Source organism: Bradyrhizobium sp. BR14999 (assembly GCF_056106085.1).
In genome coordinates, this window is record NZ_CM148536.1 from 2,513,895 (window position 1) to 2,975,267 (window position 461,373).

The following is a 461,373-nucleotide window of genomic DNA, read 5'->3' on the forward strand; positions in this document are numbered from 1 at the left end:
ACGGCGGACGCCAAGCGATGTTCGCTTGCGCCGCCGTGCGCGCGCGGCTATTCCAGAGATCCACTATCTGTGTCAACGTGTTGGCTTGATTGACACACACACCTGCGGAAGCGGCGAACGTCAGATTGCTCGGGCTGAAAGGCCTCAACTAGAATCGGCAGGGCGTTCGCAGGATCGCTGTTGCCACATACGAAAATATCAGCGGCCGCGTAGGACCTCTCAGGCCAAGTATGTAACGCAATGTGCGATTCGGCCAACAGGGCTATAGCGGAGACGCCGTGCCCCGGATAGAATTTATGAACATGAAGGTGGAGTAACGTCGCCCTCGCCGCACGGATGGCCTTTCGGATTGCATCTTCCGCAATGGTCGGATCGTCGAGATTCTTCGCTCCCCACAGGTCGACAATCATATGCGTTGCACCGGAGGACGAAGCCGCTGGAGCTTCCTTCTCAGTATCAAGGGCTTCCTTCTTGCTAACAATAGTCACTAAAAAATCTCCATTGGACTATCGGCCCATTAAGCTGAGTTGTTCGGGATTTAGAAGAGAAGGTGACGAGCTGGCATCAGTGATGGCGTCGCAAATGAAGCAAGTAGCGTGCCGCTTGGAAATTGAGGGATTTTCGGTTATTCATACCGGCTGCAAGTGTCGAGTTGTCGACAATGGTCTTAAAGCTGACAATCACTCTGTAGCGTCCGACAGTATGCTGCATAGCAAGAATCCGCCCCTCTCGCTGCAGCAGAAGGACTTTTATTGGCCTTCAGAATTTCGATCTCAGCTACGAAACTGTGAAAGCCAATCGGTATCACTGAGAACGAAGCCGGTCTGGACGCTGGGCCCGTCTACCCGCACAGTGCTCGAGCCGGCTACGCCGCGGCTATCGAAGCTCGGCTCGTGGGGAAATCGTCACCATCGATCACTCGCGCAACGCAGCTTACCACGCACGCGCGATAATAACACTCCGGCTCCGGCCTCGTCGTAGTGCTAAGCGGCCTTGCCGCAATATTATTTGTACCGGTTCTGCTGTACGCGACCAGACGGAAGCTGCTTTGACGCGCAAAAGGAATAGTCGAGCATGCATTTCGTGAAAGCTAAGCGGCACCGACGCGACACGAATGCGAACATCAGCAGACACCACGGACCACCCCGCCGTAGATGGCTCCGCCGGCGCGATTTGTCATGCTGGCCATAGCTATCGTATTGCGAAGGGAGCAAATGTTCGAGCGCTTAACGACTGTCTCTCAACGACTACGCAACCAACACAGGCCTCGCGGAAAAGGATCACGCGCCTCAGCCTTGGTACTGGCACAGTCGAGTCATCGCTTGCGGCCGCAGGCAAACTGCAGCCCGTCGAGCATCAAGTTTGCCTTTCACGCCAAGACCACCAAGCCATAGTGCAGGTACCTACAAATATAAGAAATGACAACCCGGAACGAATCTCCGGGCGCGCTGATTTGGGGGTCCAGCGGACCATCGCGTGTCTACTACAAGATCCGGTAGGTGCTAACACCAACTTGGGTCCCTAACGTCCCACCCTGTTCCCCTTCTGATCATCGAGGAAAATGTGGACGCAAAGGACGAGAAGATAACAAAACCGGCAAAACGGCACGCTGTGACTGGCAGAGGCAGGGTGGCTACGCAATGTACGCCCCGTTCAGGATCCTCGGTCTTCTGATTTAAGGGCCGCGCAGGGCGACGAATGGCGGGAGGCGTATGCCTACAAAAAATTGGTCAGGCAAAGATCTGCTTGTGGAACATCAACACATCGACCCGATCACTGGGATCGATCGCCTTGCAAGGTCGGATCCGGAGAGGGTTGCGCTGAGGTGCGGCGCAGACGCACTCACCTACAAGGCGCTGGGATTAAGATCGGATGCCCTCGCAAGGACGTTACGAGAGCATGGCACTCACGGCGCGGTGGTCGGCTATTGGGGCGAGCGAGATCTCGACTGGGCGACGACGGTAGTCGCAATTTTGAAGGCTGGATCAACGTACCTGCCGCTCGATCCATCGTTACCGGCGTCCCGTACATCATTCATGATCGAGCAAAGTCGCTGCGCTCTGATTATTGGCCCAGATCAGCTGGATTCGCTTAGCCTTTTCCCGGCCGGCAGCAAGGCCATCACGCAGTTCGTCGCAATAGAGGCGGCGCTGCGCGAGGTCCAAACTTCGTCTCTTGTGCCATCATCGAGCGACGATGGACTTGCCTACGTTCTATTTACGTCTGGCTCGACGGGCCAACCCAAGGGCGCAATGATCGAGCGCTTGGCCTTAAACAATCATTTGATGGCAAAGATTGAGGCTCTAACCCTCACTCGGACGGATTGCGTCGCGCAGACGGCGTCGCACTGCTTTGACATCTCGCTGTGGCAGCTTCTGGCAGGGCTTTGCGTCGGAGGCTGTATCGCACTCATTGACGATGCGACGGTGAGATCACCAGTATATCTTCTCCAAACACTTCAAGGATACCGCGTAACGGTTGTTCAATTCGTTCCGTCGATGCTTGCAGTATTTGTTGAATATCTGCAGTCGCTTGCGCCGGCTGAGCGGGCTCTGGACAGTTTGCGGATTATTTCTACCGTCGGCGAACCTCTAACACCCGGACTGGCGCGCGCGTGGCTTAGCTTATATCCCAGGGTCCCCATTCTCAACCACTACGGGCCGACTGAGTGCGCAGACGGTGTTACGCATCATTTGCTTTCCGTCCCGCCTGCGCTGGCCGACGCTTATGTACCGATCGGCAAACCGATTTCTAACCTTGAGGTTTATGTCGCGGACGGATCGCGGCTGTGCAACACGGGAGAGGTCGGCGAACTCTGTGTTAGCGGCGTTGGCGTCGCTGCCGGTTATGTCAACGACCAGGACCGCACCAAAGAGTGCTTTGGGCCAAACCCGTTCTCAAACGCCCCCTCGTTCCAGCGCCTATACAGGACAGGTGATCTCGGGCGCGTACGTTCCGATGGCCTCTTGGAATGTCTCGGTCGACGGGACCGTCAGGTCAAAATTCGCGGGCACAGAATTGAGCTGGGAGAAATCGAGGCCCGCCTCTCCGCTCATCAATTGGTGCGCGGCGCCGTCGCGGTCGCCTCCGTCTGCGCAGGCGTAAAGCTTACGGCGAGAGACATAGCCAGGACCGAACGGGAAACAGGATCGAGGCGACTCATCGCGTATGTATTGGCTCCGGCTGAAGTGGGGGAAGGCGAGCTCCAGAACTTTCTTGCCGAAGCGCTTCCCATCTACATGGTCCCAGAAAGAATCATCCACATCGGCAGTATTCCACTGACGAGGAACGGAAAAGTCGATTTTGGAGCGTTGCCGGACCCGACCAGTATTCGCCCTGCATTGCCGACGCCATTCGAGGAGCCGCAAACAGAGCTTGAGGCCCAGCTGTGTCAAATTTGGTCCGGCATTCTGCGTATCGAAAAAATTGGCGTGAATGACGACTTCATAAGCCTCGGCGGAGACTCTCTTAAGGCAATGCTCATATTGGGTCAGCTCCAGACTCTGCTCGGTGTAAGAACGGATTTCAGGCTGGTTGTGAATGGAACGATCCGATCGCTCGCAGCATCGATCGCGGCCCGAGTCGACTCGAAACCGTGCACAGCCCCGACGTGCGGTCAGCTTAAGCGTTCGCCCCTGACGCGTGTTCAGGAGCACTTATGGTTTCTCTCGCAGCTCGACCCTTCCGCCAGGAACTACATCATTCAAGGAGGCCTGCGAATAAAGGGCATCATCGATCTGGCCGCGTTCAATCGCGCGTGGACCGATGTCGTTCAATCCCATCAGGCACTTTCGGCACGCTTCATCGACGAGGACGGTCCGGTTCAGCTTTTCGATACTCCGCAATACGCAAGTCTTGAATTGACTGACGCAGATCATCTCACGGCTCAGGAAGCTGAGGAGCTGATCGCACAGTTACGGCGAAAAGAGCTGAACGGCAGCTTTGATCTCAATCAAGGCCATCTGTTTCGCGCGCGCATGATCCGTTTTAGCCCAGACAACCATCTCATACTGATCACCGCTCACGAAATCATCATCGATGCCTGGTCGATATCCGTCTTGCTCAGGGACCTTCGACAAAGGTATGTCGAGGCCGCCGCGTTCTTGCCAGAGAACCGCGTGTCTCTCTCGGCCTACGCGGTCTGGGAAACACAACAGATTACTCCGGAGTCGCTTGCCAACCAACGTAGCTATTGGCGTCGTCAGATTGGTGATGATCCGCCGGTTCTCTCGCTTGGAAGCGGACGAGCGCGGCCGAAAACAACTTCCTACCGCGGCGACTCCCATGCGGTCCTGCTTGGCAGCGAGCTCTCCAAGCAGGTACGGGAGTTTGCACGCCAACATGGGTGCACCACGTCGGCAACGCTACTTGCGTGCTTCAAGCTGCTGCTGCGGATGTATAGTGGTCAGGACGATATTATCGTTGGCATACCGCACGTCGTAAGGGATCAACCTGGCAGCACCGAAATTGTTGGCTTTTTCCTGAATATGCTGCCAATCCGCACCGCGATCGATGTCGGCCAGTCCTTTGCGGTTCATGCCTTGCGCATCCAGGGTCTGGTCAGCAATGCCATCGCAAATTCAGCATATCCATTCGGCTGGATGGTAAGGGATACCCATCTATATCGCGAAGCGGGACGATCACCGATCTTCCAGGTCATGTTCAACATGTACTCGGAGGCTGCGGAGCCACCTGGCCAAGATGGGTTGAATCTCACATTCCGCGAGTATGAGACTGGCTACGTAAAGTTCGATCTGACATTGTACGCCCAAGATCAGGGCGAAGAAATTGCTCTCCAGCTAGCGTATGCGGAAGACATATTTTCAAGCGATCTGATCGTCCGCATGGCCGACAATCTGCGCTGCCTGATTGCAGCCTGCATTGAGAACTCGCTCGCGCCCATTAAAGATCTGAGCTGCCTCAGCTCGTCAGACGTCATGATGCTGGACTCGCTGAATGGCTCGGCGCAGCCATATGAGGCTGAATGTTCGCTTGTCGAGGCGTTCGAGCAAATCAGCGTGTCTAATCGAAGCCGGGTGGCATATTTTGGCGATTTCGGCGAGATCACATTCGGCGATCTGCGGGATCGCGTAACAGCTATCAGATCGCTGCTACGAGCTTCGGACGTCGGGGCCGGCGATATGATCGCCATGCTGGTCGACCGGTCGCCCGACGTGGCCGCCGTTATTCTTGCTGCACGAGCCTTGCAGGCCATTGTCGTCCCTATATCGCCCGATTATCCGCGTGATCGGATCGAGAATATCCTGCGAGATAGTCAGGCTAAACTTTTAGTTCACGCAAATACCGCTGAACTTGGCTTCGACGTGTCGCCGGTCTGTCTATTGACCCTAGAAGGATCCAGCGTGCCCGCTCACGATTGTGAGTGTAGCGACAAACCATCAGATCATCCGGGAATTGCAAGCCTTATATACACATCGTCCTCAACCGGAAAGCCGAAGGGGGTTCTTATACCGGAATCGGCAATTCTCAATCGATTGAATTGGATGTGGCGACGTTTTCCCTTCGACAGCACCGACGTTATGGTTATCCAGAAGTCCGCATCACTCGTTGCGTCCGCTTGGGAGTACTTTGGAGGACTTCTGAAGGGGGTGCAGACGCTAATCCTAACCCAAGAGCAGTTGCTGGATCCAGATCTGTTGCTATGCGCATTGGTGAGACATCGCGCGACACGCTTATTTGCCTCGCCTCCCCTCCTGTCCGGTGTCATTGCTTCCCAAGAACGGCACTCGCGACAGACCGCCTTGCGGCTGGTCACAAGCAGCGCCGAACCGATGCCTCCCTCGCTCCCCGTTCGCTGGCGTGCGTATTTTCCGGGCGTTCCGTTGTGGAACTTCTATGGTGCGACGGAATGTGCATCCAATGCCGCTGTCTACGAAACATCGGATGTCTACGACGCCTCGTCGCTTGTTCCCGTTGGAGGCCCAATCGACAACGTCAAACTCTACGTGCTCGATGCCCAGCTAAATAGAGTCCCTGTCGGGGCTTCCGGTGAACTCTGCATCGCCGGACGCTGCGTGTCTGCCGGGTACTGGCGGGATCAAGATCGGACCAGCTGCTGTTTCGTGCCGAATCCGTATGATGACGGCCAATACAGAGTCCTATATCGAAGTGGCGATATCGCACGCATCTCAGCCAGCGGCGTGCTCGAGATTTGCGGCCGATCGGACAACCAGGTCAAAGTACGGGGCTTTCGCATCGAGCTGGAGGAGGTTGAAGCAGCCCTTGAGTCTCATCCGGCAATCACAAAGGCCGCGGTCGTGGCGGAAGGCATGGATAACCATCGTCGCTTGATCGCGAGCGTGGTTGCGGCTCGCGACAGTCTAAGCTCTGGAGATATCGTCACCCACCTGCGCCACACATTGCCATCCTACATGATACCAGCAGCCTTCCGTTTGGCTGATAGCATCCCCCTTACGGCAAGCGGGAAGGTAGATCGTTTTCGCCTGTCGTCCATTTCTCACCGCGACGTCGAGCCAGTTCCATCTGCTGAGCCTCGCACGAGGAAGGAGCGTATTCTTGCTGGGATTTGGCAGGATCTATTAGGCGCCAAGTGCGTCGGAATCGATCGAAGCTTCTTTGATATCGGCGGAAATTCGCTTCTCAGCGTGCGCTGCGTCACGCTAGCGCGCAAAGCCGGGCTGAATCTCACTGTCGACCGACTCTATCGAACACCGACCATCAGGGAGTTGGCGGCAGACGAAGCGGTGGTTACGCTCCATACCGCCCCCTCCGCGAATGGCTCATTGCCAGTCGCGCCCGCAATCTCATCTTGGAACCGTCTTGCCGGCTTCGATGAGCATTTCAACATCGGCGATCTGTTCTTCTTGCCCGCCGGCGTCCTGAACGTCCGAACGCTGGAGCGCGTTCTTGCCCATGTCATAGACAGGCACGAAGGCCTTCGTCTCCGTATTACTCGGTCTGTCGATGGTCTACGTCTGACAATCGGAACTAACGTGGCCGAACGCCTCGTGGAAGAGATTGATCTTGTTGGGATGCCCGACCTACAACAGCGTAGGACAATCGAGAGCATCTCAGCAAGACGTCAGCAGATGTTTCGGTTTGACGGCCAAACGCCTCTTGTTAACGTCACGGCATTCCGCACAGGAAAAAGCGGTGATTGCTATTTGCTGGTCCTGATGCATCATTTTGCAGCGGACGGGATCGGTTATCGACTGTTCCTGGAAGCATTGGATGCGGCGTACGATGCCGTTGCCTCGGGTCATGCCGTGAGTGGTCCCGAGAAAATACAAATGCTCTCTCCATGGTGGAAGCGCCTTGAGCAGTATGCGAACAACGAAGCGCCAGCCGAACTCAAATACTGGGAGAGGATTGACTACGATCAGTTCAATTTTCACGTCAGCGACACGTCATCAGGCGGCGCGACCTTCTCGAAAGTGACCGCGAGAGAACTTCACAATGCGAGGCTTGAAGGTCGCATGGATGAAGCGAACAGCCGATCGCTTTGGGAAGATCAGGCCAAGTACCATCTCGAGATTGACAAAAAAGCGACAGCTGATCTCTTCAATATTGCAGCCAGAGTAGCACATTGTCAGGACGTTGATGTTCTTCTTGCCGCCATATCTGGTGCCTTTGGACGCGTTTTCGGCAACTACTCGCTCTGGATTGATAGCCTTACCTCAATCCGAGGTCGGCTGTTTGGCGATTTCGACCCATCTCAGATCATCGGCCATATCAGCGAGCTTGTCCCGCTTCCCTTGATTCTGACCGGAACAGAGCAGCGTCCCGATCGTGCTCGTTCAATACACCGCCAGCGCAATGCCGTGCCGCGCGGAGGATTGGGGTTTCGGGCCATGAAATTCCTAAACCGAGATCCAGCCGTGCGGAGCCGGATCGATCGGCTGCCCTTACCCAGAATTGGATTGAATTATCGAGCTGGTGTGCAGCGCCATTTTCCACGCCGTCTCTTAGACAACGAACCATCTCCACTATGGATCGGCGAAGACATGGATGAAGCATCCGTGATTCACCTCTTCTGGTTCGACGTCGGATATCAAGCCGGCCATCTGCAGATTGAAGCGAGGTATGATTCAACCCAAGTCGGTTACGAGGTGACCCGAGATCTTTGCACCGCGTTGCAACATGAGCTGTTGCAGACGATTGGCGAATTCGGAAGAGCTCGCGACACTTTCACATGAATGAGCCAGATACGGAATTCGTCGTCGAGAGCGATCGCGATGTGAGGCCAAAGAAAAGGCAGCACGTCGATCTATTCGACCCCAATCTCTCGCGCCTCATCCTTCGGCTCGCCATTCCCTCTGTTGTCGGCTTATCGATCAATGCCTTACAGCAGATCGTCAACGCGATCTTTGTGGGCGCACTTGGCGCGCAGGCTATCGCAGCCGTCAGCATGGCCCTGCCAATCGTGGTCCTACTAGCAGCAGCCGGACAGGGGATCGGTGTTGGAACGGCGTCGCTCATATCTCGTCATCTTGGCGCTGGTGATGACCTGGAGGCGAGTCGAGATGCGAGTGCCGCACTTGCGCTCGCCGTTCCGATCGGTATCGCGGTCACTGCCGCTCTGCTTCTAAACCTACGAGAGATCTTCGTAATCCTCGGGGCAACTCCAACCATCATGCCCATGGCAGTCGATTACGCCGCGACGCTTTTGTTCGGGTACACCCTGATGCTACTAAACATCGTCAATGGATTCATTGTCAGAGCCGAAGGCAATACGCGTTTCAGCATGTGGACGATGATTACCGCCTTCATACTGAACGCTGTGCTTGATCCGGTGTTCATATTCCTACTGGACCTCGGTGTGCGAGGCGCAGCCCTCGCTACGCTGGCATCTCAGATCGCTGCTATTAGCCTCTATATCGCTCATTTTACGAAGATTCGCGGGGTGATCCTTGTCAGGATATCACACGTCTCGTTGGGGGCTGGTCGAATCAGACAGCTTGCGTTCATTGGGGCGCCGGCGTCCGCGACCAGTATTTTATCTGCTATTGCCGTTATGCTCTTGAACAGAGCCGCTGCGCCGTTCGGGGACGAGTCCATCGCGGCCGTAGGAATAGCCGTGCGAATCTTGACGATCGGCGCACTGCCTATTACCGGCTTCTGTATAGGTTCTCAAGCTATCCTCGGTTTCAGCTGGGGGGCACGCAACTTTGCCCGCGTATTGAAGGCTGCGAAGTTCATGCTCTCCATAACTGTCGCTTCTTCCATTGCGTATTCTGCGGCTGTTGTGATCTTTGCGCGACCTTTGGTCAGGCTGTTCAGCGATAGCGATAAGGTTACGGAAATTGCCGTCTCGACCTGCATCGTCTTCCATCTGTTTTTTGGACTGTTCGGCATTGAGAGTTTCGTAACGACGATGCTTCAGTCGTTCGGGAGAGCACGCCTCAGTGCGGTGGTGTCCTTCGCGAGGCAGGGTTATCTCTTCATACCGGCCGTACTGGTGTTCCCGGCCATGGCCGGTTTCAAGGGAGTGTTAGCCAGTCAAGCAATCGCTGAAGTGGGCGCCGGCATGATCGCACTATTTGTCATGTTCCACCAGTTCGCTGAGCTCCGACGAGCGCTCCCGCTCCCTACCGGCGTCACTGAAACCGCATGATGAGCTCGTCCCGGGTCTTGATCGCCAAGGGGGAGCTGCCGATCTTACGACCCAATCGGGTTTGAAGCGCGATCTCCGTCTCCTTGAGCGGTTGGCAGCGGCCAAAGGGAATAAGCCTCCAACCTCTGATGACCGAAAAGCCAGTTTCCTCGAAGCGATCAACGCGGAGAATCCAACCTGGCAAGTTCGGCCGCTTCGTACTTGCTTAGAAAATCTTCAATCGTTAGCTTGCGGAAATCTTGCAGCGCCGCATGCAGGCGATGGTGATCCCAGTCCCACCACGCAAGCCTGGCGAGCCGCCCGGCGATCTCCTCCGAGAATCGGGGCCTGACCAGGCGGGCCGGATTGCCCGCCACGATCGCGTAGGCCGGCACGTCTTTGGTAACGATTGCACCGCCTGCGACCACGGCACCGGTGCCGATGTTGCGGCCTGGAAGTACGATTACGCCGTGACCGATCCAGACATCGTGACCGATCTGGACCTGATGTTGCCTCCGCCAATCGAAGAATTCTACTTCATCACTCTCTCCGGCAAAATAGGCGCTTGCCCGATAGGTGAAATGCGATTGGCTCGCGCGGTGCATCGGATGGTTGCCAGGGTTGATGCGGGTCATTGCCGTAATCGAGCAGAATTTGCCGATCGTCGTGTAGGTGATTTGGGAGTCGTTTTCGACATAGGAATAGTCACCCATCGTCACTTCTCGCAGGATCGTGCGCGCACCAATCTCGCAATATGCACCGAGTGTTGCATCGTGCAGCTGCCCGGCGGGATGGACGGTCGGTTGGACTGAAAGGGTTTTGGCGGTCATAGCTGCTCTGCAAATGAACGGTGGGCGCTTGTTTTGAACGGGTTGATCATGATTTTCGGACTGGTCGATACTGTTTTGCTGGAATCTGAAGCAGTAGTGCACTGGCGACATCCAGCATCGCCGGGACGCAGGCCGCCAGCATGACATCAGTCCCTGTCGAAAACACTATCGGCCAGGAGTTCAGTCGGATTGCGCTCCGCCACGATCTGTCCCTTCTGGACGACAAGCGCTCGGCCGACCAGCGAGGCTACGAAACTGAGATCCTGATCGGCAATGATCATGGCTGTCTTTTCAAGCCGGTGAATCGACAACAAGCATTCGGCGATTTCGTCGGTCACCGAAGGCTGAATCCCCTCTGTCAGTTCATCGAGCAGAAGAAGCCGCGGCGAGCGAACCATGGCGCGCGCCAGGGCCAGCAACTGCGGCTCGCCTCCACTCAACGCCGCGCTGGGGCGAGAGAGAAGCGTTTCAAGCCTCGGAAAGAGATACAATATCTCGGCAAGCGGCTTTGCGTTGCCGACACCCGGCATCAAGCCCACGAGCAGCAAGTTCTCCTTGTGAGGTTGGGAAAACCCGCACCGCCTTGCGGCGTGTAACTGAAGCCCCGACGACTGCGCTTATGGGCAGGCAGAGTTTCAATGGCAACCCCGTCCAGCACGATTCGGCCGCCTTCGACCGGCAACAGTCCCATGATGGTCTTGAGCAACGTGGTCTTGCCCATACCATTGATGCCGATGATTCCCAGGATCTCGTGAGCGCCGAGATCAAAGCTTAAGCTGCGCAGAACCTGTGTCTTGCGTATCCGGAGACCAACTGTTCAGCTTTCAGCATGAATAGCGTCCGTCTTGCGGCCGAGATAGATGTCTCGAACAGTCTCGTTTGCCTCGATCTTATCCATGGTGTCCTCAACCAGCACTCGTCCCCTGTGCAAGACCGTAACATTTTGTGCGAGACGGGCGATGAACTCCAGATCGTGCTCGACCACGATTACCGTGGCGCGGACGTTGAGACGTTTGATGATATCGACGGTCCTCAACATCTCGTCGCGCGTCATGCCGGCGGTTGGCTCGTCGAGAAGCGCGAGACGGGGATCGCTCGCGCGCAGCATGCCAAGCTCGCACCACTGGCGATGCGCGTGTGAAAGCGTAACCGCCGGCTGCCTGGCAAGACGCGAGTCGAAGCCGATCTCGGCCAGCGCCAGTCCAGCTCACGCTTTGCAAGGCTTCTGCGCAGCGCCGCGAGTCGGATATTCTCCCGAACGTCGAGGTTCGCGTAGACGCTGGGGATCTGGTTCTTGATGGCAATTCCCAAGCGCGCAATACGATGGGTCGTCAGCCCCTGTAGGTCTCGGCCCTCGAAAAGAACGTGGCCGCTGGTCGGCTGGTGCTGATGGGTCAGGCATTTGAACAGCGTGCTCTTGCCGGCGCCGTTTGGGCCGATGAGGCAGCGGATTTCACCGGCCGCCACCTCGAGGTCGACGCCGTCAACCGCTGCAACACTGCCGAAACGCTTAACAAGACCGCGCGTTGCGAGAATTGGCGAGTCGCTCATGCCGGTTTCTCCTTCCGCCGCAAGTTGCCGAAGCGGTACGGGAATCTCAGATTCGACAGCTTGAGAAACGTCGGCAGCAGGCCCTGCGGAGCCAGCAGAACGAACAGGATGATCGTCGCGCCGAAAATAAGCTCGGTATTGAAAACCGTGTTGGAACCGAGCTGGCTGCTGAGAAGCTGGAAACCGAAGCTTGCTACGACTGGTCCAACGAAGGTCCCGAGTCCGCCGGCAATCACCCACAGAACGAATTGCGAGGCTTGCGGGAGATCGAAGACGTTCGGGCTAACGAAACCCATCACTGCCGTGTAAAGAGCCCCGCCAAGGCCCGCGATGGCAGCACTGATGGCAAAGCCAAGGAGCTTGTAGAATCGGATGTCATAGCCGAGGAGTTCGCTCCGCAACTCGCTCTCGCGAATCGCCGTCATGATCCGCCCTGCATCGCTCGTGCGCAGGAACGAGAGCAGAATGTAAATGCCGGCCAACGCTACCAGGCAGAGCGAGAAAGTTGCTTCCGTGGACAGCAATCCCTGGGGATCACCCGGCATATTGAGAGACGGTACGGCGGTGATGCCATTGAAGCCGCCGAGCGGCACCGGACCGATGTGAAACCAGGGGTCCGCAGTCGACGTCATGAAGGAATAGAAGATCAGCGTCACGCAGAGTGTAATGACACCGAGATAGACGTCTCCCAGACGGCTGAAGAACAGGAAGTAGCCAAGGACAAGCGAGAATACGACCGGCGACATGGTCCCAATCAAGACCGCGATCGTACTGTCGCCGAAGTTGGAGACTGCGATGGCATAGGCGTAGGCTCCGAGACCGAAGAAAACCGAATGTCCGAGGTTCAGGATCCCAAGCGTCCCCCAGACGAAGGCGAGCCCGAGCGCCGCGATCGCCATGGCCGAAAATGCCGACAGATTGACGAGATCGAATGGCTCCAGAACGAACGGCCCAAGGGCCGCGAACAGCACAAGAGCGGCTGGAAACAGGGCATGATTAAGTTGGCGCAGCATGATTTTATCGCCCTCCGGTCCACAAGCTGGAGACGCCCATCGGAAACAGGCGCAGGATGATATCACAGCCAAAAGCAACAGCGAGGCCTGACCGACGACCGGCGTCGCGAAATAGGAAAGCAACGCCTCAACTGGCCCCAGGATCGTTGCGGCGGACAGGAACCCCGTAATCAGGGCGCCACCACCGCTGATGACGGTGACAAAGGCGCGGGCAACATAGGCGGCCCCCATGTGCGGAAGGACGCCGGATATCGGCGCAAGTAGTGCACCGGCGAGGCCGCTGATGGCCGCGCCCATGATGAATGTGGCCGCATAGACGCGATCGCAATCGACTCCTAGGGTTACCGCCATCTCGGCGTTCTGCATTGCCGCCCGCGCGATCAGCCCGGATTTCGTCCAGTGCAGCGCCAACAGGGAGGCCCCTACCAGCAGCGCCGTGATGACGATCAGGAACAGCTGGTAAGCGCCGATGGAATAGGCCCCGACCGGGATATTGCCGAGCGGAGCACTCACGCCCATCGTCGTGTTGCCGAAGATGGCGGTCACCGCGCCGATCAAGAACAGGCTAAGCCCCCAGGTCGCCAGCATCGTCGTCACGAGATGACCGTAGAGCCGGCGAATGATGAGGCGCTCCACCACAGCGCCGATCAGGCCGACGACAATGGGGGCGACAACCAGCATGGAAAGCCAAAGATTGACACCTGCATGATTGGCGATCACGGTGGCGTAGCCGCCAAGCATGATGAACTCACCATGCGCGAAGTTAATGACCCGCATCATGCCGAAAATGATGGCTAGCCCCAAGCTGATCAGGGCGAGAAGCGCAATGGAGTTGACCACCGCGAAGCACAATATGACGAACTGGTCCATGATCTATCTCGGCTTGCGAAAACGGAGACGGGCCGGTGGGCGGCGGCGCCGGCAAATGTGCGGCGCCGCGGGCCCAGCCACCTAGATCTGCGGCATCAGAAAATCTGTCTGATTGGGATTGGTGAAGACGTTGCACTTGCCGCCATAGGTGTCCGGCGGAATCTGCTCCTTCTTTTCGATCAAGCTCCAGACACGGTTCTTGACTCTGATGATGTGAACGTCCTGAGTCGTGTTGTGGGTAGGGCCATCCGTGGTCATCACTCCGGCCGGGCCTTCCCACCGGATGCCGCTTTCGAGAGCCGCCAGAACCGGCTCCCGCTCGAAGCCGCCGGCACGTTTGACGGCTTCAGCCCAAAGCATGACGCCACTGTAGCCGCCAAAGACTTCACCGTTGATGTAGGGGTGGCTCTTGCCGGCTACGGCTTCGACCTTGGCCAGAAATTCCTTGTTCTTGGGCGTGTCGAGTTCCTGGAAGTAATTGTAGGCGACGATCACCCCGTCAGTTTCTTCCGGAGCAAGGACCTCGTGCTCATTGCCGGCGGCAAACACGATCGAGATGATCGGGATCTTGGTCAGCATTCCGGCCGCTGCCCACTGCCGGTAGAACGCCATGGCAGGGCCGCCAACGAGACAGGAATGGACGATATCCGGCTTTGCCGCCTGGATTTTGGCGATGGCCGCGGTGAAATCCGTGACATCCAGCGGGTAGTAATCATCTGCTAGCACTTGGCCGCCTTCGCGCTTGGCCATCACGTGGTTCCAGATGCCGAAATTGCGTGGCGCGTTATAGTCTGAGGCGATGTAGTAGAGCTTCTTGCCGAGATTTTTAAATGACCATTCGAGCAGCGGCACCACCTGCTGGTTGCCCCCCGTGTTGAGACAGAACGTGTTCTTCTCGCAAAGCCCGCCTTCGTAGAACGAGCCGTAAATGAACGGTATCTTGTACTTGCGTAAGACGGGGCGTGTGGCCTCGCGCGCGCCCCCGCTAAGCGCGCCTTGCACCATGACGACCTTGTCGTTCAATGCCGCCTTCTGCGCATATTGCGGATATTTGTTGATGTCGGACTGGCCGTCATAGACCTTGAGTTCGACTTTTTTGCCGAGCAGGCCGCCGGCGGCATTGATCTCCTCGACGGCCACCTTCATGCACAAATTAGAAGGGACGCCATAGATATCCAGCGCTCCCGACAAATCGTGCAGGGAGGCGATCGCCACAGTGTCAGATGCGGCGATCGCGCGGCCGGAAAATGAGCCGGCGATGGATGCCGCGCAGAGCGCTGCGCTAGAAAATCAAGGGAATAGTGTTCGCCTTTAGAGGGATAGGAACATATCCTGAGCTTTTGGATAGTTCGCGCATTCGTCTTTGGATGCCGAGGAGTTCGCCGACCTTGCGTCAAATTGCTTGGACATACGTGTGGGGCGGCTCGCATCCCTTGAGCTGGCGATACCTCCTCGATCGCATTATGGTCGTGACTGTAGGGCGGCAGGAAGAGTAAATGCGCTCCTCTGGCGCAGATGGCGTTTGCAATGTCGCGCGGTAGAAGAGGATGGTATGGGCGAGTTGCCGGTTAGAATACATCGGGATTCTGGAAGGACTTGCCAAAACTCTATGCGACAGACGAAAATGTTCATCAGCCAAGTACGCTGCCGTCGCAGTGATCTTGCCGGCGCATCGAGTTCAGGATCGGCCTAGAATCCGGCTTACGGGCCAGCTCCAGTGGACAGCTCGATCAATGTAGCTGCCTTCAGCTTTCGGACTCCGGCGCCAACAGGCCCGGAGCAATTTTTAGAGTCAATGCGCTTGCATGCCGTGCTGTCGAGCGCATTTCGCCGGAGACGAGTGTTTTCCTTTACGACGTGAACCATACCGCGACTTTGCTGTCATCAGACCAGCAGAATTGAGCGCTTCCGCGCCACCTGAACTCCATAACGCTTCATCGTGATATGCGGGATGGCCGCTGTTGCCATCAGTTCGACCAGCGTCAGGACCCGCAGCGACGAGGGGCTCGGGAGCAAGATCAAGGCAAGCTTCCAGCGACTGCACCTACGGCGCATGCCGGGTCTGGCGTGACCTGCTGTCCCCCAACAGACGACGCACGCATCTTGCCCCTGGCGGAACTCGGAATAGCGTCGTCGTCAGGTTCTCGACAGCTATCGCCCATAGCTGGGTCGCCAGAGGCGGTCATAGCTGCCGATCGCAAGGAAAGAACATGGAGCGCGGTTGGGGTGCTTGGATACGGCATGTTGGGACCTTCACGGCGTTTCCTGATGGGCTCTGATGCTGCCGACTCAATTCTCGGCCAAATCACAGGCTTCAGTTGGCCTATATTCCGAAAGTGAGAACGAATGGAGCTCCGATCAACCAACCGGCTGCGTCAACAATCGGGCAGCGCCGGCCCGCAAGAGAGCTCACGGGCTCCGTCCGCAGACTCGGCGGCCTTTGAGCAGCAGCTGAGCGAAATCGGCAATTCAGGCGATCGGGTGGTGATGCAGCCGCTTAGCCATCAACTGGAGGGATCGGCATCGGAGCCTCAGGCCATCACGCAAGGGAGTGGGCCAGTAGATGCGCCAGCGCCGCATAGTAGAGGTGGTGGGGCGATGATGGGGGGCTCGGCGCAGCCGATAAAGTCAAATGGGGTTTTGGTCGGTCACAGCAATCGCCCCGTTTATTCCCAAGATGCGCTCATTATTTCGAGGCTTGAGCTTGCCCTCATCAAAGGAAACGCTTCGAAGCGCACCGCAGGGAACAATGTAAGTAATCTTCTGACTCTCGACCGCTGGCTCTTTGAAAACAGGAAGGGGGCTATTGCTGCTCGGCTTGATGACCAGTCGCTGGCGGCTGATGTCGAGGAGTTCATAAAAAAGGGCGGTACCAAGAAGGTCCGTAAGGCACTAGATCATCTTCGCACCTCCGAGTCCGCGGGCGGAGTCGTGCCGATTGCGGGCGCCGTTAAGTTAACTCCTCATCCAGAGGACGCGGCTCTCATCAGGCAGTACAAAAACGAAACACGAACCGGTACCGGCCAGAACAACGCGACTGCTCTGACCAGGTTCAGTGACTACCTACGCGAAAAGAACAAGCCGAGCATTGCTGGCCGGCTTTCCGACAAGTCGCTAGACAATGATGTCGACGATTATAAGAAAAGGCCCGGATATGATCCGAAGATCGTGTCCGCATTAGGTCGTCTGCGAAAATCGCAAGCGGGCGCACAAGCGATTGAAGTGGAGCGCCATGTTCCGCCCGCTCCATGTTCTGAAGACGCGGTCCTGGCGGAGCCGACGTTCATTGGGGACGCCGCTACGCAGCACAGCTTGTCGGAGGGAGCTAGCAGCTGGCCAGAGGTCCTTCGTGCGGAAGGTCACGATGAGGACCTTCCTTTGGAGTCGATGGACGAAGCCGACCCCTCGTCACCTTTCCAGTCGAGTACCCAAGTGGGCGCATCGCCCGCGGGGGATCCGCTCATCGTGCAGCAGAGCGTGCAGGACCACTCGCCAACTCCGTATGATGAAGACGGCGGAACGATGCTTGGCGTTTCGCTAGCACAGTCGGCTCGGTCAGCTGCAGTTTACGTCGATGGCGGCCCGCTCCCTCTCTATTCCGATGACGCATCCCTTATCCTCGGCCTCGAGGAGACCGTCGTTGGGTCCAATGGAGAGCCGTTGCTCAACTTAGCTCGCTGGCTCTTTGCAAGCGATAAGCCGGGTATTGCTGCTCGGTTGCACGACGACTCGCTCAGTCGGGATGTCGAAGAGTTCGAGAGAAGCTGTGGCTCCTCATCCGTCGTTACGGCCTTAGCTCTTCTGAGGGCTCCCCGGTCGGCGGACGTAGCTCCGCCGCGTGTGAAACGCGTCCTGAATCCCTATCCCGAAGACGCGGCCCTCGTGAACGAGTACAAAAAAGCGCCTGCGGAAGGGATCACTCAAGATACCGCGAAGAGCTACGCACCCCTTCTTGCCGATTTCAGCAACTATCTGCGTAACAAAAACAGGCCGGGCATCGCCGCTCAGCTTTCCGGCAGGTCGCTGCATGAATTGGATAGGGATGTCGAGGGCTATAAGGACTCCGGTGGTAAGCGGAAGATTCGTACCGCACTGGCTCATTTTCTAAAGTCGCCGGCAGGCGTCAGGGCGATGGAGCTCGAGCGCCAGTTTCCCCCCGGTCCTGATCCCGGCGTGGTCCTGACAGAGCCGGGACACGTCGGAGATGATGCTTCGCACCACAGCGCCTCGCTGGGAGCTGTGAGCTTGGCCGAGGTCCTCCCTGCGGACGGGTACGACCAGAATTTGGCTTCCGAGATGATGGACGAAGCCGGCTCATCGTCGGCGCTTGAGCCAACCGCGCAACTCGCTGCCTCAGTACCGGAGAGGCAGCCCATCGCGCAGGCGAGAGGGGGCGAATACACCCCCACGTCGCACGAAGACCGATCAGTGCCCGGCGCGTCCCCGCTGCAGTCAGGCCAGTCGCCTTGGGCTTTCGTCGGTCTCATCGGAGACCCCCTCTATTCCCGGGACGCATCCCTTATCGCTGGACTAAAGCCAGCACTCATCAAGCGCCGCTTCAAGCCGCGCACCATCACCGATAATGTAAACGCTCTTCTCAGATTGGGGCGTTGGCTCCTTAAGAACAACAAGCCGGAAATTTCTGCTCGGCTTAACCACGAGTCGCTGGACGAAGATACCAAGGCATTCGACAAGACTCCGAACCGGTCCATCCTTAAGGCATTAGATCATCTCCGAGCCTCCCAGTCGGAAAGCGGGGGGCCGCCAATCGCAAGCCGCACAAAATTCAATCCCTACGACAATGATGCGGCGCTCATTGAAGAGTACAAAGCAACCGCCACCAAGAATCGCAAAACTAAGAGCCAATACGCAACCGCTCTTAGCGAATTCAGTGAGTACCTCCGCACGAGCAACAAGCCGGGATTTGCTGCTCGGCTCTCCAATAAATCGCTGGATGAAGATGTCACGGCTTACAGGAAGGAGGCCGGCAGCAATCGGAGGATCGGTACCGCACTGTCTCACCTGCGAGAATCGCCGGCAGGCGCCCGGGCGATTGAACTTGAGGAGCCATCACGCGAAGAGGTCGTCATCAACGACGAGCGAGATACGCAAGTCACAGCGGCGTTAACGCTAGCAGAGAGGACGGGTGCTTCAGACGATTCGCAAGCAGTTCCCGCTGAGCGCCAGCTCGGCGGGAGCGATAACTTAGGCGGTCGCGCACCACCGGCTTTCACGGATGAAGTGGAGCCGGCCTGGCAGGAGGCGCAGCCCACGATGCACGCAGGCGGATATGGATACACGAGCTCGTCGCATGCGGTAGGCGGGGCAGTCGAGCTTCCTGCCAACATGAAAGCGGAGTCTCGTCGCCAGTTGCGCGTGGGCCGACGGCCGAGCACGCGGTCGATCTATCCTGAGGATGCGTCTTTGATCTCGGGGTTTAAGGAAGCGATGATGTCGGCAGGTTATCAGGAGAGTACCGCAATCGAGAATGTACGGGCTCTGCGCAGGCTGAGCCATTGGCTCTTGGTCAACGAGAAATCAGCAATAAATGCTCGGCTTGAGAGCGAATCGCTGGACCGGGATGCCGAGAAGTGCGGTGGGTACTTCGCCGGTCTGGCACTAAACCACCTCCGGGCGTTCAAATCGGCCGGCGGAATCGCTCCAATCACATTGCGAGGTCAGGTTGCGGCGGAGACCGCTGCACAGCACGGCGCGTCGCAAAGGCCTTTCAACTGGCCGGAGGAGCTCCCTCCGGGGGAGGATGACCAGGGTATTCCTGAGCAAGGAATGCCGCCGGCGGAGGATAACGACCAGATGTCTCTCGAGCCCGCTGCGAGCGGGTACCAGGCTCACGGCCCTGGCGACGCCGTCCTCTCTCAGAGCTGGCGGCATGAGCACCGTCAGGACTCCCACGAGCTATTGCATGCGCTAGATACAAGCAACCTTCCGCCAGGCGACGGGGTGATGATCAACTATGAACGTCGAACAGTGGATTTCACGCCGGCGAAGAGGCGGAAGATCTTAAGTCCGCAAAGTCTTGCCACGACCTCCCACTCGGCCAGCCAAGTTGTGACGGCCGCAGGAGACGAGTTTGCCTATCCCGACGACGTGAACCTCATCAAAAACTACAAAATGCAAGCTGCGATTGAGGGCACTTCGGGCAGAGCTAAGTCTTATGCGAGTCTTCTCATTCATTTCAGTCGCTACCTTCGTCAGAACAAGAAACGCAGCATTGCTGCCCAACTTAACGACACGTCAGTCAATGAACTGGATCAAGATGCCAACCTCTATCGAGAAGCCGGCGGTTATAGAGCTGTCAATGCGGCGCTGGCTGATCTCCGGGACGGAGCGAGCAAACGCATGCCCGCTCCCTTATACTCTGCGGACGCGTCCCTTATTGCAGGTCTCGAGCCCGCACTGATCGGCGCGGGGTACGAGGCGATCACTGCCAAAACCCAATATGTTCGTCCTCTTCGCAGATTCAGCCAGTGGCTGTTTGCAAACCACAGGTCGGGGATCGCTGCTCGGCTCAACGATGGCTCGCTCGACCGCGATGCCGAGGCCTTCGAAAAAGATCGAAAGAGGCGAACCGTTCCTACGGCTCTAGATCGTCTCCGGGACTTCCGGTCTGAGCGCGGAATAGCGTCGATCACAGTCCGCCGGAGGAACGTTGATGGTCTCGCTCTGGAACACAATTGGCCAGAGGAGCTCCCTCCGGAAGGTGACGATCAGGATCTGCTTTGGAGGATAGAGGAAGGCGGCCCATCGTACGGCGTGACCACCCCTGAACGCACGCAGGAGGTAGAACAAGCTCTACGGCAGGAACCTGCCGGGTCCACCTCAACGTGGTCGCTACAGATACCGTCTGACTTTGATTGGAGTATGTGGCCGGCCGGGGAAGCCGAGCCATCATTGCCTGTCGCGGCTCAGTCGCCGTCGACACCGTACGAGCTGCGTGACGATGCTCACTATCCGTTTCCGCGCACACCGTCCGATGCTCTACTCGGGACTTGGGTTCCGACAGCCTCGATCCACGGACCTAGCGGGCAGTTGCTCGACGACATGGAATGGCTGGGCGATGAGCATATCGCGGCGGATTACGCACTCCTGTTACGGGACTTGCAGAAGGACAATCCGGATCTGGCGGCCCGGACTCGCCTCGTGGAGCCTGCAACAGCACATGTGCTGCGCAGGACTCTGAACGAGGACGTCCTCCTGGAAAACTTGCATGGGATCGTCAACGACCAGGATGGTAACGATACGGCCCGCTTCCTGTTTCTGCCGGTGAACGATGACGAGGACGATGGCGGCCGCCATTGGTCCCTGCTGCTCCTTGATCGCGACGCGCCGGAAGGGCCGGTTGCCTATCATTACGACTCCGCCGAGGGACGCAATCACACCCATGCAGCAAAGCTCGCAGAAGTGCTAGATGCCCGCCTTGAGCGACGCCCCATGGCCCAGCAGCAGAACAGTTATGATTGCGGCGTCTACGTGGTGGATGGCACGCGAGAGCTGGTTAGCCAATTGTCGCAAGGACAACGGCCAGAGCAGCTAAACCTCGACAACCTCGTCGCGAGCCGGCGGGCACTGCAAAACCGTCTTAGGGGCTGACCACGTTGATGGACACTCCCAACAACTCGCAATGTGAGGACGAATACTTACCCTTTTCACCAGGCGGACATACCAGATTTTCCTTCAAGGACTTGGCGTCGACAGCAAGTCCTCTCTCGAGCTGCTCCTGACACACCCAGCGTGTTGGAGAGCATTGCCTTGCAGAAAGCAGGCACCCTAGCGTTAACGTGCGGGTCACTTGATCACCGCCTCAGCCGTACCGGGGCGGCCGGAGCTGCTCCAGTCCATCCTCGATCACTCGGAGGTCTTCAAGTATAGAATCTCGCGACTGAGCGGGGTTGGTGATGGGTGTCGACTGTAGTGTTCCCATTGGCGCGAAGGTTCTCGATGTTCTTGAGGGGCTCCCCCCAGCCCGGTGCGGACGCGTGCGCTTTTCCATACACCCGCACCGGCAGTAGCTCGGCGCCAGCCGATCTCAGTTCAGCTTCCATTTCGTCACACAGGAAGGGCTGGTCTGAAGCACGTCTGTAATTGAACGAACCGTCCCACCCGCGTGAGCCCTCGCCAGAGGGCGTTCACGCATGTCGAGTAGGGTCGCGTCATCGATGCTGGCCACGGATGAGATTGTCTCCTCTGGGAACCCCGATTCAGGCAAGAAACATCATCCTGTAGCGGACGTTTACACTGGTAGCGGAATGAGAGCAGCGACCTCGCGATCCCGAGGGTTCTCGCTCGCAGCGAGGCCCGTAGCGACGCCGACACGATCCGCCTCCGGCCGGTTCTGATTCATCTTGCGTTTGCCTTCGAAGCGAGTGACTGGCATCCGGATCCCCACGATGCCGCGCAACTCGGATGCGATGAAGTCCGCGGGTGCATCCGAGACAGCCCACGGCTTGAGGCGTGCACCCTCATGTTTGTTGGTCAGGCGCGTCACAACATCCAGCAGGCGCTCCGGCTCCTGAAAGAACTCGACAGGCCCGTAGGCATGGACGGCGACGTAGTTCCACGTCGGCACGACCTTATTGGTCTCCTGCTTGGTCGCGTACCAGGATGGCGTCACGTAGGCATCAGGGCCCGCGAAAATTGCGAGGGCCTCGCCGAGCGGCGACAGACGCCACTGCAGGTTAGCCTTAGCGAGGTGTCCGTACAGCGTGCCGTGGTCGCCCTCGCTCTCCTCAAGAAAGAGCGGAAGAGGCGTAGCCACCGGTCCGTCGGCGGTAGCTGTGACCAAGTTGACCAAGCGGGCACTACGGATAGTGTTCCGGATGCTCTCGACGTCGTCCTTGAAGGCGGGGGGAATATACATCGCGTGTCTCCGTTTTAGAAAGATAGTGAGAATCTGGCCTGCTTGAAACGGCCAGCTTGTGTCGATTTTACCGGTCCAGTTTGCCAGCGATCACGTCCACCGCGATCAATCTGCTGCGCATCCAGGGCCGAGTAGCCCATGACGCGGCCGGCCGCGTCCGGACGGATGAAGCGGCTGTGTCGGCGGTAGTCGTACAGGGCGGAGCGTAGGTGCCTAAGCCTTTCGATTGGGCAATTCGGATCAGCGCCTCCTCTCGAAATTTGCGGCACAAAAATTGCTCGAAGGCATGTATGACGCGGGCGTTGCTGACAGCAGATCGGCGCTCCACATCCCGACAAGCTCGAGATCATGCAAGAGATTGCCGAGGTGTGACAACCTGGCTGCTAGTACGGACCTCGTCCCCCGTTATTCCGGTACGATTATCGCAAGCCTCTATCCTGAATTGCATGACGTGCTGCCTTGAACACATCACAATAACATGAACGAGCACTGTCATGACCTCGTCCGCTTCCGACGCACGAACGAAGCTCATCCTTGCCGCCCTTACCATCGCTGCGTTCGCGATTGGGTTGGAGACTTTTGTCATCATCGGCGCGCTCGATGTGATCTCTCGTGACCTCTCGATTTCAATTGGTGCCGCGGGCTGGATCATCTCCATCTACGCCCTCTGCTACGCAGCCTTCGCGCCGCTGAATGCGTGGATGTTCAAGGCAATAAGCCGCCGCAATGTCCAGATCCTGTCCGTTTTAATTTTCATCATCGGCAACCTGATCTGCGCGATCGCTCCCAATTTTCTCATTCTTGCTGCGGGTCGCGTCATTTCGGCCTACGGCGCGGCGATGTTCACCCCGGCGGCCACCGCACTGGCGGCCGAACTCCTGCCCCCAGCCCGCAAGGGTTTCGCTTTGTCCCTCATCTTCGGCGGCATGACCGTTTCGCAGGTTGCCGGCGCTCCCGCGACTAGTTGGATTGCAGATGTTATCGGCTGGCGCTTCGCATTCGGTTTTGTCGTCATTGCCGGGCTTCTCGCATTGCTAATCGTCGCCCCCATGATGTTTGGTATTCCTGCCGAGGCGCCGGACCGCGGAAACGGCCCGACCACGAAAGGCTTCCCAAAGATCATCTACGGCATCCTTTCCGTGACGCTATTCGTGGTCGTTTCCGAGTTCATCGTTTACTCCTATGTGAGCGTCTTCATCACCGGTTCCCTGCTTGCCGGAGTGCCACTGCTCTCGGCTGCGCTCTTTGCGTACGGTTTGGGAGCCGTGACGGGAAACGCAGCCTGCGGCGTTCTGACCGACCGCTTCGGCCCTTTCAAAGTCCTGATCGCGGCCGTAGGCGCACAATTAATTCTGTTCGTTGGTTTGATTGCGTACGGACACGATGGCGCCGTCACCGTGCTCATCGCCTTTCTTTCGGGCAACGTGAGCTACATGTATCTCGTTCCCATCCAACACCGTCTTCTCGGTCTGGCGGGCGATAGATCGAAGCTGGTACTGGCAATGAACAGCTCCATTACCTTCGCGGGCGTCGCGATCGGCGCTTTTATCGGCGGACTCCTCATCGAAATTAGCGGGGTCACATCACTGGCTGTGGGGGCCATTCTGATTGGCATCATCGGCGTCGGGCTCGCTATTATCTTCATGCGTGACCGGTCACCTGCGGAAGTTGCGACGGCGGCGTGGGTCATTCGAGCTGTTGCCGTCCTTGGACTGAGAAGGGATTGCACACGATGGAATCGTCACCCCGAAACCTGCTCTGGATTTCTGATGGGTCATTTCAGTTTGTCTCAAAGCGCGACCACCATTTCTACCTTTCGAGTCGCTCCGTTGAGACTGGAGACGAACTCGCAGATTCCCTAAATTCTGCTCGAGGCGATCGCCTGCATTTGGATCTTCACCGGTCTGGAAGTGACATGGACGTTCGAACTTCTACATGGGCACAGCGCATTCCGCCGGCTCGAAGCGGAGCAGGAAAGCCTAGACTGACCATGGAAGCGAGTACGTCTTCAGCACGTGCGAATAGAGGTGGACGCTAGCATCCGCAGGCAGGGGATCAACGAACATGTCGCCAGCTATGACATTGGCGCGACCCGGGTACAAATTACGAGTTTTCAGACACGTCCGTGCAAGTTGATCGACGGGAGGGCGCTCAAATATTGTTGCCGAGAGTGACGTATAGCGCATCAACAAATGCGCGGAGTACACACCAGATCCCCCACCTACATCGAGTACGTGGGTATCGTTCGTGCAATCAAGCAGCGTTGCGAGGTGCGGAGCAAAGATCCGTCCGCGTTCCTCCATCCCGCGTGTGTTGAGATCTGCGAACGCGTCCGTCTGCATCAAGGCGTCCCAAGACTTGGTGACGCCGCGCTCAATGTGCCAGGTATCAGAGCCATCCTGTCGCAGGATCTCATACAGTTCCCGAACGGAAGGCTTATATTTCATCGTTGCAATGTAGGACGCGATGTTGTCCCCGGAATTGCCGCTCAGATACTGAAGGGCTGTTGCGGTTGCGTGTAGCCGGCCAGATTGCTTGGAGATGAGGCCCCATGATTCGAAGAGTCGAACCATGGTCCGTGTTGGCCGCGCGCGAAGAGAGAAGTGAACTCGCAGTTCCTCTTCGGTTACCGGCTGGCCATCCAGGTAAGTAAAGAGATCAAGCCATGAGACTGCGGCGATAAACAGATCTGCGGCATAGGAGCTGTCGCGCCACTTGATGATTTGAGCAATATCCGGAGAGGGGATAGGTGCGGCTTCAGATCTTTGGGCGCGTGACGTCGGAGTAGACGAATGCATTGCCGCAAGTCCTTCTCAGAACGATTTCGTATCCCCGAATGACCTTATTGCTGCATGTCGGAAAGCTCCAATCCGACGTTCAGCAAGCAATCAGGTGACACGTGTCTGTCATTTAGATCAATTGCTAGTGTTGTTAGTTGACCGTTCGCAAACTTGCTCGCGCGTGGTTCGGAGTAGCGGCCGTCAATCGGATAGTCGGAAGCTCTTCAGTGATGAGGAAAAATGTAGAAGAGCCATGCGTATTGACTTGACGAATCTCATACGCCTGCACGTCTTCCAACGCCGGAGGGCGGTGTGATGCTGCAGACATATGTCGCAATTGCTTCAAAGCTCATAGGACGACTGCAGTCGTCGCGACTTTCTAGGCGGTGTGTTTCCGCTTGACTATGGCGGCCCGCCAACTGGTACGATCCTTGCTGTTCTCCTCGCCAGGTCGCAAGAATAGCCGGGAGGAGAAATGAGCCAGACCACGAACAGGGCCAATGTTGTTAATGGCAGGCATGCGACTGCGAAAGTCGATGCCCTCGTAATCGGAGCCGGCATCGCCGGCCTCTATCAATTGTATCGGCTACGACAGCTCGGGCTGAACGTCAGGGCGATCGACGCGGCCTCGGGCGTCGGCGGTACTTGGTATTGGAACCGCTATCCTGGTGCGCGCGTCGATTCTGAGGGCTACGTCTACCATTACATTTTTTCCGAAGCCCTCTACAAGGGATGGAGCTGGAGCGAAAGGTTTCCGAGCCAGCCCGAAATCGAAGGTTGGCTGAATTACGTGGCGGACCAGCTTGATCTGCGCAAGGACATTCAGTTCGGCACGAGAGTCCAGAGCTGTCATTTCAACGAAGCGACGGAGCGATGGGAAGTCGCAACCGACAAAGGTGATGTGATCGATACCCACTTTCTCGTCACATGCTGCGGTATGCTTTCGGCCCCCCATGTGTCCTTTCCTGGGCAGGAGACATTCAAGGGGCAGGTGTTCCATGCAGCGCGATGGCCCCGGCATCGGGTTGAGTTTGAGGGCAAACGTGTCGGTGTGGTTGGCATCGGGGCGACGGGGATTCAGGTAATCCAAACGATCGCGGAAGAAGTTGACCACCTCAAGGTGTTCGTTCGCACGCCCCAATACATCATCCCCATGAAGAATCCCAAGTACACGGCCGCCGACGTCGAAGCCTATAAGTCAAAGTTCAAAGATCTTACCGAACGGCTGCCACACACGTTCACGGGCTTCGAATTTGATGTTGAGTACGCCTGGGCTGATTTGTCAGCGCAACAGCGCCGCAAGGTGATTGAAGACTGCTGGAAAGATGGTTCTATAAAGTTGTGGGTATCGTCCTTCGCCGAACTGTTCGTCGATGAAGCCGTGAACGCTGAGATCTCCGAGTTCGTGCGCGCTAAAATGCGCGAGCGGCTCAGGGATCCAAAACTGTGCGACCTCTTGATCCCGAGCGATTACGGATTCGGCACCCATCGAGTCCCCTTGGAGCAGAATTTCCTCGAGGCGTTTCATCGAGCAAGTGGAAATTGTCAGCGTTAAGACGAACGCAATCGAGCGCATCACGGCCGAAGGCATTCAGACCGCCGACGGCACAGTTCACGCGCTCGATGTCATTATCCTGGCAACAGGATTTGACGCAGGAACGGGCGCTTTAACCCGCATCGACATCCGCGGTCGCGGTGGACGATCGCTGAAGGAGGATTGGCGCAGAGACATCCGGACCACCATGGGGTTGCAGGTGCACGGTTATCCCAATCTCTTCACGACCGCGGCACCGCTTGCCCCCGTCGCCGCGCTTTGCAACGGGACCACCTGCTTGCAGCAGCAGGTCGAGTGGATAACCGGATGCATCAGCTATCTCCGTGACAAAAACTTCAACGTGATCGAACCCTCCAAAGAGTTGGAAGATCAATGGGTGGCGCATCACGATGAGCTCGCCAACGCAATGCTGATCGCAAAGACGAATTCCTGGTACTTGGGATCAAACGTTGAAGGGAAGCCGCGGCGAGTACTCTCCTACACAGGTGGCGTAGGCAGCTATCGGAAAAAGTGCGACGAAGTGGCCGCAAGCGACTATCGAGGCTTTGCCACACACTAGTTCCTGCTTAGACCGAATCCGGCGGGAGCAATTGTGACAGTCAAAATTCCCGATTGAAGACCTTTGACTGTAAAGATGGAGCCACGATGGGAGTGCTGTCGGATCTGCGGGTCGTCGAAATTGGTAGCTCGGCGGCAACCAGCTATTGCGCGCGATTGTTTGCCGACTTCGGCGCGGATGTTCAGAAGGTCGAACCGCCAGCAGGCGATCCAATTCGGCGCTGCGCGCCGCTCACTCCAATGGGCCAGAGCGCTTGGTTCGCTTTCCTGAACTTCAACAAGTCAAGCACGATCATTGACCCAGCTGCTCCGGACGCGGTCACGCAGTTGACTGCGATGATCGAGAACTGCGATATTCTGATTGACGGTAGGGACATTGATCCGACGAATTGCCCCTCCATCGATATCGTCGCGATCCGCCAGCGGCGATCCAGATTGATCCACCTCGAAGCAAGCTGGTTCGGCCGCGAGGGTCCTTATGCAGGATTCGCCGCAACCGATGCGACCATCCGCGCGCTCGCCGGGCTTATCAAACTTGTTGGACCGGCCGAGGGCCCGCCGCTGCACGCGCCCGATTTCCAAACCGGTATCCTCGCTGGTCTGTGGGGTTTCATCGCGGTGGCTTCTTCGGCGGTGGCACAAATGGAGGGTCAGTCAGGACGGTCGTGGTCGGTCAGTATCTTCGAATCGAGCCTCGCTATCAGCGAATATCTCATGTTCGAGGCTTCGGCGCGTGGTGAGGTCATGCGCCGGATTGGCATTAACCGCTTCTGGCCGGTTTTTCCGGGCGGCATTTACGACACCAAAAGCGGCTGGGTCGGCGTTACCACGTTCACGCCAGCACAATGGCGCGCATTCTGCGATATGCTCGGGCTGTTCGAACTCCGCGATAGTCCGGCTTTGTCCCTCGGTGAAGAGCGTCTGCAGCACATCGAGGAGATCGAGCGACAATTCATGCCACGGCTGAAGACGCGGACAGCGCAGGAGTGGTTTGCGGAGGGACTGAAGCGGAAGATCCCGATTGTACCAGTACCCGACATATCCGATCTGCTCCTCGACAAAGAAAAAAGGGAGCGCGGCGCAATCGTGCCTGTCGTCCTAGGCCAAGAAGAGGGCATGACGGTAGGGTCGACACAGCGGCTGACATTGACGCCCCCGCGTCGAGGGGGCAGGGTTCCAGCTCCCGGCGAGCAGCAACCTGTCGCGTATATCCCAAAGCAGCCCTCTTTGGCTGGGCCCCGGTCGTCCACGTGCATCGATGCCGAACGACAGCCGTTGCGTGGGGTTCGCATTATCGACTTCACGATGGGCTGGGCGGGCCCGTTGTGTACGCGCACCCTGGCTGATCTTGGCGCGGATGTCATCAAGATCGAGTCCACCAGGTATCCGGATTGGTGGCGTGGCGTTGACCGGCGGCCCGCTTATGTCGACGCTCAGATGTACGAAAGGCGCCAAGCCTTCTGCGTCATGAACCGCAACAAGCGGGGCATCACGCTCGACCTGTCGCGGCCCCAAGGCCTCGCTCTTGCCAAGCGTCTTGTGGCCGGAGCCGATGTCGTCGTAGACAATTATTCGGTTAATGTGCTGCCGAAGCTCGGGCTTGGTTACGATGTGCTCCGAAGGCTCAATCCTCGGCTCGTCATGTTGTCGATGTCAGCCTTTGGCGCGAACAGCCTCTATCGCGATTGTCGGGCCTACGGTTCGACTCTCGAGCAGGGGTCAGGGCTGCCGATCGTCGTCGGAAATCCGGACGGGCCACCCGTAATGAGCCATGTCGCCTTTGGGGACGCCGTCGGTGGGCTGAACGGCTGCGCAGCAGTTCTCGTCGCGCTGATTCACGCCCGCAATACCGGACGCGGACAGTTCATTGACGTTGCGCAAATCGAATGCATGATGCCGTTTGCGGCGCCGTGGATCACATTTCAATCGATTGGCGGCATGCCGCTCCCTAAGTATGGTACTCGACATCCGCAGTTCGTTCCGTATGGCTCCTTCCGGTGCTCGGGTGAGGACAGCTGGGTCATGCTCGCCGCGATCGACGAGAAGATGTGGCAGAGGCTCGCCATCGTCATCGGACGGCCAGACTGGGCAATAGACGTATCGCTGCAATCTGCAGAAGCTCGCCGCTGTATCGAGGACGAGATAGAGAGGGCCATCGAAGCCTGGACGATCACCCGCGATGCCGACCAGGCGATGTCGAAGTTGCAGGCGGGACGAATTGCGGCCGGCGTGGCCCGACAGCCAACTGACCTGCTCACGGACCCGCATCTCAGGTCGCGTGCATTTCTACAGGAAGTGGAACGCGCGTTCATTGGCTTGCATCCACAGCCGTCGATGCCGATCCGCGACGGTTCGGGGCCGGTTGCGATCCGCACAGCGGCGCCAACGCTCGGAGAGCATAACAATGAGATCCTATCAGGACTTCTCGGGCTCTCCTGCGCCGAGATCGCACAATTGGCCTCGGAGGGAATCATCGGGACGTCGATGCTCTCCGACGGGAGCTAGCACAGCAAACAACTGGTCGTGAACCTAATGGTCGAGCCAACGACGTCCAGGAGACCAAAACGTAGTGATGCCGATGTTGCCGGCATCTGCTGGTCCGAGAGTAGCGACGCAAAAGGCGCCCGTAACGACACCACCGGGTTGGACTACCGATCTAGTGCAGTCAGGCCCGGCTTGGCTGACGATCATAGCCGGGCCGAAATGTTGCTGTTGGCTTTGCGAGCGGCGGAGCGAACATCATTGCGAACAACGCACCAATGGCATGTGCTGGTGGCGCCCCTTCAGAGACCCTGTCATACCGTGAACTCCTGATAAGGAAGCCCAACTTTCAACGCTCTGGTCGACCGCCTTCGATCCGGAGCGTCGGCAGCTGCCAAGAGCCGTAATGAAAGTTGATCCCAGCCCCGGCTGGCAAGTTGAACGATGCCAAAGGAGGGAAGAGAACTGTCGGCTTGAAGAGCTCGGGGCTGGCGAACAGCGGAAGGTCGACGTTCGCGAGGGCTTTCGCGGTTTCAATCGAATAGATCACATCCTGCGAGACCCGCTGCGTGGCACCTTTTATCCAGGTCTGAAGATAGCCGATTTGATCGTTTGCGGAGGTCGTGGAAGTGACCTTCCCGAAGAGCTCTATCGCCTGCGTAGATTCGGTTTGAATTCGCTCCTGCCAATGCCAATAGATGTCGAACAATCTTTTCGAGAACTCCGTCTGCGTTTCGATGGTTTGCTTGGCAAAGTCCTGAAATCCGCCTGTTGCACCGCCGACGTCATCGTTGATTCCGGCTTCCTTCGTCATCCTCATCTCCTGTTATGATCGATCGCGACAGCACTGGTACGCTGGAATCGTCCAGCGTGGCAAAGGCATCGATGTAAAATGCAGTTCGTCGAAACACACCAGAAATTCGTCGCCGGCGGGCCTTAGGATTCTTGTGTAGCAACATGGCGGTAGGAGTGAACGCTGCTGCTGTCCTCAGCTCGGCGCCGCGACGCCAAGAGCGGCTCCGCACCTGAGGGGCGGCAGCATCTGCATGGCTTTGATTGATCGAACGAGAAGCCCTCATCTGAACCCCTGGATTGGAGACTGCAAGAGCACATCGTCGCCCATCACCGCGTCCAACTCTACTTTAGCAATCGCCGTGCCACTAACGACGTGTTCGAGTCCCTTCATTTAAGAACAGGAAACTATGTACTGTGCGCGGCGCCCCGCGGAATGCATCGGCCTTCGTGTAGAAGTTTGGGCATCCGCGTCGTCGGGCCGACAGAGGTGAAGATCCCAACCGAGAGCGATCGCCTGGACGGATCGTACCGTAGTAGCGGCCGGCTGGCGGCGCCATCTCACCAGAGCGCCTCGAAGTTCCAAATCGGTGGCATCTGTTTGAGACCACTGAGATGTCGCGCCGCTCTTCTAGGCCGAACATTGTATGGAAAGAACTTTCCATCCAGGGCTGATCGACCTGGGAGGGCGGCAATGATGCTGTTCGACAGAAGACGCGCTTATCGAGCGATCAAATGTCAGCGGCCGCCCTCCTCGTACTCACGAATGAATTCGCTGTACCGCGCAGGGTCAACGGTCTTCAGGCGGCTCAGCGCGCGCTTAGCTTCCAGATCGGCGTCTCGGCGATGACGGTCTTTGATCTTGTTTACCGCATCTACCATGTTTCTTAGGCGCCGCATAGGCGTTGTCTGCCCGGATTTCTCCCCGAAGGTCTCCAGTGTAGGGGTCTGCCCGAGTGCCTTCGCGAGCGTCGCGAGCTTTTCATCAAGTTCTTCCACGGCGTCGGATAGGGCGTCGAACCGTTCCGTTACGCTAATTTTTTTGGCTACATCGTCGTCGAGTTGCGCGCCAACATTTGTTTCAATGTCCTGAGCCACTGCCCCGCTGAGTGGCGCAGAGAATGGAAAAGAGTACCATGAGAACCAATTCGGGTTTGACATCGATATTCTCTCGACCATCGAAGTGGGGACGTTCTTTCGTAGTCGTGTTCCAGCAATTGGTGTGCCAACGCCACGGACGAAAGTATGATGCAGATGAACTGAAAGGGGCTCCTAAGGCGCCGCTCTGCCTAGTTCTGCGGAAGGATGCGCATCAGCGGAACAGGGCTTGTGTTCGGTCTGGTCACCCGCACGGCGAACAAGACGAGCTCTCGCACGCCTAGTCAAAGTCGCTTCTGCTAGTCGCTACATAAGTGTGAAGAGGAATAAGATTCAGATTGAGGTTCATCGATCGGCTGTTCGGACGACTAAATCGCTAACCTTCCAGACATCAAATTCTGTTCTTCGGGCGAATGCTCAGGGAAGGCTTGCGGTGCAGTCAACTGCCAGCCTTGGCAATTGATGCAGAGGGCGGACACATGGCTATCGTGGTCGATCAACCATCAAGGAAATCGATACGGAACGGAGCCAAAAAATTGAAAGAAGTCCTGCTGGGCACATTAGCGCTTATCGCACTGGCCGCGCCGGTCTCCGCCGCTGATCTGGCCGCGCGGCCCTCCATCAAAGCGCTCCCAATGGTCACTCGGATCTACGAGTGGAGCGACTTCTTCACCGGCATAAACGGGGGCGCTGGCTCCGCGCACCAGTGCTGGGATGTCGTCAACGCCGGCGGCCCGGTCATTGCTCCGCCGCTCGCGATGGTGCCATGACGCAACAGGAGGTACCGCCGGCGGTCAAATCGGCTGCCGCTGGCAGATAGCGAACTGCAGCTCAGCCGCCGGATTGCCGCAGGATAGTGCGTAAATGCAAGCTAATTCAGTGTGCCAAACAACTGATGATCGACTCTCACCCATGCACGAAACAGTTTCGGTTCGGCAAGCATCGCATCCTGGAGCGCAATCTTGCGCCTAGCACATCCGACCAATCGTGAGGGGAGAACATGACCGACGCAAACTCCGTCACATCGGAAGTGTCGCCCGACCCGGAGTTGGTAGTTCGTCGGCTGTTCTTTCTCGAGGTGAGCACCAACCGCATTCAAGCCATGAATCCAGATGGCTCCGATCGAAAAGTTATTGTTGCCGATTGTCGGCTTCCTGACGGAGTCGCAATTGATGCCCGCGCTGGTCATATCTACTGGACCAACATGGGATCAGGTGTCGCCATCAACGATGGCTCGATCGAGCGCGCCGATATCGATGGAACAGCTCGTAAAGTCATCGTTCCCAGCGGAGCCACTTTCACACCGAAGCAGATCCAGCTCGATCGCAAATGCGGCAAGCTCTACTGGTGTGACCGCGAAGGGATGCGGGTTATGCGGTGCAATCTCGACGGCTCGGACATAGAGACGCTCATCGAGGCAGGCCGCGGTGAGTTGGACCGGCGCGACCCGACGAGGTGGTGCATTGGCGTCACCATCGACACCGAGCGCCGCCAGCTCTATTGGACGCAAAAAGGTCCTGATAATGCCGGTCAAGGCCGAAATCTTCCGCGCCAACATCGACATTCCGAACGGCGAGAGCCCGGCAAATCGCTCCGACATCGAGGTGCTATTCGAAGGTTTGCCGGAACCGATTCACCTTGAGCTGGACCTTGCTAACCGCGTTCTCTATTGGCGCGGACCGCGGTGATCCTCCCCGCGACAACACAGTCAATCGCGCGCGCGTCGATGTAAAGACGGAGCCGGAAATTCTGATCACGCACCTGATGGAGGGAATCGGTATCGCACTCGATGTTCCCGGCAATCAGATGTTCATCACGGACCTCGCCGGCTCGATCTATTCCGCCGATCTTGATGGAAAGAACAAACACAATCTCCTCTGGTCTCAGAGCAACTTCACTGGCATTGCGTACGCTGAATTCTGACCCGCCGAAGGAATGAAATGACTGGACAAACGCCGTTTCGAAGCGACGTCTTCGCTACCCAGCCGTTGGCGCGAGCTGGGCAGCTCCACAAGTCCGCCCTTGAATGGCTTAAGCTGTCAATGACAGGAGGCGCAGTATGAAGTTTGAGAGCAAAGTGATTGTCACGATTGCTCCGACGGGAGGTGTGGTGAAAAAATCGCAAAACCCACACCTGCCGACCCAGCCCGGGGAGATCGCCGAGGATGTGTACCGGTGCTACGATGCGGGTGCCTCTATCGTGGCGCTGCATGCGCGCAGGCCAGACGACGGCGCGACCTGTAATCCGGAAATCTACCAAGACATCAATTCTCGGATAATGAAAAAGTGCAGCATCATCATCAACAACAGCACTGGCGGAGGCGTTGATGGAGATATGGTGCGATCCCTAGAGCCCGGTCTTGATGAGGTTATATTCGAAGAGCGCCTAAAAGGACTCGAGGCTGGCGCCGACATGGCGACATTTGACGCTCACACCGTTTTGGCCAGCTTTGGCGGACGTGAGATTGTCGTTAACACCTCGCCGGCCCGCTGCGACATCATGGCGAAACGATTCCAAAAGACAGGCATCAAACCTGAATGGGAATGTTTCTCACTTTCCCACCTTGTCCAAGATCCGATACGTCTCATCAATAAAGGGTTCGATAAGCCCCCTTATTGGGTCAATTTCGTTCTGGGTGCCGATCGTGGAATTCAGGGCGGATTGCCGTACACTCCGCAGATCCTTGACATGCTGGTCGGGAATCTTCCCAAAGGAGCGATGTTTTGCGTTAGTGGGATCGGTCGAGCGCAGCTATCGGCAACAACTCACGCGGTGCTCGCTGGTGGCCATGTTCGTGTCGGGCTAGAGGACAATCTCTACCTCGAACAGGGTATACTTGCTACTAACGTGCGGCTGGTCGAACGGACGGTAAGGATTATCCGAGAACTTGGGTACGAGCCCGCCACTGCAGTGGAGGCTCGAGCGATGCTTGGGCTGGTGCCTCGCAAATTGGGATAGTCGCCGCCCTCGAGTGGAAGGGATGTGCGCTGGCCCGCGCATTCGATGCGTCGTTCAAGGTAGATCCTGAGCGCGGGCGCTACGAGTAGAGTGCTGTCGATCTTTGAAGGTGAGATCGGACCTCGGCTCATCGGCCTAATGCCGCCGCGCAGCTCCAAGGCTTGAGCAAAATGTGCGGGTGGGCAGCGACGTGTTTAGGAGCAGACCGAATTGTTGGACGTGGTTGCTGCCCAGTGTCATGCTGCCGACGACAAGCTGAGGTCTGGCTTGGTCGCGAGCGCTGTCGCCAAGAATACGCGGCGGCTCGTGCCGCTTTTGGGCGTCGCTTATTTCTTCAACAACCTCGACTGGACCAGTGTCGGCATCGCCGCGTTGCAGATGAACGAAGCCATTGGCTTAAGTGCCGCACAATTCGGCTGGGGCGCCGGAATCCTCTTCTTTAGTTATTGCCTGCTGGAAGTGCCCAGCAACATGATGATGTATCGTTTCGGTGCGCGCCGCTGGCTGGCTCGCATCATGATGACCTGGGGCCTTGCGGCCGCGGCGACGGCGTTCGCTGTTGGACCATACAGCTTCTATGCGATACCTTTCTTCTGGGTGCTTTCGAATCAGGCTTTTTTCCCGGCGTCATATGGTACATCTCCATCTGGTTTCCGCCGCGATCGCGAACAGGCGTCCTCGCCTGGTTCATGGCTGCAACACCGTTGTCTTCTTTGATCGGCAATCCGCTATCGGCTTCTTTGTTAGCAATGGATGGGGTTTGGCGGCTGGCCGGCTGGCAATGGATGTTCCTGATCGAAGGTCTTCCGGCCTGTCTGCTCGGCGTCCTATGCCTCGTTCTGCTAGCCGACACGCCGGACAAAGCAGCGTGGCTGACGCCCCGAGAGCGCGAAGCGTTGCTGGATGAGCTCGCTAGGGAAGAGCACGATAAAGTCAGAAAGGATCTGTGGGCCGCGATGAAGGACGTCCGCGTGGTAATGTTGACGAGCATCAGTCTCGCTTTCACGATCAGCTCCTATGGGATTGGTATCTGGCCTCCTCTGATCTTAAAGAGCCACAACTTGAACAACATGCAGGTTGGCTGGCTCTCGGCCATGCCCTATTTCTTTGTGACAATAGGCATGTTGCTCTGGGCACGCCTTGTCGATCGCAAGGGGCAAAAGATCTACAATCTGATCGCCGCATTGATGCTTGGCGCCACCGGACTTCTCTTTTCGGTAGTGCTTACGTCGCTCGTACCGGCGCTCACATGCATGACACTTGCTCTGATCGGCACGATTTCCGCGCGCACAGTCCTTTACACGATCCCGCAAAGTTTCCTTGCCGGTCCTGCTGCGGCCGGAGGCATCGCATTTATCAATTCCATTGGTGCCTTCGGCGCGTTCGTCGGCCCGTACATGATGGGCTTCCTTAAGGACAGGACGGGATCCTTTGAAACTGGCATGATCGGGATGGCAATCATTCTAGTTTTTGCAACGGGCATCGCCGGCAGTCTCAAACTCCTGGGTACGCATAATGATGACATTCCTGTCAGAACCGCCTAAGCAGGGCACCCTCGGGGTAAGGACTGTCCGCAAGGCCGCGCCTTTTGGAGCGGACCTTGCTAAAGGAGATCGCGGTAAAATCGGCCTAAGGGGCAACTCAATCCTGACAATGTGCGCAAAACAGGCCTATTCGAAACTTTGCCCACCGATACGTTAGCCTGCCCAGACTTCCAACGATAAAACCGAGCCTGAACATGTCGGCCGTTCAGGCTCGGCAAGGATCGATCTCGAGGTCGGCATCAAATCAGCTTTTGGGCTTCGGCGCATGATAAAGGCGGGATAAAAGATTGGCGCGATGCCGTTCCTGCCCGCCGCGCGCAGGTCATGTCATTTGCGGTTCTTTGTATTCGAGAGCTTCTCGCCTGGGCCGCTCTTGGCAGTCTCTCCGCTAGGGGAAGGCAGTTTCGATTTGTCGCCGCTTGCAAAGGTGAAAGTGTCCGCGCCGGCGCTGATGCCATTCCATGCCACCGGTTCGGCGAGTGAAAGTAGCCAGAGTCCCTGAAATCCCGATGCAGCGTTCAACTGCCCAGTCCATACCGTGGTCGATCCGCAGCCCACAAAATTCACCGAAAAGCTGATCGCCGCGCCACTATTGGTCTGCGCGAGCCAGCCCGTCAACGCCTGAGGGGTACCTTCATCGCAGCTATTGCTCGCATTGTTCGTGTAAGTGCCGGAAATCGCGCCTGTGTTTGGATTATAATTGTCGACCGCTAGGGTTGAGCCGTATTGGTTGGTCCAGGTCCAGATCGGTTGCGCCGCTGCAGGCGCCGCTAGGAGTAGACCTAGACAGGCTGCACTCATACAACTCGTCAATTTCCACTTTGCTTCAGACATTTCCAACTCCATATCGCTCCGGTAGCGGAGCGTACTTCGTTATAAGGCCCTCGGTGATCAATTTAAACGAGTGTTTATGTCGTGATAGCGCTATCAGGTTGAAATGTGATTGATGCCTAGTGCCAACTCTGCAGGGCAGGGTGGTGCGGTCATTCAGACGCGAGCAGCCGATTCGCGACCGGGCCGGTCCTGCTTGAGCTGTTGTTAGCTCTGCGCCATCAAACGCTGACAGGGGCCTCCGGTCGTCAGTCTTCATGTCCATCGTTTCAGGATCCCGCGTCTGTCTAGGTACATGTGGACACCGCGGAAGGGAAACCCAGTCCAAATGCGGCTCGTTGTGCCTTGCGTGAAATGGAAACTGACGCTCGTGGCGCTTCGATTTGTATGATCATTCGCAGACCCGGATGCTGCCGGCCGTGCCCTGCGCGACATTAACCTGTTCGGCGCCGGCCCACCCGGCGCCGTAGAGGGCATTCGATCCAGAAATGCATTGGGAAGCTTCGTTAAACAAACCGGTTCTAATCGCGAGCTCACCCTGACATCAGGACGCCTTGCGCATTTCGCGGGCCGCCGCAACCATGTTGATGAGCGACGGACGGACTTCGGTCCACTTGCGGGTCTTTAGGCCGCAATCCGGATTGATCCAGAGCTGTAAGTCCTCCAGCCGTTGGCGGGCCCGCGCGATGAGATCCTCTATTTCAGCAACTTCGGGAACGCGCGGCGAGTGGATGTCATAGACGCCAGGGCCGATGTCGTTTGGGTATTTGAAGGCAGTGAATGCATCGAGCAGCTCCATCTTAGAACGGGACGTTTCGATCGAGATGACATCCGCGTCCATTGCGGCAATTGCATCGATGATGGCGTTGAACTCCGAGTAGCACATGTGGGTATGGATCTGCGTCGCATCGGCAACACCGGAGGAACAGAGGCGGAAGCTCTCCACTGCCCAGTCGAGATAAGACTTCCAATCGGAGCGGCGGAGGGGCAAACCTTCGCGGAGCGCGGCCTCATCGATTTGGATCATGGTTGCGCCGGCCTTTTCCAGTTCGGCGACCTCGTCTCGGATCGCGAGCGCGATCTGACGGCAGGTCTGGCTGCGCTGAATATCGTCACGGACAAACGACCAATTCAGGATGGTCACCGGCCCCGTAAGCATGGCCTTCATCGGCTTTCTGGTTAGCGACTGCGCGTAGCGCCACCATTCGACGGTCATCGGCTTCGGCCGCGAGACATCGCCGAACAGAATCGGCGGACGAACGTAACGTGAGCCGTAAGACTGCACCCAGCCGTGCTTAGTGAACACGAAGCCGGAGAGCTGCTCAGCGAAATACTGGACCATGTCGTTGCGCTCGAACTCGCCGTGGACAAGAACGTCCAGCCCAATCTCTTCCTGCCAGAGGACCGCGCGAGCCGTTTCCTCCTTCAGGAATTGTTCATATTCGGCCTTTGTCAACTCTCCCTGGGCACGCGCGGCGCGGGCGTTACGTACCTCGGGGGTCTGTGGGAACGACCCGATTGTGGTCGTCGGAAAAAGCGGCAGGCCGAGACGCTTGCGCTGAACCTCGGCACGGCTCGCAAAAGCGTTCTTGCGGCGGCACATAGTCTCGTCAATCGCCGCCGTCCGCTCGGCGACGGCCCTGTCATGGATCTTCGGCGATGTCCGTCGAGCCTTCGCTGCAAGGGCTGATTCGGAAAGCGCGGCAATGGCGTTTCCGTCGCTCGCAAGCGCTCTCGCCAGGATCGTGAGCTCGTCGATCTTCTGGACCGAGAAGGCAAGCCACCTCTTCACCTCCGAATCGAGATCGGTCTCGAGCTGAACGTCGATTGGGACATGCAGGAGCGAGCAGGAGGGTGCGAGCTGCACGCGATGCTTGCCGAACTTTGCAATGACGGGCTTGAGCCGCTCAACCAGTGCCGACAGGTTCGAGCGCCACACGTTGCGGCCGTCGATGACGCCGAGCGAAATCACGAGGTCGGCATGAGCGCCAACTTCAATTTGGCTCAGTTGTTGGGGAGCGCGAACCAGATCGACGTGCAGTCCGGCCACGGGCAGTCCTAGAGTGGTCGCCAGATTGGCGTCGATCGCTCCGAAATAAGTTGCAAGCATGATCTTGATGCCAGGCACCTCCTCAGCGAGACGCCCATAAGCACGCTGGAGCGCATTCCGCGTAGTCTCATCGAGATCAAGCACCAGATAGGGCTCGTCAAGCTGGACCCACTCGGCTCCCCGTTTCGCAAGCTCCTTGAGAACCTCGACATAGACGGGCACGAGGCTCTCGAGCAGCGAAATCGGATCAAACGTCGGATCGGCACTCTTGCCGAGCTTTAGGAAGGTGACCGGTCCTACCAAGACAGGACGCGTTTGATAGCCAAGGGCTTTGGCCTCCTCATATTCCTCGATCGGTTTACGGGAGGAGAGCCTAAAGGTCTGTCCTTTATGGAATTCGGGCACCATGTAGTGGTAGTTGGTGTCGAACCACTTAGTCATCTCCTGCGCAGCGGCGCCGTGACCTTGCGCGTGACCGCAGCTCGCGTCGTGTTCCCTGTCTTGCGAGCCTCTTGCCATGGCGAAATAGGTCTTCAGCGAGACCGGACCGCCATCCCAGCCATACGCCTCAGGAATGGCGCCCACCATGACGCTCGTATCGAGAACCTGGTCATAGAGTGAAAAATCATTTGACGGGATAACGGTGACGCCCAGCGACTTTTGACGCGCCCAGTTGGCAACGCGTAGAGCGGCCGCCGCTTCAAGAAGCTGCGAGTTGGTGATGTTGCCAGCCCAGTAGCTTTCGAGCGCCAGCTTGAGCTCACGGCGCGGTCCGATACGCGGCGTGCCGAGGGTTGCGACAGGAAGTGAGAGAAGAGACATAGCTTTAACCCCATTGTGTGCGGGCAAAGGCCATGGCGGAAACGCAGGCAGGAGGCCACGAAAGCGGGACCCGCTACTAGGCGTACCACCGGACACCCCGCCCGTGGACGAATAAGTTGTCGGGGCAGGTCTCCTGGCTCGCGGGTCATCGCCTGCATCCGGCCTTCCCGAAGCTTCTGCTTCAGTGACACGTTTGGATGCGGGCTCGCCGCTTACAGTTGCGGGGGCAGCGCCGGCATTGCTTCAATCCTGAACGGATCGAGAGCGCACCGGCTTCCCTCTTAGCTCCGGATCAAACAAGACCTGGAGAACCTCGACGCCTCCGATTATCTGCAACAGAACCAATACGTCAACCCTGAGATCGTCTTTGCTGCGGCATCCCGGCAAGCCTGACGGTCTTACCCATGAGGCATTGAGGTCACCGAACAATGTTGGTGTGAAGCTCTAAGCGCGTTTGATTCGGCAGTGGCGTAACATCGATCGCTTAAGCTTCCACACCGGTCAACTACCAGTGCTGGCAATTGTCAATCTGACAGATCTCGTCAACTCTTAGATCAAAGACCGTAGCGGAGCCGCACCAACAAGTCCGAGGCCGCTTTAGGAGCGCAAGCAGGAACCCGACGCTGTCACCGGGACTCCGACGGATCCCGCGATGCGGTCGGCACTTGAGGTTCGTCAGCTCTAGTCGAGTTTAACGGAAACCGCCAAATTCGAGAGTTGGAGCTATGACTGCTACGATCTTGTCGGATAGTGACGCTCCTCGCGGCGACATCGTCAAATGCGCAGCCCGCATCGGCGCGGAAATCCGGAACGTCAAGCTATCGGGCGACTTGCCGGAGCAGACGATCCGCTCGATCAATGAATTGCTATTGGAGCACAAGGTCATCTTCTTTCGCGACCAGGGGCATCTCGACGATGCGGAGCAAGAGCGCTTTGCCCTTCGTTTCGGGAAGCTGGCACCTCATCCGACGCTCGGTGCAATCAAAGGCACGGCGTCGATCATCGAGCTTGATTCGGCGCGCGCCGGGAGCCGGGCCGACTTGTGGCACACGGATGGAACCTTCGTCGATGCCTACCCCAAGATTGCGGTCCTACGAAGCCTCGTGATGCCGCCATTCGGTGGCGATACGGTCTGGTCAAACACCGTTACGGCGTATCTCGACCTCGCACCGCCGCTGCAGCGGCTTGCAGACAAGCTCTGGGCCGTTCACAGCAACGCCTTCGACTATGCAATATTGGCCCGCGTCAGCGAGCTCGACAAAAAGCATTTGGACGAAATCTTCACTAGAACAATCTATCAGACTGAGCATCCTGTCGTGCGCGTGCATCCCGAGACCGGCGAACGCGCGCTAGTGCTCGGCGCTCTGGTGCAAAATTTCGTTGGTCTTCCGAAATACGACGGCCAGAAGCTGTTTGATCTGTTTCAATCTCATATCGCGGCGCTCGAGAACACCGTGCGGTGGCGCTGGAAGGAAGGCGATGTCGCGATCTGGGACAATCGCGCCACGCAACATTATGCGGTGAACGACTATGGCGACCAGCATCGCCTCGTTCGTCGCGCAACCGTCGTCGGCGAAGTCCCCGTCAGCATCGACGGAAAGAGCAGCGTGACACGCGTAAAAGCTCCCAAGGAACCCGCCGCGAAGGTCGCCTAGCGGGTTCACAAGACCGGCACCTGCTTCGCAGCACATTGAAACATGAGTGTCGCGCTGCGAGTACTCGGATAAAATCCGAGCAGCATCTACCCTGAGAGACGCCACATCGAGTTCAGCTGCTGCGCGGCGGTGGACCAATTTCATTTAAGCAGCTGGGCCGTAACTTCGGCTCCTCTCCGACAATGTGGGGTCCGCGCGCTCGGTAAAAGCGCGCGACGTTCGAAGAAAAGCTCCAAGTAGTTTGCGCGCAACCATTGCGCCAGTCTCACTGTCTCGTTGCTCATCCGCAATGATCTCGATTGTCGCCGAGCTCCGTCGAAGCCTTCGGAGTCACAACGGCACGTTTTGTTCATCTTGCGTGACTTTCCGTCTTTAAGAGACCCGCTGTGAGGCAGACGCCATCCTCTTCAAGCATACGATATCGTCTCAATTTTCGTAACGAGGATGGCAAGAACGCTGCGGGCGTCCCTCCAATCTGTAGCTGAATCCCTGTCCCGGTCCTCGCATTCGTCGCGAGGCGCCGGGCCTGGAGAAACGAGCGCCATTTTATCTCGTCCCATCGGACGTGAGGGCGCGAATCGGGAAGCAATGCGCTGCGGCTCGCGTCACCTACCAACCCTAGCAATTGATGCGGATGTCGGACACATGGCAATCGTGGACAACGAAGGTCGGCCTTATATGTTAGGGAAAGCGGGATGCAATATGGATCTGACGACGCCGGCAGGCGTGATGGATCTGCTGTCTCGCCATCCGCAGTTATCAGGCCTACTCCTACTGGGATCCCTCACGCCTCAGCGACGTCTGTAGCAAACTGTCCCGCGCGGTCCTCGAGCGCTCAGCCCTCAAAGAACTCAGCGCTTGGCGCGGGTCAATTGTTTCGGCTCGTCGCGGCTATCGCGCTGCAAAAGAAACTTCAGGAATCCCGCGCACAAAGATGGATTGCTGTCGCACTGTCCCTCGCTGCGAGCCCCGTTGGGGTGGCGGCGCTGGCACAAGATGCCAGCTTGCCTGGCCCGCAAAGCGGCATTTCCAATAAGATGACCCGAGCAGCAATTCAGAAGAAGAGCCGCCCGGCTACGCTCCCCCGAAGCTCTCGGTCTCAACAACCAGTCCATCTCAGTGCTAGCGAGGCCCTGACTCAAACTGCCAATGCATTTGCAGCAAAGCGGGACAGTGCGGGCTTAGTTGCAAAGAACAGAACTCAACAGAAAGTCGAGTCATTTGCAAAGTTCGAGGGCCTCCGCGAAAAAGGTATGTGGCTCAGTATTCCTGGTCCAGCCGATACGATAGATCAGAACTACGGCGGTGTTAGATCTGCGCTGGCAGAAGTCGGGATCGGCTATATTGGCGGGACAGTAAACACCTTTGTGGCCAATCAACTGCCGAATGCCGCGAGGAGCACCATCCGCGATCAGCTATATGCTGGTCAGAACCCCACATTTAATACTCTAAACTTCATGATCGCGACGTACGATCTCAGTCGATTTGGGATTCCCGATGGTCAGATCATCGTAGGAGCGCAGCAGCAGTATTGGACCTGGAAGCCCGGGGGACCAGATAGAGCGGGGATCAATACGATTGCCTACTATCAGACGCTTTTTGGCGGGAAGCTCGAACTCAAAATGGGCTATCTCAGAAACATAAATGAGTTCGTAGGTACCGTGGTCGGAGGGAACGCAGCAGTAAACGTTTTTGGGGCTTCGTCCAATATCCTGTACCAGGCAGGCATGAGCAATAATGCTGCGCCGACGCCGGCTCTCAATCTGAAGTACAATTTCGATGAACGCTTCTACAATAGGACGTCAATACAGCGCTCACTCAGTCCAGACGGTCAATTTGCACACATTACCGAAAATCCGACCGGATTAGACTGGAGCACGGCAAACTCGGGCGTTCTTTTCCTCGACGAAGCTGGCTACAAGAACAAAGCTGCACCAGGCTTGCCCGAAACTTGGTTGCGGGTAGGCGCCGGTTTCAACAATAGCAGCTACACCGACTTGCGCTATCCGGCGCGACCGAGAGCCAACGCGAATAGCATCTATTACGTCGCAGCCGACAGGCAACTCTGGCAGTCCGACCTTCAGGGTTCGGCCGCGCGTGGCATCTATGCAGGATTCTCTGTGATGTACGCGCCGCCGGACTTGAACAGAGTGAGCCAATATTACGAGCTCCGTCTTTATGCCAAGGGCTTATTAGACAGCCGTCCACGCGACCAGATTGCCCTCGTTGCCACCAACACTGCGTGGAGCAACGTTGCAGTGGATGCTGCCATGGGTAAGGGCCATCTTGTTCATCGCGACAGTACGGCGATTTCGGGAACATACACCGCGCATCTCGCGCCCGGGATCTATTCAAGCGTAGGACTGACATACATCAACAACCCGACAAGCATCACATACACACCCAAAACAGGACATGCGTTGAACTTGCTGGTGTCCACGTCGGTATTCTTCTAAGCAAAAAATCGAGATGCGGAGCTTGGAAGCCCGCGTCGTCCCTGATGCTCGGGCGAACATCGCAGCCGGCTCGCGTGAGGCCGCCGCACTAGCGCTGGATCGTAGCTTGCAAACTAGCGGCATTGCTCGAATTGGGTCGAACTTGCCGCCTCGTCGCAATATCGAGGGTCGTAGAAACACTAGAAAGTTATTGTCATGGTCCAAATGCGAACCGAGGAAGATATTCTCGGTAAGAAAGAGCTGCCTGCGGACGCACTGTACGGCATCAATACTGTTCGGGCTTTGGAGAATTTCCCACTAACGGGCCGCACGATCGCTGCGCTGCCTGAGTTTGTCCCCGCATTGGTCATGATAAAAGAAGCCGCGGCGCTCGCCAATCTCGAGATCGGCGCGCTGTCAGCGCAGAAAGCGGAAGCTATCGTTGAGGCGTGCCAAGAGATCCGCACCGGAAAGTACGATGTTCACCTCATTGTCGATGTGCTCGAAGGCTCGGGCGGCACATCGTCGAACATGAACCTCAATGAGGTGATCGCAAATCTGGCCGCACGGCTGGCCGGAAAGCCAGCCGGTGACTACACCTTCGTCCATCCAAATGATCACGTCAATCTCGGTCAATCTACCAACGACGTGATTCCGACAGCCATAAAGCTTGCGGTTTTTCGGGTGTCAGAGGGGACTTCGCTTGCCTTGATGCAACTGGCCGCCGCCTTCTCGGAGAAGAAGATACAGCATTCCCAAACCCTACGGCTTGGTCGGACATGTTTGCAGGATGCCGTTCCGATGTTGTTCGGTCAGACATTCGGGGGATATCAGGCGGTCCTCGAACGTCATGCCAGGTATCTCGAGCAGTTGCGGCGCCAATTATTGGTCGTTCCGCTGGGCGGTACTGCGGTTGGCACCGGATTAAACTCGAGACCGGGCTACAAACGGGCGGTTTTCCAGCATTTGTCAGCTCTAATTGGCCAGGAGATCAAACCAGCGGCCGATCCATTCGACGGGATGCAGAACTTAGATGCGTGTGCCCGGTTATCAGCCGAAGTCCGAAATTCCGCAAACTCCCTCTGGAAGATAGCCAACGATCTCATTGTGCTCTCGTCAGGCCCTGTCGGTGCTGTCGGAGAGATGGCGTTGCCTGCGATCCAGGCTGGATCTTCCATTATGCCCGGCAAGGTGAATCCAGTTGTTCCAATAGCGGTCTGCCAAGCGGCGTTTGCCATCTCCGGAAACGATGCGGCCGTAGCAATGGCCTGCCAACAAGGACTGCTGGAGATCAATTGCTATGGCATGCTCGTCTGCGATCGCCTGATCGATTCTATGATTCTTCTCCAACGTTCAGCGATCATCTTGCGCGAGCGGTGTGTGCGCTCGCTCACAGTAGATGAGGAGCGGTGCCAGCAGAATCTGCTCGCGTCGTCCGGGCTAGCAGCAGCGCTGGTACCCGAGTTCGGCTACGCAAATGTGGCCGCAATCGTGCGGGCAGCGCATGATGAACATCGATCGTTTCTCGAGATCGCCATCGAGCGTGGATTGCTGGGGCAGAACGACGTGCACTCACTTATGCGCCGCGCTGCCGATGTATCGCCGGCCGAGTGAATCAGATCCGCCAAAGCGACAGGACACGAAGTCTGAGAGCGGGGATCGTTGGAGGACGTTCTTCTGCAAAGCTTTCGCTTTTGCAATGCGCGCATCAAGCGCTGAACGACCTCGCAAACCGTTGCGAGGTCTTCGCCGGCGATCGCCATGCCGCAGGTCATTCCCAGTTCAATGCGCCTCCGTTCTGATATTCGATGACGCGGGTTTCGAAGAAGTTCTTCTCTTTCTTCAGGTCCATCGTCTCCGACATCCAGGGGAACGGGTTCTCGACTTCGGCGAATACAGGCGAAAGTCCGAGCTGCGCGCAGCGCCGGTTCGCGATGAAGTGCATGTACTGCTCACAGAGAGCCGAATTCAGGCCAAGGAACCCACGCGGCATCGTATCGCGCCCGTAAGCGGCTTCGAGCTCAGTTGCGTCACGAAGCATGCCGCGGACCTCATCCTGTAATGCGGGTGTCCATAGGTGCGGATTCTCGATCTTGATCTGGTTGATGACATCTATACCGAAATTCAGGTGAATGCTCTCGTCGCGCAGGATGTACTGATACTGTTCGGCGATGCCGACCATCTTGTTGCGGCGGCCAAGCGACAGAATCTGAGCAAATCCGGTGTAGAACCACATGCCTTCGAACACGACGTAGAAGGCAACGAGATCGCGCAGGAAGGCGCGGCCATTGTCCGGCGTCCCGGTCTCGAACGACGGGTCGCCGAGGTGCTGCGTGTGCTTGAGCGCCCAAGCCGCCTTGTCGGTGATCGAGGGTATCTCGCGGTACATGTTGAACAGCTCACCCTCGTCCAGGCCAAGGCTATCGACGATGTACTGGAAGGTGTGGGTGTGGACCGCCTCCTCGAACGCCTGCCGCAAGAGGTACTGCCGACACTCGGGGTTGGTGAGGTGACGGTAGATTGCCAGCACGATGTTGTTGGCGACGAGCGATTCCGAAGCGGCGAAGAAGCCGAGATTGCGCTTTATCATGCGCCGCTCATCCTCCGTCAGCCCGTTGCGCGACTTCCACAAAGCGATATCAGACTGCATCGAGACTTCGGTCGGCATCCAGTGATTGTTGCAAGCAGAGAGATATTTCTCCCAGGCCCATTTGTACTTCAGCGGCAGGAGCTGGTTGACGTCTGCGCGGCAGTTGATCATCCGCTTCTCATCGACCGACACGCGGCCGCCAGCACGGTCAATCTCGCCGAGGCCGGTCGGATTGGCCGGCTCGTGCTTGAGCCGATTCTGTGGAGGCCGCGTGGTGGTGAGGCTTGAGACGGCGGGAGCCGCCGCAGCGATCGTTTCGGTATTGGACCAATCGAGCATCGTCATCTCCTTACTGGCAGGTTTCGCATTCGGGATCGGTGATCCGGCAGGCTTTCATGCCGTCGAAGTCCGGCTCGGGGACCACGATCGGCGCGTACGAGATCGCGGCCGAGGCGGACACGGCATTGAGCTTGCCGTCAGTGCCCTTCAGGGTCGATTTTTCGACGTGGGTGGCACTGTGAGATCGCAGATAGTAGGTCGTCTTCAATCCACGGCGCCAAGCCAAGCGGTAAAGTGCATCGAGTTTCTTGCCAGATGGATTGGCGATGTAGAGGTTGAGCGACTGCGACTGGTCGATCCATTTTTGCCGGCGCGCAGCCGCTTCGATCAGCCAGGAGCTGTCGACCTCGAAGGCTGTCGCATAGAGATGCTTGAGATCGTCGGGCACCCGATCGATCCGGCCGACGCTGCCGTCGAAATATTTCAGGTCGGAGACCATCACCTCATCCCACAGGCCGCGGGCTTTGAGATCGCGGACCAGAAGCTCGTTCACGACCGTGAACTCCCCGGACATGTTCGATTTGACGAAGAGGTTTTGATAGTTTGGCTCGATCGACTGCGACACGCCGCAGATGTTGGAGATCGTCGCCGTCGGCGCGATTGCCATGACGTTGGAATTGCGCATGCCGCCAGCGACGACCTTCTTGCGCAGGCGCTCCCAGTCCAGCGTCGAGGAGCGGTCGACATCGAGTCCACCGCGTGCATCGTTCAGCAGTTGGATAGAGTCGAGCGGCAAAATACCTTTCGACCAGAGTGAGCCCTCGAAGCTCGGGTAGCGTCCGCGCTCGGTCGCGAGATCGGACGACGCCTCGATGGCGTGGAAGGACATTGCCTCCATGCTGATATCCGCGAACGTGACCGCCCTATCCGACGCGATCGGGATGCGCTGGACCTGAAGCGCCTCCTGGAAGCCCATCAGGCCGAGACCGACCGGCCGGTGGCGCATGTTGGAGCGGCGCGCCTCCGGAATGGTGTAGAAATTGATGTCGATGACGTTGTCGAGCATCCGCACGGCGGTCGTCACCGTCCGCTTCAGCTTGGGCTGGTCGATGCCGTCGGGGCCGACATGATTAAGCACATTGACGGAGCCGAGATTGCAAACGGCGACTTCGTCGGCCGAAGTGTTCAGCGTGATCTCGGTACAGAGATTCGAGGAATGGATCACGCCCATGTGGCGCTGTGGCGAGCGGAGGTTGCAAGGATCTTTGAAAGCAATCCAGGGATGGCCGGTCTCGAATAGCATGGTCAGCATGCGACGCCAGAGGTCGCTGGCCCGTACCGTCTTGAAGAGCCGCATGCCACCGGCCTTGGCTTTGGCTTCATAGGCTTCGTACGCCGTCCTGAATGCCTCGCCGTAGAGATCATGCAGGTCTGGCGTCTCGTCCGGCGAGAATAGCGTCCACTCGCCGTCGGCATCGACGCGCTGCATGAATAGGTCCGGCACCCAGTTGGCAGTGTTCATGTCGTGGGTGCGGCGGCGGTCGTCGCCGGTGTTCTTGCGAAGGTCGAGGAATTCCTCGATGTCGACGTGCCAGGTCTCAAGGTAAGCGCAGACGGCGCCCTTGCGCTTTCCACCCTGGTTGACGGCGATCGCGGTGTCGTTGGCGACTTTGAGGAACGGGATGATACCCTGGCTCTCGCCATTGGTGCCCTTGATGTGAGCGCCTAACCCGCGAACTGGCGTCCAGTCATTGCCGAGGCCACCCGAATATTTGGCGAGCAGCGCATTGTCCTTGATCGACTTGAAAATGCCGTCGAGGTCATCGCAGACCGTGGTGAGGAAGCAGGACGACAACTGCGGACGCAGCGTGCCGGAGTTGAACAGCGTGGGTGTCGAGGCCATGAAGTCGAACGAAGACAAGAGATCGTAGAACTCGATCGCCTTTGCCTCGCGATCGATCTCGCGCAGCGCCAGCCCCATCGCAACCCGCATGAAGAAGGCCTGCGGCAGCTCGATCCGTTTGCCGTGCTGATGCAGGAAATAGCGGTCGTAAAGCGTCTGAAGGCCGAGAAACTGGAAGTTCAGGTCCCGTTCCGGCTTCAGCGCTGCGGCGATGCTCTGGAGATCGAAGCGGGCGAGTTCTGGATCGAGCAGCTCGGCGGCGATCCCGACCTTCACATAGGCCGGAAAGTATTCAGCATAGCGTGTCGCCATGTCGGCCTGCGAGGCCGACGTCGCAACGCCATAGACGTGCGAGAGCACCTCGCCGCGGAGCTTGTCAAGCAGCAAGCGCGCGCTGACGTAAGCATAATTTGGCTCGTGCTCGACTAGCGTGCGCGCTGCCATGATCGAAGCCAGCGCCAGCTCGTCCTGGCTGATACCGTCGTACAGATTGCGGGCGGTCTCGGCCAGCACGGGCTCGACAGAGACTCCATCGAGGCCGGCGCAGGCTTCGCCAATGATAAGCGCAAGGCGGTTGGTATCCAGCCCGACACGTGAACCATCCGCCAACGTGACGTGAAGGGCCGGAGCGCCGGCGGGCGTCGGCTGCGCGGCTGCGTCCTCGGCGCGCTGACGCGCGCGCTCTTCGCGATACAACACATAGGCGCGCGCAACCTTGTGGTTCTCACTACGCATCAAGGCGAGTTCGACCTGATCCTGCACATCCTCGATGTGGAAGGTGCGTCCTTCGCCCGCGCGCCGCATCAGCGCTGCGACGACCTCGGCGGTCAATTGCTCGACGCTCTCATGCACGCGACGCGAGGCGGCCGCCGTGGTGCCTTCGACGGCCAGAAAGGCCTTGGTCATGGCCACCGCAATCTTGGCGGAGTCAAACGTGGTCACCTTGCCGTTACGGCGGATGATCTGCATGGTCGGCTCGCTTGGCGCGAGCGATTGAGGACGCGACTGGATAATGGGAGCGGACGCATTGTCCGCGTCGTGCAGGTTCAGTGACATCAATAGGCCCCGTGATGCGTGTTGTGTTTGAACGGGGCTGTAGGGAGGGCGCTGCAGAAACGCCGGCAGTGGAGTTGCCGGACGGTGCATGCAAGCGACCGCCGGGACACCCCGCCCGTGGACGTTCTGACCGTCACGGCAGGTTTCCTGGCTTGCAGGTCGTTGCACTTCCTGTCTTCCCGGCGCAGTCGCACCAGTGACGTCGTTCGGAAGTAGCTCGCTGCTGACAGTTGCGGGGGCAGCGCCGGAATTCCGCGCACAAGGCGCAGCTCACCGGCTTCCCTCTTAGCCACTAAATCTTGCGATTCAGTAGAACCGTGACGCCTATATCTAGTGATGTCCGGGACGCGCTGTCAACACCTGATGAAGGTGCCGGCGCGGACTTGCTCGTGGAATGCTGAAATCTCACGGGCGCCTGCTTCTGACCTCCTGATCCGATGGGCGTTCTCATTCGATACCGAGAGAGCGGCCAGGCTTGCGCAGCCGCGTTGCAACTCGGCCACGAATTGGCTCTCTCCTCTCCAAGCTTACAGCGAAGTTTGGGAGGACTCCGTAGGGTCGGGATAACCACGAACCGCCAAAGCCTGGCTAATTAGTACCAATGTCGCGTTCCAGACAATGTGTTGCGACTTCGACGAGAGATCACTGCTGCTTCACAAGCCTGTCGTGTTTTTCAGGTGATGACCGGTGAGATGGGTCGAGTCACTTCGTTTATGCACTGGTACGACGCTTGCTTGAGATTGTCAGACGATGTGTTCACGTAGCCTAGGCCGAACTTATTCTCCCTCCGACGCTGGGCTCCTCAACAAGAAGATTAGCATGTCGGACGTTGCCGGCGCGTTTCCTTCGCCTTTAACCCGCACCCCATCTGCGCTTGCTAATTCCCGTGTCGTCGTGACTGTGCGGGCATGATGGCATCGATCTCTCATCGTCCACGTCGAGATGCGAACCGCAGAAGGCAAAACCGCGATTCAATGGCGGATCTTTTCCATGCGCCGATCCATCCCTGCTTAAGGTCGAATCATGAAACCTATTCTTGTCTTTGACTGGAACGGCACGCTGCTCGACGATGCGCACATGCTACTGCAGACGACAAATGCAATACTGGATCGCTTCGGCCGCACAACTATCGATATGGATACGTTTCGGAACCATTGCGACGTCCCACTTTCTATCCTGTATCGCAGTCTGGGAATGTCGGAATCGGAAATTGCCGACGTAGATCGAGATGCGGGTGCAATGTTTCACGACACCTACGAACAGTTTGCGAGCAAAGCTGACCTGCGCGAGGGCGCTCGTAGAATTCTGGAAATGGCGCGCGAGCGAGACGCTTCGTCCATCATCGTAAGCAACCATGTCGTCGAGCCTCTCCAATCGCAATTGCGAAGGCTTGGAATCAATGACTACATTAACGAGGTGATCGCTTTTGAAAGCCGCGCGGCGCAGTTCAAGTCAACGAGCAAAGGTGAGCGGCTTCGTCGCTATATGCAAGAGAACGACCTGAAGCCACAGGCGACCTTCATCATCGGCGATATGCCAGTCGAAACGAATATTGCTCGCGACCTCGGGCTCATAAGCGTATCCATTACCGGCGGATTTGTCTCCGATTCGCGATTGCAGGCAGCAAAACCGGACTACATCATTCGCAGTCACCACGAGCTGTTGCCGATCTTGCAGGGGCACGGCTTTTTCCGGGATGCATAAACGATATAAGAACGAAGATGCGACGTCCTGCTGCAGCGATCACGCATGTGCCTCAGCTAGGCTGAGAATACCTCGACCGGCGGCCATAGGCTCTCGCGTTTATTGTAGTGGCCACGAATGGAATTTAACCATTCTGCCGTTTTCCTTGCGGTAGAGCTGCGCGGGTTCGCGCCCTTGGACTATTCAGGCTGCGAAGAATCCCGGTTTGCCGCTCAGACGGTTCGCTATTGTGAGGGCCGGCATTGCGAGCCGCTAAAGCCGCGCCTACCGATCCAAGACGTCGTTCGCAAACCATTCTCACATTACCCAAACTTACCCAACCTTCGTCTGGAAAGGCCGCTTACGGTTGAGAACGGCGGCTAGCTTTCACTTACTGCGGCCTCTGCAAGAGGAGGGGCGCGTGGTTTGCGGGCCAAAGAGCCCATGTCGGAGGGAATCATGCCAAGGACGCTCGCCGTTTTGCGCGGCCATTCGGCCAATTTTGTCAAAAAGGCTCTTATCTGCTCCACGCTTCTGGCCGGAACAGTCATCAGCCAAGCCAAGGCGGACGACATCAACTGGCGCCAGTTCGAGGGCACTTCGATCGTCTGGGCCTACGACATTCATCCCTATGCCGATGCGGTCGCAGCCCAGTTGCCGGAATTCGAGAAACTCACCGGCATCAAGGTGACACCCGAGCTTTATCCGGACGATGCCTATTGGAATAAGCTGACCATCCAGCTCAGCACAAAATCGCCGAGCTGGGACGTCGTAGGCACGGGCATTCAACCGGCCTGGGATCTTGCGCCAGGCCAATTGCTCGAGCCACTCGACCGTTATCTGAACGATCCGAAACTCACCGCGGCCGGCTACGACTACAAAGATTTCTTCCCTGCATTGCGGGATGCACTGACCTGGAAGGTCAAGGAAGGGCAGATCGAGCCGGGAAGCGGGCAGGTGTGGGCCATCCCACACGGCTTTGAGAATATTCAGCTGTTCTACCGCAAAGACATCCTCGAGAAGCATGGCGTCACGGTTCCAACGACTCCGCCGCAGATGTCCCTCGCGTGCGAGAAACTCAAGGCTGCGGACCCCGCGATCACACCTTTGGGCGTACGCGGTGTGCGGTTTTGGAGCAGCATTCACACCGCTGCGATCTCGATTGCCAGGTCCTACGGCGTGCATGATTTCATCGTCAAGGACGGAAAGCTCGACACAGGCCTGGACTCACCGGAGTCGATCGCGTTCCACAAGGACTATGTGGACATGATCAAGAAATGCGCAGCTCCGTCCTTCGCCAACGACAACTGGTACCAGGTCGTCGATGGCATCAATTCAGGACGCACCGCGATGGCGATCGACTCTAACATGTTTGGCTTTTGGAATGATGTGGCTGGCAAGCCCGCCTCAGGCAAGATCGCATTCGCGCCTCCGTTGCGGGCTCCGAACAGCAAGAATTTTGAATCCAACATCTGGATCTGGTCTCTTGCGATGAACGCTGCTTCCCGGAAGAAGGGTGCAGCCTGGCTGTTCATCCAGTGGGCAACTTCAAAGCAGGTCGAGCTGAACGGCGCTGTAGCCGGCAAGCTCGTCAACTCTCCGCGTTCCTCGACGTGGAGCGACAAGGCTTGGCTTGAATACGCGGCAAAGCCTGAATTCAACAATTTCGTCGAAGCGTTCAGGGCCGTGCAAGACAGGGCGCAGCTGGCCTTTACAGCCCGCGTCGGCTTTGCCGAAGCAATGAATGCCTGGGCCGTGGCCATGCAGAAAATGGTCAATGGAGCTGACGTCAAGGCAACGCTATCCGACCTCGCCTCGGAAATCCGTTCGTCCATGTGAAGGTAAAAGGGGCGGCGGCAGATCGAGCTGCCGCCCCTTTGCATGTTAGAGAATAGTGAAATGGACCTTCGAGGATTCGACGCAACCGTGACGCTGCAGTCTTCGGCCAGTCAACTGACCTCGTCAAAAGATGATCTGGTCAAGAACGCCGCGCCGGTGCGTGTTGACTGGTGGAGTATTGCCGCGATTGCTCCAGCGATCGCCATACTGCTCGGATTTCTTCTCCTGTTCTTCTATGGCGTATTTCAGTCGCTGACTGACCTCAAGTTCGGTCGGCCGCTGGTTCACTTCATTGGCCTCAACAACTACGCAACGCTGATCAAGACCGATGATTTCTGGAACAGCATCCGGGGCACTCTGGTCTACGCCGGATCGGCGGTCATTGCAGAGGCTGCGTTCGGTCTCGCACTTGCCAAGCTGTTCGCAACTGAAGTTTTCCTAGCGCGTGTGATGCGCCCCGTCATTCTCTTGCCGCTCGTTCTGCCCCCGATGAGCGTAGCGCTGATGTGGACGACAATGATGGATCCGCAAAACGGGATCATGAACTACTTATTGTCCCTTGCCGGCATCAGCCGATTTGCGTGGATTTCGGATCCGAACACCGCGATGTTCTCCTTGGTCCTCATCGATGTATGGACCTATACGCCGTTCTTCGCACTAATTATCTTCGCTGGCCTTCAGGGCATCGATGATGAGGTGAGGGAGGCAGCCCGCGTCAATGGTGCGAAGGGATGGGCGACATTTGTTCATATCGAGCTGCCGCTGATTGGTCCGTACATTCTGATTGCCGCGTTGTTTCGCCTGATCGAATCCCTCAATCAGTTCGACATTGTTTTCGGAACCACGCAGGGCGGGCCTGGGAATAGCACCTCCGTACTTTCGGTGCGCGCCTACATTACCGCATTCCAAAATCTCGCCTTTGGACGTGGTGCCGCCCTTATGGTCGTAAATTGGATGATCGTGCTGGTCGGAGCCTTCGCCATGGTCAAGTTGTGGCGCTTCGTTCGGCGGCGCGTCAGCTGAAGAGGTCGCCCATGCGCTTCAATCGCTCGACCCTCGCAAACCTGGTCTTCAACCTGCTCGTCGGCGTTTGTACGTTGATTCTCGCCTTTCCGCTTATCTGGATCCTGATGATGTCGCTGAAGCAGCAAGCAGAGGTCATGGCCTGGCCGCCGACCTTCCTGTTTTCGCCGACACTGGAAAACTTCCGCGTCCTATTTGATGTCGCCCAGGCAGGAGCAACGAGCTATGGAACGATCAAAGTCGACTTTTTGACGCCGATCGTGAACAGCGTCCTCATAGCACTCGGCTCTGTCGTCCTTTCCTTGGCTGTGGGAGTGCCGGCCGGTTACGTGCTGGCGAGGCGGGACGTACCTTTCAAGGAAGACATTGCCTTCTTCATTTTGGGTTTCCGTTTCGCCCCCGTCCTTCTAGTGGTCATCCCGCTTTTCAGTGTTTTCCAGGCGATTGGATTATATGACACCTATATCGGCATGATCTGGGTCTACCAGGTCGTCACATTGCCGATGATCGTTTGGCTGAGTCGCTCCTATATCGAAGACATCCCGAAGGACATCGAGGAGGCGGCCGCCATGGATGGCGCCAAGCCAGCAAGGGTCGTGTGGCACATCGTGCTGCCGCTTTTGAAGCCGGGCCTGATCGGCGCCTCATTGCTCATCTTCTTGCTGGCCTGGCACAATTTCGCCCTCGGTCTGATCCTCAGTTCGACCAAGGCGCCGGTGACCGTCGCTCTTCTCAAGCTGCTCAATCCCGGCGTGCAGTTCTATCCCGTCATGGCCGCAGGGCTGGTTGTGACGATGATCATTCCCGTCATTCTAATCGTCATCGGACAGCGTCACCTCGAACGTGGCCTTACCTTTGGTGCCGTAAAATGAGTGCCAGGCCATTGATGTTCTTTGGAACGACGAATCTCGATCTATGCTTCCAGGTCGACCGGCTTCCAACGCCAGGTGAAAGCGTGATGGGCACGCTGATCCGCTACGCTGGAGGTAAGGGCGCCAATCAGGCTGTTGCGGCCGCCCGCCTTGGGCTCGAGCCAAACTTCTACACGCGTCTTGGCGATGATGATGCCGGTCGCTTTTTGCTGCAGTCGCTGCGGAAGGCCGGCGTTCGCGCGGACGCAATCAAGATGTCGCCGGGGGAAGTCTCGGGCTCAGCCCTGGTCATGGTCAGTGATGACGGCTCCAATATGATCGTCATAGACCCTGGCGCCAATCTGAACGTGACGCCAGATATGGTCGAGAGCGCGGCCGAGTTCATAGAGCGCGATGCGATCGTGGTCGCTGAAATGGGCATGCCGATCGAAGCGCTCAATCGGCTCTTCGAGATGAAGCGCGACAAGGGTTTCGAACTGATTTTCAATCCCGCGCCGGTGAGGCCGGGGCTTTCATCAGCCGCGTGGAAAAGCGTTGATTTCGTCACACCGAACCAGACAGAAGCTTTCGAGTTAACAGGGATCGAGGTCTGCGACTTCAACAGCGCCGCCAGCGCCGCCCTGAAGCTTCTGGAGCTCGGACCTCGGGCTGCGCTGATTACCCTCGGGGCGCAAGGAGCTTATTACGCTGACGCCGCACGCTCCTTTGCTCTGAGTGCCTTTCCCGTCAAGGTCGTCGATACGACGGCCGCAGGAGATGCCTTTAACGGAGCTTTCGCCGCGTCACTGGCACAGCGCTTGCCTTTGAGAGAAGCCGTAAGAAGGGCTTTGGCGGTGGGCGCCCTGTGTGTGACGCGTCGCGGCGCTCAAACCTCCATGCCGAGCGCAGAGGCCGTTGACGAGTTTTTGAAGTCCCAAACGATCTTGGAGTTGGAATGACCGAACAGTTCTCAGTTTCAGGCAGAACGGTGCTCGTGACCGGAGCCGGTGGAGGCATCGGGTCTGCCATTGTGAATGCGTTTCGGGCAGGAGGAGCGAACGTCCTTGCCACCGATGCGAACCTCGAAAACCTCGAAGACACTTTGGCAGCCTTGCCACATGGTAACGGCGCATTACCGATGGCAATGGACGTCGCGCGCGAGGAAGATGTCACCAGGGTTCTCGATGAGGTTGCCAGACGCTTTGGCCGGCTCGACGTGCTGGTCAATAACGCCGGCATTAAATCCGCCCAGCCGCTCCTCAATGGCAATGCGCAGACAATTGAGCGTACGATTCAGATCAATTCGGTCGCTGTCTTGCGCTGCTCAAAGCTGGTGATTGAACGCTTCATGAAGACCAAGGGCGGTCGCATCGTCAACGTTGGCTCCTCACTGTCTTCGCAGGGGGCAGTGTTCAACTACCAGGCCGGCGGCGCCGACTATTGCCTATCGAAAGCGATCGTTCACGACGTCACCAAGCTGCTTGCCTATGAATGCGCGCCCCTCAAGATCAATGTGAACGCAATCGCGCCCGGAATCATCGATACGCCAATGCATGGCCGTCCGCGTGAGGAGACCGAAGCCCGGCACAGCGGCCGCATCCCGCTGGGGCGCGTGGGCGTGCCGGAGGATATCGCAGGGCTTGCAGTCTTCCTCGCAAGTCCTGCAGCGTCCTACATGACCGGCCAGATCGTGCACGTGAACGGCGGGATGCTGATGAATGGCTAATACCGCTTCTGACCTTAACTGGGCGTCCATCGAAGGGATCATTTCGGACCTGGATGGCGTCGTCTATCGTGGTAACGCTGCGATCGGCGAGGCCATTCAGGCATTTAAAGAGTGGCAGGCGGCCGGATGGCCGTTCTGCTTCGTGACGAATAATTCGACGCACACTCCGGAAGAGGTCGTCCGCAAGCTGGAGAGGTTTGGGCTTATTATCGAGCCGAAAGACGTTGTCACCAGCGCCGTCACCGCCGCTGAGCTTGCTCGCACTAAATACCCGGATCTCAGGCGCGTGTTTGTCATCGGCGCGCCGTCCCTTGTTGATGCAGTGGCAGGCGCGGGGTTCGAGATAACCGATCGGAAGCCCGAAGCTGTCGTCATGGGGCTGGACCGTCAGATTACCCATGAGAAGATGCGGATTGCTGTCGATGCGATCTTGAATGGAGCAGTATTCATCGGCACCAACCCCGATCTCCTTTTGCCCACCGCAGGCGGTTTCGAGCCGGGCGCAGGAGCAACGATCACTGCTGTCGCTGTGGCTACGCAGGTCAAACCTTTAATCGTTGGTAAGCCCGAGCCACACATGATCGAAACCGCACTGTCCCGCCTAGGAACAGCTCGCAGCGTCACGCTGATGATCGGCGATCAGATTCCGACCGATATTCAAGCTGGTAAGCGAGCCGGTCTTCCGACCGTGTTGGTCACGACCGGCGTGCCGCCCCTCAAGGATCCATCTCTGGCGCCGCCGGATTTCGTCGTGTCCAGCTTGGCAGAAATTAAGGTGTTGCCGGCGCTGGCTCAAAGCCCCAGACAGAGGAGAGCATGATGGCCGATGTTCGCCTGGAGGGAGTGAATAAAGCCTATGGGACCATCCACGTCCTGCGTAACATCGACCTGACGATCGACCACGGCGAATTCGTCGTCTTCGTCGGGCCATCCGGATCTGGCAAATCGACGCTCCTGCGAATGATCGGCGGACTGGAGCGCATCAGTGGAGGGCGGCTGCTGATTGACAACGAGGTCGTCAACGATGTTGATGCCGCTGACCGGAACCTCGGCATGGTGTTTCAGAGCTATGCTCTTTACCCGCACATGACCGTGCGAGACAACCTTGCCTTTCCTCTGCGGATGGCGAAAGTGGCGAGGGCCGGGATCGATATCAGGGTCGCCGAGACTGCATCGTTATTGCAGATCGATCATCTGTTGGATCGTAAGCCTCGACAACTCTCAGGCGGACAGCGGCAGCGCGTGGCGATCGGGCGCGCGATCGTCCGCGAGCCCAAGGTGTTCCTATTCGACGAGCCTCTGTCGAATCTGGACACGGAATTGCGGGTGCAAATGCGGGTTCAGATTGCTAAACTGCACAAGCAGCTTGGAAATACCATGATCTACGTGACCCACGACCAGGTCGAGGCCATGACGATGGCTGACAAGATCGTCGTGCTCAAGGACGGCAATATCGAGCAAGTGGGCAGCCCGCACGATCTCTATCACAATCCGGAATCTCGCTTCGTAGCCGGATTCATTGGCTCGCCCAAGATGAATTTCCTCAATGGCCACGTCGAGGCGGCGCACGAGACGGGCATGGACGTCAGGCTCGACGCGGGCGCGACGCTCTGCGTGCCCGTCCATCCGGATCAACTGCTTGTCGGCAAACCGATCACGCTCGGGATTCGCCCGGATGATTTCTCTCCATCCGCGGCGGAGAAGACCGACATCGGAATCGAGCTCGATGTCGATTTCATCGAGCATCTTGGCAGCGTCACCTACATCTATGGCAACGCCGGGAGGGAAACGGTCGTTGCCAAAGCGCCAACGGTGGAGCCGCCGAAGAGGGCTGGCAGAGTTCATCTTGCGGCTTCGCCTGCGAACTGCCACCTCTTCACGACGAACGGAAAAGCGCTGCGACGATTGCGCGCGCCTGCAAATTGGAGCTAGTCTTCGCAACCGCCCTGCAGGAGGCGGGCCGGGATGCACACGCGGGTGGACCAGGTAAAGGGCGGCGGGATCAGGCAGTTCTTCCGGAATTCCCGTTCGTTTGTGCTCGGGGCAGCAATCGGATCGGGCATGACTGCGAGAGCTGCCGAACGCGCAGGGGCGGATTTCGTGCTTGCGCTCAATGCTGGCCGCTTTCGCGCGATGGGTGGCTCTTCGCCGGCCTCAATTCTACCTATCCGCAGTTGCAACGAATTCGTGGCCGCGTTCGGCCGAACAGAGATCCTGCCCAGCACGAAATTGCCGGTATTTTTCGGAGCCTGTACCTTCGATCCGCAGCTCGATATTGACCATTGGCTCGATCGGATCATCAGGTGGGGCTTCTCCGGCGTCACCAACTTTCCATCCGTGATCCACATCGATGGATACAGGAGGTCATTGCTTGAGAAATGCGGCCTCGGCTACGCTCGGGAAATTGAGCTCCTGGTGAAGGCCGCAAGGCGCGGGCTGATGACCATTGGTTATACGCGGACCCAGGCCGAAGTAAAACAGATGGTCGAAGCTGGCACTCAGGCCATCTGTATCAACTTCAATCTCAATCGCGGCCTGGAAAGCGGATCTGATCCGTCGATTAGCCTGGCGGAGCTTGCTGCGCGTACGAGCGCTGTTGCGCGTGTCGCTCAATCCATCAACAGAAACGCGATCTGCCTGCTGGGTGGCGGACCGATAACGAAACCCGACGAATTGCTGGATATTTGTCGCGAAACTGGTGTCCAAGGGTTCATCGGCGGCTCTTCGCTCGATCGCGTCCCATTGGAAATGTCAGTCCTTGAAGTCACCTCAGGGTTCAAGACCATTCACTTGCTGCGGGAGAAGGTCGATCTCCTTGAGCGCCAGCTTCAGTTGAGCGGGTTCAAGCATGGAGTGATCGCACAGTCCTCAATCATGAAGCGCGTCCTCGAGACTGCGAAACGCTTGGCTGCCAATCCCAATCCCGTGCTCGTTTGGGGTGAGACGGGCTCAGGAAAAAGGCGTATAGCGAGCCTTGTTCATGCCTTCAGTGATCGGAAACACACCAAGCCGGCGCTGTTTCATTGCCGGCCGGGGCCAGCAATCGATACGATCGGTGCGCTGTTCGGGGCCGAGCGCAGTGAAAATAGGCGACGTCAACTGTCACTGTTGGAAAGTGCAAGCGATACTGCCGTGTTGCTGCTGCATCTGGATCAGCTGTCCCGGGACGGGCAGGAGCGTCTTGCCGATTACCTTGAGGCCGGCGCTTTCATGCCCTTAAACGGGGTATCCACTGTGCGCTCTACTGCGCGGATCATCGCAACCGCTTCCGTCGCTCGCGCCGCGAGCCTTCAAACTGTGCTATGTCCCCGGCTTCTCGCCCTGTTTGCCGGGCTCGATATTGAGTTACCCGCCTTGCCGGACCGCCTGGAGGACCTTCCGCAGCTCATTCAGCATTTCACGGTCGAGGCGAAGGGAGACTCGAACGCCCCGACGCTCGCAATTGAAAATTCTGCGTTCTTGGTGCTCGCTGGTCACAATTGGCCCGGCAACCTTAAGGAACTACGCCAGATCGTCAACCGGCTGGTGACTCTGCAGCAGACGCATATTACCGCTGATGTCTTGAAGCCGCTATTGACCGGGTCATCATCCGTCAAGCCGACAGCTACATTCTCCGAACGCGAGTGGATCATCGAAGGCTTGAAACGCAACAAGCTTCACCGCGGAAAGACCGCCAAGTCTCTCGGTCTTTCAAGAAAAACATTATACAACAAGATCAAGAAGCTGCGAATCCTGGAGTAGCTCCTGTCTTCACCTTTTTCGCATCGCGCCTGTCCCATCAAGGAGCGCGAACGTCGGAACTGACGAATCCTGGTCATTGAGGCCGACCAGCTTCATCTCTCGCCCAATCGACAGTTTGAGAGCCTCCTCCGGCAGATGGACGATGCCCTGGAGATGCGAGCCAAGTCGCCTCTCGGCTGCTGCGACTTCGGAACGATGACCCGCGGCGAACAAGATCTTGAATCCGAGGTGTGCAAACCATTCCATTCGCCGAAGTTCGAGCTCCTGTGCGCTGTCAACGGGCACGCCAGTGGTTGCTCGCTCAATGAGGGATGCAGGTGGAAAATTCATCAACCCGTTGATTCCAGCGTCGTTCAACAACTCGGCAACATCCTCCCAGCACGCGAAGGGATCGATCATGACTATCGCGGCGTAGACATTATCGGATGTCCTCTTGGGAAGTGTTCGCAAGTCTTGCAAAAGGCAGTCGTTCCAGTCAATGACAGGCAAGGTGGCCATGACGAGCATGGAGCCTTCTGAAAGGCGTCGCAAAGACGGCGCGTAGACTTCTACGGTCGCGCTCTGAGGTGCAGCCGACAGGTGCGTGACGAGTTTGCCGACAAGCGTCGCTTTCACCACTTCTACCCAAATCTACCCAGTTGGACGTGGCGCTGATCTTATACGCCGTGTCAGAGCGGTCTAGACAAACCTGTGTTGAGAATGTTCCGGAAGGAAGATCGGGTGTCAACTTTGGACGCACGACCGGGTTCGGGCCGCGACGGCCTCTTCAAACCCGTTCCAAGCGAGGCCTCGCTCAAGCTCGCACCGTTATTCGTGATCCTGAAGTGCCGTTCGGCGATGTAGAAATTCCGACCATGGGGGCGAGCAAAGGCTTAGCTTGACAGCAACTTTGTGCCCCAGGCGAGCGCGCATAGCGGACTCGATTTGTACCTCCGCTGGCAGACCGGTTCGTCTGCCTCCTCCCTGGACTTGAGCCGCTGTTGGAGCAATCCAGCAGCGGCACCTTTTCTGTCGGCATTGTCATCGGCGCGTCAGGACAGGTCGACGCCGCGGTGCGCGTCTCAGTGGAGAGCCAACAATCTCGTCCACCGACAATGCGCGGGTGCCGATGCCATGCGCCGCGAGACGAGGGCGCAACCCTACAACAAATTTCCAGGGAGGTGCTACCCAACCTTACCCATTTAGACCTTCTGCCGTTCTTATTCGCGGTTTGAGCTCGGTTTAGACCTCTTGTTGTTAAAAACGTTCCGGGAGGAAAATCGTGTCTCACCATTGCACGGACGCCCAGGGGTCGGTCCGCGATGGTAGCCCGTCCGAACTTTCGGGCGCAGTCGCGATCGTGGCGACACTTGATACCAAGGGGCGCGAAGTGTCTTACCTTGCGGATATTATCGCGACCTGCGGCCGCAAGACCGTTCTGATCGATGTCGGCACCTCGAGCATAGCAGGCAGGACGAAGCAAGCTGATGGCAATCGCGATCGCGTCGCTTCGCCCGCTGAGCTGTTGAAAGAGATAGCCGCAACAACGCGCGTCAATGTTCATGATCTCCAGGCATCAGGCACCATCAGCGCGATTATCGGCGTTGCCGGTGGTAAGGGGAGTGCGGCTTTCGGCGACGTCGTATCTGACTTGCCTTATGGCTTTCCCAAGCTGCTGGTGAGCAGTGCAAGACCAGCGCTTCTCGCCGAATTGGCCGTTCATAGTGACATTATTCTCTATCCGACGCTGGTCGATCTCTTCGGCATCAACGCGTTTACTGAAAGGGTACTTGAAAATGCCGGGCGGGCCATCGCCGCGATGCACTACAGGCGGGCAAAAGCGAGACGAAACAAGAAGATCGTCGCGATCACGGCCTTTGGTGTGACGACGCCCGCGGCAAATTTGTGCATGGCCCGCCTTGCGCAAGCCGGCGTAGACACGATCGTCTTTCCTGCCAATGGCGCTGGGGGCCGGAAAATGGAGCAGCTGATCGCGGCCGACGAATTCGACGCTGTCATCGATCTCACCACAACGGAGCTCGCTGACGAAATCGTCGGCGGGACCGCGAGCGCTGGTCCAGATCGACTCAAGGCAGCTTCACGCCAATTGATCCCTCAAGTGATCGCGCCTGGCGCGGTCGATATGGTCAATTTTGGTCCGCCTTCGAGTGTGCCTGATCAATTTCGCGGCCGCCAATTCTACGTGCATACCCCCTATACCACGCTCATGCGCACGAGCATTTCCGAGAACGAGAGCATCGGCCGCCTCACGGCCGAGCGGCTGTCGCGGGCAGAGGGGCCTGCAATCGTCCTTTGGCCAACGAAAGGTGTTTCCGATTACGACCGTGATGGCGGAATTTTTCGCAACGCCGATGCCGACCGGGCTTGGCTCGATGCGGTCAAGAACCATCTCCCGCCAAAAGTCACAATCCGCGAACTGAACTGCCACATCAACGATCCCGAATTCTCCGAGGCGGCCGCGACATGGATCCTCAAACAATTGGGACAAGGAGACTGATCGCGATGCGGATGTTTGAGCGCGCCGAAATTCTTTCGAGGATTGCAAGTCAAGTCGCAGAGCAAAAAGCGGTCCTTGCCGCTGGAAGCAGTTGCGGCTTGGTTGCCAAGTGCGCCGTCCTCGGAGGCGCCGACCTGCTGGTGGTCTACAGCACCGGGCTGTCGCGACTCATGGGGCTTCCCACGAGCCGGATTGGCGATTCCAACGCGCGTACGCTTGAGCTTGCGGCGGAAATTCGCAATGTCGTCTCTTCCGTGCCGGTCATCGGTGGTGTGGAAGCCTGGGATCCGCTCCGGCTCGATCTTAATGCGCTTCTTGACAAGTTCTGGGCTGCTGGCTTCTCCGGCGTGATCAATTATCCGACCATCTCCACCATGGGCGAAAAATGGCGTGATCGCCGCGGCCGCGTCGGGCTCGGCTTCGAACGCGAGCTCGAGATGATCGCGATGGCTCGCAAGAAGAACATTTTCTCGCTGGCCTATGTGGCGAGCCCAGAAGACGCCAAAGCGATGGCAAGCATCGGTGCTGATTGCATCGTGCCCCATGTTGGTGCAACGCGCGGCGGCCTCGTGGGCCATGAAGAGGGGCAGTCAATTCGAGAAGCGATCAGGCGCATCAACGACATCAATGCGGCGGCGAGAAGCGTGCGCTCTGACGTGATCCTGCTTTGCCACGGCGGGGCAATCGCGGAGCCGCAAGATACGGTCGAGGTCTATCGATCGACGCAGTGTGTCGGGTTCGTCGGCGCTTCGTCCATTGAAAGAATTCCAATCGAACGGGCAGTGAAGGCAGCCGCTGAGGAGTTCAAGGCCGTCCCGCTTGCGCGAAATCACTGACGTTGATCGCAAGATATTGCAGCGGGACCGAAATGGACAAGCCAATGGGCCAAGCAACTGAGCATAAGACCGCGGTATTGGCGGGAGGAAGCGGGCCGGATCATGATTGGGAAACAGATGTTCTCGTGATCGGGAGCGGTGCGGCCGGACTGTCGGCGGCCCTCTATGCGGCAAAGGCCGGACTGCGCGTCACCGTATGCGAGAAATCCCCGCGACTTGGCGGCACGACAGCTCTGTCGAATGGCATGATCTGGGTTCCTTGTTCACCCCAGGCGCGATCCGCAAACATCGATGACTCGCTCACGAAAGCGAGGACCTACCTGAAGCATGAACTTGGCGCCTCCTATCGGGCGAGCTTTGTTGAGGCCTATCTTGAGGACGGCCCAACTGCACTCGCCGCACTTGAGAACGGAACAGAGGTCAAGTTCACGCTCTCGACTGCCCCTGACTATCATTCAAGCCAAAACGGCGGGGTAGACAAGGGCCGCGCACTGAGCCCTGCACCCTACGATGGGCGGCTTCTCGGCACTGACTTCGAGTTGTTGGGCGACCCAATTCGCGTTGTGCTCGGTGGAATGATGATCTCATCGGGCGAGGTGCGAAGCTTCCTGAACCCGTTCCAATCTTTAACTTCGCTGAAACATGTCTTGCGCCGCGTCAGCCGGTACGCGTGGGATCGCTTAAGTTACAGGCGTGGCACCGAGCTCAGCGGAGGCAACGCCCTGATCGCGCGGCTGCTCGTGAGCCTACGCAAGCGCGGCGTGGAAATCTGGCCCTCGTCTCCTCTCATAGAGCTGATCAAGGAAGAGGGGCGTGTCACCGGGGCAGTCGTCAAGCTGATCGACTCTCATATTCGCCTGCGCGCCTCGCATGGAGTGATTCTGGCAACGGGCGGCTTTGCTCGTAATGCGCAATTGAGAGCGCAGCTCAGCGGCGCCCACCAGCACAACGAGACGCTGGCCCATCCCGATGTCACCGGCGACGGTATTCAGCTTGCGACAAAGCTCGGAGCTGCGATTGACAATGATGTCGCCTCAGCCGGCTTTTGGACGCCGGTGTCGGTATTGAGGAGCGGCAGCGCCGAGCAAATTGTCCCCTACGGCTGGCTCGATCGCGGCCGTCCCGGCGTCATTGCTGTGGGGCCAAATGCAAGTCGTTTCGTCAACGAGTCGAACTCGTACCATGACATTTGCCTCGCAATGTTCAAAAGCGGATATCCGACAGATAAGCGGTTCTACTTCATCTGCGACCAGGACTTCGTTCGCCTGAGAGGCATGGGACATTTACTCCCCTGGCCCTGGACCTTGAGCATCGGTAAATACGCGCGCCTCGGCTACATAAAGGTCGGCCGCACGATTGCGGAACTCGCGAAGCAGTTGGGACTGGAGGCCGGAGAGCTCCAGAAGACGATCGAGGAACACAACGCGCACGCTGCCGAAGGACGCGATCCGCTCTTCAAGCGCGGCGAATCAGCCTTTAATCGCACGCTGGGCGATCCAGCGCTGGGAACGAAAAATCCAAATCTCGGACCGATCAGAAATGGCCCTTTTGTAGCGCTGCCAATTGTTCCGGCAACGCTCGGCACGGCGACTGGATTGGCAACTGATACTTACGGAAAGGTCTTGGACCGAAATGGTTGGCCGATCTCAGGTCTGTATGCTTGCGGCAACGACATGACCTCGCCAATGCGCGGAATCTATCCCGGGGCAGGCATCACAATCGGTCCGGCCATCGTGTTCGCCTACCGCGCGGTCAACAGCATCGTACTATCAGCTCAGCTTGGGCAAAAAGCTGCGGCTTCGGGGACTTGACGATCAAGTTCACCGCGCCACGCAGTGATGCTGTCGCAGAAACAGTAAGCCGAGTGCCTATCCGATCGAAGCAACGCAGCATCACAAGCATAGTGTGGCACGTCTCGGTTGTTCCATGATTGAAGCCCCGCAAGCTGGCGAGAAGTGCTACACAGCCCACTGGCGTTGATCTAGCAGGCTGTTGAAGAACTCAGCCGCGTTCGCAAACGAAGCCTGACTCCTCGCCATTGTGGATGTAGAAGTGGCCGACGAGCCTGCCTGCAGTGCCGATCATGACCCATCCGCGACCGCAGACGGGATCATTCTCGTCGTGCCCTTCCCATGAGAACTCCGCGCAGGCCGATCCGTCGCGGGTGCCGTAGCGCACGTCCAGGAAGCCCTTGAGAGCCCCAAAGGCGATTTCGCCATTGGATTTGCCCTGGAAGGTGAGATGCGCCTCTTCGACAAGATCGAGGAAGTCGCTGTCCCAGTTGTCCATTTCGACGATGCGCCAGCGGCCGACAAAGGCCTTGGCGAAGCCGGGCACCTTGGCCATCAGCCGGTCTCCGCGATCAGCTTGGGCAGCCGCACCAGATTGTAGGCGGTGGCAGCGAAGGTAAAGGCCCATGCGACGCGATCACGGCCACGGAAGCGGGTCTTCTCTTGCCCGGCGACCGTCTTGATCCAGCCGAAGGCCTCCTCGATCCGTTTGCGGATGCGCTGACTGACGGCATAGCCGCCGTGCCGGGTCGTTCGTCCGTCAATCGCAGAACTACGGCCGCTGGTGTTCTGTGCAACATGCGGCGTCACGTTCATCGAGCGCAGTTCGTTGACGAAGTCTTCTGCATCGTAGGCTTTGTCGGCGCCAAGCGTGATCGCTGTCGGCCGGTCGGCACGAGGTTCGATCATGTGCAGCGCGGCCACCCGCTCGGCATGCCCGTCGGCCTGCGTCAGGCAGGCGTCGACCAGCAGGCCGTGGCGGTTCTCCATCAGCCCGTGCCCGATGAAGCACAGTTTCGTCTCCTTGCCTTTGCCCTTGCGGTAGAGCCTGGCGTCCGGATCGGTGGTCGACGTATGGGTGTCGTTCGAGCGTTTCTGGCCATGGAAGTCCGCATCGGCATTGCGCCCGCCTTGCGCCGGCGGCTCGTCCGAGCCGTCCTTGGGCTTGACGCTCTTCATCGAGGCCCAGGCCTCGATCAGCGTGCCATCAACCGAGAAGTGATCGCTCGATAGAAGCTTCTTCACCTTGAGCTGTGCCAGCACCGCCGCCAGGAACTTGGCCGCGATGTCGCCTTCCAGCAGCCGGTCGCGGTTCTTCGAGAACACCGAATGGTCCCAGGCGGCGGCGTCAACGCCGATTGAACGAACCCGCTACGCGGGAGTGGAGGCAAGCCTGCTGTACTGAGGTGTCCTGTCTGAGAGGATGTTGGTCTTCGCACCACCCCTCTCAAGACAGGAGACCCAGATGGCTACGATGAGCCCTCTTCGGCAGCGTATGATCGAGGACATGACGGTCCGCAATCTGTCGCCGTCGACTCAGCAATCCTATATCTATGCGATCGCAAAGTTTAGCCGCCATTTCGGCGACGCCCCGGACCGGTTGAGTTTCGAGCAGGTCCGTGCCTACCAACTGCACCTCATCGGCCAAAAGCGTTCGTGGTCCCACATCAATCAGGTGGCCTGCGCGCTGCGGTTCTTCTACGGCATCACACTCGGGCAGACGGAGGCATTCGAGCGGATCATCGGCGGCCAGAAGCCCGACAAGCTCCCCCTCGTGCTTAGTGCCGAAGAGATCGAGCGCTTTCTGGACGCGGTTACAGGGGTGCGCAACCGCGTCGTGCTGGCGACGGCTTATGCGGCTGGCTTACGGGTTAGCGAGGTCGTACGCCTGAAGGTGAGCTCGATCGACAGCAAGCGAATGTTGATCCACATCGAGAACGGCAAGGGCGGCAGAGATCGTTACGCGATGCTTTCTCCTCGGCTGCTGGATATTCTGCGTGCGTACTGGACGCGAACACGGCCGGGGCTGTGGCTATTTCCAGGCCAAGACCCAAGCGAACATGTCAGCGTCCGCTGCGTCCAGGCGGCCTGCCGCGCCGCCCGCCGACGCGCTCGGATTGCCAAGCCGATCACTGTCCACACGCTCCGGCACTCCTTTGCGACTCATCTCCTGGAAAGCGGGATCGACATCCGCATCATTCAGGTCTTGCTCGGACATGCCGACCTCGGATCGACCGCCCGCTACGCGCAGGTTGCGACCAATCTGCTCGCTCGCACGACCAGCCCATTCGATGGGCTCTCCATCACGGTGATCCCACCCCACTAAGCCGCGCATATGCGCCCCGTGCTTGAGGTGGCGGACATCTTCCGCCGCCACGGCGCTGCGTTCCGTACCGCGCAGGGCTCTCGGCTCACATCCGACCAGCGCCGTGTGATGGCAGCCATCGAGGCGTGCCGCACAGCGACGCTCGGCGGCCATGTCGAGCGGTGCGACGACTGCGGCCTGGTTCGCGTCGCGTACAACAGCTGTCGCGATCGGCACTGTCCAAAGTGCCAAGGCCTCGCGCGCGCCCAATGGCTCGCCGATCGCCAAGCCGATCTGCTGCCGGTCCCCTATTTCCATGTTGTCTTCACCGTGCCGGCGCCAGTAGCCGCTATCGCGCTGCAGAACAAGGCGGTGGTCTACGACATCCTGCTCAAGACGGCGGCCGAGACGATCCGTCTCATCAGCGCCGACCCGAAGCATCTCGGTGCCGAGACTGGGATGATCGCCATTCTCCACACCTGGGGGCAGACCCTGACGCATCATCCGCATGCCCATTGCCTCGTGCCGGGCGGCGGGATTGCCCCTGATGGAAGCTGGGTTGGCTGCCGCTCCGGCTTCTTCCTTCCCGTTCGCGTCCTGTCACGATTGTATCGTCGGCTATTCCTGGAGCGCCTCCAGGCGGCGTTCGATAGCACCAAGCTCCAGTTCTTCGGCCACCTCGACCACCTGAGTGAAGCGGCTGCATTCGCCCGCCATCTAAACGCCCTCCGCAAGGTCAAGTGGGTCGTCTACGCCAAGCGTCCCTTCGGCGGACCAGAACAGGTTCTGGCGTATCTCGGGCGCTACACCCATCGCGTTGCGATCGCCAACGGCCGGCTCATCACCTGTGAGCAGGGCCACGTCCGCTTCCGGTGGAAGGATTATCGCGCCGGCAACAAATCCAAAGTGATGACGCTCGAGACTGACGAGTTCATCCGTCGCTTTCTGCTCCACGTATTGCCGAAGGGGTTTCGCCGCATCCGTCATTTTGGCTTCCTGGCGAACGCCTGCCGCGTCGCCAAACTCGCGCGCATCCGAGCGGCGCTAAAGGCGCCGCAACCACCTCCGCCTGCCGAAGCTGTCGACTATCGTGAGCGCTGCGCCATCCTCATTGGTCACCGCCTCGACTTGTGCCCCATCTGCGGAGGCCGCATGGTCGAGATTGGGCCTGTGCCGCGTGCGCAAACGCCGCGACGCGCAGCACCTCGCTGCGATACATCATGACCGACTACCTCGACTTGTTCGCTCCCACTGCAGGCATCGCCATGCCGACGTTCTCCGTCGGAACGATCAAGCACGCTCAGAACGCGCGGCGAACGGGCGATAGTCAGCCGCTTGGGCTTGACGCGCCGTTCGACGCTATCGACGCCGGCATCCTCTGCTGCCAACATCAGCGGCAATCTGCGGCCACACTCGCTCGCGGGCCCGACATCGGGTCAATCGCGCCTACCGGCGCCTAGATCGAGCCCCCATAGGTCCTCGCTCACAAGACGCGGCTTCGTTCAATCCAGCTTCAAATAGGTCCCGCGCTGGACTTGCGGCGAGATCTGCGACGCGGGACCTATTTGAACCCTCCAGTATTCCGACGAACCAGCGGAACAGCAGGTCGTATTCCAGCCGCTCCATCAGAAGCCGCTCGGAGCGGATCGAATAAAACGCCTGCAACAGCATCGCCCGCAGCAGCTTCTCCGGCGGGATCGACGGCCGCCCAATCGGCGAATAGAGCGCGGCAAACTCCCGCTCCAGCGCCGACAGTGCCTCGTTCACCATCGTCCGGATCGTTCGCAGCGGATGATCACGACGCACCCGCGCCTCCAGGTCGACGTAGCTGAACAGCTCGCCGTTCGATTGTCGCCGCCGCGCACGCACCACCTCCGAATCTCGTCGGAGCCAATGAATCACGGTCGCCGGTCGGCGGCGAGCGCCTTTTTTCAACGGCCTGCTAGAAACCTTCCTCGGGGGCGGTTTCCAATCCGTTGTGGCGCCCCGCCGGCCACACACACGAGGCAAGTCGCGCTGCAACATATGAGTCTTCGTGACAGGTAGTGGAGCAGCTATTGAATCCCGCTCCGGTCCCTCTGGGCATGCTCTTTGCTTCGTTGAAGTCAACATCGCCGATATCCTGGGTGATGTCGGGGCGGAGTTGGCGCGGCACCTGAGGCGTTCGCGCGTCGGGCCGCCGCGCTTTCCTTTCTGAACGCCCATCGATAGGAAATTCATGAAGGTGCACGTTCGGGCTGCCGTGGCTGCGGTTGCCTTGGCCCACACTCTCGGACGCGCTATCGTCCGCGTTCATGAATTCGAAGCCTCTGTATCTCTCAGGATGAGCGTGCGCGTACGAGACGGCCTCGTTAGCGCATACGACCACGGCAGGCATTGCTATGTTACGGGCGCATTACCGAACCTGTACCACCATGGTGAGCGTTCGCATTTAGTGATCAAACCGGAAGCCTCGGGAGTGTATTGCGGCTTCGATCACGATACGTCATCTTACTTTTCTGTAAGCGTCACGGGCGTTGAAGCTTACATTTTCGACTACAAAGAAGACTTGTACTTCGCATACAGTGTCTAAGCACCGGTCTCCCGCGAGCGCCTGCATTGGTTCGCGCCTCGATCTCGGGTAAGGGACTTCATGTTGACATAGACCCAACAAAATCTGTGGCATCCGCTACAACCCGCACTGCCGCGCTATGTGTTGAGACGCTCAGCTAACATGTGAACAGGAAAATGAACTAGCGAGGAACCGAACCTTCCTTTTAGCACATCGGCGGCCAACGAGTTGTGGGCGCTGGCAGGCATCGAGATCGCTTTTTGCTAAAGCAACCCTGTCGCTCCCTGGCTTTCATCTCACTGGAGCGCGGCCGGCGCAGTCTTCATTAGTGTTGCAAGGTTGCGGATCTTGACGTGGCCAAGATCGAGCACCAGAGGACCTGCAGGAATGCGCCCCTAATTCCATGCCGTACTTTACGATATTCTCATTGGTATGTGAGGCATCATTCGCTTATGAGACGGCATGAAGTTTTGGCGTGCCCGTCTGTCACTCCAATAGCCCAAAAAGCGATAACGGCGCTTCCGGTTCCTTGAAAGGCGTGAAGCTGATATCGGTGAGCCGCTATTTGCTGTCGCTCTTTCGCTGGCTAGGCAACGCCGTGAGGCAGATCGTTGCGAAGCGTTGCATATTTGCAACCCGCAAAGCAGTTCGGGGTAGTAGGCTGGTCGATCGGAATGACCAAAACATATTTCGTGTTTACTTCGATACGATCAGCGGGGGCGAAAAGTGTTTGATGTCTATCGCAATGGGAAGCGTGACTTGCTCGTTCTAAGCGCAGGCTCCGCGATACCGGGGGCTTACTCTGCAAAAAAGTGGCGCAAGAGCAGAAAAAGAATTCTCAAAGTAAGCGACGAGATTAGGTCAACCGTTCAGCGACAAGGCTATTACGTCCGTAGCTTGCGGGTCACGAGGAAGGGGATGATCTAGTTCGGGTCCGGTCTGGCGTTTAGTCGCTACTTGGCCAACTTGGCTCCGATGCCCAGCGTATTCCGCGAGCCATGCTCGCCGAATTTCGATAGCGTCCTCGATGCAACTTGCATACTACAGTACCGGCCGCCCGCAACCTCATAACTGTTTGTCAACCGCTTTGGCGTAAATTCCGAACAGCGGCGCGGCCATGATTGTCATGGCAAGGCTAGTCCGAGTTGGCCTGTCCGTTGTACTCGCGTATAGCTCTATTTCTCATCATCGCTTTTTTGATCACTTTCGGCACAACCACGCCGACCCGCAATAGAGATTTGAGACGATGTCGTCAGTGCTAAACTTTCGGCAACCCCACAAAGCAAAGTCTGATGCAAGTCCCTCGTGCCAGAGACTGCCTGAGATTCTAGCGAACGTCGCCGCTCTGTTGTCCCAAGTTCAAGCGCTCGAAATTCAAACAAAAGATGACATCCATCGAGCCATCTTCATGCTTGAATTCGCGAATTGCTGCATCGGATCGATCGTGGGACAGACCAAACTGAATGACATGACCAGAACAACTCTACTAGCTCAGTCGGCGAAGATCGATTTGCTCATTGCAGAGGCGCGCAGGGACGCGGCGCATTTATTTGGAGAGACTGATTTGAAATTGGGGATTGCAGATGACGGGCAACAATCGAAAGGCGTACCGTGTTCGGTTTGAACACAAGCATACCGTCAGCATCATGGGTGTCGATGGAACGTGGCGACGCAGCTGTATTCTTGTCGACGCCTCTGCAAGCGGTGCCAAGCTTGAGGTCGAAGGCTCGACAGACCCCCTGAAAGCACAGGAATTCTTCTTGGTGCTGTGTCGTCCACGGGTCTGGCATTTCGACGATGCGAGCTGATTTGGGTGGACGGGTCTCACGTCGGAGTTCAATTCGTCACAGCAAAGACAAAGGGTAAGACGAACGCAGAGAAGCGTCTCGTCGGTTCACAATCAGACGGGTCGGGATTTACCCATGATCGCTCAGCAGACTGACAGGCTTATCGTCGGCTGTCGCTTCCGGATGAGCGGGCTTGGGATCGTTCAGTTCCCACACTTAGCCCACAAGACCGGGACCGTTGTTGCAATTGGCATTCGTACGAGCGGCATAACGGTGCTGTTCGACGGCGCCACAAGACCGACGGTCCTCGACCGAAACTATCTAGCTCCCCTATCGAAGTAATCGTTGCCGACGACGAAACCTTCTCCGATTTGTGCAGGTCGAGCACCCCATGAAAACACCAAAGCCCGAGCAATGGGCTGCGCAGGAGGTTCGACGGTTGGGTCACGCTGGGCAGGCAGGGCGTTGGCGCATCGACGATCGCCGCCGAATCAGGCGGCTACGCCGGATCAGTAGGGCGGATAGCGCGAACGAAGGGAATACTGTTGAAGAAATAGTGCGGTGCGACGGCTCTTCCTCCGCCGGATACATTTTCCTAGTCTTGCGTTGCACATGCAATGTTCGGCGTCGAGTTGTGATCGACGTTTGTGACGATCTAGTTTTTGGATGAAGACGCATGGGCGTCAAAGCTATGATGGTGAGGATTCTTCAGGACCAGCTGGCATTGCGCGGCGTTCATTCTTTGACGCCATCCGACTATGACGAGATCATAGAGCAGTTGATCGAACAGCTCAGAGAGCTGGAGCTCAACATGGCTGCTCGCGAGTTGGCTGGCAAGCATGAGCCGAAGTAGCCTTATGCCCGGGGACTGAGACTGTGCATTCAGGATTGGCCAATCCGCCGTAGCCGAGCTGTCGGGCCTGGAATTTCCGATGACCGCCCGTCTAGAAACCAAACCCGCGGCTGATCTCCCGGATAAGCCTGATCGCGGCCTCAGTATTTCGCCCCCTGAAGAGCGCTCCATCAAGCTGAGAGAAGATGCCCATTCCAAATAGCGCGATAGCAATGCCTCTAAGCATAGTTGTGGCCTGGATTGAACGATGCTGAGCAAGTTCAACACGGCCCCAGCCGCAGGATGGGGTAAGCAGCCGGGGCCGGCATTCCCATTCCATGTGCCGCAATCGACGGTGGGCGGCACGTTCCAAGATTAGGCACAGAGGAGCTAACGAATTATTTCGCGAGACCACCGCCCGATTTCATTGGGCTCTATGCGAGACGCAGTGAGGACATTCGCCGTCTGCTGCTTTGTGAGCTGTCGTGCAGTTTCTTCCCTAAGCTCCTGAGGCGTCCAACGTACCGCTGCCCTTGGCGATCCTCTTGGTGCGTTCGAGGGCAGCTTCGGCCGCAATCATAGCCCACATGCCGGCCGCTCGAGTTCGCATCGCGATGAATGTCGGCGACCACACGGATTGGAAAATTGAGGGCAGGTTAAAGGATAACCATTAGACTGCGGCGCGATATCGGCTTCTTCAAGATGTAAAGGCGCCTTTGCCGCCTGTCCGAATGCCGGGAGTGACGAATGGCAGCTAATCGTTTGAAGTCTGGTGTTAGCGGTAATTTCGACGATGCATCAAAATGGTGCCGTGCCTTTTTGCCGAAAGCGCGCACGTCTATCGCGTCGAGATTAGTCCGCTCGCTGTTGCAACTATCCAGCGGTTGCCCCAACGCACGATAGAGTCGACTCGCCCGATGCCGGGGACTATGTCGCCCCGTGCCGCCATTCGAATCCCATCGGGTCCTTCGAGCACCGCCGTTCCACCGCGAACGTCAAGGACTGCCCAACCCTCAATAGTCGTCGGCCTTGTGTCGGGGACCGACAGGAGCGGCCCTGTAGGCTGGACCGAGCCCGTCACAGACATGTCCGTCTCGACACCCGAAGAAGCTGGGTTCGAAGCCTCCGCCGATTGCACCCCACTCGCCGCCTTGGCTAGAGGCTTCGGAGCAAGGCTCGCGCTGAGTGTGGAGGGTTGACCTAAACCAGGCGGTGTTCGCGAGCCTGATCCTGATGACACCTTTCGGGTGCTTTCGGCCTTACCGCCTGGCTTTGTGTCCGGCATGCGGCGCGAAGCCGTTTCTATCTGAGCACTTTGGTTGAGAGCCGAGATGGTTGCGGGACCGTACCGAGCGCCAGCCCATCCCAATCCAAAGCCCGCGGCCAATGCGACCACGACGAGCCAAATAATGGATTGTGACTGACCGCTTCGCGCAAGTAGGGCCAGGACCTCGTCGCGATTGGAGGTCGAGAAATCCAATTGGTCGAGAGTGACGGGGCACGTTGCTGCCCCGCCACTGTCGTGATCCGCGACCTTGTCGATCCTTTCCAAGGTATTGGCATGGTGCAATTTCATGCTCGCGCCCCTTGTGGTCCCCAATGATCATGCCGGGAACTAAACCAACCCTTAACATCCGATGCACCTCAGCACGAATAAGACAGCAGTGGATCGCATAGGGAACCAAAGGCGTGATGTCCGGCGATCGCCGAGGCTCGACCGTGAGCTGCTGGAGTTGGCTCGCATTCGGACCTGGATCTCGCGTCAGGAGCACAATGAATCCATCGCGCCGCCAGATTTGAGCGTATGCCGGGCCAAGTCGAGGTTGAGCAGCTTCTCGCCGCGCCCGCCGACTCACCTCAAGCTATGCCGGTGAGCGCGCGCGTTGCGAGAGGCGCACGACGAAGCGCGCAGCTGGACGGCCTGGCTCGGTGTGTTGCTGATCGCATTTGGTAGCTACTCGAAGCTTGAGCCGCACGCTTCGATACGCGGTGAGATTACGCCGCTGAGGTAGCTCGATATGCTAGGCACGGTACCTGGGCTCGCCGCCGAGCGAGGGATGAATTCCCAGGAGCTGGTATTGCCGAATTGCCACACGTACAAAGGTTCCGCGGGCCCGCACGTGGTTTGGCACTGCCTTAGACGGACATTCGATTACGATGACGGTCCCTTTCGGAGTGGGGCTGCATCATGCGCTACAAAGTGTTCGTGGTGGACAGCAGGCGGCGAGTGATCTGCGCCGCAAAACTCGACTGCATTGACGAACAGGCCGCGAGACGTCGAGCCGAGCAAATGGATGGCGGGCATGACGTTGAGCTTTGGGAAGGTGATCGACTGGTTGCTATATTTCGAGGTGCAACGTCGAACGAAAATGGGAGTGACGGCTGCGTCCCGAATAGACGCCCAGTCTCACCGCCGCGTTAGGTTGCACATTGTCAGGCACGCCAGCCCGGCAGGGTGCGACATTTTGCAGGGCACAATCGGCGAGGCTGGCTGCGGGATGAAGGCACCAGCATTTCTCTAAATAATGGCAGATGCGATGATCGCGGGTGATCCATGCATGGAAATCGCGCGAGTGAGCGAACGCGAATCTATCTTCGGACCCGGAGGATCTCTAAACTGCTCTCGATCTGCCGCTCGCTTTGGTGCGCCGTCTTCTGCCCATCGTTCTCGCTTCTACATGCCGGAGCTTACTTCGAAGCTTCTCCACCTCTCTAAGCTCCGCCACAAGCGCTCGGAGCCGTTCGCTCAGAATAGCAGAAGAATCAATCTGACGCGTCCTGGACATCACCTGCCTCAAAATAGTTTGGAAAATAGAAAGGACAAACAATCGTCCGGCCGAACCTCAGTGAGCCAAAGCCGCAGCCGCCAGATGCTCCCAATACTCTGCTTGTGCGAGCACTTTCGAGCTTCTCTCAGGTGGATGCGCAAGCAACGCCATTGCGCGAAAGCGGCGGGCAGCTTCCATTCAAACCTCCCCTGTTTTTCTCAAATATATTTTTCAATTTTGTGATGGACACATCATGATTATCGAACATAACCACTTTGGTGGCTGATTAAGTTTCAACCAGCTGACGGGACTAGTTTCGATTCAGGCTTCACATCAGTTTCGAATGCTACCTACTAGGGCCGTGTTGCGCGTTAAAGCGCAGCCGCCCCTCGTCGCGCTCGCGTCAACGAGCGTGCGGGACAGCAACACGACATGCGAAGCTCGCGAGCAAGCATCGCAATGTCAGAATCCGAACTGACCGGACGCGAGGACTCTTCTCTAATTCGTCCGTTGCTGAGAACCGAATCATATTGGCGATTGGCCCGGCGCAAATGCCGGGCTTTTCGTCGCGCTCCGGCCATGTACGCCGGCCATCAAGCTATACCAGCGGACCGGGTTCGGCTGCGGCGGTCTCACGCTTTGGGACCAGCTCTGCGCGATAGCGCGCCTCGCGCAGGCGGGGCGCCGGCCGAGGGATTGCGACCGATTTCAGCTTGGAGCTCGATACTATCGATGAACACGCCGCCTTGGCGGCGCAGCTCGTCGGCAATCATCGTGGGATGGCCGGCGATCGTGGAGATCACGGTAGACGCGGGCGCTCGACCCCCTACGCGACGCGACCGGATCCTGTTGCGGCACGATGGCTGTGCTAACTGGGGGAGCGGTATGGATAGGCGTCGAAAGCGGCAGCAACAGATCGAATCAGAAAACGATGTTCCTGCCTCACGCGGATCAAACCATCTTCGATGTCCACTATGCCGTCTTCGGCGAGGGGCGCCAAGCGTTCAGCTGAATCGAGAAAAGGAACCGGATCAAATCCGTGGCCGGCACAGATTGCCGGCACGTCGACCTCCAAATCGCACATCAGCCGTTCGATTATTGCACCCCGGACGCGGTCTTCCGGAGTAAGACAGCAGCCCTTTAACGTCGCCAAACGGCCAGCTCTGATCTGCCGGCTGTAAGAACCCGCAGTAACCTCATTCTGGACGTAGCCGTCACCCAACCGCCCAATAGCCGATGGTCCGAAGCCAATCAGAACTCTACAGGTGTCTGCCGAGTAACCCAAGGAGTTCCGCCGTAAGCGACCGGCTTTCTGCACAAGCGCGAGCTCGTCGTCAGGTAAGGCGAAATGGTCGAGTCCAACTTGACAGTAGCCGGCGGCGACCAGTGTATCGGCGATCGCCGCCGCTTGTTCAGCGCGTGTGCCGCTATCTGGCAACTCTGCCTCATCTATGAGGCGCTGGTTCTTCTTGAAGGACGGAATGTGGGCGTACCCGAAAACCGCGAGCCGGTCGGGGCGCATGGCCGCAGCCCGTGTCGCAGTCTCTACGCATGACTGCACAGTCTGCCTTGGAAGGCCGTAGATGAGATCAAAGTTGATACGGTTTATTTCATGCTCGCGCAGATTTTTGACTGCAGCCGCCGTTTGCGCCTCAGTCTGAACGCGGTTGATGGCATTTTGAACAACGGGATCAAAACTCTGCACGCCCAGGCTGGCGCGGCTCACTCCGGCTGCTCCCAAGGCTTCCGCCATCTCTGCCGTGAACGCACGCGGGTCGATCTCGATGGCGATGCTTGCCGATCTCCTGAATGCGAAGTGAAGACGTAAAAGCCCCATCAAATCCAGAAACTCTGCTGGCTTGATGAGGGTCGGCGTCCCGCCGCCGAAATGTACGTCGTTTACAGGTAATCCTTGAGGCACCCGCTCCGCGACCAAGCGGATCTCTTCTCGCAACACTGCCAAGTAATCGAGGAGCGGCGCATGCCGAAGGATCATGTTAGTTGGAAAGCCGCAATACCAGCAAATCGAGCGGCAGAACGGAATGTGGAAATAGAGCGACACAGGCTCGTAGGGCGGCAGGCGACTTAGCCATTTCTCATAGGCCTTGGCACCGACCTCAGCGGAGAACTGAGATGCAGTTGGATAAATCGTGTACCAAGGCGGCTGGGCACCACAATATTTCTTCAGGACTGACGACTGCAATGGTTCCTATCTCTCACCTGTATTCGGATGTAGAATCAACAATGCAAAAGCGTTTCCGGAGTGCTATGCACGTGGGTCTCTCGTCGCTGGCTGGCTGCAGAGGCCAGCCAGCGCCTAACCGATGAAAGCCTCTTTGTGCGACCCTGATTAGCATTAGCACTGGTGCTAATCCGGTACTCACGATCCTCGCCAGTTTAAGCGCCGCTCAATCGCTGTTCGGTCCGAGCCGAAGCTACATGGAGCGAGCGAGTGCCTTACAGAGTGGCATACGTTACCCGAAAGGGACGACTGAGTTGCCGCTCTTCCTGTTTCAAGCATGCAACCGGAGGTCCTGAGGGCAATGCTGGCGAGTACGAGCTCTTCGAGCGGCCTCCTCAGGTACTCGGATGAGATGGTCGACAAAACTGTAATCTAATCTGCCGGAGTCGTCGGTGAAGTGAACTGTCGTCTTTACTTGCAATCGATCAGGTCCCACGAGAGTCAAGCGTGTGCTTCTCACTGAGGATCTAGCAGGCTGTTGAAAAAGGCGCTCGCCGCCGACCGGCGACCGTGATTCATTGGCTCCGACGAGATTCGGAGGTGGTGCGTGCGCGGCGGCGACAATCGAACGGGCGAGCTGTTCAGCTACGTCGACCTGGAGGCGCGGGTGCGTCGTGATCATCCGCTGCGAACGATCCGGACGATGGTGAACGAGGCACTGTCGGCGCTGGAGCGGGAGTTTGCCGCGCTCTATTCGCCGATTGGGCGGCCGTCGATCCCGCCGGAGAAGCTGCTGCGGGCGATGCTGTTGCAGGCGTTTTATTCGATCCGCTCCGAGCGGCTTCTGATGGAGCGGCTGGAATACGACCTGCTGTTCCGCTGGTTCGTCGGAATCGGCGTTGACGACGCCGCCTGGGACCATTCGGTGTTCTCGAAGAACCGCGACCGGCTGCTGGAAGGCGACATCGCGGCCAAGTTCCTGGCGGCGGTGCTGGCACAGCTCAAGGTGAAGAAGCTTCTATCGAGCGATCACTTCTCGGTTGATGGCACGCTGATCGAGGCCTGGGCCTCGATGAAGAGCGTCAAGCCCAAGGACGGCTCGGACGAGCCGCCGGCGCAAGGCGGGCGCAATGCCGATGCGGACTTCCATGGCCAGAAACGCTCGAACGACACCCATACGTCGACCACCGATCCGGACGCCAGGCTCTACCGCAAGGGCAAAGGCAAGGAGACGAAACTGTGCTTCATCGGGCACGGGCTGATGGAGAACCGCCACGGCCTGCTGGTCGACGCCTGCCTGACGCAGGCCGACGGGCATGCCGAGCGGGTGGCCGCGCTGCACATGATCGAACCTCGTGCCGACCGGCCGACAGCGATCACGCTTGGCGCCGACAAAGCCTACGATGCAGAAGACTTCGTCAACGAACTGCGCTCGATGAACGTGACGCCGCATGTTGCACAGAACACCAGCGGCCGTAGTTCTGCGATTGACGGACGAACGACCCGGCACGGCGGCTATGCCGTCAGTCAGCGCATCCGCAAACGGATCGAGGAGGCCTTCGGCTGGATCAAGACGGTCGCCGGGCAAGAGAAGACCCGCTTCCGTGGCCGTGATCGCGTCGCATGGGCCTTTACCTTCGCTGCCACCGCCTACAATCTGGTGCGGCTGCCCAAGCTGATCGCGGAGACCGGCTGATGGCCAAGGTGCCCGGCTTCGCCAAGGCCTTTGTCGGCCGCTGGCGCATCGTCGAAATGGACAACTGGGACAGCGACTTCCTCGATCTTGTCGAAGAGGCGCATCTCACCTTCCAGGGCAAATCCAATGGCGAAATCGCCTTTGGGGCTCTCAAGGGCTTCCTGAACGTGCGCTACGGCACCCGCGACGGATCGGCCTGCGCGGAGTTCTCATGGGAAGGGCACGACGAGAATGATCCCGTCTGCGGTCGCGGATGGGTCATGATCGGCACTGCAGGCAGGCTCGTCGGCCAGTTCTACATCCACAATGGCGAGGAGTCAGGCTTCGTTTGCGAACGCGGCTGAGTTCTTCAACAGCCTGCTAGAGCTCCATTTGACTTCCAGGCTTCCATAATAAGCGTCGGAACTCTGCGTCCGCGCGATACCCCAATCGCAGTCGGTCGGCCGACACCTGCTCCACGCATGAACGAGGGCTTTGTCGAACTGTTGGTCGACAAACATTTGTGTGACGATCCCGGTGCTCCGGTCCTCATTAGACCACTTTCCAGCAAACTCAGCCATTGTCGCGCCGCCTGCATTGCGCGGTGTCACCATATTGATTTGCTCGCCAAATGCTGGTCCGAGAAGCAGGAGCGCAAGCGGCATGACCGCGGACATTCGCAGCATTGTATTTGTCCTGTTACCTTGACATTCGAAAGGTTGGCAACAAACGTGCCAGCAGCTGGACTCGGAAATGGCAACGTTTGGAGTGCATCTTAGGTCTGCAACCGGCAGATGCCTCGTCCTAAATCCGACAATCCGCCGCGCCGGCAGACGACGCGTGCCAGACTTCTTACACTTGGGTTCGATTTTGGCGTTAGTTGCGAGAGCAGCACAGAATAGCATACTCCTCGCCTCAGCGTCCCATGTGGCATCGGTCTTGCCAGCGCTGCTGGACAGCATGACGCTCTTTACCGAGTGCTCACGGAAGCAGGAGCAGGTACTCGACCGGCCCCTGATTATCTCCGAATGAATTCAATTGCCCCCTGAACTTGTGGAGAGTTAGTTGCGCATCTGTGGTATCAAGCTGGGGCATGATGGGGCGATAGCTCTCGTCGAAGATGGGCGGCTGGTCTTTTGTGTCGAGCAGGAGAAACGAGGCAACAATCGACGATATCAAGCGATCGAGGATTTCGATGTTGTCGTCGACGATTTAGCGGAACACGGGCTTGATCCGCGCGATGTTGATCTATTCGTCGTCGACGGAGCGTGGTGGAGAGACGGTCTTCGGCTCCGCAGTGGGGGCGAACCTGTCAGTCTCGAGTGGGCATCGTATGTTGAAAGCCATCCAGAGGGCCTTCTTGCTTCACACGGCTGCGTTGGCCTCATCCTCAGCGGCAGGTCATTTCCTTATCGAAGTTATCCGCATGTCACTGGGCATCTGGCCGCCGCATTCTGCACCAGCCCATTTGCCAAAGCCGGACAGGGCGCATTTGTTCTGATCTGGGACGGTATCATTTTTCCACGACTCTACTATGTGGACCCCCGCGGCGCTCGGCTCATTGAATGTCTGTTTCCGCTGATAGGTCAGGTCTACGCGACAGCAGCGGATCACTTCGGACCGTACACGAATCGGTCCAGCTGGGACGATCTAGGTGTTGCCGGCAAGTTAATGGCGTACATCGCTCTGGGATCTGCCGACGAAGAAATCATAGCTGTATTTCAGGGCCTCTACGAGGAGCGTCTTGCTGCCGCCCCGCAGCACGCTCATGCAGAGACCAGTGTGGACGCCTCACTTGCGGCCATACACGACTTCTTCTGCGCGAGCGCCATGACCCTGAAGGCCAAGCGAGTGGAAGATGTGCTTGCATCTTTTCATTGTTTCCTTGAGCGTCTTCTCATCCACAGCATGACGACTATTTTACAACAGTATTCGGGTCTTCCGGGCTCACGCAATCTGTGCATCGCTGGTGGCTGCGCTCTTAACATCAAATGGAACAGCGCATTGCGTGCCTCCGGTCTGTTCGACGCCATCTGGGTGCCGCCCTTTCCGAATGACAGCGGGGCGGCAATAGGTGCCGCTTGCTCGGCCATGGCCGCAGACAGCAGCTTCATTCCCTTAGAGTGGTCGGTGTACAGTGGCCCAGCCCTGCAGCGCGGTGATGTACCACCTGAATGGGAGGCGACACCGTGCAGCATGCGTGAACTCGCCGTCTTCCTTGCGAGCAGCAAGCCTGTGGTGTTTCTTGCCGGCCGCGCCGAACTCGGACCGCGGGCATTGGGTGGCAGAAGCATTCTGGCCGCCGCAACGTCGAGAGGAATGAAGAACTATCTCAACGATATCAAACTTCGCGAATACTTCCGGCCAGTGGCGCCGATATGCCTAGAAGATCGCGCGCCCTTTATTTTCAACCCAGGAACGCCGGATCCTTACATGCTGTTCGATCACGAGACGCGGGCAGAATGGCGGGACAAAGTCCCCGCCATTGTACACCTTGACGGATCGGCCCGACTGCAGACAATACCTAGAACGTCTCAGCATGAAGTCGCAGAGCTTCTTGTCGAATACGAGAAGCTCACGAGCATTCCCCTGCTTTGCAATACGAGCGCCAATCAACATGGACGCGGCTTCTTCCCGGATGTGGCCTCAGCCTGCCGGTGGGGACGCGTCGAACACGTTTGGTCGGGTGGCCTGCTATGGACTAAGAGGACTCGGAACTGAGCTGGTTGACTGCTTTTTCGCTGATGAACGGGTCTAAGTAAGCGATCGCCCCTGGGTCTTGCGGCCTAGGAATGTGCAACGGTTTGATAGCTTTGCCTGCCAGTTCGAGTTGTTCGCCAAAACATCCGTTTCTCCATCCGGGGAATGCCGATTTGGCCGAAGTTCGTCCTCAGCTGATGCTTGCATCCGCTCTGCCCGTTCAATAGATGCCTGGCGCTTCAAAGGCGCCATGCATGCTGACTTAGTTGATCCAGTTGCCACCCCGTAGGCTCGAACGAGCACACAAATGCGCCTCTAGAATTCTTTGCTTCGATCAGACTTTGTCACGCGGCGGACTAGTCAGTATCCGCTTTACGTGTTCGGCTTGCTCCATCGTCAGGTTGGCCGCCAAACTGGTCCCAATCTGCGCTGGACCCTTGCGTTCACGATCATAAACCATCCAACCCTTGCCTCCTTTGCGGATGAAAAATCTGGCCGGTGAAGACGCACTTTCGCTCAAGCATTGGCCTCCAATTGTTTGTCGAGGGAAGGGGGCCATCCAGCACAGCGCATTTGCCTATGTGAATCTTCGGTCTTTTTTTGCGCAGTTCACATCCCCTGGAATCGCGCACCCAGAAGAACGGCAGACCGCGCGATAGTGGATTCAAGCTATTATGGCCTTAAGCCAAGCCGGCGGAGTCGATAGTCCAGTTTTGGTCTGCTGATCTTCAAAAGGCGTGCGGCGGCCGACACGTTGCCTTCGGCCTGGGCCAGGGCGGAGCGATAAGCGGCGACCTCAATGTCGGCAAACGACGTCTCCCCTAACGCTGCGCCTGTGTTGAGCAAGGCAGCGCTATCTTTTTTTGCTGACGGCGGATCCACTTCAAGTAGCGTTGTGCGTCCGAGCCGCCCCTCACTGGTGAGCTGGATCGAGAACGGCGGCAGGAGCTCCGAGCCGCTGAACAGATGTCCGATATCGATGACGCCACCATCGTCTGCATAGACGACGCCTCGTTCGATTAGGTTCTGCAGTTCACGGATGTTGCCGGGATAATCATATTTGAGCAGCGCGTCGGTGGCGCGGCGGCTGAAGCCCATGAGATGCCGGCCGTGGCGCGCGCAATAAAGGGCGAGGAAATGCGCCATCAAGAGCGGGATATCATCGCGCCGCTCCCGCAGCGGCGGGATCGTAATAGGGAACACGCAGAGCCGGAAATAGAGATCTTGCCGGAAGCGTCCGGCCGCGACCTCGGCGGTCAGATCGACATTGGATGCCGCCACCACACGGACGTTGAGAGAGACCGTCTTGGTACCGCCGATGCGTTCGATCTTGCGTTCCTGTAGCGCCCGCAGCACCTTGCCCTGCGCCGAATAGGTCAGTGAGGCTATCTCGTCGAGAAACAACGTGCCCCCGGAAGCGCGTTCGAAATAGCCGGCGCGCGAGGCGATGGCGCCGGTATAGGCGCCCTTCTCAACTCCGAACAATTCGGATTCGACGAGCTGCTCGGGGATCGCCGCGCAGTTGATCGCGACGAAAGGACCGTCGGAGCGTCGGCTGATGGCGTGAAGCTGGCTGGAGAACAGCTCCTTGCCGACGCCGGATTCGCCGACGAACAGCACGGTGGCGTCGGTCGCGGCGACCCGCTCGAGCTGGCGGCGGGTGCGGACGAACGCAGCGGAGACGCCGACCGCGACGGTATTGTCATCGCCTGCGGGGGCAGGGCTTTCGTCCGCCGCGACCGGCACCTTGCCGACCGCGTGCACCGAGCGGCTCTTCCAATCCAACCCGAAATAGTTGCGCTCAGGCGCGTCCTCGCCCCATGCATCGGCGTGCTGGCCGACCACCACGCAATGCGGCGCGCCCATGCCGGCGCATTCGACTTCGCGGAAGATCACCGGCCAGCCGCACAGCTTGGTGGTGTAGCCAGAGGGATAACCGACCTGTAGCCAGCAGACCGGTTCGCTGGCGAGGCCATAGCTCGCGAGGTGCTCGGCTGCCTCCGAGGAATCCTGCCACAGGAATTCACCGAAATAGGTGCACCTGTCGCGGTCGAACTCGAAATGCCGTGTGGTCACCTTGACGAAACCTTCCAGCGTGTGCACGCGCGGCCCGGCAGCGAGCGCGTGGGTGAGGTCTTCGTTCGGGAAGCGCTTCTGGATCAACTCGGCGTCTCGCATACCCTGTACGTAACCCACACGCGTGAACAGTGCTCTTGCGGTCTCGATGCCGAAGGCGTCGATGATCTCGGCGCGGAGGCGCCCGAGCACCTGCGACTGCATCAGCACCATGCGCTGGTCGTTGAGCCAGATGCGGCCGTCGCCGAGCGCGAAATGCAACGACTCGGCGAGATCATTGAAGGTCGGTACCGCGCCGGTTTCGAGCTCGCTGCTGGCGCCGCGCGCGAGGATTCGGGCGGCGCGTCGGGACGCTTCCGCCAGTGAAATACGGGAGCCACGCTCCGCCATCAGGCCTCGCTCTTCATTAAATGGTGAAATCTCTTCTGGAGAGAGCTTCATTATTTCAGGAAAATCAAGCCATGGTAGTCCCACCCGATCGAGCACCCCGACATTGCCGTGTTTCGCATAAGCAATTGTTCTGACACAGAAATTATAGAAATCGCGATGCCGTCCTACCCGGCTGGCATCAGCTGGCATCGGCCTTGCTAATTGCTGAGCCATTCGCGGGAGGAAGCGAGCAAGAAGGCCAATCGAAGGTCTTGACCCTGGGTGCGGCGAGCGCCGATGACCGCGCGGCGTGCACCAAACTGTCTTGCGCCTCTTTCTCCCCGGCACGGCAAGCCGCGGTCGCAACGACCGCAATATCAATCAATCCGCACCAGCGGAGGGAGGACCTTTCGATGAACATGCAAACTCGCGATTTCATTGCCGCCGGCGGTGTGATGGAGATCAGCGACCCTGCGACGCGCGCTGTGCTCGGTTCGGTCGGTCTCGCCGATCCCAAGGACATCGCCAGGGCCGCACAGGAGGCGCGTCAGGCGCAGCCGGCGTGGGCCGCGAGGCTGCCGCAGGAGCGCGCGGCAATCCTCAACAAGGCTGCCGACTTGCTCGAGCAGAACGGCGAAGAGCTGATCGGCTGGATCATGCGCGAGAGCGGCTCGATCCAACCCAAGGCTGCGATCGAGATCGAGCACGGCGCGGGCTTCGTACGCCACGCGGCGGCGATCGCGATCGAGCCAAACGGCATCATGTTGCCGTCGATGGAGCTGGGGCGGTCGAACACCGCGAAGCGCGTGCCTCATGGCGTTGTCGGGGTGATCTCGCCGTTCAACTTCCCGTTGGTGCTTTCCATCCGTGCGATCGCTGCGGCGCTTGCGGTAGGCAACGCCGTCGTGCACAAGCCAGATCCCCGTACCGCGGTGTCCGGCGGCATCATCATCGCCCGCATCTTCGAGGACGCGGGCCTGCCCAAAGGTGTGCTGCAGGTCGCGCCGGGCGGCGCTGCCGCGGGCGAGTCCATGTGCAGCGATCCAAACATCGCGATGATCTCCTTCACCGGGTCGGCGGAAGGCGGCAGCAAGGTCGGCGAGGTCGCCGGCCGCCATCTCAAGAAGGTCCAGCTCGAACTCGGCGGCAAGAATTCGTTGATCGTGCTCGACGATGCCGATGTCGACGTTGCGGCTTCCAACGCTGCCTGGGGTGCGTTCCTGCATCAGGGGCAGATCTGCATGTCGACTGGCCTCGTGCTCGCGCACGCGGGCATCGCTGACGCGCTGGCGATGAAGGTCGCCGACAAGGCGCGACATCTGCCGGCTGGCGATCCGTCCTCCCAGCAGGTTGCGCTCGGACCCATTATCAGCGACGCGCAGGTGGCGAAGATCCAAGCGATCGTCGACGACGCGGTGGCAAAGGGCGCGCGGCTACTTGCCGGCGGTCGCCACGACGATCGCTACTACCAGGCAACGGTGCTGGCCGGCGTGAGGCCCGGCATGCGCGCATTCGAGGAGGAGATCTTCGGTCCCGTCGCGTGCATCGTCAGTTTCGCCACGGACGATGAAGCGATCGAGCTTGCCAACCGCTCTGAGTATGGCCTCGCCGCCGGCGTAATTTCAGGTTCGATTGCACGAGCACGCGCCGTGGGCGATCGCCTCGCCGTAGGCCAGCTCCACATTAACGATCAGACTGTCAATGGCGGTCCGTTCGCGCCGTTCGGCGGGCGTGGCCGTTCCGGCAATGGCAGCTGCATCGGCGGTCCGGCAATCTGGGAAGAGTTCACACAATGGGTTTGGACCTCGGAAAAGCCGCAGGCGACGCCGTATCCGTTCTGATCCGCTTCGCGCATCGCACTGCTTCCGGCGTCCGCGCGCCGGAATCCATCCGCCGGCAACATTTGACCTCTGGAGACCAGATGAAGATCCGTGCCGCCGTCGCCCGCGAAAAGGGCGCGCCGCTGAACCTTGAAACCATCGACCTTGAAGCCCCGCGCCCTGACGAGATTCTCGTCAAGGTGAAGGCTACTGGTGTCTGCCATACCGACCTCGTCGTTCGCGACGGCATGCTGCCGACGCCGTTTCCGGTCGTGCTCGGCCACGAAGGCGCCGGCGTCGTCGAAGCGGTTGGTGCCGCCATCGCCAAGGTGAAACCCGGAGATCACGTGGTGATGACCTTCAATTCCTGCGGCGGGTGTTCGAGCTGCCAGGACCGCGCGGCCAGCTACTGCCATGAATTCTTCCCGCGCAACTTCTTCGCCGCGCGCGCGGACGGGACAAGCGCGCTGTCGGCGGACGGCGCGCGGATCAATGGCAACTTCTTCGGTCAGTCGTCGTTCGCGACCCATGCGATTTGCCACGAGGTCAATGTGGTGAAGGTCGCATCCGAGGTGCCGCTCGAGCTGCTCGGGCCGCTTGCCTGTGGCGTGCAGACCGGCGCCGGCGCAGTCTTTAACGCGCTGAAGGTCTCCGCAGGAAAATCCTTCGGGGTGTTCGGATCGGGCTCGGTCGGGCTCTCCGCGCTGATGGCAGCGCACGTCGTCGGCGCCACCAGGATCATTGCGATCGATACCAATCCAGCAAGGCTCGAAATCGCGAAATCTTTGGGCGCGACGCATGTGATCGATCCGCGTCAGACCAATGCGATTGAGGAGATCATGCGGATCACCGGCACCGGACTGAACTTCGCGCTCGATACCACGGGCCTGCCGGCGGTGATCCGCAACGCCGTGGAGAGCCTCGGCCCGCGCGGTGCCTGCGGCATTCTCGGCGCGTCCGGTCCGGACGCGGAGATTGTGCTGAACGAGACGCATTTCATGAGCGCCGGCCGCCGGCTGATCGGTATCGTCGAGGGCGATTCCAATCCCGACGTCTTCATTCCGATGCTGATCGATCTCCACCGGAACGGCCGCTTCCCGTTTGACAAGCTCGTGAAGTTCTACTCGCTCGATGAGATCAACACTGCGATCCAGGATTCCGAGACCGGCGCCGTGATCAAGCCGATCGTGCGGATGAACTGAGCTCAGGTTATTCGTAGCGACAAGGGGCCGGCCGGCAGCTCGTGCGCTTTCACGAAGAGATGGCAACGACTGATCTACCGGCATCTCGCATAGCATCGAAAGGGAAAACATGTCCAAGCGAGCAACTCTCAGCGATTTTGCACATGAGCGCGCAATTCCCGCCCCCGCCCAATGGCAGCCCGGCGGACATGCGCGCTTGGTTCGAAGGATCAATGTGCAGGCGCCGATTCCGGACGGTACCAGTATCGAGCGGGTAGCGTCGGGGCCGGTCGGCGGTGACCTGATCCGCGACCCCCGCGTCTGACGCCAAGCGTCTCATCATCTATATCTATTTTCACGGCGGCGGTTTCCTCTTCTCGTCCCACTCGCACCGCGTCGTCGCCGCCAATCTCGCGCTTCTAAGCATTTCGTGAGGAAGTGCTGGCGGCCGGCAAGCTGACAATCGAGAGGAAACGCTCTCCGTTCGATTGAATGGTCGATGGTGAGTGGCCCGCCACTGGCTGAAAGTTGCGACAGTGGCAGCGTGGCCCGTTGTTCCGCCGCCATCCTGCGCTGCGCTCGCCTATTCCGCGGTGATGTTCTTAACGCCATGTGGCTCGACGAGCGCGCTGTAGGTCGAGGGTTGACGGTTGGCGAACATATCGACGTTCGCCATCATATGCTTCTGACGTGCATTGGCGATCTCGATGACCTCCACGACTACTTTGTGCATGTCGGGATAGCACGGAACCGCGACATCAACGTCCCACACCGGAAACTGGGCGGGCAACGCCACCATGCTGCCGCCGCCGAATGGCGCGTCGACACGGTTGGCGAGAATGACAGCGCATCGGTTGTCCACTGCGCGTGGCACGGCCAGCAAGGTCCGCTCCTTGCGATCTTGCAAGCGAGATGGCCACAGGATCACGTCGGCCCCGTTGGTTCCGAGGCAACGGGCCGATTCGGGAAACATCCCGTCATATCCCATCATGATGCCGATGCGCCCGAACGGCGTTTCGATGACGGGGTAGTCTGAACCAGCTGTCGCCCACGCACGTTCATCCGCAAAGAGATGGACTTTTCGGTAAGACATCAGCACGTTGCCGTCTGGTCCGATCAGGAAGGACGTCGAGAAGAGCTTTCCATCCTGCTCTTCGACGTTCGGCATGAGGATTGCGCATTTCTCTGACTTGCAGAGCTCGCCAAACCTCTTCAGAAGCTTGGCATTTATGGAGGCTAGCCGCGTAGCTTCGGTGGCGTCGATCCTCCAGTTCGGCGACGCGAAATATTCCGGCAGCACCATGAGTTGCACACCGAACCTTGCCGCATGCCCGACTTGCTCCATTACGCAATCGAGGGTCGTGAGCTGAGATTCCGAAACATGGCTCTGAATTGCAGCCATGTTGAACGTCATTTCGCCCGGAACGATTGGCCGGTTGCTGACTTCCGCAACTTTCGTGTCGGTGTAGGCAGCCGTCAGAACCTTATAAGTGTCGGGCCGCCGGTCGGCGAACTTGTCCGCACCGAGGCTCATGGCTTTGTTGTCCGCGAGCGCCGGGTCGATATCGCCAATGGCCATGCCGTGTGTGTCCCAGGCGACCTTGGCGCGCAGATTGCCGCTGGGGTCGACTATCATGCTTCCGCCCGGATAGTAGATCGATCGCTCCTGTCCTGCCTTCGTAGCGGCACATATCCAGACGCCATTCTCGAAAGCGCGGGCAGGACGCCACATGTCCGCCTGATCGATCAGAAAGAAGTTGGCCATATCGATAATGACCTGCGCTCCACTTAAAGCCGTGCAGCGCGGAATTTCAGGGATGCGGCCATCGAAGCAGATCATGAGCCCGACGCGCCCGAGCTCGGTCTCGACGACCGGGAAACCGCGCTCGCCAACCGCGAACCAGTTCTGGTCGTGCGTCGTCAGGAATTGCTTGCGATAGTGAACAACAAGCTCTCCTTTTCTGTCGAGCAGAATTCCAGTATTGAAGACCCTTTCTGCTTTCGGATCCCATTCCGTCATGCCGGTGGCGACAAACATATCGTTTTCGCGCGCGAGCTTCGCAAGGCTGCGGACAAAACGCCCGTTGACTGTGTCCGCGATCCTTCGAGCGTGGGAGATTGAATCGTAAAGATATCCGGCGTTCATGCACTCCGGAAACACGATGAGACGTACACCCTGAAAGGCAGCCTGTTTCACATAGTGCTCGCAGATTTTAAGATTCGCCTCCACATTTCCGACCTCGGCGAGCGTCTGCACCGCGGCAGCGCGATATAAATAGGATTTCATGGGATGCTCCGTTAGCCGCGATGGCGACTGTATGAGATGGCGGTAGCGATTGTCTGAGCAACGCCGCTGCTCCTCAAAGCAGTGTGCGTGCCGATACGCCCCGTGTCCCTTCATTTTGGAGCTGAAGGTGACGACGACCGGATCGGTGTCGATCCGGTCTTTTGAGGACACGTCGGGAGGCGGGAGCGACTACGTCCAGATCTCCGGCGCTGCACGATCTCGGCTTCGCGACAATCGACAACTTCGCCAGAAAGTGGTCCAATGAGAGTCTAAGTACGGGTATTATCAAACACATATCTATCGACCAGCAGCTCGACAAAGCCCTCGTTCATGCGTCGTGGATCATCGCAACATCTTCTGTGTCCTGCCGTTTGACATCAAAGAAGGTGGCAACAACCATGCCATTTGGCTGGATTGGGAAATTGGCGCATTTGGAGTAGATCTCCTGTGCACAGCTCAGTGGCGCCGCGTTGTAAGCTCGACAATCCAGCGCATCAACAGACGCGCGTGTCAGATTGATTACCTAATGTTTTGGATTCGAACGCGATCTGATAATTGTGTAGCTGCTCTCCGACGGCGTGGTACGACCGGTGCGATGACCAGGTCAAATTGCGCACTAGGTGTGGTCTTTCAGGAGGTTGTCCATCTGGTCTGAACCGAGAAAGCTGAGGCTGCGAAGCTTCAGTTTTCCAGGGAGGGACCAGATGAACGCCCACAAGAATGCGCCTTTGAAACGCCCCAGACCTCAGATGGCTCACCATCGTTGCTGCACCGTGTCTTCCATGCTCCATAGGGCTACCTGGATCAGTCGGCTTCCAGCAAATTCGTGTATTCGGCGCGGGGCATTGGACGTTCAACGTTATGTCTGTATTCCGCCGGCGGCGTCTGGAAGGCCCGAACGAATGCGCGGCGCATGTTTGCCGAGTTGCCGAATCCGATCCGATGGGAAATTTGCTGGATAGACAGTGGGGTTGTCTCCAGAAGGATACGGGCGGCTTCGACCCTGATGCTTTCGACGAAACGGGCTGGAGTCGTCATCATTTCGTCCATGAACGCACGACTGAAGTTGCGAGGGCTCATCGCGGCGCGCTTGGCGAGCGCATCAATCGAAAGATCTGCGTCAAGATTCGTCAGCGCCCAATCCATGACGTGACTGATTTGGTTATTTCGGATCGATTGCGCCTTGAGAAATTCACTGATCTGCGGCTGATTGCCCGGCCGGCGTAGGAAGATGACGAGCATCCGGGCAACGTCGAGAGATGTCGGCCGTCCACAGTCGTTCTCGATGAGATAGAGGCAGAGGTCGATGCCGGCCATTCCGCCGACCGCGGTGTAATAAGAGCCGTCACGAACGAAAAGCCGGTCTGACTCGACGTGAACTTTCGGAAACATCGCCGAGAACTGGCTGGTGTAGTCGCGATGCGTTGCCGCGCGTCGCCGGTCGAGTAAACCAGCGGACGCGACGACGAACGTTCCTGTGCAAATCGCGCAAATCCGGCGCGCCGATAGTGCGCTTCGGACAAGCCAATCGATGAGCGGCTGGTTGTCTTCAGCTAGCTGAAGTTCGTGACTGCCGGCGACCAGGATCGTATCGTAGGACGTGTCGAGCTTGGGTCCGATGACCTTGTCGGAAAGCATGCGTACGCCGGAAGAGCCCACGATGGGGCCCGATGTCGCGGCAATCAGATCTACCTTGTAGGAAATCGGCGTCGTCGATGATCGGCTGGCTTCGTTGAACGCGTCGATCGGCCCCATGAAGTCGATCGCGTTGGCGCCGTTGACGACGACAATTCCCACACGAATGATCTGTTCGGGTACCCCGTGATCATCTGTGAAAGGCCCGAGGGCTGGAGGTCCGAAGTGCGTCATCGACCCTGTCGCGGATAGTCGGTGATCGAGGCGTGTCGCGGACAAACGCCGTCGCCCACAGCTCGGCCTCGGCCGGATTGCGGGCTCATCAGCTCTCGACCAGGCAAGTTGCTAGGTTACAAATGTAATGGAATTTGCCGTGCGCGAACGGCCAAACTCACGTCGACATCGGCCATCGGTGCGCGAAAGCGCGCCCCCTGCTGCACAATATCATGTGAGCTCGTAAGAATCCGGTGGGCAAGTCTCATCGCCACCGCCGCGGCTTACCGCGGCGGCTTCTGTCGACCAGCGGAAAGGCATCTGTTGGCTAAGGCCGGCTGCCGGCGGCATGAGGTGCGGCGGTGTGGCGCGTGCCGGCCCAGGCGCTGCGAAATCTCTGACGATACTCGCCGGGGCCAATGCCCAAGTTGCGGATGAACGCCCGCCTCATACCGTCGGCATTGCCAAAGCCACATCGAATCGCGACTTGCTGCAACGACTTTGTGCTATCTTCGAGAAGCAAGCGCGCCGCGTCCAGCCTTGCCGCGTCCACGAATTCGGTGGGCGTCATGTTCATCTCCTGGCGGAATACGCGCGTAAAATTCCGGACGCTCATTCCGGCCTGTTCGGCCAGATTATCGACTGAAAGCGGGGCGGTGAGATTGTCGAGAACGTATTGCTGGACTTGCTGAATCTTGCTCTTGCCCGACATTTGCGCTGCGAGATGGGCGCTGAACTGCGACTGGCCACCGGGGCGCTTCAGGAACATGACCATGTAGCGCGCGACGATCAGCGCCAGCTCGCGTCCGTAGTCTTCCTCGACGAGGGCGAGCGCAAGGTCCATTCCGGCCGTGACACCGGCTGTCGTGCAAAGATTGCCGTCCCTGATGAATATCTGATCGGAATACTGGAGGGTTCAAATAGGTCCCGCGTCGCAGATCTCGCCGCAAGTCCAGCGCGGGACCTATTTGAAGCTGGATTGAACGAAGCCGCGTCTTGTGAGCGAGGACCTATGGGGGCTCGATCTAGGCGCCGGTAGGCGCGATTGACCCGATGTCGGGCCCGCGAGCGAGTGTGGCCGCAGATTGCCGCTGATGTTGGCAGCAGAGGATGCCGGCGTCGATAGCGTCGAACGGCGCGTCAAGCCCAAGCGGCTGACTATCGCCCGTTCGCCGCGCGTTCTGAGCGTGCTTGATCGTTCCGACGGAGAACGTCGGCATGGCGATGCCTGCAGTGGGAGCGAACAAGTCGAGGTAGTCGGTCATGATGTATCGCAGCGAGGTGCTGCGCGTCGCGGCGTTTGCGCACGCGGCACAGGCCCAATCTCGACCATGCGGCCTCCGCAGATGGGGCACAAGTCGAGGCGGTGACCAATGAGGATGGCGCAGCGCTCACGATAGTCGACAGCTTCGGCAGGCGGAGGTGGTTGCGGCGCCTTTAGCGCCGCTCGGATGCGCGCGAGTTTGGCGACGCGGCAGGCGTTCGCCAGGAAGCCAAAATGACGGATGCGGCGAAACCCCTTCGGCAATACGTGGAGCAGAAAGCGACGGATGAACTCGTCAGTCTCGAGCGTCATCACTTTGGATTTGTTGCCGGCGCGATAATCCTTCCACCGGAAGCGGACGTGGCCCTGCTCACAGGTGATGAGCCGGCCGTTGGCGATCGCAACGCGATGGGTGTAGCGCCCGAGATACGCCAGAACCTGTTCTGGTCCGCCGAAGGGACGCTTGGCGTAGACGACCCACTTGACCTTGCGGAGGGCGTTTAGATGGCGGGCGAATGCAGCCGCTTCACTCAGGTGGTCGAGGTGGCCGAAGAACTGGAGCTTGGTGCTATCGAACGCCGCCTGGAGGCGCTCCAGGAATAGCCGACGATACAATCGTGACAGGACGCGAACGGGAAGGAAGAAGCCGGAGCGGCAGCCAACCCAGCTTCCATCAGGGGCAATCCCGCCGCCCGGCACGAGGCAATGGGCATGCGGATGATGCGTCAGGGTCTGCCCCCAGGTGTGGAGAATGGCGATCATCCCAGTCTCGGCACCGAGATGCTTCGGGTCGGCGCTGATGAGACGGATCGTCTCGGCCGCCGTCTTGAGCAGGATGTCGTAGACCACCGCCTTGTTCTGCAGCGCGATAGCGGCTACTGGCGCCGGCACGGTGAAGACAACATGGAAATAGGGGACCGGCAGCAGATCGGCTTGGCGATCGGCGAGCCATTGGGCGCGCGCGAGGCCTTGGCACTTTGGACAGTGCCGATCGCGACAGCTGTTGTACGCGACGCGAACCAGGCCGCAGTCGTCGCACCGCTCGACATGGCCGCCGAGCGTCGCTGTGCGGCACGCCTCGATGGCTGCCATCACACGGCGCTGGTCGGATGTGAGCCGAGAGCCCTGCGCGGTACGGAACGCAGCGCCGTGGCGGCGGAAGATGTCCGCCACCTCAAGCACGGGGCGCATATGCGCGGCTTAGTGGGGTGGGATCACCGTGATGGAGAGCCCATCGAATGGGCTGGTCGTGCGAGCGAGCAGATTGGTCGCAACCTGCGCGTAGCGGGCGGTCGATCCGAGGTCGGCATGTCCGAGCAAGACCTGAATGATGCGGATGTCGATCCCGCTTTCCAGGAGATGAGTCGCAAAGGAGTGCCGGAGCGTGTGGACAGTGATCGGCTTGGCAATCCGAGCGCGTCGGCGGGCGGCGCGGCAGGCCGCCTGGACGCAGCGGACGCTGACATGTTCGCTTGGGTCTTGGCCTGGAAATAGCCACAGCCCCGGCCGTGTTCGCGTCCAGTACGCACGCAGAATATCCAGCAGCCGAGGAGAAAGCATCGCGTAACGATCTCTGCCGCCCTTGCCGTTCTCGATGTGGATCAACATTCGCTTGCTGTCGATCGAGCTCACCTTCAGGCGTACGACCTCGCTAACCCGTAAGCCAGCCGCATAAGCCGTCGCCAGCACGACGCGGTTGCGCACCCCTGTAACCGCGTCCAGAAAGCGCTCGATCTCTTCGGCACTAAGCACGAGGGGGAGCTTGTCGGGCTTCTGGCCGCCGATGATCCGCTCGAATGCCTCCGTCTGCCCGAGTGTGATGCCGTAGAAGAACCGCAGCGCGCAGGCCACCTGATTGATGTGGGACCACGAACGCTTTTGGCCGATGAGGTGCAGTTGGTAGGCACGGACCTGCTCGAAACTCAACCGGTCCGGGGCGTCGCCGAAATGGCGGCTAAACTTTGCGATCGCATAGATATAGGATTGCTGAGTCGACGGCGACAGATTGCGGACCGTCATGTCCTCGATCATACGCTGCCGAAGAGGGCTCATCGTAGCCATCTGGGTCTCCTGTCTTGAGAGGGGTGGTGCGAAGACCAACATCCTCTCAGACAGGACACCTCAGTACAGCAGGCTTGCCTCCACTCCCGCGTAGCGGGTTCGTTCAATCCACGTCGACGTTGGGATATTCATTTCGCAAGCGCGTCGCGCATTCCCAATGCGTCGTCACGCGCTTTCCTTCGAGCAGGCCTGCCGCCGCGAGCAGGAAGACGCCGGTGCAGACAGAGCCGAGACGCCGCACAGTGCCGGCCCTGCGCCGTAGCCATTGAACCATGGCGGGGTCGACCGCCGCAAATGACGGGTCGCCGCCGACGAGGAGCGTGTCGATCGGCTCGTCGGGATCGAAGATATGGCGATCGGCCACGAACCGCAGTCCGCCCGTTCCGCGCACCGGATCAGGCGACCCGGCGATCACCTGCACCGTGTAGGCGTTCGGATCTCCCAGCCGTCTGGCCGCCTCCCAGAACACCTCGGCCGGGCCGACGATATCGAGAGATTGAACCCCTGGCGGTGCAAGCAAGGCGATGCGCATCAACAATCCTCAATCGAGATCAATTGTTATGCAACATTCATTCCCGTTGTTCGCCGCGAATGCGTCAGTTTCGGCCAAACTTGCGCGATATTCGGACAACCATGCAGCTATTGAGACTTGAGGCGTTCGGCACTTATAGCATATGGGGGAGTAAGCGCCGAACTTGCGCGTCGCCATTTGCATTGCGACAGGTGCCCCCTTATCAGGACGCCGCAGCGCCTTGGCTGCCGAGTCCGGACCTTTCGACCATCGTCTCGAGCACCGTAAGCCAGATCTCGTAATAGTCCCAGCTCGGATCGGACTTGTCGTGGGTGGCCTCCCACGCGGCGATCGTGGCTATCAGCTCCGAACGGAAGTCGTCCCATTCGAACACCCCCTGCTTGGAGAGGGCCAACGCCATGCCAAAAGCCTGACGCTGCCACAGCGCGCCGAAGCAGAGGCTTCCGTTGTCCTTGGGCGGCATGTCGGATTGCCCCAACATGCTGCCCAACGCGAAGTGCTCGAAATTCGTCTGCATGGACGTCAAGTTCCGGGCGGCTTGACGATGGCAACTCCCATCATCGATTCCGGCGTGACCAGCGCTGCCAGTTGCTCTTCGCTGAAGCCGTCCGTGCCCGCCGGCCGCTCGGGAACCACGAACCAGCGAATCTGGGCGCTGCTGTCCCAGGTTTTGATTTCTTTGCTCGGGTCGATATCAACGCCGAACTCGCTTAGCACCTTGCGTGGCTCTCGCGCCGCGCGCGCGCGGAAGGATGGGTCCTTGTACCAATAGGGAGGTAGCCCAAGGATCGGCCAAGGGTAGCACGAACAAAGCGTGCAGATGATGAGATTGTGCACCTCGGGCGTGTTGATCGCCGCTTTCATGTGCTCGCCTTCAGCTCCAGCGCCCTTCGTCACGAAGTTCATTGTCTCGACAGCGGCCATGGTGTCGTCGGCGAGAAGCCTCTTGAAGTCGGGATCGACCCACGCTTTGGCAACGAGCTTGGCCCCATTGAACGGCCCCATCTCGGTGGCGAAGATCGCCATGATCTTGTCGACGGTTTCGCTGGTGATGACGCCTTTCTCGATGAGTAGGGCCTCCAGCGCGCGTGCGCGCGCCGCGTTCACCGCTTCACGGTCCTTCGAATGCTCGAATCGTTCCATCTCGGTTCCTCAGGATGCGGTCGTCGGCTCGAGATACGCCTCGAACAAGTCAGCGTAGAAAGTAAAGTTCGCCTCGGTATTGCCCGGCCAAAGATCCTCGGGATCGAACTTGACGCAATACACCGTCATTGCCTGTCCGATTCCGTCGGGTCCGGTGTCGCAAAGGTAGGTGTAAGCGTCGGGGTAGACACTATCGACGATGCCGACTTTGTTTCGGAGATGACCGGGCAAGCGGGTATGTTCGACCGATTTCGGATCGGCGACCTTGACCGTGTCTCCAGCGGCGAAACGGGGCGAAGCTGTGCGCTCGCGTTTCGGATCGTCTCCGATCAGCAGATACTTCCGCACGCGAGCATCGACCTTGGCGTCACCACCCTCAGGCATCGCGGGAGACGATGACAGGAAGGCTTTGGTGCGTGCGTCGAGCTCTGCCTCAGTGATGTACCCATTGGCGACGAAGTATCCGCAGATACCGCCGAGCCACTTTTCATAGTAGCGGAACTTGAAGTAGTCGAACGGGTTCATCGACTCCGCGCCTTTGCGCAGGTCTGCCCATGTCCACACGGTATTGAACGTACTCGGCGTCGCTTCGAGGTCGAGTTGCGGGCTCAGCGCCATCATCGCCGTGTGGATCCCGAAGATGCGCTCCTCCCAGCCCTCGACGAAGACGCGCGTTTCGAGCGAGATCGGATCGAGGCCTTCCAGGCCTCCCAGATAGTGTTGTAGTTTCATGCTGAGAACCGGTTTTCGCTGAAAGTGTGCATGCGGCCACCTATGGGCGGCATGTACGACGACGGATTCTTTGAACACGAAGCTGGCGACGCCTCCGGTCGGCATGGAAGCGCGCCGGACAAGACGGATTGCTGATCAGTTTTAGGCAACGAGACTTGCGTCCTTCTCGGTCAGTTCGGCGATCTCGTCGCGAATTTGAGCCGCATCGAGACCTCTTCCAATAAAGACGATCGCGCTGACGCGAGGATCGTTGGCGGCCCATGCGCGACCTGGCCGTCCGTCGAGCGTCATGTGGACGCCGTGAAATACCCAACGGCGCGCTTCGCTTGCGAGCGACAGAATGCCTTTACACCGCAGAAGGTCTTCGCCGTTCTTTTGGACGAAAGCGTTGAGCCAGCGAAAAAAACGAGGTCCATCCAGGGGCCGATCCTCGCGGACTTCTACGCTGATCACGGATTGATCGTGCTCGTGCTCGAGGTCGGAGAGCAGTCGCGGCTCGATGGCCAAACAGTTCTTCAGATCGAAAGCCCTGACGTCGATGATCGAGCTGACGTTCACCCGGCCTTCGATCGGGGCCACCACGCGAACCATCGGATTGATGGACCGGATGACCGCTTCCGTCTTGGCGAAGACGCCTTCTTCAGCCAGATCCAGCTTGCTGATGACCGCGATGTCGGCAAAGGCGATCTGCTCGGCCGCGACGTTCTCGCCAGAGCTCTGGTCGGCAAGCCAGCGATCGATGTGGGTGGCGTCCACCACCGTCACGACCGCATCAAGCGTGGTCGCGGCCGACAGGGCCTCGTCAACAATGAAGCTCTGAATGATGGGGGCGGGGTCGGCCAAGCCCGTGGTCTCGATGAGGATCCGGCGTATGGGCTTTGGCCCGGATAGAAGCCTGGTGATCGTCGTAACCAGATCCGTGCGGACCGTGCAGCAGATGCAGCCATTGTTGATTTGGAGGATTTCCTCGTCGACCCCGACGACCAACTCGGCATCGATGCTGATGGCCCCGAATTCATTGACGATGACGGCGGAGTCGGCCATCAGCCCGCTTTGGAGGAGCTGATTTAGCAACGTGGTCTTGCCCGATCCCAGAAAGCCGGTCAGCACTGTGACCGGAATTTTTTGCGACGTCGTCATCGGCCCTGCGCTTCTTTGCACGACTACTCCGTCGGGCAGGCTAGTTTTGCGATGCGGGACACCGCAACTTCCGTGAGCGTGCAAATCCTGCCAAACAGCGTCAATATCGTGCACTGGCTACGCCAAGGGCTCGACATTTAAGCGTCTGGTAAGAGCACGAGCGCAAGGCTGTCGATCATATTTTTGGTCGTGAGAGCCCCATGTTCTTTCGTGGTTTGAGAGCCAAGTTCCTTGTCGTTATCGCTGTCGCGCTCGCGGGCATGATCGCTCTGGTGCCGATCGCGCTCTACAACATCCGCAGCCAGATGATGACGGATCGACAAGCCAAGATCCAGCAGATGGTCGATGTCGGGCACGGCATCCTGGCGCACTATTACAAGCTCGAAACTGACGGAAAGCTTGCCCGCGAGCAGGCTCAGGCGGCGGCGCTCGCTGAGATCAAGGGGCTGCGCTACGACAAGGTCGAGTTCTTCTGGATCAATGACATGGTCCCGCACATGATCATGAGCCCGGCCAAGCCGGAGCTCGATGGCAAGCCGGTCGGAGATTTCAAGGATCCTGCCGGCAACTACCTGTTTCGGGGCTTTGTCGACATCGTACAGAAACAGGGGAGTGGCTTCTACGGGTATCTCTGGCCGAAGATGGGCTCCGATCAGCCGGTCTCCAAATTATCTTATGTCAAAGGATTCGCGCCCTGGGGCTGGATCATCGGAACAGGTATTTATGTCGATGATATTGACGTGATCTTTCGACAGACTGCCTGGACGTTTGCGTGGATTTGCCTTGGTGTCGTCGTTCTGGTGCTCGCCATTTCCTTGGCCATCAGTCGTAGCGTAACGCGGTCGCTTATCACAGTCACCTCTCTTACCGAGAAGCTCGCTTCGGGCGAGGACGATTTCGAAGTGCCCTACACGACCCGTCGCGACGAGGTCGGGAGTCTTGCCCGCGCTCTGCGTGTCTTCAAAGAAAACGCGGCGGCCGTCCGTAAAATGCATGGCGAACAGCAGGAACTCAAGCAAATGGCTGATGAAGACAAGCGTAGGACGATGCTCGAACTTGCCGGCAAGTTCCAGGCAAGCGTTGAAACCGTCGTGCGGGAGGTTTTCGACGAAGCGAGCGAAATGCAAAAGGCTGCCGAGAGCATGTCGGTGAGCGCCGATCATGCCAATGGACGGGCAAACTCAGTTGCCGAGGCGTGTCACGAGGCTTCCGAGAACGTGCAAATGGTCGCCTCGGCCGCCAGCCAATTGTCCGCCTCGATCAACGAGATCAGCCATCGTGTAACACAGGCGGCTCAGGTTGCCGACAAGGCAGCCAACGACGGGCAGCGTGCGAATGCGACCGTTCAGGGGCTCGCTACGGCGGCCTCCAAGATCGGTGAGGTCGTTGGACTCATCAATCAGGTTGCCGCGCAAACCAACCTGCTTGCGTTGAACGCCACGATCGAGGCGGCGCGTGCGGGAGAGGCCGGAAGAGGCTTTGCGGTCGTCGCCGCCGAAGTGAAATCGCTCGCGACACAGACCGCCAAGGCGACCGAGGAGATCGGCACGCAGATTTCGTCGATCCAGGCCGAAACGGCCTCTGTAGTCGGCAATATTCAAGGCATCCTGACGACCATAACCGAGGTCAACGAGATATCGTCGTCGATTGCTTCGGCGGTCGAGGAGCAGGGCCTCGCAACGCAAGCGATCGCGCAAAGCGTGCGAGATGCTGCTTCCGGCACGAACCGGGTTTCGCAGAACATCTCTGAGGTCAACACCGCTACGTCTGAAACCGGACAGGTGGCGGCCACGGTTCTTGGGTCGAGTGCACGCTTGGCTAGTAAGCTGCGGTTGCTGCAGGACGAAGTTACCAGTTTTGTTACGAGTGTCAGAGCCGCATAGGGGGCATAAAGCAGCGCTGCGGCAATGGTAATGTTCCGAAGTCGAGCTGCCGGCGATCACGAAGAAGACCCGTCGGACTGCTTCATTCGTAGCTCCGACCCAGCGACGACGCACGGCGTTCACACGAAGGCATCGTCGATCCGCCTGATGAAGTAATGGCTCAATGACGGCGGTGGTGCGTCAATCGAGGTCACCGGCATGAGGATTGCCAATGGATCACAGTTCAGAGTCCGTTTCGTTGCGGGTGCCGGCGGCTTTCGACAGCGCACTTTCGCTGGACGACTTTCGGACCCATTTTGGATCCGCGATCGTCGAATTGCTGCTAACGATAGAGCGTGCAGTACAGCTCATTACCGCGACTTGCAAGGAGATGCCCGAGACAACCGAAAAACAGGGCCTTGCCGATCAGCGTCGTGAGCTTGTTCGTCAGGCGATACATTTACGGTGGCTACTTGGCAAGGCAGGGCTGACCGCGCGCCGGCCGATGCAGATAATTGTCGCCGGTGAGCTGACGGTGGATGCCTTGGCTTCCCGCAGGCGTTCGCCTTCAGTTGGAGGCCAAGTTTAGGCTTGGGAAAGGAGGGATTGCGGACGGATCAACTCGCGCGGCTACAGTGCCTGCTCTTTCATGAGCCGATAGAGATGTCCGCGGCTGATGCCCAATAGCTCGGCCGCGCGGCGCTTGCTGCCGCCAGATTGCTCCAGGGCAGCTCGAATCTCGATGGCCGTCTGCGATTGGATGCGCTGCTTGAGCGGTTGCGGCGCAGGGTCTGATTTTTGCTCTCGGCCTGGACTTGCCGTGAATGTCGTCAGGCGACCGGTGACCATGAATCGCGTGAGCACATTCTCCAGTTCGCGGACGTTGCCCGGCCATTTATGTGCAGCGAGTGAATTGATTTCTTTCCGGCTCAGGTCTCTTGGTACCGCGTCCAAGCGCTCTGCGATCCGCCTCAGAAGTTCTCGGGTGAGAAATTCGATGTCATCGCGATCGCGAAGGGCAGGTACGTCGATCGGCAGCACGCCGAGGCGGTAGTAGAGGTCTTGTCTGAAACGGCCTGCGCGAGCCAGTTCTGGAAGCGATTGGTTGGTCGCGCAAACCACCCGGGCCTTGACGGCGATTGGCGTCGTTCCGCCGACGCGCACTATTTCGTTCGTCTGGAGAACGCGCAGCAGGCTGCCCTGCAGGTGCAGCGGCATATCTCCAATTTCGTCCAGAAATAGAGTGCCGCCGGAAGCCAGCTCGAATTTCCCGAGCTTTCCACGACTCCGCGCTCCGGTGAACGCGCCGCCTTCATAACCGAACAACTCAGCTTCTATCAGTTCGCCTGGAATCGAAGCGCAATTGATCCAAACGAAGGGCCCCTCGGATCTGCTTGAACTCGCGTGGATGGCGTGGGCGGCCAATTCCTTGCCGGAACCGGTTTCACCCGAGATCAACACGGGGAGGTCGTGTCCAGCGATCACCTCAAGCGAATTGCGGTAAGTATCCATGAGCTCGCCTTGGCCTACGATGTCGCTCATGCCGAACCGCGACCGCCAAGGCTTGTTGCCCTGGGGCATCTCGAGTTCTGCTTGCGTGGCGCGTCGGAAAGTTCTCTTCAGAGCTCCGAGATCCGAGAACAGGGCCAGGCCGACCGCGCCGATGATCTGGCCATCCTGGAGCACGGGAACCTGCCGCGTGATGAGCTGGTGGCCGCGTACCTTCAGCGGATAACCAATATGGCTTCCTTCCCCACGGGCGACGAGATGAAGCTTGGTCTGTGGCCCCACTACGTCGGTGATGTGCCGCCCGACGAAGTCGTCCGCCGCGCCCCCGAGGAGTCTGCAATACGGCTGGTTGATCAGGACAATCGTGCCGGAGGTATCAACCGCGACGAGGCAGTCTGAGACATGATCGAGAACAAGCCTCAGGAAGCCTGCCTCTTCCAACGATCCGGCAATCCACTGCGAAAGGACCATGGAGCAGTTCCGTCTCTTTAGAGTGTCACTGTGATGCGACAGGTGTGTCACGTAATTGATACACTAGGCCCGCCCTCCATTGGCGTCAAACCACGATGGTCATTCACGGCCATCAAAATTTGGATCGCTCTGCCATGGGGTTAGGCGGCATCGTGCCGCAAGAAGCCGAAATGGCACGGCGCTTGCGAACCTCTCGCTGGGAAACCAATCTCGGGAGGAGCGGAATGACACCCATCAGAACCATCACAATCGGAGACACCGTCGTGCAGGTGTCGGGAGAGGGAATCCCGCTGGTGTTCGTGCACGGCTTCACGACTACAGCGGAGTTCTGGCGCGAGCAGGTCGAGGCGTTCTCGCCCCGTCACCAGATGCTCCGCATCAATCTACCCGGTCATGGCCGTTCGCCACGTCCCGAAGACCGAAGCTATACGATCGATGCCTTCGTCGAAGACGTGCTCCGAGTGTATCGCGCATTGGCGATCGACTCGGCGGTTCTCGTTGGGCTTTCGATGGGCGGCACCGTGGCCCAGAACTTCGCGCTGTCCTACCCCGAGCGTGTAAAGGCGCTTGTGCTGGTCGGAGCCACACCGCACGGCTTGGGGGCCGACGTCAACGTCGATAACGTCCTCAAAGCCATCGATGATCTGGGCGTGGTCGCAGCAAGCCAGAAGGTCATCGAACGATCCTTCGGTTCTGCTGCGAGTCCCGCACTCATCGACTTTGCCAAAAACGAAGTGGCGCAGACGCCAGCCTTCGTGGCACGTCAGGCGATCGCCTCGCTTAATGCGTCGGATAGCCGCGCAAGGCTTAGTGAGATCCGCGTGCCGACGTTGGTCGTCGTCGGCGAAGAGGACATCATCACTCCTCCAAGCGAGTCGGAAATGCTGGCGAGCAACATTCCCAACAGCACGCTTTTTTACGTGCCATCGGCGGGGCATTTTCCAATGCTCGAGCGACCGGACACCTTCAATCGCTTGTTGAAGGATTTCGTGGCACGGCACGGCTTGCTACCGCCACGTCTGGCGCAAGAAGTGACGTCTCATTTGCAGCAAAACGTTTGATGCCGGAGGACAAGATGTCAGTTCACGCCCTGGAATCACAAGCGGGCCTCGCTTCCCAACATCTGGATCGCGACACCAAGCGCATCATCTTCGCGGCTGCCCTCGGCACCGTGTTCGAATGGTATGACTTCTTCATCTACGGCTCGTTGGCCGCGTTCTTCAGTACGCTCTTTTTCCCAAAGGGAAATGAAACAGCGGCATTGCTCGCTGCGCTGGCGACTTTCGGGGCGGGTTTCGTCCTTCGCCCGTTTGGTGCGGTCGTCTTCGGGCGGCTCGGTGATCTCGTCGGGCGCAAGAAGACGTTTCTCGTGACCATGCTGGTTATGGGTCTCGCTACTGCGGCGGTAGGGCTACTGCCGACCTTCGAAACGTTTGGCTGGTGGGCTCCGACCATCCTGGTCGGCTTGCGTCTGCTGCAAGGTCTTGCTGTCGGCGGCGAGTTCGGTGGCGCCGTGACGTATGTTGCTGAGCATTCCGATGCGGACCGTAGAGGTTTCACCACAAGCTGGATCCAGATCACGGCGACGCTTGGCCTGTTCCTCTCGCTAGTCGTGATCCTGTTGTGTCGCTCTTCGATGTCGGCGGAGAGCTTCGCGAGCTGGGGCTGGCGCATACCGTTCATCGGATCGATCGCCCTTCTAGTCCTTTCGCTGTATATCCGTCTCAAGCTGCACGAGTCGCCGGTGTTTCAGCAGATGAAGGCCGAGGGCAAAGGCTCAAAGAACCCGATTGTCGATACGTTCGGTGACCGCCGCAATCTGCGTCTGGTGCTTGTCGCGATCTTCGGCGTCGTGGCTGGTCAGGCCGTGATTTGGTACACCGGGCATTTCTACAGCCTCTATTTCATGACGACAGTTCTGAAGATGAGCCTCGAACAGGCGAACTTTTATCTGCTCGTCGCCCTGGCTCTTGGCACGCCGTTCTTCCTGTTGTTCGGCTGGCTATCCGACAAGATAGGGCGCAAGCCCATCGTCGTTGCGGGATGCGCCTTGTCGGCGTTGTTGATCAACCCTCTCTTCCAGGGGCTGGCAACCTACGGCAATCCCGCGCTCGCGGAATTCCGCGCGAAAACGGCCGTGGTGATACACGCAAACGACTGTACCGAAGATCAATCATTGTTCAGTCAGCTCTTCAGTCCCCAAGCGACGAAAGAATGCACCCGCGTAAAGTCGTTCCTGACCGCGCGCGCCGTTCCTTACGTCGTGAAGGCCGATGCGGCATCTCTCACCGTCCAGATCGGCGATGAAGCGGCCGTGCCCTTCGACGAGGCCAAGGTCCTCAAGGTGCTCACCGAGAAGGGGCTACCGGCATTGAAGGCACCGGCGGAGCCTAATGGTCCCCTGGTCATCGGAGTGCTATTTGCCCTCGTGTTCCTGGCGACGATGGTTTATGGCCCGCTCGGAGCTCTTCTGGTCGAACTGTTCCCGGTCCGCATAAGATACAGCGGCGTCTCCGTGGCGCTGCAGCTCGGTAACGGCTGGATCGGTGGATTTGCACCATTCGTCGCGACCGCGGTCGTCATCGCAACCGGCAATATTTTCGGTGGGCTTTGGTACACCATCGCGTTCGCAGCTTCGACCGCGATCATCGGGGCTCTACTGCTGCCCGAAACCCGCGGTCGAGATATCAGTACTTGATCGTGGACGTTGGGAATCGGCGAAATCGTCATGTTGCGCTCGCCGACTTTCAACTGATTGTTCACGTTCGGCATCGGACGACGAGCAAAATGTAAGCAATCCGCTGGCAGACCGGCTAGTCTGCTTAACCTCCCTAGACTTGGATGGGCCGCTGCTGATTTACGGCAGCGGCCCTTTTTTCGTCCCCGGATTACTAAAAAAACGTAGTCGCACCTCCGAGATGTGCACGTATATAACGAACGGAGGATGTTCGATGAGCGCAGAGAAGAGAGTGGCCGCCGAGACAAGGCATATCCGGTATCGGCCGAGTGGGCAAAGCGCGCCTGGTTCGACCAGGCCAAGTACAAGGACATGTACGCGCCCTCGATCTCGGACCCGAACGGTTTTTGGGTGGAGCAGGCCAGGCACATCGACTGGATGAAGGCGCCGACGAAAATCGAGAACGTCTCGTACGCGCCCGGGAACATCTCCATCAAATGGTTCGAGGACGGCGTCCTCAACGTCGCCGGGAACTGCATCTACCGGCATCTGGCCAAGCGCGCCAATCAGACCGCGATCATCTGGGAAGGCGACGATCCCTCGCAGTCCAAGCACATCACCTACAAGGAGCTGCACGACGAGGTCAACGCGTGTTCGCTGGCATTGGCGAATGTAGTCGCCATCCACCAATTGGGCGAGCAGATGCTGCTGCTAAAAATATCAATAGCGCAGGGTAGCCGCATCCCCCACAGCGCGCCATTCTGCTCGAATGTCTGCCTGCTGCGAAGGGCAGCGGCTGGCCATTCCCAAGTTTGCGACTGCCTTGAGAGATTGGTCGCTGGCCCTGCAGCTGATGCAAGTGATCGTGATCCGCTTGCTATGATACTTTCAGTGAATGCAAGCGCTGCATAACGGCAGCTTTCACGGAAGTATGAATCGCCTCGGGAAATCCGTTTGGCAACTCACCCTCGGTTTTGCCGAGAGCAGCTTCAGCAGTAGCAGCTACCATTTCGATCGACTCCTGCACCAGCTTTTTCGGTACGCCCGCCGCTTCGCCCGTCTGGAGGAAATGCCGGCCCTGCACTTCGGCAATTCTGTAGTGGTTGTTTGTCCCGACCGGCATTGCGAGCTTCATCTGCTTGCGCTGGATTTGGCCCGTATCCAGGCTGGGCTGTGCCGTGAGCACGTCGTAGAGCGGCGTCAGCTGATAGCGGCCGCCGGGCGCAAGGAAGATGCTGAAGTTCTTCGCATGGCCGTCGGTTGCGCCAATCAGCCAGAAGAAAATTTGCGCTCTGAGCAGCGTCGCCTGATCGTCGGCAGGCGTGTCACTACCTTTGAGCAGATCAAGAATCTTCACCATTCCTGGGCCGCCATCGCTCTGGTCTTTGCGCGTCGGCGGGACCGACAGGGCTTGACAGCAATCTTCCTGCGGCAGGCGGAGCAGACGGCCATCCTTTGTCCATCTTCGGTCAAAGCGCTCGATCACCAGCGCCGTCGTCTTTCCGAAGGTTGCGATGTGCGCTCTGTTCACGGGCAGGCCGAAGCTAGCTTAAGGCAGTAATATTCATTCTCGACGCTGTTCGAAACATCGGTGCCGTTCGGCAGCTCCCCGATCTGCGTCTTGAAAATATGGGTTGTCGGCGTGGTGCCATGCGGTTTGACCCAGTTGCCGTTATGCTTCAGCAACGCCGTCTTCTCCTGCGCCCCTGCCACGGAAATCCGAAAATCGTCATCACGCGTAAGCCCGAGCGGAGCCTGGGCAAGCCCTTTGAGGAGCTTTTCGATCGCTTCGTCGTCGATGACGTCGCCGGCGATAGTGTGACCATCGCCATGGCGATCATCATCATCGTCGTCGACGAACTGTAAGGCGCCGACGCAATCCCTTCCGATGGCCGCGAGCAGGCTGTAGGCGTCAGTTCCGGCGGCGCCGACCTTTTGCGCCACCCGGCGACGTAGCGAATCAGAGTCGGGCAGGAGGTTATCAAAGACAGCGGTGACGGTTTCTCCGCGAAATGCATCCTCGCGCAGCGGTAGCGAGAGCGAGACGGGCAGGGCAATGTTCCCATCCGAGCCAGGCTACCTCGTATCGGAATTCAATAGCGCCGCTTGCCGCCTTGCTGAGGCGGCCGACGAGGCGGTTGTTAAGAAGCACGCGCAAGGGCGCATGACGGAGACGGCGCGCCATCAGAATATACCCTCAATGTCCGCTGGACTGGTCTTGCCGCGGGTCACGATCCGGAATTCAAGATCGAGCGTGGCGGTCGGGGCGGCAAGTTCGCTCGCAATACCCACTGCATCGTATTCATCTTGATGGGGTAAGTTGCCTGAAGCAGGACTAGGGGCAGGCAAGCTGAACAAAGCCGAGGAAGTTCTCGGGGGGACATTACATTCCCAGCGGACGAGGATACAGCGTGAGCGTCATCCCGGGACCACGGGCTGAGGGCTGATCTGGTGGGTTAGGAAGATCTCGTGGAATGGTTAGTCACGAGGTCTGCATGTCAAAGGATAGTCGTAAGGATAGCGATAAGGATAGGCATACACCTATCCTCGAAGACGGCGCCGACACGCTGCAGCGTGTCGAGATCATCACCGGGACCGGCCGGCGCCGACGCTGGTCGACCAATGCGAAGGGGGCGATTATCGCGGAGAGTTTTGCGCCGGGTGCAAGCGTGTCCGCGGTGGCGCGGCGACATGACATCAGCCCAAGCCTGTTGTTTCTGTGGCGTCGTCAAACGACGCGGGCGAAGGTCGCGGAGCGTGGGGCTGGAGACGTGCCACCTGGCTTGTGCCGGTCGCGATCACCGGCTGCGGGAGCAAATTACGGTCGTGTGAGGAGCAGGCGGCAATCGAGATCGAGGTCGGCGCGGTTCGCATCCGTGTCAGGGGGACGGTCGACCGGCGGGCGCTGTGCGAGGTGCTGGCGGCAGTCGGGACGGTTTGACGGTTTGCCGATGATCGGGCTGCGACCCGGATTGTCGATCTGGATCGCGACGCAGCCGGTCGATTTCCGTCGCGGCATGGACTCACTGGCGATGCTGGTGAGCGAGGCGTTTGGAGCCGATCCGTTCGACGGCGGACTTTATATCTTCCGCTCCAAGCGCCGAGATCGCGTGAAGATCCTGACCTGGGACGGAAGCGGCCTTGTCCTTTACTACAAGAGAATCGAGGGGCAATTCACCTGGCCGCCGATCAAGGAAGGCGTCATGCCGCTATCTCATGCTCAGCTCTCGGTGCTGCTCGATGGCTCAGACTGGAAGCGTGTGCCAATGCGTGTTGTGGATCAGCCAGCACGAGCTGGTTGATCCTTATCAAGAGTAGTTCGTCATTCATGCAGAGTTGTTGTACGATTACGCTGCATGATTGATTTGCCTTCCGATCCAGCCGTGCTCCGACAAGCCGTGATGAAGCTATCGTCACGGCTTGCGGCGTTGTCGGCGGAATGCGGCACGCTGGCGGCCGAGCGTGATGCGGCGATCGCCCAACGCGACGCTGCGGTTCAGGAGAACGACAAGCTCCTGATGATCCTGTCCCAGTACAAGCACACGATCTTCGGTCCCCGCTCCGAGACACTGGATTCCGGACAGCTGTCTCTCTTCACCATCACGGCGCAGGCGGCTGGTGCCGCCGTCAACGACGACGTGACCGGAGGCAGGCTGCCTGATGGAGCGGAAGGCCGTAGCAAGCGACCGGCGCGACGCAACCGGGGGAAGCTTCCGGAGCATTTGCCGCGCATCGACGTCATGATCGATATCGAGAGCCACATCTGCCCCTGCTGCGGCGAGCCGCTGCACAAGATCGGGGAGACCGTCAAGGAAGCCTTCGACGTCATTCCGATGCAGTACCGGGTCAAGCGCATTGTGCGTCCGCGGTACGGCTGCCGGGGATGCCGCCAGGGTGTGCTGCAGGCACCCGCGCCGGCCCAGGCGATCGACGGCGGGATGGTGACGGAAGCCTTGCTGGCCCACATCGCGGTGATGAAATACGGCTACCAGCTGCCGCTGTATCGGCAGGAACAGATGTTCGCCGCGCAAGGCATCACGCTCGACCGGCAGACGCTGGCCTCGTGGATGGGCCGCGCCGCCTGGTGGCTGAAGCCGCTTCACACGCTGTTGCGCGACACAGTGATGTTCCTACCCGCGGCTGTTTGCCGACGAGACGCCGCTGCCGGTTCTCGATCCCGGCCGTGGCAGGACCAAAGTCTGCCAGTTCTGGGCGATCGCCACCGACGACCGTCCGTGGAGCGGCCTGGCGCCGCCGGCGGTGGTCTACATGTTTGCCGAGGATCGCAAGGCGATCCGCGCCAAGCGGCTGTTCGGGAACTACCACGGCATCCTGCAGGTCGACGGCTATGCCGCCTACAAGGGCCTGATCAAGAACGGCGGCCGTCTGGTGCAGCTGGCGTTCTGCTTCGCGCATGCGCGGCGGAAGTTCTGGGACGTTCACGTCGCGACGAAGTCGCCGATTGCCGCGGAAGCGCTGCAACGGATCGCGATGTTCTACGCCATTGAGGATCGCATCCGCGGTCTGCCGGCGACGCATCGGGCTGTGGTGCGGCGAACCGACACCAGGCCGCTGATCGAGGACTTCAAACCCTGGCTCGAGGCGCGACTGCTGGAAGTCTCGAAGAAGTCCGGTCTGGGCAAAGCCATCCGCTACACCCTCAACCATTGGGACGGCCTGACGCGCTTCATCGATGACGGACGCATTGAAATAGACAACAATACGGTCGAGCGCAGCATCAAGCCGATAGGCCTGGGAAAGAAGAACTATTTGTTCGCCGGCAGTGAAGGCGGTGCCGAGACATGGGCCATTCTCGCGTCGCTTATCAACACGGCAAAGCTGCAAGACATCGACCCGCGGCACTATCTGACCGATGTTCTCGATCGCGTCGTCTCCGGTCGTACAAAGATCAATCAGCTGCACATGCTGTTGCCGTGGAATTGGAAGGCCGAGCGCGATAGTCCGCAGGCAAAGCTCGCCGCCTGATCAGTTCGACGGCAGGGCATCTGGAACTTCCTGCGCATCGCTGGTGTCGTCATAGATCTCTTCGCGGATCACGCGTTGCGTCACCTCGTGCAGATAGACTTGCAGCGCCCTCTCCAGCTCGGTGAACTCCGGTAGCAGAACCTTGTCGACGAAGCCTCGTGAGGCACGGATCATCACCGTGTTGCGTCGCTGGCGGTGATAACGAAACGGCCGCAGCCCGTACCGGCGGCAAAGCGCCAAGAACAGGTGCCGCGACCATTGGTCGGGAAGTGACAATTGCTGCTCGATTGGCGGATCGTGGCGAGCCAGCTCCTCGACCCGAGCACGCACCCGCTGTAGCGCAGCTTCCGCCGCGAGGCGCTCACCGGCAGTTCCCGCACCCGCGAACAACGCCTCGATCTTCCGAAGCTTCTCGCGCAGCTGCAACTCGCTGGTCATTCCGAGGTCCCCCGTCGCCCGCTCTAACCCGCGGTCACCCCATCATCACGCAACGGCAGCGTCAATCACCTCGATCGGGCAATCCAAAGCATTCCGCGCAAGTCAAGGCCGGGCACGGTGATCCTCTCGTGACGCTCACGATACAGCACTGCCACCGGATACAGGCAAAGAAGCGCTGGACGAGCCAGCGTCGCCAGTCCTGACCGACGAACTGCTGGCGATGCACGCTGGTGGCCCGGCGAACGAGGGCGCAACGTCAGGCGCCTTCAAAGAAATCAGCATGACACGCAAGTTGAAGCGCGTGTAGCGCGATGCTGCACGCGTTTGGAAACGTCATAGTGCCCCGCTGCAATAACCTGCGTTCGAACCCACTGCGTGGCGCGACAACGTCTGGCCGGCCTGGAGTCGGGGGCGATTGATTGCTGCGGCCGATCGACTGGGTCCGCTTGCCAACAATTTGGAAGAGAGCGCGTCTCGATCCGCCGATCCTCAAAACAGAGGGAGCCACCGCACCTTGGCGTCGGCGAGAGCCGTTCAGCCATCTCCATCAGCCCAAGTCGGGATGGTTCTCAGCCGGTATTGAAGTGCCTGCCGATCGGCGACGAGGTTGTCGAGGTGCAGCGGCTCGTGCTGTGGCCGCTCTCCTTGGGCCAATCGTCTGACCAGTGCCCGCGTGCCGTCCACCACGAACACGCCGCAATCATAACCGTTCTGCTGCTGGGCCAGGCGGGCTGGCTGCAGGCGAGAGCCAAGCCTTCCTGCGAGCTCTGCTGCAATGGCGCTGTTGGTGGTTCCCCTGGAGTCGTAGTGATAGGCGACTGGCCAGGCCCGCTCGCGGCGATCAATGAGCAGCAGCGACCAATGGGTGCCGCGGCGATTAGGATCCGTAGCACTGGCATCATTCAAGGGCAGGAACAGGAAGTCCGCCGTGTCGTTTCCGTTCTGATTATGGACCAGACGCTGGAATGCGCGAAGCGCGACGCCATCGGCGCCCAAGCGCAGATGATAATGGGCTATGAGGGGATCGGCGAAGCGCGTCCGCATGGCGAGATCCGGATTGTCCCTCTGCAACTCCTGCTCCAGGAGCGCGTAATCCGCCGCGATATGCTCATCGCCGAGCCAGTCGATGGCGCCGAGCTCTAGACCGCCGTGGTCGCGGAGGGGGGCTGTCGGATCCAAAGCCCCGATCTGAGCGTCTGACGGTGTCCGCGGGAACAGCGACAGATAGTTAGCGCCATCACCCAGCTGCTGCGCCGTGGATGGCAAACCGACCAGTGACTCAAGACCGTCGTAGATGTCTACCGGAGCTCTCGCCGGTGCCGCTGGCGCAGCTTCACTATCAGCTGGAGGGTGATGGATGAGCTGAACGTCATTGGGCCCTCCCGGCCCCAACACGGCCCAGTAGCGCTCTCGGCGGATCTTGTAGCTCATGACCCGCTGCGCCGCGTTCGGCAAGAGGCCGAACTGGCGCAACCTAGAAAGCATCCTGTCCGGGACGGGCTGGGCACGGTGGGAAAAGTCCTCGGGAGTGGCGAATGAAGCATCAAAACTCTCGCCGACCGCGGGGGACGTCGCCTCTGCCATGGCGGACACGGGCCCAGCTTGCTCCATCGTCCCGCCAAGGTGTTCTGGCGAGGCGTGATTCTCCGGGCGCGAGCTGAGCTGCGGAACGCCTTCCGGTCGATATCTTAGACCAATGGCAGCGCCTCGCGAATTGAGTGGCGTGCTCTGCGTCGTCATCCCTGCTGGCATCAGCTCCGCCGTGTAGCGCTCACCGCTGATCAAGAAGCTCGTCAGTTGGTTCTCCTGGCTCGGCAGGAGGCCGCTCCTGTCTAGCGCAGCGATCAACTCGTCGGGGGCGCGTTGGTGGCCGTGGCGCCAGTTCAAGTGACGAACAGCCTCCCCGAAATCGCGGGCCTGAGGATCGCGCGGGGCTGACTCGAGAGACGGCGGTGCGCGGACTTCTTCTATGGCCCCCCAGAGCAGAGCCTGATCGTAATCTTCCGCAGGGAGGACCACGGGCGATGCAACAACCCCGCCTTCGTCATGCGACGCCGAGACGTGTTGGTGCCCGCTCCCCTGCAGTATGAGTTGCGCCTCCCATGGCGATGCACGCAGTTGATAAATGGGGCCTTGGATCATCACGCGACCGCCTGAATTGCCGATCTCGCTCAGCTGCTCCTCACCGCTAAGGACCTCGTCTCTTGGTAGGAGGTTGTTCCCTGTCAGATCGTCCGGAGCTGGCTGGTCGTTGTTCGGCCAGTTCAACAGGTGAATGGCCTCATCGGGATCCGGTGCCTGATGATCGCGCGGGGTTGGCTCGAGAGACGACGGTGCGCCGGCTTCTTCTATCGCCCCCCAGAGCAGATCCTGATCGTAATCTTCCGCAGGGAGGGCCACAGGCGATGCAACAACCCCGCCTTCGTCATGCGACGCCGAGACGTGTTGGTCCCCGCTCCCCTGCAGTATGAGTTGCGCCTGCCACGGCGATGCACTCAGTTGATAAATGGGGCCTTGCATCAGCACGCGACCGCCTGAATTGCCGATCTCGCTCAGCTGCCGCCCGGTGGCATCTCCGTGGGGATTGCTTAGCGTCTTCTGCCTCTTCGCTGGTCTCCACTGCCCCGTGTAATCCTCACCGCTAAGGACGTCGTCGCTTGGTAGGAGGTTGCTCCCTGTCAGATCGTCCGGAGCCGGCTGGTCGTTGTGTGGCCAGTTCAACGGGTGAATGGCTTCATCGGGATCCGGTGCCTGATGATCGCGCGGGGTTGGCTCGAAAAGCGACGACGGGTCGGCTTCGTCCATCATCCCCGAAATCACATCCTGATCGTGACCTTCCGCAGGCAGCAGGATCTCTGGCCCGCTGGCGCTTCCCTCCGACGCGCTGTGCTGCGCAGGGGACTTCCCGACGCGCCTCGCGACCGCGTCTTCGGGATCAGTGTGCTGCCCAAGTTCCAACGCTCCGTGCGGCAGCGACTTCCGAACATGAGCCAGTGCCGCACCGACGTAGCGACCGTCGGAGTCCTTATAGTCCTTGACATCTGTATCCAGCGACCCGTCGTGAAGGCGAGCAGCAATCCCCGGCTTGCTTTTTTTGCGCAGGTGGACGCTGAACCCTGTAAGACGGTTTGCATAATTGATGACCGTATCTTCAGAGATCCCTTCCGCGGGCGCTGCTTTGTACGCTTCGATGAGGGCCAAGTCGTTGGGATAAGGATTCAGGACAGCGCGTCTTACAGTCGGCGGCGCTACGCCCGCCGACCGGGAGGCCTCAGTATCCAAAAGCTGCTCCTGACGGACACTTTGCACCGGCGCATTGGCCGCCGGCTCTAATGCCAACCGCGAACCCCCTCGTTTCCGGCGCGAAGCGCCCCGCCTGCGGTAATCATCAAGCCTGTTCAACGCATAGACGAGCCTCTTGTTGCCCGGAAACAACCTTTTCGCGTGACGGACCAGCGAACCGTGATCGAGCACAGCAATTGAGGAAGGCTGGAGCGCTGCAGATAGCTTGCGAAGTCTGTTAGCATAATCTTCGCCGGTTTGCCGGCCGATCGTCCGACAAAAGTTTCCTTCAGCCGCCCTTCTGATGAGGTCCTCGTCCTCTTTGGAGGCACGATATTGTGGTGTAATGGGGCGAGCGGGGGCGTCGGGCTCACGATGCCGACTGAGCATTGACAACGCGGGAACGATTACCTTGTCTCTCGGAAACAACCGTTTAGCATGATCGAGCAACGACTTATGATCAAGCATAGTAATACTTTGGCCAGAAGGCTTGAGCGCATCAGCTAATTTGCGAAGACTACGTTCATAATTACCGATTGTGACAGCCCTCGGCTCGCCCCTTCGATCGAGGGCTGCATCAGCCGCTGCTCTAATGAGGCGATCGTCTTCCTCAGAGATATCGAAAAGCTCTCTGTCGGGATTAAGGGCATCCGCTTGATGCAGCTCGTTCAAATGCTGCTCAAATTCCGCTTGCTGCTGTTGGGGCTGCTGGACTGTGGAGTTGTAGGTAGCAAAATCTCCGTCCAATGGGTTGATGTTCTTGAATGGGGCCATGTTCCTGTCGGGTTGGGCCGGCCGCATATCTGAGCACCGCCGTTCGCTCTCAAGCCCCCACGGTACCTACCATTAGCTTTCGAGAAGCTGACGCGGTCTGGAGAAAATAGAAGAGGAGCTAATGGAAAAGATGATCTTCCCCCGAAAAAATGGACTGAGTTAAGCTGCGTTCAGCTCCATCTCGATCGGGCTGATAAAGCCGACGGCGGAGTGACGACGAGTTTCGATTATAGAAGGCCTCGATATAGGCAAAGATATCCCGTGTGGCTTCTGCCCGTGTTGCATAGTGCCTATGGTGGACGAGCTCCGTCTTGAGCGTGTGAAAGAAGCTCTCCATGGGAGCATTGTCATAGCACTTGCCCTTGCGGCCCATCGACGCCCTGAGGCCGACGGATTGCATCAGCGTGCGGTAATCCGCCGAGGCATATTGGACGCCGCGATCGTAATGGCGGATCAGGCCGGCACCTAGCCGCTGCGCCGAGCTCTCCATCCGCAAGGCCGCCAAGGGCAGGTCGGCGCGCAAATGATCCGCCATCGCCCGGCCGACAATCCTGCGGCTGTACAGATCCATGACGGCGGCCAGATAGATCCGCCCGATGTCGTCGACGAGATCACGATTGGTCGGCTCTCCGGGCGCGAGCGCCAAGCATAATAGCCGGCCGGCGAGACGCTGAGCATGTCGCACAGCAGCGTCCCCGGATAATCGGCGCGGCGATCTTCGATGAAGCGGAATCTCATGTCCGTGTTTCAGCAAAGATCGGGTCCGCCGCAAATACTACGCATCGAAAAGGATGGGCGGAAAGGACACGCGTATCTCTACGCCGACGCAGCTGGCGAGCATTTGGCCTTCTGGCCGAGGATCGCCTGATCACGTGGCTGGCGGTCGAGGTGGTCCGGGACATGGTCAGCGTTGCTCAGTATTGGGGGAATGCCATGCAAGCTCGCGGCTGCAAGGAGTTCCGACGCAAGGCATGGCTCGAGGACAGCCTTCGCGGCATGGTGGCTGCAGGGATACGTGCCAACAGAATTGGGTCAGCGGATACTCTCTGATCGGACGACCTACGAAGGTTCGACTATGCGAACGTATAGCTTTCGAAGGGATGCCTCCCCTGCCATTCATTTTGAGGCCGACGCTATGACTGGGAAGAAGCTTCGGTTTAGAATATCTACATTCGGTCACACTCGAGCCTGTTCAAATGAATTTTCCCTATCCTGATTGGGACTGTACTGCGCATTCCAGAACGCGAACGAATCACAGACAAAGCTTTGGCAACGGGCTCAGCACGGTATTAGCTGAGCCAGGGTCTCGCCGAGGGAGAGCTCTTCGCCAGAACCGCGTGAAATCGGAGCTAAGAGGTTGAATGAAGTTACTCTGCGCGCTTCTCGCTGGACAAAACGAGAAGACGAACTGCTGCGCGAGCTTGTTGATGCAGGCACGCCTGTGAAATCCATTTGCGAAACGCTCAACAGGTCCGAACCAGAGCTTCGCAGGCGCGGCTACTACATTGGCCTACCGATGAAATGGTTTAAGCAAACAGCGCATCTGACGCTAAGGCGGCGCTCGGCCACAGGCAGCACTTCTTGAGCCGGCCCTGCGGCGGCACGAAAGACCAAACTGTCATTCGGCCCTCCTCGTATGGGGCCGCTGAGGTGCGTCCCCCTTTTGCTTCCTGAGAGCTGCGTTGCTTGCAGTGGATGTCGCCAAGTTTCGCTTTTGCAAGGAGACCAACCGCGGTTCCCCTTCCAGAGACTTCGCGATTTAAGGTAGCAGCAAAGTGATTGCTGAAACAGTACGTTGGTGTGGACATGTGTAGAGGCCGCTACGGACTGGTAAGTCCAAGGCTTGCGGGGATATCAAAACGACGCACGGCATTGTCCTGCCGACCATTTTCGATGACGAGTGAGCTCTTGTTATACCCTATCCAACACTCTTGTCGGGATAAGGCCGCGCCCTGTCCGAGTATAAGGCTGACCGTTCGGTTTGAAGTTTTTGTGAGGCGCATATCGATTAGGCCTTGGCGAACATTCCCATTGAACGGGTGGCGCCTCCAGCGACATGCGCCGGGAATGGCACCGTAGGTGCGGACCTTGAAGTTGAACTCGCTCCGAACTGTCAATCGGCGTGATCGACGACGCGGTACTTGTCGCGGGCGACCGCAGCACCACTTTGATATTTTGCAACACGTTGTTTCACGCGTAGACCGGGCCCGTGAACAGGCCGAAGGCATCGAATTTGGTTTCATCCTGGACGCCGACGAAAGCGAGATTGGCGTTGCGCCTTTGAATCGGCCCAGTTGCCGTGCGCGCTCCAAACCGAACATCGAGTTCGCCACGTGAGCGATTTCGTCGCCGAACGTGCCTACGGCTGAATTATGCCACCTCGCACCAAGGGCGGATCGAAGAAACCGGCAGCGTTGACACCGACATAGAAGCCGCTCCAGTCAAGAATCGGAACGACCGTTGGAGGCGCGATTCGAAAATTCAATGCGGTCCTTACTGTCGGATATGGTAGGGGAGGCTGCTCGCACTTTGGGATACTCTGTTTGAGCGGCGACCCGCGCAACCAAAAACGCTACGCAGCTCGAACTATGGATCGTGACCAGATCCGTAGATCTCAAGAGAGAACAATATGGTCATGAAAACGCGATCGGCAGGCTTGAGAGCCGATGATGTGTGGCAGATCCCGCTGACCAATCTGGATGTAAGCGAAGCCAAGCGCTTTCAGGACGACAGCATATGGGGGTACTTCGAGCGTTTGCGAATGGAAGACCCCGTTCACTACTGTAAAGCCAGCGCTTATGGTCCATATTGGTCCGTAACGAAATACCGAGATATCGTGGCGGTAGATACAAATCACAAATCGTTCTCGTCGGAGCAGGGTGTCGTTATTGTCGACGTGCCTGACCAGCATTGGACCCAGAGCTTCATCAAAATGGGCCCTCCTAAACATGCCGAGCAGCGCCATACTGTAAGTCCGATCGTCGCACCGGAACACCTGACGAAGCTCGAAAGCTTGATCCGCTGTCGGGTCAAGACGATTCTGGGCAGCTTGCCGCGCAATGAGGACTTCAATTGGGTGGACATGGTCTCCATCGAGTTGACGACGCAGATGCTGGCCACGCTATTCGACTTTCCATTTGAGGATCGGCGGCTCTTGACCTATTGGTCAGACGTAGCTGTTGCAATTCCGAAAAACGGTCATGCGATCGATAGCTGGGATGAGCGAAGCACGATCTTGTCGGAGTGCCTGGAGTATTTCACGCGGCTTTGGAACGAGCGAATCAATGCCGAGCCACGCATGGACCTGATTTCCCTGATGGCGCACTCGCCTGCAACTCGACAGATGGAGCCGAACGAGTTTCTTGGGAATCTCATTCTGCTGATCGTCGGGGGAAATGACACCACGCGTAATTCGATTACCGGGGGCCTCCTGTTCATGAACCAGCACCCCTCCGAGCTGCGAAGGCTACGCGATAATCCCGAATTGGTTTCGAGCGCCGTGTCCGAAATCATCCGGTATCAAACGCCGATCGCACATATGCGCCGCAATGCCACGACCGATATTGTCGTAGGTGGGAAACAAATCAGAAAGGGCGACAAGGTCGTCATGTGGTACATCTCTGGTAACCGCGACGAAGAGGTCTTCGAGAACGCCGACACATTTCGCATCGACCGCAAGAACGTGCGGCAGCATCTCTCGTTCGGATTCGGCATCCATCGCTGCGTTGGCAGACATCTCGCGGAACTGCAGTTGAAACTCCTCTGGGAAGAAATTTTGAATGCGCGGCTGGAAGTCAAGGTTGTCGGCGAACCCGGGCGAATTGCGTCTAACTTTGTGCATGGTTATTCCGCTCTTCCTGTGCAGATTAGAGCTTAGGCTGTGATGCGTTGGCTTGGGAGGCGCCACGCAGCAGCCGGCGACCGAGCGGCCGCCAACCCGGCCCGCAACGTCTCTTGCAAAACGGCGGGATCGATTGGTTCTCATGCGCGCCCAGGAGAAGAACGGACGCAGCGAGGCCGACGACCGCGCCATGGCCGATTGTATCGGCCGTCTCATTGAGGTCCTCGACAGTGAGATCGCCGAGATCGAGGCCGACATCAGCGCATTGATCAATGCCGAGCCGGAGATCTCGGATGATGCCCAGCTGATCCGCTCACTGCCTGGCGTCGGTCCCCTGGCCTGCATGCAGCTGATTGCGCAGATGCCGGAATTCGGCAAAGTCGGACCGAAGCAGGTGGCGGCACTCGCCGGGCGGGCTCTTCAACGTCGATAGCGGCGCCTTCCGCGGCAAGAGCAGGATCGCCGCCGCCCGGCCGATCCGTTCAAGGTGTTCCACGCACGATTGCGACAGGTCGTCAAACTAGCCAAACTCGCCCTCATTGCCTTCGCCAGAATGCTACTGACAGCCCTCGACGCTACGATGCGCACAGGAACGCCATACTTGCAGACAAGCCAACATAACAGTTGTCGGCACAATCTCACCTGTCATGCTCGCGCCCATCCGTTCCGCAAGCGCTCCGTGCTCGGCGGGCGCCGTCATCCCGCAGGGGAGCGAGCCCGCGGCTGTTTGCATAGGGCGCAGGCGTATCGGTCATCGCGGTCATGTGGCGATTATTGTCTAGCGCCAGCTTCTTTGCTGCGGTTGTTCCCCCTGAAATGGAAGCAGACACGCAAAGTCAGAGATTAGAAGCTGACATGTCGCGTCATGCCTTACCATTTCCATGTATCTGGGCTCGTGTCGGTAGCAAGCACTCGGATTCCGTAGTTGCTGATGGTTACAATAGCATATCTATAGCCATGGTCACAGTTCGGCTGGTACTCCCTGTCTCGTTCCGACCAGCGCCAATAGTTCCGGTTGCCACTGGATGGATAAAATTGCTTTCGCAGCGAGCGCTTGCCCGGCTCAAGGCCTTCGACATCGACCTTGATCTCGTTGCCGCTGCTTTTCCACAAAACATGCCCTTTAAGCTTTTCTTTGGTCAGATTCACCACGAAGAATTCGTGCTTCCCTCCGCCCTTCTTTGCTGTTTTCTCCTTCTCTTTTGTCATCATTGTCCCTCATGGCCTGTCCTTCGGATGGAAGACAGAGTCACCGGAGCTTGCTGACAGAACGTTGTCGTCTCAACTACTCGATTTGGTGGGCTTGCATTCACATGCGCTCCGTACCCCGCGTATATCCGCAAGTTGACTGCTGGTTGACATAGGGCGGAGGGCAAACAAATGAGCAGCCTTAAGCCCGCCAATTTCTTGAACGGCGATGCCCGATCTAAGGAGTCAGTTCTGGCGGGCATCATCGGACCTCCATCGAGCCTCCCGATTCGGTCGATGAATTCGATCCGTCAAATAGAAAAGGCCGAGAAGGGTGTTCGATAACAGGTTCGCCAAGGCGAACACGTACATGCACCAGAAAACCCGGAAGATGGTTGGTCGCCAACTTGGAGCCGCTTCAGATAACCAATATTTATCGGTGATGAGATAGACGTAGCCTACCACGTAGAGCACTAGCGTCAGGAAGGCCATGTAACCAAACAAGAAAGATAGAAAGCGGCGGCGGCTCAGATTCTCAAAATAGGTCTCCGTGTTGACCGTGTGCTCGAGCCGAACAGGCGGTTCGCCAGGCATCGGGTCATCCATCTCCCGTTTGCCGAAAGTCGCTACCGCCGCGAGCGCCGCAATGAAAAATCCTGTGAGTACCCCCAGGAAGCTGCTCAGCTTGCCGATAATGTCCAGTGAGCCCAGAGCATCCTTCACGAATTCGGATGAGATAATAGGCAGAGCAAAGATCGCCCAAAGAACAATCGGCAGGCCGAAGTCGAACTTCCACTTCTCGGGATGAGCTATCCTCAGATACTGTAGAGGGACGAGGATCCGCCACATGGCTTTATCCAACGAAGACTTTGATCTTCGATATCAGCTCGTCGCTCATGGTGTCGGAGATGTCGGGCAAAGCCTGGCGCAATGTTACCTCAGCAGACTTGACGAACAAGGCTTCTCCAGCATCCGCCCTGGCCGTATCAACTTTAGCGCTGTGAGCTCTGCTTGCATGTGACTCCTTCCATCGAACGCGCATCGCTTCATAGTCATTTTTGCGCGCATACTCCTTCACTTTTTCGATGAATTTCAGAGCTTCACCTTGCGGTAATCCCTTCCCAATCGATAGGCTTAGGTCGCGCCGCACGGATCTAATAAACTTGGATTCGTCGAAACCCAGATTCTTTTCCCGATAATTGATCAACTCCACGTGCAGCAAACGGCCCTCCTTGATCGAGTCCTTCAAACGGTCAGAGGCGTGTCCGCTCAACTCCACCATAGGACGTGTCTTCAAAGGCTCTTTTGATCCCTCTCGCTCGAACGTGAGCCCCTGATCATCAGAGATTGTCTTGAACTCTGCTCGCAAAAATCCTTGGATCAAAGAACGGCCAAAGCCCGAGACATCCTCGTAAACCATGCGATATAAATGACCGCCTCTTTGGGTGGGCTTCAGTGAGATCACCGCATGAACCGAAAGGCCCCCAGCTTCATCATCGGCACGCTTCGGGATTCTGACCTTTCCGGTCTTAAAGTTTGTAAAGCCTGGGTCGGCCTTGTCCCGATCTCCGAGGCAAAACAATAGCGCAATCGCCGGCGTGCCATTCGAGAGCTTAATTTCCCTTAGTGCCGAAAGTCTAATGACGCGCCGCTCGTTATCAATCACCTGAAAGCAAAGATCACTAGCCTGCCTCTTCTTTAGGTAGGGAATGAACTCAGCCAAAGGTAACGCCGGCGCGTCGGATGGATGAGGCGCCATCGCCAGATCGAAGAATAGAATAAATCGTTGATTGCCCCGTAGCATTTTGCCCCCAGTTTGCGATCAGATGAGACATCTCTCGCAGAAACGATCGATGTAACTTGAGCAGGCCCTCCTTTTGGATTTTGGACCAAAAGCGTGCGAAGGCCCGTGTGGGGCAGCAAGGCAGGTTTATGAGGGCAGTTAGCAAGCGCAGCAACGAAGCGCAGTGCGGCCGAAAGCTTTGATCGGTAAGCTCGGTCAAACGCTCACGTAATAGGACTCACCTCGGTCGTTACGTGTAACAACCACGCAAGTTGTACCCCGTAGTGAAGGCTGAGCACTCGCTAGGGCATTTGCTAGATGTTGTGCCGCACGAAAGGCTTGGAGCTCGTTCTCGAATGCCAGCCCGCCGGGTCGTCGACATTGTGCTTGCCTTCCAGGTTGAAGTAAAAACGAGCCATTTGTTCGCTCGGTTCGTTGCTTCGAACGCAATGACATTACTATGCAATTAAAGCGGAATTCCCTGATCTAGGACCTTGTGTTGCCGAAATCCGGCGCCTTATCGGAAAGATGCGAAGCGGTTTGCGTGCGAGCTTCCGAGCTTGCCGGCTCCCCCCGAATTCTGCCGCCGCCGAACACCTCGGCAGACCTGTGTTCGGCCGCTTCTGGGGCCCTCTCCAATATCGTCTGAGGTGAATTCCGCTGCGAAATGCTTGGGCGATGCAGGAAAGTGTCCAAAGTGCAGGGAAGTGCGCCGTAAATAGCTTTGCAATAGGAGTATGCTGAAGTTTCAACGCGCGCAGGAGCCAAATCTATGGCAACCACCGTGCTTTCAGACCCGCTGGAAATACTTGCGGAGGACTTCAAGGAAGCCCTCCTGAGACACTACTCCTTCGGGCAGCGCAAGGCCGCGGTTTCCATCGGCAAGACCACCGGCGACTCCCCGGTATTATCTGTTCTTCTGGAGGACGGGCAGAGGCTTCGCCTCACCGTGACGAGGGCGCGGTCGTGATCGTCTTTCTTCGGCGATGGTAATCGTCTCCCGCCGACAAGGTGGGACGACGTCCTGCGAGGACGAGGTCGGGATGACTGCGCTGCTCTGTAGCCTGCAGATGGGCTCGAATTCGAGGGTCCTCACGCAGCCGGACGATACTGGCCGCTGGGCAGCGCCCCCGCAGCGCCTCGGAGCAGGGTCGGCGTCGAAACAGCGCTTCTAGCTGCCAAATCGGTGTGGCCGGCTTCCGAGGTGCATGACTGATCAATAGTCAGCTTTTTTCAAAGCGTGCAGGGCCGCGATAGCCTGCGAGGTCAGTTGGAGCCTGCCCCGATGGCCAGGGAGTGAGCATTTCGAGGCAATGGGATGCAGGGCCGTTAAGACTTCCTTGACCAAGTTATTCATACAACGAGCCGGTATTTCCCTCCGAGGCGCCGATGAAGGTCTGGGTCAGCCTGGCTTTGCTTGCGGCATGCATGCTGCTGGGGCAGCGCTTTGCCGCGACGGCAGCGGAGAAATCAGATGGGACGGCGGAGATCCGCGCCGGCTACCGCCGGCCGGCGGCCATTCCTTTCCCAGACCGCAATCCTTATTCCGTGTCAAAAGCGGCTCTCGGGAAGATGTTGTTCTTCGATCCGCTGCTCTCGAGGTCCCGTACCGTTTCCTGTGCAAGTTGCCACAATCCGTCGCTGTCGTGGGGAGATGGCCTTGCGCGAGCGGTTGGGGAGGATCCCAAAGGCCTGCCGTTGCGGGCGCCCACTCTTATTGATGTGGCGTTCATCGAGCCGCTGGGCTGGGACGGGAAGTTTAAGGACATCGAATCCGTCACGTTTGGTCCAATCACGGGTCGGTCGAACATGAATCTCACAGAGCCGGAGTTGATTACTCGTCTGTCCGCCGCCCCGGCCTACCTCGATGCGTTTGCAAGCGCGTATGGCGATAGTGCGATCACCCGGCCGAGGATCGAAGCTGCCTTGGCGACGTTCGAACGCACCATTGTTGCCGGCGAGTCCCCGTTCGACCGTTGGATTATGGGCGATGAAACTGCGATCAGCGCGGCGGCAAAACGCGGCTTTGCCGTCTTCAACGGCAAAGGGCGTTGTTCAAACTGCCACAGCGGCCCGTCCTTTACGGATGGATCGTTTCAGGATATCGGCACCGCAAAGGACGGGGATATCGGACGGGGGCGGCTGTTTCCGACGTCACAAAAGCTCCAGTACGCATTCAAGACGCCGACATTGCGCGATGTGGCGAAGCGTGCGCCCTACATGCATGATGGATCGGTCGCAACCCTCGAACAGGTCATCGAACTTTATGATCAGGGTGGGATTGACCGTCCAAGCCGATCCCCTTCGATCAAGCCTTTAGCTCTTACAGCCGAAGAAAAGACCGACTTGCTCACTTTTCTTCAGACGCTTACCGCCTGGTCTCCGGCCGCGCCTCTTCCCGACTTGCTGCGCTAATTGGCTGCTCCAATCGCGTCGCCGCAACTGGACCTCAGTGCATGTGCGGCAATGCCGACCCCAGCAGGGCAAAGCCGATTACAAGTAGTGCGCCCGTCCAAGCCTCCAGGGTCTCGGTCCGCGCTGCGTAACGCTTTTACGCAGCAGGCGAGCACCGAGCCTACTGCCACACGCGCCGTACCTAACGCTTCGAACATGGACTGCTCCAGCCATCCGAATGCCTGAGGTTCAGTACGACATCGGGATTGAAGGCTCGTCCTCGAAATCGGTAAAACTTGAACGGACCTGCCGTGCGCCGCTGAAATCCGCCCGGAGCGGCCATATTAACCACCAATCAACCAGCGGATGTCGCGGACGCCACAAATCTTAAAATTTATGCTAAGATGAATAAATCGTTAAAGCTGTGCTTTTCCAGGACGGGCGGATCTTGAAATGTTTGGGTCTCTGGGGCGAGATGCCATATCGGTATCTCGGGGACTTACGCTGTTTGCCAGGTTCATCACGGGATTCTCCTTCTGGGTCCTGGGGACCCGAGCCGCCAGCGCCCACGTCAAATGGTTTTGCGCCTATGACGCTGCCGGTCAGCCGCGAGGCCTGGAAAATGTTCTCTGCCAGGATTTTGAGATCCTCCTGGGCGTTGCCTCGCTCTGGTTCTTTTCAGGTTGCGTGGTGGAGCGCACGTCGCTCGGCGAGCTGGTGGCCCGCTCACTGGACCGTTTCACGGAAAGCCTGCGCTTGCACACCGAGGTAATGATCCGCGCGGTCTGCGGCTTCTTCTTCATCTCGGTCTGGGCGGTCGGCGGAATCATCCTGACCCCCGAACTGAAAACGTCGTCCGCAATGGTGGGACCTCTGCAGCTCGCCATCGCAGCGGGCCTGCTGTCGCGTCGCACCATGCCGCTCTCCGCGGTGGGAATCGTCGTGTTGTTCGGGCTTGCCGTGCGCGATTACGGCACGTTTCATCTTGCCGATTATCCGATTTTTCTGGGCATCGCGGCCTATCTCGCTCTCACCGGGTTGCAACGGAATCTGTTCGGCGTTCCGCCGCTCGAAGTCGTGCGCTACACGACCGCCGTTACCTTGATGTGGGCGTCGATAGAGAAGTGGGCCTATCCGGAATGGAGTTTCCCGCTTCTGATCGAGCACTCTGGTATTACGTTTGGGTTCGACAACGAGTTCTACATGCGGGCAGCAGGCATGGTCGAGTTCACACTCGCCTTTGCGCTTGCTTGGACGCCGCTAATCCGTCGTGTAGCCGCAGCCATGCTGCTCGGCATGTTCATCAGCGCGTGCTTCGAATTCGGCAAGCTTGATGTTATCGGGCACTCAGCAATTATCGTCGTCCTGATCGCGATCCTTCCGACAATCGGCCGACGGAGGTCGACTATCGACGTCCCTGGCTCGCCCCAGCCGGACTATGTGCGGCGCTGACGGTTACGCTCTTGGCCTACTATGTTGGCCACGCCGCCATCTTCAACACCGCGATCCTTTAGGCGCGCTATTTGGTGACGTGCACGCCAAGCTTCATCTTGGGATGGATGCCGCACAGCACCGTATAGTCACCAGGCACCGAGAAGACCACCTCGAACTGACTGCCCGGCTGCTGATCACCGGTATCGAAATCAAAGGTCTCCGAACTCAAATAGGCGTGGTGCAAGAGCTCACCATCGTCGTTAATGAACCGTAAAGTCTCGCCGCGCTTGATGATAATCTCTCGTGGCCTGAATTCTCGATCTCTTTGCGAGATCGTATAGGGGCTTGCCCCCAGAGCCGCGCCTGCGAGCAGTCCGCTGGTCACCGCGGCTGTGATCTGGAGACCAAACTTGCCCACGCGCAAGGGTAAAAGTCTAACCATCATTTCAACCCCGCTGAAACTTCAACTTTACCAAATATACCGTCTGGCTCGGATCGTCCGAGCGCGTGAGTGCTCCCGTACTTATCACAGGTTGATCTTAACGATTTCCGCATCCCTTGCAGTCATTACTAGGGAAATTTGAGGCGGAGGCAGGTCGACTGTGTCCGCGCGCTTGTTTTGCGATTAGTTGTTTGCAGCGAAAGACACCATGATGAGTGTTTTCGTCGGGAGGGTTATGCGGCAACCGAAAGCGGTTCTTGAGGCGCTTCGGCCCACAATCGTCTGCCTGTCACGGGTTGTCAGAGCGCGCGGCTCAATTCGAACCGCGATCTTGATCTTCTGTCTGGCAATGAGCGCGGTTGCGGCTGCCCTCGGAGGCTATTCGACCCTCGGCATCCGACACGCCGGTGACCTGGTTGCCAGAACCTTCGACGAGTCACTGATGTCGATCAACTACGCGCGTGGGGCGGGCGCCGATTTCGCGGCTATGCGCGTGGCGTCTGCACAACGCCTTCTCACAAAAGACCCGACGGTCCATTCTCGACTGGAAGCCCAAATTGACGGGCTGGCCAAAACGCTTTCGGAAGACGTGACGATAGCGGCCGAGCGGTCCCAATCCGCGCGCGCGGCAAAGGCGGCCGCCAAAGTCCAGGAGGCCGCAAATGCCTGGTTCGCGCTTCATCGCCGTCTCGCTCAAGCGCCTGCCGACGAGCGCGGGGGCGTCGAAGCGAATACGCGTGAAATCGGCGATCTCGAAAAGTATTCCAACGTTCTCAACCAGCAGATCGAATTACTGGTGAACTATACGGCCGGCGATGGCTTTCTATTTCGTCAACGGGCGCTTGCTGCGATCAAGCGCGATCTGCAAGTCAACGTCGCGGGGTTGATCGTCGCGCTCCTTCTGTCCGGGCTGTTTTCATGGATTTTGGTGCGCCGGCTCATTGGTCCAGTCGCGATTGCGTCCAAAGCGGCAAGAAGCATCGCGGATGGCGACTTGAACACAAACATTCCAGAAGGCGGCGGTGATGAGCTCGGCACTCTTCTGACTGCCATGGGGAGAATGCGAGAAAACATCAGGGCGATGATGGATCGAGAGGTAGCGCAGCGGCGTTCAGCGCAGGGACGGCTTTCGGATGCCCTTGAGAACTCCCGTGAGGGCGTCGTCCTGCTCGATAGGGAAGGCCAGATTGCCTTGGCCAATTCCAGAGCCAGCGAGTTCATTGATTGCCTGCCACAGCTGGTCCACCCGGGTTCCTTAGGAGTGGCGCGGGTGTCGGGGGACGAAAACTCACCAGAACCCAATCTCCGGCATAGCTTTGGCCAGGCCGATAGCATGGAGGGTGAAGCCCAGCTTCCCGATGGGCGGTGGCTGCGGATCAGCCGCAGTCCGACCCGGGAAGGCGGCGTGATGCTGGTCTACAGCGACATTACCAGCTTGAAGCAGCAGAAGGCCGAGCTGCACGCGACGAATCTGAGGCTGGATGCGGCGCTCACGCACATGTCGCAAGGACTCTGCCTCTATGACAGGGAGGGACGGCTCCAGGTCGTCAACCGTCGGTTCTGCGAGATTTTTGATATTTCGCCGCAATTGTTGCTGCCAGGGATGACGTTCGAAGACGTCCTCCGTCTGAGCGTTGCCGCCGGCAATCATGGCAGCCGGACGGTGGCCGATCTTCTGATGGAATGCGAGGAGTTCGTGGCTCGGCGCAAGAGCGGCAACTACCTCCAGAATCTGAGCGACGGGCGCGTTGTCTCGATCGCTCATCGCTCCACATCCGACGGCGGCTGGCTCATCAGTTGCGATGATGTGACCGAGCAACACAGGGCGCAATCGCAAATCGCGTTCATGGCGCGTCATGATGCTCTGACCAGATTGCCAAACCGGTCCCTGTTCGCCGAGCGGATCGAGCAGGCCGTCGCCGAGGTCGGCCGGGGAGCTGGCTTTGCCGTGTTCTGTATCGATTTGGATAACTTCAAGCAGATCAATGATGGCTTGGGACATCCGGTCGGTGACGCGCTGCTTTGCGCAGTTGCCGACCGGTTAAGTGCGTGCGTCCGAGAGGTTGATACCGTTGCGCGTTTAGGGGGCGACGAGTTTGCCGTCATTCAATGTGGAGCCCGAGCCGCTGAAGAGGCCGAACGCCTGGCCCAGCGCATAGTGGAGTGTGTCGGAGCGCCCTATGATCTGAATGGCCATCGCCTCATCATCGGGTGCAGCGTCGGAATTTCGCTCGCGCCCAGTGACGGGACGACCCGCGAAAAGCTTCTGAAAAACGCGGACATGGCGCTGTACCGGTCCAAAATGGACGGTAGGGGAACCTGGCGGTTTTTCGAGCCAGCAATGGACGCAAGCCTGCGAAGCCGGCGAGCGCTCGAAATCGACCTGCGCGAGGCTATGGACAAGGACGAGTTCGCATTGTTCTACCAGCCCATCTATGACTTAAGAATGGACCGGATCAGCGGCTTCGAAGCATTGTTGCGCTGGCAGCATCCGAAGAGGGGGTTCGTGCCGCCCGACCAGTTCATCCCGCTCGCAGAAGATATGGGTCTCATCGCTCGGCTCGGCGAATGGGTTCTCAATCGTGCGTGCGAGCAGGCGGCCAATTGGCCGCCGGAGCTCAAGATTGCTGTCAATGTTTCGGCAAGTCAGTTTCGTGACCCGAGGTTTGCAGACGTCATCGCCACCGCGATCGACGCGTCAGCGCTGGCGCCACATCGACTTGAGCTCGAAATCACGGAATCGATCCTCCTTGGCAACAGCTCCGAAACGATGGCAACCCTGCATGAGCTGAAGGCACGTGGACTGCGCATCGCTTTGGACGATTTCGGTACTGGCTATTCGTCGCTAAGTTATCTCCGCAGTTTTCCCTTTGACAAAATCAAGATTGATCAATCCTTTGTTCGTGACGCAACGGAGACAAACGGGTCAAAATTGATCGTCAGGGCGATCACCAGCCTCGGAAGAAGCCTTGGTATGACAACAACGGCCGAGGGGGTCGAGACCATTGAGCAGTTGAACCAGATGAAGGCGGAAGGATGCAACGAGGCCCAAGGGTTCCTGTTCAGCCGTCCGGTCCCTGCAACCGAACTCGCATCAACGATCCTGAGCTTGCGAAACGGCCTCAAGCCAAGTGACTGCAGCAGAGCGAGAGCCAGTTAGGAGCACGATGTCATGTGCCTTAACGCTTAGCGAAATTGTTATGGGGTCCTGGAGTCGCCCCGCAGCCTTGCGGCGCTCGCCGCGAACCCTCTGAGGCGCACTCAGAGTCGGCTCGGGGAATTGGCGGACTCAGGCGCGATGTTGTGCCCTCCAGCGCAATTTTTTCGAGCGCCGAGCGGTTCTTCAACCTTTAGCTTTACCGTCGGTTAGCTTGTTCGAGATAGTCTTGGATCGTAACCGGCATGAGGCCTCCACCTCGTCATCGCGCGGTTCGCTTGGGATACAGCCTGGCATGAGGTGATAGGTGGAGGTGAAGCGATGGTAAATGCCATGCTTGATGCCAGGCAGGAAGGCGACTCTTATCGTCGCGTCGAGGTGATCACTGGGGAGCGCCGGCGGCGACGGTGGACGAGCGAGGAGAAGGCCCGGATCGCTGCGGAGAGCTTTGAGGAGGGTGCGAACATCTCCGAGGTGGCGCGGCGCAATGGCGTTTCCCGCGGACTGCTCACGGTGTGGCGACGCCAGGTAGCGGCGGCGGTAGCCGGCAAAGCCCAGAACTTCGTGCCGATCCAAATTGGTGCCGAGAGCGATGGCGGGAGAGCTGGCGAGTCCGAGTGTATTTCGCCGGTACAGATGAAGCCCTTTGAGATTGCCGCGCCGCCGGGCAAGGTCTGTGGAGTGGTCGAGATCGAGATGAACGGGGCGCGCATCCGGGTCGAGCCGGGCGTGGAGCTGGCGACGCTTGCGACGGTGCTGGCCGCGCTTCGAGGGATCCGGTGATCGCGCTACGGTCTGACCTCAAGGTGGTGCTGGCGGCCCAGCCGGTCGACTTTCGCAAGTCGGTGCACACGCTGTCGGCGCTGGTGAGCGAAGCCCTGCGCGCGAACCCGTACTGCGGCGACGTCTTCGTGTTCCGCAGCAAGCGCATGGACAGAGTGAAGCTTCTGGCGTGGGACGGCAGCGGCATGGTGTTGGTAACGAAGTGGTTGCACCAAGGACGTTTCACCTGGCCGCCGATCCGCGACGGCGTTGTGCATCTCAGTGCGACGCAGCTTGCGATGCTGCTCGACGGGCTTGAGTGGACGCGTGTGTCGCCTAAGTCTGTGAAGCAGCCGACCGTTGTCGGCTGAGGGGTGAGGATTTCGCTGGAGCACGGGTCGCGCGGATGTATCGTCTGATCATGGCGATTCGTCCCGACGCTCTCCCGACCGATCCGGCGGCTCTGACCGAGATGGTGCTCGCGCTTGACGCTGAGAACGAGAAGCTGCGCGTAGCAATGCAGACGCTCAAGGAGATGATCTTCGGGAAGCGCTCGGAGCGACTTGCGGTGCTCGTGGACAAGCAACTCGCGCTTGAGCTGGGCGATCTCGAGACCGACGCCACGTTGCCTGTGCAGGCCAACGACGATGCGCCTGCGGCGAAGCCGCCCGGCAAGGTGCGCAAGAAGGCGCGCCGCAACATCGGCGCACTCCCAAAGCACCTGCCGCGCTGCGAGCAGGTGCTGGAGCCGGAGGCAACCGCGTGCCCGTGCTGCCAGGGTCAGCTCCACAAGATCGGCGAGGATGTCAGCGAGGTGCTGGACATCATCCCGGCGATCCTGCGGGTGCTGCGCACGATCCGTCCCAAATATGGCTGCCGCAGCTGCACCGATGGTGTGGTCCAAGCGAAGGTGCTGCCGCGCCTGATCGAGAGCGGCATGGCCTCGACCGCACTCGTGAGCCACGTGGTGGTCTCGAAGTTCGCCTGGTATCTGCCGCTGTACCGACAGGTGCAAATTCTGGCCGGCCAGGGTGTCCATCTCGACCGGGCGACGCTCGCCGGCTGGGTGAAGCGTGCGGCCTGGTGGCTCAGGAGCCTCTATGAGCTCCAGCTGCGCACGATCCAGGCCGCGCCGCGCGTGTTCTGCGACGAGACGCCGATGCCGGTGCTCGATCCCGGACGACATCGCACCCGCATCTGCCAGTTCTGGGCGCATGCGATGGATGACCGGCCATGGGGTGGCCCCGCGCCGCCGGCGGTCGCCTACGTGTTCGCCGACGGCCGCGGCACGGAGGAGATCGCCGGACAATTGACGGGCTTTTCCGGCATTCTGCAGGTGGACGGTTATGCCGCCTACAAGGCGCTCGCCCGCGGTCATGGCGGCGCGATCCAGCTCGCCTTTTGTCTCGCCCATGCCCGGCGCAAATTCGTGGAGGTCTACAAGACGACGCAGTCGCCGTTCGCGCGCGAGGTGATCGAACGGCTGCAAGCGGTCTATGCGCTCGAGGCGGAGATCCGCGGCAGCGGTGCCGAGCAGCGGCTGGCCGCCCGCCGCACCGGGGCCGCTCCGTTGATGGCGGCGCTCAGGGCACGGCTGACCGCCATGGTCGACCAGCTCTTCTCCCAGTCGAAGCTGATGGAGGCCATCAACTACGCGCTCAACCACTGGGACGGGTTGACGTTGTTTCTCCGCGACGGCCGCGTCGAGGTCGACAGCAATACGGTCGAGCGTTCCATACGCCCGATTGCCATGGGGAGGCGCAACTCGTTGTTCAGCGGCAGCGAAGGCGGTGCCGAGAGCTGGGCGATCCTGGCGTCAATCGTGAACACCGCAAAGCTCCATGAGCTCGATCCGCAGGGCTATCTGACCGACGTGCTGGAGCGCATCGTCTGCGGGCGCACCAAGAGCCATCAGCTCCACGAGCTGCTTGCCTGGAACTGGAAGGCTGCCCGCCAGCGCACTGCGCAGGCAGCCGCGTGAGCCCACGTCGCCATAAAGCATCGTCGTCGATGGCCGCCGTCGCGATGCCGCTTACGGACCTCGAGCGATGGCTCCAGGCTCGCGTCGATCGGCATCCCGCCGCCACCAATCTCCCCATGCTCGACGGTTACGTCGCCGCGATCGTGGCCGGACCGGTGTCGATGAGCCCGCTCGACTGGATCTGCCCGCTGCTCGCCATCGATGCCGACGCTTTCAACCACGGCGGCACCCCGGAGTTTGCTGCGATCTCCGCCGTCGCGCTGCGCCATAACGAGATCAGCCAGATCCTTTCGACCGCGCCTGCCCAGTTCGCCCCGATGCACCGGCGCAAAATCAATGGCGACGTCGATCCGCGTCCCTGGTGCCAGGGCTTCCATGCCGCGATGCGGCTCAGGCTGTCGGCGTGGGCACCGTTGCTGGACACCAGCAATGTCAATCACGGCCTGCTACTGCCCATTCTGTTGCACTGTCGCGACGATCAGGGGCGGCCGATGCTTGGACCACCCCGAAGCGGCCGCGAGACCGCCGACTTTCTGCGTAACGCCCACGCCGATATTCCAGCGGTCGTCGAGGCCATGCGCCAATATTGGATGCCGATCCGCTACCCACGCGCCCGCTGATCACCGCAGACGTGGGAGCTCATGCCGGTTACCTTGGATCAGCGCAAAACGTCCAAGGCTCTCGCTCGCCTGCCTGGCTGAATGCGGTCGCGCTACTCATAGCGAGTTGGAGTGTCATTGCGGCATTATCGCTCCGCGCGGGCGCCGGTGCCGAGCTGGTCGCCGCGGCTTTTCCGCCATGGTGGAATGCCCAGTAGGCGTTTCTGGCTGTGGCGTCCGCCAACGCCGTCATTGCCCGAACCACTGCGATCCCAGCACTGCTGGGGGTACGGCCCGATGACGACGACTGCCTCGCCCGGCTGCGCAATGCCGGTGCTTGGCTGATCATTAATCCCCGGGCCGTCGCCGCCTGCATCCAAACTGGCAAGCGCAACGCGCGGCCTCACTGCCAGCCCTGAGGTGGTACCGATGTCACTTGCCCAGACGCGAAACAGGCACTCCGCGCGTTCGATATCAATGCACATCGGGCGGTCGCACAAGACTCGCTAACAGAGGGGCTGCGGGATAAAAGGGGAGTATGCGAGTGCGGATGAATACGTAAGGCTAGCGCTTAGGATCAAACTCTTTCGATCTGTGAATAATTTCTTCCCAGTCCAGAATGGCGATCGACTTCTGGGAGCGACCCTTCCAGCTTCCCCCGTAGACGACTAGCTTGTCGTTAACCCGCATCATGCCTCGGAGCGGAAACTGGACGTTGGCCGCACCGATCTCTGCCTCGGACTCAACGTCGAATACGGTCAAAAGACCGTCATCATTTCCCGCGCAGAATGTCTTGCTATCGATGCCGGCCACGCACGTGTACTTTGTCGATTCTGACGCCGCGATGTATTTGGTGTATTTTCCCGCTGAAAGCTTAACCTGGGCCAGTGCTCCTTCGCCGCACAGAATTAGGCTGCTGTGATCCATCGGGCACATATCCGAGATGGTAAAGTCGATCGGGATTTTTCGATCTACCGAGAATTGGTCGTTAATGAAGAAGAGGTCTTGTCCGGCTGCTACCACGACCTCTTCTCTAAGCACGCTCATGCGTTGAATACTTCTGCCGAGCGTGAGCTTTTCGGCTCCATATTTCAACAGCGTGGTCTCATCTAGTGTCCACCGTCTGGCGATTCCATCTCGCGTCCCGCTCACGACGCCCCAATTGGCAACAGCAACCGCTGACACATTTTCCTGATAGATTGAATCGAACTCCAAGCTTACAAGAGTGGCGGGGTTTATCGTTTCGAGACCTTCTTCATTTCCAGCCACCACGGCCTTGGAGGAGCGGGCGAGGCAGTTGATGGTTCTTTCGCCAATTCGATGGCGGTCGGAAACTTTGCCGGTGAGGACGTCCAGCACATAAATCCAACCGTCTTTTCCGCCTAGGATTAGCTTGTTTTCACCGAGCCGCGTAGCGCAAACCATAGGCTCGCCAATGGTAGCAGCGCGTGTTTTGAGCTTGAGCTGCTTCTGTTCAATCGGCCTATCGCTAAAAACTTGATGCAGGAGGTTCGCGATATCACGGGAGATTTTGCTGCCCTTGGCTACGAGAGTCGAAAGGTCCTCGCTGAAGTCGCTCTCGTCCCGATATGCCTTCTTGAAATGTTCAGCTAGTGCTCTCAGCTCATTAACGATCTTGTCTGCTCCTTGTTGCAGGAATCGGAATATACCCTGGTAAACGACATCCTGCTCCAGAGAGAGCTTGATCGCGAAAGCAGTGGCGCTCATGCGTTGAACGACCAACTTCGCGGTTCGAAGAACCTCAGTGTTGCTCACACGCATTAGATGAACTTCAAAGTGCTGGTACGTTATGTGTGTGCGAGTGAGTAGCTCATTAACGTCGTCCTTAAGTTCCAGTACGCTTTGCTGGATGAGCCGCACGTCTATGTATGGGGTACGCATAAGCGCAGCGATCTCCGCCTGAGCGCTTATAATTACCTCAGGGCTCAAGGATCGCATCGCTCGATCTAGATCCGCGTACAAACGGTCAATGGCTGAGAGCAGCTGTTCGGCCGAGTAGACGCCCTCCACGTCATCCTTGTCCCGAAGATCATTTCGGAATTTGTAGAGGCCATCACGGATAATGAAAATCGTCTCGAAAAACTCCTCGCTCCAATAGTCTGGATCAAGTCTTAGCGAGTCGCAGAGAGCGTCAAGGCTCGTTTTGTCGAGGACGTCCTCCAGGGGGAAATTCGTACGCCTAACGAGATCGGCGATGGTATCCACATCGTCTCGCACGCGTTTAAGCAATTCATCTCGTGAGCTCAGTGTCGTGCCTCGCAGAGCGTTGCGAATCGTTCAAAGGTTGTAATTATAGCACCCCTATCTGAGATTCCGAGCTGCAAGGGAGCGGGTTGATGACGGGAAATTCTGCGACCGATGCGGTGCACATCGGGATGGCTATTTTTCAGCTATTGGGGACTTACGTGCTGGCATGCTTTGTCGGCGCAGGCGGCGGCGTACTTATGGCGAAAACGTATCTGTCAGAAAAGATCAAAGCCGCGATCAGAAGCGAATACGAGGAGAGATTAGAAATTCTGAAGGCTGACCTCAAGGCAAGCAATGATACAGAATTGGAGAAGTTGAAAGCGCAACTGAAGGCAGAGGGTGATGTAGCGATTGAACGGCTGAAGAGCGAGCTGGCTGTCGCTGCTGCTCAACGCAATGTCGAGTTTTCGCACCTTCACTCAAAACGAGCAGAGGTTCTTGCGGAGGTCCATGCCGATCTGCGCGATGCATTGGACGCAACGGCCGACTATACTAAGGCGTTCGAACCTGTTGGTGGCACGTCACGCGCGGATCGAGGACTGAAAGCGGCAGAAGCAACGAACAAGTTCATTCGTACATTTCGAACAAAGGAGATTTATCTCCCAGAGCCTGCTGCTGATAAAGTGCGTGCTATTGCCGACGAATTGAAGTTTGCGTTCTTTCAGTTCCTCTACGGTGTGGACTATGGGGACCTGGGTGCGGAAAGAACGACGAAATGGCTTGAGATTCAAGCAAAGATAGAGAGGCTTTCTGGCCCGGCGACCAAGGAGTTGCAAAGGGACTTTCGTGGCCTCCTTGGCGATCAAACTACCGAGCGCCGACTGGCATCTTCTTAGCAGCGCCGGGCGGCCTTCAGCCTCGGTTTGGCATGTGGCTGATTGGCCAGACGCCCGCTCCTGCGGTTGTCAATGAGTAAGGACGTTGCAGAGACGTTCTGGCGACGGCGAGTTACTCGTGGCTTATCGGCGCGTTTCGACCCAGAAGCAGGGCAAGAGCGGGCTGGGTCTAGAGGTCCAAGAAGCGGCCATCCGAGCCCGGCCACACGCCCACCTCATCGGGGGAAGTCGCCAGCCAGCTATCAGGCCCTACTCCTCGTATGAGTGACCCTTAGATATGTTGGACTGAGGTCCAGGGAGTTCGCGACTCAGTTCTCGGCTGCGTATGTTGTGCGTGCATGGAGGAGTCAAATAATGCCTGTTTTCGATCTCTATTCTAAGCGCAGGAAGCGCGAGCTTGGCCAAGCGCCTGATGTGTTCAGTTACGACGAGATACCGCAAGGATTTCGCACTCAGGTGGTTCATATCTGGAGCGATGCCATCGGCGATCCAAACCTGAGTGACTATTACGCTGAGGACATGCAACAGTGGTATCATGAGATAGTGAAGGTACTCCGCCGCGAGTACAGCGTGTTTCAGCTTGTTTCGCGGTACATGAATCCGAGTGATCCGAGTCAAGCTCGATCTGAGCTTATTGAATGGTTCTTAGCGGAGAAGGATCCTATCAAGGCTCTAGATGCGATTGAGCTAAGCTTTAGGGTCATCAACAATGTTTGTGGTGAGTTCAATTATGCGGGTCGCGGCGACGGTGCTCGAAAGATTGCGACGGAAGCCTCCGAAGAACTCAATACTCGCTTCAAAGAGAATGGCATCGGTTATCAATACACAGATGGACAGGTTGTCCGCGTAGATTCGCAGCTAGTCCATAAAGTGGTGGTGGTGCCAGCGTTAACCGTCCTGCGCGGCAAGGCATTCAAGAATGCGCAGGACGAGTTTCTCAGCGCCTATGAGCACTTCAGGCACGGGAAGAAGCAGGAGGCTTTAGTCGATTGCTACAAGTGCTTCGAGAGCACCATGAAGGTAATCTGTACCAAGCGGAAATGGCCGTTCGATCCGAAGGCGGCAGCCAAGGACCTTGTGAATGTTTGCCTAACCAACGGCCTCATTCCTGCATATTGGCAGGGGCACTTCAGCGGGTTGCGCAGCGTACTGGAGTCGGCCATATCAACGCCACGCAACAGACAAGCGGGCCATGGTGCCGGCGCTGGGCCTGCGCCCGAGGTGCCGGATGAGCTTGTCTCTTACGTCCTCCACATGACCGCCGCCACGGTTCTGTTCCTTGCGGAGGCGGAGAAGCGCCTTCGATGAAGCCATGCGAACTTAGCTTTTTAAGAACTCGGGGTCACGGAGCGCCTGCCCGTTTGACCCTCTAGGCCCCGGCCTCGTCCCGGGCATACGGGGAAGTTGCGTTACCGCTCACAGGCCATACGTTTCGCCTCTGTGACCCTTAAGTCTAACGGGGTGGGCCACGGAGGAAGTCTGTCAATGGTCCTGTGACAAACTGATTGGGACGCCAACCTTTAATGAGTCGGTCTAAAAACAAGCTGTCCACGGCTCCGACACTGAGGCCCAAGCCGGCTCCGATGCCGCTCGGTGCGATGGCCTCCGCAGCCAAACCTAGGCTTGTTGCCACGACGAAACGAACGGATCGGGTCGGAATTTTATCTGCCCATGTCGCCTCGGTTGCCGCGCGGTGGTAGCTCTGAATCAGGCCAGCATCGGGATTTGCTTTGCGAATCCAACCTTTGAACTTATCCGCACGGTCCAGAAGCTCAAGAAACTCTTTAAAGGAGCGTGTTCCGCTGTTGATGGTTTCTCTTATCGTGGGAAAGTCTGGCACAACCAAGTCTCTGAACTGAGCCTGCTGCTCCACGCTCTCCGCGCGGCGGCGAAGAAAGTCGAAGTGCTTCAATTTTATTAGGTCACTGTATATCGGCGATGTGACAAGCTCCGCCATGTAGTATGCGGCAAAGAAGCTGTCAGCTCGCGCATCAATTATGTGGCTAAGTATGTAAGCTGACGTGATGGTGCTGTGCTCGATTGGCACCCGAACACGATACGTGGTGTTTATCGATTGGAAGTCGAGGTTGGTGTCAACCGCAAATTGGCCCTCGATGTTGATCAGTCTATAGTAAAAATCGTCCGGCAGCTTAAATTCGGGTACGAGGTAATGAAGCACGGCCCGTGCGGCTGACTCAATGAATTGTGGGTCTTTAGCGTCTTCCCGAGCCAAATCGGGAATTGTCTTTTCTTTTCCGGGCAGGCCATCAAACGTAACCGGCATGAGCTCCCACGTCTGCGGTGATCAGCGGGCGCGTGGGTAGCGGATCGGCATCCAATATTGGCGCATGGCCTCGACGACCGCTGGAATATCGGCGTGGGCGTTACGCAGAAAGTCGGCGGTCTCGCGGCCGCTTCGGGGTGGTCCAAGCATCGGCCGCCCCTGATCGTCGCGACAGTGCAACAGAATGGGCAGTAGCAGGCCGTGATTGACATTGCTGGTGTCCAGCAACGGTGCCCACGCCGACAGCCTGAGCCGCATCGCGGCATGGAAGCCCTGGCACCAGGGACGCGGATCGACGTCGCCATTGATTTTGCGCCGGTGCATCGGGGCGAACTGGGCAGGCGCGGTCGAAAGGATCTGGCTGATCTCGTTATGGCGCAGCGCGACGGCGGAGATCGCAGCAAACTCCGGGGTGCCGCCGTGGTTGAAAGCGTCGGCATCGATGGCGAGCAGCGGGCAGATCCAGTCGAGCGGGCTCATCGACACCGGTCCGGCCACGATCGCGGCGACGTAACCGTCGAGCATGGGGAGATTGGTGGCGGCGGGATGCCGATCGACGCGAGCCTGGAGCCATCGCTCGAGGTCCGTAAGCGGCATCGCGACGGCGGCCATCGACGACGATGCTTTATGGCGACGTGGGCTCACGCGGCTGCCTGCGCAGTGCGCTGGCGGGCAGCCTTCCAGTTCCAGGCAAGCAGCTCGTGGAGCTGATGGCTCTTGGTGCGCCCGCAGACGATGCGCTCCAGCACGTCGGTCAGATAGCCCTGCGGATCGAGCTCATGGAGCTTTGCGGTGTTCACGATTGACGCCAGGATCGCCCAGCTCTCGGCACCGCCTTCGCTGCCGCTGAACAACGAGTTGCGCCTCCCCATGGCAATCGGGCGTATGGAACGCTCGACCGTATTGCTGTCGACCTCGACGCGGCCGTCGCGGAGAAACAACGTCAACCCGTCCCAGTGGTTGAGCGCGTAGTTGATGGCCTCCATCAGCTTCGACTGGGAGAAGAGCTGGTCGACCATGGCGGTCAGCCGTGCCCTGAGCGCCGCCATCAACGGAGCGGCCCCGGTGCGGCGGGCGGCCAGCCGCTGCTCGGCACCGCTGCCGCGGATCTCCGCCTCGAGCGCATAGACCGCTTGCAGCCGTTCGATCACCTCGCGCGCGAACGGCGACTGCGTCGTCTTGTAGACCTCCACGAATTTGCGCCGGGCATGGGCGAGACAAAAGGCGAGCTGGATCGCGCCGCCATGACCGCGGGCGAGCGCCTTGTAGGCGGCATAACCGTCCACCTGCAGAATGCCGGAAAAGCCCGTCAATTGTCCGGCGATCTCCTCCGTGCCGCGGCCGTCGGCGAACACGTAGGCGACCGCCGGCGGCGCGGGGCCACCCCATGGCCGGTCATCCATCGCATGCGCCCAGAACTGGCAGATGCGGGTGCGATGTCGTCCGGGATCGAGCACCGGCATCGGCGTCTCGTCGCAGAACACGCGCGGCGCGGCCTGGATCGTGCGCAGCTGGAGCTCATAGAGGCTCCTGAGCCACCAGGCCGCACGCTTCACCCAGCCGGCGAGCGTCGCCCGGTCGAGATGGACACCCTGGCCGGCCAGAATTTGCACCTGTCGGTACAGCGGCAGATACCAGGCGAACTTCGAGACCACCACGTGGCTCACGAGTGCGGTCGAGGCCATGCCGCTCTCGATCAGGCGCGGCAGCACCTTCGCTTGGACCACACCATCGGTGCAGCTGCGGCAGCCATATTTGGGACGGATCGTGCGCAGCACCCGCAGGATCGCCGGGATGATGTCCAGCACCTCGCTGACATCCTCGCCGATCTTGTGGAGCTGACCCTGGCAGCACGGGCACGCGGTTGCCTCCGGCTCCAGCACCTGCTCGCAGCGCGGCAGGTGCTTTGGGAGTGCGCCGATGTTGCGGCGCGCCTTCTTGCGCACCTTGCCGGGCGGCTTCGCCGCAGGCGCATCGTCGTTGGCCTGCACAGGCAACGTGGCGTCGGTCTCGAGATCGCCCAGCTCAAGCGCGAGTTGCTTGTCCACGAGCACCGCAAGTCGCTCCGAGCGCTTCCCGAAGATCATCTCCTTGAGCGTCTGCATTGCTACGCGCAGCTTCTCGTTCTCAGCGTCAAGCGCGAGCACCATCTCGGTCAGAGCCGCCGGATCGGTCGGGAGAGCGTCGGGACGAATCGCCATGATCAGACGATACATCCGCGCGACCCGTGCTCCAGCGAAATCCTCACCCCTCAGCCGACAACGGTCGGCTGCTTCACAGACTTAGGCGACACACGCGTCCACTCAAGCCCGTCGAGCAGCATCGCAAGCTGCGTCGCACTGAGATGCACAACGCCGTCGCGGATCGGCGGCCAGGTGAAACGTCCTTGGTGCAACCACTTCGTTACCAACACCATGCCGCTGCCGTCCCACGCCAGAAGCTTCACTCTGTCCATGCGCTTGCTGCGGAACACGAAGACGTCGCCGCAGTACGGGTTCGCGCGCAGGGCTTCGCTCACCAGCGCCGACAGCGTGTGCACCGACTTGCGAAAGTCGACCGGCTGGGCCGCCAGCACCACCTTGAGGTCAGACCGTAGCGCGATCACCGGATCCCTCGAAGCGCGGCCAGCACCGTCGCAAGCGTCGCCAGCTCCACGCCCGGCTCGACCCGGATGCGCGCCCCGTTCATCTCGATCTCGACCACTCCACAGACCTTGCCCGGCGGCGCGGCAATCTCAAAGGGCTTCATCTGTACCGGCGAAATACACTCGGACTCGCCAGCTCTCCCGCCATCGCTCTCGGCACCAATTTGGATCGGCACGAAGTTCTGGGCTTTGCCGGCTACCGCCGCCGCTACCTGGCGTCGCCACACCGTGAGCAGTCCGCGGGAAACGCCATTGCGCCGCGCCACCTCGGAGATGTTCGCACCCTCCTCAAAGCTCTCCGCAGCGATCCGGGCCTTCTCCTCGCTCGTCCACCGTCGCCGCCGGCGCTCCCCAGTGATCACCTCGACGCGACGATAAGAGTCGCCTTCCTGCCTGGCATCAAGCATGGCATTTACCATCGCTTCACCTCCACCTATCACCTCATGCCAGGCTGTATCCCAAGCGAACCGCGCGATGACGAGGTGGAGGCCTCATGCCGGTTACCATCAAACTTATGCAACTTCGCCTGATCAACAATCCTCTGGATGGACCGTCTGGTCTTCGTGGAACTGCCTAGCGCCCGCTCTAGCCTGACCTCCATATCCTCGCGGAAGTTAAGGGGCTTCTTGCCAACGCCTTCAGCGTGAAAAGTCAATGCGCCAAAGTCGTGCAGCGGCGGAGGGCTGTTTGTCATCACGGCGAAAGCTGGTCGAAGGTACGAGAACTTTACCTCCTTCCTATCGAGCAATCGCAAAAAGTCACTCTCGGGGAACTTGGTCACATGCGCGACCAGCGCTCCCGCGTTGAGGAGAAGATGACAGGAGCCGTAGAAGAAAAGAGTTTCAGCCAATAGGCCGACATCTGCTTGATCAGGCTTGTCGCCGGTCCTTACCACAAGTGCCTGCTCAAACACAGTCGGCCCCTTTTTTGAACTGACTCTAATCCTTCCGCGAGTCTCAGGGGGCGGTCAACTTGCTGCGTAACAGCACTGGTAAACATTCCAGCTGCCTGATAGAAATTACGCATATTTTTCAAAGGTAAGCGTGTCGGACAGCGCAATCTGCACCTGAAGAAGTCTTATAAGTTAAGCCCTTACAGTGACTTGCGCTTACCAGACTGTATAAGAAGGGTGTGCGATACGCCAATAGCCAACAATGCCACCCTCATCGCAATGGCGATATGAAGCAGTTTCCGAAACGCCTCGGCATCTAGCCATGGCGGTACCAGGTTTGACCGACTTAGTCTGATATGGCTGTGCTGCAATGAAGTGCTTGCAGCAAAACGGCCTGATGATCAGGCAATTGGTCCCATGAAGCACGAATGGACGTTCAGCGGAGACAAATTCTCTTGCCGCCTTTGGATTGAAATCGGTGCGCGCCAACTTCGAACGAACGGGTGAAAGTAATCGATTCAGGCTGGACGCAAGCTTAGTCACTACCGTCGCGGCGCCTATCCTCCGGCATCGTCGCGTTTGCCTTCTGGCAGGCCGGCTTCGCAAATGCGGAAGCCGCGCAGGCATTGTGAGATTGGGAACCTGGGTGGAGCCGTAACCCGTTATCGCATCGTCCAAAGCTACTACGGGCTCCGCGTGTTCGCGGCGGCCTGAATTTTCGACGGTGCCGTCTCGGGCATCATCAGCATGGCGCAGAGCCCGGCCGCGGTGGCGACAAGCATGTACCAAGCGGGCGCCAGCGCGTTCCCAGTAACGTGGGTCAGCCAAGCGACGACGAGTTGAGCTGTGCCCCCGAAGATCGCTATCGCAACAGCATAGATCGTCGCGAAGGCGCCGCCGCGGATGCTCTTGGGCAACCCTTCGGCCATACCGACATAGAAGGCGCTATACGGAATCGTTCCGACGAGGGTGAGCGCGCCGAGACCTCCGAGAAGCGCCATGGGACTGCGGCTCTCTACGATCCACAAGAACACCGGATAGGTCATCAGCAGCGCGGCGATCTGCGGCCATATCATGATGGGCCGGCGTCCGGCCCGATCTGCGAGCCAACCCCCCAAGAGTGCCGCAGCAATGCCTACTGCATTGCTGACGACAGTGGTCGCAAACGCGAGAGGCGCGGCAACTTGCAGGGTGCTCAGCGCATAAGTCGTCATATATTCCGTGACATAGCTGATAATCGTGCAGCTGGCCAAAATGACCAATCCCAAGCTCATCATGCGGCGGCTGGCACGCAATTTCCTTGCAGGCTCGCCGGCGAGAGCCGGCGCTTCAGGTCGGTGCAGCGTTTCGGGCAGGGCCCTGCGCAACCAAAGTCCGAACGGCAGCGTAGAGGCACCGAGCAGAAACGCGATCCGCCATCCGTAGGCATCCAGCGCCTCGCTTGTCATGGTGAGGGAGAGTATTTCTCCGACCAGCGCTCCGGCCGTTGCAGCTATTTGTTGGCTGGCAGGCTGAAATGAGACGGCAAGGGCCCGGCGTCCGGCTGGGGCCGCTTCCATCAGATAGGCGGTCGTCGGACCGACTTCGCCTCCCAGGGCGAAGCCCTGCACCAAACGTGCGAAAATAACCAATAACGGAGCGGCGATCCCTATCGTGTCGTACGAGGGCGTCACAGCCAACACGAGTATCGCGGCACTCATCATGACAAAACTGGCGGTCATTGCGGGCCGGCGTCCGACTCGATCCGAGTACGCGCCGATCACAATGGCCCCGATGGGTCTGGTCACGAAACCCGCTCCGAAGGTCACGAGCGACAGCATAAGGCTGGCGAACTGATCCTTCGCCGGGAAGAACGCGTGACCGATCTGGATGGCGAAAAAGCTATATGTCCCGAAATCGTAAAATTCGAGCATATTGCCGATCGTCGCGCCCAACACGGCATGGCTGGTCAAGCGTTCATCTGCCGCAATGAGGGTCGGCTTCGAGCTTCGTCGAGTGAATTGTTCAGCCATGCGCTTGGATCCGTCTCGAATGCGACCCTAGGACATTTCGACAAACTATGTGGAGCATCTTGCGCTCCGCATGAGCCAGGAGCGGGTTCGCGCGACTGGCCATCTCAAAAAACTGGATCACTACGGCGCAGCCGTGAGCCTGTACGTGGCCCATTACGATGTTTGCCGCGTCCATGAAGGCCCGCGGACATCGCCAGCGATCGCGCTCGGCGTCGCGGATCGGGTCTGGGCGATGGTAATTTGTTTGGGCGCAGCGCAACCAGCTGGCTGCGCTTGAAGGGATACCCTTGTAGCTCAGAGAGTGCCGGCAGCACATGTACCGCTCGAGTTCGTGAATTGGGATGTTGTCTTTCGACGCCAGATGATGTCCACGAGCCTGCGCGCCATATCGAGCCCGCACCAAGGGCAAGAGCCGCCTTCGCTAACGCTCCGCACCATTGCCTCTCGAACTTTCGGCGCCAGAGGCGCATAGCTCTCCCACCAAAACTGAAGCGCGACAATCTCAGCCTCCTCGGTTAGGGCTGAAGCTATCGCGACCTGCCGCCAACGGCTTGCAGACGAGCTCTGGCCCTTCACAGCAACGTCTTGGACTGCGCAGGAATGGCCCGTGTCCGCGAGGTCGATAAGAAGCATGTTGAGGTGGTCTTCACCAGAACCATCTTCGAGACCGAGCATCCCGTGGCCCAATGCTCTGGGCCCCTACGATGTCCGTTGTCAGATCACCCGCGAGCTCGATCGCTCTTGCAAGTAGGGTGCCGGAGCGATCGTCTGAGCTCAGCGAACTGATGGAACATGACGAACAGCGCGATAATTCCGGTGCCCAGTTCAGCGATTGCTTGACTGGCCAATAGTCCGTTGAAACTCGACATGACAGGAAACAACATTACGGCCGGAAGCGATCTCAGATGCCAGCGTTGCGAGGGCTGCGTCTCGCGCACGACGTGGAATGAAATGACGATGACAGAGCCAAGAGATCGGCAGCTGCTGATGGTGGCTCCAACGGCTTGCCAACATCCGAGCGAGCATTTCGGCAAAGGCCCGACCGCTGAGATGGTGGCACTCGAGTAGCAGTTTCGTAGTTCGAATAAGCATTCGTGTTAAAACGGCTTGAACCGCACGTAGCGTCAGGTTGTAGGCTTGAAAAAGCGGTGGCGTAAGAATGGCACGTTGGCGCAAAAGACTAACAGGAAATCATGGGAGGTCCTGATAGCGCGTGAGTTGGGACCCAATCAGCTCGGATATAAAGATCGTCGGTGCAACGGCATCGCCGCATTCTCTTGATGTGAGATGTGATGATGTGAAATGGGGGGATGAGTGGTGACGGAGTTGGAATAGCGTTTGCTCGTGTCGAAGCCGCAACGGGAGCCAGGTGACAAGAGGTGGCAAGCACCAGAATTTTCTAACCACTGCTTTCGCGTTGTGGAGGCAACCAATGTCTAGCCTGGTCCCGGATGGCGATGACGATCCTGCGGAACCGCGCAACGCGCCGGCGGCGCACCTCAGAAGGGATCGTGCGTTGCTTAACGTCGCCCCAAACGAGATTGGCGCGCGAGCCACATCAGGGCGTTCTCGACCGCAGTGGTCAAGCACGGCAAGCAGTTGCGGATCATGGCGGATCGCGCAATGTTTCTGCAAAAGGCTGCCGCGGACTTCCAACTAAAGTTTGTGGCAGGGTTCGAGGAAGACATTCGCGCCGGAACCATCGTGGGGGTACGCCACGACATGCAATGTGCGGAGCCGCGAAGGGCTTCTTACGAATACATCTGCAAGTACTGGGCTTCCCAACAGAACGATTCAATCTCAATCCGATCCAGCAAATGCCGGGACTAAACACCTAAAGAGTGAGGGCTTGGCGAAACCGCGTGGGAGGTGCGTATTCGGCGCAGGTCGACTGGTCAGCCCTTAACGACGTGGGCATTTTCTCTGTAGAAGTTGATGAACTCATTCAGGGTTGGATTCCGAAGTCGGCGAACGCCTATCGACCCTAGCAGGATGTCAGACATACTGTACCAATTTGAGGTAATCGTCAGTGAGGACAGGTGAGCCGATGGAAGAAGCTGCGTCTTGAAGGAAGGTATTCAGAGTCCGACTAGCGCGAATACGGCCTTCGAAAGATGGCCGTGCCGGCGCGCGAGTACGGAGCGCTGCTAATTCGGAACTGACCAGGTCAGCCGCGGCTGAGGCACAATCTGAAGAGGCGAAGCAACCAGCAGACATGACAGCTTGTGCCAGTCCTAGTGTGGTGAGCCAACCCGCATAGACCAGCACGGCACCGTCCGTCTCATTGAGCCCAGAGAGTTCCTCAATTGCAGCAGCATGGAATTGCGCAGCATCAAGAGACAGAAAAAGGTCGGCTATCTCGTCACGTGTCGCTCTAGAAAGAAGGCAGCGGCCGAGATGCGAGAGGAGCGCCTCAGTCGGACCTTCGAAGATGCGGAGAATGCGAGCATCTCGATAGATTTTAGCTACAGGCGTTCCCTCATCGTAACCACGGCCACCTAACAGTTGGACGCATTGATCAGCGACCAGGCCGCACCACTCCGACGATAAAACCTTCGTTGCCGACGCCAAGTGGACGTTGGGCGCGCCCTGCGCTGAGACAAGTCGGCAGGATGCGCCCAGCATTGCCTTCACGACTTCCCGCCGGAGTACCATCTGCTCAAATAGCTGCTCGATATAGCTGTTCTCAATCATGCGCAGCTTACCCAGTCGACGATGGTTTGCATATGAGGCCGCGACCTGGAGAGCGCGCTCAAGGGCTCCAAGACTCATAGCAGCCACACCGATACGCCCGCGGTTCATACTAGATGCTGCTGCTCCCCAGCCGTCTTGATCGCGAGAGAGCACGTAAGCGCTCGGCACCTCGACATCCTGGAACTCCAGAGTATTCTGAATAATGCCACGTAGACCGAGTGTGCGATGCTCGTGCGTGACCTTTAGGCCCGGAGCCTGTCTATCAACTAGTACACCAACGAGCCGACCTTTCGCGTCGGGACCAGAGGCTCGCGCAAAGCAAACGATCCAACGAGCCCAATCAGCGAGGCCGATCCAAATCTTGCGGCCGGAGATGCGAACTCTATCTTCCTGCATGAAAGCCGAGGCCTCTATATGCCGCGGGGCAGAGCCAGCTTTAGGCTCCGTCAACGCGAAAGCGCAAAGGTCGCCGCGCGTTGCGCCGCACATGACGTGCCTTTGCTCGGGGATGTGCGGTGCCGCTTCGATGCAGGGCAAAGCGAGGAAGTTATGGATGACCAGGGTGGAAGCAGCCGAGACATCGAAGGATGCAGTAGCGGAGATGAGGTCGATGGCCTCTTGCAAGGGAAGAGCTAATCCGCCGTGCTCTGCTGGTGTAGTGAGTCCGAACAGTCCATGCCTTGCGAATATGCTGTGCAGGGTCGGAGGAAATGCCCGACGGTCATCCGCGTCTGCGAAATTCAATTGACTCAGATCATCGATCAAACTGGAATATAGGGTAGGTGCACCGCCTTCAGCTGTGCGTTCCTGCGCTTCCCCGAATAGGGAGTAAACTTGAGCGGACATAGCCTGCCTCGGACTATCTGGACGATATAAGGCCATATGATTGTGCCCGCGGTTCGCGCCAATCATCCTCGTGGATAGCTCGATTACACATTGGTATAGGCGGATGCGGCGCAGTATAAGCAGATTGCTCCCCGATCGCGAGCGCTGCGCGGGCTCACATGAAGACGCGTCTTGTCGATATGACTGTCATTCGGCCTGCAATATTGCCCTCTAAGCCGGGGGATCGGCGTCCAAAATGTGGAAGCCGATTGACGCTAAGAGCGTAGAGCTGAACCCGCTGCCGCTCAAGTGCTGCCTCATGCGAAGAACTGGATGAGACATCGTAGGTGTGGCTGGTGTGGGGAAAGGCGAAGCGCTCCCCCGCTACAAATCTGCGATTTTCTTCGCCAAACCACGATTTCCTACGCTTATGCGCATGACGATAGCGCTGGCGTCGCTCGCGGACGAGGTGTGCTATCTGGTTTTCGAGCAGACAGACTGGGTCGCTGTAGGGGCGTGCGGGGCGCCATCGGACCAACTCTACAAGTGCCTATCGATAACGTGGTCGTCGTCGGATTGAGGACTCGGGCGAGCACCGGACATTTGACCCACCTGTCGCCGGATCCTGTTTGCATGAGAACCAGACGGGTTGCCGGATTGGACTAGAAGCTTCGATTTCGCTTTTCCAAAAGGATTGCGGTCGTCGGGCTTAGAGCATCGGCTCGAACTGGCAGTGCACGAGCATTTCGGACATCGAGGCATTATTCGGCAGCACGAGCGCCGTCTCGACCAACCGGGCAATGTCGCCCGGCTGGCTCATCTCATGGCGAGGAATTTCGTCGTCATTCAGCGTCATGTCGGTGGCGACATAGCCGGGGCAGATCACTGTCGCCCGAATGCCCGCCGCGCGACCTTCGCGGCGAATGCCGTGGGTCAGTGCGACAACAGCGAACTTGGTCATGGCGTAGCCGACGTTGCTTCCTACACGCTTTCCCGCGAGGGATCCCAGATTGACGGCCCGGCCGTGACCGCAGACGGCCAGATGAGGCAGGCTGGCTCTGACGAGGCGCAGGGGCCCCTTGACGTTGACGCGCCACATCTCGTCGAGTGCGCTCTCGCCATCGTCGGAGACACGGACCTTCGGATTGATGCCGGCCGCGTTGACGATGGCATCGACGCCGCCCCACCGAGCGACCGTTGCGTTGACCCAGGAGACAGGGCTGTTGGCGTCTTCGGCATCATAGCGGCATGTCATGAGTCTCTCGCTCTCGGCGAGGCGGCCCGGGTCGCGAAGCCCCGCCGAGACGCGAAAACCCGATGCCAGGAGCCGGTCGACGACGGCGCGTCCGATGCCGCGTGAAGCCCCCGAGACCATGACGATCCGATTGCCGACTTCCAACATCCGAGTCCGCCTTCTGCTTTGAGCCGAGTCCATCGCGAAATGTAAGAGGACACGACGGAAGGCGAGTAAGAGGGATTCACTCTGCCGGCATTAGGTGCCCTTATGGCCCGCGAGCAGACGAGGTCGGCAGGAATATTGGATGTCCTTATGAGGGCAGAACAAATTCGCTCTATGCCCGTATCGGCCCGGGCACGTAGTTTTCCATCGCTCAGGCTGACTGCAATAGAGCCTTGCGGATGAGACTTTCGGATTATCGAACGGCGTTGGTGACGGGCGCATCCTCGGGTATCGGGGCCGCGACCGTACGGCGCCTCCGCGCCGAGGGGCTCGAGGTTCATGCACTGGCGCGCAACGTTCGCCGGCTGGCCAGCCTGTCGGCCGAGACCGGATGCCACGGATGCGCCGTCGACGTAAACGATCTTGCGGCTTTGACCCGGCTTGCAGGCTCGATCGAGTTCGATGTTCTCGTCAACCATGCCGGTCAGTCGCGGCGCAGCAATATCCTTGATATCGCAGCTGATGATGTCGACACGCTGGTCGATGTCAATCTGCGTGCAGTGCTGCATCTGACGCGGCTGATCGTGCCTGGCATGATGAGGCGCAACCGTGGCCACGTGGTCAACATCTCGTCGATCGCCGGCCATTATGCTTTCGGCGAGAACGCGACGACATTCAATTCATCCGCGGCCTATCACGCGACGAAAGCGGGCATTCATTCGCTGTCGCAGCAATTGCGCGTCGATCTCTACGGCAGCTGCGTTCGCGTCACCGAGGTCTCGCCCGGACGTGTGGCGACGAGCATCTTCCAGAACCAGAATGCCGCCGACAACCCGGATGCGCGCTTCGTTGGAGCGTTCGAGACACTTCAATCCGAGGACATCGCCGATGCCATTGCGTTCGCGGTGGGATCACCGGCGCGGATGAACGTCTCGATGATCGAGGTCGTACCCACGTGCCAGGTCGTCGGCGAACTGCGATTTGCGAGCCGATCCGAGGCTGCGCGTTTGAAAGAAATGAGAAGTGGAGCTGACAATGCCTGAACTCGCAAACCGCCTCAAGACAGTGAAGGTGTCGGCCTCGGCGGCGATGACGGACAAGGCGCGCGAGCTCCGCGACTCCGGCGTCAAGATCGTGGGCCTGTCGTCCGGCGAGCCGGATTTTCCGACGCCGCCACATGCGATCGAGGCCGCACATCGGGCGGCCCTTGCTGGCGATACCAAATATCCGGCGCAACCGGGGACCGTCGCGCTGCGGACCGCGGTGCAGCGCAAGTTCAAGCGCGAGAACAATCTCGACTACACCCTCGACGAGATCCTGATCGCCAACGGCGGCAAGCAGATCATCTTCAATGCGCTGCTCGCCACCTGCAATCCCGGCGACGAGGTCGTCATCCCGGCCCCGGGCTGGATCACTTATGCGGACATCGTCCTTTTTGCGGAGGCAACGCCCGTCGCGGTGCCTTGTCCGGAGAACAATCAGTTCAAGCTCCGTCCGGCCGACCTGGAGGCGGCGATCACGCCCCGGACGAAGTGGCTGATCCTGAATTTTCCCAACAACCCGACCGGCGCGGCCTGTACGCGCGAGGAGATGCGCGCGATCGCCGACGTCATGCTCAGGCACCCCGACGTCTGGATTCTCACTGACGACATCTACGAACATCTCACCTATGATGGTTTTGAGTTCTGCACCATCGCGGAGGTCGAGCCGCGGCTCAAGAACCGCGTCGTGACCGTCAACGGCGCGTCCAAGGCCTACGCCATGACAGGTTGGCGGGTCGGCTATTGCGGTGGCCCCAAGGACCTGATTGCGGCGATGAACAATGTCCATGGCCAGGCGACCGGCGGAATCTGCACGGTGAGCCAGGCCGCGGCCGTCGCGGTTTTGGACGGCCCGCAGGACTACCTGAAGCAGCGCGCCGACATCTATCGCGACCGGCGCGATCTGGTAGTCAAGCTCCTCAATCAGATTCCCGGTATCACCTGCCACAAGCCGCAAGGGGCCTTCTACGTGTTTCCGAACATCGCCGGCTGCATCGGCAAGACCACGAAGGGCGGGCGACGGCTGGAAACCGATGCCGACTTCATCTCGGCGCTGCTGGAGGAGCAGCACGTCGCGGCCGTACCGGGCGGCGCCTACGGCATGAGCCCGTACTTTCGGATTTCCTACGCGACCGATACCGAATCGCTCAAGGAGGGGTGCCGACGGATCGCGAGTTTCTGCGAAGGCCTGCGCTGACCGGGCATTCGAATGCAACGGGAACAGCCCCCGGGCGAAGGGCGAAAGCCGAGCCAGCGGCGTTCGCCGGACAAGATCGGAGCAATATGCCGAACCAGTTGTCATAATCGTTCCTGATGCCCCTAAACGAAGATGTTCTTGGTCCTGTAGAATGCCGGCGCATAAGCTTCGTTCTAAAGAGGGGTAGGCCTTGGTATCGCGCAGTCGAGGACGGCCAGCGATGACCACCAGCGACAATGCGGTGGCAGTTTTGACTGTTGAAGCGCCACCGGTCGCCCGGGAGAGATCGCGCTGGCGCCTGGCGTTGCCTGTCGGGCTCCTCGCCGTCCCGATGTTGGCGTTCTTGACCTATTTCTTCTACTATCCGGCGCTGGGGCTGCTGCTCTCGAGCATCCAGACGCAGGATAGCCGCGGCATCATCGGCCGTCCGTTCACGCTGGCGCACTACGCACGTCTGGTCAACGTCGAGCTCTATGCACGCGTGCTCTGGACGACGCTGCGGATCAGTATCATCACCTCGCTGCTTGCGACAGTGCTCGCCTATCCGGTCGCCCTGGTGATGGTCAAGAGCCGTCCGATGGTCACGCGCATCATTACCCTGATCGTCATCGCTCCCCTGATCGTCAGCGTCGTCGTTCGCGGATACGGCTGGCAATTGGTGCTTCAGAACGGTCCGAAGGGAATGCTGAACTGGATCCTGATGACGCTGCACATCGTCGACGCACCGATCTCGGTGCTGTACACCGAGGCCGCGGTCGTCATCGGATCGCTGCACGTGTTCTTCCCGATGATGGTTCTGCCGCTGGCCTCGGCGCTTGGCAAGATCGATCCCAACCTCGAAGATGCGGCCCGGATGCTGGGTGCGCCGTGGTGGAAGGTGTTTCTCCGCGTGACGCTGCCGTTGAGCATGCCCGGCTTCGTGGCGGGCTTCACCCTGGTCTTTTCGCTCACGGCCGGCTCGTTCGTCATCCCCGCGATCCTGGGCGGCGCCTCGGCGATCATGCTCGGCAATCTGATCGAGCAGCAGATCTTCGTGGTCTACGACTGGCCGTTCGGCGCCGCGATTGCCGTCGTTCTCGTCGGGCTGGTTCTCGCGGTCAACGGCGTCTCGATGTGGCTTCTGGAAGGCCGGCGTCTCAGGAGGCCCGAGTGATGGACGAGCGGTTTTCCGGCTTCGGTGCCTTCATCCTCTACACCATCACCGCCGGAATGATGCTGTTCATCCTGGCGCCGCTGCTCCTCGTCATGGCGGTATCGGTTTCCGATTCCTATTTCGTGACGTTTCCGCCGCAGAGCTTCACGCTGAAATGGTACGCCAAGGTTCTCCAGGACCGCGACTTCCTCGAGGCGATGAGGCTGAGCATTCTGCTGGCGCTCGGCACGACGGCGGGATCACTCTTGCTCGGCGTGCCGGCGGCCTTTGCGCTGGTGCGCGGCCACTTCTTCGGCCTGGCGGCGATCAAGGGGTTCTTGCTGTCGCCGCTGATTTTCCCGGCGCTGGTTACGGGCCTGGCTTTGCTTCAGGTGCTGACCAAGCTTGGTTCCCAGGATGCGCGGCTCAATCTGCTGATCGGGCACGTGGTCGTAACGTCGCCCTACGTCATCCGCACGGTCGTCACCAGCCTCCAGCTCGTGGACGAAAATCTGGAGGATGCTGCACGGACGCTCGGGGCGAACCGGCTGACGACCTTCTGGCGCGTGACGCTGCCGCAGATCGCCTCCGGCGTCGCCGCCGGCGGGCTGTTCGCCTTCATGGTGTCCTTCGACAATTACCCGGTCACGATGTGGCTGGCGAACTCGGAATACTCACCCGTGCCGCTCGTGCTGATGCGGCAGCTTGTCAACGTCTTCGATCCTTCCGTGCCCGCGATGTCGACGATCATCATCCTGATGGCGATGGTCGGCGTGCTGCTGCTGGAGAAACTGGTCGGCCTGCGTCGCGCGCTGGCCGCTTGATGTGCATTCGCAGAGGAGATTGAACATGAGCCTGACGCGTAGGACTCTCATCAAAGCGGGTGCATCCGCGGTTGCCTTTCCGACGATCATCAGCCGGTCGTGGGCGCAGGACGCCAAGCAACTGCATGTCGGCGTCTACAACTCCGCGCTTGGCAAGCTGATCCAGAAAGAGGTCATCCCCAAGTTCGAGGCCGAGTTCAAGTGCCGCGTCTTCACGATCGAGGGTGCGACGCTCTCCAACATCGCCGCCCTCCGCGCGACCCGCGACACGCCGCGCTTCAGCATGATGATGATGGATGACGTCGGCATCCCCCAGGCCAAGCAGGAAGGCCTGGTCGACAAGCTCGACGGAGCCAAAATTCCGAACCTCGCGAAGGTTTATCCGCGCTATCTCTTCGAGGACGGCTACGGCGTTGGCTTCTCGATCTCGAGCGCGGCCATGTTCATCAATCCGCAGGTGACGAAGCCGCTCGAGAGCTATGAGCAGATCTTCGACGCGAAATATCGCAAGCAGATCCTGCTGAACACGCCCAAGAACACCCAGAGCGTGCTGATGCTCATCGTGGCGACGGCGCTCACGACCGGCAAGCCGCTGAAGGAGGCGCAATACCTGGTCGATACCGGCTGGGACAAGCTCGCTGCCCTCAAGCCCAACGTCCTGACGATCTACGACAGTGAGGCGCAGGTGCTCCAGGTGGCCCAGGGCCAGGCGACGATCGGCGGAATCGAATATTCGAAGGCCATCTATCCGCACACGGCGAAGGGCATGCCGATCGACATGACCTTCCCCAAGGAAGGCGCGTTCACCGGCATCAACAGCATGACTCTGGTCAAGAATGCGCCTGAACCGGAGCTCGCCTGTGCCCTGATCAACCGCATTCTGGAGCCCTCAGTCGCCAAGATGCTATCCGAGCAGACGCTCAGCGCACCGTCGGTCGGCGGCATCGAGTTCAAGCCGGAGACGGCCAAGTTCCTGGCCTATCCCGACACCAAGGCGACCGATCTCGGGCTGTTCACGCCGGACTGGAAGTTCATCGTTCCGCGCCGCGGTCCGTGGCTGGAGCGCTATAATCAGGTGTTCACGAGCTGAGCGGGGATGCCATGAAATCTTCCGAAGTCAGGCTTGATCGCCTCAGCAAGGAATACGGCCGCATGGTCGCGGTCGACCAAGTCTCGCTCGCGATCGAGCCGGGCCACATGGTCGCGCTGCTCGGTCCGAGCGGCTGCGGCAAAACCACCTGCCTTCGCATGATCGCCGGGCTGATCCGTCCGACATCCGGCGACGTCTTCGTGAACGATAAGAGGATGACCGACGTTCCCGTGCATCGCCGCAATGTCGGAATGCTGTTTCAAAACTACGCGCTGTTTCCTCATTTGACAGTCGAGGAGAACATCGCCTTTGGCCTCGAGATGCGCGGCATATCCAAGCCCGATGCCTCAAGGAAGGTGGGCGAAGCCCTCAACCTGGTCCAGCTGTCCAGCTTCGGGAAGCGCTATCCGGCGCAACTCTCCGGCGGCCAGCAGCAGCGCGTCGCATTGGGCCGCGCCCTGGTGATCGAGCCGGCCATGCTCCTGCTCGACGAGCCCCTCGGGGCGCTCGACAAGGGCCTTCGCGAGAGCATGCAGGTCGAGCTGCGTGCCCTTCAGCGCAGGCTCGGTCTGACCACCGTCATGGTGACCCACGATCAGGACGAAGCCCTGACGATGGCCGACAAGATCGTGGTGATGCGCGATGGCAAGCTCGAGCAGGTCGGCTCGGCGACGGAAATCTACCAGCGTCCGGCCTCGAAATTCGTTGCGCAGTTCATCGGTGCGTCGAATCTGTTCGAGGGACCCATTGAGCAGCGCAACGGGAGCGGTGCGGTCGTTCGTGTCTCGCCCGAACTCAGCCTTCAGGTTGATCAGATACCTTCGTCGGCCAGCGACGTGATGGTTTCGATCCGGCCCGAAGCGATCATCGTCGAGCGAGTCGGCCAGAGCCCGGCGGCGCAACGCACCAACAGCGTGACGGCGCGGGTCGACCAGGCGATCTATCGCGGCTTCGTCAGTCACTACTACCTCAAGACGCCGAGCGGCGGGCAGATCATCGTGTTCGAGCAGAATCAGTCGCAACAGGCCGGGCTTCGATACGCGGTGGGCGAGGAGGTCATCGCGCGGTGGGAGGCGCCCAGCAATCACGTCATTGCCCGTCACTGAAGCCTGGGACGGGCACCGCGTGTGCGGGCAATCGACATCCCTTATGCCCGCAGACGAACATCGTCTTGGATCGCCTCTTGTTGCTTGGCTAGATTTGAGGGTGGCAGCGCCACGCGCGTTGGACCAGCGAGGCCCCTTTGTCGATTTATCAGCCCAGCGCTCCCCTTGTCGGCACGATCGAGAAAAGCCCGAAGATCAGCCTGATCGGCACGCTTGCCATGCTGGTCGAGGCGCCGGGTGACTTCGACCTGGTTCAGCAGGGACGCATCTGGGCTCTGGCAGATGCGGTTTCCAGCTGGCCCAACGTCCAGGAGGCCGTCATTGGCGTGACCAACGTGATGCTCGTATTCGAGCGGCCGCCGGCGGATATCGGCATGCTCAGCGCCTCAATCGTCGAACTGTGGCATCGCGTGCCGATTCGCAAGGCGGACGGCAAGCTCATCGAGATTCCCGTGGTCTATGGCGGCGAGCTCGGCGTCGATTTGCCGGCGGTTGCGAGCCGCGCCGGATTGTCCGAGCGTGACGTCATCAGGATTCACAGCGAATGCGAATACACCGTCTGTGCGGTCGCGAGTTCGCCGGGGTTTGGCTATCTCTACGGCCTCGATCCACGCATCTACATGCCGCGCAAATCCGTGCCGACGCTCAATATGCGCGCAGGCTCGGTGACGATCGGCGGAATGCAGACCGGGGTGGCGGCGCTGACAAGCCCGAACGGATGGAATGCGATCGGATGGGCGTCGATCGCCATGTTCGATCCACAGCGTGAGCAACCCTCCTTAATGCTGCCGGGCGACCGCGTCAGGTTCAGAATCGATCGGGTCGAGCTGTGATCGAGATCCTGACCAGCTACGCGTTCAATACGATTCAGGATCTCGGTCGGCGCGGCGCACGTCGTTTCGGCGTGAGCACGTCCGGCGCCATGGATCCCGTCGCGCTCGCCGCCGGCAATGCGCTGCTCGGCAATGACGACAATGCAGCCGGCATCGAGATCCAGACGTTTCCGTTCCGCCTGCGTTTCCAGGCGGACACCACATTTGCGCTGACGGGCGCCGATCACGTCTCGACGCTGGCCGGATCATCTGTCCGTCCGTGGTGGTGCAAGCGGGCAAGGGCCGGCGACATTCTCGCGATCACCGCGCCGCGGCGGGGCGCGCGGGTCTACACGACGTTCGGCGGCGGCATCGATGTTCCGCGCGTGCTGGGCTCGCGCAGCACGCATCTGCGCGGGGGCTTCGGCGGGCTCGAGGGCCGTACCTTGCAGGCGGGCGACGTCGTGCCGATCGGGAGTACGTCGCACAACAGCGAAGGCCGCTTCGACTTCGGCGTGACGCCGCCGGATGTCGCGATCGCGGGCGCCGCTCCAGCAGATGACCGTGTGCTGCGGATACGCGTCATGCGGGCCGGCGAGTACGACCTGTTTTCGGAAACGATGCAGGCGGCGTTCTGGTCGACACGATGGAGGATCAGTGCCCAGAGCGACCGGGGCGGCTACCGTCTCGCCGGCGGCAAGCTGACATTGGATGCGCCGGTCGAGATGCGCTCACATGGCGTCGTAGCTGGCGTCGTGCAGGTACCGCCGGCCGGCGAGCCGATCATCCAGATGAGCGATGCCAATACGGCCGGTGGCTATCCGAAGATGGCGGCCGTAATCCAGGCTGATGTCTGGCGCCTCGGTCAGGCGGCACCGGGATCGTTCATCGCCTTCAGTGAGGTGAGCTACCAGCACGCGGTTGCGGCCATGGTTCCCGTCAACGACTACCTCGCGAAATTGCGTGCGACCGCGGATCTCTATCGAGCGCTTTCAGTGGACGTCAACAATAACAAGAGTAGGGTACGAACATGAAAATCGGCATCAATTCGGATATGGGCGAAGGCTTCGGCAACTATCGCATCTGCGACGACGAGGCGTTGATGAGCATCATCTCGTCGGCCAACGTGGCGTGCGGTTTCCATGCCGGCGATCCCATCATCATGGATCGCATGGTTCGCCTGGCGAAGCAGAAGGGGGTCGAGGTCGGCGCCCATCCAGGCCTGCCTGACCTTCTCGGATTTGGCCGCCGCGTGATCCAGATGGACGCCTCGGAGATCGAGAAGCATATGGTCTATCAGATCGGCGCCTTGCAGGCGATCGCGGCCAATGCCGGCCATCGAGTAACACATGTCAGCTTCCACGCCGCGATGGGCAACATGGTCAACGCCGACCCCCACATGGCTGACGTGGTCGCCCGTGCGATCGCGACCATCAACCGCGATTTCATCGTGTTCTCGCAGCCGGACGCCGAGATCGTGCGCGCCGCGCGCAAGGTGGGCCTGCGTATCCTGACGCTGTTCCTGGCTGACCGCGCCTATGACGAGAACGGCCACCTCGTGTCCCGCAAGCTTCCCAACTCGGTCATCACCTCGACCGAGACTGTGGCCGAACGGGTCAAGCGCTTCCTCGACAGTGGCACCGTACAGACCATCGAGGGCAAGTCGATCAAGGTCGAGGCGCGCTCGATCCTGATCCACAGCGACACGCCCAGATCGGTCAATATCGCTGCCACCGTGCGGCGCGTGATCGAGCAGGGCGGCGGCGAAGTCACGCCCGCAACCGTCCTGCTCAATTGATCGGGCTGCTCCGGGAGAGCGGGCGGATGCGCACAATCGGTGTGCCGTACCCGACCGTCGCGCCAGGCTCTGCGATCACGGCATCGACGGTGCCGGCGGACGGCGCCACGATGGGCGCATACAAGAGCCCGATCTTGACGAGGCCGACAATCGCCCCGGCCTCGATGCGCTGGCCCCGTGCGACGAATGGCTTGTCCCGCCAGGGATGAGCTGCAAGGAAATGCCCTGGGACGTCGGCTTTGGCGATGATGGATTGGTCTGCAGCGGGGGCTGAAAGCGTGGGGGAGCTAGCCACGTGCGGCCTCGCGTCGATGACGAGCTTGAGGGACTGGCCGGGCTCCTCGATTTCGATCGTGTCGATGCCGGACCTTTCGAGGATCTGCGCCAGACGCGCGATATCGGTCAACTCTATCGGCATGTTCTGGTCTCCTCGACAAGGCGCACATTGGTCCTGAGCCGATCGAGATAGGCCGACATCCCGGCTTCGGCTTTCAGCGCATCGGCGTAAGCAGTTTGCTCGAAGCGTAACCTGCTGCCGAGCCGCGCCTGCCCGACGCGCCACAAATCGACCCGGATCACGGTTGCGATCTTCGGGTAGCCGCCGGACGTCTGCGCGTCGCGCATTTGGATGATCGGCTGTCCGTTCGGCGGAATCTGGATGACGCCGGGGACGATGCCGTACGAGCGCTTCTCGATCGGTGCCTTCGGCTTCACGGCGGGGCCTTGCAGGCGGTAGCCGTAACGGTTGCTCTGCGGCGTGATCTTCCAGCTGCTGGACCAGAACAGCGCCTGCGTGGCGGCGTCGAACCCGTCATACTCGCCGGCGACGACGACCCTGACGATGGTCTCGTCCGCAGCAGCGTTCGGCCGTGCCAGCGTGATGCCGGCCGGCTCGACCCCGAGTTCGCCGATGGCAGCGGTGGACGCCGCGCAGGGCAGGATGTCGCCCACCTGCAGCGGCCGTCCGTGCCAGCCGCCGAACTCGCCGCGAAACTGCGTGCTGCGCGAGCCCAGCACCATGGGCACGTCGATGCCGCCGCTGACGGCCAGATAGGTTCGCGCGCCGGAAGACATCGTCTTGATGTTCAGAACATCTCCGGCGCGTGCATGAGAGCGCCACCAGGGCGGGATGGGGCGTCCTGCGATCTCGGCCTCGACGCCTGCGCCCGTGAGCGCAAAGGCCATGTCCCGGCCGAAATGAAGCTTGAACGGCAGCATCGGGATCTCGATGCCGGCAGCGTTCTCGTCGTTGCCGAGCAGGATGTTGCTGGCGCGCAGGGCGACATCGTCCATCGTCCCCGAGGTGCCGACCCCGAAGCGATACTGGTCGAAGCGGCCGAGATCCTGGACGCTGGCGGGCCCTGTGACTGACAGGATCTCGATCACCGGATCACCCGTTTGATCTCGAACCGAATCGTATCGCCCGGCGCCAGCGCGGCGGGCGTCGACCAGGACGGGTCGAAGAACGTCCAGTTGGTATGCCCGATGGCATGCCAGCCACTCGGCCCGGGCGATGCGGAGACACCGGTCTGCGATCCGCCAATGGAGACCGATCCGCCCGCGGAGCGTTGCAGCGGCGTCTGCCGCCGCGGCATGGTGATGCGCGGGTCCATGCCGCCGAGATAGCAATAGCCGGGATGGCTGCCGAGCGCGAACACCGTGTAGAGCGGGGCGGCATGGATCGAGACCACGTCGTCGACGGACAGGCCGCAATGATCGGCAACGAATTGAAGCTGCGATCCGATCTCGCCGCCATAGCTGACAGGCAGCCTGATCTCGCGGCCCCCGACCGCGAGCCCTTCCGCCGCGTCCCAGCCGTCGTTGAGAGCTGCGATCAGGGTGTCGAGCTCGCGGGGAGGGGTCTCGAAAGTCAGCATCAAATTGGTGATGCCGGGAATGGCCTCGCGGATGTCAGGCCATTTCGACGCGTTGGCAGCCAACGACCAGATGCGCCGCTGATGCGGCAGGTCGAACGCGCCGGGCGCCTCGAACAGGAGGGCCGATGTGCCGAGCAGGCTGATCCGCGGCCGGTCCGGCGTCGTCATGGCGGGGCCACCCGCGCGCTCATCCAGTGTTCGAGATGATGGATGTCGTAGCCGCCGCGGCAGAACGTCGGATCGGCGAGGATCGCCTGATGCAACGGCACATTGGTCCGGATGCCTTCGGGACGCAGCTCGGACATGGCGACGCGCGCACGCGCCAGGGCTTCCTCACGGGTGCCGCCGTGGGCGATGAGCTTGCCGATCAGCGAGTCATAGTGACGGGGAACGGTGGCGCCCGCCGCGATATGGGAATCGACGCGGATGCCGATCCCGCCGGGCACGTCCCAGCGTGTCACGGTGCCGGGCGAGGGCGCGAAGGTGATCGGGTCTTCGGCATTGATGCGGAATTCAATGGCATGGCCAACACGGGCGATGTCGCCTTGCGCAATCCCCAGCGACTCGCCTTGCGCGATGCGGATCTGCGCCCTGACGATGTCGATCCCCGTCGTCACCTCGGTCACGGGATGCTCCACCTGAACGCGCGTGTTCATCTCGATGAAGAAGAACTGCCTATCCTGGTAGAGAAACTCAAAGGTGCCGGCGCCGCGATAGCCGATCCGCCGGCAGGCTTCGACGCAGCTTGCGCCCACCCGCTCGATCAGCGCGCGATCGATGCCGGGCGCGGGAGCTTCCTCGACCACCTTCTGGTTCCTGCGCTGGAGCGAGCAGTCGCGGTCGCCGAGCCAGAGATGATTGTCGTGCTGGTCGCACAGCACCTGGATCTCGATGTGGCGGGGTTTTTCGAGGAATTTCTCGATGTAGACCGCAGCGTTCTTGAAGGCCTTGCTGGCTTCCGCGCGGGTCAGCGCCAGCGCCTCGTCCAGCGCGCCTTCGCTGCGCACGATCCGCATACCGCGTCCGCCGCCGCCGCCGGCGGCCTTGATGATGACGGGATATCCGATGTCCCGGGCGATCGCGCGCACTTCGGCCGGATCATCCGGCAGGGCGCTGTCTGGCCCCGGCACGCAAGGCACGCCCGCCTGCCGCATCGCGCGCTTCGCCGCGACTTTGTCGCCCATGGTCCGGATGCAATCCGCCGGCGGGCCGATGAAGGTGAGGCCGGCGCGCGCGACGCGATCGGCAAACTCCGCACTCTCCGAGAGGAATCCGTAACCCGGGTGGATCGCCTGAGCGCCACTGACCTCGGCTGCGAGCAGGATCGCCGCAACGTTGAGATAGGTGCTGCTCGCCGGCGCCGGCCCGATGCAGAGCGCCTGATCGGCGAGTGCGACATAGCGTGCGTCGCGGTCCGCCTCCGAGTGAATGACGACCGTCTTGAGACCCATCGCCCGACAGGCGCGCTGGATGCGAAGCGCGATCTCGCCGCGATTGGCGATCAGGACCTTGTCGAACATCAGGATGAACCCAATGGCCCAATCCGGAACAACGCTTGTCCCGCTGCGATCTCGTCACCATTCTCGGCAAGGATCGCGAGCACGACGCCGGGCTCTTCGGCGGCGATGTCGATGAAGGTCTTCATCGCCTCGATGACGCAGATCTTCTGCCCGGCCTCGATCCTCGCACCGACCTCGACCAGCGGCGGCTCGTCCGGGGCCGCAGACCGGTAGAACATGCCGTGCATCGGCGCGGGCACGATGATGTCGGCAATGACGTCGGAAGCAGGGCTGTCTTGGTAGTCGGAGGCAGGGGCCTGCGGGTCGCTTCCGCTTGCAAGGTGGGCCGGGACCGGCTGCGCTCCCGCAGACGAGCGCTTGAGAATGCGAAGGCGGGTTCCGCCCTGCGTCAGGTCCAGCTCCGCGATGGAGGAGCGGGCAACCAGATCCACGAGTTGTTCGATCTTGGAGAAGTCCACGGTCACGCTCCACGTTGACGGCCGATCGCGTTTGGGGCGGTCATGCATTACTCAGCCGGTGGCCGGCTCTTCTGTGCAAAATTGAGGCCGCCGACGACCTGATGGGTTGGCAGGACTTCCATGAAGGCGACGTTCATGCGCGCCGGCGATCCAACCGCGAATGCGATCGCATTGGCGATGTCCTCGGGCTGGAGGGAATCATAATCGTCGAAGAAGCGGCGCTTGGCTTCCGCCAGATCACCAAGCAGCCGACCGAAAACCTCGGTCTCGACCCGGGCCGGGGATATCTCGGTGACGCGAACCCGGGTTCCGAAAAGGTCGACGCGCAATTGCTGCGACAGGGAGTGAATGCCGGCTTTCGTGGCGTGATACACGGTATTTCCGCCGCAGAACGCGTAATGGCCCGCGATGGAGGAGATGTTGACAATATGGCCGCGGTCGCGACGGGCCATGCCCGGCGCGATCAGCCGCGTCAGATGCAGGACGGCGCGCAGATTGACGTCGATGAGGGCGTCGACGTCCTCCGGCGTGGTGTCCAGGATATTGCCGCGGCGGGACTGGCCGGCATTGTTGACGAGAACGTCAAACTCGGCCGACTTCGCCAGGGCCGCGAGCGCATCGAGATCGCTGATGTCAACGGCGCAGGGGCGGCAACCGGTCTCCGCAGCCAGCGTTCCGAGGCGAGCAGGGTCGCGTGCCACGGCGTGGACCTGAAGTCCTTCGGCACTTAAGCGGCGAACCGTCGCAGCCCCGATCCCCGAGGACGCGCCCGTCACCAGTGCCGTTCGATAATCCGAAAATCCCATCCAAAGGGCTCCTGTGCTGCCGTCCAACCCGCTGGTGACGTCGGCTGCAACGCGAGCGGCGGACGAGTGCAGCACTAGCTATAGGCCCCTCGGGTTCCAAGTGGTAAGAACAATTCCTTCTGATCCCATAGCTTCAGCCTATTGCTGCTGCACTGCTCCCTAGCTGGATATCCGGAGGCGCCGTATTGGATACGAAACGTTTGGAGGCCTTCATCAAGGTTGTCGATCTCGGCAGCATGACGAGTGCGGCGAAAGTGCTGAATGTCGCGCAGCCGGCGCTGAGCCAGCACATTGCGAGCCTGGAGGCGGATTTCAAGAGCAAGCTGCTCCATCGCAGTGCCCGCGGCGTCAAGCCCACCGAGGCAGGACAAATCCTCTATCGCTATGCCAAGTCGATCCAGCGGCAGATCGAAGAGGCGAGACGCACCATTCTGGACAACAAGCCGGAGTTGACCGGCAACGTCACGATTGGCTTGGCGCCGCTCAGCTCGGCGGCATTGCTGGCGACCCCGTTGCTGCTGCAGGTCCGGGAACGCTATCCCGGCATCGTGCTGCACATCTACGACAGCTCCGGAATCATGCTCAGCGAGATGATGCTGAAGCGCAGCATGGACATGGCTATCCTCTATGGCGAACGCCCGGTGACGGGTCTGGATTACAAGCCGCTGATGCGCGAGTACTTCTATCTCGTCGCGCCCCGCAGCATGTATGCGGAGCAGCCGCCTGCGGAGGAGGCTTCCGCCGAGGAAGTCGCGCAATTCGACCTGCTTCTTCCATATCGGGAATCCTTCCTGCGACAGACGGTCGAGCGCGTCTGCGCCGAGGCGGGACTCCGTCCGCGCATCGTCGCCGAGATCCATTCGCAGTCGACCCTGTCTTCGGCGATTGCCGCTGGAATAGGGGCTGCGGTGCTGCCCATGTCGATCGCAAAGGAGTTGCCGAATGTCGACGAGCTCTGGGTTCGACGGATCAATGCGCCATCCGCGTCGCAGCAGATGTCGTTGTGCATCTCGGACAATGTTGCTTTGTCCGACGCCGCATTCGCAGTCTACAAGATATTGCTGGAAATCATTGTAAAAGAGTGGGGACCATTCGACTGCGCGACTGGTCCGAATGCCGTCATGGCTCCAACAGCAGCTCGGGATGGTTCGCAAGACGAGCCATAACGAAATGCGATGCGGCAATCCTAAAATCTGAATTTGCCGCCCCAAGGCGGTTGGTTATGGAGGTGTAACGGAGATCGCGACCGCAAGGAGGTTATCATGGTGCATGTGATCAGGACATTCGATCGGCCCGCCGCCGAGCTTGTCGAGCGCATCAAGAAGTTTCCTCCGTCCACCCTTCACGAGGCGCAGGGGCGATCGGGCGCGCTGACTTCCCGCATCAAGCCGATCTATTCCGGGATGCGCGCCTGCGGGCCGGCGCTGACCGTGAGCTGCCATCCCGCCGACAACATGATGCTGATCACGGCGATCTCGCTGGCGAGGCCCGGCGACGTGCTCGTGGTGAGCGCGGGCGATCATCCCGAGCAGGGCGGCTTCGGCGAGGTGCTGGCGACGGCCTGCGTCGCCAGGGGCATCGTCGGTCTGGTCACGGATGCCGGCGTTCGCGACGGCCTCGCGGTGCGCAACACCGGCTTCAACGTCTTCTCCTACGGCCTCTGCATGAAGGGCACCGTCAAGGAGACCCTCGGCACCATCAATCAGCCGATCGTCATCGGCGGAATTGCCGTTCGTCCCGGCGACATTGTCAGCGCGGATGATGATGGCGTCGTGATCGTGCCCAAGGAGAACATTGCCGACGCCTGCGTCAAGTCTGCGGCGCGCGAGGAGAAGGAAGCCGGCTTGATTCAGGCGCTCAAGGCCGGCGGGAACATCCTCGAGCTCTCGGGCATCGGCAAGGTGCTAGAGTCCAAGGGCTGCACCTTCGGCTGATCCAGTTCGGGGCCACTCCAGGTGGTAGAGGCGAGGGAAGCGTCGGTCGCAAACCGGAATACGGCGAGTTTGAACTTGAGAACCTGCGTTTTGAGCATCGGTAGAGCGAATTTCCAGTCTTGGGATAATGGGAGCGCCAGCTCGATACAGCGCGGCGCAGCTTTGGCTGATGATCTGCAGCGCCAAAACCTCTGCTGGCAAGTCGCCGGACGAACATAGAAGAGTATGTACCTAAGCTATCACAACCGGCCTCAGTCTGAATGAAAAGCTTGCTATGGCACGAAACGTACTAACTAGGAGAGGCTATCGGAGCATTGGCGTCGCAGAGCCGTATCCATAGAAGGCTCGATGGCTTGCGGTGGCGCCGTCACAAACTAGCTCTGCGCACCACTACACCGCTGTGCAGTCGGCCACGGCAATATCAGTTGGGAATAGCACGCGATACGCAAGCAAAACAGCGAAAGCCGGTGTCTTTGATCGATGTGCCGCGTATGACCGGGATCCAAAGGTACGAAATGATAGATAATGGCGCAGAGCGCCCACCTGTTTACTTCAAATTCTGGTCCAAGACCGGTGGTTTTATGCGTGGTTAGTTATTCGCGCGACGAGTGATGGACGGGACATCGTCTCAGTTGCAGCAAAATGCGGCGCGGGTCAGCGCAACCTAATGCGCTCGCTCGCCACCGCTGACCGCTGGACTGCATCATTCATGCGCGCGGACAAACTTCGCTCGGCGGGATTACGAACAATGCCGTGTTCCGCGCTCAGTCCGGCGGTGCGGGCCTGTTCACCAGCGACCTGAACTCCGGCATTGGAAATCCAGCGACAGTAACATTGTCATTGTGACCGGCAGTACCGAACGTCTGCGCCTGGACACAAGCGGCAATGTTGGCGTCGGCACCAATGTTCCGCTAGCCTCGCTTGACGTGAGCCCGCAAAGACCGACGCCGCAGCCACAAGGTGCTCCTCGCCGGGAGCAGGAGCACTCGCAGGAGGGGCTCGCCTTCGGCGATCGCTATCACTCCCCATCCAGTCGGGTGCCCTTTTAACCGGTCTCGTCGTCGCACTCGTCCCACGTGCCCCCTTCGGGTCGCTATTGCTCACGCGGTCCGGGTGCCATTTGAGTTGGCGATGCGCCTTCGCGCGCCTAAGACTCCTGTGCCCCGGATCAATTTAGGCTTGGAATGTCGCCGCGCATGATGTGACGGTAGCCATGCTCGGTCATCCACAGCGCCCGGGCCAGATGGCTGTCGTAAGCTTGCCTTGCACGATCCGGCTTAAGGCCCGGGTCGATACGCAGGACGATCTTTGAAACTTCTCGCCAGTCCGCACCTTCTGTATTTGCGTCGAGGAGACGCCAATAGGTGACCAGATGTTCCCAGGCGTAGGGCGTCAGCATTAACTCGGTTGGTACCGCAGCAGCCAACCTCGACAGTCGGCCGTTTCATCAGAACCTCATACCAACTCAGATGATCATCTACAGTCGAAGTCATCACACAACCGGTGGATAAGTACCAACGTCATGGCTCGCGTGTAGTCCTCAAGAAACGTGCTACGTGATGCGCCGGGTGCATCACCCATGTTGCAGACGTAGAAGAGTTTTCTACGACCTGGCTGAGCCGTGAGGGAACCTGTCTGCCCTCCCACGCCATGCTCCTTCAATCAAGCGCAAAGAGTCCCTGCGTCGTACGCACCTCCCGCAGGGGGCGTCCGTTATTGCGCTTGCACGATCGGTACCCGCTGTCACGAGGCCCCGAATGTATCCGGAATCGCGGGCGAGGGATGCGCCGGCGTTCCCGTGTCGGCCTCGTTACCGGTGACCTGGGAAGCGACCAGGACGCAATCACTCTTCTTCGAGCTTGCTTTCCTGGCGGTTCCATTATCGGGGCACCTAAGGTGCGAGCGATGAAAATCATTACGGAAATTGAGCGTGTGGCGCGAGAGGTCTATTGCGGGGGGATGGGCTTCCTCGGCTTTAAGGGGCACGGACACGAACATTGCGATTCGCACGGTTACGATCGATGGCGATCAGGCCGTGTTTCATGCGGGTAGCGGCATAACGGCGATGTCGGATCCAGAGGCCGAGTACGAGGAAACCCTGAGAAAGGCGCAGCGAATCTGTGAGGCATTTCGAGCTGAGCCATCCAGCGCATTGTGATTTTGATCTCGCCTGCTTTGGCTCCGTCGTACCATGGCGTGTTTGAAAGTCATAGAACTGGCGGAGCAGTTCGTCAGCCGCAATGCGCGTTGCGGCCCGCGCTGCAGCGCTGGTGGCCGAGCCAAGGGCGTGGCCGGCGAACGCTTCGCGCTGATAAAAGAACTCGATCCGGCGCGGCTGGCGTGGAGAAGACAAATGACCGTCAGCAAATATCAGTTCAGGCACGAGCTGCGGCAGCTGATCGAGAAGCACATCAGCTTATCGAGCACGTTCGAAGACTACGTCCTCATCACCGGAGCGCTGGAAGAGGCGCGGTACAGGTTGGACCTGAAGGCCGAGAAGTTTCCGGACGAGGAGGTCGACGCCTTCGAATTGTAGCGAGCGCATCGCGCTAGCCAGTAGAGGACAATACCCGCAGCGGATCTAGACATGGCCCGGGCCGTCGTCATCGTCTTCGGCTGGAGGGGCTGAAATACACTGGAGAAGCCAGCCAAATGCAGGATTTGGGCGTGAATCTGCGACTCGTTGCATTAATCGGTTGAACGAAACGCTCCAATGTGAAGCCGAGACGACACACCCGGGTGAGAAAGGAGACTGTTCGTTCGTTTCGTGCAGTGTTGGTCGGAGCAAAGGCGCCCAAAGCGCTGGCAAAGTCAGCGTGCCGGTCTAGCCTGAACAGGGGCAACGCGGATGGGAGATATAATGTTCGAACGTGATGGTGACTTGATCTCTCAACTTCTGCTCTACGTTATTCTGTTGCTTATTCTTGCGTCTCTGATGATTGCTGCATGGCAGACTGCAGGATGACCGAAACCGATCGCCGCGAGTTGCTGGAGGCTTGATCGAGCGCTGTCGTGGCGGACGAATCGGGTTCGGGCCGGCAGCAGTGGCCGCTGCGTCGTAATCAGTTCATTGCCTAGATCAAATTTTGAGGCTCGTGCTCGAATGTCCTCCCCGAACAAGGTCGCGCTATTCATCGACGGCGCCAATCTCCATGCAACCGCCAAGACACTCAGCTTCGACATCGACTACAAGCGCCTGCTCAAGGAATTTCAGAGCCGTGGCAATCTGGTGCGCGCCATTTATTACACCGCCATCATCGAAGGCTACACCGTGGTCACCAAGGCAACGAAAGAGTTCATCGACGCCTCGGGCCGCCGCAAGGGTCAAGGGCAACATGGACATCGAACTCGCGGTCGATGCCATGGAGCTTGCCGAGCACATCGACCAGATGGTGCTGTTCTCCGGCGACGGTGACTTCCGCTCGCTGATGGAGGTGGCGCAGCGCCGCGGCGTGCGGGTGACCGTGGTCTCGACCCTTTCAAGTCAACAGCCGATGATCGCGGACGAGTTGCGACGTCAGGCTGACGTCTTTACCGATTTGGCGGAGCTGCAGTCGAAGGTTGGCCGCGATCCGTTGGAACGATCGACGTCGCGCGATCGCGAGCCGCGTCTCAATCCCCGGCAAGTCCCGCTGCGCGACAATGGTTCCAGGGACACGGTTTCGAGCGATTAAACGGTATTCAAAATACATCGTACGCAGTCGCCCACTGCTCTTGTCGATCGGCTTATTTCAATATCTCTTTTCATAATGCGATTTGGAGAGGTCCCGTGCGGGATTACAGAATGTCAGACGACCTCGTTGAGGTTTTGCGCATGGCGCATCTTGGTCGTTCGGCGGACTTGGGAGTGTGGTTCAAGCGATACTTGCAGAAGTGTGGTCAAGGCCAGAGGAAGCGAGCCTGGAATTTTCGCCGTAGACTGACATCGCCAATTGCACCGCCACGGCGTCGCGCCTTCTAACATTCGCCTTCCTTTATCCGTACTGGAGACTATTGGATGAACGAGAATTTGGCCGCCCTTGCAAAAGGCTCCTCACTGCGGCGCAGCGAAGCTCAAAGTGATATTGAAAGCCTAAAGCTGATCGTGCTCTTCGCGGGATTCGGATTATTGCTGTCGCTGGCCGTCATGATCTGCTGGCCAGAGCTTGGCGTTGAGATAGCTCAGTCACTCTGGATGCTGGATTGGGGCGTGTCCTCATAACTCAGTCGGGACACGGCGGATCAGAGTGCGAGACCGTTGGTCCTAGCAGCGGCGCAAGAGCGGACCGCGCCGGAGGCCTGAGGCTGGCCGGCCGCGGAAATGGAGCTGGCCCAACGCAAGCTGGATTAATTTGAGCTCTTCCTGATCGCATCGATCAAAGCGGCCCCGAGGTCGCGCGGCGTATAGAGCTATGCGCCGAGTTGGCGTGCACTCGTCCTGCTCTGATGCCGGAACAGCCGAAAAACGGGATCAACAAGACCAGCCGAAGTTTTGACGGTGATTTTACATTTCCTTCGTGGCGGCGCGGCCTCCTTTCGCGGGGATTATCACTCCGGATCCGCTGCGACGGTATGTTGTTCCAAATTTCAGCAAGTTCACGACGAGCCTTACTCTAAAGCCACCGCGCGCAATCGGCTCGTGACATCCTGTACGCGCGGCATATCCCACATATTGTCGCGAAGTAGAAAGCGGTGGCTGTTGGTCCGCTCCACAAAGGTCGCGCCAGCAAGAACAATTGAATGAGGAATAAGGCCTGCCTTCAGAATTGAATAGTCTTCCGAGAACAGCAGTCCAGCAAGGAAATCGAATCGTTCGCCCTTCATTTCCCGAATCGCGGAGAGCTGACGGGACTTGCTGTGCCGCGTTAGACGGCGCCCCTTGATCTGGTAGCGCGTTCCGTCAGTTCCCTCAGCGTCGACGCTGGACTCCGAGTTTCCAAATCGCTTCCAGCCAAACGCACGACAAAACAGGTATTCAGCCAAATCGCCGGTTGGATTGTTTGAGCTGCGAACAATACCGCGCCGCCGCAACTCTTCGGCTATATCCGCATGCAGTTTCAACAGTTCAACGCAGAAAGCGACTCAAGATCCATGATGCCACTCCCCTGTGGAGTAAAGTCGGGTTAAAGACACCCTCTGAAAGATGCCAGTACTGTCGTTGTCGGGAGATGACCGGATTAGGTCGGTAAATTCCGAACTGGTTGGTAAATTCCGGACTGAGAACCCGAGGGCAACGGCGGTATGAAGGAGCTACGAAAGCGGTGGGGAGAACCCGTTAGCCGAGCGGCGCGATTTTCCCGGACGTCGTCAGGAAAATACTCTCCAGCGGCGGTGCGGCGAGCGCCATCGCGCTCTATCGCGGCCCTAATTGTTACGCAACCGTCGCGGTAGTCCGGGGGGCCAGATGCAAAAATTTAGCATGCGATCCACATGTAGTGGCAGGAAAATAACTTTGTCATACATTTTGCGCTAAAATCGTGCAGCCCTATGTAGAACGGCTGTGTTCGACGCCGTCTGCCTTCGCGAGGTGGGGCGCCGGAAGTTGAGGAAATGCCGATCTCGGGGGCGGATATGAAGCGTCTGGCGATCTTTCTGGACGGTACCTGGAATACGCTGAACAACAACACGAACGTGTGGCGGCTGAAGTCGCTCACGGCGGAGACTGTCGATCAGCGCGTCTACTACAGTCAAGGCGTGGGCACCCAGCGGGGTGAGGCCGCGCACGGCGGCGTCACGGGCTGGGGCATCGATAACGAAATCATCGAAGCGTATACTTGGCTGATCCAAAACTTCGATGACGGCGATGAGATATTCATCTTCGGGTTCAGCCGTGGTGCATACACGGCGCGCAGCCTGTCGGGACTGATTTGCAAGTGCGGCGTCCTCAAGCTTGGTGCGCCGCTGTCGATCGAGCAACTCTACGCCCGGTATCGCATCTACGACGCGCCGACGATCAGATCGCTGTCGGCGAAGCCGTTGCCGCAACACGCATCCATCGAGGAGCAGTGGCTGACCAAGTATTCGCGCCCGACCAAGGTAAAGTTCGTCGGGGTGTGGGACACCGTCGGCTCGCTCGGACTCCCCTTGGCAAGCGCCGCGGGCAAGGTCCGCAAGTACCGGTTTCTCGACACGCATCTGCGGCTCGACAACGAATATGCCTTCCACGCGCTCGCGCTGGACGAACACCGCAAGAACTTCGAGCCGACCTTCTGGACCAGGACCGATAGGGTCGGTCACGAAGGAGCGGCCGAGCGACGGATCGACAGCGTGGAGCAGCGCTGGTTCGTCGGAGCGCACGCGAACGTCGGAGGCGGATACGCGAGCGACCCGCTGGCGCAGCGGCCCCTGATGTGGCTGATGGACAAGGCCGCCGGCCTCGGGCTCATCTTCCGTGACCGGGTCGCGATCGACGTCTCGCAGGTCGCGCCGCCCGTTACGGATTCCTACCGCGAGTTTGCGTGGGGCCTCTACCGCTTCATCAGCCGCCCCTTCTATCGGCCGGTCGGCCTGGCGCCGGAGAAGGGAACGCAGGCCACGACGTCGCGCATCAACGAGACCATCGACGGCTCGGTGTTCGAGCGCTGGCGCGCGGACGCGGCCTACCGTCCGCCGAACCTCGTCGCGTGGGCGAAGGAGAAGAGCGTCGATCCCACCAAATTCAACAACACGGTCCGGGCGACCGACCCTAACGTCGGCGTGCCCTGATGCTCGACGTCCTATGGCCTTCGTAGCGCCTGATTGAGGATCATAGCTAGGCGGACGCCGGCCCTGCTGAGCTGCAGCACAGCATCATTCGTCGCCGTGGTGACGTAGTCGTCGCTCAACCGAAAACTTCCACGCTGGTTGGGCGCGGGAAGTTCGCCATAGGTGTCAGCTTTAGAAATCGCGAACGCCTCCTTGGCCCAGTCCCTGGGGCCGCCAGATTGCCACTGCGCCTGCTGCGCGTTGGTGATGTGCCCAATCAGATCCGAAGCGATCGTGCGGGCGTCCGGCCCCAGCTGGTCGACAAACTCGGTGTCCCAGAAGTGATGGAGATTACCCGCGCTCAAGCCGGCGGCCGAGACCCGCTTGTCGTTGCCTCCTCGGTCGTGATCGTCTGAGCTGTGCAACGGCTGATGCACGTCGCCAACGAAATGAAGCAGGAACTTCAGAGCGACCACGCGTTCTTCCGCGTCCGTGGCGGGATCGGTGAGTTCGGCTGCAAATTGCTGAATTTTGTCGACGACACAATCATCCTTCGGCCCCTCGGAGGCCGGCTTTCCGTTCGGTAGCGCCGGGTGATTGAAGCATGCCTGGTCGAGATTAGGTCCTGTGATCTCAATGTCCACGAAGTGCCACTGCCGCGTACGCTCGCGGGAATTGTCGATGTTGGCATCGCGGTATTTGTCGGCCCAGGTCGCGGCGGAAGCAATATCGTGGGCGGTCAACGGATCGGTATCGGCCGCAAGCAAGGCATTGACGCGCTTGCGGACATCAGGCTCCAGAAACGATTGGGCCACTAGGGCAACCACCTGATGGCCCTCATCGCCCCATGCATACGCGCTGTTGACGTGAGCGCAGCTCAACATCGCACCGCACGCCAAGACTGCCAGATTGAAAGCCGTTCGCATATATGAGCTCCTTCAGATGAATGATTGAAAAGATGGCTTCGGTTTCGACCCGCGCTTAAGGAAAAGGCTGACGCAACGCGTTCTGCACTTCGGCCAGGCGGACGAAGATCGGATCGGACTCAAGTGCGTTGATCGCGGCCTGGACCAGTTCGACCGGCATGTTGATGGCCTGGGCCAACGCCTTCAGTGCGTCAGCCGAGGAGGCGATGCCCACGAAATCGAGGCTCCCGCATATCCCCGTCTGCCGCAGTTTCGCGAAATGCTCGTCCCGCATGACGCGGTAGAGCTGAGCCTGCGAGATCCAGTTGATGATCAGAAGAAGCTCATAGGGAAGTCGCAGCCAAAGGATAAAAGGGTTCTGACAGGCGAGGACCTCCGCATTGGTGACGTAGAGTTCGGAAAGACGGTCGATCTTGTCCCTATCAAGGCCCAGGATCATCAACAGCGAGGAGTTGCTCGGCAGCGTCTCTATCTTGGGATCCGGCTGATCGCTGAGGACGCTCACCGCCTGCGAAGCACGGCGTACGATCGATGTGATGAAAATGTCGGGTACGAATCCGATTGCGAATGAAAGCAGGATCACCGAAACATTCGCACCATACTCGGGTGCGATGTGACGGATCACGCCTGCAATGAAACAGGCGGCCAACATGCGCGCCGCGTAATAGTAAAACGAGATCGGGTAGATGTCGTTGTTGTTGATGCGATCAAGGAGGCGCCAGTTCGTATAGATGTAGGCGCCGATGAAGCCGAAACAGCCAGCCACGAACGTGCCGCGCTGATAGCTCGCAACATTCTCCGTATCCTTGGGATCGAGCACGCTGAAGCCGCCGAGAACGACGTTCGGCAGCGTGAAGTATTCCGGCTTGAAATACACAGCGTTGGTCATGAGCCAGCAGAAGATGATGACGAATGCGAATGTCAGCATTGGCACGGCGTAATATTTATCGAGCGTCGCCGGATTGATGGACTGAAGCGTTCCATAAGCGATCTTGAAGAACGCCGTTCCGGAAACGGTCCTGTCGTTCAGCGTGTCGAGTTTGGCCAACTGCCGCTCAACGAAATTGTCTGGACATAGCAGATCAGCAGCGGCAGGGCCGTAAGCATCATGGAAAGCACGACCAGAACGAGCGGCGCCAGATACAATTGGCGGTTCGCAAGCGCGACGTAGGCAAGCAGGCCGCCGCCGCCAACAATGGCGGCAAGAAGAATCGAAATAAGGCGTCGCCACATCGTGGTGATCTCAAAAGAGGTGTCAAATATGAATGACGGCGCACGCCGCCGAAGTGAAAAAATAAGATTACATCAGCCTCGAACGTCTAATCTCCCTTGAGGAAATACTGCGTGATGTCACCCTTGGTCCCGTTGACGTAGCGGTCGAGCCAGCGGTCGTTCAGGTCAATATGCCCCGAGAAGACGGGCTTGCCCTCGAGCTTGTTCTTCGCCTGCCAGGCGCGATAGCGGTAGTGGTCGTAAACGTCCAGCACATGCACCGCATAGGCTTGCGCCAACCGCTTGTCGCCGCGGATGATGAGCATGTTCTCATCGTTTTCGTAGGACGCCTTGTAACCGAGGTTGTGGCTTCCCGTGACCACGGTGCAGTTGTCGGATAGCGGATCGATCACGACGATCTTGTCGTGGACGATGGCCGTCCCCAGCTTGAGAATCTCAGCTTCGAAATCGCCAAGCGCCGTGCCGGCCCCGAGATTGCTTGCCCGCACGATGTGGGTATGGCGCTCGTCGTAGACATAGGGCTTACGCGCCGCGGCCTCTTCGGGCGTTTCGTCGTCCTCCTCGCCATCCTCGGCCTCTTTGGCCTGATAGCCTGGCATCGCCGTGGGGTCGCTGATGGCGCCCACCACCAGCAGATCGGGCCTGGTCTCACCGGCCTGTCGCGCCGTTTCGATGATGCTGTAGAGGCCGCCACGTGCCGGCAAGAAGGCAAGGAAGAAGATGGCCTGCTCGGCGTCCTGCATCAGTTTGAACAGCGCATCGAGGTCTGGTGGCGCCTTCTTGATGTTGCGCGTCTTGGCCTTGGTGTTCGGCGAAAACCATAGTTGAGCGGCCGATGAAGCCAGGTTTGCGGCGACGGCCGTCTGGTCCTCCCGGCGTAAATCGTCGCCTTGGACGTTCTTGCCTCCCGGCGCCGAGGGAGGGTCGGGATCCTCGATCTCGTCGTCGTGCAGACGTTGCCAGTAGGCACGATAACCTTCGGCAATCGCGGCGTCCTCGATAATGATCGAATTGTTGGTCTGCCCGGACAGCCCCAGCGAAGTCCAATTGGTGCTGCCGGTCATGACGGCCTTGGCGTCTCCGTGCTTGTCCAGATAGACCGCAAACTTGTTGTGACCGATATGCCGGTTGTTGAAGAGCCGGTTCTGGACCTCGACCCTGGCAGCCTTGAGGGTGGCGCGTGCCGGTGAATTGCGCTTGTCCCAATCGCCTGTTTCGCGGTCGGCGCTCGAGTTCGAAAGAATGATCCTGACGATCGACTTATTGCGAATGAGCAGATCAATCAATTCGGAATCGTCCAGCTCATAGAGCGCGAGCAGCACCTGGCCACCCTCGTCAAGCGCGCGATCGATCATGCTCTTGAGAAACGCGATGAGATCGCCTGACAGATACTCCCGTATCGTGCTGTGCTGATCCTGCACCTCGGCGATCAGGACATCCTTGTTGAAGGCCTTGTTCTGCTCCTCGATCGCATGGCGCAGCCACTGGCCGGCAATGATCCCATTGTTGAAGGCCGCCTTCACGTCCCCGTAGTCGGACGTAACGACAATCTCATTGGTCTCGACGGCCGGACCAAGATAACCAAGGGAAATCACGGGCCCATCATAGGTCTTTTTCTGCCGCACCGGCACCGGGTCTAGACCGTCCGCCATTCGCCCGACTGGGCGGATCTCGTACTTGACGCGCACATTGTCGGGACGCCGCTCGGCCCGGTCCCGTCGTTTCCGCAGGGTCAGGTCGCGCCAGTTGGTCTTCTGAACGGGCCAGACCCCTGTATCCTGCTCCTTCCAGCCGTGATTGTGCTGGCCTTCAAATGGCACCCAGGCCGACAGAGCGCGGCGTTCACCGGTCTCGGGATAAATCCGGACGATATCGAAACCTAGGCAGCCGGGGAGCATCTCGTCGACGTCCCAGGCGATGAAGGCGACCTCATTGTTGCAATAGGCAACCGCGCGCGTGATTCTACCCATCAGCCCCTCCTGCCAGTTCGCGAGATGATCATCGCGCCGATATATGACAATCTAAAGATGAGCATATAAAAATCGTCTTGCTGCCGAAACGCAGCGAGATATCTCATTGGAATGGTCAGCGCACGGCGACGAGGCTTACGCTGTTTGTCTTCGGCAGGCTGTCTTTGGACGTTGCCATGACAATTGCCTGCGATACCAGATCGAGAACCTGGAGCGAGCGGGCCCCCTCAACCGTGTCGAGCTGCGGCCGTGGTATACCAAGGGAGGGCGCGAAGCTTTGTTAGATTAACGGCTCCTACGCCCAGTTGTGCAGTGGTGGGTTCTTGCCGTTCAGCAGGTAATTGCCAATGAGATGATATTTCCATCGGACAGGATCGTGCAGCGTGTGTGTCCGCGCATTCCGCCAATGGCGATCGAAATTGAAGCTCGTGCGCGCGCTGCTCGCTCCGCCAAACTCGAATAGCTTCGGGGAGGCAAACAACGCCACGTCGTTGGCCAGCACCTTGGCTTCGGCAACCGCCACCGAGGCGCGCGCAACGTCTCGCTTCGGAAGGGTTGACGCGGACGCCATCCAGGATCCGGGCGGCACGCTCAACCATCCCATTTGCCGAGTGCACCCGGATCTGGGGGTCGCCGAGCGCCGCAATCGTATGTGGATCGTCCTGCGCGCGCTCGATGCCACTGTCGATCCAGGGGCGCGAGGCCGATCGTGCAAGGCTTACGACCTCCGCAAAGGAGGCTCGTGCGATCCCCAGGTCGATCGCGGCATGCAGGAGCTGGGCGAGGGACCGCCCAAGCCCGGCTTTAAGAATTTGTGGCGTTCAATGACGTAAGTTGGATTGATCTTGACATTGTCGGCGATGACCGTGCCACTTGCCCGGCTGCATGAACAACATTAACGTTGCTTCTTAACCACACTGGGTGCTCGCCCCGGCCACTTAGACCGCCTTGGACACCAAAGTGATCGTCTCCGCTTTCCCGTCGCCGTTCAAGCGTTCGTGCATTTCCTTGCTTGCCTTGAAAAGCGGAAAGCGCTTCTTATCGACTTGCACAAGCTCGCCCGTTCGCGGATTTTTGCTCATGCGAGCCCGCCGTTGCTTGCTAGAAAAGACTCCGAAGCCACGAAGCTCAACCCGATCTCCACGCGCCAGCGCAGCCACGATCGCGCCGAGAATTGCCCCCACGATTTTGTCGACATCGCGCTGAAAGGTGCGGATTGCGGGCCGAGATACGCTCAACGAGTTCTGACTTGATCATAGACGCTCGCATCAACCTATTCGCGATCGGGCATCTCTTCGAAAGCATTATCGCCTGTCAAGTCGCAACAGATGCCATGACGACCAGAACCCGCCAACTGGAGGGCGGCGTGAGGGTGGAATTCGTCATCGCCAGGTAGCGCTACCATTCCTATCAGCGTGCGCCTGCGACTATTTCCCTGGGACTGTGCTTATCTTGCCCGAACGTGAACGACGGTGTTGCGCTGACGCTCCAAGCTTCGATGTTGATCTAGGAAGCCCTTGACCACGTGTGTTCCACTCTGCGCCATCGGGCCGCCACGCCCACCCTGCGTGAACAAGCTTCCGCCCGCTTGACGACGTGGCGATGTCACGCTGCTTCGAATCGGGCCATTTGCGCGGAGATAGTAGAAGTGCGCGCCAACGTTCAGCCCTTCGCTGCTCTCGCTCATGAAAAGCGCGGAGTGGGAAGCATCGCGTCGCGAAGCGAAAGCTAAGTCGAGGCCTCCTTTCTGGATCCAATCGAGATGAACGGCGGCACCGAAGCGTGCAAGGATTCGGTTTGAATGTCCTTGTGCGGTCGCCGTTTGCGCGAAACGGTAAATTATGAGCAGGCGAAATCCAAATTCTTTGAAAGCTTCAAGACGAGCTTGGCAAGCTCATGCGCAAAACGTCTTGGTCCGGAAACAAATCAATTGCCGCCATTGTCCTCGCGAGAAAATTATTCAACGGACAATGCGCTAGGCTTCACACCACGCAGCGCTGCTGCAGTCATGGTCATGCAAGGTGCTGACTCTCTTGTACGTTCAACAATCTTCTTCGTCTCTGGTGACCGGTAAGAATAAACCCCCGGCCATCTCACCATCGAAACGAATGGCGCGCGATTGACCTGTGCGACAGCAGCTGCATTGCTATTTTTCCTGGTTACTCGACACTTCGCACAAGTCACACCATCATTCCTGCATCGCAATGACCTTGCGGCCATGAGCATGCGGTATTGGTGATGAGGCGTCGTGAGTTTATCAAATTTTCTGTTGGAACAGCAGTCGCCGCTTCAATTGCGCCACGCGTCGTTGCGCAGGCCGAACTGAAGGAAGTTCGTATCGGCTACCAGAAGAATGGCGTGCTAGTCATCACGCGTCAGCAAGCGGCATTGGAAGAACATTTCGCTCCACGAGGCATCGATGTGAAATGGGTCGAGTTCTCCTCCGGCCCGCCGATGATGGAGGCGATGAATGTCGGCAGCGTCGACTACGGCGCGGTCGGCGATTCCCCGCCCGTGTTCGCGCAAGCCGCAGGCGCCGCGATCGTCTATGCCGCCGGCCAGCCCATCACCATCGGCCAGGGCATTCTGGTGCCCAAGGAATCGCCGATCCGTTCGATCGCCGAGCTGAAGGGCAAGCGCATCGGCTTCACCAAAGGCTCGAGCGCCCACAACATCGTGGTGCAGACGCTGGAAAAGACCGGCCTCACCTATGCCGACATCACTCCGGTCTACCTGACGCCGCCGGACGCCGGCCCGGCCTTCGCCAATCGAAGCATCGACGCCTGGGCGATCTGGGATCCTTATTTTGCGATTGGCGAGGCCAAGCAGAACGGGCACATCCTGATCAACGCGCGCGACGTCACCAAGACCAATTCCTTCTACATCGCCAACCGCGAGTTTGCGAAGAACCACGGCCTCATCCTGCAGCAGATCGTCGATGTGACGACCGCGGCGGGTAAATGGGCGGAGCAGCATCGCGACGAGGTCGCCAAATCGCTCGCCGCGATCACCGGCGTCCCATTGGACATTCAGACCGTTGCGGCCAATCGCGCGAACTTCGTGGTCGGCCCGGTCACCGACGACATCATCGCGACCCAGCAGGGCGTCGCTGACTGTTTCCACAGGCTCGGCCTGATTCCGAAGCCGATTGCGATCCGCGACATCGTCTGGCGCAACCCGGCGACCTGATCGTGCCGACCAGCCTTCCCATCTAAAAGGGTTTGAACATGAGGCGTATCATTCAACGCGTGATCGCAGCCATCGTGCTGTCGATCGGCATCGTCGCCGCCGCCGTCGGCACCTCCTATGGTCAGGACAAGGTGGTCCGCATCGGCTACCAGAAATACGGCAAGCTGGTGCTGCTCAAGAGCAAGGGCACGCTGGAGCCGAAGCTCGCTGCCGCCGGCTACAAGGTGGTGTGGACCGAATTCCGGTCGGGCCCGCCGCTGCTCGAGGCGCTCAATGTCGGCGCGATCGATTTCGGCAACACCGGCGAAGCCCCGCCGATCTTTGCGCAGGCCGCCGGCGCGCCGATCCAGTATGTCGCCTATGAGCCGCCGGCGCCGAAGGGCGAGGCGATCCTGGTGCCGAAGGACAGCCCGCTCAAATCGGTCGCCGAGCTCAAGGGCAAGAAGGTCGCGCTCAACAAGGGCTCCAACGTCCACTACCTCCTGGTCAAGGCGCTGGAGAAGGCGGGCGTGAAGTATTCCGAGATCGAGCCGGTGTTCCTGGCGCCGGCCGACGCGCGCGCCGCCTTCGAGCGCGGCGCGGTCGATGCCTGGGTGATCTGGGATCCGTTCCAGGCCGCGGCGGAGGCGGCCACGGGCGCGCGCACGCTCGCCGACGGCACCGGCATCGTCGCCAATTACCAGTTCTATTTCTCCTCCAGGAAATTTCTCGAAGCCAATCCGAAGATCGTCGACGCCGTGCTCGCCGAGCTCAGCACTGTCGACGATTGGGCCAAGGGCGACATCCATGCGGTGGCCGAGCAGCTGGCGCCATCGATCGGTCTGTCGGTCCCCGTGGTCGAGGTCGCGTTGAAGCGGCAGTCCTACGGCATCAAGCCGATCACGGATGCCGTCATCGCCGACCAGCAGCAGGTCGCCGACGCGTTTTTCGCGCTGGGTCTGATCCCGAAGGCACTCAAGATTTCCGACGTGGCGCGCAAACCAGGAACATGAGCAGCAAGATGAGCAAGCAAGCGAACGCCAACATCCTCTGGTTCCTGCCGACCCACGGCGACGGCCGTTATCTCGGCACCGGCATCGGCGGCCGCGAGGTCAATTTCAACTATCTGCGCCAGATCGCACAGGCCGCCGATCAGCTCGGCTATTTCGGCGTGCTGCTGCCGACCGGGCGGTCTTGCGAGGATTCCTGGATCGTTGCCTCCAGCGTCGCGCCATTCACCGAGCGGCTGCGCTATCTGGTCGCCGTCCGCCCCGGCCTGCAATCGCCGAGCGTGGCGGCGCGCATGACGGCGACGCTCGATCGCATCTCGAACGGCCGCCTTCTCGTCAATGTCGTCACCGGCGGTGATCCCGTCGAGAACAAGGGCGACGGCATCTTCCTCGGCCATGACGAGCGCTACGAGGTCACCCGCGAGTTCCTCAACGTCTATAGCGACCTGCTCGCCGGCAAGACCGTCAACGTCGAGGGCAAGCATATCCACATCGAGGGTGGCCAGCTGCTGTTTCCTCCCGTGCAGTCGCCGCGCCCACCGCTCTATTTCGGCGGCTCCTCGGATGCCGGCATCGACGTCGCCGTCGACACCGTCGACAAATACCTCACCTGGGGTGAGCCGCCGGCGCTGGTGGCCGAGAAGATCGCGAAGGTGAGGGATGTCGCCGCCGCGCGCGGGCGAAAACTCTCCTTCGGCATCCGCCTTCACGTGATCGTCCGCGAGACCAATGAAGCGGCCTGGCGCGCCGCGAGCGAGCTGATCAAGCATGTCAGCGACGACACCATCGCGCTGGCGCAGAAGAATTTTGCCCGCATGGACTCCGTCGGTCAGCAGCGCATGGCGCAGCTCCATGGCGGCACGCGCGACCAGCTCGAGATCGCGCCGAACCTGTGGGCCGGTGTCGGCCTCGTGCGCGGCGGCGCCGGCACCGCGCTGGTCGGCGACGCCCAGACCGTGGCGGCGCGCATCAGGGAGTATCAGGATCTCGGCATCGATACCTTCATCATGTCGGGCTATCCGCATCTGGAGGAGGCCTATCGCTTCGCCGAGCTGGTGTTCCCGCTGCTCTCGCTGGAGCAACCCTCAAACGTGACGAAGCTGCACTTCAACGGCGGTCCTTTCGGCGAAACGGTCGGCAGCGATTTCCGTCCGCAGCACCGGGTGTCGCAGTCATGAGCCTGATCGACAGCATTCCGTTCCCGCGCAGCATTCGTTTGCCGCGCGTCGACGACCTGGTCCAGTGGATCGTGCCGCTCGCCATCATCGCGATCTGGCAGGTCGCGAGCGTCACCGGCTTCGTGCCGACCCGGGTGCTGCCGGCGCCGAGCGACGTCGTGCTCGCAGGCTGGAAACTGCTGCTCTCCGGCGAGCTCGTCCGCAACATCTGGGTGTCGTTCTGGCGTGCCTCGATCGGCTTCCTGATCGGTGGCAGCATCGGTTTCGCGTTCGGGCTCGCCAACGGCCTGTCGCAGCTCTCGGCAAAGCTGACCGACACCACGCTCCAGATGGTGCGCAACGTGCCGCATCTGGCGCTGATCCCGCTGGTCATCCTGTGGTTCGGCATCGATGAGAGCGCAAAGCTGTTCTTGGTGGCGCTGGGCGTGTTCTTTCCGATCTATCTCAACACGCTGCACGGCATCCGCACGGTCGATCCGCAGCTGATCGAGATGGGCCGCATCTACGGCATGACCGATGGCGAATTGTTTCGCCGGGTGATCTTCCCGGGCGCGTTGCCCTCGATCTTCGTCGGCATCCGCTTCGCGCTCGGCATCATGTGGCTGACGCTGATCGTCGCCGAGACCATCGCGGCCTCGTCGGGCCTCGGCTACATGGCGATGCAGGCGCGCGAGTTCATGCTGATCGACGTCGTCGTGCTCTCGATCCTGATCTACGCCCTGCTCGGCAAGCTCGCCGACAGTGCCTCCCGCGTGCTGGAGCGCTTGACGCTCTCCTGGCATCCCGCCTATTGGAAACGTTGAGAGTGACATGCAGACAGCCGTTCGTAGCTCCCTTCCGGAAACCGAGCTCGTCAGCCGCGCCAATTTCGTCCCACAGGCCCGTGTGGTCCGCGAGGAGCGGCCGGCGCAGGCCAGTGGCCTTCCGCTCAGCATCCGCGGCTTGCGAAAGTCGTTCGGTGACAACGAGGTGCTGCGCGGCATCGATTTGCACATCCCCGCCGGCCAGTTCATCGCTATCGTCGGCAAGAGCGGCTGCGGCAAGAGTACGCTGCTGCGGCTGATCGCCGGCCTCGACAAGATCGATGCCGGTGCCATCAGCTTTGGCGAGGTGGCGCGGCCCGAGGATGTCAGGGTGATGTTCCAGGAGCCGCGGCTGTTGCCTTGGGTGCGCGTATTGTCCAATGTCGAGGTTGGGCTCGGCCGCGACCGCGCCTCTCCTGATGCGCATCCGCGTGCCGAGCACGCGCTGACCGAGGTTGGGCTCGCCGACAAGCGCGACCAGTGGCCCTCGGTCCTGTCGGGCGGCCAGAAGCAGCGCGTGGCGCTGGCGCGCGCGCTCGTCAGCCAACCCCGCGTGCTCGCCTTCGACGAGCCGCTCGGCGCGCTCGACGCCCTAACCCGCATCTCGATGCAGCGGCTCCTGGAGCGCGTCTGGCGCGACCAGGGTTTTACGGCAATCCTGGTGACGCATGACGTCGCGGAAGCCGTTGCGCTCGGCGATCGCGTGCTCGTGATCGAGGAGGGTCGTATCGCGCATGATGTCACTGTCAATGCGCTGCGGCCGCGCGAGCGCGGCTCGGCCGAGTTCGCGGGCCTCGAAGGCTCGATCCTGCGACACCTTCTCTCGGCAGACGATCGTACCTAGATAACGGGGGCCCTACCTTCGGGGAGCATGCCATGAACGTGATTGCCCGCCATATCATGACCGACACCACTATCTCCTCGGCCGATTTCCGCGGCGCCATGCGCCACCTCACCGGTGGCGTCAGCGTCATCACGGCCGGCTGCGGCAGGGACATCACCGGCATGACTGTGACTTCGGTAACGTCGCTGTCGGTCGATCCGCCGACGCTGCTCGTCAGCGTCAACCGCGACGCCTCGTCTTTCCCGCTGATCAAGCGTCACGGCGCCTTCGGCGTGAACATCCTCAACGCCGACCAGCTCGATATCGCCGAGCACTTTGCCGGTAAGGGAGGCCTGAAGGGCGCCGATCGCTTTGCGGGCAGCGACTGGGTGACGGCGGTCTCCGGCGTTCCGCTGCTGGCGGGCGCGTTGGCTGCACTCGATTGCGAGGTGGAAGAGATCATCGAGCGTCACTCGCATGGCATCGTCATCGGGCAGGTGCGCGGCGTCCGGAGTTCAACCCGCGGTGCGGGCCTGGCGTATTGGCATTCTCAGTACGTAACGATCGACCACGAAGAGGATGCTATCAGATTAGCTGAGGTCAGCGTGCCCCAGCGAGGTCGATCTACCCCTTGAACGTGAAGCTGTCGCATTCGCCGTTGCACACATCGGACGTTCCGCGCCGAACGATTGAACAGAAACTTGAGTGAGCGATCGATAGCCCGTTCTACCTGAATTGTCGAAGAGCGCATGAGATTGGTGTCGCAGAGGATCGAGCGTGACGCGAGCGAATGGATCGCTGGCCGCTGGTTCTCTGCGGCCACGGGCGGCTGTTGCTCCCGCTGAGCACCTTTTAAGCAGAAAGCGAGAAATAAGCGGGAGCGCCGAATTCCGGCGAACGAGCAGCCATGCCCGAAGCTTACATCATTGAGGTCAACGATCGGACTGCCGGCATCATCACACGAGATAGAGGCGGTTTTCGATTCTTCTCCTCGGAGCGCCTGTTCGACCGCCTGGAAGGTCGCCAGTTTCGATCGGCGCGCGATGCGGAGCGCGCCGCACGTGTCTTGCTCTCTCCCGAATCGGCGAAGCGCATCAATGAGAAGTGATCGAAAGATCAAGCCGGGGCTAACACAAAAACCGATTGGTTGTTCGTCGGCATCAGCATGGAGAGAATGCCTTCGCTCTGCGGCACATTCGAAATTCCATTTCATTGACGATGCGACGATCGCGCCGCATGATTTGCGCATCATATCCACGTGGCGAGCGATCGCCGCATCGCAGGATCTTCTTACAACGCAGCTCCCAATGGATTGCGCAGCGCGAAAAGTTGCGTGTGCGGCGGAGTTGTGGCCAGCGCAGGAAACGAGGCTGATGAGCAATGACGATAAACGCTGCGGTCCGGGGCTCGACCGGCGCCGTCTTATCCAGGCGGGCCTGGCCGCGGCGTTCGCGGCACCGCTCAGCGGATTGGGAGCACAGGCGTTTGGGCCGCGCGGGATCGCGCCGGGAATCGACTTCTCGGAATTCCCGCTGTGCCGGACCGTCTCCGACGTACCTGCCTTCACCGGTGCGCCGCGCAAGCTGAAACTGTCGTGGAATGCCGGCGCGGTGTGCCTCGCGCCGCTGCCCGTCGCCATCGAGCACGGCTTCTTTCAGAAGCAGAATCTCGACGTCGAACTCGTCAACTATTCCGGCTCGACCGATCAACTGCTCGAGACGATCGCGACCGGAAAGAGCGATGCCGGCCTCGGCATGGCGCTGCGCTGGCTTAAGCCGCTGGAGCAGGGCTTTGACGTCAAGATCGCCGCCGGCACCCATGGCGGTTGCATGCGCGTGCTGACGCGCGCCGACTCCAATATGAGCAAGCTCGCCGATCTCAAAGGCAAGATCGTTGCCGTCGGCGATCTCGCCGGGCCCGACAAGAATTTCTTCTCGATCCAGCTCGCAAAGCTCGGCATCGACCCGGTCAAGGATGTCGACTGGCGCGCCTATCCCGGCAATCTCCTCAACGTCGCGGTGGAGAAGGGCGAGGTGCAGGCGTTCCTGTCGTCGGACCCGCTGGCCTATCTCTGGCTCAAGGACAGCCAGTACAAGGAGGTCGCCTCCAACCTCGACGGCGATTACCGCGACAAGAGCTGCTGCATTGTCGGCCTGCGCGGTTCGCTCGTGCGCGAGGAGCCGCAGGTCGCGCGTGCCATCACCCAGGCGCTGCTCGATGCCGCGATGTTCACCTCGCAGAATCCGGCGATCGCGGCCAAGTCGTTCCAGCCTTACGCGCCGAAGGCGGCAACGCTCGCCGATATCGAAGGCATGGTGCGCTATCACACCCACCACCATCATCCCGTCGGCGAAGTGCTGAAGCGCGAGCTGAAGGCCTATGCCGACAATCTGAGGAGCGTGCAGGTCTTCAAGCAGAGCACCGACACGGCCAAATTCGCGGAGCGCATCTATGTCGACGTTTTCGCTGTCTGACGGCCTCGCCTCTGGCGCGCCGCGCCGCTCGCGCGCGCCCTGGCTCGCGGCCTGGATCAAGGAATCCGGCGTCGGCGTCGTCGCCAGCGTCGCCTGGATCGCCTTCGGCCTGTCTTGCCTGTGGTGGGAGGATGTCGGCGACTGGTCGCGGACCCATTCGCTCGGGATTGCCGCCTGCGTCATCGCGGCGGTTGTCCTGTTCGGCACCGTCGGTGCAGACTATCTGGGGTCGGCAGGCCTCGCCTTGCGCAAACGCGCGCCCTGGCTCGTTGCGCTCGGCGCGGTCTTGACGGCATGGGAGCTGGCAACGGCGAAGTTCGCCTGGCTGCCGCTGCCGTTCTTTCCGCCGCCGCAGTCGATCATCGAGGTCTATACCGACGACCTGCCGAAGCTGCTCGACAGCGTGTTCGCTTCCGTCAGGCTCCAGCTCGGCGGCTATCTGATCGGTGCCACGGTCGGCTTCCTGACCGGCGTCTCGATCGGCTGGTCGCGCGCGGTCGGCTATTGGGTGCATCCGGTGATGCGCTTCATCGGGCCGCTGCCGGCAACGGCCTGGCTGCCGATCGCCTTCTTCACTTTTCCCTCGAGCTGGAGCGCCTCGACCTTCCTGATCGCGCTCGCGACCGGCTTCCCGGTCACGGTGCTGACCTGGTCGGGCGTCGCGAGCGTCAGCAACGCCTACTACGATGTCGCGCGCACGCTCGGCGCAAGGCCGTTGTTCCTGGTGCTGAAGGTGGCGATCCCCGCGGCGCTGCCGCATGTCTTCGTCGGCCTTTTCATGGGACTCGGTTCGTCCTTTGCCGTGCTCGTCGTCGCCGAGATGATCGGCGTCAAGGCCGGCTTGGGCTGGTACCTGCAATGGGCGCAGGGCTGGGCGGCCTACGCCAACATGTATGCGGCGCTGATCGTGATGTCGCTGCTCTGCTCCGGCGCGATCACGCTGCTGTTCGCGATCCGCGACCGCCTGCTGGTGTGGCAGAGGGGGACCGTGAAATGGTAGCCGCAGCTTTGGCCGAAGCCATCACGCCTCCTGCCACCGGCGCCGCACTCGATATCGAGCAGGTCAGCCACGTCTTCGACATCGACGGTGCCGAACTGCCGGTGCTTAGCGACGTCAGCATCGCGGTCGAGCCCGGCGAGTTCGTCGCGCTGCTCGGCCCCTCCGGCTGCGGCAAGTCGACCTTGCTGCGTCTGGTCGCCGGCCTCGACAAGCCCAAGGCCGGGACCTTGCGCGAGGACGAGAGCCGCATCAGAAGCCCGCATCCCTCGCGCGTCGTCGTGTTCCAGGATCCGACGCTGTTTCCCTGGCGGACGGTCTGGGACAATGTTGCGCTGGGGCTCGAGGCGCAAGGCCTCCTTAAGAGCGAGCGGGCGCGTGTCGATGCCGCGCTCGATCTCGTCGGCCTTGCCGCGTTCCGCAATGCGTATCCGCACCAGCTCTCCGGCGGCATGGCGCAGCGTGTCGCGCTCGCCCGCGCGCTGGTCAATGATCCCAAAATCCTGATCCTCGACGAGCCGCTCGGCAAGCTCGACTCGCTCACGCGCATCACCATGCAGGCCGAGCTCGTCGCGCTATGGCAGCGCAAGGGTTTTACCACGCTGCTGGTAACGCATGATGCAGAGGAGGCGCTGGTGCTGGCTAACCGCGTCATCGTCTTCAGCGAACGCCCCGTTCGCGTGAAAGCCGATATCCGGGTCGACCGACCCTATCCGCGCCATCGCGGGGATCCTTATCTTGTCGATCTGCGCCGTCAGATCCTCGGCCTTTTGGGGCTCGATGCCACATGGTGAGTTTTGCAGCCGGGGGCCGGGCGTCCCGGATCGAGTCCGACTACGTCGCGCGCGCCGAGGCGCTCGCTTTGGGCTTTGCCGCGCGCGCGGCCGAGCATGATCGCACCGCGAGCTTCCCGTTCGAGAATTTTCGCGAGCTCTCTGAGGCGGGCCTGTTGTCGCTGACGGTGCCGGCGACACTCGGCGGAGCGGGAGCCGGTGCGCGCTATGCCGCGCGCGTACTCGGCATCATCGGCAAAGCCGATCCGTCGACCGCGCTGGTGCTGTCGATGCACTACATCAATCACCTGGTGATGGCCCGCAGCCCGGCCTGGCCGGCCCGGTTGGCGCGCAAGCTTGCGCGCGAGACCGTGGAAGGCCTCGCCTTGATCAACGCGCTGCGGGTCGAGCCCGAGCTCGGCTCGCCCGCGCGCGGTGGCCTTCCCGCGACCGTCGCGCGGCGCACCGAGACCGGGTGGCGCTTGAGCGGCCGCAAGATCTATTCGACCGGCGCGCCGATCCTGAAATGGTACCTCGTGTGGGCCCGAACCGACGAAGCCGAGCCTAGAGTTGGTCAGTTTCTGGTGTCGGCGGGCTTGCCGGGCACGCGCATCGTCGAGACTTGGGATCATCTTGGCCTGCGCGCCTGCGGCAGCCACGACGTGGTCTTTGACGATGTCGTCTTCCCGCTCGATCATGAGATCGACGTGCGCAGACCTGCGGATTGGCGCGGGCTGGACGTCTCGCAAGCGGCAACCCACACAGTTTTCATCGCCGCGATCTATGACGGCATCGCGCGCGCCGCGCGCGACTGGCTGATCGATTTCGTCCGGCAACGCGTGCCTTCCAGCCTCGGCGCGCCGCTTGCGACCCTTGCGCGCGTGCAAGAGGTCGTCGGCGGCATCGAGGCGCGGCTCGCGGTGAATGCGCGACTGATCGACAGTTTCGCCGGCGACTTCGACGATAGGATCACGCTGTCGGCGGCCGAGTCCAACGCTATCAAGCTCACTGTCACCAACAACGCAATCTCTGCGATCGAGGACGCGCTCTCTCTCACCGGCAATCATGGTCTGACCCGTGCCAATCCGTTGGAGCGACACTATCGCGACGTCATGTGTGGACGCGTGCACACGCCACAGGACGATTCGACACGGATCGGCCTCGGCCGCACTGCCTTAGGGCTCTGAGTTTCTGTAAATTAGCAAGGAGACGAGCATGTCAGTCGAGTTCATCGGCTATATCGGCAACAACAATTCGTCGGAAACCATAGTTCGCGAGGGGGCAATCCTGAACCCGACCCATATCGAGACGGTCGCCAAAGCGCACGAAAATGCCGGATTCGATCGCGCCCTTCTGGCTTTCCACTCGACGACGCCCGACAGCCTTCAAATCGCCCAGCACGTATTGGGCGTAACCAACCGGCTCAATGTGCTGATCGCGCAGCGACCAGGCTTCACCGCCCCGACCTTGCTAGCGCGGCAGTTCGCAGTGCTCGATCAGCTCTCTCGCGGCCGGGTGGCGCTGCACGTCATCACCGGCGGCAATGCCGCCGAACTCCGTCAGGACGGCAATACGCTCGACGACAAGGACGAGCGCTATGCCCGCACCTCCGAATTCCTCGACATCGTCAAGCTGGAGTGGACCAGTGACAAGCCGTTCACCTACAGGGGCACGTACTACCAGGTCGAGAACGGGTTTTCCCAGGTGAAGCCCTATCACCCCGGAGGCATCCGCATCTATTTCGGGGGCGCCTCGGATGCGGCGATCGATGTGGCCGGCAAGCATGCCGATACGTTCGCGCTATGGGGCGAATCCTACGCCCAGGTGCGCGATGTTACATCGCGCGTCCATAATGCGGCGGTCAGGCAGGGGCGGCCGACGCCGCGCTTCAGCCTGTCGGTCCGGCCGATCATTGCGCCGACGGAAAAGCAGGCCTGGGAGAAGGCCGAGTCGATTCTGGCTCGCGCCAGCGCGCTGCAGGACAAGACCGGCTACCGCAAGCCGGCGGACGGTCATGCCACGGCCGGTGCGCGCCGTTTGCTCGCGCTTGCCGACCAGGGCAGCCGCATCGATAAGCGGCTATGGACCGAGATGGCCAAGCTCACCGGTGCCAACAGCAACACCACCGCGCTGGTCGGCACGGCCGAGCAGGTTGCCGAGGCCTTCGGCGACTATTACGACCTCGGCATCACCCATTTCCTGATCCGCGGCTTCGATCCCTTGATCGACACCATCGAATACGGCCGCGAGCTGATCCCGCTCACGCGCGAGCTCATCTCGAAGCGGCAGCTCGCACGAGGGGAGGCCGCGGCATGATCAGGCTAATGCTGGCCGGCGCGCTGCTGCTCGGTGCGATCGAGGCCGCGGCGGGACAAACCACCCTCCGCGTCGGAGACCAGAAGGGCAATGCCCAGGCTGTGATGGAAGCGGCAGGCGTTTTGAGGGACGTGCCCTATAGGATCGAGTGGAAGGAATTCGCAGCTGCAGCGCCGCTTCTGGAGGCGCTCAGCGCCGGTGCGATCGAGACGGGGCTCGTGGGTGACGCGCCTTTCACCTTCGCGGCGGCTGCCGGCGCGCCGGTCAAAGCAATTGCGGCAATCCGACAGACGGGGGAGGGCCTTGCGCTCCTCGTGCCAGAGAAATCTCCCATCAAGAGCTTTGATGATCTGCGCGGCAGGAAGATCGCCACCGGACGCGGCTCGATCGGCCACCAGCTAATCCTCGCCGCGCTGGAGAAAAATGGCTGGAAGGCGAATGACGTGCAGATCACGTTCCTCACGCCATCCGACGCCAAGATTGCCTATACACAAGGTTCGGTCGATGCGTGGTCGACGTGGGAGCCCTATGTCAGCCAGGAGGAGGTGCTGTTCAAATCGCGCCGCCTGATCACCGCGCAAGGATTGACGCCAGGTCTCAGCTTCCAGGTCGCCACTCCTGACTCCATACGCGACAAGCGGTCTGAACTGACCGACTTCATCCGTCGACTCGCGGCTGCGAGGGCGTGGTCGCTCACAAATCCCAACAGCTACGCCGAGACGTGGGGCAGGTTGATGAATATCCCAACTGTGGTGCCGCTGAATTGGCTGTCGCGGGCAAAAGTGCGCATTGCGCCAATCGACGATAGCGTGACGAGGGACGAGCAGAGCACGATCGACCTCTATTTCCGCTGGGGTCTTATCAAGCGAAAGCTTAGTGCCGATGAAATCGTCGATCGCTCCTTCTCAGACGCGATCTCTAAGGGCGCAGGTTTGTAAGTTAGTGAGCGTGCCAAGAACGGATTTGCGAGAGATTGGACTGACACTAGTGTGAAGCAGAGCTCGCACGTTGCGAGACAGCGACCTGGGGGGAAAAGTGATTTGCGGGCGAAAATTCGACCTCGCAGACAGCTGTTGGGATTATAGCGGAGCTTCCGGGCGCTTGTGCTTTGGGCGATTTCAGTCGGCTACTGTCTCGACACGCGCTTCCGCTCGCAGCAAAAGCAGCTTCATCCGTAGCGCGATTTCCTGAAGGAACGGCTTTTAGCGCTGCCTCCAGGCATTGTAGGCATTGTTGATTGTTTGCTGTACGTCCGGATAGGCCTCAACACAGATATCGCGGGTAAAATCCGGTCATTTTCACTGCGCCGTTGAGGGTACCCAAGTCGCTCGCGTAGTCGTCGGTTGAGTGTAGATACTCTTTAGAGCGATTGCGTCCAAAAGTTCTGATGCGGCTGGCGAGTAAGGCCTCATGCTACACACGACTAACCAAAGCTCGCATATAGCTCAGTGATCTCTCAGCCCACATTCGACTTGCGACCACATCCAACATCGTCCCATGTCGACTTCGCCGGAAGGAAGCCACCTCATGAGCAGCGACTCTCACTCTAAGAATCCGCCGAGGTGGGACTGGCCATTCTGGATGAAGGGCAGCATGCCCAATCCTCTGGATTTCTTTGCGGCGCCCCGGAATTCCGAAGCCGGTCGAGCCTGAGAATGCGTTTCATATGAGCAAACCGCATCTCGATCTTTTTGCGCTCGTGGCACGATTGCTCGAAGGCTTCCGTATGGCCAGCGCACGGACACGATCGCGCACATCTTCGTTGACGTCGCGGGTAATTTTGCGCACGACCGCCGTCGTGCATTTGGGCTTCAAGGCGCAGCCAGAGCAGTCGCTCTTGCTGGCCCTGTAGTAAACGATGTGACCTTGATCGATATTGCCGGTGCTGGTCAGTTCGGCGCCACTCGGGCAAACATAGACATTGCGCTTCTGGTCGAAGACGAAGTCGGCTCGGCTAAAGGTGCCATCGGGGCGTGCCGACTTGTCCCACACCGGAACGTGCGGCGTGATCTTGCGATCCACTAGCCATTTGAGCAGTCTGACCGCGCCGTAAGCCGTGTCGCCTGCAACCTTTTGGGGCGCAGATCGAAGCGACGCTCAACACGGTCCACCATGGTCTGGGTGAGAGCAATCTCAACCGCACGGTTCGCGCGCGTGCCTACCGCATCGAGGATGATCCCGGCCTTGTTGTCGATCAGATAGTTCGCGTGATAAGCAAAGAATGGATCCACGCCCGGCCTCGTAACCCATGTTGCTTGCGGATCGGTGAGCGAGACTTCCTTGGGAGGCTTGCGGCGACGGCTGCCTTCACTTGAACCGCCGCCGTCTTCATCACTGTCCTTATCGCTATTGGCGGCATCAAGCGCTGCGATGTACTCGCGACCCGCATGGGATGCTTCCTCCGGCTTTGGCCAGGTAATAGGCGGGTCGCCGGGACGTCGCCTAGTCTTGTTCACATCTGCCTTGATCAGGCTCGCATCGACTGAGAACGCTTCGGCTCTGACCAGCCCCGCCGAAATACACAGCGCCACTACACGCTCAAAAACCCGGCGTAAGGCATCGCTCTCATGGAAGCGTTCGCGCCGCGCCCGGCAGAACACCGAGTGATCAGGGATATGGTCCTCGATGCCGAGCTTGCAAAACCATCTTTAAGCCAGGTTGACCTGGACCTCGGCGCAGAGCCGACGCTCGGAACGAAGTGCAAATACGTAGCCCAAGATCAGCATCCGGATCATGAGCACCGGATCGTGCGAGTTTGGAGCGAGCTCGTTGTGCACCCAACTCAGGTCCAGCAAACCGTCGATTTGCCGTACCAGGTGATCAGCCGGCACCACCTTGTCGAGATCAAAGGAGTAAAAGAACTGGCCCTGACCGCTCTCCTGCCGCCCTAACATCCGCTGCTCCCGCAAATGCCGCCTCAAACCAACGGAATCGCGCTTCGCGAGTCGCCTCAACCGGAGTTTGGCAACACAATCGGCGGTAAACCGGACGCCGCGGTCTGCGTGCCTCGACCGCCGCTTGTGACCCTGGATCGCGGTAGGGATGCCCATTGCTGGACACCCCCCGCACAGAATCCGGACAAGCCCGATTCGAGCATCCGGCTCTTACCTCGGGTGTTTAACGGCGAAGCGCCGGTCGGGCCATGGATGAAGGATGCGCGGCGCGGGAAGCCAGTCGGCGACCAACTTCGTCATTCGCTCCCACGTGAAGCCGTCTTTCTTCTGCGCCGCCGAAGCGTGCGGCGCCAGAGGTCGGCCACGTAATGCCGGAACGCTGAGAGCGCCCGACTATTTGTGGGCACGGCATAATAGGCGAAGTGGCCTGTAACGACTTGCCTCAGCCAGTGTCCCTGAGACGGGATAGGCTGATGCATTCTTTGCCGCAGCTCTGCCTTGATTTCCTGCAGCTTCGCCCGCATGCGGTCGCGCCGGGTCTTCCGCTGTAGTTGGAAGGCACCCCGTCGAGATTTCCCGCAGATGAAGGTGAAGCCCAAGAACGCGAAGGTCTCCGGTCTACTGATGCCACGCTTCTTGCGCTCGACTGCCGCATGGCGTCCGAACTCAATCAAGCGGGTCTTGCCCGGATGGAGCGACAGCGAGAATGCCTCGAACCGCTCACGCAGTGCATCAAGGAATCGACGGGAGTCGTCCTCATGCTCGAAGCCTGCGACCAGATCATCTGCATAGCGCACGACGATCATGCCGCCGCGGGCCTCTTGCCGTCGCCAGCGATCGGCCCACAGGTCGAACACGTAGTGCAGGTAGATGTTGGCGAGGAGTGGTGAGATCACCGAACCTTGGCCAGTCCCACTGTCAGCTACGGATACGATCCCGTCTTCGAGGATGCCCGCCTTGAGCCATTTACGGATCAGACGGATGATGCGCTTGTCGCCGATGCGGTGCTCCAGGAAGCGGATCAACCAGTCATGGTTGACGCTGCCAAAGAAGTCCCGGATGTCGGCGTCAAGTATGTGGTTCACCTTCCGGCCGGTGACCGCCACCGCCAAGGCGTCCAGCGCATCGTGCGGCCCTCGTCCAGGTCGGAACCCGTACGAGAACCCGAGGAAATCCTCCTCGTAGATGGCGTTGAGCACCATGGCGCAAGCGCCCTGGACGATCTTGTCCTCCAGGGCCGCGATCGCCAGCGGCCGTTGTCGGCCATCCGCCTTCGGTATGTATGTCCGACGCGATGGATGAGGCCGATACGCTCCTCGGTGGACTCTTCCGTGGAGATCCTCGAGATTGCGCTCAAGGTTCACTTCGTAGTCCTGCCAGGTCACCCCATCGACTCCAGCGGCAGCTTTGCGTTTGAGCGCGTAGAATGCCACCTGGAGCGTGTCGACGTTGACCTGATGGAGAAGCGCGGTGAACCGCTCCTTCTTCCTTTGCCTTGCGGCTTGCCGTACGCGGCTCAGCGCCTGGGTCACGCGCGCCCGGGTCTGCGTCCGGTGCGTGCTTTGCTGATCCGCATTCCCCTTGGTCCCTGCCCTTTGCTCCGCCGCCTCCGCCGCCGGTGGCCCGGCTTTGTTCGGCGACTTCCCAGCTACTACGGCAGAGTCAGACTTCTCCGGATCGTGCATCGACGGCTACGGCTCCTCGCCTTCCCATCGCGGACCGTCTACCCAGAGGGGCTTTCGGCCAACCCGGAGACCTCCCGGTTCCCGTGCAGGGAGCGTGCGTGCATGCCAAGTTCTTCGACCACGCCGGGTTACCCAAGCGCTTGCGATGACGCTCTTGAGCATGTTGCCTTCCGCTACACAGACAGCGTCGGCACCCGGGATCACTTTTCTATCGCGGCTCAATGGTTGGCATGCACGTCCCCCTACCGACGCTTCGCCGACATCCTCGCGGATACCTGCGCACGGCTCGGGGTCGATGCGGTTCGCTATTCCTTCATCGTAGTGGACTTGCACCACCTACTCCTTGCCGGTCTCCCGGCGCACCTGTGTGAAAACGCTGTGCCGCTGTTATGATTCTCTCCTGATTCTGCGGGGGAATTGATGAAGAGCTTCGTTGCGGGGGCGGATCGGGGGCAGTCGACGTTTCCGCCCGAATGCCTCGACGACTTCATTGACGAGAGCAACCCAGTTCGGGTGATCGACGTGTTTGTCGACACGCTCGATTTGGCCGAGATGAGCTTCGAAGGGTGGAGCCGGCGGCAACCGGTCGGCCGTCGTATCATCCCTCGGTTCTGCTGAAGCTCTACATCTACGGCTATCTGAACCGGGTGCAGTCGAGCCGGCGGCTGGAACGAGAGGCCGGACGCAATGTCGAGGTCATGTGGCTGCTGGGTCGGCTCGTCCCTGATCACAAGACGATTGCGGACTTCCGCAAAGACAATGGCCTGCCATCGAGAACAGAATGTGATCAATGCAGCATGCCAAGTTCCTCGAGAGTGACGTGCGGCCTGGAAGACGTGCTGTAACCAAATCCAATCGTCTCGATCAGCTACTGAAATTGACGCTTACCCCTCTCCAAACCGAGTCCGTACTCCGATAGAACGCGGTCGTATCCGCCATAACGGGCTGCCTGCTATTCCGAAGCACGGCTATGCGAAGGCGTTGGGCGATCGATGAAGTGAGGTATCGGCCTGCCACAGCGGTTGGTCGAGATCGCCGGCAAGGAGCGCATCGTCCGCGCGAACGTCGAAGCCACGCGGCGCGCTGGCGAGGCCGGCCTTGAGCTCCGTTCGGCGCCCGATGCGCTGATCGAGAAACTTGCGGTCAATGCAAACGAGGACCAGCTTCAGCGGATGATCGAGGACATGGGGTGCATCACGGACGTGCGCGAGTTCATCCGCGAGCACAACATCGAACTTCCGAATTTACCTCTTGGTCGAGCGGGACGCGCCATCACTCGTGATCGGGCCGTCACAGGCGTCGAAATCATCGCGCCCCCGATTCTTTTCTGGAAAGCGTTCTCGAACGGATTCGCGAGATCGCAGACAACCATCCGGAAATCGAAGCCGAGGTTGTCGGCGGGCTGGCCGAAGAGTAATTTCAGCCTCTCTGCCGAGATTTGGCGCGCCACGCCTGGCATCGGAGCGCGGCGTCTGGGACGGCGATCTGCTGTGAGCGATAACGCCGAGACGCTGAAGGCGACACTGCTTGCCGAGCGGCACGAGAGCGAGCGGCCGCGCCAGATCAATGAAGGAGCTGCAGCGCCATCGCTTTGGCTGGAACGCGATCGGAAATTGACAGTTCGTGGCCCTGTTGCAGCTATCGATCGGGCTTCAACTATGGCGTTGTCATCTCCTGATTGTGGCGAAGCTCGCCCCTATGCAACACAAGGCGGTATTCGCTCTCGGCTTTGTCGGCGACCTCCTCGTGCTCCGGATCTTCAAATATGCCGGCTCAGAATGTGAGCGGGTTAATTTGCCGCCGACGTGATCATTGCCTCGACTTCTGCACGAAAAGCCTGACGCGAGGAGTCGCGTGAATAGAACATGTGGCCGCCTGGTAGGACCAGGAGCATGACCCGCGGCGCTGAGGCGAAGGCGGGCAACTGAGCGAGGGCCATTTTCGTGGCGAAATAAGGGGTGACAAGATCAAACAGCCCGTGCCCCACCAGCACCTTGATCTTCGCGTCCGTTGCAAGAGCCTGTCGCAGCTCCGACAACGACTCTGGAGGTGTATTGCCGAAATCCCAAGCCTTTCGGACCGCACCGTTGAGCAGTTCATAAGAGCCATCCGGCCGCCATTTGAGCTTGCGCGTCAGGATATCGACCGCAGCACTCGTCATCGGCGGCGAAAGCGCATCACCCGAGGGGTCGCCGAAGGGGTGGGCAGCTGAATGCGGATAGGGATCCAGACCCCTCACCGAGGCGTCATAACCTCCGGTCACCTTGCCGCTGTGGCGATCCAACTCGCGGCGGAATTCGTTAATGTCAATGCGGCCGCCACGTGCTCGGGTGACGCCTTGGTCGATGCCAGTTAACGCGGCGATCTTGTCGGCGATACGGTTGCTGGCCTCGCTATCAGCCTCACCTTTGAGAAGGTCGGCCAGGAGCTCGCCTTGCGCGTAATTTTCCACGTCGGTCAGATCGGAGCCCTTCGCTTGGCTCTTGGCTTCACGGGCAGTAGCGACATAGCTCGGCAGCAGCGTGACATATCGCAGGACCCCGGTCGGACCGTAGTCAAACACCGGCGAGATCAAGATCAAGCCCTTGACTCCGACGCCCTGCCGCATCTGCAGCTGACGCACGACCTTCGGCCCTCGAATGCCGCCATAACTTTCGCCCACGATATACTTTGGCGATAGGAGCCGGTCGTACTTCTCAAGCCAGCGGCGTATGCTCAGCGCGAGGGAGCTGACATCGCCGTCGACGGAAAAGAACTTCTTGCGGACAACCTCGCCGTTCGCGACGAAGCGGCTATAGCCAGTCCCGACCGGGTCAATGAAGACCAGGTCGGTGAAATCGAGCCAGGTTTCCGCATTGGGCTTTGCTTCTAAAGAAGTGGAAGGCGTGACCTCGTCGGCGTTGATCGGCAGTCGCCAGGGACCCGCATTGCCGAGCTGGAGCCACGCCGAAGATGAGCCGGGTCCGCCATTGAAGAAGAATGTGACCGGGCGCTTCGTGCGGTCCGTCCCGTCGAGCTGATAAGACGTATAGGCGATGTCGGCTTGCGGCTCACCTTTTTCGTCGAACAGGCGGATCGAGCCCGCGGTCGCAGCAAAGCTGAGTACCCGGCCTGGAACATTGAGCGTATGCTTGGTGGTCGAATCCGGCGGCAAGCGATGCAGCTCGCTTGCAGACGATGCGCTCGGTGTTTGTCCCGCCCGTTCGTCGAGACCGCTCTTCTGGACGCCCTGCGCGGAGGCTTCAGGGCGCGGCGGTTCGTCGGCCCGGCCGGTCTCCATCGTGCCCCAGGCAAAAAGAGCCAGCGCAAGAGAAGCGCCGCGGACCGTGCTGAAATCAAATTGCATCATGTTTTCCTTTCCCGCCAACCGGTGTGCCCATGGCGCGCACGGCGCATACAACTAGATGACGGTCGAGAAAGAACACCTACTAACTCCAGCAGTATTCATTGCTCCTGAATTCCGTATGGTGATGGTAGTGGCAGGGCCGGTGCTTGCAGATAGCGCTCTCGCGCCGGCGGGCACATCCGCAGAGAGCGAGCTACTGTACGACCTGCAGCAACATCGAAGGGCTGTATGTCATGCCCTGCGAATGAGGTGAGTCACCCGTCCCTGCGGGTTCTGAGGGTTGCCCGGGATGAACGAACGAAGCGAGATGCGTTAGCTCTCGCGGCTGGATGCGCGTGTAGAACGACACCGAGGTCTAGGCGTGACTCACCGGCGCGGTCAGTTTGGTTGCCCCGCCCGTCAGGTCGCAACAGCAGATCGCGAGCGCAAAGGCCGCATCCATGAACGGCATCGGTGAGGGCGAGGTGAAGCCGCGGGGACGCCGTTCAGCTTGGGCGTGGGGCGCCAGCCGCAATAGCCGGCCTGGGTCGCGATTCTGCACGCTGACGAGTCAAGGCCGAGCATCACACCCGCGAAGATGGTGAACGCGAGCCGGATGATGAGCAGTCCACCGCCGTGATGCTCTGCAACGGCGCGTCGCGCTGGTTCCGCGTCGCGAGGCCAATCGGCATGTCGTCCAGAACCGCGCAGGGGGCGTCACGCCGGTGACAATCACGTGGAAGCGGCCGTCGATCGCCTTCTGCTTGTCGCAGGTGGTCGCGGTGAACGCGACCTCGCCGGTGCCTATCCGCAGCTCGCCGTTGCGCACGATGGCCACGCCCAGGGATCGACATCCGCGGTGCCGGTGCGCGGCCGCGCGGTCCAGGCGCTTTTGCATTCTCTTCCGCATAATCCCGCGGGCCGAGCGCGCTGGGCGAGGAGGCCGGCTTTGCCGTCAGTCGGATTTCGTCGCGGTCTTCTCTGCGTCATCAAGCAGTTTCTCGATCCGGGCCAGGATTTCGGCCCCGCGCTTGGTCAGCACCGCGGGCGGGCCGGGCTCGGTCTCTAGCACTTTCGTCGCCGCAATGGCCTCGACGCCTTGATGCGCCGCGACCATGATGTTGTGCCAGGTCTGCGCCGGCAGCGAGCCGCCGGTCATGCGGTTGGTCGGCGAGTAGTCGTCATTGCCGTACCAGACCGCACAGGTGAAGTTGCCGGTGTAGCCGACGAACCAAGCGTCGCGATAGGCCTTGGTGGTGCCAGTCTTGCCTGCGGTCGGAACCCCGTCGAGTGCGGCCGGCGCGCCCTGCCTTCGCTCACCACGTGGCTCATCATGCCAGCCATGTCGGCTGCGATGTTCGCCGGAATGGCCTGCCGCGGCTTCGCACCGTCGCAGTCCCAGCGCCAGACCAGGTCGCCGCCGCCGGTACGCACTTCAAGGACAGAATGCGGGGTCACGGCCTTACCCTTGTTGGGGAACGTCGCATACGCCACGGCGTGCTCGATCACGGTGACTTCGTCGGAGCCGATCGGCAACGACGGCGTGTCCGGCAGCGGCGCCTTGATGCCGAAGCGGCGAGCGACTTCGACGATCTTGGCCCGGCCGATCTTGGCCGGGTTCGGCGCCTTCGGCTGCTCCTTCTGGCCGATCGCGATCGACAGTTTTACGGGCACCACGTTGATCGAGCGCGTGATCGCCTGCGTCAGCGTCACCGAGCCGGAATAGGAATGACCATAGTTCTGCGGACACCAATTGCCGATGCAGACCGGGCCGTCGACCACGATCGAGTTCGGCGTGAAGCCGTTCAGGAGCGCAGTGGTGTAGACGTAAGGCTTGAACGAGGAGCCGGGCTGGCGATAGGCGTCGGTGGCGCGGTTGAACTGGCTGGCGCCGTAGTCGCGACCGCCGACCATGGCGCGGATGCCGCCGTCGAGATCGGCGACGACGGTCGCCGCTTGCGTCGCGTGATAATCGCGGCCGAACTGGCGCAGCTGGTTCTCGATCGCGTCTTCGGCCGCCTTCTGCACATTGGTGTCGATCGCAAGCCGCACCACGAAGACGCGTTCGGTGTACGACTTCGGGAAAGTGTCGACCAGCTTGCGCATCTCGTCGAAGGCGTAGTCGAGATAATAGTTCGGCGACGCCTCGTCGCGGCGATCGACCGCGAAGGCCGGGTTGCGGCGGGCGCCGAACACCTGGCCCTCGTCTCATGAAGCCGGCATCGACGAGGTTGTCGAGCACGACGTTGGCGCGCGCGCGCGCGGCCGGCAGGTTGATGTGCGGAGCGTATTTCGTCGGCGCCTTGAACAGGCCGGCGAGCATCGCCGCTTCCGCTAGCGTCACGTCGCGCGCCGATTTGTTGAAGTAGAAATGCGCGGCGCCATCGACGCCGAAGGTGCCGCCGCCCATATAGGCGCGGTCGAGATAGAGCTTGAGGATCTCGTTCTTGGTCAGGCGCCATTCCAGCCAGACCGCGAGGAAGGCTTCGTTGACCTTGCGCTCGATGGTGCGCTCGTTGCTCAAGAACAGGTTCTTGGCGAGCTGCTGGGTGATCGAGGAGCCGCCCTGGCGGACGCCGCCGGCCTGGGCATTGGTGACGAGGGCGCGCGCCGTGCCGGCGATGTCGATGCCGAAATGGTCGTAGAAGCGGCGGTCCTCGGTCGCCAGCGTCGCCTTGATCAGCACGTCAGGAAAATCTTCCAGCGGGATCGAGTCATTGTGCTTGATGCCGCGGCTGCCGATCGGGTTGCCGTAGCGGTCGAGGAAGGTCACCGCGAGGTCGGACTTCTTCAGCCAGTCCTCGTCCGCCGGCTCGCGGAAGGCGGGGATGGCGAGCGTGAGCAGCAGGACCAGGCCGCCGAGGCCGAGGGTCGCGGCTTCCGACAGCGGCTCGATGAACACCCAGCGCTTCCACCGCCCGACATAGAAGCGGTCCATGAAGGTCGAGTAGCGTTCGTAGAGCTCGCGGATGCCCTTGGCCGAGGAGAACAGCGAGGAGTCGATGCGCGCATCGAGATCCAGGAAGAAATTCCGGACCTTCTGCTTCCAATGCGGTGGTATGATCTGGCGCACCTAGAACCCTTGCGGCTCGGTTCGAAAGCGTTCAAGCACCCGGCCGGGGCGGCATCGAGACGTTTTGCGAATGTTGTGCCAAACCGAAGGCGCTGGTTTGTGCCGAGAATGACTTGTTGGTCCGGGCCGAGCGAGACCTGTAAACTGAAGTTAAGGCGAGCCCCACACAAGCCGAGCCTCGTGAGCCGCTAGATGGCGGGCAGGTTACCTATTTCAGTGCAGCCATTGGCCGTGAGAACTTGTCATTGAGTCGTGCTGTTACGACGTCAACATCCGAATAAGGCTACGTAATGGGCAGTGCCAGCAACGCACTACGCGGGTGTGCTTTCGCAAGAACGAGTCTCTCGATAGCCACCTTTGTTCCAACGCGCGCGCCATGTCCGATGTCCGACGATGTGTGAAGATGCTGACAGGCTGCTTAGGGCGACCACGTTGCAGTCAAAGAGTTTCTTCTTTGGCACGACTAATGCTTTGGGTTCGCCCGCGACGCGCCCGACCGATGATCCCCTGGAGCAAGGCGATCCGTCGATTGGTTATTCAAAAGGATGGAGCATCCGACAAATGCCTTCGATCACGACCACACTCCTCATCGAGAACCAATTGCAATGGAGCTTGCAAAAAGTCACGCCGATCAAGAAGTTGACGAACCATGTTGATAACAATGCCGCGCCCTATCGACGGCGCGATCGAGCTTTCGTTTCGAAAAATTTACGACGACTGCTGTCAAGAGTTCGGACCTCCTCATCTAGCTCCGTCGTTTGCCTTCTAGCGCGGGTCCTGACGTTCGCCTTTGTAGTAGGCGGCCTATCAGGCGAGAGTCTTGCGAGCTCCATGCCACTAACCAGCTTTGCGCTCGCTAACGGCCTCCAGGTCGTGGTGATTCCCGGCCACCGCACTCCCGTGGTCACGGAGATGATCTGGTACAAGGTCGGCTCGGCCGACGAGACGCCCGGCAAATCCGGCCTGGCGCATTTCCTCGAGCACCTGATGCTCAAGGGCACCTCGAAGCATCCCGTCGGCGAATTCTCGCAGACCGTGCTGCGCGTCGGCGGCAACGTGAACGCTTCCACCTCGGTCGACTACGCAGCTGCCGACCATGATGGAGTTCGAGGCCGACCGCATGACCGGGCTCGTGAAGGACGAGAACGTGCTGCCCGAGCGCGACGTCGTACTCGAAGAATACAACATGCGCGTTGTCAACAGTCCCGAGGCGCGGCTGAACGAGCAGGTCAGGGCCGCGCTTTATCTCAACCATCCCTACGGCCGGCCGGTGATCGGCTGGCACCAGGAGATCGAGAAGCTCAATCGCGAGGATGCGCTGGCTTTCTACCGCCGTTTCTATGCGCCGAACAACGCGATCCTGGTGATCGCCGGCGACGTCGACGCCGCTGAAATCCGCCCGCTGGTCGAGCGCAATTTCGCCGCCATCCCGGCGCAGCCCGCCATCCCGGCGCGACGCATCCGTCCGCAGGAGCCGGAGCCGGCCGCACCGCGCACCGTCACGCTGTCCGATCCGCGCGTCGAGCAGCCGAACATGCGGCGCTATTACCTCGTGCCCTCGGCAACCACGGCGGCGGCCGGCGAGAGCGCGGCCCTCGACATGCTCGCGCAACTGATGGGCAGCGGCTGCAACTCCTATCTCTACCGCGCGCTCGTCGTCGACAAGCCGCTCGCGGTCTCGGCCAGCGCCAGCTATTCGAGCACCTCGCTCGACCCGAGCCAGTTCTCGATCGCAGCCTCTCCGAAACAGGGGGTGAGTTTCGCTGAGGTCGAGCAGGTCATCGAGGGCGTGATCGCCGACATCGTGCAGAACCCAATTCGCGCCGAGGATCTCGACCGGGTCAAGACCCAGCTTATCGCGGAGGCGATCTACGCCCAGGACGAATCAGGCGGTGCTGGTGCGCCGTATGGCGGCGCGCTGACCACGGGCCTGTCGATCGAGGACATTCGCAGCTGGCCCGATCGCATCCGCGCCGTCACCGCCGAACAGGTGCGCGCCGTTGCGCAGAAATGGCTCGAGAAGAAGCGCTCGGTGACGGGCCATCTGATCAAGGACACCGCCACCGCCAAGCGCGAGGAGAAGCGTTCGTGACCCATCCCTTCCTTCGCATGCGCGGCATCGCGCTCTCCGTCGTCACCACAGTGACGCTCTCTTTGGTGTCCATCTCGCTGTCGCAGGCCGCGGCCAAGATCCAGCACCTGACCTCACCCGGCGGCATCGAAGCCTGGTTCGTGCAGGACGCGAGCGTGCCGCTGATCGCGATGGAGTATTCCTTTGCCGCCGGCGCATCGCAGGACCCCAAGGACAAGCCGGGCGTCGCCAACCTCGTCGGCGACCTCCTCGACGAAGGCTCCGGCGATCTCGATTCCAAGACCTTCCACGAGCGACTCGACCGCCGCGCCATCGAGCTCTCCTTCAGCGCCAGCCGCGACACGTTCTGGGGCAGCCTGCGCATGCTCCGCGACAACAAGGACAAGGCTTTCGCCCTGTTGCGGATGGCGCTGACCTCGCCGCATTTCGACACCGCCGACGTCGAGCGCATCCGTTCCCAGGTCATCTCGGGCCTGCGCCGCGACACCACCAATCCGACCGCGCTCGCCAGCCGCAAGTTCCTGGAGATCGCCTTTGGCGATCATCTCTACGGTCGGCAGACCATCGGGACGCTGGAAAGCGTACCGACCATCACGGTCGCCGACATGAAGGATTATGTCGGCCGCATCCTGGCCAAGGACACGCTGAAGGTTGCGGTCGTTGGCGACGTCGAGCCCGCAACGCTCGGCAAGCGGCTCGACAAGACGTTTGGCACCCTGCCGGCCAAAGCGAACCTCACGCCGGTCCCCGACATCGAGCCCGCCGCGCCGCCGCGGCGCCTTCGTGCCACTCGACGTGCCGCAGACCGTAATCACCTTCGGCGGCCCCGGCGTGAAGCGCAGCGATCCGAACTTCATGGTCGGCTATGTCGTCAACCACATCCTGGGCGGCGGCGGACTGTCCTCCCGGCTCTATCGCGAGGTACGCGAGAAGCGCGGGCTCGCCTATTCGGTGTTTGAATCGCTGTTGTGGATGGAGCACTCGGCCGTCTTCATCGGCAACACCGGCACGCGCGCCGACCGTGCCGGCGACACCATCAATGCGATCGAGAAGGAGGTGCGCCGCATCGCCGAGGAAGGACCGACGCAGAAGGAGCTCGACGAGGCGAAGTCCTACCTCAAGGGCTCGCAGATGCTGGCGCTCGACACCTCCTCCAAGCTGGCCCATGCGCTGCTGCAATATCAGCGGGACAGGCTGCCGATCGACTATATCGAGAAGCGCAATGCCATCGTCGATGCCGTGACGCTGGACGACGCCAGGCAGGCCGCGAAGCGGCTTTGGAGCCAGGGCCTTCTGACCGTCATCGTCGGCCGCGCCCCGCAAGCCCCGGCCAGCGGCCTGCCGCACCCGGGATAAGCTCGAACTGAACTGCGCAATAGCTAGTCGCTCTCTTAGATCGAACTCGCCATGTGCGCACAGGTCCTCCTTGCACGCTGTTCGATCCGTTGCGCTTCTCACCTGAGTTCTCGGAGAGGGCGATGCACGACCGACTTGAAACCTCGAATCTCACTGACGAGCATGCGGATCGAGAATGAGGGAAGTTCGGCGCATGCCCCCGCTTTGACAATTGGCCATAGGCGAAGCGGTCGGCGCGCGGGCCTGCGCCGGTCCGGCTTCGGAGCCGACGCGGTCGTGCCGACAACGATCGGCACGGCTCGTTGACGATCCTTACTAGTGGCTAGAGGCTGACCTTCAAGCCTGGCCCCGGTGCGTGACTGGGTAGAGGCGAAGAACCGTCTGATGAAGAGCTATCTTGCAAGCTCGCATGAGCGTCCTGCGATCCGCCGCAAACTCGAAGCGCTCCTCAACAGACGGTAAGCCCCGCCCGTGCGCCGAGACAGTCGAGAATTCTTCTTCGGTCGAGGGGCCCTGTGAGCGACAGGCTGCGATCTGGCTCGTCCGAAGCAACGAAGCAAGCCGTGAAACTCATCGACCTAGTCTCGTGGAGCAGAGACGAGACTAGCGCGCTCGCTGGCGTTGCCCATGAGCGGATTGGCCACCCGATAGCCTACGTCGTCCATAACGGAGGCTCCGACTGGTGCGGCGACGAAAGTCTTGCCATCGTGGGCCGCCTGAATCTCAGTGCTGCCCGTCCCGATACGGTCCTCATCGAACACTTGTCGCCCTCATTGGCTGACTTCGGTGGCCGATAGACGCCCATCGGGCGATCCCCAGCAGCGCGCATTGCCGGCGGATCGAAAATTTGGCAGGGCCGCGATCGAGCATCGCTCTGCGATCCGGGACTCTCATGTCCGGACGTCCTGGCTAAAAATCACGCTCCACACCGTGAACTGGCCGATCTGGCATGTAGCCGCTCAACCTGCCGCTCGGCCTCGGCAGGGTCGAAGGGCGGCCCCGCTTGGGCCTCAAGCTGCTTCTTCCAGCGTAAATCTGGTTGGATGAACTTCTAGCGCCGCGCCAAGTTGGCGATCGTCGCCCCGTCTATCAGACGGAGCGGCGTTTGTCCAAGTTAACTACTGGTCCCAAAATCGGGATTTCGCAAGTACGTGCTCAGCCGCTGGGGCAACTCGGCGGTACCTGCTTGATCAACAATTGTTCTCCGAGGCAAGGTTATTGCGTCGTCGTGACCAGCTCGACAGATCACCGCCAGCTTGCCCCGTCAGGAAACGCACTGTCGTAAGATCAAGACGGCGTTTGGCGGCCAGCATCATCTCAATCAAAGTGATACGACGCCTGCAGGAACGTGCCCCAGCGATCCATGCTATAACTCGCAGGAAAAGGCCCGCTCGTGACGGGGCGATGTCTATCGTCAGGGGCTCGGCTTTGCAGCACTTTGCCATCTCTCTCATTCCACATTGCCCAATAACGCGCACCGATGCCGATGCTGAAATTGCTGGTCATGAGGTAAGATAGAATGCCTTCCATTTGGAAGCCTCCCCCGCCACTCCCGCGCTGGTCGGTAAAGTACGTGAGAGAACGCAGCAGATGATTGTCACGCCCCTGGAAGTTCGTCCAGGGCAGGTAAGCGACGTCGACACTCACGCGCCAATGGTCGAACAATGTGGTCTCAGCGCTGATGCCGAGCCGTAGAGCATTCCAGTCGGTGTCTTGGGTGCCCACTGTCCTTTGATCGCCTGCAGGCAGGGTCGGATCATTCGGCGTCGCAATTTGGACGGAGCCTGTCTTGTCGGACTTTTGACCGTAATAAGTCCAGCCCAGAAATCCACCGATTTTGTAAGCGGCGCCGCGTAAAAAATCGTAGCCCAGGTCAGCCGTATAGTATGCGAATTTTCCATTGGCTTGGCCCAACTCCGTCAGCGAATAGGCAACCTGCCGTTGCTGCAAGCCCCAATCTTCGTCGTGCTCATGACCTGCTTCGAACCGCCCGAAACCGATATTGCCCTTCAGAAAGATGCCCCATGGGCTGTCGACCCGTTCAAATAATTCGCCGGAAATCCCATCCAGCTTGTCATAGGTGAGCCTCGATATGAGATGCGGCGGTCCCAGGTCCCATTGAAATCTTCCACGGCTCAGCCAGAGCCGTGTGCCACTTTCCAGCGACCAGCCCTGAGCAAAGGGGATCGGGGGTGCGCTGATAGATTTCGTAGGATATAATGGCGCATCAGACCATCTCGATGCCTGCGGCTCAGCATCAAAATGGTAGTTCAGACCAAGTTTGGCGATGTGATAGCTGCTCGACAGAGCAGTGGTATTGGCCGGGATCACCGCAAGGGGCTCCGGGGGGTGATACTGTTGAGTGGGAGGCGTGGCCACACTTGGCCCGCTAAATCTCAGAAAATTGTATTCGAGATCGACTGACCATGCCGGCGAGAGCGCGTGTTCGACACCCGCGCCGATTATTCCCCCTATACGACCATCGTCAAAACTAGTTGGTGTCGCTCCGAACCCACGGGTGAGTTCGTGGCCGTTGGCGACATCGCCCCGATTGTGTTGCCAGGCCACGCCTGCCTTGAGATAGGCCATGGTGTCGCCCTGTGGACCAAACGTATAACCGAGCCGGCCCGTTCCAGTGACAAAGACGTTTGGGCTGGCAGTGCAGTTTGCGCTCACTATGAAGCGGGAGCTTAGGCAGGTGTTTGTACCCTCTGAAGCAGCTCTACTCGCATCCAATTCGAGGCCGAAAACCCACCGTTCGTTCTGCCAGTTATAACCTACCTGGCCTCCCGCGACGAATACAGGGGTATCTACCACACCGCCATAAATAGACGAACCATGCGGATTACTGAACGATGTCCAGCCGTAGCCTCCTCCAACATGCCCACCAATATATCCACCAGTCCAGCTCCACACCACCGAAGGTAGTTCTAACCGACGCCTCAGCTCGGTCGAATTCGCGGCTTGAAGTGCAATGAGCGCAGCTATTGCAGCGCTCAAAGAAAGAAGTTCAGTTCGCATTTTACCTCCATAATACTAAGCGCCCTTCTCACAATGAGGGCCAAATGCCCCTCGTTGACGCTGCTTCCAGCGTACAAAGTGACGCCACGTGAGGTTCAAGCTCACCAGCCGTTACGCTTTTGTAAGAAGAACCCACTCCTTCTTGGAGGATTGAACTGATGCCTGTTTGATTGCCACGGAGACTAGGTATTTCATGACCCGCAGCTCGTACAACACAGACGCGATTGTCGACGGGCTGGCGATCGTAGTTTTTCGACGAGCGCCCCTTAGTAGGATCGTGTCTACAAACGGACAGATGGGTACGTAGCTGTGGTCGCTAGTCATCGCAGGCGGCTGATGTTCTCGCGTCGGATAATCCAGTGACTGGCCAAAGCGGGTATCGCGGCGCGGTATTGCGCTTATGGACGCACTTTCCCGCCTTCACGCGGCGCGGACGGCTGTGACATGACTTAGCCTCAATCAAGCTCGGTTTGCCGAGAATGTCATCACGCGTGTGACGTTATAGGCGAGACCATGCAGCGCCTTCTCAGTGGCGACATTCCGTAGGCGCTCAGGAAGACGGCGGCGAGCCTGGCCCCAGGTGAAATGGATGAAGTGGAGGTAATCCATCCTCTAGTTGCTGACCTCCGGCGGCGAAGCGAAGAGATAGTCGGTGATGGCGAGCTGGGTGATCGTGAGGGCGTTGAGCCGGTGCCCGATCCGCACCTGCGCCTCGCATACGTAGATCGGTTCTCGGCTCGTGCCGCACTGCGTCCATTGCATGCAGGGTCCCCCAGGCGATCGGACACAAAATGAACCGGCGCATGGCTTCGACATTTTCGCGCGCGCCTCTGCGTCGCGAGCTGTTGATTCCCTGCATGTTCACCAGAGGTGAGACCAACATCGATCGCGAGGCAGGAGCCCTCGACTGGTAATCAGCCGATGAGGTTGATGACGCTCAACCGACGCGGTGCGGCAGCCTTCGTCGGAATAACTGCGCCGCGTGCCCGACGAAGAACGGCATGATGTAAGCGAGCAGCACGCGGCCGTTGAAGGGCTTCGAAATGTAATCACCGGCTCCCGTTACCAGGCCGAGCACGCGGTCATGTCTTCGTTCTTGGCGGTCAACATGATGACCGGCGGACCATTCGTCTCCGCAGCCGCCGAAAGATCGAGAGACCGTCCTCTCCGGTCAGAATCCAGTTAAGGATGATGAGGTCAGGTGCGGGACCCGCCGCAAGAGCGCGATACCATCTTCAGAACGGCTGGACTGGCCACACCCTCCTCCAAGAGCATCAGTATTGGGGGCGTAAGCGGATCCTGGATCTTGACCAGTAGGTCTCCATTGCTTTCGGATTGATCGCGATCAAGGAGCCAAACATCGACGACGCCGATATCGGGAAGCACGCTCACCTGCTCCCGGGTCCAAGTCGTACCGGATGGCGTGCAACTCTCGAACACCGGCCGCAGCTCGTCGAGGATGGAGAGGACAAGCCTACCGCCCGACTAAAAAAATCCCTGCAGTGCCCGCCGCGGGCTCGCCATAAAAAGTACCGCGAAATTGCGCTCCCCAGCGAGAAAGCCGGTCAACGATATGACGAGCAGGGTATCTGCCGGGTAGATCACTCCGGCGATTGTCGCAGCCGAGTGAACCTTCACCTTGAGCCAATCCTGGTGCGCCTGCAGCCAGATATCGCTAGGAAGGTCGAGCTTGATCTTCGCCGCTGATTCGGTTCCGAGCCATGTGTGGGAATCAATGACATTCAGCAATCGGTGAACCAGAGGCGTTTCTCTTGACCGGTTCGATCAATCCTGCCGAGGGCAGCGGTGCTATCCGGGGCCGTCTCAAACACCACAGCTATTCATTGCTCCTGAATTCCGTATGGTGATGGTAGTGGCAGGGTCGGTGCTTGCAGATAGCGCTCTCGCGCCGGCGGGCACATCCGCAGAGCGCGAGCTACTGTATGACGTGCGAGCAACACCGAAGGGCTTATTTCGTCCCACGTCTAATCCTCCGCAAAATCTCTTATACCGGCTCGACGGCCGTCGGCAAGCATCTCGCCGCGCTTGCAGGCGTCCAGATCAAGCGCGTCACCATGAAGAGGACACGCACCGGTGATCGTGTGTGAGGACGCCGACGTCGAGAATGCCCGAAGATCCTCGCCCCAGGCAAATTCTGCAACGCCGGCCTGGTCTGCGAGTCGCCGACGCGGTTTTTTGTCCACGAGAGTGTCTATCAGCCATTCGTGGACACTTGGTCGGCGAGGTCAGGCAGGTCAAGTCGGAAAATGGGTCTGGAGAAGGATACGCTGATGGGGCCGTTTTACGGCCTTGCCGCCTACGTCTATACGCAATCGGTCAAGACGCGGCGGATCTGGCGGCGCTCGGCAGCCGCGCCCTGAAACAGCGTTTGCTGTAGCCGGCCTTCGAATTGAGATCGACAAAGCGCTCGCGCAGCAGGTTCTTCTGCACCTTGCCCATGGCGTTGCGTGGCAAGGTATCGACGAAGATGACGCGCTTGGGCTGCTTGAACTTTGCCAGCCGTCCCGACAGCGCCTCGCGGATGAGCGCACCACCGCGGCCGTGACGCCTTCGCCGAAGTCGGCATGGGGAACGCCGACCACGGCGCTTTCGGCCACGCCCGGGATCGCGTCGATCTCGGTCTCGATCTCCTTTGGATATGATTTGCGGGATATTTTTGATCTATCAGCCCTTCTTGAGTCGCTGGCGCTCCCTAGCGGAGCCGAATTTTATTGAAGATCAGAGCCTTGCAGCAACGTGGGCCACAGGAGCCTCCCAGACAATTGCAGCAAAATCTGGCGTCTGTGGCCCACCCAATTCAACGTAGTAGTCGTGTCAGGGCCGCATCACTCGATAGACGAGAACCGAGTCGCTTGGCGGTCGCTTCTTGATTTGCTCCTGGTCCCAAGACGTCCTTCAGGATTTCGGGGACATAGTCCACTGAGCTCCTTAATCTCATCGCCAGCCAAACCGACATGAGATAGACCGGGCTGAATATGCGAGGCATAGAGGGGCTTTAAGCGTAGCACTTGGGTTTAGATTCTGTCGCGAACATGTGGGGACAGGGCAATGAAGAGGGCGACAGATGTTGCAATATTGGCTGGCATCCGACATCTTCGAAGTCCGGCAAGGACAAACTTTCAGGGCCGGTGAGGTGCGGCGGTGGAGGGGCTGGCTGCCACAGTGCTGGTACCCGCGCTAACGTCCTTCAAGGACAAATATCCCGGGATCTTCGTCGAGGTCGTCACCGCGCTGCAGACCGCAAATCCGACGCGGCGAGAGGCTGATATATCCATCGGGATCGTGCGCCCGACAGGTCTGCGCCATATCGCCCGGCGAATCGCCAGATGCGACATCTACCTCGAGCCGAAAAGTCTCGAGGAAGCCGATGATCATGTTTTTGTGGACTATATTGGCGATATGATCGAAACCTCCGCACTGAAATGGCTGCATGACACCGCCGGGGTCGAGGCGCGTCGTTTCCGCAGCACCAGCCCACTTGTCCAATTGGAAGCCGTCAGGCGAGGCTTCGGCATCGGAATGTTTCTCACTTATCTGGCGGACTCTGAGCCTACCTTCAGGCGCGTACTGGAGGTTGAGGCCAGGACAAATCGCGAGTTCTGGATTGCCATCCACGAAGAGTTACGGCACGTCCCCAGGATGGCGGCGGTCTTTGATTTCGTCACTGAAATATTCGGGGCAAACAAGGCGTTCTACCGTTAGGACCTGCGCACCGCAGTCATTTTTGAGGCGGTGCTCGCCGCTACAGCTTCTTTGAGGCCTCGACCGCCGACGAAATGAAGGAATAGGTGAGCCGCTATCCGAAGCGACGAGCTATCGACAAGCCACCCACACGGTGGTCGAAAACTGAACGTCCTAGTCTCGGCGCAGCTCGCAACGTACGGTTATGCGGCAATCCCCCTGACCGCTGACGCGAGACTGTGAACCTCCTCAATCGTATTGTAGTAATGCGGGGATGCGCGAACGATATCGGAGAGACCTCTCCGCGCTGCATCCAACGGTGTACTTGTTGGTGGCGAGACGGATACGTTGATCTTCTGCCTTGCAAGGCTGCGCATGACCTCGCGTGCGAGCGTACTACGAAGTGTGAACGACACGATTGAAGCGGGACGTTCTCCAAGGTCGTGAAGCACCACGCCAGGGACGCCACCAAGTGCTGCTCGCAATTCATTCGCAAGCTCGCGGCAACGTTGTTCGATCCTCTCGATGCCGATTGAAAGCGCGTAGTCAGCGGCGATCCCAAGTCCAAGCCGCGCCGCATAGTTCGCTTCCCACGTCTCGAATCGTCGTGCGTCGGACCTAAGTTCGTACCGCTCAGGTCCAACCCAAGGTGCGCCGAACAGGTCGATCATAGCCGGTTCAATGTCCTTCAGGAAATCGTCTCGCATGTAGAGGAAGCCTGTTCCGCGCGGACCACGCAAGAATTTCCGACCTGTCGCCGTCAGCATGTCGCAACCAAGTGCGCGGACGTCGACGGGGATCTGGCCAACAGCCTGGCACGCATCCAGCAGGTAGGGAACACTATGAGCGCGCGCGATGCGTCCCACGGCTTCAACTGGGTTCACCAAGCCGCCGTTGGTCGGTATCCACGTGATGGCGATCAGCCTTAGGCGCTCATCAATCATGCGCTCGAGCGCTTCCGGATCCAGAATGTGATTTGCGTCGTCGGGTATAACCTCGACCCGTGCGCCCGTACGACGGGCGACCTGCAAGAACGCAACATAGTTTGCCGCAAACTCTGCGGAGGTGGTGAGAATTCGGTCGCCAGGGCCAAAGCGGAGCGAATAGAAGGCGCGCTGCCATGCCAGAGTGGCATTCTCAGTCAGCGCAATTTCTTCGCGCTTTGAGCCGACTAGTCGAGCAATGCTATCGTATACACCCTCTAACCGCGCCGTGCTTTCGGCGCTCGCTTCATAGCCGCCAATTTCAGCTTCGCGCTGGAGGTATGCGATCATGCCATCGACGACGGGGCTCGGCATCAACGCGGCGCCGGCATTATTAAGATGGATTCGATGTACAACGCCAGGCGTATCCGCTCGCAAACGAACGACTTCGGCATCGGAAAGATCGCCGATCGAGCTTGCAGTTCGCTTCCGAATATCGTGCACCTGAAGTCCCTTCTTCGCGACGCGGTAGAAATACAGATTCGCAGGCACTAACGGTCTTCGATCAGCAAATCTCTGGAAACATACCTGACAGAAGGGCCCAAACCCGCCGTTTTAAGGCCGATAATGCCAAAATCCTTCATTGGCTGCTTCATAGATTGCGCCAAACGGCCTTACGGGTCGGCAAAGTGGTTCGAGAAGATCGTACTTGTTTGCCAGGAGGATGACCTTGGTTCCCACATCAAAGCCCGCGGAAACTCCGTCGGAGACGCTTGCCAATCATCGGCCCTTTCTGCTGCGCAATCGCTCACCTGGCTTGGAACAGGCTCCATGGTGGTGCGACCGCAACGCAGGAAATGAGCCGCTCCGCCTCCTTCAGGCCTGCCCGCGCTATGCACCGACCAGCCTGATTCCTCTGCCGCATACCGCCGAAAAGCTGGGTCTCGGCGAAATCTGGATCAAGGATGAAACACAGCGGCTTGGCATAGGCAGCTTCAAGGGGCTCGGCGGAGCCTACGCAGTGCTGAAGCTCGCTATGAAGCACGTTGAGAGACGGACTGGACGCTCGATTCTGCCTGCAGAATTGTCGGAGCCTGGCGTGCGATCTATGCTTTCACAGCTCACATTTTCATGTGCTTCGGACGGCAACCATGGCCGTTCGGTGTCGGCCGGAGCGAGGCTCATCGGAGCGCGGGCGGTCGTATATCTCCATGCGGGTGTGAGCGACGAGCGGGCCGCTCATATCTCGCGGCTCGGCGCTGCGATCGTGCGCGTGGCTGGAGACTATAACGACTCCGTCGAGGTTGCGGCCAAGGCTGCCTCGCAGGACGGTTGGATCGCTGTCCCGGATACGGTCGGCCCCGGGGAGGACGACACTGCTTGCACGTTTGTGGTCCAGGGGTATGCGATACTGATCGACGAAATTATTGCAGCCACGGCAGGACAGTCAAAGCCGTTTACGCATGTTCTGGTTCAGGCTGGTGTGGGAGGTCTTGCAGCAAGTGTGTTCGGCCATGGCTCGGCACGGGGTCTATTCGGGGGCGATACCCATCTTTGGATCGTCGAGCCAGAACGGTCGGCATGCCTTTACGAGAGCGCCCGAGCCAAGATGCCCGTGCGGCTACCGCCGGGGCCTGGGACGAACATGTCGATGCTCGAATGCCAAAGCCCATCGTTGTTGGTTTGGCCGATCATCGAAGAGCTGACCAGCGGCTACATCACGGTAACCGAAGAAGAGGCCGTGGGCGCGGTTCGTTTGCTTAATGAAGGCGTTTCGGGCGATCAGCGTCTTCGCGTCGGAGAGTCGGGAGCGGCGGGACTTGCAGGCCTCTTAAGGGCGGCCGAAGAGAAGGACCGAAAGAGACTTGGCCTCGATCAGTCCGCCAAGGTTCTGCTCTTTGCCACAGAAGGCCCAACCGACCTATCGGTTTGGAGCGGAAACCAATTGGCATGAGCAGAGCCCGGGCAGTCAGGATACGTCAAGATTGATGCGGGTGGTGAACTTGACCGTCTGCATCGACACATATGTGCTGAACGACTTGATGTTCTTGTCGGGAAAGAATGCTCGCTCGGTGAAAGCCCCATATTCCTCCATAGAACCAGTGTTGACGACCAGAATGAAATCAGCCGAACCTGTTACGTAGTAGCACTGGGTAACCTCAGGATAGGCGCTCATTCGATTCTTAAAGGTGTGCAGAAGATCGAGCTGCTCTTGCTCGAGCGCCACAAGCACGATCGACGTGACCCGTTTCCCGGCGACCGAAGGCGATATGATCGAGACGTCGGACATGATCGCCCCATTTTCGCGCAATCGCCTGAGCCGACGCAGGCAAGAAGTCGGCGAAAGTCCCACGCGCTCTGCCAATTCCTCAGAGGTCTGCAGATTATTCTCCTGCAGCAGCATGAGAAGCTTCAGATCGAGGCGATCCAGGTCGGTGCGCGTGACAGCCATTTAAAATTCCAATTTGCAGTTTTCTGGCATTTGGGGTCGCAAAACGGCGATTTTAGCCACGAGCTTGTACGATTATATGCACAAAACCGGTTCGAGCAAGTAGTTGCCACACAGGGAGGGTTAACATGGTGGATGTAGTCAGGCGGAAGCTACTTCAGGGCACCGCTTTGGCCGGGGCGCTGGCGGCCGCGCGGTCGCTGTTTCCCGCCCCCGCAATTGCGCAAATCCCGAAGGGCACAGGTGAAGTCGTGGTCTACGACGGCGGCGGGTCTTGGGGCGAGGCCAAGCGGATCGCCTATTTCGAGCCGTTCGAGAAAGAGACCGGCATCAAGGTTATAGCTCAACCGCGGACCGACACGGGAGCCGTGCGAGCGAGCGTGCTCGCCGGTGCCCCCCGATATGACGTGACGATACTTCCTGGCGGCAAGGCCCCGACTTTCGAGCGGGACAATCTTTTGCTTCCGATCGACTATGGCTACTTCGACAAGGCGGACCTCGACGCGTTCAGTCCGGTCAAGGTCGGCAAGTTCACCGTGCCCGCTATCATCTATTCGCTGTTTATTGCGTACGATGCGTCAAAATTTGCAACCAATGCGCCGAACACTTGGGCAGATGTCTGGGACGCCCAAAAATTCGCGGGACGGCGTTCGCTCATGGCCGGAACCTGGGCGTCGGACGGCGGCACCTTCGAAGCAGCTCTGATGGCTGATGGTGTTGAGCCGTCGAAGCTCTATCCACTCGATTGGGATCGCGCGTTCAAGAGCCTCAGCCGGGTAAAGCCGAATATCCTGAAGTGGTGGAACACCGGGGCGGAAGCTCCGCAGATGATCATTGATAAGTTGATCACGGCTGGTAGCGCCTGGAACGGCCGGGTTTCGGCAGCCAACGAGCAGGGGGCCAAGATCGGCTACACCTGGAATCAGGGAATGCTGCAGTACGACACTTGGGTGGTCTTGAAAGGCACGAAGAATGCGGACAACGCATTCAAGTTTCTCGCGTTCTCAGCGCGAGCCGAAAATCAGGCGAAGTTCGTCCAGCACATCCTCTATGCGCCGCCAAACTCGCGTGCATTCGAGCATGTGCCGTCTGAACGGGCAAAACTCCTGCCGACCTCGCCCGAAGCACGGAAGCTGCAGTTCGTCCAGGACTACGAATTCTGGAACGCTGTGAGCTCCAACGGTAAGGCCAACAATGAAATTGCCGTTGCTCAATGGGAACGTTGGATTTCCGGCGTACGGTAGCTCAAAATGGTGGATGCGAGTCTGGCCATGCCGCATAGCAGAGACAGCCTAGGACGGGTGCGCCTGGTGCCCGTCCTCCTTCTCTTGCCGATCGTGATCCTGTTCTCGGTCGGCTACGTCGTGCCGCTCGCGCAACTCGTGCTCAAGAGCCTCCAGCACGATGGTGCCTGGACGCTTGAGAGCTACATCGAGATCGCCAACTCGCCGGCGTTTCTATGGATCGTCGTCAGGACGCTCGCGCTGGCCGCGACCGTGACGATCGTCTGTTTGCTCATTGCTTATCCGCTCGCGTATGCCATATCGAAATGTCCTCCGCGTCCGGCGGCATTTCTGCTTCTTATTGTCACTCTCCCATATTTGACGAGTGTCCTGATCAGAACTTATGCATGGATCGTCCTGCTCAGCCCCAACGGGCCAATTAACCAGCTCCTCTTGCAACTTGGCCTTATCTCCGAGCCGCTGCAAATGGTGTTCAATTCGGTCGGCGTCTATGTCGGCATGGTGCAGGTCCAGCTGCCGCTCATGGTGTTTCCTCTCTACGCCGTGCTGGCGCGGGTTAATCCAAGCCTTGCAAAAGCGGCACAAAGCCTCGGAAGTCCTCCTACTGACGCCTTCCTGAGGGTCACGCTTCCAGCCTCGATGCCAGGCGTGATTAGCGGCTGCACGCTCGTCTTTCTATCCAGTCTCGGCTTCTACATTACGCCAGAGCTTCTTGGTGGTCCTGACAGCTATCTGATCGCTCAGGGCATCAGCCTGCGCGTGCTGATCCTCGGCAATTTTGATGAAGCCGCAGCCCAATCATCGATCTTGATGCTGACGGTGATCGCGGTCTTTCTCATATTTCGTCAGCGGATTGCGGAAGAACTCGACGATCGCCCACATAACAACGTTTCTTCGATCGGCAAGTCGACATCCGGTCTCTCCGCGCGGTGGCCGATACTGGAGCGACTGACGGCGATTTTGCACGGCCCGTCAATGAGGCTGCATGAGGCGTTGACGGTCGTCCTGCGACCCGCGTTGTACGTTAGCGCAGGGCTAACGCTCCTTCTTCTGGTGCTGCCTTTCGTGGTCGTAATTCCTCTTGCATTCAGCGATGCGCCATACCTCACCTTTCCGCCGCCCGGCTATTCACTGCGGTGGTTCTCAAGTTTGCTCAAGAATACGCAATGGCTCGATGCCCTAAGCTTCAGCCTGAGATGGGCAGGACTGTCCGCTCTCCTGAGCGTGGCGATTGGTGTGCCCGCCGCCTTCGCTCTCGTGCGGTACAGGTTCTCTGCTCGCGTGCCTGTCTATCTTCTCCTGATTTCCCCGCTGATCGTTCCTCATGTCGTTATCGCAGTTTCCCTGTTCTTCGCTCTCGCCGGATCCTCGCTGATCGGCAATCCGCTGGCATTTGCCCTCAGCTATACGATCATTGGCGCTCCATATACGGTCGTTGTTATGATCGCGGGGCTCAAGCGGTTCAATCGCACCCTTGAGCTGGCTGCCGCCAGCCTAGGCTCGAGCCCTCTCGTGACGCTGAGAACGGTGACGCTCCCATTGCTGCTGCCGACGCTAGCGAGCGCGGTGCTCTTCGCGTTCATCGTGGGGTTCGATGACGTTGTGTTCGGTCTGTTCCTGAGCGGGCCCACCGCGACGCCGTTGCCCATGAGAATGTGGGACAACATCCGCCTGGAAATCAGTCCCCAGATCGCCGTCATCGCCGTTCTGTTTCTCATCGTGCTTGCGCTTCTGATGCTTTTGCGGCTGTTCGTGGGCGCGGTTGTTCAAGGTCGTCGCCCGCAGGAAGGCCTCCATCGTTGAGCAGATGAAGAGATCGCGCTTGTGCATTGTTCATCCTACGAGGAAGCCAATGACGCCTTTCCTGAAGCAGCCCACTCGATCCAATCTGGGTCGAGGTCTCGCAATCGCAACGGAGCATCGAGCATGAGCCGCGATCTCACTTTCTCCGTCGAGGAGTACAAGCGTCGATGTGACGCCGTCCGAAAATTGATGGCAGAGCGTCGCCTTGACTGTGTCATCTTTGACGAGCCCGAGATGATGTCATGGCTTTCGGGCTATACGGTCTCCGAAAATCTCTGGCGAGCGTGCATCGTGCCGGAATCGTCCGAGCCGTTCCTGCTGGTGCGCAAGCTTGATATGCCCCCGGCGCGGCAGCGCACGTGGATGGATAACATCGTGGGGTTTGGCGATTGGGACGACCCGCTGACGGTGCTGGCGAGCACCTTGCGGGCAATTGGTTCGGTGCCCGCCCGGATTGGCGCTGAGTTTCAATCGAACTCGTTTACGATCCAAAGACTCCAATCGCTTCGCAAGCTCTTGCCGGATACCGAGTTTTTTGACCTTGAGCGTTCGGGATGGGATCTCAGGCGATGCAAGTCGCCGGAAGAGATCGCGCATATGTCCCGGGCCGGTTCACTCTTGGATGCGGCCTTCGACGCGACTATCAAGGAGGTGGCGAGCGGCAAGAGTCAACGTGATATCGCTGCAGCTGCCGCTGCAGCCTACTATCGGCTTGGGTTCGACGATGGCTTTGTTGGGCCTCTCAATGTCGGATCGGGCTGGGATTCGCTGCATGGGTTCCTCGCAGAGCGACCGCTGGTCGATGGCGATATCGTTCATATCGAGCTCCTGCCGCGCTTGCGATTCTATACGGTACGGATCATGCGATCGGTCATCGTAGGGCGCGCAACCGGCGAGCAGCGAGCCACGGCTCAGGCTCTTATCGCGTTACAAGATCGCCAAATCGCCGCGCTCCGGCCTGGCGCGATTGCCGCTGACGTCGACCGCATCGTGCGGGAAGGCGTTGTCGCGGCCGGGTTGCGCGAGACCTACGATAACATCACCGGGTACACGCTTGGTACCGCTCCGCTCGTTTCCCAGCACACGAGTGACCTGTATCGCTGTTTCACGCCTCGTTCGGATTGGGCTATCGAGGAAGGAATGGTCTTTCACATGTACACATCCGCTGCTGGCCTTGCCTTCAGCGAGTCCGTCGTGGTGACTAAGGCCTGTTTACAGTCGCTAGTTTGCGAGGAAAGCCGCGACGAGATTGAGGAGGCCGGCAAAGCAGGCGTCTGTCTTTTCGTAGCGAGTTGCGATGCGGCGGAATGCCTTGAGCTGGCAGAAGAAGTTCTCGACCAGGTGGCGCCATTTGTACATTTCGGCGTCGTGCGGGATGCGCCCGGCGCGGTCGGCCTTGGACGGGATGACCGCTGCGGCGCCGCGTTGGTTCAGATTGGCGCGCAGCCAGTTATTATCGAAGGCCTTGTCGCCGATCAGCGCTTCAAAATCGAGGCCAGTGATCAAAGGCTCGACGCCAATGCTGTCGTGACGCTGGCCGGGCAGCAGGGTGAAGCGAATGAGATTGCCGAGTGCGTCGACCAGAGCCATGATTTTGGTAGTCAGGCCACCACGCGAGCGGCCTATGGCCTGATTTTGAGTCCCCCTTTTGCCCCGGTGCCATGTTGGTGGACCCGGACGAGTGTGCCGTCGATCAGGACATATTCGAAATCGGGATCGTCACAGAGAGCTTTGAAGACCCGCTCCCAGACCCCCTTCTGCGCCCAGCGCCAGAAGCGCGTATACACTGTGAACCACTTGCCGAACGCTTCCGGCAGATCTCGCCACGGCGAGCCCGTGCGCGCAATCCAAAGAACTGCTTCGATAAAGAGCCGGTTGTTACGCCCGGTGCCGCCGGGATCACCGGCTTTGCCAGACAATTCCGGCGCAATCCGCTCCCACTGCGCATCGCTCAACATCAATCGAATCAAGGCTGATCTCCAATTTTCAGCCTTGAATCAATTTTCTACTGATTTGGGAATCCTGTCTGTAAACAGGCCTTAGTGCGGGTGGGAAGCGATTGACCTCAATACCGCGCAAGATATTCGAGACGAGGCCGAAATGAGCGTCAGCACAGCAATCGTGAGCGAAAAGGTAACGACAGGTGTAGTGACGTCGCAAAGTCAACGTGGTTCCGTTTCGGTCAACTCGTTGACCAAGATGTTTGGTCCGGTCAAGGCGGTCGACGACGTCTCACTGTCGATAGAGCCAGGAGAGTTCGTCGCCTTGCTCGGATCGAGCGGGTCAGGAAAGTCAACTCTGTTGATGATGATCGCCGGATTCGAGGTGTCGTCCTCTGGCGATATCATGCTCGACGGCGTACGGATCAATGATGTTCCGAGCTATCGTCGCGGCTTCGGCATGGTGTTCCAGAGCTACGCATTGTTCCCCCATATGACCATCGCTGAGAACATCGCCTATCCGCTGCGGCGCCGGGGCTTGCGTGGCGGAGACGTCGAACGTGAGGTCGCAAAAGCCCTGAAGCTCGTTGCACTTGACGGATATGGTGCGCGACTTCCAAACCAGTTGTCGGGTGGGCAGCAGCAGCGTGTCGCTCTGGCCCGCGCTCTTGTTTTCCGTCCGCCCCTGCTGCTCATGGACGAGCCTCTCGGGGCACTTGATCGCAAGCTCAGGCAGCAGCTCCAAATGGAGATCAAGCTGATCCATAAGGAGGTCGGTAGCACGATCATTTTTGTTACCCACGACCAGGAGGAAGCGCTGTCAATGGCCGATCGCGTTGCCGTTCTCGAGCGAGGCCGCTTGCAGCAGTGTGGGACACCGCGTGAGCTATACGAGCAGCCGGCGACTGCATTTGTCGCTGATTTCATCGGTGAGATGAACTTTCTGCCGGTCGAGTTGCGGCAATCTGGAGGCGAGGTCTGTGCCCGCAGCGCCGATCTCGGCATTGACGTTGTGCAGGAGGCCAGTCAGGTGCTGACGTCAGGCGACCGAGGGTTGCTGGCAGTTCGCCCGGAGTATGTCGGCCTGAGACCGGACGAGCGCGCTACCGCGATGGTTTTGGAATCTGCTTACACGGGCACGAACCAAAGCGTGCTCGTGCAGGTCGGGTCCATTCGGTTGACCGCCCGGACTTCGGTGAGCCCCGGACGGCCGCTGTTCCAATCCGGTCAACGCGTCCGCATTGAGATCGAGGCTGCGCATACCCGCGTGTTTCCGGCCCCCAGTTGAGCTGCCTTTGGCGTGCGAGGAGCTACCCGTAATGAGCCGGAACGCCGCAATCTCGCGCGCGAGAAGCCATCTGGCTTCTGGAGACTTCGAGACCGTTCTCTCGCGGCTCGTCGCTATTCCTTCCGAGAGTCAGAACCCGGAGCGAAAACGTCAGCTCGCCGAGTATCTCGACCAGCTTCGCTGCATGCTTGAAGAGTTCGGCTGCGATTGCCAGGTTTTGGCCGCTGCAGGCGCACAATTCCTTTATGCAGAACGCATAGAAGATCCATCATTGCTGACGGTGCTCGGATATGGGCACGGCGACGTGGTTCGGGGAATGGACGCATCGTGGGCCGCAGGAAGGTCCCCTTGGCGTCTCGCAAAGCTCAATGATCGCTGGTACGGACGTGGTGTCGCCGACAACAAGGGACAGCACGCCGTCAACATTGCCAGCCTCCGTGCTGTGCTCGAGACTAGAGGTCGGCTGGGGTTCAACCTGAAATACCTGATCGAAATGGGTGAGGAGGTCGATTCGCCTGGCCTCCGCGAACTATGTACGACGCACAAGAAGCTCCTGTGCGCAGACATCTTCGTTGCGTCGGACGGACCGCGCTTGTCCGAGCATCGGCCGACAGTGTTCCTGGGCTCGCGCGGATGTGTTACATTCGACATCTCAATTAATGCGCGCGAGAGCGCATATCATTCGGGCAATTGGGGCGGTCTGCTTTCCGATCCCGCAATCCAGCTCGCGCATGCCTTGGCTACGATCGTCTCTCCGACCGGCCGCATTCTGATCGCAGAATGGCTTCCAAGTGAGCTGCCTGATGCCGTCCGGCGGGTCCTTGCCGACTGTGTCGTTGACGGGGGACCTGGCGGACCTGACATCGATCCGGCCTGGGGCGAGCCGGGACTAACTCCGGCAGAGCAGGTGTATGGCTGGTGCTCGTTTGATGTTCTCGCCATCAGTTGCGGAAATCCGCAGGCGCCGGTCAATGCCATTCCCGCGAGTGCCTGGGCGCGCTGTCAGCTCCGCTTCGTGGTCGGCGTTGATTGCGAAGACATCGTGCCGGCGCTTCGGCGACATCTCGTGAAGGCCGGTCTCGACATGGTCCAGGTGACGCCCAGCCCTGACGATGGTGTGTTTCTCGCCACGCGCCTTGATCCTGAGGGTCCCTGGGCCAAATGGGCCCAAGCCTCGATCGTTCGGACGACGCGGAAATCGCCGGCGATCTTGCCCAATTTCGCTGGCTCGCTTCCGAACGACATTTTTGCCAACCTGCTAAATTTGCCCACGTTGTGGGTGCCTCATGCCTATCCTGGATGCCAGCAACATGCAGCCGATGAGCACTTGCCGATCGAGCTCGCGCGTGAGGCCCTGGAGGTTATGGCGGGCCTATATTGGGATCTGGGGGAGCTGGATAGCCTTCCGCCGTGCGACGAGGCTGAACTGATCGGGTGCGGCTTGCCGGTTGCCGGGTGATCGCTTTTCTGCGAAGGCCCTTGCGCATTTTCGAGGTACCGCTTCCCAATCGATACGCCAAGCTCCGTCGAGGCGGCGACGGGCGCCATGTTTGAAACCGGACGCTAGAACGGGGGCAGGGCAGATGACTGACGCATCGGATCATCATGGCGGCGGCAAGCGTTGCCGTTGTTGCGATCCCGGTCCAGCCCAGCCGAGCTTCGAGGCCGCCATGTCGGACCAAGTCGAGCAGACACTGCTGCATGGTCTGTTCCCGCAACCGATCTTGCGCCGTGAAATGCTGCGCAAGGTCGGCAAGTGCGATCATCGGGGCGCTGTCGAGCATTCTCCCAATCGAGACGCTGAAGGCGATTGCCCAGGAGCGCAAGCCTCTTGAGAAGACGAAGCTTGCCGTGGCTTTTTGCCGATTACCTGCGCCGTTCCGCTGATCTACGGCGAGAAGCTTGGAAGCTACGGCAAGGAAGGCCTCGAGGTCAGCCTGCAGAAGATCGCCGGAATAGCTTTGATTCGAGACAAGATGCTCAACGGAGAACTGGACATCTCACAGCAGGTAATGCCCGTGCCTCTGACGATGACCGCAGGGCTTGGGGGCAATGTCCAGTCGATCAAAGTGCTTACCATTCTGAATCAAAATGGAAACTCTCTCGTCCTGGCCAACAAGCACAGGGACAATCGCGATCCGAAGAACTGGAAAGGCTTTACCTTTGCCGTTCCGTTCGAGCAGAGCCACCAGACTTTGGCGCGCCACCGGCAAGACCATCGTCTTCATCACCCATGGCTTCGACGAGGCCGTCGTGCTCGGCCAGCGCGTGGCCGTGATGACCTCGCGCCCGGGCCGGATAAAAGAGGTCATCGACATTCCGGTTTCGCTGCGCGAGGCCGACGACGTGCGTTCGCTGCCGGAGTTCGGCCATGTCAGGCAAGCGGTTTGGAGCCTGCTGCGCGAGGAAGTGCAACGTTGTCGCTGCTGGAACTCGCCCACGGGCGTCCGGGGGCTATCTCCGGCGTGGATCGCCGACCATCGCCGATCGCCGGCCGGCTTCATGCTGGCGCGCGCGGGCTCGGCGCGTTCGGGCATCGCTCGCTGCTGCTCATCGCGCTACTGTCGCTGTGGGAGGCCGCCCCGCGGCTCGGCTTCGTCGATCCGGTGTTCCTGCCGCCGTTCTCCGAGGTGATCGCCGCCGGCTGGCAGCTCGCGCAAACGGGCGAGCTCTATGACGACGTGTCGGCGAGCCTGCTGCGCGCGTTGAGCGGCTTCCTGATCTCCGTGGCCTTGATCGTGCCGCTTGGCCTTCTCGTCGGTTGGTACGCCCGGCTCGGCAATCTCGTCAACCAGTTCATCGAGATCTGCCGCAACATCGCGCCGTTGGCGCTGCTGCCGGTGTTCATCCTGCTGCTCGGCATCGGCGAGATGTCGAAGATCACCATGGTGATCTACAGCTGCGCTTGACCATTGCTGCTCAACACAATTGCTGCCGTCAAGCAGGTCGATCCGCTCCTTATCAAGTCGGCGCGGACGATGGGCGCGAGCCCGCCGCAACTTTTCCGCAAGGTGATCCTTCCGGCGGCGCTTCCGACCATCTTCGTCGGCATTCGCCTCGCCAGCGCCTCCGCCATGCTGGTGCTGGTCGCCTCCGAGATGGTCGGGGCCAAGGCGGGGCTCGGCTATCTCATCATCAACAGCCAGTACAGCTTCCTGATCCCGCAAATGTATTTCGGCATTCTGCGCATCACGGTGATCGGCCTGGCGTTTAACGCGGTGCTCGAGGCGCTGGAGCGGCGCTTGATGCGGTGGAAGGCTCCGGTCGGGGCGTGAGCGCGATGGATCGATTGCAATCATTTAAGCTGGAGACGTGATCAATAACACTAAAATCCGCCGCGCCGAGCGCAGGTTCGACACCAACGGACGGTCATGGGACGGACTTAGCCCTGGCCAGTTCTTGGCTCGAGTGGGGTTTTCAGTCGCTATCACGGCCGCCGTTGTCGTCGGGACTTTCGTCGCAATCCGCTACATGGCGGGCTTTTATCGATGATTACAGCCAGGCGCAGTGCTCAGAGCATTCTGGCCCGCCAGCTCTCGCGGTGCCCATCAATTCCGCAGTGACCTAATACAAGATCTCCAATATACCAATGGCGGGGGCACATGGGGAGTGTAGCGATGGCAAAGGAACGTGACGACCTCGGGCGTATCGCAGAGATCGAAATCGACGAGTCGGCTGCGATCATAGTTGAGCAGATCGACGACGAGATCACTGTCGCTATCGCGAGCCTTGTGGGCGTTCATTTTCAGGTAACGGCCGATCAGGCGCTCAAGCTCTCTCAGGCACTAGCTGTTGCCGCGGAGAATGCGGAAAAATTCCGTCGGTCAACCGAATGCTGACATGGCGCAGGGGAAGGTGGCCAGCGCGCCTACACTGAGGAAATGGACACATCGATCCTGAGTTCTGCGGGCTACGCGCCGATCGCCCCCGCCGGCGAGCTCTCGCCGCGCAGCATGACTTCTGTCCTTTGGGACAGCGCGGCCTGTGAAACCCGATGGCGTGTTCGAAGGTGGCAACTTCGCGCATGACGAAGCGCCTCCCGGCGTGCCGACGACGATCTGCAGATCCTCACGACGTGTATTTCCGCCCAGAAGTGCGTCGCTTCACAACTCTCGGTGACACGAGCGCGGTCACCGACCACGCCGCACGGATGGCGGGGCAATCTTGGCAGCGCGCCCGGGTCTAAGCATTTGGGCTTAGAACGTTAGACGAGCTACGTAGCGGCGATTTTGATCGAACCAAGGGGACCGCATGAACATCGTGGAATTCGATACCGACGTATCAGCGTTGTGGATGAGAGAAACGTCCTGCAGTTTCGGGTGAGCCGGGCAGATTGAGGCGATTATCCCCACCTGCGACGACTGCGAAGGTCTCGAAGAACTGTGCGGAAAGTGAGCGTGCGGTAGACTGAACAAGTCGGCTTCCCAACTGCGCAAGTTTACCCCCGACCTCAGCGTGCGCTCCGTAGCGCAGGATGGTCCGATCAGGTCCATCGGCCGCGAGAGTCACTTGAGCACCGCCCCGCACGTGGCCCGCCATTCCGCCATTCCCTTGCCCTGACAGCGAAAAAGAGTCGGGCGCCCCGCTCTGATCCAGTTTGACGGTGCCGCTGAAGCGCGACTTGATCGGGCCGATCTTGAGGACAACCATTGCCTGTAGTTTCTTGCGGCTCCCAGGCACGCTAACAACTCGGCAAGTGCTGTAAAAGCCCACAGAAATCAGGCCGCCGCTCGTTCCTTTCTTATTTGTTCTAGGTGGATTTTTGGACTGTTTCTTCTTGGGCAGCTTTTTGGGCGATAGTCTCTTCTCTTACTGGCATCGTGTGCTTCCTGGGCATGTTGGGCATGGTAGCTTCGCTTAAGTTACCTACAATTGTTCCGGCCCAGAAATGATGCCTGGGAGTTGACTCCGTTCGGAGTTGTGAGAACCGGCTGCTTGGGATGTGCGGGCTGGCAAGATCGAACGCACTGTCCGATCTTGCAGACATAGCCTATATTTTAGCTTCAGCTCTGCCGTTCATTCAGCCGAAGTCACGGTGTAGCGATCGGCACCGCATCACCCCGTGTTGGGCGCTCATGACCCGGTATAGGCAAGTCGGAGTTCTTCTGCGGTGTTGGTTCCGGAACAATGTGTACAATGCGATAGCTGTTGTCGTGCAGGTACCGCAGGAAGGCGGGCATCATGGCCGCAGTATGTGCCTTCGGGTCGTGAAACAGGATGATGCCCTTGCCCGCAACATCTAGGCGGCTGATGATGAGCTTTAGCTCCTGTTCCGAGGTCATGTCCTCCCAATCGCTAGCCCACAGGTCCGCCCCGAAGACGATGATCCCGCGCGACTGCAAAAGATCGAGCATCGCAGGCGTCGAGTCGAAATAGGGAAAGCGAAAAAATGGAGTCGCGGGTGTCGTGGTCGAGACCCCATTGAGTGCCATCTCGTCAGCCGCAATGCCGCGGTCGATATCCTCCTTAGCCTGCTCGAAGCTGATTTTGGACGACATCGGATGTGACCAGGTGTGGTGCGCGATGGTGTGGCCTTGCGCGGCCGTGCGCAGGACGAGCTCGGGAAACTCGGCTGAAGACTTGCCGACCAAGAAGAACGTGGCGCGCACGCATTCCTGCGCAAGCGCTGCCAGCACCTTTTGCGTGAACGGCGGCCGCGGACCGTCGTCGAAGGTCAACACGACCTCGTGGTCGGCGAGCGGCAGCGTCTGCGGAAAGCTATTCAGTCCAACTCGCGGATAAGTCTTGGCGTCGAGCGTGAGTACGCGCGCGGTGCCGAGCGCATTCTGGCGCGGACAGTCGGCCGCGTCCGCCGCCGTGATGACGGCAAGCACAACGCTCGCGCCAGCGAGCAGCAGAGCCCATCGAAGCAGACATCTGCCATCGATGTCGTTCCCGAACAGGTGTCTGGTTGCGGCTTTGAACAAGATTGTCTTGCCCTCGGCCTCAAATAAGGGCAATGGCGAGCAGGCTGGAGCCAAGTAGCACGAGACCGGTCGCGGTCAGTCCCAGGAAACCACTGGAGACAAGATCATGATTGCGCATGAATGCCCGCGATTTTACGGCGGAATAGAGATCAAAAATCGCTGCCTAGCAGCCGTTCGTCCGCTCGACACATAAATTATTATTTGAATCTGATGCACAATTTCCGCCGTCATCAGAAAAGAATGCTCTTTTCCAGCAAGAATAGCGGATGCTTCGCAGTCTTGCGGCGAAAGCCAGTAAGATAAGTTGAGAACTCTATCCGGCATTGAAAAGGTGCTCGCTGCGGCCGGCGACCGTGATTCAGTGGCTCCGATGAGATTCGGAGATGGTGCGTGTGGAGGCGACAATCGAACGGGCGGGCTAGGCTGGTGTGCCGGCAGGGCCAACTGACTCAGAAGCGCTTAGATGATATTCACAGCATGAAGATTGATGATGCAGCCGCCCGGCTCTAAGCGTTCGACGCTATATCGATTATAGCCTCGACGGATCAGTTGATGGGCCTTCGCCCAATGACGTCTGACAATTGTAGCGTCAGCCGGAAATTGTCCCTTGCAGTCCCGTTTGCGTGAACGCCTCTACTCCGACCTCACAACGAAGCGATTATAGCAAGTGGTGCGGGGGCCATAGGTTTCCGGCAGGTTTCCTCCGATGCCCCCGGTTTGAGAGCTTGAATCGCGTTCAAACCGTTGTCTTCAACCGGTAAAGACCGGCCAATCGGCATCAGAGTATCTCCAATTGGACAGCCGTTGAAGTCCGTCGCCGCCCCAGAGATGCCACCGCTTAGCACGTCGAGGCCGTTGAGTGCCGCACAAACCTGCTTCGGCGATGCGTCAATTGCCGCATTATCGACGGCTCCACCGCGCTCCTTTGTCCATCACCAGATTGAAGGAACGCACGTCCATAACACTGTCCGCTGTTGCTATGATGGAATCCGCTGTTCCGCGCCAGGTGCCGCGGATCCATTTCCCCTCCTTGCCGCTCCCCGACCTATCTTGTGTTGCCTCCTGTTGTCGGTTTTGTCGCATCCGAGACGTGGTATGGCTGGCGTGCCCGGCGCTCTCAGCTAAGCCACTGAATAAAAAAGCAGAGCGGTCTTTCTGTGATTTCCTGCGGAGTTGGCCCGACTTTTGAATTTATCTCTTTCTCAGCGGCAGGAGCTGCCGGCCAGTCATTCATCACTGACTGATCCTCTAAAGGAAGTGACAATGAAAATCGATATGTCAGCCTATGGTCTAACCGAATTAACGCATGAGGAAGCATCCGCAACTTCAGGAGGGATGTTTTGGGGAGTAGCTCTCGGAGTGTTTGGGCTAGTAGCCCTAGCAGCCGCGGGCATAGCGGAAGTGGTATTAGCTATTAAGCGTCGTTAGAACATAAATGGCGCAGGGCGCGTTCGCCCAGAGAGCGCGAACGCGGACGGCAAATATGTTCAATCGCTGTGACGTCGCGGATCGCACCTCGTTCATTGAGCTGAACTTGCACGATCTGTTCGTTGCTGCTCTCGACTTGCATTGCGTTGTCTCGATTGCCGGCTTTGTCACATCCAGGACGGCACGATGTTTCGACTAGCATGGCGCCGTGCTGACAGTTAGACCGTTGAATAGTCAACAGAATGACTTTTCTCGAGCGCTGCTGTGCAATTGGCACGATTTTTGAGTTTCTTCCTTCGCACAACGTCAGCGGCTCCCGACCGGTATGCTGACTGATCTACGCATTTGAAAAGGAGACGACAATGAAGATCGATGTGTCAGCTTATGGTGTAACCGAACTAACTCCTGAAGAAGCATCCGCAACTTCGGGAGGGTGGTTCTGGGCGATTGCGGGAGTTTTGGCCGGGCTAGCGGCAGCCATTGCAGCTGGATTATTCCTCCCTTGATCCGCATACGAAACCAGGAAGGTTGAATGTGGTCGGGGCCATCGCGGGATGACGCCAAGCGGGCTTGGACCGGAAGTCTACAAACGGGTCTTGGTCGGTTCGGGTTCTAGCCCCTACCGACCGAACCGATCGTATATCGCTACGAGATCTTAAACTTGCTCGAGACGTTTCAGCTGGACGTCGAGCACTCCTGGTGTCGGATTTGTCGCGTCCGCGACACGGTTATGTTCAGCCGGCGCACCGCGGGCCCACAGTCATCGTCAAAAAATACCGAACGGTTCTTCTGGAGCTCCTCCTGCGGTGGCACGATTCTTGAGTTACTTCCTTTTGCCGCGGCAGGAGCTGCGGAGCGTCAGTCGCTGACTAATGACTTAAAGGTGGAGACAACAATGAAGACCGATATGTCAGCCTATGGTGTGACCGAGCTAACTTCTGAAGAAGCGTCCGCAACTTCGGGAGGGGTGTTTTGGGCAATCGCTTTCGCAATTGTGGGGGTAGTAGGCCTTGCAGTTGCAGCTATAGGGGGAGCGGCCGCAAACCCGCGCCATTAGAACGTAGGCGGCGGAAATTCTCTATTCTCGGCAGATTAGCAGTTTCCATGGAAACTGCTGATCGTCGTCAGGAAATGAACTTGTTGTATGAGCGATGTCTTACTTCCGGCTGAAATTGTCAGCTACACTGCGGAGAGCATCCTCTCCCGAAGGTCAGGACGATCTCTGCTCATCTACAAGGTCATTTTGATTTCTGTGGTCGCGGCATTGTCGGCGCTGCCACTCATCACCATAACGGTCTCTGTTCAAAGTGCCGGCGCCATTCGGCCCACCATCGAGAAGACACCCCTGATCGCGCCCGTCTCAGGGCGCATCTCGCGTATCCTTGCCGTTGAGAACGATGTTGTTGCCCAGGGGCAAGAGATCCTCACCCTCGATGATCAGGTGGTTGAGGAGAAGCTTGGGGCAGTTACAGGCGAAATTCGCGCCAAGGGCGATCTGGCCCGTGACCTCGAGACCCTGATCTCCTCGGGAACAGAGGCCAAGGACCCGATCCACCTGCTGACCGAGTCTGCCACGGCCGAGCGGCTGCATTTTCTGAACCTGCTGCGGGAGAACGAATATGCCCGCAGTAACGCCGCGGCAGAACTCGAGCGCGCCAAGCGGCTGCTCGCTGTTGCTGCAGCGCCCGCAAAGGCGGTCGACGACAGGGCGTTCGCGCTGCAGAGCATTGAGGTCAAAGGCGAGATCCTTGCTCGGCGCAAAACCGCCGAATGGAACCAGCAGCTCTTCGACACGAACCTACGCTTAAAGGACCTCATAGCCCGCTTGCATCAGCTCGAAAACGAACGAGATCTCACCCGCATTCGAGCTCCCGTGTCCGGGGCTCTAGAGCAATTCTCCGGCCTCACCGCCGGTGGCTACGTCCAGGCGGGACAAACTGTCGCTCGCGTGTCGCCGGATGGCGAACTGGTGGCGGAGATCTACGTCTCCCCCAACGACATCGGCTTTGTGCGAACCGGCCAGTCAGTACGGCTCCAGGTGGATGCCTTCAACTACAATCAATGGGGTGTTCTAGAGGCGACAGTGCTCGACGTGGCCCAGGACTTCACCCTCCATGATAGGAACCCGATCTTTAAGGTCCGCTGCGCGCTCTCTGGCAGTTACCTCACGCTCAAGAACGGGGTCATCGGTAAGTTGAAAAAAGGCATGACGGTCCGAGCCCGCTTCCTCGTGGCCGAGCGCAGTCTCTTTCAACTCCTCTACAATGAGCTCGACGATTGGCTCAATCCGCTCCTTGTGGCCCGCTAGTTGTTTCGTTTCCAAATAGCCCGGGCGCTCTATGTCGAGCAAAGTCATCAAATTCAAGCAGCGCGATATCACAGATTGCGGGGCCGCCAGTCTTGCTTCTGTCGCAGCCTTCTATGGTTACAAGTTGCCCTTGTCGCGCATCCGCCAGTATGCCTCGACAGACCGCTCCGGCACCACGGTGTCTGGCCTCACGCAAGCGGCTCAAAAACTAGGGTTCATCGCCAAGGGGGTAAAGGGTGGGTTCGATAGCCTGTACAAGATTCCCAAGCCCGCCATCGCGCACGTCATCGTCAAGGAGACACTGCACCACTTCGTCGTCATCCAGGCCGTCGATGCGAGGTGGGTCGTCATCATGGACCCGGCCTATGGCGAAATCCGCAAGCTGTCGCATCAGGAATTCAAGACGCAATGGACCGGCGTCCTGGTGCTCCTGGTTCCGGCAGGCACCTTCGAGCGACGCGACGAAACCACCTTACCCCTCGCCCGTTTTGCCCGTCTGCTTGCTCCACACAGAGAGGTGATGGTGCAGGCTCTCGTCGGGGCATTGGTGACGACGATCCTCGGCCTCTCCACGGCCATCTACGTTCAGAAGATCGTCGATCATGTGATCACAGCGGGCAACCGCAACTTGCTGAACCTGATGAGCGTCGCCATGCTGCTGATCCTGGTGCCACAGATCCTGATCGATCTGCTCAGACACCAGCTCACGCTGCAAACGGGTCAGAAGATCGATGTTCACTTGATCCTCGGCTACTACAATCACATCCTAAGCCTGCCCCAAAAGTTCTTCGACGGAATGCGCATGGGCGAGATCGTCTCCCGCATGAATGACGCGGTGAAGATCAGGAGCTTCCTGAACGACGTCTCAATCACCATGTTCGTCAATCTGCTTGTCATACTGTTCTCATTGGGGCTGATGTTTGTGTATTCGTGGAAGATCGCCTTGGCCGTGGCGACCTCTATCCCACTATACTTACTGGTCTATTGGACCATCAACCGGCTGAACAGGAAGCGCCAGCGGGCCATTATGGAAAATGCCGCCGACCTGGAGGCGCAATTGGTTGAATCACTCGGAGCGGTGTCCACGATCAAGACGTTCGGTATAGAGAGCCTGGCCAATCTTAAGATGGAGACCCGCTTCATCAAGACGCTGCATTCCGTCTACAGCTCCGGCCTCATCTCAGTCTTCGGAGACAATGCCTCGACCTTCCTCTCGAGCCTATTCACCATCGTGCTGATGTGGTTCGGTACGACGCTTGCCCTCGATCAGACCATCACGCCTGGCGAACTACTGTCCTGCTACACGTTGCTTGGCTATATTACCCGGCCGATTGCCAACCTGATCGAAACCAATCGGATCGTTCAGGATGCGTTTATCGCGGCGGATCGCCTGTTCGAGATCTTCGATCTGGAACCGGCAAGCGGTGGTGGCATTGATGCCACCAAGTCCGACCTTGGCGATATCTGCCTGGAGAACGTCACGTTTCGCCATGGCGCGCAGCCGAACCTTTTCCAGGATCTCAGCGTCACTTTCGGCCGAGGCGAGATGACGGCCGTGGTGGGGGAAAGCGGCTCAGGCAAGAGCTCCCTTGTGGCGCTACTACAGAACGTTTATCCGCTCGAGGGTGGACGCATCCGGATCGGGCCCTATGACGTCCAGGACTTCTCGACCGTATCCCTGTGCAGGGTTATTGCTGCGGTACCGCAATCGATCGACGTGTTCTCGGGCTCGCTGATCGAGAACATCGCTCTTGGCGAGTTCGAGCCTGACATCGAGAAGATACTGCAAATCTGCGATCAACTTGGGCTGTGCGAGTTGATCAAGCGCTGGCCCGGCGGTTTCCAGGCCTATCTGGGCGAGAGCGGCATACGCCTCTCCGGCGGCGAGAAGCAGCGCCTCGCGTTGGCTCGGGCTTTGTATCGCGATCCGAAGATCCTGATTTTGGACGAGGCGACATCCTCTCTCGACTCGGCTGCCGAGGCATCCGTCGTGCGGCTGATTGACGATCTGCGTCGGGCCGGCAAGATCATCATCGTCATCTCCCATCGTCTCAGTACCATTTGTGGAGCCGACAAGATCGTCGTCTTGGACAAGGGACGGGTTGTTGCGCAAGGAAGGCACGCTGATCTGCTGAGAGTCGAAGGCGCCTACACTCGTTTGTGGCGAGCGCAAACCGGAGTCAGCTAACAGTTCGGGTGAGGGGCATCGCAGAGTGTTGTCGAGATCTTGCGATAAACCGAACGCGCTGACGGCGCCGCTCCGGATCGTGACCTCTGTTGTTGTGAGATTCGCTACGCTGGCCGCGCCTGCGCTTCTTCTGCTCTCGTACAGCTCCAATTATGGTCATGGCTGCCTCCGGACCAGACAAATGCAAGTGGCCGCTTGGTCAGCTTCTCGTCAGGTGGATGCGGCATACGCGACGTACTGATGCTCGTGGAAGAGGCGACCAGTATCGGCGAGCTGGTCGTCGCCTGCGCACTGGCACGAGCTTCGGCGGCACGCGGTGCATGCTCCACTGCGAGGCACCGCGTGCCGATTTTCACCGTTGTGGCGGCACGGCCTCTCGAAATTGCAGGACGGTCGTACCGTTGGCGTTGTAGCGCGAGCGCCGCTTATCGAGCGGGCGAAACTCAGCAAGGCAACGAACCTCACGCGCTCGCGGCCGGCCGAAGCGTTGCGTCTCGTGGTGCTTGCGCCACGCCGCTGCCTCGCTCTCACCGACCTCGTCTTTGTCCGGCGCATCTTGTCTTGGATGAGCGCCGCACGCCGCCGGCTGTGGCTCTTTGTTCGGTCAGTTCTTCGACCACGATCAGGACGAGACTTGACCTGCTCGTGCGTGATCCCGGCGAGGCGCCGGGCCTCTTCTTTGAGATCGAGGAGCCGGGGCTTCGTCGCTAAGACGCAGATCAGACATGGCGGTGAGCGGTGATGTCTATGGGCGCACAGTCGCAACGTGCTCAGTCAACGGTGCCGATCTTGCGGAGTGGCTTGTGCGGGGTGGGCTCGCGCTCGATTGGCCTCGCTACTCCAAAGGCAATACGACAGCGCGCAACGCGAAGCCGAACACGCGGGGCGCGGCATGTGGGCGGGGAGTTACGCCGCGCCCTGGCACTATCGGGCGTGCATCAATCAGGACGGCAAGCCGGAAGGCTGTTCGGACGACGCGAACACCCATTCCTGATGAGGGCGAGCAATCCTTGCAGCTCACGTGGAGGTCCGTAAATATCCTTGCAACTAAGCGGGTGCCTCCAGGATGAATGACAGCGAGGCGCGGGACCTGGTGCTCAAGCGGTTTTACGACCTGCGGGAAACGAAGGGCCATCTTGAATTGGCCGACTTCGCTGATCTTGAGTTAGCATCTCGCGACCTTGGCAAAGCGCAACTTGCTGGACAAGGGTCTGATAGATTGGAACCCCCGCAAACCGTCAACGACGAGCGGTATAGAGTATGTGGTCATACACGCGAGAATCACCGGCGAAGGGACAGACGTAATTGAGGGACGCGCAATACCGCCAACAGCAATTACGCTCGACGCAAGCATCAACATCCACGGCTCGCAGGGCGTGCAAGTTGGGGGCCAAGGGAACATTCAGAACGTCAGTGTGAATCTCGAAAGGTTGAACAACTATATTGACAGTTCGAACGCGAGCACGGTCGAGCAGGAAAAGGCAAAGAGCTTGCTGAAGCAGGTCTGGGAAAACCCGCTAGTAAAGGGCGCGTTTGAGTGGGGCCTCAAGCATTTTGGAGGCGGCTAGCCACACGGCGATGGGTGGTTGAATTCTTCGGGGCTAAGGGCCCCGACCTATTTGAGACCACTCAGTTGGCGGCCTCTTGTTTATCCGCGAGTGCCACTGAACCTTGGCCTAAGCTGTTCAGACTAATCCGTGCCGGAATTTTGCAATCACCTTCCCGGGGGCTGGACAGCGCCGCCTGCACTTATTTCGAGCGTTGGCGTTGCTGTTTCGCTGTCATAGACCCGTAATCAACCCGTCGTAGATTGCCGGTTTCCGGCAAATTGCTGCTCGACCGAACGAGAAGATCGGCCTGCTCATATTGCGCGGGCGACCTTTTGAGCTGTGAATTGTTCAGTATTCGGGTATTCGGCACATGGCGTACGACACACCTACGGTGCAGTTGCTCCGCACCATTCTCGATGAAGTGCTCGCGAGCCCGGCCTTCACCCGTCAGCAACATCGTTCTGCGGTGGAGGTCGCGGAGCGCATTCTATGGCTTGCTTCGCAAGGCGAGCGGGAGCCAGCGGCGATCAAAGAGCATGTAATGAACGAGTTGTTGGCATGGGCTGCCGCGTAACCGCTTGGCCGCTTGGCTAGGAACGGTTCAGGCCGCCTCTTGAGTGAGGGTGGCTCTCGCGCGTGGCGCACCTTCGGGAATCTGGAACCCCTCAAAATCAGTCGAGTTACTTCCGCAATTAGCATTGCGCTCGATGAGAGAAACACCATGCCCCAAACAGACTCAGACAAGATACGCGCCCGCGCATACAGACTTTGGGAGCCGGGAAGCCTGAAGGTCGGATAGACGACTTTTGGTACGAAGCGGAGCAACAGTTGAAGGAAGAGAGAGTCCGCCACGAGCTTAAGACGCCAGACACTCTCTGACGCCCCGTCCATCCCGAGTGCGTTGATGGACTACCTACCCGAACTTCAGCGACTTGAGCATCCGCTCGAATTGGCTCATCGGGCTGTCCTGCTCGAAGCATTCGCCCGGGAGATCAGCGATAGGCTTCGCAGACTGAAAGCGGCAAGGTCACCGGGACGGCGAAACGCAAAATGTTCCCCCTTTGAAGTATAATTGATGCGCGATTGAAACGCGCACCGCCGCTCGTTGGTTTAGAGGGTAATCGAAACCGCTCTCGGAGATCCCCATGAGCGACGAGGATATGGTCGTCCTGGCCGGATTGGCTGGCTTAGCCTGGTGGACATACGTCTTTCTGCCTCTGGTCTATTTTTATACCTGAAGGACGGATTGTTTGGTGGACGTTGTGAATGCCTAGCTCTTTCGGCGCGAACTCTTCTTCGCAGTGATCGCAGCGGGCGGTTTCGTGCATGCTGCATTGCCTACGTGCGAGGTGACGCGGCGAGCGGACAGGCTGGATGCTACGCACCCATTTAGTACCCGGCTGGGCGGGCCAACCTGTCAGGCTCGTTCAGACAGTGCGAATCGTGCGAGGGAGCCCGGCTCCTATGTGCGTGGAGATTGCGACGCGTTCGTGGCACTCGTTCTAATTGGCCTGTTCGCTTCTGGACGAAAATGTGTAGGGCCGTACGTGCTTGCCCGGGAAATCTGTTACCCCCGTGTTACCCGGAGGCTCAAAACGGTCTACGACACGTGATCAGTATTGAGGCGATTTTCTAAGTTATTTGGTGAGCGCGCTGGGGCTCGAACCCAGGCCCCCGTGATTAAAAGTCATGTGCCAACGCATTCTTGGTAGGGGTGGGCGAAGCATGACTGCGGCGTCTCAGTCGCAACCAGCGCTTCCTTCAACCGACAAAGTCGCCAGCTTCCGCAAAGGCAGCTAACTGTGTTGCTAATAGTGGGGTTATAACCAGTGGTTTGACCGAGCGAATGGCATGCTTTGCCGCATGAAAACTGGTGCACTTGTGGCCTGCAACGTGCGTCGGATCCGTCTGAAACGCGGTATTTCGCAAGAGAAATTGGCTTACGATACCGGGATTGACTGCTCCTACATCGCCGGTCTTGAGCGGCAATCGAAAAGCCCGACGATTGATCTTCTCGACCGCATCGCCGAAAGGCTGGGCGTTCATGTGTCCGAATTCTTTGTTCGGCCATCGAAACGTGCAGGGACTCCCAAGACCTTGCCTAAAGGGCGCAAACCACCCCGTCCGCATCGTAGGAAGGAATAGCTATCATGCGTCGATGGGAGAGAGCGAAGTGTCGTTTGCTCCCGCTGGCAATCGCCACTGCTGTTGGCTCCGTTGATGACGGCCAACGACGAGGCACTAATGGTCCCAGTGATGCCGATGCCGGGGAGGATGAAGTTGCCCGCAGTGTTCATGTAGCCAGTGGTGGTGCCGCCAGTGGTGAAACTTTACATGGCCGGTGGTGTTGGCGGTGACCTTGGTGGTGCCGGAAGCCATGCGGGGCTGGACGGATGAGGCGTGGACTGCGGCCGTAGGCGAGGCCGAAGGGCGGCACCGCGCGTGCGCTATACTACCATTTCCACGTATCGGGGCTCGTGGCAGTAACAAGCACCCCGATTCCGTAGCCGCTGATGGTGACAACGGCATAGGTGTCCCCGTCGTAACAGTTCAGCTGGTACTCCCTGAATCGTTCTGACCAGCGCCAATAATCCCGGGTACCACTGGACGGGAAAAACTGCTTTCGCGGCCAACCCCTGCCAGGCTCAAGCCCGTTGACGTCGAGCTTGATCTCGTTTCCGCCACTCCTCCGTGGCCCTTCAGCTTTTCATTGGTCAGATTCACCAGGAACAATTCGTGCCGTCCGCCGCCCTTCATTGCTCCCTTTTCGCCTTCTCTTTCCTTACTCATCACCGGCCCTCATGGCTCCCCTCGGCGCGAACGGCAGATTCGCCGGAGTCTGCTGACGTGATCCCGCCGTCTCAACTATCTGATCTGGTGGGCTGGCAGCCACATCCGGCCCGCAGTTCGCGGATACGGCACGCTGCCGTTCCCGCTTGCGCAGGGTTACCGGATCATGCGGCTGTGCAATCGCGCCTTGTACGAGGTCACCGACATACGACCTGATGGCGTTGCGCGTATCGAAGTGAAGGTCGTCCAACTCGGCACCGCAAAGGATGAGTTCTAAATGGCGATAGAGCGCATCCAATACGCCCCGCGACAGGGCGCAACGTATGAGCTGTCTCTCGATATCTTGGTCCCGGCGCTCGCAGGCGGCGACGACCCGCCAGCCGTAGAACGGAGCGGGCTTCGGTTTGCATGGAGCGTGCATTGCGCGAAACCGCTGTTCTACATGCGAACGAGAACGACACCACCGACAAGCATGGCGGCGCCGGCGACGCGGATCGCGCTCACCTCGTGGATCGGAACGCCCAGCAGACCGAAGTGGTCGAAGGCGATCGATCCAAGCATCTGGCCGGCGAATAGAAGCGCAAAGAAGGTGGCGGCGCCAAGCTTCGGGACGAGAAAGATCCCGAGGCCGATGAAGATCGCACCGAACAGGCCGCCGCTCCAGGCGAACCAGGATATCCGCGATGCCGCCGCGATCGTGGGTGGAGCTTCCTGCAGCAGCAAGGCCAGCGCCGCTATGCAGACCACGCCGAAGAGATAGCTCATGAATCCCGACCAGGCGGTGGAGGCCAGCCCGACGCGCAGATTGGCATTGGGGGCCTGCTGCACGACGAGACTGATCCCGGCCGCAATAGCTAAAGTCATTGAAAAGGCGAGTTTCAACATCTGATGCCCGAATTCTTGCGCTCGGCTTTCGACCATCGCACGTGTTTAGCCCCGCAGCGGGATCAGTGGCGCGACATCACGGTCCTGAGGATTATCACTTGCACCAAGCCCGGCGGAGACTCCGACACGATCGGCCTCAGGACGGTTTTGACTCATCTTGCGCTTACCCTCGAAGCGACTAACCGGGACCCGGAGCCCGACGATGCCGCGAAGTTGCGACGCGATGAAGTCGGCCGGCGCGTCCGAGACGGCCCACGGCTTGGCGCGGACCTCTTCGTGCTTCCGGGTCAGGCGCGTGACGACTTCCAGCAGGCGCTCCGGTTCATGGAAGAACTCGACCGGACCGTAGGCATGAACTGCGACGTAGTTCCAGGTCGGCACGACCTTTCCTGTCTCCTGTTTGGTCGCGTACCACGACGGCGTCACGTACGCCTCCGGTCCATTGAAGATCGCCAGCGCTTCGCCGATCGGTGGCAGTTTCCACTGGGGATTTGCTCTCGCGAGGTGCCCGTAAAGCGTACCGTGCTCGCCCTCGCTTTGGTCGAGGAAAAGCGGCAGAGGCGTCGCAACCGGCCCCTCAGCCGTCGCGGTGACCAGGTTGACCAGACGGGCATTCCGGATGGTGGTCCGGATGCTTTCGATGTCGTCGTCCTTGAAGGCGGGGGGTACGTACATGGCTCATCTCCGTTCGGCCCGGAGATAGGGCAAATCTGGTCTGTGCAGAACGAACAGTTTTGTACGATTTTGCTAGTCCAGTTATTGCTCCCGGATTTCGTCGATCGCGGCGGCGAGAAGCCTGCAGCCCTTGTCGATTTGCCACGTCTCCAGAGCCGAGTAGCCCATGATCAAGCCGACTGCGTCCGGACGCGCGCGGCCTTGCCGCCTTCGGTCGAACAGCGCAGATATCGGATAGATACCGACGCCCTTGGACCGGGCCGTTCGGACCAGCGCCTCTTCCGATCGCTGTGGCAGATCGTCGAACCAGGCGACTAGGTGCAGGCCGGCCGCTGCGCCCTCGATCCTGACCCGGTCCCCGAACCGCCGGCGCAACATATCGAGCAAAGTTTGGCGTCGCTCGGCATTCCGTCGCCGGACGCGCCGCATGTGGCTGTCATAGGCGCCGCTCTCCAGCATGGACGCCAGCGCCTCCTGCTCGGCGAGCGGCGTGTGGCGGTCCATGATTTGCTTGGCCGCGGCGAAGGCCGAGACGAGTGCGAGCGGAACGACCATGTATCCGATCCGCATTGTCGGCGAGAGCGTCTTGGAGACAGTTCCGAGATAGACGACGTTGTGGCCGCCTTCGAGGGCGTGCAGCGGCGGCACGGGCTTCGTATCGTACCTGTATTCGCTGTCGTAGTCGTCTTCAATCACGCAGGCGTCACGCTGCCGGGCCCATGCCAAGAGTTCGTGCCGTCGCGCGATCGGCAAAACGCCGCCGAGCGGGTACTGGTGCGATGGCGTGACGTAGGCGAGCCGCGCGTCGATGCCGGCGAGCCGGGCAGTCTGGAGACCGTCTCTATCGACGGGAACGGGCACAGGGGCCGCACCGGTCGACGAGAATGTGTGCCTGGCCATCAGATATCCAGGATCTTCCATGACGAAGCGGTCGCCGGCATCGAGCAACAGTCGCGCGCAAAGGTCGAGACCCTGCTGCGATCCGTTGACGACGACGATCTGATCCACGCTGCATCGGACGCTCCTCGATCGCCAAAGAAATCCCTGCAGCGCGGTCCGAAGCCGCAACGCGCCGCTGGGATCGTCGTAGGCCAGTCGGGCCGGGCGTCGAGTAACGGCAGCAATGATGGCTTTCTTCCAGGCGAGAACCGGAAAATCGGCCGGCGAGAGGTCGCCATACCGGAAGTTCACGGCGGGATGGCCAGACGGCGCGGTCCACTTCGGCGGATCTTTCCGCAGTCGCTTTCCAAACTCCGAGAGGGGAACGACGTGCGTCGGTAGTGCATCCACAGCGCGCGATTTGCTGCCTCCTACCACGGACTTCGCGACCCGCGGGCGTGCGCCGTGGCGAACTTCGATGAAGCCCTCGGCGGCCAATTGTTCGTATGCCACCGTCACCGTCGATCTCGAGACGCCGAGTTCGCCGGCGAGAGATCTGGACGACGGCAGCACGCCATCAGACCCATATGTCCGCGCCAGTACCTGGTCTCGCAAGTCTTCGTAGATCCGGCGGGCACCTATGCCCCCAGTCTGGCGTCTCAGAGCGGATTTTATTTGGCCCATCCAAGCATCCGAAAAACTGAAAATCGTCCAGTCCAGTTTGGAGGTTGCACGAGCGGTTGCCAAGCCGCTGGGCGTTAATCGAGGCCACAAATTTCGGTCTCGAGGATGTCGTTGCCAGGAACTGCTGCAGATCCTCGCGAAGATTTTTGAGGAAGGCTGCCGCACCTTGCCCCGTATTCGACCTGGGCAAGCAGCTTCGGCTCGACCAGATGCCTTTGTGAGCGATGGGCTGCATCTTCCGGATGGGCGGCTTCACGCGCGTCTGCAAGTCGGCGGCGGAGGCCTTGTCGAAGCCGTGTTCGGCCTTCGCCAGCGTAGACGAGATCGTCACCCTTCCGCCCGCCGAGGCAGATGTCGTCCCATTTGCCTTCATCGAGCCGGAAATCAAGTTCGATGGCTACCCGCCCAGGTCCACCTGGCGAACGAAACCGTCATGGTCTTCATTCGCCGCGCCAACAATTGGACAGGCCGCTTCAAGAAGGTCTCCGATGACGCTTGGCGCGTCAAAGCGAGGTCGGTAATCCGCGATGGCGAGGGGTCGTCCCGGCGTCGGATGGGACGACGGACTTCTCGGTCCTGCAGAACGAGTTGATGGGAGGTCCAGACGCGCTGCGGGCAACGCGTTCGACGGACTTCGCGTCCACTGATCGCTTCTACTTGATCAGGGCAACCGCGACACGCGCACCAATCTGATAAGCAAGACCAGCTTGAGTACGCGCGGAGCACGGCGCGGTGCGGCGCGCCTGCGAGAGCGCGTCGCCGACCGTGTACGCGGTCGCGCCGCCCCTCGGGCGCGGCAACCGCGCGATGCCCGATGATTGCCTTCCATGCGGGCGTCCCTCCAGCAGGACGGCAACGGGGTTGTTGAGGAGTCCGCCCGCTCCCGTGCGCGACCGGGCCGATTGGCGCTGGCAGCGCGCCCGCTACATGACACTGGAAACCATCGCGCCCTTGAGCGATGATCCTGCCGTCAGCTTCCCGGCAATCGCCGGCTGACCTGTCCGGCCCATGCCGGCGAACATGGTGGCCCACCGACAGCTACACCACGCCCCGTCGAGCCGCTGAGCGTCACGACGGCGCATTGTCGGGGAAACCTATGCGCGCGGGCCTCTACCAGGGTCGGCACGCGCCGCGGGCGACCAACGCGTCGCGGTAGGCCGCCGAGGCGGCGCCCAATCGCTGACGGCTGCAGATCAAGCGCAGGCACGCGCCAACATCGGCGTCACGGGCGACGCGGCATGGACGACATGGGCACCGACAATGACGCCCGGCAGCGGCGCATTCACCACCGTTTCTGCGGCCGGTGGTTATCAGGTGATCGGGAAATTCGTTTACTTTTGCGTCACAATCACAATTACAGCCAAGGGCACCGCATCGGACACAATGTCGGTACCGTTGCCCACCGGTACGGCCAAACGCGCTGCAAGTGTTCTCGCAACCGAGACGGCGGTCATTGGCTGTATGGGTTTTGGTCGTATTGCCTCTGGCGGTAGTAGCGTAAGCGTCATTCTGAAATACGATAATACGACTTACATCGGCAACGGCCACGTCGTAACGATTACCGGATTCTATGAACAGAATTAGGCGGGCGGTTTACTATGAGCGATATGGGAGATACGGCCCCGGCTTCAGGGGGCGGTTGAGGGATGGGCCGGGGCCGCTCCGCCAGCTCGGGGTGGAGCCGGCAAGACTCAAGCGAGAGTGAGCAGTTTGGTTCCTGGCTCTAGCTGCGGGAAAAGTCTTCCGCGCGACTCGTCATTCGCTGCGGACCTAAAGCGGCCCCACGGGACCCCCACGGCCGCAAGCCTCTGAAGGCAGACACGATCCGCGCGTCACAAGGCATGCTCGATGCCCTCACAAACGGAGGAGTACGATCATGCCTGACGAAGACAGCCTCTCCACTAAAGCTCGTCGCACACCATTGCCCCTCGGCCATCAGCCGCCTCGGGCCAATGGAGTAAACCGCTCGCGCGGTAAATGCCGCGAAATGCTGGCGCTGACACCTTACTCACAAACCTCAAACACGGCCATGATCTGGGAACTTACGGAGATATGCCTCGGAGCATTGCTCGGCTCAATCACCGTCGTCGGGCTCATGTATTGTTGTCATGGGAATTGGCTTCGTCCTGTCCTTCTTTGATGGTGTGATGAAGCTGCCGCGCTAGAGTTCTAAGGCGCTCACTAGTTCAACATCGCTATAAGCGTCTACCCCAATTACCCTGACGACAACCCCCTTGGTCAAGAATACCAAATCACCGTACACTACACTTAAGTCGTCCGCAGTGATTTCCACCGATTCGTTATTACGCCGCGTTACCTTCCAAGTGTGTTGAACAACGCGATTCGTTGTTTTCCTTGCTTTCACCGTCTTCCTTGCTTTTGCCACGCTTAATCTCCTGCCGCCCTATACTGGCCTCATATGACGTTCTCTAAAGAACAGCAACAGCTTGCCCGCAAGTTATTCATCGAGGAACGCCGTCAGAAAGCCTGGGGGCTGCCTGCAACGCGGATTTTGTGTCGGGGCGCAGCAGGCCGACTTTGAAAAACTTCAAAAGGAAGACGCCGATCTCGAAGCACACATAACAGAACTCGACAGCGCCGTCGACTAACACACGAAAGACAACCGCGACAAGCGCAAGGCACTCCAAGAACGGCGCAACATCGTTGCAAAGCAGAGGAAGGCCTGCGAGAGGCCGCCCAGCAGCTCCAGCAGGGAATGCATCAGCTTTCCGCGAACGTCGAGAATGACCTCGCGCTCGCCAACCATGTCGAGATGTGGGAGTGGAAAGAAAGCAATGGACAACCGTAATTATTGACTGAAACGACCGCTCGTAAAATGGCCACCGCCACGGCAATCCTTCCAGGAACCGCATAGCTGTTTCGTAGACTCTCAAGCAACAGACCTCCTTTAAATTCCATCGCCGAGGTAGACGTGACCAACAACGACTTGGAGGACAGGTCAGGTTCGGGTTTTCGTCGAAGGTTTTCCGTTTCTCGCCGGCTTTTCCGTGGTCACAGGCTTCTCCGTCGTCGCTGGCTTCGTCGTCGTCGCAGGCTTCTCCGTCGTCACGGGTTTTTCCGGTTTTTCGGCCGTCGCACGGCGACCAAGCAGATCGAACTCGAACGGCTACGGATCGCGCTTGACGGTACGAAGACCACAGAGCAGCGCCAGTTTGAGTTTGACTGGTACAAGGCTCGTCTTGATTTCTGGAAATTCGTTCTCGGGAGTGTCGTAGCGGCTATAGCTATAGCGCCCATTCCGCCGCTGTTTCAGTACGGAACGGCCTATCTCGAACAAAGAAAAGGCGAGACCTTCCTACGTAACGAGGTCATTCGGCAATTCGTGTCGTCGGCACAGAGACATCGAAAACCGAATTCGCCTCGCACACTATTTTGCGCGTGTTGCTGACACACCGTTTCGCGAAGGTTGGGATGAATACCATCGGAATCTTGTCAAGACACGCGAGGACCTTCAAGAAGGGCATGAGCCGACTTGAGCTTTTTGTCTCCGGAAAGCTCTCAGGCCTTTCGTTTCCGAAGATCTGCTGGAGAGGGTTCGCAACCCGGTAAAGTTCAAGATCAACCGAGTTGTCGCCTACGGCTTTGATTCCGACACGCTGATCGACATCGCGGAGGCGGTGATCCGTGCTGATGGCGCCGGGGTCCTGCAGCGCCAGCAGTTTGCGATCGCTTTTCAATGCCGGCTGATCAACTCAAGTCTGACGAGAATCGGCCTTATCGCGCTGATCGATGAGGCGACAGGGTACAGTACAAGCGTGAGAGTGACGAGCTTCAACGCATCCTGGAAGCCTACGTTCTTCCGGAGCATCGCCCATGGACCACTGCAATTCCGCCCGACTTCATGAAGGAGCTTCATCGCGTGCATGGCTGGAAGCATACGTCGAATAACCGCGGCCCCCGCTATGCGGGAACACTGATCCGAAAGCTGATCTACGAGAAGATGCCGTCTCCCGTTTTGCCGGCTCTCGATGCGTGCAATCCCTCAAACGAGAAACATCGCCGCAAATACAAGCATCATCAATTCCTGACTGATAAGATCGGACTCGAGCACTTCAAGACTCAAGTCGTGAGCGTAATGACGCTTCTGCGTGCCTCGCCTGACAAGGCGACCTTTCAAATCTTGCTGGAACGTGTCTTCGGCAAGCAGCTAACCCTCGACCTTGGCGAGGAGAAGCAGACAAATTCCTCGAAAGCGGCGTGAGAGAAATGCAATGAGCGCGGATGCCGGCTCGTTCAGCAGCTTTAACTCGAAGGTACAATCATGACCAAGGAATATGGTACGTCCGTGCGATCCTCTACAGGAGGCGCTGCTCAGTCGGGCCCGAGCTTAATGGGGTAAGCTCGGGCAACCTCTGCGGATCGCTTGAGCAACGAGGGGCCTCGTCTTCTAACCTCGTAGCTGCTCTCGTCAGCTGCCCGACCATACTCACGCAGGCTCCGAAGCAGGTGCCGGCCCCGACCCCCGTCACCCACGCGCCCAAGACGTAATTGTCAGTGTCTCGCCGGGCGCCATGGAGCTTAGTGGTGCTTTGCCGGTGCTATTGCTCCTGTCCCGGGTAGCGCGTTCAAGTTAATGATCCTCTGCGGATTCCGACGAAAGAAGCGCGAGGCGAACCCGCTTTCTCGACACTTGCACATACCTCAATCAGCCTCGCCACAGCCGTCAAGGCTTGATTCGTACGTGGCGTGAGGTTGTAACCTGAGACCGAGCGCGCGGCCAATTTCCAAATTGAAGCCGGAGCTGGACGGGTTGTTTGAGATGAAAGCGGACGTCTTGCGTCTATACGGGCCAGGTTCAAACCCGACGTGCCGCACCGCTCTTTCAAAAGGAGGATGCTTAGCTCCGGGTCAGCTATGAAGATTTACCTCATCTAGGGAGAGTGATGTGGAGTCCAACTATAACGAATGGTTCAATACGGACGCTTGGATGCATCAATACGCTGCTTTGCAAGAGCAGCAGCGGGCGAGGCAAGAGTCGGATCATATTCCTGCGGATCGTCGGATTATCGCGCCAATCTCATCAGGGTGACGGCACAGCGCGCGGTGGCAGGGATGGCGTGATCATGGGTTTCTTTTCGCCGAGCACTTGCAGCGCACTCGGTGAGTTCTCCCCCACTGCGAGGACCTCGTGTCCTCGCGACTTTTTGCGCCGCATTCATCTAGCCAGGGGCAAATCGATATGAGCTGGAAAGCCCCAAAAATCGTCGAATTACCGGTCGGTCTCGAAATCAACATGTATGCGTGCGCCGTTCGCAAGGAGGTAGCCAGAAAGCTGGGAGCTTGAAGACAGATCCTATCCTTGCGGTCAACGATCGGAGTGAGCACTACCCTCGTAAACAACACCACACCTTAGGCAATCTCAAGGAGGAGACAAGATGTCGATCACGATGACTCATAACGCCAAGTCTGCCGCTGAGGACCGTACTCAGCCGTTGGCGAATTTCAAACTTGCAGCAGGAGCCACTCTGGCGGTGCTAGCGCTGATGGTGTTCTGGCGCATCTTTCAGCAGGTCTATGCTTGGAGTGCCGGCCTGGATTCGACTGAGCCCGCGTTCGATGCCGCCTGGATGACGTTGCTGAAGGTTGAGCTTAGCGTCATCCCTTTGCTCTGGGTGGTGACCTGGGCGTATCTATGGTTCACGCGAGACCGCAATCTTGGCGCGCTCAAACCGCGGGAAGAGCTCCGGCGTTACTTCAATCTGGTCCTGTTCATCTTCGTCTATGCCTTTTGCGTCTGGTTCGCTACCAGCTTCTTTGCCGAGCAGGACGCCTCATGGCATCAGGTTGTGGTCCGGGATACAAGCTTCACGCCGAGTCACATCGTGCTGTTCTACGGCACCATGCCACTCTACGTGCTGTTTGGCGTGGGATCATTTCTGTACGCGATGACGAGGCTGCCGAAGTTCGCAACGCAGATCTCAATTCCATTCGTGCTCGTGGTTGTAGGTCCGTTTCTAATATTGCCGAACTTGGGCTACAACGAGTGGGGTCATGCCTTCTTCCTGATGGAAGAGGTGTTCTCCTATCCCTTGCACTGGGGTTTTGTCGTGATGGGCTGGAGTGTGCTGGCCTTGGGTGGGCTCCTGATCCAGATCGCGATGCACATGCTTGAAGTGATCGGGCGGCTTTCCCAAGAGGACGAAGTTTCGGTCGCCACCCAGCGCTGAAACCGCTTATGAACCATTAATTGCTGACAGCCCGGCATGTGCAAAGCATGCCGCCTTGCAATCATGTCGGGCGTCGGTTTCCAGGAAGGTCGATCTCAACTCGGTAAAAGAATTAGGAGGAAGCAATGCAAGGAGGAACGTCTGTGAGACTGTATGGGCTCGAATGGCCTAAAGAGTCAGCAAGAATCTCAAGAGTGTTTGACCTTCTCGTCGCCGCCATCCTCTTTCTGGCCGTCTCCGGCGCATTCCACCTGCATTACATGCTGACCGCAGGGGACTGGGATATGTGGATCGATTGGAAAGACAGACAGTGGTGGGTCACCTTGACTCCAATTATGGCCATAACATTCCCTGCAGCTTTGCAGTATGTGTTTTGGACGAAATTTAGACTTCCAATCGCCGCTACATTTGCGGTCGTTTGTCTCCTGTGCGGTCAGTGGATAAATCGATATTTCGGTTTCCACCTGTGGTCGTACTTTCCGATGAGCGAGGTCATTCCAGCGCTGCTGATACCTGGCGCACTAGTTCTCGATGTCGCTCTTTTGCTGACCGGGAATTTTTTGTTCACGGCGATGTCCGGCGCCTTTGCATTCGCACTGCTTTTCTACCCGGCTAACTGGTTTTGGCTGGCGCCATATCGGCTACCCGTAGAAGTGATGGGGCAGCTTGTTTCCGTGGGCGATTACATCAGCTATGCCTTCACCCGCACCGCCCTGCCTGAGTATATCCGGCTGATAGAGCGGGGCACGCTTCGAACTTTTGGTGGCCACTCAGCCATTATCGCGTCCTTTTTCTCGGCGTTCGTATCCATACTGATGTATTTGGCGTGGTGGCATATCGGAATGCTCCTCGCTCGTGTGGTAACGACGCCAAACACCCTGAAAAATTTCATGGGGCTCACCGATAAGGATGAGCCAGCTGAGACAGCCCAAAAAGCCATAGACGGCACCAGCCTGCAAGGGCGCTTCGCCGCAGCCGAATGATCCTGCTGGGACTGTGGAGGACTCCAAATGAGAACATTCTGTTTCCGCAAAAGCTCATGCGTGCGTGTAATCTTATCGGCAGCGGCGGCGATCATGCAGATCGGAATACTGACCTTCGTCCCAGATGCTGCTCTGGCGCATGGTGAGCGCAATCAGGAGCCGTTTCTGCGGATGCGAACGGCTCATTTTTACGATGTGAAGTGGAGCACGAACGAAATTCCCGTGAACGGTGAAATCGTTGTCACCGGCAAGTTCCGACTCTTCCCGATCTGGCCAGTCAACCTACCCCTTCCCGAAGCGGCCTTTCTGGGAAACGGGACGCCGGGCCCGGTGCTAGCCCGAACCGAGAGCTACATTAATGGCGTCCCAGCAATTCAGTCCACCAAACTGGAGTTGAACCGGGACTACGAATTCAAAACAGTGCTCAAAGGACGAGTGCCAGGCCACCATCACGTCCATCCGATGATCAACGTGATGGGAGCCGGGCCGCTGCTCGGACCGGGAAACTGGCTGACGGTGACGGGGAACGAAAGCGACTTCAAGCTTCCAATCAAAACTCTCAGTGGCGAGACTATCGACAATCTCGAAACCTGGGGCCTTGGCAGGGTGTTCTTCTGGCATGGCTTGTGGGTTGCGATCGCCATCGTGTGGCTTGTCTGGTGGTTGCGCCGGCCGCTCCTGCTGCCTCGTTTTCGCGCGTTGACGGAAAAAGGCGGCGATCGATCTCAGCTCGTTACCAGCACCGATCGCCTATTTGGGGCCGGTTTGCTCGTGGCGACGATTCTCATCGTATTCTTCGGCTTTCAGGCGACCGACACCGCTTATCCAAGGACCGTGCCGCTGCAGGGGTCCCGTGCAACCGTCGAGCCCCTACCGGAAGTGCCTGAGCAGGTCAAAGTTGTGGTCAACAAGTCAAACTATGACGTCCCTGGCCGCTCGCTTCGTATGAACGTGACACTGACGAACAATGGGAGCACGTCAGCACAGCTTGGCGAGTTCTTAACTTCCAATCAGCGCTTCATCAACCATGAGGTTAGCCAGGCAATGGCGACGGTGGATCCGAATTACCCCAAGGAATTGCTTCCTCCGAATGGGCTTAAGGTGAGCGACAGCCGACCGCTCAAGCCGGGTGAAACGAAGACAGTCGATCTCGAAGCGGCCGACGCGGCATGGGAGACGGAGCGCTTGAGTAGCCTGATCAACGATCCGGACAACACTTTGGGAGGACTGTTGTTCTTCTATGACGAGCACGGCAAACGGACAATCTCAAACGTCAGCGGCCCCATGGTCCCTGTATTCACCGATCCCGATAACCGCACGGCTGAGAATCCGAAAGGAGATCCGGGTTGAACATCGTAAAAGCCGCAGTGCTTGGAATTCCATCTTTGCTCCTCATCCTAGACTGCGGTGGGGCGCGGCCAGCGATTGCACACGGGGGAGTATCGATGGAGAAAGACGTGTGCAAGCTTCGCGCTGGGCCCTATATGATGCATTTTACCGGATACCAGCCGGCCAAGCAGGGGAATCAGGAATTTTGCGAGGACATTCCGGAAATCGGCCGCACGGTCATCGTCTTGGATGCCGTCGGCGATGTGCTACGTGATCTGCCCATCGAGGTGAGGTTGTTGCGAGACGCCGGCAACGACGTAGACAGCGAGGCCGTCCTTCGAATCCCGCCAAAACAATATCCGACAGGCTCACTATCGTTTCAGTACACGTTCCCCGAATCCGGGCGCTTTGTGGGCCTCGTGACAGTCGGCGACGGACCGAAATACGTATCGAGATTTCCGTTTTCGGTTGGTTACGGCAACGGGATTTGGGTCCGATATAGGGCCAGTTTCGCAATCGTTCTAGGAACGCTGGCAGCCGGGGCCGCCCTGTTTTGGTACTCCACGTTGCGCAAGGAAAGCTAGGCTAGCACTTTGTCGGCCGCTGTCCGGCAATAAGGGTCACACTCATGTCTCACGAAAAACACGGAAACAAGAGCGATTACATCCGAGTAGCGACGGGGCCGTCACTCGATCATGCTGGCACGCCAAACTTGACCGCCGGCACCGGCAGGGCGCGAACTAGGCTGATTCAAGGGACGGTAAGAGAACTCTCGTCCGCAAGCAGGCGTCCGGTATCAGCGCTTGGCATCACGTTGCTGTGCGTTGGCCTCGTGTGCCTGCCGACGGCTGCCTCTGCACATGCCGCTCTCGTGAAGTCCGATCCCGCGAGCCGGGCAGTGTTAGCTCATTCGCCGCAGCAGATCGAACTGTGCTTCAACGAACGCATAGAGCTCAAGTTTTCGAAAGTGGAGCTCAAGAACGCCAACGGTCAGTCGCTAACGCTCGGCGATTTGAAAGCGGGCAATGATCCGAAGTGCATGGTAACGGCAGTATCTGACATGAGACCGGGCAGCTATTCGGTTCATTACCGCGTTCTCTCGCAAGACGGGCATGTGGTGGACTACGGCTATCAGTTCACCGTCGAGGAACGTTAGGCATGCGGAATGACGGTATTGTTTCCAGCTCTGTGTAAGGCCATCGCTGACATTGCGCTTGCATGGGTCATAGGCGGAGTACTCTTTCTGTTGCTGGCAGCGCCGTCTTCCGATCCGTTCCTTGCCGCTTGGCAAAGACGAGTGCAGGTGAGCTTTCTCTGGGCGGCCGGCATTCACCTCTTCGCTACCGCTGGGTTATTTATCGCTCAAGTCGCGATTGCGACAGATATGGCACTATCGGAGATAGTAGCGGCTGGCCAGACGCTGGAAAGCTTCGGATTTGACACACATTACGGTCGGATCACGCTTGCAAGGTTAGCGCTCTCTCTTCTTTTGCTGCTGCCGACAGCGATCCTAATTCGTGGCTGGTCGAGGGAGCAGCAACGTTTAGTTTCAATCGTGACAGCCGGGACAGCAGCACTGATCGCGCTGATTGGTCCACTTGCTGGACACGCCGCCGGGGAAGACGACAGCCGTTGGCTCGTTCCGACCTATCAACTTCACGTGCTCGCGGTTTCTGCTTGGCTTGGGGCCTTACCGGCTTGGATCTGGCTGGTGGCTTCGGTCGCTGTCACCCCCACGGAGACTCGGCGCGTCTATGTCGCAGCGACGCTGCGACGTTTCTCCCAACTAGCAATCGGTTTCGTGGTCGTCGTCGTCGCATCAGGTTTGGTGCTCGCGTTTAGCTCCGCTAGTTCGGCTGGCGAGTGGCTTGGCACGACCTACGGTCAACTAATTATAACGAAGCTTGCTCTACTTGCATGCATCCTGTTGGTGGCCAATCGGATTCGCACGCGCTTCCTACCCGTCATGGAAACCGTAGGAGCAAAACCCGCGGCTTTTCTTGCAGGAGCTGGATGGGCAGCAACTGAATTCTTTTGCGGTGTTCTGATCGTCGGCTGCGCAGCCGCGCTCTCTTCAGTCATACCAGCACGACATGATCAGCCCATCTGGTGGCTGCCGTTTCGCTTTTCGATCGAAGCCACGTGGCCGGCGTGGCCGACGCCCGTTATCGCGGCGGGCGCCTTCTCACTAGCACTATTGTCACTCTTCTGGGGCCTACTCGTTTGTTTGAGAAAGCCGCAAAAGGTAAAAGCAGTTGCAGCAGGCGCCGCCGCCGTTATTTCGGTCGCAGGCGGTCTGTGGCAGATATCCGTGCAAGCCTATCCCGATACTTACCGCCGCCCGTCGGTTGCCTATTCGACGATATCAATAACCAATGGAAAGCGTCTATTTGCCCAGAATTGTGCGGCTTGCCACGGCAGCGGAGGGCTTGGCGATGGTCCGGCGGCATCGACCCTTCCCAAGCCGCCCGCGAATTTGAGCGAACCGCATACTGTGCTGCACACGGCCGGCGACATGTTTTGGTGGCTTAGCCATGGAATTCCAAAAAGCGGCATGCCCGGATTTGCTGATGTATTGGACGAACAGGCCCGCTGGGATGTGATCAACTTCCTGCGGACGTTTTCAGAGGGATTTCAGGCGCGCCTCCTGTCGCCTGAAATCGTACCCGATCATCCGTGGCTGGGGGCTCCAAACTTTTTCTTAGAGGACGAGAATGGGGCGGAGAGGGAGCTGAAGGACTTCCGTGAGCAAAGCAATGTGCTGCTCGTGTTTCCCGAAAAGTCCGACGCAATGCGCGTTGAACAGCTACGCCTTGAGCAGAAAAGATTCCGGAAAGAACGATTGTGGGCGATTATCGTGTCGCCGGACGCAAAGCTGGCGGCGGGCGTCTCAAATGTCCGGCATGGAGCACAAGAGGTTAGAGAAAGTTACGATCTGCTCTCCCGGAGCACTACAAATCGTGGAGATCCCAAGCGTTTGGAAATGGGAAGACATTCCATGGAATTCCTAATCGACAGGTTCGGATACATCCGTGCGCGCTGGTTGCAAGAGGACGACGAATGTGGTTGGCAAAATTCCGACGAGCTGATCTCGCAGGTCCGAGTTCTCAATAGAGAGTCCAAAATTCTCCCGCCACCCGCTCAACATGTGCACTGAATTAGTGGAAAGCTTTCAGGGCTCGCAAACAAAGGAGGAAAGCATGCAAATATCATCCCGTCCCAACCGGTTTGGCGATCGATTCGAACAGTTCATTTGGTGCATGCTTCTTGTGGCTGGCGCTCTGGTCGCGGCTCCAGCCCACGCACAACACCATGAGCCGGGCATGCACCATATGCACGGGTCTGACGGTGCGCCTGTTGCGAGATCGGGAAATACCGGCGAGCTGCCCGCATTGAAGATCCTCCTGCCGCAATCGGGTAATACCATCGGCGAGCGTGTTGCTTTCGTTTTCCAAGCCGACGATAACATCGCAGAAATGACCATGAGCTCTGCCAATCCGAGCGTTCATCTGCATGTTGCGATGGACGAAACCGAGCTCATGCCAATGGCAGACCAGCTGATCCAGCTTGGGGATGGCCGCTATCTCTATGTTTTCGATCTCCCTGCCAAGCCTGGTCGGCACACAATAAGACTCTATTGGGCGGATCCGCAGCATCACACAATCTCCGAGACGGTACAGACCCTCAACGTGGTTGTGAAGGAATCAAAATGAGCAAGCCGTCAATCATTGGGGGCTTAGGTGTGAGCCATTATCAGGAAAGTCTTGCGCGTGCGCTAGCTGATCCGGAAGGATTTTGGGCGGAAGCTGCGAAGGAGGTTGATTGGATCGAGTGGCCGAGAAAGATCTTCGATCCATCAATGGGCATCTACGGCCGTTGGTGCGCCGGCGGAGCGGTCAACACTTGCTACAACACGCTCGATCGCCATGTCGCACATGGCAGCTGGGCGGCGGCCGTTCCGGCGAAATGCGGATCACGCGGTTCTTCGCCGCGCAGTTCCTCGGCGGCTTCAATGGGCGCCTCCTGCAATGCGACGCGTGACGAGCGCTGATCTGACGTGAGTTGCGGCGTATCCCTCCGCCAAAGCTTTCAATTACCCACAAATGCTTGATTCGATGGCGGTAGTCCTGATCGAAAAATCTTGAATCGGATGAATCGCTTGTGATTCATTGTCGGGCACCTGAATCGCGACGGCGAGGTGCCTTGATGTGTTCAAGCGGAGCGGCGTGTCGTTGCTCGGCCGGCCCGGATGATGGTGATGAAAGTGCCGTCGAACATTGGACGGAGCGCGAGATCGACAAGACAGCGTTCAAGGACTATCTGAAGGCAACCGGGGCTGCCGGCGGCATCGCCGTGATCAGCAGCCTGGGTCAACTCGGAAGCTTCGCGAGTCCCACAATCATTGGATGGCTGATGCACACCTCGGGACATCCCGATGCCGCGCTCTATGGCCTGGCGTCCTTGTTGCTGTTGAGCAGCGTAATTCTGTTCGTGCTGGTGCCGTCCCATAGACCTGCTCCAATCAATGCCGCTGAGGCCATCGAATCGAGGAGTTCATAGATTGGTACAACGGGCCTATCGCGGAGCGACAACCAATCCTGACTGCAAGCCGCAGCAGTAGAAAAAGTCGTCCCGAAAACGATTGAACGAGAGCCATCCATGCTCGCACTGAGCTTCTAAGCGGAGAGGAACCCATGCTTGATTACGCGAGCTTCGGACACGGCCCAAACAAGGTGATGGCTTTACACGGCTGGTTTGGGGATCACTCGACATTTGACAATGCGACACGCGCTTAGGCCAATGCCACGGCTATCCTTCGAGTGCCGGGTAGCGATGTCCAATTGTTCACCGCATGCGCCCAAGTTAGGTTGTTCAGAATAACAAGGTCCCCTGGTTTTAGCTTGAGAATAATCTCGTCACAAAAAAGTTTCTCGTAATCGGCGCCTGAACACCAGCTCCGTCCTGCATTAACGGGGTCCAGTTGGTGCAACTCAAAACCGTCCGGCGGGAGCTTGAGAAGTTCGCGCTCCTGCAACATCCGAACGAAAAAGTGAAGACAGCTTTGGTCAACACTACCAATGTTATCCCAAAGGACATTCACATCGCGCCCTAGGAGAAGGGAAAAGCTTCTTTTCGGCCTTGCCATAACAATCGCCAGCAAAAGGCCCGGGATCTCGGATTTAACCTCGGCTACTATTTGGTCATCTGGTACCAAATAGTCATCCGGCGAGCTCAGACGATAAAGTGCTTTTGCACGAGTGATCATGCCCCGAGACAATGGTTTTGATCCAGGTAATATTTTTGTCGTTTTTTCTCGTAAAAGTCCCCATGCCTCACTTGTGTCGTCGATGTTCAATAGGATTGTTTCTCCTCCGTCTTTACTATTCTCGAAACAATAAAAGCACGACAACTGCATATTAGATATTCTATCTCCTTCGGAATGCGGGGTGACAAGCTGATAATCATCTCGGGAATTAACGCTCATGAAGTATTTGTTGATCCGCCGTCGGTGACCAAGAAAATCGGAAAAGCCGGCCTCCAGCTCTAGCTTTTTTTGCAATCCCAGTTCACCGGCAATTTGATGTACGAGGCCGTCCGCCTCGCTCGGTGAGACATTACGAATCAAAATGACACAGTCTCGACTGAGTGCCTCGATCACGCAAGTCACATCCAAGCCGCTGCACCCAAGGGCCAACAGCATGCGCCGATGTGAGAGATCAGGAGTCAGTTGTGGTTGCGACATTCGCCGTGGACCCGTTCTTCGTCGCTTTCGTCGCCTCACGAGCAAGGGCCGTGCCACAGACGTCAGCGGGCATTAAGCGAAAACGCTACTTAGTGCCGAGCCCCGGCCAATCTGCGAAAACGCGATGCGTGGCGAACTTTGCAACATCGAGCGGAATCCCTGCCGCAGGACCCTCTCTCACTCGACGAGCAGACCACCTGGAGAAAGCAGCGGCGAGCATTTTGGCTCGCAAAGGCAATTCGGGCAAGGGGCGGGCGCCCGATCTTGAGTGGTCGTCGCTGTTGACGGCGCGTGCTGTTGTGTTGAGCTCTGTTCGGTTCAAGGCGTTAATGTCCCAAGCCCGACGGCATGACGGCAACCGGCGAGAAGCGAATTGTTTTCTTCAGAATGAGCTCGCAGAAGGTCATTGGCGCGTCCGTTACTTAACGTGAGCGCCAAGGAGATTCTGCTGTACGCGCGGCGATGACGGCGGCTGTTGCAGAGCTTCCGACGACTTTGCGGACCGCCCATGCGGTGATCGTCGCCAATGACGTCCGTATTGTTGTGCTGAGCTGTGTCTGGTTCAGGACGTCGATGTCCCAAGTCCGACGGCGGCATTCCGAGCGAGGCGCGCGTTGTTTCTTCAGGAAACGCTCGCAGTACCTCATTGGTATGTCGATTGCTTGAATTGGTATGTCGATTGCTTGAAATGCGGGGTGATCCGTTACGGCCTTCATCGTAACCCCTGTCTAAGAGTTCAGATGAAACTTGCTACACCGGTTGGCTCTTGCATCTTTGTTGGTGGTGGTACGCTAGCTGTTAGATGTGCTCAGCTGGTGATGGAGATGGGCCACGTGATCCGGGCGGCGCTGTGTGCCGACGCCATATTCCGCGATTGGGCCGCTCTCGCCGATATCTTGTGTGTGACGAGCATTGAAGAGCTATCTGCGCTGCTCAACGCCGAGCCAGTCGAGTGGATATTTTCCGTTGCCAATCCGTTCATATTGCCAGCAGATGTGTTTGGGAAAGCGCGTAGAGGCGCTTTCAATTACCACGACGGTCCGTTGCCGCGATATGCCGGAACTCATGCGACGTCTTGGGCGCTTCTTGCCCGTGAGACCGAACATGGCATCACGTGGCATCGTATCGATCACGGTGTTGGTACTGGTGAGCTGGTCGTCCAACGCCAAGTATTGATTGCGACGAGCGATACTGCGCTGACGCTGAATCTCAAATGTTATGAGGCTGCTATCGATGGCTTCCGCGAGCTTCTAACTGGCTTAACAAATGGAGAGCTTAGTGCTCGTCCGCAAGCGCTAGCGGACCGAAGCTTTTTCCCGAAAGGTCGACGCCCAGATGCTGCGGGCTGTCTGCGATGGGATCGATCCGCACAAGATCTGGAAGCGATGACGCGCGCCTTAGACTTTGGCCCGTATCATACCAATCCATTGGGGTTGTCCAAGGCTCTCTTAGGCGATGACGTTGTCGTCGTCAGGCGCTTGGAGGTGACGGCTCGGCGCTCGGGCTTTGCTGCGGGGTCTTTAGTTGAGATCCACCCCAGCCACTGGCGTGTGGCGACAGGGACAGAGGATGTTGATGTTTGGCTTAGCAGCTTGGATGGTAAGGCTCTGGATGCGCGGGCACTCGCGAGGCGTTCTGATTCCCATGTAGGCGACCGCCTCCCGATTCTGAGCGATGACGAGGCGCGGAGCATAACGGTTGCGCATGAAATGTTGGCGCCTCGTGAGAGTTTTTGGCGACGGCGGCTTGAACAGTTCAAAACATCCCAGCTTTCCTTTTTGTCGTCTTCAGTAGCTTTGGCTGCACCTCAATGGCAGTTGAGTTCATGGCGAATTCCAGGTGCTTTGGCTGAGCTGTCTCCCAGTAATCGCACGGAATTCTTGCTAACGGCTTGGCTGATCTACCTAGCCCGCATCACGGGAGAATTAGAGCTTCAATTGGGATGGACTCCCGCGCCGAGTGGATCGCGAGCGGGCTTGAAAGCGCTCGAGGTGCTTGTCGCTTCTGTTGTGCCGATGGCAATTACCATCGATCTCGACAATGATTTTGCAGAGGCGCGCACGGTGGTGGCGGCCGAATTCGCTCAGCTGAAGGAGCAGGATAGCTTCGCGCGAGAACTTATTGCGCGCTGCCCAACGTTGCTCGGTATGGAGGCGTTACGATTGCGCCGGCCCTGGCCCGTTGGCGTTATGCTTACTGTAAGTGGCGAGTTTGCCACTGGTGACCTAGCTTCGAGCCCGACTTCTGAGGCAGCCCTGCCCGGTGAGGCGTTAACATTTGAGGTTTGCGCTCTAGATGGGAGCTTTCGATGGCACTTTGATGCAAGTCGCTTGGAGCCCAAGCATATCGACCGTATGACCCAGCATTTGCAAAATTTGCTATGTGCTGTGAAGGCAGATCCGCGGCAGCCGGTGGGGCGGATTGAACTCTTGTCATCCGCTGAGCGTGCGTATCTGCTGGAGGAGCTGAACCGGACGGCATCGGCCTATCCGTCGGACGTGTGTATCCACGAGCTGTTCGAGGCACAGGTTCGCCGTGCGCCGGACGTGGTGGCGGTGGTCCATGAGGAGGAGCGGCTAAGCTATGGCGAGCTGAATGCGCGGGCCAACCGCCTGGCGCATCATCTGATCGGTCTCGGGGTCAGGCTGGACCAGCCGGTGGCGATCTGCGTTGCGCGCAACGTGGCGATGGTGGTCGGGCTTTTGGCGATCCTCAAGGCGGGCGCGGCGTACCTGCCGCTGGACCCGGCCTATCCACCGGCGCGGCTGCGGCAGGTTCTCGACGATGCGGCGCCGCGGCTCCTGCTGGCCGATGCGGCCGGCCGATCCGCAATGGGCGCCGATGCGCTGGCCGATGTGAGCGTGGTGGATCTGGAGACGGCCATGCCGGCGTGGGCAAACCTGCCGGCGTCGGATCCGGACCCGCGTGCGCTTGGCCTCACCTCACGCCATCTCGCCTATGTGATCTACACCTCCGGATCAACAGGCACCCCCAAGGGGGTCATGGTCGAGCATCGCGGAGTGGTGCGTCTGGTGGCGGAGAACGATTTCGTCGAGATCTCGCCGCGGGACGTTTTTCTCAACGCTTCCTCGCCGACATTCGATGCGACCACCTTCGAAGTCTGGGGAGCCTTGGCGAACGGCGCCAGTGTTGTGCTCTATCCTGAACGCTATCTCTCGACGGCAACGCTGGCCCGGATCATCCAAGACCAAGGCATCACTATCGCTTGGATGACTGCGCGGTTGTTCGACGTCTATGTCGGGGAGGGGCGGAGCACCAGTGGGCTGCAGCAACTGCTGGTCGGGGGCGAAGAGGTCTCAGCCAGTTCCATCAGAGCATGTCAGAAGCGACATCCGACGCTGCGAATCTCAAATGGCTACGGCCCGACCGAGAACACCACCTTCAGTCTCTGCTACCCGGTGCCTGCTGGCTTCGATGGCCAGCAACGGGTGCCACTGGGACGACCAATCCGGAATTCGGTGGTCTATCTGCTGGACGGTCATGGTGCGCCGGTTCCGTTTGGCGCGGTCGGGGAGCTCTACGTCGGCGGGGCGGGGGTGGCGCGCGGCTACCTGAACCGGCCCGAGCTGACCGCGGAGCGGTTCATCGCCAGTCCCTTTGTGGACGGCGACCGGCTGTACCGCACCGGCGATCTGGCGCGCTACCTACCGGACGGCAATCTGGAGTTTTTGGGCCGCAACGACGACCAGGTGAAGATCCGCGGCTTCCGGATCGAGCCGGGCGAGATCGCGGCGCGGCTTTGCGAGCACCCGTTCGTGCGCGAGGCGGTGGTGGTGGCGCACGAGGTCCCCGGCGGCGAGCAGCGTCTTGTCGCCTATGTGGTGTGCACGCCGGAAGCAGCTTCGAACGGGCTGGAGGGAAGCGAGCTTGCCGGCGCCTTGCGCGCCCACATAAGTGCACACCTGCCGGAGTACATGGTGCCATCGGCGTTCGTGCGGCTGGGGGCGCTGCCGCTGACGGTGAACGGCAAGCTGGACCGCAAGGCGCTGGCTGCGCCGGACGATGAGGCGTATGCGCATCGCGCCTATGAGCCGCCGCAGGGCGAGATCGAGATCACGCTGGCACAGATCTGGGCCGAGCTTCTCGGTGTGGAGCGGGTCGGACGCCACGACCACTTCTTTGCGCTCGGCGGGCACTCGCTCTTGGCGGTGCAACTGATCGAGCGGCTGCGGCGGCGGTCGCTGGGGGTCGAGGTGCGGACCTTGTTTGCAAAGCCGGTGCTGGCGGATCTGGCCGCGAGCCTCGGCAGTCATCACGAGGTGGCGGTCCCGGCCAATCGGATCAGCGAACAGAGTCCGGCGATCACGCCGCAGATGTTGCCGCTCATTGAGCTGGCGCAGGGCGAGATCGACCGGATCATCGCCACAGTGTCCGGCGGGGTCGGCAACATCCAGGACATTTATGGCTTGTCGCCGCTGCAGGACGGCATCCTGTTCCATCATCTGTTGGCGACAAAGGGCGATCCGTACCTGCTGGTATCGCAGATGGCGTTTGCCGACCGTGGCGTGTTGGACCGCTATCTTGCTGCGGTCCAGCGGGTGGTGGACCGGCACGACATTCTGCGCACCTCGTTCGTCTGGGAGGGGCTGTCGCGCCCGGCGCAGGTGGTGTGGCGCCACGCATCGCTGGAGGTGAGCGAGGTCGAGCTGGACGGGTCTGCTGGTCCTGGCGCCGCGCAGCTTAAGGATCGGTTTGATCCGCGCCAGCACCGCATCGATCTTGGCCGAGCGCCCTTGTTGCGGTTTGTGATCGCGCGCGAGCCCGGCAGCGGGCGCTGGCTGCTGTTGGAGCTGCAGCATCATCTGATCGGGGACCACACGACACTGGAGGTGATGCGTGCCGAGGTCCAGGCTGTGCTGGAGGGGCGGGCGCATGAGCTGACCGAGCCACAGCCGTTCCGCAATCTGGTAGCGCAGGCGCATCTCGGCGCTGATGCCAAGGCGGATGAAGCGTTCTTCCGGGGGTGGCTGGCAGACATCGACGAGCCGAGCACGCCGTTCGGCTTGAGCGAGGTGCGCGGCGACGGCAGCGGGGTTCGAGAGGCGCAGCGGATGCTGCCGCAGCAGCTGAACGCGCGGCTGCGCAGCCAGGCGCGGCGGCTGGGGGTGAGCCTGGCCAGCCTGTGCCATCTGGCCTGGGGTCAGGTGGTGGCGCGCAGCAGCGGGCGCGAGCAGGTGGTGTTCGGCACGGTGCTGTTCGGCCGCATGCATGGCGGGGCGGGCGCCGACCGCGCGATGGGCCTGTTCATCAACACCCTGCCGCTGCGGCTTGACCTTGACGGCACCGCGGTCGAGGCGAGCGTGCGAACCACGCATGCCCGGCTGGTCGAGCTCTTGGCGCACGAGCATGCCTCGCTGGCGCTGGCGCAACGCTGCAGCGGCGTTGCGGCGCCGGCGCCGCTGTTCAGCGCGCTGTTGAACTACCGCCACAACACGCCGGCGGCGGTCACCGCCTCCGCAGCCGATGATGCGCTGTCCGGCGTGGAATGGCTGGGCGAGGAGGAGCGCACCAACTATCCGCTGACCTTGTCGGTGGAGGATTTTGGCGAGGCGCTCGGGCTGACGGTGCAGGTGGCGGAGCCAATCTCGGCGGATCGGATCTGCGGCTACATGCAGCAGACGCTGGCGCAGCTGGCGGAGGCGCTGGAGCGGGCGCCGGACATGCCAGTGCGGGAGCTGGACATCCTGCCAGCGGACGAGCGCACCTATCTGCTGGAGGAGCTGAACCGGACGGCGGCGCCGTATCCTGTGGAGCAGTGCATCCATGAGCTGTTTGAGGCGCAGGTGCGCCAGGCGCCGAATGCGGTGGCGGTGGTCTATCAGGACCAGCGCGTCAGCTATGGCGAGCTCAATGCGCGGGCCAACCGCCTGGCGCATCATCTGATCGCAATTGGGGTGAAGCCGGACCAGCCGGTGGCGATCTGCCTGCAGCGCAGTCCGATGATGGTGGTGGGGCTGCTGGCGATCCTCAAGGCGGGGGGCGCCTATCTGCCGCTGGATCCGGCCTATCCGTCGGCGCGGCTGCGGCAGGTTCTCGACGATGCGGCGCCGCGAGTGCTGCTGGCCGATGCAGCCGGGCGATCGGCGCTGGGCGACGATGCGCTACGCGATCTGACGGTGGTGGATCTGGCGGCGACGCCGGAATGGGCAAATCTGCCGGCGTCAGATCCGGACACGCGTGCGCTCGGCCTGACCTCGCGCCATCTCGCCTATGTGATCTACACCTCCGGATCCACAGGCACCCCCAAGGGCGTCATGGTCGAGCATCGCGGCTTGGTCAATCTCAGCTTGGCTCAGATCGGGCTTTTTGGCGTTTGTTGCAACAGCCGCGTGGTGCAGTTCGCCTCCTTCGGTTTTGATGCAAGCGCCTGGGAGCTTGTTATGGCGTTTGGTTCGGGAGCCACATTGCATTTGCCTGCGGATGAGCTCCGTCAAGCGAGTAACAAGCTATCGGATTATCTGCGAAGCGAAGCCATCACGCACGCGACGCTGCCTCCAGCCTTGCTTCAGGGAAGCCAGAAGCTGGAAGGCTTGGGATCGCAAGTTCTCATTCTTGCTGGAGAGCTGCCGAAGGCAGAACTCATCCGGAGTCTGGCTCCAGCATCCATTATCAATGCTTATGGACCTACCGAAGCAACAGTTTGTGCGGCGACCTGGAGTTGCCCCGATGGGTTTGATGGGGCCATTGTCCCGATTGGCCGCCCGATTGCGAACACGCGTGTGTATCTGCTGGATGATCATGGCGGGCTGGTGCCGTTCGGTGCGGTCGGGGAGCTCTGCATTGGCGGGGCGGGGGTGGCGCGCGGCTACCTGAACCGGCCCGAGCTGACCGCGGAGCGGTTCATCGCCAGTCCCTTTGTGGACGGCGACCGGCTGTACCGCACCGGCGATCTGGCGCGCTATCTGCCGGACGGCAATCTGGAGTTTTTGGGCCGCAACGACGACCAGGTGAAGATCCGCGGCTTCCGGATCGAGCCGGGCGAGATCGCGGCGCGGCTTTGCGAGCACCCGTTCGTGCGCGAGGCGGTGGTGGTGGCGCACGAGGTCCCCGGCGGCGAGCAGCGTCTTGTCGCCTATGTGGTGTGCGCGCCGGAAGCAGCTTCGAACGGGCTGGAGGGAAGCGAGCTTGCCGGCGCCTTGCGCGCGCACATAAGTGCACACCTGCCGGAGTACATGGTGCCATCGGCGTTCGTGCGGCTGGGGGCGCTGCCGCTGACGGTGAACGGCAAGCTGGACCGCAAGGCGCTGGCTGCGCCGGACGATGAGGCGTATGCGCATCGCGCCTATGAGCCGCCGCAGGGCGAGATCGAGATCACGCTGGCACAGATCTGGGCCGAGCTTCTCGGTGTGGAGCGGGTCGGACGCCACGACCACTTCTTTGCGCTCGGCGGGCACTCGCTCTTGGCGGTGCAACTGATCGAGCGGCTGCGGCGGCGGTCGCTGGGGGTCGAGGTGCGGACCTTGTTTGCAAAGCCGGTGCTGGCGGATCTGGCCGCGAGCCTCGGCAGTCATCACGAGGTGGCGGTCCCGGCCAATCGGATCAGCGAACAGAGTCCGGCGATCACGCCGCAGATGTTGCCGCTCATTGAGCTGGCGCAGGGCGAGATCGACCGGATCATCGCCACAGTGTCCGGCGGGGTCGGCAACATCCAGGACATTTATGGCTTGTCGCCGCTGCAGGACGGCATCCTGTTCCATCATCTGTTGGCGACAAAGGGCGATCCGTACCTGCTGGTATCGCAGATGGCGTTTGCCGACCGTGGCGTGTTGGACCGCTATCTTGCTGCGGTCCAGCGGGTGGTGGACCGGCACGACATTCTGCGCACCTCGTTCGTCTGGGAGGGGCTGTCGCGCCCGGCGCAGGTGGTGTGGCGCCACGCATCGCTGGAGGTGAGCGAGGTCGAGCTGGACGGGTCTGCTGGTCCTGGCGCCGCGCAGCTTAAGGATCGGTTTGATCCGCGCCAGCACCGCATCGATCTTGGCCGAGCGCCCTTGTTGCGGTTTGTGATTGCGCGCGAGCCCGGCAGCGGGCGCTGGCTGCTGTTGGAGCTGCAGCATCATCTGATCGGGGACCACACGACACTGGAGGTGATGCGTGCCGAGGTCCAGGCTGTGCTGGAGGGACGCGAGCACGAGCTGACCGAGCCACAGCCGTTCCGCAATCTGGTGGCGCAGGCGCATCTCGGCGCTGATGCCAAGGCGGATGAAGCGTTCTTCCGGGGGTGGCTGGCAGACATCGACGAGCCGAGCACGCCGTTCGGCTTGAGCGAGGTGCGCGGCGACGGCAGCGGGGTTCGAGAGGCGCAGCGGATGCTGCCGCAGCAGCTGAACGCGCGGCTGCGCAGCCAGGCGCGGCGGCTGGGGGTGAGCCTGGCCAGCCTGTGCCATCTGGCCTGGGGTCAGGTGGTGGCGCGCAGCAGCGGGCGCGAGCAGGTGGTGTTCGGCACGGTGCTGTTCGGCCGCATGCATGGCGGGGCGAGCGCCGACCGCGCGATGGGCCTGTTCATCAACACCCTGCCGCTGCGGCTTGACCTTGACGGCACCGCGGTCGAGGCGAGCGTGCGAACCACGCATGCCCGGCTGGTCGAGCTCTTGGCGCACGAGCATGCCTCGCTGGCGCTGGCGCAACGCTGCAGCGGCGTTGCGGCGCCGGCGCCGCTGTTCAGCGCGCTGTTGAACTACCGCCACAACACGCCGGCGGCGGTCACCGCCTCCGCAGCCGATGATGCGCTGTCCGGCGTGGAATGGCTGGGCGAGGAGGAGCGCACCAACTATCCGCTGACCTTGTCGGTGGAGGATTTTGGCGAGGCGCTCGGGCTGACGGTGCAGGTGGCGGAGCCAATCTCGGCGGATCGGATCTGCGGCTACATGCAGCAGACGCTGGCGCAGCTGGCGGAGGCGCTGGAGCGGGCGCCGGACATGCCAGTGCGGGAGCTGGACATCCTGCCAGCGGACGAGCGCACCTATCTGCTGGAGGAGCTGAACCGGACGGCGGCGCCGTATCCTGTGGAGCAGTGCATCCATGAGCTGTTCGAGGCCCAGGTGCGCCAGGCGCCGGACGCGGTGGCGGTGGTCTATCAGGACCAGCGCGTCAGCTATGGCGAGCTCAATGCGCACGCCAACCAGCTGGCGCATCATCTGATCGGGCTCGGGGTCAGGCCGGATCAGCGGGTGGCGATCTGCGTTGCGCGCAGCGTGGCGATGGTGGTCGGGCTGCTGGCGATCCTCAAGGCGGGGGGCGCCTATCTGCCGCTGGACCCGGCCTATCCGCCGGCGCGGCTGCGGCAGGTTCTCGACGATGCGGCGCCGCGAGTGCTGCTGGCCGATGCAGCGGGGCGATCGGCGCTGGGCGACGATGCGCTACGCGATCTGACGGTGGTGGATCTGGCGGCGACGATGCCGGAATGGGCAAATCTGCCGGCGTCAGATCCGGACCCGCGTGCGCTTGGCCTGACCTCACGCCATCTCGCCTATGTGATCTACACCTCCGGATCCACAGGCACGCCCAAGGGCGTCATGATTGAGCATGCGAGCACGGTGAACCTGCTGCATTGGAGCAGCGACGTGTTTACGGCATCAGAGATCAGCCGCACGCTGTTTGCCACCTCGATCAGTTTTGATCTGTCCGTCTATGAGTGCTTCGTTCCGCTTTCGCAAGGAAGCACGCTTTACCTTGTCGAGAATGCGCTGGCGCTGGCCGAGAGGTCTTTGGATATCTCTTTGATCAACACAGTGCCCTCGGCGATCGCCGCTCTGGTCGACAGGAAAGCAGTGCCGGCTTCGACCGGCGTCGTCAATTTGGCGGGCGAGTGGCTGACGGCGGAACTGATCGAGAAGATCTTTGCGAGCAGTCGGGTCCAGAAGATTTGTAATCTGTACGCGCCTTCTGAAACCACCACGTACTCAACCTGGATCTGCGTGCAAAGGGGGGACGTTGTCGTTGAGACGATTGGCCGCCCGATTGCGCACACGCGTGTGTATCTGCTGGATGATCATGGCGGGCTGGTGCCGTTCGGCGCGGTCGGGGAGCTCTACGTCGGCGGGGCGGGGGTGGCGCGCGGCTACCTGAACCGGCCCGAGCTGACCGCGGAGCGGTTCATCGCCAGTCCCTTTGTGGACGGCGACCGGCTGTACCGCACCGGCGATCTGGCGCGCTATCTGCCGGACGGCAATCTGGAGTTTTTGGGCCGCAACGACGACCAGGTGAAGATCCGCGGCTTCCGGATCGAGCCGGGCGAGATCGCGGCGCGGCTTTGCGAGCACCCGTTCGTGCGCGAGGCGGTGGTGGTGGCGCACGAGGGCCCCGGCGGCGAGCAGCGTCTTGTCGCCTATGTGGTGTCGCCGGAAGCAGCTTCGGACGGGCTGGAGGGAAGCGAGCTTGCCGGCGCCTTGCGCGCCCACATAAGTGCACACCTGCCGGAGTACATGGTGCCATCGGCGTTCGTGCGGCTGGGGGCGCTGCCGCTGACGGTGAATGGCAAGCTGGACCGCAAGGCGCTGGCTGCGCCGGACGATGAGGCGTATGCGCATCGCGCCGCCTATGAGGCGCCGCAAGGCGAGATCGAGATCACGCTGGCACAGATCTGGGCCGAGCTTCTGGGTGTTGAGCGGGTCGGACGCCACGACCACTTCTTTGCGCTCGGCGGCCACTCGCTCTTGGCGGTGCAGATGATCGAGCGGCTGCGGCGGCGGTCGCTGGGGGTCGAGGTGCGGACCTTGTTTGCAAAGCCGGTGCTGGCGGATCTGGCCGCGAGCCTCGGCAGTCATCACGAGGTGGCGGTCCCGGCCAACCTGATCAGCGAACAGAGTCCGGCGATCACGCCGCAGATGTTGCCGCTCATCGAGCTGGCGCAGGGCGAGATCGACCGGATCATCGCCACAGTGTCCGGCGGGGTCGGCAACATCCAGGACATTTATGGCTTGTCGCCGCTGCAGGACGGCATCCTGTTCCATCATCTGTTGGCGACAAAGGGCGATCCGTACCTGCTGGTATCGCAGATGGCGTTTGCCGACCGTGGCGTGTTGGACCGCTATCTTGCTGCGGTCCAGCGGGTGGTGGACCGGCACGACATTCTGCGCACCTCGTTCGTCTGGGAGGGGCTGTCGCGCCCGGCGCAGGTGGTGTGGCGCCACGCATCGCTGGAGGTGAGCGAGGTCGAGCTGGACGGGTCTGCTGGTCCTGGCGCCGCGCAGCTTAAGGATCGGTTTGATCCGCGCCAGCACCGCATCGATCTTGGCCGAGCGCCCTTGTTGCGGTTTGTGATCGCGCGCGAGCCCGGCAGCGGGCGCTGGCTGCTGTTGGAGCTGCAGCATCATCTGATCGGGGATCACACGACACTGGAGGTGATGCGTGCCGAGGTCCAGGCTGTGCTGGAGGGGCGGGCGCATGAGCTGACCGAGCCACAGCCGTTCCGCAATCTGGTGGCGCAGGCGCATCTCGGCGCTGATGCCAAGGCGGATGAAGCGTTCTTCCGGGGGTGGCTGGCAGACATCGACGAGCCGAGCACGCCGTTCGGCTTGAGCGAGGTGCGCGGCGACGGCAGCGGGGTTCGAGAGGCGCAGCGGATGCTGCCGCAGCAGCTGAACGCGCGGCTGCGCAGCCAGGCGCGGCGGCTGGGGGTGAGCCTGGCCAGCCTGTGCCATCTGGCCTGGGGTCAGGTGGTGGCGCGCAGCAGCGGGCGCGAGCAGGTGGTGTTCGGCACGGTGCTGTTCGGCCGCATGCATGGCGGGGCGGGCGCCGACCGCGCGATGGGCCTGTTCATCAACACCCTGCCGCTGCGGCTTGACCTTGACGGCACCGCGGTCGAGGCGAGCGTGCGAACCACGCATGCCCGGCTGGTCGAGCTCTTGGCGCACGAGCATGCCTCGCTGGCGCTGGCGCAACGCTGCAGCGGCGTTGCGGCGCCGGCGCCGCTGTTCAGCGCGCTATTGAACTACCGCCACAACACGCCGGCGGCGGTCACCGCCTCCGCAGCCGATGATGCGCTGTCCGGCGTGGAATGGCTGGGCGAGGAGGAGCGCACCAACTATCCGCTGACCTTGTCGGTGGAGGATTTTGGCGAGGCGCTCGGGCTGACGGTGCAGGTGGCGGAGCCAATCTCGGCGGATCGGATCTGCGGCTACATGCAGCAGACGCTGGCGCAGCTGGCGGAGGCGCTGGAGCGGGCGCCGGACATGCCAGTGCGGGAGCTGGACATCCTGCCAGCGGACGAGCGCACCTATCTGCTGGAGGAGCTGAACCGGACGGCGGCGCCGTATCCTGTGGAGCAGTGCATCCATGAGCTGTTTGAGGCGCAGGTGCGCCAGGCGCCGAATGCGGTGGCGGTGGTCTATCAGGACCAGCGCGTCAGCTATGGCGAGCTCAATGCGCACGCCAACCAGCTGGCGCATCATCTGATCGGGCTCGGGGTCAGGCCGGATCAGCGGGTGGCGATCTGCGTTGCGCGCAGCGTGGCGATGGTGGTCGGGCTGCTGGCGATCCTCAAGGCGGGGGGCGCCTATCTGCCGCTGGACCCGGCCTATCCGCCGGCGCGGCTGCACCAGGTGCTGGAGGATGCGGCGCCCCACCTGTTGCTGGCCGATGCGGCGGGGCGCGCCGCCTTGGGCGATGTGGGCGTCGATGCGAGCGTGGTGGAGCTCGATGCGGCGGCACCGGCGTGGGCCAGCCTGCCGGCGTCGGATCCGGACCCGCGTGCGCTTGGCCTGACCTCACGCCATCTCGCCTATGTGATCTACACATCGGGCTCAACCGGTTCGCCCAAGGGGGCACAGAATGAGCATCGGGCTATCGTTAATCGCCTGATCTGGATGCAAAACGCCTATGGTCTCAACGCAACTGATGTCGTGTTGCAGAAGACGCCATTTAGCTTCGATGTCTCGGCCTGGGAGTTCTTCTGGACCTTGCTTGAAGGGGCAACCCTGGTGCTGGCGCCGCCCGGTGCGCACAGAGATCCCGACGCATTGGTCGACTTGATCATCAACGAGCGAATTACGACGGTTCACTTCGTGCCATCCATGCTGGTCAGCTTTATGGATGCGAAGAGTGTTGACCGCTGCACATCGCTGGGACGAGTTTTATGCAGCGGCGAGGCGCTTCCTGCCGCCAGTGTGCATAACGTTCGGCGCCTCTTGCCTTGGACGGGCCTGCACAATCTGTACGGTCCGACGGAAGCTGCGATCGACGTGACAGCGTGGAGTTGTCCGGCTGAGTTTGATGGCGCCATTGTCCCGATTGGCCGTCCGATTGCGAACACGCGGGTGTATCTGCTGGATGGTCATGGGGCACCGGTGCCGTTCGGGGCGGTGGGGGAGCTCTACATTGGCGGGGCGGGGGTGGCGCGCGGCTATCTGAACTGCCCTGAGCTGACAGCGGAGCGGTTCATCGCCAGTCCCTTTGTCGAGGGCGACCGGCTGTACCGGACCGGCGACCTGGCACGCTACCTGCCGGACGGCAATCTGGAGTTTTTGGGCCGCAACGACGAGCAGGTGAAGATCCGCGGCTTCCGGATCGAGCCGGGCGAGATCGCGGCGCGGCTCCTCGAGCATCCGGCGGTGGGTGATGCGGTGGTGGTGGCGCGCGAGGATGGCTGCGGCGACAAGCACCTTGTCGGCTATGTGGTGTGTGCGCCCGAGGCAGCTTCGAACGGACAGGATGGCGGCGACCTTGCCGGCACCTTGCGCGCGCACATAAGTGCGCACCTGCCGGACTACATGGTGCCGTCTGCGTTCGTGCGGCTGGCGGCGCTGCCGCTGACGGTGAACGGCAAGCTCGATCGCAAGGCGCTGCCGGCGCCGGACGATGAGGCGTATGCGCATCGTGCCTATGAGCCGCCGCAAGGCGAGATCGAGACCACGCTGGCAACGATCTGGGCCGAGCTTCTGGGTGTTGAGCGGGTCGGACGCCACGACCACTTCTTTGCGCTCGGCGGGCACTCGCTGGTGGCGGTGCAGCTGTTGAGCCGGGTCTGGCAGGCCATTGGCTTCACACTGCCGCTGACCACGCTGTTTGCCAAACCGGTGCTGGCCGATCTGGCCGCGAGTATCATGGATGAGTTGAGCCGCTCCGGCGCGCAAGACCTGCCAGCCATTGCGCCGGTGTCGCGTGAAGCGCCGCTTGTGCTGTCGTTTGCGCAGCAGCGGCTGTGGTTTTTGGCGCAGCTGGATCAGAGCAGCACGAACTATCACATTCCGCTCGGGTGGCGGCTCAAGGGTGGGCTCGACCGCAGCGCCTGGCAGCGTAGCCTGGACCGTGTGTTGGCGCGCCATGAGGCGCTGCGCAGCGTGTTTGTCGCGCCGGAGGGCAAGCCCTGGGTGGAGCTGCTGCCGGAGGATGCGGGGCTGCCGGTTGTGGAGCACGATCTGCGGGACAGGCCGGATGCGGACGAGGCGCTATTGGGTCTGTGCAGGGAAGAGGCGTGCACGCCGTTCGATCTGGCGCGTGGCCCGCTGATCCGTGGCCGGCTGATCCGGATCTCGGATGAGGAGCACGTCTTGCTGCTGACGCAGCATCACATTGTCTCGGATGGTTGGTCGCTGGGCGTGTTGGCGCATGAACTCAGTCAGCTGTACCGGGCGTTCGTGGCCGGAGAAGGCGATCCGCTGCCGCCGCTTGCAATCCAGTATCCGGACTATGCCGCCTGGCAACGGCAGTGGCTGTCGGGCGCGCGGCTGCAGCGCCAGGCGCAGTATTGGCGCAACAATCTGTCTGGCGCGCCAGCCCGTCTGGCGCTGCCGACGGACCGGCCGCGGCCGGCGCAGCAGTCGTTTGCGGGGGCGACGGTCCCGATCGTTATTGATGCGGAGCTGACGCGGGAGCTGAAGCGGCTGGGCCTGCAGCAAGGCACGACGTTGTTCATGACGGTGCTGGCGGGGTGGGCTGCGGTGCTGTCGTGTCTGTCGGGACAGGACGATCTTGCGATTGGCGTGCCGAGCGCTAATCGCGGTCGCCGCGAGATCGAAGAGCTGATCGGCTTCTTCGTCAACACCCTGGTGCTGCGGCTGGACCTGTCGGGCGAGCCGAGCGTGTCGGAGCTGTTGGAGCGGACGCGGCGCACGGTCTTGGGAGCGCAGGAGCACCAGGACCTGCCGTTCGAGCAGGTGGTGGAGATCGTGCAGCCGCCCCGGGCTCTTGATCACACGCCGTTGTTCCAGGTGATGCTGGCCTGGCAGAACAACGCCGCTGGGACGTTCGACCTTCCTGGGCTGATGGTGGAGGCGGCGGCAGACGGCTTCGATCAGGTCAAGTTCGATCTGGAGCTGAGCCTTGGCGAGCAGGGTGAGGTGATCGCTGGCACGCTGGGTTATGCCACGGCGCTGTTCGATCGCGCGACCATCGAGCGGCAGCGTGGTTATCTGCTGGCGCTGCTGCGGGCGATGGTTGCCGATGCGCAGCAAGCGGTCGGGCGGATTGAGCTGCTGCCAGCCGACGAGCGCGCGTATCTGCTGGAGGAACTGAACCGGACGGCGGTGACGTATCCTGAGCAGCAGTGCATCCATGAGCTGTTTGAGGCGCAGGTGCAAAAAGCGCCGGAGGCGGTGGCGGTGGTCTATCAGGACCAGCGCGTCAGCTATGGCGAGCTCAATGCGCGGGCCAACCGCCTGGCGCATCATCTGATCGCAATTGGGGTGAAGCCGGACCAGCCGGTGGCGATCTGCGTTGCGCGCAGCGTGGCGATGGTGGTCGGGCTTTTGGCGATCCTCAAGGCGGGCGGGGCGTACCTGCCGCTGGACCCGGCCTATCCGCCGGCGCGGCTGCGGCAGGTTCTCGACGATGCGGCGCCGCGAGTGCTGCTGGCCGATGCAGCGGGGCGATCGGCGCTGGGCGACGATGCGCTACGCGATCTGGCGGTGGTGGATCTGGCGGCGACGCCGGAATGGGCAAATCTGCCGGCGTCGGATCCGGACCCGCGTGCGCTCGGCCTCACCTCACGCCATCTCGCCTATGTGATCTACACCTCCGGATCCACAGGCACCCCCAAGGGGGTCATGGTCGAGCATCGCGGCTTGGTCAATCTCAGCTTGGCTCAGATCGGGCTTTTTGGCGTTTGTTGCAACAGCCGCGTGGTGCAGTTCGCCTCCTTCGGTTTTGATGCAAGCGCCTCGGAGCTTGTTATGGCGTTTGGTTCGGGAGCCGCATTGCATTTGCCGGCGGATGAGCTCCGTCAAGCGAGTAACAAGCTATCGGATTATCTGCGAAGCGAAGCCATCACGCACGCGACGCTGCCTCCAGCCTTGCTTCAGGGAAGCCAGAAGCTGGAAGGCTTGGGATCGCAAGTTCTCATTCTTGCTGGAGAGCTGCCGAAGGCAGAACTCATCCGGAGTCTGGCTCCAGCATCCATTATCAATGCTTATGGACCTACCGAAGCAACAGTTTGTGCGGCGACCTGGAGTTGCCCCGATGGGTTTGATGGGGCCATTGTCCCGATTGGCCGCCCGATTGCGAACACGCGTGTGTATCTGCTGGATGATCATGGCGGGCTGGTGCCGTTCGGTGCGGTCGGGGAGCTCTGCATTGGCGGGGCGGGGGTGGCGCGCGGCTACCTGAACCGGCCCGAGCTGACCGCGGAGCGGTTCATCGCCAGTCCCTTTGTGGACGGCGACCGGCTGTACCGCACCGGCGATCTGGCGCGCTATCTGCCGGACGGCAATCTGGAGTTTTTGGGCCGCAACGACGACCAGGTGAAGATCCGCGGCTTCCGGATCGAGCCGGGCGAGATCGCGGCGCGGCTTTGCGAGCACCCGTTCGTGCGCGAGGCGGTGGTGGTGGCGCACGAGGTCCCCGGCGGCGAGCAGCGTCTTGTCGCCTATGTGGTGTCGCCGGAAGCAGCTTCGGACGGGCTGGAGGGAAGCGAGCTTGCCGGCGCCTTGCGCGCCCACATAAGTGCACACCTGCCGGAGTACATGGTGCCATCGGCGTTCGTGCGGCTGGCGGCGCTGCCGCTGACGGTGAATGGCAAGCTGGACCGCAAGGCGCTGGCTGCGCCGGACGATGAGGCGTATGCGCATCGCGCCGCCTATGAGGCGCCGCAGGGCGAGATCGAGATCACGCTGGCACAGATCTGGGCCGAGCTTCTCGGTGTGGAGCGGGTCGGACGCCACGACGACTTCTTCGAACTGGGCGGGCACTCACTGCTAGCGGTGCGGCTTCTCAGTCGAGCGCTCGATGCCGGGTTCAAGTTTACCGCCGCCGATCTCTTCCAAGCTCCTGTTCTGAAGGAACTTGCATTGAAGGTTCATTTGGAGCCACAGCCCAGTAGTCCGGGAGTGATTTGTGTTCGCGCAACCGGATCGCAGCCGCCGCTGTTCTTTGTTCCCACAGGCTTAGGAGATTGTTCCTATATCCTCAACTTGGTGGAGGAAATGGACGCGGACTGTCCAATCTATGGTCTACCGTGGCCTTCTTTCAGTGAAGTTTGTTCACCAACTCTTGAAGCGATAGCCTCGCAAGTCATTCCGGCGATCAGGGAGATACGGTCCAGGGGTCCATATCGATTTGCTGGATACTCATCAGGCGGAATATTGGCTTACGCCATAGCCGAGCACTTACTGAGCCTCAATGAAACTGTCTCATTTGTGGCGTTCATTGATGTTACCCTACCCGCAAAGCCAGCCGGCATGACGCCCACCCAGATGGTATGCGAAGTGGTGCTGGAAACTCTTGAACCCCTTGAGGACGAGCACTTTAAACTATTAAAGCGCTTTGCACGGCACAGTTCAATCGCTCAACTACTTGAGAAGGCTCATCAAATAGGAGCTATACCTCCGGATCACAATGATGCTTTGATGTACGAGAGAATTGAGCAGTTTCAAAGGGCGCTGCAGCTATATCGGGCTCCGTCGCTGCCAATTGAGGTACATCAGTTTTACGCGACGGATTCTTCCGTAAGTTGTTGCGCACGACTAGACAAGAGCTCAATAGCTCCAGAGATGAGCTCGCCGATGCGAGGCTGGGACAGGGTTTTGAGTGCAGCGGCCATTGATACCACACCGATTCCAGGCAATCACGCGACGATGATGAACACTCCAGAAAACCGCAAAGTCCTGGCACGCTCGTTATCAAGAGCCTTAAATAGCTCACCGACGTGATGATCTGAGGCCGGCAAACTGGACCATTTTTGCCTAGAGTTTGCGCTGCGTAAATCCACCCGGCTGGGAGGAGCGACGACGATGAAGGCCTCGAAGTTTTCGGACGCCCAGAAGGCGTTCATCCTGAAGCAGGGCAGCGACGGGGGTGCGGTGGCGGAGATCTGCCGCAGGGCCGGGATCAGCCAGGCGACCTACTTCAATTGGAAGAAGAAGTATGACGGGCTGCTGCCGAACGAGATGCGACGGTTAAAGCAGCTCGAGGAGGAGAATGGCAAGCTGAAGAAGCTGGTCGCCGATCTGTCGCTCGACAAGGAGATGCTGCAGGACGTGATCCGCCGAAATGTATGGTCTGCCCCGCCCGTGCAAGGCTCTTGAGCGATCCGACTTCGACAGTCTGCGTAAATGTATCCGGCCTTATAGCGCGACAATCAGGATGAGAGCGCGTCTCACCCTGATCGCCGCCGCGCACGGCCTCTCGCGAGTGGGCTGCGGTTGCAGCCAGGCATGATGAGATCAGCACGCCGCGTTCCCAGATAGCTAATCGGGCATGTTTTCGGCGAAGGGCTTACGCGGCGCCGATCAACTGTCTCGTCATCAGGACTCGAACCTCGCAGTCTGCTGCCCGGGCCTACGGGAATGCGGGAAGGCGCCGCTCGTAGGTCGAGCCGGGCCGCGTAAAGGATGACCCAGGCCACCCGCGCAATCTTTGCAGCCAGGGCCACGGTGACCTTGTTGGTATGCATGCGCTTTTCGAGGCCGGTCAGCCACGAACCCAGGCGATCGGAAGTACGGTTCAGATGCATGACGCATGACCTTGCGCCGTGAATCAGCAGCCGTCTGAGGTAGTGATTGCCTCTTTTGCTGATCCCCAGGAGGGTCTTCTTACCAACCCGTTGAGTGTTCGCGAGGGACCAACCCAAGCCACGCGGCGAGGTCCTTGGCCCTTCGGAACTGACTAGCATTGCCGGCGCTCGCGACGAATGCCGTCGCCACCACCTCGCGCCGCGCGCCCATGCTGATCTTTCCCGCCATAGACGCCACCGAACCAATTCGATGGCACCGACCCAATCATCGGCGAGAAGTTGTCCAGTAACATTCTGGGTGAGGCAATGCGCCACCACGCCGAACGCGGTTGTCGAGCCGATCCACCCCAAGGCCATGCCGGTGATCCTCACCACGGACGAGGAACGCGATGTCTGGCTGCGCGCGCCATGGGACGAGGCGAAGGCCCTGCAGCGGCCGTTGCCCGATGATGGGCTGAAGATTGTGATGCGTGGTGCCGACAAGGAGGACACGCGCTGAGCCGCACCCGGAGGCCCAACACGTTACTTCGCAGACCATAGGCTTTACGAAAAGCAAGACGCAATGGATACTCAACTGTTCAGATATACCGATCTGTCGGGGGGAACGGTGTCGGAATTTTTCAGCAGTGTCTAGGCGCGGCTTGCTGCGGCCGCCGCCGCCGTTGCCTTGATCGTCGGCCTTGGCGGGAATATCGCCAAGGTGAAGGATTGGCTCTTTCCACCTCCGGCTCCTCTGACAATCTTGACGATCGATGTATACGACGTGTCCGGCGAATTGAGGGGCAGGAAGCCGCCATACTCGATGAGGATCGAAGCGCAACTGTTCAAGGGCGGGGCCGAAAAACTTTCCTGTTTTCCCTTCCTTCGAATCGATGGCGCCGTGTCAGAAGGCAAAGGGGCCTGGAGCTTCGATGAAAAGGATCAGCAGCTCAGAACGTTCAAGGCGAGCTTCGATGTTCACCTCGATGCACCGGTCGACAAAGCCGAGTTGAAGGTCGAGTGCGAGAACCACTTTCAGAGTGGAAGGTCGCTTCCACCGACGAAGTGGAAGAAATTTGATGTCTCAGGCCCGTCGTAAGCGAGCACGCGGCAGCATGAGGCGCCTCATGGCTTTCGCGGTGGTCATGTGCGCATTGCTACCGCCAAGCGTGGCTCATGCGGATCCTATCGACTTCAACTCCATTAGCGTGGTTGACGGCGATACCATTGACGTTGGGCCACATCGTTATCGTCTGGTCGGGTTCGACGCCCCCGAAATCACCACGCCACGTCGCAAGGTATCAGCGGACGAGCGAGCTCTGGCGGTCATTGCGAAGGAGCGCTTCATCGAGCTGCTACGAAGCGGCTCGCTGGACCTGACTGAGGTTGACTGCTCCTGCCCGGCCGGCACGATCGGCACGAACAAGTGCAATAATCGAAAGTGCGGCATGCTGCTACTCGACGGCAGAAATATCGGCGATGTGCTGATTGCCGAGGAGCTGGCCGCTCCGTTTGTCTGCGGCAAGACCAGGTGCCCGAAAATGCCGGACTTGCCAAAGATCATAAAATCTCAATTTCCAGTCGAGACGCCGAGATGAGACGGCTTTACACGAGGCTCCACGGCTGTTGCCAACCGTCATCAACGCTACCGCACCCGCCGCGGTATCCACGGCCCGCCGCTCATCAGAAAGCCGTTTAATGTCGAAACCTTGGACTGAATTCGCTTGCCAACTTCCGAAAGCCGCACGGGTCGTTGACGACTGCGCCAAACTCGACCGCATCTATCACGTGACCCACACCAGTTCGTCGCTGCGCATTCTCGATGATCGGGAAATTGGGAGGCGGCTCATTTCCGACGAGAGCATACTCAACAAAACTCGGACTACAGTGGTTTGGTTGTCGCCGAACACCTGGTACCACGGGTACCGATACGGAAATGTGCGTTTTGGCTATGACCTCGCGGACATCGTGGAAAAGCGGAAGGTCTACTGGGTCGAGACCATCCGCTATAAAACGCCGGCGTGCCGATTTCTGGTCTCTGATAAGGATCTACGCGATCTCCCGGTCGTTCCTTACGACCCGACCACCGACGACGGGCCACTTCGCTACGCCAACGGCGACTGGTGGCACAACGCAAGAATAACAACGGAGATCATGCTAGATGAGGATCTTCCGCTGGTGAACTGCCGCGAGGTCGACTTTGTGCAGCATCACCCTTATCAATGTGCCCTCCACGGGGGCGGCTGCCGGGATAAAGGGTCGTCACGAGGCTGCGGCGCGCTTCATGGCCTATGTTCTCGCCCGCGATATCGATTGCGTCGATGACGCCATGAAGGAAAGGGAATCGAAGGAAAGCATGTCGTTTGCTGCAAAACAGGGGCTGATGTCGATTATGCCCAAACTGGGTGCGATCTCGAAAAAGCTCGAGGGCCCGCTCAATTCCAAGGAGAGTGCCGAGATAGCTCTTCGCTCAGCCCTGCTGCAAGTAGCACTGGCGATTTTAGTGGTGCAAAGCAAACGGCCAGCCTAATAGGCTCTGACGATTTGGTTTGGCACCATTTGGCAGAGATCGCTTTCGAGCGCTTTGGCGTTCGTGCAGATCTTTCTTAGTATAAGCTTGTTCTGCTGTCCCGCCATCCGTTTCGGCCGTACCTACAATCCGGCTTGGGCAACTAACTAGTAAAGGTGGCATGGGAAGAGGAGAAGGGGTCTTTTATTTTGTCTGGAGATAAGGCGAGTGAACTCGATTACGATGCACTGCTCGTGTTGATCGAGTGCATGGAGCAGACGCCGCCGTTGTCCCGTCAAGAGATCGCTGATTTGTCCGCCAGCCAACATGTTGTTGTCGAGCGAATGCTTGCGACCGGCGAAACCTGGAATCAAGCGTCATCCGGTCCTGCTTTTCTTTCATTGAATGAAGGCGAATTTCGAAATCATCTAAAAGCAATCAATAACGATCTCGGAGAGCAGACGGCCATCGTTGCCGAGGCCTTCGCCAAATATCTGAAGATTGGCGAAGTGCCGGCGCCGTACTATGCCTGGCGCATTGCCATCATTCTGCGGCGTGAAAAGAGGCCGGAATTGGAGAAACGGTTCCTTGCCGCATGGTGTCAGCATTTTCCCGGCGAAAATGGTGCTCGGTACGGTCAATTGGTCGATCGATTCCGAAAACTGGCTTAATCGCATTGTCGCATTTGCGATTTTACGATGACTACGTCGAAAACAGCGGGTGGCTCGGATTGTTGAGGGTGGGGGAAGCCAAGTGACAAAGATGAACCATACTCGACCGATTCTGAGGCTGATAGATGACTTCAAACGCCGGCGTAAAGACACGGGTCTGCTGAGGGTGCAGCAGCAGGAATCCGGCGCTCAGTCCACTCTCGGCGACTTGCCCAACAAAGTCGATTTTGGCGCGCTCAACGCGGAGCTGATGGAGTTGCGCCAGGACCTGCATCAGGTCGCGTGTTCTGTGCTGGCGCACGTCGAGAAGTACGGCAATGTCAGGCTCATTGATCGTTTGATAGCCGCGATTCCTGCGTTTATGGACACCCACCCCCTCATGGACTGGTTCACCGTGTTTGGTCCGGTCGAATTCGTCAGCGGCAAGGCAAAATACAAAGCTCGCGGGCAAAGCGCGATAGGGGTAGCGACGGCGCTGCCCTTCTGGACGATTCCGAACGAGTAGGCTGATCAGAGACCGATCGTGAACACAATGGGCTGACCTCCAAGATGACGACACGTGTGAAATGCCGATAGAACCTCTGGAAGCAAGGTCCCCATTTTGCGGGTTGCGTAAGCGCGACATAGAGCTGTGTGGCGAGCAAACCCTCCTACTGCCGGCCGGCGAACAGGTTCCTTGGTCGGCTAAGAATGCCTAAGCTGCTACGGATAGTCGATCGCGCGGCCACTGATCTTTTGGGAAAAAGCTTCGATACCGGTCACGTGCGTTGAGCGCCCGGGCCAGATCAGAAAACCACATCGGCCGGCTCCCTCCGGGAAGCTCGTCGCCAATCAAAGGGCGAAGGCCTTCGCGCCGATCCGGCACGAGGACAAAATACATATCAATGCTGTGCCGATAGTGGACACCATGTCTGCCCTCGAAGTTGAAAATATGATGCCGCATGTATGCATTGATGCTGGGGATTTTGGGCGTCCTCGCTCTGTAGGACTCCCGCAGGTGTGGCCGGTAGTATTTTCGTTCGTTCAAGAGATTGTCGAACAGGTTGATCCAGTGAGTTTCGCGTTCGTCGACGACGTTGTATTCACACCGCTCCAGCAATGCGATGCGAACCGGAAAGCCGTCCCGCCATTCGTCGTGCATCCAGCTTCGCACGACGCCTATGCCGTCGTATGGCCCCCGGCGGTGCTGGTAGAAACGCCGATCAGTGGTGCCGGTCGTCAATCCGACGTACCGCACCCTCCCGTCACGACAGGAATATAGCGCATAGATCGAAGCCATCCCGGCTCCTTGAGGGCTATGTTTACTCAAGGAGATGGGTGTACACGCTTAACTTGTCAATCTAAGGCCGGCACATCTCCAGCCGCCCGGGGCGGCCCGTATGGCCTTGCGTCCCGCTTCGCGGCGCGGTGCGTGGCTGTCAGTTCGCTGGGCGGGCTAGTGACACGGCTAGTTGCGCCGTGTCGGAGCTACACAAACCCTCTGGCATGGAGGTCTTCGGCGCGGTCGAGCTTATATTCGTGCACCCACGGCCTCCCGGTCTTCGGATTGATGAACGTTCCTTTTAGGTCGATCGAGAAATGAGTTGGAAGCGGGATGCGCCGGCCACGAGTAGCCTGGTTGTCGACCCAGCGCGGCGGATTCAGAACATTTTCCGGGGCCTCGTCGAACGCCTCTTGGTCCTTGAAAATCCAGATCTTTGAGTGCGCCTCACGAATTGATTGCTCTGCCAATTCGAATGGCACGGCGAGCGGAGTGAGGGCGTATGCCTGCTCAACCGCTGGGATCAAGCAGTCGACGATAGCGCGATTGAAGATCAGGCCTTGCTTGGGCGAGAGGTAGTATTGAGCGCGGTAGCGGCTGCGACCGTTAAAGAGTTGGTCGAAAGTGGTCTCGGTGACGGGTATTCGCGCCCAGAGGCGGGCGGCATCGGCCGGAGCATCCTGATCGATTGCCGGCTCCCACGCTAGATGGACCCTGCCTTGACTGGCCGAGTGCTCGGCGTCTTTGACGACGGCTTGGATCAGCTCGCGCGGTGATGGCGGATTGAGAAGCCCTGCTCGGCGCCCATCATCAGCAAGGGCCGCTAGATCCCATTCTTCTGGGCTGACAAGCTGCATGATTACCAAGATATCGTCTCTGGACAGAGCCTAGCATCCGGGTCGTTCCAGGGAAACGAATCTCTGGAGGCCGAGAGGGCACCCATGAACACAACTCTGCAACACAACTGATTAGGAACGTCACTCAACGTCTTGTCGGAATCCGTTTGTGAGCCTTAGTCTGCAATACGGGATAAGTGACGGATTTTCGTTTGCTGGGGTCTTTCGCCAGGACTGTCACGTAACCGAACGTTTGAGTGACAGGAGGAAGATGCAACTCGGCTACATGAGGGTATCCAAAGCGGATGGCTCTCAAACTTTGGACTTGCAGAGGAATGCCTTGCTTGCTGCTGGCATCAAAACCAATCACCTCTACGAGGACCGGGCCTCCGGCCGCCGCGATGACCGCCCCGGTCTTGCGGCCTGCCTGAAGGCGGTGCGGGAAGGCGACATCCTCGTTGTATGGAAGCTTGATCGGCTTGGCCGGGATCTGCGCCATCTCGTCAACACTGTCCATGACCTCGTCGAGCGCGGCGTCGGCTTTAAAGTGCTGACCGGTCACGGTTCGTCGATCGACACCACGACGGCCAGCGGCAAGCTCGTTTTTGGGATCTTCGCCGCGCTGGCCGAGTTCGAACGCGAGCTGATCTCAGAGCGCACCCGGGCGGGGCTGGCGTCAGCCCGGGCTCGGGGCCGGAGAGGGGGTCGCAAGTTCAAGATGACTCCGGCGAAGGTGCGGTTGGCCCAGGTTGGCATGGCCAGCCGTGACACGCAGGTCGGCAAGCTCTGCGATGAGCTCGGTGTCACGCGCCAGACGCTTTATCGCTTCGTTTCGCCGAAAGGCGAGCTGCGGGACGACGCAAAGCGTCTGCTTGGCATCGAGCCGGCTGCAGACTCGCTTGGATCAATCAAAAAACAAGAAGAGGAGGAAAACGCATGACCACAATCATGCTCACTCGCATCGATAACCACCGCAATATGGCGCGGTTCTACAAGCTGGACGTACAGCCCACGCTGTTCGGTGAATGCTCGCTCGTCCGGGAATGGGGTCGCATCGGCCGTGCCGGTACGGTTCGTATCGAAACCTATCGCAGTCGGGGCGCAGCTGACATTGCTCTGGCCTCGAACGGACGAAGAAGCTCAAGAGGGGCTATCGCTAGGCCTCGAACAATCCAGGGGCTGGCCGATGGGTGAGGCGAGGCGAAAACGAGAGGCGATTCTAAACGGCCCCTGTCCCTGTGGCTCGAAGAAAGCCGCGCGCCTTTGTTGCTTCAACGGCAAGGAGTGGTACAAGCCCGCCGCCACTCTCGGGCTGAAGTCGCTTCCACGGTCGTCGAGTGTGCCCAAGTGCTACATGAAGGAGCTGGCGTCGTGCGTTGCCCCCATCTCGGGCGAACACATCATCTCAGAGTCGGTAATAAGGGTTCTGATGGGAGACGGCGAGTTTTCGATTGGGGGTTTGCCCTGGCTTGCGCCGGACGAGGAGAAGATACTGGCGCCGCAAAGCCTGCGTACGAACTGCTTATGCACCAAGCACAACAGCACGCTGCATCCGCTCGACGACGCAGCGCACTATTTCTTTGCAGCGCTAAAATCGTATCTCGAACGCGACGAGAGGATGAGGCACGCCCTTGTTTCGGGGCATGACATAGAGAGGTGGCTCCTAAAGACCGCCAAGGCCGCTGCAGTTTCGAAGAATCTTGCAAGGGGGCGGACCCCCCTTTCCGGCGCGTTCTCGCGGGACTCCGCGATACTGGACATGCTCGACGACCCGCGCCACTGGCCGGAGGGTGCCGGCCTCTATTGCACCATGAACGCGGGCGATCGGACGTCGAATCGCCCGCGCTTCCAATTACAGCCCCTCACAAACGCTCAAGAGGATATCGAAGCGTTGGCGCTGAACATCCTGGGCCTGGGCTTCGTGTTGTTGCTCGAACCGCTTGATGTCGACAAATATCCCTTTCTACGGGGGGCAAGGTATCGGCCAGCAAGGATCATCATTTCTTACCCTCCGTCGACCAGCTGGCTCACGATGAGCTGGGAAGACGGGAAAACGCATGAGGCATTGACGGTACAGCATGTGCGAGCCGTGCCAGCCGCTCAGTCTGGCGCGGGGCCGGCCGGCCAGACCCAGTCGTGACCGGTTTTCTCCTTGAGCCGAATAAGTAGCCCTTTCATCTTATCGACGGTCATTGCGTCGAGGAATTTGACCAACTCCTGCCACTCTGTGGCGCCTCCAACTTGATATTCGAGCGTAAGATCGAATTTGACGAGAAAGCGGTTGCCCTCAAAGCCGATCTCCATCGCGTTCGAGACGGAGTGGTGATCGTCGTTATGAGCGAATCTCTTGTTCCTTATGTCGATGATATGATCATGCACCCCGCGGAGCTTGGCGGGAAGGCTATTGCGGGAGAAGCCGCTGCCGCTTCCATCCTGGTGTAAGCGAACATAGGTCACGACAAATACCGTCGTGAGCATATCGAGTTCGAGTATGGCATCCATGTCGGCGGCGAACTTGTATTCTGACAGCCGCTTTGCCGAATGCTTCAAGGCTACCAGCGAGGTGAACGACTTCGACATTCTGACAAGCTGCGACAATTCCTTGTCGACAGATTCGAGGATAGCGCGTCCATTGTCCGCGATCGCTTGGAAATGGTTCCGCCACTCTTCGGGGAGGAACTGAAGCGCTTCTTCAGGCAGTGAATAGTATTCCCCTTCTTCCTCGGGTTCGATTGGATCGTTTTGCACTTTGCTCCTTTATCTGCTGGGCCGTCCTGGCGCACTGAGATGTAAATAGCTGTCTGCGCCGAGATTGACCAGGAATGTAGAAGATAATGCGCTTGCCTCTCCTAGAATGCACCACCCGCCGGGCTGCACCATTCCGGCGCCCACGTGGGTCAACAGGAACCTCCCGCAGCGCGCCGCTGAGTAAGCCGTGAGGGCACTCCGCGAGCGCGCGCGGGTCCCTCCTATTGTGCTATTGACTACGGGGACGGCCTCTGCGGCTAATCGCATTTGCGATTTTACGACGATGCGTGTCGACCAAGCCAGCACCGCGACCGCATTGATGGAGCATGTCAGCGGACCCTTTTGCCGTCGTCCATGGAGCTGTGGTATTGTACGCGCATGCAGACGATAGAAGTCATTTCGCGCCTGAAGGCTGTAGAACCGCAACTGCGGGCCTTTGGTGTGGGCGGACAGTACTTGTTCGGCTCGTACGCGAGAAATGAAGCAGGCCCCGACTCCGACGTCGACGTGTTTATTGATCGGGCCCCCGGCACCGAGCTGGATCTCGATGCCTTCATAGGCGCCTACGACGTTCTGAAAGCGGCGCTGCCCGTCAATGTCGATTATGGCACCCGGACGGGTCTCTCAAAGTTGATCCGGGATGATGTTGAACGCGAGGCCATCCGCGTTTTCTGATGGCGCTCAGCAAAACGCCCCTTATCCGGCTCTTGCACATTATCGGTGAAGTCGAGGCCATCAATCGCGCGCTTGATGGAGTATTGAGAATGGACTTTGAGGATTCTTGGGTGCTGCAGCGGGCCGTGGAGCATGGATTGCTCATCATCTCGGAAGCCACCAAGACCCTGCCTGTCGAACTGAAAGAAGCCGCACCGGATATTGCCTGGCGCAAGATCGAAACCCTGGGCAATTTCCTGCGGCATGAATACCGCGACGTTGATCCCGAACTCATCTGGAGCATCACGCAAGAGAATCTGCCAGCGTTATTGGAAGCTGCGCGCGGGCTCGTGGAACGATTGCGCGAACCTGAGCCGGTCTGATCACTTGTCACGCGCGCGATCAATCAGCATGTCGATTTCCCGTTCCGCCGCCGCCGCTGACTCGTCGATCGCCTCGCGAAGATCGAGTGTCGACGCCATGAAGGACTGGTACGTCGACAATGCAGCGTGCGGGTCCTTCCCGGCACGCAGACGCTTTGCTTGTGCCTTCCACGAAACGATGGGATCGGATCGAAACTTGTGAGGATAGCTGGTTCGAAGCCACTCGATAAACTCTCGCATATTGCCGTTCCAGCCGCGTTGGGCCGCGAATGCCTTGCCCTCTTTCGAAAAGGCAAGGCGCCAGGCCTGGGTATCGAGAACAGCAACGTCGCGCGTCGTCTGCTGTCCTTCGTACACGCCACGCGCGATGATGCCGATCCCAACGTCCTGCTGTTCAATGACGTCGTCCAATTCATCGGCCAGAGCAGTAATCGTATGACGCGGATCGTGATTACATGCCTCACGTAGCGCCTTGCAACCGTTTGAGAAGTCATCGAACCCCACCGAAAAGAATGGGTCGCCCTTGAAATACTTCTTCGACCGCTCTGGCAATTTCTGGTTTGAACCCCAGCCCAGGCCTTTTGGCCTGTACGAACTCAGATAGCCGCACGCGACATCAAAATAGAACGGCGCGAGCGCCGGCAGGAGCGATTCGTGTTTGAGGCCGACATGGTAGACCTCATTCCGATAGCCGTGCATGGTTGTGATCGTCTGCGCGATCTCGTCTGATAAGCCGCCCGCGATCTTCGCAAACTTGATTTTCGCATCGAAATTGCGGCCCAACGCGCTATCCAATGCCGCCTGATGTTCGTAAGCCTCCTTCTGCCAGGCGTACATTTTGAGGTTTGACGCCTTGTCCTTTGCAATTTGATGAAGGATCAATTCGACGGCGTTGTCTGTAAGCATGATACCAAAGCGGGCGTAGTGCACGTCTCCCTTGGAGATTTGCTCCAGCGCGAGATCCAGCTGTTCGATGACAGAGGCGAGAAACAAGAGCATCAGAGCCATACCTGTACTAACAGGTTAAAGGAGAGGCCAAGGGACGAGTCATTCATGCTTCGCTTGCCCCCGTTTGCTCGGCTTCGGCGGGGGCACCGCCTTCACGCTTAATGTTGGGGTTGCCGAAACCACGGTGATCGTTCGAGAGGCGCGGGTAAGCGCGACGTACAGATCGTTGCGGCTAAGCTTCTCCGGTGCAACGATGATGGCGTGATCGAACTGCAGGCCCTTTACCAAGAGTGTGCTCCCGACAGACCGCTGCGCCAAGCGCCGCCCGGCGTGCCGCATCTTGTTCTGAACGTGCCAGGCTGCTTCCGCGAGAGTTGAGTGCTCGCCCCGGACCAACAGCCTGAGGGTGTTCTGCACGGCTGACAGCAGTTCTCTCCGGAAGGCCACCACGCCGGGCTGCCGCCGCAGGCACTCCAGGAGGCTGAGGACGTGCGCGAGCTCGTTCGATGCGAGGAGATCAAGCGCCGCGCGCTCGGCCTCGGTGAGCTTGTTCCTAGGCTTCCATCCTCCCGCCAGGCGGTCCACGCGGCGCTCAAATTCGGTTCTCGCCAAGCCCGACATGGCACCGGCTGCCAAATCTAGGACCGCAGTGAGGCGATCCCGCGCCGTACAAGCCTCGATTTTCTCCAGAAAGCTGCCGAGGGTCTGACAAGCCACCGGCTCGATTGCGCAGCATTTCAGCTTCGCGGCGAGTGATCCGCGGATAAGCTCGCTCGCCTTGTCACCGATGACGATCAGCGTCTCGGCGCCGCGAAGCTTGACCGATCGTCCCGCCGACAGATTCGCCTTGAGCAGGTCTTGCTTAGTCGACGACTGCGGAATGATGTGTGATACGCATCTCGGCGCCGCGGCCAAGTCGACGCGGTTAACTAGCTCCAGCTGGTCACGGATGCCGATGAGCCAGCACCCGAGCTTGTCGTTCTTTACCCGCTTCCATCGCCAGGGCTCTTTGAGCGCGCCGATCTGTGGAAAGTCGGTGGTAACGGTTTTCCAATTCGCGAGCTGCTCATTGCGAAAGCCGAAGATCGCCTGCAGCGGATCGCCAAATATGCAAGTCGGCAGATTATGCGATAGCGCGAGGATCAGGGCGTGCTGCTCGACGGTGCAATCCTGATATTCGTCCACGAGCACGCGTTGGTAAGACGCTTTCAGAACCCCGGTGACAAATCCACCGCGAATAAGCCGTGTGGCAGCGGCGTATACGGCCGGCCATTCCTCACCGCGGGGCTCGCGGGTTCTGAGGCCTGACCTCCGCGGGAACGCTGCCGCAAATCTCAATGACCAGCCGGCAATCGTCTCCAGGTCCGTGCGGTTAAGGCTGACGCCTTTCTCCTTCAGCCGCTGACGCAATGAATCTACGCCGGCCAAGGTGTGTGTGAGCACGAGGCATTTGGCCGGGCCGCCCGCGGCCTTCACCACGTCGGCAATGCAATCGGTTTTGCCGCAGCCGGCGGGCGCAACTACGGACCCGAGCCTCGAACTCAGAACCGCGTCGACGATGGGCTCATTGCTCACGGTCTACCCAAGCCCGAATTTCAGCGATTGTCTCAGGAAACTTGCCCTTCAGCTCGTCGAGGTGCGGGCCGACGTGCCTGCGTCCGATCCACTCGGCATGGCTGATGTCCTTGAACCACCCGCGCTCACCCGGCTTGCCCCTCGACTTTGTAAGATCGCCGAGCGCAACGCGAAGTTCGGGATCATCCGCAGCCTTTTGGACTTCTGCGACCGATTTAAAACGCTTTTTGGAATATTTGCTGGAGAGGCGGTCGAGAAACGTTTGATCGCTCTCCTGAATGGCCGCTGCGGCCTTGATGAGCGTGGCTACCGCGTCAGTTGGAAGATCCCGGAACAGGTGATCTTCCGTCGCGTGGCCCGGGGCCCAGCGAAAGGTCGTCACGCCAGCCGAGCTGAGTTCGCCCAGGATCTTGTCGTCCTTTGGCTCGCAGTCACTGTCGAGCAGGAGGCCGACTCGATAGCCCAGCGCGCGGAAGTAGCCGGCGGTCACCGGCGCCTTGTCGACGCCGCCGCCGGACACCGGCACGACCCCGGCGGTAGAGAACGGCAGGCGTTCCTTGCTGACCCAGTAGTCGTCGAGACCCCTGACAAGCCCAACTTCGGTCTTTCCTTCACAGACCAGAATGGCCGGCGCCAGGTAGGCCTGCGGGTTTGCGCGCGGCTGAGACTGCACGTCCAGCCCGGGATAAGGCGTGTTGGCAGGAACGATGGTCGCAGCGCCCGTCTCGGGATGGCGCCTGACGATATACAATTCGCCGATACTGAGTTCTTGGAGGACCACTGGGGAGTGCGTGGTCATGAACACCTGGGCTTTGGTCTTACCGTCGGCCTTGTCCTTTTTCAGCTCCCGCAGCAGCCTGGATATGCGGTGCGGCTCCAGGCCGTGTTCGACCTCGTCGATGAGCGCAACCGACGCCTTGGCTCTGGCGTAGTCCTGCAGGGCAGCCGTGAACAGGCGCGACGAACCCACGCCCAACCGGCGCAGTGGCAGGTCTCCTTCATGCAGGGAGATACCGCCACCGGACAGCCCCATGGCCTGGACGTCGAGCATCGCGTGAAGCCGGTCACCCACCGGCACGCCGAGCCGCCGAGCGGCCAGCTTTGCCTCCTTTATCGTGTCAGCGAACAGCGTTTGCGAGTCTTTCGAGAATTCCTGGCGCGCGACACGTCCCGCTTCCGCCATCAGCCCGCGGGATGCCGCCGGACCCTTGGTTATCCGGTTGAGTACGGACTGCCTCCCCCAGCCTAGATGCCGGTCTGCATAAGGTCCGAGCCGGCTCGGCGCGATGTCCTGGCGATCCTGGAAGGCCAGCGCCCTGGTGCTCAACTGGCCCTGCCTGACCCGTTCGTTAAACAGTGTCCACTCGGCCTCAAGGCTATGGTCGACGGTGAGCCTTATCGAAAGCACATGTTCGAGCCCCGACTGCTCTTCATCCGGCTCATCTTCCAGGCTCTTACCGGCCTCATCCCACCCCCTGAGGTAATGGCCGTAGCGATCCTCCTTCAGGAATTCAGTGGGCAGACCGCCGATAGTGACCGTGATGGCGATCGGGTTGGCTTTCGGGTCCACGGCGTAGAAATCGGTGTCGTCGAAGGTGACGCTGTTGCGCGGAGCAAACGCCAGCTCGATGGCATCGAGAACAGTCGTCTTCCCCGAATCGCCCGGACCCACCAAGCAATTGGTGCCAGGTGCCGGATGCCACGAGAGCTGCTTGATTCCTCTGAAATTGACTACCTCGACGTGGACGATTCGCAAGCCGTACCTCCTCCTGCCGCGAAGAGGCTACCATGGTGCCGCAACTAGTGGTAGCCGTTGGAGCTTAATAGCTCGCGCCAGAACATCCTCAAGAGTGTCCATCACATGCAGACCAACGACGACGATCGGAAGGCAGTGCGCCTGCCGATAGCTTCCCTTCACAAGCACTGGATCACTGCCGACGCTGTGAAGGCTCGCATGCACCTGGAAATCAAAGCTCCGGAAGGCATGCCACCGCAGTTGGTCGCGGAAGCCCAGAAATGGTCCCAAGTGCAGACGATGGCGGTCTTCTACGGGCTCTTCTACGTCGTGATCGAGGGATATCGCGAGCTTGGATTGAAGGATGAAGCCATAGACGCGCTGCTTGGTGCAAACGACTACGAAGCTCGTCTTCGTCGATTTCGCAATGCGGTCTTCCACTACCAGGAAGATCCCTTTGATAAGCGCTTGATCGAGTTTCTTGATGCCAAGGACAGCGAGCACTGGGGCAAGGCGCTCTATGAGGCGTTTGAGAAGTTTTTCGAGAAGGTTCTCCCGATCAGAGAGATAGTCGAGAGGCTAAACAGCGAGGAGCGTATCAAGCCTGTCTGATTGTCGCGGCAATAGCGTCGTAAGGCGTGCCTCCAAGTGCTGGGGTTGGTATTAGGGCGGCTAAGATCATCGCTATTAACAAATCTCGTAGGGAGGTCGGCAGGTGTACGACACTTGGGACGTCAATAAGCGTATCGCCGAGGCCAAGCGGCTGACCGAGCGCTTGGTCGATCACGCACATTACCTGCTCGACATCCGGGAAAACAATGCGATCGTTGTCTATTCGGATCAGCTATCGGACGCGCCGTACAGCACATTGAACCCGGATTTGAAGCGGACGATCGCTGCCGGCTTATCGGGGCCGAGGAAGCTCACGTGCTGGATCTGCAGGCGGGCATAACCGGTCATGTGGCACCGATGCTCCGCTCGAATTCCTGGAATTCAATAATCCAGTCTCTGAAATATTGACGAATGATCGCGTTGAACTCGGCGTCAGTGTAGCTGCTGAAATGCTCGATCAACCAATGAGAGCGGTCTTTGACCTTGAGGAGGTATGGCGATTGAAGAGCATCCAGGAAAGCTGCAGCGTTTTCACCGGCCACGTACATCAGCCCTGCCGCCTGCGTCTCCTGCTCGATAAGGTCGCGCGACATCATCAGAACCAGCCCTTGATGAACGACGCGTCGCCGCACTTCTGCGTCGGGCGAGCGCAACGGTGTTGGTGGATGCAAACTATCCGGGCCGCCCTCAATGGTTTTGGTTCTAACAAGCAAATAGTCGAGTGCCGTCAGGCGCTGCAGATCGAACGCCTTTGGATAGGCCGCGCCGAGCAGGGCTACGGCGCGAATGCCGGCTTCGAGCGGGCCGTTGAACGTGACCTGCTGCCGAGAGGGCTCTATCGCGTCCATTTCAGTTTGTCGTCATTAGCAAGTTGATGGCAAATGCCGTGCCGATCCTGAGTTTGCGCTATTGGTGCGATGGGATTCGCCGTAATCGACATGTCCTGCGCCGCTTTTGTGACCGCGACAACACGCCTGTATCCGTCTGGATAGTCGTCGTCATTGGTATCGACAACACCGGCGAAAATTTCGTGCTGGAGCCGTTCGAACGTGCCTGGCTCGACCTTATCGCGAACAAAAACCCTGAGTGCTTCCGCTTGATAGAACGCCTCGCGTTGTCGCGAAAAATGTTCCCGCAACGCAGGCTTGCCGAGATCCGCGGTCGACGCAACGGGCTTCTTGAGGTGATCGCCGTACGCAAGATAAAGCTGCTCGACATATTTGGTTTCATTCGGGCCAATGGTCGTTGGCGCACAAGCCACGAGGGGGCGCGCAGGGAAACCGCCGCCGAAGCGCGTCAGGTGGTAAGGCGACGTTCGATGCTCGTCGATCAGCGACAGCGGCTGCTTGCCCTTGAAGATCGCAAAGCTAATCGCGTTGACGTGAGCGAGGAAAGGGCCCTGTAGCGCAATTTCCTGTGCGCTGGTGATTTCGGTGCGGCAGTACTTATCCCAGTTGGCAATAAGTTCCTGCTTCAGTTTGTCCGGGTTCATCAGCAGGTTGTTGAGCTTCGTTCCGATTCCGCGAGGCGCAATGAAGGTGTGACTGCGGGGAATGGAATAGTCTCCGCTGAACGAGAACCACAGCACCTTGCCGAGTTCGACGTAAATATCGGAAGGCCGTAGGGGATCGTCGTAGTGTTTGCACTGGTACCCATCCCACACGCCCGTAAAATCTTGACCTGGGTCGAAGACGGCGATGTCGACACCCTTGTCACCCGCGCCGGTCGCCCTCACAACCGTTTTGCCCTTGAAGAAATAGTGCGCCCATTCGTTGGTGAAGGCCTCCCATTCCTCGGCTGAATACAACCGTATCCGCGCGATCGCCGCAACCGGCGGCCCGCTGGTCACCTGATAAGCGGCGACGACAGTCGTTGCGGCTGGGAGAACAATCGGCGTGAAACCCTTCATGGAGGTCATCGTCGCCCAACTGTGCGGGAGCTGATTGGCCGGCGGGAGCTGACGAAGGTACTCGTTTGCAAGGTTGAATCATCCAGTTGTTGCAAGTTGGAGTATGACGTAGCCGCAGGAGATCGCAATATCAATCGATCCGCCTGCTTTTATTGATGTCATCAACTGCCTGTCGACGATGATCGACGGCCCGCTGTTCGTGAGGAATCGAGGCAAGTCGCTTTTTCGTTCGACCGGGCGCGTGATAAACTGACGCTAAGTCAAGCGAGAAGGCTGGGGGATTCGTGGCTTCGGATAATGGAGAGCGGCGCGTCGTGTTTGCGCGCATCGGTTGGATGCTGGCGTACGATGGGCCGCGTGAAGGCGACGAGCGGCCAATCGGGGGCGGCGGTTACAACAAGGCCGACATTGGTCACGAAGCTTATAACTTCCACCCCGCCGCCGGCAGGCTCTACGGTTATTTCCAGCCGAACATGAGGAGTGAAGTCCTCAATCTGGAACGCATCGACCCCGTCGTCGCCGGGAAGGACAGTTTGCGGGAGGTGCTTGTTGTTTTTGTCGCAAAAGCGCCTGTCGGTGGCGGTTGCTGGATTGTCGGGTGGTACAGGAACGCCGAAGTCTGGCGGGAGCGGATACGGCCTTCGCCAGGCAAGCCGAAGGCGTACGGCCATCTCTGCAAAGCCCTTGTGAAGGATTGCGTTCTGCTGCCGCCGGGCAAACGCCGGCACCGGGTCCCGTCACGGGTGGAGGGCGCTTTTGGACGGTCCAACGTTTGCTATTCTCTGGAAGCCGACGGCACGCCGAAGCCGGGCCGCTGGATAGAGGACGCGCTCGACTACATCGACAACTACCAGGGCCCGAACGTGCTGACTGCTCCCGAATCCGCCATCGAGGAAGAGGTTGAAGCCGCAGCCGAGAACGCCCCCGATTTGAACCTATCGATCGCCTTGTAGTCGCGGTTGACCCCCTAAAGTCAGAGTAGCGCGTGTTAAGATATCCAGGCAGTGCAATGGCTATGATCGTGCGACGAATGCCCACTTTCGGTCGGATAAGCCCAGTGGTGCGACCAGTAAGTCATTGATTGTTTTCGACCCGGGGCTGACTCTTAATCAGCGGGTCCCAAGCTCTAGCCCGGGTGCGGCCACGAAGGAAAGAGTCTTCTTCTCCAATAAGTTATGGGGGCGCTCGCCGACAACAAAACGGTCTCGTGCGACGCTTTTGTGGTCGGACGTCCCACGGCCAGATTGCTGTACGACTTCTGTTTCTCTTCGCCCCAAGCGCTCACGCCGCCACAAACAGCGGTCCGTCGTGTCGGTGGTTGCGTATGATCCCATCGCTGGGCACCAACGCTCCCAGCGATACGGCGGACCTCAAAGCTCCGGCGTTTCATCCACAGAAGTTCGCGAAGTGGTGGATGATGCTCAGCTCGGGAACGACGCTCGCTTTCCAGCCCTTGGCCTCGATGTAGGCCACCTCGTCGTCGGTCATTCCGACGAGGACTTTGCTTTGAATCAAAGATGGAATCAAACGGGCGGGCCGAAATAGAAAAATCCTTGTGTGGCAATGGATTGTTGCAGGGTTCGATCCCTCCCGCCCCAGCCAGCGGTAGCTTCACACCGCCTCAGTCTCCACGCATTTCGCCTCACATCACCTCACTGCAGATCGCAGAAGTGCCTGCGCTGCAGCATCTTTTCGCGTTTTTACGCCTCTTGACGCCGCAGTCGAATGAGAAAAAAGGGACCCCCGCAAAATGCCCGCGAAAACCGCCAAGACTCCCGACGTGCTCGGTCTGCCGGACGGCGGCCGGACCCCAAGCGCCCCGGCAAGCGCAAGCAGAAGGCCTACACCTTGGAACGCGGCCTGCGCCTGCATGTGCTCGGCGAGTCGCGCCTGTACTACTCGCCGTGGGAGATGCCGAAGGAGATGCTGAAGGAGGGCCAGACTCGTGCCCCGAAACTGCTTCCGCTCGGCAGCGCCCACAAGGTCAGCTATGCCAAGGCGCTCTCGGCCCACATCACGTTTCAGGATGACATCAAAGCGGGAAAATATCCCGACGCGCCGAAGGCCGGGTCGGGCCGCAACCCGATGAGCTGGCCGGTCTGCGGATGCTCCCATTCGCGAACCTTTGCGATGGTCACAAGAAGACATCCTGCACGGCACTCGTCGGCGGCCATGTACTTGGTCAAGAGTTGATCGCGGATCGTGTTGAAGAGGTCCGTTCCGGAACGCTCGCTAGCTAGCTAGCCACTTTATGTCATTGTTGTCGATGACGGGGCATTGGCGGAACAGACTTTTGTCGGAGGCGGAGCCCCATTTTTCTGCCGTAGGTCAAACAGTGTTTGTTACTTGGCAAGGTCGAAAGTGCTTATTTTTCAATGGGGATTGACTGACACTCTCTCCGCCGCACTGCTTCTCCTGGTGGTGCCGAACATGCGCCCCTTTTCGAGTTTCCGCGAATTCCGCTGCTTTCGCCCGACGATCGGGTTCGTAGCCTTTCAACGTACGTCTCTAAGAGAGTAAGAGCTGAGCCACGGCGGCGACTTATGAACTGCCTCATGCGAAGGACTGGATGAGATATCGTAAGTTCGGTTGGTGTGGGGAAAGACGGTAGCGCTCCCCCGCTACCAATCGTACGAGTTTCTCCGCCAAGCTACGATTTTCCGCGACACCATGCGCTCGAAGGTAGCGCTTCGGGCCGGCGACACGGGTGGTCGCCAGCGCTGGATCAATGGCGGTTGAGCCGATACCGTCGACCGTTGACGCGTCCATCGTTAACAAGGCCGCGCCGCTGCCTCTACCGTCTCCGAACGCGTATCCAAGGCGGCCGGAAGAACATTGATCGGCAGATCGCCAAAGCCGAGGCGTAGAACGGCGAATAAATCTCCAAACCAAGCGCCGTCACCGATTTGAAGCTCGGACTTCGGGAATGCCGACCAGAAGCGCCCAACGCTCCTGCGACATCAAACGCGTCCGGGTTCAATCGAAGGCAGCACGATGCGCCGCCATCCGGCTTCACCCAATCGACAGGACTCTTCTGGTTGTTGACCCTAGGCCGCAACCGTCGAGAGCCCGGTCGCAAGCAGCCTTTGATCTCCACGTCAAACGCGCGCTGGCGGGGCGAGGAGCCTGCGCATGTCTAGCGGCAGTTCATGGCGAAGCGGGCACTTTTTTTCATCGATCGCTTCCCCAATCCAAACGCACTCAGGATCTTTGTTTGGATCATCTCAGCGACGTCGATGGTGTGAGACGAGCGCGAAGAGCTCAAACTTGTCATGATCGAAATCGCTCGCGCATCGCCGGTGGCGATGGCCGGGACGCCTTCGGGGAAGTGCAGCGCGGATAGAGGCGCTTGAACTTGCCATGGCTGCTCCGCAGCTACTCAAGGGGGCGCTGGAATCACGCCTTTGAAATTTGCCGATCATGAATCCGATGTGGAAGTTCCCGTTGCAAGAAATTCTGTGGGGACTCGTTACCGGGATGCCGCCCAAACACAGTAATGGCCCAAACACAGTAATGGCAAAGAGTCGCGTGCGGAACTCTTCGGATGGGGCACACAGTTTCTAGAGCATTTTTTCGTGGAGCGTACCTGAACAGTGGAGCTTTCTTGAACGTCGCGGTCTTTGTTCAATCAATAGAAGATCACGAAGACGATTTTTTCTGTGCCCTACATTGTCCATCATGATGTCTATCAATTTCGCGTGTGGTGCCTGTTGAATGCGGAGACAGGGGATCGCCGGGCCTGAGTTGCAGAGGCTCGAGTTGTCAACAGGCGAGTACGGAGCGGAACAATCAAGCAAATCGTGTTGCGACGATGCCTGCCGCTGCGGCGGGCAAGGCGAGGATATTTTGTCGCTGCGGCGCGACGCATCCTGCGTTCGGGGTGCGTCGCCGTCGTCGGTTGGTCGCTGTGCGAGCAGGCTCACGCGCTCGATTTCTTTGGCCTTTTCGGTTCCGACGATCCGCCGCCGGTCAGCGCCACGACGCTGTCCTATCGGCTGGAGATTGAAGCCAAGACGCTGGATGGCAAGAATGATAGTGACGCCGAGCAGGTGTTGCGCGATGCCTCAGGCACCTATCGCCTCCGACAGGAACCACCGCCGGATGGCGAAGGTCTCGTGCGCCGGCTTCAGGCCGATATCAATCCGCTGCTCGATGCCCTTTGGGGGCTTGGCCGCTATAATGCCCAGATCGATGTAACCGTGGACGGAGTTCCCGTATCCCCCGACGAGACCGGGCTCGCCGCCGCGGCGCGTCGGGCCGACACCTTTCGCAATCGGTCGGTCGTTCCAATCAAGGTCACCGCACGGCTCGGTCCCTTGTTCAAGCTGCGCACCGTCGAAGTGGACTATGCGCGCGAGCAAGCGCCGCGTGGATTGCCGCGCCGCGCCTTTGCGCTGAAGTCCGGCGATCCCGCGATCTCGGCCGACCTGCGCGCCGCGCAGGTGAAGCTCGTGGACTGGTTCCGCAGCAACGGACATCCGCTTGCGAAGATCGCCGACGTCAAGGCCACCGTCGATCATGCGGCCGCCGCAATGGATTTTCGGCTGCGGGTCGAAGCGGGCCCCAAAGCCGGCATCGGCGCTGTCACGATCTCGGGCGGAGATGTCGACCCGAGGGTGGTGGCCACGCATGTCCACCTGAGGGAAGGCGAGCCTTATTCGCCCGAGCGGCTTGCCTTGACGAAGACCTCGATCGCTAGGATCCCAGCCATCGGAGGAATTCGCATCCGCGAGGCCGACAAGCTCGATGCCAATGGCAACCTGCCGGTCTTCATCGATTTGACGGAAAGGCCTAGGCACGCGGTGGGTCTCTCGGCGAAATATTCCACCGTCGATGGTCCCGGCATTGCAGGCTATTACGAGGATCGGAACATATTTGGCGGCGGCGAGCGCCTGAAGCTCGAAGCCTCGGCCTCGCTTCTGCAACGGGTCGACGGCACGTCCTTCAACGGCTTCCATAATCTCCACGCGTCGGATTTTGGCGCGCGATTGACCGCTACCTTCATCAAGCCGGGCATGTTCGGTACGGCCAACGATCTTCTGGTCGAGGCCACTGCGTTCCGCGAGCGTGTCGGCAACAACGACCTCGGCGGTTACGCCGACGATACGGTGCGCGGCACGTTCGGCGTGATCCACCGCTTTTCGGAGGCGGCTTCGCTGCAGGCCGGCCTTCAGGTCGAGCAATCGAAATCGCTGGACGTGCTGGGGCGGGTCGACGCGACGCTGATCGGCTTCACCGCGACCGGCCGCTACGACACCACCGACAATCCGCTCGATCCCACGCGCGGTGTGCGCCTCTCGGCGACCGTCAATGCCTATCCGAAGCTGATGGGCTCCACGATCGATCTATTCGAAGGGCGGATCGCGGGCTCGGCCTACTATGCGCTCGACGAGCAGGCCAATTACGTGCTGGCGGGCCGGTTGGCCGCCGGCTCGCTTGCGGGAGCGCCGCTCGCCGAGATCCCGGATGCGCATCGCTTCTTCGCTGGCGGCGGCGGATCCGTGCGCGGTTACGGGTTCAATACCATTTCGCCGATGATGTTCGGCCAAATCACCGGTGGTCGCAGCCTGATCGAGGGCTCCGCCGAGGTGCGGGTGAGGATCACGCCCACCATCGGCCTCGTGCCATTCTTCGACTTTGGCAGCGCCTCCCGATCATCCCTGCCGGGCTTCGATGATTATGTGGGCTACGGGGCGGGACTTGGCTTGCGTTATCTCACGCCGGTCGGCCCGATCCGCCTCGATGTCGCGACGCCGCTAAATCCACGCCCCGGCGACAGCCGCTACGCAATCTATCTCAGCATTGGGCAAGCATTCTGATGCGCATCCGACGGCCGCTCATCGTCCGTTCCGCCGTCGCCGCCCTCGGGCTCGTCTGCGTCGCGTTGCTCGGCATCGTAGGCTACGGAATGGTGGGCGGGAGCGGCGAGAACCAGCAGGATGTGCTGGCCAGTCTTGTCTCGCGAACGCTCTCGACACCCGCGACCCAGGTCCATGTCGGCGCCGTCGATGGAGTGTTGTCCTCGGATGCCACGGTTCGCGACGTCAGCATCACCGACAAGGACGGAGTCAGGCTGACGCTCGACAAGGCGCGCCTCGTCTGGCGACGCAGCGCACTGCTGCTGGGGCGACTGGAGATCGACCGTCTCGAGATCGGCACGCTTGAGATCAGGCGAAAGCCGCTGCCATCCGACCAGCCTGTCGCCGAGTCCAACCAGCCGATCCTGCCCGACCTTCCGGTGAAGGTGCAGGTGAAGGCTTTCGACCTGCGAGCCCTGACGCTTGGGCAGTCCATTCTGGGTGAAGCCCTCAGTGTCGCGGCGACCGGCAATACCGAGCTCGGCTCGCCCGCCGAAGGGCTCGTCTTCAATCTCGACGCCATCCGCAAGGATTTTCCGGGCCGCTTCAAGGCCGCTCTCGCCTACGTTCCGCAGGGAAATGCGCTGACCCTCAACGTCACGCTTGACGAGCCGGCCCATGGACTCATGTCGAAGCTCGGCCATTTGCCGGGCGAGCCGCCCGTCACATTCGCACTGGGCGGCCAGGGTACGCTCGACAGCTTCCGTGGTGCCCTGAAGTTGCAGGCCGGCCCCACGATCGATGCGACCGGCACGATTACGCTTGACCGAAACGGGGCGGGCCGAGTGCTTGCAACGCGCCTTACTAGCCATCTCGGGCCGTTGTTGCCGGCAATTGCCGCGCCGGTCTTTGCCGGTGAAACCAAGCTCGACAGCACGACGCGTATTGGTGACGACGGCAGCGTCGCACTGGACGGGTTGACGCTCACGAGCCATCTCGCCCGGCTCGACGCGAAGGGCTTGCTCGGAGCCGACAAGATGATGGATTTCGCGGCTTCCATCCGCGCCCTGCCGAGCAACGGCGACGTGACCGAAACCGACCACGGCTCGATCCGCAGCCTCGTCTTCGATAGCCACGTCACCGGCTCGATCAAGGCTCCCACAGCATCGGTCAAGCTCGCGCTGTCGGGTGCTCATCTGCCGGACGGAGACGTCGAGACGCTTGACGCTTCCGTCACGGCCCTCCCTCGCGCCGAAGCCGGCGATCCCGCAACGCGTATTATCCTTGACGCGAACCTGCGCGCCTCCGGCATTGCGGCACGCGACGCGAGTCTGGCGGCCGCGATCGGCAGCACCGCATCGCTCGTGCTCCACGGCGATACCGACCTGGGCGGACGCGCCAGGATCGAGCGTCTCGAGATCGGTACCTCCACGGTTCAGGCGACCTATACAGGTGATGTCAGCGCCGATCGCCTGCATGGCCGTGCTGCCGGAACCGTGCCCGACCTCGGCAACTTTGCCGACCTTGCCGGGCTGAAGCTCAAGGGCTCGGCGGCGTTCGGCCTCGATCTCGACGCGGACCTCCAGCGTGGCAGCTTTGACGCCCGAATGTCAGGCACTGGCGAGAAGCTTGCGACGGGACTTGCGGCGCTCGACGGGCTCGCGGGAGCGCGGCTCGCACTCGCAGCCGATCTCTCTGCCGATGGCCGCGACACTTACACGGTCCGCGGCGCGTCGCTCGATGGAGCCAATGTCGCGGTTCGCGTCAAGGGAACGGTGACGCGCGACTCGAGCGACCTGTCGGCCCGTGTGGACCTGCCGGATCTCTCGGCGGCCGATGCGCGCCTCACCGGTGCGGGAGCTCTCGACGTCGGCATGACCGGCGGGCTCGCGCATCCCGGCGTTTCGTTCGGGGCCTCGGTGGATCGCGCCACCGCGATGCGGCGCCCCATTCCGCATCTGGAACTCGCCGCGACGGTCAACGACATCAACGGGCTCTGTGCCGTCGACGCCAAGCTCAGCGGCTCCATCGACGGCAACCCGGCGCACGGGATTGTTCAGGTGAGCCGCCGATCGTCGGAGCGTGACGATCGCGGAGCTCCCGCCTTTGCCGGATGGCACGCAAAGACTCTCGACATCGCGATCGGCTCGGTGTCTCTGAAGGGCGCAGGAACGGTCGACGCGCAGAGATTCGCAAGCGGGCAGATTCGCTTCGCTGCTGGGGCGCTCGCCGACCTCTCACCGCTTGTTCTCACAGAACTCGCCGGTTCGGCCTCACTCGACCTTGCCGCTTCGGCTGATGGCGGCCAGCAGTCCGTCCGTCTCGTTGGCAAGGGCGCAGGAATCCGTGCCGCCGGTATGGCCATCCGCAGTTTCGATCTGCGCGCCGATGGCGCCGATCTCTACAGCCATCCGGTGCTCAATGCGGATACCCGCGTCAACGATGCCGAGTTCGGCGATCAGACCGTTTCGAACATCGCGCTAACGGCCAGGGGCAATGCCGATACGAGCACGATCGGTCTCTCCGCCAAGGCTGCCGGCTTCGATCTCGATGCCGCGGGTGCGTTGACGTCCAAGGAGCGGACGCGGTTCGATCTCAATCGCTTCATTGCACGGCGTGGCGCCAACGCGATCGTGCTGCAGGGGCCCGCAGGCTTCACGCTCGACGACGGCACGGTGCTGATCGAGCGTCTGGCCCTCGGAATTGGCAGTGGCCGCTTCACCGTCGATGGTAAGGCCGGCAAGGCGCTCGACCTCAAGGCCGTGGCAAGCGCAATCCCGCTCGGCGCGGCCGATGTCGCGATGCCTGGTTTGAGGCTCGCCGGGACGCTTGACGCTTCAGCCGCGATCGCCGGCTCCGCGAGCGCGCCGATGGGTCAATACAACGTGGCCGTCAAGCAGCTCGCGGCGCCGCAGACCAGGAGCGCGGGCTTGCCGCCGATCGACATTGCCGCAAATGGGCGGCTCGATGGAGGCCGCGCGAGCTTGAACACTACAGTTGCCGCGGGAAAAGCCGGCACGTTCACGGCGTCGGGCACGCTGCCGCTCGACGCCACGGCTCCGATTGCGCTGACCGCGAAGGGCCGCCTCGATGCCGCCGTCGCCAATGCGATGCTCTCCGCCTCCGGCCGCACCGTGTCCGGTAGCGTCGCGCTCGATGCCCGTGTCAGCGGCACGCGCGCGAAGCCTCAGATCGGCGGTGTCGCCACCATGAGCGGAGGCACCTTCCGCGACAGCATGCTCGGCACGCGCCTCGATGCCATCGAGGCGAAAATCACCGCCGAAGGAGAGCGGATCGTCGTGGAGCGCCTGGCCGCGGTGACGCCCAACGGCGGCACGTTGTCAGGCTCCGGCCAGGTGCGGGTCGCCCCGGATGCAGGCTTCCCAGGCACGGTCTCGATCCGTGGCCAGCAGGCGACCCTCGCCGCCAGCGCGCTGGCGACCGCTCAGGCCAATCTCGCCCTCGACGTCACGGGCGCCCTGGCGCGCGATCCACGGATTGCCGGTCGCATCGACCTGACCCGCGTCAATGTCAATATTCCGGACCGCCTGCCTTCGACGCTCAAGCCGATCGACGGCATCAACCATGTGAACGCCTCGGGCCAGGTCGCCGCACGCCTTGCGGCTGCGCGCAAGGCGGAGACGCTGAAGGGCAACAAGGGGCACCCGGCGCTCTTCAACGCTTCGCTCGACGTGACGGTCTCGGCGCCGAACCATGTCTTCATCCATGGCCGCGGGGCGACTGCGGAGCTCGGCGGCTCCATTCACGTGGGTGGCACGACCAACGGTCCGGTGCCGAAGGGCGCCTTCTCGCTTTTCCAGGGCAAGCTGGTGGTGCTCGGAAAGACGTTGACCTTCACCAAGGGTAATCTCTCCTTCAACGGAGATCTCGCGCCAGCGCTCGATTTCGCGGCAGAGATACAGGCTTCCGACATCACCGCACAGGTCGCAATCTCGGGACCGGCGGCCGCGCCGGTCTTCGCCTTCCATTCGCAGCCCGAGTTGCCGCAGGATGAGATCCTGTCGCGCATTCTCTTTCAGAAGGCCTCGGGCAGCCTGACGACCTCGCAGGCCGTACAGCTCGCAGGGGCCGCGGCTCAGTTTGCAAGCGGTGGCGAGGGAACGGTGGACCGCATGCGCCGCTCGCTTGGGGTCGACAATCTGGACGTGGGCGCCGGGGCGGGCGGTCCGATGGTCGGCGCCTCGCGCGCGATCGGCGACAGGCTGAGCGTGGGTGTGCGGACGGGCGCGAGCCCCAGCCAGTCAGGTGTGTCGGCCAATGTCGACGTGACGCGCCACATCCGCGTCGAGTCGGATGTCGATGCGAAGGGCTCGACATCCGTCGGGGTCGGCACGCGATTCGAATGGTAACGCAAAAGCGATTTCTTCGACCCATCCCGGCTCATCCGAGAGGGGCGATCATGTGTCGTGCCGCGAGAACGCGAAGGCGCGTCTGCTGTTTGAAAATCGAAGCTGCATGGCAAATCGATATCCCCTGGCTGGAGTGCTCGCAGCGTGAGCGGTGACGAGGTCGGCGATTGCATCGAGCGGAGGCGCGGTGTCCACGGGCCTCATCGCCCGAAGCCGTAGTAGTCACGCACCACAGGCTCGCGCAGCTTGCCCGGCTCGAAGACCTCGATGACGACGCCATCGGGCGCGCCGAGCATGAAATAGCTGCCACCTCCGCCGAGGCGGCGGATCGGATTGGGAATATGCAGGTTCGCGGCCTTCATGCGCTCGTACAGCTCGTCGATGCCGACGACCTGCATGCCGAGATGATGCACGGCGTTCTTGCCCTCGCCGCGCGGCAGTTGGTCGTAGAGATGGATGGCGCCAATACCGACCCTGACAAAGACGTTCCGCGCGCCCGCGACATCTCCGTCCCACATCACCACGGCATCGAACCAAGTCCTATAGAAGTCGATGGTGGCATCGACGTTGGATGCAAACAGATGCACGTGCTGCAGGTGGTAGCGGCGAACGAGGACACCGACACGATCAAGCTGTTCAAGCGCGACCATGCCAGCGGCGGCCTCGTTGCTACAGAGCAGGCCATCCATGTTGGAAGTCCCGTTTGCATTCTCGTCAGGCCAGGTTGATCTGGAGCTCATCTCAAGTAACGAGCCAGCCCGCGCAGCTTCGCTCCTCATGCAGCCAAGCTTCTGGAGTTACTAGGGATTTCCTTTTTTGGAATGTGATGGCGGATCCCTCCCCCGCTGCCGACGACCTTCAAGGCGCATCATCGATCGACGTCTGGCCAAGTCCGCGCCGCGTAGCCGAGCTCGCGGGAGGAAAGGAACTCTTGCGCATGATCGCGGCTTGAATCCGCGGGCCAGCGTCGCCGCCGATTGCTGGTCTGCACGGCCCCACCTCCAAGCCCCTATACTCCCCAAGGATGGGGCCGTGCTTTAGAGCAGGAGGTGCCCATGCCTGAGCCGACCGAGCAGGAGATCAGAGAACGCGCGCACCGACTGTGGGAGCAAGCTGGCAAGCCCGAAGGCCGTGAGGACGAGTTTTGGCAGGCGGCCGAGCAGCAGTTGCGCAACGAGGACAAGTCGAACACCACGCGGACGCCGGATACGCTGTGACCCGCAAGAAATGTCCCTTCTGCCACGGTCTGGGATGGGTCTGCGAAAACCATCCGCTCCGGCCTTGGAGTGAGAAGTTGGGCGGCTGCCGGTGCGGTGAGGGGATGCCCTGCACCTGCAACACGACCGAAGATCCCGAAACAAGGGCAGTGATCGTCGAGGCGGATACGACGTGGCATTAAAGCATGATCCGGAAAAGTGCGAAGCGGTTTTCCGGAAAGATCATGCATAAACAGAAAACTGAAGCGCGATGACGATTCATCCAAATCTCATCGCGCTTTAGAACCGTCACGGCCGGCTCAGTTCGAAATGGTGGTCTGCGTCTGCACTGCACGCGGAACGGAACTCTCGAGAATGAATTGAGGCTCTAAGCAGCATGAGCTGTGGTGCGGGTCCGTTCGCAGGGCGCGGTGTTCACCGTGGACGAGCAGCAAAAGATAGAGCACCAGATCGAGCTTGCAACGCGAGCGGCGGTGCTCGCCAAGGACGAAACCACGGTCACGCGATTCAGGAGCTTTGCCGAGGAGCTGACGCAGAAGCTCCTCCGCATGATGCGGCGCGGCAAGGTGCGGGCTCGCGCCTACGAACTCTGGGAGCAGGCCGGCCGTCCGGCCAACCGCGACTTGGAATTCTGGCTGGAGGCTGAGCGGCAGGTGGAAGAAGGGCGCGAACAAAGGAAAGGCTTTTGACCGAAATAGCGACGATCGCCGCCGGCGCTGGTGATGTCCCGCATTGGCAGCATGGCGCTGGCTCCGGCCGCCCGTCTTGTTGCCATAGAAAAAAGCCGCCGAGGTCTTCACCCTGGCGGCTTCGAAAGTCCGTAGCTGTTGATCGCCTCCCCAGCCTCGTGCGTACCGCCGTTACCTTGTTTGCGGCCATGCACGGTTGTTGTAGGCGAGGGCGGATGATTCTGCTGTGACCTGAATCACACAGTGGGAAGATGATGGAGGTCCGGTGCAAGGTGTCCATAAGGGCCTGCGATGGACCCATTGAGCCGGCCGAGCTCGCCACCGCCTATGTCATGCTCGCCGATCCGCTCTTGAGCTACATATCAGGGGCGACCCTCGCCGTCACTGGCGGCAAGCCGTTTATCTGACCTGCAGCGTCAATGATCGCGTGAACGGTCGTGGAGAGCGCGCTCCCCGTGATCGTGCTGTGGCGTCAGGTGCGATACCAGCTCGCTAGATTCCACGTCGTGACGTCCCAGCCCGACATGTCGACCATGAGGTTGTTGACGTTGGCGTTGACGACGTTGCGGGAGAGCAGCGGTAGGAAGACGTTGGCCTCGCAAAAGGTCTCGTCGACCTTGATCAGCAGTGCGGCGCGCTTGACCGGGTCGAGCTCGTTCTGCGCGGCCTTGTAGGCCTTGTCGGCTTCGGGATCGGAATAGCGGGAGATGTTGCGGCCGAGCCACTTGTTGTCCTTGCTGGCGATCTCCCAGGAGACGCACTGGTTCAGGAAACGCTCCGGATCGGGCTGCGGCTGGGTGGTGTTGTACATCTCCATGTCGGCGTAGAATTTCGAGTAAGTGTCGGGGTTGCCCACATCCGAGGAGAAGAACACCGATGCAGTGACCGCCTTGATCTCGATCTCGATGCCGGCCTTCTCGCAGGCCTGCTTGATGATGGCCTGCGTCTTCTGGCGCGGGGCGTTGGTCGAGGTCTGGAAGACGTATTTGAGCTTCTTGCCGTCCTTCTCGCGGATGCCGTCCGCGCCCTTCTTCCAGCCAGCCTCGTCGAGGATCTTGTTGGCCTTGTCGATGCTGAACTCGTATTTGAGCTTGGGCGACTTGAACTGCTTGGGCGCGTTGACGAAGCTCGCGGTGGCGACTCCGCCGCGGCCGTAGATGAATTTCTGGATCGAATCGCGGTCGAGCAGGAGGTTGATCGCCCGGCGCACGGCCGGATCGGACAGCGTCGGATGCTTGGTCTTGGCGTTCGAACGCTCGCCGTCGACCTCGGTCCACGGGTCGGTTGTGTTGAGGATGATGAACTCGACATTGCCGGACGGCGTGATGTCGAGCTTGCCCTTGCCGCTCGCCTCCATGCGCTTGAGGACCTCCTCCTCCACCTGCATGTTCCACGCGAAGTCATATTCGCCGGTCTGCAGCACCGCGCGCGCTGCCGATACCGCATCGCCGCCACCCTTGATCTCGAGCGTGTCGAAATGCGGCTGGTTCTTGACGTGATAGTCGACGTTGCGTTCGGCGCGGATCAGGTCGCCGGGCTTGAACTCGACGAATTTGTATGGGCCGGTGCCGACCGGCTTCAGATTGGCCGGTGCCTCGCGCGACTTGGCGCCGGTATAGTCGCCGAAATGATGCTTCGGCAGGATCTGGCCGACCGAGCCGACGAAGGGATCGGCCCAGAACGGCGTCGGCGCCTTGAAGATCACCTTGATGGTGTGGTCGTCGATCTTCTCGACCTTGATGTCCTTGTAGGATCCCGTGGTGTAGGCCGCAGTTGCGAGATCCGCGGCGTACTGCCAGGTGAAGACGACGTCGTCGGCGGTGAAGGGCTTGCCGTCATGCCATTTGACGCCCTGCTTCAGCTTCCAGATCACGCTCGTGCCGTCCGCCGCAAGGCTGCCGTTCGCCTTGGTCGGGACCTCGGCGGCGAGGCAGGGGATCAAATTGCCCTCCTTGTCCCAGCCGGCGAGCGGCTCGAAGAAGACGCGCGAGGCCATCTGGTCCTTGGTGCCGATCGCGAAGTGTGGATTGAGCAGGGTCGGGGCCTGCCAGAACAGGAGCTTGAGCGGGCCGCCGCCGCCCGCCTTGGCCGGCTTGTAGGGCAACGTGGCGTCCGCCATCGCCACATCGTTCCAGACCAGGATCTGGCTCGCGATCGGCGCTGCGATTCCGATCGCAGCCACCTTTTGGATGAACGAGCGTCGCGACAGCGTGCCTTGCTTCACCTCCGCGATCAGATTGCGGATTTCGTTCTCGTTCATCGGATGACCTCCACCTCGAAGACAAATCGTCGCCAGCAGCCATCATGTTGCATCATGCACAAGGCGGCAATGCCGGCAAGGCCGCAAGGCCCTGCGACGAAATGACGATGTGGAGCACCCCTGCGGGCGACGACCCGGATCGCCGCCCGAGAGCACCCAGGCGGCGATCCAGTGCGAACTTACGTGAACTTGGGGAAGTTCTAAGGCCGCGCCGAAACGCTAACCCGGTCACTGCTGGCGCATCAAGTTTCGTGATGTTGCCCCAGTCGGAGATTCATTGCAGCCGCCAGGAAATTGCCACACATGACCCCTTGGAGCGCTGGCCTTAGCGGATGCTGACAACACCAATCGCCAGCACCGTGACGCGCCGCACACCCTGCGGAAGGCGCCGTCGTCGCCGTGATTTCGTTTCCTGTTTGGTGCCGAATGGAGAAAGTGCGCCCGCCACCGCCTGCCAATATGGATTTCAATTTCATTGATTTCGCGCGGCAGAGAAGCGAATACGGTTCCATCATTGCCGAAGACCTACGGAGACCAATATGTCGTTTCGCCTTCCCCTGATCCTCGCGACCGTGCTTGCCGCTTGGTCGGCCGCAGCCAGCGCCGAGACCATCAAGATCGGCGTGACGCCGGGACCGCACGCGCAGATCCTGGAAGCGGTGAAGCCGATCGCCGCCAAGCAGGGCCTCGACATCCAGCTGATCGAGTTCTCCGACTATGTCGTGCCGAACGCGGCGCTCGATGCCGGCGAGATCCAGGCCAATTCATTCCAGAACCAGCCCTACCTGGACAACCAGAAGGCCGACCGCGGCTACAAGATCGAGGCCGTCGCGCTCACCGTGAACTTCCCGATCGGCGTGTATTCGAAGAAGCACAAAGCCTTCGCCGAGATCCCCGACGGCGGCAAGGTCTCGATCCCCAACGATCCAACCAACGGTGGTCGCGTGCTACTGCTGCTGCGCGACAAGGGCGTGATCAAGCTGAAGGAGGGCACCGGCTTCAAGCCGACGGTGCTCGATATCACCGAGAATCCCAAGAAGCTGAAATTCATCGAGGTCGATGCGGCGCAGGCGCCGCGCGCGCTCGACGATGTCGACGCTGCCGCGATCAACACCAATTATGCAACTCAGGCGGGACTCGATCCCGTCAAGGATCCGATCCTGCGCGAGGACCCGAAGGGCCCCTATGTCAACCTGATCGCGGTTCGCAGCGCGGACAAGGACAAGCCCTGGGTCAAGACCCTCGTCGACAGCTACCACACCCCCGAGGTCAAGGAGTTCGTCCTGACCAAGTTCAAGGGCGCGGTGCTGCCGAGCTGGTAGGCAGTCTGCCCAGGCTTCAGCGCAGGGGCGATGCCGACGGGCAGCCCTGCGCAATGCCCGCTTGTCTGGAGCTGCGGCAACCGACATCATCGGGGCCCATCCTCGCCCGGCAGGGGTCGTATGAAACGCTTTGCAAACCTGAAACGACTGGGATTTTTCACGCGGCTGCTCGACGAGGCTCCCCCGGCCGAGCGATATCGCTTCGCGGCCGAGCAGATCGTGCGCGCGGAAAAGGCGGGGCTCGATTCCGCCTGGATCGCGCAGCACCATTTCCACGAGCGCGAAGGCGGTCTGCCGTCGCCCTTCGCCTTCCTCGGCTACGTCGCCGCGCAGACCTCGCGCATCCGCCTCGGCACCGGCATCGTCACCTTGCCGCTCGAGAGTGCCGTGAGAGTGGCGGAGGATGCCGCAGTGCTCGATCTGCTCTGCAACGGCCGTTTCGAGCTCGGCGTCGGCACTGGCGGCAACCCGTCGGCCTTCGCCGCTTTCGGTCTCGATAGTGCGCAGCGCAACGAGATCTTTGCCCGCAATCTCGACGTCGTCCGCACCGCGCTGGCCGGCAAGCCGCTTGATGGTGGCGACACGCTCTATCCGCAGCGGCCGGAATTGGACAAGCGCATCTGGCAGGCGACATTCTCGGTCGCGGGCGGTGCCCGTGCCGGCAAGGCCGGCGATGGCTTGCTGCTGTCGCGCACCCAGCCGCGGGCCAAGGAGGCGCCGCGTGCCACGCTGGCCGAGATCCAGAACCCGATCATCGACGCCTATCTGGACGCGCTGCCGCCGGGATGCGAGCCGCGCATCATGGCCTCGCGCAGCGTCTTCGTCGCCGACGACCGGGCTGAGGCGATGCGCCTTGCCGATATCGGGCTGCGGCGCGCGCTGCCGCAATTCCTCAAGGGCGGCCACGCCAAGCCGGGCGAGACGCTGGAGGAGATGGTCATCGCGTTCGACACCCATGTCGGCGCAGCCGACGACGTCATCGCCTCGCTCCGCACCGATGCCACGCTGGAGCGGGTGACCGATCTGGTGTTCCAGGCGCATTCGGTCGACGCGCCGCATCCCTATATCCTGCGCTCGATCGAGCTGGTCGCGGAGAAGGTCGCGCCGGCGCTGGGTTGGACTCGGGCGGCGCCTGGTGTGGCATTGGCGGCGGGCTAACCCGAGCGAAACAGGATGGCGTTGCACGAGGCTGAATGATGGCAACAAAAGATATCATCGACACGCTCGCCGGGATCGAGCCGGGATCGGCCCTGGATGCCATCCGCGCACGCCGCCTTCAGGCGCGCGAGAACGCGCAGAAGAGCTATCTTTCACTGTTCGAGCCGATCGACGCGAGCGAGTTCTCGCTTTCTGAGCGTGCCGCGGTCGCGGCTTTCGTGACCGGGCTCCATGGCGAGTCTCCCGTCGCGGCCTTCTATCGCGAGAAGCTTGCGGCGAACACGGATGGAGCGGCGCTCCCCGCGGCGATCCAGGTCGAGATCGAGCGCGGCAAGACGTCGGGCCCGTATGGCGCCTTTCCGGCTGGCCCGTTGTCGATCGAGAACAAGGCCGGCCTGATCTACCGCGTGAGCGCGGAACGTAAGCCCGATCTCGGCGCCCGGCTTGTTGCGGCGCTCGAGCATGCGCATCTCCTGGTGTTGCGTCCTCGCGATGCCGCCTCCGGCGACATGAAGGCGCTGCTCGCCGCTGGCTGGTCGAACACCGGCATCGTCACCTTCTCCCAGCTCGTTGCGTTCCTGTCGTTCCAGGTGCGCGTCGTTACTGGCCTGCGCGTGCTCGGCGCTTCGCTCGGGCGCACCACGGCCGGCGCGTAAGGAGATCGCATCATGAGCGCTGCAAACCAAGTCAATCCACCCGTCGTCTTTACCCAGGACGAGCTCGGCTGGGTGTCGTGGATCGATCCGCTGTCCGAGGCCGAATTGACCGAGCGGCATTTCGCCGGCCTCGTCGATCGCGCCCGCGCCAAGTCGGAATATTTCCGCCTCCTGGTGCGCGATCCCGAGGTGCTGGAAGCCCGCACCAAGACCGACAAGGACATCTTCTACAACGTCGCCGACGGCCTGCCGCGCGCCGAGCGCGAGCTCGCGGCCGCAGCGACCTCGCGCTACAACGGCTGCATCTATTGCGCCTCCGTGCATGCGCGCTTCGCCAGCACTTACTCCAAGCGTCGCGACGACGTGCAGCGTCTGCTCGACGAAGGCGTCAAGGCCGATCTCGGCGAGCGCTGGAATGCCGTCGTCAAGGCGTCGGTGGCGCTGGCCGCAACGCCGATCGCGTTCGGCCCCGACAATGTCGAGGAGCTGCGCCGCGCCGGTCTCGATGATGCCGAGATCGTCGACGTCATCAATGGCGCGTCGTTCTTCAACTGGGCGAACCGGCTGATGCTGTCGCTCGGCGAGCCCTCGAAATAGGCAATCGCAGCGGCATAGAAATTGCTGCTTGTTTCAACACTGAATGGATGGAGCCGTGCATGAGCAACATCGATCGTCGGTCCCTGGTCAAGGGCTCGCTCGCCGCCATGATGGCAGGAGCCGCCTTCTCGCGCGCAGCCTTCGCGCAATCCTCCGAGCCGATCCTGCTCGGCGTCAGCGGTCCCTTGACCGGCCCCAACGCGCAATATGGCGCGCAGTGGAAGCAGGGCTTTGATCTCGCGCTCGACGAGATCATGGCTGCCGGCGGCATCAACGGCCGCAAGCTCGCCTACCAATTCGAGGACAGCCAGAGCGATCCGCGCCAGTCGGTGGCGATCGCCCAGAAATTCGTCTCCGATCCCCGCATCGTCCTGGAGCTCGGCGACTTCTCGAGTCCCGCCTCGATGGCGGCCTCGCCGATCTATCAACGCGGTGGCCTCGTGCAGTTCGGCTTCACCAATTCGCACCCCGATTTCACCAAGGGCGGCGACTTCATGTGGAGCACATCCGTGAGCCAGGCCGACGAGCAGCCGCTGCTGGCGTCCTACGCCGTCAGGCGCCTCGGCCTGAAGAAGCTCGCGGTGCTGCACCTCAACACCGATTGGGGCCGCACCAGCCGCGACCATTTCGTCAAGGCGGCCAAGGAATACGGCGCCGAGATCGCGGTGACCGAAGGCTACATCGCGGAGGAGCGCGATTTTCGCTCCACCCTGGTGCGCGTGCGCGATGCCAATCCGGACGGGCTGATTCTGATCTCCTATTATTCGGACGGCGCGCTGATCACCCGTCAGGCGCGCCAGGTCGGTCTGAAGCAGACCATCTGCGCGGCAAGCTCGGTCTACTCGCCGAAATTCCTGGAACTCGGCGGCGAGGCGGTCGAGGACGTCCATCTCGGCACGCGCTATTTCCCCGAAGACCCGCGGCCCGAGGTGAAGAAATTCATCGCGGGCTTCAAGGCGAAATATGGTGGGCAGGAGCCCGACGCCTTCAACGCCTATTCCTATGACGCGATGAACATGGCCGCTGCCGTCCTCAAGATCGGCGGCACCGACCGCCGCGCCATCCGCGACGCCTTCGCCAAGGTCAAGGACGTCTCCAGCGTCATCTTCGGCTCGGCGACGTTCGACGTGGCGAGCCGCCGCGTCAAAGGCGCCATGAATGCCGAGCTCGTCGTGCGCAAGGGTCAGTTCGCGCTCTGGGACGGCAAGCCGACCTGACATTGATGGCCGGAGCATCCGCTCCGGCCGCTTCTCTCAACTTGGGACCATCGCGTGGCTTCCTGGCTCGACTACACGATCAACGGGCTGATCGTCGGCAATGTCTATGCCCTCGTTGCGGTCGGGCTCGCGCTGATCTTTGGCGTCAGCCGGCTGATCAACTTTGCCCAAGGCTCGATCTATCTCGTCGGCGCCTATATCGGCTGGGTCGCGGTGGTGCAGCTGCATACACCGCTGCCGCTGACCATCATCGTGGTCGCGGTCGCGGCCGCGATCGTCGGATTGATCATCGAGCGGTTCGGTCTCCGTCCGCTGCAGAACTCGGTGCGTATCGCGCCGCTCCTGGCGACGATCGGCATCAGCTTCGTGCTCGATCAGCTGGTGATGCTGACCTTCTCGCCCAATCCGCGCGCGCTGCCGAGCCAGTTACCGGACGTCCGCTTCCAGGTCGGCAACGGCACGATCGGGCCGCTTGATCTGCTCATCGCCAGCGTTGGCATCGCCAGCGCGCTGCTGCTGTTCGTGTTCCTGCGCTACACCAAGCTCGGCTGGGCGGTGCGCGCCACCGCGCAGGACCGTGACGCCGCGATGCAGATGGGCGTCGACGTCAACCGCGTCAATCAGGCCGTGTTCGGCATTGCGGCGGCGCTCGGCGGCGTCTCCGGCATGCTGGTCGGCATGTACTACAACCAGATCGACACCGCGATGAGCCTTCAGGCCACGCTCAAGGGCGTCGTCGCGGAAGTCGTCGGCGGCGCCGGCAACGTGCCGGGCGCGGTGGTCGGCAGCCTGCTGCTCGGATTGGTGGAGAGCTACGGCGTCGCCGTGTTCGGCACCAGCTACCGCAATCTGTTCGCCTTTCTGCTGCTAGTCGTCGTGCTCGTGCTGCGGCCGAACGGCCTGTTTGCGAGTGCCCGGCAGGCGCCGCCGGAGCCGCTCACCGGCACCTTCATCGCGCCGAGCCGTCCAGTGCGCATTCCGCGCTGGGCATTGCTGGTCGCAGTCGGTGGGTTCGCGATCCTGCCGCTGTTCCCGGTGTCCTTCTACGTGCTCCAGACCCTGATCAACGCCTGGCTGCTCGGCATGCTCGCGCTCAGCCTGACGCTGGTTGCGGGCACGGTGGGCCAGGTCTCGCTCGGCCATGCCGCGCTGCTCGCGATCGGCGCCTACACCGCCGCGCTGCTGTCGCTGGCGTTCTCCGTTCCGGTCGGCCTCGCCATCATCGGCGGCGGCCTGATGAGCGCAGCGCTCGGCACGCTCCTGATCTCGCCGTCGTTCCGTTTGCGCGGGCATTACGTGTCGATCGCAACGCTTGCCATCGGTGAGATCGTGTCGCTGGTGATCCTGAACTGGGAGAGCGTCACGCGTGGCCCGATTGGCATCTCCGGCATCCCGCCGCTGTCGCTGTTCGGCTACGACCTGATCAGCCCGGCGTCGGTCTACTGGTTCAGCCTTGCGGTGATGGTCGTGCTGGCGCTGCTTCAGGGCCGCCTGCTTGCCTCGCATCTCGGCCGCAGCTTTCGTGCCATCCGCGACGACGACATTGCCGCGCGCGCCTATGGCCTCAGCCTCAACCGCTACAAATCGCTGGCCTTCATCTTCGGCGGCTTCGCCGCCGGCGTCAGCGGCGGCATCGCGGCACACCTCTATTCCTACATCAACCACGAGACCTTCAACACGCAACAATCGATCCTGGCGCTGACCGTCGTCATCCTCGGCGGCCTCGGCAACGTCGTCGGCGCGATTCTCGGATCGGTGGCGCTGGTCGGCCTGCCGGAAGTCTTCCGGATCGCGGCGGAGTATCGCATCCTGATCTACGGCATCGTGCTCTTGCTGCTCGTGCGGTTCAGGCCGCAGGGCCTGTTGGGGACGATCTGATGTCCGAGCAGCACATCCCCATGTTGTCCCTGCGCGGGCTGACGCGGCGCTTCGGCGGTCTCACCGCGGTCGACGCCATCGATCTCGACCTCGCCAGGGGCGAGCTGATCAGCATCATCGGCCCGAACGGCGCCGGCAAGACGACGCTGTTCAATCTCGTGACCGGTCTCGACCGGCCCGATGCCGGCACTGTCCGCTTCGCAGGGCAGGACATCACGGGTCTGTCGCCGGAACGGCTCGCAGGCCAGGGCATTGCGCGCACCTTCCAGCTCGGCCGCGTCTTCGGCAATCTCAGCGTCATGGACAACGTCCTGATCGGCGCCCACACGCGGTTGCGCGCAGTGAAGCCGGCCGTGCCGGTGATCGGTCCGCTGCTGGAATTGGGGCTGGCGCTGCTGCGTCCTGCGAGTGTCAGGGACGAGGAGGAGCGGCTGCGCGAAGAGGTGAAAGCCATTCTCGCCCGCTTCGGCGAACGGCTGCTGCCGCGGATCGACCAGCCCGCCTACAGTCTCTCCTACGCCAACCGCCGCCGCGTCGAGATTGCACGTGCGCTGGCGCTGAAGCCGCGCCTGCTGCTGCTGGACGAGCCGACCGCCGGCATGAACCCGACCGAAACCGCGGAGATGCAGGCCCTCGTCGCCGAGCTGAAGGCGGGGGGGCTGACCATCCTCCTGATCGAGCACAAGCTGGAAATGGTGATGCGCCTGTCCGATCGCGTCATCGTCATGGATGAGGGCAAGAAGATCGCAGAAGGGCCGGGCGAAGTGGTGCGGAGCGATCCCAAGGTGATCGAGGCCTATCTCGGCCACGGCCTCTCCGCAACGGCGGAGCAGGAGAGCGCGGCATGACGAACGTTTCTCCCGCACCGCTGCTGGCGCTGTCTGATGTCAACACCTTCTATGGGCAGGCCCAGGTGCATTTCGACCTGTCGATATCGGTCGCACGCGGCCACATCGTCTGCCTGCTCGGCGGCAATGCCAGCGGCAAGTCGACGACGATGAAGATCATCCTTGGCCTCGTAAAACCGCGCTCGGGCGAGGTGACGTTCGACGGTGCCTCGCTGATCGGGCTGACCACGCCGCAGATCGTCCGCCGCGGCATCGCCTCGGTGCCGGAGGCGCGGCGGCTGTTCGCGGACATGAGCGTGCGCGAGAACATCCTGATGGGCGCTTTCGTGCGCAACGATCGCGATATCGTGGCCCAGGATCTCGACAGGATGCTCACGCTGTTCCCGAAGCTCGGCCAGCGGCTGTCGCAGCGCGCCGGTTCGCTCTCCGGCGGCGAGCAGCAGATGGTGGCGATGGCGCGCGCGCTGATGAGCCGTCCCCGCATGATCGTGATGGACGAGCCGACCATGGGCCTGTCGCCGCTCTATGTCGACCGCGTGCTGGAGTTGATCCGTACCATCAACCAGGACGGCGTCTCGGTGTTCATGGTCGAGCAGAATGCCAGCCTCGCGCTCGAGATCGCGCATGAAGCCTATGTGCTTCAGACCGGCAAGATCGTGCTCTCCGGCCCGGCGCGGACACTGAAAGACGATCCTCGCATCCGCGACGCCTATCTCGGCGGCTCGGAGGCTGCGTAGTAATTCGAGCGCGCCGTCGTCTCCCCATCGTCATGGCCGGGCTCGTCCCGGCCATCCACGTCTTGCGGCACGAAGAACGTGGATGCCCGGGACAAGCCCGGGCATGACGGCGTCCTGCAAATTCGCATACGCGGTCATCAACCGACAACTAGTCAGTATGACCATCTTATGAAAAAATCATACCGCTGGCACGACGGGGCGTGCAACGGACGGAATGATTGTGGTGACGAGATGGTCTTTACGGGCGGTCGAGCCCGGAGCGGCGCTGCTGTTCGGGGGGCTCATTGCCGCCAACATCGCCGCGTGGGCGTGGGCCTTTGCGCTGTTTGGCGATCGGCCGACGGTGATGGCGACCGCGCTGCTGGCTTGGGTCTTCGGCCTCCGCCACGCCGTCGATGCCGACCACATCGCCGCGATCGACAACGTCGTGCGCAAGCTGATGCAGGCGGGCGGCGCGCCGCGCAGCGTCGGCCTCTATTTCGCGCTCGGCCATTCCACCGTCGTCGTGGTCGCGACCATGCTGCTCGCGCTTGGCGTGGTGAGCCTTGGCGGCGACAGCCTGCTCAAGGAGATCGGCGGCGTGATCGGCACGTCGGTATCGGCGCTGTTCCTGCTTGTGATCGCGGCCATCAACCTCGCTATCTTCGCCGGCCTGTGGCGGACGTTTCGCGCGGCGCGGGACCAAGGTATCCATGACGCCGCGGGCCTCGATGCGCTGCTGGCCAATCGCGGCGTCCTGGCGCGCCTGCTCGGGCCGATGTTCCGCCTGGTGACAAAGCCGGGGCATATGTACCCGCTCGGCTTCCTGTTCGGGCTTGGTTTCGACACCGCGACCGAGATCGGCCTGCTCAGCATTTCCGCCAGCGAAGCCGCGCGCGGTACCTCGCTCGCCGATATCCTGGTCTTTCCGGCGCTGTTTGCATCAGGCATGGCGCTCGTCGATACCGCCGACTCCGCGTTGATGGTGAGCGCCTATCGCTGGGCCTTCGTCGATCCCCTGCGAAAACTCTGGTACAACCTCACGATCACCGGCGCCTCGGTCGCAGTGGCGCTCTTCATCGGAGGCATCGAGGCGCTCGGCCTGATCAGCGATCGGCTCGATCTCTCCGGCGGCCCGTGGGCGGTGGTCGAGGGCCTCAACGAGTCGCTGGCGAATGTCGGCTTCGTCGTGATCGCGCTGTTCGCGATCGCCTGGCTCGTCTCGGTCCTACTCTATCGCCGCATGTTCTCGGATGACGCGCGACGCTCGCCGGATGCGGCCCGCGGCTTCGATGCGACCGAGGCGGCGTAGGTGAGGAGACGCCCCTGAATCCGCCGGCTCAGAGCGCGGCCGCGCTTTGCGCGGGCTCCATCGGCAAATCATCGCCATTGGGATCGCCCGGCGCCGTCGCCCAGGCCAGCTCCACCAGCGTCACGATCCGGCGGCCGCCGCCGTCGAGCTGGCAGACGATCAGGCCCTGCTCCTCCATATAGCTGAGCAGCCGCTGCGCGCGGCGCAGCGAGTGCGAGCCATAGGCGCGCGCGATCGCGGCATCGCCGGGACAGGGCCAGCCTTCCTTCGCCGCGCGCGCGATCATCATGAACACGCCCTGCATGTCGTCGGGCAGGATCGAGGCGCGCAGCGACACGTCCTGCCAGGCGTCGTCGTCGGCGAGGTCAGTGCCGAGCCCGGCGCGGGCGTGCGTCAGCATGCGGCGGAATTCGTTGAGATCAGGCACGGCCGCGCCGAGCCCCTCGATGCGGCAGCGGACCACGAACTCCTGATAGAGCACGCCGATGGCGCGGAAGCCGGCATCGGGCTCGGCGAGCACGGCACGAAGGGTACGATCCACGCGCTCGCGCCGCTCCGCGAGCTCTTCGGCGCTGACCGGAAGTTCGATCGGCTCCGCGCGCGCTTCCGGCGCAGCTGCCGCCTTTGCGGCGCGGAGCTGCTCGAGCAGATCCGGTGCGGGCCGGCGCTGCGGGCGGCTGGCATCGGGCGGCGGCGCCGCCAGGATCACGGCGCGCGCATCTTCCAGCGTCGCTTCCGGCAGCGGCATCAGCCGCGGTGTGGAATTGCGCGGGCTCGTGTCGGTCGGGCCGATGTTCAAACGCAGGGGACGCCGCGACAGCGCCGGTCCCAGCGCCATGAACTGTCCGCGCTCGAGATCGCGAAAAGCTTCGGCCTGCCGCCGCTCCATGCCGAGCAGGTCGGCGGCGCGCGCCATGTCGATGTCGAGGAAGGTCCGGCCCATCAGGAAGTTGGAGGCTTCCGCTGCAACGTTCTTGGCGAGCTTGGCCAGACGCTGGGTCGCGATGATGCCGGCGAGCCCGCGCTTGCGGCCGCGGCACATCAGATTGGTCATGGCGCCGAGCGACAGTTTTCGCGCCTCGTCCGAGACTTCGCCCGCAACCGCCGGCGCAAACAGCTGCGCCTCGTCGACGACCACCAGCATCGGGTACCAATGGTCGCGGTCGACGTCGAACATCCCGCCGAGGAACGCCGCGGCGCGCCGCATCTGGTTCTCGGCATCGAGCCCTTCGAGATTGAGCACGGTGGAGACGCGATGCAGCCGCGCGCGCTCGCCGGCGACCTGAAGGCCGCGCTCGGTGTGATCCTCGGCCTCGATCACCAGATGGCCGAAGCGCTCGGCCAGCGTGACGAAGTCGCCTTCGGGATCAATGATGGCCTGCTGCACCCAGGGCGCGCTCTGTTCCAGCAGCCGCCGCAGCAGATGCGATTTGCCGGATCCCGAATTGCCCTGCACCAGGAGGCGGGTCGCCAGCAGTTCCTCGAGGTCCATGGCCGCCGCGGCACCCGCCGTGGTCTGCCCCATCTCGATCGCAACCGTCATGTCCCCGACTCAAGTCCCGTCATTCGCGGACAGGGGCTTATCAACCCGGCCGAGGCGCGTCGAGCGCTACCGCGCGAATCAGGCCGTGTTGCCCACGGCGGAGTTCAGAGATGATGCGACAACCGTAGAAGCGCGGGCCGATAGGGCGGTAGCGGATCGTCGTCCTCGGTCTCGGGGATGGCGCAGGATCCGAATTCCTGCCTGATCCGTTCGATCTCGGCGATGCGCTCATGCAGCCGCTGCAAATGCTCGGGCGACGTCGCCCGCCAGAACCGGAAGGTGTCGGCGGTGAGCGGCAGGAATGCGGTGCCGAACAGCGTCGGATCGGGAACGACGGTGTGTCCCAGTAGCAGGAACCGCTCGGTGCCGGACACGACAAGGGTCGCATAGCCGCGGTTTCCGATCCGCCTGATCCCATTCAGCGACCATTCGGCAAGCTTGCTGAAATACGGCTCCTCGCGCCAGCGGTCGGGACAATCATCGTCGACCGTGACGTTGACGGCGTCCTGGCTGAAATGCACCACGATGCCCGACTTCGCCGGAAACCAATCGTCGTCGAGATGGCCCTGCAGCCAGGCACAGACGAACGACCGGCACATTTGCGGGCGGCGATCGTAGATGGTGCATCCCATGCCGGCCTGCCAATGTTTGCAGAGCTGGTTCACCGGCTTGTCGACGCCGGCCACTTCGAGGATATCGCAGCAGGCGTTGCATGAGCCGCATTGCCGGACCGGGCGGGCCGCCTTCGGCAGGCCGGTCGCACGAAAACCCTGGCCGTCGCGCACCAGCAGCTTCTGCTTCTCCAGTGCGGTCAACGCGCGCTCGATCTTGAGACGGGACAGTCCGGTGGCGTCGATCACGCTCTTCATCGTCGTCGCGCCTGCCTCGACCGCGCGGACGACGCTCAGCATCGCCTGATCCATTGTTGTTGTTCTTGTTCTCTCGGCCGTGCATTGCGATTTCGCCGGAACAACCGACCCGGCAAAACAGGTCATAGACACCTGACCTAAAAAGATATGTTGCTCACCTCTCTGTCGGCTGGGCAAGAAGCCGGACCCGTTCTGCGCGCATGCAACGTTTGCGCGAATGAAGGGCCTGCACGTGAGGGGAGCCCATTAGCGTCGAATCGGCTCGCTTTGCTCGCGAAGCGCCGGGATATGACGGGCGGCATGCCGTTCGTCTCACGCAGTCGTGATATCAGCGGACCGCGCGTAGGCGCGATGCGAGGGCGACGACCCGGCCGTGCGTCCGATGTGCGACGACTGTCGTTGAGTTTGCGCCACACTGGGAACAGTGCCGTACGCCGAACCTGCAGTGAGCACTGGTTCAGATCGTCACGGCGGCGCGGCATGGGTGACGTTGGGCGCAACGCTCGGCGCCGGCGCCCGCCGTCTCGGGCGTCCCGACCTGGTCACGCGCACCGGTGCGGTCACGCTGGTCGCCATGACCGGCGTGATCCGGATTCAATCGCTCTGGATTGCGTGAGGGCCGACGTCGCTGGAAACGGCGCGCTACTGCGCGCCCGATCCGCCCTGCACGATCTTCTCGTTCAGCTTATGGTCCACAGTGTCGACGGTGCGGTCGATTTCGGCGTTGGGCACACCGAGCTGATGCGAGATCAGTTTCACCAGCAAGTCGACGCGCTCGATGAAGGGCGCGCCGCTCGCGACCGCGCGGGCCGCCGATGACGGCTTGAGCAGGCTTTCGGCGGCCTTGGCATATTTCGCGAACGGCACCTGGTCCTGCGGGTCGGCGCCGAGGCGGCGGGCGATGGCATCGACGTGGTCGTAGATCGTCTGTGACCGCGCGAGGTCGCCATGCACGGCGTCGCGGATCGATTGCGGCTCATTCGGCGTGATGCAGCGGTAATTGCCGGTCAGCAGCATCGACCATTTCGCCAGCGGCACGAACAACGAGTCGAACACCTTCAGCTTCACCGGCACGTCGTGGCCGTCGAGTGTCACCGCGTCGATGTCGGCTTCGAGCTCGCGCAGCAGCTTGTTGTGCTTCTCGTCTGCGAACACCGATGCCTTGAAGTTCGTGGGCAGGCCGACATGGAGCACGTTCGCCGCCTCTTCCGGCGGACGGAACGCCTGCGGGTCGGGCGAGCACAGCGTCACCAGCCCCGGCTCGAACCCCTCCCACACCTGCGCATTGGTGTAGGCCTCCTCGAGATCCATGTCTGCGAGCGCCGGGATCCGCTTCAGATAGGGCAGCGGCGGCATGTTCATGATCGACAGGCACGGCAGCTTCGCCGCCGCGATCTTGACCATGAGAACGCGCACCGTGTGGTTGGTGTATTGCGGCTCCTGCATCGCGAGGCCGACCAGATCGTAACGGGAGAGGTCGACATTGGCCGGTGTCACGGCGTCGAGCTTGCCGGGCAGGTCGCGCGAGAAGATCGCCCGGTGCACCGCCTCGTCGCGCAACTTGATGCGCACCTCGGTACCGTCCCGGTTGATCAGCTCCGCGGTCTTGGCGCGGCACACCAGGGTCACGTTATGACCCGCCATCAGCAGCTTCGTGCCCAGCAGGGAGCCGTAAGAAGCTCCGAGAATCAATATGTTGCGCGCCATGCTCCGTCCCTTTGACAATGTGTGTGATTTTTGAGCCCCGGCCGTCAGCCGCGGGCGAGTTGCCGGCATCTAAAGCGAACTGCGTGGGGATGGCAACTGGGATAATGCATACAAGGAAGTGCCGATACCCCATCCCATCCGCGCCTGTGTCGCCTCCCCGTCAATCCCATCGTGCGAAAATATTCCACTTTACCGAAATTCGGATTTGTCGTATGTGTCGCTCATCCCGGCTCACCCTTGAGGGGCGATCATGTGTCGTGATGATCGCGGAGCCGGGCTTGCGGTGGACGCGGCAGCGTCGGGCGCGAGAGCCAGGGGCAGGGCGGATTGCTCTCCGTGAGCCCTTAAGGCTTCGCGCGGACGGACGGCGCTGTCAGGTTCGTCGTGCCAGCATTTCGATGGCAATGTGCACAACGCCGTCGAACCCTGTGGCGCAGGCGAACCGCGCGTACGGCAAAACCGTGTGGTCCTGGCCGTCGTTGCTACGGTCAAGCCCTGGCGGATGCGGCATTGGCGTCAACTGGCGCAGTGTCGGCGACTTTCGCTGGGGTGAGGGAGGCCAGAGGGAACTCGGCTCCCGGGAGAGCGCGGCATAAGCCGTCAAACCACTGCGCAGGGAAGGCCGTGTGTTGGGCTTCACCTGTATGCTGCTGTGCGGTCTTCTCTGCGTGTGCGTTTCGCGCAGCGGACCGCGGGTGCCAGCCGGCACCCGGCCTTCCCTGGTGTGCCCGGCATGGGCTTCGACTTGGAGGTGAAAGTCCTTCCGTGAGCTGATCACAGCGAGCGAAGTGAACCGCAGAGTGTCGGACCGCGAGGCCGGCGTGAAGGAAGCGGGGAGCGAAGCTGCGGGCCGACGAACAGAAATCGGATATGAGGCGGAGCCGAGCAGGGCGAGCGGGCCAGGAGCCGCAAAGCCGTTGTGATCAAGGCAGGCGACGTAGATCCGGCGGTCGTGCAGCGAAGGTCGAAGGTCTTACCCGGGGAGATCTCGCTTGCACCTGAAAGGGTGACGAGGGTTGCAAGGCCTTCGGAGCGAGAAGTCAGCAGAGGCCGTAGTAGCGGCTTAAAGCCGTGAAGGGCCGAACGATGGGAAGGGCGAAACGCCCACAAACCTCGGGGGAATTATGCCACAGAAGCCGGAAGCCCCGGACGCACGATCGACCGCTGCGGTGAAGCCGCAGCGGCCGGCCGGGCGCGTGGAAGCGCCCCTGACTGGAAGTGGAGACGAGCGCCCAGGAAGCAGCGATCTGATGGAGAAGGTGTGTGAACGCCAGAACCTTCAGGCCGCACTGAAGCGTGTTCGGCAGAATGCGGGCAGTCCCGGCATCGACGGGATGACGGTGGAGGAGCTACCTAACCATCTGCGCGTGCACTGGCCGCTCCTGCGCGAGAAATTGCTCGCGGGGCAGTACCAGCCGCAGCCAGTGAAGCGGGTGGCGATCCCGAAGCCCGGCGGGGGCGAGCGCGAGCTCGGCATCCCCACCGTGCTCGACCGGTTCATCCAGCAGGCCCTGCTGCAGGTTCTGCAACCGCAGTTCGACCCAACCTTCTCGGATGCAAGCTATGGCTTCCGGCCCGGACGGAGTGCGCACGACGCGGTGCGTCGCGCGCAAGCCTATGTGCAGGAAGGCCGCAGCTTCGTGGTGGATATCGACCTGGAGAAGTTCTTCGACCGGGTCAACCACGACATCCTGATGGGAAGGCTGGCCAAACGGATCGCGGACCGTCGGGTGCTGCGGCTGATCCGCCGCTACCTCAATGCGGGCGTGCTCGCAGACGGGGTGGTGATCGAGCGGGGTGAGGGGACGCCGCAAGGCGGTCCGCTGTCTCCGCTATTGGCCAACGTGCTGTTGGACGAAATCGACAAGGAGCTGGAGCGGCGCGGGCATGCCTTCGTCCGCTACGCCGACGATCTGAACGTCTACGTTCGGACGCAGCGTTCGGGCGAGCGGGTGATGACCTCACTGCGCAAGCTGTTCGGGAAGCTGAAGCTCCGCGTCAACGAAACCAAGAGCAAGGTACGACGCGCCACGGCATCGAAGTTCCTCGGCTTCTCCTTTTGGGTGGCTGCGGGACGGACGATCAGGCGGCGCGTCGCACCACAGGCCATCGAACGCATGAAAGAGCGCGTGCGCGACATGACCCGGCGCAGTGCCGGACGCAGTCTCGCACAAATGTGCAAGCCGCTCGGCAAGTATCTGACAGGGTGGAAGGGGTACTTCCGCCTTGCAGAGACGCCCGGCGTCTTTGCCGACATCGACGGGTGGATCCGGCATCGTCTGCGGGCGGTTCAGCTCAAGCACTGGAAGAACGGGCATGTCGTCTACCGCGAATTGATCGCGCGCGGCGTACATCCCGACGAAGCCAGGCGAGTGGCCATCAACAGACGGCGCTGGTGGCGCACCTCGAAGGTGGCGCTCAACAAAGCGTTGCCAAATGAACGCTTCAGACGGCTGGGAGTCCCCTCCCTCGCAAGCTAACCTCAACCCATCGAACCGCCCGGTGCGGACCCGCATGCCGGGTGGTGTGGCAGGGGACGTGGAGCCAAACTCCACGCCTCTATGCCGATCGCCCTCTTGGATCTAGAGGGTGGAGAATCAAGCAAAGCTCGGGCGAAATCCGCCGCGAGAATGCGAAGGCGTGTCTGCCACGCAAATGCGATTTGGAGAACGACGCCATTGCCCCTTGCTCCGTCATTGCGAGGAGCCCTTGCGACGAAGCAATCCAGCATCTTGTCGCGGAAAGACTCTGGATTGCTTCGCTGCGCTCGCAATGACGAGATTGGGGCGAGCGCTAACCACACACGCGCTGTCATCGCCCGGCTCGACCGGGCGATCCAGTATTCCAGAGGCGCTCGTGATTGAGCCGAGAGGCCGCGGCGTACTGGATTCCCCGCCTTCGCGGGGAATGACAGCGTCATTTGGAGGACGACGGCGGCGCCCCTTGCTCAGTCATTGCGAGGAGCCCTTGCGACGAAGCAATCCAGAATCTTTCCGCGGAAAGACTCCGGATTGCTTCGCTACGCTCGCAACGACGAGATTGGGGCGAGCGCTAACCACACATTCGCTGTCATCGCCCGGCTCGACCGGGCGATCCAGTACTCCGAGACGGCAGTGATTGAACCGAGAGGCCGCGGCCTACTGGATTCCCCGCCTTCGCGGGGAATGACAGCGAATTGGAGGACGACGGCAGTGCCCCTTGCTCTGTCATTGCGAGGAGCCCTTGCGACGAAGCAATCCAGAATCCCGCCTCGGAAAGACTCTGGATTGCTTCGCTGCGCTCGCAATGACGATGTGGAGAGAGTGTACGCGCGCATTACGCTCTCGCGGGGCGGCCCATCGCGCTGCGCCTCACCCCTGGCTCGCCACCCGCGCACGGTCGAGATGTGCCTCGATCTTCGGGCGGTCGCGGGTGCGCTCGAAACTGGTGCAGAGCAGCTCGGTCTCCTCGAGCGAAACAGGGGCGCGATACAGCCGGCACATGAACTCGGCGGTCGCGCGTCCCTTGCCGGTGCCCGGGCCGCGTTCGGCGAGAAACATGCAGTCCCGGCAGATGCTGGCGTCGAGGCGCTGATGGGCTGCATCGAGATGATTGAGGATCTCCCGCAGCGAGTCACGCAGTCTGATGCACTCGTCAGTGCCGAGCGAGGTGACTGCGTTCAGCACGTGATTGATCGGGTCGTGCTGGCTCAGGCATTTCTCGCCTTGCGCGGTGACGTGAAGCACGACCGAACGCTTGTCCTCGTGCGACGGCTTTCGCACCAGGAAGGACTTGCTCTCGAGCGTCTTCACGATCTGCGATGCCGTGGCCCTGGTGGCGCCGATAAAGCCGGCAAGCGCGGACGGCGTGCGCGAGAACCTGTTGGCACGGCCGAGAAAGCGCAGCGCCATCCATTCGCGATCGCGCAATCCATGCTGATTGCCTTCGAAATACCAAGCCCTCGCCGCCTGAACCAGCAGCTCGACGGCTTCTCGCGCCAATGGCATGAATCTACCTCGTCCCCGGAACTTCGCGTGCGGCGTTCCGAAGCCGCCTCGCGCCCTGGCTTGCGAATCCGTCGTGAGGCGTCAGACGGCTGGAGGTGCCCGACGAGCACGTCGTGTCCAATTCTCGCTCGAAGGCATGGACTGCAACGCGACCGACCCGGACTGATGGGCGTCGCGTCGTTCGAAGCGCAAGCCTGCGTCGCTGACGGCCCGCAACCAGCGTCGTCGTCGCACGGGAGCCCGAGTTGCCGTCGCCAGCAGACGATGGATCGGAGTAGTTCAACCGAGGCCCCTAAAGTTCAAGTCGCAAGCAGACGTTTCTTGTATCCATCGAAACGATGAATGAGCTTCTCAACAAAATCAAGTACAGACGCTCTCTAAGACTGGATGTCGTTGCAGGCGAATGTAACGTTCAAGACAATCTCGCTCGTCGGGACACATGATAGTGAACGCAATACGCTGCCCGATGAGCAGCATGCACGCAACTATACGTCGGTTTGTGCACGCCACGTCGCTGTCTGTCGTTGATGCAAGTTGATCGAAGCTTGTGCATGACGACGATGTGCGTCGGCATGTCATCCACAACTTGTACGATCCGTCGGGGAATCACCTGAGGGAACTCACAGGAATTGCACGCGGCGGTTGTTGCGGTCGCGGTCGCAGGAATCGCCCGTTCGTCGCTTCCGCTCGATTCCTCTCGTCCGATCGACTGACGTTCTCGCGACGGAAGTCGGTCATGGCTGCGCGTGCGCATGCGCTGGAAGCGTGGCCGCATGCGCAATCGGCTGTCGAAAACAACGGGCAGGGCACGACGGCGTCGCGCGCCATCTCACCGCGCAACCTGCTACTCGCCCCTGAGCATGTCCCGGAGCTCGCGGAACGGATCGGCGCTCGGCGGGGCCGATGCGTCCTGCCGCATCGCGCTGTAGATTCTCGGAACCATGTCGACCGCCTGGTCGAGACCCGAATCGCGCCCCGACTGATATCCGCCCATCAGGCGAAGGTCACGTGTATCCTCGTATTTGGCGATCATGGCGCGCAGCTTGCTCACCAATTCGCGCTCTTCGGGATCCCAGACGTTATGGGCGAGGCGAGAGACCGAGGCCAGAACGTCCACGGCCGGATAGCGCGCCTGGTCGGCGATGTGCCTGGAGAGCACGATGTGTCCATCGAGCGTGCTGCGGATGGTGTCGGCGATCGGCTCGTTGTGATCGTCGCCGTCGACCAGCACGGAGAAAATCCCGGTGATCGTGCCGGATCCCTCCTCGCCGGGGCCGGCGCGCTCCAGAAGCCGCGGCAGATCGGTGAAGACCGTCGGCGCGTAGCCGCGCGCGACCGCGGGCTCGCCTGCGGCGAGTGCAACCTCGCGGGCGGCGTGGGCGAAGCGGGTGATCGAATCGACCATCAGCAGCACCGATTCGCCGCGGTCGCGGAAATATTCGGCGACCGCCATCGCCGTCTTCGGCGCCAGGCGCCGCATCATCGGGCTCTCGTCTCCCGTCGACACGATTGTGACGGCGCGGTGACGGTCGGTGCCCAGCACGTCCTCGATGAACTCGCGCACCTCGCGGCCGCGCTCGCCGACCAGCGCCAGCACGACCGTATCAAAACCCTGGCTGCGGGCGAGCATCGCCAGCAGCGTCGATTTGCCGACGCCGGAGCCGGCAAAGATGCCGACGCGCTGGCCGGCGCAGATCGGCGAGAACAGGTCGATGACGCGCACGCCGGTGCGCAGCGGCTTGTGCACGCGCGCGCGCTTCATGGCCGAAGGTGCCTCGGCCTCCGCCGAGACCGCGCGCGATCCCGGCGTGAGGGGCCCCTGGCCGTCCAGCGGTGCGCCGAGCGCATTGATGACGCGGCCCTTCCAGCTCGGATCGGGCGCAAAGGACAATGGCGGCATCCGGTATGCGACCGAGCCCAGCCCGCCGGCGAATTGGCGATCGAACGGCTTGGCGATGATGCCCTCGTTGTCGATCCGCACCACCTCGCCGATCTGGGGCCTGCCGGCCGAATTGACACCGATGAGCTCGCCGAGCCTGACGAAGCGCGACAGGCCGGAGACGCGGAAATGCGTCGGCGCGATCTCGGAGATCGCGCCGCTGACGCTTGCCAGGGGCGTGCTCTGCTGAAGCTCCAGCAGCGCCCACTCGAGTTGCCGAAGAGCGTTCAAGGAAACCGTCCAACCTCATTGCGCGCGAGGCGCAGCCTATTTGCCGGGTTCGCCCAGCGTCCGGATTGCATTCTGGAGCGAGCTCTCGGTGCCCTCGATCATCGAATTGGTGCCGTCGAAGGCGCGCGAGGCCGCGATCAGCTTCGTCAATTCCATCATCGGATTGGCGCCGGAGCCTTCGACGTAGCCTTGCTTGAAGCCGTCGCGGGAGAAATCGGCGATCGCGGTCGCGGGACGATCGGGCGTGACGCCGGAATTGCCATAGCGCTCGAGATTGGCATCCGCGGGAATGTTGAACAGGCCGATGGTGCCGATCTCGTTGTTGTCCTGGGTGATGGCGCCGCTGCGCGCGATCGAGATCGGTCCGCCGTTGGGATCGAGCGTGATCTGCGCGCCGCCGGAATCGATTACGGGAAAGCCGGACACGGTCTGAAGGTCGCCGTTGGGGGCGATCTGGAGGCGGCCGTCACGGGTATAGACCGTGCCGTTCGGACCGGCGAAGGCGATCCAGCCCTGTCCGACCACGGCGACGTCGAGCGGGTTGCCGCTCTCGGTGATGTTGCCCATCTCGCGGGAGATGATGTTGTCGCCGGGCGAGGAGAAGGCGACCGGGTTCGCGCCCGCCTTGGACAGCACGGTCTCGAACTTCACCACGTCGGTGCGGAACGCCGCTGTGTTGACGTTGGCGACGTTGTTGGCGATCGTCTGGAGGCGCTTTTCGAGGGCGACCTGCGCCGACAATCCCACATAGAGAGCCGATTGCATGACTTACTTTCCGAAGCGGATGGACTGAAGTTTCGAGAGCATGTCGGTATCCATGCTGGCCATCGACGACGCGCCGCCGATCAGGACCAGCACGGGATTGGTCGAGTTGTCGCTCTGGGCCTGGGCCGCATCCCACATCGCGGCAAAGCGCTGCACGAATTTGGTGACCTTGGCCGGGTCCTGGAAATCGGTGAGCTTGATCTTGTCCGTGATCATCTTGGCCTGGGCGTCGATGTCGGCCGAGCTGATCGTCGACGGCAGGCCGAGCGCGGTCTGAACCACCTGCGTCAGCGCCTTGTCGGCGAGGATCTGGTAGGCGGTGGTGACGGTGGAGGCCTTGCGGGTGAAATAGAGCGCCAGCCGCAGGCCCTCGTTCTGGTCGCCGGCTTTCTGCTCCATCGTCTGCCTGACATATTGGGTCGCCGTCCCGGTCGTGGCCTGGGTGGTCTGGGTCGCGTTGCTGCCGAGGGCGGCGAAGTTGAACGCCGTGGCGAATTCACGATAGCGGACGTCGGTGAGCTTGTTGGCGAAGGTGTTCTTGTTGGCGACACCTTCGGTCAGCACCTTGCGCATGAACGCCTTGGCATAGGTCATGTCGCTGAGGCCATAGGCCTTCATCGCATAGGAGTAGAGCCGGTAGTCCTTCAGGAAATCGTCGATGGTCTTCACGTTGCCGATATGGCTGAGGAAATAATCGGTCTCGCGGCTGACGTCCGGCTGTTTCGCGACCTGTGTCAGCGACTTGCCCATGTCCTTGGTCAGTCTGGTGTAATCCGCGATGGTGGATAGCATGACACGCGTCCCTCTGGCCGCTCTTGCAACATCGTCTCAAGCTGCCGCGAATTGCTTGCGCGGGGCTGGCGGTCCCGAAGCCAGCTTCGCGCAAGCGTCGCCGACTAGATATTCCCGCTGGGATCGGCGATGGAGCGGCGCGTTGGGCAGTTTCGTGGGGATTTTCATCACGGTGGCGGCACTGCTCGGCGGATTTGCCGCCATGGGCGGGCACCTGGCCGTGCTCATGCAGCCGTGGGAGTTCGTGATCATCATGGGCACCGCCGTCGGCACCTTCATCGTGGCCAATCCGTGGAAGACGGTCGTGGACACCGGGGTTGCCTGCATGCAGGCCATCACCGGCGCTGTGCCCAGTGAGCGCTATTATCTCGATCTGCTCGGCGCGCTCCATGCCCTGATGCGCGAGCTGCGAGGCAAGGGCCGCAACGAGGTCGAGGCGCATATCGACGATCCATCCTCCTCGGAGATATTCAAGGCGTTTCCGAGCGTGCTCTCCGACCCCGCGCTGCTCCAGTTCATCTGCGACTATGTCCGCCTGATCATCATGGGGAATGCGCGCACGCACGAGATCGAGGCGTTGATGGACGAGGAGATCCACACCATCGTGAAGAGCAAGCTGACGCCATACCATGCGCTGGTGGTGGTGTCCGAGGCGCTGCCGGCGCTCGGCATCGTCGCCGCGGTGCTCGGCGTCATCAAGGCCATGGGGGCCCTCGACCAGTCGCCGAAGTTGCTGGGCGGCTTCATCGGCGCGGCCCTCGCCGGCATCTTCCTGTCCTACGGCATCATTTCGCCCTTCGCGCTGAAGATCAAGATGACGCGCGAGAAGAAGTGCCGGCCCTATATCATCGTCAAGCAGACGCTGCTGGCGTTCATGAACGGCGCCATGCCGCAGATCGCCGTCGAACACGGCCGCAAGATGATCGCCAGCACCGAGCGGCCGTCGATCGACGTCGTCGAGAACGAAACGATTGCAGGTCCCAAGGTCGTCGTGACCGAGGCTGAACCGAAGGCTGCCCGCGCATGATGATGGAAGACGTCGACGTCGATCAGCGCAAGCAGCTGCCGAACTACCTGCTGGACGCCGCCGGCATATCGATCGAGCGCATGCCGATGCTCAATGTGATCTTCGATCGCATGGCGGCATCGTGCACCGACAGCCTGCAGCCGATGGCCGGAACGCCGTGCTATTTTTCGGTCAACGGCATCACCAACGACCGCGTCGGCGACATCATCAAGGATTACGAGGCCAACGCGGTCGCGGCGGTGCTCTATGCCGAGCAGTGGGACTCCCGTGTCATCATCATGCTCGACCGCGATTTCGTGTTCACGATGGTCGAGGCGATGTTCGGCTCCGACGGCGCCGAACCGCCGCTCGACGTCGAGCGCGCGTTCTCGAACATCGAAATCCGCCTTGTCCAGGCGCTGTTCGAGCGGTTCGCCAAGGCGCTGCAATCCGCCTTTGCCGGAACTTCCAACGTCACCTTCCGCGTGGAACGGGTCGAGACCGCCATGGCCTCGCTGGCGATCGGACGCAGCGGCAACATGTCGATCTGCGCGAACATCATGTTGCAGGCGCTCTATCGCGGCGGCCAGATGTTCCTCATCATTCCGCACTCCGCGCTCAACCCGCTCAGGCAGAAGCTCGCGCATGTCGTCGTCAGCGACGGCCGCGCGGCCGATCCGCGCTGGCGCGAGCAGATGGAGAGCGAGGTTCACCGCACCGAGGTGACGCTGAGCGCGGTGCTCGACGAGAAGATGATATCGCTCGGCGACGTCGTGAAGTTCCAGGTCGGGCAGGTGCTCGAGCTCGAAGCCACGCCGCGCACGCTCGCCCGGCTCGAAAGCAACAACCAGGTGCTGTTCTGGTGTCAGATCGGCCAGCTTGATGGCTATTACGCCATGCAGGTGGCAGATCCCGTCGATCAGAAACGGGAGTTCGTCGATGATATCCTATCTCGTTGATGCCGTGCTGCTGATTGCGCTCGCCTTCACCAGCATGCGGGTGACCCGGATGCACCGTGAACTGGCGCGGCTGCGCAGCTACCAGGGTGAATTCTCGACCATCGTCCACGAGACGGCGGGCGCCTTCGACACGGTGATCAATGCGGCGCACGATTCCACCGCAAATCTCGGACGGCTCGCCAACGTGCTGAGCACGAAGATCGATCAGGCCCACGAGGCGATCGCGGCGCTGGATGCGAGGACCGGGCTCGTGCCCGTCGCGACCACAGGCGGCGCCGACGTGAACAAGCATTGAAGCCGAAGCCGGCGAAAACGATACGGTCGGAGCGCGGCGGTGCTCCGGGAGCGGAAATACCAAGAGGCGATACCAAATGGCGCAATCCTTCGATTATGAGTTTGCCACTCGCGCATCGGCATCCGACGAGGGGCACACCGACGCATCTCCACTGGAGCGGCTGGCGGAGATTGCCGCGCGCACGGCGGAGGAGACCGGCAAGTTCGCCAATGTCGATGCCATACTGCGCATTCCCGTCACCATGCAGGTGGTGCTGGGATCGGCGACCATTCCGGTGGCGAACCTGATGAAGCTCGGGCGCGGCGCCGTGGTGCCGCTCGATCATCGCGTCGGCGAACCCGTCGATGTCGTCGTCAACGGCCGCATCGTCGCCCGCGGCGAGGTGGTCGTGGTCGAAGAAGACAATTCCCGCTTCGGCGTCTCGCTGACGGAAATCGTCGGTCCGCTGGGGCAGGGTGATACCTGACCATGGCGGCACAGGTCGGCATCGCTCCCGTCAAGCAGCGAGGCGTCGCCACACTGGGCGGAACGGAAAAGGTCGCTGCGCTCCTGCTGGCCATGGGCCGGCAGGCGGCCGCGAGCGTGCTCCAGCAGTTCGAGCCGCAGGAGATCCGCATCGTCACCAAGGCCGCGGCGGAGCTGCGGCCGATCACGGCGCAGGAGCTCGAGGGAATCGTCGAGGAGTTCGCCCAGCAATTTTCGATGGGCGCCAACATCCTCGGCACGCTCGGCGGTCTCGAGGCCGTGCTCGGCGACGTGCTGCCGGCCGACCAGGTCTCGCAGATCATGTCGGACCTGCTCGGCAATTCGAGCCGGTCGGTCTGGGATCGCGTCTCCTCGGTGTCGGAGAACTCGCTCGCGAGCTATCTCTCCAAGGAGCACCCGCAGACCGCGGCGCTCATCCTGTCCAAGGTCAAGCCGGCCTGCGCCGCCAAGGTCATGAGCCAGCTGCCGTCCAGCCTGCGCAACGAGCTGATGCGGCGCGTGCTGAGCCTCAAGCCGATCGTCGACGACGCCATGCGCATCATCGAGAAGACGCTGCACGAGGACTTGACGCTCAACTTCGCTCGCAATCTCGGCGCCGACACCTACGCCCGCGTCGCCGACATCATCAACAAGATGGAGCGCGGCCATATCGAGGACATGCTGAAGAGCCTGTCGGAGAAGCGGCCGAAGTCGGCCGAAGTGCTGAAGGAGCTGCTGTTCACGTTCGACGACGTCATCAACCTGACGCCGAAGGCGCGCACCATGATCTTCGACCAGGTGCCGACCGATCGCATCGTCGTCGCGCTCAAGGGCACCGACAAGAGCTTCCGCGAGCTGATCCTGTCCTCGGTCGCCTCGCGCGTCCGCCGCGTCGTCGAGCACGAGCTCGCCATCGGCGAGCCGTCGAACCAGCGCGATGTGCTGGAGGCGCGGCGCGTGATCACCGATCTCGCGCTCGAGCTCGCGGAGAAGGGTGAAATCGAGCTCAACCCCGAGCAGGAGGATGAGCTGGTCTTCCGCTGACCGCTGAACGGGCATGGCAGAAACATCCGATCAGGAGAGCAAGACAGAAGAGCCGACCGAGAAGAAAGTCCGTGATGCGCTCGAACAGGGCAAAATCCCGGTCTCTCGGGAGGCGTCCATCTTCGCCTCGATGGCTGCCCTGATGGTGATCCAGGCCTTTCTGATCGGCCAGGGCGTGCAGCAATTGACGCCGACGCTGAAGAGCTTTCTCGACGATCCCGAGGGCTTCCCCCTCAGCACCGCGGCGGACGCGCAGAACCTGCTCACCGTGGTGGGACTTCATTCGCTGCGATTCCTGGTACCGCTGGTCGTCATCATGATGGTATTCGGCCTCGCCGCCTCGCTGCTGCAAAATGCGCCGCGCCTGGTGCTGGAGCGCATCAAGCCGGACGTGTCGCGCATCTCCCCGGTCAGCGGCTGGAGCCGTCTGTTCGGCACGCAAGGACTCGTCGAATTCGCCAAGTCGTTGTTCAAGCTCGCCTCGGTGACCGCCGTCGTCGCCTTCGTGCTGCGCTCGTCCGAGGCGAAGGCGTTCGAGGCGATGTACACCGATCCGGTGGCGCTGCCGGAGATGATCCTCAACATCGCGATGCGGATCGTCTCGGCGATCTGCATCGCGACCATCGTCCTGGTCGCGATCGATCTCGCCTGGTCGCGCTTCCACTGGCGGCGCGAGCTGCGCATGACCAGGCAGGAGATCAAGGATGAGCACAAGCAGGCCGAGGGCGATCCGCTGATCAAGGCGCGCCTGCGCTCGCTGGCGCGCGACCGCTCGCGCCAGCGCATGATCGCCTCCGCCGCGCGCGCGACGCTGGTGATCGCGAACCCGACGCATTTCGCGATCGCGCTGCGCTACAAACGCGAGGAGAATGCGGCGCCGCTGGTGGTCGCCAAGGGCATGGACGTGATCGCGCTGAAGATCCGCGAAGTCGCCGAGCAGAACCGGATTCCCGTGATCGAAAACAAGGCGCTGGCGCGCGCGCTCTACGAGGCGGTGCAGGTCGACCAGGTGATTCCCGCGGAATTCTTCCGCCCCGTCGCCGAGATCATCTACTTCCTCCAGTCCAAGCAGACAGCACGGCCCGAGAAGGTCCAGTAGATTTCCGAGGATGGTGCTTCGCGCAACAGCTTGACGAAAGCTTAACGCCCTAGGGTTCTCCCGAATGGACTAGAACGGGGCTGTCGTGGGACCGCTTTATCTCTTCGAACTCGCATCGTCGCAGGCGCGCTACCTTGAGCTCCGCCAGTCGACCATCGCCACCAACGTCGCCAATGCCAACACGCCGGGCTTCAAGGCGCGCGACGTCGAGCCCTTCAACAAGGTGCTCGACGGCATGCCGGTCAGGCTGGCGACGACCTCGCCCTCGCACATGCAGTTGTCCGCCGCCGAGACCGACACGCGCAAGATCGCTAAGAAGGACAGCTGGGAAGTGGTTCACTCCGGCAATTCGGTCAGTCTCGAGCAGGAAATGATCAAGGGCAACGACGTCAATCGCGACTATTCGATGAACTCGGCGATCGTGCGGTCGTTTCACCGTATGGTCCTGTCGAGTGCGAAGGCCTGAGGTGAATTGATATGCTGGACTCTCTGCAGTCGTCATTGACCGTCGCAAGCTCCGGGCTCGAAGCGCAATCGACGCGCATGCGCATCGTCTCGGAGAACCTCGCCAACGCGACGTCGACCGGGCGCACCGCCGGGGCTGATCCGTATCAGCGCAAGACCATCACCTTCGATGCCGCCATGGATCGTGCCTCGGGTGCACAGCTTGCGAAAGTCAAGGAGATCGGGGTCGACACCACGCCGTACCGCGTCGAGTACGACCCGGGGCATCCCGCCGCCGACAAGGCCGGCTACGTCAAGCTGCCGAACGTCAACATGATGATCGAGATGGCCGACATGCGAGAGGTCAACCGGTCCTATGAAGCCAATCTCCAGGTTGTGAAGCAGGTGAGGTCGATGCTGGGCATGACCATCGACCTCTTGAGGAGCTGACAATGCTTGAGGCAATTTCATCCACGGCGATCTCCGCCGGTCAGGCGGCGAGCCGCGCGACCGAGACGCAGGCCATCTCGCCGGCGGCGACGACCGCGATCCAGGCCGGTGACGATGTCGGCTTCGAATCGGTGATGAAGCAGGTGACGACGGACGCGATCGGAACTCTGAAGGCGGGCGAAGCGGCGTCGATCTCGGCGATGCAGGGCAAGGAATCGACGCGGCGCGTCGTGGAGGCGCTGATGTCGGCCGAACAGGCCTTGCAGACGGCGGTCGCGGTTCGCGACAAGGTCGTGCAGGCCTACCAAGAAGTCGTTCGGATGTCGATTTGATCTGAAGGAGTGACGATCGTGAAATCGCTCGCCATTGCGGCCACTGGCATGAACGCCCAGCAGACCAACATCGAGGTCATCGCCAACAACATCGCCAACATCAACTCGACGTCGTACAAGCGGGCGCGCGCGGAATTCACTGATCTGTTCTATCAGATGGACCGCATGCAGGGTGTCGCCAATGTCAACGGCTCCTCGCCGATTCCGGAGGGTGCCAATCTCGGCCTCGGCGTCAAGTCGGCGGCGATCCGCAAGCTGCACATCCAGGGCGCGCTGACGCAGACCGGCAATCCCTACGACCTCGCCATCAATGGCCGCGGCTGGTTTCAGGTGCTGGGCCCCAACAACGAGGTGCAATACACCCGCGCCGGCTCGTTCAATACCAATGCCAACGGCCAGCTCGTCACGATCGACGGCTATCTGCTGGACCCCGCGATCACGGTGCCGCAGGGAACGGTCGAGGTCACGGTCAACCAGACCGGACAGGTGTTCGCCAAGCTGGATACGGAAATAAATCCACGGCAGATCGGCCAGCTCAATCTGGCCAATTTCGCCAACGAGGCGGGGCTCGAGCCGCTGGGCAGCAATCTCTACCGCGAGACGACCGCGTCCGGTACGCCGGTCGTCGGGCTGCCGGGCGATTCCGGCTACGGCAAGATCAACCAGAAATATCTCGAAGCCTCGAACGTCGATCCCGTCAAGGAAATCACCGAGTTGATCTCGGCGCAGCGTGCCTACGAAATGAACGCCAAGGTCATCCAGGCCTCGGATGAAATGGCCTCGACTGTCTCGAAGGGCATGCGCTAGTTCGGGTGGCTCGATGTTGAACAGGGTGGGCCTGATCATGCGCGGGTTGGCCGCCGTGCTGCTGGTTCTCGCCTCGGCGCGCCTCGCGGCGGCCGAGGAGAAGCGGCTTCCCGTGCCGGCCGTCTCGATCCGCGCGGGCGAGCTGATCCGGGACGACATGATCACCGAGCGCGCCTTCGCGCCGAGCCTGCTCGGAGTCGCCATGTTCATCGAAGGACGTCAGGTCCTGATTGGTCGCATGGCGCGGCGCACGCTGCTGCCGGGCCAGCCGATCCCGACCAATTCGGTGGAAGATCCCTGGACGGTCGCCCGCGGCGCCATGGTCAAGGTCGTGGTGGAAGACAGCGGCCTGTCCATCGTCACCTACGGCTCGGCGATGCAATCGGGCGCGGCCGGCGCGCTCATCCCGGTGCGAAACACCGACACCGGCGTGATCATCAGGGGCATCGTCCAGCCGGACGGCACGGTCAAGGTCGTGGATGGGTCATGACCAGAGTCCTGCTTGCGCTCGTCCTCCTCCTCGCTACCGCCAGCGCTCAGGCCGCGGTCCGCATCAAGGATATCGCGGACATCAAGGGACTGCGCGAGAACCAGATCGTCGGCTATGGCCTCGTCATCGGCCTGAACGGCACCGGCGACACGCTCCGCAATGCTCCGTTCACGGAACAGTCCCTGCAATCGATGCTCGAGAACATGGGCATCAATGTCAGGAACGAGACCACGAGCACCAACAATCCGACGCGTCCGACGACGCTGCGCACGCGCAATGTCGCCGCCGTGATGGTGACCGCGGACCTGCCGCCCTCGATCGGTGCCGGCGAGCGGATGGACGTGACCGTGTCGTCGCTCGGCGATGCGACCTCGTTGCTTGGCGGCACGCTGGTGATGACGTCGCTGCGGGCGGCGGATGGTGCGGTCTATGCCGTTGCGCAGGGCGCGATCACGGTCGCCGGCTACAGCGTCGGCGGCCAGGCGCAGAACGTCAGTCAGGGCACGCCGACCGCGGGGCGCATTCCGAACGGCGCGCTGGTCGAGCGCGAAGTGCAGGGAAGCCTCCATGAAATGGAATTCCTGGTGCTGGAGCTCAAGAACCCGGACTTCGTCACCGCAACGCGCATTCTCGATGCTATCAACCGCTACGCCGGCGGCCGCTATCGCGCGCAGATCGCCTTCGAGCGCGACTATCGCACGATCGTGCTGTCGAAGCCGCGCAACATCGGCCCGGTCCGATTCCTGGCCGAAATCGGCGAGTTGACGGTCGAGCCGGACACGCCCGCGCGGGTGGTGATCAACGAACGCACCGGCACGGTGGTGATCGGGCGCGACGTACGGATATCGACCGTTGCCGTGACGCACGGCAATCTGACGGTGCGCGTCACCGAGCTTCCCGTGGTCTCGCAGCCGGCGCCGTTCTCGCGAGGTCAGACGGTGGTCGTTCCGCAGACCGTGGTCGAGGCCAACGAGGCCGGCGCGCAGGTGGCGATCCTGAGCGGCGTCGATCTCCAGCGCCTGGTACGCGGGCTGAATCAGATCGGCCTGAAACCATCAGGCATCATCGCCATCCTCCAGGCGATCAAGACGGCCGGCGCGCTCCAGGCCGATGTCATCGTGCAATGATGCACAAGCGTCGTGCAAGCTTGGTCGCTCAATGCTCTGGTCTCGACCGAGAATCGCACGCGGCCCGATGCTGAAGCTGGATCACAAAGCCAAACTCCTCCTCGTCGCGGTGTGGACGCTTGCGGGCGCTTCGCCCGTGCTGGCGCTGGACGAGGCGAAGCCGACGAAGCCGCTCAATCTGCTCTCCTTCGCGCGTGCCCGCGCGTCCGGACCGCAGAAGCCGGGCACGCCGGCCACCCCGATTCCGGGCGGAAGCGCCTCCGTCCGTGCGACGGCGTGGGCGGCGGAGGATTCAGGCCCGGCCATCACCGGCGCAGTGCCGGCTTCCGAGACGCCGGCGCCGGCACCTGTACGTGCAGCCAAACCCGGCAGCGTCACGGCGCCGCCGAAGCCCACACCTCCACAGGCCGCCGTATCCGCCGACAATGACGTCGCGCTGTTCTGCAGCAACGTGGCCGACCCCGCAGTCGATGCAAGGCTGGCCTGGCAGCTCAAGGAGCTGGAGAAGGCAGAGAACCTGCTCCGCGAACGGATCGCCGAGGTCGAGGCCAAGCGTGCCGAATACGAGAAGTGGATGGCGTTGCGAGATGACTTCCTGAAGAAGGCCGAAGCCAGCGTCGTCGAGATCTATTCGCGCATGAAGCCGGAGGCTGCGGCGACCCAGATTGCCGGCATGGCCGACGAGACCGCCGCCGCCGTGCTCGCCAAGCTCAGCCCGAGGAGCTCGAGCGCAATCTTCAACGAGATGGATACGGCCCGTGCGGCGCACCTTGCCGACCTGCTCGGCGGGATGCGCCGTGTGGATGACGGAAAGACCAAATAGATGAAGAAGCCGATCCTCATCCTCCAACTCGTACTGGCGTCCGTGTTCCTGGCCGGATGCTTCCATGATCCGGCCGAGGTTCTGACCGGCCCGCAAATGTCGCCGGTCGGCAGCGGCTTGAGGACCCAGGCCGATCCGATCCCGGTGACGCCGCGCATGCGCACGCCCGTCAGCTATCGATCGACCTGGGATGACGGCACCGATCTCTACCGCGATCCCCGCGCCCGGCGTACCGGCGACGTCGTGACGGTGATCATCTCGATGCAGGACAAGGCCAAGCTCGACAATAAGACCGGCCGCTCGCGCGATTCGCAGGTCAAGTTCGGGCTCGACTGGCTGATGGACGTCGCAGGATGGAGCGACAAGGGCCAGGCCAACGCCAATCTCAGCACCAACACCCAGATCAAGGGCAATGGCCAGATCGACCGCACCGAGGACATCAAGCTGTCCATCGCGGCCATCGTCACCGACGTGTTGCCGAACGGCAATATGATGATCAGCGGCTCGCAGGAATTCCGCGTCAACACCGAGATGCGCGTGCTCAATGTCGGCGGCATCGTGCGTCCGCGCGACATCTCGCGGGCCAACACGATCTCCTACGACAAGATCGCCGAGGCGCGCGTGTCCTATGGTGGCCGTGGAAATCTGTCTGACGTGCAGCAGCCTGGATGGGGACACCGGATCTATGACGCCGTGGCACCATTCTGAGATCCGCACCGGCCGAGCCGCGTCGCGAGGGCAGGGGACGTGATGCGCCTGATTGCGGCCATTGTCGTGCTGACCCTTGTCGCGATCGGTGCGGGCGCCCTTGCCGGCCTGCATCTGTTTGCGGCCGCTGAGCGCGTGGCCGACGCGAAGAAGAGCGCCACGCCGCCACCGATTGCTTCGAGCTACGCCGGCAGCGCGCGGCTTCGAAAACTGTCCCCGATCGTGACCAATCTCGCTGCACCGGCCAACAACTGGGCCCGCGTCGAGGCCTCCATGGTGACCGAGAGCATGAGCGACGAGGATGCCGGCATCCTGGCCGCCCACATCAGCGAGGACATCATCACCTATCTGCGGTCGGCGTCGGTTGGCCAGTTCGAGGGATCGCGCGGGCTCCAGCACCTGCGCGACGACCTGACCGAGCGCGCCAATATCCGCTCGTCGGGCAAGGTCCGCGAATTGATCATTGAGACGTTGGTGATCCAGTGAGAGTAAGAGTCCTGCTACTCGCGTTGATCCTGGTCGTGCTGCCCGAAGTGGCGCTGGCCCAGATTCCGGACCTCAACTCGCTGCTGCCGCCCGGCAACGGCTCGACCAGCGGCCGTATCATCCAGCTGATGGCGCTGATCACGGTGCTGTCGGTGGCGCCGGGATTGCTCATCATGGTGACGAGCTTCACGCGATTTGCGGTGGCGCTGTCGTTCCTGCGCGCCGGTCTCGGCCTCCAGACCACGCCGGCCAACCTGGTGCTGATCAGCCTCGCGCTGTTCATGACCTTCTACGTGATGGCGCCGACATTCGACCGCGCCTGGGAGACCGGCGTCCAGCCGCTGATGAAGAACGAGATCTCGGAGGAAGAGGCCTACCTGAAGATCACCGATCCCTTCCGCGAGTTCATGCTGGCCCACGTTCGCGACAAGGATCTCCAGACCTTCGAGGCGCTCGCTGCGGAAAGCTTTCGCAAGAAGTTCGACGACAAGCGCATCGACATGCGCGTCATCATTCCGGCCTTCATGATCTCCGAACTCAGGCGTTCGTTCGAGATCGGATTCCTCATCATCCTGCCGTTCCTCGTCATCGACATGATCGTGGCGACGCTGACCATGTCGATGGGCATGATGATGATGCCGCCGACGATCCTCGCGCTGCCGTTCAAGATGCTGTTCTTCGTGCTGATCGACGGCTGGAACCTGCTCGCCTCCGGACTGGTGCGGTCGTTCTCCTGAAAGAGCGCGGCTCGGACCGCGTCATCATGGTTAGCGGATGGTAACTACGATACCGCCGCTACAGCGATGATATTCAAGGCGATTTTAATCCGGCGGCAAGATTCGGTGTGCTAGCAAGGCGTCACGGCGGGTTGGACCCCACCCACATCAGTCCAAAGGCATGATGCCGCCCCTCCGTACCGGTGAAAACCCGGTATGTCCCAAAGTGAAAATGTAACGCGTACATAAAGGGACATTCGCAATGTCAAGCCTGCTCACGAACTCGTCCGCCATGACCGCGCTCCAGACCCTGCGGTCTGTCAGCTCGCAACTCTCCACCACGCAGACCCGGATCTCCACCGGCCAGCGCGTGGCAACCGCCTCCGACAACGCCGCCTACTGGTCGATCGCGACCTCGATGCGCGCCGACAACGCCGCGCTCTCCGCCGTCTCCGACTCGCTCGGTCTGTCGGCCGCGACGGTCGACACCGAATATACCGCTCTGAACAAGGTTCTCGGTGACAGCAACTCGGGCCTGACCAAGCTCCAGTCGCTGCTGGTCGAAGCCAAGACCGCCGGTATCGATCGCAGCAAGATTCAGTCGGAAATCACCCAGATCCAGCAGGACATGAAGAACGTGGCCAGCGCGGCCACGTTCAACGGCGTCAACTGGCTGAGCACCACGGCCACCACGCCGGCGACCGTCAATCTCGTGTCGTCGTTCTCGCGCGTCGCCTCCACGCCGACCACCGGCTCGATCACCGTCACGGTCGCCAACTACTCGCTCTACACCTCGACCACGAGCGGCATCTTGGACACGGTGAGCGGTACTGCGTCGGTCGACACCATCAACATCGGTGCACTGACCGACTCGGCGGCTGACCAGACCACGCTCGATGGCTACATCGCGCAGGTCACCGCGGCGATCGGCACGGTCTCCTCGGGTGCCGCCAACCTCGGCGCCATCAAGAACCGCATCTCGAACAACTCGGAGTTCGTGAAGTCGCTGATGGACTCGGTTGATCGCGGTATCGGCCAGCTCGTCGACGCCGACATGAACCAGGAGTCCACCCGCCTGGCGGCCCTCCAGGTCCAGCAGCAGCTCGGCGTTCAGGCGCTCTCGATCGCCAACAACAACAGCCAGAGCATCCTGTCGCTGTTCCGCTAAGCGTCAAGACAGTCCGGGGAGGGCCGCGCTTCTCGTGAAGCGCGGCCCTTTCGTTTGGTGCGATGTCGCGCGCGCCATGATGCCGGTTTACCTGTTGCGGTCCGATCACAGGGCCACAAGCCTCGCACAAGCTTCGCTGGCTAGTCTCGCCGCTACGACGGGTTGGGTTCACGCGCATTTCCGCATCCCAAAGGCATGATGCCGCCCTGTCGTACCGGTGCAAGCCCGGTATGTCCCCAAAATCCAATCTGCTTTCAAAGGGACATCAAAGATGGCTTCCAGCCTGCTTACCAACTCCGCTGCAATGACTGCGCTCCAGACCCTCCGGAATGTCAGCGCCAGCCTGCAGACGACCGAAAACCGGATCTCGACCGGCCAGCGCGTCGCGACCGCTTCGGACAACTCGGCCTATTGGTCGATCGCGACCTCGATGCGCGCCGACAACGCCGCGCTCTCCGCCGTGTCGGACTCGCTCGGTCTGTCGGCTGCGACCGTCGACACCGAATACACCGCTCTGAACAAGGTCATCGGCGACAGCAACTCCGGTCTCACCAAGCTCCAGGCGCTGCTGGTCGAAGCCAAGACCGCCGGCATCGACCGCACCAAGATCCAGGCCGAAATCACCCAGATCCAGCAGGACATGAAGAACGTCGCCAACGCGGCGACGTTCAACGGCGTGAACTGGCTGAGCACCACCGCTACCACCCCGGCGACGGTGAACCTGGTGTCGTCGTTCTCGCGGGTCGGCGGCACGCCCACGATCAACACCATCACGGTGACGGTTGCCAACTACTCGCTCTACACCTCGGCCACGGCCGGCATCCTGGACACGGTGAGCGGCACTGCATCGGTCGACACGATCAGCATCGCTGCGCTGACCGACTCGGCGACCGACCAGACCACGCTCGACGGCTACATCGCGCAGGTCACCGCCGCGATCAACACCGTCAGCCAGTCCGCCGCGAACCTCGGCGCCATCAAGAACCGCATCTCGAACAACACGGAGTTCGTGAAGTCGCTGATGGACTCGGTTGATCGCGGTATCGGCCAGCTCGTCGACGCCGACATGAACGCGGAATCGACCCGCCTTCAGGCGCTCCAGACCCAGCAGCAGCTCGGCGTTCAGGCGCTCTCGATCGCCAACCAGAACAGCCAGAGCATCCTGTCGCTGTTCCGCAGCTAAGCGGCGTTTTCGAAAACGACCGTGCTCCCCGCGGAGCACGGTCCCCGCCGAGATCGGCGGACGTGACGGCACAAGACGTGCCCGAAATCGACCTTCCGACGTCAGATTTCATGCGACATGTCGCGGCTGCTCGGGCGGCAATGCGTCCGGCCGTCCGTTGCCGATGTCGATTGCGCTACCGAATTTGTAAGATTGCAACGCCTCGCCAGCGAACCGGCACATTCGCGTCCGCGCGCAACCTTCAGACAAGGTTGGCAGCGGAGTGTCTCATACGTTCGCATTGCTACGAGGTCATATGCTGCTCAGTCGTGCGCAGGTACAGCAACTGCTCAACAATCTGCTGGAGCTTGGGCCACGACGCCTGATGGCCTTGGGGCTGATCGGCTTTGCCGTTCTCGTCACCGTCGTCGGCGGTGCCTACTATCTGAGCCGGCCTGAATTCGAGACGCTCTATACTGGCCTCACCCGCGAAGACGTGACGCGCATGGGCGCCGCGCTGCGCGAGCAGAACATCGCCTTCGACGTCAATACGGCCGGAGACGCCGTCTCGGTGCGCCCGAGCCAGACCATGCAGGCGCGGATGCTGCTTGCCGAGAAGGGCCTGCCGACCAGCGCCAATTCCGGCTACGAGCTGTTCGACAAGATCGGCTCGCTCGGCCTGACCTCGTTCATGCAGGAGGTCACCAAGCTGCGGGCGCTGGAAGGCGAGATTGCGCGCACGGTGCAGCTGATGAAGGGCGTGAAGGCCGCGCGCGTGCATATCGTCATGCCCGTACGCGGCTCGTTCCGCGCGACGCAGCAGCCGCCCTCGGCATCGGTCGTGCTGCGCACCGACGGCGCGATCGAGGCGCGCACGGCGCAATCGATCCGTCATCTCGTCGCCGCCGCCATTCCCGGCATGAGCCGCGACAAGGTGACGGTGCTGGACGCCGACGGCTCCATGCTGCTCGCCGAAGAGGATGAGGCCAGCGCCGCGCCGACCAAGATGGCAAGCCTCCAGAAGACCGTTGGCGGCATGGTGCAGGAGAACATCCGCAAGGCGCTGACGCCTTATCTGGGTCTCGACAATTTCGAGGTGAGCGTCGCACCGCAGCTCTCCACCGATAAGCGGCAGATCAATGAAACCGTCTACGATCCCGAGAGCCGCGCCGAGCGTTCGGTGCGGAACGTGCGCGAGAAGGAGTCTTCGCAGAACGCGGACCGGTCGACGCCGACCACGGTGCAGCAGAACCTCCCCGATCAGCAGGTGAACGCCGGCGGCAGCAAGAACTCCAGCGAGGACAAGACCCGCCGCGAGGACGTCACCAATTTCGAGGTGTCGTCCAAGACCACGACGACGGTGAGCGACGGCTATTCGGTCAAGAAGCTCTTCATCGCGGTCCTGGTCAACCGCGCGCGCCTTGTCGCCGATCTCGGCGACAAGAGCAACCAGGCCATCATCGACAGCAAGCTCGCCGAGATCAGCCAGCTCGCGGCCACCGCCGGCGGACTGGACAAGCAGCGCGGCGACCAGATCCAGGTGACGGCCGTCGACTTCATTGAGGGCTCGCGCGAGCTGGCGCCGGTGCCGCCGATCAGTTTCGTCGAGATGATCAACAAGCAGCTTGGCAGCGTCATCAACGCGGTGACCATCCTCGCCGTTGCCTCGATGCTGGTCTGGTTCGGGCTTCGGCCGGCGGTCAACGGTATTCTCACCCATCGCGCCGAACAGGAGCAGACCGAGGCAGCGGAGGCTGCCGCCCTCGAGGCCGCGGCCCTGGCGTTGCCTGACAGCGAGGAGGCCGAGCTCAACCTCGTCGAAGATCTCGAAGGCAAGATGCAGCGAACGCCGCAAAAGCGGCTGGAGCAGATCGTCCGGCTCGATCAGATGCAGGCGGCCGCGATCCTTAAAGACTGGATGCGACGCGAGGAGGCGGCATGAACGCAGCAATCGGAAAGCTCCTGACGCAGTTCGATGCGAACGGCCGGGCCAAATCGCCGCCGCCTCCGCCGCCGAAGATCCAGGACGTGCTGACAAGGCCGAGGGAGGTTCGGCGCGAGCCGCAACCTCAGCCTCAGCCGCAACCACAGCCCCATTCGCAGCAGCAGCTTCAGCCGCCGTCCCCGGCAGCGGAAGCTCCGCCGGTCAACCTTCTCGACGATGCCTATCGTCGCGGCCATGCGGCCGGCGTCGCGGAAGGCGAGGCCAGGCTTGCGGAGGAACGCGTCCGCAGCGCGATCCGGCTCGGCGAGGAGCGGGCCAAGTGGTCCGACCAGCAGGCGGCCACCATCGTCAACGGCTTCGAGACGGCTTGCCGCGAGATCGAGACCAATATCGCGAGCTCGGTTGCGCGGATATTGCTGCCGTTCCTCACGGAGGCGGTCCGCGACAAGGCGATCGAGTCGCTGGTCGAGCAGATCGCGGCGTTGACCGGCAATTCGCCGGTGCCGGTGTTCAAGGTCACCGGCCCGAGCGAGTTGCTGGACCTGGTGAAGGCGCAGCTCGAGAAGGCCCGGCGGACCGGCATCGCTTATGAGGCCGCCGACACCTTCGAGGTCCGCGTCGTCGCCGACCAGACCGTGATCGAGACCCAGATTTCGGCCTGGAGCGAACGCCTCAAGGAGGCGCGCCGGTAGTCCGCCATGAATGAGGTCAAACCAGAGCTCGTGATCATCCGCCGGCGCAGCGCCTTCGACGACGAGAAGCCGCACGGTGGCGTCTGGAAGATCGCCTATGCGGACTTCATGACCGCGATGATGGCGTTCTTCCTGGTCATGTGGCTGCTCAATGCACTCAACCAGGACCAGAAGCAGGTGGTCGCGAGCTATTTCAATCCGATCAAGCTCGCGGAGAATGCACCTGCTCCGAAGGGTCTGAAGGACCTCTCCAGGAAGGAGCCGTCGTCATTCGAAGGCCAGGACGGCAGGCGTAAGCCGGCGGGGCCGAACGAAGAACGTCGCGGCGACTCGCCGACGGCGGAGAAGCCGCCCTTCTACGAAGAGAAGGTCCTGTTCCGCGATCCCTATGCGACGCTTGCCGAGATCGCCAACAGTGCGAACCAGGCTTCGGGCCAGCGGCGCGCCGGCGCCCTGACATCGGCCGAAGAGGACGGCCTCAAGGGCGGCGACGCTTACCGCGATCCCTTCGATCCCGGCTATTGGAAGCTGGCGCCGCAGGTGTCGAAGGACGCGGATCGCATCATCGAGAGCGAGCCGAAGCCGAATGCCTCCGCGCGCGATGCGTCCGGCACGGGTCAGAGCGAACCGCAGGCGCGCCGCGCCAAGGTGGATGATGCGGGCGGAAGCGTGGCGCCGAACGCGGATAGCCCGTCCGCAAGCCTCTCGCCCCTGTTGCCGCCCGGGCCTGCGCCGTCGCAATCCTCCCGCGAGGGCAGCGCCCAAGCGACCGCTCAGGCCAATGCCGCCGCGCAGGCGCGGCCCAATGATACGACGAAGGACAACGAGCCGCGCGATGCGGCGCAAACGCAGCAGCCAACCGTCAAGCAGCTTCAGCCTGCGATCGCGGACGCGCTGTCGGACGTCAAGGCCGGCGCGGGACCGGCGGCCGAGGTTCGTCAGGTCGAGGAAGGCCTTCTGATCAGCCTGACCGACGATGCGAGCTTCGGCATGTTCGCGGTCGGCTCGGCGGAGCCGCGGCCCGAGCTCGTTCGCGTCATCGACAAGATCGGCCCGCTGCTGACGAAGCGGCCTGGCATGATCATCGTCCGCGGTCACACCGACAATCGGCCGTACAAGTCGGAGACTTACGACAATTGGCGGCTGTCGACCGCCCGTGCGCAGATGGCCTATTACATGCTGGTCCGCTCCGGCGTCGATGCGCAGCGGATCGAGCATGTCGAAGGTTACGCCGACCGGCGGCCGAAACTGCCGAACGATCCGGCGGCCGCGCAGAATCGCCGGATCGAGATCCTGATCCGGGAGAAGCGCCCTTGATCCGGCCGCTCCTCCGCACCGTCTTGCTGCTGCTGCCGTTCACGATGGCAGGCGCATTGGCCGAGCCTGCGCCAGCCCCGGTATCGACAGCGGCGGAGCCGTATGAACTCGTGCGCGCATTGCAGGCTGTGCAGGATGGCATCGCCAATGGTGACACCGCGGCGCATGGCAGCCACATCGCGTTGATCCGGCAGGTCGGCGAGAAATTTCTCGCCGCCGACGCGGGCGTGTGGAGCAATGCGCGGAACGGCCAGGCCGTCGTCATCTATCTGCTTAGCGGCGGCGCGCCGCAGGTGGTCCGCAAGCTGCCGCGCGACAAGCTGAACGTCGACGAGCGACTGTTCGATGGTGCGCTGGCCTATGTCGAGGGCCGCCAGGACGAAGCGCGCGAGCTGCTCAAGGACGTCAAGCCGCGCACGCTTCCGTCGGGTCTGGGCGGGCAGGTCGCGCTGGTTCAGGGCGCGCTGTTCGCACGTGCCGAGGCCTCGCTCGCGATCGAGCGCCTCGACGACGCGCGCCTGCTCCTGCCCGGTACGCTCGTAGAGGAGGCGGCGCTGCGGCGCGAGATCCTGCTGGTTGGGCAGGCCGAGGAATTCGACAAGTTCGAGTTCCTGACGCTGGCCTATATCCGCCATTACCGCAACTCGATCTATGCCGGCGATTTCTGGCAGCGCTTCTCCACGGGCCTGACGCAATCAAGCCTCGCGCTCGACGAGCGCCGCTTTGCGCGGATCACAACCCTGCTGGAGCAGATCGATCGCGCGAGCCGCCTCAAGCTCTATCTCGTGATCGCGCGCGCGGCGATGGTGCGCGGACAGCTGGCCGTGACCCGGCTCGCCGGCGAGCGTGCGCTGACGCTCAGCGCCGATGCGTCAGCGGATCGCGAGCGTGCGCATTTCTTCCGTGGCGCCTCGCGGACGCTCACCGACGAGTATGATGGCGGTCTCGCCGAGCTGAAGGCACTCGACCGCTCGAAGCTGCCCGAGCGCGACGTTCCCCTTCTGAATGCGACGGTGCAGCTCGTGCTCGACGTCCGCAAGCCGTTCGCCGGCGGATCCGCGGCCGCAGGCGACAAGCCTCCAGCAACGCCGGCGCGCCTCGACCTCGCGTCATCGACCGCGACCATCGCGCGTGCGCGGAAGCAGCTCGGCGAACTTGAACTCCTCACCAGGGATCGCCGTCCATGACCAAGCTCAGCGGAACCTCCGGACAGCCATTCTCGGGCCTCGCCGAAAGCCTCAACATGCGCAGCACGTCGCGCGCCGGCAAGAGCGCAGGGGCGAAATCGTCGGCAAACTCGTCGTTCAACGATCTGCTCCACACCGTCTCCAAGCTCGCCAAGCGCGCGCTCGACGATCAGGGCAGCGACACGAGCGCGAAGGCCGGAGCACTGCGCTCGCGTCTGACGCACCCAATCGGAAAAGACACGGCGAATGACGAGGCGACGTCCGACCGCATCTCAGCGGCTGACGAGCCCAAGTCCAGTCACAAGGCCGGCGACCGGAAGACGGGCGAATCGTCGGAGACGGAAGATCTGGTCGACCCGACCGCAAAGCCGGACGTTTCGAATGGGCCGGGCATCCCCGCGATCGTCGGACAGGAGCTCGCCGCCGTGCCGGCCGCGAAGCCGCAGCCGGCGGCGGTTGACAAGCAAGACGCGACCGCACGCGACGAGCGCATGTCCACGAAGCGTGAGGTTCAGGCCGCCGGCACGGCGAAGATCGCTACAACCGAGTCCGCGCCGTCCGCTCTCGCTTCGGCTGGCACGCGTTCTCAGGACGTAGCGCCCCCGGCCGCACAGCAAGGCAGCGAGACATCGCCAAAGGCAATGCCGGCGGCACCTGGCTTCGAGGCCGTCACGGCCAATGTGGAACGCGCCGTCAAAGCCTCGGCGCGGGATGCATTGCCCGAGACGACCAAGGTCACCATGGTGCAGCAGGAGACCCATCTGCCGCCGGCGCAGTTCAACGCGCCGCAACAGGTCGCCAACGCCGTCGTCGCCGAGCTGAAGGAATCCGCGACGACCTCTGCGACCGCCGATCCCGCAGCGTCCCAGACCAACGCGCCGGATCAGCCGCTCAAGATCCTGACCATCAATCTGGAGCCGCCGGCGCTCGGCAACGTCACCGTGCGCCTGCGTCTCGTCGGCGCCGAAGTGTCGGTCCACCTCGCGGCCGAACGCAAGGACACCAGCCAGATGCTGGACCAGCAGCGCGACTCGATCCGCGATCTCATGCAGTCGGCCGGTTATGTCGCTGACGTCGCGCCGGTCCAGCACGGCTCGCTGGATGGATTCCAGAGCGGCTCCGGCCAGTCGCAGTCGCAGCTTTCGAGCCAGCAGCAGCCGCCGTCGCAAGGCTCGTTCGGTGGCGCCAGCGCGTCGTCGGGGCAGTCCGACGGCGACGCGAAGCAGGCCCGGCAGGAGCGCCAGCCCAATCAGGAGACGCGTCATGACCAGGACGTGGCGCCGCAGATTCGTCGCGGCCCTGTTTATTTGTAATGCCGGCGCTGCGGAGGCGGCGGTCGACAGCGCGCGCCCCTGCGAGCGCGAGATGGCGCGTGCGGCCAGGCAGCACGGGATTCCGCTCGGCATTCTCTATGCGGTCGGCCTCACCGAGACCGGGCGGCGCGGCGCGCTCCATCCCTATGCGCTCGGCGCCGACGGTCAGACCGTGTTCGCCAAGGACATGAACGATGCGATCGCGAATTTCGAAACCATGCGAAGCAAGGGCATCAAGCTGATCGACCTCGGCTGCATGCAGATCAATCACTATTATCACGGCGACAAGTTCGCCTCGGTGCGCGCGATGTTCGATCCGGCCAAGAACGTCGAATATGCCGCGCTCTTCCTGAAAGAGTTGAAGCAGCGCGAGGGCAGCTGGACCATGGCGGTCGCCCGCTACAATGCAGGGCCCAACAATCAGCCGGCGCAGAAGCGCTACGTCTGTCACATCGTTGCCCATCTCGTCTCCAGCGGCTTTGGCGCGTGGACCGACAAGGCGCGCTCGTTCTGTCAGCCGAAGACGACCTGACGACATCAAGTTGTGCACGGTTCCCCACCATCAGCCCCGCGCAAGCAAGAACCCTCATTGTAACTTCAACCTACCACAGGAGCCCAATCCATGAGCCTCTACGGCGTTATGCGCACCGGCGTTTCCGGGATGAGCGCGCAATCCAACAAGCTGTCGACGGTCTCGGACAACATCGCGAACGTCAACACCACCGGTTACAAGCGGGCTTCGACCGAATTCTCCTCGCTGATCCTGAAGAGCGGCTCGGGCAATTACGACTCCGGCGCCGTCGAGACCACGGTCCGCTACGCCATCAGTGACGCGGGACATACACAGTTCACCACGTCGACCACTGACCTCTCCATCCAAGGCAACGGCTTCTTCGTGGTGTCGAACGCCAACAACACGCAGCAGTTCATGACGCGCGCTGGATCGTTCGTGCCGGACTCCCAGGGTAATCTGGTGAATGCGGCCGGTTATTACCTCTTGGGCAAGCCGGGCAAGGTGGACATCTCGCAAAATACCCTCGGCGGGTTGCAGATCGTGAACATCGCGCAGGTGTCGCAGCAACCCGTGGCGTCAACGGCGGGGACGCTGACGACCGGCAATCTGGATCCAAAAGCGGCTGTCATTGCTGGTCCTCCCGGTCCGGCCTCATATTCATCGAAGAGCTCGATCGTCGCTTACGACAATATCGGCCGAGCCGTCACGATCGACCTCTATATGTCCCACACCGCAACGGCCGCCGGCTCGGACACCTGGCAGATGCAGGCCTATGATTCTGCGACCGGTACGGCGCTCGGCGCCGCCACCACCTATACCTTCGATACGACAACGGCCGGGAAAGGCGCGCTGGCCGCCGCAAGTCCGACAACTCTCGCGATACCGGTCCTCGGCGGCGCGACCGTGACCCTCGATGTGTCGAATTTGACGCAAGCCGGCACGGATTTCAGCTTCAAGGCGACCGTCAACGGCAGCGTTCCGTCGGCCATCGACAAGGTCGACGTCGACGAGAATGGGTACGTGACAGCCATCCTCAAGAACGGCCAGCAGCTGTCGCTGTTCACGATCGCAATTGCGGACGTGGCGAGCCCCGACAATCTCACGCCGGAACCGGGCAATGTTTACTCCACCAATATGAACTCCGGGAACGCGGAGGTCACGAATGCCGGCAGAGCTGGGCTCGGCACCGTCCAGTCCGGCTCGCTCGAAGACTCCAACGTCGATCTCGCGGACGAGCTCACCGGGATGATCGAGGCGCAGCGCGGCTTCACCGCGAACTCGAAATCGTTCCAGACCGGCGCCGACCTGCTCGACGTCGTCGTCAACCTGAAGCGCTGAATCCTCGACCGCTCATCCCGGGCAAGAGCAAATCATGTCCCTTACCGCCGCTCTCGACTCCGCTCGCGCTTCGCTCATGGCGTCGGGCATCCAGTCGTCGACGATCTCGCGCAACATCGCCGGTGCCAGCACGGCCGGCTATTCGCGCAAGATCGCCGTGCTGGATAATCTTCCCAATGCCGGTGTTTATGTCGCGGCGATCCAGCGAGCCGCCAGCGGCGGCCTTTTCACCAACGTCCTGACCGCGACGTCGGCGTCCGCCAAGCAGAGCGCGATCTATGACGGTCTCCAGAAGATCGCGACCTCGACGGTGGACGATCCCGAGCTCGAGCAGTCGCCGACCGCCCAGCTCACCAAGCTGAAGCAGGCGCTCCAGCAATACGCGAACTCGACGGACAACGCGACGTTGGCGCAGGCCGCGGTGACCTCCGCCAAGGACATGGCGACCGCGCTCAACCAGGCCACCAAGACCGTGCAATCGGTCCGCGAAGGCGCGGACGCCGACATGGCGACGTCGGTCGCCAATATCAATCAGCTCCTCACCCAGTTCGACAAGGTCAACACCGCGATCGTGAGGGGGACGATCTCCGGTGACGACGTCACCGACTACCTCGACCAGCGCGACAGCATCGTCTCGAAGCTGTCGCAGGAGGTCGGCGTCTCGATGTCGCTCCGCGCCAACGGTGATGCGGCGCTCTACACCGACAGCGGCGTCGTGCTGTTCGACAAGACGGCGCGAACGGTGAGCTTCACGGCGACCAACGTCTATACGCCGGGCACCACGGGCAATGCGGTCTATATCGACGGCGTCCCGGTCACCGGTGCCAATTCCGTGATGCCGCTCAAGACAGGCAAGCTCGCGGGGCTCGCCGAATTGCGCGACAACGCCACGGTCACGTATCAGAGCCAGCTTGACGAAATCGCGCGCGGTCTGATCGACGCCTTCAAGGAAGTCGACCAGTCCGGCGCCGCGCTGCCCGACGTGCCCGGCCTCTTCACCTATCCCGGCGCGCCCGCGATGCCCGCGAGCGCCACCATTTCGGTCGGTCTTGCCGGCACGATCAGTGTTGCCGCGTCGGTCGATCCGGCTTCGGGCGGCAACCCGAACCTGCTACGCGACGGCGCGATCAGCGGCAACGCCGCCTATAATTACAACACGACCGGCAATGCCGGCTTCTCGGCGCGGCTCCAGCAGCTCATCAACGAGATGGACGCGCCGCAGCCATTCGACGCCACGGCGCAGGGCAAGCCCAGCGGCAGCGTGATCGAATTCGCGTCCTCCTCGGCGAGCTGGATCGAAAGCCAGCGCAAGGCCGCGGACGACAGCGTCCAGTACCAGAACACGTTGCTCGACCGCAGCACCGCGGCGCTGTCCAACGTCAACGGCGTCAACATGGACGACGAGATGTCGCTGATGCTCCAGGTCGAGCGCACCTATTCGGCATCGTCGAAGATCATTTCCACCGTCGATGAGATGTTGCAGAGCCTGCTGGCTGCCGTGGGGAATTAAGTCATGATGAGCGCGAACTACATCTCGACCTTGATGCTGTCTTCGTCCTTGAGGTCATCGATCACCAACAATCAGAGCGCGCTGAGCAAGGCTTCGAAGGAGGCGACCACGGGTCGCTTCGCGGACGTCGGCCTCGAGCTCGGCACGGGCACGGGCCGCGACGTGAGCTTGCGCGCCGAATTCAACTTCGCCGACCAGCTCGTCGATACCAACGAGCTCGTCGCGGGTCGGCTTGACGTGACGCAGAACCGGATCACCCAGCTCGGCACGACTGCGTCGGACTTCCTCAAGAACCTGATCGCCGCCCGCGACGCCGACAGCGGTGCGCGGATCATCCTGCCGAGCGCATCCGCCAATCTCCAGGATCTCATCGGCGCGCTCAACGTCTCCTATAACGGCTCGTACCTGTTCGGCGGCATCAATACGCAGACCCAGCCGGTCACGAATTACACCGCCGGCTCGGCCAGCAAGAACCAGGTCGACGCGGACTTCCTCGCGAGCTTCGGCTTCGCGCAGTCCTCGGCCAGCGTGAGCACCATCACTCCGGCGCAGATGCAGAACTTTCTCGACAACACCCTCGACACCGAGTTCGCGAGCCCGGCCTGGAACACCAACTGGTCGTCGGCGACCGACCAGACGCTGTCGAGCCGCATCTCCACGACCGAGGTCGTCGACAGTTCCGTCAGCGCCAACCAGCCCGGCTTCCGCAAGCTGGCCGAGGCCTACACCATGCTCACCGATCTCGGAAACACGAGCCTGAGCAAGGATACGTTCCAGGTCGTCGTCGACAAGGCCATCAGCCTCGTCAGCGGTGCGATCAACGATCTCGCCGTGCTCGGGGGCACGGTCGGCTCGATCCAGCAACGCGTCACCGGCGCGACCGAGAAGCTGAAGATCCAGAAGGACATCCTCAACGACCAGATCGTCAAGATGGAGGCGGTCGACCCGACCGAGGCGTCGGTCCGGGTCAACACCTTGCAGACCCAGATCCAGACGGCGCTCGCGCTCACCTCGCAGCTCCAGAAGATCAGCCTCATCAACTATCTCTGAGCTAAAGTTCGCTGCTAAGGCTCGCAACCTTGTCTTGTTATTCGGTCTCCCGTGCAGAGTGGTTCTGATGACGTTTGAAGCCTATGAAGCGGTCGTCGACGAGAGTGGCCATGAGGCGCGGGGCCGCGAGCGGCAGGCGCTCAGCCTCGGCATCGACCGGCTCGAACGGATTCAGCGAGGCGGATTCCGCCTCGAGGATCTGGTCGAGAGCCTGCTCTATGTCCGGCGGCTGTGGACGATCTTCATCGAGGATCTCTCGCATCCGGAGAACGGACTGCCGGACAAGCTGCGGGCCGACATCATCTCGATCGGCCTGTGGGTCGTCAAGGAAGCCGACCGCCTTCGCGAAGAGAAATCGAACGACGTGATGCAGCTCATTGAAATCAACCGCCTGATCCGAGACGCTCTTTGATGAAGATCTCCTTGCGGGCGGGCGAACGGATCTACATCAACGGCGCGGTGCTGCGCGTGGACCGCAAGGTCTCCGTCGAGCTGGTCAACGACGTAATGTTCCTGCTCGAAGGGCAGGTCATGCAGGCGTCCGACGCCACCACGGCGATGCGGCAGCTTTATTTCATCGTGCAGCTCATGCTGATGAACCCGACCGACGTCCGGGATGCGTCGGCGCTCTACGTGCAGCATCACGCGGCTCTGCTTGCGGTGTGCGAGAACCGCGAGATGCTCGACGGACTTGCCGCGGTCGACGAGCTGGTCGAGACGACCCGATACTTCGAGGCGCTCAAGCGGATCCGGGCGCTGTTCCCGGTGGAGCAGGCGATCCTGGCCGGCGCCACCACCCATACCCCATTCGAGGCTGCCTGACAGCGGAGAAGCTAGATGAACGTCACCAGCGCGACCGACACGACCGGCAAGTCCTCCAGTTCGACCAGTTCCACCACGGCCACGTCGAGCAACAGCGTCGACTACAACACCTTCCTTCAGCTGCTCGTCGCCGAGATGAAGAACCAGGATCCGACCAATCCGATGGACACCTCGCAATATATGAGCCAGTTCGCGCAGCTCTCGACGGTCGAGCAGGCCATGCAGACCAATTCGAAGCTGGATGCGCTGCTGTCCTCACAGTCGTTGTCGCAGGCCAACGGGCTGATCGGAAAGACCGTCAGCTTCACCGACTCGACCGGCGCCAGCTTCAGCGGCAAGGTCGCTTCGGTTTCCATCAACAGCGACGGCTCCATCGCGACCCTCGAGAACGGCACGAAGGTTGCCGTCGGGCCCGGGCTCACCATCAGCCAATCATGAACGAGCGGGACGCCCTCGATATCGTCCAGGCCGCGATCTGGACCATCATCGTCGCCTCCGGGCCCGCGGTCGGTGCCGCAATGCTCGTCGGCACCGTCATTGCACTGATCCAGGCCCTGACCCAGATCCAGGAGGTGACGCTGACCTTCGTCCCGAAGATCATCGTCATTCTCCTGGTCGTCGCCGTCTCCGGCTCGTTCATCGGGGCGCATCTCTCCACCTTCACCGAGATGGTCTATTCGCGGATCGAGCACGGCTTCTGATCCCCGAGGCCACCACCCTCGCGTAAGCTTTGCACGGCAGATTACCGGGCGGATCCTCTGCCGGTGACCCATGGCCGATACGTTAGCTGCTAGCCTGCCAAGCCCGCGCCGCCTCGGGGCGGACGCCTTCTTCGCGGGCGGTATCGTGACCATGCTCACGATCCTGTTCCTGCCCATACCGCCGATCCTGATCGATCTTGGCCTCGCCTTCTCCATCGCGCTCTCGGCGCTGATCCTGATGGTCGCGCTGTGGATCCAGCGACCGCTCGACTTCTCGGCCTTTCCGACCGTGCTGCTGATCGCGACGATCCTGCGTCTGGCACTGAACGTCGCGACGACGCGCCTGATCCTGTCGCGGGGCGGGGAGGGCGAGCAGGCCGCGGGATACGTCGTCGCCGGATTCTCGAAGTTCGTCATGGGCGGCGACTTCGTCATCGGCCTGATCATCTTCGCGATCCTGGTGACGGTGAATTTCGTCGTGATCACCAAGGGCGCGACGCGTATCGCCGAAGTCGGCGCCCGCTTCACCCTGGACGCCATCCCCGGCAAGCAAATGGCGATCGACGCAGATCTGTCGGCGGGCCTGATCGACGACAAGGAGGCCCAGCGCCGGCGCCGCGAGCTCGAAGAGGAGAGCGCGTTCTTCGGCGCCATGGACGGTGCCTCGAAATTCGTCCGTGGTGACGCCATCGCCGGCCTGATCATCACCGCGATCAACATCTTCGGCGGCATCATCATCGGCGTCACTCATCACGGGCTGACGCTGTCGCGTGCCGCCGACGTCTACACGAAACTCTCCGTCGGCGACGGCCTGGTGTCGCAGATGCCGGCACTGATCGTGTCGCTGTCGGCAGGCCTCCTGGTCTCCAAGGGCGGCACCAGGGGGTCGGCGGAGCAGGCCGTGCTGCGGCAGCTCGGCAGCTATCCGCGCGCGGTATCCGCCGCCGCGCTGATGATGTTCGTGCTCGCCTTGATGCCGGGGCTGCCGATGGCGCCGTTCGTGCTGCTCGGCGGCGTCATGGCCTTCGTCGGCTATTCGCTGCCGAAGCGGCAGGCAGCGCTGAAGCAGAAGGAAGATGCGCGCAAGGCCGACGAACGTGCGCAGGCCGACGCCAAGGAATCCGTCAAGGAGCAGCTCAAGACCGCGGAGATCGAGCTGGCGCTCGGCGGCCACCTTTCGGTCCATCTCCTGGGCTCGCGTACCGAGCTCGCGCACCGCGTCGCCAAGATCCGCAAGAAGTTCGCCAAGCAGTACGGCTTCGTGATTCCGGAGATCAAGCTCAGCGACAATCTGTCGATCGATCCCAAGGGATACCAGATCCGAATCCACGACACGCGCGTCGCCCATGGCGAGCTCAGGCTCGGCGAGGTGCTGGTGTTGGTCGACAAGGACGGAAAGCCCGATGTCCCCGGCGAAGAGGTGATCGAACCTGCCTTCGGCATGAAGGCGCTGTGGGTGACGGAGGCCTTCACCGACGAAGTCAAGCGGCAGGGCTGCAAGCCGGTCGACAATCTGTCGGTGCTGCTCACCCATCTCAGCGAGGTGATCCGGGCGAATCTCGCCCAACTCCTGTCCTACAAGGACATGCGCGCCCTGCTCGACCGGCTCGATCCGGAATACAAGCGCCTGGTCGAAGATCTCTGCCCGTCGCAGATCTCCTATTCGGGGCTGCTGGCGATTCTGAAGATCCTACTCGCCGAGCGCGTGTCGATCCGCAACCTTCACCTCATCCTCGAGGCGATCGCCGAGATAGCGCCGCATGTGCGGCGCTCCGAGCAGGTCGCAGAGCATGTGCGGACGCGTCTAGCCCAGCAGATCTGCGGCGACCTCTCCGACAACGGCGTGCTGAACGTGGTCCGCCTCGGCAATCGTTGGGACCTGGCGTTCCATCAGAGCCTGAAGCGGGACGGCAAGGGCGATGTCGTCGAGTTCGACGCCGATCCTCGCCTGATCGAGCAGTTCGCGACCGAAGCCAGCGCGGCGATCCGCAAGTTCACCGAGAACGGCACCAGCGTGGTGCTGGCCGTGACCCCCGAAGCCCGTCCCTATGTCCGGATGATCCTGGAGCGGGTGTTCCCGACCTTGCCGATCCTGTCGCATGTCGAAGTCGCGCGCAGCGCCGAAATCAGGGCGCTCGGAGCCGTATCGTGATCAGTGGCCTCGCCGACAGCGTGCTGGTGACGTTCATCGTGTTCTGTCGCATCGGCGCCTGCCTGATGCTGGTGCCCGGCTATTCCAGCGTCAATGTTCCGGCCCAGGTCCGCCTGTTCGTCGCGCTCGTCACGACGTTCGCGTTGACGCCGATCCTGATCGCGGTCCTGAAACCGCTCACGGACAACGCGGCGCCGCTGACGCTCGCGCTCCTGATCTGCTCCGAGCTCGTGGTCGGCAGCGTCATCGGTCTCGGTGGGCGTGTGTTCTTCCTCGCGCTCCAGACCATGGCGACCGTGATGGCGAGCGCGATTGGACTGAGCAACATCCCGGGCACGCCGGTCGGCGACACCGATCCGGCGCCGGCCCTGGTGCCGCTGATCATGGCGGCCGTCACCACGCTGTTCTTCATGACCGACCAGCACTGGCAGGTGCTGCGCGGGCTGATGAACTCCTACGACCTCTGGCATCCCGGGAACAGGCTCGGCGGCAGCATGGCGCTCGACCAGCTCGTCGGCCGCCTCTCGGAAGCGTTCGTGCTGACGCTGCGGATCACGAGCCCCTTCATCGTCTATTCGGTCATCGTCAACCTGGCGGTCGGCCTGATCAACAAGCTGACGCCGGCCATACCGGTCTATTTCATCTCGGTGCCCTTCGTGCTGTTCGGCGGCTTCCTGCTGCTCTATCTCACCAGCGACGAGCTGCTGACGCAGTTCATGCTCGGCGTCTCGTCATGGCTGGCGGAGTGATGGTCATGACGTCGCGCGCGGACAAGCTCGGTCGGATGGTCTCGCTGGTGAAGCTCCAGCTCCGGCTGTCCGAATGGCAGCTTGCGCAATTGCGCCAGCAGGAGCGCAGCCTGCAGGACGAGCAGGAATGGCTGGTCGGGGCCCTCAACGAAGGGAAGCCGCCGGCGGGATCATCAAGCGAATCGATCGCGCGACGCCTCAACAGGATGAGCGTCGGCGCCCGCGCGGTTCAGGCGCAGGCATCGCAGCAGCTCGACCTGGTTCGCTCGGAGAGCCGCCGTGTGAAACAGCTCGAGCAGGTTGCGAAAGCAGCGCTCGCCGACAAGCTTCGCGACGCGGAGAAGCGATCGCTCGAGGAAATGACGGGCACAAGCCCAGCCGTGCGCGAGTGGACGCCGTGGCCAGCCAGCCGGAACAAGACATGATCGTGACAGCGACACCCGACCTCGTTCTCGACGTCCTCGAAGCCGCCGACCCCGTGGCGCAGCGCGCGGCCACCGCGAAGCTCGGTGCGCTGAAATCATCGGACGCCGATTTCGCCGCCACGATGGAGGTGGAGGTCGGCAAGGCCAAGGCGGCTGCTGCCGATCAATCCGCGACAAAGATTTCCGAAGCACAGTCGGGTGCAGTGAACGGCGCTCCGGTGCAGGTGATCAAGGCGCCGGCCTCCGGCGAGGTGTACCGGAAGTTCGAAGCCTTCATCCTCCAGACCTTCGTCGAGACGATGTTGCCGAAGGAGTCGGAGGAGGTCTTCGGCAAGGGCACGGCCGGCGGCGTCTGGAAGTCGATGCTGGCGGAGCAGCTCGGTAGCCAGCTGGCCAAGGGCAAGGGCATTGGCATCGCCAGGCAGCTCGCTGCCGCGCATCCGGCAGGACCGGACGTTACGGGGAAGGCCGGATGATGATCCGGGAATGGTGACAGAAGTTGAAGGGTGAATTTCCTATGCAGGCACAACAAGGCGCGGCGGCCCTGGTGATGGAACAGCCGGTCGCGGACATCGAGGCGACGACGGAAACAGCAGCAGGCGATGCACTGCTGCCCGTGCTCCTGCCGAATCCCGGCGGCGAGGCGGTGATCGAGGGCACTGACGCGGCGAGATCGGATGAGATGCGCGGCCTGCTGGCGGCGATCCGCCGGCTCGAAAGCATCGTCGAGGAGGAGACGGCAGCGCTCGCGGCCGGAAGGAAGATCGATTTCGACGATTTCAGCGCCCGCAAGAGCCGGAGCATGCTCGAATTCGTCCGCCTGATGCGGGCACGGATGCATCTCGGCGGCGAGATCGAGATCACCGAGGAGATCCAGCGGTTGCGCGAGAAGCTGGAGCGGAATCGCTCCGTCCTCGAAATGCATTACGACGCAGTGCGCGAGGTCGCGACCGTCATCGTCAAGGCGATCAAGGATGCCGAGTCGGACGGCACCTATACCGGCCGCGCAACACAGGATGGAAAATGATCAGACTGGTGCTGGCCGGGCTCTGGGTATGCATCCTCACCGCAGGCACGAGCTACGCCGTGGCCTATTGGAAGGAAAACGGCAGCCTGCTGCCGGCGAAAGACGAATATCTCGACGGGCTGCAATATCAGAAGACGCGGGCGCTGAGCGTGCCCATGGTCGAGAACGGCAACGTGCAGGGCTACATCGTCGCGCGCTTCGTCTACACGGTTGAGGCGCGGACCATGCACCAGCTCAGCGTTCCGCCGGAGCCGTTCGTCGTCGACGAGGCCTTCCGCAGGATCTATGCCGACGATCGGCTCGATTTCAGGAAGCTCGCCCGCTACGACCTCTCGGTCCTCACGACGGCCATCAAGCAGCGCGTCAACGAGCGGATGCAGGCCGACGTGGTCCAGGACGTCCTGGTTGAGGACTTCAACTACGTTTCGAAGGAAGAATTCCAGCAGAAGCCCTAGCTCGCTCTTCGCTGCTGTGCTTCGGCGGCATTCCTGCCACTTCCGTCAGCCTTCAGAACACTCCGGCCTCCGCGGGGATATCTCCGCGAAGGCCGCCTTCGTATCGCTGTCTTGCCGCGCTAGTTACCTGCCGAATACGCTGCCGGGACGGCGTGCGCCCTGTTCAGGAGGATGCCGACCTCGTCGAGCTCCTGCATCGGTACGTCGATCGTCTCGCCGGCCGGGATGTTGAGGCGATACCCGACGTAGCGCCGGGCCACGATCGCGTCGAAGCCGAGGCGGTCGCGGAGCTTCTTGCGCAGCTTGCTGACGTGGCTCTCGATCACGCTCTCGTCGAAGGTCGACTCGAAGATGCCATAGACCGCGTTGAAGATCTGCGTCTTGGTGATCCACTTGCCGTGGTTGCTCACCATATATTCGAGAATGCGCAGTTCGCGGCGGGGCAGGGTGAGGGCGTGGCCCGCGATCTCGGGGTCACGACCGTTGAAGAAGACCTGGATCCTGGTCTCGCAGGGCCTTGGCAGTTCGCCTACCCGGCGGCGCGCGATCGCCGCCGTTCGGGCGAGGATTTCGCGCAGGTGGATCGGCACGTGCACGACGTCGTCGACGCCGGACTCGAACAGCTCCAGCGTGTTCTTGAGCATCTTCTGGCCGCTCATGGCGATGATGGGAGCCGAGGAGCGCTTGCGCATCGCCCGCGGCAGGCTTCCGCGGGCATCGCAGTCCCCGAGCAGGAAGGCGTCCACCGCCGCCAGATCCGATTCACTCGCAGATTGCAGCCAGTCCCAGAATTCTCCGGAGGAGAACCCGATCGACGATACACCTTCGCGAACGAGCCCTCCGACGTAGCTGTTCGCGACGCTCTCGCGATCATCAACGATAATATACATCAGTCTTTCGCCCCTGTTTCGCACTTGTTGCGCGCCCGGTTGGTTATTGTGATGCCCCGGCTCGGCAACGATGCTGTTTGACGACATTCCTTCCCGCGTATCGTTGTTATGGTTCCGATATTCGCGGGCAGCCCTACGCATTCAGTGCCTGCGTCTCGCAGGCCTGCTACTTCGACTCGATACTGAACGCTTACTGCGTGAGGCTCGGCGGGTGTCTGACGGATCACCTCGCGGAGCGGATTGAGAAACGACCTAGAACAGTTGCGCCAAGTTGCTCATCGCGTCCGAACACTACTGAACTGTGTCGATCTCCTCGCCAACTGACGAGAATCACTTGATTAGGACCGTAACGATTGCCCATTTCCGATCAAGCGTGCGCCACAAAGCGATTGCTACGTGTGCTTGATGCTGTTGGTTCGTTTCGAGTTGTTTCTTGGTATATTCAAACGTATCAGTTGATTTGGATGTTGAACTAGTTTTGCGCCGTGGCATTCCTAAAGTTCCGCATCCCCGTATAATTACAGCCGTTTTGGGTGATGCTGCTCGTCATGCAAATTGAGGGGTTTTCAACCCGGGATTGATCCCCATCACCCCGTTTCCACATGCGACAATTCGACTCATGTACAGCGGCGAGACTCCAGCTTGGCGAAATCTTGGCGAGGGTGTGTCTTTCGAGTCGCACTCTTGCCACGTGCATGACGTGTTCGACTCATCTGACGTCGCATCGCGCGCCATGAAAAGTTTTTCGGTGCGCACGGTTCAGGCAAGCTTCGACACATAACGTTGCCGTTCGACAGATCGAACCGAACGGAGCATTTCCAAAATGTTGTCCGATGGACAAGCTCGTCCCAACGCGAGCGCTGATGTTTCCGCGGCGGCGAAGCCGGCGCCAGAGGCGCGCGATACAAAGGACAATGCGGCACGAACAACCAAGCCCGCAGCGAACGCAAAGCGTGTCTCGGCTGCGGCGAGCGATGAAGCTTTGGCGAAAGAAGCGCTCGAGGGGCTGAAGCGTATTCGCGCCAAGGCGCGCCTCGACAAGATGGCGATACCGAAACCGGCCCCGACCGTGATCAAGCCGGCCGTGATCGTGGCCAAGCCGCCGCCGCCGCGCCCGACATGGGTCGCGCCGCTCGCGACACTGGCGGTCGCCGCCATTCTGGTGGTCTGCGCCTGCACCGGCGTGATCGCCTATCTCACCACCACGCAGCCCGTCCAGAGCAACGTTGCGGCCAACACGGAGATCAGGAATCTGCGCGAGACGGTCGCGCAACTGCGCAAGCAGGTGTCGGGCGTGTCCGAAAATCTCGACGGCCTGCGTACCGCGGTCGATCAATCCAGCAAGGCGACCAATGACCGCTTCGGCAGGTTTGCCGAGAACCTCGACCGCATCGAGCGGGTGAGCTCGTCCTCCACAGTGAAGCTCGACAAGCTCGCCCAAGGACAGGCGCAGGTACAGGCCCAGGCTCCGGCGCCGGCAACTGTGGCATCGCAGCCGCCGTCATCGCAGGCAATGCCGATGATGGCTTCGGTCGCTGCGCCCGAGGTCACGGGCTCGCTTGCTCCGTCGGCGCCGCGCAAGGTGATCAAGGGCTGGTCGGTCCGCCAGGCCTATGAGGGAATTGCGATCCTGCAAAGCCCGAACGGCGTCATCGAGGCCGTGCTGGGACAGCAGGTACCCGGGCTCGGCCGTATCGAGGACATCAGGAACGAGAACGGGCGTCTGGTGGTGGAGTCCAGCGGAGGTGTCGTCTATTCGTCGCGCAAGGCAACGCCCTGATCGATGGAGTCTTCTATTGGCGGTGATGCTCGAAGCTGGTGCATAGCAGATCGACTTCCGCCTCCGCGATCGGTGCGCGAAACAGGCGACAGCTGAACTCCACCGTCGTCTTGCTGTCCGTGGCAGTGCGATCTTCCCGGAGGAAGATGCATCGCCTGCAAATGTCGGTGTGGTGCCGCTGCTCGGCTGCGTCCGACTGATCCAGCACGTGCCGCAACGTGTCGCGAAAGCGGATCTTGACGTCGTCGTCGAGGACGGCAATCGCCTCGACGAGAACGGTGACCGGGTCGCGCACCAGGAACTTCTTGCCCTGCTGCGTCACGCTCAGCATCACCGAGCGCTTGTCCTTGGCCGAGCGCTTCCGCTCGAGATAGCCGAGCCGCTCCAGCTCGCCGATGATGAATGAGGCGGTGCCGCGCGTGGTGCCGACGTAACTCGCCAGCGCCGAAGGCGTCCGGGAGAACGGGTTGGCGCGAGAGAGGAAGCGCAGCGCCATCCACTCGCGGTCGCGCAATCCGTGCTTGGTGCCTTCGAACCACAGGATTCGCGCGACCTGCTCCAACAGTTCAATCGATTCGCGAGCCAAATTCATTTCAATTCCAGGTCGGATAAAGCTTTATTCAATTGAGCCCTGAGTAAGCGCAATCTGGGTGGACGAGAATGAAGCACTCGGGCGATCCTTCGTCCTGGCCGGACGGCAGTTCGCGCCAGGGAAGACCCTTCTCCGGTTTCCGGAGATGGAACTTCCGGCCGTGGAACTAGGGCGTCACAAAGAAACTTCGAGTAAATCGCTCGGCTCAACTCCTCTGAAAATTTCATTCAAATCACGACGGCTCGCGCTTGGATTGACGACGATGTGCGATGACTGAGCAACATGATGTGTCGCTCCGGCCATGATGACGCCCATTTGTTGCAACGGAGCGCATCGATTTGCGCGAGGGCGCGGATCGTTGGCGGCTTCTCCCGGATGGACCGCGGCGGAAGAACCGCAGTTTTCGGTTAATGGATATCGCGCCGCAACGCGGCCAAGCAGTTAAATCCGGCACACGATCAGATCCGGAAAAGCCTGGCGAGCCGATACCGGGATTCCCGTCGCTCAGGAGCCCTATCGTCCTTCGCCTGCGCGCCATAGCGCATCGAGGCCGTGCCGATAGGTCGGGCAGGCGAGCGTGACGCCGAGCTCGCGCTTCAACTTCGCGTTGGAGACCCGGGCGCTGCTGGCATAGAAGCTGCGGGCCATCGCCGACATCTCGGCGGTCGCGAACGCTTCTTCGGGCGGCGGTGCAACGCCCATCAGCTGCGCGGCGTAGGCGATCACGTCCTGCGGCGGCGCAGGCTCGTCGTCGCACACGTTCCAGGTGCCGCCTCGGTGATGAATCGCGGCCATGATCGCGGTCGCGATGTCGTCGACGTGGATGCGGTTGAAGACCTGTCCCGGCTTGATGATGCGCCGGGCCGTTCCCGCCCGTAGCGTCACGAGCGCGTTGCGGCCGGGGCCGTAGATGCCGGCAAGTCGCAGGACCGCGGCATCGCCGCCTGACGCATCCGTCCAGGCTTGCTCCGCTGCGATCCGCATTTGCGTGCGCTCGAGCGCAGCCTGCGGCGGCGTGCTCTCGTCGACCCACCCGCCTGCGTGATCGCCATATACGCCGATTGTGGAGAGATAGACGACCTTGCGGCGGCCCGCTGCCAGCACATTGCCGAACGCCCCAAGCGCGGGATCGCCGGCACCGCCGGGCGGGATCGAGACGAGAAGGACGTCGGCGTCGCTGATGCGTTCAGCCGTGGTGCGATCCGGATCACGCCCGGAAAAGGGATGCACCTCGACGCCGGCGAGATCATGCCGCTGGGTGGGATCGCGTACGGTGCCGGCGACGTGCGAGAAGGCGCCGCCGAACCTGCGGACGAAGTGCCTGGCGCTATAGCCGAAGCCAAGAATGAAGAGCCGCATGCGTCTGCCGTGCTGGTCGGAGTTCCCGTCGCGCCGCCGCGCGCCTCTCCGCTCATAAGAGATTTTTGGGGCCGGCAAAAGATATTGCGATTTGTCTCACCTGCGGCCTCGGGCGATGGTCACCCGGGCGTCAGGGGAGATCATCGATCATGCAGGCAGAAGCACCCGCCGCAGTAGCATGCGATGCCGCCGAGCTGATCCGGCGCGCCGCCGCGCTGATCTTCGATGTCGACGGCACGCTTGCCGAAACCGAGGAGCTGCATCGGCAGGCCTTCAATCACGCCTTCTCGCGCCACGGGCTCGGCTGGGAGTGGGACCGCGCCGTCTACAAGGACCTGCTGCGGGTGACTGGGGGCAAGGAACGCATGCGCGCCTACCATGCAAGGCTGCGGATCGCCCAGCCATTGGCGGACGCGGATATCGCGCAGCTTCACCGCATCAAGACCGCCCATTATGCCGAGCTGGTCGAGACCGGCTGCTGCCCCTTACGGCCCGGCGTGGCGGAGCTGCTCGCCGCGGCGAGGGAGCGCGGCCAGCGGCTCGCGATCGCGACCACCACTTCGCACGGCAATATCGACGCGCTGCTCTCGCAGGCGCTGGGGACGGGCTGGGCCGGGGATTTCGACGCGATCGTTGCCGGCGACGATGTGCGGCATAAGAAGCCGGCGCCGGACGTCTATCTCGAGGTCCTGGCGCGGCTGAAGCTGATTGCGCACGACTGCGTTGCGATCGAAGACTCCGCCAATGGCCTGATCGCAGCCTCACGTGCCGGCATACCGGTTCTGGTCACGCGCAGCATGTTCTTCCGGGACGATGATTTCAGCCATGCGCGGGTGGTGCTGGACGATTTGTCGGGGCTTGGATGAGGCGCCAAACAAAAAGTCGCAAAACAACCCCATGCACAGTAGATCACGCCGGCGTGATCGCCATCTTCAGTGGACCCGGTGGCTCGGGCTATCCTCCTCAGCCTGCTCGACAATCTGCGCGATCGGGCTCGACTGGTGATGCACCAGGCGCCAGCCGTCGCCGACGCGGCGGAAATGGTTCGATGCGGCCAAGGCGGTGCCGTCGACAATCTCGATGCAGAGCACGCGCGCGCTGTCGCCGTCGATGATCGCCTGCGGCTCGGCGCAGGCGATCTGCGGCCGCTCCGGGTTCTGCAGGATGTCGCGCCAACTTCCGATCACGGTGGCCCGCCCGATGATGGCTGGCCAGCCGGGGTGGATGCAGGAAATGGCGTCATCATCCGCCCACATCCGCTCCATTTCGTCGAAATTGCCGGTCGAAAAGGCGGCGTAGAAGGCCGCGTTCGCGGCGATGACCTTGCTGTCCTTTGCCATGGCTCTCGGGTGGGCCAAGGACAGTCAAAAATCAAGCGCGACTTCCGTCAATTTTGACCGCAGTGCAGCATGGCCCGCTTCGTGATCACGCCGGGACGTGCGTCGCCACCGCCCGCCGCGCGCCATCCCTGTAGAGACGGCCGAGCGCTGCGGTGACCGCCTCGCGCAGGCGTGGCTCGGCGCCAAGAGGTCCGAACACCTTCGCGACGGCGAGCAATGCGGGCGCGAGCCGTTCGGCGACAGGACCTGCCTCGCGCGCCAATGCGGCGAATTCGCCGGCGAGCGGGTCGCGCACGTCGATGGCGCGGCCCTGCTCGTCGAGGCCGGTGACGTAGCGTATCCAGCCGGCGACCGCGAGCGCATGGGTTGCGATCGGCAAATCCTTGCGCAGGCGATCCTGCATCGCGCCGAGCAGGCGCTGCGGCAGCTTTTGCGAACCATCCATCGCGATCTGCCAGGTGCGGTGGTGAAGTGCAGGATTGGCGAAGCGCTTGAGCAGCGAGGCGCGATAGGCGGCAAGGTCGGTACCTGAAGGCATTGTCAGCGTCACCGCGGCCTCTTCCATCACCTGCGCGGCGAGGTGCGCGAAATGCGGGTCCTGCATGGTGTCGGCGATGGTCTCGTAGCCTGAGAGATAGCCGAGATAGGCCAGCGCCGAATGGCTGGCATTGAGCAGCCGCAGCTTCATCAGCTCGAACGGCTTGACGTCGCTGACGAGCTCGACGCCCGCGGCGGCGAGATCGGGCCGGCCCGCCGTGAAGCGGTCCTCGACCACCCATTGCGTGAACGGCTCGGTCATCACAGGCCAGGCGTCGTGAAAGCCCAGCGCGGATGACACCGCTTCCCGGTCGGCATCCGTGGTTTCCGGCACGATGCGGTCGACCATGGTCGAGGGGAAAGCGACCGCATCCGCGATCCACTTGCCGAGCTCCTTCGAGCGCAGCGCGGCGAACTGCGTCACGATCCGCTGCACGGTGTGGCCGTTGGCGGCGAGGTTGTCGCAGCACATCACGGTGAAGGGCGGAAGGCCCTGTGCGCGGCGGCGCGCCAGCGCAGCCACGATGAAGCCGGGCGCCGAGCGCGGCGCGTCGAAATTATTGAGATCGTGCACGATGTCGGGATGCCGCTCGTCGAGATCGCCGGTCTGCGGCGTGTGGCAATAGCCCTTCTCGGTGACGGTCAGGGAGACGATGCGAATGGCGGGATCGCCCATCCGCCCGACCAGCCGCGAAGGATTTTCGCGCGCGACGACACTGTCGAGCAGCGCGCCGATGACGCGGTGCTCGGTGCCTTCGGCCGAACGGATCGCAACGGTGTAGAGGTGGTCCTGTGGGGCGAGGGCATCGCGCGTATCCGGGCTGCGCAGGCTCGCGCCGACGATGCCCCAAGACGCGCTGCCTGCCGCAAGGCAATCGTCGATGACGACGGCCTGATGGGCGCGATGAAATGCGCCGAGACCAAGATGCACGATTCCGGGCGTGACGCGCGAGCGGTCATAGGCCGGGCGGCGGATGCGAGGTGACAGCCGGTCGAGATTGGCGCGGCCAAGGCGCGTCGAATTAAGGCGCATGGACGTCTCCCCTTTGCTTTGCCGCTGCTTGACATGGCGCCCGTCCTCGGTCAATGCTCCGGTCAATTGGTAAGACCAATTTTCCAAAATTGGCCGGTCGCGGGTGCTTGAGGTGCGTCGCGCGATCCTTTCGGGAGGACCAGCGTGCCGCTGGAAGCTGTGGAGGCGAGACGGCTCTATCGCCAGGTCGCCGATCAATTGCGAAGCCTGATCGACAGCGGCGAGTACGCGGTCGGCAGCCGCTTGCCGACCGAACGCGAGCTCGCCGAGCAGCTCAAGGTGTCGCGGCCGACGGTGCGCGAAGCCCTGATCGCGCTCGAGGTCGAAGGCCGCCTCCGCATCCGCGTCGGGTCCGGCATCTACGTGATCGAGCCCGCCGCCGTTGCGGCACCGGCACCCGCTTCCGTCATCGAAGGCCCGTTCGAGCTGCTGCGCGCCCGCGAATTCCTGGAAAGCGCCATCGCCGAACAGGCCGCGCGCGTGGCGACCAAGGACGATATCGCCCGCATCGATGCGTCCCTTGTCGCGATGGAGAATGTCGAGCATCCCGGCGAAGCCTCGATGGTCCACGACCGCGCGTTTCACGTCGCAATCGCCGGCAGCCTTGGCAACGCCGTCCTGGTGCGCGTGGTCGGCGAGCTGTTCGACCAACGCCTCAATCCCTATTTCGCGCAGCTTGCGCATTATTTCGAGAGCCCGGGCACGTGGCGCACGGCGCTCGACGAGCATCGCGCCGTGCGCGACGCGATCGTGGCGCATGATCCGGACGCCGCGCGCGATGCCATGCGCGTTCATCTGGCGCGCTCCCAGGAACGCTTTGCACAGAATTTTGGCGCCGAGAACGCGGCAGGATCGTCGTCCGGACGCGGCAGCACGGTGCGACCTGCGGCAAAACCGTCGAAACCGAAACATGCGCCGAAGACGCGGACTGCGAGCAGCCACGCGCGGCGGCGATGAGATTGGGCGGCCCGCATCCCTGTCGGCGCGGGCGAACAAGAAGCAGACTTGAACGATGGAGGAAAAGTCGATGTTGAAGAAGATGACGATTGCCGCGGCACTCTCCGCCGCTGCGCTGCTGGCTGCGACCAATGCAGGCATGGCGCAGACCAAGCTCAAATGGGCCCATGTCTATGAGACCTCGGAGCCGTTCCACACCGCCTCGGTCTGGGCCGCGCAGGAGATCGGCAAGCGCACCAACGGGCGCTATCAGATCGAGGTCTATCCGGCCTCCCAGCTCGGCAAGGAGGCCGACATCAACCAGGGCCTGTCACTCGGCTCGGTCGACATCATCATCTCCGGCTCGAGCTTCGCGGCCAAGAGCTTCCCCCCGATCGGCGTGACCTACTATCCCTACACCTTCCGCGACGCCGATCATCTGCTCGCCTATACCAAGAGCGACATCTTCAAGGAGCTCGCCAAGGGCTATGAGGACAAGAGCGGCCACCACATCGTCGCGGTGACCTATTACGGCGTGCGCCAGACCTCGTCGAACAAGCCGATCAAGACCTGCGCCGACATGAAGGGCCTGAAGATCCGCGTGCCCGACGTGCCGGCCTATCTGGCAATGCCGCGCGCCTGCGGCGCCAACACCGCGCCGATCGCGTTCGCCGAAGTCTATCTCGCGCTCCAGAACGGCACCGTCGAGGCGCAGGAGAATCCGCTGACGACGATCGAGGCCAAGAAGTTCTACGAGGTGCAGAAGCACATCGTGCTGACTGGCCATATCGTCGATCACCTCAACACGGTGGTGGCCGGCGCGCTGTGGAAGAAGCTCTCCGACGAGGACAAGAAGATCTTCACCGACGTGGCGCAGGAAGCCGCCGCCAAGGCCACCGGAGAGATCAAGCAGAACGAGGCCAAGCTGGTCGCCTTCTTCAAGGAGAAGGGCTTGAGCGTGACCGAGGTCGACAAGAACGAGTTCCGCGACACCGTGCTGAAGAACGTCGCGTTCGAGACCTTTGGTTATCGCAAGGCCGACTGGGAACGCATCCAGGCGGTGAAGTGACACGACTGTCGTTCCGGGGCGGCGCGTAAGCGCGGAATCCGGAATCTCGAGATTCCGGGTTCGGCTCTTCGAGCCGCCCCGGAATGACGATTGAGACGTTTGAGGAGTAACCCCATGTCGACCGCCGAAATACACCGGCAGATCACCGCGGACGAGATCGCCCACACCTTCGAGGAGGAGGCGACGCTGAAGGTCGATCTCGGCATCTACGCGTTCGAGGATTGGGTGGCGCTGGCGATCTTCTGGGTGATGGCGCTCGCCGTCTTCCTCCAGTTCTTCACCCGCTATGTGCTCAACGACAGCTACGCCTGGACCGAGGAGATCGCGACCTATTGCCTGATCGGCGTGGTCTTCATCGGCGCCGCGATGTGCGTGCGGCTGTCGCGGCACATCCAGGTCGATCTCGTCTATCGCTATCTGCCGCGGCCCGTGGGCCGTGCGCTGTCGACGGTGATCGACCTGATCCGGATCGCCTTCTTCGGCTACGCCACCAAGCTGGTCTGGGTCTACATCCAGATCATCGGCGACGAGCAGATGACCACGATCAACTTCCCCAAGAACTACGTCTATTACGCCGTTCTGCTTGGTTTCGTGCTGATGTTCCTTCGCGCGGTGCAGGCGGCGCTGCAACACTGGCGGCAGGGTTATTCGGTCCTCGAACGTCCCGGTGCCTACGACGGATCGGAGATATAACATCATGCTGCTGTTGCTCGGAGGCTTTCTCATCCTGATGCTGCTCGGCGTTCCCGTGGCGATTGCCATGGCCGCGTCGTCGCTGCTCTACATCCTGGTCAGCGGCGTGACGCCCGATGTCACGCTGGCGCAGCGCATGATCGCCGGCGTCGAGAGCTTTCCGCTGCTTGCCGTGCCGTTCTTCATCCTGGCCGGCAACCTCATGAACATTGCCGGCGTCACCGGGCGCATTTACAAATTCGCCGTCGCGCTGGTCGGGTGGATGCGCGGCGGCCTCGGTCACGTCAACATCATCGGCTCGGTGATCTTCTCCGGCATGTCCGGCACCGCGATCGCGGACGCCGCCGGTCTCGGCACCATCGAGATCAAGGCGATGAAGGACCACGGCTACTCTACCGAGTTCTCGGTCGGCGTCACCGCAGCCTCGGCGACGCTCGGGCCGATCATCCCGCCGTCGCTGCCCTTCGTGATCTACGGCATGATGGCGAACGTCTCGATCGGCGCGCTGTTTCTCGGCGGCGTCATTCCCGGCATCGTCCTGACCCTGTTCATGATGGCCACCGTCACCTATTTCGCGCACAAGAACAAATGGGGCAGCGATACGCCGTTCTCCTGGCCGCAGCTCGGCTCGGCCGGGCTCGAGATCGTCATCGTGCTCTCGTTCCCCCTCGCGATCTGGCTGATGGTGCTGGCCGGTCTTTCGGTCAACTTGGCCGTGGTCATCGGTCTCGGCACGCTGCTCGTGATCGACTGGTATTTCGACTTCTCGGCGGTGATGGCGCTGATGGCGCCGGTGATCCTGATCGGCGGCATGACGCTCGGCTGGTTCACGCCGACCGAAGCCGCGGTCGCCGCCGTGATCTGGTCGCTGTTCCTCGGCCTCGTCCGCTACCGCACCATGACGCTGCAAACGGTGGCGAAGGCGACGTTCGACACCATCGAGACCACGGCCTCGGTGCTGTTTATCGTCACGGCAGCCTCGATCTTCGCCTGGCTGCTGACGGTGTCACAGGCCGCGCAGACGTTGTCGGACTGGATGCTCAGCGTCACCCACAACAAATGGGTGTTCCTGGCACTCGCCAACGTCCTGATCCTGTTCGTCGGCTGCTTCATCGACACCACGGCGGCGATCACCATTTTGGTGCCGATCCTGCTGCCGATCGTGCTCAAGCTCGGCATCGATCCCATTCACTTCGGCCTGATCATGACGCTGAACCTGATGATCGGCCTGCTGCACCCGCCGCTCGGCATGGTGCTGTTCGTGCTTGCCCGCGTGGCAAAACTCTCGGTCGAGCGCACGACGGTGGCGATCCTGCCCTGGCTGGTGCCCCTGATGCTCGCGCTGATCGCGATCACCTACATTCCCGACCTGACTCTCTGGCTGCCAAAATACATGGGACTCTCCAAATGACCTCCACTGCTCTCGCCGCAACCCTGTTCGGACCAGAAGACCTGCGCATGATCGAGCATCCGCTCGACAAGCTCGCAGACGGCATGGTGCGCATCCGCTTCGGCGCGGGTGGCATCTGCGGTTCGGACATGCATTATTTCCGTCACGCCCGCACCGGTGATTTCGTGGTGAAGTCACCGCTGGTGCTGGGCCACGAGATTTCCGGTGAGGTCGTGGAGATCTCCGGATCCGCAGCGAACCTGAAGACCGGTGACCGCGTCGCGGTCAACCCGTCGCGCTGGTGCGGCCATTGCGTCGCCTGCCGCGAAGGCCGGCCGAACCTCTGCGAGAACATCTACTTCATGGGCTCGGCCTCGAAGACGCCGCACATGCAGGGCGGCTTCGCCAATTACTTCGACGCGATCCCGGCGCAGTGCGTGAAGATCCCGGATCACGTGTCCTATCAGGCTGCGGCGCTGGCCGAACCGCTCGCGGTCTGCCTGCACGCGGTCGCGCGCGCCGGCAACATCGAGGGCAAGCGCGGCATCATCTTCGGCGCCGGCCCGATCGGGCTTCTGACCATGCTCGCCGCACATCGCGCCGGCATGACTGATGTCACGGTGGCCGACATCGCGCCGGCGCCGCTGGCTTTCGCAAGCCGGCTCGGCGCCTCGCATGTCGAGAACGTCTCGGGCGGGGAGGAGGGTCTGAAGGCGCAGGCCGCTTCGCGTCCCTATGACGTCGCGTTCGAGGTCTCCGGCACGGCCGCGGGGCTTGCGAGCGCGATCGGGATCGTGCGGCGCGGCGGCGTCGTGGTGCAGATCGGCAATCTGCCGGGCGGGCAGATCCCGACGCCATCGAACGCGGTGATGGCGAAGGAGATCGACCTGCGCGGCTCCTTCCGCTTTGGCTTCGAGTTCATGACGGCGGTGGAACTGATCGCGGCCGGCAGTGTCGATGTGCTGTCGCTGGTCACCGCCGAACGGCCGCTGTCGACCGCGCCCGACGCGCTCAGGCTGGCACTCGACCGCTCGCAGAGCGTCAAGGTCGTGCTGACCGCGAATTGATCGGAGGCGACTCATGATGCTGGAAGGATGGCGCTGGTACGGGCCAGATGATCCGGTCTCGCTCGACGATGTCAGGCAGGCCGGCGCGACGGAGATTGTCTCCGCGCTGCATCAGGTACCGATCGGGGAAGTCTGGACGCGCAAGGCGGTCGAGGAGCGCAAGAATTTCATCGAGAACGGCCAGCCCGGCCGTTCGCAACTAACGTGGTCGGTGGTGGAATCGATTCCGATCCCCGACGACGTCAAGCGGCTCGGGGGCAAGGCGACGAAGTCGATCGAGGCGTGGATCGCGAGTCTTGAAGCGGTGGCCGCCGCCGGCATCAAGATCATCTGCTACAATTTCATGCCTGTCGTCGACTGGTGCCGCACCGATCTGGAATGGGAGCTGCCGAACGGCGCCCGCGCCATGCGCTTCGATCAGGACCGCTTTGCCGCGTTCGAGCTGCACATCCTCAAACGGTCGGCGGCCGTGCAGGAGTATTCGCCGGAGCAGCAGGCGCGCGCGAAACGGCTGTTTGACAAGATGAGCCAGGCCGATATCGACTATCTCGTGATGGTCATTGCCAGCGCTCTGCCGGGCTCGACCACCGAGCCGATGACCATCCCGCAATTCCGCGACCGGCTGGAAACCTATCGCGACATCACGCCAAAGATCCTGCGGCAGCATCTCGCCGAATTCCTGGGCCGTGTCGCGCCGGTCGCCGAGCAATTAGGGGTGTCGCTGACGCTGCATCCGGATGATCCGCCGCGCCCTCTGTTCGGCCTGCCGCGCGTTGCCTCGACGGCCGAGGACTACCAGGCGCTGTTCGACGCCGTGCCGTCCAAGGCCAACGGCATCTGCCTGTGCACGGGCTCGCTCGGCGTGCGCGCCGAGAATGATCTGCCTGAAATGGCAGAGCGCTTTGGCCCTCGCATCGCCTTTGCCCATCTGCGCGCGACCAAGCGCGAGGCCGATGGCCTGTCGTTCTACGAGTCCGATCATCTCGACGGCGACGTCGACATGGTCGCAGTGCTCAAGGCGCTGCTGAAGGAGAATGCGCGGCGTTCACGAGACAAGAGGATCGTGTTCCGTCCCGACCACGGCCACCGCATGCTCGACGATCTCGCCGCCACCAAGCGCACCAATCCCGGCTACACCGCAATCGGCCGCCTCCGCGGCCTCGCCGAGCTCCGCGGCGCCATCCGCGCGATCGAGCATCGGTGAGGTGTGATGCGGGGACTCTTCGCCTCTCCCCGCCTGCGGGGAGAGGCCGGATTGCATCGAAGATGCGATCCGGGTGAGGGGGACTCTCCGCGAATCCAACTCTTACCGTCCTTGCGGAGACTCCCCCTCACCCCGACCCTCTCCCCGCAAGCGGGGAGAGGGAGAAGAACCTCAATAGCACGCCGCCATCGCGCCGAGTTTCGGATAGAGCCGGTCAATCGCGGCGATCTCGCTTTTCATCTGGGCGATGATCCAGTCGCGGATCTCGACGGCGATGGGGCGCATCGGCCGGTTGCGCGGCGGCAGGAATTCGCAGAGGCGGCGCGTGCTGGTCAGGGTGTCGGAGGCCGGCACTAACGCGCCGGTGAGAAGCCAGTGCGAGGCCACCGTCAGCCAGCCGAGCGCGATGCCCTGGCCGAGCAGCGCGGCCTGCACCACCACGGCATAGTCGGTGAAGCTCAGCGCCTTGGCCGCGCCGCGGCGCCCGGTGAGGAGCGATGCATAATCGGCGGCCCAGTCGCCCGGCGTCTCGGCAAGACGGATGATGGTGTTGCCTTCAGTGGGGTCGGTCTCGCCAAGATAGCCGGGGCTGCACATCGGCAGCATGACTTCCTTCATGATCAGCGTGCCGCCGGACGACGGCTCGTCGCGATCGCGAAAGCGCATGCCGAGATCGACATTGTCCACCGGCCCGCGCAGCGCGCCGGAGATCAGCTGGAAGCGCAGATCGACTTGCGGAAACTGTTTCTGGAGCTTGTCGATGCGCGGCATCAGCCAATGCGTGGTGAAGGCGGAGGAGACCGACAGCGTCACGGTCTCGGTGCCCTTGCGCCGCCGTTCGATTTCCACGAGGCCGCTCTCGATGCTGCGAAAGCCTTCGAGCACGCGGCGATACAACAGCTCGCCCTCCTCGGTGAGCACCGCGCGTCCGGCCGTGCGATCGAACAGGCGAACGCCGAGATGCTCCTCGAGCTGGCCGAGCATCCGGCTCACCGCCGGCTGCGTGACGTTCAATTCTGCGGCCGCCGCGGTGAAGCTGCCATTGCGCGCCGCCGCGTCGAAGACGAACAGGGCGTTGCTGGACGGCAGCATGCGGCGCAGCTCGGGCATAACGTCATGTTATGAGCCGCGTGAGAATTTGGCAATTGCCGAGTTTTGCCAAGTCTGGTGTCATTGGCATGACAGCCCAAAAGACAGGGCCTGCGGAGGAAGATTTGGTGCGGTGCACGCTTCGTCCGTGAGTGCTCAAATCCCCTGTCTATAAAGCAGGCTTATGGCGCGCAGTGAGGCACGCCATCACACGGACGTGGCGAGGGTCGATCGTTGGACAAGCGAGCGGAAAGCGTCGAGATCAGGTCCGCGAGCAAGACGTACGGCGCGGTTCGCGCCCTCGATGACGTGTCCCTCAATGTCGGCGCCGGCGAGTTCGTCTCGCTGCTCGGTCCCTCCGGTTCCGGCAAGACCACGCTGCTCGGCATTTTGGGCGGCTTCATCCTGCCATCGAGCGGAACAATTCTCTTCGGCGGCCGCGACGTCACCTGGATGCCGCCGCACAAGCGCGATCTCGGCGTCGTGTTCCAGAACTACGCGCTGTTCCCCCATATGAGCGTCGGCGAGAACGTCGCCTTTCCCTTGCGCGCCCGCCGCCTCCCGAAAGCGAGCTGGCCTGACAAGGTGCGCGCAGCGCTCGCGATGGTCGGCCTCGCCGGCTATGAGGCGCGCGGCATCGCGCAGCTCTCCGGCGGCCAGCGCCAGCGCGTGGCGCTGGCCCGCGCCATGATCTTCGAGCCGCGCCTGATCCTGATGGACGAGCCGCTCTCCGCGCTCGACAAGCAGCTGCGCGAATCCATGCAGATCGAGCTGCGCGCGCTGCACAAGCGCATCCAGGCCACCATCATCTACGTCACCCATGATCAGCGTGAGGCGCTGACCATGAGCGATCGGGTCGCCGTGATGAAGGACGGCAGGCTGATCCAGATCGACGTGCCCGAACGGTTGCACGATCATCCCGCAAATTCCTTTGTCGCGAGTTTCATCGGGGAAGCGACGATGCTGCCCGTTCGCCGTGTCGATGCGGCCTGCGTCGCGCTCGGCAACGCGCTGCTGCGCAGCGCCCGCGCCATTCCGGACGGCGATGCGCTGATGCTCGCCGTGCACAGCGAAAAACTGCTGATCGACAACGGCGTGCAGGATGCCGCCTGCAACCGGCTGACCGGCACGGTCACCGACATCGTCTATCAGGGCGAGAGCCTGCGTGTCTTCCTGGCGCTCGAAGGCGGCATCGCGCTCAGCCTGCGCCAGCCGAGTTACCATCAGGCCTACAGCCGCATTCCGCCGCTCGGCGGCAGTCTCACCGTCACCCTTCACCCCGAGGACACCATCGTGGTGCCCAGGGTGGACTGAAGCCTTGTTGCAACCTGAGAGAAGAAACGAACATGTCGACCCAAGCCGCGTTCAGCAATTTCAAGGTTCTCACCTTCGACGTCGTCGGCACCTTGATCGACTTCGAGACCGGCGTGCTCGCCGCGGTGCGCAGGATCTCGGGCAAGACGCCAGCCGAGCTCAGTGACGACCAGATCTTCGAATCCTACAAGCGCGGTCGCGACAAGCATTACGAGCGCTCGAGCGAGGTGATGTTCCACGTCTACCGCTATCTCGCCAAGGAGCTCGGGCTGCCGGCCGACGATGCGTCCTGCGACGTGTTCCAGCTCGCCGTGCTGCGCTGGGGGCCGTTCCCGGACTCGGTCGAGGCGCTCAAGCGCCTGCGCACCAAATTCCGGCTGGTCGCGATGACCAATGCCGACCGCGTTGCGCTCTCTTGTTACGCGCATGCACTCGGCAATCCCTTCGACGACACGGTCTGCGCCGACGAGACCGGCGTGGCCAAGCCGAACCCGGAATTCTTCGCCTACAACAAGGGTCGCCAGTCCGCCTTCGGCTACAAGCAGTCCGACATCCTGCACGTCGCGCAGAGCCAGTACCACGACATCGGGATCGCGCGGAAGCTCGGCTACAAGGTGTGCTGGATCGAGCGCCGCCAGGGCATTGCCGGCTTCGGCGGCACGCCGGCGGTGGAGACGCTGACCAAGCCGGACTTCCACTATCCGACGCTGAAGGCGCTCGCCGACGCCGCCATCGGCCCGGCGGCCTGAGTCCGTGAGCGCGGGCATGACACGGGACTGGAGCGCGCTGCCGTCAGCCAACTCGCTGTGGGCCGCCACGGCCGAACCGGCGCGCGAGTTTCCGGTCCTGTCGGGCGAGCGGCAGGCAGATGTGGTGATCATCGGCGCGGGCTACACCGGCCTCTCCGCTGCGCACCACATCGCCAGAAGCGGGCTCGCGCCGGTCGTATTAGAGGCCAACCGCCCCGGCTGGGGCGCGAGCGGCCGCAATGGCGGGGTGATCACCGCAAAATTCCGCCTCTCGTTCCGCGAGATCGATGCCGTGCACGGCCGCGCCATGGCGCGGCGCATGTACGAGATCGCGCATGAATCGACTGACATGGTCGAAGAGCTCGTCTCCGAGTTCGGCATCGCCAGCGCAAACCTCACTCGCACCGGCCAGGTCAAGGCGGCGCATAACGAGACGACGCTCCGGGCCGCGATCGACGAAGCCAACTGGATGACGCGCGAGATGGGTGATGCGGAGGTCCGCATTCTCGACAAGCGCGGCGTGCGCGAGGAGACCGGCTCCGACATCTTTGTCGGCGGCGTGCTCAATCCCGGCTCGGGCGGCATTCATCCGCTGAACTATCTGCGCGGGCTTGCCGACGGCGTCGCGCGCCGCGGCGTTGCCATCTTCCAGGAGTCGCCGGTGCTCAAACTCCGGCGGGAGAACGGCGAGATCGTCGCCGAGACGCCGAAAGGCGCGGTGCGGGCGAAGCAGGCCATCATCGCCACCAACAGCTATTCAGATCTGACCGATGCCACCGCGCAGTTGCAGCGCACGCTGATCCCGTTCCGCAGCGCCATCATCGCCACCGAGAGGCTGCCGCGCAATCTCGCCGGCAAGCTGATGCCGACGGGGCGCACCTATACCGAGACCAAACGCATGATGCGCTGGTTCCGCATGGTCGACAATCGCGTGATCTTCGGCGGCCGCGGCGCCTTCGGCAAGCAGGACTCCGAACCGGCGTTTGATGCGTTGCGCAAGGCGATGGTCGGCATCTTCCCCGATCTCGCCGATATCCCGCTCGCCTACAAATGGTCGGGTCTCGTCGCGATGACGCTGGACCAGGTGCCGCATATCGGCCGGCTCGACGACCGCACGCTGGTCTCGATCGGCTACAATGGAGCCGGTGTCGCAATGTCGAGCCTGATGGGCCGCTATCTCGCCGCCTTCGTGCGCGGCGAGACGCCCGAGGTCGGCCTGCTCGATATCAGGCGCATGAAGGCGATTCCGTTCTACCCGCTGCGCGAGCCCGCCGTGCGCATGGTCGCCGGCTGGTACCAGTTTCTCGATGCGATCGGTCAGTGAGATCTATTTGGAGGAGGTGAGGATGACGACGAAGCAGAAGTTTGGATTTGGCTGCGCATTGCTTGGTGCAATCGGATTTACCACGGCTGCCGGTGCCGCCGAGCAGATCACCTTCGTCTCGCAGGGCGGTGCCTATCAGCAGGCCCAGACGGTGGCGATCCTCGATCCCTCCGCCAAGAAGCTCGGCATCACCATCAACCAGGACTCCATTCCCGACGCCTGGCCCGCGATCAAGACCCAGGTCGGCAGCGGCAAGCCGATCTGGGACGTCGTCGACACCCCGACCGGCTATTGCCTGCGCGGCGGCGAGCAGGGGCTGATCGAAAAGCTCGACTTCTCCAAGATCCCGAACGCAGCGGCGATGCCCGAGGCCTATCGCAGTCCCTATTCGGTGTCTTACGAATTCTATTCCAGCGTGCTGGCCTACAGCCAGAAGACGTTCCCGAAGGATGCGCCGAACAGCTGGGCGGATTTTTGGGACGTCAAGAAATTCCCCGGCCGCCGGGCGCTGCGCAACCACCCGATCGCCACGCTCGAGGCGGCGCTGATGGCGGACGGCGTCGCGCCCGACAAGCTCTATCCGCTCGACGTCGACCGCGCCTTCAAGAAGCTGGAAGAGATCAAGCCGCACATCACGGTATGGTGGACCTCGGGCGCGCAGTCGGCGCAGCTTCTCAACGACGGCGAAGTGGACATGGAGATGGCCTGGAACGGCCGCGTCAGCGCGGTCGCCAAGGAAGGCGCCAAGGTGGCCTTCACCTACAACCAGGGCATCCTGCAGAGCACTTCGCTCTGCATCCTCAAGGGCGCGCCGAATCTCGCTACCGCGGTGAAGTTCCTCAACGAGGCCGTCGATCCCGTGCACCAGGCCAACCTGCCGCTCCACATCGACTACGGCCCCGGTAATCCGAAGGCGTTCGAAACCAGCGTGATCAAGCCCGAGCGCGCCGCGCAATTGCCGAGCGAGCCGGCCAACGCGGCCAAGCAGGCGCTGATGTCCTACGCCTGGTGGTCCTCGCCCGCGGGCGAAGCGGCCGAGAAGCGCTGGGCGTCGTTCATGCAGAAGTGAGCGAGGCGGCCTTGACGACATCCGTGTCCGATCCATCGCAGAAGCATCAGCGCCGCGAGCACGGCCTGATGCTGGCGCTGGTGTCGCCGGCACTGCTGGTGATTTTGGCTCTGATCGTGCTGCCGGTCGGCTGGCTCGCCTGGCAGTCGGTCTACCACGACGGCTTTACGCTGGAGAATTATCGCCGCGTCTTCACCGAGGACGTCTATTGGCGCAGCTTTGCGCTGACCTTCGAGATCAGTCTCGCGGTCACGGGAATCGCGCTGCTGCTCGGCTATCCCGTGGCCTATCTTGCCAACTCGGTGCCGAAAGCGTGGAGCATCCTCATCCTGTCGCTGGTGGTGCTGCCGTTCTGGACCAGCGTGCTGGTCAGGGCCTATGCGTGGCTGGCGCTGCTGCAGCGCACCGGCGTGATCAACCAGTTCCTGCGCTATCTGGACGTGATCTCCGAGCCGCTCGCGTTGGTCCACAACACGTTCGGCACGGTGGTTGCGACGGTGCACATCCTGCTGCCGTTCATGGTGCTGCCGCTCTATGCCACCATGCAGAAGATCCCCGGCGATCTCATGCAGGCCGGCGCCAGCTTAGGGGCGAGCCCATCGCTCACATTTTTCCGCGTGTTCCTGCCGCTGTCGCTGCCGGGCGTGCTCGCTGGCTGCACCATGGTATTCGTGCTCTGCCTCGGCTTCTACATCACGCCGGAGCTGCTCGGCGGCGGCCGCACCGTGATGGTGTCCATGCTGGTGAGCCGCAATGTCGAGCTCTACAACCAGTTCGGGGCGGCCAGCGCGGTCGCCGTGGTGCTGCTCCTGAGCGTGCTCCTGATCTTCTTCGTCGTCAGCCGCTTCATCTCGCTCGATCGTGTGTTGGGGCAGAAATGATGCGCGCCTCGCCCGCACGGATTGCTCTCTACGTGATCAGCGCGCTGGTGCTGGTCTATCTGATCCTTCCCGTGCTGATCATCGCGCCGATCTCGTTCTCGAGCGCGCGGTTCCTGACTTTCCCGCCGCCGTCGTTCTCGCTGCGCTGGTACCAGCAATATTTCGCCAACTCCGCCTGGATGCAGGCGACGCGGGTGACGCTGACGGTCGCGCTGCTGACCGTCGTGATCGCGACCCCGCTCGGCGTGGCAGCCGCCTATGCCATCAGCCAGTCGAAGCTGCGCATCATGCGCATCATCCACATGGCGCTGCTGCTGCCGTTGGTGGTGCCGATCATCATTACCGCGGTCGGCATCTTCTTCGTCTACGCCAAGGTCGGCCTGGTCGCGACCATGCCCGGCCTCGTGCTCGCGAACGTGATGCTGGGATTACCCTATGTCGTCATCTCGGTGCTCGCGGGCCTACAGAGCTTCGACCCCGCGCAGGAGATGGTGGCGCGCAGCCTCGGCATGAACCGCCTGCGCAGCTTCTTCGCGGTGACGCTGCCGCAGATCAAGTCCAGCGTGCTCGCCGGCGGCATCTTCGCCTTCATCTCGGCGATGGACGAGACCATCGTCGCGCTGTTCATCTCCGGCGGCCAGTACCAGCCGCTGACCAAGCGCATGTTCACCGCGCTCCGCGACGAGATCGACCCGACCATCGCCGCGATCTCGACGCTGATGACGGCGGCCTCCTTCATGCTGGTGCTACTGGCAAGCACGCGGCAGAAGAAGGGTGGGTGAGGCGAGTTATTGTCGTCCTGGCGAAAGCCAGGACCCATTACCCCAGGGAGTGTTTTGGCGAAGATTGGTCGTTCGGGACTAGTACCATCCGCAACCGATAGACCTCGCGGTATGGGTCCTGGCCTTCGCCAGGACGACGGCTGAGTTTGCGGCGGGCCACACCCTCACTCCTTCGCCTCCAGCCACGCCAAAATCATCTCCACGATCTGCGTCCGGCTCTTCGCCAGCACCCCGGGTTCGCTGAGGTCGCGGTCGAACAGCGCACCAAAGGTGTCGCGGTTGGCGACGCGGAAGAAGCAGTAGGAGGAGATGGCGAGGTGCAGGTCGATGGCGTCAACGTCGCCGCGGAAGACGCCTTCGTCGCGGCCGCGCTTCAGGATGCCGTCGAGCGTCGCGATCACGCTGGCGTTGAGCTGCCGCAGCTGCGGGTTCTGCTTCAGATGCTTGCCATGGTGGATATTCTCGATGCTGACGAGGCGGATGAAGTCCGGATTGCGCTCGTCATGGTCGAAGGTGGCCTCGATCAGGCGGCGCAATCCCTCGCGGGCGTCGCAGCTTGCGATGTCGAGCTGGTCCTCCAGCGCGCGGATTCTGCGATAGGCCTCTTCGAGCACCGCGAGGTAGAGCTGCTCCTTGCCGCCGAAATAATAGTAGATCATCCGCTTCGACGTGCGCGTCCGGGCGGCGATGGCGTCGACCCGCGCGCCGGAATAGCCCTCGCGGGCGAATTCGGTCATCGCCACTTCGAGGATGTCGCGCTTGGTGCGCTCGGGGTCGTTGATGCGCTTCGATGGGAGCGGCATGCGTTCGAGCATCATCCCATGGCGAAATCGGCCGCCGTCTCGGCATGAATTGCCGTCGTATCGAACGTCTCGACTGACGTGTCGTCCGGGCCGACCAGCATCGTGATCTCGGTACAGCCGAGGATGATGCACTCCGCGCCGGCGGTGACGAGCGCTGCCATCACCTCCTGATAGCGCCGGCGCGAGGGAGCGGTGACAGTTCCAAGGCACAGCTCATCGTAGATGATGCGGTTCACGTCGGCGCGGGCGTCGGCGGGAGGAACCAGGACGTCGAGATCATGCGCGCGCAGCCGGTCGATGTAAAAGTCCTGCTCCATCGTGAATTTCGTGCCGAGCAGCCCGAGCCGCCGGTACCCTTTGGCCCGGATGCGCTGCGCCGTTGCGTCCCCGATATGAATGAATGGAACGGTCAAGCTCGACATGATGTCGGGTGCCAGTTTGTGCATCGTGTTCGTGCACAACACGATCGCACGGGCCCCGGCGCTTTCGAGCCGCCGTGCGACCTCCGCCAGGCTGGCCGCCGCCTCGCTCCAGCGATCGGCGTACTGCATTTCCTTGATCTGTTGAAAATCGTAGGAATACATCAGCAGTGGGGCCGAATGCAGCTTGCCCTTGCGGTCGCGGACCCGCTCATTGATGAGCTTGTAGTAGAGCGCGGTGCTCTCCCAGCTCATGCCTCCAATCAGGCCGATGGTTTGCATTCCGGTCTCCAGACGAGTTGGTCCGGCCGGATCGTAGACGAAGACGTCGAAGCTCGCCATCATGATGGGAAAATGAGACGGGTTGGCGTGTGGCCCATGGCGGACGCCGGGATTGCGTGGACGTGGTCTCAGAGCCCGATCAGTGCAAACGGCAAGGGCGGGCATGACGCCTGCGCAGGCGGCGAGAAGTCTTTCGATCTTGCGCGTCCTGTCGGCCTGTCCTACGCCAATTCCGCACATAATGGCGAGGCGCTCGGGCGCATCGCCAAAGCCTTGAGGGAGCCGTCATGACCATTCGCAACACCCGCACCGGGGGCCAGATCCTGATCGACCAGCTGGTCGCGCAAGGGGTCGAGCGCGTTACCTGCGTGCCGGGCGAGAGCTATCTGGCGGCGCTCGATGCGCTGCATGACAGCCCGATCGACGTCATGATCTGCCGCGCCGAAGGCGGGGCCGCAATGATGGCGGAGGCCTATGGCAAGCTCACGGGCCGTCCGGGCGTCTGCTTCGTCACCCGCGGACCCGGCGCGACCAATGCCAGCCACGGCGTCCACATCGCAATGCAGGACTCAACGCCGATGATCCTGTTCGTCGGCCAGGTCGACACCGGTATGCGCGAGCGCGAGGCGTTCCAGGAGCTCGACTACAAGGCGGTGTTCGGCACCATGGCGAAATGGGCGGTCGAGATCGATCGCCCCGACCGCATTCCGGAGCTGGTGGCGCGCGCCTTCCGCGTCGCCATGCAGGGCCGCCCGGGTCCCGTGGTGATCTCGCTGCCCGAGAACATGCTGACCGAGACCGCGGCGGTTGCCGACGCCATGCGGATCGAGCCCGCGGCGAGCTGGCCGGCGCCGGCCGACATCGAAAAGCTCAGCGTCATGCTCGCCGGCGCCAAGGCGCCGCTCGTCATCCTCGGCGGCTCGCGCTGGACCGATGAAGCCACCAGGAGCATCGCGCGGTTCGCCGAACGGTTCGACCTGCCGGTCGCGACCTCGTTCCGCCGGGCCTCGCTGATCGACGCCGACCATTCGCATTACGCCGGTGATCTCGGCATCGGGCCGAGCCCGGGGGTGAAGGCGCGCATCGAGGGCGCCGACGTCATTCTGCTCATCGGCGGCCGCATGTCGGAGATGCCGTCCTCGTCCTACACGCTGCTCGACATTCCGACCCCGCAGCAGAAGCTGATCCACGTGCATCCGGGCTCCGAGGAGCTCGGCCGCGTCTATCAGCCGGCCCTTGCGATCCAGGCGACGCCCGCCGCATTCGCCGCCGCGGTCGAAACGCTGAAGCCTTCCGGTGCGGTGGCCTGGAAGGGCGAGGCCGCGAAGGCACATGCCGATTATCTCGCCTGGACCGAAAAGGCGCGCGAGCTGCCGGGCAGGTTCCAGTACGGCCAGGTCATGACCTGGCTGCGCGACCGCCTGCCGAAGGACGCGATCGTCTGCAACGGCGCCGGCAATTATGCCGGCTGGATCCATCGTCATCACCGCTTCCACAGCTTTGCCGCGCAGCTTGCGCCGACCTCGGGCTCGATGGGCTATGGCGTGCCGGCGGGCGTGCTGGCAAAACGGCAATACCCGGATCGCGTCGTCGTCGCCTTTGCCGGTGACGGCTGCTTCCTGATGAACGGCCAGGAGTTCGCGACCGCCGTGCAGTATGACGCGCCGCTGATCGTCATCGTCGTCGACAATTCGCAATACGGCACCATCCGCATGCACCAGGAGCGCGACTATCCCGGCCGCGTCGTCGGCACCCAGCTCAAGAACCCCGATTTTGCGATGTACGCGAAGGCGTTCGGCGGCCATGGCGAGCGCGTCGAGCGCACCGAGGAGTTCGCACCCGCGTTCGAGCGCGCGCTCGCCTCGGGCAAGCCGTCCATCCTCCACTGCATTATCGATCCGCGCGCGATCTCGGTCGGCAAGGATTTTGTGCCAGCGGTGAAGGCTTAAGCGATGGCGACCGGCCGCCACGTCGCCATCATCGGCGCCGGCGCAGTCGGCGTGATCAGCGCCATCGAGGCGCTGCGCGAGGGCCATCGCGTCACGCTGATCGATCCCGGCGAGCCCGGTGGCGAGCAGGCGGCGAGCTACGGCAATGCCGGCTGGCTGTCGTCGCATTCGGTGATCCCGCCGGCCGAGCCGGGCGTCTGGAAGAAGGTGCCGGGTTATCTCATGGACCCGCTCGGCCCGCTCGCGATCCGCTGGTCTTATCTGCCGAAAGCGCTGCCCTGGCTGATCAAATATTTGGTCTCGGGCTGGACCGAGGCGCGGATCGAGAAGACGGCGTTCGCGCTGCGCGATCTGTTGAAGGACGCACCACTGCTGCACAAGAAGCTCGCGGAGGAGGCGGGCGTGCCTGAATTGATCGAGCGCAACGGTGTGATGCACGTGTTCCCATCGCGCGGCAATTTCGACAACGATCTCGGCTGGCGCCTGCGCAAGAAGGTCGGTGTCGAATGGCTCGAGCTCAACGCCGATGAGATGCGCCAGCGCGAGCCGGACCTGCATCCGCGCTACACCTTTGGTGTGGTGGTGGAGGAGGCCGGCCGCTGCCGCAATCCCGGCGCCTATGTCGCGGCCCTCGCGCAACATGCGTTGGCAAGCGGTGCGAAGCACGTGCGGGCCAAGGCAACGGGTCTCAAGCTCTCCGGCAACACGCTCATCGCCGTCGTCACCGAGACCGGCGAGATCCCTTGCGATGCCGCCGTGGTTGCGGCGGGCGCCCGCTCGAAGCAATTGACTGCATCGGTCGGTGATCCGCTGCCGCTCGAGACCGAGCGTGGCTATCACGTCATGATCGAGAACCCGGAATCTGGGCCGCGCAGCTCGATGATGGCGTCAGATGCGAAAATGGTGGTGAACTGGACCGACAAGGGCCTGCGCGCCGCCGGCACGGTCGAGATCGCCGGCTTAGAGGCCGCGCCGAACTGGAAGCGTGCCGAGATTCTGCGCAACCACCTCATCAGCATGTTCCCAAAACTGCCGAAGGACATTCCGGCCTCGCGTATCAAAACCTGGTTCGGTCATCGGCCGAGTATGCCGGATGGACGTCCCTGCATCGGCTATGCGCGGGCCTCGCGCGACATCGTCTATGCCTTTGGCCATGGCCATGTCGGCCTGGTCGGCTCGGCGCGTACCGGCCGTCTCGTCGCGCAGCTTCTCAGCGGCAAGCAGCCCGAGATCCCGCTCGCGCCGTTCGCACCCGATCGTTTTCTCTGAGATCGCACCATGACCCATCCAGCCAATTCGTCCTCCCGCATCGCCCGTGGCGGCAAGGCCATCTATGGCGCGCCGCTCGGCATTTTGATGCTGGAAGCGCGCTTTCCTCGCATTCCCGGCGACATGGGCAACGGCACGACCTGGCCGTTCCCCGTGCTGTATCGCGTGGTGAGCGGTGCCTCGCCGGAGAAGGTGGTGCTGAAGGGCGCGGCCGGCCTGCTGCCTGATTTCATCGACGCCGCCAAGGATCTGGTGCGGCTCGGGGCCGAAGCGATCACCACCAATTGCGGCTTCCTGTCGCTGTTCCAGAAGGAGATCGCGGCCGCCGTCGGCGTGCCGGTTGCGACCTCGTCGCTGATGCAGGTGCCGTGGGTGCAGGCGACCTTGCCGCCGGGCAAGCGCGTCGGCCTCGTCACGGTGTCGGGCTCGACGCTCTCGCCCGCCCATCTCGAAGGTGCCGGCGTGCCGCTCGATACGCCGCTGGTCGGCACCGAGAACGGTAAGGAATTCTTCCGCGTCCTGATCAAGGCCGAGAAGGACGACATGGACGTCGCGCAGGCCGAGCGCGACGTTGTCGAGGCCGGCAAGGCGCTCGTCGCTGGGAACCCGGATGTCGGCGCCATCGTGCTCGAATGTACCAACATGCCGCCCTATGCGGCTGCGCTTCAGGCCGAGGTCGGATTGCCGGTTTACGACATCTATTCCATGATCACCTGGTTTCATGCTGGACTGCGCCCGCGCGTCTTTGCGTGAACGCGTTCGTGAGATCGTCACAAGTCCTGGAGTGAGCCCATGAAATTATCCGGCAAGGTCGCCGTCATCACCGGCGCGGCGCGCGGCATCGGCAAGGCCTGCGCGAAGAGATTCTTGGACGACGGCGTCAAGGTGGTCATCTCCGACGTCGACACGGATGCGCTCGAGAAGACGGTCAACGAGCTGGGCAAGCCCAAGGAGCTGTATGCCCTGCCGTGCCACGTCGCGCGGCGCGCGGACGTCGATCGTGCGGTCGCCACAGCAGTCCGGGAGTTTGGCCGGCTCGACATCATGGTCAACAACGCGGGCGTGGCCCGCAATCAGGACATTCTCGACATCTCCGAGCAGGATTTCGACGAGGTCATCGGCATCAATCTGAAGGGTGCCTTCTTTGGCGTGCAGGCCGCCGCGAAGCAGATGATCGCGCAGGGCGGAGGGGGCGTCATCATCAACATGTCCTCGGTGAATGCGCTGCTGGCGATTCCGACGCTTGCGACCTACGCCATCTCCAAGGGTGGCATGAAGCAACTGACGTCGGTGGCCGCCGTCGCGCTCGCGCCGCACAACATCCGCGTCGTCGCGGTCGGGCCGGGCACGATCCTGACCGATATGGTGGCCTCGGCGATCTACACGTCCGAGGATGCGCGCAAGACCGTGCTGTCGCGCACGCCGGCAGGCCGCGGCGGCGAGCCGAGCGAAGTGGCGTCGGTGGTGGCGTTCCTTGCCAGTGACGATGCGTCCTACATCACCGGGCAGACGATCTATCCGGATGGCGGCCGGCTGATCCTGAATTACACGGTGCCGGTGAGGGAGAAGTAGGGCTGGGAAGGTCGTCCCACACTCGCTGTCATCGCCCGGCTTGACCGGGCGATCCAGTACTCCGAGACAGCAGTGATAGAACCGATGGGCCGCGGCGTACTGGATGCCCCGCCTGCGCGGGGCATGACAGCGGTGGTTGTGCAGCCAGCTCGCCCTTCACTCCGCCGCGACCGTCATGCCGTGGCCGAGCCGCTTCGAGATGGCGCCGGCGCAGTCGCGCAGCGCATGGGCGATCGGGCTGTCCCAGCGCGCATCGAAGGTGCCTTCCGGGCCCATCGCGGTGATGACCAGCGCGACATGGCCGGAATGGTCGAACACCGGTGCTGAGAACGCATTGACGCCGGGCAGGGGATCGCCGAGCGCGCGGGCGAGACCGTGCTTGCGGACTTCAGCGAGCATCTCGGCGACCTTCGCGCTTTTCACCGCGCGCTTGGGATTGTAGCCGACGCCGTGGCGGTCGAGGCCGCTTTCGAGCGCGGCATTGATGGTCTTCTCCGGCAGGAAGGCCGCGAAGGCGCGGCCGGTCGCGGTCTCCAGCAGCGCCATCACCGAGCCGGCCCGCATCACGATGTGGACGGGCTGGGCCGGCTCTTCCAGTTGCACCACGGTCGGACCGTGCGTGCCCCAGACCGCGAGCGAGACCGCGTGGCCGATCTGGCTCGCGAGCGCCGCGATCTTGGGACGTGCGATGCGCACGCCGGAGAGACGGCGCAGGCTGATCAGGCCGAGCTCCAGCGCCAGCGCGCCGATCTCGTAGCGGCCGGTGGTCTCGTCCTGCTCGATCAGCCCGATACGGGAGAAGCTGGCGAGATAGGGATGCGCCTTGGCCGGCGTCATACCGGCCTCGCGGGCGAGATCGCGCAGCATCATCGGCTCGCCGCTCCTTGCGAGCGCGCGGAGCAGTTCTCCGCCGACCTCGATCGACTGGATGCCGCGGCTTTCCCTCTTCATGCGCCTCCTGGCGTGCGTCCGCTTAGGCCGCCTTGCGCTTGGCGGCGCTGTCGGCAAGGTGTCGTCCGGCAATGTAGCCGAAGGTCAGCGCCGGCCCAAGCGTGATGCCAGCGCCGGGATAATTGCCGCCCATGATGCTCGCCATGTCGTTGCCGGCGGCATAGAGCCCGGGAATCACACGGCCTTCGGCGTCGAGCGCCCGCGCGTTCTCGTCGGTGACGATGCCCGCATAGGTGCCGAGATCGCCGATCACCATCTTGATGGCGTAGAACGGCCCGTTCTCGATCGGTGCGACGCAGGGGTTCGGGCCGTGCAGGGCGTCGCCCTGATAGCGATTATAGGCCTTCGAGCCCTTGCCGAAGGCGGCATCGTGGCCTTGCGGCGCGGTCGTATTGAATTGCTTGACGGTCTCGGTGAACGCCTTGGCATCGATGCCGGCCTTCGCTGCCAGTGCCTCCAGCGTGTCGCCACGCATGAGGTAGCCGGTCTGCAAGTGATGGCCGAGCGGCATCGGGAACGGCGGCACGCAGCCGAGGCCATATTTGCGCAGCGTCTTGTGATCGCAGACGAGGAAGGCGGCAATCTCCTCGCCGGGCTTGGCGGCCTTCATCATGGCCTGGACGAAGTCGTGATAGGAATTGCCTTCATTGGCAAAACGCCTGCCGTTCCGCATCACCGCGATCACGCCGGGCTTGGCGCGGTCGATGAAATGCGGCATCACGCCCTTCGAGCTGTCCTTGCGCGTGGTCAGCGACACCGGGACCCAGGCGGCCGCGTTCGGCAGGCGATCCTCGACATGCCCTCCGACGCTTTCCGCAAGGCGGAGGCCGTCACCGGTATTGCCAGTCGGTCCCGGCGAATAGTGCTCAGTGCCGGTCGGCGCATGTGGAAACATCTTTCTGCGTCGTTCGACATCGTGGGGGAAGCCGCCGCAGGCGAGCACGACGCCCTGGCGCGCGCGGACGTGCACATCGCGTCCCTCGCGCGAAACGACCGCGCCGGTGACGGCGCCATTCTCGACCGTCAGCTCGCGCACCGGCGAGGACAGCCACATCGGAATCCTCAGATCGAGCGCGGATTTGGCCAGCCGTCCGGCCAGCGCATTGCCGTTGGTCAAGGTCATGCCGCGGCCGTAGCGCAGCACGTCCATGAAATGCCGCGACAGGCGCTTGGCGACATAGACCGCGGAGGCCAGCGACTTCGTGACGCGCATGAAGTGGATGATCTCCTTGCCGGAGCCTAACATCATGCCGAACACGGTCAGCTCGGGCAGCGGCATGCCCAGCGTCTTGATGTGATCGCCGAGCTCGCGGCCGTCGAATGGGCGCGTCACCATGGAGCGGCCGCCTTGCGCGCCGCCGGGTGCCTCGGCGTGGTAGTCGGGAAACACCAGCGGCATGTCGAAGCGGAGCGCGGTCTTGGTGGTGAAGAAATCGACCGCTTCGGGGCCGGCGCTCAGGAATGCGTCGACGCGTGCGGCATCAAAATTGTTGCCGGCCTCATGGCGCAGATAGGTGCGGGCCTGCTCCGGCGCTTCCTCGATGCCATAGGCCTTGGCAAGAGAGGTGCCGGGGATCCAGAGCCAGCCGCCGGAGCGGGCGGTGGTGCCGCCGAAGCGCGGCTCCTTCTCGACGATGAGCACGTCGAGGCCGCGAGAACGCGCCGTGATCGCCGCCGACATGCCGGAGGCGCCCGATCCGGCCACGAGCACATCGCACTCGTAAGTCTCAATTGCGCTGCGCTCGTTACCGGTCATGCGGGCCTCACTTCTTCAAGAGCGGACATTTGGACTCGGAGACCGGGCGGAAGGCGTCCTCGCCCTTCACGGTCTTGACGATGTCCAGATAGTCCCACGGTTCCTTGGACTGCTCGGGCTTTTTCACCTTGGCGAGATACATGTCGCGGATGACGCGGCCGTCCTCGCGCAACTTGCCGCCATGGACGAATGTATCCTCGATCGGCAGCTCGCGCATCTTGGCCATCACCTTGGCGGACTCGTCGGTTCCGGCGGCCTTGATGGCCTTGAGATAATGCAGCACCGAACCGTAGACGCCGGTCTGGATCATGGTCGGCATCACCTTGGTGCGTTCGTAGAATTTCTTCGACCAGGCGCGGGTCGCCTCGTCCATGGCCCAGTAGGAGGCTGTGGTCATGTAGGTGCCCTGCGCGGCCTTGAGGCCGATCGCGTGCACGTCGGTGTCGAACATCAACAGGCCGACCAGCTTCTGGCCGCCCTGCACGAGGCCGAACTCGCCCGACTGCTTGATGGCGTTGTCGGTGTCCTGGCCGGCATTCGCGAAGGCGACCACATCGGATTTCGAGCTCTGGGCCTGGAGCGCGAAGGAGGAGAAATCGGCGGTGTTGGTCGGATGCTTGACGCCGCCGAGCACCTTGCCGCCCATCTCGTTGATGAAGCGGGTTGCGTCCCTCTCGAGCTGCTGGCCGAAGGCGTAGTCGGCGGTGATGAAGTACCAGGATTTGCCGCCCTCCTTGATCACGGCGGAGGCCGTCACCTTCGATAGCGCATAGGTGTCGTAGGTGAAATGCACGGTATTGGGGCTGCACAGCTCGTCGGTCAGCGAGCTCGCGCCGGGGCCCGAGAGCAGGGCGATCTTGCCCCGCTCGCGCACCATGTTGTGGACGGCGATCGCGATGCCGGAATTGGGAATGTCGACGACGGCGTCGACCTTGCCGTTGTCGAACCAGCCGCGCACGATCTGCACGCCGACATCGGTCTTCATCTGGTGGTCGGCGCTGATGATCTCGATCGGCTTGCCGAGCACGGTCGGGCCGAATTCCTCCACCGCCATCTTCGCCGCTTCGACCGAGCCCGGCCCGCTGTTGTCGCGGCCCCAGCTCGATAGATCCGTCAGCACGCCGATCCGCACCACGTTGTCGGAGACTTGCGCGGTGGCCACTGTGGTCATGGCAGCTGAAGTCATGGCCGCGAGCATGGCGCAGGCCAGAAGCCCTTTCATCGTGGTTCCCTCTCTTATCGGCCGCTTGGTGCGGCGGGCTATTCTGGCGATAAATTAGATATTGACGAATGAGTTTGTCAATAGTGAATAATTGGATGAGAGCCGATAGGGGGCGCGGCTGCTTCGGCATCATCATTGCGAGCGAAGCGAAGCAATCCAGAATGTTTCCGCGGAGACAGTCTGGATTGCTTCGTCGCAAGGGCTCCTCGCAATGACGGGTGTGGGAGCAGAGTGCACAAGTCTCGCGCAGTCCTGTGAGAGCGAACATCCCGCAGGTTGCAACGGTCAGCCTGATTGGCCATGATGCCACCCGGGATCTTTGGGGCAGGGTATGCCGGCAGCAACGGGGCTCTCCGCTTCGGCGGAGAAATCGACGACGGCGCATGTGGTGTGGGCGAGCGCGCTCGGCACCGCGATCGAATGGTACGACTTCTTGATCTACGGCACCGCCGCGGCGCTCGTCTTCAACAAGCTGTTCTTCCCGAGCTTCGATCCTTTCGTCGGCACGCTCGCGGCGTTCTCGACCTATGCGGTCGGCTTCGTGGCGCGGCCGATCGGCGGCGCGATCATCGGGCACTACGGCGACCGGCTCGGCCGCAAGACCATGCTGGTCGCGACGATGATCGCGATGGGGCTCGGCACCTTCCTGATCGGCTGCCTGCCGACCTACAGCCAGATCGGCGTCTGGGCGCCGATCCTGCTCGTCGGCCTGCGCTTCGTCCAGGGCATCGGGCTCGGGGGCGAATGGAGCGGCGCGGTGGTGATGGTGATCGAGCATGCCGGCAATCGCCGCGGCTTTTACGGCAGCCTGGTTCAGGTCGGCTTTCCCGTTGGCGTCGCCGCCTCGACCGGTATCTTCGGCCTGATGACGAAGCTGCCCGAGGCCGACTTCCTCAGCTGGGGCTGGCGCGTGCCGTTCCTGATCAGCATTCTGCTCGTCGGTATCGGCTTCATCGTGCGGCTCAAGCTCGCGGAGACGCCGCATTTCAAGGAGGTGGTCGAGCGCAAGGAGGTGCTGGCGCAGCCGGTCCTCGAGGTGCTGCGCCGCGACTGGCGCAGCTTTCTGCTGGCGATCGGCATCACGGTGTCGGAGGTCGGGCTCGCTTATCTCCTCACCGTCTTCACCGTGGTCTATGCCACGACGAAGCTCGGACTGCCGCGGCAGGTGATCCTGGAGGCGGTCGTCTGTGCCGCCATCGTCGAGTTCGCGACGCTGCCGCTCGCGGGATGGCTCTCCGACCTCTTCGGCCGCAAGGCGCTGTATCTCGCCGGCGGCGTGTTCTCGGTGGCGCTGGCGTTCCCGCTGTTCTGGTTCCTCGACACCAGGGAGCCGGCGCTGATCACGCTCGCGCTCGTCGTCACCATGACGCTGACCCATGCGCTGCTGTTCGGGCCGAAGGCCGCGTTCATGCCGGAACTGTTCCGCACCCAGGTGCGCTACAGCGGCGCCTCGCTCGGCGCCAACGTCGCGGCGGCATTGAGCGGCGGCTTCTCGCCGTTGATTGCGGCCGCGCTGCTGGCATGGGCCGGCTCGTACTGGGCGGTGTCGGTCTACATCATCGCGCTGTCGATCATCACGATCATCGCAACGCTGATGGCACCAGAGACGGCGCGCGAGTCACTGAAGTTCTGAGCGTCGCGGCAAGCAGGCGGGATTTGCCGCGTTCGGAATCACCAGGAAGGTGATGGTCGCTGGCGCAAGCCGGATTGCTCCCGCCGGCGTTGCCTGCGCCTCGAGCCTGGGCAGCATGCCATCGGCAGTCAGCGTGAGCGTCTTGCCGTTCAACTGCACGGTCGGGCCTTGGAGCCGCACCGCGTGCAGTGTGTACCGCTCGGCAGAATCCGAGAGCGTCAGCGGGTGCGTTGCGCTGCGCGAGGCGTTGATGGCGAGCAGCGACACCGCGCCCGCCATGGCCGGGTGGCAATGCGCGTAGAGATGAAGATCGGACGAAGCGGCCCTGCCTGCGTCGAGCACGATCGTTCCCATCAGCCCGCGCCAGAGCAGCGCAGCCCAGTAACTCGGCCGCGGCCGGAACGTTGCTTCGTCGAGCAGGCCGTAATCGCTGGCGGCCAGCGTATTGTGCATCACCACCTGGACGCCGGCCTTCGCCAGGCGTCCGAGCTGGTCGAGATAGCGGAAGGTGTCGAGAAAGGTCTGGTCCCATCGGCTGCCGCCGCAGGCCGCATCAGCCGTCTCGGTCAGCCAGATCGGCTTGCCCGGCTCGAAGGCATCGCGCAGGGCTTGGTAGGTCTTGAGTGTCGCATCCGTGCGCGCCAGCCATTCCTCCGAGAGCGCCTGCGCCGGATCATCGTGCCCGCCGCAGCGTGGCGAGATCGTGTTGTAGTGATGATAGGAGAAGCGATCGACGCCGGGTCCGGATGCGGCGAGCAGGTCGCGCGTTGTGATGGCCGCGCCGGATGGCGATGGTGCGTCGCCGGTCGAGCCTGGGCCGAGGATCAGCGTCTCCGGCGCGGCGCGCCGCATCCAGTCGCGGAAGATCTTGAAGTCGCGGCCATAGGCGGCCGCGTCATAGCCGGCCGGTGCACCGTTGGTCGCTGCGAGCGTCGGCTCGTTCATGAATTCGGCGGCGGCGATGCGGCCGCCCAGCGCGTGTGTGGTGTCGACCAGCTGCTGCGCCTGGTCCGGTTTCCACACGCCATCGGTATCGCGGCTGCCGGGACTGATCGCAAAAGAGGTGACGATCTCCGCATCGACCGCGCGCGCGAACTCGACGACGCCGCGCCACTGCGCACGGCTGAGCACGGAGTTGAATCCCGGCGGCGGCTTTCCCGGCGCGTCGGCAAAGAACGTCGCATTGGCCCAGGTTCCGCTGACGCGCAGATAGGCCGGCGACAAGGCGGCGGCGAGCAGGCGCAGGCGTGCATTGGCCAGATCGATCGGCGGTCTTGCGCTGTAACGATCCCGCTGGTCGAAGCCTCGTGCCGTTCGCGGATAGGGCTTCCAGAATCGTCCGCCGGTCACCTCCACCATCTCGATGTTGTAGGACTGAAAGCGCGTATCGATCGTCGCGACCGCCTTCAACTGCGCTGCCGCGAAGGTGCTGTCGTCGGCGCGCGCGGCGCACAACGTTGCGGCCGCGAGCAGCGCAATCGTCATCGCCCCTGCTGCTGCGCAAGCAGTCCGGCGCGTTCGGGAGCCTTGTCGATCATGCATCGTGTTTCTTCATGCCCGCTGCGGGTCCACATGCATAAGGGGCACCCCCTGGCCCTTGCCTAAATCGACATTTCTATCTTCCTTTTACGTCGCCGTCGCCGCCGAGAGCTTCCGGGGCACCCGCGCCGGGGCGCCTGGAGAACCCGTTGCGAGGGCCTGCAGGGACGAGCCCGACAGCCGACGATCAACGCGGGTAGGACGAAAAAATTTCTGGCAGCCCCCTTGAAATCGATATCCGTTTTTCTAAGTCGTTTTTCGCCGCGAGAGCGGTGTGCCGGATGCCAGAATCGGGTCCGGTACGGGCGCCGGGCTGGTCTTTTCGGACCTGTCTGAAATCCCCGCCTTGCGCTCCTTCGTATCCATCTTGCTCTTTGGAGGACTTGGTTATGAGGACCAATTTTGATTTCGCGCCTTTGTGGCGCTCCACCATCGGCTTCGACCACCTGGCCGACCTCGTCGACAGCACGCTGCGCCAGGCGACCGAGGACAACTATCCCCCCTACAACATCGAGCGTTCCGGTGAAGACCACTACCGGATCAGCCTTGCCGTGGCGGGGTTCGGCGTTAATGACATCGCGGTGACGGCCGAACAGAACGCGCTCACCATCGAGGGCAAGAAGCCCGAGACTGCTGCGCGCGAATACCTGTACCAGGGCATTGCCGCCCGCCCCTTCAGGCGCGTGTTCAATCTCGCCGACTATGTTCAGGTGAAGCAGGCCTCGTTCCAGGACGGGCTCCTGATCATCGACCTCGTCCGCGAGGTTCCGGAGGCGATGAAGCCGCGCCGGATCGAGATCGCGAGCTGCACATCTCCTACGTCGCAGATCGAGCAGCAGAAAGCAGCTTAGGCTCGTCCAAAGCGTTGTCTTGGAGCGCGGACGGCATGTGGCCTCCGCGCTCCCGAGACCGTTGAATGAAGGAGAATACCATGGCTATTCGCGATCTTATTCCCTGGTCGAGAAACCAGGAGCTTGTGCAGGCGCGCGGCAACTACGATCCGTTCATGACGCTGCATCGCGAGATGAACCGTCTGTTCGACGATGTGTTCCGGGGCTTCGGCGGACCCGGCCTGTCGCCGCTCATGGAGGGGCGCTTCGGCTGGCCGAAGATCGAGCTCAGCGACACCGACAAGACGCTGACGATCTCGGCGGAGCTGCCCGGGATGACGGAGAAGGACGTCCAGATCGAAATCGCCAGGGGCGTCCTGACGATCCGCGGCGAGAAGAAGGATGAGCGCAAGCACGAAGGCAAATACTTCACCGAGCGCTACTACGGCGCCTTCGAGCGGCAGATTCCGCTTGAGGACGTCGATGAAGACAAGGCAGAGGCATCGTTTAAGGACGGAGTCCTGACCGTATCGCTGCCGAAGTCGGAGAAGGCACGCGAAGGCGTCAAGCGCATCGCAATCAATACGCATTAGCAACCACGGGCGGCGGCGGTGGGCGCCGCCGTCCATCATCAACAAACCCGTCCCTTGGAAAGGAGCATGAGGGGAGGCACGACCGATGACCAACGTGAATACCAATGCCGGCACTCTCAACCCGCTGTTTCATCCCGCTGCCCATTACGACTCACCTGCCGACGTCCTGAATGCTGAGGAGCTCTCCACACCGGAGAAACGGATCATCCTCTCGTCCTGGGCGTCCGACATATACGCGGTCGAATCCTGTCCCGCTCTGCGCGAGATGCCGGGCACGAGCCAGACCGTCCGACTCGCCGATATTCTGACGGCGTTGCGCCGGCTCGACGGCGACAATGACAATGACGACCCGCCGCGCGGCGGCGGCGTCCCGAGGCGGCTGCGGCGGCCCTGGGCCGCCGCGGAGCGGCGAGCAGCATGATGCTCGCGCACACCGTTCTGGCGCTCGTGCTGCTCGGCCCGGCCAAAGGTCGATGTGGCGCAGGTTTGGTCCGCGCGGTGATCCAGTCGCCGCGCCGATCAGTGTTGCTGGCATACCAAATATCGATTATCAGCCAGATCGGCGCGCATGACGCCGCCCAAGAAGGCGAAGGGAGCACCTGAGATGAAGAGGACCTCACCCACGCGACGCGATCTGCTCGCAACCGCCGCGGTCGCGACCGCGGCCACCATGGCGGACGTCGCACCGGCCGCCGCGCAAGCCGGGCCCAAGCCGATCTTCCCGGTGCCGATGGTGACGATCCCGATCGTCGGCGAGACCCAAGTCTTCCAGATCCGCCGCATCTACTGCATCGGGCGCAATTACGCGGCGCACGCGATCGAGCGCGGCTCGGATCCGAACCGCGAGCCGCCGTTCTTCTTCCAGAAGCCGACCGACGCGATCCAGAACGTCGCGATCGGCGAGGTCGCCGATCATCCCTATCCGTCGCTGACCAAGAACTATCATCATGAGGTCGAGCTGGTCGCGGCGCTGAAATCCGGCGGCACCAACATTCCCGTCGAGAAGGCGCTCGACCATGTCTACGGCTATGCGCTCGGTCTCGACATGACCCGGCGCGATCTCCAGAACGGCATGGCCACGGAGAAGAAGCCCTGGGAGATCGGCAAGAGCTTTGATCATGCTGCCGTGCTCGGTCCGATTCATCCGGCAAGCAAGACCGGCCATTTCGAGAAGGGTGCCATCTCGCTGGCGGTGAACGGCACCGTCCGGCAGAACTCCGATCTCAGCAAGATGATCTGGAGCGTGGCCGAGCAGATCGCAAAGCTGTCGGAAGCGTTCGAGCTCAAGGCCGGCGACATCATCTATTCCGGCACGCCGGAGAATGTCGGCCCGGTGGTGAAGGGCGACGTGCTCGTGTGCAAGCTCGAGGGCCTGCCGGACATGTCGATCAAGATCGCGTAGCAGTTGCGCTGAGTGGCCAGCGTGGAACCCCGGTTGACGGCGCAAGCGGTGCGAGCGCCGAGTTCCATGGGTGGTTGCCCTTTGTTGGCCGGCAAGCGAACTTCGTACGGCCATATTTGAGCAGGAGTGATCTCCCGCGAGGGAGGCACTCCGATGAACAAGGCTCTGATCACCGCTATTGCAATGCTGGCTTGCGTGCCCGCGAGCGCAGTTGCGCAGGAGCGCGCAGGCGATGCAGCGCTCGGCGCCTTGTCCGGTGCGGTCGTGCTGGGCCCGGTCGGAGCCGTCGCCGGAGCTTTGGTCGGCTACACGGCTGGACCTTCGATCGCCCGATCCTGGGGCATGAGAGGTTCGCAGTCGGCAAGGCACCGCCAGCCGCCGCGTCGCGCGGCCGCGACCCGCGTCCCACCGCCCGCGCGCGAGGCGATGGCTGCCAACGGCCAGATGAGAACTGCCGGCAATCCGACCCCGCCGGTTCAAGCCGCGCCCGCCGTGCCGCCGCAAACCTCGACGCCGCCCGTTCAGGGATTCGACTGAGGCCGATCGATAGTCCGCGCAATCAGCGCGGCTTGGCGAACGATCATGGCGAGGCCCGCGTCCTGATCTAGACTTGGCCGAGGATCTTCTTCGCGGCGCGAAGATGCGGCTTGTCGATCATCTGGCCGTCGAGCCGCAGCGTGCCGGAATTGGGATTGCTCGCGAACGCGGCGATCACCCTCGTAGCCCATCTGCGTTCGGAGTCGGTCGGCTCGAAGGCCGCGTTGACGACATCGACATGCTTGGGATGGATCAGCGCCTTGGCCGAAAAACCGTCGCGCCGTGCCGCGCGCGTCTTCTGCTCGAGGCCGGCGAGGTTGTCAATGTCGGTATAGACGGTGTCGATCGGCGCGACCTCGGCCGCCGCCGCCGCCATCAGGCAGAGATCGCGCGCGAGCCGATAGGGGCTGTGGAACACGCCGCCCGAGGCTTTCTCGGTGGCGCCGAGCGAGGCCGAGAGGTCTTCCGCGCCCCACATCAGGCCGGCGAGGCGCGGGGAGCATCCCTTGTAGCTGCCGAGGCCGAAGATCGAGCCCGCGGTCTCCGTCGCGACGCAGACGATACGCGTCGTGCCGATCGTGATGCCAGACGCCGCCTCGAACGCTTCGAGCCAGGTCGCCACCTGCCGTACGTCGTCGCCGCCTTGCGATTTCGGCAGCACGATGCCGTCGGGTTTGCCCGGCATCACGGCGGCGAGATCGGCGAGCGTCATGCCGGTGTCGAGCGCGTTGACGCGGACGTAGAGCTGATGCGGGCCGCGAGAGCTCTTCAGCATCGCCAGCGTCAACCCGCGCGCTTCGTCCTTCTTCTCGATGACGACGGAGTCCTCGAGATCGATGATCAGCGCGTCGGCCTTGCCTTCGCTCGCCTTCTCGAATTTGCGCGGGGAATCGCCCGGCACGAACAGCATCGAACGCATCAGACTGGCCTCTTGTGCATCATCGCCATGCGCCGGCATTTGCCGACGACCTCGTCGTTCTGGTTAAGAGCGTGGTGCTCGAACTCGACGATGCCCGCCCTGGGGCGCGATTTCGATTCCCGCAACGAAAGCACCTTCGTCGTTGCCCGTAACGTATCGCCATGGAAGACAGGCTTTGGAAAAGTGACGTCGATCATGCCGAGATTGGCAACGGTAGTCCCCAGGGTCGTATCATAGACCGTCATGCCGATCATGATGCCGAGGGTGTAAAGGCTGTTGAAAATGCGCTGGCCGAATTCGGTCTTTTCGGAGAAATGCGCGTCGATGTGCAGCGGCTGCGGATTGAGCGTGAGCAGGCTGAACATGGTGTTGTCCATCTCCGTGACGGTCCGGGTCAGCGGATGCCTGAACTCCTGGCCCACGGAAAAATCCTCGTAATAAAGTCCGGCCATCGCGGTTTCCCTCCCTGCGAAATAACAGCGCGCTCGCACAGTCGCGCCGCATGACCCTATGCATGGTACACACAGTTGGCAGACAAATTCACGTATCTGTATTCAGTTTTTCCAGCTAAAGAACGCAACCGAGGGAACGTCCGGCGCAGCAATCGGCCATGGCCTTTTGGGTGGGTCACGCGAAGAGAAGAGAGATTGCGCGCGGTCGCGGCTGCCACGGTCATTTTCCAACTCGCCTCAAGATCGGGCCCGTGAGTCGCCGCTGCTCCCAATAAGGAGATCAAGAACATGGATTTCGCGCTCACCGATCAGCAGGAAGCCATTCGCGACGCCATCGCCAAGATCTGCGAAGGCTTCCCCGATGCCTATTGGCTGAAGAAGGACCACGACGGCGGCTTCCCGCACGACTTCCACAAGGCGCTGGCCGATGCCGGCTGGCTCGGCATCTGCGTGCCGGAGGAGTATGGCGGCTCCGGGCTCGGAATCACGGAAGCCGCGATCATGATGCGCACGATCGCCGAATCCGGTGCCGGCATGTCCGGGGCGTCCGCGGTGCACATCAACGTGTTCGGGCTCAATCCCGTCGTCGTATTCGGCACCGAGGAGCAGCGCAAGCGCATGCTGCCGCCGATGGTCGAGGGCCGCGAGAAGGCGTGCTTCGCCGTCACCGAGCCCAACACCGGCCTCAACACCACCCAGCTCAAGACCCGCGCGGTCGCCAAGAACGACCGCTACATCGTCAACGGCCAGAAGGTGTGGATCTCGACCGCGCAGGTCGCGCACAAGATCCTGCTGCTGGCGCGCACCACGCCGCTGGAAGAGGTACGCTCGCCGACCCACGGCCTCAGCCTGTTCTACACCGATTTCGACCGCAACACGATCAAGGTCCACGAGATCGAGAAGATGGGCCGCAAGATCGTCGATTCCAACGAGCTGTTCTTCGAGGACTTTGAAATTCCGATGGAGGATCGGATCGGCGAGGAAGGCAAAGGCTTCCAGTACATCCTCGAAGGCATGAACCCCGAGCGCATCTTGATCGCCGCGGAAGCCGTGGGCCTCGGCAAGCTCGCGCTGTCGCGCGCGACCGAGTACGCCAAGACGCGCGTGGTGTTCAACCGCCCGATCGGCAAGAACCAGGGCATCCAGCATCCGCTGGCGGTGAACTGGGTCGAGCTCGAGGCGGCCTGGCTGATGGTGATGTCGGCGGCCTGGCAATACGACAAGGGCATGCCCTGCGGCGCCGCCGCCAATGCGGCAAAGTATCTCGCCGGCGAAGCCGGTTTCTCGGCTTGCGAGCAGGCGGTGATGACCCATGGCGGCTTTGGTTACGCCAAGGAATTCCACGTCGAGCGGTACCTGCGCGAGATCCTGATCCCGCGCATCGCGCCGGTCAGCCCGCAGCTTGCGCTCAGCTTCATCGCAGAAAAAGTGCTTGGCCTCGCCAAGTCCTATTGATCTGCGGATTGTCCGGCAGGATCTGCGATGTCTCGGAGAAACCTCGCTGATCGATCCATGCTGACGGCTATCGATGCAGCTGCGCGGCTTCGCGAGATAACTCAATTCATCATCGCAAGCGTCGGGCGCTGGCTCTCGCCGGACCCGATGATCCCAGGCAGATCCGCCGCCTCGCCGGCGATCATGCCCGACATCTGCCAGAACAGATGGGCGAGGCGGGAGAACACCAGCCGCTCGCGCTCGGCAGGAACCGTGCCATCGGGGATGGTCACGGTTTCCAGGCCGACGACCTTCTTGAAATCCGGCCAGATCGTCATCGACTGCGCGATCACGGAGTAGCAGCGTGGATCCTCGTCGCTCTCGTCGGGCGCGGGTGGCAGGCCCGGATATTGCGTCGCCGCGGCGTAGAATTTGTAGGCGCCATAGCCGAGCTGAAGCAGGAATTTTTCAGAGATGGCGGCGTCGGCGGCAAAGGAGACCAGGCGGGCTTCGCTAAGCATGTCCGGGTCGATCGCGTCGAGGTCGGATGCGCGGAGCGCCGAGCAGAAGGCGAGCTCGCGATTGTGTTCGCGGAGCAGATTGGCCAGCGGCTGCTGCTGCTGAACGGTGTCGGTGAGAAGGATGATGGTCTTGAGCATCTGGGATGTTCCTCAGGGGAAGAGGTGGCGTGCGGTCGTGACCGCGTCGTCGGAAGCACAGGTGGCGAAGAAATCGTTGGCGATGCGCTGTCCCGGCGCGATCTCCAGGATGCGGTAACGGGCCAAGCCAGCGGCTTCGCGTACGGCGCCGACGTCCTCCTGCCAGGCGCAGAGCGACAGCTCCAGCCGGCCGTAGCCGCCGCAATCGGCGGCATAAGCGCCCGTCACAGCCTCAACGGTGGCGGCCACCGCGCCGGCATCGCTGGTGGAAATGTCGCGCAGGATCACGGCGATGCCGTTGCCGGCTTCGGGTTTCGAGGTCATGACCATGAAGGCGTCACGCGCGCCGGTGCGGCCGGCGCGGCGGGCCGTGCGCACGATGCCTGCAAAGCCGGGATCGGGGCCGAGCTCGAGTGTCGTCGTCTGCTGGTCGTGCAGGATCGTGGCCCGCATCGCACTGAGGTCGCCGTTCAGCGCGTGATAGGACCGCGGCAGCCATACGGTGTCGAGCGGCACCTGTGACGACGTCAGGCTCCAGGCCTGGTCCAACAGATAGCCCTCCCAGATCGCGGGATAGGAGGCGGCAAGCTGTTGCCATGTGCGAAGCAGCCGCTCCGCATCGGCGGAGCGGCCGAGATAGAGCGTGCGCGCCGACATCTCCCACCGATTCCACTTGTGGAGCGCCACGTCGCAGCCGAGGAAGGAGGGCAGCAGCGGCGCTTCGCGCAAGGCCGCCTCGGCGTCGACGTACAGCAGCGGCTCGCGATATTTGTTCCACATCCGCACAATGAACTCCGCCTTCTCGAAGCAGAGGATGCGGTCATCGAACTCCGTCTCGACCGGCTCGATATGGCAATCGAGGTGCAGGCGTTCGACCGATTGGCGGAGGCGTAGGGGCGCCGCCTCGTCGCTGCCGCGCGGATAGCAGGAGATGATCCGCGGCCGGAGCGTGCAGGCGTCGGCCGTGACGAGGAATTTCGACCAGCCGATGCCGCCCCACCACATCTCGTGCGGGCCGTCCGCGCCGCAGGGGCCGACGGTGCCGAATTCGGTCAGCTTGGACTTGAGGAAATCAAAGCCGGGATTCTCGCTTCGGGGAATGACGACGGCGCAGGCGGGATTGAGCGCGCGGTAGAGCAGCTCGGCTGCCGCGCCGCTCGGAGGCTCCTCGAGGATGATGACGCCGTTGCGCCCGTCCGGGACGCCATCGAGCGTCGGCGCACCGTACTGGCCGACGAGCCAGGCAAGCCGGTCGCGCTGGGGCCGGCCGAGCCGGATGCCGCCGGATTGCAGCAGCCGATCAAGATTCGCGCGTGTCTCGTCCGTCAATTCCGTGCCCCCTCGTAAGCCCTTGGACTTCAACGGTTGGGGCGGCGCGATCAGGCGGACTATTTCGGGCTGGCGCCGAGCGATGTGATCGCAATGGAATAGATCGCGATCTCCTGCGTCATCGGGAGGACCGGGATCAGCAGGCAGCCGTCCTCGGTGTCAGTGCGGTAGTGGCCGCCGTTCTGCTGCACGCCGGCATAGACCAGGACGTCGGCCGCAATGCCGATCACCTCCTGGCTGCCGGCAGCATCGCGAACGTCGTCGCCGTGCTGCACGGTCACGCCATGAAGAAGACCCTCGGGCGCGAATTTTGCCAGCGGCAGCGCGATCACGGCGATTGCCATGGTGCGGGCCAAGGGAACGCGCAGGCGCAGCTCGCCGACCCCGTTGCGATGGATGGTCACGCGCTCCATCGTTGCACTCCCGTCGGCACGGAACAGGCCGACCTGAACCCGCTCGCAGGGCCTTTCCTCGAAGACGTCTGCGGGCAGGCGGTTGGCACCGAACAGCACATAGAGATAGCCGTAGGACGGTGACAGCGCGGCAAAGCTGCCGGCGAGCCACATCGGCGGCGCAGCCGCGGTGCAGGCGGCCGAGAGGCCGCGGGCGGTGATCTGGTCGCGCACGAATTGCCTGTCGAGCAACGGCGCGAGCGCATGGGTGCCGAGATTGACGTCGTGCTTCAACGTGCCGAGCAGCGCCAGCTCGTCATCGTCGGGCAGCAGCAGGAGCCGTGCCAGCGTCGCCGCGCACCAGCGCGCGGCGACGTCGGGTGCAGCGTGAGGATCGAGGCGGTAGTTGCGCGCGATCTCGCCTGCACTCGCCGCGAAAGCCAGCGCGCCGGCCTGGATCTCCGCGGCGAGCGCCACCTGCTCGGCGGGACGTGGATTGATCTCGCGCAGCACCGCGCCGCCGTCGTAGTCGCGCACCGAGCCGTCGGCGGCGCAGCAGGCCTGCTCCAGCAACGCGACGTTGCGGATCAACATGCGTTTGACGTGCGGCGTGACCACGAGATCGGAGATGAAGCCGGCCGCGCTGTCCTCCTCAGTGAGATCGTCGAAGGCGTCGTCGAGCGACATCAGATAGGCGCCGTGGAGGCGGATCTTGATGCCTTCCAGGTCGAAGACGCGGCGCAGCGCCTTTTGCACGCTGCCGGAATAGCCGAGATCGGCGAGGACGAGATCGGTGCAATCGTCGAAGCCGGGGATGGCATGGCGGAGATAGGCGAGCAGCCGGGCGCGCAGGCCCGCGCCGAGCCCGACGATCTCGGCCGGATCCATCAGTCCGGGAAGCGCCTCGGCGAGCTCTTCGCCGGAGGCGATGCCACCGGGACAGCCGGCGAAGAACGCTGCCACCTTCGGCGGCATGATCTTGAGCATGTCGTGGAAGGTCGGCGCGTCGATCTTGAAGACCTTGCCGAGAAGATCGACCAGCGGCTGCATCGTGTCGGCCGACGCGATCAGACTGACTCGGCGGTTTATCTCGAGATAGGAAGCCGTCCCGCCATGCAGATCCTGCCAGATCCGGTGCGACAGGAAGCCGTCGCGGCCGAGAAAGCCGAGCGCGACCTGCCGGCCGTTGCCCGCAAGGTCTTCGCAGCGTCGCGCCACGAAAGCGTCGAATGCCGCCATCACGGGGCCTAGAACGGTCAGACCCAGATGGAAGGCTGGGGACCTCTCGACACTGCGGCCGGCGACCACGCGCCGCAGCGTCCGCGCGCCGTGATCGAGCCGCGATGGCGCGCCCGTGCACAGCAGCTCGAACAGTGCCGTCTCGCGCTGAAACTTCGAAGCCAATTGCGCGGTCGCCTGCGGATAATAGCGGGGGTGGATGCCGTGGCGCTTGGCGCCCTTGATGTCGGCCTTGTCGTTGTCGCCGACATGGAAGGAGGAGGCGGCGTCGATACCCTGCTCGGAGAGATATGTGGCGAACAGTGTTTCGCTCTTGCTGCTGCCATGGTCGCAGGACGCATAGAGGAAGTCCCATGTCAGTTCGGGACGGCAAGCCCGCAGCAAATGGCCCAGCCGCTCGGAATCCCAATACGTGTCGGAGATGAATCCGACGTGATTGCCGGCGCGCTTCATGTCCAGATATTGCCTGATCATGTCGGGATTGGCGCGGCAGAGCTCGAGTTCGGCGGCGAACTCGGCCTCGACCAGATCGTTCAGGTCGCCGCGTGAAAGGCCGAACAGCCTGAACGGAAAATAGGAATAGATCTCGGCGATGTGCACTTCGCTAGCACCGCGCTTCTCCTTCGCCGTTCGGCGCGCGCGCGATTCGGCCTGGATTCGATGCTGAACGAAACTCGTGGAAACATTCGGACGAGATCTTGAAATGTCCAAAAGCTCGTAAGTCCTTTCAAATACGCCATCCGGCGTCGTGCAGGCGCGCAGCAGAAACGTATCGAAAACATCGAATGACCAAGCAGAAACAATTTGCGCACGGCGCTCTGCGCCGGCCGTCGCTAACTTCATGCTGCAATTCCCCGTCCACCAACACGATTAACGTGCGCATGCGTGGAGTCAGGCGCTACGAATGCGAAAAAAATTCACGCGCGATTCAAAATCGCGCTCGTCGCGACTGACAGATTCAAAAAAATCGCTAGGTTCGAAAAAGGTGATTCGGAAAAAATTGCCGAGTGCAGAAGTCGTCGCGCGTTCATTCACACTCGGAAACGATCGCTTCTTCACGCGCTGCGCGCGTGTCGCGTGCGATCACCTAGTGCCGCGTAATGTCAGCGTTTTCTTACCGCTACATCTGTTCAGGATGGATGATCCGCCATGGCGCGAGACGATGTGATGATTGCAGGATTGACGCGCGCACTTCGCGCACAGTCGGCAATTATTGCCCGATACTCGGCAAAAGTGACCTGCTAACATCTTGAAAAACAACAAAAATTCTCCGCCTGGATTGTTTGGGCCCCGCGTTCAACGCCTGGAAGCCGTGTGGCATGTGCGCCGCCGGCATTGCGGGTTGGAGGTTGCGGGATGAGTTACGCTGCTGATGTCATGGCTCCCGCCGAGGCCGAGATCACGGGGCCGGCCGATGCGGTCATGCCGGTGACGCCGTCGGTGCCGCTCGCGCCTGACAGCTCGCCTGATACCGCCGATGTCGTCTTCGACGAGGACAGCGAACTGCTGGATAGGCTAGCGGCCGGCGACGAAGCCGCGTTCCGCATGCTGGTCGAGCGCCATATCGATCGCGCTTACGCGATCGCGCTGCGCATCGTCGGCAACGCTGCGGACGCCGAGGACGTGGTGCAGGACACTATGCTCAAGATCTGGAGCCATCGCGGACGCTGGCAGCACGGCCGCGCCAAATTCTCGACCTGGCTCTACCGAGTCATCTCCAACCGCTGCATCGATCTCCGGCGCAAGCCGCGCAACGAGAATGTCGAGACGGTGCCGGAAGTCGCCGACGCCCAGCCCGGCGCCGTCGAAATCATCGAGCGCAACGAGCTGAATGACATGTTGGAGCTCGCGATGCAGCGCCTGCCCGAGCAGCAGCGCATCGCGGTGATCCTGTCGTATCACGAGAACATGAGCAATGGCGAGATCGCCCAGGTGATGGACACCACGGTGGCTGCGGTGGAGTCGCTGCTCAAGCGCGGCCGCCAGCAGCTCCGACAGCTCCTGCGCAAGCACGAGCGCGACATCCGCACCGCGTTTACCGACTGCTAACCATAAAAATCGCCTCGCGAAAAATTTCGCGCCTGATCTCTTTGCGCTCCGCCGTTTGAGCGAACGGACGGGGCTGCGGTCCGCGTCGTCGTAAGTCGATTTCAACGATGCGGCACGCTTGCCCATCAGCACAGGAGCTTCCAATGCCCGCAATCAACACCAATACCGCCGCCAATGCCGCGGTCCGCTACCTCAACATCAACTCCTCGCAGGAAACCAGCTCGCTCTCGAAGCTGTCGAGCGGTTCGCGCATCACGTCCGCGTCCGACGATGCCGCCGGCCTTGCGATCTCCACCCGCATCTCCTCGGACGTCACCACCTTGCAGCAGGCCGCGACCAACGCCTCGCAGGCCACCGCGATCCTCCAGACCGCGGATGGCGGCGCCTCGAACATCTCCGACATCCTGGCGCGCATGAAGTCGCTGGCTTCCGAATCCGCTTCGGGAACCACGACCGACTCCAGCCGCGCCTATATCAACTCGGAGTTCACGCAGCTCACGAGCGAAATCGATTCGATCGCCTCCGGCACTCGCTACTCCAGCCAGAGCCTGCTCGATGGCTCGAGCGTGTTCGCCTCCGGCGTTTCGGTGCTGGTCGGCTCCTCGGGCTCGGACACCATCACGATCACGCTCACGAGCCTCACGGCCTCTTCGCTCGGCGTGTCCTCGCTCGACGTCAGCACGCTGTCGGATGCGACCTCGGCGTTGACCGCGCTGGATACGGCGATCGACACGGTCTCCGCGGCCCGCGCCAGCATCGGCGCCCAGGAGTCGCGGTTCAACTTCAGCGCGGACTCGATCTCGACCCAGACCCAGAACCTGCAATCCGCGAACTCGGCCATCAAGGACGTCGACATCGCGGCCGAACAATCCAAGCTCTCCTCAGCGGAAGTGAAGACGCAGGCTGCCGTGTCGGCGCTCGCCGCGGCGAACCAGATGCCGCAGTACCTGCTCAAGCTGCTGGGCTGATGAAATCCAGGGCGGGCCGGCATGATGCCGGCCCGCCCTCTATCAGGGACCGCCACGCAAAGTGACCACCGTCAGTTCCAGCACCAGCACAAGCTCCACGAGTTCGGCAGTCTCGGTCACCACGAGCGGGACCACCAATTCGAGCAGCATCGACTGGTCGGCGCTGATCCAGGCCGCCGTCGACGCCAAGACCGCGCAGGCCACGACGATCTCGACCTCGATCACGAACAACGAGGCGAAGATCTCGGCGTATCAGACGCTCCAGAGCGATTTGAAGACGCTGTATTCGGGGCTGGCGTCGCTGGCGACCTCGGTCGTCAACTCGCTTTCCAGCAGCGCATTCGCCACACGCGCGGCAAGTATCGGTTCGACGGGAGACGTGAGCGCCTCCTCGGCGCTCTCGATGACCCTTCAGAGCGGTGCCGCGACGGGCGACCACACGCTGACGATCAGCCAGCTCGCGACCGCGCAGAAGGTGATCGGCACCTCGCAGTCGAGCCAGACCGACGAGCTCGGCTATTCCGGCACGTTTTCGATCGGTCTCGAAGGCGGTGCTACGTCCGACATTACCGTCACCAGCACGATGTCGCTCCAGGACGTCGTCGATGCCATCAATGCCCAGACCTCGACCACCAACGTCCAGGCATCGATCGTGCAGGTCTCCAGCGGCTCATACGAGATGGTGTTGACGGGCACGGAGGATGCCGCCGACATCACCTATTCCAGCACGTCGGGCGACGACATCCTGAACGAGCTCGGCGTGACCGACAGTTCGGGGTATTTCGCCGACGTGCTTCAGGAGGCGCAATCGGCGGAGTTCACGCTCGACGGCATCGCGATGACCCGCGACACCAACGATATCTCCGACGTCCTGAGCGGGGTCACCTTCAGCCTGCTCCAGGCAACGCCCGACGGAACGACGCTGAACATCAGTATCGAGCCCGATACCAGCCAGATCGAATCGGCGATCGAGACCTTCGTCACCAACTACAACGCGTTTCGCGACGAGGTCATCGCCCAGCAGGCGACCGCGACGGACGGAACGGCAGCGTCGAGCGCGGTCCTGTTCGGCGACGGAACCATGCGCAACATCATGGATGCGCTGCAAAATGCCCTGAACAGCACCGTGGGCGGGCTGACCATGGCCGACCTCGGTCTGTCGTTCAACGAGAACAACGAGCTCGAGCTCGACACCAGCACGCTTTCGGACATCCTGACCACCAATCTCAGCGGCGTGACCAAACTGCTGTCGGCGCAGACGACGACGTCGTCCAGCCAGCTCAGCGTCATCAATACCGGGACATCGCCGCAATCCTTCACCCTGGATCTGGCGGTCGATTCCGATGGAAACCTCACCTCGGCCTCGGTCAGTGGCGACTCCTCGCTGTTCACGGTCAGCGGCAACACCATCATCGGCGCCTCCGGCTCGATCTATGCCGGCATGGCCTTCACCTATGGCGGATCGACCTCCCAGTCGATCACGGTGACATCGACCTCGGGCATCGCGACGCAGCTCTATCAGGTCGCGAAGAACTATTCGTCCTCGACTGGCGCGCTGCAAACGCTGATCACCAACCTCACGACGCGCGATGAAGAGCTGCAGCAGAAGGTCGACGACATCAACAGCGCGGCGTCGACCCTGCAGTCGCAGCTGGAGACGCAATACGCGAAATATCAGGCCGCGATCGAGAGCGCCAACAGCACGCTGACATATCTCAAGGCATTGCTGAACAGCTCGTCGAGCGATTGATCGGATCGAGTGAATTGATGATGCATAATCCAACCGCGTACATGGCCAATCAGGCCTATCGGGGCACGGCAACCACCGTACCGCCGCTCAAGGCGGTGTCGATGCTGCTCGGCGGCGCGATCACCTTCCTCCAGAAGGCGCTCGCGGCCCAGGAGGCGCGCCGCTTCGAGGAAGGGCACGAATACGTGATGAAGGCAACCGCGATCCTCCGCGGCCTCAGCCACAATCTCGATTTCGCCAAGGGCGGGGCGGTCGCCGAGCGGCTGTTCCAGACCTACAACGCCCTCATCCTGGCGAGCCTGAAGGCCTACGGCCGGCCGCACGCCCGACAAGCTTTTCAGCGGATCATTGCCGCTTTGGCCGAGCTGCGCGAGGCTTGGGAGTCCGTCGATGCGACCGTGCGGGGCGGCAAGGCCGTACCGACCGGTTCGGTCCGCACGGGCTAGGCCTCGGCTTCCCGATCCAGAGGGCAGGGGAGGCGTCCACCTTCAATTCCGGCCGGCTTCCGTGGTGCTGCGGACGCTTTTGCGCTTCAGTCCGCCGAAATCCGGTTTTCGGCATGCCGGCAATGCTTTATGACGGGCCTGACCGAAGCGGAATCGGCGGGCGATGGACGTCACCGAGTTTGAGGAACTGATCGATCGGCTGGGCGAGGATCTCTCGCTCTGGCCCGATGACCGGCGTTTGCCCGCCGAAGAGCTGCTGACGCAATCGGCCACCGCGCAAGCGCTGCTGGAACAGGCGCGCGCCTTGCGCCATGCGCTCGCCGCACCTCCGGTCCGCGCGCCCAAAGGCCTCGCCGACCGCATCGTCGCTGCGGCAGCGAAAATGAAAGACGAGACTGCCGAGCCGCGCACCGAAGGCGAGACGGCGGAGAGCTGAGCGGCTCTTTCTGACAAATTGTGTCTCTTTCACCTCACCCCGATTGCGGGGAGAGGGAACGCAGCGGCAGCGCGCCGCTAAATCAACCTGACATCATCGCACTTCTAAACGCGCGCACGGCAGATTTTGCCGTGTCGAAAGCTGTTTTTGCGCGGGCGAATCCGCGCCTGAATCCACGCGCCCACGCGTTTCATCAGCACACAGATTTCACGTGCCGCCCGCCGACATCGTCACCGCCGGCCGCACGAGAACCGGAGTGACCGATGACCGTTTCCGCGACGAGCTCCGTCTCGACAGCCACCACGACGACGTCGTCGTCGAGCACATCGTCCAGTTCGACGCTGACCTCCAGCGACTTCCTCAGCCTGCTCGTCAGTGAGCTTCAGAACCAGGATCCGCTGAACGCGACGTCGACCACCGACTTCATCAATCAGCTCACCTCCTACGCCAATTTCACTCAGCAGCAGTCGATCAACTCCAACATGTCGTCGCTGGCGAGTTCGTTCTCGAGCCTCGTGACGCTCAACTCGGTGAACTACATCGGCCACACCGTCGAGGCGAAGACCGACACGTCGACCCTGAGTAACGGCTCGGCGACCTTCGGCTACTCGCTGTCCTCGGCGGCCTCGAACGTATCGATCAGCATCTCGGACTCTTCCGGCAATGTCGTCTACACCGGCGCCGGAACGGGAAATGCGGGCTCGAACAGCTTCACCTGGGACGGCAAGGATTCCAGCGGCAATCAGCTCTCCGATGGCGGCCAGTACACGATCTCGGTGACGGCGACAGATTCCGCCGGCAACTCGGTGCTCAACTACACGACCGTCACCGGCACGGTGACCGGCATCGACACCTCGACCTCCACGCCCTCGCTCACGGTGAACGGTGTCGCCGTCAGCGCCGCCAACATCCTCGGCGTCACGTCCTGATCTGACATCCTGATTTCCTCGGAGTTTCATCATGAGTCTCACCGGTGCATTGTCCTCGGCGATCTCGGCGCTCAGCGCCCAGAGCCAGTCCCTGTCGATGATCAGCGACAACATCGCCAACTCCGATACGACCGGTTACAAGACCACGTCGGCGATGTTCGACGCGCTCGTGACCGCGTCCAGCAATACGACCTCCTACGCCTCGGGCGGCGTCACCGTCTCGGGCCGCGCCAACATCACCCAGCAGGGCCTGCTGGCTGCGACCTCCAATGCCACCGACGTTGCGATCCAGGGGTCCGGATTCTTCGTGGTGACCAATGCCACCACCGGCGGCACCGTCGCCTATACGCGTAACGGCGCCTTCACGATCAACAATGCGGGCTATCTCGAGAACAACGGCTATTATCTCGAGGGGTGGCGCACCGATGCCGACGGCAACGTCGTCGGCAGCGAATCGGCGAGCAATCTCGAGGCCATCAACACCCAGGTCGCCTCGACCAGTGGCAGCGCCACCACCAAGACCACGATCGCGGCGAACCTGCCGTCGGACGCTGCCACCGGCGACACCTATACCAGCTCGATGACGGTCTACGATTCGCTCGGTGCAGCGAACACGATGCAGATCACCTGGACCAAGACCGGGACCAACGCCTGGAGCGCGAGCTTCGCCAATCCAACGTCGGCCTCGGATACCACGACCGCGACGGGCACAGCCTCGGGCATGATCGACATCACCTTCAACAGCGACGGCTCGCTCGCCAGCACCAGCCCGGACCCGGCCACCGTGTCGATCACGGGCTGGACCGACGGTGCGGCCGACAGCACCATCACGATGGACGTCGGCACCGCCGGGGGCACCGATGGTCTGACGCAATACGCCTCCGGCGAGACCACGCCGTCGGTCAACGTCACCAGCATCGATTCGGACGGCCTGTCCTACGGAAAATTATCCAGCATCTCGATCGGCAAGGACGGCGTGGTCGACGCCACCTATTCCAACGGCCAGACCATTGCGATCTACAAGATTGCGGTGGCGACCTTCGCCGATCCCAACGGGCTCGCGGCTTCCAGCGACGGCATCTACTCGGCGACGGTGACGTCGGGCAACGCCGCCTTGCAGGCCTCCGGCGAGAACGGTGCGGGCACGATCTACGGCAGCGAGCTGGAATCGTCGACCACCGACACCTCCAGCCAGTTCTCGAGCATGATCTCGGCGCAGCAGGCCTATTCCGCCGCGTCCCAGGTCATCTCCACCGTCAACAAGATGTACGACACCCTGATCTCGGCGATGAGGTGAGCGATGCCCGGTGAAAAGGCAAGCACGACGGGCGAAGCGCTGCTGCGCCGGTTGCGGCGGCTGGTCGGCCGCGCCGCAACCGTCACAGGCCGCGACCGCAAGCAATTGCTCGCGCTGCTCGACGATTTCGAGACGACCCGCCGCGGCCTGTTGAAGCAGTGCGCGGAGATCGAGGGCGAGATGAGGCAGGCCGCCGTCAGGGCAACCGCGATCGGCACGTATCTGCGCAACTCGCAAGTCCACCGCGGCAAACGGCACAACTAGAAGGCAATGATCATGAGTGTAGCTCAAGCCAAGAGCCAAGCGAGGACGAACGCTGCGAGCGGCGACGCACGGATCAAGTCGCTGATCGTGCTCATCGATGCGCTGACCGCGCTGGTCGTGGAGGAGAACGCCGAGCTTGCCAAGGGCTTGCCGGCCTCGCGCTTGAAGCAGGTCGACGAGAAGAATCAGCTGGCGGAGATCTTCGAACGGACCGTTGCCGAATGTGCGGCGGGCACGACCAGCCTGAACGTGGGGGACCGGATCCTGCGCGAGCAGCTGATGGAGCGGATCCTGAAGCTGCGCGCGGCGATGGACGAGAATCTGGTGCGCCTGCGCGCGGCGATCGAGGCCAGCAACCGCCGGATCGAAGCGGTCATGCAGGCGATCCGCGAGCAGATCGCGACGGTGTCGCCCTACGGGGCCTCGGGCCGTGTCGCCGCGCGCGCGGTCTCCAGCGGCACCTGCCGCAGCGCCTGACGAGCCGAGGAAGCTGCCGTGTCACTCGATATCGCACGATCGATCGCCTTCAGCGGGCTGTCGTCGACGTCCGTGCAGATCAGCGTGACGTCCTCGAACATCTCGAACGCCGACACGACGGGCTACACCCGGAAGACCGCGAACCAGTCCAGCAGCGTCACCAACGGTGTCGGCACCGGCGTCACGGTGACCGGCATCACCTCGACGGTCGACAAGCTGCTGCTGAAGTCGCTGATCGCTGCGACCTCCGAGCTCGGCTCGGCCGACACCGCCAACACCTATCTGACCTCGCTGCAGAAGCTCTACGGATCGACCAGCAGCACCGACGATTCGTCGACCGGGACCTCGCTCGCCAACAGCATTGCCTCGCTCGAATCGGCGCTGTCGTCACTGGCGAGCACACCGAGCAGCGCTTCGCTGCAATCCAACGTCGTCAGCGCACTCGACGACGTCGCGAGCCAGTTGCGGGAGACCTCAAGCGGCATCCAGAAGCTCCGCGCCGATGCCGACCAGGACATTGCGTCCGCGATCGACGATGTCAACGCGGACCTGGAGCAGATCGCGGATCTGAATGCCCAGATCAAGCAGACGGCGGCAGCGGGCCAATCGACCGCGGACCTGGAGGACCAGCGCAACACCGCGCTCCAGTATCTCGCCTCGAAGATGAATATCAGCTATTTCACGGCGTCGAACGGCGATCTCCAGATCTACACCAATTCGGGCCAGGCGCTGGTCGATTCGTCCGCGCACACGATCAGCTATACCGCTGCGGCCAACGTGACGGCATCGACGACCTACACCGCCGGCTCGTCGTCGAACGGCTTCAGCGCGATCACGGTGAACGGGGTCGACATCACCTCCCAGATATCAGGCGGCGGTATCGGCGCGCTCATCACGCTTCGCGACACGACCCTGCCGGCGGCGCAGTCCCAGCTCGACCAGCTCGCGCAACAGCTTGCCTCGGCGATGAACAGCGTCTCGAACGGCGCTTCGTCGGTGCCGGCGCCGACGAGCCTCACCGGCACGACTGTTGTCACCAGCTCTACGGCGCTCTCCGCCACCGGAACGGTGCGCATTGCCGTCACCGATCAGAGCGGCAATCTGGTCTCCTATGGCGATCTCGATTTGTCGTCCTATTCCACCGTCGGGGATCTCGTCACGGCCATCAACGGCATTTCCGGATTATCCGCCTCGGTCGATGCGGACGGCCATCTCTCGATCACGGCGACCGGATCTGGCAATGGCGTCGCCATCAACGAGATGACGAGCTCGGTGGGAGGCTCGGGTGAGGGATTTTCGGAATATTTTGGCCTCAACGATCTCGTGACCGGAACGAGCGCGGCTGATATCGCGGTCAACAGCAAGATCCTGTCGGGCACCAACGAGCTTCAACTCGCGACGTTGGATTCGTCATCGAGTCTGACGGTCGGCAGCTCCGTACTGCCGTCGGGGTCGGCCACCGTGGTCAATGCATTCTACGACGCATTGACGAACTCCCGGACATTTGCCTCCACCGGTGGGCTTGCCGCCACCACCGGCTCGCTGGCCGACTACGCCTCGGCCATCGTTGCCGATGTCGCAAGCAAGGCGTCCCAGGCGTCGACGAGCTACACCGCCAAGGAGACCGCGCAGTCGACCTATGCGAGCTCGCTGGCGTCGCAGTCGGGCGTCAACCTCGACGAGGAATCCGCCAAGCTCAGCACGCTCCAGAACAAATATTCTGCGGCATCAGCGCTGATCCAGGCGATCAACTCGATGTACTCGGCGCTGCTCACCGCCGTGCAGTCGACGTAAGAGGGGAAGGCCATGGTTGCGATGCGGGTTGCAACCTTCGCGCAGTCGGACAAGATGATCGCCGATGCGATGCGCGTCGAGACGGTCATGGCCAACAAGCAGATCCAGGAATCGTCGGGCGTCGTCTCGACCGATTTCGGCGGCTACGGCGCGGATGCGCAGCATATCGTCAATCTCCAGGTCTCGGTGACGCGCGCGCAATCCTATATCGATGCCGCGACGCTGGCCGACAGCAAGGTCCAGGTGATGTATTCGGCCGTGGGCTCGATGACCGACATCCTCACGCAGCTCCGCTCCCAGCTCAGCGCAGCCTCGACCGGCAGCTCGACCGAGACGAATTCGGTGATCACGACCGCCCAGCAGATGCTGGAGCAGATGGGCTCGCTCATGAACACGCAATATGACGGTCAGTATGTGTTCGCCGGCGGCAAGACCGATACGGCGCCGGTCGATCTCACGAGCTTTTCGTCCGGGACCGGCTCCACCACCACGGCGGACACCAGCTATTATTACGGCGATGACGAGATCGCCTCGGTCCGCGTCGCCTCGGATGAGACGGTGTCGTACGGCGTAACCGCCGACAATGCGGCGTTCGAGGAGGTGATGCGGGTGCTGAAGTTCGTCGCCAACAGCACCTCGCTGTCGTCTTCGGATATTGCCAGCGCGCTCGATCTCGCTGGCACGGCGCTCGACGACACCGCGGCCGTGCAGGCAAAGCTGTCCAGCGCGGCGTCGTCGATCGAGAGCGCGAGCGCCCGCCAGAGCGACTACAAGAGCTATGCCGAGACGCTGTCGAACGACCTCACCGGTGTCGACGTGGCCGCCATCACGGCACAGCTTTCGACTTACCAGGCCCAGCTCACCGCGTCCTATTCGGCACTCGCCAAGATCCTCAGCCTCAATCTCGCGAGCTATTTGAAATAGGTCGGCCTATTCGGCGGCGATCCGTTCCATCGCCATGGCACGAAGCCTGGCGCGCTGGATCTTGACGCCATTGGCACTGTCGGTGACGGGAAAGGCGTCCACGACATAGATCCGCGCCGGCACCTTGTAGCCGGCGAGCCGCTCGCGCAGATGGGCAGTCAGCGCGTCCTGTCGCGGTGGCTCTCCAGCAGGGATCACGAAGGCGACGCAGCGTGCCTGGCCCTTGAGATCGACCGCAACCACCTGAGCGTCGGCCACCCCAGCGCACGACTTGAGCTCGTCTTCGATTTCTCCGGGCGCGACCAGGAAACCGCCGAGCCGCATCGCATCGCCCGCGCGGGTCTCGTAGACGAATGAACCATCGCCGCGCAGGTGGCCGATGTCGCCGGTGCGGAAGAATCCGTCGGCGGTGATCGCTTCGCGCGTCGCCTCGGGATTGTTGAAGTAGCCGAGGAAGCGCGACGGCGCGCTGATCTCGATCTCGCCGGAAACGCCCTGGGCCGCAAGCTCGCCGGTCTCGACATCGCGGACGCGGACTTTCGCGTCCGGCGACATCGGCCAGCCGCCGCCTTCGATGCGGTCGGCGAAGGCATCGCTGCCGCGGCCGATCGAGAACAGCGCCTGCACCTCGCTCGAACCATAGAGGCCGAACAGCGGCATGCCGCGCGCCTCGGCCTCCGCGGCCAGCTCGCGCCAGCCTGGCTGGAATGCGGCGAAGCCGCAGATTTCGAGATGCGGAAACGGACGTGGTGCATCGGTGAGCGCGAGGATGCGGCGGAACATCTCATCCGAGCCGAATGAATGCGTGATCCTGCACGCGCTGAGGATCTTCGCCGCCGGCGCCGCTTCGAAGGCGTCGAGCACATGAATGGTCGCGCCCGCTGCGATGAAACCGAGCAGGCTCGTCATGCCAAAAGTGCCGCAGAACGGCAGCATCGCGAGCAGCGAATGGCGCTGTGGATCAAGCTTGAGCGCTTGGACGATGGAGGCGGCGTGCGTCGCCAGCGTCCGCTGCGAATGCGCGACGAGCTTCGGGCCCCTGGTCGTGCCCGATGTCGTGTAGAGCAGGACCGGCAGGCCGATGTCGTCCTGAGCCGGCGGGGCGGGCGGATAGGGCCGCTCGAAGGCATCGAACCGCACACAAGGCCAGTGCGCCGGGATGGCATCCGCGCCGACCACCGCGAGCTGTCGCAGTGCGGGCACCTCGTCCTTGGCGATATCGGCGAGGATGGCGGCAAAGTCGATCGAGCGGAACGCGGCTTCGACCACCATCAGCTTGGCACCGGACACGCGCAGCAGATGCGCGACTTCCGCGCTGCGATAGCGCGTATTGACGGCGGCGACGACCGCGCCCAGGCGGGCCGCGGCGAACAGCAGTGCGAGCCATTCGATCCGGTTGACCAGCCAGGCCGCGACGACGTCGCCTCTGCCGATGCCCTGCGCGGCGAGCCAGGCGGCGGTCTGCTCGATCCTTCCTGATAACTCCGCGCACGAAACCGGCGTGCCGTCGAACACGAAGGCGGGACTGGCGGTCTCGGTCCGGATCAGCGATTGCAGCGAAAATCTGTCGGTCAGCATGGCAATCGGAGTAACCCGATCGCGCGAAGCTGTCTACTTGGTGCCGAACATCCGGTCGCCGGCATCGCCCAGGCCCGGCACGATGTAGCCGTGGTCGTTGAGCCGTTCGTCGATCGCGGCGGTCCAGACCGGGACGTCGGGATGCTCGCTCTGGAACTTCGCGATGCCCTCGGGCGCGGCCAAAAGGCAGACGAAGCGGATGTCGCGGGCGCCGCGCGCCTTGAGCAGCGAGGAGCCGGCGCAGGCCGAATTGCCGGTGGCCAGCATCGGATCCATCAGGATCACGGTGCGATCGGACAGGTCCTGCGGCGCCTTGAAGTAATATTCCACGGCCTGCAATGTCTCGGGGTCGCGGTAGAGCCCGATATGGGCGATGCGCGCCGAGGGCATCAGCGCCAGCATGCCGTCGAGGAAGCCGACGCCCGCGCGCAGGATCGGCGCCAGCGTGAGCTTCTTGCCCGCGATCTTCGGCGCCTGCATCGGTGCGATCGGCGTTTCGATCTCCACCAGCTCCAGCGGCAGGTCGCGCGTCACCTCGTAGCCGAGCAGCATCCCGATCTCGTTCAGGATCTCGCGAAAGCTCTTGGTCGAGCGGTCCTTCTCCCGCATCAAAGAGAGCTTGTGCTGGACCAGGGGGTGGGCGACGACGTTGACGCTGCTTGTGCTCATGAAACCGCTCTACACGGTTCCGTGAAATTGCGCCAGATCGGTCGGGTCTTTTCCGCGGGATATGCCGCCTCAACCGGGCACAGCGACCGCGCTGCGCGCCCGGTTGCTCGCCTCCTAGGCAGCCATGGTCAGTTCGCGGTCGATCGCCATGCGCATGGCGTCCATGGCCGGCTGGCGCAGGCAGCTCTTCGCGGTGACATTCGACGGCTGGTGGATCGTGCGCAAGCCAGGAGCATAAGTGAGGATTAGACCCCCAGCCCGCGCGCGACGAGCGTGATCATGATCGTCAGGATGGCGCCCCAGACCATGCTCAGCGTCATGGTCAGGACGGTTACGGTGACCGCCTGCTCGAGATTTCCCTTGAAGGGCTGCAAGGTCATGATGGTGGCCCCGCTCAGGCGTGGAGATGCCAGACATAGATTGCGGTCCTGAGCGCAATCAGCGCGGTGAGCACGCTGCCCATCGTGAGCAGGGTCAGCGCGCGGAGCGCGACGCGCTTGAGCTGGGCCTCGCGGAACGGCGATAGCCGCATGGTGCTCTCTGCCCAGCCAAGAGGCCGTTCAAATCCATGTGTCAGCATCGACATTTGAAAGTCCTTGTCCGTGGTGCGGTGAATTGGCCGCTCCGATCTCTCTCACATGATCAGCAGCGATGTGTAGGATTGCGAGATGAACGCCGAGGCTTCCGTATAGGAATCTCATAAGCGCGCAGATCTATGCCCTGACGCTGTCGATCAATTCCTCATCGGCGATCGCGGCGAACGCGCGTACCACCTCTCTCTGCGCGACCGCGTCCAGCGGCACGATCGGAAGCCGTGTATCGGCGGACATCAGGCCAAGCACGCTCAATGCGTATTTGAGTTTCACGAGGATATTCCTTCTGAACGGTGCCGGCGTGGGACGCACGTCCTTGCCGGCGTCCTCAGTATCCTCAGTCGCGAATATGATTTCGAGGGCGGGGGCGCGGCGATCTCATAGGAAGGTCATAAAGCCGGACGTTCAGGCCACATCGTCGACGATGTGGGCCAGCGCGAACAGCGCGCCGAAGGCGACGCCTTCGTCCCAATGATTGAGCGCGGCTCCGAACAGCGGCTCGCGCCTGACGAGGCCAGCGAGCGCGCACAGGATGATCGACATCCAGAGCAGGACGGCGAGGCTCCGGCCGAAGCCGATGCTGCCGAATGCGGCAAAGCCAACGAGCAGCGCGAGGCGGACCGCGAAACGTGCGATCACGCGCGACGGGGTCAGCGTGCGCGGCATGTCGGGAGCTTGCGACACGGCATCGATCCGTCAGGCTGCCCTAGCCGAAATTGTCGCAGACGAGTTGCTCGTAAAGCGGATCCGGCGCAGGACGAACCGAAGGAACGCTCGGTCGCCGCACATCCGCGACCAAAGTCCGGACCTCGAGGAAGGCCGACAGCAAAGCCAGCGCGAGGTCGGCATGGCGCCCCTCGACCGCGGCGTCCAGCCAGTCCGGCAGCTCACGCTCGCGCGACAGCGCGCAATGCCACTCGCCGTCGTCATAGGCGATGCGGCGGACCTGCCACATCGGCAGCTCAAGCTGCACCAGCGCCAGTGCCGCATCGGCCCAGGCCTCGACGTCGATCAGGCGCATGATGCGTGTGGTGCGTTCGCTTTGCCCGAGCGAGGAGACGCGCCGGCAGGCGTGCTCGATGATGTCGAGCATCAGCGGCCGTGTCATCGCCGGTACCGCGCGAAGCCGCTGGCTGAGGGAAGGCGGGTCATGGCGTGGGACAGCGGCGGTCATATCAGGCCTCCTGAAATTGGCGTCGGTCAGTCGGCCGGCATTGCCAAGATGGCCGGGAGGGCATTTGAAAGCGAGATGAGGATCGGGCGAGAGATATAGGGATTTCATAAGTGCGGGGGAGGGCGTGCGCTCATGGAAGGCTCGGTCGCTCACATTCTCCGCTGTCGTCCCGGCGAAGGCCGGGACCCATAGCCACGCAAGGTGGTTCGGCGAAGACTCTTGGTTACCGGCTTCGGGGCGCAACTACTTCCTGGGGTTATGGGTCCCGGCCTTCGCCGGGACGACGGCGCAAAGTTGGGCGAGCCTCAGCCCGCTCGCCTTTATGAGATTCCTATAACGTCGCCATAGGGCTCATCTCGAAAACCTATGTGCGCGGTGGCACCTCAGCGCCGTGAAGTTCCCGGCCGGAGAGGCATGCATTGCATTCGCTCCCAGCAAGCCGCCCGCCGGCCTGAGACGGGCTCGCCGGATATCGTCTCGTATTGAGGAGTATCGTCATGATGGACATTCTGATGCTGGCGCTGGGCTTCGTCTTCTTCGCCCTTGCGATCGGCTACACCTATGCCTGCGAACGGCTGTGAGGGAGCGGATCATGATCTTCGATTATGCCCTCGCCGGCGCCGTCTCCCTCGGCCTCCTGGTCTATCTCACCTATGCGCTGCTGCGGCCCGAGCGGTTCTGAGCCGTGCTGCTGCTCGTCGAATTGCTGCTGGCCGACGCCGTGCTCGTCGCCTGTCTGCTGACGGTGCTCCTGCCGCTGTTGCGCCGGCACCAAGCCTGAAGGGTTAATTCCATGACTGTGATCGGTTGGCTCCAGATCATTCTGTTTTGCGCCATTATCGTTGCGCTGACCAAGCCGCTCGGCTGGCACATGACGCGCGTGTTCAACGGCGAGCGGACGTTCCTGTCGCCGGTGTTGCGTCCGATCGAGGCCGGCATCTACTGGATTTCCGGCGTCGACGAGAAGCGCGAGCAGCACTGGCTGACCTACACGGTCGCCATGTTGCTGTTCCATGTCGGCGGCTTCCTCATCATCTACGGCGTGATGCGGCTTCAGGCCGTGCTGCCCTTCAATCCGGCCGGGCAGGGCGCGGTCGCCGAGGATCTCTCCTTCAACACCGCGGTCTCCTTCATCACCAACACCAACTGGCAGAACTACGGCGGCGAGAGCACGCTGTCCTATCTCGTGCAGATGCTCGGCCTGACGCACCAGAACTTTCTGTCGGCCGCGACCGGCATCGCGCTGGCGATGGCCCTGATCCGCGGCTTCTCGCGCGCTTCGATGCGCACGGTCGGCAATTTCTGGGTCGACGTCGTCAGGTGTACGCTCTACGTGCTGCTGCCGATCTGCGTCGTCTATGCGCTGTTCCTGGTCTGGCAGGGCATGCCGCAAACGCTCGGGCCGTATATCGAGGCGACCACGCTCGAAGGCGCCAAGCAGACCATTGCGGTCGGGCCGGTCGCCTCGCAGGTCGCGATCAAGATGCTCGGCACCAATGGCGGCGGTTTCTTCAACGCCAATGCCGCGCACCCCTTCGAAAACCCGACGGCGCTGTCGAACTTCGTGCAGATGCTGTCGATCTTCACGCTTGGCGCGGCCATGACCAATGTGTTCGGCCGCATGGTCGGCAACCAGCGCCAGGGCTGGGCGATCCTCTCCGTGATGGGCGTGCTATTTCTGGCCGGCGCCGCCATCACCTATTGGGCGGAGGCGAACGGCACCTCGACGCTCCATGCGCTGGGTCTGACTGGCGGCAACATGGAGGGCAAGGAGGTCCGTTTCGGCATCGTGGCGTCCTCGCTGTTCGCGGTCGTTACCACCGCCGCCTCCTGCGGCGCGGTCAATGCGATGCATGACAGTTTTACCGCCCTCGGCGGCATGATCCCGCTGATCAACATCGAGCTCGGCGAAATCATCGTCGGCGGCGTCGGTGCCGGCATGTACGGCATGCTGCTGTTCGTCATTCTCGCGATCTTCGTCGCGGGACTCATGGTTGGTCGCACCCCGGAGTATGTCGGCAAGAAGATCGAGGCGCGCGAGGTCAAGATGGCGATGCTGGCCATCCTGGTGCTGCCGCTGATGATCCTCGGCTGGACCGCGGTCGGCGTGGTCTATCCGGCGGCAGTCGCCTCCATGGCGAATTCCGGACCGCACGGCTTCACCGAAGTGCTCTACGCCTTCACATCGGCGGCCGGCAACAACGGCTCGGCTTTCGCCGGGCTCACCGGCAACACGTTCTTCTACAACCTGACGCTGGCAAGCGCGATGTTCGTCGGCCGCTTCTTCATGATCGTCCCGGCCATGGCGATCGCGGGATCGCTTGCGGAGAAGAAGTCGATCCCGCCGTCCATGGGCACGTTCCCGACCACCGGCGCCCTGTTCGTCGGCCTCGTCGTCGGCGTCATCCTGATCATGGGTGGCCTGACCTTCTTCCCGGCGCTCGCGCTCGGCCCGATCGTCGAACATCTGGCGATGAACGCCGGCAACCTGTTCTGATTTTTGGAGTGACCTCCATGGAGACGATGAAACTGCAAAAACGTGCGCCGATGTCGGCAATGCTCGATCCCAGAATCGTGATGCCCGCGATCCGCGCCTCGTTCACCAAGCTCGATCCGCGGCTGATGGTGAGGAACCCTGTCATGTTCGTGGTCGAGGTCGTGGCTGCGCTCACCACGGTGATCTTCCTGCGTGACATCGTCACCGGTGTTGCCAGCCTCGGCTTCACCTTCCAGATCATCGTCTGGCTCTGGTTCACGGTGCTGTTCGCCAATTTCGCCGAAGCGGTGGCCGAAGGCCGCGGCAAGGCGCAGGCCGAATCGCTGCGCAAGACCCGCACCGAAAGCCAGGCCAAGCTCCTGACCGGGTCCGAGCAGCCGTTCAAGCTCGTGCCTGGCACGAGCCTCAAGGTCGGCGACATCGTGCTGGTCGAGGCCGGTGACACCATTCCTTCCGACGGCGAGGTGATCGAGGGCGTCGCCTCCGTCAACGAGGCCGCCATCACCGGCGAATCCGCACCCGTGATCCGCGAATCCGGCGGCGACCGCTCTGCGGTCACCGGTGGCACGCAGGTGCTGTCGGACTGGATCCGCGTCCGCATCACCGCAGCCCAGGGCTCGACTTTCATCGACCGCATGATCAAGCTGGTCGAGGGCGCCGAGCGGCAGAAGACCCCGAACGAGATCGCGCTCAACATCCTGCTCGCCGGTCTCACCATCATCTTCGTGTTCGCGACCGTCACCATCCCGAGCTATGCGGCCTATGCCGGCGGCTCGATCTCAGTGATCGTGCTGGTCGCCCTGTTCGTGACGCTGATCCCGACGACGATCGGCGCGCTGTTGTCGGCGATCGGCATCGCCGGCATGGACCGCCTGGTGCGCTTCAACGTGCTGGCGATGTCCGGCCGCGCCGTCGAGGCTGCCGGTGACGTCGACACGCTGCTGCTGGACAAGACCGGCACCATCACGCTCGGCAACCGGCAGGCGACGGCGTTCCGTCCTGTGCGCGGCGTCACCGAGCAGGAGCTGGCGGACGCGGCCCAACTCGCCTCGCTCGCCGATGAGACACCGGAGGGCCGCTCTATCGTCGTGCTGGCGAAGGAGAAATACGGCATCCGTGGCCGCGACATGGCCGAGCTTGGCGCCACTTTCATCCCGTTCACCGCGCAAACTCGCATGAGCGGCGTCGATGCCGGCGGCTCATCGGTGCGCAAGGGCGCGGTCGATGCCATGCTGAATTATGTCGGCGGCGGCGCGCCGCTGGCCGTTGCCTCCGGCAACGCGGCGCGGGCAATCCAGCCGGCCGCGCTGTCGGATCTCGGTCGCGAGATCCAGGCCATTGCCGATGATATCTCGAAGGCCGGCGGCACCCCGCTGGCGGTCGCCAGGGACGGCAAGCTGCTCGGCGTCATCCAGCTCAAGGACATCGTCAAGGGTGGCATCCGCGAGCGCTTTGCCGAATTGCGCCGCATGGGCATCCGCACCATCATGATCACCGGCGACAATCCGATGACGGCGGCTGCGATCGCCGCGGAAGCCGGCGTCGACGACTTCCTGGCGCAGGCAACCCCCGAGGACAAGCTCAAGCTGATCCGCGACGAGCAGGCCAAGGGCAAGCTGGTCGCGATGTGCGGCGACGGCACCAACGACGCGCCGGCGCTCGCGCAGGCCGACGTCGGGGTCGCCATGAACACCGGCACTCAGGCCGCCCGCGAGGCCGGCAACATGGTCGACCTCGATTCCAATCCGACCAAGCTGATCGAGGTGGTCGAGATCGGCAAGCAGCTCTTGATGACGCGCGGTGCGCTGACCACGTTCTCGATCGCCAACGACGTCGCCAAGTATTTTGCGATCATCCCGGCGATGTTCCTGGCGTTCTACCCCCAACTCAGCGTGCTCAACGTCATGAACCTGTCGAGCCCGCAGAGCGCCATCCTGTCGGCGATCATCTTCAACGCGCTCATCATCATCGCGCTGATCCCGCTGGCGCTGAAGGGCGTTGCCTACCGCGCCGTCGGCGCCGGCGCGCTGCTCCAACGCAATCTCTTGATCTACGGCCTCGGCGGCATCGTCATTCCCTTTATCGGCATCAAGGCGATCGACCTCGTCGTCACCGCCTTGCATTTGGCATAGCCCGTCATTGCGAGGAGCCCTTGCGACGAAGCAATCCAGGCTGCCTCCATGGAAAGACTCTGGATTGCTTCGCTTCGCTCGCAATGGCGGAAGAAATAGGAGACTAACATGCTCAGAGAAATTCGTCCCGCCATCATGCTCTTGCTGGCGCTCACCGCCATCACGGGCCTTGCCTATCCGCTGGCGATGACTGCCATTGCCGGCACGTTGTTTCCCGTGCAGGCGCAGGGCAGCCTGATCGAGAGGGACGGCAAGGTGGTCGGCTCCGCCCTGATCGGGCAGGAGTTCAAGGAGGACAAATACTTTCACGGCCGCCCTTCGGCGACGGTTGCGCCGGACCCTAATGATTCAACCAAAACGGTGCCGGCGCCCTACAACGCCGCCAATTCGGGCGGCTCCAATCTCGGCCCGACCAGCAAGGCGCTGGCCGACCGGCTGAAGGAAGATGTGGACAAGCTGAAGGCAGAGAATCCGAATGCGGCGGTGCCGGTCGATCTGGTCACGACGTCGGCCAGCGGCCTCGATCCTGATATCTCGCCGGAGGCGGCGCAATTCCAGATACCGCGCGTGGCGAAGGCGCGGAAGATGCCGGAGGATCAAGTCGAGCAACTCGTGGCTGCCAACACCGAAGGCCGTCTGCTCGGCCTGATCGGCGAGCCCCGCGTCAACGTGCTGGCGCTGAATCTCGCGCTCGACCGCGCCGCGAAGTAGTCTAGGCTCGGCACACGGGGGTGATTATATTGGCCTGATGGTTCAACAGCGCCGTGATCCCGAACAACGTCCGTCGCCCGAGGCGCTGCTGGAAGCAGCGCGGCGGGAGGAGAGCGCGAGCGGCAGGCTGAAGATCTTCGTCGGCGCCGCCCCCGGCGTCGGCAAGACCTACGAGATGCTGCAAAGCGCTCACGCCAAGCGCAAGGCGGGCGTCGACGTCGTGGTCGGCTTCGTCGAGACCCACGGCCGCGCTGAGACCGAGGTGCTGGTGCGCGGGCTAGAGGTGGTCCCGCGCAAGCGGCTCGATTACCGCGGCCAGGTCGTGGAGGAGATGGACCTCGACGCCGTAATTGCGCGTCGGCCGCAGATTGCGCTGGTCGACGAGCTCGCCCACACCAACGCGGCGGGCAGCCGCCACCCCAAGCGCTATCTCGACGTCGACGAGCTGCTCTCCCACGGCATCGACGTCTATACCGCCGTCAACATCCAGCACATCGAGAGCCTGAACGACGTCGTCGCCCAGATCACCCATGTGCGGGTGCGCGAGACCGTGCCTGATTCGGTGTTCGACCGGGCCGATGCGATCGAGCTGATCGACCTCACGCCTGATGATCTGATCCAGCGGCTTAAGGAGGGCAAGGTCTATGTGCCCAAGCAGGCTGAGCGGGCGCTGGAGCATTATTTCTCGCCGGGCAACCTGACCGCGTTGCGCGAGCTCGCGCTGCGGCGCACGGCCGAGCGGGTCGACGAGCAACTGCTCACCCATATGCAGGCGAACGCCATCGCCGGTCCCTGGGCAGCGGGCGAACGCATCCTCGTCTGCGTCAGCGAGGATCCGCGCGCGGCTGGCCTCGTGCGCTATACCAAGCGGCTGGCCGACCGGCTCCATGCCCCGTTCACCGCGCTCTCGATCGAGACCCGGCGATCCCTGCAATTGTCCGACGATGAGCGCGACCGGCTGGCCGATACGCTGCGGCTTGCCGAATCGCTCGGCGGCGAGGCGCTGACGATTCCCGCCGTCGGCCGCCGCATCGCCGACGACGTCGTCAACTTCGCACAAGGCAACAACGTCACCCAGATCGTGATCGGCAAGTCGACGCGTTCGCGCTGGTTCGAGATGACGCGCGGCTCAGTCGTGCATGACCTGGTGCGCCGCGCCGGCAACATCACCGTCCATGTCATCGCCGGTGACGAGCTGCCCGGCGAGGCCGTGCCCAAGACCGCGGTGCAGACCGCTGCTCGCTCGGAGCCGTTCAACCCGCGGCCCTATCTGAAGGCGCTCGGCATCGTGCTGATCGGCCTCGGCGCCGCCGAGCTGATCCAGCCCTATTTCGGCCTCGAGAACGTCGATCTCGTGCTGCTGACCTCGGTCGTCGCGGTTGCCGTCCGCTATGGTTTGTGGCCGTCCCTGATGGCAACAGTGGCGGCGTCGCTTTGCTACAACTTCTTCTTCATTCCGCCGATCTACACCTTCACGATTACCGACCCGACCAACGTTGCCGCCTTCGTGCTGTTCATGGTGGTGGCGATGATCGTCTCCAATGTCGCGGCGCGCGTGCGCATCCAGGCCGACACCGCGATCGGCCGGATCCGGATGACCGAGCAGCTCCATGCCTTCAGCCGCAAGCTCGCCGGCACCGCCACGCTCGACGATGTGCTGTGGGCAACCGCCTACCAGATCGCGCTGATGCTGAAGGTCCGCGTCGTGTTGCTGCTGCCGGAAGAGGGCCTGCTCACGGTGAAATCCGGCTATCCGCCGGAGGATGAGCTCGATCAGGCCGACCTCGCCGCCGCCAACTGGGCCTGGAGCAACGACCGCCCCGCAGGCCGCGGCTCGGACACGCTGCCGGGTGCGAAACGGCTGTTCCTGCCGATGCGCACCGGGCGCGGGCCAATCGGCGTCATCGGCATCGACAACGACCGCACCGGCCCGCTATTGACCCCGGACCAGCGCCGGCTGCTCGACGCGCTGGTCGACCAAGGCGCACTCGCGATCGAGCGCGTGCTGTTGGTCGAGGACATGGACCGCGTCAAGCGCACCGTCGAATCCGAGCGGCTGCGCTCGGCGCTCCTGACCTCGATCTCGCACGATTTGAAGACGCCGCTGGCCTCGGTGCTCGGCGCGGCCTCCACCATGCGCGATCTCGCCGGCGCACTCTCGGACACCGAGAAGCGCGACCTGCTCGCGACCGTGATCGACGAGTCCGAACGGCTCAACCGCTTCATCGCCAATCTGCTCGACATGACCAAGCTCGAATCCGGCGCCATCGTGCCCAACACGGCGCTGCACGATCTCGGCGAGATCGTCGGTAGCGCGCTGCGGCGGGCGGCCAAGATCCTCGCTGCCCACAAGGTCGAGCTCGTGCTGGCGGCCGATCTGCCGATGCTCGAGCTCGATGCCGTACTGTTCGAGCAAGTGCTGTTCAACCTGCTCGACAACGCCGCAAAATATTCGCCGGCCGACACCACGATTGCGATCCGCAGTCAGCGCGAGCGCGATCAAGTCGTTCTCCAGATCGCCGATGAGGGCGGAGGCATCCCACCCGACGAGCTCGAGAGCGTGTTCGACAAGTTCTATCGCGTGCAGAAGGGGGACCATGTTCGTCCCGGCACCGGGCTCGGCCTTGCCATCTCCCGCGGCTTCGTCGAGGCGATGCGGGGCACGATCTCGGCCGCCAACCGCAGCGACCGGAGCGGCGCGATCCTCACCATCCGTCTGCCCGTCCCAGTGCAGACCCACGCATTGGATACCGCTGCATGAGTGCTGCCCCGATCAAGGTTCTGGTCATCGATGACGAGCCGCCGATCCGTAAACTGCTGCGGATGGGGCTGTCGACGCAGGGCTATGAGATCCTGGAGGCGTCGAACGGCAAGACCGCGCTGGACAAGCTTGCCGAGGAGCCGGCGCTGATCATCCTCGATCTCGGCCTGCCCGACATCCAGGGCCATGAGCTGCTGCGCTCCATCCGCGCCCGCAACGAGGGCGTGCCGATCGTGGTGCTGTCGAGCCGCGGCGACGAGGCCGGCAAGGTGCAAGCGCTCGATCTCGGCGCCGACGATTACCTGACCAAGCCGTTCGGCATGGACGAGCTGCTGGCCCGCTTGCGTGCCGCACTCCGCCACCAGCTTCAGGTCAAGGGCGAGCGCCCTGTGTTCCGCACCGGCGACCTCTCCGTCGATCTCGTTCGCCGCATCGTCAAGGTCGGCGAGCGCGACGTGAAGCTGTCACCGAAGGAATACGATCTTCTTCGCGTGCTGGTGCAGCACGCCGGCAAGGTGCTCACCCACCGCTTCCTGCTCAAGGAGCTCTGGGACGAGCTGACGGATGCGCAATATCTGCGCGTCTATGTCCGTCAGCTCCGCCAGAAGATCGAAGCCGACCCGGAACGGCCGCAATATGTGCTGACGGAGACGGGGATCGGATACAGGTTGAAGGCGGGGGATTAGGCCCGTCCTCTGGTCACGACTGAGTTGTCGCGCGAGCCTGTATCCACATCGTCATTGCGAGCGCAGCGAAGCAATCCAGGGTCCCTCCGCGGGAAGATTCTGGATTGCTTCGCTGCGCTCGCAATGACTGAGTGAATCAACCCGCCTTGCGATGCCGCGCCGGTGAACGGTGCGCCTTCCTGGTGGCTCGGTGCCGCCCCTGCGCACGGCGCGCATGTGACTTCGCCGCAGTCTTTTTCCCTCTTCCGCGTCCCTTCAGGCTCTGCTTCAGCGCATCCATGAGGCTGACGACGTTGCTCGGCCGTTCTTCGGGCTCCGGCAGCTCGATCTTCTTGCCGCTGGCCTTGCGCTTCACCAGCGCCTTCAGCGCGTTCTCGTACTCGTCCTTGAATTCGCTAGGATCGAAATGCGCGGCCTTGGAGTGCAGGATGTGGCCGGCGAGCTCGACCATGTCCTTGGTGATCTTCGGGCTCTTGATGTCCTCGAAGAACTGATCCTCGTCGCGCAGCTCGTAAGGATAGCGCAGCGTGGTGCCGAGCAGGCCCTTGCCGAGCGGCTCGATCGCCATCACGTGCTCGCGGTTGGTGAGCACGATTTTTGCGAGTGCCACGCGGTCCTGATCTTTCATGGCGTCGCGGATCACCGCGAAGGCGTCGACCGCGGCTTTGCCATCGGGGGCGATGTAATAGGGGTGGTTGAGGTAGCGCTGGTCGATTTCCTCGCTCGGCACGAAGCTCTCGATGTCGATGGTGTGGTTGCTCTCGATCTGGACCGCCTCGAGCTCCTCCGGTTCGACCTCGACATATTTGCCCTTGCTCAGCTCGTAGCCGCGCCCCTTCTGGTCGCTCTCGACGACGTCGCCGGTCTCGGAATCGATCATCTGCTGCTTGAGCCGGTTCCCGGTCTCGCGGTTGATGAGATGAAACCGAGTCTTCTCCGCGGCGGTCGCAGCCGGATAGAGCATGACCGGACAGCTGACCAGCGAGAGCTTCAACGTTCCCTTCCAATAGGCACGCGGGGCCATTCCATTCTCCAGCGTTTTCAAGGCGTTTTGGAACCCCAACCCTTCCGTGGGGTTTTGGTTCCGGGTGGGACTTTGGCCGTGATAGGCTTGAATGCCGAAAGAGAAGCGGGACCAGTCGTGCTGCAAAAACTCTCCACTTACCGACAGAAGCGTGATTTCGAAAAGACGCCCGAGCCATCAGGCAAGACCGCTGTCGCGCCCTCGAAGCAGCGGCGCTTCGTGATCCAGAAGCATGATGCCAGTCGGCTGCATTACGACTTCCGGCTCGAGTTGGACGGCGTCTTCAAGTCCTGGACGGTGACGAAGGGGCCCTCGCTCGATCCGCGCGACAAGCGGCTGGCGGTCGAGGTCGAGGACCATCCGCTCGACTATGGTGATTTCGAAGGCACGATTCCCGAAGGGCAGTACGGCGGCGGCACCGTGATGCTGTGGGATCGAGGCACTTGGGAATCGGAAGATCCGGAAGCCGGCTTCAAGAAGGGCGATCTCAAGTTCACCCTGCATGGCGACAAGCTGCATGGAAGCTGGGTGCTGGTGCGCATGCGCAACCGCGGCGGCGAAAAGCGGACCAACTGGCTGCTGATCAAGCACCGCGATGAACATGTCCGCGAAGGTGCCGACAACGACATCCTCGACCAGGACAAGTCCGTCGCCTCCGGCCGAGCGATGGAGCAGATCGCCGAAGGCAAGGGCCGCGCGCCCAAACCTTTCATGCTGGCTAGAGGTCTCAAGGGTCCCAAGGGCAAGGCCAATGCAGTCTGGCAGTCCAACCGCGCCGAGGAGGCGAAAGGGCGCACGGTGAAGCCGGCGCCGCGCACGGCGTTGAAGGCCGGAAGGGCGGCAAGGAAGAAGGCGACGACGGCAGCAAACGCGAAGAAAGTTTCAGAGATACCGGATTTCGTGGCGCCGCAGCTCTGTACGCTGGTCGAGCGGCCGCCGGCCGACCAGGGCTGGTGCCACGAGATCAAGTTCGACGGCTATCGCGTCCAGCTCCGCGTCGAGGACGGCGAGGCGACGCTCAAGACGCGCAAGGGTCTCGACTGGACCGGCAAGTTCGCCTCCATTGCCAAGGATGCGGGCGCGCTGCCGGATGTAATGATCGACGGCGAGATCGTCGCGCTCGATCACAACGGCGCGCCGAACTTCTCCTCGCTTCAGGCTGCGTTGTCCGATGGCAAGACTGACGAGCTGATCTTCTTTGCCTTCGACCTCCTGTTCGCGGAGAACCAGGATTACCGCCGGCTGCCGCTCGGCGAACGCAAGGCCCAGCTGAAGGAGCTCCTGGAATCGCACAAACGGAAGGCGAGCCAGATCCGATATGTCGAGCATTTCGAGAGCGGGGGCGATGCCGTGCTGCAATCGGCCTGCAAGCTCGAGCTCGAGGGGGTGGTGTCGAAGAAGCTGGATGCCCCGTATCGTTCCGGCCGTACCGAGAGCTGGGTCAAGTCGAAATGCCGCGCCGGCCACGAGGTGGTGATCGGCGGCTACAAGACCACGAACGGCAAGTTCCGCTCGCTGATGGGCGGCGTGCAGCGCGGCGATCATCTCGCCTTCGTCGGCATGGTCGGCACCGGCTTTGGCGCGGACAAGGTCAAGCGCATCATGCCGTCACTGAAGGCCATGGAGGCGAAGGAAAGCCCCTTCGGCGGCAAGAATGCGCCGAAGAAGACCCGCGAGGTACACTGGCTGAAGCCGGAGCTCGTCGCCGAGATCGAGTTCGCCGGCTTCACCGCCGACGGCAATGTCCGCCAAGCGGCTTTCAAAGGCCTGCGGCAGGACAAGCCGGCCGAGGAGGTCGAGGCCGAAACGCCAGTCGACACCGAGCTCGCCAAACCCTCGGCCAAAGGAGTGAAGCGCGCAAAAGCGAAGCCAGGCGCGCGATCGGCCCCCAGCGGCAGCAATGCCGAGGTCATGGGTGTCGTCATCTCCAAGCCGGACAAGGAGCTCTGGCCCGATGTCGGCGATGGTGGTGCCATCACCAAGCTGGACCTTGCCCGCTATCTCGAAGCCGTCGGCGAATGGATGATCGTGCACCTGAAGGGCCGGCCTTGCTCGCTGATCCGCGCTCCTGACGGCATCAAGGGTGAATGCTTCTTCCAGCGCCATGCCATGCAGGGCACGTCGAACCTTCTGGAGCTCGCAAGGGTCTCCGGCGACCGCAAGCCGTACCTGCAGATCGATCGGATCGAAGGGCTCGCCGCGGTGGCGCAGGTCGGCGGCGTCGAGCTGCATCCCTGGAATTGCGCGCCTTATGCCTATGACACGCCGGGCCGGCTGGTGTTCGATCTCGACCCTGCGCCTGACGTCGACTTCGCCGACGTCGTCGAGGCGGCCAAGGAGATGCGGCAGCGGCTCGCCGATATCGGCATGGACAGCTTCTGCAAGACCACTGGCGGCAAGGGCATCCATGTGGTGGTGCCGCTGCTCCACGGCGCGCGCGACAAGGTGAGCTGGAAGGAGGCCAAGGCGTTTGCGCAAGGCGTTTGCCAGTGGATGGCCAATGACGATCCCGAACGCTATCTGCTCAACATGTCCAAGAAATTGCGCAAGGGAAAGATCTTCCTGGACTATTTGCGCAACGACCGTATGTCGACGGCGATTGCCCCGCTGTCGCCGCGCGCGCGCGCCGGTGCCACGGTGTCGATGCCGCTGACTTGGGCGCAGGTGAAGAGCGATCTCGATCCGAAGCGCTATACGATGCGCACCGTGCCGGGCCTGCTGGCGCGATCGAAAGCGTGGGAAGGTTATGATGATGCCGCCGCGTCGATCAAGACGGCCATGAAGAAGCTGGCGTCGAAAAAGTAGGGTGGGTTAGCCGAAGGCGTAACCCACCAATTTCGTTCAATATTCGCAGAAGCGTGGTGGGTTACGCTTCGCTAACCCACCCTAGGTGCCTATATCCGTCCCATCAGGAGCAGGATCAGCAGGATGACGATGACGAGTCCGAGGCCGCCGCCGCCGTAATAGCCGGTGCCGTAAAACGGCCCGCCGCCAATGCCGCTGAAGCCGCCGAGCAGGGCGATGACCAAGATGATCAGAATGATCGTGCCGATAGACATGCGAGTCTCCTCCAGCCCTTTGTTGAAAGGGTCGTTGCACCTGTCCCGTCGTGCGGGGGCAACTTGCCGCAGGTTTTAAAGTTCCGGCTTCGCAAATGGGCCCCAACTCCGGCATGCATGGAACTTTTGCCGTTTCATGCGGCATGATCAGGTGAGGGGCAGTCAGCAGGGCCACGGCCATGTCAGAACCGCTCGTCGTTTCAATTCCGCATCGTCTCGGCCGCGATGAGGCGGTGCGCCGGCTCAAGACGGGGCTTGGCCGCGCCGCAGCAAGCATTCCCGTGTTGCAAGTCGAAGAGGAGCGCTGGAGCGGCGACAGCATGAATTTCCGCATCCGCGCGCTCGGGCAGATCGCGACCGGCCAGGTCGACGTCACCGAAGATCACGTCCGGGTCGAGGTGGTGCTGCCCTGGCTGTTGCAGCGCTTTGCCGAGATGGCCCAGGCCGCGATCAGGAAGCGCGGACAGTTGCTGCTGACCAAGGACGGCGGCAAGTAGCCTCAGGCGCGCACGCGCTGCCGCATCGGCTTCGCTGCACTGGCGGTGCGCGCCGCGATGATTGTCGCGGGAAGATCGCGCAGAGCCTGCGCAAGCGGCAGTTCGTTGCTCGCAAGATCCGTCGCGGCATAGCCGGTGATGTCGACGGTGGCACCTAAGCCCTCCAGCGCGGGCCATTCCCGGCCCGCTTGCGTGAACGGCGCGAAGTGACGCCCGACCACGACGATCGCGGCCGCGCGGCCATGGCGGCGGGCGAAGGCGATGACGTGGTCAGCATGCCCGCCGCTTACCTCGAGCGGCTGATAGTCGCCCCGGACGAAGATGTCGGGAAGCCGGTTGCGCAGTTTGAGGAGATGACGCGTCCAGGCCAGCTTGAGCTGGCCGTCCGGCCAGGCCTTGATCAGGCCACGCCAATCCGGCTTGTCCAATGAGCTCAGCGCTGCACGGCAGGCGACAAAGTCCACCGGACGGCGGTTGTCGGGATCGACCAGCGACAGGTCCCAGAATTCTGTGCCTTGGTAGAAGTCTGGCACGCCCGGCAGTGTTGCCTTGAGTGTGAGCTGGCTCAGCGAGTTCAACATGCCGAGCAGTGCGACGCGGCGGGCCAGGGTCTGCAGCGCCTCCAGGAATTCTGCGGACTGAGCGGGGTCGAGGATCCTGCTGATGAAGCTCTTGACGCCGTTTTCATACGCTTCATGCGGATTGAGCCAGCTCGTCTCCTCCTTGCCTTCACGCGCGGCCTTGAGGGCATAGGCCTGGATGCGCTCGATGAAGCCGGCATCCGGTCCCTGGAGCGGCCAGGCCCCCAGCAGGGTCTGGTAGAGCATGTACTCGAAGGTCGCCGACGGCGCGCGGAAACTGCCGTGGTGTGTGAGATGCGGCGCGTTCAACACCTTCCAGCGCGCCACCGCGCTGGTCCATTCGCCGGGAATCTCGCTGAGCGCAGCAATACGCGCGCGGGCATCCTCGCCGCGCTTGGTGTCGTGGGTGGCCGTCGCGGTCATGCCGTGCGGCCATTCCTTGGCGCGCGCCTGCATCGCCTGATGGAAAGCGGGAAGGGTAAGGCCGATGCTTGCGGGGTCGCCGCCGACCTCGTTCAGCGCAAGCAGCCGGTGGAATTGATAGAACGCGGTGTCCTCCAGCGACTTCGCCATCATCGGTCCGGTGAATTGCTGCACCTTCAGCGCGAAGCGGCGCACGCGCGGGGCGCTGTGCGGGGGACGGCCGGGCTTGAGCAGGTCCATGGTCAGGGCGTCGCGCAGGAAGTCGAAGATGCCGTCATCTGCGGCGAACCATTCTGCGCGCGCCCGCGCGATGGTCTCCTCGATCAGCTTGCGATCGTGCGCGGTCGGCGCGCTCGTCGTGAGGTAGGTGCGGTAGACCGGGAAATGCAGCACATAGAGTTCGAGCGCCTGGCGCAGGCTGTCGGCGGAGAAGTCGCGCGTCGAGTAATGCCCGTTGGCGATGCGCGCCAAAAGCCGCGTCAGCACGGTGAACTCGCTCGTGAGCAGCGTCTCCAGCACCCGCCGCTTGGCGTCCTTGACGTAAGGCGCAAGCCGTGGCGGCCGGTTGCTGATCTGCCGCCAGGTCTCGTCCAGCGCCGCCAGCCCCTTGCCGTCGACCAGGACCTGGGTGATGACGTTCATCCATTCATAGCCGGTGGTGCCCTGGACGCCGGCGAAGTGCGGCAGGCGTTCGTGCTCGCACAGGATCTTCTCGATCAGGGTATAAAAGGGCTTCGTCGTACCCTGCGCATCGCGGACCAGCCGGCGCAGTCGCTGGCAATATTGCGCGGGATCGCGCAGGCCGTCGATGTGATCGAGGCGGATGCCTTGCAATCTGCCGTCGGCGATGAGTTGCTTGACCAGCCGGTGCGTGGCGGCAAACGTGCCGGGATCCTCGACGCGCAAGCCCGCAAGCCCGTTGACGTCGAAGAAGCGGCGATAGTTGATGTCACTGGAGGCGAGCCGCCAATGCCCGAGCTTGTAGTGCTGGCGCTCGAGCAGATGATGCAGCGCCAGCGTGTGCGCGGGACGGTCCTTGGCGGCGCGATAGGCGGCAAGACCTCGCGCGATGATGTCGGCAGCACCCGCAATGTTCTTGAGTTCTGCCTTGAAGGCGGGAGCTTCCTTGCGATTGGGACGGCGCAGTCCGGTGTAGCGCGCCGCGAGCGCGAGCAGGCGCTTGCCGGGCTCCGTTTCCGCCGCGTCCGCTTCCTTGACGATCATCCGCAGCACTTCGCCATAGCGCTCCGGCGCAACAGGTAAGCGATGCTCGAAATACCAGGCGGAAAGACTTCCCTCATCCGGATCGTAGCGCAGCTCGATCTCGCCCCGCTCCAGCGCCTCGCCATAGGACACGCCGAGAATCGGCAGCAGCACGCCGCCGCGGGCGCGGAAGGCCAGTTGATCCCAGTCGATGTCGAAGGAGACCGCATGCGGTGAAGCCTGGCCCCACTCCAGCACGTCGAGCCACCAGGGATTGTCGGCGAAATGCACGCCGACATGATTGGGCACGAAGTCAATGATCAGGCCGAGATCGTGCTGCTGAAGCGTCTCGCTCAGCCGTGCGAAGCCGGCCTCGCCGCCGAGTTCGGGACTGAGCTGGCTATGATCGACGGTGTCGTAGCCGTGGGTCGAGCCCTTGCGCGCCTTCATCACCGGCGAGGCGTAGAGATGCGTGATCCCCAGCGCCTTGAGATAGGGCACGACCGCGGCGGCCTTGTCGAAGTCGAAATCCGCGGTGAGCTGGAGCCGGTAGGTCGCGAGCGGAATGGCGGGAGGCATGCTAACCTCCGAGATGCCAAACCACCGACCAGGGCGGAAGCCGCTCGCCGGCCTCGCCGCCCCAGATCGGCGTGCCCGCATTGCTGTTGGAATACGCGACATCCTTGTCCGAGAGATTCGCGGTCAGGTGGAGCGCCGCGCCGTCCCCCATGCGCCAATGTGCCGTGAGCAAGCCGGTATCTGCTGCCTCGGCATCGCCGAACCTCGCTCCTTTCAGCCGCGGCATGATCTCCTTGCGCCGGAGCGCGAGCAGCTCGCGCACCAGCGCAAGCCGCGCGTCCTGCTCGGGCGTGCGGCCGTTCCAGTCGAGCACGGCCAATTGCAGCGTTGCCGGATCGAGCGGATCAGGCACCTCGTCGCCGTATTTCTCATAGGCCCAGGCATATTCCTGCTTGCGCCCCTTGCGCACGGCATCGGCCAATCCGTCGTGGAAGTCGCAGAAGAACGGGAAGGGCACCGTGGAGCCCCATTCCTCGCCCTGAAACAGCATCGGCACCATCGGCGCGAGCAGGGTGACCGCGAGCGCGGCCTCGATCTGCTTGGGTGAAGCCAGGCTCTCGAGCCGGTCGCCGAGTGGGCGGTTGCCGATCTGGTCGTGGTTTTGCAGGAAGTTGACGAAGGTCGACGGCGGCAGCTCGCCGCTCGGCTCGCCGCGCGGCTTCTTGCCCCAGAATTCCGATATCTCGCCCTGGTAGACGAAGCCGGAGGCGAGCGCGCGCGCAAGATCCATGCGCGGCGTCTGGTAGTCCGCGTAGTAGCCGGCGAGCTCGCCGGTCAGCATCACGTGCCAGACGTGGTGATAGTCGTCGTTCCACTGTCCGCGATATTTGCCGTTCGGCGGCTCCTGCGCGGCATCGAGCAGGCTCGCGCGGTTGTCACCGTTCTCGAGCACCAGATGGATGTGCCGTCCCGTGGCTTTGGCGAGCTCGCCGGCAGCGACGCTGAGGTCTTGCAGCATGGACTGCTCGCCGGGCACCGCCATGATGTGGTTGGCGGCATCCAGCCGCAGGCCATCGAAACGGTAGTCGCTGAGCCAGGACAGCGCGTTCTCGACCGCGAACGCGCGCACCTGCGGCACGCGATAGTCGATTGTGCTGCCCCAGGGCGTGTGCGCGTCGGTAAAGAAGGTCGGCGCATAGCGGCCGAGGTAATTCCCCTCGGGGCCGAAGTGATTGTAGACGACGTCGAGGAACACCATGAGCCCGCGCAAATGCGCCTCGTCGATCAGCGTCTTCAGGTCTTCAGGGCGGCCATAGGCGCTGTCGGGCGCATACCACAGTACGCCGTCATAGCCCCAGCCGCGGCGGCCGGCGAAATCGGCCAGCGGCATCAATTCCAGTGCGGTGATGCCGCTCGCTGTGAGATGATCGAGCTTGTCGATCATGGCGCGGTAGGTGCCCTCTGGCGTGAAGGTGCCGACATGGGTCTCGATCAGCACCGTCTCTTCCCAGGGACGGCCGCGCCAATCGCGCGCGCCCCACACAAAGGCGTCGTGATCGATCACCTCGCTCGGGCCGAACACATCTTCGGGCTGGAATGCCGAGGCCGGATCGGGCACGTCGATCTCGTCGTCGATCCGGAATTTGTAATTGCTACCGGCGCGCAGGCCGGCAATGTCGGCCACGTACCAGCCATCCTGCCGGCGCTGCATCGCGTGCCTTCTGTCGAGCAGGAGATCGACGCGGCGCGCGCCGGGCGCCCACAGCCGGAACGACGCGCCGTCCTTGGTCGGCCTCGCCCCGAAGGATGGCCTCATAGCGCCCCCGCGAAGGCGAGCACGGATCGCGGCGGCGCCTTGCTGTCGCTTCCGGGCAGGAAGTCGATCGAGTTCAGCCTGGCCTCGGTCGTGTTGAGGATCTGCTGCCAGCTCTTGTATTCGGTCATTTTGGGCAATTTGAATGCGATCTCTTCGGGAGCGGCGTTCAGAACGATAAAGATCGCGGCGCTGCCCGGTTCCATCGGCCCCATCACATAGGAGAGAAAGCGCCCTTCCGGGAATTTCCAGTCGTTCTCCGTCATCTCGTCCCCGGCGGGCGTCAGCCACAGCGCGCCGTAGGAGATGCCGTCCTTGGTGCGGCCGTCGAGCCAGCGATGGCTGCGGAGTTGCGAGAATCGGCGGCGGATGTCGGCGAGATGGGCGACGAAATCGACCATGTCGTCGCCCTCCCTGCCGAGATTGTCCCAGCCGACCCAGCCGACCTCGTTGTCCTGGCAATAGGCGTTGTTGTTGCCGGATTGAGAATTGCCGACCTCGTCGCCGGCGAGGATCAGCGGAACGCCTTGCGCCAGTATCAGGCAGGCCAGCACGTTCTTGCGAAGCTGCCGGCGCAGGCTGAGGATTTGGGGATCGTCGGTCGGGCCCTCGACGCCGCAATTGTTGCTGTGGTTGTCGTTGGAGCCGTCGCGATTGTCCTCGCCGTTGGCCTCGTTGTGCTTCTCGTTGTAGCTGAAGAGGTCGGCGAGCGTGAAGCCGTCATGCACGGTGATGTGGTTGATGCCGGCGCGCGGCCGCCTTCCGTCATGGTTGAACAGGTCTGATGACGCCGTCATGCGGCTGGAGATGTCGCCGATCAGGCTGCCTTCGCCGCTCCAGTAGCGGCGCATGGCGCTGCGATAGCGATCGTTCCACTCCGACCATTGCGAGGGGAAGGCGCCGACCTGATAGCCGCCGAGCCCGAGATCCCACGGTTCGGCGACGAGCTTGACGGTCGCCAGCACCGGATCCTGCCGGACCGCGGTCAGGAACGAGATGCCGCGATCAAAGCCGTTCGGGCCGCGCGCCAGGGTGGTGGCGAGGTCGAAACGGAAGCCGTCGACATGGCAGACCTCGACCCAGTAGCGAAGCGAATCCATCACCATCTGGAGCACGCGCGGATGGGTGAGATTCACCGACGAGCCGCAGCCGGTGAAGTCGTCGTAATAGCGCGGGTTCTCGCGGTTCAGCCAGTAATAGGAGGCGTTGTCGATGCCGCGATAGCACAGCGTCGGGCCGAGGTGATTGCCCTCGGCGGTGTGGTTGTAGACAACGTCCAGCATCACCTCGATGCCGGCATCGTGCAGCCGCGCGACCGTGGTACGGAAGGAATCGAGCGCGTTGTCCTGGGCGTAGCGCGGCTCGGGCGCGAAGAAGGACAACGTGTTGTAACCCCAGTAATTGGCGAGCTTCTTTTCCACCAGGATGCGGTCGTCGACGAAGCTGTGGATCGGGAGAAGCTCGATCGTGGTGACGCCGAGCCTCTTCAGATGCTCGATCATCGCCGGCGATGACAGGCCACCATAGGTGCCGCGCAGATTCGGCGGCACGTCGTCGCGCTTCTGCGTCAGGCCCTTGACGTGGGCCTCGTAGATGATGGTGTCTTCCCAGGGGATGTTGGGACGGATCTCGCGCCGGCCCCAGTTGAAGGTTTCGTCGACGACGACGGCCTTGGGCATGCCGCGCGCATTGTCGCGCCGATCGAACGACAGGTCCTCGCGCGGCGAGCCGGTGCGGTAGGCGAAATGCGCATCGCTCCAGACCAGCCGTCCGGCCAGCCGCTTGGCATAGGGATCGAGTAGCAGCTTGTTGGCGTTGAAGCGGTGGCCGTGCTCGGGCTCGTAGGGGCCGTGCACACGATAGCCGTAGAGCTGGCCGGGCGAGACGTCGTTGAGATAGCCATGCCAGACGTCTTCGGTCCGTTCCGGCAACTCGATGCGTTCGAGCTCGCGGCGGCCTTGCGTGTCGAACAGGCAGAGCTCGACCTTCTGTGCGTTGGCGGAGAACAGCGCGAAATTGGTGCCGCGTCCGTCCCAGCTTGCGCCGAGGCGTGCGGGCGATCCAGCAGTCAAGCGCATGTGTCAGCTTTCTGGAACGAGGAAGATCGCGGCAAGTGGCGGAATTGTGAGGCGGAGCTCGCCGCCCTCGGCATGGACTTCGCCGATGTTGCCGACGTTGCTGCCGCCATAGTGGGCGGAATCCGAGTTGAGCACTTCCTTCCACTTGCCGCCAAAGGGCACGCGAACGCGATAGTTCTGGTAGACGTTCGGCGAGAAGTTGATGATCACCAGGCACCGCGCTTGCTCGTCGAAGCCTCTGCGCAGCCAGGCGAACACGTTGCGGTTGGCGTCGTCGGTGACCAGCCATTCGAAGCCGGCCTGGTCGCAATCCATCTGGTGCAGCGCCGGCACGGCGCGATAGAGCCGGTTGAGGTCGCGGATCAGCGCCTGGATGCCGGAATGGTACTTGTATTCGAGCAGGTGCCAGTCGAGCGACTGGTCATGGTTCCATTCGCGGCTCTGCGCGATCTCCGCGCCCATGAACAACAGCTTCTTGCCGGGATGGCCGAACATGAAGCTGTAATAGGCGCGCAAGTTCGCGAATCGTTGCCATTCGTCGCCGGGCATCCGGCCGAGGATCGAGCGCTTGCCATGCACGACCTCGTCATGCGACAGCGGCAGGATGAAGTTTTCCGAGAATGCATAGTGCAGGCCGAACAGGATCTCGCCGTGGTGGTGCTTGCGGTAGATTGGATCCTTGCTGATGTAGCTCAGCGTGTCGTGCATCCAGCCCATGTTCCACTTGTAGCCGAAGCCGAGCCCGCCGAATTCGACCGGGCGTGAGACCTGAGGCCAGGCGGTGGACTCCTCAGCCGCCGTGGTCGCCTGCGGGAAGCGGGCGAAGACTTCCGTGTTGAAGCGGCGCAGGAAGTTGATCGCCTCGATGTTCTCCCGCCCGCCATACTGGTTCGGAATCCACGCGCCGGGCGGCCGGCTGTAATCGAGATAGAGCATCGATGCCACGGCATCGACGCGCAGGCCGTCGATCGCATAGCGCTCCAGCCAGAACAGCGCGTTCGACACCAGGAAGTTCGTCACTTCGGTGCGGCCGTAATTGTAGATCAGCGTGCCCCAGTCGAGGTGGCGGCCCTGGAGCGGGTTGGCGTGCTCGTAGAGCGAGGTGCCGTCGAAATGACCTAGCCCGTGCGGATCGTCCGGGAAGTGGCCGGGCACCCAGTCGAGCAGCACGCCGACGCCTTCGCGGTGGCAGGCATCGACGAGAACGGCAAAATCCTCCGGCGTGCCGAAGCGGCTGGTCGGGCCATAGAGGCCGGTCGGCTGGTAACCCCAGGAGCCGTCGAACGGATGCTCGCTCACCGGGAGAAATTCGAGATGGGTGAAGCCCATGTCGCGGGCATAGGCCGGCAGCTGCTCGGCCAGTTCGCGATAGGTTAGCCATTCATTGCCGTTCTTGCGCCGCCACGAGCCGAGATGGACCTCGTAGATCGACATCGGCGCCGACAGCGCGTTGATGCCGTCGGGCGCCGGCCGCGGCCGCGGCAGGCGCGCCTCGTCGAACACGATCGACGCTGTCTTGGGCCGCACCTCGCTCGCAAAGGCCAGCGGATCGGATTTCAACGGAAGCATATGGCCATGCGGGCCGATGACTTCGAACTTGTAGTGATCGCCAATCTTCGCATGCGGGATGAACAGCTCCCAATAGCCGCTGCCGCGTACCCTCATGGGATGGCGCCGCCCGTCCCAGAAATTGAAATCGCCGACCACGGACACGCGCCGCGCATTCGGCGCCAGCACCACGAAGCCGATGCCGTCGACACCTTCGTGCCGCATCGGATGGGCGCCGAGCTTGTCGTAGAGGCGCTGGTGGGTGCCTTCGCCGAGCAGATAAAGGTCGAAATCGGTCAGGATCGGCGGAAAGCGGTAGGCGTCCTCGAACTCGACGACGTTGCCGCCGAATTTCGCGCGCAGCTGGTAATGCTTCGAGCCGTTGGGCAGGGCCCCGATGAACAGGCCGGAATCGTGCACGCGGTCGAGCGGGGCGACTTCGCCATGCTCGCCGACCGCCTCGACATTCGAGGCTTCGGGGAGAAAGGCGCGCACCACGCTTCTACCGCCCTCGGGATGCAGCCCGAGATAGTGGAAGGGATCGGAGTGGCGGCCTTCGATGATCGCGTAGGCCTCAGCAGGCAGTTTAGGCATGGGCTTCGCTCTCGGCACTGGACAGAATGCGAAGCAGTCCGGTCAGCGGCGCATTGAGCCCCTCAGGCCGGTGGGACAGCTCGTACTCTACTTCGTTGAACGCTTGATCAAGCAGGAAGAAGTTTATCAGGCCTTCCGCGGATTGCGGATCTTGCGGCCAAATCCGCCGATCGGTCATGGTTTCGCGATAGGCGGACAAGAAGGTTGCGGTAGCGCGCTCGCGCCATTCGTCGAGCGCGGCTGCGAGCCGGCCCTGCTCGTCGGAAGCGCCCGTCAGCGCGCGACTGAGGGCCGCGTTGACCGAAACATCAATCGAGTGGATCATGCCCGCGACGTCGCGCGCGGCCGGCGCCTTGCGCCGCTTGTCGGCCAATGGCACACGCGGATCGCCGTCGAAGTCGATGATGAAGATATCGTCCTTCACGATCAGAGTTTGTCCGAGACGGAAGTCGCCATGATGACGGATGTTCAACCCGCCGATCCCGGAAGGCAATAGCGCATTCAGGCGGTCGGGCAGGGTCGCGCGGGCCTCCGTGAGCTGATCGATCAGCGGCCGATCCGCCTCCCGCAGGCCGTCGCGGCTGTTGGCCAGCCGTTCGAAGACCCGCTCGGCGCGCGCCTTGAGGTCGGAGACGAGGCGCGTGATGTACGAGGAGCCGATCGGCTCCGGAGCGAGCTCGTCCGGCTTTGCCGCGGCCAGCGCGACATGCAGCTCGCCGAGCCGCCGGCCGATCTGCGCGATGAAGTGCAGATAAGGCGCCTGCTCCTGGGTTTCGCGGAGCGTTTCGCCCGCCGGCAACACGCGCTGCTCGTCGATATAGCGATCGAGGTAGCCCGTTGTCACAGTCCAGCCGTCGCCCTGGTTCTCGACATAGGCATGCAGCACGCCGAGCGCGCTGCGCTGCTCGCCCTCGACCAGCTCGACGCTACCCAGCAGCGCCGGCGTGTTGGCAAAGCGGGCGATCTCGGTGAGATAGTGGCCGATCTCGATCTCGGGACTGATGCCGGTTTCGAGCCGACGGTAGATCTTGGCGACGTATTGATTGTCGATCAGCGCGGTGCTGTTCGACTGCTCGATCGCGCGGATGCGTTCGGGCTCCTTGATGATGTAATCGGCAAACCGGCTGGTCGCCTTGAATTCCAGCCGCAAATTGTTCTCTTCCACTGCCAGGTTCTGCGACAAATTGCGCAGGAACAGGCCGATGAAGATCTGCTCGGTCGCGACATCGAGCAGCGTGCCTTCGCGCGCGCCCTGACGCACTGCGGCGAGCGCCTTCGGGTTGAAGCGTTCGCGATCGAAGCGCACCCACTCGATCTGCAACGGCAGCACGTAGCGTGTCGTCTCGTTCCCCTGCTTGGTCTCGAAGAACGCGATCCAGGGCCGGTTGTCGCCAATGTCGCAGAACGGCGCCGCCGAGGTCAGCGTGGTCTTGATGTGCTTGGCATTGTGCTCGGGATACCATCGCGTCCGCGACAGGAATCCCGGCAGCACGTCGCGCTCGAACACGCCGCGCTCGCGGGCGAGCGACACCCAATTCGAGTTCACCGGCACCACCAGCGTCTCGAACTCCGGCACCGCGCGCGGCGTCACCGGCTCGGACTTGTCGCGCTCCTGAAGCTGGAACCAGTAGAAACCGTAGGGCCCCAGCGTGATCATGTAGGGCAGCTCGCCGATCGCGGGGAAGCGCGTGCGGCCGAGCATTTCCTGCGGGATGCGGTCCTTCCAAGGCGACAGGTCAAGCTCGGTCGCCTGCGCGGCGCGCGACAAATTGGCCACGCAGAGGATCACCTCGTCGCGGTATTGCCGGACATAAGCCAGCACGGCGCGGTTGGCCGGGCGGATGAAGGTCATGGTGCCGCGGCCGAAGGCAAGCGTCGACTTGCGCACCGAGATCAGCCGCTTGGTGGCGCTGAGCAGCGAGGACAGGCTGCGCGACTGCGCCTCCACGTTCACCGACTCGTAGCCGTAGACCGGATCCATGATCAGCGGCGCGTAAAGGCGGGCCGGGTCGCAGCGTGAGAAGCCGCCGTTGCGGTCCGGGCTCCACTGCATCGGCGTGCGCACGCCGTTGCGGTCGCCGAGATAGATGTTGTCGCCCATGCCAATCTCGTCGCCGTAGTAGACGATCGGCGTGCCGGGGAAGGACAGCAGCAGCGAGTTCATCAGCTCGATCTTGCGGCGGTCATTGTCCATCAGCGGCGCAAGGCGCCGGCGGATGCCGACATTGATGCGCGCGCGCGGGTCGTTGGCGTAGGTGGTCCAGAGATAGTCGCGCTCGACGTCGGTGACCATCTCCAGCGTCAATTCGTCATGATTGCGCAGGAACAGCGCCCATTGGCAGCTCGCCGGGATGTCCGGGGTCTGGCGCAGGATGTCGGTGATCGGGAAACGGTCCTCCTGCGCGATCGCCATGTAGATCCGCGGCATCAGCGGGAAATGATAGGCCATGTGGCACTCGTCGCCACGGCCGAAATATTCTTGCACGTCCTCCGGCCATTGATTGGCCTCGGCCAGCAGCAGCTTGCCCTTGGAGTAGGCGTCGAGCTCCTGGCGCAGGCGCTTGATGATCGCATGCGTCTCGGGCAGGTTCTCGTTCGAGGTGCCTTCGCGCTCGCACAGATAGGGAATGGCATCCAGCCGGAAGCCGTCGACACCGGCATCGAGCCAGCGCTTCATCACCTGGATGAGTGCGCTGACGACGCGTGGATTGTCGAAATTCAGGTCCGGCTGGTGCGAGAAGAAGCGGTGCCAGTAGAAGGCGCCGGCCTCGGGGTCCCAGGTCCAGTTCGACTTCTCCGTGTCGGTGAAGATGATGCGCGTGCCCTGGTATTTCTGATCGGTGTCGCTCCAGACATACCAGTTGCGGGCGCTCGAGCCCGGATGGCTGCGGCGCGCCCGCTTGAACCACTTGTGTTGGTCCGAGGTGTGATTGACGACCAGCTCGGTGATGACGCGCAGGCCCCGCTTCTGCGCCTCCTGGATGAAGCGCTTGAAATCCTTCATCGTCCCGAAATCGGGATTGACCGCGCCGTAATCGGCGATGTCGTAACCGTCGTCGCGGCCGGGCGAGGGGTAGAACGGCAGCAGCCACAGCGCGGTGACGCCGAGTTCCTGGAGATAGGGCAGCTTCTCGGTCAGCCCGGCGAAGTCGCCGATCCCGTCATTGTTGCTGTCGGCAAACGCCTTGACGTGGAGCTGGTAGATGATGGCGTCCTTGTACCAGAGCTCGTCCACGATCTCGGCAGCCTCGGCTTTCTTGGTGTCGACGGAAGACAGAACATTCATGGCGTGAACCCTTACGCCAGGCCGCGGAACAAGAGCGCCGGATCGCGCTCGGGATCGATACGCAGCCTGACCCCGCCCCATTCGATGCGGGACTTTTCGCCGGTGAGGAGGTTTTCGAGTGCCGTCACATGGTGTCGCTGCCCGCCGGCGTCAACGGTGACGTCACCGAGCGGCAGCCAGAATTCGCGCACATGGCGCGACAGCGCGATCACGACGATGACGGTGTTGGCTGTCTCGGCTGCCTCCTTGGCGAAGGCGATGGTTTCGCCGTCCTCGACGCCGAGGAAGCGCAAATTGGCCGTCTGCCGGAGCGCCGCATTCTCGTTGCGGACGCGATTGAGCGCGGTGATGTAGGGCTTGATGTTGCCGGGCTTGTCCCAGTCGCGCTGCTTGATCTGGTATTTCTCGGAATCCAGATATTCTTCACGGCCGGGAATCGCCTCGTGCTCCAAGAGCTCGAATCCGCCAAAGATGCCGTAATTGCCCGACAGCGTCGCGGCCAGCGCGAGGCGCGACTTGAACGCCCAGGCTTCGCCGCTCTGGAGGTGATAGGGCAGCAGGTCGGCCGTGTTGACGAACAGGTTCGGTCGATAGAAGTCGCGTTCGGGATAGCGCGTCAGCTCGCCGAGATATTGCTCCAGCTCCCACCGCGAGGTGCGCCAGGGGAAATAGGTGAAGGACTGCGCAAAGCCGAGCTTGGCGAGGCCCTTCATCAGCTTCGGCCGCGCGAATGTCTTGGAGAACAGGATCACCTCGGGGTGGCGGCGGCGGATGTCGCGGATCAGCCATTCCCAGAACGGAAGCGGCGCGGTGTCGTGATTGTCGATGGCGAAGATGGTCACGCCATGGTCGATCCAGAACAGCAGAGCATCCCGAAACGCGTTCCACAGTCCAGGCCTGTCGACGGAGTTGAAATCTGGGATGACGATGTCCGAATAGGGGCCATCCGCCGTCCGCACCGAGCGATCCGGCCGCCACTTGAACCATTCCGGATGCTGCGTCAGCCAGGGATGGTCCGGCGAGCATTGCACGGCGAAATCGAGCGCGAGCTCGAGGCCGTATTCCAGGCAGGTCGCAACCAATGCGCGGAAATCCTCGATCGTGCCGAGCTCGGGATGCAGCGCATCGTGTCCGCCTTCCGTCGTGCCGATCGCATAGGGCGAGCCTGGATCGCCTGCACTCGCAACCTGCGCATTGTTGTTGCGGCCCTTGCGGCGGGTGTGGCCGATCGGGTGGATCGGCGTGAAGTAGAGCACGTCAAAACCCATCGCGGCGATGTCGGGCACGCGGGCGATGCAATCGCGAAGCGTGCCATGCTGGCCGGGGATCCGGCTCTGGCTGCGCGGCATCATCTGGTACCAGGCGCCGAAGCGTGCCTTGTCGCGGTCGACGATCAGCGGAAAAAGGGCCGAGCGGGTGAGGTCGGGCCGCGACTGGCTCTCGGCCATGGCTTCGCCGAGCTCGGTTGCGAGCAGCGGGCCGACGTCGCCGCTCTGCAGATAGTCCTCGCACTGCCTGATGATGACCACTGCTGCGTCTTGCCGTGCGCCATGCGCCTTGGTCAAGAGGCCGGCGCCCTCGATCGCGTCGAGAGTGACGTCCGCACCGGAGCGTTGCTTGCGTGCGACGCCGTGGGACCAGGTGGCGAACTCGTCGGTCCAGGCTTCGATGGCGTAGATGTATTGACCGGCCGCGGTCGGGACGAAGGCGCCCGACCAGCGGTCATTGCCATGATGGCTCATCGGCTCACGCTGCCATTCGCGGTCCTGCTCGCGGCGCCACAGCAGCGCGGCGCCGATCACGGCATCGCCGTCGCGATAGATGTCGGCCCAGACCTCGACCCGGTCGCCCGCGATCCGCTTCACGGCGAAGCGGCCGCCATCGATCAAGGGATAGACGTCTTCGATGAGGAAAGCGCTGCCGGCTGCGGCACTTTCGACAGTTTGAATTGTCTTGTTCACGGTGATGCCATTGACAAGAAAGCAGGGGCCCGTTTCCCTTGTCGGGAACCTACGCTTGATACCTATATAAAAAGCCGCTTGTGTGTCATTAGTTCCGGCGGGGAACGGCAGGCGCGGTTTGTGAGTTAAGCCCGACTAACGTCTTTCGCTGCCTCGTTAAATCGATGCCCCCCGGCAAAAGGGTGGCTTGCAAGCTGCGTGCCGAATGGATCTCATAACTCAAGCCCGGATCAAGGGCGTCCAGTCCGAATTCATCGATGCCCTGGGTAAGCTGCGGGTCACCGATCCCGTGGCCCTCAAATCCATCCTCGACGCCCTGCCCGAGAAGCGGGTCTACCGCTTCGTCGGCGGGCCGGTCGTGGTGCGCGCCTTGGGGCATCCGCGGACGGAATTGGCGGCCGTCGGTGCGCCGCCGCTGCAATGGAAATTGGCCGCAAACGGCAAGTCGATCGCGCAAGGCGAGACGCGCGAGCCCGTGATCGCCTGGCCGGCCGGCCTGCCGCTCGGCTATCACCGTTTGACGCTGACCGATGCCGAAGGTGTGACGGAAGAGGTGCCGATGATCGTGGCGCCCGAGCGCGCCTTCGGCGGCGAGTTCGACCGCGGCTGGCTGCTCGCCGTGCAGCTGTACAGCGTCCGCTCCAACCGCAATTGGGGTATCGGTGACTTCACGGACTTGGCCGACCTCGTCCGGCTTGCCAAGCAATTGGGGGCCGACGGTGTCGGGCTCAATCCGCTGCATGTGCTGTTCGACGACCACCCCGCCGATTGCAGCCCCTATTCGCCGAACAGCCGGCTGTTTCTCAATCCGCTCTATATCGATGTCGCGGCGATCCCGGAATTTGCGCCCGACCTCGTGCCGGATGCCGCCGCGACCGCAGCACGGCTGCGCGAGGGTGACCGTGTGCCGTACGCGGACATGGCGGCGTTGAAATGGCTGGGGCTGCGCGCTGCCTTCAACAGTTTCGTGACGAGCGCGAGCGAAGCGCGCCGCCGGGAGTTTGACGCCTTCCGCGCTGCCCGCGGCCCGCTGTTGTCCCGCTTTGCCTGCTTCGAAGTGCTGCGTCATCGCTTCACCGCGCCATGGTGGGAATGGCCGGTGGAATGGCAAAAGCCCGACGATGCGAAATGCGCTGCGCTGCGCAATGGGTCCGACAAGCGCGACGTCGAGTTCGTCGAATTCGTGCAATGGACGGCTGACAGCCAGTTGCATGCGGCGAAGGAGCTGGCCAGCCAGCTCGGCATGCCGGTCGGGCTCTATCTCGACGTTGCCGTCGGCGTGCAGTCCAATGGTTTCGATGCCTGGAACGAGCAGATGGCGATTTCGCGCCATCTCGCCGTCGGCGCGCCGCCCGATGTGCTCAATACCGTCGGCCAGGACTGGGGCCTCGCCGGCTTCAACGCCGGCGGCCTGGAGGCCCAATCCTTCGTGCCGTTCGCCGACATGCTCGCGGCCTCGATGCGCCATGCAGGTGCCATCAGGCTCGATCACGTGCTCGGCTTGAAACGGCTTTATCTGGTGCCGCGCGGTTTCAAGCCCGACAACGGTGCCTATGTGCAGATGCCGTTCGAAGCGCTGCTGGCGGCGGTGGCGTGCGAGAGCGCGGCTCATAAATGCATCGTGATCGGCGAGGACCTCGGCACCGTGCCGGAAGGCTTCCGCGAGACGATGCAGGATTTCGGCATCTGGTCCTACCTCGTCATGATGTTCGAGCGCGACGATGCCGGCCACTTCCGCAATGTTGACCACTACCGGCCCAACGCACTCGTCACGCTGAATACGCACGACCTGTCGACCTATGCTGGCTGGCGCTCCTTCAGCGACCTCAAGATGAAGCTTTCGCTCGGGATCGATCCCGGCGAAAGCGAGCAGGCGCGCTGGGACGCGCTCGGCAGGCTCGACGAGATTTTGCGCCAGAACGGCATCAACACCAACGATCTTTATTCCGTGCTCGCCTTTCTGTCGCGCACGCCATCGCGGCTGCTCGCGGTGTCGCTGGAGGATCTGCTCGGCGTGATCGACCAGCCCAACATCCCCGGCACGATCGACGAGCATCCGAACTGGCGCCAGCGGCTTCCTGTTATACTCGACAAGATCGCCACCAAGGTCGATCTCGCGGCTTTGAAGGCCGCGACGCGGGAACGTTCATTGACCGTCGGGAGTTGAACAGCCGGGGCTTCTCAGGCTCGAACGACATTGTCTCAGAGGATCGAGGACTATGCGCTGATAGGCGACTGCGAGACCGCGGCGCTGGTCGGGCGCAACGGCTCGATCGATTGGTTGTGCTGGCCGGCCTTCGATTCCGACGCCTGCTTTGCCGCGATCCTCGGCACGCACAAGAATGGTCGCTGGCTGATCGCACCGAGCGTGGATGTCACCGCTACGTCCCGCCGTTATCTCGGCAATACCCTCATCCTCGAAACCCGCATCGAGACGAAGAGCGGCACCGTCGCGCTGATCGACTTCATGCCGCCACGCGGCAAGGCATCCGACATCGTGCGGCTGGTCCGCGGTATCAGCGGCGCGGTGAAGATGCGGATGCAGCTCGTCATCCGTTTTGGCTTCGGTGCGGCTATCCCATGGGTGCGGCGGATCGACCATTCTCTGATGGCAATCGCCGGCCCGGACATGATTGTGCTGCGCACGCCTGTCGAGACCCGCGGCGAAGATCTGACCACGGTTTCTGACTTCGAGGTGACGTCCGGCCAGACCATACCCTTCGTGCTGACCTACGGGCCCTCGCACATCGAGCCGCCGGCGCCGATCGACCCGGAGATCGCGCTCCAGGAGACCGAAAGATTCTGGCACGACTGGTGCAGCCATTGCACCCGCGACGGCGGCTATCACGATCTCATCGTACGCTCGCTGATCACGCTGAAAGCGCTGACCTTCGCCCCGACCGGCGGCATCGTGGCGGCACCCACCACCTCATTGCCGGAAAAGCTCGGGGGCAGCAGGAACTGGGACTATCGCTTCTGCTGGCTGCGCGACGCGACCTTCACGCTGCTTGCGCTGATGAACTCGGGCTATACCGAGGAAGCCTTGGCCTGGCATAATTGGCTCTTGCGCGCCGCCGCCGGCTCGCCCTCGAACATGCAGATCATGTACGGCATCTGGGGCCATCGGCGGCTCTTGGAATGGGAGGCGGGCTGGCTCGACGGCTATGGGGGCGCCCGGCCGGTGCGCGTCGGCAATGCCGCGCATGCGCAGCTCCAGCTCGACGTCTATGGCGAGCTGATCGATGTATTTCATCAATCGCGCATGGCCAAGCTCAAGCTCGACGACGAGACCTGGGCGCTGGAATGCGCGGTGCTCAATCATCTCGCCGAGGTCTGGGACCGGCCCGATCACGGCATCTGGGAGCGCCGCGGCCAGCCCAAACACTACGTCTTCTCCAAAGTCATGACCTGGGTCGCCTTCGACCGCGGCATCAAGAGTGCGGAGACTTTCGGCTTCAAGGCGCCGCTGCTGCACTGGCGGGCCTTGCGCGAGGCCATTCATCGCGACGTCTGCAACAACGGTTTCGACGCGGACGAAAACACGTTCGTCGAGTCCTACGGCACGAAGCTGCTCGATGCCAGCGTGCTGCTGCTGCCGGCGGTCGGTTTCCTGCCGGCGGCCGATCCGCGCATCTGCGGCACCATCGCTGCTGTCGAGAAATGCCTGATGCGCGACGGCTTCGTGCTGCGACACGATTCGCGCGAGCTGCTTGCCGGTCAGCCGCCGCTCGAAGGCGCGTTCCTGGCATGCACGCTGTGGCTGGCCGATGCCCATGTGCTGTCGGGTAATATCGACAAGGCGCAAGTCTTGTTCGATCGCGTGGTGGGCATCGCGAACGATGTCGGGCTGCTGGCGGAGGAATACGATTCCGTGGCGCGGCGCCAGACCGGCAATTTCCCGCAGGCGCTGACCCACATCGCGCTGATCAACACCGCGCATAATCTGTCGGCGGCCAGGCGGGAGAGCGAGAAGCCGGCCGTGCAGCGGTCGCAGTAGCGGGCACATCAAAATGGCGGCGCGAGTCCTTCACCTCTCCCGTAGGGAGAGGTCGGATCGCATCGAAAGATGCGATCCGGGTGAGGAGTTACAGTCTCACCGAACGCCGCGGCCCCTCACCCGGATTGCACTGGACGATGCTTCGCATCGCCAGGCGCAATCCGACCTCTCCCCGTTGGGGAGAGGTGCACACCGAGCGGCAGGCGATGGCGGTGGCCCATCAAGCTCTAACCAACCCCATTCAGCTTCAAGATCATCTCCATCGCCTCGGCAAAACCATCCTGCTCGTTGGTCGCGGTGACGTGGGTGGCGTGGTCCTTGACGTTGTCGGTGGCATTGCCCATGGCAATCGAGACGCCGCTGACACGGAACATCGCGAGGTCGTTCTGCATGTCGCCGATGGTGGCGACGGCCTCGGTCGCAATGCCCACGCGCTTGGCCATGGCCTGCACGAAGGTGCCTTTGTTGAAGCCGGGCGGGGTGATGTCGAGATAGTAGGTTTGCGAGCGCACCGCGGTGACCTCGTTGCCGAGCGCCTCCTGCATCGCCTTCTCGCAACGCTCGAGGCCGACGGCATCGGCACTGGCGCCGACGATCTTGCAGGCGCTCGCAAGGTACGGCGAAAAATCCGTCACGATGGTCGGATCGGCGCGGATCGTGCGCTGCTCATGCGCGACATAGCTGCCCTCGGGATTGTCGATCAGCCATTTGTCGGTGGTGAAGAGCCACGCGTCGGCGCCGAATTCGCGCAGGATCCGCAACGACCGCTCGGCCGCGCCCGCTGGGATGAGGTGCTGCTCGACCGGCCTCATCTCGGGATCGACGATCGAGGAGCCGTTGAACGGCCCGACCGGCAGCCAGAGCGCCAGCGGCTCGATCAGGAAGCGCATGCCGATCGCGGGGCGGCTGGAGGTGATGGTGAAGCCGATGCCCGCCTGGTGCAGCCGCTGCACGGCAGACCTCGCACGCTCCGTCAGCGTCTTGTCCTTGGTCAGCAGCGTGCCGTCGACGTCGGAGACGACCAGTGAGATCTTCGTCATGGCAGGACCTTAAGGTTCAGGTTTCTTGAAGGTTCAGCTTCTTGGCCTCAGCGCTTCGCCCCGCCCAACCTCAATTGCCGCACCACGCCGTCCACGATCGCCTCGACGGATTCGTCGATCGAGACGGTGATGGCGTGCTCGCCGGCCTCCGGCGGCTCCAGCGTGTTGAACTGGCTGGTCAGCAGCTCGGGCGGCATGAAATGACCCTTGCGGTGCGCGAGCCGCTCGGCGATCAGCTCCTTGGTGCCCTTCAGGAAGACGAAGCGGACGTCGTCGCGACCACGCAGCAGCACGTCACGATAGGCGTGTTTCAGCGCCGAGCAGGCGATGATGACGTGCTCGCCGCGCCCGCAGACCCGTGCGATCTCGTCGGCGATGGCGTTGAGCCAGGGCCAGCGGTCTTCGTCGGTGAGCGGATGGCCCGCCTTCATCTTCTCGACATTGCTGGCGGGATGAAAGCTGTCGCCGTCCTCGAAGCGCCAGCCAAGGCGCTGGCCGAGCGCTTCCGCGATCGTGCTCTTGCCCGAGCCAGACACGCCCATCACGATCAATGCACAAGGTGCTTCAACGCCCGCCACGAATTCCCTCCGGAAGCGCGGCCTGGTCGACCAGCCAGACGGTCTCACCATTCGAGCGCGCGCGTAACGCCGGCAGAGTCTCGCCATTGAGGAGGCGCGTCAAGATCGCCTGCTTGTCGTGCCCGGCAATCTCGAACAGCATTTCGCGGCAGGAGGCCAGAACGGGCAAGGTGAGCGAGACCCGCGGTACGAAAGGCGCGACATTGGCCTTGGGCACCCCGATGACCCAGCGTTCGGTCTCCTCGATTTCGGGATAGCCGGGAAACAGCGAGGCGGTGTGGCCGTCCGGCCCCGCGCCCATCAGGATCATGTCGAACAGCGGCCGCGCCGAATTGAGCCGGTCAGCGCCGTAGAAGGCTTGCAGCTCGTGCGCATAGGCCTCGGCGGCGCGATCGGGATTTTCGGTCGTGGTCGGGATCGGGTGGATATGGCCTGAGGGGGCACTGCGGTCAAGAAATGTCGCGCGGGCCACCGCCATGTTGTTGAGGGAATCGCTTTCCGGCACGAAACGCTCGTCGCCGATGAACCAGTGCACGCGCTCCCACGGAATTTTTTCGCGCCAGGCATCGCTGCCAAGCAGTTGATGGAGCTTCTTCGGGCTGGAGCCGCCGGTGAGGCAGATTGCGATGCGCGAGGGGTTGGCGGCGATCCGCGCCATCACCCGTTCGACCGCGGTCTGCGCCAGCGCCTCGGCGTCGGCCGCGACGATCAGCTTCGGCTGCTCGGCCGCCATCACGAGTACTTCCGCCAGCTTCGTCCGTCGCGCCGGAGCAGCTCGTCCGCGCAGGCCGGGCCATCGCTGCCGGCTTGATAGGTCTCGATGCCGTTGGTGCCCGCACTTTTCCAGGCGTCCAGGAACGGCTGCACCGCCTGCCATCCGGCCTCGATACCGTCGGCGCGCTGGAACAGGATGTTGTCGCCGATCATGCAGTCGTAGAGCAGCGTCTCGTAGCCGGTCGAGGGATCGGCGCGGAAATAGTCACCATAGCGGAACTTCATTTCGACGCCGTCGATGGTGACGCTCGGTCCCGGGATCTTGGCGTTGAACTGGAGCTCGATGGTCTCGGTTGGCGCGATGCCGATGGTGAGGAAGTTCTGCGACAGGCGGTCGACTGTCGTGCCTGAGAACATCGACAGCGGCGCCTGCTTGAACTTGATCGCGACCTCCGTGCGCTTGTGGCCCAGCGCCTTGCCGGTGCGCAAATAGAACGGCACGCCGGCCCAGCGCCAATTGTCGATCATCAGCTTCAGCGCGACAAAGGTCTCGGTGGTGCTGCCGGGCTTGACGTCCGCCGTGGTGCGATAGTCCGGAATCTCCTCGTCGCCGACGCGGCCCGCGAGATACTGCGCGCGCACCGAGCTCTTCAGCGCTTCTTCTTCGCTCGGCCGCTGGATCGCGGTGAGCACTTCGGCCTTCTCGGAGCGGACCGAATGCGCGTCGAAGCGGCTCGGTGGCTCCATCGCCACCAACGACATCAGCTGGAACAGATGGTTCGGCACCATGTCGCGCAGCGCACCGGTGGCATCGTAGAAGCCGCCGCGGTGGCCGACGCCGAGCTTCTCCTCCACCGTGATCTGGACGTGGTCGATATGGTTGCGATTCCAGATCGGCTCGAACATGCCGTTGGCGAAGCGCAGCACCAGGATGTTCTGCACCGTCTCCTTGCCGAGATAATGATCGATCCGGTAGATCTGGTGCTCGTCCATGATCTTCAGCAGTTCGGCATTCAGCGCGCGCGCCGAGGCGAGATCGGTGCCGAACGGCTTCTCGATCACCAGCCGCCGCCAAGCGCCGTTCTGCTTCGTCAAGCCGGTGCGTCCGAGCTCGCGCGCGGTCGGCGCGAAAGCCGCGGGCGGGGTCGCGAGGTAGAACAGCCGGTTGCCGCCGGTGCCTCGCGCGCATTCCAGCGAATCCAGATGCTCGCGCAAGCGATCGAAGGAGGGCGGATCCTTCGCATCGGCCTCGACGAAAGTCACGCATTGCAGCAGCTGTTTTGCGACGTCGTCGTCGACCGGGCGGGTTGCAAACTCGCGCAGGCCCTTCATCAGGCTGTCGCGTAGCTCGCCATCCGATTGAGCCTTGCGGCCAACGCCGACGACGCAGAATTTCTCCGGCAAAAGGTCCTCGGCGGCGAGATTGTAGAGCGATGGCATCACCAGCCGATGGGTCAGGTCGCCGGTCACGCCAAAGATGACGAAGGCGCAATTTTCCGGCTTGCGCTTTGGCTGCGGGTCTTTTGTCACGAATTATCGGCCTTCGCTTGAGTAGGTTTTACTTCGGCTTCGGCGCTCCGGGCTGCTTCGGCTCCTTGTGACCGCCGAACCCTGCGCGCATCGCGGAGAGAATTTTCTCGGCAAAGGTGTGTTCCTTGCGGGAACGGAAACGTGTGTAGAGTGCCGCGGTCAGGACCTCGGCGGGCACCGCCTCGTCGATCGCCGCATTCACGGTCCAGCGTCCTTCGCCGGAATCCTCGACGAAGCCGGAATATTCCGACAATGCCGGGCTGTCGGCGAGCGCCGTCGAGGTGAGGTCGAGCAGCCAGGACGGGATCACGCTGCCGCGCCGCCACACCTCGGCAATGTCGGCGAGATCGAAATCGTAGCGATGGTCCGCCGGCAGCGCCTCGATATTGGCGTTCTTGAGGATGTCAAAACCTTCGGCATAGGCCTGCATCAGGCCGTATTCGATGCCGTTATGGATCATCTTGACGAAATGGCCGGCCCCGACGGGGCCTGCATGGATGTAGCCCTGCTCGATGCGGGGATCGCGGCCCTCGCGCCCCGGCGTGCGCGGAATGTCGCCGCCACCGGGCGCGAGCGCGGCGAAGATCGGATCGAGCCGGTCGACCACCGGTTTCTCGCCGCCGATCATCATGCAATAGCCGCGGTCGAGCCCCCAGACGCCGCCTGACGTGCCGACGTCGACATAGTGGATGCCGCGCTCCTTCAGCGCCTTGCCGCGGCGGACGTCGTCCTGCCAGAAGGTGTTGCCGCCGTCGATGATGACATCGCCAGCCTGCATCACGCCCGCGATCGTGTCGATCGTGGTCTCGGTGATGCGCCCAGCCGGTAGCATCACCCAGGCCGTGCGCGGCCGCTCCAGTTTCGAGATGAAATCCTCAAGCGTCGCGGAACCGACTGCGCCGTCTGCGGCCAGGCCGGCGACGGCCTTGGCGTCCTTGTCGTAGACCACGGTCGAATGGCCGTGACGCATCAGGCGGCGAACGATGTTGCCGCCCATCCGGCCGAGGCCGATCATGCCGAGTTGCATGTGAAAGCTTCCTTTAGTTCAGTGCATCGTTAAGCGCCGCATTGAGCGCCACGAGACCTTTCTTGAGCCCGCCCTTGAGGTGGACGCGCAGCGCGCGCCGGCCGCGTTCGGTAAGCACGTCGAAATCGCCGCGCGCCTGTGCTGCCTTGATCACGCCAAAGCTCGCCTTCTGGCCCGGCACCGGAAGGTCCTTGCCGTCGTCTGCCGTGATCTGGAGGAACACGCCGCTGTCCGGTCCGCCCTTGTAGGCCTGCCCCGTGGAGTGCAAGAAGCGCGGCCCGAACTCGGCGCAGGTCGCGACATGCCGCTTCTCGCGCACTTCGAGCCGCATGGCCTGGAGCGCGTCGATGGTCGCCTTGTCCCGCGCGATGTAGCCGAGCAGGGCGACATAGTCGCCATGACCCGAGCGCGACAGATGCGCCTTCAGCCACGAGGTGAGGTCGCCATTGGCGCCGGCGGCACGCAGCGCCGTGGCGTTGGCCTCATCGGTGTAGAGGTCGGCTTCATCGGTGCTGACCACCGGCTCCTCGGCCGGCAGCGCGCCGGTCTTCTCGAACTCTGAAGTGAGCTCGCGGGTCTTGATCTTGGCCGCTTCCACGTCCGGCTGGTCGAACGGGTTGATGCCGAGAATGCTGCCGGCCACGGCCGTCGCCATCTCGAAGCGGAAGAACTCCTGGCCGAGATGGTCGATCGACTTCATGACGATGCGCGCCACGGGATGGCCGGCCGCCTCGATCGCGGCAAGCTTGGAATCATGGGCGGCGTCCGCCTCACCGTCGATGCGGATGTCGATGAAGAACCGGTCGTTGCCGTAGATTGCGGGTTCGCCCAGCGGCTCGCCTTCGATCGGGATCAGGCCCTTGCCCTCCTTGCCGGTCGATTCCGCGATCAGCTGCTCGGCCCAGGCGCCGAAATCGGCGATCTTCTTCGATGACAAGATCGTCACCTTGTCGCGGCCTTCGAGGCCGGCGAGGCCCATGGCAAGGCCGAGCTGTACGCCCGGGTTCTCGGATGGCGGCACGTCCGGCCCGCAGGAGCGGGCCATCGCGAGCGCATGCTTGACGAAGGTCTTGACGTCGATGCCCGCGGTCGCCGCCGGCACCAGGCCGAACGGCGAGAGCACCGAATAGCGGCCGCCGATCGTGGGCTCGCCATGGAAGATGCGGGCGTAGTTCAGCTTCTTCGCCGCCTTCTCCAGCGACGAGCCGGGATCGGTGACCGCGATGAAGCGATGGCCGGTCTTCACCTTCGGCCCGACCGCCTTGGCAACCTGCTCATGGAAATAGTCCTTCATCGCGTTCGGCTCGGTGGTGCCGCCGGACTTGCTGGAGACGATGAAGACGGTGTTTGCGATGTCGATCTTCGCCTCCATCGCCCGCACCTGCGCCGGATCGGTGGAATCCAGCACATGCAGTTTCGGGAAGCCGGGCTTTTTCCCAAAGGTCTCGGCCAGCACCTCCGGCCCGAGGCTCGATCCGCCCATGCCGAGCACGACGGCGTCCGAGAATTTTTGGCCCTTCACGCGGCCCGCATAGTCCTCATAGTCGGCGATATCGGCCTTGGCGGCGCTGTCGAGCCAGCCGAGCCATTTGTCCTCATCGGTGCCGGTCCAGACCGACTTGTCGCGCTGCCACAGCCTGCGGATTTTGGCGGATGCGCGCCATTCCTCGGTGCTCTTGGCCACGGCCTTGCCGAGCCCGTCACCGAGCGAGAGAAGCTGGCGGTCGAGCGCGGGCCCGAGCACGACGGCGCGCTTATGGGCGACGGCGCCATAGAGCTTGTCGGCGGCGTCGGCGAACAGCTTGACGCCGTCCTTGACGAGTTCCTCGGTGATCGCATCGAGCGAGATGCCGGAGCGCTCCAGTTCCTCCAGCACGCGCCTTGCGTCGTCGACATTCTCCTCCAGGGAGTCGCGCAGCTTGCCATGGTCGCGGAACGCCTCCAGCGTCGCCGGCGGCATCGTATTGATGGTGTCGGGGCCGATCAGCTCCTCGACATAGAGGACGTCGCTATAGTCCTTGTTCTTGGTGCCGGTGGAGGCCCACAGCATGCGCTGCGGCTTGGCGCCCTTGGCGGCGAGCTTCTCCCAGCGCGGGCCGGAGAACAGGCGCTTGTAGTCCTGGTAGGCGAGCTTGGCATTGGCGATCGCGACCCTGCCCTTCAGCGCTGCGAGGCGCTCCTTTTCGCTGGGGTCGTTGGCGCGGGCGATCTTCTCGTCGAGCTGCTTGTCGACCAAGGTGTCGATCCGGCTGACGAAGAAGCTCGCGACGCTCGCCACATGCGACGGATCGCCGCCGCCTGCGACGTATTTTTCCAGACCGGCGAGGTAGGCCTCGGCGACATCAAGATAGACCTCCTTTGAGAACAGCAGCGTGATGTTGATGCTGATGCCCTCGCCAATGAGCTGCTCGATCGCCGGCAGGCCCTCCGGCGTCGCCGGCACCTTCACCATCAGGTTCTTGCGATCGACGTCCTTCCAGAGCCGTCGCGCCTCGGCGACCGTGCCGGCCGTATCCATCGCCAGATAGGGCGAGACCTCCAGGCTGACATAGCCGTCGCGTCCCTCGAGCCGGTTGTAGACCGGGCGCAGCACGTCGGCGGCGTTCTGGATGTCCTCGACCGCGACGGCCTCGAACAGGTCGGCCACGGTCCGGTCGCCGCGTTTCAGCGCCTTGCCGATCGAGGCGTCATATTCGTCCGAGCTGCCGATCGCCTTCTCGAAAATCGAGGGATTGGAGGTGACGCCCTTGACGCCGTCGGTGTCGATCAGTCGCTTCAGGTCGCCCTTGGCGATGAAGCCACGGGCCAGGAAGTCCAGCCAGACGGCTTGTCCGTGCTTTTCCAGTTCTTTGACGGGATTCATGATGTTTATTTATCTCCAAGCCTGCGGGCGAGGGGTTTCCGCGCCGGTCCTGACGCGCTATCCTCTAGCCTACATGCTCCCGGGAGGGAACCAATCAAGAGGATAAGCGTCATACCCTCGGGTGTAACTCCGTCGCGATCATGGCGATCCAGGCGGCCGTAGGTGTGTTGGGTAAAGGGTGTCGGCTGGGCCTCGCCAGTCAGCGGTTGTGTGGCGTGCGATCGACAGATTCCGGGGCGTCGGTGGATTTGTCGCGAACGGCCATGCGGGGGAAGCATGCACGCACATCATGGTGGTGCCCGCTGTCACTGACAGCCTCCGCATCGGCAATGAATTTCTGCCGTCGGATTTGATTGAAGAGATCTCTGCTGAAGAATGTCGCGACCACAAGATGATCGTGCTGACGCCCACGCTGGCCTTGCGGCCGATTTTGTTACACTGATGCGGTCTTGCCGCGACGGTCACGCAGCCGACGGTCCATGCACTGCGTTGCAGCAGGAAGATGAACGCGGCGCTCAAGGCTTCGCCGTACAAGGGTCATAAGATCGCCGCTGGCAGATCGCTATGCTGCAGCGCCGGATGGTCCAATCCCCGGTAATGCCCGGATGTTGCGACCAAGTGACATTTCCTGGAAATGAGCCAATATGGATGTAGATTCGCTCAAATTACAGGCATGTGCCTGTTCGTAACTCAACGAGTGCCTACGTTGTGCATTGCGTCGAGTCGTTACCCGGGTGTCCAATGATCGTCATGTGCTCACGCTGATTCGAAACGGCCTGAGGAACGGTCCGGTAACTGCTTTCGTTTCAGCTTGTAGCGGAACTCACGCGGAGAGGGATCATGTACAACGATTCTCTATTCAACGCTTTCGCTCGGTCGTTCGAGGCGAGAAGCCAGCACGACATGTCGATGGCGGAATATCTGGAATCGTGTCGAAGCGATCCCATGAAATACGCGAATGCGGCCGAACGACTACTAGCGGCGATTGGTGAGCCCCAGACGATTGACACGGCCAAGGACCCACGCCTTGGCCGCATTTTTTTGAACCGCACGATCCGCACCTATCCGGCCTTCGCCGGCTTCTACGGCATGGAAGAAACCATCGAGCGCATCGTCGGCTTCTTCCGTCACGCCGCGCAAGGCCTCGAAGAGCGCAAGCAGATCCTCTATTTGCTCGGCCCTGTCGGCGGCGGCAAATCATCGCTCGCCGAGCGGTTGAAGTCGCTGATGGAAGTGCAGCCCATCTACGTGCTGAAGGCCGGCGACGAGCTCTCGCCCGTGTTCGAGAGCCCGCTCAGCCTGTTCGATCCCGATCAGCTCGGGCCGATGCTGGAGGAGAAGTACGGCATTCCGCGCCGCCGCCTCACCGGCCTGATGAGCCCGTGGTGCTACAAGCGGCTGGAATCCTTCGGCGGCGACATCTCGCAATTCCGCGTTGCCAAGATCCAGCCGTCGCGGCTGCGCCAGATCGCGGTCGCCAAGACCGAGCCCGGTGACGAGAACAACCAGGACATCTCCTCGCTGGTCGGCAAGGTCGACATCCGTAAGCTCGAGACCTACGCGCAGAACGATCCCGACGCCTACAGCTATTCCGGCGGCCTCAACCGCGCCAACCAGGGCATCCTCGAATTCGTCGAGATGTTCAAGGCGCCGATCAAGATGCTGCATCCGCTGCTGACCGCGACGCAGGAAGGCAACTACATCGGCACCGAGAATATCGGCGCGATCCCCTTCACCGGCATCATCCTCGCGCACTCCAATGAAGCCGAGTGGTCGAGCTTCAAGGCCAACAAGAACAACGAGGCGTTCATCGACCGCATCTGCGTCATCAAGGTGCCGTACTGCCTCAGGGTCACCGAAGAGCAGAAGATCTACGAGAAGCTGATCCAGGGTTCCGAGCTCGCCTCGGCTCCTTGTGCGCCTTCGACGCTGGAGACGCTGGCGCGGTTCTCGGTGATGTCGCGCCTGCGCAAGCACGAGAACTCCACCCTGTTCGGCAAGATGCGGGTCTATGACGGCGAGAGCCTGAAAGAGTCCGATCCGAAGGCGCGCAGCGTCCAGGAATATCGCGATGCCGCCGGCGTCGACGAGGGCATGGACGGGGCCTCCACCCGCTTCGCCTTCAAGGTGCTGGCTGCGACCTTCAACCACGACCCGCAGGAGGTCGCCGCCGACGCCGTGCACCTGATGTACGCGCTGGAGCAGGCGATCCGCCGCGAGCAGCTTCCGGAGGAAACCGAGAAACGTTATCTCGAATTCATCAAGGCGGAGCTCGCACCGCGCTATGCCGAGTTCATCGGCAACGAGATCCAGAAGGCCTACCTCGAATCCTACTCCGATTACGGCCAGAATCTGTTCGACCGCTATGTCGACTATGCCGACGCCTGGATCGAGGATCAGGACTTCAAGGATCCCGACACCGGCCAGCTGCTGGATCGCGAGTTGTTGAACCAGGAACTGACGAAAATCGAGAAACCGGCGGGCATTGCCAACCCGAAGGACTTCCGCAACGAGGTCGTCAAATTCTCGTTACGCTCGCGGGCCCAGAACGCTGGCAAGAATCCGACCTGGACCTCCTACGAGAAGATTCGCGACGTGATCGAAAAGCGGATATTCTCCCAGGTCGAGGACCTGCTTCCGGTCATCTCCTTCGGGTCGAAGAAGGACGGCGAGACGGAGAAGAAGCACGGCGAGTTCGTCGCACGCATGGTGGAGCGCGGCTACACCGAGCGTCAGGTTCGCCGGCTCGTCGAATGGTACATGCGCGTGAAGCAGGCCGGTTAAGGCGGATGGGACAGTGGCCATTCACATTATTGACAGGCGCCTGAATCCAGGCGGCAAGAGTCTTGAGAACCGGCAGCGGTTCTTGCGTCGGGCCAAATCCCTGGTGCAGGGCGCCGTCAAGAAGACCTCGCAGGAACGCGACATCAAGGATGTCCTGGAGGGTGGCGAGGTCACGATCCCGCTCGACGGCATGCACGAGCCGCGTTTCCGCCGCGAGGGCGGCACGCGCGACATGGTGCTGCCCGGAAACAAGAAGTTCGTCGAGGGCGACTATCTCCAGCGCTCCGGCCAGGGCAGCGCCAAGGATTCCGGTCCCGGCGAAGGCGACAGCGAGGACGCGTTCCGCTTCGTGCTGAGCCGCGACGAGTTCGTCGACCTCTTCCTCGACGACCTCGAGCTGCCGGATCTTGCCAAGCGCAAGATCGCGCAGACCGAGAGCGAGGGCATCCAGCGCGCCGGCTACACCACCTCGGGCTCGCCCGCCAACATCTCGGTGAGCCGGACGGTGCAGCTCGCGCTCGCCCGCCGCATCGCGCTCCGGCGTCCCCGCAAGAGCGAGATCGATGAGCTGGAAGCCGAGATCGCCGCCTGCACCGACGAGGACGTGCGCGCCGAGCTGCTGGCCAAGCTCGAAAAGCTCAAGGCGAAGTCCAAGCGCATCCCCTTCATCGATCCGCTCGACATCCGCTATCGCCGCTTCGAGACGGTGCCGCGGCCGGTAGCGCAGGCCGTGATGTTCTGCCTGATGGACGTGTCGGGCTCGATGTCCGAGCACATGAAGGATCTGGCCAAGCGCTTCTATATGCTGCTCTACGTGTTCCTGAAGCGCCGCTACAAGCACGTCGAGATCGTCTTCATCCGCCACACCGACCGCGCCGAGGAGGTCGACGAGCAGACCTTCTTCTACGGCCCGGCCTCGGGCGGCACGCTGGTCTCCAGCGCGCTCCAGGCGATGCACGAGATCGTGCGCGAGCGCTTCAATCCGGCGGACTGGAACATCTACGCCGCGCAAGCCTCCGACGGCGACAATTCCTATTCCGACGGCGAGCTCACGGGCCTGCTGCTGACCGACAAGATCCTGCCGGTCTGCCAGTTCTTTGCCTATCTCGAGGTCGGCGAGTCCGGGGGGAGCGCCTTCGATCTCTCTGACTCCTCACTCTGGACCCTCTATGAGCGCCTGCGCGGCAGCGGCGCACCGCTCTCGATGCGCAAGGTGTCGGAACGCAGCGAGATCTTTCCGGTGTTCCACGACCTGTTCCAGCGCCGCGAAACCAGCCAGGAGAAGGCCGCTCCATGACGGAACGCTTGTTCGAAGGCGCGGATTGGGATTTTCGCACCTTGCAGCGCATCACCGATGCCTGCGAGGAGGTCGCGTTGAAGGATCTCGGCCTCGACGTCTATCCGAACCAGATCGAGGTCATCACCGCCGAGCAGATGCTGGATGCGTACTCGTCGGTCGGCATGCCCTTGTTCTACAAGCACTGGTCGTTCGGCAAGCATTTTGCGTTTCACGAGGCCTCCTATCGCAAGGGCCTGATGGGCCTTGCCTATGAGATCGTGATCAACTCCTCGCCCTGCATCTCCTACCTGATGGAGGAGAACACGGCGACGATGCAGACGCTGGTGATCGCGCATGCCGCCTTCGGCCACAACCACTTCTTCAAGAACAACTATCTGTTCAAGCAGTGGACCGATGCCGACGGCATCCTGGATTATCTCGACTTCGCCAAGAATTATGTCGCAAGCTGCGAAGAGCGCTACGGCCGCATCGAGGTCGAGCGCACGCTCGACGCTGCACACGCGCTGATGTCGCACGGCATCGACCGCTATCCCGGCAAGAAGAAGCTCGATTTGCGCGCCGAAGAGAAGCGGGCAGGGCGGCGCCGTCAGCATGAGGAGGAGGTCTTCAACGACCTCTGGCGCACAGTCCCGAAGGGCGCCGCCAAGAGCCGGTCCGCGCTCAGCATCGAACGCCGCCGCAAGCTGCTCGGCCTGCCGCAGGAGAATTTGCTCTATTTCCTGGAGAAGAGCGCACCGCGGCTGGCGCCGTGGCAGCGCGAGCTGCTGCGCATCGTGCGCCACATCGCGCAATATTTCTATCCGCAGAGCCAGACCAAGGTCATGAACGAGGGGACGGCGACCTACGTCCACTACCGCATCATGACCATGCTGCACGAGCGAGGCCGCATCACCGACGGCAACTTCCTCGAATTCCTGGGATCGCACACCAACGTGGTGTTCCAGCCCGAGTTCGACGATCCACGCTTCTCCGGCTTCAATCCCTATGCGCTCGGTTTTGCCGTGATGCAGGACATCGAGCGCATCGTCACCAAACCGGAAGACGAGGACCGTGAATGGTTCCCGGACATCGCCGGCAGGGGCGACGTGATGGGCGTGCTGCGCGACGTCTGGGCCAATTACCGCGATGAAAGTTTTATCGGCCAGTTCCTAAGCCCCAGGCTGATGCGGCACTTCCGCATGTTCCACCTGCATGACGATCCCGAGGAGCGCGCGGGAATCCGGGTCGATGCCATCCACGACGAGCGCGGCTTTCGCCGCGTCCGCCGCGAGCTGGCGCGGCAGCACGACGTCGGCTTCATCGACGCCAATATCGAGGTGGTCGACGTCGATCTCTCCGGCGACCGCCGGCTGATCCTGCATCACCATGTCATCAAGGGCTCGCAGCTCAACGAGACCGACGCCAAGCGCGTGCTTCAGCACCTGGCCGATCTCTGGACCTACGACGTCTCGCTGATCGAGGTCGACGCCAACGACAAGGTCCTGCGCGAATACGTCGTAAGCCCGCGCCCGATCCCGGCGGCGGTAGCCTGAGGCGGCCGTCCACGTGGAGCATAACGCGAGATGCGCGTTAAATGTGCCCTCTCCCCATGTGGGAGAGGGCGGCGAAGCCGGTAGATACAAGCTCAATGGGGTGAGGGGTATCTCTCCACACCTTCCCTGCCGATAGAGCCCCCTCATCCGGCGCCATAGCCGAAGCTTCGCTTCGGCGTTCTCGAGAACGGCGGCCGGCGGCCGCCTATGCCACCTTCTCCCACAAGGGGAGAAGGAAAGACGTTCGTTGCTGCATCGCTATGCGGAGCGTTTCGCCGGCTTCTTCTTCGACGCATTCAACTCCACCGCCGCGCGAATGAGCGCCTTCAACGCCTTCTCGTTGATCTTCTCGCCCTCGCGAATATCGATCGAGCGCCGCACGTTGCCGTCGAGGCTGGAATTGAACAGCCGCGCGGGATCCTCCAGCGCCGCGCCCTTGGCAAAGGTCATCTTCACCACTTCCTTGTAGGTCTCGCCGGTGCAGATGATGCCGTCGTGCTCCCACACGGGAACGCCGCGCCATTTCCATTCCTCGACGATATCAGGGTCGGCTTCCTTGATCAGGCCACGGATCCGCCCCAGCATCTCGCCGCGCCAGTCGCCGAGCTCCTTGATCCTGCCGTCGATCAGCTTGGAGGGGGAAGCCCCATTCGCTTCCTTCGCGCCAGCCTTCTTCGCCGTCACAGTCTTCTTCATCATCTCGCCTCGTTACGCGTTGCTGCGGCTGACATAGGGCCGCGCGAACAGATATAACCCGGTCGCGAGCAACGGAATGAGTGGGACGAGCGCCAGGAAGCCGATCCAGACGGCCTGGATCTGAATGATCATCGCCACGATGTTGGCGATGACGGCGAGCGTGAAAGCCATCGACAGCCAGCGATGAATCTGCCGAATCCACATCTGCGTGCTCATTGGGACCTCCTTCTACATTGATCGGAATGGACGGCCGGCGGAGCTAGCCTGTCCGCGCCAGCAGGTCATCAAGCTTGGCAAAGAACTGCTTCCAGCCGGCATGCGCGCCGCCATAGGCCTGCTTCTGCGTCGGGCTGAAGCCCGCTTGCTCGACGCGCAGATGCGTGCCGGCGCCGGTCGGCGTCAGCGTGAAGGTCACGATGCTTTTCAGGTCGAACGCCGCATCCTCATGCGAGAAATTCCAGGTGTAGGCGAGCGTCTTTTGCGGCTCGATGGTGAGCACCTCGCAGTCGAGCACGCCGCCCCATTCGCCGCGCAGATTGAAGCGATGGCCGACGACCGGCTTGAAGTCGTTCTTCATCAGCCATTCCTCGATCAGATGCGGCTGCGTCAGCGCGCGCCAGAGCCGCTCCGCCGGAAAGGCAAATTCGCGTTCGACGACTACGGAGCGTGTTTCGTTCATTGGTCCATCCTCTTCAGGAGATCGTCGAGCGCGTCGAGCCGGTTCTGCCAGAAGCCGGCCATCTGGCTGGTCCAGTCGATCAGCGGATTGAGAGCACCGGGCTGCGCGCTGTAATGAGTCTGGCGTCCTTCATGGCGGTCGCGCACGAGGCCGGCCTGCTTCAAGGCGCCGAGATGCTTCGAGACCGCCGGCTGGGACACGCCCGACCGCGCCGTCAGTGCCCCGACCGTCTGCTCGCCGTCCCGGCACAGCCGCTCGAAGATCGCCCGCCGGGTCGGATCGGCGAGTGTCCTGAACAGGAGGTCGTGAGTGGCGGACATACGAGATCCATAACCGGTAAGTTATGGATTAACTCATAACTGTGGAGTTATGGATAAGTCAAGTGCGAGGATGTGGCTCTCGCTCGCGCAACGCCGTCATTGCGAGCGTAGCGAAGCAATCCAGAATTCCTCCTCAGAGACAGCCTGGATTGCTTCGTCGCAAGGGCTCCTCGCAATGACGGAAAACGTGGCGGCGCCGCGCAGCCTTACGGCCGCAAATACAAATACCCCTGCGCCTGCAGCTCAGCCAAACGGACCACGCCGCCTTTCTCCGCGCTGACGAAGCCCGGCAACAACTCCTTCAGTGAGACGTTTTGCGCTTTCATCGTGTTGCCGCAGGCGGCGAGCTCGACGCCGTCCTTGGAGAAGTCACCGACACGCTTGCTGACGTCGGGGTTGGCCTGCGCCGCGTGAAACGCCTTCAGCGCCGGTCCGTGGATCACCAGCGCGATCGTGACATGGTCGGGACCACCGACGCCGTCGATGTGGTTCTGGATGTTGCCGAGCACGAAATTGACCTTCTCGGCGTCGCTGAGGTGATAGGCCACCTTGAGCTTGTTGCCCGCGCTTGCCTCAGTGGCGGCTTGTGCACGCGAGGCGCCAAACGCCGCGCCCAAAGCGGAGACGGCGCTCCACAACATGTTCCGGCGATTCATGGCGATCTCCCTCGACCAAGACTTTGCCGGACACATATCATTTGTGACGCAGCGCGGCGAGCTCCTTGCGGTCGGTCACGAGCGAAGCGCACTCGCTGGTGTCGGTGCGGTCGAGGCGGAAGATCTTGTCGTCGGCGCCGGCGACCAGCGATTGCTCCGCCTCGTCATCCGGCTTGTTGTTCTGCCAGACCCTGACCTGTTCGAGCCGGATGATCGCGGACTTG

Annotated in this window: 369 protein-coding genes, 34 pseudogenes and 2 riboswitches (1 of these 405 cut by a window edge); of the genes and pseudogenes, 251 read left to right on the forward strand and 152 right to left on the reverse strand. The window is 61.4% G+C overall.

Features of this window, described 5'->3' with window-relative positions; genetic code table 11:
- Window positions 1-47: 47 nt before the first annotated feature.
- Window positions 48-488, reverse strand: a complete 441-nt coding sequence (speD, locus tag ACR9YP_RS11655; RefSeq protein ID WP_474219820.1) for an adenosylmethionine decarboxylase — start codon at window positions 486-488, stop codon at window positions 48-50.
- A 1,224-nt stretch (window positions 489-1,712) separates the two neighbouring features.
- Between speD and ACR9YP_RS11660 the strand changes: the two genes are divergently transcribed.
- Together ACR9YP_RS11660 and ACR9YP_RS11665 are read left to right on the forward strand one after the other, a co-directional pair.
- Window positions 1,713-8,177 carry an amino acid adenylation domain-containing protein gene (locus ACR9YP_RS11660; RefSeq protein WP_474219821.1) on the forward strand — a complete coding sequence of 2,155 codons (6,465 nt, stop codon included), beginning with the start codon at window positions 1,713-1,715 and terminating at the stop codon, window positions 8,175-8,177.
- Window positions 8,174-9,595 carry an MATE family efflux transporter gene (locus ACR9YP_RS11665; protein ID WP_474219822.1) on the forward strand — a complete coding sequence of 474 codons (1,422 nt, stop codon included), beginning with the start codon at window positions 8,174-8,176 and terminating at the stop codon, window positions 9,593-9,595. Before ACR9YP_RS11660 ends, ACR9YP_RS11665 begins: the two co-directional genes overlap by 4 nt.
- Before the next feature lie 158 nt (window positions 9,596-9,753).
- Here ACR9YP_RS11665 and ACR9YP_RS11670 read toward each other — a convergent pair whose 3' ends face one another.
- The 8 genes from ACR9YP_RS11670 to ACR9YP_RS11705 form a co-directional block, all read right to left on the reverse strand.
- Window positions 9,754-10,404 carry an LbetaH domain-containing protein gene (locus ACR9YP_RS11670; protein ID WP_474219823.1) on the reverse strand — a complete coding sequence of 217 codons (651 nt, stop codon included), beginning with the start codon at window positions 10,402-10,404 and terminating at the stop codon, window positions 9,754-9,756.
- A 146-nt stretch (window positions 10,405-10,550) separates the two neighbouring features.
- On the reverse strand, window positions 10,551-10,943 hold the full coding sequence (locus ACR9YP_RS11675) for an ATP-binding cassette domain-containing protein (RefSeq protein WP_474221046.1): 393 nt from the start codon (window positions 10,941-10,943) through the stop codon (window positions 10,551-10,553).
- Window positions 10,934-11,206, reverse strand: a complete 273-nt coding sequence (locus ACR9YP_RS11680; protein ID WP_474221047.1) for an ATP-binding cassette domain-containing protein — start codon at window positions 11,204-11,206, stop codon at window positions 10,934-10,936. The genes ACR9YP_RS11675 and ACR9YP_RS11680 overlap by 10 nt, the downstream gene beginning before the upstream one ends.
- A gap of 15 nt (window positions 11,207-11,221) precedes the next feature.
- Entirely contained in the window at window positions 11,222-11,512 is a 291-nt protein-coding gene (locus tag ACR9YP_RS11685; RefSeq protein WP_474219824.1) for a hypothetical protein, read from the reverse strand.
- The gene (locus ACR9YP_RS11690) at window positions 11,455-11,955 is read right to left on the reverse strand and encodes an ATP-binding cassette domain-containing protein (protein ID WP_474219825.1); all 501 of its coding nucleotides are present in this window, start codon (window positions 11,953-11,955) and stop codon (window positions 11,455-11,457) included. Before ACR9YP_RS11690 ends, ACR9YP_RS11685 begins: the two co-directional genes overlap by 58 nt.
- Window positions 11,952-13,838, reverse strand: a complete 1,887-nt coding sequence (locus tag ACR9YP_RS11695) for an ABC transporter permease (protein ID WP_474219826.1) — start codon at window positions 13,836-13,838, stop codon at window positions 11,952-11,954. The genes ACR9YP_RS11690 and ACR9YP_RS11695 overlap by 4 nt, the downstream gene beginning before the upstream one ends.
- A gap of 81 nt (window positions 13,839-13,919) precedes the next feature.
- Entirely contained in the window at window positions 13,920-15,053 is a 1,134-nt protein-coding gene (locus tag ACR9YP_RS11700; protein ID WP_474219827.1) for an urea ABC transporter substrate-binding protein, read from the reverse strand.
- A gap of 669 nt (window positions 15,054-15,722) precedes the next feature.
- Complete coding sequence (locus tag ACR9YP_RS11705) at window positions 15,723-15,860, reverse strand: hypothetical protein (RefSeq protein WP_474219828.1); 138 nt, start codon at window positions 15,858-15,860, stop codon at window positions 15,723-15,725.
- 324 nt (window positions 15,861-16,184) lie between these two features.
- Here ACR9YP_RS11705 and ACR9YP_RS11710 point away from each other — a divergent pair, with 324 nt between their 5' ends.
- Window positions 16,185-21,449 (forward strand): Ulp1 family isopeptidase, encoded by a 5,265-nt coding sequence (locus ACR9YP_RS11710; protein ID WP_474219829.1) that lies wholly within the window; start codon window positions 16,185-16,187, stop codon window positions 21,447-21,449.
- Between the two features lie 640 nt (window positions 21,450-22,089).
- Here ACR9YP_RS11710 and ACR9YP_RS11715 read toward each other — a convergent pair.
- Window positions 22,090-22,716, reverse strand: a complete 627-nt coding sequence (locus ACR9YP_RS11715) for an FMN-binding negative transcriptional regulator (RefSeq protein ID WP_474219830.1) — start codon at window positions 22,714-22,716, stop codon at window positions 22,090-22,092.
- A gap of 494 nt (window positions 22,717-23,210) precedes the next feature.
- Here ACR9YP_RS11715 and ACR9YP_RS11720 point away from each other — a divergent pair, with 494 nt between their 5' ends.
- Entirely contained in the window at window positions 23,211-24,578 is a 1,368-nt protein-coding gene (locus tag ACR9YP_RS11720) for an MFS transporter (RefSeq protein ID WP_474219831.1), read from the forward strand.
- Between the two features lie 117 nt (window positions 24,579-24,695).
- Here ACR9YP_RS11720 and ACR9YP_RS11725 read toward each other — a convergent pair whose 3' ends face one another.
- Window positions 24,696-25,514 carry a methyltransferase gene (locus ACR9YP_RS11725; RefSeq protein WP_474219832.1) on the reverse strand — a complete coding sequence of 273 codons (819 nt, stop codon included), beginning with the start codon at window positions 25,512-25,514 and terminating at the stop codon, window positions 24,696-24,698.
- A 457-nt stretch (window positions 25,515-25,971) separates the two neighbouring features.
- On the opposite strand from ACR9YP_RS11725, the pseudogene ACR9YP_RS11730 reads away from it, so the two are divergent.
- Window positions 25,972-27,610: pseudogene (locus tag ACR9YP_RS11730) on the forward strand (flavin-containing monooxygenase).
- Between the two features lie 86 nt (window positions 27,611-27,696).
- Entirely contained in the window at window positions 27,697-30,114 is a 2,418-nt protein-coding gene (locus ACR9YP_RS11735) for a CaiB/BaiF CoA-transferase family protein (protein ID WP_474219833.1), read from the forward strand.
- A 325-nt stretch (window positions 30,115-30,439) separates the two neighbouring features.
- On the opposite strand, the gene ACR9YP_RS11740 is transcribed toward ACR9YP_RS11735, so the two are convergent.
- On the reverse strand, window positions 30,440-30,904 hold the full coding sequence (locus ACR9YP_RS11740; RefSeq protein WP_438101931.1) for a hypothetical protein: 465 nt from the start codon (window positions 30,902-30,904) through the stop codon (window positions 30,440-30,442).
- A 716-nt stretch (window positions 30,905-31,620) separates the two neighbouring features.
- Entirely contained in the window at window positions 31,621-32,043 is a 423-nt protein-coding gene (locus tag ACR9YP_RS11745) for a hypothetical protein (protein ID WP_474219834.1), read from the reverse strand.
- Window positions 32,044-32,459: 416 nt separating this feature from the next.
- On the opposite strand from ACR9YP_RS11745, the gene ACR9YP_RS11750 reads away from it, so the two are divergent.
- The 5 genes and pseudogenes from ACR9YP_RS11750 to ACR9YP_RS11770 all read left to right on the forward strand — a co-directional run bounded on the left by ACR9YP_RS11750 (window position 32,460) and on the right by ACR9YP_RS11770 (window position 36,483).
- Window positions 32,460-32,750, forward strand: coding sequence for a hypothetical protein (locus tag ACR9YP_RS11750; RefSeq protein WP_474219836.1), 291 nt, complete (start codon window positions 32,460-32,462; stop codon window positions 32,748-32,750).
- Between the two features lie 230 nt (window positions 32,751-32,980).
- Window positions 32,981-33,622, forward strand: coding sequence for a hypothetical protein (locus ACR9YP_RS11755; protein WP_474219837.1), 642 nt, complete (start codon window positions 32,981-32,983; stop codon window positions 33,620-33,622).
- The gene (locus ACR9YP_RS11760) at window positions 33,619-33,903 is read left to right on the forward strand and encodes a hypothetical protein (protein WP_474219838.1); all 285 of its coding nucleotides are present in this window, start codon (window positions 33,619-33,621) and stop codon (window positions 33,901-33,903) included. The genes ACR9YP_RS11755 and ACR9YP_RS11760 overlap by 4 nt, the downstream gene beginning before the upstream one ends.
- Before the next feature lie 136 nt (window positions 33,904-34,039).
- Window positions 34,040-34,939 (forward strand): beta-keto acid cleavage family enzyme, encoded by a 900-nt coding sequence (locus tag ACR9YP_RS11765; RefSeq protein ID WP_474219839.1) that lies wholly within the window; start codon window positions 34,040-34,042, stop codon window positions 34,937-34,939.
- 378 nt (window positions 34,940-35,317) lie between these two features.
- A pseudogene (locus ACR9YP_RS11770) lies at window positions 35,318-36,483 on the forward strand (MFS transporter).
- A 327-nt stretch (window positions 36,484-36,810) separates the two neighbouring features.
- On the opposite strand, the gene ACR9YP_RS11775 reads toward ACR9YP_RS11770, so the two are convergent.
- A complete protein-coding gene (locus ACR9YP_RS11775; RefSeq protein ID WP_474219840.1) occupies window positions 36,811-37,317 on the reverse strand; it encodes an avidin/streptavidin family protein in 507 nt (168 codons plus the stop codon).
- Window positions 37,318-37,858: 541 nt separating this feature from the next.
- Entirely contained in the window at window positions 37,859-40,186 is a 2,328-nt protein-coding gene (metE, locus tag ACR9YP_RS11780) for a 5-methyltetrahydropteroyltriglutamate--homocysteine S-methyltransferase (RefSeq protein ID WP_474219841.1), read from the reverse strand.
- Between the two features lie 106 nt (window positions 40,187-40,292).
- Window positions 40,293-40,517, reverse strand: a riboswitch (cobalamin riboswitch).
- A gap of 394 nt (window positions 40,518-40,911) precedes the next feature.
- Here metE and ACR9YP_RS11785 point away from each other — a divergent pair.
- The 3 genes from ACR9YP_RS11785 (at window position 40,912) to ACR9YP_RS11795 (ending at window position 45,890) form a co-directional block, all read left to right on the forward strand.
- A complete protein-coding gene (locus ACR9YP_RS11785) occupies window positions 40,912-41,841 on the forward strand; it encodes a TauD/TfdA dioxygenase family protein (protein WP_474219842.1) in 930 nt (309 codons plus the stop codon).
- An 872-nt stretch (window positions 41,842-42,713) separates the two neighbouring features.
- Window positions 42,714-44,297 carry a carbohydrate porin gene (locus tag ACR9YP_RS11790; protein ID WP_474219844.1) on the forward strand — a complete coding sequence of 528 codons (1,584 nt, stop codon included), beginning with the start codon at window positions 42,714-42,716 and terminating at the stop codon, window positions 44,295-44,297.
- A 195-nt stretch (window positions 44,298-44,492) separates the two neighbouring features.
- The gene (locus ACR9YP_RS11795) at window positions 44,493-45,890 is read left to right on the forward strand and encodes an aspartate ammonia-lyase (RefSeq protein WP_474219846.1); all 1,398 of its coding nucleotides are present in this window, start codon (window positions 44,493-44,495) and stop codon (window positions 45,888-45,890) included.
- A 157-nt stretch (window positions 45,891-46,047) separates the two neighbouring features.
- Here ACR9YP_RS11795 and ACR9YP_RS11800 read toward each other — a convergent pair whose 3' ends face one another.
- The gene (locus ACR9YP_RS11800; RefSeq protein ID WP_474219847.1) at window positions 46,048-47,205 is read right to left on the reverse strand and encodes a ribonucleotide-diphosphate reductase subunit beta; all 1,158 of its coding nucleotides are present in this window, start codon (window positions 47,203-47,205) and stop codon (window positions 46,048-46,050) included.
- A gap of 10 nt (window positions 47,206-47,215) precedes the next feature.
- The gene (locus ACR9YP_RS11805) at window positions 47,216-50,104 is read right to left on the reverse strand and encodes a ribonucleoside-diphosphate reductase subunit alpha (protein WP_474219848.1); all 2,889 of its coding nucleotides are present in this window, start codon (window positions 50,102-50,104) and stop codon (window positions 47,216-47,218) included.
- 120 nt (window positions 50,105-50,224) lie between these two features.
- A riboswitch (cobalamin riboswitch) is annotated at window positions 50,225-50,439 on the reverse strand.
- 688 nt (window positions 50,440-51,127) lie between these two features.
- Between ACR9YP_RS11805 and ACR9YP_RS11810 the strand changes: the two genes are divergently transcribed.
- The 9 genes from ACR9YP_RS11810 (at window position 51,128) to ACR9YP_RS11850 (ending at window position 60,967) form a co-directional block, all read left to right on the forward strand.
- Complete coding sequence (locus ACR9YP_RS11810; RefSeq protein WP_474219849.1) at window positions 51,128-51,808, forward strand: HAD family hydrolase; 681 nt, start codon at window positions 51,128-51,130, stop codon at window positions 51,806-51,808.
- Between the two features lie 438 nt (window positions 51,809-52,246).
- Window positions 52,247-53,626, forward strand: a complete 1,380-nt coding sequence (locus ACR9YP_RS11815; RefSeq protein ID WP_474219851.1) for an ABC transporter substrate-binding protein — start codon at window positions 52,247-52,249, stop codon at window positions 53,624-53,626.
- Window positions 53,627-53,686: 60 nt separating this feature from the next.
- The gene (locus tag ACR9YP_RS11820) at window positions 53,687-54,649 is read left to right on the forward strand and encodes a carbohydrate ABC transporter permease (RefSeq protein ID WP_474219852.1); all 963 of its coding nucleotides are present in this window, start codon (window positions 53,687-53,689) and stop codon (window positions 54,647-54,649) included.
- An 11-nt stretch (window positions 54,650-54,660) separates the two neighbouring features.
- Entirely contained in the window at window positions 54,661-55,521 is an 861-nt protein-coding gene (locus tag ACR9YP_RS11825) for a carbohydrate ABC transporter permease (RefSeq protein ID WP_474219854.1), read from the forward strand.
- Between the two features lie 14 nt (window positions 55,522-55,535).
- Window positions 55,536-56,459, forward strand: coding sequence for a ribokinase (locus ACR9YP_RS11830; protein WP_474221048.1), 924 nt, complete (start codon window positions 55,536-55,538; stop codon window positions 56,457-56,459).
- A complete protein-coding gene (locus ACR9YP_RS11835; RefSeq protein WP_474219856.1) occupies window positions 56,456-57,226 on the forward strand; it encodes an SDR family NAD(P)-dependent oxidoreductase in 771 nt (256 codons plus the stop codon). Before ACR9YP_RS11830 ends, ACR9YP_RS11835 begins: the two co-directional genes overlap by 4 nt.
- On the forward strand, window positions 57,219-58,046 hold the full coding sequence (locus ACR9YP_RS11840; protein WP_474219857.1) for an HAD-IIA family hydrolase: 828 nt from the start codon (window positions 57,219-57,221) through the stop codon (window positions 58,044-58,046). Before ACR9YP_RS11835 ends, ACR9YP_RS11840 begins: the two co-directional genes overlap by 8 nt.
- On the forward strand, window positions 58,046-59,158 hold the full coding sequence (locus ACR9YP_RS11845) for an ABC transporter ATP-binding protein (RefSeq protein WP_474221050.1): 1,113 nt from the start codon (window positions 58,046-58,048) through the stop codon (window positions 59,156-59,158). The genes ACR9YP_RS11840 and ACR9YP_RS11845 overlap by 1 nt, the downstream gene beginning before the upstream one ends.
- Window positions 59,159-59,191: 33 nt before the next feature.
- Window positions 59,192-60,967: a phosphoenolpyruvate hydrolase family protein gene (locus ACR9YP_RS11850; protein ID WP_474219859.1), complete on the forward strand. Its 1,776-nt coding sequence runs from the start codon at window positions 59,192-59,194 to the stop codon at window positions 60,965-60,967.
- A 9-nt stretch (window positions 60,968-60,976) separates the two neighbouring features.
- On the opposite strand, the gene ACR9YP_RS11855 is transcribed toward ACR9YP_RS11850, so the two are convergent.
- Window positions 60,977-61,582 (reverse strand): hypothetical protein, encoded by a 606-nt coding sequence (locus tag ACR9YP_RS11855; protein ID WP_474219861.1) that lies wholly within the window; start codon window positions 61,580-61,582, stop codon window positions 60,977-60,979.
- Window positions 61,583-62,306: 724 nt separating this feature from the next.
- Here ACR9YP_RS11855 and ACR9YP_RS11860 point away from each other — a divergent pair.
- From ACR9YP_RS11860 to ACR9YP_RS11870, 3 genes are read left to right on the forward strand one after another with little or no spacing between them, the layout of a single operon-like run.
- Window positions 62,307-63,464 (forward strand): Tm-1-like ATP-binding domain-containing protein, encoded by a 1,158-nt coding sequence (locus tag ACR9YP_RS11860; RefSeq protein WP_474219863.1) that lies wholly within the window; start codon window positions 62,307-62,309, stop codon window positions 63,462-63,464.
- A gap of 5 nt (window positions 63,465-63,469) precedes the next feature.
- On the forward strand, window positions 63,470-64,300 hold the full coding sequence (locus ACR9YP_RS11865) for a phosphoenolpyruvate hydrolase family protein (protein WP_474219865.1): 831 nt from the start codon (window positions 63,470-63,472) through the stop codon (window positions 64,298-64,300).
- A 32-nt stretch (window positions 64,301-64,332) separates the two neighbouring features.
- Window positions 64,333-66,111, forward strand: a complete 1,779-nt coding sequence (locus tag ACR9YP_RS11870) for an FAD-dependent oxidoreductase (RefSeq protein ID WP_474219867.1) — start codon at window positions 64,333-64,335, stop codon at window positions 66,109-66,111.
- Between the two features lie 190 nt (window positions 66,112-66,301).
- On the opposite strand, the gene ACR9YP_RS11875 is transcribed toward ACR9YP_RS11870, so the two are convergent.
- Window positions 66,302-66,646 (reverse strand): hypothetical protein, encoded by a 345-nt coding sequence (locus ACR9YP_RS11875; protein WP_235542581.1) that lies wholly within the window; start codon window positions 66,644-66,646, stop codon window positions 66,302-66,304.
- A pseudogene (locus tag ACR9YP_RS11880) lies at window positions 66,646-67,449 on the reverse strand (IS5 family transposase); the annotation flags it as partial. The pseudogene ACR9YP_RS11880 and the gene ACR9YP_RS11875, both read right to left, overlap by 1 nt.
- Before the next feature lie 106 nt (window positions 67,450-67,555).
- Between ACR9YP_RS11880 and ACR9YP_RS11885 the strand changes: the two are divergent.
- The 3 genes from ACR9YP_RS11885 to ACR9YP_RS11895 are packed head-to-tail and all read left to right on the forward strand — an operon-like array spanning window position 67,556 to window position 69,855.
- On the forward strand, window positions 67,556-68,416 hold the full coding sequence (locus ACR9YP_RS11885) for a tyrosine-type recombinase/integrase (protein WP_249757261.1): 861 nt from the start codon (window positions 67,556-67,558) through the stop codon (window positions 68,414-68,416).
- A 9-nt stretch (window positions 68,417-68,425) separates the two neighbouring features.
- Window positions 68,426-69,619: an IS91 family transposase gene (locus ACR9YP_RS11890; protein WP_474218828.1), complete on the forward strand. Its 1,194-nt coding sequence runs from the start codon at window positions 68,426-68,428 to the stop codon at window positions 69,617-69,619.
- Entirely contained in the window at window positions 69,616-69,855 is a 240-nt protein-coding gene (locus ACR9YP_RS11895; RefSeq protein WP_474218827.1) for a hypothetical protein, read from the forward strand. Before ACR9YP_RS11890 ends, ACR9YP_RS11895 begins: the two co-directional genes overlap by 4 nt.
- A gap of 118 nt (window positions 69,856-69,973) precedes the next feature.
- Here the strand turns inward: ACR9YP_RS11895 and ACR9YP_RS11900 are convergent.
- A pseudogene (locus ACR9YP_RS11900) lies at window positions 69,974-70,260 on the reverse strand (transposase); the annotation flags it as partial.
- A gap of 1,412 nt (window positions 70,261-71,672) precedes the next feature.
- On the opposite strand from ACR9YP_RS11900, the gene ACR9YP_RS11905 reads away from it, so the two are divergent.
- The 3 genes and pseudogenes from ACR9YP_RS11905 (at window position 71,673) to ACR9YP_RS11915 (ending at window position 73,586) form a co-directional block, all read left to right on the forward strand.
- Window positions 71,673-71,873 carry a hypothetical protein gene (locus ACR9YP_RS11905; RefSeq protein WP_438101879.1) on the forward strand — a complete coding sequence of 67 codons (201 nt, stop codon included), beginning with the start codon at window positions 71,673-71,675 and terminating at the stop codon, window positions 71,871-71,873.
- A 656-nt stretch (window positions 71,874-72,529) separates the two neighbouring features.
- Window positions 72,530-72,888 (forward strand): annotated as a pseudogene (locus ACR9YP_RS11910) (PilZ domain-containing protein).
- Between the two features lie 521 nt (window positions 72,889-73,409).
- Window positions 73,410-73,586, forward strand: coding sequence for a hypothetical protein (locus ACR9YP_RS11915; protein ID WP_438101875.1), 177 nt, complete (start codon window positions 73,410-73,412; stop codon window positions 73,584-73,586).
- Window positions 73,587-76,965: 3,379 nt separating this feature from the next.
- Here ACR9YP_RS11915 and ACR9YP_RS11920 read toward each other — a convergent pair.
- Together ACR9YP_RS11920 and hemN are read right to left on the reverse strand one after the other, a co-directional pair.
- Window positions 76,966-77,139: pseudogene (locus ACR9YP_RS11920) on the reverse strand (LabA-like NYN domain-containing protein); the annotation flags it as partial.
- A 62-nt stretch (window positions 77,140-77,201) separates the two neighbouring features.
- Window positions 77,202-78,536 carry an oxygen-independent coproporphyrinogen III oxidase gene (gene hemN, locus ACR9YP_RS11925; RefSeq protein WP_474219870.1) on the reverse strand — a complete coding sequence of 445 codons (1,335 nt, stop codon included), beginning with the start codon at window positions 78,534-78,536 and terminating at the stop codon, window positions 77,202-77,204.
- Window positions 78,537-79,122: 586 nt separating this feature from the next.
- On the opposite strand from hemN, the gene ACR9YP_RS11930 reads away from it, so the two are divergent.
- The 3 genes from ACR9YP_RS11930 (at window position 79,123) to ACR9YP_RS11940 (ending at window position 82,911) form a co-directional block, all read left to right on the forward strand.
- The gene (locus ACR9YP_RS11930; RefSeq protein WP_235542580.1) at window positions 79,123-80,211 is read left to right on the forward strand and encodes an IS5 family transposase; all 1,089 of its coding nucleotides are present in this window, start codon (window positions 79,123-79,125) and stop codon (window positions 80,209-80,211) included.
- A complete protein-coding gene (locus ACR9YP_RS11935) occupies window positions 80,211-80,555 on the forward strand; it encodes a hypothetical protein (protein WP_474217814.1) in 345 nt (114 codons plus the stop codon). The genes ACR9YP_RS11930 and ACR9YP_RS11935 overlap by 1 nt, the downstream gene beginning before the upstream one ends.
- A gap of 700 nt (window positions 80,556-81,255) precedes the next feature.
- Complete coding sequence (locus tag ACR9YP_RS11940) at window positions 81,256-82,911, forward strand: carbamoyltransferase N-terminal domain-containing protein (RefSeq protein WP_474219872.1); 1,656 nt, start codon at window positions 81,256-81,258, stop codon at window positions 82,909-82,911.
- A gap of 651 nt (window positions 82,912-83,562) precedes the next feature.
- Here ACR9YP_RS11940 and ACR9YP_RS11945 read toward each other — a convergent pair.
- Entirely contained in the window at window positions 83,563-85,356 is a 1,794-nt protein-coding gene (locus tag ACR9YP_RS11945) for a sigma 54-interacting transcriptional regulator (protein WP_474219874.1), read from the reverse strand.
- 392 nt (window positions 85,357-85,748) lie between these two features.
- On the opposite strand from ACR9YP_RS11945, the gene ACR9YP_RS11950 reads away from it, so the two are divergent.
- Entirely contained in the window at window positions 85,749-87,176 is a 1,428-nt protein-coding gene (locus ACR9YP_RS11950; protein ID WP_474219875.1) for a benzaldehyde dehydrogenase, read from the forward strand.
- Between the two features lie 80 nt (window positions 87,177-87,256).
- Window positions 87,257-88,357 (forward strand): NAD(P)-dependent alcohol dehydrogenase, encoded by a 1,101-nt coding sequence (locus ACR9YP_RS11955; protein ID WP_474219877.1) that lies wholly within the window; start codon window positions 87,257-87,259, stop codon window positions 88,355-88,357.
- A 562-nt stretch (window positions 88,358-88,919) separates the two neighbouring features.
- Here ACR9YP_RS11955 and ACR9YP_RS11960 read toward each other — a convergent pair.
- The 11 genes and pseudogenes from ACR9YP_RS11960 to ACR9YP_RS12010 form a co-directional block, all read right to left on the reverse strand.
- Window positions 88,920-90,623 (reverse strand): carbon-nitrogen hydrolase family protein, encoded by a 1,704-nt coding sequence (locus ACR9YP_RS11960; protein ID WP_474219879.1) that lies wholly within the window; start codon window positions 90,621-90,623, stop codon window positions 88,920-88,922.
- A gap of 804 nt (window positions 90,624-91,427) precedes the next feature.
- Window positions 91,428-92,492 carry a GlxA family transcriptional regulator gene (locus ACR9YP_RS11965; RefSeq protein WP_474219881.1) on the reverse strand — a complete coding sequence of 355 codons (1,065 nt, stop codon included), beginning with the start codon at window positions 92,490-92,492 and terminating at the stop codon, window positions 91,428-91,430.
- A 307-nt stretch (window positions 92,493-92,799) separates the two neighbouring features.
- Complete coding sequence (locus tag ACR9YP_RS11970; RefSeq protein ID WP_474219883.1) at window positions 92,800-93,315, reverse strand: GlxA family transcriptional regulator; 516 nt, start codon at window positions 93,313-93,315, stop codon at window positions 92,800-92,802.
- Between the two features lie 181 nt (window positions 93,316-93,496).
- Entirely contained in the window at window positions 93,497-93,736 is a 240-nt protein-coding gene (locus tag ACR9YP_RS11975; RefSeq protein WP_474218827.1) for a hypothetical protein, read from the reverse strand.
- The gene (locus tag ACR9YP_RS11980) at window positions 93,733-94,926 is read right to left on the reverse strand and encodes an IS91 family transposase (protein WP_474218828.1); all 1,194 of its coding nucleotides are present in this window, start codon (window positions 94,924-94,926) and stop codon (window positions 93,733-93,735) included. The genes ACR9YP_RS11975 and ACR9YP_RS11980 overlap by 4 nt, the downstream gene beginning before the upstream one ends.
- A 9-nt stretch (window positions 94,927-94,935) precedes the next feature.
- The gene (locus ACR9YP_RS11985) at window positions 94,936-95,796 is read right to left on the reverse strand and encodes a tyrosine-type recombinase/integrase (RefSeq protein WP_249757261.1); all 861 of its coding nucleotides are present in this window, start codon (window positions 95,794-95,796) and stop codon (window positions 94,936-94,938) included.
- A gap of 106 nt (window positions 95,797-95,902) precedes the next feature.
- A pseudogene (locus tag ACR9YP_RS11990) lies at window positions 95,903-96,328 on the reverse strand (DJ-1/PfpI family protein); the annotation flags it as partial.
- A gap of 202 nt (window positions 96,329-96,530) precedes the next feature.
- Window positions 96,531-96,845 carry a nitrile hydratase accessory protein gene (locus ACR9YP_RS11995; RefSeq protein WP_474219885.1) on the reverse strand — a complete coding sequence of 105 codons (315 nt, stop codon included), beginning with the start codon at window positions 96,843-96,845 and terminating at the stop codon, window positions 96,531-96,533.
- A gap of 5 nt (window positions 96,846-96,850) precedes the next feature.
- Window positions 96,851-97,471: a nitrile hydratase subunit alpha gene (nthA, locus tag ACR9YP_RS12000; RefSeq protein ID WP_474219887.1), complete on the reverse strand. Its 621-nt coding sequence runs from the start codon at window positions 97,469-97,471 to the stop codon at window positions 96,851-96,853.
- A 9-nt stretch (window positions 97,472-97,480) separates the two neighbouring features.
- On the reverse strand, window positions 97,481-98,203 hold the full coding sequence (gene nthB / locus ACR9YP_RS12005; RefSeq protein WP_474219888.1) for a nitrile hydratase subunit beta: 723 nt from the start codon (window positions 98,201-98,203) through the stop codon (window positions 97,481-97,483).
- 141 nt (window positions 98,204-98,344) lie between these two features.
- On the reverse strand, window positions 98,345-99,343 hold the full coding sequence (locus tag ACR9YP_RS12010) for a CobW family GTP-binding protein (protein WP_474219890.1): 999 nt from the start codon (window positions 99,341-99,343) through the stop codon (window positions 98,345-98,347).
- A 200-nt stretch (window positions 99,344-99,543) separates the two neighbouring features.
- Between ACR9YP_RS12010 and ACR9YP_RS12015 the strand changes: the two genes are divergently transcribed.
- Window positions 99,544-101,226 (forward strand): methyl-accepting chemotaxis protein, encoded by a 1,683-nt coding sequence (locus tag ACR9YP_RS12015; protein ID WP_474219892.1) that lies wholly within the window; start codon window positions 99,544-99,546, stop codon window positions 101,224-101,226.
- A gap of 211 nt (window positions 101,227-101,437) precedes the next feature.
- On the forward strand, window positions 101,438-101,794 hold the full coding sequence (locus tag ACR9YP_RS12020; RefSeq protein ID WP_438101855.1) for a hypothetical protein: 357 nt from the start codon (window positions 101,438-101,440) through the stop codon (window positions 101,792-101,794).
- 41 nt (window positions 101,795-101,835) lie between these two features.
- Here ACR9YP_RS12020 and ACR9YP_RS12025 read toward each other — a convergent pair whose 3' ends face one another.
- Window positions 101,836-103,185: a sigma-54 interaction domain-containing protein gene (locus ACR9YP_RS12025; protein ID WP_474219894.1), complete on the reverse strand. Its 1,350-nt coding sequence runs from the start codon at window positions 103,183-103,185 to the stop codon at window positions 101,836-101,838.
- Between the two features lie 224 nt (window positions 103,186-103,409).
- Here ACR9YP_RS12025 and ACR9YP_RS12030 point away from each other — a divergent pair, with 224 nt between their 5' ends.
- From ACR9YP_RS12030 to ACR9YP_RS12040, 3 genes and pseudogenes are all read left to right on the forward strand, one after another.
- On the forward strand, window positions 103,410-104,246 hold the full coding sequence (locus tag ACR9YP_RS12030) for an alpha/beta fold hydrolase (protein WP_474219896.1): 837 nt from the start codon (window positions 103,410-103,412) through the stop codon (window positions 104,244-104,246).
- Between the two features lie 14 nt (window positions 104,247-104,260).
- On the forward strand, window positions 104,261-105,883 hold the full coding sequence (locus ACR9YP_RS12035) for an MFS transporter (RefSeq protein ID WP_474219898.1): 1,623 nt from the start codon (window positions 104,261-104,263) through the stop codon (window positions 105,881-105,883).
- 246 nt (window positions 105,884-106,129) lie between these two features.
- Window positions 106,130-106,525 (forward strand): annotated as a pseudogene (locus ACR9YP_RS12040) (acetyl-coenzyme A synthetase N-terminal domain-containing protein); the annotation flags it as partial.
- A 214-nt stretch (window positions 106,526-106,739) separates the two neighbouring features.
- Here ACR9YP_RS12040 and ACR9YP_RS12045 read toward each other — a convergent pair.
- Window positions 106,740-107,920 (reverse strand): annotated as a pseudogene (locus tag ACR9YP_RS12045) (type II toxin-antitoxin system HipA family toxin).
- Window positions 107,921-108,357: 437 nt separating this feature from the next.
- Here ACR9YP_RS12045 and ACR9YP_RS12050 point away from each other — a divergent pair.
- The 3 genes and pseudogenes from ACR9YP_RS12050 to tnpC (ACR9YP_RS12060) form a co-directional block, all read left to right on the forward strand.
- A pseudogene (locus ACR9YP_RS12050) lies at window positions 108,358-108,594 on the forward strand (transposase); the annotation flags it as partial.
- Between the two features lie 219 nt (window positions 108,595-108,813).
- Window positions 108,814-109,164, forward strand: coding sequence for an IS66 family insertion sequence element accessory protein TnpB (tnpB, locus tag ACR9YP_RS12055; RefSeq protein ID WP_249757165.1), 351 nt, complete (start codon window positions 108,814-108,816; stop codon window positions 109,162-109,164).
- Between the two features lie 99 nt (window positions 109,165-109,263).
- Window positions 109,264-110,848: pseudogene (tnpC, locus tag ACR9YP_RS12060) on the forward strand (IS66 family transposase).
- On the opposite strand, the gene ACR9YP_RS12065 reads toward tnpC (ACR9YP_RS12060), so the two are convergent.
- The 3 genes from ACR9YP_RS12065 to ACR9YP_RS12075 form a co-directional block, all read right to left on the reverse strand.
- Entirely contained in the window at window positions 110,849-111,286 is a 438-nt protein-coding gene (locus tag ACR9YP_RS12065) for a hypothetical protein (protein ID WP_474219900.1), read from the reverse strand.
- A gap of 534 nt (window positions 111,287-111,820) precedes the next feature.
- Window positions 111,821-115,342 carry a Ulp1 family isopeptidase gene (locus ACR9YP_RS12070; RefSeq protein ID WP_474219901.1) on the reverse strand — a complete coding sequence of 1,174 codons (3,522 nt, stop codon included), beginning with the start codon at window positions 115,340-115,342 and terminating at the stop codon, window positions 111,821-111,823.
- Window positions 115,343-115,460: 118 nt separating this feature from the next.
- Window positions 115,461-115,988: a DDE-type integrase/transposase/recombinase gene (locus tag ACR9YP_RS12075; protein ID WP_474219903.1), complete on the reverse strand. Its 528-nt coding sequence runs from the start codon at window positions 115,986-115,988 to the stop codon at window positions 115,461-115,463.
- A 711-nt stretch (window positions 115,989-116,699) separates the two neighbouring features.
- Here ACR9YP_RS12075 and ACR9YP_RS12080 point away from each other — a divergent pair.
- The 3 genes from ACR9YP_RS12080 to ACR9YP_RS12090 all read left to right on the forward strand — a co-directional run bounded on the left by ACR9YP_RS12080 (window position 116,700) and on the right by ACR9YP_RS12090 (window position 119,616).
- The gene (locus ACR9YP_RS12080) at window positions 116,700-116,927 is read left to right on the forward strand and encodes a hypothetical protein (protein ID WP_474219904.1); all 228 of its coding nucleotides are present in this window, start codon (window positions 116,700-116,702) and stop codon (window positions 116,925-116,927) included.
- A 1,044-nt stretch (window positions 116,928-117,971) separates the two neighbouring features.
- Window positions 117,972-119,219, forward strand: a complete 1,248-nt coding sequence (locus ACR9YP_RS12085) for a cytochrome P450 (protein WP_474219905.1) — start codon at window positions 117,972-117,974, stop codon at window positions 119,217-119,219.
- A gap of 106 nt (window positions 119,220-119,325) precedes the next feature.
- On the forward strand, window positions 119,326-119,616 hold the full coding sequence (locus ACR9YP_RS12090; protein ID WP_474219907.1) for a hypothetical protein: 291 nt from the start codon (window positions 119,326-119,328) through the stop codon (window positions 119,614-119,616).
- Between the two features lie 437 nt (window positions 119,617-120,053).
- On the opposite strand, the gene ACR9YP_RS12095 is transcribed toward ACR9YP_RS12090, so the two are convergent.
- The 3 genes from ACR9YP_RS12095 to ACR9YP_RS12105 all read right to left on the reverse strand — a co-directional run bounded on the left by ACR9YP_RS12095 (window position 120,054) and on the right by ACR9YP_RS12105 (window position 122,175).
- Window positions 120,054-120,395 (reverse strand): hypothetical protein, encoded by a 342-nt coding sequence (locus ACR9YP_RS12095; protein ID WP_474219909.1) that lies wholly within the window; start codon window positions 120,393-120,395, stop codon window positions 120,054-120,056.
- 222 nt (window positions 120,396-120,617) lie between these two features.
- Window positions 120,618-121,220: a hypothetical protein gene (locus ACR9YP_RS12100; RefSeq protein ID WP_474219911.1), complete on the reverse strand. Its 603-nt coding sequence runs from the start codon at window positions 121,218-121,220 to the stop codon at window positions 120,618-120,620.
- 4 nt (window positions 121,221-121,224) lie between these two features.
- Window positions 121,225-122,175, reverse strand: coding sequence for a hypothetical protein (locus tag ACR9YP_RS12105; RefSeq protein WP_474219913.1), 951 nt, complete (start codon window positions 122,173-122,175; stop codon window positions 121,225-121,227).
- Window positions 122,176-122,926: 751 nt separating this feature from the next.
- On the opposite strand from ACR9YP_RS12105, the gene ACR9YP_RS12110 reads away from it, so the two are divergent.
- The 3 genes and pseudogenes from ACR9YP_RS12110 (at window position 122,927) to ACR9YP_RS12120 (ending at window position 126,062) form a co-directional block, all read left to right on the forward strand.
- The gene (locus tag ACR9YP_RS12110; RefSeq protein ID WP_474219915.1) at window positions 122,927-123,124 is read left to right on the forward strand and encodes a hypothetical protein; all 198 of its coding nucleotides are present in this window, start codon (window positions 122,927-122,929) and stop codon (window positions 123,122-123,124) included.
- Window positions 123,125-123,543: 419 nt separating this feature from the next.
- Window positions 123,544-124,569, forward strand: coding sequence for a cytochrome-c peroxidase (locus ACR9YP_RS12115; RefSeq protein WP_474219918.1), 1,026 nt, complete (start codon window positions 123,544-123,546; stop codon window positions 124,567-124,569).
- 432 nt (window positions 124,570-125,001) lie between these two features.
- Window positions 125,002-126,062 (forward strand): annotated as a pseudogene (locus ACR9YP_RS12120) (hypothetical protein).
- A 5-nt stretch (window positions 126,063-126,067) separates the two neighbouring features.
- Here the strand turns inward: ACR9YP_RS12120 and ACR9YP_RS12125 are convergent.
- A complete protein-coding gene (locus ACR9YP_RS12125; RefSeq protein ID WP_474219921.1) occupies window positions 126,068-126,427 on the reverse strand; it encodes a methylamine utilization protein in 360 nt (119 codons plus the stop codon).
- 205 nt (window positions 126,428-126,632) lie between these two features.
- On the opposite strand from ACR9YP_RS12125, the gene ACR9YP_RS12130 reads away from it, so the two are divergent.
- From ACR9YP_RS12130 to ACR9YP_RS12150, 5 genes are all read left to right on the forward strand, one after another.
- Window positions 126,633-129,584, forward strand: a complete 2,952-nt coding sequence (locus ACR9YP_RS12130; RefSeq protein WP_474219923.1) for an EAL domain-containing protein — start codon at window positions 126,633-126,635, stop codon at window positions 129,582-129,584.
- Between the two features lie 330 nt (window positions 129,585-129,914).
- A complete protein-coding gene (gene tnpA / locus ACR9YP_RS12135) occupies window positions 129,915-130,364 on the forward strand; it encodes an IS66-like element accessory protein TnpA (protein ID WP_474217123.1) in 450 nt (149 codons plus the stop codon).
- On the forward strand, window positions 130,361-130,714 hold the full coding sequence (tnpB, locus tag ACR9YP_RS12140) for an IS66 family insertion sequence element accessory protein TnpB (protein WP_474217122.1): 354 nt from the start codon (window positions 130,361-130,363) through the stop codon (window positions 130,712-130,714). The genes tnpA (ACR9YP_RS12135) and tnpB (ACR9YP_RS12140) overlap by 4 nt, the downstream gene beginning before the upstream one ends.
- 50 nt (window positions 130,715-130,764) lie before the next feature.
- Entirely contained in the window at window positions 130,765-132,324 is a 1,560-nt protein-coding gene (gene tnpC / locus ACR9YP_RS12145) for an IS66 family transposase (RefSeq protein ID WP_474221018.1), read from the forward strand.
- A 29-nt stretch (window positions 132,325-132,353) separates the two neighbouring features.
- Window positions 132,354-132,944 (forward strand): UPF0149 family protein, encoded by a 591-nt coding sequence (locus tag ACR9YP_RS12150; protein WP_474217121.1) that lies wholly within the window; start codon window positions 132,354-132,356, stop codon window positions 132,942-132,944.
- 125 nt (window positions 132,945-133,069) lie between these two features.
- On the opposite strand, the gene ACR9YP_RS12155 is transcribed toward ACR9YP_RS12150, so the two are convergent.
- Window positions 133,070-133,408: a hypothetical protein gene (locus ACR9YP_RS12155; RefSeq protein ID WP_474219925.1), complete on the reverse strand. Its 339-nt coding sequence runs from the start codon at window positions 133,406-133,408 to the stop codon at window positions 133,070-133,072.
- A gap of 79 nt (window positions 133,409-133,487) precedes the next feature.
- Window positions 133,488-135,149, reverse strand: coding sequence for a hypothetical protein (locus tag ACR9YP_RS12160; protein ID WP_474219926.1), 1,662 nt, complete (start codon window positions 135,147-135,149; stop codon window positions 133,488-133,490).
- Between the two features lie 131 nt (window positions 135,150-135,280).
- On the opposite strand from ACR9YP_RS12160, the gene ACR9YP_RS12165 reads away from it, so the two are divergent.
- Window positions 135,281-136,027 (forward strand): hypothetical protein, encoded by a 747-nt coding sequence (locus ACR9YP_RS12165; RefSeq protein ID WP_474219927.1) that lies wholly within the window; start codon window positions 135,281-135,283, stop codon window positions 136,025-136,027.
- 354 nt (window positions 136,028-136,381) lie between these two features.
- A complete protein-coding gene (locus ACR9YP_RS12170) occupies window positions 136,382-137,335 on the forward strand; it encodes an STM4504/CBY_0614 family protein (protein WP_474219928.1) in 954 nt (317 codons plus the stop codon).
- Window positions 137,336-137,480: 145 nt separating this feature from the next.
- On the opposite strand, the gene ACR9YP_RS12175 is transcribed toward ACR9YP_RS12170, so the two are convergent.
- The 9 genes from ACR9YP_RS12175 to ACR9YP_RS12215 form a co-directional block, all read right to left on the reverse strand.
- The gene (locus tag ACR9YP_RS12175) at window positions 137,481-138,311 is read right to left on the reverse strand and encodes a hypothetical protein (RefSeq protein ID WP_474219929.1); all 831 of its coding nucleotides are present in this window, start codon (window positions 138,309-138,311) and stop codon (window positions 137,481-137,483) included.
- A gap of 21 nt (window positions 138,312-138,332) precedes the next feature.
- Entirely contained in the window at window positions 138,333-138,923 is a 591-nt protein-coding gene (locus ACR9YP_RS12180; RefSeq protein ID WP_474217121.1) for a UPF0149 family protein, read from the reverse strand.
- A 29-nt stretch (window positions 138,924-138,952) separates the two neighbouring features.
- Window positions 138,953-140,512 (reverse strand): IS66 family transposase, encoded by a 1,560-nt coding sequence (gene tnpC / locus ACR9YP_RS12185; RefSeq protein WP_474221018.1) that lies wholly within the window; start codon window positions 140,510-140,512, stop codon window positions 138,953-138,955.
- 50 nt (window positions 140,513-140,562) lie between these two features.
- Window positions 140,563-140,916: an IS66 family insertion sequence element accessory protein TnpB gene (tnpB, locus tag ACR9YP_RS12190; RefSeq protein ID WP_474217122.1), complete on the reverse strand. Its 354-nt coding sequence runs from the start codon at window positions 140,914-140,916 to the stop codon at window positions 140,563-140,565.
- Entirely contained in the window at window positions 140,913-141,362 is a 450-nt protein-coding gene (tnpA, locus tag ACR9YP_RS12195; protein WP_474217123.1) for an IS66-like element accessory protein TnpA, read from the reverse strand. The genes tnpB (ACR9YP_RS12190) and tnpA (ACR9YP_RS12195) overlap by 4 nt, the downstream gene beginning before the upstream one ends.
- Before the next feature lie 29 nt (window positions 141,363-141,391).
- The gene (locus ACR9YP_RS12200; protein WP_474219930.1) at window positions 141,392-141,868 is read right to left on the reverse strand and encodes a hypothetical protein; all 477 of its coding nucleotides are present in this window, start codon (window positions 141,866-141,868) and stop codon (window positions 141,392-141,394) included.
- A 662-nt stretch (window positions 141,869-142,530) separates the two neighbouring features.
- On the reverse strand, window positions 142,531-143,859 hold the full coding sequence (locus ACR9YP_RS12205) for an MFS transporter (RefSeq protein ID WP_474219931.1): 1,329 nt from the start codon (window positions 143,857-143,859) through the stop codon (window positions 142,531-142,533).
- A 1,995-nt stretch (window positions 143,860-145,854) separates the two neighbouring features.
- Window positions 145,855-147,399, reverse strand: a complete 1,545-nt coding sequence (locus ACR9YP_RS12210; protein WP_474219933.1) for an acyl-CoA dehydrogenase family protein — start codon at window positions 147,397-147,399, stop codon at window positions 145,855-145,857.
- A gap of 688 nt (window positions 147,400-148,087) precedes the next feature.
- On the reverse strand, window positions 148,088-148,780 hold the full coding sequence (locus tag ACR9YP_RS12215) for an SDR family NAD(P)-dependent oxidoreductase (RefSeq protein WP_474219935.1): 693 nt from the start codon (window positions 148,778-148,780) through the stop codon (window positions 148,088-148,090).
- Window positions 148,781-149,016: 236 nt separating this feature from the next.
- On the opposite strand from ACR9YP_RS12215, the gene ACR9YP_RS12220 reads away from it, so the two are divergent.
- From ACR9YP_RS12220 to ACR9YP_RS12260, 9 genes are all read left to right on the forward strand, one after another.
- On the forward strand, window positions 149,017-149,820 hold the full coding sequence (locus ACR9YP_RS12220) for an SDR family oxidoreductase (protein ID WP_474219937.1): 804 nt from the start codon (window positions 149,017-149,019) through the stop codon (window positions 149,818-149,820).
- The gene (locus tag ACR9YP_RS12225; protein WP_474219938.1) at window positions 149,813-151,015 is read left to right on the forward strand and encodes a pyridoxal phosphate-dependent aminotransferase; all 1,203 of its coding nucleotides are present in this window, start codon (window positions 149,813-149,815) and stop codon (window positions 151,013-151,015) included. Before ACR9YP_RS12220 ends, ACR9YP_RS12225 begins: the two co-directional genes overlap by 8 nt.
- A gap of 220 nt (window positions 151,016-151,235) precedes the next feature.
- Window positions 151,236-152,168: an ABC transporter permease gene (locus ACR9YP_RS12230; RefSeq protein WP_474219939.1), complete on the forward strand. Its 933-nt coding sequence runs from the start codon at window positions 151,236-151,238 to the stop codon at window positions 152,166-152,168.
- Entirely contained in the window at window positions 152,168-152,971 is an 804-nt protein-coding gene (locus ACR9YP_RS12235; RefSeq protein ID WP_474219940.1) for an ABC transporter permease, read from the forward strand. The genes ACR9YP_RS12230 and ACR9YP_RS12235 overlap by 1 nt, the downstream gene beginning before the upstream one ends.
- A 25-nt stretch (window positions 152,972-152,996) precedes the next feature.
- The gene (locus ACR9YP_RS12240) at window positions 152,997-154,061 is read left to right on the forward strand and encodes an extracellular solute-binding protein (protein WP_474219941.1); all 1,065 of its coding nucleotides are present in this window, start codon (window positions 152,997-152,999) and stop codon (window positions 154,059-154,061) included.
- An 11-nt stretch (window positions 154,062-154,072) separates the two neighbouring features.
- Window positions 154,073-155,167 carry an ABC transporter ATP-binding protein gene (locus ACR9YP_RS12245; RefSeq protein ID WP_474219943.1) on the forward strand — a complete coding sequence of 365 codons (1,095 nt, stop codon included), beginning with the start codon at window positions 154,073-154,075 and terminating at the stop codon, window positions 155,165-155,167.
- 137 nt (window positions 155,168-155,304) lie between these two features.
- A complete protein-coding gene (gene pxpB / locus ACR9YP_RS12250) occupies window positions 155,305-156,000 on the forward strand; it encodes a 5-oxoprolinase subunit PxpB (RefSeq protein ID WP_474219944.1) in 696 nt (231 codons plus the stop codon).
- A complete protein-coding gene (locus ACR9YP_RS12255) occupies window positions 155,997-157,013 on the forward strand; it encodes a 5-oxoprolinase subunit C family protein (RefSeq protein WP_474219945.1) in 1,017 nt (338 codons plus the stop codon). The genes pxpB (ACR9YP_RS12250) and ACR9YP_RS12255 overlap by 4 nt, the downstream gene beginning before the upstream one ends.
- Window positions 157,010-157,777 carry a 5-oxoprolinase subunit PxpA gene (locus ACR9YP_RS12260; protein WP_474219947.1) on the forward strand — a complete coding sequence of 256 codons (768 nt, stop codon included), beginning with the start codon at window positions 157,010-157,012 and terminating at the stop codon, window positions 157,775-157,777. The genes ACR9YP_RS12255 and ACR9YP_RS12260 overlap by 4 nt, the downstream gene beginning before the upstream one ends.
- Here the strand turns inward: ACR9YP_RS12260 and ACR9YP_RS12265 are convergent.
- Genes ACR9YP_RS12265 through ACR9YP_RS12290 form a run of 6 tightly spaced genes read right to left on the reverse strand, consistent with a single transcriptional unit; the run spans window position 157,770 to window position 162,438 of the window.
- The gene (locus tag ACR9YP_RS12265) at window positions 157,770-158,195 is read right to left on the reverse strand and encodes an acetyl-CoA carboxylase biotin carboxyl carrier protein (protein ID WP_474219948.1); all 426 of its coding nucleotides are present in this window, start codon (window positions 158,193-158,195) and stop codon (window positions 157,770-157,772) included. The genes ACR9YP_RS12260 and ACR9YP_RS12265 overlap by 8 nt on opposite strands.
- Window positions 158,186-159,163, reverse strand: coding sequence for a 5-oxoprolinase subunit C family protein (locus ACR9YP_RS12270; protein WP_474219949.1), 978 nt, complete (start codon window positions 159,161-159,163; stop codon window positions 158,186-158,188). Before ACR9YP_RS12270 ends, ACR9YP_RS12265 begins: the two co-directional genes overlap by 10 nt.
- Window positions 159,160-159,822: a 5-oxoprolinase subunit PxpB gene (gene pxpB, locus ACR9YP_RS12275; RefSeq protein WP_474219950.1), complete on the reverse strand. Its 663-nt coding sequence runs from the start codon at window positions 159,820-159,822 to the stop codon at window positions 159,160-159,162. Before pxpB (ACR9YP_RS12275) ends, ACR9YP_RS12270 begins: the two co-directional genes overlap by 4 nt.
- A complete protein-coding gene (gene accC / locus ACR9YP_RS12280; RefSeq protein ID WP_474219951.1) occupies window positions 159,819-161,174 on the reverse strand; it encodes an acetyl-CoA carboxylase biotin carboxylase subunit in 1,356 nt (451 codons plus the stop codon). Before accC ends, pxpB (ACR9YP_RS12275) begins: the two co-directional genes overlap by 4 nt.
- A complete protein-coding gene (locus ACR9YP_RS12285; RefSeq protein ID WP_474219953.1) occupies window positions 161,174-161,632 on the reverse strand; it encodes an acetyl-CoA carboxylase biotin carboxyl carrier protein in 459 nt (152 codons plus the stop codon). Before ACR9YP_RS12285 ends, accC begins: the two co-directional genes overlap by 1 nt.
- Window positions 161,633-161,679: 47 nt before the next feature.
- Window positions 161,680-162,438 carry an SDR family oxidoreductase gene (locus ACR9YP_RS12290; RefSeq protein WP_474219954.1) on the reverse strand — a complete coding sequence of 253 codons (759 nt, stop codon included), beginning with the start codon at window positions 162,436-162,438 and terminating at the stop codon, window positions 161,680-161,682.
- Window positions 162,439-162,623: 185 nt separating this feature from the next.
- On the opposite strand from ACR9YP_RS12290, the gene ACR9YP_RS12295 reads away from it, so the two are divergent.
- Both ACR9YP_RS12295 and ACR9YP_RS12300 read left to right on the forward strand, forming a co-directional pair.
- Complete coding sequence (locus ACR9YP_RS12295) at window positions 162,624-163,604, forward strand: LysR substrate-binding domain-containing protein (protein WP_474219956.1); 981 nt, start codon at window positions 162,624-162,626, stop codon at window positions 163,602-163,604.
- Between the two features lie 96 nt (window positions 163,605-163,700).
- Window positions 163,701-164,372, forward strand: coding sequence for a 4-carboxy-4-hydroxy-2-oxoadipate aldolase/oxaloacetate decarboxylase (locus ACR9YP_RS12300; RefSeq protein WP_474219957.1), 672 nt, complete (start codon window positions 163,701-163,703; stop codon window positions 164,370-164,372).
- Window positions 164,373-165,540: 1,168 nt separating this feature from the next.
- Here the strand turns inward: ACR9YP_RS12300 and ACR9YP_RS12305 are convergent.
- Window positions 165,541-165,807 carry a DNA -binding domain-containing protein gene (locus ACR9YP_RS12305; protein WP_474221051.1) on the reverse strand — a complete coding sequence of 89 codons (267 nt, stop codon included), beginning with the start codon at window positions 165,805-165,807 and terminating at the stop codon, window positions 165,541-165,543.
- Window positions 165,808-166,154: 347 nt separating this feature from the next.
- On the opposite strand from ACR9YP_RS12305, the pseudogene ACR9YP_RS12310 reads away from it, so the two are divergent.
- The 4 genes and pseudogenes from ACR9YP_RS12310 to ACR9YP_RS12325 all read left to right on the forward strand — a co-directional run bounded on the left by ACR9YP_RS12310 (window position 166,155) and on the right by ACR9YP_RS12325 (window position 168,573).
- Window positions 166,155-166,530 (forward strand): annotated as a pseudogene (locus ACR9YP_RS12310) (chorismate-binding protein).
- A gap of 33 nt (window positions 166,531-166,563) precedes the next feature.
- Window positions 166,564-166,908 carry a hypothetical protein gene (locus ACR9YP_RS12315; protein WP_474219958.1) on the forward strand — a complete coding sequence of 115 codons (345 nt, stop codon included), beginning with the start codon at window positions 166,564-166,566 and terminating at the stop codon, window positions 166,906-166,908.
- Window positions 166,909-167,475: 567 nt separating this feature from the next.
- A pseudogene (locus ACR9YP_RS12320) lies at window positions 167,476-168,046 on the forward strand (LabA-like NYN domain-containing protein).
- Window positions 168,047-168,369: 323 nt separating this feature from the next.
- Window positions 168,370-168,573 (forward strand): hypothetical protein, encoded by a 204-nt coding sequence (locus ACR9YP_RS12325; protein ID WP_438101782.1) that lies wholly within the window; start codon window positions 168,370-168,372, stop codon window positions 168,571-168,573.
- Window positions 168,574-168,959: 386 nt separating this feature from the next.
- Here ACR9YP_RS12325 and ACR9YP_RS12330 read toward each other — a convergent pair whose 3' ends face one another.
- Window positions 168,960-169,412 (reverse strand): hypothetical protein, encoded by a 453-nt coding sequence (locus tag ACR9YP_RS12330; protein WP_474219959.1) that lies wholly within the window; start codon window positions 169,410-169,412, stop codon window positions 168,960-168,962.
- A gap of 510 nt (window positions 169,413-169,922) precedes the next feature.
- Between ACR9YP_RS12330 and ACR9YP_RS12335 the strand changes: the two genes are divergently transcribed.
- A complete protein-coding gene (locus tag ACR9YP_RS12335) occupies window positions 169,923-171,056 on the forward strand; it encodes a DUF2235 domain-containing protein (RefSeq protein WP_474219961.1) in 1,134 nt (377 codons plus the stop codon).
- Window positions 171,057-171,067: 11 nt separating this feature from the next.
- On the opposite strand, the gene ACR9YP_RS12340 is transcribed toward ACR9YP_RS12335, so the two are convergent.
- The 6 genes and pseudogenes from ACR9YP_RS12340 to ACR9YP_RS12365 form a co-directional block, all read right to left on the reverse strand.
- Window positions 171,068-171,961, reverse strand: a complete 894-nt coding sequence (locus tag ACR9YP_RS12340; RefSeq protein ID WP_474219962.1) for a S1/P1 nuclease — start codon at window positions 171,959-171,961, stop codon at window positions 171,068-171,070.
- Between the two features lie 55 nt (window positions 171,962-172,016).
- On the reverse strand, window positions 172,017-173,192 hold the full coding sequence (locus ACR9YP_RS12345) for a hypothetical protein (protein WP_474219964.1): 1,176 nt from the start codon (window positions 173,190-173,192) through the stop codon (window positions 172,017-172,019).
- Window positions 173,193-173,280: 88 nt separating this feature from the next.
- On the reverse strand, window positions 173,281-175,164 hold the full coding sequence (locus ACR9YP_RS12350) for a phospholipase D-like domain-containing protein (RefSeq protein WP_474219965.1): 1,884 nt from the start codon (window positions 175,162-175,164) through the stop codon (window positions 173,281-173,283).
- A gap of 295 nt (window positions 175,165-175,459) precedes the next feature.
- A complete protein-coding gene (locus tag ACR9YP_RS12355) occupies window positions 175,460-175,768 on the reverse strand; it encodes a hypothetical protein (protein ID WP_474219967.1) in 309 nt (102 codons plus the stop codon).
- 22 nt (window positions 175,769-175,790) lie between these two features.
- Window positions 175,791-175,976, reverse strand: a pseudogene (locus ACR9YP_RS12360) (hypothetical protein); the annotation flags it as partial.
- A gap of 126 nt (window positions 175,977-176,102) precedes the next feature.
- Window positions 176,103-176,421: pseudogene (locus ACR9YP_RS12365) on the reverse strand (integration host factor subunit beta).
- A gap of 544 nt (window positions 176,422-176,965) precedes the next feature.
- On the opposite strand from ACR9YP_RS12365, the gene ACR9YP_RS12370 reads away from it, so the two are divergent.
- The 14 genes from ACR9YP_RS12370 to ACR9YP_RS12435 all read left to right on the forward strand — a co-directional run bounded on the left by ACR9YP_RS12370 (window position 176,966) and on the right by ACR9YP_RS12435 (window position 189,644).
- On the forward strand, window positions 176,966-177,238 hold the full coding sequence (locus ACR9YP_RS12370) for a hypothetical protein (protein ID WP_474219969.1): 273 nt from the start codon (window positions 176,966-176,968) through the stop codon (window positions 177,236-177,238).
- Between the two features lie 164 nt (window positions 177,239-177,402).
- Window positions 177,403-178,353 carry an aliphatic sulfonate ABC transporter substrate-binding protein gene (locus ACR9YP_RS12375; RefSeq protein WP_474219970.1) on the forward strand — a complete coding sequence of 317 codons (951 nt, stop codon included), beginning with the start codon at window positions 177,403-177,405 and terminating at the stop codon, window positions 178,351-178,353.
- A gap of 38 nt (window positions 178,354-178,391) precedes the next feature.
- Window positions 178,392-179,345, forward strand: coding sequence for a sulfonate ABC transporter substrate-binding protein (locus tag ACR9YP_RS12380; protein WP_474219971.1), 954 nt, complete (start codon window positions 178,392-178,394; stop codon window positions 179,343-179,345).
- Window positions 179,342-180,520 carry an FMNH2-dependent alkanesulfonate monooxygenase gene (gene ssuD / locus ACR9YP_RS12385; RefSeq protein WP_474219972.1) on the forward strand — a complete coding sequence of 393 codons (1,179 nt, stop codon included), beginning with the start codon at window positions 179,342-179,344 and terminating at the stop codon, window positions 180,518-180,520. Before ACR9YP_RS12380 ends, ssuD begins: the two co-directional genes overlap by 4 nt.
- Window positions 180,517-181,323, forward strand: a complete 807-nt coding sequence (gene ssuC / locus ACR9YP_RS12390; protein WP_474219974.1) for an aliphatic sulfonate ABC transporter permease SsuC — start codon at window positions 180,517-180,519, stop codon at window positions 181,321-181,323. The genes ssuD and ssuC overlap by 4 nt, the downstream gene beginning before the upstream one ends.
- A gap of 7 nt (window positions 181,324-181,330) precedes the next feature.
- Window positions 181,331-182,167: an ATP-binding cassette domain-containing protein gene (locus tag ACR9YP_RS12395; protein ID WP_474219975.1), complete on the forward strand. Its 837-nt coding sequence runs from the start codon at window positions 181,331-181,333 to the stop codon at window positions 182,165-182,167.
- Between the two features lie 32 nt (window positions 182,168-182,199).
- Window positions 182,200-182,781, forward strand: a complete 582-nt coding sequence (locus ACR9YP_RS12400; RefSeq protein WP_474219976.1) for a flavin reductase family protein — start codon at window positions 182,200-182,202, stop codon at window positions 182,779-182,781.
- Between the two features lie 272 nt (window positions 182,782-183,053).
- Window positions 183,054-183,254 carry a hypothetical protein gene (locus ACR9YP_RS12405; protein ID WP_474219977.1) on the forward strand — a complete coding sequence of 67 codons (201 nt, stop codon included), beginning with the start codon at window positions 183,054-183,056 and terminating at the stop codon, window positions 183,252-183,254.
- A 265-nt stretch (window positions 183,255-183,519) separates the two neighbouring features.
- On the forward strand, window positions 183,520-184,620 hold the full coding sequence (locus tag ACR9YP_RS12410; RefSeq protein WP_474219978.1) for an ABC transporter substrate-binding protein: 1,101 nt from the start codon (window positions 183,520-183,522) through the stop codon (window positions 184,618-184,620).
- A complete protein-coding gene (locus tag ACR9YP_RS12415; protein ID WP_474219979.1) occupies window positions 184,598-185,620 on the forward strand; it encodes an ABC transporter permease in 1,023 nt (340 codons plus the stop codon). The genes ACR9YP_RS12410 and ACR9YP_RS12415 overlap by 23 nt, the downstream gene beginning before the upstream one ends.
- Window positions 185,614-186,411 carry an ABC transporter ATP-binding protein gene (locus ACR9YP_RS12420; RefSeq protein ID WP_474219980.1) on the forward strand — a complete coding sequence of 266 codons (798 nt, stop codon included), beginning with the start codon at window positions 185,614-185,616 and terminating at the stop codon, window positions 186,409-186,411. Before ACR9YP_RS12415 ends, ACR9YP_RS12420 begins: the two co-directional genes overlap by 7 nt.
- The gene (locus ACR9YP_RS12425; protein ID WP_474219981.1) at window positions 186,405-187,577 is read left to right on the forward strand and encodes an acyl-CoA dehydrogenase family protein; all 1,173 of its coding nucleotides are present in this window, start codon (window positions 186,405-186,407) and stop codon (window positions 187,575-187,577) included. The genes ACR9YP_RS12420 and ACR9YP_RS12425 overlap by 7 nt, the downstream gene beginning before the upstream one ends.
- A gap of 28 nt (window positions 187,578-187,605) precedes the next feature.
- Entirely contained in the window at window positions 187,606-188,706 is a 1,101-nt protein-coding gene (locus ACR9YP_RS12430; protein WP_474219982.1) for an LLM class flavin-dependent oxidoreductase, read from the forward strand.
- A complete protein-coding gene (locus ACR9YP_RS12435) occupies window positions 188,703-189,644 on the forward strand; it encodes an ABC transporter substrate-binding protein (RefSeq protein ID WP_474219983.1) in 942 nt (313 codons plus the stop codon). Before ACR9YP_RS12430 ends, ACR9YP_RS12435 begins: the two co-directional genes overlap by 4 nt.
- Before the next feature lie 686 nt (window positions 189,645-190,330).
- Here ACR9YP_RS12435 and ACR9YP_RS12440 read toward each other — a convergent pair.
- Window positions 190,331-191,600: pseudogene (locus ACR9YP_RS12440) on the reverse strand (IS1182 family transposase); the annotation flags it as partial.
- A gap of 296 nt (window positions 191,601-191,896) precedes the next feature.
- Window positions 191,897-193,285 carry a group II intron reverse transcriptase/maturase gene (gene ltrA / locus ACR9YP_RS12445; protein ID WP_474219984.1) on the reverse strand — a complete coding sequence of 463 codons (1,389 nt, stop codon included), beginning with the start codon at window positions 193,283-193,285 and terminating at the stop codon, window positions 191,897-191,899.
- A gap of 420 nt (window positions 193,286-193,705) precedes the next feature.
- On the opposite strand from ltrA (ACR9YP_RS12445), the pseudogene ACR9YP_RS12450 reads away from it, so the two are divergent.
- Both ACR9YP_RS12450 and ACR9YP_RS12455 read left to right on the forward strand, forming a co-directional pair.
- Window positions 193,706-194,076: pseudogene (locus tag ACR9YP_RS12450) on the forward strand (transposase); the annotation flags it as partial.
- A 231-nt stretch (window positions 194,077-194,307) separates the two neighbouring features.
- A complete protein-coding gene (locus ACR9YP_RS12455; RefSeq protein WP_474219985.1) occupies window positions 194,308-195,069 on the forward strand; it encodes a hypothetical protein in 762 nt (253 codons plus the stop codon).
- 5 nt (window positions 195,070-195,074) lie between these two features.
- Here the strand turns inward: ACR9YP_RS12455 and ACR9YP_RS12460 are convergent, their stop codons facing one another.
- From ACR9YP_RS12460 to ACR9YP_RS12470, 3 genes and pseudogenes are all read right to left on the reverse strand, one after another.
- Entirely contained in the window at window positions 195,075-196,634 is a 1,560-nt protein-coding gene (locus tag ACR9YP_RS12460; protein ID WP_474219986.1) for a S10 family peptidase, read from the reverse strand.
- Between the two features lie 643 nt (window positions 196,635-197,277).
- Window positions 197,278-197,498: pseudogene (locus ACR9YP_RS12465) on the reverse strand (DUF1214 domain-containing protein); the annotation flags it as partial.
- Window positions 197,486-199,683: pseudogene (locus ACR9YP_RS12470) on the reverse strand (transglycosylase domain-containing protein); the annotation flags it as partial. The pseudogenes ACR9YP_RS12470 and ACR9YP_RS12465, both read right to left, overlap by 13 nt.
- A gap of 831 nt (window positions 199,684-200,514) precedes the next feature.
- Between ACR9YP_RS12470 and ACR9YP_RS12475 the strand changes: the two are divergent.
- A pseudogene (locus ACR9YP_RS12475) lies at window positions 200,515-201,775 on the forward strand (M16 family metallopeptidase).
- Between the two features lie 170 nt (window positions 201,776-201,945).
- Window positions 201,946-203,131, forward strand: a pseudogene (locus ACR9YP_RS12480) (M16 family metallopeptidase).
- 1,317 nt (window positions 203,132-204,448) lie between these two features.
- Here the strand turns inward: ACR9YP_RS12480 and ACR9YP_RS12485 are convergent.
- The 3 genes from ACR9YP_RS12485 to ACR9YP_RS12495 form a co-directional block, all read right to left on the reverse strand.
- Complete coding sequence (locus ACR9YP_RS12485; RefSeq protein WP_474219987.1) at window positions 204,449-206,152, reverse strand: outer membrane protein; 1,704 nt, start codon at window positions 206,150-206,152, stop codon at window positions 204,449-204,451.
- A gap of 612 nt (window positions 206,153-206,764) precedes the next feature.
- A complete protein-coding gene (locus tag ACR9YP_RS12490) occupies window positions 206,765-206,914 on the reverse strand; it encodes a hypothetical protein (RefSeq protein WP_474219988.1) in 150 nt (49 codons plus the stop codon).
- 723 nt (window positions 206,915-207,637) lie between these two features.
- Window positions 207,638-207,901 carry a hypothetical protein gene (locus ACR9YP_RS12495; RefSeq protein WP_474219989.1) on the reverse strand — a complete coding sequence of 88 codons (264 nt, stop codon included), beginning with the start codon at window positions 207,899-207,901 and terminating at the stop codon, window positions 207,638-207,640.
- A 386-nt stretch (window positions 207,902-208,287) separates the two neighbouring features.
- Between ACR9YP_RS12495 and ACR9YP_RS12500 the strand changes: the two genes are divergently transcribed.
- The gene (locus ACR9YP_RS12500; RefSeq protein ID WP_474221052.1) at window positions 208,288-208,533 is read left to right on the forward strand and encodes an aldehyde dehydrogenase family protein; all 246 of its coding nucleotides are present in this window, start codon (window positions 208,288-208,290) and stop codon (window positions 208,531-208,533) included.
- Here the strand turns inward: ACR9YP_RS12500 and ACR9YP_RS12505 are convergent.
- A pseudogene (locus ACR9YP_RS12505) lies at window positions 208,490-208,812 on the reverse strand (AMP-binding enzyme); the annotation flags it as partial. The gene ACR9YP_RS12500 and the pseudogene ACR9YP_RS12505 sit on opposite strands and share 44 nt — an antisense overlap.
- A 502-nt stretch (window positions 208,813-209,314) precedes the next feature.
- On the opposite strand from ACR9YP_RS12505, the gene ACR9YP_RS12510 reads away from it, so the two are divergent.
- Window positions 209,315-209,875 (forward strand): LysR substrate-binding domain-containing protein, encoded by a 561-nt coding sequence (locus ACR9YP_RS12510; protein ID WP_474219990.1) that lies wholly within the window; start codon window positions 209,315-209,317, stop codon window positions 209,873-209,875.
- 182 nt (window positions 209,876-210,057) lie between these two features.
- Here the strand turns inward: ACR9YP_RS12510 and ACR9YP_RS12515 are convergent, their stop codons facing one another.
- Window positions 210,058-211,248: an aminotransferase class V-fold PLP-dependent enzyme gene (locus ACR9YP_RS12515; protein ID WP_474221053.1), complete on the reverse strand. Its 1,191-nt coding sequence runs from the start codon at window positions 211,246-211,248 to the stop codon at window positions 210,058-210,060.
- A gap of 253 nt (window positions 211,249-211,501) precedes the next feature.
- Between ACR9YP_RS12515 and ACR9YP_RS12520 the strand changes: the two genes are divergently transcribed.
- Entirely contained in the window at window positions 211,502-212,731 is a 1,230-nt protein-coding gene (locus ACR9YP_RS12520; RefSeq protein WP_474219991.1) for a diaminopropionate ammonia-lyase, read from the forward strand.
- A gap of 15 nt (window positions 212,732-212,746) precedes the next feature.
- On the opposite strand, the gene ACR9YP_RS12525 is transcribed toward ACR9YP_RS12520, so the two are convergent.
- Entirely contained in the window at window positions 212,747-213,229 is a 483-nt protein-coding gene (locus ACR9YP_RS12525; RefSeq protein WP_474219992.1) for an Lrp/AsnC family transcriptional regulator, read from the reverse strand.
- 125 nt (window positions 213,230-213,354) lie between these two features.
- Between ACR9YP_RS12525 and ACR9YP_RS12530 the strand changes: the two genes are divergently transcribed.
- The 3 genes and pseudogenes from ACR9YP_RS12530 to ACR9YP_RS12540 form a co-directional block, all read left to right on the forward strand.
- On the forward strand, window positions 213,355-214,470 hold the full coding sequence (locus ACR9YP_RS12530) for an ABC transporter substrate-binding protein (protein ID WP_474219993.1): 1,116 nt from the start codon (window positions 213,355-213,357) through the stop codon (window positions 214,468-214,470).
- A gap of 6 nt (window positions 214,471-214,476) precedes the next feature.
- Window positions 214,477-216,273 carry an ABC transporter permease subunit gene (locus ACR9YP_RS12535; protein ID WP_438101737.1) on the forward strand — a complete coding sequence of 599 codons (1,797 nt, stop codon included), beginning with the start codon at window positions 214,477-214,479 and terminating at the stop codon, window positions 216,271-216,273.
- Window positions 216,274-216,396: 123 nt separating this feature from the next.
- Window positions 216,397-217,464, forward strand: a pseudogene (locus ACR9YP_RS12540) (M24 family metallopeptidase); the annotation flags it as partial.
- 30 nt (window positions 217,465-217,494) lie between these two features.
- On the opposite strand, the gene ACR9YP_RS12545 reads toward ACR9YP_RS12540, so the two are convergent.
- Window positions 217,495-218,243, reverse strand: a protein-coding gene (locus tag ACR9YP_RS12545) for an IS5 family transposase (protein WP_474217651.1) whose coding sequence is annotated in 2 segments (ribosomal slippage) — window positions 217,495-217,913 and window positions 217,913-218,243 — 750 coding nt in all. Because the reading frame shifts where the segments join, the coding sequence is not laid out codon by codon here.
- Window positions 218,244-218,373: 130 nt separating this feature from the next.
- Here ACR9YP_RS12545 and ACR9YP_RS12550 point away from each other — a divergent pair.
- From ACR9YP_RS12550 to ACR9YP_RS12585, 8 genes and pseudogenes are all read left to right on the forward strand, one after another.
- Entirely contained in the window at window positions 218,374-219,501 is a 1,128-nt protein-coding gene (locus ACR9YP_RS12550) for an ABC transporter ATP-binding protein (RefSeq protein ID WP_474219996.1), read from the forward strand.
- A gap of 31 nt (window positions 219,502-219,532) precedes the next feature.
- Window positions 219,533-220,960: a M20 family metallopeptidase gene (locus ACR9YP_RS12555; RefSeq protein WP_474219997.1), complete on the forward strand. Its 1,428-nt coding sequence runs from the start codon at window positions 219,533-219,535 to the stop codon at window positions 220,958-220,960.
- A gap of 211 nt (window positions 220,961-221,171) precedes the next feature.
- Complete coding sequence (locus ACR9YP_RS12560) at window positions 221,172-221,336, forward strand: hypothetical protein (RefSeq protein ID WP_474219998.1); 165 nt, start codon at window positions 221,172-221,174, stop codon at window positions 221,334-221,336.
- 24 nt (window positions 221,337-221,360) lie between these two features.
- Window positions 221,361-221,639: pseudogene (locus ACR9YP_RS12565) on the forward strand (ABC transporter substrate-binding protein); the annotation flags it as partial.
- Window positions 221,640-221,691: 52 nt separating this feature from the next.
- Window positions 221,692-221,925: pseudogene (locus tag ACR9YP_RS12570) on the forward strand (ABC transporter ATP-binding protein); the annotation flags it as partial.
- The gene (locus tag ACR9YP_RS12575) at window positions 221,919-222,410 is read left to right on the forward strand and encodes an ABC transporter permease (RefSeq protein ID WP_474221222.1); all 492 of its coding nucleotides are present in this window, start codon (window positions 221,919-221,921) and stop codon (window positions 222,408-222,410) included. The pseudogene ACR9YP_RS12570 and the gene ACR9YP_RS12575, both read left to right, overlap by 7 nt.
- A 3-nt stretch (window positions 222,411-222,413) precedes the next feature.
- Complete coding sequence (locus ACR9YP_RS12580) at window positions 222,414-222,776, forward strand: ABC transporter permease (protein ID WP_474219999.1); 363 nt, start codon at window positions 222,414-222,416, stop codon at window positions 222,774-222,776.
- A gap of 342 nt (window positions 222,777-223,118) precedes the next feature.
- Window positions 223,119-223,340 carry a hypothetical protein gene (locus ACR9YP_RS12585; RefSeq protein WP_474220000.1) on the forward strand — a complete coding sequence of 74 codons (222 nt, stop codon included), beginning with the start codon at window positions 223,119-223,121 and terminating at the stop codon, window positions 223,338-223,340.
- 442 nt (window positions 223,341-223,782) lie between these two features.
- On the opposite strand, the gene ACR9YP_RS12590 is transcribed toward ACR9YP_RS12585, so the two are convergent.
- Both ACR9YP_RS12590 and ACR9YP_RS12595 read right to left on the reverse strand, forming a co-directional pair.
- Entirely contained in the window at window positions 223,783-224,214 is a 432-nt protein-coding gene (locus ACR9YP_RS12590; protein WP_474220001.1) for a CoxG family protein, read from the reverse strand.
- Window positions 224,215-224,531: 317 nt separating this feature from the next.
- Window positions 224,532-225,374, reverse strand: coding sequence for a polysaccharide deacetylase family protein (locus ACR9YP_RS12595; RefSeq protein ID WP_474221054.1), 843 nt, complete (start codon window positions 225,372-225,374; stop codon window positions 224,532-224,534).
- 1,844 nt (window positions 225,375-227,218) lie between these two features.
- On the opposite strand from ACR9YP_RS12595, the gene ACR9YP_RS12600 reads away from it, so the two are divergent.
- The 6 genes from ACR9YP_RS12600 (at window position 227,219) to ACR9YP_RS12625 (ending at window position 233,781) form a co-directional block, all read left to right on the forward strand.
- Window positions 227,219-227,362 (forward strand): hypothetical protein, encoded by a 144-nt coding sequence (locus ACR9YP_RS12600; protein WP_438101720.1) that lies wholly within the window; start codon window positions 227,219-227,221, stop codon window positions 227,360-227,362.
- 716 nt (window positions 227,363-228,078) lie between these two features.
- Window positions 228,079-229,164, forward strand: coding sequence for an HlyD family secretion protein (locus tag ACR9YP_RS12605; RefSeq protein ID WP_474221055.1), 1,086 nt, complete (start codon window positions 228,079-228,081; stop codon window positions 229,162-229,164).
- Between the two features lie 31 nt (window positions 229,165-229,195).
- Window positions 229,196-231,352: a peptidase domain-containing ABC transporter gene (locus ACR9YP_RS12610; RefSeq protein WP_474220003.1), complete on the forward strand. Its 2,157-nt coding sequence runs from the start codon at window positions 229,196-229,198 to the stop codon at window positions 231,350-231,352.
- A 1,181-nt stretch (window positions 231,353-232,533) separates the two neighbouring features.
- Window positions 232,534-232,920: a hypothetical protein gene (locus tag ACR9YP_RS12615; RefSeq protein WP_474220004.1), complete on the forward strand. Its 387-nt coding sequence runs from the start codon at window positions 232,534-232,536 to the stop codon at window positions 232,918-232,920.
- 352 nt (window positions 232,921-233,272) lie between these two features.
- Complete coding sequence (locus ACR9YP_RS12620) at window positions 233,273-233,476, forward strand: hypothetical protein (RefSeq protein ID WP_474220005.1); 204 nt, start codon at window positions 233,273-233,275, stop codon at window positions 233,474-233,476.
- A 194-nt stretch (window positions 233,477-233,670) separates the two neighbouring features.
- Window positions 233,671-233,781 carry a DUF2934 domain-containing protein gene (locus ACR9YP_RS12625; RefSeq protein ID WP_474220007.1) on the forward strand — a complete coding sequence of 37 codons (111 nt, stop codon included), beginning with the start codon at window positions 233,671-233,673 and terminating at the stop codon, window positions 233,779-233,781.
- Between the two features lie 882 nt (window positions 233,782-234,663).
- On the opposite strand, the gene ACR9YP_RS12630 is transcribed toward ACR9YP_RS12625, so the two are convergent.
- A complete protein-coding gene (locus tag ACR9YP_RS12630) occupies window positions 234,664-234,948 on the reverse strand; it encodes a hypothetical protein (protein ID WP_474221223.1) in 285 nt (94 codons plus the stop codon).
- Here ACR9YP_RS12630 and ACR9YP_RS12635 point away from each other — a divergent pair.
- Window positions 234,856-235,047, forward strand: a complete 192-nt coding sequence (locus ACR9YP_RS12635) for a helix-turn-helix domain-containing protein (protein WP_474221056.1) — start codon at window positions 234,856-234,858, stop codon at window positions 235,045-235,047. The two genes, ACR9YP_RS12630 and ACR9YP_RS12635, sit on opposite strands and share 93 nt — an antisense overlap.
- A 405-nt stretch (window positions 235,048-235,452) precedes the next feature.
- On the opposite strand, the gene ACR9YP_RS12640 is transcribed toward ACR9YP_RS12635, so the two are convergent.
- The 4 genes from ACR9YP_RS12640 to pdxR form a co-directional block, all read right to left on the reverse strand.
- Complete coding sequence (locus tag ACR9YP_RS12640; RefSeq protein WP_474220008.1) at window positions 235,453-235,692, reverse strand: hypothetical protein; 240 nt, start codon at window positions 235,690-235,692, stop codon at window positions 235,453-235,455.
- A 438-nt stretch (window positions 235,693-236,130) separates the two neighbouring features.
- On the reverse strand, window positions 236,131-236,577 hold the full coding sequence (locus ACR9YP_RS12645) for a DMT family transporter (protein ID WP_438101710.1): 447 nt from the start codon (window positions 236,575-236,577) through the stop codon (window positions 236,131-236,133).
- 45 nt (window positions 236,578-236,622) lie between these two features.
- Complete coding sequence (locus ACR9YP_RS12650) at window positions 236,623-237,252, reverse strand: FMN-binding negative transcriptional regulator (RefSeq protein WP_474220009.1); 630 nt, start codon at window positions 237,250-237,252, stop codon at window positions 236,623-236,625.
- A gap of 81 nt (window positions 237,253-237,333) precedes the next feature.
- Window positions 237,334-238,815, reverse strand: coding sequence for a MocR-like pyridoxine biosynthesis transcription factor PdxR (gene pdxR / locus ACR9YP_RS12655; RefSeq protein WP_474221057.1), 1,482 nt, complete (start codon window positions 238,813-238,815; stop codon window positions 237,334-237,336).
- A gap of 380 nt (window positions 238,816-239,195) precedes the next feature.
- Here pdxR and ACR9YP_RS12660 point away from each other — a divergent pair.
- Both ACR9YP_RS12660 and ACR9YP_RS12665 read left to right on the forward strand, forming a co-directional pair.
- Window positions 239,196-239,412, forward strand: a pseudogene (locus ACR9YP_RS12660) (ATP-dependent DNA ligase); the annotation flags it as partial.
- Between the two features lie 663 nt (window positions 239,413-240,075).
- Window positions 240,076-240,399, forward strand: a complete 324-nt coding sequence (locus tag ACR9YP_RS12665) for a hypothetical protein (RefSeq protein ID WP_474220010.1) — start codon at window positions 240,076-240,078, stop codon at window positions 240,397-240,399.
- Between the two features lie 1,745 nt (window positions 240,400-242,144).
- Here ACR9YP_RS12665 and ACR9YP_RS12670 read toward each other — a convergent pair.
- Window positions 242,145-242,513, reverse strand: a complete 369-nt coding sequence (locus tag ACR9YP_RS12670; protein WP_474220011.1) for a hypothetical protein — start codon at window positions 242,511-242,513, stop codon at window positions 242,145-242,147.
- A gap of 104 nt (window positions 242,514-242,617) precedes the next feature.
- Here ACR9YP_RS12670 and ACR9YP_RS12675 point away from each other — a divergent pair, with 104 nt between their 5' ends.
- The 11 genes and pseudogenes from ACR9YP_RS12675 (at window position 242,618) to ACR9YP_RS12725 (ending at window position 251,875) form a co-directional block, all read left to right on the forward strand.
- Window positions 242,618-243,037 (forward strand): P63C domain-containing protein, encoded by a 420-nt coding sequence (locus ACR9YP_RS12675; RefSeq protein ID WP_474221058.1) that lies wholly within the window; start codon window positions 242,618-242,620, stop codon window positions 243,035-243,037.
- Window positions 243,038-244,015: 978 nt separating this feature from the next.
- Window positions 244,016-244,120, forward strand: coding sequence for a pyrroloquinoline quinone precursor peptide PqqA (gene pqqA, locus ACR9YP_RS12680; RefSeq protein WP_474220012.1), 105 nt, complete (start codon window positions 244,016-244,018; stop codon window positions 244,118-244,120).
- A 91-nt stretch (window positions 244,121-244,211) separates the two neighbouring features.
- Window positions 244,212-245,003 (forward strand): bacterial ammonia monooxygenase, subunit AmoC, encoded by a 792-nt coding sequence (amoC, locus tag ACR9YP_RS12685; protein WP_474220014.1) that lies wholly within the window; start codon window positions 244,212-244,214, stop codon window positions 245,001-245,003.
- A 125-nt stretch (window positions 245,004-245,128) separates the two neighbouring features.
- A complete protein-coding gene (amoA, locus tag ACR9YP_RS12690; protein ID WP_474220015.1) occupies window positions 245,129-245,986 on the forward strand; it encodes a bacterial ammonia monooxygenase, subunit AmoA in 858 nt (285 codons plus the stop codon).
- A gap of 27 nt (window positions 245,987-246,013) precedes the next feature.
- Window positions 246,014-247,336, forward strand: a complete 1,323-nt coding sequence (gene amoB / locus ACR9YP_RS12695; protein ID WP_474220016.1) for a bacterial ammonia monooxygenase, subunit AmoB — start codon at window positions 246,014-246,016, stop codon at window positions 247,334-247,336.
- A gap of 95 nt (window positions 247,337-247,431) precedes the next feature.
- A complete protein-coding gene (locus ACR9YP_RS12700) occupies window positions 247,432-247,899 on the forward strand; it encodes a hypothetical protein (protein WP_474220017.1) in 468 nt (155 codons plus the stop codon).
- 44 nt (window positions 247,900-247,943) lie between these two features.
- Window positions 247,944-248,471: a copper resistance CopC family protein gene (locus ACR9YP_RS12705; RefSeq protein ID WP_474220018.1), complete on the forward strand. Its 528-nt coding sequence runs from the start codon at window positions 247,944-247,946 to the stop codon at window positions 248,469-248,471.
- Window positions 248,472-248,480: 9 nt separating this feature from the next.
- Complete coding sequence (locus ACR9YP_RS12710; protein WP_474220019.1) at window positions 248,481-250,472, forward strand: c-type cytochrome; 1,992 nt, start codon at window positions 248,481-248,483, stop codon at window positions 250,470-250,472.
- Between the two features lie 43 nt (window positions 250,473-250,515).
- Window positions 250,516-251,028 (forward strand): hypothetical protein, encoded by a 513-nt coding sequence (locus ACR9YP_RS12715; protein ID WP_474220020.1) that lies wholly within the window; start codon window positions 250,516-250,518, stop codon window positions 251,026-251,028.
- Window positions 251,025-251,255, forward strand: a pseudogene (locus ACR9YP_RS12720) (acetyl-coenzyme A synthetase N-terminal domain-containing protein); the annotation flags it as partial. The gene ACR9YP_RS12715 and the pseudogene ACR9YP_RS12720, both read left to right, overlap by 4 nt.
- A 266-nt stretch (window positions 251,256-251,521) precedes the next feature.
- The gene (locus tag ACR9YP_RS12725; protein ID WP_474220021.1) at window positions 251,522-251,875 is read left to right on the forward strand and encodes a hypothetical protein; all 354 of its coding nucleotides are present in this window, start codon (window positions 251,522-251,524) and stop codon (window positions 251,873-251,875) included.
- Window positions 251,876-252,107: 232 nt separating this feature from the next.
- Here the strand turns inward: ACR9YP_RS12725 and ACR9YP_RS12730 are convergent, their stop codons facing one another.
- A complete protein-coding gene (locus ACR9YP_RS12730; RefSeq protein WP_438110284.1) occupies window positions 252,108-252,974 on the reverse strand; it encodes a hypothetical protein in 867 nt (288 codons plus the stop codon).
- Between the two features lie 908 nt (window positions 252,975-253,882).
- On the opposite strand from ACR9YP_RS12730, the pseudogene ACR9YP_RS12735 reads away from it, so the two are divergent.
- The 3 pseudogenes from ACR9YP_RS12735 to ACR9YP_RS12745 all read left to right on the forward strand — a co-directional run.
- A pseudogene (locus ACR9YP_RS12735) lies at window positions 253,883-254,227 on the forward strand (formyltransferase family protein); the annotation flags it as partial.
- A 1,185-nt stretch (window positions 254,228-255,412) separates the two neighbouring features.
- A pseudogene (locus ACR9YP_RS12740) lies at window positions 255,413-271,162 on the forward strand (amino acid adenylation domain-containing protein); the annotation flags it as partial.
- Between the two features lie 81 nt (window positions 271,163-271,243).
- Window positions 271,244-271,501, forward strand: a pseudogene (locus ACR9YP_RS12745) (transposase); the annotation flags it as partial.
- Between the two features lie 289 nt (window positions 271,502-271,790).
- Here ACR9YP_RS12745 and ACR9YP_RS12750 read toward each other — a convergent pair.
- A pseudogene (locus ACR9YP_RS12750) lies at window positions 271,791-272,158 on the reverse strand (transposase); the annotation flags it as partial.
- Between the two features lie 120 nt (window positions 272,159-272,278).
- Here ACR9YP_RS12750 and ACR9YP_RS12755 point away from each other — a divergent pair.
- The 7 genes and pseudogenes from ACR9YP_RS12755 to ACR9YP_RS12785 all read left to right on the forward strand — a co-directional run.
- Window positions 272,279-272,464 (forward strand): annotated as a pseudogene (locus ACR9YP_RS12755) (SOS response-associated peptidase); the annotation flags it as partial.
- 168 nt (window positions 272,465-272,632) lie between these two features.
- Window positions 272,633-273,043 carry a hypothetical protein gene (locus ACR9YP_RS12760; protein WP_474220022.1) on the forward strand — a complete coding sequence of 137 codons (411 nt, stop codon included), beginning with the start codon at window positions 272,633-272,635 and terminating at the stop codon, window positions 273,041-273,043.
- A gap of 28 nt (window positions 273,044-273,071) precedes the next feature.
- Entirely contained in the window at window positions 273,072-273,542 is a 471-nt protein-coding gene (locus tag ACR9YP_RS12765) for a thermonuclease family protein (protein WP_474220023.1), read from the forward strand.
- Window positions 273,543-273,570: 28 nt separating this feature from the next.
- Window positions 273,571-274,269 carry a hypothetical protein gene (locus ACR9YP_RS12770; protein ID WP_474220024.1) on the forward strand — a complete coding sequence of 233 codons (699 nt, stop codon included), beginning with the start codon at window positions 273,571-273,573 and terminating at the stop codon, window positions 274,267-274,269.
- Entirely contained in the window at window positions 274,229-274,474 is a 246-nt protein-coding gene (locus ACR9YP_RS12775) for a hypothetical protein (RefSeq protein ID WP_474220025.1), read from the forward strand. Before ACR9YP_RS12770 ends, ACR9YP_RS12775 begins: the two co-directional genes overlap by 41 nt.
- 188 nt (window positions 274,475-274,662) lie before the next feature.
- On the forward strand, window positions 274,663-275,124 hold the full coding sequence (locus ACR9YP_RS12780) for a hypothetical protein (protein ID WP_474220027.1): 462 nt from the start codon (window positions 274,663-274,665) through the stop codon (window positions 275,122-275,124).
- Window positions 275,125-275,206: 82 nt separating this feature from the next.
- The gene (locus tag ACR9YP_RS12785) at window positions 275,207-275,629 is read left to right on the forward strand and encodes a hypothetical protein (protein WP_474220029.1); all 423 of its coding nucleotides are present in this window, start codon (window positions 275,207-275,209) and stop codon (window positions 275,627-275,629) included.
- A gap of 189 nt (window positions 275,630-275,818) precedes the next feature.
- Here ACR9YP_RS12785 and ACR9YP_RS12790 read toward each other — a convergent pair whose 3' ends face one another.
- Together ACR9YP_RS12790 and ACR9YP_RS12795 are read right to left on the reverse strand one after the other, a co-directional pair.
- Window positions 275,819-276,403, reverse strand: a complete 585-nt coding sequence (locus tag ACR9YP_RS12790) for a GIY-YIG nuclease family protein (RefSeq protein WP_474220030.1) — start codon at window positions 276,401-276,403, stop codon at window positions 275,819-275,821.
- A gap of 188 nt (window positions 276,404-276,591) precedes the next feature.
- The gene (locus tag ACR9YP_RS12795) at window positions 276,592-277,242 is read right to left on the reverse strand and encodes a hypothetical protein (protein ID WP_474220031.1); all 651 of its coding nucleotides are present in this window, start codon (window positions 277,240-277,242) and stop codon (window positions 276,592-276,594) included.
- 250 nt (window positions 277,243-277,492) lie between these two features.
- Between ACR9YP_RS12795 and ACR9YP_RS12800 the strand changes: the two genes are divergently transcribed.
- From ACR9YP_RS12800 to ACR9YP_RS12810, 3 genes are read left to right on the forward strand one after another with little or no spacing between them, the layout of a single operon-like run.
- Window positions 277,493-278,161, forward strand: coding sequence for a recombinase family protein (locus ACR9YP_RS12800; protein ID WP_474220032.1), 669 nt, complete (start codon window positions 277,493-277,495; stop codon window positions 278,159-278,161).
- Complete coding sequence (locus ACR9YP_RS12805; RefSeq protein ID WP_474220033.1) at window positions 278,158-278,415, forward strand: WGR domain-containing protein; 258 nt, start codon at window positions 278,158-278,160, stop codon at window positions 278,413-278,415. The genes ACR9YP_RS12800 and ACR9YP_RS12805 overlap by 4 nt, the downstream gene beginning before the upstream one ends.
- On the forward strand, window positions 278,408-279,361 hold the full coding sequence (locus ACR9YP_RS12810; RefSeq protein WP_474220034.1) for a hypothetical protein: 954 nt from the start codon (window positions 278,408-278,410) through the stop codon (window positions 279,359-279,361). Before ACR9YP_RS12805 ends, ACR9YP_RS12810 begins: the two co-directional genes overlap by 8 nt.
- On the opposite strand, the gene ACR9YP_RS12815 is transcribed toward ACR9YP_RS12810, so the two are convergent.
- Complete coding sequence (locus tag ACR9YP_RS12815; RefSeq protein ID WP_474220035.1) at window positions 279,322-279,969, reverse strand: hypothetical protein; 648 nt, start codon at window positions 279,967-279,969, stop codon at window positions 279,322-279,324. The two genes, ACR9YP_RS12810 and ACR9YP_RS12815, sit on opposite strands and share 40 nt — an antisense overlap.
- Window positions 279,970-280,347: 378 nt before the next feature.
- On the opposite strand from ACR9YP_RS12815, the gene ACR9YP_RS12820 reads away from it, so the two are divergent.
- A complete protein-coding gene (locus ACR9YP_RS12820; RefSeq protein WP_474220036.1) occupies window positions 280,348-280,644 on the forward strand; it encodes a nucleotidyltransferase family protein in 297 nt (98 codons plus the stop codon).
- A complete protein-coding gene (locus ACR9YP_RS12825; protein ID WP_474220037.1) occupies window positions 280,644-281,006 on the forward strand; it encodes a HepT-like ribonuclease domain-containing protein in 363 nt (120 codons plus the stop codon). Before ACR9YP_RS12820 ends, ACR9YP_RS12825 begins: the two co-directional genes overlap by 1 nt.
- On the opposite strand, the gene ACR9YP_RS12830 is transcribed toward ACR9YP_RS12825, so the two are convergent.
- Genes ACR9YP_RS12830 through ACR9YP_RS12840 form a run of 3 tightly spaced genes read right to left on the reverse strand, consistent with a single transcriptional unit; the run spans window position 281,007 to window position 285,285 of the window.
- Entirely contained in the window at window positions 281,007-282,005 is a 999-nt protein-coding gene (locus tag ACR9YP_RS12830) for a hypothetical protein (protein ID WP_474220038.1), read from the reverse strand. It lies immediately after the preceding gene.
- A 48-nt stretch (window positions 282,006-282,053) separates the two neighbouring features.
- Window positions 282,054-283,529, reverse strand: coding sequence for a UvrD-helicase domain-containing protein (locus ACR9YP_RS12835; RefSeq protein ID WP_474220040.1), 1,476 nt, complete (start codon window positions 283,527-283,529; stop codon window positions 282,054-282,056).
- Window positions 283,519-285,285: an ATP-dependent nuclease gene (locus tag ACR9YP_RS12840; protein WP_474220043.1), complete on the reverse strand. Its 1,767-nt coding sequence runs from the start codon at window positions 285,283-285,285 to the stop codon at window positions 283,519-283,521. The genes ACR9YP_RS12835 and ACR9YP_RS12840 overlap by 11 nt, the downstream gene beginning before the upstream one ends.
- 105 nt (window positions 285,286-285,390) lie before the next feature.
- Here ACR9YP_RS12840 and ACR9YP_RS12845 point away from each other — a divergent pair, with 105 nt between their 5' ends.
- Window positions 285,391-285,876 carry a hypothetical protein gene (locus tag ACR9YP_RS12845; RefSeq protein ID WP_474220045.1) on the forward strand — a complete coding sequence of 162 codons (486 nt, stop codon included), beginning with the start codon at window positions 285,391-285,393 and terminating at the stop codon, window positions 285,874-285,876.
- Window positions 285,877-285,979: 103 nt separating this feature from the next.
- Complete coding sequence (locus tag ACR9YP_RS12850) at window positions 285,980-286,216, forward strand: hypothetical protein (protein WP_474220047.1); 237 nt, start codon at window positions 285,980-285,982, stop codon at window positions 286,214-286,216.
- Window positions 286,217-286,220: 4 nt separating this feature from the next.
- Here ACR9YP_RS12850 and ACR9YP_RS12855 read toward each other — a convergent pair whose 3' ends face one another.
- Both ACR9YP_RS12855 and ACR9YP_RS12860 read right to left on the reverse strand, forming a co-directional pair.
- The gene (locus ACR9YP_RS12855) at window positions 286,221-286,724 is read right to left on the reverse strand and encodes an ABC-three component system middle component 2 (RefSeq protein ID WP_474220049.1); all 504 of its coding nucleotides are present in this window, start codon (window positions 286,722-286,724) and stop codon (window positions 286,221-286,223) included.
- A complete protein-coding gene (locus ACR9YP_RS12860; protein WP_474220051.1) occupies window positions 286,712-287,785 on the reverse strand; it encodes an ABC-three component system protein in 1,074 nt (357 codons plus the stop codon). Before ACR9YP_RS12860 ends, ACR9YP_RS12855 begins: the two co-directional genes overlap by 13 nt.
- Before the next feature lie 314 nt (window positions 287,786-288,099).
- Between ACR9YP_RS12860 and ACR9YP_RS12865 the strand changes: the two genes are divergently transcribed.
- The 4 genes from ACR9YP_RS12865 to ACR9YP_RS12880 all read left to right on the forward strand — a co-directional run bounded on the left by ACR9YP_RS12865 (window position 288,100) and on the right by ACR9YP_RS12880 (window position 297,953).
- Window positions 288,100-288,738, forward strand: coding sequence for a hypothetical protein (locus tag ACR9YP_RS12865; protein WP_474220053.1), 639 nt, complete (start codon window positions 288,100-288,102; stop codon window positions 288,736-288,738).
- Window positions 288,739-289,633: 895 nt separating this feature from the next.
- Window positions 289,634-289,978, forward strand: a complete 345-nt coding sequence (locus ACR9YP_RS12870; RefSeq protein WP_474220056.1) for a hypothetical protein — start codon at window positions 289,634-289,636, stop codon at window positions 289,976-289,978.
- A gap of 1,607 nt (window positions 289,979-291,585) precedes the next feature.
- The gene (locus ACR9YP_RS12875) at window positions 291,586-293,604 is read left to right on the forward strand and encodes an autotransporter assembly complex protein TamA (protein WP_474220057.1); all 2,019 of its coding nucleotides are present in this window, start codon (window positions 291,586-291,588) and stop codon (window positions 293,602-293,604) included.
- Window positions 293,604-297,953: a translocation/assembly module TamB domain-containing protein gene (locus ACR9YP_RS12880; RefSeq protein ID WP_474220059.1), complete on the forward strand. Its 4,350-nt coding sequence runs from the start codon at window positions 293,604-293,606 to the stop codon at window positions 297,951-297,953. Before ACR9YP_RS12875 ends, ACR9YP_RS12880 begins: the two co-directional genes overlap by 1 nt.
- A 200-nt stretch (window positions 297,954-298,153) precedes the next feature.
- On the opposite strand, the gene ACR9YP_RS12885 is transcribed toward ACR9YP_RS12880, so the two are convergent.
- A complete protein-coding gene (locus ACR9YP_RS12885) occupies window positions 298,154-298,603 on the reverse strand; it encodes a VOC family protein (RefSeq protein ID WP_474220061.1) in 450 nt (149 codons plus the stop codon).
- On the opposite strand from ACR9YP_RS12885, the gene ACR9YP_RS12890 reads away from it, so the two are divergent.
- The 4 genes and pseudogenes from ACR9YP_RS12890 to ACR9YP_RS12905 form a co-directional block, all read left to right on the forward strand.
- Window positions 298,535-298,681 carry a beta-propeller fold lactonase family protein gene (locus ACR9YP_RS12890; RefSeq protein WP_474220063.1) on the forward strand — a complete coding sequence of 49 codons (147 nt, stop codon included), beginning with the start codon at window positions 298,535-298,537 and terminating at the stop codon, window positions 298,679-298,681. The two genes, ACR9YP_RS12885 and ACR9YP_RS12890, sit on opposite strands and share 69 nt — an antisense overlap.
- Before the next feature lie 327 nt (window positions 298,682-299,008).
- The gene (locus ACR9YP_RS12895) at window positions 299,009-299,170 is read left to right on the forward strand and encodes a DUF2934 domain-containing protein (RefSeq protein ID WP_474220065.1); all 162 of its coding nucleotides are present in this window, start codon (window positions 299,009-299,011) and stop codon (window positions 299,168-299,170) included.
- A gap of 410 nt (window positions 299,171-299,580) precedes the next feature.
- The gene (locus ACR9YP_RS12900) at window positions 299,581-299,859 is read left to right on the forward strand and encodes a DUF2934 domain-containing protein (protein ID WP_438104845.1); all 279 of its coding nucleotides are present in this window, start codon (window positions 299,581-299,583) and stop codon (window positions 299,857-299,859) included.
- Window positions 299,860-300,155: 296 nt separating this feature from the next.
- Window positions 300,156-300,266, forward strand: a pseudogene (locus ACR9YP_RS12905) (NAD(P)-dependent oxidoreductase); the annotation flags it as partial.
- Between the two features lie 65 nt (window positions 300,267-300,331).
- Here the strand turns inward: ACR9YP_RS12905 and ACR9YP_RS12910 are convergent.
- Window positions 300,332-302,119, reverse strand: a complete 1,788-nt coding sequence (locus ACR9YP_RS12910; protein ID WP_474220067.1) for a peptide ABC transporter substrate-binding protein — start codon at window positions 302,117-302,119, stop codon at window positions 300,332-300,334.
- Window positions 302,120-302,658: 539 nt separating this feature from the next.
- Between ACR9YP_RS12910 and ACR9YP_RS12915 the strand changes: the two genes are divergently transcribed.
- From ACR9YP_RS12915 to ACR9YP_RS12955, 9 genes are all read left to right on the forward strand, one after another.
- Window positions 302,659-303,441: a MetQ/NlpA family ABC transporter substrate-binding protein gene (locus ACR9YP_RS12915; protein WP_474220069.1), complete on the forward strand. Its 783-nt coding sequence runs from the start codon at window positions 302,659-302,661 to the stop codon at window positions 303,439-303,441.
- A gap of 120 nt (window positions 303,442-303,561) precedes the next feature.
- On the forward strand, window positions 303,562-304,599 hold the full coding sequence (locus ACR9YP_RS12920) for a putative FMN-dependent luciferase-like monooxygenase (protein WP_474220071.1): 1,038 nt from the start codon (window positions 303,562-303,564) through the stop codon (window positions 304,597-304,599).
- Window positions 304,600-304,637: 38 nt separating this feature from the next.
- The gene (locus ACR9YP_RS12925; protein ID WP_474221059.1) at window positions 304,638-305,255 is read left to right on the forward strand and encodes a CMD domain protein; all 618 of its coding nucleotides are present in this window, start codon (window positions 304,638-304,640) and stop codon (window positions 305,253-305,255) included.
- 12 nt (window positions 305,256-305,267) lie between these two features.
- Complete coding sequence (locus ACR9YP_RS12930; RefSeq protein ID WP_474220073.1) at window positions 305,268-305,852, forward strand: alkylhydroperoxidase domain protein; 585 nt, start codon at window positions 305,268-305,270, stop codon at window positions 305,850-305,852.
- 59 nt (window positions 305,853-305,911) lie between these two features.
- Entirely contained in the window at window positions 305,912-307,069 is a 1,158-nt protein-coding gene (locus tag ACR9YP_RS12935; protein WP_474220075.1) for an ABC transporter substrate-binding protein, read from the forward strand.
- Window positions 307,070-307,123: 54 nt separating this feature from the next.
- Window positions 307,124-308,947: an ABC transporter permease gene (locus tag ACR9YP_RS12940; protein ID WP_439358509.1), complete on the forward strand. Its 1,824-nt coding sequence runs from the start codon at window positions 307,124-307,126 to the stop codon at window positions 308,945-308,947.
- A complete protein-coding gene (locus ACR9YP_RS12945) occupies window positions 308,947-309,795 on the forward strand; it encodes an ABC transporter ATP-binding protein (protein WP_474220077.1) in 849 nt (282 codons plus the stop codon). The genes ACR9YP_RS12940 and ACR9YP_RS12945 overlap by 1 nt, the downstream gene beginning before the upstream one ends.
- Complete coding sequence (locus ACR9YP_RS12950; RefSeq protein WP_474220079.1) at window positions 309,792-310,532, forward strand: ABC transporter ATP-binding protein; 741 nt, start codon at window positions 309,792-309,794, stop codon at window positions 310,530-310,532. The genes ACR9YP_RS12945 and ACR9YP_RS12950 overlap by 4 nt, the downstream gene beginning before the upstream one ends.
- A 214-nt stretch (window positions 310,533-310,746) precedes the next feature.
- Complete coding sequence (locus ACR9YP_RS12955; protein ID WP_474220081.1) at window positions 310,747-311,823, forward strand: HoxN/HupN/NixA family nickel/cobalt transporter; 1,077 nt, start codon at window positions 310,747-310,749, stop codon at window positions 311,821-311,823.
- 28 nt (window positions 311,824-311,851) lie between these two features.
- Here the strand turns inward: ACR9YP_RS12955 and ACR9YP_RS12960 are convergent, their stop codons facing one another.
- Window positions 311,852-313,366 carry a helicase HerA domain-containing protein gene (locus ACR9YP_RS12960; protein WP_128936255.1) on the reverse strand — a complete coding sequence of 505 codons (1,515 nt, stop codon included), beginning with the start codon at window positions 313,364-313,366 and terminating at the stop codon, window positions 311,852-311,854.
- Window positions 313,367-313,470: 104 nt separating this feature from the next.
- Window positions 313,471-314,289 (reverse strand): YkgJ family cysteine cluster protein, encoded by an 819-nt coding sequence (locus tag ACR9YP_RS12965; protein WP_438104831.1) that lies wholly within the window; start codon window positions 314,287-314,289, stop codon window positions 313,471-313,473.
- Window positions 314,290-314,680: 391 nt separating this feature from the next.
- On the opposite strand from ACR9YP_RS12965, the gene ACR9YP_RS12970 reads away from it, so the two are divergent.
- Complete coding sequence (locus ACR9YP_RS12970; protein ID WP_438104829.1) at window positions 314,681-314,851, forward strand: hypothetical protein; 171 nt, start codon at window positions 314,681-314,683, stop codon at window positions 314,849-314,851.
- Between the two features lie 26 nt (window positions 314,852-314,877).
- On the opposite strand, the gene ACR9YP_RS12975 is transcribed toward ACR9YP_RS12970, so the two are convergent.
- Window positions 314,878-315,942: a ketopantoate reductase family protein gene (locus ACR9YP_RS12975; protein ID WP_474220084.1), complete on the reverse strand. Its 1,065-nt coding sequence runs from the start codon at window positions 315,940-315,942 to the stop codon at window positions 314,878-314,880.
- Window positions 315,943-317,066: 1,124 nt separating this feature from the next.
- Here ACR9YP_RS12975 and ltrA (ACR9YP_RS12980) point away from each other — a divergent pair.
- On the forward strand, window positions 317,067-318,422 hold the full coding sequence (gene ltrA, locus ACR9YP_RS12980; protein WP_474217016.1) for a group II intron reverse transcriptase/maturase: 1,356 nt from the start codon (window positions 317,067-317,069) through the stop codon (window positions 318,420-318,422).
- An 870-nt stretch (window positions 318,423-319,292) separates the two neighbouring features.
- On the opposite strand, the gene ACR9YP_RS12985 is transcribed toward ltrA (ACR9YP_RS12980), so the two are convergent.
- The 4 genes from ACR9YP_RS12985 to ACR9YP_RS13000 all read right to left on the reverse strand — a co-directional run bounded on the left by ACR9YP_RS12985 (window position 319,293) and on the right by ACR9YP_RS13000 (window position 323,655).
- On the reverse strand, window positions 319,293-319,928 hold the full coding sequence (locus ACR9YP_RS12985; RefSeq protein ID WP_474220088.1) for a MarR family winged helix-turn-helix transcriptional regulator: 636 nt from the start codon (window positions 319,926-319,928) through the stop codon (window positions 319,293-319,295).
- Between the two features lie 844 nt (window positions 319,929-320,772).
- Window positions 320,773-322,098 carry a flagellar protein export ATPase FliI gene (gene fliI / locus ACR9YP_RS12990; protein WP_474220090.1) on the reverse strand — a complete coding sequence of 442 codons (1,326 nt, stop codon included), beginning with the start codon at window positions 322,096-322,098 and terminating at the stop codon, window positions 320,773-320,775.
- Between the two features lie 36 nt (window positions 322,099-322,134).
- Window positions 322,135-322,863 carry a flagellar basal-body rod protein FlgF gene (gene flgF / locus ACR9YP_RS12995; protein WP_091879923.1) on the reverse strand — a complete coding sequence of 243 codons (729 nt, stop codon included), beginning with the start codon at window positions 322,861-322,863 and terminating at the stop codon, window positions 322,135-322,137.
- Window positions 322,864-322,866: 3 nt separating this feature from the next.
- Window positions 322,867-323,655: a DUF1217 domain-containing protein gene (locus ACR9YP_RS13000; RefSeq protein ID WP_370988433.1), complete on the reverse strand. Its 789-nt coding sequence runs from the start codon at window positions 323,653-323,655 to the stop codon at window positions 322,867-322,869.
- A 142-nt stretch (window positions 323,656-323,797) separates the two neighbouring features.
- Between ACR9YP_RS13000 and motA the strand changes: the two genes are divergently transcribed.
- The 37 genes from motA (at window position 323,798) to ACR9YP_RS13185 (ending at window position 354,433) form a co-directional block, all read left to right on the forward strand.
- Window positions 323,798-324,682, forward strand: coding sequence for a flagellar motor stator protein MotA (motA, locus tag ACR9YP_RS13005; RefSeq protein ID WP_474220093.1), 885 nt, complete (start codon window positions 323,798-323,800; stop codon window positions 324,680-324,682).
- Window positions 324,679-325,620, forward strand: coding sequence for a flagellar motor switch protein FliM (locus ACR9YP_RS13010; RefSeq protein ID WP_091879920.1), 942 nt, complete (start codon window positions 324,679-324,681; stop codon window positions 325,618-325,620). Before motA ends, ACR9YP_RS13010 begins: the two co-directional genes overlap by 4 nt.
- The gene (locus ACR9YP_RS13015; protein ID WP_370988435.1) at window positions 325,601-325,915 is read left to right on the forward strand and encodes a hypothetical protein; all 315 of its coding nucleotides are present in this window, start codon (window positions 325,601-325,603) and stop codon (window positions 325,913-325,915) included. Before ACR9YP_RS13010 ends, ACR9YP_RS13015 begins: the two co-directional genes overlap by 20 nt.
- Window positions 325,916-325,991: 76 nt before the next feature.
- On the forward strand, window positions 325,992-326,381 hold the full coding sequence (fliN, locus tag ACR9YP_RS13020) for a flagellar motor switch protein FliN (RefSeq protein ID WP_474220096.1): 390 nt from the start codon (window positions 325,992-325,994) through the stop codon (window positions 326,379-326,381).
- A gap of 2 nt (window positions 326,382-326,383) precedes the next feature.
- The gene (locus tag ACR9YP_RS13025) at window positions 326,384-327,424 is read left to right on the forward strand and encodes a flagellar motor switch protein FliG (protein ID WP_091879912.1); all 1,041 of its coding nucleotides are present in this window, start codon (window positions 326,384-326,386) and stop codon (window positions 327,422-327,424) included.
- Between the two features lie 13 nt (window positions 327,425-327,437).
- A complete protein-coding gene (flhB, locus tag ACR9YP_RS13030; RefSeq protein ID WP_474220099.1) occupies window positions 327,438-328,523 on the forward strand; it encodes a flagellar biosynthesis protein FlhB in 1,086 nt (361 codons plus the stop codon).
- Between the two features lie 85 nt (window positions 328,524-328,608).
- Window positions 328,609-328,989, forward strand: a complete 381-nt coding sequence (gene flgB, locus ACR9YP_RS13035) for a flagellar basal body rod protein FlgB (protein ID WP_474220101.1) — start codon at window positions 328,609-328,611, stop codon at window positions 328,987-328,989.
- 11 nt (window positions 328,990-329,000) lie between these two features.
- The gene (gene flgC, locus ACR9YP_RS13040) at window positions 329,001-329,417 is read left to right on the forward strand and encodes a flagellar basal body rod protein FlgC (RefSeq protein ID WP_060735083.1); all 417 of its coding nucleotides are present in this window, start codon (window positions 329,001-329,003) and stop codon (window positions 329,415-329,417) included.
- A 2-nt stretch (window positions 329,418-329,419) separates the two neighbouring features.
- Entirely contained in the window at window positions 329,420-329,749 is a 330-nt protein-coding gene (fliE, locus tag ACR9YP_RS13045) for a flagellar hook-basal body complex protein FliE (protein ID WP_370988438.1), read from the forward strand.
- Window positions 329,750-329,767: 18 nt separating this feature from the next.
- Entirely contained in the window at window positions 329,768-330,556 is a 789-nt protein-coding gene (gene flgG, locus ACR9YP_RS13050) for a flagellar basal-body rod protein FlgG (protein ID WP_128936243.1), read from the forward strand.
- A gap of 13 nt (window positions 330,557-330,569) precedes the next feature.
- Window positions 330,570-331,046, forward strand: coding sequence for a flagellar basal body P-ring formation chaperone FlgA (gene flgA, locus ACR9YP_RS13055; protein ID WP_164939203.1), 477 nt, complete (start codon window positions 330,570-330,572; stop codon window positions 331,044-331,046).
- Window positions 331,043-332,173 carry a flagellar basal body P-ring protein FlgI gene (flgI, locus tag ACR9YP_RS13060; protein ID WP_091879897.1) on the forward strand — a complete coding sequence of 377 codons (1,131 nt, stop codon included), beginning with the start codon at window positions 331,043-331,045 and terminating at the stop codon, window positions 332,171-332,173. The genes flgA and flgI overlap by 4 nt, the downstream gene beginning before the upstream one ends.
- Window positions 332,174-332,240: 67 nt before the next feature.
- On the forward strand, window positions 332,241-332,996 hold the full coding sequence (locus ACR9YP_RS13065) for a MotE family protein (protein ID WP_474220103.1): 756 nt from the start codon (window positions 332,241-332,243) through the stop codon (window positions 332,994-332,996).
- Window positions 332,997-333,704 carry a flagellar basal body L-ring protein FlgH gene (gene flgH, locus ACR9YP_RS13070; protein ID WP_438104809.1) on the forward strand — a complete coding sequence of 236 codons (708 nt, stop codon included), beginning with the start codon at window positions 332,997-332,999 and terminating at the stop codon, window positions 333,702-333,704.
- A gap of 42 nt (window positions 333,705-333,746) precedes the next feature.
- Window positions 333,747-334,190, forward strand: coding sequence for a flagellar basal body-associated FliL family protein (locus ACR9YP_RS13075; protein ID WP_164934357.1), 444 nt, complete (start codon window positions 333,747-333,749; stop codon window positions 334,188-334,190).
- Window positions 334,187-334,927, forward strand: coding sequence for a flagellar type III secretion system pore protein FliP (fliP, locus tag ACR9YP_RS13080; RefSeq protein ID WP_128937942.1), 741 nt, complete (start codon window positions 334,187-334,189; stop codon window positions 334,925-334,927). The genes ACR9YP_RS13075 and fliP overlap by 4 nt, the downstream gene beginning before the upstream one ends.
- A gap of 241 nt (window positions 334,928-335,168) precedes the next feature.
- A complete protein-coding gene (locus ACR9YP_RS13085) occupies window positions 335,169-336,074 on the forward strand; it encodes a flagellin N-terminal helical domain-containing protein (RefSeq protein ID WP_130215213.1) in 906 nt (301 codons plus the stop codon).
- Window positions 336,075-336,345: 271 nt separating this feature from the next.
- A complete protein-coding gene (locus ACR9YP_RS13090; protein WP_438104805.1) occupies window positions 336,346-337,257 on the forward strand; it encodes a flagellin N-terminal helical domain-containing protein in 912 nt (303 codons plus the stop codon).
- A 295-nt stretch (window positions 337,258-337,552) separates the two neighbouring features.
- Window positions 337,553-339,178 (forward strand): flagellar basal-body MS-ring/collar protein FliF, encoded by a 1,626-nt coding sequence (fliF, locus tag ACR9YP_RS13095; protein WP_249757923.1) that lies wholly within the window; start codon window positions 337,553-337,555, stop codon window positions 339,176-339,178.
- The gene (locus ACR9YP_RS13100; protein WP_370988442.1) at window positions 339,175-339,873 is read left to right on the forward strand and encodes a hypothetical protein; all 699 of its coding nucleotides are present in this window, start codon (window positions 339,175-339,177) and stop codon (window positions 339,871-339,873) included. Before fliF ends, ACR9YP_RS13100 begins: the two co-directional genes overlap by 4 nt.
- A gap of 6 nt (window positions 339,874-339,879) precedes the next feature.
- Window positions 339,880-341,190 (forward strand): MotB family protein, encoded by a 1,311-nt coding sequence (locus ACR9YP_RS13105; protein WP_474220106.1) that lies wholly within the window; start codon window positions 339,880-339,882, stop codon window positions 341,188-341,190.
- Window positions 341,187-342,377, forward strand: a complete 1,191-nt coding sequence (locus ACR9YP_RS13110) for a chemotaxis protein (protein ID WP_474220107.1) — start codon at window positions 341,187-341,189, stop codon at window positions 342,375-342,377. Before ACR9YP_RS13105 ends, ACR9YP_RS13110 begins: the two co-directional genes overlap by 4 nt.
- Window positions 342,374-343,690: a flagellar hook-length control protein FliK gene (gene fliK / locus ACR9YP_RS13115; RefSeq protein WP_474220108.1), complete on the forward strand. Its 1,317-nt coding sequence runs from the start codon at window positions 342,374-342,376 to the stop codon at window positions 343,688-343,690. Before ACR9YP_RS13110 ends, fliK begins: the two co-directional genes overlap by 4 nt.
- Window positions 343,641-344,222: a transglycosylase SLT domain-containing protein gene (locus ACR9YP_RS13120; RefSeq protein ID WP_474220109.1), complete on the forward strand. Its 582-nt coding sequence runs from the start codon at window positions 343,641-343,643 to the stop codon at window positions 344,220-344,222. The genes fliK and ACR9YP_RS13120 overlap by 50 nt, the downstream gene beginning before the upstream one ends.
- Window positions 344,223-344,312: 90 nt before the next feature.
- A complete protein-coding gene (locus tag ACR9YP_RS13125; RefSeq protein ID WP_249757918.1) occupies window positions 344,313-345,542 on the forward strand; it encodes a flagellar hook protein FlgE in 1,230 nt (409 codons plus the stop codon).
- Window positions 345,543-345,576: 34 nt separating this feature from the next.
- Complete coding sequence (flgK, locus tag ACR9YP_RS13130) at window positions 345,577-347,052, forward strand: flagellar hook-associated protein FlgK (protein WP_438104795.1); 1,476 nt, start codon at window positions 345,577-345,579, stop codon at window positions 347,050-347,052.
- A 3-nt stretch (window positions 347,053-347,055) separates the two neighbouring features.
- On the forward strand, window positions 347,056-348,102 hold the full coding sequence (locus ACR9YP_RS13135; protein WP_438104793.1) for a flagellar hook-associated family protein: 1,047 nt from the start codon (window positions 347,056-347,058) through the stop codon (window positions 348,100-348,102).
- A 67-nt stretch (window positions 348,103-348,169) separates the two neighbouring features.
- Entirely contained in the window at window positions 348,170-348,514 is a 345-nt protein-coding gene (gene flaF / locus ACR9YP_RS13140; protein WP_128956043.1) for a flagellar biosynthesis regulator FlaF, read from the forward strand.
- Window positions 348,514-348,924, forward strand: coding sequence for a flagellar biosynthesis repressor FlbT (gene flbT / locus ACR9YP_RS13145; protein ID WP_474220110.1), 411 nt, complete (start codon window positions 348,514-348,516; stop codon window positions 348,922-348,924). The genes flaF and flbT overlap by 1 nt, the downstream gene beginning before the upstream one ends.
- A 15-nt stretch (window positions 348,925-348,939) precedes the next feature.
- Window positions 348,940-349,362, forward strand: a complete 423-nt coding sequence (gene flgD, locus ACR9YP_RS13150; RefSeq protein WP_438104791.1) for a flagellar hook assembly protein FlgD — start codon at window positions 348,940-348,942, stop codon at window positions 349,360-349,362.
- Window positions 349,359-349,625, forward strand: coding sequence for a flagellar biosynthesis protein FliQ (gene fliQ, locus ACR9YP_RS13155; protein ID WP_027572776.1), 267 nt, complete (start codon window positions 349,359-349,361; stop codon window positions 349,623-349,625). The genes flgD and fliQ overlap by 4 nt, the downstream gene beginning before the upstream one ends.
- Window positions 349,626-349,695: 70 nt before the next feature.
- Complete coding sequence (flhA, locus tag ACR9YP_RS13160) at window positions 349,696-351,777, forward strand: flagellar biosynthesis protein FlhA (protein WP_128937932.1); 2,082 nt, start codon at window positions 349,696-349,698, stop codon at window positions 351,775-351,777.
- Window positions 351,774-352,526 carry a flagellar biosynthesis protein FliR gene (fliR, locus tag ACR9YP_RS13165; protein WP_370988451.1) on the forward strand — a complete coding sequence of 251 codons (753 nt, stop codon included), beginning with the start codon at window positions 351,774-351,776 and terminating at the stop codon, window positions 352,524-352,526. Before flhA ends, fliR begins: the two co-directional genes overlap by 4 nt.
- Window positions 352,527-352,531: 5 nt before the next feature.
- Window positions 352,532-352,951, forward strand: coding sequence for a hypothetical protein (locus ACR9YP_RS13170; RefSeq protein WP_438104787.1), 420 nt, complete (start codon window positions 352,532-352,534; stop codon window positions 352,949-352,951).
- The gene (locus ACR9YP_RS13175; RefSeq protein WP_438104786.1) at window positions 352,948-353,427 is read left to right on the forward strand and encodes a rod-binding protein; all 480 of its coding nucleotides are present in this window, start codon (window positions 352,948-352,950) and stop codon (window positions 353,425-353,427) included. The genes ACR9YP_RS13170 and ACR9YP_RS13175 overlap by 4 nt, the downstream gene beginning before the upstream one ends.
- 41 nt (window positions 353,428-353,468) lie before the next feature.
- Entirely contained in the window at window positions 353,469-353,978 is a 510-nt protein-coding gene (locus tag ACR9YP_RS13180; RefSeq protein ID WP_438104784.1) for a flagellar biosynthesis protein FlgN, read from the forward strand.
- The gene (locus ACR9YP_RS13185) at window positions 353,975-354,433 is read left to right on the forward strand and encodes a hypothetical protein (protein ID WP_091879832.1); all 459 of its coding nucleotides are present in this window, start codon (window positions 353,975-353,977) and stop codon (window positions 354,431-354,433) included. The genes ACR9YP_RS13180 and ACR9YP_RS13185 overlap by 4 nt, the downstream gene beginning before the upstream one ends.
- Window positions 354,434-354,552: 119 nt before the next feature.
- On the opposite strand, the gene ACR9YP_RS13190 is transcribed toward ACR9YP_RS13185, so the two are convergent.
- The gene (locus tag ACR9YP_RS13190; protein WP_474220113.1) at window positions 354,553-355,323 is read right to left on the reverse strand and encodes a response regulator transcription factor; all 771 of its coding nucleotides are present in this window, start codon (window positions 355,321-355,323) and stop codon (window positions 354,553-354,555) included.
- An 823-nt stretch (window positions 355,324-356,146) separates the two neighbouring features.
- Between ACR9YP_RS13190 and ACR9YP_RS13195 the strand changes: the two genes are divergently transcribed.
- Window positions 356,147-357,103 carry a hypothetical protein gene (locus ACR9YP_RS13195; RefSeq protein WP_438105701.1) on the forward strand — a complete coding sequence of 319 codons (957 nt, stop codon included), beginning with the start codon at window positions 356,147-356,149 and terminating at the stop codon, window positions 357,101-357,103.
- A 13-nt stretch (window positions 357,104-357,116) separates the two neighbouring features.
- Here ACR9YP_RS13195 and ACR9YP_RS13200 read toward each other — a convergent pair whose 3' ends face one another.
- Window positions 357,117-357,695, reverse strand: a complete 579-nt coding sequence (locus ACR9YP_RS13200; RefSeq protein ID WP_128936219.1) for a MarR family winged helix-turn-helix transcriptional regulator — start codon at window positions 357,693-357,695, stop codon at window positions 357,117-357,119.
- 513 nt (window positions 357,696-358,208) lie between these two features.
- A complete protein-coding gene (locus ACR9YP_RS13205; RefSeq protein WP_438105705.1) occupies window positions 358,209-359,054 on the reverse strand; it encodes an SDR family oxidoreductase in 846 nt (281 codons plus the stop codon).
- 149 nt (window positions 359,055-359,203) lie between these two features.
- Between ACR9YP_RS13205 and ACR9YP_RS13210 the strand changes: the two genes are divergently transcribed.
- On the forward strand, window positions 359,204-359,920 hold the full coding sequence (locus ACR9YP_RS13210) for an HAD family hydrolase (RefSeq protein ID WP_438105706.1): 717 nt from the start codon (window positions 359,204-359,206) through the stop codon (window positions 359,918-359,920).
- Between the two features lie 66 nt (window positions 359,921-359,986).
- On the opposite strand, the gene ACR9YP_RS13215 is transcribed toward ACR9YP_RS13210, so the two are convergent.
- Window positions 359,987-360,394 carry a nuclear transport factor 2 family protein gene (locus tag ACR9YP_RS13215; protein ID WP_128936216.1) on the reverse strand — a complete coding sequence of 136 codons (408 nt, stop codon included), beginning with the start codon at window positions 360,392-360,394 and terminating at the stop codon, window positions 359,987-359,989.
- An 85-nt stretch (window positions 360,395-360,479) separates the two neighbouring features.
- The gene (locus ACR9YP_RS13220) at window positions 360,480-361,964 is read right to left on the reverse strand and encodes a mannitol dehydrogenase family protein (protein ID WP_438105708.1); all 1,485 of its coding nucleotides are present in this window, start codon (window positions 361,962-361,964) and stop codon (window positions 360,480-360,482) included.
- 144 nt (window positions 361,965-362,108) lie between these two features.
- Between ACR9YP_RS13220 and ACR9YP_RS13225 the strand changes: the two genes are divergently transcribed.
- The 6 genes from ACR9YP_RS13225 to uxuA all read left to right on the forward strand — a co-directional run bounded on the left by ACR9YP_RS13225 (window position 362,109) and on the right by uxuA (window position 368,323).
- The gene (locus tag ACR9YP_RS13225; protein ID WP_438105710.1) at window positions 362,109-362,921 is read left to right on the forward strand and encodes a FadR/GntR family transcriptional regulator; all 813 of its coding nucleotides are present in this window, start codon (window positions 362,109-362,111) and stop codon (window positions 362,919-362,921) included.
- Between the two features lie 70 nt (window positions 362,922-362,991).
- Entirely contained in the window at window positions 362,992-363,969 is a 978-nt protein-coding gene (locus tag ACR9YP_RS13230; protein WP_176945322.1) for a sialic acid TRAP transporter substrate-binding protein SiaP, read from the forward strand.
- Between the two features lie 114 nt (window positions 363,970-364,083).
- Window positions 364,084-364,662 carry a TRAP transporter small permease gene (locus ACR9YP_RS13235; protein WP_438105712.1) on the forward strand — a complete coding sequence of 193 codons (579 nt, stop codon included), beginning with the start codon at window positions 364,084-364,086 and terminating at the stop codon, window positions 364,660-364,662.
- A gap of 4 nt (window positions 364,663-364,666) precedes the next feature.
- Complete coding sequence (locus tag ACR9YP_RS13240; RefSeq protein ID WP_474220117.1) at window positions 364,667-366,073, forward strand: TRAP transporter large permease; 1,407 nt, start codon at window positions 364,667-364,669, stop codon at window positions 366,071-366,073.
- Entirely contained in the window at window positions 366,070-367,119 is a 1,050-nt protein-coding gene (locus ACR9YP_RS13245) for an L-idonate 5-dehydrogenase (protein WP_438105715.1), read from the forward strand. The genes ACR9YP_RS13240 and ACR9YP_RS13245 overlap by 4 nt, the downstream gene beginning before the upstream one ends.
- A 13-nt stretch (window positions 367,120-367,132) precedes the next feature.
- Entirely contained in the window at window positions 367,133-368,323 is a 1,191-nt protein-coding gene (gene uxuA / locus ACR9YP_RS13250) for a mannonate dehydratase (RefSeq protein ID WP_474220119.1), read from the forward strand.
- A gap of 171 nt (window positions 368,324-368,494) precedes the next feature.
- Here the strand turns inward: uxuA and ACR9YP_RS13255 are convergent, their stop codons facing one another.
- Entirely contained in the window at window positions 368,495-369,433 is a 939-nt protein-coding gene (locus ACR9YP_RS13255) for a LysR family transcriptional regulator (RefSeq protein ID WP_438105718.1), read from the reverse strand.
- 213 nt (window positions 369,434-369,646) lie between these two features.
- On the opposite strand from ACR9YP_RS13255, the gene ACR9YP_RS13260 reads away from it, so the two are divergent.
- The 6 genes from ACR9YP_RS13260 to ACR9YP_RS13285 all read left to right on the forward strand — a co-directional run bounded on the left by ACR9YP_RS13260 (window position 369,647) and on the right by ACR9YP_RS13285 (window position 375,531).
- On the forward strand, window positions 369,647-370,726 hold the full coding sequence (locus ACR9YP_RS13260) for an ABC transporter ATP-binding protein (protein ID WP_438105720.1): 1,080 nt from the start codon (window positions 369,647-369,649) through the stop codon (window positions 370,724-370,726).
- 32 nt (window positions 370,727-370,758) lie between these two features.
- On the forward strand, window positions 370,759-371,475 hold the full coding sequence (locus ACR9YP_RS13265) for an HAD family hydrolase (protein WP_130215273.1): 717 nt from the start codon (window positions 370,759-370,761) through the stop codon (window positions 371,473-371,475).
- Window positions 371,476-371,491: 16 nt separating this feature from the next.
- A complete protein-coding gene (locus ACR9YP_RS13270) occupies window positions 371,492-372,799 on the forward strand; it encodes an NAD(P)/FAD-dependent oxidoreductase (protein ID WP_474220121.1) in 1,308 nt (435 codons plus the stop codon).
- A gap of 22 nt (window positions 372,800-372,821) precedes the next feature.
- Window positions 372,822-373,868 carry an ABC transporter substrate-binding protein gene (locus ACR9YP_RS13275; protein ID WP_438105724.1) on the forward strand — a complete coding sequence of 349 codons (1,047 nt, stop codon included), beginning with the start codon at window positions 372,822-372,824 and terminating at the stop codon, window positions 373,866-373,868.
- A 68-nt stretch (window positions 373,869-373,936) separates the two neighbouring features.
- The gene (locus tag ACR9YP_RS13280) at window positions 373,937-374,749 is read left to right on the forward strand and encodes an ABC transporter permease (protein WP_438110588.1); all 813 of its coding nucleotides are present in this window, start codon (window positions 373,937-373,939) and stop codon (window positions 374,747-374,749) included.
- Window positions 374,746-375,531: an ABC transporter permease gene (locus ACR9YP_RS13285; RefSeq protein WP_474220122.1), complete on the forward strand. Its 786-nt coding sequence runs from the start codon at window positions 374,746-374,748 to the stop codon at window positions 375,529-375,531. Before ACR9YP_RS13280 ends, ACR9YP_RS13285 begins: the two co-directional genes overlap by 4 nt.
- 164 nt (window positions 375,532-375,695) lie before the next feature.
- Here ACR9YP_RS13285 and ACR9YP_RS13290 read toward each other — a convergent pair whose 3' ends face one another.
- Window positions 375,696-376,346: a TetR family transcriptional regulator gene (locus tag ACR9YP_RS13290; protein ID WP_438110590.1), complete on the reverse strand. Its 651-nt coding sequence runs from the start codon at window positions 376,344-376,346 to the stop codon at window positions 375,696-375,698.
- Window positions 376,346-377,035, reverse strand: coding sequence for an aspartate/glutamate racemase family protein (locus ACR9YP_RS13295; protein ID WP_370988492.1), 690 nt, complete (start codon window positions 377,033-377,035; stop codon window positions 376,346-376,348). Before ACR9YP_RS13295 ends, ACR9YP_RS13290 begins: the two co-directional genes overlap by 1 nt.
- A 72-nt stretch (window positions 377,036-377,107) precedes the next feature.
- Here ACR9YP_RS13295 and ACR9YP_RS13300 point away from each other — a divergent pair, with 72 nt between their 5' ends.
- From ACR9YP_RS13300 to ACR9YP_RS13320, 5 genes are read left to right on the forward strand one after another with little or no spacing between them, the layout of a single operon-like run.
- Window positions 377,108-377,326, forward strand: a complete 219-nt coding sequence (locus ACR9YP_RS13300; RefSeq protein ID WP_474220123.1) for a hypothetical protein — start codon at window positions 377,108-377,110, stop codon at window positions 377,324-377,326.
- Entirely contained in the window at window positions 377,323-378,984 is a 1,662-nt protein-coding gene (locus ACR9YP_RS13305) for a thiamine pyrophosphate-binding protein (RefSeq protein ID WP_438105730.1), read from the forward strand. The genes ACR9YP_RS13300 and ACR9YP_RS13305 overlap by 4 nt, the downstream gene beginning before the upstream one ends.
- A gap of 3 nt (window positions 378,985-378,987) precedes the next feature.
- Window positions 378,988-380,253 carry an NAD(P)/FAD-dependent oxidoreductase gene (locus ACR9YP_RS13310; protein WP_438105731.1) on the forward strand — a complete coding sequence of 422 codons (1,266 nt, stop codon included), beginning with the start codon at window positions 378,988-378,990 and terminating at the stop codon, window positions 380,251-380,253.
- Window positions 380,254-380,262: 9 nt separating this feature from the next.
- Window positions 380,263-381,006, forward strand: a complete 744-nt coding sequence (locus tag ACR9YP_RS13315; RefSeq protein WP_091879764.1) for an aspartate/glutamate racemase family protein — start codon at window positions 380,263-380,265, stop codon at window positions 381,004-381,006.
- A 39-nt stretch (window positions 381,007-381,045) separates the two neighbouring features.
- The gene (locus tag ACR9YP_RS13320; RefSeq protein ID WP_091879761.1) at window positions 381,046-381,825 is read left to right on the forward strand and encodes an SDR family NAD(P)-dependent oxidoreductase; all 780 of its coding nucleotides are present in this window, start codon (window positions 381,046-381,048) and stop codon (window positions 381,823-381,825) included.
- Between the two features lie 156 nt (window positions 381,826-381,981).
- On the opposite strand, the gene ACR9YP_RS13325 is transcribed toward ACR9YP_RS13320, so the two are convergent.
- From ACR9YP_RS13325 to ACR9YP_RS13335, 3 genes are read right to left on the reverse strand one after another with little or no spacing between them, the layout of a single operon-like run.
- The gene (locus ACR9YP_RS13325) at window positions 381,982-382,776 is read right to left on the reverse strand and encodes an IclR family transcriptional regulator (RefSeq protein ID WP_474220124.1); all 795 of its coding nucleotides are present in this window, start codon (window positions 382,774-382,776) and stop codon (window positions 381,982-381,984) included.
- Window positions 382,777-382,798: 22 nt separating this feature from the next.
- On the reverse strand, window positions 382,799-384,532 hold the full coding sequence (locus ACR9YP_RS13330; protein ID WP_474220125.1) for an FAD-dependent oxidoreductase: 1,734 nt from the start codon (window positions 384,530-384,532) through the stop codon (window positions 382,799-382,801).
- A gap of 7 nt (window positions 384,533-384,539) precedes the next feature.
- A complete protein-coding gene (locus ACR9YP_RS13335; RefSeq protein WP_474220126.1) occupies window positions 384,540-385,754 on the reverse strand; it encodes an ABC transporter substrate-binding protein in 1,215 nt (404 codons plus the stop codon).
- 331 nt (window positions 385,755-386,085) lie between these two features.
- Here ACR9YP_RS13335 and ACR9YP_RS13340 point away from each other — a divergent pair, with 331 nt between their 5' ends.
- Window positions 386,086-387,387, forward strand: coding sequence for an MFS transporter (locus tag ACR9YP_RS13340; RefSeq protein WP_438105733.1), 1,302 nt, complete (start codon window positions 386,086-386,088; stop codon window positions 387,385-387,387).
- Here the strand turns inward: ACR9YP_RS13340 and ACR9YP_RS13345 are convergent.
- Window positions 387,373-388,872 carry a glycosyl hydrolase family 79 N-terminal domain-containing protein gene (locus ACR9YP_RS13345; RefSeq protein ID WP_474220128.1) on the reverse strand — a complete coding sequence of 500 codons (1,500 nt, stop codon included), beginning with the start codon at window positions 388,870-388,872 and terminating at the stop codon, window positions 387,373-387,375. The two genes, ACR9YP_RS13340 and ACR9YP_RS13345, sit on opposite strands and share 15 nt — an antisense overlap.
- Before the next feature lie 443 nt (window positions 388,873-389,315).
- Here ACR9YP_RS13345 and ACR9YP_RS13350 point away from each other — a divergent pair, with 443 nt between their 5' ends.
- From ACR9YP_RS13350 to ACR9YP_RS13375, 6 genes are all read left to right on the forward strand, one after another.
- Entirely contained in the window at window positions 389,316-389,777 is a 462-nt protein-coding gene (locus ACR9YP_RS13350; protein ID WP_091879751.1) for an Hsp20 family protein, read from the forward strand.
- 80 nt (window positions 389,778-389,857) lie between these two features.
- Window positions 389,858-390,349: an Hsp20/alpha crystallin family protein gene (locus tag ACR9YP_RS13355; protein WP_438105736.1), complete on the forward strand. Its 492-nt coding sequence runs from the start codon at window positions 389,858-389,860 to the stop codon at window positions 390,347-390,349.
- An 85-nt stretch (window positions 390,350-390,434) separates the two neighbouring features.
- Window positions 390,435-390,770 (forward strand): hypothetical protein, encoded by a 336-nt coding sequence (locus ACR9YP_RS13360; protein WP_438105738.1) that lies wholly within the window; start codon window positions 390,435-390,437, stop codon window positions 390,768-390,770.
- On the forward strand, window positions 390,767-390,952 hold the full coding sequence (locus tag ACR9YP_RS13365; protein ID WP_438105740.1) for a hypothetical protein: 186 nt from the start codon (window positions 390,767-390,769) through the stop codon (window positions 390,950-390,952). Before ACR9YP_RS13360 ends, ACR9YP_RS13365 begins: the two co-directional genes overlap by 4 nt.
- Before the next feature lies 1 nt (window position 390,953).
- On the forward strand, window positions 390,954-391,751 hold the full coding sequence (locus tag ACR9YP_RS13370; RefSeq protein ID WP_438105741.1) for a fumarylacetoacetate hydrolase family protein: 798 nt from the start codon (window positions 390,954-390,956) through the stop codon (window positions 391,749-391,751).
- A gap of 153 nt (window positions 391,752-391,904) precedes the next feature.
- A complete protein-coding gene (locus ACR9YP_RS13375; protein ID WP_438105743.1) occupies window positions 391,905-392,288 on the forward strand; it encodes a hypothetical protein in 384 nt (127 codons plus the stop codon).
- Window positions 392,289-392,355: 67 nt separating this feature from the next.
- Here ACR9YP_RS13375 and ACR9YP_RS13380 read toward each other — a convergent pair whose 3' ends face one another.
- On the reverse strand, window positions 392,356-393,207 hold the full coding sequence (locus ACR9YP_RS13380; protein WP_474220129.1) for an HpcH/HpaI aldolase/citrate lyase family protein: 852 nt from the start codon (window positions 393,205-393,207) through the stop codon (window positions 392,356-392,358).
- Window positions 393,207-393,659: a MaoC family dehydratase gene (locus ACR9YP_RS13385; protein WP_438105746.1), complete on the reverse strand. Its 453-nt coding sequence runs from the start codon at window positions 393,657-393,659 to the stop codon at window positions 393,207-393,209. The genes ACR9YP_RS13380 and ACR9YP_RS13385 overlap by 1 nt, the downstream gene beginning before the upstream one ends.
- A gap of 288 nt (window positions 393,660-393,947) precedes the next feature.
- Here ACR9YP_RS13385 and ACR9YP_RS13390 point away from each other — a divergent pair, with 288 nt between their 5' ends.
- Window positions 393,948-395,114, forward strand: a complete 1,167-nt coding sequence (locus ACR9YP_RS13390; RefSeq protein WP_438105748.1) for an acyl-CoA dehydrogenase family protein — start codon at window positions 393,948-393,950, stop codon at window positions 395,112-395,114.
- 101 nt (window positions 395,115-395,215) lie between these two features.
- Here ACR9YP_RS13390 and ACR9YP_RS13395 read toward each other — a convergent pair whose 3' ends face one another.
- From ACR9YP_RS13395 to ACR9YP_RS13405, 3 genes are read right to left on the reverse strand one after another with little or no spacing between them, the layout of a single operon-like run.
- Window positions 395,216-395,752, reverse strand: coding sequence for a hypothetical protein (locus ACR9YP_RS13395; RefSeq protein WP_438105750.1), 537 nt, complete (start codon window positions 395,750-395,752; stop codon window positions 395,216-395,218).
- A gap of 12 nt (window positions 395,753-395,764) precedes the next feature.
- Window positions 395,765-397,081, reverse strand: a complete 1,317-nt coding sequence (locus ACR9YP_RS13400) for a hypothetical protein (protein WP_438105752.1) — start codon at window positions 397,079-397,081, stop codon at window positions 395,765-395,767.
- A 59-nt stretch (window positions 397,082-397,140) separates the two neighbouring features.
- The gene (locus ACR9YP_RS13405) at window positions 397,141-399,555 is read right to left on the reverse strand and encodes a hypothetical protein (RefSeq protein ID WP_474220130.1); all 2,415 of its coding nucleotides are present in this window, start codon (window positions 399,553-399,555) and stop codon (window positions 397,141-397,143) included.
- 513 nt (window positions 399,556-400,068) lie between these two features.
- On the opposite strand from ACR9YP_RS13405, the gene ACR9YP_RS13410 reads away from it, so the two are divergent.
- The 11 genes from ACR9YP_RS13410 (at window position 400,069) to ACR9YP_RS13460 (ending at window position 410,046) form a co-directional block, all read left to right on the forward strand.
- Complete coding sequence (locus ACR9YP_RS13410) at window positions 400,069-400,761, forward strand: RNA polymerase sigma factor (RefSeq protein WP_474220131.1); 693 nt, start codon at window positions 400,069-400,071, stop codon at window positions 400,759-400,761.
- 143 nt (window positions 400,762-400,904) lie between these two features.
- A complete protein-coding gene (locus tag ACR9YP_RS13415; RefSeq protein ID WP_091879725.1) occupies window positions 400,905-401,729 on the forward strand; it encodes a flagellin in 825 nt (274 codons plus the stop codon).
- A gap of 61 nt (window positions 401,730-401,790) precedes the next feature.
- Window positions 401,791-403,479, forward strand: a complete 1,689-nt coding sequence (gene fliD / locus ACR9YP_RS13420; RefSeq protein WP_474220132.1) for a flagellar filament capping protein FliD — start codon at window positions 401,791-401,793, stop codon at window positions 403,477-403,479.
- 17 nt (window positions 403,480-403,496) lie between these two features.
- Window positions 403,497-403,925 carry a flagellar export chaperone FliS gene (locus ACR9YP_RS13425; protein WP_474220133.1) on the forward strand — a complete coding sequence of 143 codons (429 nt, stop codon included), beginning with the start codon at window positions 403,497-403,499 and terminating at the stop codon, window positions 403,923-403,925.
- Between the two features lie 163 nt (window positions 403,926-404,088).
- Window positions 404,089-404,361, forward strand: coding sequence for a hypothetical protein (locus tag ACR9YP_RS13430; protein WP_438105761.1), 273 nt, complete (start codon window positions 404,089-404,091; stop codon window positions 404,359-404,361).
- A gap of 263 nt (window positions 404,362-404,624) precedes the next feature.
- Window positions 404,625-405,290 (forward strand): flagellar hook assembly protein FlgD, encoded by a 666-nt coding sequence (locus ACR9YP_RS13435; protein ID WP_438105762.1) that lies wholly within the window; start codon window positions 404,625-404,627, stop codon window positions 405,288-405,290.
- Between the two features lie 31 nt (window positions 405,291-405,321).
- Window positions 405,322-406,587, forward strand: coding sequence for a flagellar hook protein FlgE (gene flgE / locus ACR9YP_RS13440; protein WP_474220135.1), 1,266 nt, complete (start codon window positions 405,322-405,324; stop codon window positions 406,585-406,587).
- Window positions 406,588-406,590: 3 nt separating this feature from the next.
- Window positions 406,591-406,851: a hypothetical protein gene (locus tag ACR9YP_RS13445; RefSeq protein ID WP_438105764.1), complete on the forward strand. Its 261-nt coding sequence runs from the start codon at window positions 406,591-406,593 to the stop codon at window positions 406,849-406,851.
- Window positions 406,852-406,857: 6 nt separating this feature from the next.
- On the forward strand, window positions 406,858-407,328 hold the full coding sequence (locus tag ACR9YP_RS13450) for a flagellar protein FlgN (RefSeq protein WP_438105766.1): 471 nt from the start codon (window positions 406,858-406,860) through the stop codon (window positions 407,326-407,328).
- Window positions 407,329-407,346: 18 nt separating this feature from the next.
- Window positions 407,347-409,122 (forward strand): flagellar hook-associated protein FlgK, encoded by a 1,776-nt coding sequence (gene flgK / locus ACR9YP_RS13455; RefSeq protein WP_474220137.1) that lies wholly within the window; start codon window positions 407,347-407,349, stop codon window positions 409,120-409,122.
- Window positions 409,123-409,134: 12 nt separating this feature from the next.
- Window positions 409,135-410,046 carry a flagellin gene (locus ACR9YP_RS13460; protein ID WP_438105770.1) on the forward strand — a complete coding sequence of 304 codons (912 nt, stop codon included), beginning with the start codon at window positions 409,135-409,137 and terminating at the stop codon, window positions 410,044-410,046.
- Between the two features lie 6 nt (window positions 410,047-410,052).
- Here ACR9YP_RS13460 and ACR9YP_RS13465 read toward each other — a convergent pair whose 3' ends face one another.
- The 7 genes from ACR9YP_RS13465 to ACR9YP_RS13495 all read right to left on the reverse strand — a co-directional run bounded on the left by ACR9YP_RS13465 (window position 410,053) and on the right by ACR9YP_RS13495 (window position 414,060).
- Complete coding sequence (locus tag ACR9YP_RS13465) at window positions 410,053-411,624, reverse strand: AMP-binding protein (RefSeq protein WP_438105771.1); 1,572 nt, start codon at window positions 411,622-411,624, stop codon at window positions 410,053-410,055.
- A 33-nt stretch (window positions 411,625-411,657) separates the two neighbouring features.
- Entirely contained in the window at window positions 411,658-412,293 is a 636-nt protein-coding gene (upp, locus tag ACR9YP_RS13470; RefSeq protein ID WP_474220138.1) for a uracil phosphoribosyltransferase, read from the reverse strand.
- A gap of 245 nt (window positions 412,294-412,538) precedes the next feature.
- The gene (locus ACR9YP_RS13475; RefSeq protein WP_438105773.1) at window positions 412,539-412,673 is read right to left on the reverse strand and encodes a hypothetical protein; all 135 of its coding nucleotides are present in this window, start codon (window positions 412,671-412,673) and stop codon (window positions 412,539-412,541) included.
- 14 nt (window positions 412,674-412,687) lie between these two features.
- Complete coding sequence (locus ACR9YP_RS13480; RefSeq protein WP_438105775.1) at window positions 412,688-412,879, reverse strand: hypothetical protein; 192 nt, start codon at window positions 412,877-412,879, stop codon at window positions 412,688-412,690.
- Window positions 412,880-413,006: 127 nt separating this feature from the next.
- Complete coding sequence (locus tag ACR9YP_RS13485) at window positions 413,007-413,159, reverse strand: hypothetical protein (protein ID WP_438105777.1); 153 nt, start codon at window positions 413,157-413,159, stop codon at window positions 413,007-413,009.
- Between the two features lie 132 nt (window positions 413,160-413,291).
- Complete coding sequence (locus tag ACR9YP_RS13490) at window positions 413,292-413,570, reverse strand: hypothetical protein (RefSeq protein WP_438105779.1); 279 nt, start codon at window positions 413,568-413,570, stop codon at window positions 413,292-413,294.
- Window positions 413,571-413,592: 22 nt separating this feature from the next.
- Window positions 413,593-414,060, reverse strand: a complete 468-nt coding sequence (locus ACR9YP_RS13495) for a hypothetical protein (RefSeq protein WP_438105780.1) — start codon at window positions 414,058-414,060, stop codon at window positions 413,593-413,595.
- 592 nt (window positions 414,061-414,652) lie between these two features.
- Between ACR9YP_RS13495 and ACR9YP_RS13500 the strand changes: the two genes are divergently transcribed.
- The 6 genes from ACR9YP_RS13500 to ACR9YP_RS13525 all read left to right on the forward strand — a co-directional run bounded on the left by ACR9YP_RS13500 (window position 414,653) and on the right by ACR9YP_RS13525 (window position 422,847).
- Window positions 414,653-414,742: a K(+)-transporting ATPase subunit F gene (locus ACR9YP_RS13500; RefSeq protein WP_166814017.1), complete on the forward strand. Its 90-nt coding sequence runs from the start codon at window positions 414,653-414,655 to the stop codon at window positions 414,740-414,742.
- A gap of 111 nt (window positions 414,743-414,853) precedes the next feature.
- Complete coding sequence (gene kdpA / locus ACR9YP_RS13505) at window positions 414,854-416,557, forward strand: potassium-transporting ATPase subunit KdpA (RefSeq protein WP_438105782.1); 1,704 nt, start codon at window positions 414,854-414,856, stop codon at window positions 416,555-416,557.
- Between the two features lie 17 nt (window positions 416,558-416,574).
- Window positions 416,575-418,689 carry a potassium-transporting ATPase subunit KdpB gene (gene kdpB / locus ACR9YP_RS13510; protein WP_438105784.1) on the forward strand — a complete coding sequence of 705 codons (2,115 nt, stop codon included), beginning with the start codon at window positions 416,575-416,577 and terminating at the stop codon, window positions 418,687-418,689.
- Window positions 418,690-418,797: 108 nt separating this feature from the next.
- Entirely contained in the window at window positions 418,798-419,400 is a 603-nt protein-coding gene (locus ACR9YP_RS13515) for a K(+)-transporting ATPase subunit C (protein ID WP_438105786.1), read from the forward strand.
- Between the two features lie 37 nt (window positions 419,401-419,437).
- Window positions 419,438-422,161: a DUF4118 domain-containing protein gene (locus tag ACR9YP_RS13520; RefSeq protein WP_474220139.1), complete on the forward strand. Its 2,724-nt coding sequence runs from the start codon at window positions 419,438-419,440 to the stop codon at window positions 422,159-422,161.
- Window positions 422,158-422,847 carry a response regulator gene (locus tag ACR9YP_RS13525; RefSeq protein WP_370989413.1) on the forward strand — a complete coding sequence of 230 codons (690 nt, stop codon included), beginning with the start codon at window positions 422,158-422,160 and terminating at the stop codon, window positions 422,845-422,847. The genes ACR9YP_RS13520 and ACR9YP_RS13525 overlap by 4 nt, the downstream gene beginning before the upstream one ends.
- A gap of 136 nt (window positions 422,848-422,983) precedes the next feature.
- Here the strand turns inward: ACR9YP_RS13525 and ku are convergent, their stop codons facing one another.
- The gene (gene ku / locus ACR9YP_RS13530) at window positions 422,984-423,871 is read right to left on the reverse strand and encodes a non-homologous end joining protein Ku (protein WP_438105790.1); all 888 of its coding nucleotides are present in this window, start codon (window positions 423,869-423,871) and stop codon (window positions 422,984-422,986) included.
- Between the two features lie 117 nt (window positions 423,872-423,988).
- Here ku and ligD point away from each other — a divergent pair, with 117 nt between their 5' ends.
- Complete coding sequence (ligD, locus tag ACR9YP_RS13535; protein WP_474221060.1) at window positions 423,989-426,676, forward strand: DNA ligase D; 2,688 nt, start codon at window positions 423,989-423,991, stop codon at window positions 426,674-426,676.
- Between the two features lie 89 nt (window positions 426,677-426,765).
- On the opposite strand, the gene ACR9YP_RS13540 is transcribed toward ligD, so the two are convergent.
- Window positions 426,766-426,930, reverse strand: a complete 165-nt coding sequence (locus tag ACR9YP_RS13540; RefSeq protein WP_018318514.1) for a DUF3309 family protein — start codon at window positions 426,928-426,930, stop codon at window positions 426,766-426,768.
- A gap of 179 nt (window positions 426,931-427,109) precedes the next feature.
- Here ACR9YP_RS13540 and ACR9YP_RS13545 point away from each other — a divergent pair, with 179 nt between their 5' ends.
- A complete protein-coding gene (locus ACR9YP_RS13545) occupies window positions 427,110-427,427 on the forward strand; it encodes a polyhydroxyalkanoic acid system family protein (protein WP_091879667.1) in 318 nt (105 codons plus the stop codon).
- 2 nt (window positions 427,428-427,429) lie between these two features.
- On the opposite strand, the gene treY is transcribed toward ACR9YP_RS13545, so the two are convergent.
- From treY to ACR9YP_RS13575, 6 genes are read right to left on the reverse strand one after another with little or no spacing between them, the layout of a single operon-like run.
- Window positions 427,430-430,213: a malto-oligosyltrehalose synthase gene (gene treY, locus ACR9YP_RS13550; RefSeq protein ID WP_474220140.1), complete on the reverse strand. Its 2,784-nt coding sequence runs from the start codon at window positions 430,211-430,213 to the stop codon at window positions 427,430-427,432.
- A gap of 1 nt (window position 430,214) precedes the next feature.
- A complete protein-coding gene (treZ, locus tag ACR9YP_RS13555; protein WP_474220141.1) occupies window positions 430,215-431,969 on the reverse strand; it encodes a malto-oligosyltrehalose trehalohydrolase in 1,755 nt (584 codons plus the stop codon).
- Complete coding sequence (gene glgX, locus ACR9YP_RS13560; RefSeq protein ID WP_474220142.1) at window positions 431,966-434,044, reverse strand: glycogen debranching protein GlgX; 2,079 nt, start codon at window positions 434,042-434,044, stop codon at window positions 431,966-431,968. The genes treZ and glgX overlap by 4 nt, the downstream gene beginning before the upstream one ends.
- 3 nt (window positions 434,045-434,047) lie before the next feature.
- Complete coding sequence (glgB, locus tag ACR9YP_RS13565; RefSeq protein WP_474220143.1) at window positions 434,048-436,186, reverse strand: 1,4-alpha-glucan branching protein GlgB; 2,139 nt, start codon at window positions 436,184-436,186, stop codon at window positions 434,048-434,050.
- Entirely contained in the window at window positions 436,179-439,472 is a 3,294-nt protein-coding gene (gene treS / locus ACR9YP_RS13570; protein WP_474220144.1) for a maltose alpha-D-glucosyltransferase, read from the reverse strand. The genes glgB and treS overlap by 8 nt, the downstream gene beginning before the upstream one ends.
- 11 nt (window positions 439,473-439,483) lie before the next feature.
- Entirely contained in the window at window positions 439,484-441,433 is a 1,950-nt protein-coding gene (locus tag ACR9YP_RS13575; protein ID WP_438105798.1) for a maltotransferase domain-containing protein, read from the reverse strand.
- A gap of 205 nt (window positions 441,434-441,638) precedes the next feature.
- Between ACR9YP_RS13575 and malQ the strand changes: the two genes are divergently transcribed.
- Entirely contained in the window at window positions 441,639-443,600 is a 1,962-nt protein-coding gene (gene malQ, locus ACR9YP_RS13580) for a 4-alpha-glucanotransferase (protein WP_438105800.1), read from the forward strand.
- Between the two features lie 30 nt (window positions 443,601-443,630).
- Window positions 443,631-445,430 (forward strand): glycoside hydrolase family 15 protein, encoded by a 1,800-nt coding sequence (locus tag ACR9YP_RS13585; protein ID WP_474220145.1) that lies wholly within the window; start codon window positions 443,631-443,633, stop codon window positions 445,428-445,430.
- 227 nt (window positions 445,431-445,657) lie between these two features.
- Here ACR9YP_RS13585 and ACR9YP_RS13590 read toward each other — a convergent pair whose 3' ends face one another.
- From ACR9YP_RS13590 to ACR9YP_RS13615, 6 genes are read right to left on the reverse strand one after another with little or no spacing between them, the layout of a single operon-like run.
- Window positions 445,658-446,470 carry an HAD family hydrolase gene (locus tag ACR9YP_RS13590; RefSeq protein ID WP_438105804.1) on the reverse strand — a complete coding sequence of 271 codons (813 nt, stop codon included), beginning with the start codon at window positions 446,468-446,470 and terminating at the stop codon, window positions 445,658-445,660.
- A 47-nt stretch (window positions 446,471-446,517) separates the two neighbouring features.
- Window positions 446,518-447,048 (reverse strand): gluconokinase, encoded by a 531-nt coding sequence (locus tag ACR9YP_RS13595; protein ID WP_438105806.1) that lies wholly within the window; start codon window positions 447,046-447,048, stop codon window positions 446,518-446,520.
- Entirely contained in the window at window positions 447,035-447,784 is a 750-nt protein-coding gene (pgl, locus tag ACR9YP_RS13600) for a 6-phosphogluconolactonase (RefSeq protein ID WP_438105808.1), read from the reverse strand. The genes ACR9YP_RS13595 and pgl overlap by 14 nt, the downstream gene beginning before the upstream one ends.
- A complete protein-coding gene (gene zwf / locus ACR9YP_RS13605; protein WP_091879631.1) occupies window positions 447,781-449,292 on the reverse strand; it encodes a glucose-6-phosphate dehydrogenase in 1,512 nt (503 codons plus the stop codon). Before zwf ends, pgl begins: the two co-directional genes overlap by 4 nt.
- A 28-nt stretch (window positions 449,293-449,320) precedes the next feature.
- On the reverse strand, window positions 449,321-450,319 hold the full coding sequence (gnd, locus tag ACR9YP_RS13610) for a phosphogluconate dehydrogenase (NAD(+)-dependent, decarboxylating) (RefSeq protein ID WP_438105810.1): 999 nt from the start codon (window positions 450,317-450,319) through the stop codon (window positions 449,321-449,323).
- A 13-nt stretch (window positions 450,320-450,332) separates the two neighbouring features.
- Window positions 450,333-453,182, reverse strand: a complete 2,850-nt coding sequence (locus tag ACR9YP_RS13615; RefSeq protein WP_438105812.1) for a bifunctional transaldolase/phosoglucose isomerase — start codon at window positions 453,180-453,182, stop codon at window positions 450,333-450,335.
- Between the two features lie 289 nt (window positions 453,183-453,471).
- Here ACR9YP_RS13615 and ACR9YP_RS13620 point away from each other — a divergent pair, with 289 nt between their 5' ends.
- The 4 genes from ACR9YP_RS13620 (at window position 453,472) to ACR9YP_RS13635 (ending at window position 458,798) form a co-directional block, all read left to right on the forward strand.
- Window positions 453,472-453,624 carry a hypothetical protein gene (locus tag ACR9YP_RS13620; protein WP_474220146.1) on the forward strand — a complete coding sequence of 51 codons (153 nt, stop codon included), beginning with the start codon at window positions 453,472-453,474 and terminating at the stop codon, window positions 453,622-453,624.
- Window positions 453,625-454,022: 398 nt separating this feature from the next.
- Window positions 454,023-455,966 (forward strand): PrkA family serine protein kinase, encoded by a 1,944-nt coding sequence (locus tag ACR9YP_RS13625; RefSeq protein WP_091879622.1) that lies wholly within the window; start codon window positions 454,023-454,025, stop codon window positions 455,964-455,966.
- 19 nt (window positions 455,967-455,985) lie between these two features.
- The gene (locus ACR9YP_RS13630) at window positions 455,986-457,263 is read left to right on the forward strand and encodes a YeaH/YhbH family protein (protein ID WP_370989490.1); all 1,278 of its coding nucleotides are present in this window, start codon (window positions 455,986-455,988) and stop codon (window positions 457,261-457,263) included.
- Window positions 457,260-458,798 (forward strand): SpoVR family protein, encoded by a 1,539-nt coding sequence (locus ACR9YP_RS13635; protein ID WP_370989431.1) that lies wholly within the window; start codon window positions 457,260-457,262, stop codon window positions 458,796-458,798. Before ACR9YP_RS13630 ends, ACR9YP_RS13635 begins: the two co-directional genes overlap by 4 nt.
- A 258-nt stretch (window positions 458,799-459,056) precedes the next feature.
- Here the strand turns inward: ACR9YP_RS13635 and ACR9YP_RS13640 are convergent, their stop codons facing one another.
- From ACR9YP_RS13640 to ACR9YP_RS13665, 6 genes are all read right to left on the reverse strand, one after another.
- On the reverse strand, window positions 459,057-459,494 hold the full coding sequence (locus ACR9YP_RS13640) for a DUF1801 domain-containing protein (RefSeq protein ID WP_438110592.1): 438 nt from the start codon (window positions 459,492-459,494) through the stop codon (window positions 459,057-459,059).
- 12 nt (window positions 459,495-459,506) lie between these two features.
- On the reverse strand, window positions 459,507-459,710 hold the full coding sequence (locus ACR9YP_RS13645) for a hypothetical protein (RefSeq protein WP_370989432.1): 204 nt from the start codon (window positions 459,708-459,710) through the stop codon (window positions 459,507-459,509).
- A gap of 43 nt (window positions 459,711-459,753) precedes the next feature.
- Window positions 459,754-460,173: an SRPBCC family protein gene (locus ACR9YP_RS13650; protein ID WP_370989433.1), complete on the reverse strand. Its 420-nt coding sequence runs from the start codon at window positions 460,171-460,173 to the stop codon at window positions 459,754-459,756.
- On the reverse strand, window positions 460,170-460,493 hold the full coding sequence (locus tag ACR9YP_RS13655; RefSeq protein WP_438105818.1) for an ArsR/SmtB family transcription factor: 324 nt from the start codon (window positions 460,491-460,493) through the stop codon (window positions 460,170-460,172). The genes ACR9YP_RS13650 and ACR9YP_RS13655 overlap by 4 nt, the downstream gene beginning before the upstream one ends.
- A gap of 206 nt (window positions 460,494-460,699) precedes the next feature.
- Complete coding sequence (locus ACR9YP_RS13660) at window positions 460,700-461,149, reverse strand: DsrE family protein (RefSeq protein ID WP_438105820.1); 450 nt, start codon at window positions 461,147-461,149, stop codon at window positions 460,700-460,702.
- Window positions 461,150-461,186: 37 nt separating this feature from the next.
- Window positions 461,187-461,373: the 3' end of a hypothetical protein gene (locus ACR9YP_RS13665; protein ID WP_438105821.1), read on the reverse strand. Its footprint extends 392 nt past the window's final position; only the last 187 of its 579 coding nucleotides appear in the window; the start codon falls outside the window, past its right edge — the gene reads right to left on this strand; the stop codon is at window positions 461,187-461,189.

Bases quoted from the DNA above. Each gene is read 5' to 3' on its own strand.
- ACR9YP_RS11660 (WP_474219821.1), top strand. From the start codon at position 1,713: ATGCCTACAAAAAATTGGTCAGGCAAAGATCTGCTTGTGGAACATCAA.
- ACR9YP_RS11665 (WP_474219822.1), top strand. From the start codon at position 8,174: ATGAATGAGCCAGATACGGAATTCGTCGTCGAGAGCGATCGCGATGTG.
- ACR9YP_RS11670 (WP_474219823.1), bottom strand. From the start codon at position 10,404: ATGACCGCCAAAACCCTTTCAGTCCAACCGACCGTCCATCCCGCCGGG.
- ACR9YP_RS11685 (WP_474219824.1), bottom strand. From the start codon at position 11,512: ATGCTGCGCGCGAGCGATCCCCGTCTCGCGCTTCTCGACGAGCCAACC.
- ACR9YP_RS11690 (WP_474219825.1), bottom strand. From the start codon at position 11,955: ATGAGCGACTCGCCAATTCTCGCAACGCGCGGTCTTGTTAAGCGTTTC.
- ACR9YP_RS11695 (WP_474219826.1), bottom strand. From the start codon at position 13,838: ATGGACCAGTTCGTCATATTGTGCTTCGCGGTGGTCAACTCCATTGCG.
- ACR9YP_RS11710 (WP_474219829.1), top strand. From the start codon at position 16,185: ATGGAGCTCCGATCAACCAACCGGCTGCGTCAACAATCGGGCAGCGCC.
- ACR9YP_RS11715 (WP_474219830.1), bottom strand. From the start codon at position 22,716: ATGTATATTCCCCCCGCCTTCAAGGACGACGTCGAGAGCATCCGGAAC.
- ACR9YP_RS11720 (WP_474219831.1), top strand. From the start codon at position 23,211: ATGACCTCGTCCGCTTCCGACGCACGAACGAAGCTCATCCTTGCCGCC.
- ACR9YP_RS11725 (WP_474219832.1), bottom strand. From the start codon at position 25,514: ATGCATTCGTCTACTCCGACGTCACGCGCCCAAAGATCTGAAGCCGCA.
- ACR9YP_RS11735 (WP_474219833.1), top strand. From the start codon at position 27,697: ATGGGAGTGCTGTCGGATCTGCGGGTCGTCGAAATTGGTAGCTCGGCG.
- ACR9YP_RS11740 (WP_438101931.1), bottom strand. From the start codon at position 30,904: ATGACGAAGGAAGCCGGAATCAACGATGACGTCGGCGGTGCAACAGGC.
- ACR9YP_RS11745 (WP_474219834.1), bottom strand. From the start codon at position 32,043: ATGTCAAACCCGAATTGGTTCTCATGGTACTCTTTTCCATTCTCTGCG.
- ACR9YP_RS11750 (WP_474219836.1), top strand. From the start codon at position 32,460: ATGGCTATCGTGGTCGATCAACCATCAAGGAAATCGATACGGAACGGA.
- ACR9YP_RS11755 (WP_474219837.1), top strand. From the start codon at position 32,981: ATGACCGACGCAAACTCCGTCACATCGGAAGTGTCGCCCGACCCGGAG.
- ACR9YP_RS11765 (WP_474219839.1), top strand. From the start codon at position 34,040: ATGAAGTTTGAGAGCAAAGTGATTGTCACGATTGCTCCGACGGGAGGT.
- ACR9YP_RS11775 (WP_474219840.1), bottom strand. From the start codon at position 37,317: ATGTCTGAAGCAAAGTGGAAATTGACGAGTTGTATGAGTGCAGCCTGT.
- metE (WP_474219841.1), bottom strand. From the start codon at position 40,186: ATGTCTCTTCTCTCACTTCCTGTCGCAACCCTCGGCACGCCGCGTATC.
- ACR9YP_RS11785 (WP_474219842.1), top strand. From the start codon at position 40,912: ATGACTGCTACGATCTTGTCGGATAGTGACGCTCCTCGCGGCGACATC.
- ACR9YP_RS11795 (WP_474219846.1), top strand. From the start codon at position 44,493: ATGGTCCAAATGCGAACCGAGGAAGATATTCTCGGTAAGAAAGAGCTG.
- ACR9YP_RS11800 (WP_474219847.1), bottom strand. From the start codon at position 47,205: ATGCTCGATTGGTCCAATACCGAAACGATCGCTGCGGCGGCTCCCGCC.
- ACR9YP_RS11805 (WP_474219848.1), bottom strand. From the start codon at position 50,104: ATGTCACTGAACCTGCACGACGCGGACAATGCGTCCGCTCCCATTATC.
- ACR9YP_RS11810 (WP_474219849.1), top strand. From the start codon at position 51,128: ATGAAACCTATTCTTGTCTTTGACTGGAACGGCACGCTGCTCGACGAT.
- ACR9YP_RS11815 (WP_474219851.1), top strand. From the start codon at position 52,247: ATGCCAAGGACGCTCGCCGTTTTGCGCGGCCATTCGGCCAATTTTGTC.
- ACR9YP_RS11820 (WP_474219852.1), top strand. From the start codon at position 53,687: ATGGACCTTCGAGGATTCGACGCAACCGTGACGCTGCAGTCTTCGGCC.
- ACR9YP_RS11825 (WP_474219854.1), top strand. From the start codon at position 54,661: ATGCGCTTCAATCGCTCGACCCTCGCAAACCTGGTCTTCAACCTGCTC.
- ACR9YP_RS11830 (WP_474221048.1), top strand. From the start codon at position 55,536: ATGTTCTTTGGAACGACGAATCTCGATCTATGCTTCCAGGTCGACCGG.
- ACR9YP_RS11835 (WP_474219856.1), top strand. From the start codon at position 56,456: ATGACCGAACAGTTCTCAGTTTCAGGCAGAACGGTGCTCGTGACCGGA.
- ACR9YP_RS11840 (WP_474219857.1), top strand. From the start codon at position 57,219: ATGGCTAATACCGCTTCTGACCTTAACTGGGCGTCCATCGAAGGGATC.
- ACR9YP_RS11845 (WP_474221050.1), top strand. From the start codon at position 58,046: ATGGCCGATGTTCGCCTGGAGGGAGTGAATAAAGCCTATGGGACCATC.
- ACR9YP_RS11850 (WP_474219859.1), top strand. From the start codon at position 59,192: ATGCACACGCGGGTGGACCAGGTAAAGGGCGGCGGGATCAGGCAGTTC.
- ACR9YP_RS11865 (WP_474219865.1), top strand. From the start codon at position 63,470: ATGCGGATGTTTGAGCGCGCCGAAATTCTTTCGAGGATTGCAAGTCAA.
- ACR9YP_RS11870 (WP_474219867.1), top strand. From the start codon at position 64,333: ATGGACAAGCCAATGGGCCAAGCAACTGAGCATAAGACCGCGGTATTG.
- ACR9YP_RS11875 (WP_235542581.1), bottom strand. From the start codon at position 66,646: ATGGCCAAGGTGCCCGGCTTCGCCAAGGCCTTTGTCGGCCGCTGGCGC.
- ACR9YP_RS11885 (WP_249757261.1), top strand. From the start codon at position 67,556: ATGGCTACGATGAGCCCTCTTCGGCAGCGTATGATCGAGGACATGACG.
- ACR9YP_RS11890 (WP_474218828.1), top strand. From the start codon at position 68,426: ATGCGCCCCGTGCTTGAGGTGGCGGACATCTTCCGCCGCCACGGCGCT.
- ACR9YP_RS11895 (WP_474218827.1), top strand. From the start codon at position 69,616: ATGACCGACTACCTCGACTTGTTCGCTCCCACTGCAGGCATCGCCATG.
- ACR9YP_RS11915 (WP_438101875.1), top strand. From the start codon at position 73,410: ATGGGCGTCAAAGCTATGATGGTGAGGATTCTTCAGGACCAGCTGGCA.
- ACR9YP_RS11935 (WP_474217814.1), top strand. From the start codon at position 80,211: ATGGCCAAGGTGCCCGGCTTCGCCAAGGCCTTTGTCGGCCGCTGGCGC.
- ACR9YP_RS11945 (WP_474219874.1), bottom strand. From the start codon at position 85,356: ATGGCGGAGCGTGGCTCCCGTATTTCACTGGCGGAAGCGTCCCGACGC.
- ACR9YP_RS11950 (WP_474219875.1), top strand. From the start codon at position 85,749: ATGAACATGCAAACTCGCGATTTCATTGCCGCCGGCGGTGTGATGGAG.
- ACR9YP_RS11955 (WP_474219877.1), top strand. From the start codon at position 87,257: ATGAAGATCCGTGCCGCCGTCGCCCGCGAAAAGGGCGCGCCGCTGAAC.
- ACR9YP_RS11960 (WP_474219879.1), bottom strand. From the start codon at position 90,623: ATGAAATCCTATTTATATCGCGCTGCCGCGGTGCAGACGCTCGCCGAG.
- ACR9YP_RS11965 (WP_474219881.1), bottom strand. From the start codon at position 92,492: ATGACGCACTTCGGACCTCCAGCCCTCGGGCCTTTCACAGATGATCAC.
- ACR9YP_RS11970 (WP_474219883.1), bottom strand. From the start codon at position 93,315: ATGGACCTTGCGCTCGCCCTCGTCGAGGAAGACTACGGACGCGAGCTG.
- ACR9YP_RS11975 (WP_474218827.1), bottom strand. From the start codon at position 93,736: ATGACCGACTACCTCGACTTGTTCGCTCCCACTGCAGGCATCGCCATG.
- ACR9YP_RS11980 (WP_474218828.1), bottom strand. From the start codon at position 94,926: ATGCGCCCCGTGCTTGAGGTGGCGGACATCTTCCGCCGCCACGGCGCT.
- ACR9YP_RS11985 (WP_249757261.1), bottom strand. From the start codon at position 95,796: ATGGCTACGATGAGCCCTCTTCGGCAGCGTATGATCGAGGACATGACG.
- ACR9YP_RS11995 (WP_474219885.1), bottom strand. From the start codon at position 96,845: ATGCAGACGAATTTCGAGCACTTCGCGTTGGGCAGCATGTTGGGGCAA.
- nthA (WP_474219887.1), bottom strand. From the start codon at position 97,471: ATGGAACGATTCGAGCATTCGAAGGACCGTGAAGCGGTGAACGCGGCG.
- nthB (WP_474219888.1), bottom strand. From the start codon at position 98,203: ATGAAACTACAACACTATCTGGGAGGCCTGGAAGGCCTCGATCCGATC.
- ACR9YP_RS12010 (WP_474219890.1), bottom strand. From the start codon at position 99,343: ATGACGACGTCGCAAAAAATTCCGGTCACAGTGCTGACCGGCTTTCTG.
- ACR9YP_RS12015 (WP_474219892.1), top strand. From the start codon at position 99,544: ATGTTCTTTCGTGGTTTGAGAGCCAAGTTCCTTGTCGTTATCGCTGTC.
- ACR9YP_RS12020 (WP_438101855.1), top strand. From the start codon at position 101,438: ATGGATCACAGTTCAGAGTCCGTTTCGTTGCGGGTGCCGGCGGCTTTC.
- ACR9YP_RS12025 (WP_474219894.1), bottom strand. From the start codon at position 103,185: ATGGTCCTTTCGCAGTGGATTGCCGGATCGTTGGAAGAGGCAGGCTTC.
- ACR9YP_RS12030 (WP_474219896.1), top strand. From the start codon at position 103,410: ATGACACCCATCAGAACCATCACAATCGGAGACACCGTCGTGCAGGTG.
- ACR9YP_RS12035 (WP_474219898.1), top strand. From the start codon at position 104,261: ATGTCAGTTCACGCCCTGGAATCACAAGCGGGCCTCGCTTCCCAACAT.
- tnpB (WP_249757165.1), top strand. From the start codon at position 108,814: ATGATCGGGCTGCGACCCGGATTGTCGATCTGGATCGCGACGCAGCCG.
- ACR9YP_RS12065 (WP_474219900.1), bottom strand. From the start codon at position 111,286: ATGACCAGCGAGTTGCAGCTGCGCGAGAAGCTTCGGAAGATCGAGGCG.
- ACR9YP_RS12070 (WP_474219901.1), bottom strand. From the start codon at position 115,342: ATGGCCCCATTCAAGAACATCAACCCATTGGACGGAGATTTTGCTACC.
- ACR9YP_RS12085 (WP_474219905.1), top strand. From the start codon at position 117,972: ATGGTCATGAAAACGCGATCGGCAGGCTTGAGAGCCGATGATGTGTGG.
- ACR9YP_RS12090 (WP_474219907.1), top strand. From the start codon at position 119,326: ATGCGCGCCCAGGAGAAGAACGGACGCAGCGAGGCCGACGACCGCGCC.
- ACR9YP_RS12095 (WP_474219909.1), bottom strand. From the start codon at position 120,395: ATGATGACAAAAGAGAAGGAGAAAACAGCAAAGAAGGGCGGAGGGAAG.
- ACR9YP_RS12100 (WP_474219911.1), bottom strand. From the start codon at position 121,220: ATGTGGCGGATCCTCGTCCCTCTACAGTATCTGAGGATAGCTCATCCC.
- ACR9YP_RS12105 (WP_474219913.1), bottom strand. From the start codon at position 122,175: ATGCTACGGGGCAATCAACGATTTATTCTATTCTTCGATCTGGCGATG.
- ACR9YP_RS12110 (WP_474219915.1), top strand. From the start codon at position 122,927: ATGGCAACCACCGTGCTTTCAGACCCGCTGGAAATACTTGCGGAGGAC.
- ACR9YP_RS12115 (WP_474219918.1), top strand. From the start codon at position 123,544: ATGAAGGTCTGGGTCAGCCTGGCTTTGCTTGCGGCATGCATGCTGCTG.
- ACR9YP_RS12125 (WP_474219921.1), bottom strand. From the start codon at position 126,427: ATGATGGTTAGACTTTTACCCTTGCGCGTGGGCAAGTTTGGTCTCCAG.
- ACR9YP_RS12130 (WP_474219923.1), top strand. From the start codon at position 126,633: ATGATGAGTGTTTTCGTCGGGAGGGTTATGCGGCAACCGAAAGCGGTT.
- tnpA (WP_474217123.1), top strand. From the start codon at position 129,915: ATGCTTGATGCCAGGCAGGAAGGCGACTCTTATCGTCGCGTCGAGGTG.
- tnpC (WP_474221018.1), top strand. From the start codon at position 130,765: ATGGCGATTCGTCCCGACGCTCTCCCGACCGATCCGGCGGCTCTGACC.
- ACR9YP_RS12150 (WP_474217121.1), top strand. From the start codon at position 132,354: ATGGCCGCCGTCGCGATGCCGCTTACGGACCTCGAGCGATGGCTCCAG.
- ACR9YP_RS12155 (WP_474219925.1), bottom strand. From the start codon at position 133,408: ATGTGCATTGATATCGAACGCGCGGAGTGCCTGTTTCGCGTCTGGGCA.
- ACR9YP_RS12165 (WP_474219927.1), top strand. From the start codon at position 135,281: ATGACGGGAAATTCTGCGACCGATGCGGTGCACATCGGGATGGCTATT.
- ACR9YP_RS12170 (WP_474219928.1), top strand. From the start codon at position 136,382: ATGCCTGTTTTCGATCTCTATTCTAAGCGCAGGAAGCGCGAGCTTGGC.
- ACR9YP_RS12175 (WP_474219929.1), bottom strand. From the start codon at position 138,311: ATGCCGGTTACGTTTGATGGCCTGCCCGGAAAAGAAAAGACAATTCCC.
- ACR9YP_RS12180 (WP_474217121.1), bottom strand. From the start codon at position 138,923: ATGGCCGCCGTCGCGATGCCGCTTACGGACCTCGAGCGATGGCTCCAG.
- tnpC (WP_474221018.1), bottom strand. From the start codon at position 140,512: ATGGCGATTCGTCCCGACGCTCTCCCGACCGATCCGGCGGCTCTGACC.
- tnpA (WP_474217123.1), bottom strand. From the start codon at position 141,362: ATGCTTGATGCCAGGCAGGAAGGCGACTCTTATCGTCGCGTCGAGGTG.
- ACR9YP_RS12205 (WP_474219931.1), bottom strand. From the start codon at position 143,859: ATGGCTGAACAATTCACTCGACGAAGCTCGAAGCCGACCCTCATTGCG.
- ACR9YP_RS12210 (WP_474219933.1), bottom strand. From the start codon at position 147,399: ATGTCCGCTCAAGTTTACTCCCTATTCGGGGAAGCGCAGGAACGCACA.
- ACR9YP_RS12215 (WP_474219935.1), bottom strand. From the start codon at position 148,780: ATGTTGGAAGTCGGCAATCGGATCGTCATGGTCTCGGGGGCTTCACGC.
- ACR9YP_RS12220 (WP_474219937.1), top strand. From the start codon at position 149,017: ATGAGACTTTCGGATTATCGAACGGCGTTGGTGACGGGCGCATCCTCG.
- ACR9YP_RS12225 (WP_474219938.1), top strand. From the start codon at position 149,813: ATGCCTGAACTCGCAAACCGCCTCAAGACAGTGAAGGTGTCGGCCTCG.
- ACR9YP_RS12230 (WP_474219939.1), top strand. From the start codon at position 151,236: ATGACCACCAGCGACAATGCGGTGGCAGTTTTGACTGTTGAAGCGCCA.
- ACR9YP_RS12235 (WP_474219940.1), top strand. From the start codon at position 152,168: ATGGACGAGCGGTTTTCCGGCTTCGGTGCCTTCATCCTCTACACCATC.
- ACR9YP_RS12240 (WP_474219941.1), top strand. From the start codon at position 152,997: ATGAGCCTGACGCGTAGGACTCTCATCAAAGCGGGTGCATCCGCGGTT.
- ACR9YP_RS12245 (WP_474219943.1), top strand. From the start codon at position 154,073: ATGAAATCTTCCGAAGTCAGGCTTGATCGCCTCAGCAAGGAATACGGC.
- ACR9YP_RS12260 (WP_474219947.1), top strand. From the start codon at position 157,010: ATGAAAATCGGCATCAATTCGGATATGGGCGAAGGCTTCGGCAACTAT.
- ACR9YP_RS12265 (WP_474219948.1), bottom strand. From the start codon at position 158,195: ATGCCGATAGAGTTGACCGATATCGCGCGTCTGGCGCAGATCCTCGAA.
- pxpB (WP_474219950.1), bottom strand. From the start codon at position 159,822: ATGACGACGCCGGACCGGCCGCGGATCAGCCTGCTCGGCACATCGGCC.
- accC (WP_474219951.1), bottom strand. From the start codon at position 161,174: ATGTTCGACAAGGTCCTGATCGCCAATCGCGGCGAGATCGCGCTTCGC.
- ACR9YP_RS12290 (WP_474219954.1), bottom strand. From the start codon at position 162,438: ATGGGATTTTCGGATTATCGAACGGCACTGGTGACGGGCGCGTCCTCG.
- ACR9YP_RS12300 (WP_474219957.1), top strand. From the start codon at position 163,701: ATGGTGCATGTGATCAGGACATTCGATCGGCCCGCCGCCGAGCTTGTC.
- ACR9YP_RS12315 (WP_474219958.1), top strand. From the start codon at position 166,564: ATGGCGTGTTTGAAAGTCATAGAACTGGCGGAGCAGTTCGTCAGCCGC.
- ACR9YP_RS12325 (WP_438101782.1), top strand. From the start codon at position 168,370: ATGAACGAGAATTTGGCCGCCCTTGCAAAAGGCTCCTCACTGCGGCGC.
- ACR9YP_RS12335 (WP_474219961.1), top strand. From the start codon at position 169,923: ATGAAGCGTCTGGCGATCTTTCTGGACGGTACCTGGAATACGCTGAAC.
- ACR9YP_RS12340 (WP_474219962.1), bottom strand. From the start codon at position 171,961: ATGCGAACGGCTTTCAATCTGGCAGTCTTGGCGTGCGGTGCGATGTTG.
- ACR9YP_RS12350 (WP_474219965.1), bottom strand. From the start codon at position 175,164: ATGGGTAGAATCACGCGCGCGGTTGCCTATTGCAACAATGAGGTCGCC.
- ACR9YP_RS12355 (WP_474219967.1), bottom strand. From the start codon at position 175,768: ATGGGATGGTTGAGCGTGCCGCCCGGATCCTGGATGGCGTCCGCGTCA.
- ACR9YP_RS12370 (WP_474219969.1), top strand. From the start codon at position 176,966: ATGTCCTTGTGCGGTCGCCGTTTGCGCGAAACGGTAAATTATGAGCAG.
- ACR9YP_RS12375 (WP_474219970.1), top strand. From the start codon at position 177,403: ATGAGGCGTCGTGAGTTTATCAAATTTTCTGTTGGAACAGCAGTCGCC.
- ACR9YP_RS12380 (WP_474219971.1), top strand. From the start codon at position 178,392: ATGAGGCGTATCATTCAACGCGTGATCGCAGCCATCGTGCTGTCGATC.
- ssuD (WP_474219972.1), top strand. From the start codon at position 179,342: ATGAGCAGCAAGATGAGCAAGCAAGCGAACGCCAACATCCTCTGGTTC.
- ssuC (WP_474219974.1), top strand. From the start codon at position 180,517: ATGAGCCTGATCGACAGCATTCCGTTCCCGCGCAGCATTCGTTTGCCG.
- ACR9YP_RS12395 (WP_474219975.1), top strand. From the start codon at position 181,331: ATGCAGACAGCCGTTCGTAGCTCCCTTCCGGAAACCGAGCTCGTCAGC.
- ACR9YP_RS12400 (WP_474219976.1), top strand. From the start codon at position 182,200: ATGAACGTGATTGCCCGCCATATCATGACCGACACCACTATCTCCTCG.
- ACR9YP_RS12405 (WP_474219977.1), top strand. From the start codon at position 183,054: ATGCCCGAAGCTTACATCATTGAGGTCAACGATCGGACTGCCGGCATC.
- ACR9YP_RS12410 (WP_474219978.1), top strand. From the start codon at position 183,520: ATGAGCAATGACGATAAACGCTGCGGTCCGGGGCTCGACCGGCGCCGT.
- ACR9YP_RS12415 (WP_474219979.1), top strand. From the start codon at position 184,598: ATGTCGACGTTTTCGCTGTCTGACGGCCTCGCCTCTGGCGCGCCGCGC.
- ACR9YP_RS12420 (WP_474219980.1), top strand. From the start codon at position 185,614: ATGGTAGCCGCAGCTTTGGCCGAAGCCATCACGCCTCCTGCCACCGGC.
- ACR9YP_RS12425 (WP_474219981.1), top strand. From the start codon at position 186,405: ATGGTGAGTTTTGCAGCCGGGGGCCGGGCGTCCCGGATCGAGTCCGAC.
- ACR9YP_RS12430 (WP_474219982.1), top strand. From the start codon at position 187,606: ATGTCAGTCGAGTTCATCGGCTATATCGGCAACAACAATTCGTCGGAA.
- ACR9YP_RS12435 (WP_474219983.1), top strand. From the start codon at position 188,703: ATGATCAGGCTAATGCTGGCCGGCGCGCTGCTGCTCGGTGCGATCGAG.
- ltrA (WP_474219984.1), bottom strand. From the start codon at position 193,285: ATGCACGATCCGGAGAAGTCTGACTCTGCCGTAGTAGCTGGGAAGTCG.
- ACR9YP_RS12460 (WP_474219986.1), bottom strand. From the start codon at position 196,634: ATGATGCAATTTGATTTCAGCACGGTCCGCGGCGCTTCTCTTGCGCTG.
- ACR9YP_RS12485 (WP_474219987.1), bottom strand. From the start codon at position 206,152: ATGCGAACTGAACTTCTTTCTTTGAGCGCTGCAATAGCTGCGCTCATT.
- ACR9YP_RS12490 (WP_474219988.1), bottom strand. From the start codon at position 206,914: ATGCAATGGACGCAGTGCGGCACGAGCCGAGAACCGATCTACGTATGC.
- ACR9YP_RS12520 (WP_474219991.1), top strand. From the start codon at position 211,502: ATGACCTTGGTTCCCACATCAAAGCCCGCGGAAACTCCGTCGGAGACG.
- ACR9YP_RS12525 (WP_474219992.1), bottom strand. From the start codon at position 213,229: ATGGCTGTCACGCGCACCGACCTGGATCGCCTCGATCTGAAGCTTCTC.
- ACR9YP_RS12530 (WP_474219993.1), top strand. From the start codon at position 213,355: ATGGTGGATGTAGTCAGGCGGAAGCTACTTCAGGGCACCGCTTTGGCC.
- ACR9YP_RS12535 (WP_438101737.1), top strand. From the start codon at position 214,477: ATGGTGGATGCGAGTCTGGCCATGCCGCATAGCAGAGACAGCCTAGGA.
- ACR9YP_RS12550 (WP_474219996.1), top strand. From the start codon at position 218,374: ATGAGCGTCAGCACAGCAATCGTGAGCGAAAAGGTAACGACAGGTGTA.
- ACR9YP_RS12555 (WP_474219997.1), top strand. From the start codon at position 219,533: ATGAGCCGGAACGCCGCAATCTCGCGCGCGAGAAGCCATCTGGCTTCT.
- ACR9YP_RS12560 (WP_474219998.1), top strand. From the start codon at position 221,172: ATGTCGGACCAAGTCGAGCAGACACTGCTGCATGGTCTGTTCCCGCAA.
- ACR9YP_RS12585 (WP_474220000.1), top strand. From the start codon at position 223,119: ATGGCAAAGGAACGTGACGACCTCGGGCGTATCGCAGAGATCGAAATC.
- ACR9YP_RS12600 (WP_438101720.1), top strand. From the start codon at position 227,219: ATGAAGATCGATGTGTCAGCTTATGGTGTAACCGAACTAACTCCTGAA.
- ACR9YP_RS12610 (WP_474220003.1), top strand. From the start codon at position 229,196: ATGTCGAGCAAAGTCATCAAATTCAAGCAGCGCGATATCACAGATTGC.
- ACR9YP_RS12620 (WP_474220005.1), top strand. From the start codon at position 233,273: ATGGCGTACGACACACCTACGGTGCAGTTGCTCCGCACCATTCTCGAT.
- ACR9YP_RS12630 (WP_474221223.1), bottom strand. From the start codon at position 234,948: ATGAACGCCCAGCCTTTCGGCGATGCGGTCGAGAAGATCAATCGTCGG.
- ACR9YP_RS12640 (WP_474220008.1), bottom strand. From the start codon at position 235,692: ATGAGTAAGGAAAGAGAAGGCGAAAAGGGAGCAATGAAGGGCGGCGGA.
- ACR9YP_RS12645 (WP_438101710.1), bottom strand. From the start codon at position 236,577: ATGTTGAAACTCGCCTTTTCAATGACTTTAGCTATTGCGGCCGGGATC.
- ACR9YP_RS12650 (WP_474220009.1), bottom strand. From the start codon at position 237,252: ATGTACGTACCCCCCGCCTTCAAGGACGACGACATCGAAAGCATCCGG.
- pdxR (WP_474221057.1), bottom strand. From the start codon at position 238,815: ATGGGCCAAATAAAATCCGCTCTGAGACGCCAGACTGGGGGCATAGGT.
- ACR9YP_RS12665 (WP_474220010.1), top strand. From the start codon at position 240,076: ATGACGCCCGGCAGCGGCGCATTCACCACCGTTTCTGCGGCCGGTGGT.
- pqqA (WP_474220012.1), top strand. From the start codon at position 244,016: ATGAGCTGGAAAGCCCCAAAAATCGTCGAATTACCGGTCGGTCTCGAA.
- amoC (WP_474220014.1), top strand. From the start codon at position 244,212: ATGTCGATCACGATGACTCATAACGCCAAGTCTGCCGCTGAGGACCGT.
- amoA (WP_474220015.1), top strand. From the start codon at position 245,129: ATGCAAGGAGGAACGTCTGTGAGACTGTATGGGCTCGAATGGCCTAAA.
- amoB (WP_474220016.1), top strand. From the start codon at position 246,014: ATGAGAACATTCTGTTTCCGCAAAAGCTCATGCGTGCGTGTAATCTTA.
- ACR9YP_RS12700 (WP_474220017.1), top strand. From the start codon at position 247,432: ATGGAGAAAGACGTGTGCAAGCTTCGCGCTGGGCCCTATATGATGCAT.
- ACR9YP_RS12705 (WP_474220018.1), top strand. From the start codon at position 247,944: ATGTCTCACGAAAAACACGGAAACAAGAGCGATTACATCCGAGTAGCG.
- ACR9YP_RS12710 (WP_474220019.1), top strand. From the start codon at position 248,481: ATGACGGTATTGTTTCCAGCTCTGTGTAAGGCCATCGCTGACATTGCG.
- ACR9YP_RS12715 (WP_474220020.1), top strand. From the start codon at position 250,516: ATGCAAATATCATCCCGTCCCAACCGGTTTGGCGATCGATTCGAACAG.
- ACR9YP_RS12725 (WP_474220021.1), top strand. From the start codon at position 251,522: ATGTGTTCAAGCGGAGCGGCGTGTCGTTGCTCGGCCGGCCCGGATGAT.
- ACR9YP_RS12765 (WP_474220023.1), top strand. From the start codon at position 273,072: ATGGCTTTCGCGGTGGTCATGTGCGCATTGCTACCGCCAAGCGTGGCT.
- ACR9YP_RS12775 (WP_474220025.1), top strand. From the start codon at position 274,229: ATGGCCTATGTTCTCGCCCGCGATATCGATTGCGTCGATGACGCCATG.
- ACR9YP_RS12790 (WP_474220030.1), bottom strand. From the start codon at position 276,403: ATGGCTTCGATCTATGCGCTATATTCCTGTCGTGACGGGAGGGTGCGG.
- ACR9YP_RS12795 (WP_474220031.1), bottom strand. From the start codon at position 277,242: ATGCAGCTTGTCAGCCCAGAAGAATGGGATCTAGCGGCCCTTGCTGAT.
- ACR9YP_RS12800 (WP_474220032.1), top strand. From the start codon at position 277,493: ATGCAACTCGGCTACATGAGGGTATCCAAAGCGGATGGCTCTCAAACT.
- ACR9YP_RS12805 (WP_474220033.1), top strand. From the start codon at position 278,158: ATGACCACAATCATGCTCACTCGCATCGATAACCACCGCAATATGGCG.
- ACR9YP_RS12810 (WP_474220034.1), top strand. From the start codon at position 278,408: ATGGGTGAGGCGAGGCGAAAACGAGAGGCGATTCTAAACGGCCCCTGT.
- ACR9YP_RS12820 (WP_474220036.1), top strand. From the start codon at position 280,348: ATGCAGACGATAGAAGTCATTTCGCGCCTGAAGGCTGTAGAACCGCAA.
- ACR9YP_RS12825 (WP_474220037.1), top strand. From the start codon at position 280,644: ATGGCGCTCAGCAAAACGCCCCTTATCCGGCTCTTGCACATTATCGGT.
- ACR9YP_RS12830 (WP_474220038.1), bottom strand. From the start codon at position 282,005: ATGCTCTTGTTTCTCGCCTCTGTCATCGAACAGCTGGATCTCGCGCTG.
- ACR9YP_RS12845 (WP_474220045.1), top strand. From the start codon at position 285,391: ATGCAGACCAACGACGACGATCGGAAGGCAGTGCGCCTGCCGATAGCT.
- ACR9YP_RS12855 (WP_474220049.1), bottom strand. From the start codon at position 286,724: ATGGACGCGATAGAGCCCTCTCGGCAGCAGGTCACGTTCAACGGCCCG.
- ACR9YP_RS12860 (WP_474220051.1), bottom strand. From the start codon at position 287,785: ATGAAGGGTTTCACGCCGATTGTTCTCCCAGCCGCAACGACTGTCGTC.
- ACR9YP_RS12880 (WP_474220059.1), top strand. From the start codon at position 293,604: ATGCGCATCCGACGGCCGCTCATCGTCCGTTCCGCCGTCGCCGCCCTC.
- ACR9YP_RS12890 (WP_474220063.1), top strand. From the start codon at position 298,535: ATGCACGTGCTGCAGGTGGTAGCGGCGAACGAGGACACCGACACGATC.
- ACR9YP_RS12885 (WP_474220061.1), bottom strand. From the start codon at position 298,603: ATGGTCGCGCTTGAACAGCTTGATCGTGTCGGTGTCCTCGTTCGCCGC.
- ACR9YP_RS12895 (WP_474220065.1), top strand. From the start codon at position 299,009: ATGCCTGAGCCGACCGAGCAGGAGATCAGAGAACGCGCGCACCGACTG.
- ACR9YP_RS12910 (WP_474220067.1), bottom strand. From the start codon at position 302,119: ATGAACGAGAACGAAATCCGCAATCTGATCGCGGAGGTGAAGCAAGGC.
- ACR9YP_RS12915 (WP_474220069.1), top strand. From the start codon at position 302,659: ATGTCGTTTCGCCTTCCCCTGATCCTCGCGACCGTGCTTGCCGCTTGG.
- ACR9YP_RS12920 (WP_474220071.1), top strand. From the start codon at position 303,562: ATGAAACGCTTTGCAAACCTGAAACGACTGGGATTTTTCACGCGGCTG.
- ACR9YP_RS12925 (WP_474221059.1), top strand. From the start codon at position 304,638: ATGGCAACAAAAGATATCATCGACACGCTCGCCGGGATCGAGCCGGGA.
- ACR9YP_RS12930 (WP_474220073.1), top strand. From the start codon at position 305,268: ATGAGCGCTGCAAACCAAGTCAATCCACCCGTCGTCTTTACCCAGGAC.
- ACR9YP_RS12935 (WP_474220075.1), top strand. From the start codon at position 305,912: ATGAGCAACATCGATCGTCGGTCCCTGGTCAAGGGCTCGCTCGCCGCC.
- ACR9YP_RS12945 (WP_474220077.1), top strand. From the start codon at position 308,947: ATGTCCGAGCAGCACATCCCCATGTTGTCCCTGCGCGGGCTGACGCGG.
- ACR9YP_RS12950 (WP_474220079.1), top strand. From the start codon at position 309,792: ATGACGAACGTTTCTCCCGCACCGCTGCTGGCGCTGTCTGATGTCAAC.
- ACR9YP_RS12955 (WP_474220081.1), top strand. From the start codon at position 310,747: ATGATTGTGGTGACGAGATGGTCTTTACGGGCGGTCGAGCCCGGAGCG.
- ACR9YP_RS12960 (WP_128936255.1), bottom strand. From the start codon at position 313,366: ATGACGGTTGCGATCGAGATGGGGCAGACCACGGCGGGTGCCGCGGCG.
- ACR9YP_RS12965 (WP_438104831.1), bottom strand. From the start codon at position 314,289: ATGGATCAGGCGATGCTGAGCGTCGTCCGCGCGGTCGAGGCAGGCGCG.
- ACR9YP_RS12975 (WP_474220084.1), bottom strand. From the start codon at position 315,942: ATGGCGCGCAACATATTGATTCTCGGAGCTTCTTACGGCTCCCTGCTG.
- ltrA (WP_474217016.1), top strand. From the start codon at position 317,067: ATGCCACAGAAGCCGGAAGCCCCGGACGCACGATCGACCGCTGCGGTG.
- ACR9YP_RS12985 (WP_474220088.1), bottom strand. From the start codon at position 319,928: ATGCCATTGGCGCGAGAAGCCGTCGAGCTGCTGGTTCAGGCGGCGAGG.
- flgF (WP_091879923.1), bottom strand. From the start codon at position 322,863: ATGCAATCGGCTCTCTATGTGGGATTGTCGGCGCAGGTCGCCCTCGAA.
- ACR9YP_RS13000 (WP_370988433.1), bottom strand. From the start codon at position 323,655: ATGCTATCCACCATCGCGGATTACACCAGACTGACCAAGGACATGGGC.
- ACR9YP_RS13010 (WP_091879920.1), top strand. From the start codon at position 324,679: ATGATGATGGAAGACGTCGACGTCGATCAGCGCAAGCAGCTGCCGAAC.
- ACR9YP_RS13015 (WP_370988435.1), top strand. From the start codon at position 325,601: ATGATATCCTATCTCGTTGATGCCGTGCTGCTGATTGCGCTCGCCTTC.
- fliN (WP_474220096.1), top strand. From the start codon at position 325,992: ATGGCGCAATCCTTCGATTATGAGTTTGCCACTCGCGCATCGGCATCC.
- ACR9YP_RS13025 (WP_091879912.1), top strand. From the start codon at position 326,384: ATGGCGGCACAGGTCGGCATCGCTCCCGTCAAGCAGCGAGGCGTCGCC.
- flhB (WP_474220099.1), top strand. From the start codon at position 327,438: ATGGCAGAAACATCCGATCAGGAGAGCAAGACAGAAGAGCCGACCGAG.
- flgC (WP_060735083.1), top strand. From the start codon at position 329,001: ATGCTGGACTCTCTGCAGTCGTCATTGACCGTCGCAAGCTCCGGGCTC.
- fliE (WP_370988438.1), top strand. From the start codon at position 329,420: ATGCTTGAGGCAATTTCATCCACGGCGATCTCCGCCGGTCAGGCGGCG.
- flgA (WP_164939203.1), top strand. From the start codon at position 330,570: ATGTTGAACAGGGTGGGCCTGATCATGCGCGGGTTGGCCGCCGTGCTG.
- flgI (WP_091879897.1), top strand. From the start codon at position 331,043: ATGACCAGAGTCCTGCTTGCGCTCGTCCTCCTCCTCGCTACCGCCAGC.
- ACR9YP_RS13065 (WP_474220103.1), top strand. From the start codon at position 332,241: ATGCTGAAGCTGGATCACAAAGCCAAACTCCTCCTCGTCGCGGTGTGG.
- flgH (WP_438104809.1), top strand. From the start codon at position 332,997: ATGAAGAAGCCGATCCTCATCCTCCAACTCGTACTGGCGTCCGTGTTC.
- ACR9YP_RS13075 (WP_164934357.1), top strand. From the start codon at position 333,747: ATGCGCCTGATTGCGGCCATTGTCGTGCTGACCCTTGTCGCGATCGGT.
- ACR9YP_RS13085 (WP_130215213.1), top strand. From the start codon at position 335,169: ATGTCAAGCCTGCTCACGAACTCGTCCGCCATGACCGCGCTCCAGACC.
- ACR9YP_RS13090 (WP_438104805.1), top strand. From the start codon at position 336,346: ATGGCTTCCAGCCTGCTTACCAACTCCGCTGCAATGACTGCGCTCCAG.
- fliF (WP_249757923.1), top strand. From the start codon at position 337,553: ATGCTGCTCAGTCGTGCGCAGGTACAGCAACTGCTCAACAATCTGCTG.
- ACR9YP_RS13100 (WP_370988442.1), top strand. From the start codon at position 339,175: ATGAACGCAGCAATCGGAAAGCTCCTGACGCAGTTCGATGCGAACGGC.
- ACR9YP_RS13105 (WP_474220106.1), top strand. From the start codon at position 339,880: ATGAATGAGGTCAAACCAGAGCTCGTGATCATCCGCCGGCGCAGCGCC.
- fliK (WP_474220108.1), top strand. From the start codon at position 342,374: ATGACCAAGCTCAGCGGAACCTCCGGACAGCCATTCTCGGGCCTCGCC.
- ACR9YP_RS13120 (WP_474220109.1), top strand. From the start codon at position 343,641: ATGACCAGGACGTGGCGCCGCAGATTCGTCGCGGCCCTGTTTATTTGT.
- ACR9YP_RS13125 (WP_249757918.1), top strand. From the start codon at position 344,313: ATGAGCCTCTACGGCGTTATGCGCACCGGCGTTTCCGGGATGAGCGCG.
- flgK (WP_438104795.1), top strand. From the start codon at position 345,577: ATGTCCCTTACCGCCGCTCTCGACTCCGCTCGCGCTTCGCTCATGGCG.
- ACR9YP_RS13135 (WP_438104793.1), top strand. From the start codon at position 347,056: ATGATGAGCGCGAACTACATCTCGACCTTGATGCTGTCTTCGTCCTTG.
- flaF (WP_128956043.1), top strand. From the start codon at position 348,170: ATGACGTTTGAAGCCTATGAAGCGGTCGTCGACGAGAGTGGCCATGAG.
- flbT (WP_474220110.1), top strand. From the start codon at position 348,514: ATGAAGATCTCCTTGCGGGCGGGCGAACGGATCTACATCAACGGCGCG.
- flgD (WP_438104791.1), top strand. From the start codon at position 348,940: ATGAACGTCACCAGCGCGACCGACACGACCGGCAAGTCCTCCAGTTCG.
- fliQ (WP_027572776.1), top strand. From the start codon at position 349,359: ATGAACGAGCGGGACGCCCTCGATATCGTCCAGGCCGCGATCTGGACC.
- flhA (WP_128937932.1), top strand. From the start codon at position 349,696: ATGGCCGATACGTTAGCTGCTAGCCTGCCAAGCCCGCGCCGCCTCGGG.
- ACR9YP_RS13170 (WP_438104787.1), top strand. From the start codon at position 352,532: ATGACGTCGCGCGCGGACAAGCTCGGTCGGATGGTCTCGCTGGTGAAG.
- ACR9YP_RS13175 (WP_438104786.1), top strand. From the start codon at position 352,948: ATGATCGTGACAGCGACACCCGACCTCGTTCTCGACGTCCTCGAAGCC.
- ACR9YP_RS13180 (WP_438104784.1), top strand. From the start codon at position 353,469: ATGCAGGCACAACAAGGCGCGGCGGCCCTGGTGATGGAACAGCCGGTC.
- ACR9YP_RS13185 (WP_091879832.1), top strand. From the start codon at position 353,975: ATGATCAGACTGGTGCTGGCCGGGCTCTGGGTATGCATCCTCACCGCA.
- ACR9YP_RS13190 (WP_474220113.1), bottom strand. From the start codon at position 355,323: ATGTATATTATCGTTGATGATCGCGAGAGCGTCGCGAACAGCTACGTC.
- ACR9YP_RS13195 (WP_438105701.1), top strand. From the start codon at position 356,147: ATGTTGTCCGATGGACAAGCTCGTCCCAACGCGAGCGCTGATGTTTCC.
- ACR9YP_RS13200 (WP_128936219.1), bottom strand. From the start codon at position 357,695: ATGAATTTGGCTCGCGAATCGATTGAACTGTTGGAGCAGGTCGCGCGA.
- ACR9YP_RS13205 (WP_438105705.1), bottom strand. From the start codon at position 359,054: ATGCGGCTCTTCATTCTTGGCTTCGGCTATAGCGCCAGGCACTTCGTC.
- ACR9YP_RS13210 (WP_438105706.1), top strand. From the start codon at position 359,204: ATGCAGGCAGAAGCACCCGCCGCAGTAGCATGCGATGCCGCCGAGCTG.
- ACR9YP_RS13215 (WP_128936216.1), bottom strand. From the start codon at position 360,394: ATGGCAAAGGACAGCAAGGTCATCGCCGCGAACGCGGCCTTCTACGCC.
- ACR9YP_RS13220 (WP_438105708.1), bottom strand. From the start codon at position 361,964: ATGCGCCTTAATTCGACGCGCCTTGGCCGCGCCAATCTCGACCGGCTG.
- ACR9YP_RS13230 (WP_176945322.1), top strand. From the start codon at position 362,992: ATGTTGAAGAAGATGACGATTGCCGCGGCACTCTCCGCCGCTGCGCTG.
- ACR9YP_RS13235 (WP_438105712.1), top strand. From the start codon at position 364,084: ATGTCGACCGCCGAAATACACCGGCAGATCACCGCGGACGAGATCGCC.
- ACR9YP_RS13240 (WP_474220117.1), top strand. From the start codon at position 364,667: ATGCTGCTGTTGCTCGGAGGCTTTCTCATCCTGATGCTGCTCGGCGTT.
- ACR9YP_RS13245 (WP_438105715.1), top strand. From the start codon at position 366,070: ATGACCTCCACTGCTCTCGCCGCAACCCTGTTCGGACCAGAAGACCTG.
- uxuA (WP_474220119.1), top strand. From the start codon at position 367,133: ATGATGCTGGAAGGATGGCGCTGGTACGGGCCAGATGATCCGGTCTCG.
- ACR9YP_RS13255 (WP_438105718.1), bottom strand. From the start codon at position 369,433: ATGCCCGAGCTGCGCCGCATGCTGCCGTCCAGCAACGCCCTGTTCGTC.
- ACR9YP_RS13265 (WP_130215273.1), top strand. From the start codon at position 370,759: ATGTCGACCCAAGCCGCGTTCAGCAATTTCAAGGTTCTCACCTTCGAC.
- ACR9YP_RS13270 (WP_474220121.1), top strand. From the start codon at position 371,492: ATGACACGGGACTGGAGCGCGCTGCCGTCAGCCAACTCGCTGTGGGCC.
- ACR9YP_RS13275 (WP_438105724.1), top strand. From the start codon at position 372,822: ATGACGACGAAGCAGAAGTTTGGATTTGGCTGCGCATTGCTTGGTGCA.
- ACR9YP_RS13280 (WP_438110588.1), top strand. From the start codon at position 373,937: ATGCTGGCGCTGGTGTCGCCGGCACTGCTGGTGATTTTGGCTCTGATC.
- ACR9YP_RS13285 (WP_474220122.1), top strand. From the start codon at position 374,746: ATGATGCGCGCCTCGCCCGCACGGATTGCTCTCTACGTGATCAGCGCG.
- ACR9YP_RS13290 (WP_438110590.1), bottom strand. From the start codon at position 376,346: ATGCTCGAACGCATGCCGCTCCCATCGAAGCGCATCAACGACCCCGAG.
- ACR9YP_RS13295 (WP_370988492.1), bottom strand. From the start codon at position 377,035: ATGCAAACCATCGGCCTGATTGGAGGCATGAGCTGGGAGAGCACCGCG.
- ACR9YP_RS13300 (WP_474220123.1), top strand. From the start codon at position 377,108: ATGAGACGGGTTGGCGTGTGGCCCATGGCGGACGCCGGGATTGCGTGG.
- ACR9YP_RS13305 (WP_438105730.1), top strand. From the start codon at position 377,323: ATGACCATTCGCAACACCCGCACCGGGGGCCAGATCCTGATCGACCAG.
- ACR9YP_RS13310 (WP_438105731.1), top strand. From the start codon at position 378,988: ATGGCGACCGGCCGCCACGTCGCCATCATCGGCGCCGGCGCAGTCGGC.
- ACR9YP_RS13315 (WP_091879764.1), top strand. From the start codon at position 380,263: ATGACCCATCCAGCCAATTCGTCCTCCCGCATCGCCCGTGGCGGCAAG.
- ACR9YP_RS13320 (WP_091879761.1), top strand. From the start codon at position 381,046: ATGAAATTATCCGGCAAGGTCGCCGTCATCACCGGCGCGGCGCGCGGC.
- ACR9YP_RS13325 (WP_474220124.1), bottom strand. From the start codon at position 382,776: ATGAAGAGGGAAAGCCGCGGCATCCAGTCGATCGAGGTCGGCGGAGAA.
- ACR9YP_RS13330 (WP_474220125.1), bottom strand. From the start codon at position 384,532: ATGACCGGTAACGAGCGCAGCGCAATTGAGACTTACGAGTGCGATGTG.
- ACR9YP_RS13335 (WP_474220126.1), bottom strand. From the start codon at position 385,754: ATGAAAGGGCTTCTGGCCTGCGCCATGCTCGCGGCCATGACTTCAGCT.
- ACR9YP_RS13340 (WP_438105733.1), top strand. From the start codon at position 386,086: ATGCCGGCAGCAACGGGGCTCTCCGCTTCGGCGGAGAAATCGACGACG.
- ACR9YP_RS13345 (WP_474220128.1), bottom strand. From the start codon at position 388,872: ATGACGATTGCGCTGCTCGCGGCCGCAACGTTGTGCGCCGCGCGCGCC.
- ACR9YP_RS13350 (WP_091879751.1), top strand. From the start codon at position 389,316: ATGAGGACCAATTTTGATTTCGCGCCTTTGTGGCGCTCCACCATCGGC.
- ACR9YP_RS13355 (WP_438105736.1), top strand. From the start codon at position 389,858: ATGGCTATTCGCGATCTTATTCCCTGGTCGAGAAACCAGGAGCTTGTG.
- ACR9YP_RS13360 (WP_438105738.1), top strand. From the start codon at position 390,435: ATGACCAACGTGAATACCAATGCCGGCACTCTCAACCCGCTGTTTCAT.
- ACR9YP_RS13365 (WP_438105740.1), top strand. From the start codon at position 390,767: ATGATGCTCGCGCACACCGTTCTGGCGCTCGTGCTGCTCGGCCCGGCC.
- ACR9YP_RS13370 (WP_438105741.1), top strand. From the start codon at position 390,954: ATGAAGAGGACCTCACCCACGCGACGCGATCTGCTCGCAACCGCCGCG.
- ACR9YP_RS13375 (WP_438105743.1), top strand. From the start codon at position 391,905: ATGAACAAGGCTCTGATCACCGCTATTGCAATGCTGGCTTGCGTGCCC.
- ACR9YP_RS13380 (WP_474220129.1), bottom strand. From the start codon at position 393,207: ATGCGTTCGATGCTGTTCGTGCCGGGCGATTCCCCGCGCAAATTCGAG.
- ACR9YP_RS13385 (WP_438105746.1), bottom strand. From the start codon at position 393,659: ATGGCCGGACTTTATTACGAGGATTTTTCCGTGGGCCAGGAGTTCAGG.
- ACR9YP_RS13390 (WP_438105748.1), top strand. From the start codon at position 393,948: ATGGATTTCGCGCTCACCGATCAGCAGGAAGCCATTCGCGACGCCATC.
- ACR9YP_RS13395 (WP_438105750.1), bottom strand. From the start codon at position 395,752: ATGCTCAAGACCATCATCCTTCTCACCGACACCGTTCAGCAGCAGCAG.
- ACR9YP_RS13405 (WP_474220130.1), bottom strand. From the start codon at position 399,555: ATGAAGTTAGCGACGGCCGGCGCAGAGCGCCGTGCGCAAATTGTTTCT.
- ACR9YP_RS13410 (WP_474220131.1), top strand. From the start codon at position 400,069: ATGAGTTACGCTGCTGATGTCATGGCTCCCGCCGAGGCCGAGATCACG.
- ACR9YP_RS13415 (WP_091879725.1), top strand. From the start codon at position 400,905: ATGCCCGCAATCAACACCAATACCGCCGCCAATGCCGCGGTCCGCTAC.
- ACR9YP_RS13425 (WP_474220133.1), top strand. From the start codon at position 403,497: ATGATGCATAATCCAACCGCGTACATGGCCAATCAGGCCTATCGGGGC.
- ACR9YP_RS13430 (WP_438105761.1), top strand. From the start codon at position 404,089: ATGGACGTCACCGAGTTTGAGGAACTGATCGATCGGCTGGGCGAGGAT.
- ACR9YP_RS13435 (WP_438105762.1), top strand. From the start codon at position 404,625: ATGACCGTTTCCGCGACGAGCTCCGTCTCGACAGCCACCACGACGACG.
- flgE (WP_474220135.1), top strand. From the start codon at position 405,322: ATGAGTCTCACCGGTGCATTGTCCTCGGCGATCTCGGCGCTCAGCGCC.
- ACR9YP_RS13445 (WP_438105764.1), top strand. From the start codon at position 406,591: ATGCCCGGTGAAAAGGCAAGCACGACGGGCGAAGCGCTGCTGCGCCGG.
- ACR9YP_RS13450 (WP_438105766.1), top strand. From the start codon at position 406,858: ATGATCATGAGTGTAGCTCAAGCCAAGAGCCAAGCGAGGACGAACGCT.
- ACR9YP_RS13460 (WP_438105770.1), top strand. From the start codon at position 409,135: ATGGTTGCGATGCGGGTTGCAACCTTCGCGCAGTCGGACAAGATGATC.
- ACR9YP_RS13465 (WP_438105771.1), bottom strand. From the start codon at position 411,624: ATGCTGACCGACAGATTTTCGCTGCAATCGCTGATCCGGACCGAGACC.
- upp (WP_474220138.1), bottom strand. From the start codon at position 412,293: ATGAGCACAAGCAGCGTCAACGTCGTCGCCCACCCCCTGGTCCAGCAC.
- ACR9YP_RS13475 (WP_438105773.1), bottom strand. From the start codon at position 412,673: ATGACCTTGCAGCCCTTCAAGGGAAATCTCGAGCAGGCGGTCACCGTA.
- ACR9YP_RS13480 (WP_438105775.1), bottom strand. From the start codon at position 412,879: ATGTCGATGCTGACACATGGATTTGAACGGCCTCTTGGCTGGGCAGAG.
- ACR9YP_RS13495 (WP_438105780.1), bottom strand. From the start codon at position 414,060: ATGACCGCCGCTGTCCCACGCCATGACCCGCCTTCCCTCAGCCAGCGG.
- ACR9YP_RS13500 (WP_166814017.1), top strand. From the start codon at position 414,653: ATGATCTTCGATTATGCCCTCGCCGGCGCCGTCTCCCTCGGCCTCCTG.
- kdpA (WP_438105782.1), top strand. From the start codon at position 414,854: ATGACTGTGATCGGTTGGCTCCAGATCATTCTGTTTTGCGCCATTATC.
- kdpB (WP_438105784.1), top strand. From the start codon at position 416,575: ATGGAGACGATGAAACTGCAAAAACGTGCGCCGATGTCGGCAATGCTC.
- ACR9YP_RS13515 (WP_438105786.1), top strand. From the start codon at position 418,798: ATGCTCAGAGAAATTCGTCCCGCCATCATGCTCTTGCTGGCGCTCACC.
- ACR9YP_RS13520 (WP_474220139.1), top strand. From the start codon at position 419,438: ATGGTTCAACAGCGCCGTGATCCCGAACAACGTCCGTCGCCCGAGGCG.
- ACR9YP_RS13525 (WP_370989413.1), top strand. From the start codon at position 422,158: ATGAGTGCTGCCCCGATCAAGGTTCTGGTCATCGATGACGAGCCGCCG.
- ku (WP_438105790.1), bottom strand. From the start codon at position 423,871: ATGGCCCCGCGTGCCTATTGGAAGGGAACGTTGAAGCTCTCGCTGGTC.
- ACR9YP_RS13540 (WP_018318514.1), bottom strand. From the start codon at position 426,930: ATGTCTATCGGCACGATCATTCTGATCATCTTGGTCATCGCCCTGCTC.
- ACR9YP_RS13545 (WP_091879667.1), top strand. From the start codon at position 427,110: ATGTCAGAACCGCTCGTCGTTTCAATTCCGCATCGTCTCGGCCGCGAT.
- treY (WP_474220140.1), bottom strand. From the start codon at position 430,213: ATGCCTCCCGCCATTCCGCTCGCGACCTACCGGCTCCAGCTCACCGCG.
- treZ (WP_474220141.1), bottom strand. From the start codon at position 431,969: ATGAGGCCATCCTTCGGGGCGAGGCCGACCAAGGACGGCGCGTCGTTC.
- glgX (WP_474220142.1), bottom strand. From the start codon at position 434,044: ATGCGCTTGACTGCTGGATCGCCCGCACGCCTCGGCGCAAGCTGGGAC.
- glgB (WP_474220143.1), bottom strand. From the start codon at position 436,186: ATGCCTAAACTGCCTGCTGAGGCCTACGCGATCATCGAAGGCCGCCAC.
- treS (WP_474220144.1), bottom strand. From the start codon at position 439,472: ATGAATGTTCTGTCTTCCGTCGACACCAAGAAAGCCGAGGCTGCCGAG.
- malQ (WP_438105800.1), top strand. From the start codon at position 441,639: ATGGATCTCATAACTCAAGCCCGGATCAAGGGCGTCCAGTCCGAATTC.
- ACR9YP_RS13590 (WP_438105804.1), bottom strand. From the start codon at position 446,470: ATGACGAAGATCTCACTGGTCGTCTCCGACGTCGACGGCACGCTGCTG.
- gnd (WP_438105810.1), bottom strand. From the start codon at position 450,319: ATGCAACTCGGCATGATCGGCCTCGGCCGGATGGGCGGCAACATCGTT.
- ACR9YP_RS13615 (WP_438105812.1), bottom strand. From the start codon at position 453,182: ATGAATCCCGTCAAAGAACTGGAAAAGCACGGACAAGCCGTCTGGCTG.
- ACR9YP_RS13620 (WP_474220146.1), top strand. From the start codon at position 453,472: ATGGTGGTGCCCGCTGTCACTGACAGCCTCCGCATCGGCAATGAATTT.
- ACR9YP_RS13625 (WP_091879622.1), top strand. From the start codon at position 454,023: ATGTACAACGATTCTCTATTCAACGCTTTCGCTCGGTCGTTCGAGGCG.
- ACR9YP_RS13635 (WP_370989431.1), top strand. From the start codon at position 457,260: ATGACGGAACGCTTGTTCGAAGGCGCGGATTGGGATTTTCGCACCTTG.
- ACR9YP_RS13640 (WP_438110592.1), bottom strand. From the start codon at position 459,494: ATGAAGAAGACTGTGACGGCGAAGAAGGCTGGCGCGAAGGAAGCGAAT.
- ACR9YP_RS13645 (WP_370989432.1), bottom strand. From the start codon at position 459,710: ATGAGCACGCAGATGTGGATTCGGCAGATTCATCGCTGGCTGTCGATG.
- ACR9YP_RS13650 (WP_370989433.1), bottom strand. From the start codon at position 460,173: ATGAACGAAACACGCTCCGTAGTCGTCGAACGCGAATTTGCCTTTCCG.
- ACR9YP_RS13655 (WP_438105818.1), bottom strand. From the start codon at position 460,493: ATGTCCGCCACTCACGACCTCCTGTTCAGGACACTCGCCGATCCGACC.
- ACR9YP_RS13660 (WP_438105820.1), bottom strand. From the start codon at position 461,149: ATGAATCGCCGGAACATGTTGTGGAGCGCCGTCTCCGCTTTGGGCGCG.